Source organism: Xanthomonas campestris pv. phormiicola (assembly GCA_025666215.1).
Lineage (GTDB): Bacteria > Pseudomonadota > Gammaproteobacteria > Xanthomonadales > Xanthomonadaceae > Xanthomonas_A > Xanthomonas_A campestris_A.
In genome coordinates, this window is the sequence record CP102593.1 from 4,596,700 (window position 1) to 5,055,677 (window position 458,978).

The 458,978-nt window shown below is 69.0% G+C and carries 392 protein-coding genes, 2 tRNA genes and 12 pseudogenes (1 of these 406 running past the window's edge); 179 read left to right on the forward strand and 227 right to left on the reverse strand.

Going from position 1 to position 458,978, the window contains the following annotated elements; all coding sequences use genetic code 11:
* The first annotated feature begins 62 nt into the window (after window positions 1-62).
* Both NRY95_19365 and NRY95_19370 read left to right on the forward strand, forming a co-directional pair.
* Complete coding sequence (locus NRY95_19365; GenBank protein ID UYC15824.1) at window positions 63-1,874, forward strand: copper resistance system multicopper oxidase; 1,812 nt, start codon at window positions 63-65, stop codon at window positions 1,872-1,874.
* Between the two features lie 356 nt (window positions 1,875-2,230).
* Window positions 2,231-3,181 carry a copper resistance protein B gene (locus NRY95_19370; GenBank protein ID UYC18643.1) on the forward strand — a complete coding sequence of 317 codons (951 nt, stop codon included), beginning with the start codon at window positions 2,231-2,233 and terminating at the stop codon, window positions 3,179-3,181.
* Between the two features lie 190 nt (window positions 3,182-3,371).
* On the opposite strand, the gene NRY95_19375 is transcribed toward NRY95_19370, so the two are convergent.
* The 12 genes from NRY95_19375 to NRY95_19430 all read right to left on the reverse strand — a co-directional run bounded on the left by NRY95_19375 (window position 3,372) and on the right by NRY95_19430 (window position 17,011).
* Window positions 3,372-3,845, reverse strand: a complete 474-nt coding sequence (locus NRY95_19375) for a hypothetical protein (GenBank protein UYC18644.1) — start codon at window positions 3,843-3,845, stop codon at window positions 3,372-3,374.
* A gap of 140 nt (window positions 3,846-3,985) precedes the next feature.
* Window positions 3,986-5,566, reverse strand: a complete 1,581-nt coding sequence (locus NRY95_19380; GenBank protein ID UYC15825.1) for a long-chain fatty acid--CoA ligase — start codon at window positions 5,564-5,566, stop codon at window positions 3,986-3,988.
* 23 nt (window positions 5,567-5,589) lie between these two features.
* Window positions 5,590-7,068: an aldehyde dehydrogenase family protein gene (locus tag NRY95_19385; GenBank protein UYC15826.1), complete on the reverse strand. Its 1,479-nt coding sequence runs from the start codon at window positions 7,066-7,068 to the stop codon at window positions 5,590-5,592.
* 172 nt (window positions 7,069-7,240) lie between these two features.
* Window positions 7,241-7,933, reverse strand: a complete 693-nt coding sequence (locus NRY95_19390) for an outer membrane beta-barrel protein (GenBank protein ID UYC15827.1) — start codon at window positions 7,931-7,933, stop codon at window positions 7,241-7,243.
* Between the two features lie 161 nt (window positions 7,934-8,094).
* Window positions 8,095-8,448, reverse strand: coding sequence for a hypothetical protein (locus NRY95_19395; protein UYC15828.1), 354 nt, complete (start codon window positions 8,446-8,448; stop codon window positions 8,095-8,097).
* Window positions 8,449-8,505: 57 nt separating this feature from the next.
* Entirely contained in the window at window positions 8,506-9,633 is a 1,128-nt protein-coding gene (locus NRY95_19400) for an acyl-CoA dehydrogenase family protein (GenBank protein UYC15829.1), read from the reverse strand.
* A gap of 3 nt (window positions 9,634-9,636) precedes the next feature.
* Entirely contained in the window at window positions 9,637-10,431 is a 795-nt protein-coding gene (locus NRY95_19405) for an SDR family oxidoreductase (protein UYC15830.1), read from the reverse strand.
* 55 nt (window positions 10,432-10,486) lie between these two features.
* Window positions 10,487-11,284, reverse strand: coding sequence for an enoyl-CoA hydratase-related protein (locus NRY95_19410; protein ID UYC15831.1), 798 nt, complete (start codon window positions 11,282-11,284; stop codon window positions 10,487-10,489).
* Window positions 11,281-13,428 (reverse strand): 3-hydroxyacyl-CoA dehydrogenase NAD-binding domain-containing protein, encoded by a 2,148-nt coding sequence (locus tag NRY95_19415; protein UYC15832.1) that lies wholly within the window; start codon window positions 13,426-13,428, stop codon window positions 11,281-11,283. The genes NRY95_19410 and NRY95_19415 overlap by 4 nt, the downstream gene beginning before the upstream one ends.
* Window positions 13,429-13,475: 47 nt before the next feature.
* A complete protein-coding gene (locus NRY95_19420; protein UYC15833.1) occupies window positions 13,476-14,684 on the reverse strand; it encodes an acetyl-CoA C-acetyltransferase in 1,209 nt (402 codons plus the stop codon).
* Window positions 14,685-14,767: 83 nt separating this feature from the next.
* Complete coding sequence (locus NRY95_19425; GenBank protein ID UYC15834.1) at window positions 14,768-15,856, reverse strand: 2Fe-2S iron-sulfur cluster binding domain-containing protein; 1,089 nt, start codon at window positions 15,854-15,856, stop codon at window positions 14,768-14,770.
* A 33-nt stretch (window positions 15,857-15,889) separates the two neighbouring features.
* The gene (locus NRY95_19430) at window positions 15,890-17,011 is read right to left on the reverse strand and encodes a fatty acid desaturase (protein UYC15835.1); all 1,122 of its coding nucleotides are present in this window, start codon (window positions 17,009-17,011) and stop codon (window positions 15,890-15,892) included.
* Here NRY95_19430 and NRY95_19435 point away from each other — a divergent pair.
* Window positions 17,010-18,170, forward strand: coding sequence for a nitronate monooxygenase (locus tag NRY95_19435; protein ID UYC15836.1), 1,161 nt, complete (start codon window positions 17,010-17,012; stop codon window positions 18,168-18,170). The genes NRY95_19430 and NRY95_19435 overlap by 2 nt on opposite strands.
* 36 nt (window positions 18,171-18,206) lie before the next feature.
* On the opposite strand, the gene NRY95_19440 is transcribed toward NRY95_19435, so the two are convergent.
* Both NRY95_19440 and glmS read right to left on the reverse strand, forming a co-directional pair.
* Window positions 18,207-21,140, reverse strand: a complete 2,934-nt coding sequence (locus NRY95_19440) for a LuxR C-terminal-related transcriptional regulator (protein ID UYC15837.1) — start codon at window positions 21,138-21,140, stop codon at window positions 18,207-18,209.
* Window positions 21,141-21,624: 484 nt separating this feature from the next.
* Entirely contained in the window at window positions 21,625-23,454 is a 1,830-nt protein-coding gene (gene glmS / locus NRY95_19445) for a glutamine--fructose-6-phosphate transaminase (isomerizing) (GenBank protein UYC15838.1), read from the reverse strand.
* Between the two features lie 378 nt (window positions 23,455-23,832).
* On the opposite strand from glmS, the gene NRY95_19450 reads away from it, so the two are divergent.
* The 11 genes from NRY95_19450 to NRY95_19500 all read left to right on the forward strand — a co-directional run bounded on the left by NRY95_19450 (window position 23,833) and on the right by NRY95_19500 (window position 37,832).
* Window positions 23,833-25,104, forward strand: coding sequence for an efflux RND transporter periplasmic adaptor subunit (locus NRY95_19450; GenBank protein UYC15839.1), 1,272 nt, complete (start codon window positions 23,833-23,835; stop codon window positions 25,102-25,104).
* A gap of 156 nt (window positions 25,105-25,260) precedes the next feature.
* The gene (locus NRY95_19455; GenBank protein ID UYC15840.1) at window positions 25,261-25,986 is read left to right on the forward strand and encodes an ABC transporter ATP-binding protein; all 726 of its coding nucleotides are present in this window, start codon (window positions 25,261-25,263) and stop codon (window positions 25,984-25,986) included.
* A gap of 13 nt (window positions 25,987-25,999) precedes the next feature.
* Window positions 26,000-27,331, forward strand: a complete 1,332-nt coding sequence (locus NRY95_19460) for an ABC transporter permease (protein UYC15841.1) — start codon at window positions 26,000-26,002, stop codon at window positions 27,329-27,331.
* A gap of 58 nt (window positions 27,332-27,389) precedes the next feature.
* A complete protein-coding gene (locus NRY95_19465) occupies window positions 27,390-28,580 on the forward strand; it encodes an FtsX-like permease family protein (protein ID UYC15842.1) in 1,191 nt (396 codons plus the stop codon).
* A 13-nt stretch (window positions 28,581-28,593) separates the two neighbouring features.
* The gene (locus NRY95_19470; protein UYC15843.1) at window positions 28,594-29,892 is read left to right on the forward strand and encodes an ABC transporter permease; all 1,299 of its coding nucleotides are present in this window, start codon (window positions 28,594-28,596) and stop codon (window positions 29,890-29,892) included.
* A gap of 64 nt (window positions 29,893-29,956) precedes the next feature.
* The gene (locus NRY95_19475) at window positions 29,957-31,183 is read left to right on the forward strand and encodes an ABC transporter permease (GenBank protein ID UYC15844.1); all 1,227 of its coding nucleotides are present in this window, start codon (window positions 29,957-29,959) and stop codon (window positions 31,181-31,183) included.
* 49 nt (window positions 31,184-31,232) lie between these two features.
* Window positions 31,233-32,534 (forward strand): ABC transporter permease, encoded by a 1,302-nt coding sequence (locus tag NRY95_19480; GenBank protein ID UYC15845.1) that lies wholly within the window; start codon window positions 31,233-31,235, stop codon window positions 32,532-32,534.
* A 37-nt stretch (window positions 32,535-32,571) separates the two neighbouring features.
* Entirely contained in the window at window positions 32,572-33,798 is a 1,227-nt protein-coding gene (locus NRY95_19485; protein ID UYC15846.1) for an ABC transporter permease, read from the forward strand.
* 17 nt (window positions 33,799-33,815) lie between these two features.
* On the forward strand, window positions 33,816-34,988 hold the full coding sequence (locus NRY95_19490) for an ABC transporter permease (GenBank protein ID UYC15847.1): 1,173 nt from the start codon (window positions 33,816-33,818) through the stop codon (window positions 34,986-34,988).
* Window positions 34,989-35,145: 157 nt separating this feature from the next.
* The gene (locus tag NRY95_19495) at window positions 35,146-36,483 is read left to right on the forward strand and encodes a sigma-54 dependent transcriptional regulator (GenBank protein UYC15848.1); all 1,338 of its coding nucleotides are present in this window, start codon (window positions 35,146-35,148) and stop codon (window positions 36,481-36,483) included.
* Window positions 36,480-37,832 carry a HAMP domain-containing histidine kinase gene (locus tag NRY95_19500; GenBank protein ID UYC15849.1) on the forward strand — a complete coding sequence of 451 codons (1,353 nt, stop codon included), beginning with the start codon at window positions 36,480-36,482 and terminating at the stop codon, window positions 37,830-37,832. The genes NRY95_19495 and NRY95_19500 overlap by 4 nt, the downstream gene beginning before the upstream one ends.
* Window positions 37,833-38,092: 260 nt before the next feature.
* Here the strand turns inward: NRY95_19500 and NRY95_19505 are convergent, their stop codons facing one another.
* Both NRY95_19505 and glmU read right to left on the reverse strand, forming a co-directional pair.
* A complete protein-coding gene (locus NRY95_19505) occupies window positions 38,093-39,058 on the reverse strand; it encodes a right-handed parallel beta-helix repeat-containing protein (protein ID UYC15850.1) in 966 nt (321 codons plus the stop codon).
* A gap of 70 nt (window positions 39,059-39,128) precedes the next feature.
* Window positions 39,129-40,493: a bifunctional UDP-N-acetylglucosamine diphosphorylase/glucosamine-1-phosphate N-acetyltransferase GlmU gene (glmU, locus tag NRY95_19510; GenBank protein ID UYC15851.1), complete on the reverse strand. Its 1,365-nt coding sequence runs from the start codon at window positions 40,491-40,493 to the stop codon at window positions 39,129-39,131.
* Window positions 40,494-40,636: 143 nt separating this feature from the next.
* Here glmU and NRY95_19515 point away from each other — a divergent pair, with 143 nt between their 5' ends.
* Window positions 40,637-41,020 carry a GtrA family protein gene (locus tag NRY95_19515; GenBank protein UYC15852.1) on the forward strand — a complete coding sequence of 128 codons (384 nt, stop codon included), beginning with the start codon at window positions 40,637-40,639 and terminating at the stop codon, window positions 41,018-41,020.
* A gap of 208 nt (window positions 41,021-41,228) precedes the next feature.
* Here NRY95_19515 and NRY95_19520 read toward each other — a convergent pair whose 3' ends face one another.
* The 10 genes from NRY95_19520 to NRY95_19565 all read right to left on the reverse strand — a co-directional run bounded on the left by NRY95_19520 (window position 41,229) and on the right by NRY95_19565 (window position 49,634).
* Complete coding sequence (locus NRY95_19520) at window positions 41,229-41,801, reverse strand: chorismate mutase (GenBank protein ID UYC15853.1); 573 nt, start codon at window positions 41,799-41,801, stop codon at window positions 41,229-41,231.
* A gap of 320 nt (window positions 41,802-42,121) precedes the next feature.
* Complete coding sequence (locus tag NRY95_19525) at window positions 42,122-42,544, reverse strand: F0F1 ATP synthase subunit epsilon (protein UYC15854.1); 423 nt, start codon at window positions 42,542-42,544, stop codon at window positions 42,122-42,124.
* A 174-nt stretch (window positions 42,545-42,718) separates the two neighbouring features.
* Window positions 42,719-44,125: a F0F1 ATP synthase subunit beta gene (atpD, locus tag NRY95_19530; GenBank protein ID UYC15855.1), complete on the reverse strand. Its 1,407-nt coding sequence runs from the start codon at window positions 44,123-44,125 to the stop codon at window positions 42,719-42,721.
* A gap of 122 nt (window positions 44,126-44,247) precedes the next feature.
* A complete protein-coding gene (gene atpG / locus NRY95_19535; GenBank protein ID UYC15856.1) occupies window positions 44,248-45,111 on the reverse strand; it encodes a F0F1 ATP synthase subunit gamma in 864 nt (287 codons plus the stop codon).
* Between the two features lie 147 nt (window positions 45,112-45,258).
* Window positions 45,259-46,806, reverse strand: coding sequence for a F0F1 ATP synthase subunit alpha (gene atpA / locus NRY95_19540; GenBank protein UYC15857.1), 1,548 nt, complete (start codon window positions 46,804-46,806; stop codon window positions 45,259-45,261).
* A 147-nt stretch (window positions 46,807-46,953) separates the two neighbouring features.
* Window positions 46,954-47,481: a F0F1 ATP synthase subunit delta gene (locus tag NRY95_19545; GenBank protein UYC15858.1), complete on the reverse strand. Its 528-nt coding sequence runs from the start codon at window positions 47,479-47,481 to the stop codon at window positions 46,954-46,956.
* A gap of 1 nt (window position 47,482) precedes the next feature.
* Window positions 47,483-47,953 carry a F0F1 ATP synthase subunit B gene (locus tag NRY95_19550; protein UYC15859.1) on the reverse strand — a complete coding sequence of 157 codons (471 nt, stop codon included), beginning with the start codon at window positions 47,951-47,953 and terminating at the stop codon, window positions 47,483-47,485.
* 117 nt (window positions 47,954-48,070) lie between these two features.
* Window positions 48,071-48,370 (reverse strand): F0F1 ATP synthase subunit C, encoded by a 300-nt coding sequence (gene atpE, locus NRY95_19555; GenBank protein ID UYC15860.1) that lies wholly within the window; start codon window positions 48,368-48,370, stop codon window positions 48,071-48,073.
* Window positions 48,371-48,447: 77 nt separating this feature from the next.
* Complete coding sequence (atpB, locus tag NRY95_19560) at window positions 48,448-49,242, reverse strand: F0F1 ATP synthase subunit A (GenBank protein ID UYC15861.1); 795 nt, start codon at window positions 49,240-49,242, stop codon at window positions 48,448-48,450.
* 26 nt (window positions 49,243-49,268) lie between these two features.
* Entirely contained in the window at window positions 49,269-49,634 is a 366-nt protein-coding gene (locus NRY95_19565) for a hypothetical protein (protein UYC18645.1), read from the reverse strand.
* Between the two features lie 440 nt (window positions 49,635-50,074).
* Here NRY95_19565 and NRY95_19570 point away from each other — a divergent pair, with 440 nt between their 5' ends.
* On the forward strand, window positions 50,075-50,902 hold the full coding sequence (locus tag NRY95_19570; GenBank protein UYC15862.1) for a hypothetical protein: 828 nt from the start codon (window positions 50,075-50,077) through the stop codon (window positions 50,900-50,902).
* Window positions 50,903-51,420: 518 nt separating this feature from the next.
* Here NRY95_19570 and lpdA read toward each other — a convergent pair.
* Both lpdA and aceF read right to left on the reverse strand, forming a co-directional pair.
* Window positions 51,421-53,226 (reverse strand): dihydrolipoyl dehydrogenase, encoded by a 1,806-nt coding sequence (lpdA, locus tag NRY95_19575; GenBank protein ID UYC15863.1) that lies wholly within the window; start codon window positions 53,224-53,226, stop codon window positions 51,421-51,423.
* Between the two features lie 131 nt (window positions 53,227-53,357).
* Window positions 53,358-55,124 carry a dihydrolipoyllysine-residue acetyltransferase gene (gene aceF / locus NRY95_19580; protein ID UYC15864.1) on the reverse strand — a complete coding sequence of 589 codons (1,767 nt, stop codon included), beginning with the start codon at window positions 55,122-55,124 and terminating at the stop codon, window positions 53,358-53,360.
* A 245-nt stretch (window positions 55,125-55,369) separates the two neighbouring features.
* On the opposite strand from aceF, the gene NRY95_19585 reads away from it, so the two are divergent.
* Window positions 55,370-56,128, forward strand: coding sequence for a hypothetical protein (locus tag NRY95_19585; protein ID UYC15865.1), 759 nt, complete (start codon window positions 55,370-55,372; stop codon window positions 56,126-56,128).
* A 6-nt stretch (window positions 56,129-56,134) separates the two neighbouring features.
* On the opposite strand, the gene NRY95_19590 is transcribed toward NRY95_19585, so the two are convergent.
* Entirely contained in the window at window positions 56,135-56,662 is a 528-nt protein-coding gene (locus NRY95_19590) for a DNA-deoxyinosine glycosylase (protein UYC18646.1), read from the reverse strand.
* A gap of 188 nt (window positions 56,663-56,850) precedes the next feature.
* On the opposite strand from NRY95_19590, the gene NRY95_19595 reads away from it, so the two are divergent.
* Window positions 56,851-57,483, forward strand: a complete 633-nt coding sequence (locus NRY95_19595; GenBank protein UYC15866.1) for an outer membrane beta-barrel protein — start codon at window positions 56,851-56,853, stop codon at window positions 57,481-57,483.
* An 83-nt stretch (window positions 57,484-57,566) separates the two neighbouring features.
* Here the strand turns inward: NRY95_19595 and NRY95_19600 are convergent, their stop codons facing one another.
* The 5 genes from NRY95_19600 to NRY95_19620 form a co-directional block, all read right to left on the reverse strand.
* A complete protein-coding gene (locus NRY95_19600; GenBank protein UYC15867.1) occupies window positions 57,567-58,130 on the reverse strand; it encodes a DUF1453 domain-containing protein in 564 nt (187 codons plus the stop codon).
* A 13-nt stretch (window positions 58,131-58,143) separates the two neighbouring features.
* Entirely contained in the window at window positions 58,144-58,947 is an 804-nt protein-coding gene (locus NRY95_19605) for a MetQ/NlpA family ABC transporter substrate-binding protein (GenBank protein UYC15868.1), read from the reverse strand.
* Between the two features lie 178 nt (window positions 58,948-59,125).
* A complete protein-coding gene (locus NRY95_19610) occupies window positions 59,126-59,821 on the reverse strand; it encodes an ABC transporter permease (protein UYC15869.1) in 696 nt (231 codons plus the stop codon).
* A complete protein-coding gene (locus NRY95_19615; GenBank protein ID UYC15870.1) occupies window positions 59,818-60,825 on the reverse strand; it encodes a methionine ABC transporter ATP-binding protein in 1,008 nt (335 codons plus the stop codon). The genes NRY95_19610 and NRY95_19615 overlap by 4 nt, the downstream gene beginning before the upstream one ends.
* A gap of 112 nt (window positions 60,826-60,937) precedes the next feature.
* Window positions 60,938-61,834 (reverse strand): DMT family transporter, encoded by an 897-nt coding sequence (locus NRY95_19620; protein UYC15871.1) that lies wholly within the window; start codon window positions 61,832-61,834, stop codon window positions 60,938-60,940.
* A gap of 192 nt (window positions 61,835-62,026) precedes the next feature.
* Between NRY95_19620 and NRY95_19625 the strand changes: the two genes are divergently transcribed.
* Window positions 62,027-62,509 carry a YajQ family cyclic di-GMP-binding protein gene (locus NRY95_19625; protein UYC15872.1) on the forward strand — a complete coding sequence of 161 codons (483 nt, stop codon included), beginning with the start codon at window positions 62,027-62,029 and terminating at the stop codon, window positions 62,507-62,509.
* Between the two features lie 122 nt (window positions 62,510-62,631).
* Here the strand turns inward: NRY95_19625 and NRY95_19630 are convergent, their stop codons facing one another.
* The 11 genes from NRY95_19630 to NRY95_19680 form a co-directional block, all read right to left on the reverse strand.
* The gene (locus tag NRY95_19630; protein ID UYC15873.1) at window positions 62,632-63,759 is read right to left on the reverse strand and encodes an NAD(P)-dependent alcohol dehydrogenase; all 1,128 of its coding nucleotides are present in this window, start codon (window positions 63,757-63,759) and stop codon (window positions 62,632-62,634) included.
* 17 nt (window positions 63,760-63,776) lie between these two features.
* Complete coding sequence (locus NRY95_19635) at window positions 63,777-65,240, reverse strand: benzaldehyde dehydrogenase (GenBank protein ID UYC15874.1); 1,464 nt, start codon at window positions 65,238-65,240, stop codon at window positions 63,777-63,779.
* Window positions 65,241-65,304: 64 nt separating this feature from the next.
* Window positions 65,305-65,805, reverse strand: coding sequence for an alpha/beta hydrolase (locus NRY95_19640; GenBank protein UYC15875.1), 501 nt, complete (start codon window positions 65,803-65,805; stop codon window positions 65,305-65,307).
* 216 nt (window positions 65,806-66,021) lie between these two features.
* Entirely contained in the window at window positions 66,022-66,375 is a 354-nt protein-coding gene (locus tag NRY95_19645) for a hypothetical protein (GenBank protein UYC15876.1), read from the reverse strand.
* Window positions 66,376-66,554: 179 nt separating this feature from the next.
* A complete protein-coding gene (locus NRY95_19650) occupies window positions 66,555-67,328 on the reverse strand; it encodes a 1,6-dihydroxycyclohexa-2,4-diene-1-carboxylate dehydrogenase (protein ID UYC15877.1) in 774 nt (257 codons plus the stop codon).
* Window positions 67,325-68,356 carry a benzoate 1,2-dioxygenase electron transfer component BenC gene (gene benC, locus NRY95_19655; protein UYC15878.1) on the reverse strand — a complete coding sequence of 344 codons (1,032 nt, stop codon included), beginning with the start codon at window positions 68,354-68,356 and terminating at the stop codon, window positions 67,325-67,327. Before benC ends, NRY95_19650 begins: the two co-directional genes overlap by 4 nt.
* Before the next feature lie 26 nt (window positions 68,357-68,382).
* Window positions 68,383-68,871, reverse strand: a complete 489-nt coding sequence (benB, locus tag NRY95_19660; protein ID UYC15879.1) for a benzoate 1,2-dioxygenase small subunit — start codon at window positions 68,869-68,871, stop codon at window positions 68,383-68,385.
* Window positions 68,868-70,223 carry a Rieske 2Fe-2S domain-containing protein gene (locus tag NRY95_19665; GenBank protein ID UYC15880.1) on the reverse strand — a complete coding sequence of 452 codons (1,356 nt, stop codon included), beginning with the start codon at window positions 70,221-70,223 and terminating at the stop codon, window positions 68,868-68,870. Before NRY95_19665 ends, benB begins: the two co-directional genes overlap by 4 nt.
* A 112-nt stretch (window positions 70,224-70,335) precedes the next feature.
* Complete coding sequence (gene catA, locus NRY95_19670) at window positions 70,336-71,274, reverse strand: catechol 1,2-dioxygenase (protein ID UYC15881.1); 939 nt, start codon at window positions 71,272-71,274, stop codon at window positions 70,336-70,338.
* Between the two features lie 80 nt (window positions 71,275-71,354).
* Window positions 71,355-71,645, reverse strand: coding sequence for a muconolactone Delta-isomerase (gene catC / locus NRY95_19675; GenBank protein UYC18647.1), 291 nt, complete (start codon window positions 71,643-71,645; stop codon window positions 71,355-71,357).
* A 2-nt stretch (window positions 71,646-71,647) separates the two neighbouring features.
* Entirely contained in the window at window positions 71,648-72,832 is a 1,185-nt protein-coding gene (locus tag NRY95_19680; protein ID UYC15882.1) for a muconate/chloromuconate family cycloisomerase, read from the reverse strand.
* A gap of 163 nt (window positions 72,833-72,995) precedes the next feature.
* On the opposite strand from NRY95_19680, the gene NRY95_19685 reads away from it, so the two are divergent.
* Together NRY95_19685 and NRY95_19690 are read left to right on the forward strand one after the other, a co-directional pair.
* Entirely contained in the window at window positions 72,996-73,925 is a 930-nt protein-coding gene (locus NRY95_19685) for a LysR family transcriptional regulator (GenBank protein UYC15883.1), read from the forward strand.
* Window positions 73,926-74,011: 86 nt separating this feature from the next.
* On the forward strand, window positions 74,012-74,599 hold the full coding sequence (locus tag NRY95_19690) for a DUF1415 domain-containing protein (GenBank protein ID UYC15884.1): 588 nt from the start codon (window positions 74,012-74,014) through the stop codon (window positions 74,597-74,599).
* 48 nt (window positions 74,600-74,647) lie between these two features.
* Here the strand turns inward: NRY95_19690 and NRY95_19695 are convergent, their stop codons facing one another.
* Both NRY95_19695 and NRY95_19700 read right to left on the reverse strand, forming a co-directional pair.
* On the reverse strand, window positions 74,648-75,364 hold the full coding sequence (locus tag NRY95_19695; protein ID UYC15885.1) for a pseudouridine synthase: 717 nt from the start codon (window positions 75,362-75,364) through the stop codon (window positions 74,648-74,650).
* Window positions 75,361-76,434 carry a class I SAM-dependent methyltransferase gene (locus NRY95_19700; protein UYC15886.1) on the reverse strand — a complete coding sequence of 358 codons (1,074 nt, stop codon included), beginning with the start codon at window positions 76,432-76,434 and terminating at the stop codon, window positions 75,361-75,363. Before NRY95_19700 ends, NRY95_19695 begins: the two co-directional genes overlap by 4 nt.
* A 142-nt stretch (window positions 76,435-76,576) precedes the next feature.
* Between NRY95_19700 and NRY95_19705 the strand changes: the two genes are divergently transcribed.
* Window positions 76,577-76,840, forward strand: a complete 264-nt coding sequence (locus tag NRY95_19705; protein ID UYC15887.1) for a hypothetical protein — start codon at window positions 76,577-76,579, stop codon at window positions 76,838-76,840.
* 377 nt (window positions 76,841-77,217) lie between these two features.
* Here the strand turns inward: NRY95_19705 and NRY95_19710 are convergent, their stop codons facing one another.
* From NRY95_19710 to NRY95_19730, 5 genes are all read right to left on the reverse strand, one after another.
* The gene (locus NRY95_19710; protein UYC15888.1) at window positions 77,218-78,549 is read right to left on the reverse strand and encodes a sorbosone dehydrogenase family protein; all 1,332 of its coding nucleotides are present in this window, start codon (window positions 78,547-78,549) and stop codon (window positions 77,218-77,220) included.
* A gap of 110 nt (window positions 78,550-78,659) precedes the next feature.
* Complete coding sequence (locus NRY95_19715; GenBank protein UYC15889.1) at window positions 78,660-78,950, reverse strand: DUF3247 family protein; 291 nt, start codon at window positions 78,948-78,950, stop codon at window positions 78,660-78,662.
* Window positions 78,951-79,020: 70 nt separating this feature from the next.
* On the reverse strand, window positions 79,021-81,024 hold the full coding sequence (locus NRY95_19720; GenBank protein ID UYC15890.1) for an ATP-binding protein: 2,004 nt from the start codon (window positions 81,022-81,024) through the stop codon (window positions 79,021-79,023).
* 191 nt (window positions 81,025-81,215) lie between these two features.
* On the reverse strand, window positions 81,216-81,461 hold the full coding sequence (locus NRY95_19725; GenBank protein ID UYC15891.1) for a hypothetical protein: 246 nt from the start codon (window positions 81,459-81,461) through the stop codon (window positions 81,216-81,218).
* 17 nt (window positions 81,462-81,478) lie between these two features.
* Window positions 81,479-81,949 carry a hypothetical protein gene (locus tag NRY95_19730; GenBank protein UYC15892.1) on the reverse strand — a complete coding sequence of 157 codons (471 nt, stop codon included), beginning with the start codon at window positions 81,947-81,949 and terminating at the stop codon, window positions 81,479-81,481.
* A gap of 208 nt (window positions 81,950-82,157) precedes the next feature.
* On the opposite strand from NRY95_19730, the gene NRY95_19735 reads away from it, so the two are divergent.
* Window positions 82,158-82,727, forward strand: a complete 570-nt coding sequence (locus tag NRY95_19735; protein ID UYC15893.1) for a DUF3016 domain-containing protein — start codon at window positions 82,158-82,160, stop codon at window positions 82,725-82,727.
* Between the two features lie 317 nt (window positions 82,728-83,044).
* Here NRY95_19735 and alr read toward each other — a convergent pair whose 3' ends face one another.
* Together alr and NRY95_19745 are read right to left on the reverse strand one after the other, a co-directional pair.
* Window positions 83,045-84,118: an alanine racemase gene (alr, locus tag NRY95_19740; protein UYC15894.1), complete on the reverse strand. Its 1,074-nt coding sequence runs from the start codon at window positions 84,116-84,118 to the stop codon at window positions 83,045-83,047.
* Window positions 84,097-85,404, reverse strand: a complete 1,308-nt coding sequence (locus tag NRY95_19745) for a D-amino acid dehydrogenase (protein UYC15895.1) — start codon at window positions 85,402-85,404, stop codon at window positions 84,097-84,099. Before NRY95_19745 ends, alr begins: the two co-directional genes overlap by 22 nt.
* Before the next feature lie 148 nt (window positions 85,405-85,552).
* Here NRY95_19745 and NRY95_19750 point away from each other — a divergent pair, with 148 nt between their 5' ends.
* Window positions 85,553-86,032, forward strand: coding sequence for an Lrp/AsnC ligand binding domain-containing protein (locus NRY95_19750; protein ID UYC15896.1), 480 nt, complete (start codon window positions 85,553-85,555; stop codon window positions 86,030-86,032).
* 221 nt (window positions 86,033-86,253) lie between these two features.
* Here NRY95_19750 and NRY95_19755 read toward each other — a convergent pair whose 3' ends face one another.
* Together NRY95_19755 and NRY95_19760 are read right to left on the reverse strand one after the other, a co-directional pair.
* Window positions 86,254-86,631 carry a host attachment family protein gene (locus NRY95_19755; GenBank protein UYC15897.1) on the reverse strand — a complete coding sequence of 126 codons (378 nt, stop codon included), beginning with the start codon at window positions 86,629-86,631 and terminating at the stop codon, window positions 86,254-86,256.
* Window positions 86,632-86,769: 138 nt separating this feature from the next.
* Window positions 86,770-87,168 (reverse strand): hypothetical protein, encoded by a 399-nt coding sequence (locus tag NRY95_19760; protein ID UYC15898.1) that lies wholly within the window; start codon window positions 87,166-87,168, stop codon window positions 86,770-86,772.
* Window positions 87,169-87,305: 137 nt separating this feature from the next.
* On the opposite strand from NRY95_19760, the gene msrB reads away from it, so the two are divergent.
* The 3 genes from msrB to motB all read left to right on the forward strand — a co-directional run bounded on the left by msrB (window position 87,306) and on the right by motB (window position 90,423).
* A complete protein-coding gene (gene msrB, locus NRY95_19765; protein UYC15899.1) occupies window positions 87,306-87,770 on the forward strand; it encodes a peptide-methionine (R)-S-oxide reductase MsrB in 465 nt (154 codons plus the stop codon).
* A gap of 558 nt (window positions 87,771-88,328) precedes the next feature.
* Window positions 88,329-89,183: a flagellar motor stator protein MotA gene (gene motA, locus NRY95_19770; protein ID UYC15900.1), complete on the forward strand. Its 855-nt coding sequence runs from the start codon at window positions 88,329-88,331 to the stop codon at window positions 89,181-89,183.
* A 10-nt stretch (window positions 89,184-89,193) separates the two neighbouring features.
* Window positions 89,194-90,423, forward strand: a complete 1,230-nt coding sequence (gene motB, locus NRY95_19775; protein ID UYC15901.1) for a flagellar motor protein MotB — start codon at window positions 89,194-89,196, stop codon at window positions 90,421-90,423.
* A gap of 285 nt (window positions 90,424-90,708) precedes the next feature.
* On the opposite strand, the gene NRY95_19780 is transcribed toward motB, so the two are convergent.
* On the reverse strand, window positions 90,709-91,545 hold the full coding sequence (locus NRY95_19780; GenBank protein ID UYC15902.1) for a hypothetical protein: 837 nt from the start codon (window positions 91,543-91,545) through the stop codon (window positions 90,709-90,711).
* A 290-nt stretch (window positions 91,546-91,835) separates the two neighbouring features.
* On the opposite strand from NRY95_19780, the gene NRY95_19785 reads away from it, so the two are divergent.
* Together NRY95_19785 and NRY95_19790 are read left to right on the forward strand one after the other, a co-directional pair.
* The gene (locus NRY95_19785; protein UYC18648.1) at window positions 91,836-92,372 is read left to right on the forward strand and encodes a hypothetical protein; all 537 of its coding nucleotides are present in this window, start codon (window positions 91,836-91,838) and stop codon (window positions 92,370-92,372) included.
* A gap of 8 nt (window positions 92,373-92,380) precedes the next feature.
* A complete protein-coding gene (locus NRY95_19790; GenBank protein UYC15903.1) occupies window positions 92,381-92,665 on the forward strand; it encodes a DUF4031 domain-containing protein in 285 nt (94 codons plus the stop codon).
* A 362-nt stretch (window positions 92,666-93,027) separates the two neighbouring features.
* Here NRY95_19790 and NRY95_19795 read toward each other — a convergent pair whose 3' ends face one another.
* Window positions 93,028-93,573, reverse strand: coding sequence for a hypothetical protein (locus NRY95_19795; protein ID UYC15904.1), 546 nt, complete (start codon window positions 93,571-93,573; stop codon window positions 93,028-93,030).
* 146 nt (window positions 93,574-93,719) lie between these two features.
* Between NRY95_19795 and NRY95_19800 the strand changes: the two genes are divergently transcribed.
* Window positions 93,720-93,965, forward strand: a complete 246-nt coding sequence (locus NRY95_19800) for a DUF3297 family protein (GenBank protein UYC15905.1) — start codon at window positions 93,720-93,722, stop codon at window positions 93,963-93,965.
* 66 nt (window positions 93,966-94,031) lie between these two features.
* Here the strand turns inward: NRY95_19800 and NRY95_19805 are convergent, their stop codons facing one another.
* The 3 genes from NRY95_19805 to NRY95_19815 form a co-directional block, all read right to left on the reverse strand.
* A complete protein-coding gene (locus NRY95_19805) occupies window positions 94,032-94,793 on the reverse strand; it encodes an ABC transporter permease (protein ID UYC15906.1) in 762 nt (253 codons plus the stop codon).
* Complete coding sequence (locus NRY95_19810; protein UYC15907.1) at window positions 94,790-95,737, reverse strand: ABC transporter ATP-binding protein; 948 nt, start codon at window positions 95,735-95,737, stop codon at window positions 94,790-94,792. The genes NRY95_19805 and NRY95_19810 overlap by 4 nt, the downstream gene beginning before the upstream one ends.
* A 154-nt stretch (window positions 95,738-95,891) precedes the next feature.
* Complete coding sequence (locus tag NRY95_19815; GenBank protein ID UYC15908.1) at window positions 95,892-97,529, reverse strand: Na+/H+ antiporter; 1,638 nt, start codon at window positions 97,527-97,529, stop codon at window positions 95,892-95,894.
* A gap of 267 nt (window positions 97,530-97,796) precedes the next feature.
* Between NRY95_19815 and NRY95_19820 the strand changes: the two genes are divergently transcribed.
* Together NRY95_19820 and NRY95_19825 are read left to right on the forward strand one after the other, a co-directional pair.
* Window positions 97,797-98,465 (forward strand): class I SAM-dependent methyltransferase, encoded by a 669-nt coding sequence (locus NRY95_19820; protein ID UYC15909.1) that lies wholly within the window; start codon window positions 97,797-97,799, stop codon window positions 98,463-98,465.
* Between the two features lie 311 nt (window positions 98,466-98,776).
* Window positions 98,777-99,367, forward strand: a complete 591-nt coding sequence (locus tag NRY95_19825; GenBank protein ID UYC15910.1) for a fasciclin domain-containing protein — start codon at window positions 98,777-98,779, stop codon at window positions 99,365-99,367.
* Between the two features lie 154 nt (window positions 99,368-99,521).
* Here NRY95_19825 and NRY95_19830 read toward each other — a convergent pair whose 3' ends face one another.
* From NRY95_19830 to NRY95_19840, 3 genes are all read right to left on the reverse strand, one after another.
* Entirely contained in the window at window positions 99,522-100,928 is a 1,407-nt protein-coding gene (locus NRY95_19830) for a UdgX family uracil-DNA binding protein (protein ID UYC15911.1), read from the reverse strand.
* A gap of 476 nt (window positions 100,929-101,404) precedes the next feature.
* Window positions 101,405-102,649: a putative DNA modification/repair radical SAM protein gene (locus tag NRY95_19835; GenBank protein ID UYC15912.1), complete on the reverse strand. Its 1,245-nt coding sequence runs from the start codon at window positions 102,647-102,649 to the stop codon at window positions 101,405-101,407.
* Between the two features lie 103 nt (window positions 102,650-102,752).
* Window positions 102,753-103,559 carry a dioxygenase gene (locus tag NRY95_19840; protein ID UYC15913.1) on the reverse strand — a complete coding sequence of 269 codons (807 nt, stop codon included), beginning with the start codon at window positions 103,557-103,559 and terminating at the stop codon, window positions 102,753-102,755.
* A gap of 180 nt (window positions 103,560-103,739) precedes the next feature.
* Here NRY95_19840 and NRY95_19845 point away from each other — a divergent pair, with 180 nt between their 5' ends.
* Both NRY95_19845 and NRY95_19850 read left to right on the forward strand, forming a co-directional pair.
* The gene (locus tag NRY95_19845) at window positions 103,740-104,645 is read left to right on the forward strand and encodes a LysR family transcriptional regulator (GenBank protein ID UYC15914.1); all 906 of its coding nucleotides are present in this window, start codon (window positions 103,740-103,742) and stop codon (window positions 104,643-104,645) included.
* Between the two features lie 142 nt (window positions 104,646-104,787).
* Window positions 104,788-105,357, forward strand: coding sequence for a flavodoxin family protein (locus NRY95_19850; protein UYC15915.1), 570 nt, complete (start codon window positions 104,788-104,790; stop codon window positions 105,355-105,357).
* Window positions 105,358-105,459: 102 nt separating this feature from the next.
* On the opposite strand, the gene NRY95_19855 is transcribed toward NRY95_19850, so the two are convergent.
* Together NRY95_19855 and NRY95_19860 are read right to left on the reverse strand one after the other, a co-directional pair.
* Window positions 105,460-105,795 carry a DUF2834 domain-containing protein gene (locus NRY95_19855; protein ID UYC15916.1) on the reverse strand — a complete coding sequence of 112 codons (336 nt, stop codon included), beginning with the start codon at window positions 105,793-105,795 and terminating at the stop codon, window positions 105,460-105,462.
* A gap of 43 nt (window positions 105,796-105,838) precedes the next feature.
* The gene (locus NRY95_19860; GenBank protein UYC15917.1) at window positions 105,839-106,738 is read right to left on the reverse strand and encodes a LysR family transcriptional regulator; all 900 of its coding nucleotides are present in this window, start codon (window positions 106,736-106,738) and stop codon (window positions 105,839-105,841) included.
* 108 nt (window positions 106,739-106,846) lie between these two features.
* Between NRY95_19860 and NRY95_19865 the strand changes: the two genes are divergently transcribed.
* The 11 genes from NRY95_19865 (at window position 106,847) to NRY95_19915 (ending at window position 118,660) form a co-directional block, all read left to right on the forward strand.
* Window positions 106,847-107,929 (forward strand): aldo/keto reductase, encoded by a 1,083-nt coding sequence (locus NRY95_19865; GenBank protein ID UYC15918.1) that lies wholly within the window; start codon window positions 106,847-106,849, stop codon window positions 107,927-107,929.
* A 241-nt stretch (window positions 107,930-108,170) separates the two neighbouring features.
* Entirely contained in the window at window positions 108,171-109,166 is a 996-nt protein-coding gene (locus NRY95_19870) for an aldo/keto reductase (GenBank protein ID UYC15919.1), read from the forward strand.
* Window positions 109,167-109,262: 96 nt separating this feature from the next.
* Window positions 109,263-109,964: a glycosyltransferase gene (locus NRY95_19875; GenBank protein UYC18649.1), complete on the forward strand. Its 702-nt coding sequence runs from the start codon at window positions 109,263-109,265 to the stop codon at window positions 109,962-109,964.
* A gap of 122 nt (window positions 109,965-110,086) precedes the next feature.
* On the forward strand, window positions 110,087-110,494 hold the full coding sequence (locus NRY95_19880; GenBank protein UYC15920.1) for a GNAT family N-acetyltransferase: 408 nt from the start codon (window positions 110,087-110,089) through the stop codon (window positions 110,492-110,494).
* Between the two features lie 109 nt (window positions 110,495-110,603).
* A complete protein-coding gene (locus NRY95_19885) occupies window positions 110,604-111,620 on the forward strand; it encodes a ketoacyl-ACP synthase III (GenBank protein UYC15921.1) in 1,017 nt (338 codons plus the stop codon).
* A gap of 1 nt (window position 111,621) precedes the next feature.
* Entirely contained in the window at window positions 111,622-112,599 is a 978-nt protein-coding gene (locus NRY95_19890) for an NAD-dependent epimerase/dehydratase family protein (GenBank protein ID UYC15922.1), read from the forward strand.
* Between the two features lie 154 nt (window positions 112,600-112,753).
* Entirely contained in the window at window positions 112,754-113,602 is an 849-nt protein-coding gene (locus NRY95_19895; GenBank protein ID UYC15923.1) for an MBL fold metallo-hydrolase, read from the forward strand.
* The gene (locus tag NRY95_19900; GenBank protein ID UYC15924.1) at window positions 113,595-114,776 is read left to right on the forward strand and encodes an ATP-grasp domain-containing protein; all 1,182 of its coding nucleotides are present in this window, start codon (window positions 113,595-113,597) and stop codon (window positions 114,774-114,776) included. The genes NRY95_19895 and NRY95_19900 overlap by 8 nt, the downstream gene beginning before the upstream one ends.
* A complete protein-coding gene (locus NRY95_19905; GenBank protein ID UYC15925.1) occupies window positions 114,773-115,882 on the forward strand; it encodes a hypothetical protein in 1,110 nt (369 codons plus the stop codon). Before NRY95_19900 ends, NRY95_19905 begins: the two co-directional genes overlap by 4 nt.
* Window positions 115,883-116,360: 478 nt before the next feature.
* Window positions 116,361-117,557, forward strand: coding sequence for a GGDEF domain-containing protein (locus NRY95_19910; protein ID UYC15926.1), 1,197 nt, complete (start codon window positions 116,361-116,363; stop codon window positions 117,555-117,557).
* Window positions 117,558-117,646: 89 nt separating this feature from the next.
* Window positions 117,647-118,660: a Rieske 2Fe-2S domain-containing protein gene (locus NRY95_19915; protein ID UYC15927.1), complete on the forward strand. Its 1,014-nt coding sequence runs from the start codon at window positions 117,647-117,649 to the stop codon at window positions 118,658-118,660.
* Here NRY95_19915 and NRY95_19920 read toward each other — a convergent pair.
* Both NRY95_19920 and NRY95_19925 read right to left on the reverse strand, forming a co-directional pair.
* Window positions 118,650-121,652 carry an EAL domain-containing protein gene (locus NRY95_19920; protein UYC15928.1) on the reverse strand — a complete coding sequence of 1,001 codons (3,003 nt, stop codon included), beginning with the start codon at window positions 121,650-121,652 and terminating at the stop codon, window positions 118,650-118,652. The genes NRY95_19915 and NRY95_19920 overlap by 11 nt on opposite strands.
* 115 nt (window positions 121,653-121,767) lie before the next feature.
* Entirely contained in the window at window positions 121,768-122,688 is a 921-nt protein-coding gene (locus tag NRY95_19925; protein UYC15929.1) for an oxygenase MpaB family protein, read from the reverse strand.
* 237 nt (window positions 122,689-122,925) lie between these two features.
* On the opposite strand from NRY95_19925, the gene NRY95_19930 reads away from it, so the two are divergent.
* Together NRY95_19930 and NRY95_19935 are read left to right on the forward strand one after the other, a co-directional pair.
* Complete coding sequence (locus tag NRY95_19930; protein ID UYC15930.1) at window positions 122,926-123,543, forward strand: hypothetical protein; 618 nt, start codon at window positions 122,926-122,928, stop codon at window positions 123,541-123,543.
* Between the two features lie 475 nt (window positions 123,544-124,018).
* Window positions 124,019-126,112 carry a TonB-dependent siderophore receptor gene (locus tag NRY95_19935; GenBank protein UYC15931.1) on the forward strand — a complete coding sequence of 698 codons (2,094 nt, stop codon included), beginning with the start codon at window positions 124,019-124,021 and terminating at the stop codon, window positions 126,110-126,112.
* Between the two features lie 272 nt (window positions 126,113-126,384).
* On the opposite strand, the gene NRY95_19940 is transcribed toward NRY95_19935, so the two are convergent.
* The 3 genes from NRY95_19940 to NRY95_19950 are packed head-to-tail and all read right to left on the reverse strand — an operon-like array spanning window position 126,385 to window position 128,880.
* Window positions 126,385-126,789 carry a hypothetical protein gene (locus NRY95_19940; GenBank protein ID UYC15932.1) on the reverse strand — a complete coding sequence of 135 codons (405 nt, stop codon included), beginning with the start codon at window positions 126,787-126,789 and terminating at the stop codon, window positions 126,385-126,387.
* Window positions 126,790-126,830: 41 nt separating this feature from the next.
* On the reverse strand, window positions 126,831-127,598 hold the full coding sequence (locus tag NRY95_19945) for a LytTR family DNA-binding domain-containing protein (GenBank protein ID UYC15933.1): 768 nt from the start codon (window positions 127,596-127,598) through the stop codon (window positions 126,831-126,833).
* A complete protein-coding gene (locus NRY95_19950) occupies window positions 127,591-128,880 on the reverse strand; it encodes a histidine kinase (GenBank protein UYC15934.1) in 1,290 nt (429 codons plus the stop codon). Before NRY95_19950 ends, NRY95_19945 begins: the two co-directional genes overlap by 8 nt.
* A 218-nt stretch (window positions 128,881-129,098) precedes the next feature.
* Between NRY95_19950 and NRY95_19955 the strand changes: the two genes are divergently transcribed.
* The gene (locus tag NRY95_19955; GenBank protein ID UYC15935.1) at window positions 129,099-130,313 is read left to right on the forward strand and encodes an FAD-binding oxidoreductase; all 1,215 of its coding nucleotides are present in this window, start codon (window positions 129,099-129,101) and stop codon (window positions 130,311-130,313) included.
* Between the two features lie 246 nt (window positions 130,314-130,559).
* Here the strand turns inward: NRY95_19955 and NRY95_19960 are convergent, their stop codons facing one another.
* From NRY95_19960 to NRY95_19970, 3 genes are read right to left on the reverse strand one after another with little or no spacing between them, the layout of a single operon-like run.
* Window positions 130,560-130,778: a hypothetical protein gene (locus NRY95_19960; GenBank protein UYC15936.1), complete on the reverse strand. Its 219-nt coding sequence runs from the start codon at window positions 130,776-130,778 to the stop codon at window positions 130,560-130,562.
* Window positions 130,759-131,208 (reverse strand): type II 3-dehydroquinate dehydratase, encoded by a 450-nt coding sequence (locus NRY95_19965; protein UYC15937.1) that lies wholly within the window; start codon window positions 131,206-131,208, stop codon window positions 130,759-130,761. Before NRY95_19965 ends, NRY95_19960 begins: the two co-directional genes overlap by 20 nt.
* A 10-nt stretch (window positions 131,209-131,218) precedes the next feature.
* Window positions 131,219-131,641: a hypothetical protein gene (locus NRY95_19970; protein ID UYC15938.1), complete on the reverse strand. Its 423-nt coding sequence runs from the start codon at window positions 131,639-131,641 to the stop codon at window positions 131,219-131,221.
* Window positions 131,642-131,928: 287 nt separating this feature from the next.
* On the opposite strand from NRY95_19970, the gene NRY95_19975 reads away from it, so the two are divergent.
* Window positions 131,929-133,521, forward strand: coding sequence for an APC family permease (locus NRY95_19975; GenBank protein ID UYC15939.1), 1,593 nt, complete (start codon window positions 131,929-131,931; stop codon window positions 133,519-133,521).
* Window positions 133,522-133,645: 124 nt separating this feature from the next.
* Here NRY95_19975 and NRY95_19980 read toward each other — a convergent pair whose 3' ends face one another.
* Window positions 133,646-135,304 carry a M28 family metallopeptidase gene (locus NRY95_19980; protein ID UYC15940.1) on the reverse strand — a complete coding sequence of 553 codons (1,659 nt, stop codon included), beginning with the start codon at window positions 135,302-135,304 and terminating at the stop codon, window positions 133,646-133,648.
* 293 nt (window positions 135,305-135,597) lie between these two features.
* Between NRY95_19980 and NRY95_19985 the strand changes: the two genes are divergently transcribed.
* The 4 genes from NRY95_19985 (at window position 135,598) to treA (ending at window position 143,530) form a co-directional block, all read left to right on the forward strand.
* Complete coding sequence (locus NRY95_19985) at window positions 135,598-137,055, forward strand: cellulase family glycosylhydrolase (GenBank protein UYC15941.1); 1,458 nt, start codon at window positions 135,598-135,600, stop codon at window positions 137,053-137,055.
* Window positions 137,056-137,387: 332 nt separating this feature from the next.
* Window positions 137,388-140,282, forward strand: coding sequence for an insulinase family protein (locus NRY95_19990; GenBank protein UYC15942.1), 2,895 nt, complete (start codon window positions 137,388-137,390; stop codon window positions 140,280-140,282).
* Window positions 140,283-140,577: 295 nt separating this feature from the next.
* A complete protein-coding gene (locus tag NRY95_19995; protein ID UYC15943.1) occupies window positions 140,578-141,360 on the forward strand; it encodes a DUF72 domain-containing protein in 783 nt (260 codons plus the stop codon).
* A gap of 475 nt (window positions 141,361-141,835) precedes the next feature.
* Window positions 141,836-143,530 carry an alpha,alpha-trehalase TreA gene (gene treA, locus NRY95_20000; GenBank protein ID UYC15944.1) on the forward strand — a complete coding sequence of 565 codons (1,695 nt, stop codon included), beginning with the start codon at window positions 141,836-141,838 and terminating at the stop codon, window positions 143,528-143,530.
* A 250-nt stretch (window positions 143,531-143,780) separates the two neighbouring features.
* Here the strand turns inward: treA and NRY95_20005 are convergent, their stop codons facing one another.
* Window positions 143,781-144,554: a lytic transglycosylase domain-containing protein gene (locus tag NRY95_20005; protein UYC15945.1), complete on the reverse strand. Its 774-nt coding sequence runs from the start codon at window positions 144,552-144,554 to the stop codon at window positions 143,781-143,783.
* A gap of 335 nt (window positions 144,555-144,889) precedes the next feature.
* On the reverse strand, window positions 144,890-145,876 hold the full coding sequence (locus NRY95_20010) for a hypothetical protein (protein UYC15946.1): 987 nt from the start codon (window positions 145,874-145,876) through the stop codon (window positions 144,890-144,892).
* A 292-nt stretch (window positions 145,877-146,168) separates the two neighbouring features.
* Between NRY95_20010 and NRY95_20015 the strand changes: the two genes are divergently transcribed.
* The gene (locus NRY95_20015) at window positions 146,169-146,960 is read left to right on the forward strand and encodes a transporter substrate-binding domain-containing protein (protein UYC15947.1); all 792 of its coding nucleotides are present in this window, start codon (window positions 146,169-146,171) and stop codon (window positions 146,958-146,960) included.
* A 152-nt stretch (window positions 146,961-147,112) separates the two neighbouring features.
* A complete protein-coding gene (locus tag NRY95_20020) occupies window positions 147,113-147,583 on the forward strand; it encodes a hypothetical protein (protein UYC15948.1) in 471 nt (156 codons plus the stop codon).
* 278 nt (window positions 147,584-147,861) lie between these two features.
* Here NRY95_20020 and NRY95_20025 read toward each other — a convergent pair whose 3' ends face one another.
* The 3 genes and pseudogenes from NRY95_20025 to NRY95_20035 all read right to left on the reverse strand — a co-directional run bounded on the left by NRY95_20025 (window position 147,862) and on the right by NRY95_20035 (window position 151,521).
* Complete coding sequence (locus NRY95_20025; protein UYC15949.1) at window positions 147,862-149,955, reverse strand: NHL repeat-containing protein; 2,094 nt, start codon at window positions 149,953-149,955, stop codon at window positions 147,862-147,864.
* Between the two features lie 91 nt (window positions 149,956-150,046).
* A pseudogene (locus NRY95_20030) lies at window positions 150,047-150,597 on the reverse strand (RNA 2'-phosphotransferase).
* A gap of 54 nt (window positions 150,598-150,651) precedes the next feature.
* Entirely contained in the window at window positions 150,652-151,521 is an 870-nt protein-coding gene (locus NRY95_20035; protein ID UYC15950.1) for an AraC family transcriptional regulator, read from the reverse strand.
* Between the two features lie 331 nt (window positions 151,522-151,852).
* Here NRY95_20035 and NRY95_20040 point away from each other — a divergent pair, with 331 nt between their 5' ends.
* Entirely contained in the window at window positions 151,853-152,212 is a 360-nt protein-coding gene (locus NRY95_20040) for a hypothetical protein (GenBank protein UYC15951.1), read from the forward strand.
* Window positions 152,213-152,243: 31 nt separating this feature from the next.
* Here NRY95_20040 and NRY95_20045 read toward each other — a convergent pair whose 3' ends face one another.
* From NRY95_20045 to NRY95_20055, 3 genes are all read right to left on the reverse strand, one after another.
* Window positions 152,244-153,155 (reverse strand): magnesium transporter, encoded by a 912-nt coding sequence (locus tag NRY95_20045; GenBank protein ID UYC15952.1) that lies wholly within the window; start codon window positions 153,153-153,155, stop codon window positions 152,244-152,246.
* A 157-nt stretch (window positions 153,156-153,312) separates the two neighbouring features.
* Window positions 153,313-154,692: a D-serine/D-alanine/glycine transporter gene (gene cycA, locus NRY95_20050; GenBank protein ID UYC15953.1), complete on the reverse strand. Its 1,380-nt coding sequence runs from the start codon at window positions 154,690-154,692 to the stop codon at window positions 153,313-153,315.
* Window positions 154,693-154,816: 124 nt separating this feature from the next.
* Window positions 154,817-155,692: a DMT family transporter gene (locus tag NRY95_20055; GenBank protein ID UYC15954.1), complete on the reverse strand. Its 876-nt coding sequence runs from the start codon at window positions 155,690-155,692 to the stop codon at window positions 154,817-154,819.
* Window positions 155,693-156,004: 312 nt separating this feature from the next.
* Here NRY95_20055 and NRY95_20060 point away from each other — a divergent pair, with 312 nt between their 5' ends.
* A complete protein-coding gene (locus NRY95_20060) occupies window positions 156,005-156,841 on the forward strand; it encodes an SAM-dependent methyltransferase (protein ID UYC18650.1) in 837 nt (278 codons plus the stop codon).
* Window positions 156,842-157,082: 241 nt separating this feature from the next.
* Here NRY95_20060 and NRY95_20065 read toward each other — a convergent pair whose 3' ends face one another.
* Window positions 157,083-157,976 carry a LysR family transcriptional regulator gene (locus tag NRY95_20065; protein UYC15955.1) on the reverse strand — a complete coding sequence of 298 codons (894 nt, stop codon included), beginning with the start codon at window positions 157,974-157,976 and terminating at the stop codon, window positions 157,083-157,085.
* Between the two features lie 84 nt (window positions 157,977-158,060).
* On the opposite strand from NRY95_20065, the gene NRY95_20070 reads away from it, so the two are divergent.
* Both NRY95_20070 and NRY95_20075 read left to right on the forward strand, forming a co-directional pair.
* A complete protein-coding gene (locus tag NRY95_20070) occupies window positions 158,061-158,897 on the forward strand; it encodes an NAD(P)H-dependent oxidoreductase (protein UYC15956.1) in 837 nt (278 codons plus the stop codon).
* A 40-nt stretch (window positions 158,898-158,937) separates the two neighbouring features.
* Window positions 158,938-159,717 (forward strand): annotated as a pseudogene (locus tag NRY95_20075) (DUF1615 domain-containing protein).
* A gap of 292 nt (window positions 159,718-160,009) precedes the next feature.
* Here NRY95_20075 and NRY95_20080 read toward each other — a convergent pair.
* Both NRY95_20080 and NRY95_20085 read right to left on the reverse strand, forming a co-directional pair.
* A complete protein-coding gene (locus NRY95_20080; protein ID UYC15957.1) occupies window positions 160,010-160,360 on the reverse strand; it encodes an AAA family ATPase in 351 nt (116 codons plus the stop codon).
* A 176-nt stretch (window positions 160,361-160,536) separates the two neighbouring features.
* On the reverse strand, window positions 160,537-162,624 hold the full coding sequence (locus NRY95_20085; GenBank protein ID UYC15958.1) for a beta-galactosidase: 2,088 nt from the start codon (window positions 162,622-162,624) through the stop codon (window positions 160,537-160,539).
* 473 nt (window positions 162,625-163,097) lie between these two features.
* On the opposite strand from NRY95_20085, the gene NRY95_20090 reads away from it, so the two are divergent.
* Window positions 163,098-164,315 (forward strand): xylanase, encoded by a 1,218-nt coding sequence (locus NRY95_20090; protein UYC15959.1) that lies wholly within the window; start codon window positions 163,098-163,100, stop codon window positions 164,313-164,315.
* Window positions 164,316-164,373: 58 nt separating this feature from the next.
* On the opposite strand, the pseudogene NRY95_20095 reads toward NRY95_20090, so the two are convergent.
* From NRY95_20095 to NRY95_20115, 5 genes and pseudogenes are all read right to left on the reverse strand, one after another.
* Window positions 164,374-164,703, reverse strand: a pseudogene (locus NRY95_20095) (alpha/beta hydrolase).
* Between the two features lie 61 nt (window positions 164,704-164,764).
* Window positions 164,765-166,141, reverse strand: coding sequence for a type II toxin-antitoxin system HipA family toxin YjjJ (yjjJ, locus tag NRY95_20100; protein UYC15960.1), 1,377 nt, complete (start codon window positions 166,139-166,141; stop codon window positions 164,765-164,767).
* 355 nt (window positions 166,142-166,496) lie between these two features.
* Window positions 166,497-167,117, reverse strand: a complete 621-nt coding sequence (locus NRY95_20105) for a DUF2076 family protein (protein ID UYC15961.1) — start codon at window positions 167,115-167,117, stop codon at window positions 166,497-166,499.
* Window positions 167,118-167,350: 233 nt separating this feature from the next.
* Window positions 167,351-167,551, reverse strand: coding sequence for a hypothetical protein (locus NRY95_20110; GenBank protein ID UYC15962.1), 201 nt, complete (start codon window positions 167,549-167,551; stop codon window positions 167,351-167,353).
* Between the two features lie 93 nt (window positions 167,552-167,644).
* The gene (locus tag NRY95_20115; GenBank protein UYC18651.1) at window positions 167,645-168,616 is read right to left on the reverse strand and encodes a polysaccharide deacetylase family protein; all 972 of its coding nucleotides are present in this window, start codon (window positions 168,614-168,616) and stop codon (window positions 167,645-167,647) included.
* Between the two features lie 701 nt (window positions 168,617-169,317).
* Between NRY95_20115 and NRY95_20120 the strand changes: the two genes are divergently transcribed.
* The 4 genes from NRY95_20120 (at window position 169,318) to NRY95_20135 (ending at window position 172,847) form a co-directional block, all read left to right on the forward strand.
* Complete coding sequence (locus NRY95_20120) at window positions 169,318-169,947, forward strand: GntR family transcriptional regulator (GenBank protein ID UYC15963.1); 630 nt, start codon at window positions 169,318-169,320, stop codon at window positions 169,945-169,947.
* A 288-nt stretch (window positions 169,948-170,235) separates the two neighbouring features.
* Entirely contained in the window at window positions 170,236-170,385 is a 150-nt protein-coding gene (locus tag NRY95_20125; protein ID UYC15964.1) for a hypothetical protein, read from the forward strand.
* A gap of 47 nt (window positions 170,386-170,432) precedes the next feature.
* Entirely contained in the window at window positions 170,433-171,107 is a 675-nt protein-coding gene (locus tag NRY95_20130) for a lasso peptide biosynthesis B2 protein (protein ID UYC15965.1), read from the forward strand.
* 114 nt (window positions 171,108-171,221) lie between these two features.
* A complete protein-coding gene (locus tag NRY95_20135) occupies window positions 171,222-172,847 on the forward strand; it encodes an asparagine synthase C-terminal domain-containing protein (protein UYC15966.1) in 1,626 nt (541 codons plus the stop codon).
* 15 nt (window positions 172,848-172,862) lie between these two features.
* On the opposite strand, the gene NRY95_20140 is transcribed toward NRY95_20135, so the two are convergent.
* Window positions 172,863-174,995, reverse strand: a complete 2,133-nt coding sequence (locus NRY95_20140; protein ID UYC15967.1) for an Atxe2 family lasso peptide isopeptidase — start codon at window positions 174,993-174,995, stop codon at window positions 172,863-172,865.
* 12 nt (window positions 174,996-175,007) lie between these two features.
* Window positions 175,008-177,515 carry a TonB-dependent receptor gene (locus NRY95_20145; protein ID UYC15968.1) on the reverse strand — a complete coding sequence of 836 codons (2,508 nt, stop codon included), beginning with the start codon at window positions 177,513-177,515 and terminating at the stop codon, window positions 175,008-175,010.
* Window positions 177,516-178,092: 577 nt separating this feature from the next.
* On the opposite strand from NRY95_20145, the gene NRY95_20150 reads away from it, so the two are divergent.
* On the forward strand, window positions 178,093-178,383 hold the full coding sequence (locus NRY95_20150; protein UYC15969.1) for a helix-turn-helix domain-containing protein: 291 nt from the start codon (window positions 178,093-178,095) through the stop codon (window positions 178,381-178,383).
* Here the strand turns inward: NRY95_20150 and NRY95_20155 are convergent.
* Window positions 178,308-178,634 (reverse strand): hypothetical protein, encoded by a 327-nt coding sequence (locus NRY95_20155; GenBank protein ID UYC15970.1) that lies wholly within the window; start codon window positions 178,632-178,634, stop codon window positions 178,308-178,310. The two genes, NRY95_20150 and NRY95_20155, sit on opposite strands and share 76 nt — an antisense overlap.
* A gap of 69 nt (window positions 178,635-178,703) precedes the next feature.
* A pseudogene (locus NRY95_20160) lies at window positions 178,704-178,909 on the reverse strand (transposase).
* A gap of 86 nt (window positions 178,910-178,995) precedes the next feature.
* On the opposite strand from NRY95_20160, the gene NRY95_20165 reads away from it, so the two are divergent.
* A complete protein-coding gene (locus NRY95_20165) occupies window positions 178,996-179,433 on the forward strand; it encodes a hypothetical protein (protein UYC15971.1) in 438 nt (145 codons plus the stop codon).
* A 769-nt stretch (window positions 179,434-180,202) separates the two neighbouring features.
* Here the strand turns inward: NRY95_20165 and NRY95_20170 are convergent.
* The 4 genes and pseudogenes from NRY95_20170 to NRY95_20185 form a co-directional block, all read right to left on the reverse strand.
* Window positions 180,203-181,300, reverse strand: a pseudogene (locus NRY95_20170) (hemolysin).
* Between the two features lie 28 nt (window positions 181,301-181,328).
* Window positions 181,329-181,820 carry a hypothetical protein gene (locus tag NRY95_20175; GenBank protein UYC15972.1) on the reverse strand — a complete coding sequence of 164 codons (492 nt, stop codon included), beginning with the start codon at window positions 181,818-181,820 and terminating at the stop codon, window positions 181,329-181,331.
* Window positions 181,821-181,918: 98 nt separating this feature from the next.
* Window positions 181,919-182,050, reverse strand: a pseudogene (locus NRY95_20180) (type I toxin-antitoxin system SymE family toxin).
* A 202-nt stretch (window positions 182,051-182,252) separates the two neighbouring features.
* Window positions 182,253-182,852 carry a hypothetical protein gene (locus NRY95_20185; GenBank protein ID UYC15973.1) on the reverse strand — a complete coding sequence of 200 codons (600 nt, stop codon included), beginning with the start codon at window positions 182,850-182,852 and terminating at the stop codon, window positions 182,253-182,255.
* 390 nt (window positions 182,853-183,242) lie between these two features.
* Between NRY95_20185 and NRY95_20190 the strand changes: the two genes are divergently transcribed.
* Entirely contained in the window at window positions 183,243-183,926 is a 684-nt protein-coding gene (locus tag NRY95_20190; protein ID UYC15974.1) for a hypothetical protein, read from the forward strand.
* 139 nt (window positions 183,927-184,065) lie between these two features.
* On the opposite strand, the gene NRY95_20195 is transcribed toward NRY95_20190, so the two are convergent.
* The 3 genes from NRY95_20195 to NRY95_20205 form a co-directional block, all read right to left on the reverse strand.
* Complete coding sequence (locus NRY95_20195) at window positions 184,066-185,709, reverse strand: hypothetical protein (GenBank protein ID UYC15975.1); 1,644 nt, start codon at window positions 185,707-185,709, stop codon at window positions 184,066-184,068.
* Window positions 185,706-186,158, reverse strand: a complete 453-nt coding sequence (locus NRY95_20200) for a hypothetical protein (GenBank protein ID UYC18679.1) — start codon at window positions 186,156-186,158, stop codon at window positions 185,706-185,708. Before NRY95_20200 ends, NRY95_20195 begins: the two co-directional genes overlap by 4 nt.
* 190 nt (window positions 186,159-186,348) lie before the next feature.
* Window positions 186,349-186,948: a hypothetical protein gene (locus NRY95_20205; GenBank protein ID UYC15976.1), complete on the reverse strand. Its 600-nt coding sequence runs from the start codon at window positions 186,946-186,948 to the stop codon at window positions 186,349-186,351.
* A 376-nt stretch (window positions 186,949-187,324) separates the two neighbouring features.
* Between NRY95_20205 and NRY95_20210 the strand changes: the two genes are divergently transcribed.
* Both NRY95_20210 and NRY95_20215 read left to right on the forward strand, forming a co-directional pair.
* Complete coding sequence (locus NRY95_20210; protein UYC15977.1) at window positions 187,325-187,813, forward strand: DUF4065 domain-containing protein; 489 nt, start codon at window positions 187,325-187,327, stop codon at window positions 187,811-187,813.
* 17 nt (window positions 187,814-187,830) lie between these two features.
* Complete coding sequence (locus NRY95_20215; protein UYC15978.1) at window positions 187,831-188,553, forward strand: hypothetical protein; 723 nt, start codon at window positions 187,831-187,833, stop codon at window positions 188,551-188,553.
* An 894-nt stretch (window positions 188,554-189,447) separates the two neighbouring features.
* Here NRY95_20215 and NRY95_20220 read toward each other — a convergent pair.
* The 4 genes from NRY95_20220 to aceE form a co-directional block, all read right to left on the reverse strand.
* Window positions 189,448-191,607 carry an ATP-binding domain-containing protein gene (locus NRY95_20220; GenBank protein ID UYC15979.1) on the reverse strand — a complete coding sequence of 720 codons (2,160 nt, stop codon included), beginning with the start codon at window positions 191,605-191,607 and terminating at the stop codon, window positions 189,448-189,450.
* Window positions 191,608-191,893: 286 nt separating this feature from the next.
* Window positions 191,894-192,106 (reverse strand): type II toxin-antitoxin system HicB family antitoxin, encoded by a 213-nt coding sequence (locus NRY95_20225; protein UYC15980.1) that lies wholly within the window; start codon window positions 192,104-192,106, stop codon window positions 191,894-191,896.
* A 5-nt stretch (window positions 192,107-192,111) separates the two neighbouring features.
* Window positions 192,112-192,306, reverse strand: a complete 195-nt coding sequence (locus NRY95_20230) for a type II toxin-antitoxin system HicA family toxin (GenBank protein UYC15981.1) — start codon at window positions 192,304-192,306, stop codon at window positions 192,112-192,114.
* 112 nt (window positions 192,307-192,418) lie between these two features.
* Entirely contained in the window at window positions 192,419-195,109 is a 2,691-nt protein-coding gene (aceE, locus tag NRY95_20235) for a pyruvate dehydrogenase (acetyl-transferring), homodimeric type (GenBank protein ID UYC15982.1), read from the reverse strand.
* 201 nt (window positions 195,110-195,310) lie between these two features.
* Between aceE and NRY95_20240 the strand changes: the two genes are divergently transcribed.
* The 9 genes from NRY95_20240 (at window position 195,311) to NRY95_20280 (ending at window position 202,362) form a co-directional block, all read left to right on the forward strand.
* Window positions 195,311-197,287 carry a SpoIIE family protein phosphatase gene (locus tag NRY95_20240; GenBank protein UYC15983.1) on the forward strand — a complete coding sequence of 659 codons (1,977 nt, stop codon included), beginning with the start codon at window positions 195,311-195,313 and terminating at the stop codon, window positions 197,285-197,287.
* The gene (locus tag NRY95_20245) at window positions 197,284-197,724 is read left to right on the forward strand and encodes an ATP-binding protein (protein ID UYC15984.1); all 441 of its coding nucleotides are present in this window, start codon (window positions 197,284-197,286) and stop codon (window positions 197,722-197,724) included. The genes NRY95_20240 and NRY95_20245 overlap by 4 nt, the downstream gene beginning before the upstream one ends.
* Complete coding sequence (locus tag NRY95_20250; protein ID UYC15985.1) at window positions 197,721-198,107, forward strand: STAS domain-containing protein; 387 nt, start codon at window positions 197,721-197,723, stop codon at window positions 198,105-198,107. The genes NRY95_20245 and NRY95_20250 overlap by 4 nt, the downstream gene beginning before the upstream one ends.
* A gap of 632 nt (window positions 198,108-198,739) precedes the next feature.
* Window positions 198,740-199,300, forward strand: a complete 561-nt coding sequence (locus tag NRY95_20255; GenBank protein UYC15986.1) for a PadR family transcriptional regulator — start codon at window positions 198,740-198,742, stop codon at window positions 199,298-199,300.
* Between the two features lie 84 nt (window positions 199,301-199,384).
* Entirely contained in the window at window positions 199,385-200,176 is a 792-nt protein-coding gene (locus tag NRY95_20260) for a siderophore-interacting protein (GenBank protein UYC15987.1), read from the forward strand.
* 163 nt (window positions 200,177-200,339) lie between these two features.
* The gene (locus NRY95_20265; protein UYC15988.1) at window positions 200,340-200,615 is read left to right on the forward strand and encodes a hypothetical protein; all 276 of its coding nucleotides are present in this window, start codon (window positions 200,340-200,342) and stop codon (window positions 200,613-200,615) included.
* Window positions 200,616-200,621: 6 nt separating this feature from the next.
* Complete coding sequence (locus tag NRY95_20270; GenBank protein ID UYC15989.1) at window positions 200,622-201,608, forward strand: radical SAM protein; 987 nt, start codon at window positions 200,622-200,624, stop codon at window positions 201,606-201,608.
* A gap of 22 nt (window positions 201,609-201,630) precedes the next feature.
* Entirely contained in the window at window positions 201,631-201,876 is a 246-nt protein-coding gene (locus NRY95_20275; GenBank protein ID UYC15990.1) for a hypothetical protein, read from the forward strand.
* Window positions 201,877-201,900: 24 nt separating this feature from the next.
* The gene (locus NRY95_20280; GenBank protein ID UYC15991.1) at window positions 201,901-202,362 is read left to right on the forward strand and encodes a hypothetical protein; all 462 of its coding nucleotides are present in this window, start codon (window positions 201,901-201,903) and stop codon (window positions 202,360-202,362) included.
* Between the two features lie 216 nt (window positions 202,363-202,578).
* Here the strand turns inward: NRY95_20280 and NRY95_20285 are convergent, their stop codons facing one another.
* Both NRY95_20285 and NRY95_20290 read right to left on the reverse strand, forming a co-directional pair.
* On the reverse strand, window positions 202,579-203,220 hold the full coding sequence (locus NRY95_20285) for a YceI family protein (protein UYC15992.1): 642 nt from the start codon (window positions 203,218-203,220) through the stop codon (window positions 202,579-202,581).
* Between the two features lie 89 nt (window positions 203,221-203,309).
* Window positions 203,310-203,900, reverse strand: a complete 591-nt coding sequence (locus NRY95_20290; protein UYC15993.1) for a malonic semialdehyde reductase — start codon at window positions 203,898-203,900, stop codon at window positions 203,310-203,312.
* Between the two features lie 130 nt (window positions 203,901-204,030).
* Between NRY95_20290 and NRY95_20295 the strand changes: the two genes are divergently transcribed.
* Complete coding sequence (locus tag NRY95_20295) at window positions 204,031-205,002, forward strand: mitochondrial fission ELM1 family protein (protein UYC15994.1); 972 nt, start codon at window positions 204,031-204,033, stop codon at window positions 205,000-205,002.
* 113 nt (window positions 205,003-205,115) lie between these two features.
* Here NRY95_20295 and NRY95_20300 read toward each other — a convergent pair whose 3' ends face one another.
* Complete coding sequence (locus NRY95_20300; GenBank protein ID UYC15995.1) at window positions 205,116-206,993, reverse strand: S53 family serine peptidase; 1,878 nt, start codon at window positions 206,991-206,993, stop codon at window positions 205,116-205,118.
* Between the two features lie 697 nt (window positions 206,994-207,690).
* Here NRY95_20300 and NRY95_20305 point away from each other — a divergent pair.
* The 4 genes from NRY95_20305 (at window position 207,691) to NRY95_20320 (ending at window position 212,839) form a co-directional block, all read left to right on the forward strand.
* Window positions 207,691-209,991: a TonB-dependent receptor gene (locus tag NRY95_20305; GenBank protein ID UYC15996.1), complete on the forward strand. Its 2,301-nt coding sequence runs from the start codon at window positions 207,691-207,693 to the stop codon at window positions 209,989-209,991.
* A 41-nt stretch (window positions 209,992-210,032) separates the two neighbouring features.
* Entirely contained in the window at window positions 210,033-211,139 is a 1,107-nt protein-coding gene (locus NRY95_20310; protein ID UYC15997.1) for a glycerophosphodiester phosphodiesterase, read from the forward strand.
* A gap of 572 nt (window positions 211,140-211,711) precedes the next feature.
* Entirely contained in the window at window positions 211,712-212,305 is a 594-nt protein-coding gene (locus NRY95_20315) for a queuosine precursor transporter (protein UYC15998.1), read from the forward strand.
* A 306-nt stretch (window positions 212,306-212,611) separates the two neighbouring features.
* Window positions 212,612-212,839 carry a hypothetical protein gene (locus tag NRY95_20320; GenBank protein UYC15999.1) on the forward strand — a complete coding sequence of 76 codons (228 nt, stop codon included), beginning with the start codon at window positions 212,612-212,614 and terminating at the stop codon, window positions 212,837-212,839.
* A 90-nt stretch (window positions 212,840-212,929) separates the two neighbouring features.
* Here NRY95_20320 and glnE read toward each other — a convergent pair whose 3' ends face one another.
* Window positions 212,930-215,758, reverse strand: a complete 2,829-nt coding sequence (gene glnE, locus NRY95_20325; protein ID UYC16000.1) for a bifunctional [glutamate--ammonia ligase]-adenylyl-L-tyrosine phosphorylase/[glutamate--ammonia-ligase] adenylyltransferase — start codon at window positions 215,756-215,758, stop codon at window positions 212,930-212,932.
* Window positions 215,759-216,360: 602 nt separating this feature from the next.
* Entirely contained in the window at window positions 216,361-218,646 is a 2,286-nt protein-coding gene (locus NRY95_20330) for a hypothetical protein (GenBank protein UYC16001.1), read from the reverse strand.
* 75 nt (window positions 218,647-218,721) lie between these two features.
* On the opposite strand from NRY95_20330, the gene NRY95_20335 reads away from it, so the two are divergent.
* Complete coding sequence (locus NRY95_20335; protein UYC16002.1) at window positions 218,722-220,242, forward strand: acetyl-CoA hydrolase/transferase family protein; 1,521 nt, start codon at window positions 218,722-218,724, stop codon at window positions 220,240-220,242.
* 242 nt (window positions 220,243-220,484) lie between these two features.
* On the opposite strand, the gene NRY95_20340 is transcribed toward NRY95_20335, so the two are convergent.
* The 10 genes from NRY95_20340 to NRY95_20385 form a co-directional block, all read right to left on the reverse strand.
* Window positions 220,485-220,790, reverse strand: coding sequence for a GIY-YIG nuclease family protein (locus NRY95_20340; GenBank protein UYC16003.1), 306 nt, complete (start codon window positions 220,788-220,790; stop codon window positions 220,485-220,487).
* Between the two features lie 587 nt (window positions 220,791-221,377).
* Window positions 221,378-222,451, reverse strand: a complete 1,074-nt coding sequence (locus tag NRY95_20345; protein ID UYC16004.1) for a 3-deoxy-7-phosphoheptulonate synthase — start codon at window positions 222,449-222,451, stop codon at window positions 221,378-221,380.
* 340 nt (window positions 222,452-222,791) lie between these two features.
* A complete protein-coding gene (locus NRY95_20350; GenBank protein ID UYC16005.1) occupies window positions 222,792-225,683 on the reverse strand; it encodes a TonB-dependent receptor in 2,892 nt (963 codons plus the stop codon).
* 645 nt (window positions 225,684-226,328) lie between these two features.
* A complete protein-coding gene (locus tag NRY95_20355; GenBank protein UYC16006.1) occupies window positions 226,329-226,730 on the reverse strand; it encodes a hypothetical protein in 402 nt (133 codons plus the stop codon).
* 169 nt (window positions 226,731-226,899) lie between these two features.
* Window positions 226,900-229,662, reverse strand: coding sequence for a DEAD/DEAH box helicase family protein (locus NRY95_20360; GenBank protein UYC16007.1), 2,763 nt, complete (start codon window positions 229,660-229,662; stop codon window positions 226,900-226,902).
* Window positions 229,659-231,431 (reverse strand): site-specific DNA-methyltransferase, encoded by a 1,773-nt coding sequence (locus NRY95_20365; GenBank protein UYC16008.1) that lies wholly within the window; start codon window positions 231,429-231,431, stop codon window positions 229,659-229,661. The genes NRY95_20360 and NRY95_20365 overlap by 4 nt, the downstream gene beginning before the upstream one ends.
* Before the next feature lie 5 nt (window positions 231,432-231,436).
* Window positions 231,437-232,750 (reverse strand): putative DNA binding domain-containing protein, encoded by a 1,314-nt coding sequence (locus NRY95_20370; GenBank protein UYC16009.1) that lies wholly within the window; start codon window positions 232,748-232,750, stop codon window positions 231,437-231,439.
* Complete coding sequence (locus NRY95_20375) at window positions 232,747-235,650, reverse strand: DEAD/DEAH box helicase (protein ID UYC16010.1); 2,904 nt, start codon at window positions 235,648-235,650, stop codon at window positions 232,747-232,749. Before NRY95_20375 ends, NRY95_20370 begins: the two co-directional genes overlap by 4 nt.
* A 154-nt stretch (window positions 235,651-235,804) precedes the next feature.
* The gene (gene groL / locus NRY95_20380) at window positions 235,805-237,454 is read right to left on the reverse strand and encodes a chaperonin GroEL (GenBank protein UYC16011.1); all 1,650 of its coding nucleotides are present in this window, start codon (window positions 237,452-237,454) and stop codon (window positions 235,805-235,807) included.
* Between the two features lie 139 nt (window positions 237,455-237,593).
* Window positions 237,594-237,881, reverse strand: a complete 288-nt coding sequence (locus NRY95_20385) for a co-chaperone GroES (protein UYC16012.1) — start codon at window positions 237,879-237,881, stop codon at window positions 237,594-237,596.
* Between the two features lie 274 nt (window positions 237,882-238,155).
* Here NRY95_20385 and NRY95_20390 point away from each other — a divergent pair, with 274 nt between their 5' ends.
* The 8 genes from NRY95_20390 to rfbD all read left to right on the forward strand — a co-directional run bounded on the left by NRY95_20390 (window position 238,156) and on the right by rfbD (window position 247,257).
* Window positions 238,156-239,925: an endonuclease gene (locus NRY95_20390; GenBank protein UYC16013.1), complete on the forward strand. Its 1,770-nt coding sequence runs from the start codon at window positions 238,156-238,158 to the stop codon at window positions 239,923-239,925.
* Window positions 239,926-240,281: 356 nt separating this feature from the next.
* Window positions 240,282-240,614 carry a divalent-cation tolerance protein CutA gene (locus NRY95_20395; GenBank protein UYC16014.1) on the forward strand — a complete coding sequence of 111 codons (333 nt, stop codon included), beginning with the start codon at window positions 240,282-240,284 and terminating at the stop codon, window positions 240,612-240,614.
* 4 nt (window positions 240,615-240,618) lie between these two features.
* Complete coding sequence (locus tag NRY95_20400) at window positions 240,619-242,898, forward strand: protein-disulfide reductase DsbD (protein ID UYC16015.1); 2,280 nt, start codon at window positions 240,619-240,621, stop codon at window positions 242,896-242,898.
* Window positions 242,895-243,464: a TlpA family protein disulfide reductase gene (locus NRY95_20405; GenBank protein ID UYC16016.1), complete on the forward strand. Its 570-nt coding sequence runs from the start codon at window positions 242,895-242,897 to the stop codon at window positions 243,462-243,464. Before NRY95_20400 ends, NRY95_20405 begins: the two co-directional genes overlap by 4 nt.
* 318 nt (window positions 243,465-243,782) lie before the next feature.
* The gene (gene rfbB, locus NRY95_20410; GenBank protein ID UYC16017.1) at window positions 243,783-244,847 is read left to right on the forward strand and encodes a dTDP-glucose 4,6-dehydratase; all 1,065 of its coding nucleotides are present in this window, start codon (window positions 243,783-243,785) and stop codon (window positions 244,845-244,847) included.
* Window positions 244,848-244,904: 57 nt separating this feature from the next.
* On the forward strand, window positions 244,905-245,792 hold the full coding sequence (rfbA, locus tag NRY95_20415; protein ID UYC16018.1) for a glucose-1-phosphate thymidylyltransferase RfbA: 888 nt from the start codon (window positions 244,905-244,907) through the stop codon (window positions 245,790-245,792).
* Window positions 245,789-246,346, forward strand: coding sequence for a dTDP-4-dehydrorhamnose 3,5-epimerase (rfbC, locus tag NRY95_20420; GenBank protein ID UYC16019.1), 558 nt, complete (start codon window positions 245,789-245,791; stop codon window positions 246,344-246,346). Before rfbA ends, rfbC begins: the two co-directional genes overlap by 4 nt.
* The gene (gene rfbD, locus NRY95_20425; protein UYC16020.1) at window positions 246,343-247,257 is read left to right on the forward strand and encodes a dTDP-4-dehydrorhamnose reductase; all 915 of its coding nucleotides are present in this window, start codon (window positions 246,343-246,345) and stop codon (window positions 247,255-247,257) included. Before rfbC ends, rfbD begins: the two co-directional genes overlap by 4 nt.
* On the opposite strand, the gene NRY95_20430 is transcribed toward rfbD, so the two are convergent.
* From NRY95_20430 to NRY95_20455, 6 genes are all read right to left on the reverse strand, one after another.
* Window positions 247,220-248,758 (reverse strand): flippase, encoded by a 1,539-nt coding sequence (locus NRY95_20430; protein UYC16021.1) that lies wholly within the window; start codon window positions 248,756-248,758, stop codon window positions 247,220-247,222. The genes rfbD and NRY95_20430 overlap by 38 nt on opposite strands.
* Window positions 248,755-249,900, reverse strand: coding sequence for a glycosyltransferase family 4 protein (locus NRY95_20435; GenBank protein UYC16022.1), 1,146 nt, complete (start codon window positions 249,898-249,900; stop codon window positions 248,755-248,757). The genes NRY95_20430 and NRY95_20435 overlap by 4 nt, the downstream gene beginning before the upstream one ends.
* On the reverse strand, window positions 249,897-250,724 hold the full coding sequence (locus tag NRY95_20440; protein UYC16023.1) for a hypothetical protein: 828 nt from the start codon (window positions 250,722-250,724) through the stop codon (window positions 249,897-249,899). Before NRY95_20440 ends, NRY95_20435 begins: the two co-directional genes overlap by 4 nt.
* 297 nt (window positions 250,725-251,021) lie before the next feature.
* A complete protein-coding gene (locus NRY95_20445) occupies window positions 251,022-252,350 on the reverse strand; it encodes an O-antigen ligase family protein (protein UYC16024.1) in 1,329 nt (442 codons plus the stop codon).
* Between the two features lie 31 nt (window positions 252,351-252,381).
* Window positions 252,382-254,574 (reverse strand): hypothetical protein, encoded by a 2,193-nt coding sequence (locus NRY95_20450; protein UYC16025.1) that lies wholly within the window; start codon window positions 254,572-254,574, stop codon window positions 252,382-252,384.
* Window positions 254,571-255,764 (reverse strand): DUF1972 domain-containing protein, encoded by a 1,194-nt coding sequence (locus NRY95_20455; protein ID UYC16026.1) that lies wholly within the window; start codon window positions 255,762-255,764, stop codon window positions 254,571-254,573. Before NRY95_20455 ends, NRY95_20450 begins: the two co-directional genes overlap by 4 nt.
* Before the next feature lie 309 nt (window positions 255,765-256,073).
* Between NRY95_20455 and NRY95_20460 the strand changes: the two genes are divergently transcribed.
* From NRY95_20460 to NRY95_20470, 3 genes are read left to right on the forward strand one after another with little or no spacing between them, the layout of a single operon-like run.
* A complete protein-coding gene (locus NRY95_20460) occupies window positions 256,074-257,303 on the forward strand; it encodes an SLBB domain-containing protein (GenBank protein ID UYC16027.1) in 1,230 nt (409 codons plus the stop codon).
* A gap of 26 nt (window positions 257,304-257,329) precedes the next feature.
* Window positions 257,330-257,797 carry a hypothetical protein gene (locus NRY95_20465; protein UYC16028.1) on the forward strand — a complete coding sequence of 156 codons (468 nt, stop codon included), beginning with the start codon at window positions 257,330-257,332 and terminating at the stop codon, window positions 257,795-257,797.
* A complete protein-coding gene (locus NRY95_20470) occupies window positions 257,794-260,052 on the forward strand; it encodes a polysaccharide biosynthesis tyrosine autokinase (GenBank protein UYC16029.1) in 2,259 nt (752 codons plus the stop codon). The genes NRY95_20465 and NRY95_20470 overlap by 4 nt, the downstream gene beginning before the upstream one ends.
* 247 nt (window positions 260,053-260,299) lie before the next feature.
* Here the strand turns inward: NRY95_20470 and NRY95_20475 are convergent, their stop codons facing one another.
* The 5 genes from NRY95_20475 to NRY95_20495 all read right to left on the reverse strand — a co-directional run bounded on the left by NRY95_20475 (window position 260,300) and on the right by NRY95_20495 (window position 264,586).
* Window positions 260,300-260,848, reverse strand: coding sequence for a hypothetical protein (locus NRY95_20475; protein UYC16030.1), 549 nt, complete (start codon window positions 260,846-260,848; stop codon window positions 260,300-260,302).
* On the reverse strand, window positions 260,838-261,920 hold the full coding sequence (locus NRY95_20480; protein UYC16031.1) for an exopolysaccharide biosynthesis polyprenyl glycosylphosphotransferase: 1,083 nt from the start codon (window positions 261,918-261,920) through the stop codon (window positions 260,838-260,840). The genes NRY95_20475 and NRY95_20480 overlap by 11 nt, the downstream gene beginning before the upstream one ends.
* Window positions 261,917-262,816, reverse strand: a complete 900-nt coding sequence (locus NRY95_20485) for a helix-turn-helix domain-containing protein (GenBank protein UYC16032.1) — start codon at window positions 262,814-262,816, stop codon at window positions 261,917-261,919. The genes NRY95_20480 and NRY95_20485 overlap by 4 nt, the downstream gene beginning before the upstream one ends.
* A gap of 91 nt (window positions 262,817-262,907) precedes the next feature.
* Complete coding sequence (locus tag NRY95_20490; GenBank protein UYC16033.1) at window positions 262,908-263,342, reverse strand: hypothetical protein; 435 nt, start codon at window positions 263,340-263,342, stop codon at window positions 262,908-262,910.
* Complete coding sequence (locus NRY95_20495; protein UYC16034.1) at window positions 263,339-264,586, reverse strand: EAL domain-containing protein; 1,248 nt, start codon at window positions 264,584-264,586, stop codon at window positions 263,339-263,341. The genes NRY95_20490 and NRY95_20495 overlap by 4 nt, the downstream gene beginning before the upstream one ends.
* 166 nt (window positions 264,587-264,752) lie before the next feature.
* On the opposite strand from NRY95_20495, the gene NRY95_20500 reads away from it, so the two are divergent.
* Window positions 264,753-265,475: a recombinase family protein gene (locus tag NRY95_20500; GenBank protein ID UYC16035.1), complete on the forward strand. Its 723-nt coding sequence runs from the start codon at window positions 264,753-264,755 to the stop codon at window positions 265,473-265,475.
* A 207-nt stretch (window positions 265,476-265,682) separates the two neighbouring features.
* Window positions 265,683-266,306 (forward strand): recombinase family protein, encoded by a 624-nt coding sequence (locus NRY95_20505; GenBank protein UYC16036.1) that lies wholly within the window; start codon window positions 265,683-265,685, stop codon window positions 266,304-266,306.
* A 110-nt stretch (window positions 266,307-266,416) separates the two neighbouring features.
* On the opposite strand, the gene NRY95_20510 is transcribed toward NRY95_20505, so the two are convergent.
* Both NRY95_20510 and gstA read right to left on the reverse strand, forming a co-directional pair.
* Window positions 266,417-267,814, reverse strand: a complete 1,398-nt coding sequence (locus NRY95_20510; GenBank protein ID UYC16037.1) for an FAD/NAD(P)-binding protein — start codon at window positions 267,812-267,814, stop codon at window positions 266,417-266,419.
* Between the two features lie 251 nt (window positions 267,815-268,065).
* Complete coding sequence (gstA, locus tag NRY95_20515; GenBank protein ID UYC16038.1) at window positions 268,066-268,695, reverse strand: glutathione transferase GstA; 630 nt, start codon at window positions 268,693-268,695, stop codon at window positions 268,066-268,068.
* A 168-nt stretch (window positions 268,696-268,863) separates the two neighbouring features.
* Between gstA and NRY95_20520 the strand changes: the two genes are divergently transcribed.
* From NRY95_20520 to accC, 5 genes are all read left to right on the forward strand, one after another.
* Window positions 268,864-269,160 carry a helix-turn-helix transcriptional regulator gene (locus NRY95_20520; protein ID UYC16039.1) on the forward strand — a complete coding sequence of 99 codons (297 nt, stop codon included), beginning with the start codon at window positions 268,864-268,866 and terminating at the stop codon, window positions 269,158-269,160.
* Between the two features lie 346 nt (window positions 269,161-269,506).
* Window positions 269,507-269,953: a type II 3-dehydroquinate dehydratase gene (gene aroQ / locus NRY95_20525; protein UYC16040.1), complete on the forward strand. Its 447-nt coding sequence runs from the start codon at window positions 269,507-269,509 to the stop codon at window positions 269,951-269,953.
* A gap of 96 nt (window positions 269,954-270,049) precedes the next feature.
* Window positions 270,050-270,529, forward strand: a complete 480-nt coding sequence (gene accB, locus NRY95_20530) for an acetyl-CoA carboxylase biotin carboxyl carrier protein (GenBank protein UYC16041.1) — start codon at window positions 270,050-270,052, stop codon at window positions 270,527-270,529.
* Between the two features lie 16 nt (window positions 270,530-270,545).
* Window positions 270,546-270,923 (forward strand): four helix bundle protein, encoded by a 378-nt coding sequence (locus tag NRY95_20535; GenBank protein ID UYC16042.1) that lies wholly within the window; start codon window positions 270,546-270,548, stop codon window positions 270,921-270,923.
* Window positions 270,924-270,977: 54 nt separating this feature from the next.
* On the forward strand, window positions 270,978-272,345 hold the full coding sequence (gene accC, locus NRY95_20540) for an acetyl-CoA carboxylase biotin carboxylase subunit (GenBank protein UYC16043.1): 1,368 nt from the start codon (window positions 270,978-270,980) through the stop codon (window positions 272,343-272,345).
* A gap of 193 nt (window positions 272,346-272,538) precedes the next feature.
* On the opposite strand, the gene NRY95_20545 is transcribed toward accC, so the two are convergent.
* Both NRY95_20545 and NRY95_20550 read right to left on the reverse strand, forming a co-directional pair.
* Window positions 272,539-272,892, reverse strand: coding sequence for a hypothetical protein (locus NRY95_20545; GenBank protein ID UYC16044.1), 354 nt, complete (start codon window positions 272,890-272,892; stop codon window positions 272,539-272,541).
* Window positions 272,889-273,830 carry a hypothetical protein gene (locus tag NRY95_20550; protein UYC16045.1) on the reverse strand — a complete coding sequence of 314 codons (942 nt, stop codon included), beginning with the start codon at window positions 273,828-273,830 and terminating at the stop codon, window positions 272,889-272,891. Before NRY95_20550 ends, NRY95_20545 begins: the two co-directional genes overlap by 4 nt.
* Window positions 273,831-274,036: 206 nt before the next feature.
* Between NRY95_20550 and prmA the strand changes: the two genes are divergently transcribed.
* The gene (gene prmA / locus NRY95_20555; protein ID UYC16046.1) at window positions 274,037-274,957 is read left to right on the forward strand and encodes a 50S ribosomal protein L11 methyltransferase; all 921 of its coding nucleotides are present in this window, start codon (window positions 274,037-274,039) and stop codon (window positions 274,955-274,957) included.
* Between the two features lie 46 nt (window positions 274,958-275,003).
* Here the strand turns inward: prmA and NRY95_20560 are convergent, their stop codons facing one another.
* Window positions 275,004-275,483, reverse strand: a complete 480-nt coding sequence (locus NRY95_20560; GenBank protein UYC16047.1) for a hypothetical protein — start codon at window positions 275,481-275,483, stop codon at window positions 275,004-275,006.
* A gap of 67 nt (window positions 275,484-275,550) precedes the next feature.
* Here NRY95_20560 and NRY95_20565 point away from each other — a divergent pair, with 67 nt between their 5' ends.
* The 3 genes from NRY95_20565 (at window position 275,551) to fis (ending at window position 277,465) form a co-directional block, all read left to right on the forward strand.
* Window positions 275,551-275,919 carry a helix-turn-helix domain-containing protein gene (locus tag NRY95_20565; protein ID UYC16048.1) on the forward strand — a complete coding sequence of 123 codons (369 nt, stop codon included), beginning with the start codon at window positions 275,551-275,553 and terminating at the stop codon, window positions 275,917-275,919.
* Between the two features lie 657 nt (window positions 275,920-276,576).
* Window positions 276,577-277,077, forward strand: a complete 501-nt coding sequence (locus NRY95_20570) for a DUF3426 domain-containing protein (GenBank protein ID UYC16049.1) — start codon at window positions 276,577-276,579, stop codon at window positions 277,075-277,077.
* 115 nt (window positions 277,078-277,192) lie between these two features.
* Complete coding sequence (gene fis / locus NRY95_20575; GenBank protein ID UYC16050.1) at window positions 277,193-277,465, forward strand: DNA-binding transcriptional regulator Fis; 273 nt, start codon at window positions 277,193-277,195, stop codon at window positions 277,463-277,465.
* Window positions 277,466-277,720: 255 nt separating this feature from the next.
* Here the strand turns inward: fis and NRY95_20580 are convergent, their stop codons facing one another.
* From NRY95_20580 to NRY95_20615, 8 genes and pseudogenes are all read right to left on the reverse strand, one after another.
* On the reverse strand, window positions 277,721-278,695 hold the full coding sequence (locus NRY95_20580; protein UYC16051.1) for a phosphatidate cytidylyltransferase: 975 nt from the start codon (window positions 278,693-278,695) through the stop codon (window positions 277,721-277,723).
* A complete protein-coding gene (locus tag NRY95_20585) occupies window positions 278,692-279,324 on the reverse strand; it encodes a 1-acyl-sn-glycerol-3-phosphate acyltransferase (protein ID UYC16052.1) in 633 nt (210 codons plus the stop codon). Before NRY95_20585 ends, NRY95_20580 begins: the two co-directional genes overlap by 4 nt.
* Entirely contained in the window at window positions 279,321-279,974 is a 654-nt protein-coding gene (locus NRY95_20590; protein ID UYC16053.1) for a CDP-alcohol phosphatidyltransferase family protein, read from the reverse strand. Before NRY95_20590 ends, NRY95_20585 begins: the two co-directional genes overlap by 4 nt.
* Window positions 279,974-281,476 (reverse strand): TIGR04222 domain-containing membrane protein, encoded by a 1,503-nt coding sequence (locus NRY95_20595; protein UYC16054.1) that lies wholly within the window; start codon window positions 281,474-281,476, stop codon window positions 279,974-279,976. Before NRY95_20595 ends, NRY95_20590 begins: the two co-directional genes overlap by 1 nt.
* 13 nt (window positions 281,477-281,489) lie before the next feature.
* A complete protein-coding gene (locus tag NRY95_20600; GenBank protein ID UYC16055.1) occupies window positions 281,490-281,924 on the reverse strand; it encodes a hypothetical protein in 435 nt (144 codons plus the stop codon).
* Window positions 281,921-283,258 carry a phosphatase PAP2/dual specificity phosphatase family protein gene (locus tag NRY95_20605; GenBank protein UYC16056.1) on the reverse strand — a complete coding sequence of 446 codons (1,338 nt, stop codon included), beginning with the start codon at window positions 283,256-283,258 and terminating at the stop codon, window positions 281,921-281,923. Before NRY95_20605 ends, NRY95_20600 begins: the two co-directional genes overlap by 4 nt.
* Window positions 283,255-285,009, reverse strand: a pseudogene (locus NRY95_20610) (bifunctional alpha/beta hydrolase/class I SAM-dependent methyltransferase). Before NRY95_20610 ends, NRY95_20605 begins: the two are co-directional and overlap by 4 nt.
* 89 nt (window positions 285,010-285,098) lie before the next feature.
* Window positions 285,099-285,713: a CDP-alcohol phosphatidyltransferase family protein gene (locus NRY95_20615; GenBank protein ID UYC16057.1), complete on the reverse strand. Its 615-nt coding sequence runs from the start codon at window positions 285,711-285,713 to the stop codon at window positions 285,099-285,101.
* 78 nt (window positions 285,714-285,791) lie between these two features.
* Between NRY95_20615 and purH the strand changes: the two genes are divergently transcribed.
* The 7 genes from purH to yccS all read left to right on the forward strand — a co-directional run bounded on the left by purH (window position 285,792) and on the right by yccS (window position 297,235).
* The gene (purH, locus tag NRY95_20620) at window positions 285,792-287,378 is read left to right on the forward strand and encodes a bifunctional phosphoribosylaminoimidazolecarboxamide formyltransferase/IMP cyclohydrolase (protein UYC16058.1); all 1,587 of its coding nucleotides are present in this window, start codon (window positions 285,792-285,794) and stop codon (window positions 287,376-287,378) included.
* A 39-nt stretch (window positions 287,379-287,417) separates the two neighbouring features.
* On the forward strand, window positions 287,418-288,128 hold the full coding sequence (locus NRY95_20625; GenBank protein UYC16059.1) for a hypothetical protein: 711 nt from the start codon (window positions 287,418-287,420) through the stop codon (window positions 288,126-288,128).
* A complete protein-coding gene (purD, locus tag NRY95_20630) occupies window positions 288,125-289,414 on the forward strand; it encodes a phosphoribosylamine--glycine ligase (GenBank protein ID UYC16060.1) in 1,290 nt (429 codons plus the stop codon). Before NRY95_20625 ends, purD begins: the two co-directional genes overlap by 4 nt.
* 232 nt (window positions 289,415-289,646) lie before the next feature.
* The gene (locus NRY95_20635) at window positions 289,647-290,321 is read left to right on the forward strand and encodes a uracil-DNA glycosylase (GenBank protein UYC16061.1); all 675 of its coding nucleotides are present in this window, start codon (window positions 289,647-289,649) and stop codon (window positions 290,319-290,321) included.
* A gap of 234 nt (window positions 290,322-290,555) precedes the next feature.
* Window positions 290,556-292,649 carry a TonB-dependent receptor gene (locus tag NRY95_20640; GenBank protein ID UYC16062.1) on the forward strand — a complete coding sequence of 698 codons (2,094 nt, stop codon included), beginning with the start codon at window positions 290,556-290,558 and terminating at the stop codon, window positions 292,647-292,649.
* Window positions 292,650-292,746: 97 nt separating this feature from the next.
* Window positions 292,747-294,864, forward strand: coding sequence for a TonB-dependent receptor (locus NRY95_20645; protein ID UYC16063.1), 2,118 nt, complete (start codon window positions 292,747-292,749; stop codon window positions 294,862-294,864).
* Window positions 294,865-294,946: 82 nt separating this feature from the next.
* Entirely contained in the window at window positions 294,947-297,235 is a 2,289-nt protein-coding gene (gene yccS, locus NRY95_20650) for a YccS family putative transporter (protein ID UYC16064.1), read from the forward strand.
* Here yccS and NRY95_20655 read toward each other — a convergent pair.
* A complete protein-coding gene (locus NRY95_20655; protein UYC16065.1) occupies window positions 297,180-298,391 on the reverse strand; it encodes an MFS transporter in 1,212 nt (403 codons plus the stop codon). The genes yccS and NRY95_20655 overlap by 56 nt on opposite strands.
* A 103-nt stretch (window positions 298,392-298,494) precedes the next feature.
* On the opposite strand from NRY95_20655, the gene NRY95_20660 reads away from it, so the two are divergent.
* The 5 genes from NRY95_20660 to NRY95_20680 all read left to right on the forward strand — a co-directional run bounded on the left by NRY95_20660 (window position 298,495) and on the right by NRY95_20680 (window position 302,729).
* Window positions 298,495-299,379 carry a LysR family transcriptional regulator gene (locus NRY95_20660; protein ID UYC16066.1) on the forward strand — a complete coding sequence of 295 codons (885 nt, stop codon included), beginning with the start codon at window positions 298,495-298,497 and terminating at the stop codon, window positions 299,377-299,379.
* Window positions 299,380-299,588: 209 nt separating this feature from the next.
* Window positions 299,589-301,511, forward strand: coding sequence for an MFS transporter (locus tag NRY95_20665; protein ID UYC16067.1), 1,923 nt, complete (start codon window positions 299,589-299,591; stop codon window positions 301,509-301,511).
* 94 nt (window positions 301,512-301,605) lie between these two features.
* Window positions 301,606-301,905: a CD225/dispanin family protein gene (locus NRY95_20670; protein UYC16068.1), complete on the forward strand. Its 300-nt coding sequence runs from the start codon at window positions 301,606-301,608 to the stop codon at window positions 301,903-301,905.
* A gap of 55 nt (window positions 301,906-301,960) precedes the next feature.
* Complete coding sequence (locus tag NRY95_20675) at window positions 301,961-302,242, forward strand: CD225/dispanin family protein (protein UYC16069.1); 282 nt, start codon at window positions 301,961-301,963, stop codon at window positions 302,240-302,242.
* Between the two features lie 67 nt (window positions 302,243-302,309).
* Window positions 302,310-302,729 carry a DUF2752 domain-containing protein gene (locus tag NRY95_20680; protein ID UYC16070.1) on the forward strand — a complete coding sequence of 140 codons (420 nt, stop codon included), beginning with the start codon at window positions 302,310-302,312 and terminating at the stop codon, window positions 302,727-302,729.
* A gap of 13 nt (window positions 302,730-302,742) precedes the next feature.
* Here NRY95_20680 and NRY95_20685 read toward each other — a convergent pair whose 3' ends face one another.
* The 5 genes from NRY95_20685 to NRY95_20705 all read right to left on the reverse strand — a co-directional run bounded on the left by NRY95_20685 (window position 302,743) and on the right by NRY95_20705 (window position 306,297).
* The gene (locus tag NRY95_20685; protein ID UYC16071.1) at window positions 302,743-303,639 is read right to left on the reverse strand and encodes a hypothetical protein; all 897 of its coding nucleotides are present in this window, start codon (window positions 303,637-303,639) and stop codon (window positions 302,743-302,745) included.
* Between the two features lie 61 nt (window positions 303,640-303,700).
* Window positions 303,701-304,636 carry an NAD(+) diphosphatase gene (nudC, locus tag NRY95_20690; protein UYC16072.1) on the reverse strand — a complete coding sequence of 312 codons (936 nt, stop codon included), beginning with the start codon at window positions 304,634-304,636 and terminating at the stop codon, window positions 303,701-303,703.
* A 48-nt stretch (window positions 304,637-304,684) separates the two neighbouring features.
* Complete coding sequence (gene erpA, locus NRY95_20695; protein ID UYC16073.1) at window positions 304,685-305,071, reverse strand: iron-sulfur cluster insertion protein ErpA; 387 nt, start codon at window positions 305,069-305,071, stop codon at window positions 304,685-304,687.
* 31 nt (window positions 305,072-305,102) lie between these two features.
* Window positions 305,103-305,555 (reverse strand): polymer-forming cytoskeletal protein, encoded by a 453-nt coding sequence (locus NRY95_20700; GenBank protein ID UYC16074.1) that lies wholly within the window; start codon window positions 305,553-305,555, stop codon window positions 305,103-305,105.
* 7 nt (window positions 305,556-305,562) lie between these two features.
* Window positions 305,563-306,297: a hypothetical protein gene (locus tag NRY95_20705; protein ID UYC16075.1), complete on the reverse strand. Its 735-nt coding sequence runs from the start codon at window positions 306,295-306,297 to the stop codon at window positions 305,563-305,565.
* A 194-nt stretch (window positions 306,298-306,491) separates the two neighbouring features.
* Between NRY95_20705 and NRY95_20710 the strand changes: the two genes are divergently transcribed.
* Genes NRY95_20710 through NRY95_20720 form a run of 3 tightly spaced genes read left to right on the forward strand, consistent with a single transcriptional unit; the run spans window position 306,492 to window position 311,563 of the window.
* Complete coding sequence (locus tag NRY95_20710) at window positions 306,492-307,124, forward strand: DUF4126 domain-containing protein (GenBank protein ID UYC16076.1); 633 nt, start codon at window positions 306,492-306,494, stop codon at window positions 307,122-307,124.
* Between the two features lie 42 nt (window positions 307,125-307,166).
* Entirely contained in the window at window positions 307,167-309,068 is a 1,902-nt protein-coding gene (locus NRY95_20715) for an EAL domain-containing protein (GenBank protein UYC16077.1), read from the forward strand.
* A gap of 35 nt (window positions 309,069-309,103) precedes the next feature.
* Window positions 309,104-311,563, forward strand: a complete 2,460-nt coding sequence (locus NRY95_20720; protein UYC18652.1) for an ATP-binding protein — start codon at window positions 309,104-309,106, stop codon at window positions 311,561-311,563.
* 283 nt (window positions 311,564-311,846) lie between these two features.
* Here the strand turns inward: NRY95_20720 and bfr are convergent, their stop codons facing one another.
* The 3 genes from bfr to NRY95_20735 all read right to left on the reverse strand — a co-directional run bounded on the left by bfr (window position 311,847) and on the right by NRY95_20735 (window position 313,332).
* Entirely contained in the window at window positions 311,847-312,317 is a 471-nt protein-coding gene (gene bfr / locus NRY95_20725; GenBank protein UYC16078.1) for a bacterioferritin, read from the reverse strand.
* A gap of 114 nt (window positions 312,318-312,431) precedes the next feature.
* A complete protein-coding gene (locus NRY95_20730) occupies window positions 312,432-312,641 on the reverse strand; it encodes a (2Fe-2S)-binding protein (protein UYC18653.1) in 210 nt (69 codons plus the stop codon).
* A gap of 79 nt (window positions 312,642-312,720) precedes the next feature.
* Window positions 312,721-313,332, reverse strand: coding sequence for an RNA pyrophosphohydrolase (locus NRY95_20735; protein UYC16079.1), 612 nt, complete (start codon window positions 313,330-313,332; stop codon window positions 312,721-312,723).
* Window positions 313,333-313,452: 120 nt separating this feature from the next.
* On the opposite strand from NRY95_20735, the gene NRY95_20740 reads away from it, so the two are divergent.
* Both NRY95_20740 and NRY95_20745 read left to right on the forward strand, forming a co-directional pair.
* A tRNA-Met gene (locus tag NRY95_20740) sits at window positions 313,453-313,529 on the forward strand.
* A gap of 44 nt (window positions 313,530-313,573) precedes the next feature.
* A tRNA-Gln gene (locus tag NRY95_20745) sits at window positions 313,574-313,648 on the forward strand.
* Between the two features lie 442 nt (window positions 313,649-314,090).
* Here the strand turns inward: NRY95_20745 and rpsI are convergent.
* Together rpsI and rplM are read right to left on the reverse strand one after the other, a co-directional pair.
* On the reverse strand, window positions 314,091-314,483 hold the full coding sequence (rpsI, locus tag NRY95_20750) for a 30S ribosomal protein S9 (protein ID UYC16080.1): 393 nt from the start codon (window positions 314,481-314,483) through the stop codon (window positions 314,091-314,093).
* A gap of 2 nt (window positions 314,484-314,485) precedes the next feature.
* Window positions 314,486-314,914: a 50S ribosomal protein L13 gene (gene rplM / locus NRY95_20755; protein UYC16081.1), complete on the reverse strand. Its 429-nt coding sequence runs from the start codon at window positions 314,912-314,914 to the stop codon at window positions 314,486-314,488.
* A 213-nt stretch (window positions 314,915-315,127) separates the two neighbouring features.
* Here rplM and coq7 point away from each other — a divergent pair, with 213 nt between their 5' ends.
* A complete protein-coding gene (coq7, locus tag NRY95_20760; GenBank protein ID UYC16082.1) occupies window positions 315,128-315,772 on the forward strand; it encodes a 2-polyprenyl-3-methyl-6-methoxy-1,4-benzoquinone monooxygenase in 645 nt (214 codons plus the stop codon).
* A 163-nt stretch (window positions 315,773-315,935) separates the two neighbouring features.
* Entirely contained in the window at window positions 315,936-316,475 is a 540-nt protein-coding gene (locus tag NRY95_20765) for a hypothetical protein (protein UYC16083.1), read from the forward strand.
* Between the two features lie 93 nt (window positions 316,476-316,568).
* Here the strand turns inward: NRY95_20765 and NRY95_20770 are convergent, their stop codons facing one another.
* Together NRY95_20770 and speD are read right to left on the reverse strand one after the other, a co-directional pair.
* On the reverse strand, window positions 316,569-316,886 hold the full coding sequence (locus tag NRY95_20770) for a multidrug efflux SMR transporter (protein ID UYC16084.1): 318 nt from the start codon (window positions 316,884-316,886) through the stop codon (window positions 316,569-316,571).
* A 119-nt stretch (window positions 316,887-317,005) separates the two neighbouring features.
* The gene (gene speD / locus NRY95_20775) at window positions 317,006-317,800 is read right to left on the reverse strand and encodes an adenosylmethionine decarboxylase (protein UYC16085.1); all 795 of its coding nucleotides are present in this window, start codon (window positions 317,798-317,800) and stop codon (window positions 317,006-317,008) included.
* Between the two features lie 149 nt (window positions 317,801-317,949).
* On the opposite strand from speD, the gene crp reads away from it, so the two are divergent.
* The 3 genes from crp (at window position 317,950) to NRY95_20790 (ending at window position 320,718) form a co-directional block, all read left to right on the forward strand.
* Window positions 317,950-318,639 carry a cAMP-activated global transcriptional regulator CRP gene (gene crp, locus NRY95_20780; GenBank protein UYC16086.1) on the forward strand — a complete coding sequence of 230 codons (690 nt, stop codon included), beginning with the start codon at window positions 317,950-317,952 and terminating at the stop codon, window positions 318,637-318,639.
* 48 nt (window positions 318,640-318,687) lie between these two features.
* Window positions 318,688-319,446: a sulfite exporter TauE/SafE family protein gene (locus NRY95_20785; protein UYC16087.1), complete on the forward strand. Its 759-nt coding sequence runs from the start codon at window positions 318,688-318,690 to the stop codon at window positions 319,444-319,446.
* Window positions 319,447-319,698: 252 nt separating this feature from the next.
* Window positions 319,699-320,718, forward strand: coding sequence for a glycoside hydrolase family 5 protein (locus NRY95_20790; GenBank protein ID UYC16088.1), 1,020 nt, complete (start codon window positions 319,699-319,701; stop codon window positions 320,716-320,718).
* A gap of 30 nt (window positions 320,719-320,748) precedes the next feature.
* On the opposite strand, the gene NRY95_20795 is transcribed toward NRY95_20790, so the two are convergent.
* The 12 genes from NRY95_20795 to NRY95_20850 all read right to left on the reverse strand — a co-directional run bounded on the left by NRY95_20795 (window position 320,749) and on the right by NRY95_20850 (window position 331,014).
* The gene (locus tag NRY95_20795) at window positions 320,749-321,459 is read right to left on the reverse strand and encodes a haloacid dehalogenase-like hydrolase (GenBank protein UYC16089.1); all 711 of its coding nucleotides are present in this window, start codon (window positions 321,457-321,459) and stop codon (window positions 320,749-320,751) included.
* Entirely contained in the window at window positions 321,456-322,253 is a 798-nt protein-coding gene (trpC, locus tag NRY95_20800) for an indole-3-glycerol phosphate synthase TrpC (protein UYC16090.1), read from the reverse strand. The genes NRY95_20795 and trpC overlap by 4 nt, the downstream gene beginning before the upstream one ends.
* A gap of 176 nt (window positions 322,254-322,429) precedes the next feature.
* The gene (gene trpD / locus NRY95_20805) at window positions 322,430-323,509 is read right to left on the reverse strand and encodes an anthranilate phosphoribosyltransferase (GenBank protein ID UYC16091.1); all 1,080 of its coding nucleotides are present in this window, start codon (window positions 323,507-323,509) and stop codon (window positions 322,430-322,432) included.
* Window positions 323,510-323,525: 16 nt separating this feature from the next.
* Window positions 323,526-323,885 (reverse strand): hypothetical protein, encoded by a 360-nt coding sequence (locus NRY95_20810; protein ID UYC16092.1) that lies wholly within the window; start codon window positions 323,883-323,885, stop codon window positions 323,526-323,528.
* Window positions 323,886-323,887: 2 nt separating this feature from the next.
* Window positions 323,888-324,466, reverse strand: coding sequence for an aminodeoxychorismate/anthranilate synthase component II (locus tag NRY95_20815; GenBank protein UYC16093.1), 579 nt, complete (start codon window positions 324,464-324,466; stop codon window positions 323,888-323,890).
* Window positions 324,467-324,476: 10 nt separating this feature from the next.
* Complete coding sequence (locus NRY95_20820; GenBank protein UYC18654.1) at window positions 324,477-325,253, reverse strand: SIMPL domain-containing protein; 777 nt, start codon at window positions 325,251-325,253, stop codon at window positions 324,477-324,479.
* 20 nt (window positions 325,254-325,273) lie between these two features.
* Complete coding sequence (locus NRY95_20825) at window positions 325,274-326,344, reverse strand: beta-eliminating lyase-related protein (protein UYC16094.1); 1,071 nt, start codon at window positions 326,342-326,344, stop codon at window positions 325,274-325,276.
* A gap of 2 nt (window positions 326,345-326,346) precedes the next feature.
* Window positions 326,347-327,822: an anthranilate synthase component I gene (gene trpE / locus NRY95_20830; GenBank protein ID UYC16095.1), complete on the reverse strand. Its 1,476-nt coding sequence runs from the start codon at window positions 327,820-327,822 to the stop codon at window positions 326,347-326,349.
* A 442-nt stretch (window positions 327,823-328,264) separates the two neighbouring features.
* Window positions 328,265-329,203, reverse strand: coding sequence for a lipid kinase YegS (yegS, locus tag NRY95_20835; GenBank protein UYC16096.1), 939 nt, complete (start codon window positions 329,201-329,203; stop codon window positions 328,265-328,267).
* A gap of 315 nt (window positions 329,204-329,518) precedes the next feature.
* Entirely contained in the window at window positions 329,519-330,001 is a 483-nt protein-coding gene (locus NRY95_20840) for a GNAT family N-acetyltransferase (GenBank protein ID UYC16097.1), read from the reverse strand.
* Between the two features lies 1 nt (window position 330,002).
* Window positions 330,003-330,671 carry a ribulose-phosphate 3-epimerase gene (gene rpe / locus NRY95_20845; protein ID UYC16098.1) on the reverse strand — a complete coding sequence of 223 codons (669 nt, stop codon included), beginning with the start codon at window positions 330,669-330,671 and terminating at the stop codon, window positions 330,003-330,005.
* A 10-nt stretch (window positions 330,672-330,681) separates the two neighbouring features.
* On the reverse strand, window positions 330,682-331,014 hold the full coding sequence (locus NRY95_20850; GenBank protein ID UYC16099.1) for a DnaJ domain-containing protein: 333 nt from the start codon (window positions 331,012-331,014) through the stop codon (window positions 330,682-330,684).
* 143 nt (window positions 331,015-331,157) lie between these two features.
* On the opposite strand from NRY95_20850, the gene NRY95_20855 reads away from it, so the two are divergent.
* On the forward strand, window positions 331,158-332,084 hold the full coding sequence (locus tag NRY95_20855) for a phosphoribosylaminoimidazolesuccinocarboxamide synthase (GenBank protein UYC16100.1): 927 nt from the start codon (window positions 331,158-331,160) through the stop codon (window positions 332,082-332,084).
* A 154-nt stretch (window positions 332,085-332,238) separates the two neighbouring features.
* On the opposite strand, the gene NRY95_20860 is transcribed toward NRY95_20855, so the two are convergent.
* From NRY95_20860 to NRY95_20875, 4 genes are read right to left on the reverse strand one after another with little or no spacing between them, the layout of a single operon-like run.
* A complete protein-coding gene (locus NRY95_20860) occupies window positions 332,239-333,495 on the reverse strand; it encodes an MFS transporter (protein UYC16101.1) in 1,257 nt (418 codons plus the stop codon).
* Window positions 333,492-333,803: a ferredoxin family protein gene (locus tag NRY95_20865; GenBank protein UYC16102.1), complete on the reverse strand. Its 312-nt coding sequence runs from the start codon at window positions 333,801-333,803 to the stop codon at window positions 333,492-333,494. The genes NRY95_20860 and NRY95_20865 overlap by 4 nt, the downstream gene beginning before the upstream one ends.
* Window positions 333,800-334,108 (reverse strand): hypothetical protein, encoded by a 309-nt coding sequence (locus NRY95_20870; protein UYC16103.1) that lies wholly within the window; start codon window positions 334,106-334,108, stop codon window positions 333,800-333,802. The genes NRY95_20865 and NRY95_20870 overlap by 4 nt, the downstream gene beginning before the upstream one ends.
* A 13-nt stretch (window positions 334,109-334,121) precedes the next feature.
* Window positions 334,122-334,700: a sigma-70 family RNA polymerase sigma factor gene (locus tag NRY95_20875; GenBank protein UYC16104.1), complete on the reverse strand. Its 579-nt coding sequence runs from the start codon at window positions 334,698-334,700 to the stop codon at window positions 334,122-334,124.
* A gap of 196 nt (window positions 334,701-334,896) precedes the next feature.
* Here NRY95_20875 and NRY95_20880 point away from each other — a divergent pair, with 196 nt between their 5' ends.
* Entirely contained in the window at window positions 334,897-335,379 is a 483-nt protein-coding gene (locus tag NRY95_20880; protein ID UYC16105.1) for a DUF962 domain-containing protein, read from the forward strand.
* Between the two features lie 28 nt (window positions 335,380-335,407).
* Here the strand turns inward: NRY95_20880 and NRY95_20885 are convergent, their stop codons facing one another.
* Window positions 335,408-336,280 (reverse strand): NAD-dependent epimerase/dehydratase family protein, encoded by an 873-nt coding sequence (locus NRY95_20885; GenBank protein ID UYC16106.1) that lies wholly within the window; start codon window positions 336,278-336,280, stop codon window positions 335,408-335,410.
* Window positions 336,281-336,522: 242 nt separating this feature from the next.
* Between NRY95_20885 and NRY95_20890 the strand changes: the two genes are divergently transcribed.
* The 6 genes from NRY95_20890 to NRY95_20915 are packed head-to-tail and all read left to right on the forward strand — an operon-like array spanning window position 336,523 to window position 342,426.
* Complete coding sequence (locus tag NRY95_20890) at window positions 336,523-339,354, forward strand: monovalent cation/H+ antiporter subunit A (protein ID UYC16107.1); 2,832 nt, start codon at window positions 336,523-336,525, stop codon at window positions 339,352-339,354.
* The gene (locus NRY95_20895) at window positions 339,354-339,713 is read left to right on the forward strand and encodes a Na+/H+ antiporter subunit C (GenBank protein UYC16108.1); all 360 of its coding nucleotides are present in this window, start codon (window positions 339,354-339,356) and stop codon (window positions 339,711-339,713) included. Before NRY95_20890 ends, NRY95_20895 begins: the two co-directional genes overlap by 1 nt.
* The gene (locus NRY95_20900; protein UYC16109.1) at window positions 339,710-341,272 is read left to right on the forward strand and encodes a monovalent cation/H+ antiporter subunit D; all 1,563 of its coding nucleotides are present in this window, start codon (window positions 339,710-339,712) and stop codon (window positions 341,270-341,272) included. The genes NRY95_20895 and NRY95_20900 overlap by 4 nt, the downstream gene beginning before the upstream one ends.
* Before the next feature lies 1 nt (window position 341,273).
* Window positions 341,274-341,774: a Na+/H+ antiporter subunit E gene (locus NRY95_20905; protein ID UYC16110.1), complete on the forward strand. Its 501-nt coding sequence runs from the start codon at window positions 341,274-341,276 to the stop codon at window positions 341,772-341,774.
* Window positions 341,771-342,055: a K+/H+ antiporter subunit F gene (locus NRY95_20910; protein ID UYC16111.1), complete on the forward strand. Its 285-nt coding sequence runs from the start codon at window positions 341,771-341,773 to the stop codon at window positions 342,053-342,055. Before NRY95_20905 ends, NRY95_20910 begins: the two co-directional genes overlap by 4 nt.
* Window positions 342,052-342,426 (forward strand): Na+/H+ antiporter subunit G, encoded by a 375-nt coding sequence (locus NRY95_20915; GenBank protein UYC16112.1) that lies wholly within the window; start codon window positions 342,052-342,054, stop codon window positions 342,424-342,426. Before NRY95_20910 ends, NRY95_20915 begins: the two co-directional genes overlap by 4 nt.
* A gap of 164 nt (window positions 342,427-342,590) precedes the next feature.
* Here NRY95_20915 and NRY95_20920 read toward each other — a convergent pair whose 3' ends face one another.
* The 3 genes from NRY95_20920 to NRY95_20930 all read right to left on the reverse strand — a co-directional run bounded on the left by NRY95_20920 (window position 342,591) and on the right by NRY95_20930 (window position 345,074).
* Window positions 342,591-343,541 (reverse strand): calcium/sodium antiporter, encoded by a 951-nt coding sequence (locus tag NRY95_20920; GenBank protein ID UYC16113.1) that lies wholly within the window; start codon window positions 343,539-343,541, stop codon window positions 342,591-342,593.
* 265 nt (window positions 343,542-343,806) lie between these two features.
* Window positions 343,807-344,376, reverse strand: coding sequence for a hypothetical protein (locus tag NRY95_20925; GenBank protein UYC16114.1), 570 nt, complete (start codon window positions 344,374-344,376; stop codon window positions 343,807-343,809).
* 98 nt (window positions 344,377-344,474) lie between these two features.
* Window positions 344,475-345,074: a lectin gene (locus tag NRY95_20930; GenBank protein UYC16115.1), complete on the reverse strand. Its 600-nt coding sequence runs from the start codon at window positions 345,072-345,074 to the stop codon at window positions 344,475-344,477.
* Between the two features lie 248 nt (window positions 345,075-345,322).
* On the opposite strand from NRY95_20930, the gene NRY95_20935 reads away from it, so the two are divergent.
* Window positions 345,323-345,832 carry a hypothetical protein gene (locus NRY95_20935; GenBank protein ID UYC16116.1) on the forward strand — a complete coding sequence of 170 codons (510 nt, stop codon included), beginning with the start codon at window positions 345,323-345,325 and terminating at the stop codon, window positions 345,830-345,832.
* Between the two features lie 61 nt (window positions 345,833-345,893).
* Here NRY95_20935 and hmgA read toward each other — a convergent pair whose 3' ends face one another.
* From hmgA to hppD, 3 genes are all read right to left on the reverse strand, one after another.
* Complete coding sequence (gene hmgA / locus NRY95_20940) at window positions 345,894-347,195, reverse strand: homogentisate 1,2-dioxygenase (protein ID UYC16117.1); 1,302 nt, start codon at window positions 347,193-347,195, stop codon at window positions 345,894-345,896.
* Complete coding sequence (locus NRY95_20945) at window positions 347,192-347,605, reverse strand: endonuclease domain-containing protein (GenBank protein ID UYC16118.1); 414 nt, start codon at window positions 347,603-347,605, stop codon at window positions 347,192-347,194. Before NRY95_20945 ends, hmgA begins: the two co-directional genes overlap by 4 nt.
* An 81-nt stretch (window positions 347,606-347,686) precedes the next feature.
* Window positions 347,687-348,754 (reverse strand): 4-hydroxyphenylpyruvate dioxygenase, encoded by a 1,068-nt coding sequence (gene hppD / locus NRY95_20950; GenBank protein UYC18655.1) that lies wholly within the window; start codon window positions 348,752-348,754, stop codon window positions 347,687-347,689.
* Window positions 348,755-348,933: 179 nt separating this feature from the next.
* Between hppD and NRY95_20955 the strand changes: the two genes are divergently transcribed.
* Window positions 348,934-349,422, forward strand: coding sequence for a MarR family transcriptional regulator (locus NRY95_20955; GenBank protein UYC16119.1), 489 nt, complete (start codon window positions 348,934-348,936; stop codon window positions 349,420-349,422).
* A gap of 132 nt (window positions 349,423-349,554) precedes the next feature.
* Here the strand turns inward: NRY95_20955 and NRY95_20960 are convergent, their stop codons facing one another.
* From NRY95_20960 to NRY95_20970, 3 genes and pseudogenes are all read right to left on the reverse strand, one after another.
* Window positions 349,555-350,163 (reverse strand): thioredoxin family protein, encoded by a 609-nt coding sequence (locus NRY95_20960; protein UYC16120.1) that lies wholly within the window; start codon window positions 350,161-350,163, stop codon window positions 349,555-349,557.
* 16 nt (window positions 350,164-350,179) lie between these two features.
* The gene (locus NRY95_20965) at window positions 350,180-351,703 is read right to left on the reverse strand and encodes an oligopeptide:H+ symporter (GenBank protein UYC16121.1); all 1,524 of its coding nucleotides are present in this window, start codon (window positions 351,701-351,703) and stop codon (window positions 350,180-350,182) included.
* Window positions 351,704-351,954: 251 nt separating this feature from the next.
* Window positions 351,955-352,806: pseudogene (locus tag NRY95_20970) on the reverse strand (tryptophan 2,3-dioxygenase family protein).
* A 165-nt stretch (window positions 352,807-352,971) separates the two neighbouring features.
* On the opposite strand from NRY95_20970, the gene NRY95_20975 reads away from it, so the two are divergent.
* From NRY95_20975 to NRY95_20995, 5 genes are all read left to right on the forward strand, one after another.
* Complete coding sequence (locus tag NRY95_20975; protein ID UYC16122.1) at window positions 352,972-356,535, forward strand: lamin tail domain-containing protein; 3,564 nt, start codon at window positions 352,972-352,974, stop codon at window positions 356,533-356,535.
* Window positions 356,536-357,386: 851 nt separating this feature from the next.
* Window positions 357,387-358,475 (forward strand): pyruvate dehydrogenase (acetyl-transferring) E1 component subunit alpha, encoded by a 1,089-nt coding sequence (pdhA, locus tag NRY95_20980; protein UYC16123.1) that lies wholly within the window; start codon window positions 357,387-357,389, stop codon window positions 358,473-358,475.
* Entirely contained in the window at window positions 358,468-359,547 is a 1,080-nt protein-coding gene (locus NRY95_20985; GenBank protein ID UYC16124.1) for an alpha-ketoacid dehydrogenase subunit beta, read from the forward strand. Before pdhA ends, NRY95_20985 begins: the two co-directional genes overlap by 8 nt.
* A 1-nt stretch (window position 359,548) precedes the next feature.
* The gene (locus NRY95_20990) at window positions 359,549-359,899 is read left to right on the forward strand and encodes an SH3 domain-containing protein (GenBank protein UYC16125.1); all 351 of its coding nucleotides are present in this window, start codon (window positions 359,549-359,551) and stop codon (window positions 359,897-359,899) included.
* Window positions 359,896-361,287 (forward strand): 2-oxo acid dehydrogenase subunit E2, encoded by a 1,392-nt coding sequence (locus NRY95_20995; protein UYC16126.1) that lies wholly within the window; start codon window positions 359,896-359,898, stop codon window positions 361,285-361,287. The genes NRY95_20990 and NRY95_20995 overlap by 4 nt, the downstream gene beginning before the upstream one ends.
* Before the next feature lie 49 nt (window positions 361,288-361,336).
* Here NRY95_20995 and NRY95_21000 read toward each other — a convergent pair whose 3' ends face one another.
* Window positions 361,337-362,026, reverse strand: coding sequence for a hypothetical protein (locus NRY95_21000; protein UYC16127.1), 690 nt, complete (start codon window positions 362,024-362,026; stop codon window positions 361,337-361,339).
* Between the two features lie 711 nt (window positions 362,027-362,737).
* Between NRY95_21000 and NRY95_21005 the strand changes: the two genes are divergently transcribed.
* Window positions 362,738-364,309, forward strand: coding sequence for a M4 family metallopeptidase (locus NRY95_21005; GenBank protein ID UYC16128.1), 1,572 nt, complete (start codon window positions 362,738-362,740; stop codon window positions 364,307-364,309).
* Window positions 364,310-364,746: 437 nt separating this feature from the next.
* Window positions 364,747-366,015, forward strand: a complete 1,269-nt coding sequence (locus NRY95_21010) for a DEAD/DEAH box helicase (protein UYC16129.1) — start codon at window positions 364,747-364,749, stop codon at window positions 366,013-366,015.
* Window positions 366,016-366,229: 214 nt separating this feature from the next.
* Here the strand turns inward: NRY95_21010 and NRY95_21015 are convergent, their stop codons facing one another.
* A complete protein-coding gene (locus tag NRY95_21015; GenBank protein ID UYC16130.1) occupies window positions 366,230-366,553 on the reverse strand; it encodes a DUF6172 family protein in 324 nt (107 codons plus the stop codon).
* A 200-nt stretch (window positions 366,554-366,753) separates the two neighbouring features.
* Between NRY95_21015 and NRY95_21020 the strand changes: the two genes are divergently transcribed.
* Window positions 366,754-367,515: an SDR family oxidoreductase gene (locus NRY95_21020; GenBank protein ID UYC16131.1), complete on the forward strand. Its 762-nt coding sequence runs from the start codon at window positions 366,754-366,756 to the stop codon at window positions 367,513-367,515.
* A gap of 486 nt (window positions 367,516-368,001) precedes the next feature.
* Here NRY95_21020 and NRY95_21025 read toward each other — a convergent pair whose 3' ends face one another.
* The gene (locus NRY95_21025; GenBank protein ID UYC16132.1) at window positions 368,002-368,637 is read right to left on the reverse strand and encodes an NAD-dependent dehydratase; all 636 of its coding nucleotides are present in this window, start codon (window positions 368,635-368,637) and stop codon (window positions 368,002-368,004) included.
* Between the two features lie 387 nt (window positions 368,638-369,024).
* Between NRY95_21025 and NRY95_21030 the strand changes: the two genes are divergently transcribed.
* Window positions 369,025-369,951 (forward strand): carbohydrate kinase, encoded by a 927-nt coding sequence (locus tag NRY95_21030; protein UYC16133.1) that lies wholly within the window; start codon window positions 369,025-369,027, stop codon window positions 369,949-369,951.
* Between the two features lie 155 nt (window positions 369,952-370,106).
* Window positions 370,107-370,610: an MgtC/SapB family protein gene (locus NRY95_21035; protein ID UYC16134.1), complete on the forward strand. Its 504-nt coding sequence runs from the start codon at window positions 370,107-370,109 to the stop codon at window positions 370,608-370,610.
* Here the strand turns inward: NRY95_21035 and NRY95_21040 are convergent.
* Window positions 370,571-371,197: a chromosome partitioning protein ParB gene (locus tag NRY95_21040; GenBank protein ID UYC16135.1), complete on the reverse strand. Its 627-nt coding sequence runs from the start codon at window positions 371,195-371,197 to the stop codon at window positions 370,571-370,573. The genes NRY95_21035 and NRY95_21040 overlap by 40 nt on opposite strands.
* 429 nt (window positions 371,198-371,626) lie before the next feature.
* On the opposite strand from NRY95_21040, the gene NRY95_21045 reads away from it, so the two are divergent.
* Window positions 371,627-373,219, forward strand: coding sequence for a diguanylate cyclase (locus NRY95_21045; GenBank protein UYC16136.1), 1,593 nt, complete (start codon window positions 371,627-371,629; stop codon window positions 373,217-373,219).
* 93 nt (window positions 373,220-373,312) lie between these two features.
* On the opposite strand, the gene NRY95_21050 is transcribed toward NRY95_21045, so the two are convergent.
* The gene (locus tag NRY95_21050) at window positions 373,313-374,233 is read right to left on the reverse strand and encodes a DUF808 domain-containing protein (GenBank protein ID UYC16137.1); all 921 of its coding nucleotides are present in this window, start codon (window positions 374,231-374,233) and stop codon (window positions 373,313-373,315) included.
* A gap of 145 nt (window positions 374,234-374,378) precedes the next feature.
* On the opposite strand from NRY95_21050, the gene NRY95_21055 reads away from it, so the two are divergent.
* On the forward strand, window positions 374,379-376,007 hold the full coding sequence (locus NRY95_21055; GenBank protein ID UYC16138.1) for a dihydroxyacetone kinase subunit DhaK: 1,629 nt from the start codon (window positions 374,379-374,381) through the stop codon (window positions 376,005-376,007).
* Between the two features lie 353 nt (window positions 376,008-376,360).
* Here NRY95_21055 and NRY95_21060 read toward each other — a convergent pair whose 3' ends face one another.
* Complete coding sequence (locus NRY95_21060; protein ID UYC16139.1) at window positions 376,361-377,527, reverse strand: hypothetical protein; 1,167 nt, start codon at window positions 377,525-377,527, stop codon at window positions 376,361-376,363.
* A gap of 191 nt (window positions 377,528-377,718) precedes the next feature.
* On the opposite strand from NRY95_21060, the gene NRY95_21065 reads away from it, so the two are divergent.
* Together NRY95_21065 and NRY95_21070 are read left to right on the forward strand one after the other, a co-directional pair.
* Entirely contained in the window at window positions 377,719-379,410 is a 1,692-nt protein-coding gene (locus tag NRY95_21065; protein ID UYC16140.1) for an AarF/UbiB family protein, read from the forward strand.
* A 384-nt stretch (window positions 379,411-379,794) separates the two neighbouring features.
* The gene (locus tag NRY95_21070) at window positions 379,795-380,457 is read left to right on the forward strand and encodes a 2OG-Fe(II) oxygenase family protein (GenBank protein ID UYC16141.1); all 663 of its coding nucleotides are present in this window, start codon (window positions 379,795-379,797) and stop codon (window positions 380,455-380,457) included.
* Window positions 380,458-380,525: 68 nt separating this feature from the next.
* On the opposite strand, the gene NRY95_21075 is transcribed toward NRY95_21070, so the two are convergent.
* The 6 genes from NRY95_21075 to NRY95_21100 form a co-directional block, all read right to left on the reverse strand.
* Window positions 380,526-382,913 (reverse strand): DUF3772 domain-containing protein, encoded by a 2,388-nt coding sequence (locus tag NRY95_21075; GenBank protein UYC18656.1) that lies wholly within the window; start codon window positions 382,911-382,913, stop codon window positions 380,526-380,528.
* A 186-nt stretch (window positions 382,914-383,099) separates the two neighbouring features.
* Window positions 383,100-384,131: an NAD(P)H-quinone oxidoreductase gene (locus tag NRY95_21080; GenBank protein UYC16142.1), complete on the reverse strand. Its 1,032-nt coding sequence runs from the start codon at window positions 384,129-384,131 to the stop codon at window positions 383,100-383,102.
* A 384-nt stretch (window positions 384,132-384,515) separates the two neighbouring features.
* On the reverse strand, window positions 384,516-385,886 hold the full coding sequence (locus NRY95_21085) for a histidine-type phosphatase (GenBank protein ID UYC16143.1): 1,371 nt from the start codon (window positions 385,884-385,886) through the stop codon (window positions 384,516-384,518).
* A 10-nt stretch (window positions 385,887-385,896) separates the two neighbouring features.
* The gene (locus NRY95_21090) at window positions 385,897-388,404 is read right to left on the reverse strand and encodes a TonB-dependent receptor (GenBank protein ID UYC16144.1); all 2,508 of its coding nucleotides are present in this window, start codon (window positions 388,402-388,404) and stop codon (window positions 385,897-385,899) included.
* Window positions 388,405-388,522: 118 nt separating this feature from the next.
* Window positions 388,523-389,605: a FecR domain-containing protein gene (locus NRY95_21095; GenBank protein ID UYC16145.1), complete on the reverse strand. Its 1,083-nt coding sequence runs from the start codon at window positions 389,603-389,605 to the stop codon at window positions 388,523-388,525.
* Window positions 389,598-390,113, reverse strand: coding sequence for a sigma-70 family RNA polymerase sigma factor (locus NRY95_21100; GenBank protein ID UYC16146.1), 516 nt, complete (start codon window positions 390,111-390,113; stop codon window positions 389,598-389,600). The genes NRY95_21095 and NRY95_21100 overlap by 8 nt, the downstream gene beginning before the upstream one ends.
* Window positions 390,114-390,354: 241 nt before the next feature.
* Between NRY95_21100 and NRY95_21105 the strand changes: the two genes are divergently transcribed.
* The 3 genes from NRY95_21105 to NRY95_21115 all read left to right on the forward strand — a co-directional run bounded on the left by NRY95_21105 (window position 390,355) and on the right by NRY95_21115 (window position 394,461).
* Entirely contained in the window at window positions 390,355-391,119 is a 765-nt protein-coding gene (locus NRY95_21105; protein ID UYC16147.1) for a helix-turn-helix domain-containing protein, read from the forward strand.
* Window positions 391,120-391,266: 147 nt separating this feature from the next.
* Window positions 391,267-392,346: a pirin family protein gene (locus NRY95_21110; GenBank protein UYC16148.1), complete on the forward strand. Its 1,080-nt coding sequence runs from the start codon at window positions 391,267-391,269 to the stop codon at window positions 392,344-392,346.
* Window positions 392,347-392,532: 186 nt separating this feature from the next.
* Entirely contained in the window at window positions 392,533-394,461 is a 1,929-nt protein-coding gene (locus tag NRY95_21115; protein UYC16149.1) for a M3 family metallopeptidase, read from the forward strand.
* On the opposite strand, the gene NRY95_21120 is transcribed toward NRY95_21115, so the two are convergent.
* The 4 genes from NRY95_21120 to NRY95_21135 all read right to left on the reverse strand — a co-directional run bounded on the left by NRY95_21120 (window position 394,455) and on the right by NRY95_21135 (window position 409,407).
* Window positions 394,455-395,057: a DUF4142 domain-containing protein gene (locus tag NRY95_21120; protein UYC16150.1), complete on the reverse strand. Its 603-nt coding sequence runs from the start codon at window positions 395,055-395,057 to the stop codon at window positions 394,455-394,457. The genes NRY95_21115 and NRY95_21120 overlap by 7 nt on opposite strands.
* Window positions 395,058-395,195: 138 nt before the next feature.
* Complete coding sequence (locus NRY95_21125; GenBank protein UYC16151.1) at window positions 395,196-398,837, reverse strand: TonB-dependent receptor; 3,642 nt, start codon at window positions 398,835-398,837, stop codon at window positions 395,196-395,198.
* Between the two features lie 89 nt (window positions 398,838-398,926).
* A complete protein-coding gene (locus NRY95_21130) occupies window positions 398,927-407,257 on the reverse strand; it encodes an Ig-like domain-containing protein (protein UYC16152.1) in 8,331 nt (2,776 codons plus the stop codon).
* A gap of 143 nt (window positions 407,258-407,400) precedes the next feature.
* Window positions 407,401-409,407 carry a DUF11 domain-containing protein gene (locus NRY95_21135; protein ID UYC16153.1) on the reverse strand — a complete coding sequence of 669 codons (2,007 nt, stop codon included), beginning with the start codon at window positions 409,405-409,407 and terminating at the stop codon, window positions 407,401-407,403.
* 516 nt (window positions 409,408-409,923) lie between these two features.
* On the opposite strand from NRY95_21135, the gene NRY95_21140 reads away from it, so the two are divergent.
* Entirely contained in the window at window positions 409,924-410,283 is a 360-nt protein-coding gene (locus NRY95_21140) for a helix-turn-helix domain-containing protein (GenBank protein ID UYC16154.1), read from the forward strand.
* Between the two features lie 17 nt (window positions 410,284-410,300).
* Window positions 410,301-410,406: pseudogene (locus tag NRY95_21145) on the forward strand (GntR family transcriptional regulator).
* 56 nt (window positions 410,407-410,462) lie between these two features.
* On the opposite strand, the pseudogene NRY95_21150 reads toward NRY95_21145, so the two are convergent.
* Window positions 410,463-410,903: pseudogene (locus NRY95_21150) on the reverse strand (triphosphoribosyl-dephospho-CoA synthase).
* A 522-nt stretch (window positions 410,904-411,425) separates the two neighbouring features.
* Window positions 411,426-412,211 carry an IclR family transcriptional regulator gene (locus NRY95_21155; GenBank protein UYC16155.1) on the reverse strand — a complete coding sequence of 262 codons (786 nt, stop codon included), beginning with the start codon at window positions 412,209-412,211 and terminating at the stop codon, window positions 411,426-411,428.
* A gap of 304 nt (window positions 412,212-412,515) precedes the next feature.
* On the opposite strand from NRY95_21155, the gene fucP reads away from it, so the two are divergent.
* The gene (fucP, locus tag NRY95_21160) at window positions 412,516-413,829 is read left to right on the forward strand and encodes an L-fucose:H+ symporter permease (GenBank protein UYC18657.1); all 1,314 of its coding nucleotides are present in this window, start codon (window positions 412,516-412,518) and stop codon (window positions 413,827-413,829) included.
* A 1-nt stretch (window position 413,830) separates the two neighbouring features.
* A complete protein-coding gene (locus tag NRY95_21165) occupies window positions 413,831-414,208 on the forward strand; it encodes an L-rhamnose mutarotase (protein ID UYC16156.1) in 378 nt (125 codons plus the stop codon).
* 402 nt (window positions 414,209-414,610) lie between these two features.
* Here NRY95_21165 and NRY95_21170 read toward each other — a convergent pair whose 3' ends face one another.
* From NRY95_21170 to NRY95_21210, 9 genes are all read right to left on the reverse strand, one after another.
* Window positions 414,611-415,930 carry an L-fuconate dehydratase gene (locus NRY95_21170; protein UYC16157.1) on the reverse strand — a complete coding sequence of 440 codons (1,320 nt, stop codon included), beginning with the start codon at window positions 415,928-415,930 and terminating at the stop codon, window positions 414,611-414,613.
* A gap of 265 nt (window positions 415,931-416,195) precedes the next feature.
* Entirely contained in the window at window positions 416,196-417,053 is an 858-nt protein-coding gene (locus NRY95_21175; protein ID UYC16158.1) for a fumarylacetoacetate hydrolase family protein, read from the reverse strand.
* A gap of 34 nt (window positions 417,054-417,087) precedes the next feature.
* Complete coding sequence (locus NRY95_21180) at window positions 417,088-417,870, reverse strand: SDR family oxidoreductase (GenBank protein ID UYC16159.1); 783 nt, start codon at window positions 417,868-417,870, stop codon at window positions 417,088-417,090.
* Window positions 417,867-418,739: an amidohydrolase family protein gene (locus NRY95_21185; protein UYC16160.1), complete on the reverse strand. Its 873-nt coding sequence runs from the start codon at window positions 418,737-418,739 to the stop codon at window positions 417,867-417,869. Before NRY95_21185 ends, NRY95_21180 begins: the two co-directional genes overlap by 4 nt.
* Window positions 418,736-419,779 carry an aldo/keto reductase gene (locus tag NRY95_21190; protein ID UYC16161.1) on the reverse strand — a complete coding sequence of 348 codons (1,044 nt, stop codon included), beginning with the start codon at window positions 419,777-419,779 and terminating at the stop codon, window positions 418,736-418,738. Before NRY95_21190 ends, NRY95_21185 begins: the two co-directional genes overlap by 4 nt.
* 351 nt (window positions 419,780-420,130) lie before the next feature.
* On the reverse strand, window positions 420,131-420,775 hold the full coding sequence (locus tag NRY95_21195) for an HAD-IA family hydrolase (GenBank protein ID UYC16162.1): 645 nt from the start codon (window positions 420,773-420,775) through the stop codon (window positions 420,131-420,133).
* Window positions 420,776-420,878: 103 nt separating this feature from the next.
* The gene (locus tag NRY95_21200; protein ID UYC16163.1) at window positions 420,879-421,094 is read right to left on the reverse strand and encodes a hypothetical protein; all 216 of its coding nucleotides are present in this window, start codon (window positions 421,092-421,094) and stop codon (window positions 420,879-420,881) included.
* A 4-nt stretch (window positions 421,095-421,098) separates the two neighbouring features.
* Window positions 421,099-421,662 carry a TlpA family protein disulfide reductase gene (locus NRY95_21205; protein UYC18658.1) on the reverse strand — a complete coding sequence of 188 codons (564 nt, stop codon included), beginning with the start codon at window positions 421,660-421,662 and terminating at the stop codon, window positions 421,099-421,101.
* Window positions 421,663-421,797: 135 nt separating this feature from the next.
* Window positions 421,798-421,926, reverse strand: coding sequence for a hypothetical protein (locus NRY95_21210; protein ID UYC16164.1), 129 nt, complete (start codon window positions 421,924-421,926; stop codon window positions 421,798-421,800).
* Window positions 421,927-422,006: 80 nt separating this feature from the next.
* Here NRY95_21210 and NRY95_21215 point away from each other — a divergent pair, with 80 nt between their 5' ends.
* A complete protein-coding gene (locus NRY95_21215) occupies window positions 422,007-422,225 on the forward strand; it encodes a hypothetical protein (GenBank protein UYC16165.1) in 219 nt (72 codons plus the stop codon).
* A gap of 50 nt (window positions 422,226-422,275) precedes the next feature.
* On the opposite strand, the gene glpK is transcribed toward NRY95_21215, so the two are convergent.
* From glpK to NRY95_21235, 4 genes are all read right to left on the reverse strand, one after another.
* Window positions 422,276-423,775, reverse strand: coding sequence for a glycerol kinase GlpK (gene glpK / locus NRY95_21220; GenBank protein UYC16166.1), 1,500 nt, complete (start codon window positions 423,773-423,775; stop codon window positions 422,276-422,278).
* A 95-nt stretch (window positions 423,776-423,870) separates the two neighbouring features.
* Complete coding sequence (locus NRY95_21225; protein ID UYC16167.1) at window positions 423,871-424,689, reverse strand: aquaporin family protein; 819 nt, start codon at window positions 424,687-424,689, stop codon at window positions 423,871-423,873.
* A gap of 181 nt (window positions 424,690-424,870) precedes the next feature.
* A complete protein-coding gene (gene glpD, locus NRY95_21230) occupies window positions 424,871-426,385 on the reverse strand; it encodes a glycerol-3-phosphate dehydrogenase (protein ID UYC16168.1) in 1,515 nt (504 codons plus the stop codon).
* A 323-nt stretch (window positions 426,386-426,708) separates the two neighbouring features.
* Entirely contained in the window at window positions 426,709-427,584 is an 876-nt protein-coding gene (locus NRY95_21235; GenBank protein UYC16169.1) for a DeoR family transcriptional regulator, read from the reverse strand.
* A 165-nt stretch (window positions 427,585-427,749) separates the two neighbouring features.
* On the opposite strand from NRY95_21235, the gene NRY95_21240 reads away from it, so the two are divergent.
* Entirely contained in the window at window positions 427,750-428,223 is a 474-nt protein-coding gene (locus tag NRY95_21240) for a DUF1456 family protein (GenBank protein UYC16170.1), read from the forward strand.
* 332 nt (window positions 428,224-428,555) lie between these two features.
* On the forward strand, window positions 428,556-429,374 hold the full coding sequence (locus NRY95_21245; GenBank protein ID UYC16171.1) for an HDOD domain-containing protein: 819 nt from the start codon (window positions 428,556-428,558) through the stop codon (window positions 429,372-429,374).
* Between the two features lie 254 nt (window positions 429,375-429,628).
* On the opposite strand, the gene NRY95_21250 is transcribed toward NRY95_21245, so the two are convergent.
* The 3 genes from NRY95_21250 to NRY95_21260 form a co-directional block, all read right to left on the reverse strand.
* Complete coding sequence (locus NRY95_21250) at window positions 429,629-431,017, reverse strand: FAD-containing oxidoreductase (protein ID UYC16172.1); 1,389 nt, start codon at window positions 431,015-431,017, stop codon at window positions 429,629-429,631.
* Window positions 431,014-431,478: a DUF4126 domain-containing protein gene (locus NRY95_21255; GenBank protein UYC16173.1), complete on the reverse strand. Its 465-nt coding sequence runs from the start codon at window positions 431,476-431,478 to the stop codon at window positions 431,014-431,016. Before NRY95_21255 ends, NRY95_21250 begins: the two co-directional genes overlap by 4 nt.
* A gap of 151 nt (window positions 431,479-431,629) precedes the next feature.
* On the reverse strand, window positions 431,630-432,787 hold the full coding sequence (locus NRY95_21260) for an exodeoxyribonuclease III (protein ID UYC16174.1): 1,158 nt from the start codon (window positions 432,785-432,787) through the stop codon (window positions 431,630-431,632).
* A 76-nt stretch (window positions 432,788-432,863) separates the two neighbouring features.
* Here NRY95_21260 and NRY95_21265 point away from each other — a divergent pair, with 76 nt between their 5' ends.
* The 3 genes from NRY95_21265 (at window position 432,864) to NRY95_21275 (ending at window position 434,838) form a co-directional block, all read left to right on the forward strand.
* The gene (locus tag NRY95_21265) at window positions 432,864-433,061 is read left to right on the forward strand and encodes a hypothetical protein (protein ID UYC16175.1); all 198 of its coding nucleotides are present in this window, start codon (window positions 432,864-432,866) and stop codon (window positions 433,059-433,061) included.
* Window positions 433,062-433,207: 146 nt separating this feature from the next.
* Window positions 433,208-433,693: a hypothetical protein gene (locus NRY95_21270; protein UYC16176.1), complete on the forward strand. Its 486-nt coding sequence runs from the start codon at window positions 433,208-433,210 to the stop codon at window positions 433,691-433,693.
* A 788-nt stretch (window positions 433,694-434,481) separates the two neighbouring features.
* Complete coding sequence (locus tag NRY95_21275) at window positions 434,482-434,838, forward strand: DUF1428 domain-containing protein (GenBank protein ID UYC16177.1); 357 nt, start codon at window positions 434,482-434,484, stop codon at window positions 434,836-434,838.
* Window positions 434,839-434,943: 105 nt separating this feature from the next.
* On the opposite strand, the gene NRY95_21280 is transcribed toward NRY95_21275, so the two are convergent.
* The gene (locus tag NRY95_21280; protein ID UYC18659.1) at window positions 434,944-437,064 is read right to left on the reverse strand and encodes a TonB-dependent siderophore receptor; all 2,121 of its coding nucleotides are present in this window, start codon (window positions 437,062-437,064) and stop codon (window positions 434,944-434,946) included.
* A 264-nt stretch (window positions 437,065-437,328) separates the two neighbouring features.
* Window positions 437,329-437,712 carry a hypothetical protein gene (locus NRY95_21285; GenBank protein ID UYC16178.1) on the reverse strand — a complete coding sequence of 128 codons (384 nt, stop codon included), beginning with the start codon at window positions 437,710-437,712 and terminating at the stop codon, window positions 437,329-437,331.
* Window positions 437,713-438,007: 295 nt separating this feature from the next.
* Here NRY95_21285 and NRY95_21290 point away from each other — a divergent pair, with 295 nt between their 5' ends.
* A complete protein-coding gene (locus NRY95_21290; GenBank protein UYC16179.1) occupies window positions 438,008-438,841 on the forward strand; it encodes a 1-acyl-sn-glycerol-3-phosphate acyltransferase in 834 nt (277 codons plus the stop codon).
* A 63-nt stretch (window positions 438,842-438,904) separates the two neighbouring features.
* On the opposite strand, the gene NRY95_21295 is transcribed toward NRY95_21290, so the two are convergent.
* Window positions 438,905-441,241: a S9 family peptidase gene (locus tag NRY95_21295; protein UYC16180.1), complete on the reverse strand. Its 2,337-nt coding sequence runs from the start codon at window positions 441,239-441,241 to the stop codon at window positions 438,905-438,907.
* Window positions 441,242-441,644: 403 nt separating this feature from the next.
* Between NRY95_21295 and NRY95_21300 the strand changes: the two genes are divergently transcribed.
* Both NRY95_21300 and NRY95_21305 read left to right on the forward strand, forming a co-directional pair.
* Window positions 441,645-441,884 (forward strand): hypothetical protein, encoded by a 240-nt coding sequence (locus NRY95_21300; GenBank protein ID UYC16181.1) that lies wholly within the window; start codon window positions 441,645-441,647, stop codon window positions 441,882-441,884.
* Window positions 441,885-441,899: 15 nt separating this feature from the next.
* Window positions 441,900-443,342, forward strand: a complete 1,443-nt coding sequence (locus NRY95_21305) for a DUF692 domain-containing protein (protein UYC16182.1) — start codon at window positions 441,900-441,902, stop codon at window positions 443,340-443,342.
* Window positions 443,343-443,620: 278 nt separating this feature from the next.
* On the opposite strand, the gene hemB is transcribed toward NRY95_21305, so the two are convergent.
* Together hemB and NRY95_21315 are read right to left on the reverse strand one after the other, a co-directional pair.
* Complete coding sequence (gene hemB, locus NRY95_21310; protein ID UYC16183.1) at window positions 443,621-444,613, reverse strand: porphobilinogen synthase; 993 nt, start codon at window positions 444,611-444,613, stop codon at window positions 443,621-443,623.
* A gap of 210 nt (window positions 444,614-444,823) precedes the next feature.
* A complete protein-coding gene (locus tag NRY95_21315) occupies window positions 444,824-445,072 on the reverse strand; it encodes a hypothetical protein (GenBank protein UYC16184.1) in 249 nt (82 codons plus the stop codon).
* Between the two features lie 178 nt (window positions 445,073-445,250).
* Between NRY95_21315 and NRY95_21320 the strand changes: the two genes are divergently transcribed.
* The 9 genes and pseudogenes from NRY95_21320 to NRY95_21360 all read left to right on the forward strand — a co-directional run bounded on the left by NRY95_21320 (window position 445,251) and on the right by NRY95_21360 (window position 451,411).
* Window positions 445,251-445,682: a hypothetical protein gene (locus tag NRY95_21320; protein UYC16185.1), complete on the forward strand. Its 432-nt coding sequence runs from the start codon at window positions 445,251-445,253 to the stop codon at window positions 445,680-445,682.
* A gap of 323 nt (window positions 445,683-446,005) precedes the next feature.
* Complete coding sequence (locus NRY95_21325; GenBank protein ID UYC16186.1) at window positions 446,006-446,770, forward strand: DUF4141 domain-containing protein; 765 nt, start codon at window positions 446,006-446,008, stop codon at window positions 446,768-446,770.
* Window positions 446,771-446,824: 54 nt separating this feature from the next.
* On the forward strand, window positions 446,825-447,964 hold the full coding sequence (locus tag NRY95_21330) for a type IV secretion system protein (protein ID UYC16187.1): 1,140 nt from the start codon (window positions 446,825-446,827) through the stop codon (window positions 447,962-447,964).
* A gap of 17 nt (window positions 447,965-447,981) precedes the next feature.
* Window positions 447,982-448,515: a DUF4189 domain-containing protein gene (locus NRY95_21335; protein UYC16188.1), complete on the forward strand. Its 534-nt coding sequence runs from the start codon at window positions 447,982-447,984 to the stop codon at window positions 448,513-448,515.
* 151 nt (window positions 448,516-448,666) lie between these two features.
* Complete coding sequence (locus NRY95_21340) at window positions 448,667-448,987, forward strand: hypothetical protein (protein ID UYC16189.1); 321 nt, start codon at window positions 448,667-448,669, stop codon at window positions 448,985-448,987.
* A 48-nt stretch (window positions 448,988-449,035) separates the two neighbouring features.
* Window positions 449,036-450,031: pseudogene (locus tag NRY95_21345) on the forward strand (type IV secretion system protein).
* Window positions 450,032-450,049: 18 nt separating this feature from the next.
* Window positions 450,050-450,589 (forward strand): DUF4189 domain-containing protein, encoded by a 540-nt coding sequence (locus NRY95_21350; protein ID UYC16190.1) that lies wholly within the window; start codon window positions 450,050-450,052, stop codon window positions 450,587-450,589.
* 154 nt (window positions 450,590-450,743) lie between these two features.
* A complete protein-coding gene (locus NRY95_21355; GenBank protein ID UYC16191.1) occupies window positions 450,744-451,064 on the forward strand; it encodes a hypothetical protein in 321 nt (106 codons plus the stop codon).
* Window positions 451,065-451,120: 56 nt separating this feature from the next.
* Window positions 451,121-451,411, forward strand: a pseudogene (locus tag NRY95_21360) (type IV secretion system protein).
* 107 nt (window positions 451,412-451,518) lie between these two features.
* Here the strand turns inward: NRY95_21360 and NRY95_21365 are convergent.
* The 4 genes from NRY95_21365 to NRY95_21380 form a co-directional block, all read right to left on the reverse strand.
* Complete coding sequence (locus NRY95_21365; GenBank protein UYC16192.1) at window positions 451,519-453,312, reverse strand: DUF885 domain-containing protein; 1,794 nt, start codon at window positions 453,310-453,312, stop codon at window positions 451,519-451,521.
* A 306-nt stretch (window positions 453,313-453,618) separates the two neighbouring features.
* Entirely contained in the window at window positions 453,619-454,197 is a 579-nt protein-coding gene (locus NRY95_21370; GenBank protein ID UYC16193.1) for a cytochrome c oxidase assembly factor 1 family protein, read from the reverse strand.
* A gap of 39 nt (window positions 454,198-454,236) precedes the next feature.
* Window positions 454,237-456,468: a S9 family peptidase gene (locus tag NRY95_21375; protein UYC16194.1), complete on the reverse strand. Its 2,232-nt coding sequence runs from the start codon at window positions 456,466-456,468 to the stop codon at window positions 454,237-454,239.
* Window positions 456,469-456,544: 76 nt separating this feature from the next.
* Window positions 456,545-457,234: a glutathione binding-like protein gene (locus NRY95_21380; GenBank protein UYC16195.1), complete on the reverse strand. Its 690-nt coding sequence runs from the start codon at window positions 457,232-457,234 to the stop codon at window positions 456,545-456,547.
* Between the two features lie 112 nt (window positions 457,235-457,346).
* Between NRY95_21380 and NRY95_21385 the strand changes: the two genes are divergently transcribed.
* Both NRY95_21385 and NRY95_21390 read left to right on the forward strand, forming a co-directional pair.
* Window positions 457,347-457,955, forward strand: a complete 609-nt coding sequence (locus NRY95_21385) for a TIGR00645 family protein (protein ID UYC16196.1) — start codon at window positions 457,347-457,349, stop codon at window positions 457,953-457,955.
* A gap of 179 nt (window positions 457,956-458,134) precedes the next feature.
* A protein-coding gene (locus tag NRY95_21390; GenBank protein ID UYC16197.1) for an energy transducer TonB crosses the window boundary here: on the forward strand, window positions 458,135-458,978 show its 5' portion. It continues 167 nt past the right edge of the window; the window shows 844 of its 1,011 coding nt (coding positions 1-844); the start codon lies at window positions 458,135-458,137; its stop codon lies beyond the right edge, outside the window.

A 458,978-nucleotide genomic window follows, 5' to 3' on the forward strand; every position in this document is an offset into this window, starting at 1 on the left:
CCGTCGCTTCCGCGCACGCACCGCCCACGCGGTCGCGCATCGCATCGCATCGAGGCTCGCTCATGAAACCACCTTCCTCCGGCCTGCCGGCGCTGCCGTCGCGGCGCCGCTTCGTCACCGGACTGGCGCTGGGCGCCGCCGCCGGCCTCGGCGGCCTGTCGCTGCGGCAAGCCCAGGCCGCAACGCTGGCGCGCAATGGCGCCGTGCCGTATCAGCTGCACGGCACCGACTTCGACCTCAGCATCGGCAGCGCGCGGGTCAACTTCACCGGGCGCGAGCGCCCGGCCATCACCGTCAACGGCAGCGTGCCGGCGCCGATCCTGCGCTGGCGCGAAGGCGACAGCGTCAAGGTGCGCGTGGCCAACCGCCTGCCCGGGCACACCCAGACCTCGGTGCACTGGCACGGCCTCCTGCTGCCGGCGAACATGGACGGCGTGCCCGGCATGAGTTTCGACGGCATCCATCCCGGCGAAAGCTACCGCTACCGTTTCACCCTGCGCCAGTCGGGCACCTACTGGTACCACAGCCACTCGCTGCACCAGGAACAGGCCGGCCTGTACGGCGCGATCGTGATCGACCCGCTGCAGCCGCCGCCCTACCACTACGACCGCGAACACGTGCTGCTGCTGTCGGACTGGACCGACCTGGACCCGGCGGCGCTGTTCCGGCGGCTGAAGAAGATGCCGTCCTACGACAACACCTACCAGCGCACCGTCGGCGACTTCCTGCGCGACGCGCGCGAAGACGGCCTGCGCGCCACCCTCGCCGACCGCGGCATGTGGGGACGCATGCGGATGACGCCCAGCGACCTGTCCGACGTCAACGCCAACACCTACACCTACCTGCTCAACGGCGTCGCCCCCGGCGGCAACTGGACCGGCGAGTTCCGTCCCGGCGAGAAGCTGCTGCTGCGCCTGATCAACGCCTCCAGCATGACCTACTTCGACCTGCGCATCCCCGGGCTGAAGATGACCGTGGTCGCCGCCGACGGGCAATACGTGCACCCGGTGAGCGTGGACGAACTGCGCATCGCCGCGGCCGAGACCTACGACGTGCTGGTCGAACCCGGCGGCCAGGACGCCTACACCGTGTTCGCCCAGGACATGGGCCGCACCGGCTATGCGCGCGGCACCCTGGCCGTGCGCCAGGGACTGCAGGCACCGGTACCGGCCAACGATCCGCGCCCGCTGCTGCGCATGCAGGACATGGGCCACGCCATGGGCGGGCACGCCGGCATGGACCATGGCGGCGGCGCAACCGCGATGAAAGGCATGGAAGGCGGCTGCGGCGCCAGCATGGGCATGGCCGCCATGGCCGGCATGCATCACGCCACGCCCGCAGCGCCCAGCGCGCACGCGCACCCGCGCAGCGAACGCGGCAATCCGCTGGTGGACATGCAATCCTCCGCGACCACGCCGAAGCTGGACGATCCCGGCATCGGCCTGCGCGGCAACGGCCGCCGGGTGCTGACCTATGCCGACCTGCACAGCCTGTTCGACGACCCCGACGGCCGCGAACCCGGGCGCGAGATCGAACTGCACCTGACCGGCAACATGGAGAAGTTCGCCTGGTCCTTCGACGGCATCCCGTTCGCCAGCGCCGAGCCGCTGCGGCTCAACTACGGCGAACGCCTGCGCATCGTGCTGGTCAACGACACGATGATGCAGCACCCGATCCACCTGCACGGCATGTGGAGCGACGTGGAGAACGCCGCCGGCCGCTTCCAGGTGCGCAAGCACACCGTGGACATGCCGCCGGGCACGCGCCGCAGCTACCGCGTGCGCGCCGACGCGCTGGGCCGCTGGGCCTACCACTGCCATCTGCTGTACCACATGGACGGCGGCATGATGCGCGAAGTGCGGGTGGACGCATGAACGCCGTACCGCTGGCCACGCTCGCGCAGGCCATTGGCCTGGTGCTGCTGGTCGCGCACGGGGCTGCAGGAGCACAGCATGTGCATGCGCCTGGAGTTGCCGATGCCGATATCGCAGCATCGGCCACCGGACCTGCATCCGCATCCACATCCGCACCTGCGGCATGCGTGTGTCCGCCGCCCGCCGTCGCCGGCGGCGATGACGCAGCGACGGCGCATGCCGGCATCGATCACGCTGCGATGGGTCACGCCGCACAGCTCGCCAATGCTCCGGCCGCCGCGACGGCGCGCGACGGGCGCATGCAGCACATGGACATGGACATGGACATGGATCGCGAAGCACATGCCGACCCTGCCATGCCGGACCATGCAGACATGCAGCACATGGACATGCACCCGGCCACGATGGAGCACGGCATGCCGACCGCAGCGCAGGCCGACAACGCCATGCACGACCACGCCGGGATGCAGCCGGGGACTGCGGAGCCGGGACCCGGGACCAGGGAGCGGGAACCCGCAAAAGCCGAAGCGCGCCATGCTCACTCCAGTACAGCGGCGACGTGCGCCTGCGCCGGTGCGCCCGCGTCGGCGCTACCGCGCGAGCCGATCCCCGCGCTCACCGATGCCGACCGCGCCGCCGCGTTCCCGGTCCTGCGTCCGCACGCGATGCCGCATGCGCCGTCGCGCACTGGCTACCTGCTGTTCGACCGGCTGGAGGGCTGGGACAACGACCGCGGCAGCGGCCAGGCCTGGGAGGCCAGCGCCTGGTACGGCGGCGACATCGACCGGCTGTGGTTGCGCAGCGAAGGCGAGCGCAGCGGCGGCCGCACCGACGCGGCGGACCTGGAAGCGCTGTACGGCCACGCGGTGTCGCCTTGGTGGGACTTGCTGGTCGGCGTGAAACAGGACGTCGCCCCCGGCGATGCACGCACCTCCGCCGCGTTCGGCGTGCAGGGCATGGCGCCGTACAAGTTCGAGGTCGCGGCCACGCTGTACGTCGGCGAAGGCGGCAAGGCCAGCGCACGGCTGCAAGGCGAATACGACGTGCTGCTGACAAACCGCTGGATCCTGCAGCCGCGGCTGGAAGCGGATGTGGCATTCGCCGACGATCGCGCACGCGGCATCGGCAGCGGCCTGTCCACGCTCGAGGCCGGGCTGCGCCTGCGCTACGCGATCAGCCGCCGCTTCGCGCCGTATCTGGGCGTGGTCCACGAGCGCGCGTTCGGCGCCACGGGCGACTATCGGCGCGACGCGGGAGACGCCATGCGCGACACCCGCGTGGTGGCGGGCGTGCGGGTCTGGTTCTAGCGGCCCATCCCCAACGTCAACGAAACGTCGTGGAAACACTTGTGGGAGCGACGTCAGTCGCGACGCGCGTTACCGGTGAAGCCCGTCGCGACTGACGTCGCTCCCACATGGGCTAGCGGGCAAGTTCTTCGCGGCCGCGCGTTGCTCGCCACCGGCGCACGCCCATGCATCAATCCAGTGGCACTGCCGCTCAGGCGCGCAGCGAACCATCCTCCCCGATCCGCCAGCCGCGCGGCGGACGCAGCGCGCCCAGCGTGCGCACCAGTTCCTGGTAGCTGCGCGCCAGCTGCGCGAACAGCCCGGCGTCGCTGGCGCGGGTCTCGGCCACTTCGTAGTAGGCGCCGCGGCCCAGGTCGATGAAGTAGTCCACGCTGACCCGGCGCCGCTCGGCCACGCCGGGGAACAGGCCGGCGATCAGCAGGCAACCGTCGCCGACCTCGCGCAGCGCGTCGGCGCGGGCGCGTCCGACCTGCTCCTGCGCGTGCAGCCAGGCCAGCGCCTGGGTACGCGACAGCAGATGCCCGTCGGCCTGGTAGCGCAGCAACACGAACACCAGATAGCTTTCGCGCGATTCGTCCAGCGGCCGGCCCAGCCGCTGCCCTGCCTCGTGCACCAGCGCCTGCCACAGCTCGGCCGGCGCCCCCTGTCTGAAAGACTCGTAAATGCGTCCTCCTGCGTGGTGGGAACCCTCGCCAGGAGCTTATGCATATCCCGGGCCACTGCGTTGGCAGCCGCGGGCGCAGGCTGCCAATCGCGGGCCGACCTGCCGCGCTGCGAGCGCGGCCGTCGGCAAGCGCCAGACGCTCAATTGATGTTGCGCGTGCGCCCTTCCCAGAACGGCCGCCTCAACTCGTTCTTCAGCAGCTTGCCGGCGCCGGAAACCGGCAGGCTCGCGACCACCTCGACGCTTCGCGGGCACTTGTAACCGGCGACCCGCGTGCGGCAATGCGCAGCGAGTTCCTGCAGGGTGATCGAACAGCCCGGCTTCACGACGACGAATGCGTGGACGGCTTCGCCCCATTCCTCGCTGGGGATGCCGATGACCGCGCAGCCCGACACCGCCGGATGGCTGGCGATCGCGTTCTCCACTTCGTTGGAATAGACGTTCTCGCCGCCCGAGACGATCATGTCCTTGGCCCGGTCGACGATGAACACATAGCCTTCCTCGTCGACGTAGCCCATGTCCCCGGTGCATAGCCAGCCGGCATCGAACGCGCGTTCGGTGGCTTCTTCCTGGTTGAGATAACGCCGCATGACATTGGGCCCACGCACCAGGATCTCCCCCACCGTCCCCGGCGCTGCTTCGCCGCCCGTGCCATCGGCGATCCTCACCAGGGTGTGGCAGAAGCAGCGGCCCGCCGAGCGCAGGCGCCCCTTGGCACGCTGCGACGGCAGGTGCTGGTCCGGCGGCAGCACGCTGATCGTCGCGGCGACTTCGGTCATCCCGTAGACCTGGTAGAACGCGACCTGCGGGAATGCCAGCAGGGCACGCTCGATCAGCGCCTCGGGCGCGGGAGACGCACCGTAGAGCAGATGGCGCACCGAACTCACGTCGGTCGAAGCGAACTGCGAATGATCGATCAGCGCCTGCAGCATGGCGGGCACCAGCAGCAGATCGGTCAGTCGATGGCGCTGGATCAGGGCCAGCACCGCATCGGGGCGATACGCGGCAAGGAATACGTGGGTCCCGCCCCCAAGCACCTGGCCGGCGGTATTCATCAGGTCGGCCAGGTGGAACATCGGCGCTGCGTGCAGCGAGATCGCATCGCCGCGGAAGGGGCCCTCGAGCATCAGCCCCATGGCGGAGATCAGCACGCTGGCATGCGACAGCAGCACGCCCTTCGGCAATCCGGTGGTGCCGCCGGTATAGAACACGCCGAACACGTCCTCGCCGCCCAGTCCTGCATCGTTCACGGGCGCGCTCGCCGCGATCAGCGTCTCCACGTCCACGCATCCCTCGGGACAGCGGCCGTCGCCGCAGAAGACGACGACACGCAGCTTTGCGCAAGCGGCCAGCAGCGCGTCGGCCAGACCGGCGAAGCCGTCGTCCAGGAACAGGATCTCCGACTGCGAGTCGTTCAGCGCATGCTGGATCTCGGCCGGGCTCCAACGGAAATTGACCGGATTCACGATGGCGCCCGCCCATGGCACGGCGAGGTAGTACTCCAGATAGCGATCGGAATTCAGACCCAACATGGCAATGCAGGTATCGCGCACCGCACCGTGCGCGATGAGCCCCGCGGCGAGCCGCGCGACGCGGTCGATCAGTTCGCCATAGCTGCGCTGGCGATCGCCGCAGATCGTCGCGATTCGTTGCGGGTGCAGGCGAGCGGCGCGATGCAGCCCCTGGGTGAATTGCAGACTGAATTCCGATCGTTCGGTCATGGCTTGGCTGTCCCGCATCCCGATTACCCGATCCGGGCGATCACGCTCTTGGTTTCGAGGTAGTGATCGAACACGTCCTCGCCGTTCTCGCGTCCCCAGCCCGATTGCTTGAAGCCGCCGAACGGCATGCTCGGATCCGGGCTGAGCTGGGTATTGATCCACACCGTGCCGGCCTGCAGCCGGCGCGCCAACTGGTGTGCCGCGGCGAGATCGCGCGTGTGGATGTGGGCAGCCAGGCCGTAGTCGCTATCGTTGGCCATCGCCGCGACCTGGTCGAGGTCGTCGTAGGGCGTGGCCATCAGCACAGGCCCGAAGAATTCGTCGCGGAACCCCGGATTGGCCGTGTCCTCGGTGACCAGGATGGTCGGTGCGATGTAGTAGCCGGGACGCTGCGCCTGATGCCCTCCGCTGAACACGGCGGCGCCCGCTTTCACGCTCGCCTCCACCTTGCCGAGCACCGCGTCCAGCTGCACCTGGCTGATCACCGGCCCGAGCAGCGTGGCCGGGTCGAGCGGATCGCCGATCGGCAGCGCCGCGGCCACCTGCGCGACGCCCTCGAGCACCTTGTCGAACTGCTTGCGCGGCGCGAACAGGCGGGTGCCGGCGAAACAGATCTGCCCCGCGTGCACGAACGCGGACTGCGCGGCGCCGGGGATGGCGCTTTCCAGGTCCGCATCGGGCAGCAGGATCGTCGGCGACTTGCCACCCAGCTCCAGCGTCACCCGCTTGAGATCCCTGGCGACGCTGGCAAGTATCTGCTTGCCGACCCGGGTCGACCCGGTGAACGAGATCTTCGCCACCCCGGGATGATCGACGATGGCCTGGCCGGTCGCGGCATCGCCCAGCACCACATTGAACACCCCCGGCGGAAACCCCGCCTGCGCGGCGAACTCGGCCAGGCGCAACGCCGAATACGGGGTGTTCTGCGCCGGCTTGAGCAGCACCGTGCAGCCTGCCGCCAGCGCGGGAGCCAATTTCCACACCGCCAGCACCAGCGGGTAGTTCCACGGCACGATCAGTCCCACCACGCCGACCGGCTGGCGCAAGGTGTAGGCGTGGAAGTTGGGACCATGGATGGCCGGCACCTGCGTCTTGCCGGTCAGCTTGCTCGGCCAGCCAGCGTAGTAGCGCAGCCATGCGACCGAATACGGCACATCGATGCCGCTGGAGAAGGCGATCGGCTTGCCGCTGTCCAGGCTTTCCAATGCCGCCAGGTTGGCCGCATCGGCTTCCAGCAGTTCGGCGAAGCGGTGCAACAGGCGTTCGCGCGCGCAGGGCGGCATGTCGCGCCAGGCCGGGTCGTCGAATGCGGAGCGTGCGGCGTTGACGGCGCGATCGACCGTGGCGGCATCGCTGCGCGGAATGTCGCCGATGACATCGCCGCTGGCGGGATCGCGCACGTCGATGCGACCGGTATCCGGTGCATCGACGAACCTGCCGCCGATGAAGTTGCAGGCGGTCGGGAGCGCGACCGGTCGGACTGGACGATTATCGGGGTTCATCGGGTTCCTGCCATAGCCTGTGAAGTGGGCGCCAGCCGCGCCGACATCGCAGCCCACGGTTGGTGCCGGGGAGACGCCACGCCGAAAAACGGCAGCGGACATCCGACGCGCTTGCGCGGACAACCGGTCCCGGCGCCGCCGCGCGAGCGGACAGCGGCGAGCTGGATCGCGCTCAGAAGTGGTACTCGATCCCGGTGTGCACGATCAGCGGATCCAGGTGGACGGCCACGGAAGCGGGCGGCCCGCCCAACGCGGGGACCGTTCCCCTGGCCCGGGTCTGGACCAAGATCTTGCGGGCATCCAGAAACAAGGACCAACCCCGTTTCAGCGGCACGTCGATTCCCGCCTGCAGCACGCTTCCCCACGCGCTGTCCACCTGGAGGCCGGCAACGTCGCCGTCGTCCGTGTCGAACACATACACGTAGGAGGCGCCGGCGCCGACATAGGGCACGATGCGACCGTTCGGGTTGAACCGGTACACCGCCGTCAGCACGGCCGGCCCGTACTTGACCTTGCCGAGCTTGCCGCTGAGCGGCGGCACGAGCGCGTTCAGCGATCCGGAGGTGGTCAGTTCGGTGGTCGGGGGAACGCCGACCGCCAGACGCAGGCTCCAGCGGTCGTCGAGGTCGTAACCGACATCCACTCCCAGCGACGCATTGTTCTTCGCCGCGACGCTGCCGCCGGGAACCTTGCTGCCGGCGACGGACACCGTGGAGGATTCGTTCCAGAACACCCCGACCGGCCCGCCGCGCAGGCTCCAATGCGATTCCTCCGCGGCCGCCGTGCCGACGCCGCACAGGCCCAGGCACAACAGCGGGACAAAGGTGAGCGCGCGTACGCGCCTGTGATGCGATCCGTGGTGCATGAACGTGTTCTCCGACGAGAGGGGACACGCGGATGTACCGGCGCTGGCTATCGGTGGGGGACAGTCAACCGCCATCGGCGTGGTGCCATGATCGGGCGCTTGCCGCGCGGCGAACCCATGCGGAAGTCTGGTACGCGGCTACCGCATCGCAACAGCGGCGTTCAACCAGCGAAGGCCGCGCGATACAGCAGATAGATGCCGAGCAATGCCAGTGCGCCATGCACCAGCACCGCCGGCCGCGGCGCGCGCGCGCGGAACAGCGTGCGAAACAGGATGAGCCCGCCGCACAGCGCCGCCAGCAGGACGCCCAGCGCCCACCAGGCGAGCGGCGGCAGCGCGTCGCCGCCATGCAGGTTTGCCGCGAACAACACCAGCAAGCCGAGCAAGCCCAGCAAGCCGTGCGCGGTCGCACACCATCGCGGGAATCGGATCCGCAATCCGATCAGCAGCGCCAGGCTCAGTCCCCCCAGCGCGACCGCCGCGAACAGCGCCAGCCCCCATTGCAACACGTTCATTCGCGCACTCCCCGTGCTGTTGCCATCAGCCGCGCTCGCCCGCCGACGGGCGCCGCGTCATTGCTGCAATCCTCTTGCGAGGATGATTCTCTGGATGTCCGAGGTGCCCTCGTAGATCTGGCACACGCGCACGTCGCGCCAGATGCGTTCGACCGGGTAGTCTTCGACGTAGCCATAGCCGCCCAGGGTCTGCACGGCGGCCGAGCACACGTGTTCGGCGGTTTCCGAGGCGACCAGTTTGGCCATGCAGGCCTGCTGCAGCGCCGGGACCCCGGCGTCCTTCAGCCGCGCCGCGGACAGCACCAACTGGCGCGCCGCCTCCAGTCGCGCGCGGCTGTCGGCCAGCCGGAACGCCACCGCCTGGTGCTGCAGCAACGGCTTGCCGAAGCTGCTGCGCTCGGCGGCGTAGGCGATGGCGGCCTCCAGTGCGGCCTGCGCCATGCCGACGCTCTGCGCCGCGATGCCGATGCGTCCGGCCTCCAGGCTGGACAGCGCGATCGCGTAGCCCTGCCCTTCCTCGCCCAGCAACGCCTGCTTGGAAAGATGCAACTCCTGGAAGGTCAGGCTGCAGGTGTCGCTGGCCTTCTGCCCGGTTTTGCGTTCGACCTTGCTGACCTGGTAACCAGGGGCATCGGTCGGCACCAGGAACGCGCTGATGCCGCGCTTGCCCTTGTCCGGATCGGTCACCGCGAATACCACCGCGTAGCGCGCGATCTTGCCGCTGGTGATGAACTGCTTGCTGCCATCGATCACGTAGCCATCGCCGCAACGCCGCGCGCGCGTGCGGATCGCGGCGGCGTCCGAACCGGCGTGGCTTTCGGTCAGCGCGAACGCGCCGATGCCTTCGCCGCGGGCGGCAGGCTTGAGTACCTCCTGTTTCTGCGCGGGCGATCCGAACCGCTCGAGGATGGCGCAGAACGGCGCGTTGTGCACGCTCATCAGCGTGGACACCGCGCCGTCGCCCTCGGCGATGGCCATCAAGGCCAGCGCGTAGCCGACGTAGTCCGAGCCGACCCCGTCGTAGTCCGGCGACACGGTCATCCCCAGCAAGCCGAGTTCGGCCAGTCCGCCGATCGCCTCCGGTTCGATGGTCTTGTCGCGCTCGCGCCGCGCCGCGCCGGGCGCCAGAACCTCCCGCGAAAAGCGCCGCGCCGCCTGGTAGATGAGTTGGTGCTGCTCTTCCATCGATCAGACCGCGGTGTAGCCGCCATCGACGTCGAATTCGGCGCCGGTGATGTTGCGGGAGAGATCGGAGACCAGGAACAGGATCGTGTTGGCGACATCCTCCGGCTCGGTGAGGCGGCCGTTCGGAATCAGCCCCAGCACCAGCGCGGCGCCTTGTTCGGGAGACGCGACCAGGCCTTCCTGGATCAGTTCCTTCAGGCCGTTTTCCAGCAGCGGCGTGTTGCCCGGGCCAGGATGCACCGAATTGACCCGAACGTTCGCGCCGGCGCGGGCGAATTCGGCGGCAACCGACTTGGTCAGGATCGTGACCCCGCCCTTGGTCGCCGAGTAGGCCGCCTGCGCCACCGCCGCAACCTGACCGAATACCGAGGAAATGTTGACCACGGCCGCGCCGCCGTGCGCCGCCGCGGTGGCCGACAGCAACGGATAGGCGGTCTGCATGCCGATCCAGATACTGTCCAGGTTGATCGCCTGCAGTGCGTGCAGTTCGGCCAGGCTGGTGCGCAGAAACGGCTTGGTCAGCATCCTGCCGGCGTTGTTGACCAATCCGTCCAGGCGTCCCTGGGTGCGTTCGCCGGTGTGCGCGATCACTCGCCGCCAATCCTCTTCGGAGCTGACGTCGTGGGCGAAGCTCCATGCCTGCGCGCCGTGCGCGGCGCAAAGGCGCGCGGTCTCGGCGGCGCCGTCGCCATCCAGGTCGGTGGCGACGACCTTCGCCCCCGCCCTGGCCAGCAGCTCGCTGGTGCGCCGCCCGAAGCCTCCGGCGGCGCCGGTGACCAACACGACTTTTTCATTCATGTTCAACAGATTCATGGGCATCCCTGGGTTGGCTGCGGAGCAGGTGGACATCGCGTCATCGCCCGCGGAACGCCGGTTCCCGGCGCTGCAGGAAGGCACTGACGCCCTCGCGGAAATCGGCGCTGGCGGTGGCGCGCTTGAACGCGGCGCGCTCGGCCTGCAGGTGTTCGTGCAGAGGCGTGTGCGCCGCTTGCGCCACCAGCCGCTTGTAGGCGCCAAGCGCGCGCGTCGGCCGGTTCGCCAGCTGCGCGGCCAGCGCCTGCGTCCGCTCGGCGAGTTCGCGCTCCGGCACCACCGTGTTGACCAGCCCGGCCTGCAACGCCCGTGCCGCGTCCCAGGCCTCCCCGAGCAACATCAATTCGGCCGCGGCACGCACGCCGACCTTGCGCGGCAGATACCAGGTCCCGCCGCAGTCGGGGGCCGCGCCAACCCGGTCGTAGGCCATCAGGAAGCGGCTGCTGTCGGCGGCGATCGCCAGGTCGCACCCCGCCAGCAGGCTCAGGCCGGCGCCGGCGACCGCGCCGCGCACGCTGGCCAGTACCGGCGCGTCGTGCTTGGCCAGGGTTTCGATGGCCGGATGCAGCGCGTCGAGCAGCTGGTCGACGACATCGGCCGCGCTGTCGAAGTCGTCGGCGAAACGGGCGACATCGCCCCCGGCGACGAAGGCCCGGCCGGCGCCGGCCAGCACGATGCAGCGCACGTCCTCGCGGCCGCCCAGCGGCACCACCGCATCGCGGATCGCGCGCGCCATCGGCACGTCGATCGCGTTGAGCACCTCCGGCCGGTTGAAGGTCAGGGTGGCGATGCCCTGCGCCTGGTCCAGGTGCAGTTCGACCGGCGCCAGCGCGCTCATGGGTGGAACCTGAAACCGTTCGCCGCGGCCTCGACCAATTTGGCCGGAGGCGTGAAGCGTGGCCCGAGCGCGTCGCATAGCTGGGTCAGCCGCGCGACGAACGCGGCGATGCCGATGGCGTCGATGGCCGAGGCCGGCCCGCCGAGATACCCGGGGAACGCCCAGCCCAGCACCGCGCCCAGGTCGATTTCGCCCGGGTCCTGCACCACGCCGTCGGCCCAGCAACGCGCCGCCTCCAGGAGTTGGGCGTACAGCAACCGTTCGCGGATCGCGGCCTGGGGCGGCTGATCCGCCTCTGCGCGCGGTGTCGCCAGGCCGGCGATGTAGCCCAGATCCAGCCGCTTTGCCGCGCCGGACGGATACGCATGGAACCCGGCACCGGACTTGCGCCCGTAGCGCCGCGCCGCGGCCAGCGCATCGATGATGGTCTTGACCCGCAGATGGCGATCGTCCGCCCAATCGCCGCGCTCGCGGCTGCGGAAGAAATCGGCGATATGGTGCAGCACGTCCACGCCGACCTCGTCGGCCAGGGCCAGCGGGCCGACCGGCATGCCCAGGGCGATGCCGGCGTTTTCCACCCGTACCGGATCGACCCCGTCGGCCAGCAGGCGAATGCCCTCGCGGATGTAGGCGTCGACGCAGCGGGTGGTGTAGAAGCCGTAGCCATCGCGCACCACGATCGGGGTCTTGCGGATCTGCCGGATGTAGTCGAGCGCGCGCGCCAGGGTTTCCTCGGAGGTCCTGGCGCCGACGATGACCTCGACCAGCGCCATCCGCGGGACCGGCGAGAAGTAATGCAGGCCGATGAAGTTGGCCGGGCGCACGCTGGCCCTGGCCAGATCGTCGATCGGCAACGCCGAGGTGTTGCTGGCGAAGATGGCGTTCGCGCCCAGCACCGCCTCGGCCGCCTCGATCACCTGCGCCTTGACCTTGGCGTCCTCGACCACGGCCTCGATCACCAGCTCGCAGCCGGCGAACGCCTCGTAGCCGCCTGCCGCGCTGATCCGCTGCAGCGCCCGCGCGCGGGCATCGGCGGACAGGCGGCCCTTGTCGACGTCCCCCTGCAGCGCCGTGGCGATCCCCTCGCGGCTGGCCTGGGCGATCTCCACGCTGCGGTCGACCAGCACCACGTCGATTCCGGCCAGCGCCGAGATCTGCGCGATGCCGGCTCCCATGAAGCCGGCACCGAGCACGCCGAGCGTGCGCACCGCGCTCGCCGGTACCTGCGCCGGGCGCCTGGCCAGCTTGTCGGCCGACTGCTTGGCGAAGAACAGCGTGCGGATCAGGTGCTGCGCGGGACGGCCGCGCACCAGCGTCACGAACAGCTTCTGCTCCAGCCGCAAGGCCTTGTCGATCGGCAGCTTGCTGCCTTCGTAGACCGCCCGCAGGATCGCCTGCGGCGCCGGGTAGTTGCCGCGCGTGGCGGCATGCGCGGTGGCGATGGCCGTTGCCAGGACCGCGGCGTTGGCCGGCGCATCCGCGGCACCGCCCGGCAGCCTGAATCCCTTCCTGTCCCACGGCGCGCACGCCTCCACCCTGCCCGCCGCCAAGGCCGCCCGCGCCGCGTCGATCAGCGTCGCCGGCTCCGCCACTTCGTGCACCAGCCCGGCTTTCAATGCCGCTGCCGCGTCCAGCTCGCGGCCCTGGACCAGCAGCGGCAGGCTGGCGGCAATGCCGACCAGCCGCGGCAGCCGCTGGGTGCCGCCGGCGCCCGGCAGCAGGCCCAGATGCACCTCCGGGAAGCCGAAGCGCGCAGACGGCACCGCAGCGACGATGCGGTAGTGGGTGGCCAGCAACAGTTCGAGACCGCCGCCCAAGGCGGTGCCGGGCGCCACCCCGAGCACCGGTTTGGCCGCGGTTTCGATATGCCTGAACAGGTCGCCATACGCGGCGATCCGCGCCAGGCCGTCGTGCGCATCGGCGCCGGGCCGGACGAAGTCCGCCATCTGCGCCAGATCGGCGCCGGCGATGAAGCTGGCCTTGCCGCTGGTGATGACGATGGCATCGACGCGCGGGTCGGCGACGGCGGCGTCGAAGGCCTGGCGCAGTTCGGCCACCAGCGCCAGGGTCAGCACGTTCATGCTGCGGCCGGGCATGTCGATGGAGAGCACGGCGATCTTGTCGGCGACGGTCGTGGTGATCATGGCGTTGGGCGAAGACTCGGGGCGGGAAGTGTCGGCAGGCATGGCGCTCAGATCCGTTCGATGATGGTGGCCACGCCCATGCCGGCGCCGATGCACAGCGTCGCCAGCGCCGTACCGGCGCCGGTCCGCTCCAGTTCGTCCAGCGCGGTGCCGAGGATGATCGCGCCCGTGGCGCCGAGCGGATGTCCCATGGCGATCGCGCCGCCGTTGACGTTGACCCGCTCCGGATCGATGCCGAGGGCGTCGATGAAGCGCAGCGGCACTGCCGCGAACGCCTCGTTGACTTCGTACAGGTCGATGTCGCCAGGCTGCATCCCGGCGCGGCGCAGCGCCTTGTGCGCGGCGAACGCCGGCGCGGTCAGCATGATCGTGGGTTCCGAACCGATCTCGGCGAAGGCGCGGATCCGCGCCCGCGGGCGCAGGCCGGCGGCTTGTCCGGCCTGGCGGCTGCCGAGCAGCACCGCGCACGCGCCATCGACGATGGCCGAGGAGTTGCCGGCATGATGACGATGCTCGATGCGTTCCACCTCCGGATAGCGCGCCACCGCCAGCGCATCGAAGCCGCCGCTCGCGCCCAGTTGCGCGAACGCGGGCTGCAACGCCCCGAGCGAGGCCAGGCTGCTGTCGGCTCTCACCATTTCGTCCCGGTCCAGCAGCACATCGCCCAGTACGTCGCGCACCGGCACCACCGATCCGGCGAAGCGCCCTTCGCTCCACGCGCAGGCGGCGCGCTGGTGGCTGCGTACCGCGAATCCATCCAGCGCCTCGCGGCTATAGTTCCATTTGCTGGCCATCAGGTCGGCGCTGATGCCCTGCGGGATGAAATGGGTCAGGAACGCGATCGACGGATCCGTACTCCACGCACCGCCATCGGACAGGATCGGGACGCGCGACATCGATTCGCAGCCGCCGGCCACCACGAAATCGGCGGCGCCGGCGGCGATCTTGCCGCTCGCCAGGTTGATGGCCTCCAGGCCCGACCCGCAAAAGCGGTTGATCTGGACCCCGGCCGTTTCCTGCGCATAGCCGGCGGCCAGCGCGGCGACCCGTGGCAGGCATTGGCCCTGCTCGGCGACCGGACTGACCACCCCGAAGATCACGTCGTCGACATGGCGCGTGTCCAGGTCGCTGCGCTCGCGCAGATGCGACAGCACGGTCTGTGCCAGCCATACCGCGGTGGCCTCGTGCAGCGCGCCATCGGGCTTGCCGCGGCCGCGCGGCGTTCTTACGTGGTCGTAGATGTAAGCAGTCGTCATCGGTATTCCAGGGTCATCGCGGCCGCACTCGGCAGCGGCCGCCGTCGTGGTGAGCGAACACGCCGCCGAGCGCGTGCGGGCCGTCAATGGCCGGAGGGCTCGAACTTGTCGGCGTGGATGCGCGCGCCATCCACGCCAAGCGCGCGCAATCGCTTCTCGACCGCCTCGACCATCGGCAACGCGCCGCATACGAAGGCCGAAAGGCGTTGGAAGTCCACCGCCAGGCCGGCATCCAGCGGCGCGGTGACCAGGCCACGCGCGCCCTGCCAGGCGCTGTGGTCCGGCTCGTGCGACAGCACCGGAATGACCCGCAGCCGCCCATCGCCGGCGATGCGCTGCAGCCGCTGCAAGCGATCCATCGCGAACAGGTCATTGGCGGCGCGCACGCCGAATACGACGGTGACCGGATGCTCGGGATAGCGCAGCAGACGGTCTTCGGCGATCGACAGGATCGGTGCGACGCCGGTGCCGCCGGCGATGCACAGGGATTCCCGCGGCGTGTCGTCCAGGCCCATCTGCCCGAACGGCGCCTCGACCCAGATGCGCGTGCCGCGTCGGTCCTGTGCCGCCAGCCACTCCGAGAAGCGTCCGCCCGGCAGGCGCTTGACCAGGAACCCGACCTCGCTGGCGCCTTCCGGTCCGGGCGGGGCGTCGTAGAAGGAGAAGGAGCGGCGCACGAACGAACCGGAGACCGCCAGCGCCGCGTACTGGCCCGCTTCGAACACCAGCGGCTGCTCCAAGGCGATGCGCAGGTCGATCACCTCGCCCGGCAGACGCTTCCATCCGCTGATCGTGCCGGCGATCGAGCGCGGCAGCACCACGTCATGGTCGATCAGCTCCACATCGACCGTCAGGTCGCCGCGCACCTTGGCCTGGCAGGCGAGAATGTAGCCGCCGCGCAGCTCCTCGTTGTTCAACGGCGACAGCGCGAAATCGACCAGCGGGCTGATGCGTCCGGAGACCAGGCGGGTCTTGCAGCGTCCGCAGGTGCCGACGCGGCAACTGTGCGGATAGTTGATCCCCTGGCCAAGCGCCGCAAGCAGCAACACTTCATTGCGGCCGACATCGAAGCTGCCTTTGCCGTTCTTCAAGGTGATCCGGCACGTGCCGCGCGCGTCGGCCGGCAGCGGAGCGTCGTCGCTGGGCGATGGCGCCATGGGTTCGTTCAGCATGCAATCCCTCCGTGAACAACGCAGTGCGCCGATTCAGAGCGCGGCGGCGTGGCGCAGACGCGCGGTGGCGGCGTCTTCGTTGAGATCCTCCCAGCCGGCGCGGATGTTTTCCGCTTCGGCGATCTCGCGCTCCTGGGGCGTGGCGTAGGTTCGGTCCCAGTCGCGCAACAGCGGCTTGATCATCAGGAACCACAGCGGCGGCACGAACGACAGCAGCAGGCAGATCAGGAACTGCGGCTGCCTGGGGCCGGTCCGGTCCGGCACCAGTGCGTAGAACGGCTTGTAGCTGTCCTCGTGGTGGCCGGCGTGGTTGGTGATCTCCATCGCCATGATGCGCACGAAGGGGGTCAGATGATTCCAGGTCTGGTGCTTCTCGAACCGGCCGGGCTTGCCGGTGACCAGGCCGTAATGCTGGGTGTAGTTGAAGATTTCCAGGAACGTGCGCGGTCCGAACACGCACACCGCCACGCCGGCAACGGCGCCCTTCCAGCCGCCGATCGCATGCAGCAGGGCCACGAAGCCCAGCAGCAGGCCTACCCGGTACACCCAGGGGTTGCGCGGGTCCCACCAGCGGCGGTCGCGCTTGGTCCACATCTGCTTTTCCAGATGGTACGACTCCACGATCTGGCCGCGGAACGTGCGCAGCAGATGCCCGTAGAGGGTATCGCCGCGACGCGCATAGTCCGGATCGGTCGGGGTCACGGTGTTCACATGATGGGTGACCACGTGGGTGATCTCGCGCCACGGATCGAAGATCATGACCATGCCCAATCGGCCGTACCAGCGCAGAAATGCGCTCTCGCGGTGGAACAACTCGTGCAGCGCCGGCGCCACCAGCACGAATTGGGTGAAGATCATCGTGGCGAACGCGCCGATGCCCTGCGCCGCCGTGCTGAAATGCCCGCGGCCCACCAGCCACGCATAGAACAGGATCTGGAAGAACCCGATCGTCAGCTGGACCACGGCAATGGCGTCGTACAGCCAGGGATGGCGCTTGTCGCGGATCGCGTAATCGGGGTCCAGGAACGCGTCGAACAACAGGATGCCGAACAGCGATCCCGCGCCGAGCCAGACATAGGTTCCGCCGAGCCACAGCCCGTAGATCGAGGCGACGAGCAAGGCCGAATTCAACGTGTACTTCAGGTAATCGAACATGGTGTCCTCCAGCGGCGTCGCCGGCAGATGCCGGCGTTGCGGAGACAACAATCGCGCGGTTGCGCCGCTCGCGACCCAACCCATAGTCTGGGTCCGGACATGCTGCAGAGCACTACAGTTCGCTGGCCGCCCTCCACCGCCATCGAACCGCAGGAACGCCATGCCACTCGACATCTCGCAGCTGCGACTTCCGCTCATCGTCTCGCCGATGTTCCTGGTGTCCGGACCCGATCTGGTGGTCGCCGCCGCACGCAGCGGCGTGATCGGCGCCTTTCCGGCCTTGAACCAACGCAGCAGCGCAGGCTACGAGCACTGGCTGCAACAGATCGCCCAGGGCCTGCGCGAAGGCCCGCTCGCCGGCTGCGACCGGGTCGCGCCGTACGCGGTCAACCTGATCGTGCACGGCAGCAATCGGCGCCTGCAGGCGGACCTGGAGCTGACCTTGCGCTATCGGGTGCCCATCGTCATCACCTCGCTTGGTGCGGTTCACGACATCGTGCTGCGGATCCAGGACCATGGCGGCGTCGTCCTGCACGATGTGACCAGCGTGCGCCATGCCGAAAAGGCGCTGGAGGCCGGAGTGGATGGCCTGATCGCGGTCTGCGCCGGGGCGGGCGGGCATGGCGGCACCCTGAATCCGTTCGCGTTCGTGGCCGAATTGCGCCAGCTCACCGACAAGCAGATCGTGCTGGCCGGCGCCGTCAGCAATGGCGCGCACATCGCCGCCGCGATCGCCGCCGGCGCCGATCTGGCGTGCGCCGGCACCCGCTTCATCGCCACGCGCGAAAGCATGGCCAGCGCCGCCTACAAGCAGATGCTGCTGAATTCCAGCGCCAAGGACATCGTCTACACGCCGAGGATTTCGGGGATTCCGGCGAACTTCCTGCGCCCCAGCCTCGAAGCCAACGGCATCGCGCTCGACGCGCCGGACATGCACGGCGCGGTGGATCTGGGCAAGGAACTGGACCACGAGGGCAAGGCCTGGAAAGACATCTGGTCGGCCGGTCACGGGGTCGGTTCGCTGCGCGACATCCCGCCCGCCTCGGTGCTGTGCGCCCGCATGGAAGCCGAGTTCGCAGCGTCCATCCAGCGGCTCGGCGGCTACGCCGGTGGCGATCCGTGGCACCAGCGCATCTGCCGCATGGGGCTGACGTCGTGAGCGCGCCGCGCGCTGCCGGCGCCCGGCGTTGCCGCGTCAACGCGCCAGCAGGTTCAATGCCCGCGCCCGCGCGAGCGCCGACGCGCGGTTCTTGACCCCCAACTTGGCGTACAGGTTGTACAGATGCCATTTCACCGTGGCCAGCGACAACGACAGCCGGTCGGCGATCTCCTGATTCGACAGGCCGCCCTCGATCAGCCCCAGCAACTCCAGTTCCCGGGCGGTGGGCGTCTCGCTCAGTGTCCGCGAGCCGTCCAATTCCTGCATCTGCTCCAACACCGGGTTTCGCGCGACCTCGAGTCCGGCACAGACCTCGGCGAAGAAACGGCGCTCTTCTTCGCTCACGAACGGCCAGTCCTTCAGCCGCGTATCGTTGACCAGGCCTGCGATCAGGTCGCTCCTGTCGCGAAACGGGCGCAGGTGGCGCCGCCGCGACGCCAGCGAGATGGCGCGCGTCAGATGGCGCGCCGCGGGAACCGGATCGCGGGTGCATTGGCTGAGGAAGGCCTCGTCCAGGGCGAGTTCGACCAACCTGCCGCTTCGCCCTTCGGCGCGCGCACGCACGGATTCCTCGGCGATGCAGGCGCTGGCCGGCTTGAGCTTGCCGCTGGCGATGAGCAATTCGATGCGCGTCGCCTGGACCAGGTCGCGCAGCGACGCCCCATGTTCGGCCAGCGCCGTTTCGCAGGCCCCGGCGCCGGCCTCGGCCTGTATCCCGAGGATGCAGGCCTCGTGCTGCGCTTCTTCGATCCGGCCCAGCTGCAGCAGCCGCCGGGCGATGAAGCACGAGAGCATCAGGCTCAACCTGGGCGGGTACGTTGCGGCGATGGCGCGCAGCGCGACCAGCGACACGGCCTGCGTGTCTTCGCCCGGCCACAGTTTCACCGCCGTCTCCAGGCCATGCGCGGCCGTGTCCAGGATGCCGTGGGTGGAGATCTGCTGCAGGCCGCGCAGCAACAGCGCCTGCGCCTCGTCGCGCAGGTCCATCTGCATGGCCGCGCTCGACGCCAACAGGCTCAACGTCCCGCAGATGCCGGCATTCTCGCCCAGGCGGCGGCGGGCCGCATGCAGGGCGTCGGTCAGCAGACGATAGGCCGTCGCATAGTCGCCTTCGCGCAGCGGAATCAGCGCGCTGACCGCCATGACCCAGCCGTCTCCGTACGCGCTTTCCGCTTGCGCGATGCTCGCCGACGCGATCCGCACCATGCGCCGCGCCTCCATCAATCGGCAGGCGCTCGCATCGAGGATCGCCGCGGCGCATGCGATCGTGGCGACATCGAACGGCGCATCGGCGCTGGCGCCGCCTTCCTGGTCGGTGATGGTCGCGAGCCAGTCGCCGGCGCGGCGCCTGGCCTCCGCCTGGCGATCCGTATAGACCCCGATCGTGATCCGGATGATGTCGATGCGGCGCGACACGGCAGCGATTTTCCCGCCGTCGCCGGCATTCGCGGCCCTGGCCTGCTGCAGCCGTGCGGACAGGCGCGCCATCTGCTCGCGCGCCTGTTCGTAGCGACGGCGGAACACCAGCGCCCAGACGTACCAGAAGTCCGTTTCCCAACCGCCGAACTCGCCGGCGGCATGCAGTTGCTTCACCCACCCCAGGTAGCGGCCCAGGTAGCCCAGATCGCGCACGAAGATCGGGCCGGTGCGTTCGAGGATCTGCACCGCCAGGCCCACCGATCCGCCGGACAGCGCATAGTCGATGGCATCGGCGCAGCGCGCCTCCCTGTCGCACTGGATGGCGGCCCGCTCCAGGATCGCCGTCCTCTGCGCGGCCGTCAGCTCGCGCCGCGCCTCTGCTTCGAGGAATCCGCGGAACAGGTTGTGCAGCCGATAGCGGCGTTCGCCGTCCACCGGAATCAGGAAGACATTGTGTCGCCACAGGTAATCGAGATGGGCTTGCGCGTGCGCGACCCCGGTCGCCTGGCTGGCCAATCCGGCATCGAAATCCCGCAACAGGGACAACCGCAACAGGAACCCACGCAGTTCGGGCGCGAAGCCCTTGAGAACCTGCGTATTCAACAACGTCGCGATGTCCTGGTCCTGCCCGGAGAACCCATCCAGGGTTTTCGCCGGGTGCGCCGCGCTCGACAGCAGGATCTGCATCAAGCGCACCGCGGCCGGCCATCCCTCGGTCTGATGCAGGACCGCGTGGATGGATGCCGGCGTCAGGCCTGCGCACAGCGCCGCGCCGAAGACTTCGCGGATGCCTTGCTCGTCGAAGCTCAGCTCGGCGACGCCGTACTCCTCCATCAGGCCCTCGAGCTTGCAGCGGAGCAGGTCGATGGGCAGGGCTTCCGTGCTGGAGAGGACCACTCGCACCCAGGGCGGGGTTTCGAAGACCAGGTCTTCGAGCAGCCGGCCGATCTCCGGACAGCGGCAATAGCCGACGTTGTCGATGAACAGCGTCAGCGGCGCCTGCATGCGCTGCAGCCGCGCGACGATGTGCCGGATACGATCGCCTTCCGGCTCACCGCCCTGATGCACCGCGACCGACGGATCGAACCCGGCGATGCCTGCGCCGAGCGCGTCCAGCCGCGCTTCCAGGTAGGACAGCAAGCGGCTTGCCGTGGTGTCGCGATCGTCGAGCGAAAACCACCAGCAGGCTTCCCGCCGGCGGTCGCGGTCATGATGCAGCACGCTGAGCAGCACCGTCTTGCCGTATCCGATCGGCGCTACGACCGACACCAGCTTCGGAGCCGCGGACGGCAGCCGCTGCAATGCGCGTAGCGCCGGCGTCTGCGCGATGGGAAACGAGAACATCGGCGGGTGCGGCATCGCCGTGCCGACCACGTCGACGGCCCCGATCCAGCCATGCTGCGCCGGCGGACGCGCGGCGGACGCGCTCCACGCGCGGAGCGCAGCGGCCTCGCTGTGCATGCTCCACTGCGGCAGGTCCCGCTCGAGCGGCGCGGCCGGCGCGTCCGCGACGGCGCTCCCGACCGTGTCGTCCATCCGTCCTGTGTTCATCAACGCCCCTCCGCGTTTCGCCCACTACGTCGTTCGGCAAGCCCTCCGGTTCGGCCCGACGGGGGCCATTCGGCAGACTCGAATGTGACGACTATCCAATACCAGACCATGGTATGGGGACCCATACTTTAGTGCGGTCGGAAAATGCTGCATCGCAATGCCGATCCGGCCCGCGGACCGCACGCGGACGGCGTTCGATTTCAACGACGCAATGCGGTCCCTCAGGCGCGAAGCCGCGGCAAGGGCCGCGCCTGCCCCGGCGCGGCCCGCCGGGGCAGAATGCTGCAGGCCGGGCTGAGCGCACCGGGCAACGCCACGCAGGACGCGAGCCTGTGGCCGCGCGCGCGGCGCGCCAGGCAGACGATCGCGATCTGCGCCCCGGGCGTGCCTCCGCGCGCAACTGCGCAGCCGCGGCGAGATCCTGGTCGCGGCGCCGCGGCCGACCCGAGCGGCCCAACGCCGCATGCGCGTCCGCGCGCAAGGGTCATTCCACCGTGACGCTTTTGGCCAGGTTGCGCGGCTTGTCCACGTCGGTGCCGCGCGCCAGCGCGGTGTGGTACGCGAGCAGCTGCACCGGGATGGTGTGCACCACCGGACTCAGCAGCCCGGCGTTGCGCGGCGTGCGGATCACGTGCACGCCTTCGGATGCGTTGAAGTGGCTGTCCTGGTCGGCGAACACGAACAGCTCGCCGCCGCGCGCGCGCACTTCCTGCATGTTGGACTTCACCTTCTCCAGCAGCGCGTCGTTGGGCGCGATCACCACCACCGGCATGTTCGCATCCACCAGCGCCAGCGGGCCGTGCTTGAGTTCGCCGGCCGGATAGCCCTCGGCGTGGATGTAGGTGATTTCCTTGAGCTTGAGCGCGCCTTCCAGCGCGATCGGATAGTGCAGGCCGCGGCCCAGGAACAGCGCGTTGTGCTTGTCGGCGAAACGCTCGGCCCACACCGCGATCTGCGGCTCCAGGTTCAACGCGTGTTGCACGCTGCCCGGCAGGTAGCGCAGCTGTTCCAGGTAATCGGCTTCCTGCGCGGCGCTCAGCCGCCCGCGCAGCTTGGCCAGCACGCAGCCGAGCTGGAACAGCGCCGCCAGCTGGGTGGTGAAGGCCTTGGTCGAGGCCACGCCGATCTCGGCGCCGGCGCGCGTGTACAGCACCAGCGCGCTGGCGCGCGGGATCGCGCTTTCGGGCACGTTGCAGATCGACAAGGTCTTGCGATGGCCCAGCGACTTGGCGTATTTCAGCGCCTCCATCGTGTCCAGGGTCTCGCCGGACTGGGAAATGGTGACGATCAGCTGCCGCGGGTTGGCATAAGCGGCGCGGTAGCGGTATTCGCTGGCGATCTCCACGCTGCACGGCAGGCCGGCGATCGCCTCGATCCAGTAGCGCGCGGTCAGCCCGGCGTAGTAGCTGGTGCCGCAGGCGAGGATCTGCACGCCGTCGATGTCGGCCAACGCATGTGCGTTGCGGCCGAACAGCGTGGTGTCGAAGCCGCCGGCGTCGAACAGCGCTTCCAGGGTGTCGGCCAGCGCGCGCGGCTGCTCGTGGATCTCCTTCTGCATGAAGTGGCGGTACGGGCCCAGTTCCAGCGAGGCCAGCGAGACCTCGGACATGTGCAGCTCGCGCTGCGCCGGCCGGTCCTCGGCGTCGTACACCTGCACGCCGGTCCGGCTCAACTCGGCGGTGTCGCCTTCCTCAAGGAAAATCACCCGGCGCGTGGCCTGCAGCACCGCCGAGACATCGGAGGCGATGAAGTTCTCGCCCTCGCCCAGGCCGATCAGCAGCGGGCAGCCCATGCGCGCGCACACCAGCACGTCCGGGCGCGACTTGCTGACCGCGGCCAGCGCATAGGCGCCGGTCAGTTCCTTCACCGCGGCCTGCAGCGCCGCCAGCAGCGACAGCCCCTGCGCGGCGTGGTGGTGGATCAGGTGCGCGATGACCTCGGTATCGGTCTGCGATTCGAACACGTAGCCCAGCGCGCGCAGGCGCTCGCGCTGCTGCTCGTGGTTCTCGATGATGCCGTTGTGCACCAGCGCCAGGTCGCCATGGCTGACATGCGGATGCGCGTTGGCCTCGGTGACGCCGCCATGGGTGGCCCAGCGGGTGTGGCCGATGCCCAGCGTGGCGTGCAGGCCCTCGGCCAGCGCGGCGCTTTCCATCTCCGCCACGCGTCCGGTGCGGCGCACCCGGCGCACGTGGTCGCCGGCGACCACGGCGATGCCGGAGGAATCGTAGCCGCGGTACTCCAGCCGCTTCAGGCCCTCGATCAGCACCGGCACCACGTCCCGCTCCGCAATCGCACCCACGATCCCGCACATAGCCGCACCCTGCACCGAAAGATCGCCATTCTAGCTTTGTCCGCTGAATGTCCTATGGGACCCGCCGACGCGACTTGGATGGGCCATCGCATGCCCTGGCGGCACGGCTCGGGTAGCAGGGACCGGCGCGAAGCGTGCGCACATGGCGCGACCGAGCGGGGACCGCCGTCCCCGGCGCCGCACCCGCTCAGGACGTGGATCGCGGCAACGCGGCCTGTCCCGATCGTCCGCTGCAGCCGCGGACATGGTGTCCGCGAACGTGTCCGCGGACACGCGGACAGCGGCCCGCCCCAATGGAACCCTAACCATTTCAGACACTTGCGATTGGCACGCGGTGTGCTTTGGATTCGTTCATTCTCCACTGCGCCGACCCGACCGATGATCCGCGACACTTCCGCCCAGGACCAGGTTCTCGCCCGCCCCCGCTCCGCCGCCGCCTGGCGCCGCTGGTTCTGGCCCGCGCTGATCGGCTTGGCGGTGCTGCTCGGCATCGCCTTCGCCGCGCGCGGCTGGATCGCCGGCAGCCGCTCGTTCGATGCGCAGCGCGTGCGCATCGCCACGGTCAGCCGCGGCGACCTGGTCCGCGACATCTCCGCCGACGGGCGCCTGATCGCCGCCAACAGCCCCACCCTGTACGCGATCTCCGGCGGCACCGTGACCTTGAAGGTGGTCGCCGGCGACGTGGTCAAGCAGGGCCAGGAGCTGGCCGAGATCGACAGCCCCGAACTGCGCAGCAAGCTCGCCCAGGAAGAGGCCACGCTGGCCGGCCAGGAAGCGGAGGCCGGCCGCGCCGACCTGGATGCGGTGCTGGCGCGCGCCAACGCCAGCAAGCTGGTCGACCAGGCGCAGATCGAGCGGCAGGCGGCCAGCCGCGACCTGGAGCGCTACCAGCGCGGCTACGACGGCGGCGCGGTGCCGGCGGTGGAACTGGCCAAGGCGCAGGATTCGCTGAAGAAGGCCGACATCGCGATGAGCCATGCGCAAAAGGATTCCGGCCTGCAGACCCAGGGGGCGAGCCTGGACGCGCGCAACAAGCGCCTGCTCGCCGAGCGCCAGCGTGCGGTGGTCACCGAGGTGCAGCGCCAGGTCGATCTGCTCACCCTGCGCTCGCCGTTCGACGGCCAGGTCGGCCAGGTGCAGGTGTCCCAGCACACCAACGTCGCCGCCAACGCGCCGGTGCTGAGCGTGGTCGACCTGTCCAAGTTCGAACTGGAGATCAAGGTGCCGGAGAGCTTCGCCCGCGACCTGGCGATCGGCATGCCGGCGCAGCTGACCAGCGGCGCCGGCGAACCGTTCGCCGGCGCGATCTCGGCGGTGTCGCCGGAAGTGGTCAACGGCGAGGTCAACGCGCGCATCCGCTTCACCGACAAGCAGCCGCCGGGCCTGCGCCAGAGCCAGCGCATGAGCGCGCGGGTGCTGCTGGATACGCGCAAGAACGTGCTCAAGCTCGAGCGCGGCCCGTTCGTCGAACAGTCCGGCGGCCGCTACGCCTACGTGATGGACGGCAACTCGGCGATCCGCCGCCCGGTGGAGCTCGGCGTCACCAGCCTGGGCGAAGTCGAGGTACGTTCGGGCCTGCAACCCGGCGACCGCGTCGTGGTCTCCGGCAGCGACCTGTTCGGCGAGGCGCCGCAGGTGACGGTGCATTAGAAGCCGGGATTCGGGACTCGGGATTCGGGATTCGGAAGAGCCCACACCGTGTTATCCGTCTCCCTACCGAAGTTTCAGTTGTCTGTATCGCGCCTGCTTTTCCGAGTCCCGAGTCCCGAGTCCCGGCACCACCACTCCCAGCAAAGGAACCACCTCATGCTCGAAATGCGCTCCGTCTCCAAGGTCTTCCGCACCGAACAGGTCGAGACGCACGCGTTGCGCTCGCTGGATCTGCATGTGCGCGAAGGCGAGTTCGTCGCCGTCACCGGGCCGTCCGGCTCCGGCAAGACCACCTTCCTCAACATCGCCGGCCTGCTGGAAACCTTCACCAGCGGCCAGTACCTGCTCGACGGCCAGGACGTCAGCAACCTCAACGACGATGCGCGTTCGCGCATGCGCAACCAGAAGATCGGCTTCATCTTCCAGGGCTTCAACCTGATTCCCGACCTCAACCTGTTCGACAACGTCGACGTGCCGCTGCGCTACCGCGGCATGGCCGCCGCCGAGCGCAAGCAGCGCATCGAGGACGCGCTGGGCCGGGTCGGGCTGGGGTCGCGGATGAAGCACTATCCATCCGAGCTGTCCGGCGGCCAGCAACAGCGCGCGGCGATCGCGCGCGCACTGGCCGGCAGCCCGCGCCTGCTGCTGGCCGACGAACCGACCGGCAACCTGGACTCGCAGATGGCACGCGGGGTGATGGAACTGCTGGAAGAGATCAACGCGCAGGGCTCGACCATCGTCATGGTCACCCACGATCCGGAACTGGCCGCGCGCGCGCAGCGCAACGTGCACATCGTCGACGGCCAGGCCACCGACCTGCAGCGCGAACCGGTGCTGGGGCATAGCGGCGCGGCGATGCCGTCCGCCGCCGACAACCGCTGAGACAGGATCCGCCATGTCGCTGCCGTACGCCGTGGAACTGGGGTTGAAGGGAGTGCGCAGGCACCCGCGCACGGTGCTGCTCGCCGTGTTCACCCTCGCCCTGGGCCTGGCCTCGGTGATGACGATGCTGACCCTGCTGACGCTGCTCTCGGCCGATCCGCTGCCGGGACTGAGCCAGCAGCTGTACACCGGCTGGGTGGAGTCGCGGCAGGCGCAAAAGAGCAACGACGACATGGAACCCAACCGCCTGCCGCCGTCGCTCTGGAAGCTGGGCGATGCCAAGGCATTCATCGCTGCGCATCCGGATATGGTGCAGACCGCGCTGGCGGCGAGCTATCTGACCGTCGGCGACGAGGACGGCAAGCGGCGGCAGGGCATCTACGGGGTGATGGCGCTCGGCCCGATGCCTGCGCTGTTCGGCGTGCCGCTGCGGCACGGCCGCGCCTGGACAGCGCAGGAGGAACGTGCCGCCACGCCAGTGGCGATCATCGGCCATGCGCTGAGCCTGAAGCTGTTCGGCACCGAGAACGGCGTCGGCAAGCAGATCCGCGTGGGCAAGCACCTGTTCCGCGTCATCGGCATCAGCGACGACTGGCAGCCGCGGCCGGCGTTCTACTTCATCCAGTCGCTGGACACGGTCTGGAACGAGACCAGGATCGAACTGTTCGTGCCGGTGCAGGCGGCGCTGGACGCGGCGGCAACGCCGCTCGTCGAGCAGCAGTGCGACGACAGCTCGCCCGGTGGCGTGCGCTTCAACGAAATCAACGTCGCGGCGTGCCGCTGGATGAACCTGTGGGCGCAGTTGCGTACGCCCGCACAGGTGAATAGCTACCGCGATGCCTTGCTCGCGTTCGCCAGCGCACGCCATGCCGCCGGCATCTACGCGCGGCCGCCACAGGCCACGCTGCACAACGTGCCGGAGTGGCTCGACGCCAATCGGGTGGTCCCGGACAACGTGCGCCTGAACTTCTGGCTGACCATCGCCCTGCTCACCCTGTGCGTGGTCAACGTGGCCGGCCTGCTGGCGGCGCGCTTTTTCAAGCGCGCCGGCGAAATCGGCATGCACCGCGTGCTCGGCGCGCCGCGCGGTGCGGTCTTCGTGCGCTGCCTGACCGAAGCCGGCCTGATCGGATTGCTTGGCGGGGTGCTCGCGTTGCCTGCGACCCTGTTCGGCCTGTGGGTAGTCCGCCTGCAGGATCAGAGCTACAGCACCCTGGCCCGCTTCCAGCCGGAATTGTTCCTGCCCTTGTTGCTGCTGGCCGTATGCACCGGGCTGCTGGTCGGGGTGATTCCTGCATGGCGCGCCGTGCAGCTGCAACCGGCCCTGCAAGTGAAGAGTCTCTGAGAGGGCCCTGATGACGCCGCTTCGCCCCTATCTCGCCCCTCTGCACCGACAGCGACTGATGCCGCTGCTGGTGGTCGCACAGACCGCGCTGGCCTGCGCCATCCTGACCAACGTACTGTTCCTGCTATGGCAGAAGCTGGGGCCGATGCTGGTCCCCGATGGATTGCCGCGCAACGAGCTGGTCCTGGTCGACCAACTGGTCAGCAACAAGGGAAGCTGGAACGCCGCGCAGGTACGCGCCGGCACCGAAGCGTTGCGCGCGATCCCCGGCGTCAAGGCGGTCTCGCCGACGATCGGCCTGCCGATGAGTTCCACGCTGACGATGACCGGGCGCGTCACCGGTCCGGAAGCGACCGAAACAGTGAGCCTGTTCACCGGCGACACGCTGCTCGATGCGCTCGGCCTGCAGCTGAGCAGCGGCCGCGACTTCAGTGCGGAGGAACGCAAGGACATCGATCTGGGCGCACCCGACGTGCCCGGCCAGACCGAAGCGGTCATCATCACCGACGCGTTGGCGCGGCACATGTTCGGCAACCGGCCAGCACTGGGCGGCGTGCTGACCGGCAAGGACCCGCAGGACCCCGCGCGCTTCGTCGTGGTCGGGACGGTCAGGCACCTGCTGCGCTACCAGATCGACGAACTGGACGACGGCAAGGCCGAGTTCTCGATGGTGACGGCCGGCCAGGTGACCGGCGTGCCGATCCTGACCTACGCGGTCCGGGCCACGCCCGAGCAGCGCCAGGCGGTGATCGCGCAGATCCCGCAGCGGCTCAAGCGCATCCTCGGCAACGGCATGATGGAAGGCATCGACATGCGCGTGAGCGACTACGAGTCGCAGCGCGACACGCGGCTCAAGCCGCGTCGGGCGGCCATCTGGCTGTTCGGCACGGTGAGCGCCGTGGTCGCGACGATCACCCTGATCGGCATCGCCAGCCTCAGCGGCTTCTGGATCCAGCAGCGCACCCGCCAGATCGGCATCCGCCGCGCGCTCGGCGCCACGCGCGGCCAGGTCCTGCGTCATTTCCAGGTCGAGAACCTGCTGGTCACCGGCAGCGGCATCGCGCTGGGCATGCCGCTGGCCTACGCCGCCAACCTGTGGCTGCTGCAGCACTACGAGTTGCCGCGACTGCCGGCCGTCTACCTGCCGATCGGGCTGGTCGCCCTGTTGCTGCTTGGCCAGCTCGCCGTCCTCGCGCCGGCGCGACGCGCCGCTTCGATCCCACCCGCCATCGCCACCCGCAGCGCCTGACCCGGAGCCACCCATGTTCGGCTATTACTTCCGCCTCGCCTTGCGCAGCTTCCGCCGCAACAAGGTGCTCACCGCGCTGATGGTGCTGGCCATCGCGCTGGGCATCGGCGCCAGCATGACCACGCTGACCGTGTTCTACGTGCTCTCGGGCGATCCGATCCCGCACAAGAGCGACCGGCTGTTCTACGTGCAGGTGGACGCGCAGCCGAAGGCCGGCTTCCAGCCCGGCGAGGAGCCGGATTTCCAGAACACGCGCTACGACGCCGAAGCGCTGCTGCGCGAGAAGCGGGCCAAGCGGCAGGCGTTGATGACCGGCGGATCGGTGGCGGTGGAACCGCTCAAGAGCGGGCTGAAACCGTTCAAGTCGGAAGTGCGCTTCACCTCGGCGGACTTCTTCCCGATGTTCGACACGCCGTTCCTGTACGGCCATGGCTGGACCGGCACCGAAGACGAGCGCCACGAGCGCGTGGCGGTCATCAGCAAGAAGCTCAACGAAAAGCTGTACGACGGCGCCGACAGCGTCGGCCGCGAACTGCGCATGGACCAGCACACGTTCCGCATCGTCGGCGTGCTGGATACGTGGGAACCCAATCCACGCTTCTACGACATCACCAACACCTACGGCTCGGACGAGCAGGCCTACCTGCCGTTCTCGGTGGCGATGGACCTGAAGATGGACCGCAACGGCAGCATGAACTGCTTCGGCGACAGCAATGGCGAGCCGACCGGACTCAACGCCCCCTGCACCTGGGTCCAGTATTGGGCGGAACTGGAGAGTCCGGCGCAGGTCGCCGACTACAAGGCCTACCTCGAGAACTACTCCAACCAGCAGCGCGCCGCCGGCCGCTTCCAGCGTCCGAACAACGTGCGCCTGCGCAACGTGATGCAGTGGCTGGACCACAACGAAGTGGTGCCGGGCGACGTGCGCCTGCAGCTGTGGCTGGCGATGGGCTTCCTGCTGGTGTGCCTGCTCAACACCGTCGGCCTGCTGCTGGCCAAGTTTCTGCGCCGCAGCAGCGAGATCGGCGTGCGCCGCGCGCTGGGCGCCTCGCGCCGCGCGATCTTCGCGCAGTGCCTGGTGGAGGCCGGCACCATCGGCCTGGCCGGCGGCATCGCCGGTCTCGGCCTGGCCGTGCTCGGGCTGTGGGCGGTCCGCCAGCAGCCCTCCGGCTACGCCAAGCTGGCCCACCTGGATCCCACGATGCTGCTGCTGACCTTCGCCCTGGCCCTGGTCGCCAGCCTGCTGGCGGGCCTGCTGCCGTCCTGGCGCGCGATCCAGGTCGCACCGGCGCTGCAGCTCAAATCCTCCTGACCACGACGCCCGCCGCGACGCGGCAGGCAGACCGCCAACGAAGGTCCCTCACAAGGTTACCGCCATGGACATCCGCCCCATCCTCTCCACCCTGCGCCGGCACAAGACCGCCGCCGCGCTGATCGTGCTCGAGATCGCGCTGGCCTGCGCGATCGTGTGCAACGCGCTGTTCCTGATCGGCAACCGCATCGAGACCCTGCACCGGCCCAGCGGCATCGCCGAATCGGAACTGGTGACGATCTCGCTGGGCGGCATCGGCCAGCAGGTCAATGCCGCCGCGCGCACCCGCGAGGACCTGGCCGCGTTGCGCGCGGTGCCGGGCGTGCGCAGCGCGACCGTGCTCAACCAGGTGCCGTTCGTGCACTACTCCTGGAACACCAGCCTGTCGCTGACTCCGGACCAGGAGCGACCCACCCTCAATGCGGCGCAGTACATGGCCGAGGAAGGCACGCTGCAGACCCTGGGCCTGCGGATGGCGGCCGGGCGCGACTTCACGCCCGACGAATACCTGGATCTGGAAACCGCGCAAACCGACAAGGAAGTGCAGAAAAAAGGCACCGCCATCATTCTCAATCGCGCCACAGCGGAAAAGATGTTCCCCGGGCAGAACGCCCTCGGGAAGACCGTCTATACCGGGCCGGTGGCCGCACGCGTGGTCGGCATCGTCGAGACGCTGGCGCGGCCGACCGCGAGCAGCGGCCTGGCCGAGATCGACTACGCGATGCTGCTGCCGCTGCGCCTGAGCTACACCGACGGCCTGTACGTGCTGCGGGTCACCGACCCGGCGCGGCGCCAGGAAGTGCTCGCCGCCGCGACCGCGGCGCTGATGAAGGTGGACAACAGCCGGCTGGTGCTCAAGCAGCAGACCTACGCCGAGATCCGCGACGCCTACTTCCAGGGCGACCGCGCGATGGTGTGGCTGCTCGGCGCGGTGTGCATCGCGTTGCTGATCGTGACCGCGCTGGGCATCGTCGGCCTGGCCAGTTTCTGGGTGCAGCAGCGCACCAAGCAGATCGGCATCCGCCGCGCGCTCGGCGCCACCCGCGGGCAGATCCTGCGCTACTTCCAGACCGAGAACTTCCTGCTGGCCAGCACCGGCATCGTGCTCGGCATGCTGCTGGCCTACGCGATCAACCAGTGGCTGATGGGCAAGTACGAGTTGCCGCGATTGCCGCTGTACTACCTGCCGTTCGGCGCGGTCACGCTGTGGCTGCTCGGCCAGATCGCGGTGTTCGCGCCGGCGCGCCGCGCCGCGGCGGTACCGCCGGCCGTGGCCACGCGCAGCGCTTGAAGCGTCCCCTTGGCCGGCGTCAAGCCGGCCCTTTTTCCCAGGACTCCCGATGTTCGGCTACTACTGCAAACTGGCATTGCACAGCTTCGGCCGCAACCGGCTGCTGACTGCGCTGATGGTGCTCGCCATCGCCGTGGGTATCGGCGCGTCGATGACCACGCTGACCGTGTTCCACGTGCTGGCCGCCGACCCGATCCCGGGCAAGAGCCGGCAGCTGTTCTATGTGGAAATGAATGTCTATCCGGACGACAAGTACGAACCCGCCGGCGAAGAGCCGCTGCAACTGACCCGCCGCGATGCCGAGGCGCTGTTGCGCGACAAGCGCGGCGACCGCCAGGCGATGATGTCCGCCGGCGGCGTCACCGTGGTGCCGGCGCGCGCGGAGCAGACTCCGTTTTCCGTGGAGGCGCGCTACACCAGCGCCGATTTCTTCCCGATGTTCGCCGTGCCGATGCGCTACGGCCATGCCTGGACCGCCGAGGACGATGGCCGGCGCGCGCGGATCGCGGTGATTTCGCGGCATCTGAACGAGCAGGTGTTCGGCGACATCGACAGCGTCGGCAAGGACCTGCAGATCGGCGATACGGTGCTGCGCATCGTCGGGGTGACCGACGACTGGAGCATGAACCCGCGTTTCTACGACATGACCAACGAGACCTACGCCGACAGCGAGGACGTGTTCGTTCCGTTCTCCACCTCGCGCGATCTGGAACTCGGCAGCAGGGGCACGATGGATTGTTGGGGCGACAGTCCGAACGGTCCGAACGGCGAGAACGCCCCCTGCGTGTGGATCCAGTATTGGGTCGAACTGGGCGATGCCGGCAAGCAGGCCGCTTACCGCGACTATCTCGACAGCTACGCGCGCCAGCAGCACGATGCCGGCCGTTTCAGCCACCCGGCGGACGCGCGCCTGAGCGACGTGATGACCTGGCTGGACCGCAATCATGCGGTGCCTGCCGACGTGCGCCTGCAACTGTGGCTGGCGCTGGTGTTCCTGGGCATCTGCCTGCTCAACACCGTCGGCCTGATGCTGGCCAAGTTCATGCGCCATGGCGGCGAAATCGGCGTGCGCCGCGCGCTGGGCGCGTCGCGGCGGGCGATCTTCGCCCAGCACCTGGTGGAGGCCGGGATGATCGGCGCGGCCGGTGGAACGCTCGGCCTGCTGTTCGCCTGGATCGGCCTGTGGCTGGTGCGGCGGCAACCGGCCGACTATGCCGGGCTGGCGCATATGGACGGCAGCATGCTGCTGGTCACCCTGGTGCTGGCGTTGGTCAGCAGTCTGCTGGCCGGCGCGCTGCCGGCGTGGCAGGCCATGCGCGTACAGACCGCGCTGCAACTCAAGTCGCAATGACGCGCCGCGCGTCCTCATTCCCCCCAGGAACAATCCCGTGCATATCCGCCCCATTCTCTCCAGCCTGCGCAAGCACAGGATCGCCGCACTGCTCATCGTGCTGGAGATCGCCTTCAGCTGCGCGGTGGTGTGCAATGCGCTGTTCCTGATCGACCAGCGCCTGGAACGCATGCAGCGCCCCAGCGGCGCGGCCGAGCAGCAGATCGTGCAAGTGCGCATCCGCAGCGTGGCCAGGAACGAAGACAGCGCCGCGCTGACCCGCGAGGATCTGGATGCGCTGCGCCGGATCCCCGGCGTGAGCAAGGCCAGTGCGATCAACCAGCCGCTGTTCGGAACGACGGTCACGTTCAGCGGCATTTCGCTCAGCGCCGACCAGCAGCGCAGCACGATGCGCGCGACCAACTACATGGGCGACATGCAGTTGCTGGACACGCTGGGACTGACCCTGATCGCCGGCCGCCGTTTCCACCCCGACGAGTTCCTCGACTATGCGCGGCTGCAGGATCCCAACGACACCGGCACGCTGCCGTCGGTGATCGTGAGCCAGGCACTGGCGCAACGCCTGTTCCCGGACGGCACCGCGCTGGGCCGCACCATCCATGTGTTCGGCGAGCACCGCATCGTGGGCATCGTGCAGCGCCTGGTGCAGCCGCGCGACTTCGGTACGCCGGCCGACTACCAGGACGCGATGCTGCTCCCGGTCAACATGCCCTATACCAGCGGCACCTACCTGCTGCGGGTGAACGATCCGGCGCAGCGCGAAGCGGTGCTGCAGCAGGCGCGCAGGGTGCTGTTGGCGCACGGGCCCAGGCGCATGATCCAGGACAAGGGCACCATGACCGCGGAGCAGGCGCGCTCGCACTACTACCGCAACGACCGCGCGATGGCCTGGCTGCTGGTCGCGGTGTGCGCGATGCTGCTGCTGATCACCGCGCTGGGCATCGTCGGCCTGGCCAGCTTCTGGGTGCAGCAGCGCACCAAGCAGATCGGCGTGCGCCGCGCGCTCGGCGCCACGCGCAGCCAGGTGCTGCGCTATTTCCAGCTGGAGAACTTCCTGCTCGCCAGCGCCGGGATCGGCCTGGGCATGCTGCTGGCCTACGCCGCCAACCTGTACCTGATGAGCGCCTACGAACTGCCGCGGCTGCCGCTGTGGTACCTGCCGGTCGGCGCGCTGGCGCTGTGGCTGCTCGGCCAGCTCGCGGTGCTCGGGCCGGCACGCCGCGCCACCCGCGTGCCGCCCGCGGTCGCCACGCGCAGCGCCTGAGCGAATCGCTTCGGATCATGGATCGATTGCTGATCTCGCCGTACAGGCACCCGCTGCTGGCGATGCTGATCGTGCTGCAGATGGCGCTCGGCTATCCGGTGCTGCTCGCCATGGGCACGCTGGCGTCGCAGGCGCATGCGCGGATGCACGCCTCCAGCGGCATCGACGACGATGCGCATCTGCTGACGCTGCGCCTCAACGGCCGCGTGTCCGGGACGGAAGCGCAGCGCGAGGCGGCGGCATTGCGCGCGATCCCCGGCGTCCTGCACGTGGCGGCGATCAATCAGCTGCCGTTCGGACCCGAGCACTGGAGCACGCTGATGGGACCGCGCGCCGACGGCGCCGGCGGACAGTTCCGCGTGACCACCTACCTCGGCGGTCCCGGACTGCTGGCGGCGCTGGGCCTGCGCCTGCAGCGCGGCCGCGATTTCGCCAGCGACGAGTACCGCGACCTCCCCTCGCCCACCGCGCTGGACCTGGCGCAGCGGGTGATCCTGACCCAGTCGTTGGCAGCGAGGCTGTTCCCCGGCCGCGACGCGGTGGGGCAGGCGGTGTATCTGGGCGGCCGGCCGCCCGCGCAGGTGGTCGGCATCGTCGAGCGGCTGCGCGCGCCTGGCACCGGCGACGAGGACGGCGCCATCCTGGCGCTGCGCTTGCGCGACGACGGCGACGCGCTGTATGTGCTGCGCATCGCGCACGGCGATCCGACGCAGCTCCGCGCGCGCCTGGGGGCGGATGCGCAGCGGATCGCGGCGGGGCGGATGCACGAGCTGGGCAGCGCCGGCGAACTGCGCTCGCAGCAACGGCGCCTGCATCGCCAGCGGCTGATGCTGCTGGCGGCAGGTGCGGCGCTGTGGCTGCTCGCCACGACCGCGACGGTCTACGCCATCAGCGAGCTGATGGTGCGCCAGCGTTACCGGCAGATCGCGCTGCGTCGCGCGCTGGGCGCGCGTGCGGCGCAAGTCCGCCGGCAACTGCATCAGGAAAACCTGCTGCTCTGCGGCCTGGGCGTCGCCATCGGCGCGGGCGTCGCCGCGCTGTTGCGCCGGGTCCTGCCGGAGGCCGCAGCGCTGTCGCCGCCGCCGCTGTCCGCCCTGGTCGTCGCCTTGCTGTTGCTCGCGGCCGGCTGGCTGGCGATGCGCGGACCGGCCGTTCGCGCGGCGCGGCTGTCGCCTGCGGCGTATCGCTGATGCGCATGCGCGTGGTTGCCATATCGCGCGGGCCCGCGATGGCATCGGTCGCACGCCGGCGGCGGCTGGCGCACACGACAAGCCACACCGGGGCTGCGATGATGCCGCTGCGTCCGGCATTCACCCGTTCCGCCCAAGCCATCCGACAAGGTTCCCGATGCCCTGCATCCTGATCATCGACGACAACCCCGCCGTCGCCACCGCGCTGGAAGTGCTGTTCTCCCTGCACGACATCGAGACGGTGCATGCGGACAGTCCGGAGGCCGGGCTGCAGCGCCTGGCAGAGAGCGATATCGATCTGGTGCTGCAGGACATGAACTTCACCGCCGATACCACCTCGGGCGAGGAAGGCGTGGCGCTGTTCGATGCGATCCGCGCGCGCCATCCGGACCTGCCGGTGATCCTGTTGACCGCCTGGACCCAGCTCAGCAGCGCGGTGGAACTGGTCAAGGCCGGCGCCGCCGACTACCTGGCCAAGCCCTGGGACGATCGCAAGCTGCTGACCACGGTCAACAACCTGCTGGAACTGTCCGAAGCGCGGCGCGAACTGGAGCGGCGCCGCGACGGTGAACGCCGCCATCGCCAACAGCTGGCGCAGCGCTACGACCTGCGCGGCGCGGTGTTCGCCGATCCGGCCAGCGAACGCGCCATCGCCCTGGCCTGCCAGGTCGCGCGCTCGGAACTGCCGGTGCTGATCACCGGCCCCAACGGCAGCGGCAAGGAGAAGATCGCCGAGATCGTCCAGGCCAATTCGCCGGTGCGGCAGGGCCCGTTCGTGGCGCTGAACTGCGGCGCGATTCCGGCCGAGCTGATCGAAGCGGAATTGTTCGGCGCCGAGGCCGGCGCCTACACCGGCGCCAACAAGGTCCGCGAAGGCAAGTTCGAGGCCGCCGACGGCGGCACCCTGTTCCTGGACGAGATCGGCAACCTGTCGCTGGCCGGGCAGATGAAGCTGCTGCGCGTGCTGGAAACCGGCCGCTTCGAACGGCTTGGCTCCAACCGCGAGCGCCAGGTCAAGGTGCGGGTGATCAGCGCCACCAATGCGGACCTGACGACGATGATCCGCGACGGCACATTCCGCGAGGATCTGTACTACCGGCTCAACGCGGTGGAGCTGTCGCTGCCGGCGCTGGCCGACCGGCCCGGCGACATCCTGCCGCTGGCCGAGCACTTCCTGTCCGGCGCCAAGCCGCTGTCGGCCGGCGCCGCCCAGGCGCTGCAGCGGCATGCCTGGCCCGGCAACGTGCGTGAGCTGCGCAACGTGATCCAGCGCGCCGAGCTGCTGGCCGGCGGCCGCCAGATCGAGGCCGCCGACCTCAACCTGCCCAAGCCCGCCGCGCAGCGTCCGGCACCCTGCGCCGAACCGGACCGCGAGCGCATCGTCGCGGTGCTGGGCCGCGCCAACGGCGTCATCGCCCAGGCCGCCGCCGAGTTGGGCATGAGCCGGCAGGCGCTGTACCGGCGCATGGACCGCTACGGAATCCCGCGCGAATGAAATGGCGCCGTTCCTTCACCGTCGGCCTGTTCCTGCGCCTGCTGCCGGTGCTGGCGCTGGCCGCGGCGATGCCGTGGCTGCTGGCGTACTGGATGGACCGCGGCTGGGAAGTGGTGACCTTCTCGGCGCTGTCGCTGCTGGCGCTGATGTGGTGGACGCTGCGCCGCGCCACCGCACCGATGCGCTCGCTGTTCCGTGCCCTGGCCGGCACCGTCAGCAGCTACCGCGACGGCGAATACAACTTCGGCGTGCACTGGCGCGGCGACGACGAACTGGGCGAGATGGTCGCCGCGCATCGGCAGCTGGGCGACATCCTGCGCGAGCAACGCCAGGGCCTGGCGCAACGCGAACTGATGCTCGACACCATGGTGCAGAACACGCCGGTGGCGATGCTGCTGACCTCCAAAGGCGGCGACGGCCTGCGCCGCGTGGTGTTCTCCAACCTGGCCGCGCGCAAGCTGCTGCACGGCGGCTGGAAACTGGAAGGCCAGCGCCTGGACGATCTGCTGCTGGGCATGCCGCCGGCGCTGCGCGAGGCGGTCGCGCGCGGCGGCGACAGCCTGTTCACCATCGACGACGAGGAGGATCCGGAAGAGGAGCAGGTCTACCATCTGTCGCGGCGCCGCTTCCGCCTCAACGGCCGCCTGCACGAACTGCTGCTGATCCGCCTGCTCACCGCCGAACTGCGCCGCCAGGAAGTGCATACCTGGAAGAAGGTGATCCGGGTGATCAGCCACGAATTGAACAACTCGCTGGCGCCGATCGCCTCGCTGGCGCATTCCGGCGCCGAGCTGGTGCGGCGGCAGAAGGTGGAGCGGCTGGAGGAAGTCTTCGGCACCATCGAGGAGCGCGCGCGGCACCTGGAAGGCTTCATCCGCGGCTATGCGCGCTTCGCCAAGCTGCCGCAGCCGCAGTTGCAGACCGTGCACTGGGCGCAGTTCCTGGGCGGGTTGCAGCAGCAGATCCCGTTCGCGCTGGAACTGGAAACCCCCGACCTGCACAGCCGTGTCGATCCGGCGCAGTTGCAGCAGGCGCTGCTCAACCTGGTCAAGAACGCGCACGAATCCAGCCCCGAGGGCCTGGCGCCGGCCGACAGCGTGCGCATCCGCGTCTCCACCCGCCCCGAGTGGCTGCGTATCGAGGTGCTGGACCGCGGCAGCGGCATGAACGAAGCGGTGCTGCACAACGCGCTGATGCCGTTCTATTCGACCAAGCGCAACGGCACCGGCCTGGGCCTGGCGCTGACCCGCGAGATCGTCGAAGCGCACGGCGGCCGCCTGTCGCTGCAGAATCGCGACGACGGCGGACTGTGCGTGGCGGTGCAGTTGCCGCTGGCGTCGGCGAACTAGCGCGTTTCGATCCAGACGATGCCACCCGATGGCGCCACTGTGGGAGCGACTTCAGTCGCGACGGGCTCTACCGGTAACGCCCATCGCGACTGAAGGGCACCTCTAATAACCTCGATTCTAAAAATTTCGCACTATGCGCATCAATGACTTGCGAGCGTTTTAGTCGAGTTTTTGTGGGTTATTAGAGGTGCCCTGAAGTCGCTCCCACAAATTCCCTCATCGCGCTGCACGCCGCAGATTCGCCGTTGCGGCACGCAGGTTCACTCGTGCACGGTGCCGCTCTCGACGATGCGGGGCGTATTCAACGCCCCGCAGGCGTCGTCGGCGCCGGTCGTGGCCGTCGCCGGAATCGCGCCGTAATAGCCGGCGCCGACGGTGTTGTCGACGAAGCGCCCGCCGCGCGACGGGCATTCGTGCTGGTCCGGATCGAACCAGTCGGAGAACGCGGCGTACTTGCCGGCACGCACGAAGTGGTTGCCGCGCACCATGGTCCCGTCGGACGCATCGCGGGTGCGCACCACGTCGCCGTTGACGTCGGTGAAGCTGTTGCCTTCGACCGTATTGCCGGTCGAATGCCGCGCCAGATACAGCGCATGGATGTAGCCGGAGGTTTCCTTGCTGTTGTCGATCGCGCTGAACTGGTTGTCGGCGATCACGTTGTCGCGCGAGTTCTGCAGGCGGATCGCCGCATACGAATACGCCGGATCGCCCCGGCCGTGGATGCCGCCGATGCGGGTGAAGCGCATGCCGCGGATCGCGTTGCCGGCGTTGCCGTCGGCGGCCGCGTTGCCGCTGCCAAGGTCCAGCGCCATCCAGTAGTTGCTGACCTCCAGGCCGACGAACTGCAGCTGGGTGCGCTGGTTGCCGCCGCCACGCAGGGTGAACCAGGTGCCGCCGCCGCGTCCGTCGAACAGCGGCATCGTCGCCGCGCCGGCGGCGGCGGCGGCGGCGATGCGCAGCGGCGCGCCGTTGCGGAAGGTCCAGCGCACCGACTGGCCCAGGTAGGTCCCGGGCGCGACCACGATCTCCACCTCGGTGGTCGGCGATTGCGCCTGCAGGCGTTGCTGCGCCGCAGCCAGGCTGTGCAGCGCGGTCGCGGCACTGGTCCCGGCCGCGGCGTCGTCGCCGTCCGGCGCCAGGTACAGGCGAAAGGTCTGCGCCTGCGCGGCGCCCGCCGTGGCCAGCAGCAACCCCAGACCCCAGCACCGCGCGCGTCGTAGCAGCATCGAACACCTCCGTGGACTGTCGCCGCTGGCGACGTGCCTGGCCAGCCGCGCCAGCGCAGGCGCGCCGCCGCTATTTCTTCTTCGGCCGCTTCCAGTCTGCGTGCGTGCTCTGCCGCACCCGCGCCACGGTGAGCTGCCCGGCCGGCGCGTCGCGCGTGATCACCGACCCGGCGCCGATGGTCGCCCCCGCGCCGATCGCCAGCGGCGCCACCAGCGCGCTGTTGGAGCCGACGAAGACGTCGTCGCCGATCGTGGTCTGCGACTTGTTCACGCCGTCGTAGTTGCAGGTGATGGTGCCGGCGCCGATGTTGACCCCGCTGCCGATCGTCGCATCGCCCAGATAGCTCAGATGATTGGCCTTGCTGCCGACCCCGAGCACCGCCTTCTTGGTCTCCACGAAGTTGCCGATGTGCACGCCGTCGGCCAGCACCGTGCCCGGCCGCAGCCGCGCGAACGGACCGATCAGCACCGCGCCCTCGGTGACCACGCCTTCCAGGTCGCAGTGCGCGCGCACTTCGGTGCCCGGTCCCAGCACCACGTCCTTCAGCCGCACGAACGGGCCGATGCTGACCCCGTCGCCCAGTTCCACCTCGCCTTCCAGCACCACGTTCACGTCGATGCACACGTCGCGGCCCACGCGCACGCGGCCGCGCTGGTCCAGCCGGTTCGGATCGAGCAGGTGCGCGCCCTGCTCGCACAGCGCACGCGCCGCGCGCAGCTGCCAGGCGCGCTCCAGCTGCGCCAGCTGCCACGGGTCGTTGGCGCCTTCGGCCTCGATCGGATCGGCCACCAGCACCATCTCCGCCGGGGTGAATTCGGCCGCGGCGGCGGCGAACACGTCGGTGAGGTAGTACTCGCCCTGCGCGTTGTCGCTGCGCAGCTGCGCCAGCCAGCGCTTGAGCGCGGTGGATTCGGCGGTGACGATGCCGGTGTTGATGATGCGGATGCGGCGCTGTTCGTCGTCGGCCTCCTTGTGCTCCACGATCGCCGCGACCTTGCCCGCCGCGTCGCGCACGATGCGGCCATAACCGCTGGGATCCTCGGGTTCGGCCACCAGCACCGCCAGCCGCCCCGGCGAATGCAGCAGGCGCAACAAGGTATCGGCGCGGATCAGCGGCACGTCGCCGTACAGCACCAGCACGGTGGCCGCATCCGGCACCTCGGCCATCGCCTGCTGCACCGCATGCCCGGTGCCCAGCTGCTGCGCCTGCTCGGCCCACAGCAGATCCGGCTGGTCGCCGAAGGCCGCGCGCACCGCGTCGCCGCCATGGCCGTAGACCACATGGATCGCCGCCGGCTGCAGCTGGCGCGCGGTGTCGATCACATGCGCCAGCATCGGCCGGCCGGCGATGGGTTGCAGCACCTTGGGCTTGGCGGACTTCATCCGCTTGCCCGCACCGGCGGCGAGGATCACGACGTGCAGCGGCAGGCTCATGGGGGCGGTTCCATTCCGGGTAGACGAAGATTCTAGAGGCAGCCGTGGATGCGTGCCGCGACGGCACGGCATCGCGATGCCGCGGCATTTACATCTGCGTGGCAGACGCTAGCATGCGCGCTTGATCCCAAGCCAAGGCTGCCATGAGTCTGCTGCGCCAGGGCGGTCAATTCGTGCTGATCGGATTGCTGCAACTGCTGATCGACTGGAGCGTGTTCGTCGCGGCGACCGCTGCCGGCATGCCGCCGATCCCGGCCAACGTACTCGGCCGCGTGTGCGGCGCCCTGCTCGGCTTCTGGCTCAACGGCCGCATCACCTTCGCCAGCGGCGACGGCGCGCGGCTGGGCTGGTCGCGCTTCGGCCGCTTCATGGCGGTGTGGATCCTGATGACCCTGCTCAGCACCTGGCTGGTGGCGCTGTGCGTGGACGCGCTCGGCCTGCGCCTGGCCTGGCTGGCCAAGCCGGTGGTCGAGGGCCTGCTGGCGGTACTGTCGTTCTTCGTGGGGCGGCATCTGGTGTATCGCTAGGCGGGCTGGGCGCGGACATCCGCCCGCGGCATGCCGGACACTTGTGGCAGCGACTTCAGTCGCGACGGGCTCTACCGGTAAAGCCCGTCGCGACTGAAGTCGCTCCCACAAAATGAAGGCAGCTTCAGCCGATAGCTGGCCTGCACGCGCTCGACGGCGCAGGCCGCATGCGGGTGCAATCGGCACGACTGCCGCCCGCTGGCCTCGCTCAGCGGCAGAAATCGCCCAGGCTGCGCACCAGCGCGGTGCGGTGGACCTGGTCCAGCTGCCAGCGCAGCGCATAGGCCTCGGCCGCGCGCGCGGTCGCGGCCGGGCAATCCGGCGCCTGCCGGGTCGCGGCATTGGCCTGCAGCGCGTCGAGCATCTCGCCCTGCAGCCGGTCCAGGCGCGCGCGCAGCGCGGTCAGGTCCGGACGCGGCTGGTCGGGCGCGCGGCCGCGCAGCCGCCAGCGCTCCAGCAACTGGTACTGCACCAGCTTGTTGGACTCGATCTGCATGCCGAAGAAGCGCGTCGCATCGTCCGCATCCACGCCGTGCGCCGGCGCCTGCTCGCGCACGCTGGCCAGCACCGCGGCTTCGCGCGTGGCGTCCAGCACCGGCTTGCCGCTGTCCCATTTGCTCAGCGCCACCTGGTCGCCGATCGCGTTGCGCTCGACGATACGGTCGAGCAGCGGTTCCAGCGGGGTGGCGCTGCGCGCAGGCATCGCGCAGCCCAGCATGGCGGTACCGGCCAGCAGCGCGCTCAGCACGCGCGGAAGGGGGGCAGCGACGGAAGCGGTCATCGGGTCTCTCCTGAAAAACCGTCTGCATGGGGAAGGAAGCCGCAGATCGGGCGGCCATCTTGCCGAAGGCGCTCGACGTTTTCATTGCATCGCGCCGCGCCTGACGCGCGCCGGCGCCGCCGAGTCAGCGGCGATAAAGCCTGCGCCGTGCGCGGCGTCACTGTTGCGCGGCGATGCCGGCGCTACGCGCGAGACGGCAGCTGCGCTCCTCGCCGCCGCGAAACGGCGCGGCGCGCAGAACGTGACCCCCAAACGAAAAACGCCGGCAGTCGCCGGCGTCTTCGTCGCATGCCTGCGCCAGACGGCGCGCGCCGCAAGATTCAGTGCTTGAGGTTCTTGCGCAGGCGCTCCAGCGCCTGCAGCTGCGCGGTGACTTCCGCCAGCTTGGCCTGCGCCTCGGCCACGTCGATGCCTTCGCCACGGTTGGCCAGCATGCGCTCGGCGTCTTCCTTGGCCTTGCGCACCGACGCCTCGTCGATGTCCTGCGCGCGGATCGCGGTGTCGGCCAGGATGGTCACCACCTGCGGCTGCACCTCGAGGATGCCGCCGGAAATGGCGAAATCCAGCTGCTCGCCGCTGGCGGTGGTCACCACCACCTTGCCGGGCTTGAGCCGGGTGATCAGCGGCGCGTGCTTGGGCGCGATGCCCAGCTCGCCCAGCTCGCCGGTGGCGACCACCAGGGTCGCTTCACCGTGGTAGATCTCGTGCTCGGCGCTGACGATGTCGCAACGGATGGTGCTCATGGTGCCTCACTGGGTGAGGCGGGAATCGGGAGCCGGGAATCGGGAATGGGAGAAGCGAGCTGCCTTCTCTTAACCACTACGCGATGCCTCGGATGCCACGTGTCCCGCCTTTGCGATTCTCGATTCCCGATTCCCCATTCCCGGATTCCGGCCGCCACGCGGCCGGGATCCAGATCAGGCCTTCTCGGCCATCTTCTTGGCCTTCTCGACCGCTTCTTCGATGCTGCCGACCATGTAGAACGCCTGCTCCGGCAGGTGGTCGTACTCGCCTTCGACGATGCCCTTGAAGCCGCGGATGGTGTCCTTCAGCGACACGTACTTGCCCGGCGAGCCGGTGAACACTTCGGCCACGTGGAACGGCTGGCTGAAGAAGCGTTCGATCTTGCGCGCGCGCGACACCGACTGCTTGTCCTCTTCGGACAGCTCGTCCATGCCCAGGATCGCGATGATGTCCTTCAGTTCCTTGTACTTCTGCAGGGTCATCTGCACGCGGCGGGCGGTGTCGTAGTGCTCGTGGCCGATCACGTTCGGATCCATCATGCGCGAGGTCGAATCCAGCGGATCCACCGCCGGGTAGATACCCAGCGAGGCGATGCTGCGCGACAGCGCGACGGTCGAGTCGAGGTGGGCGAAGGTGGTCGCCGGCGACGGGTCGGTGTAATCGTCCGCGGGCACGTACACGGCCTGGATCGAGGTGATCGAGCCGGTCTTGGTGGAGGTGATGCGCTCCTGCAGCACGCCCATTTCCTCGGCCAGGGTCGGCTGGTAGCCCACCGCCGACGGCATGCGGCCCAGCAGCGCCGACACTTCGGTCCCGGCCAGGGTGTAGCGGTAGATGTTGTCGACGAACAGCAGCACGTCCTTGCCCTTGCCGTTCTCGTCCTTCTCGTCGCGGAAGTACTCGGCCATGGTCAGGCCGGTCAGCGCCACGCGCAGGCGGTTGCCCGGCGGCTCGTTCATCTGGCCGTACACCATCGCGACCTTGTCCAGGACGTTGGAGTCCTTCATCTCGTGGTAGAAGTCGTTGCCCTCGCGGGTCCGCTCGCCCACGCCGGCGAACACGGACAGGCCCGAGTGCGCCTTGGCGATGTTGTTGATCAGTTCCATCATGTTGACGGTCTTGCCGACGCCGGCGCCGCCGAACAGGCCGACCTTGCCGCCCTTGGCGAACGGGCACATCAGGTCGATGACCTTGATGCCGGTTTCCAGCAGCTCGGTGGCCGAGGACTGGTCCTCGTAGCTCGGCGCGGCGCGGTGGATTTCCCAATGGTCGGTGGCCTGCACGTCGCCGGCCTCGTCGATCGGGCGGCCCAGCACGTCCATGATCCGGCCCAGCGTGCCCGGGCCGACCGGCACCGAGATCGCGCGGCCGGTGTTGGTCGCCACCAGGTTGCGCTTGAGGCCGTCGGTGGAGCCGAGCGCGATGGTGCGCACGATGCCGTCGCCCAGCTGCTGCTGCACTTCCAGCGTGATGGCCGTGCCTTCGACCTTCAGTGCGTCGTAAATCTTCGGCACATCGGCACGCGCGAATTCGACGTCGACGACCGCGCCGATGATCTGAACGATCTTGCCCTGACTCATTTGGATAACTCCACTAATGTCTATGCGAATCTGGTGTCGGGAATGGGGAAAGGGGAATCGGGAATGGGAAGATCAAGCGCTGCTGCTTCGACCATTCCCGTTTCTCCATTCCCCATTCCCGGCTACACAGCGGCTGCGCCGCCGACGATCTCGGAAATTTCCTGGGTGATCGCCGCCTGCCGCGCCTTGTTGTAGATCAGCTGCAAGGTGCTGATCAGCTTGTTGGCGTTGTCGCTGGCCGCCTTCATCGCGACCATGCGCGCAGCATGCTCGGAGGCCACGTTCTCCAGCACCGCCTGGTACACCAGCGACTCGATGTAGCGCGTCATCACGTGCTCCAGCACGGTCGCGGCATCGGGTTCGTACAGGTAGTCCCAGTCGTGGTGCGCGACCTGGCTCTCCGCCGCCGGCAGCGGCAGCAGCTGGTCGAAGCTGGCCTTCTGCGTCATCGTGTTCACGAAGCGGTTGTAGACCAGGTAGACGCGGTCGACCCTGCCCTCGGTGAATGCATCCAGCATCACCTTGATCACGCCGATCAGCTGTTCCAGCTGCGGCACGTCGCCGAGGTGGCTGACGCTGCCGACCATGTCCACCTTGAGCCGGCGGAAGAACACCGAGGCCTTCTGGCCGATGGTGACCACGTCGATGCCGGCGCCCTGGTCCTGCCACTGGCGCACTTCGCCCAGCATCTTGCGGAACAGGTTGTTGTTGAGGCCGCCGGCCAGGCCGCGATCGGAGGAGATCACGATGTAGCCGACGCGCTTGACCGCGTCGCGCTGCACCAGGAACGGATGCGTGTCCTCGGTGCTGGCCTGCGCCAGATGCCCGATCACCTGCTTCATCGCCTGCGCGTACGGCCGCGAGGTCTTCATCCGATCCTGCGCCTTGCGGATCTTGGAGGCCGAGACCATCTCGAGCGCGCGCGTCACCTTGCGGGTGTTCTGCACGCTCTTGATCTTGGTTTTGATTTCGCGTCCGCCTGCCATTCTCTTCTCGTCGGGACTCGGGACTCGGGACTCGGGACTGGGAAAAGCCCGCGCACGAATCGTTTCTACCTCTTCCGGATCTCGTGCCCCGGAGCAGGGAACCCGCTTTCGCGAGTCCCGAGTCCCGAGTCCCGAGTCCCGGCGCGCTTACCAGCTACCGGTCGTCTTGAACTCGCCGATGCCCTTCTTGAACGCCGCTTCGATCTCGCCGTTCCAGTCGCCGCTGTCGTTGACCTTGGCGATCAGCTCGCCGGCGGTGTTGGCGAAATGCGCGTGCAGGCCTTCCTCGAAGGCGCCGATCTTGTTGACCGGCACGTCGTCCAGGAAGCCTTCGTTGACCGCGTAGATCGACAGCGCCTGGTTGGCGATGGACATCGGCAGGTACTGCTTCTGCTTCATCAGCTCGGTGACGCGCTGGCCGCGCTCGAGCTGCTTGCGGGTGGCTTCGTCCAGGTCCGAGGCGAACTGCGCGAACGCGGCCAGCTCGCGGTACTGCGCCAGCGAGATACGGATGCCGCCGGAGAGCTTCTTGATGATCTTGGTCTGCGCGGCGCCGCCGACGCGCGACACCGAGATGCCGGCGTTCACCGCCGGGCGGATGCCGGCGTTGAACAGGTCGGTTTCCAGGAAGATCTGGCCGTCGGTGATCGAGATCACGTTGGTCGGCACGAACGCGGACACGTCGCCGGCCTGCGTCTCGATGATCGGCAGCGCGGTCAGCGAACCGGTCTTGCCCTTCACTTCGCCGTTGGTGAACTTCTCCACGTAGTCCTCGGACACGCGCGCGGCGCGCTCCAGCAGGCGGCTGTGCAGGTAGAACACGTCGCCCGGATACGCTTCGCGGCCCGGCGGGCGCTTCAGCAGCAGCGAGATCTGGCGGTAGGCCACGGCCTGCTTGGACAGATCGTCGTACACGATCAGCGCGTCTTCGCCGCGGTCCATGAAGTACTCGCCCATGGTGCAGCCGGCGTAGGCGCTGATGTACTGCATCGCCGCCGATTCGGAGGCGGTCGCGGCGACCACGATGGTGTGCGCCAGCGCGCCGTTCTCTTCCAGCTTGCGCACGATGTTGGCCACGGTCGAGGCCTTCTGCCCGATCGCCACGTACACGCACTTGATGCCGGTGGTCTTCTGGTTGATCACCGCATCGATCGCCAGCGCGGTCTTGCCGGTCTGGCGGTCGCCGATGACCAGCTCGCGCTGGCCGCGGCCGATCGGGATCATCGCATCGACCGACTTGTAGCCGGTCTGCACCGGCTCATCGACCGACTTGCGCCAGATCACGCCCGGCGCCACGCGCTCCACCGGCGCGGTCTGCGCGGTGCCCAGCGGGCCCTTGCCGTCGATCGGCTCGCCCAGCGCGTTGACCACGCGGCCGAGCAGTTCCTTGCCCACCGGCACTTCCAGGATGCGGCCGGTGGTCTTGGCCACGTCGCCTTCGCGCAGGTTCTCGTAGTCGCCGAGCACCACGGCGCCGACCGAGTCGCGCTCCAGGTTCAGCGCCAGGGCGTAGGTCTCGTTCGGCAGTTCGATCATCTCGCCCTGCATCACGTCGGCCAGGCCGAAGATGCGCACGATGCCGTCGGACACGCTGGTGACCGTGCCTTCGTTGCGCGACTCCGCAGTCAGCTTGACCTGCTCGATGCGGTTCTTGATCAGTTCGCTGATTTCGGAGGGGTTGAGCGTGGTTGCCATCTTGGTTTCCTTCGGATCGTCCACCGCGCGAAGGCGGATGGCGACGTTTGGTTAGCGTCTTTGAGAATCGGGAATGGGGAATCGGGAATCGCTGGTGGCGTTGCCGCCGGGCCGGGTTCTCTCTCCTCTATTCGCCATTCCCGCTTCTTAGTGGGCCAGTGCGGAGTGCAGGCGCGACAGCTTGCCTTTCAGCGACCCGTCGATGACCACGTCGCCGGCGTCGATCACCGCGCCGCCGATCAGCGAAGCGTCCACCGCCGTGGTGATCTCGACCTCGCGGCCGAAGCGCTGCTTCAGCGCCACCTTCAACGAGGCCACTTCCGCCTCGCTGAGCTGGGTGGCCGAGGTCACGTTGGCCTTGACCACGCATTCGGCCTCGGCACGCAGCTGATCGTACAGCCCGGCGATCTCGGGCAGCAGCGGCAGCCGCTGCCCTTCGGCCAGCAGGCTCAGGAAGCGCGCGTACTGCTCGTCGGCCACCTGCGGCGCCAGCAGCGCCACCGCCTGCTCGCGCTGCAGCTGCGGGTTGTGCAGCAGCGCCGCCACGCGCGGATCGGCGGCGACCTGGGCGGAGAACGCCAGCGCCTGCGACCACGGTGCGAGCTTGCCGGCATCGCTGGCCGCAGCGAACGCGGCGCGGGCATACGGACGCGCCAGTGTGAGGGCCTGGCTCATCTCAGATCTCCGCCGCCAGCTCGTCGAGCAGCGCCTTGTGGGCGCTGGCGTCGATTTCGCGCTTGAGCAGCTTTTCCGCACCGCTCACCGCCAGCAGCGACACCTGGCGACGCAGCTCCTCGCGCGCACGGTTGGCCGCCGCGTCGATCTCGGCCTGGGCCAGATCCTTCTGCCGGTTGGCCTCGGCGATCGCCTCGTGCTTGGCCGCTTCGACGATCTGGTTGGCGCGCGCGTGGGCCTGGTCGATGATCTCGTTGGCCTTGACGCGTGCGTCCTTCAGCGCTTCGTTGACCTTTTCCTGCGCCTGCGCCAGATCCTTCTGGCTGCGATCGGCGGCGGCGAGGCCTTCGGCGATCTTCTGTTGGCGCTCTTCGATGGCCTGCATCAGCGGCGGCCAGATCTTGGTCGCGACGATCCAGATCAGACCGGCAAACGCCAGCGCCTGGGCAAAGAGGGTGAGACCGATATTCATTGGGTACGCTCAGCCAAAGTGACGGGGTGGACGCGCCGCCATCGCGGCGCGCGCGTCCGAACCTTCATCCGCAGCGGGACGGCCGCATCGCTGCGACCGTCCGCCGGTGCTACTGGATCAGCCGCCCTGCGGCAGGCGCGACACGAACTCGCCGATCATCGGGTTGGCGAACGCGAACAGCAGGCCGACCGCGACGCTGATGATGAACGCGGCGTCGATCAGGCCGGCGGTGATGAACATGCGCACCTGCAGCACCGGGATCAGTTCCGGCTGGCGCGCGGCCGACTCCAGGAACTTGCCGGCCATGATGGCCAGACCGAGGCCGGCGCCCAGCGCGGCCAGGCCGATCATGATGCCGACGGCGAGGACGGTGGAGCTCTGGACTTGGGCGAGGTTGGTCAGGACGGCGAAGTACATGGTTTTCTCCAGGAACAAAGTTGCTTGAGGATGGTGAATCGGACGAAGGGTTGCTTAAAACGCGTGAAGCAGGAACGTCAGTGGCTGTCTTCCGCCAGGCTCAGGTACACGATGGACAGCATCATGAAGATGAAAGCCTGCAGCGGGATCACCAGCAGGTGGAACAGCATCCAGCCGAAGCCGAACGCGCCGCCGGCCAGCGCGCCGAAGATGCCGGCACCGCCCAGCACCCAGATCAGCAGGAACACGATCTCGCCGCCGAACATGTTGCCGAACAGTCGCATCGCCAGCGAGATCGGCTTGCTCAGCCACTCGACGACATTGAGGATCAGGTTGAACGGCAGCATCCACTTGCCGAACGGGGCGGTCAGGAATTCCTTGGTCATCCCGCCCACGCCCTTGGAGCGCAGCGCGAAGAAGATCATCAGGAAGAACACGCTGATCGACATGCCCAGGGTGGCGTTGACGTCGGCGGTGGGCACCGGCTTCCAGTAGTGCACGCCGGCCAATTCGAGCGGCTTGGCGATGAAGTCCGCCGGGATCATCTTGATGAGGTTCATCATCAGGATCCAGAAGAACAGGGTGATCGCGATCGGGGTCACCAGCTTGCTGGTGCCGTGGTAGGTGTCCTTGGCCTGGCGGTCGACGAACTCCAGCAGGATCTCCACGAACGCCTGCCATTTGCCCGGCACGCCGGCGGTGGCCTTGCGCGTGGCGATCCAGAAGCCGAACACCATCACCAGGCCGGACAGCACCGACATGACCAGGGTATCGACGTGCACCTGCCAGAACCCGCCTTCCTGCACCTGGAAGGTGAGGTTCTGCAGGTGGTGCTGGATGTAGGAGGTAGGGGTTGCTTCCTCGCCCGCCATGAGTCCTGAGCCTTTTCGTGATTCGATCAACGTCTGGCCAGCGCCAGAACCTGGAACATCAGCCCGGTGGCGATACCCGCCAACAGGGCCAGAGGAGGCAGCCGCCACCAGGCAAAGCCCAGCGCCAGTACCGCGAATACCAACACCAACTTCAGCACCATGGCCACGATCAACCGCGCCATCGCCGCACCGGCCGCCTGCACGCCGCCGCTCAGCGCGGTACGTGCCGCCAGCCATCCTCCCGCCACCGTCGCCAGCCCGGTTGCGGCAGCGCCCATGGCGTACTTCGGCCCCAGCAGCAGGAACGCCAGGGAAACCACGGCCACCGCCACCAGCGGGTAAATCGCTGCGCGCAGCATCAGCCGCCGACCCGCATCAACGGAGTTCAGCACAGAAAATCCTGCAGTTGGTGGTGGGTTGAGGACGTCTTCGCGTCCGTCGAGCCGCGGAATTATAGCAATGGGACAATTTGCGAGACAACCGCCAAAGGTTGCGGCCGTCCCCGGATCGAGCCCAGCCGCCAACGATAGCACGTCGCAGACCCGCGCCGCGGGCTGGATTGATGCATCGCACCAGGAATTTGCGTGGGAACTTTCCATGCCGCCTCCGGTCCGATTGTGCAGGGACTGCGCCCATCCTCGTCGATTTGCAGCGCGGACCCATGGAGCCCCGGGCGACCGGGGCTCTTCTTTTTGCCTGCAATTCTGTGACCGGCGCCACCGTGGCCGCTCCATACCTTCACGAATGGTGGACACGGATTTAAGGATAGTTGCGGCCCGCGGTGGCGCTCGCCATCGGCGCATTCATCCCCAGATGACGGAGCTTCGTCCCTATGAAACACTTGCTTGCCCTTGCGCTTCCGTGCGCACTTGCCGCCGCCTACGCCCTGCCCGCCCACGCCGAAGACGGCGACGATCGCTTCACCATCCGCCTCGGCGCGATGAACGTGGACAACGACAACACCCTGCGTGGCAACACCACCATCGCCGGCAACGAAATTTCCGGCTCGCAGGACTTCGATCTCGGCGGCAAGGAATGGGAGCCGCGCGTGGACGGCATGTTCCGCATCAGCACCCGCCAGCGCCTGATCTTCGACTACTTCAAGTACGACAAGGACCGCCGCGAGGAACTCGGCGAGGACCTCAGCTACGGCGGCGCCACCGTACCGGGCGGCAGCTTCGTCAAGGGCGAGCTGAAGTACCAGGTCGCCAGCCTGGTGTACGACTACGCGGTGATCGACACCCCGCAGTTCAGCATGGGCCTGCAGATCGGCGCCGAATGGGCCAAGATCCAGGCCAATGCCTACGCCGACCTGGGCGACCTGTATTCGGGCACCTTCATCGACGAGAGCGAGGACGGCGCCGCGCCGGTGATCGGCCTGCGCTTCACCGCGCAGCCGAACGAGCACTGGCTGTTCAGCGTGCAGGGCCAGTACCTCAACACCAATTGGGGCGATTTCGGCAAGTACGACGGCGACCTGAGCCGCGCCAACGCGATCGCCGAATACCGCTTCACCAAGAACTTCGGCATCTTTGCCGGCTACGACTGGTTCAAGCTCGACGTGGATCGCAAGACCGACTCCAACGTCGACACGCTAACCAACGTCGGCCTGAAGCAGGAGTTCAAGGGCCCGGTGGCCGGCGTGACCTTCGCGTTCTGATCCATCGGGCAATCGAACACAACAGGACCCGGCGATAGGAAAAACCTATCGCCGGGTTTTTTGTTTTGCATTGGACCCGGCGCCGGCAGGCGCGCAGGATGACAGCCGTCCTCCTCGATCCAGCGTGCTGCCCATGCACAAGACTCACCGGCCGATCTGCTCCAGCTCGCTCGCATCGCCGGCGCCGGCGATGCGTACCCAAGGGCGCCGTGGCATCGCGACCGCGGACACGCCAGGGTTGCAGGCAGCGATGACGTTCCTGGATGCGCTGACCCGGCTGCGGCGCCGGCATGTCGCCGCCCATGCCGCCCTGCTGGATCTGCTGATTCCCACCGAACCGCGCTCGCCGCTGGCCGCGTAAGCCGCAGCGCGGCACGGTGCTCCGTGCCGCGGGAGTTCGATCGCGTGGCGGGCCCCGGCCACGGCCGCGCCCGCCGCGCCGCCCCCCCCCCCCGCCAGAAACGACGACGCCCCGGCAAGCGGGGCGTCGTGACCTCATCGGCGCCGCAGCCGGCGCCTCATTTCTTCTTCGGGATGTACAGGTCGGTGATGGTGCCGTCGTAGACCTCGGCGGCCATGCCGACCGACTCGCTCAGGGTCGGATGCGCGTGGATGGTGTGGCCGATGTCCTCGGCCTCGGCGCCCATCTCGATCGCCAGGCCGATCTCGGCCAGCAGGTCGCCGGCATGCACGCCGACGATGGCGCCGCCGACGATGCGGTGGGTGTCCTCGTCGAAGATCAGCTTGGTGAAGCCCTCGGTACGGCCGATGCCGATGGCGCGGCCGCTGGCCGCCCACGGGAACTTGGCCACGCCGACCTTCAGGCCCTTGGCCTTGGCCTCGGTCTCGGTGACGCCGACCCAGGCGATCTCCGGATTGGTGTAGGCCACCGACGGAATCACCCGCGCCACCCACTCCTTCTTTTCGCCGGCGGCCACTTCGGCGGCGAGCTTGCCTTCATGCGTGGCCTTGTGCGCCAGCATCGGGTTGCCGACGATGTCGCCGATGGCGAAGATGTGCGGCACGTTGCTGCGCATCTGCCGGTCGACCGGGATGAAGCCGCGCTCGGTGACGTTGACCCCGGCCTTGTCCGCGCCGATCTTCTTGCCGTTCGGCGAACGGCCCACCGCGACCAGCACGCGGTCGTAGGTGGTCGCGCCCAGCGCCGGCGGCTCGCCGTCGGCCGCAGCCTCGAAGGACACGGTGATGCCCTTCTTGTCGGCCTTGACCTGGCTGGCCTTGGTCTTCAGGTAGACCTCCACGCCCTGCTTCTTCAGCCGGTCGGCCAGCGGCTTGACCAGGTCCTTGTCGGCGCCCGGCATCAGCTGGTCCAGGAACTCGACCACGGTGACCTTGCTGCCCAGCGCGCTGTACACGGTGGCCATTTCCAGGCCGATGATGCCGCCGCCGACCACCAGCAGGGTCTTGGGGATCTCCTGCAGCTCCAGCGCGTCGGTGGAGTCCATCACCCGCTTGTCGTCCCACGGGAAGTTGGGCAGCTTCACCGCCTGCGAACCGGCGGCGATAATGCACTGCTCGAAACGCAGCAACTGGGTCTTGCCGTCGGCGCCGACGATCTCCAGCTCATTGGGCGACACGAACGACGCCACGCCGGTGACGGTGCGCACCTTGCGCTGCTTGGCCATGCTGGCCAGGCCGCCGGTGAGCTTGCCGACCACGTTTTCCTTGTACGCGCGCAGCTTGTCCAGGGCGATCTTGGGCGCGCTGAAGGTCACGCCGAAGTCGCCGGCATGGGCCACCTCGTCGATCACCACGGCCGCGTGCAGCAGCGCCTTGGACGGGATGCAGCCGACGTTGAGGCAGACGCCGCCGAGGCTGGCGTAGCGCTCGATCAGCACCGTGTCCAGGCCCAGGTCGGCGGCGCGGAACGCGGCGGTGTAGCCGCCGGGGCCGGCGCCGAGCACCACCATCTTGCATTCGATGTCGGCCGGCTTGCCGCTGGCCAGCGCCGGCCTGGGCGCCGGCGGCTCGGCCGGGGCGCGATGCGACGGCGCCACCGGCGGCTTGCTGGCCGGCACCTCGGCCTTGGCCGCAGCGGGCGTGGCGGCCGGCGCGGCGCCGGCGTCCTCGGTTTCCAGCAGCGCGATCACCGCGCCCTCGGACAGGACGTCGCCGAGCTTGACCTTCAGTTCCTTGATCACGCCGGCCGCCGCCGACGGCACTTCCAGCGTGGCCTTGTCCGACTCCAGCGTGAGCAGGCCCTGGTCCTTCTTCACCGTGTCGCCGACGGCGACCAGCACTTCGATGACCGGAACCTCGCTGTAGTCGCCGATATCCGGGACCTTGACCTCAATGACCGCCATGCAGCTTCTCCTGTGGCCCGGCCGGCACGCCGGCGGGCGATTGCAGTTCTACGGCGGCGCCGCGATGGACGCGGCGCACGCGGGTGGGGGAAACACGGGCCGCGCCGGGCGCGGCGCCGTTGCGGCAGGACTTACAGCAGCACGCGGCGCATGTCCGCCAGCACCTGGCTCAGGTAGGTGGTGAAGCGCGCCGCCGCGGCGCCGTCGATGACCCGGTGGTCGTAGCTCAACGACAGCGGCAGCATCAACTTCGGGGCGAATTCCTTGCCGTTCCACACCGGCTGGATCGCCGACTTGGACACGCCCAGGATCGCCACTTCCGGCGCATTGACGATCGGGGTGAACGCGGTGCCGCCGATGCCGCCGAGCGAGCTGATCGAGAAGCAGCCGCCGCTCATCTCGGCCGGGCCGAGCTTGCCGTCGCGCGCCTTCTTGGCCAGCTCGCCGCTTTCGCGCGCCAGCTCGACCACGCCCTTCTTGTCCACGTCGCGGATCACCGGCACCACCAGCCCGTTCGGGGTGTCGGCGGCGAAACCGATGTGGAAATACTTCTTCAGGGTCAGGTTCTCGCCGGCCGCATCCAGCGAGGCGTTGAAGTCGGGGAACTGCTTCAGCGCCGCGGCGCTGGCCTTGAGCAGGAAGGCGAGCATGGTCAGCTTGATGCCGGCCTTTTCGTTTTCCTTGTTCAGCGCCACGCGCAGGGCTTCCAGGTCGGTGATGTCGGCCTGCTCGAACTGGGTGACGTGCGGGATCATCGCCCAGTTGCGCGCCAGGTTGGCGCCGGAGATCTTCTTGATCCGCGACAGCGGCTTGACCTCGATCTCGCCGAACTTGGCGAAGTCCACCTTCGGCCACGGCAGCAGGTTCAGGCCGTTGCCGCCGGCCGCCGGCGTCGCGCCAGCCGCCGTGGTCGCCGCACCGCCGGCCAACGCGGCCTTGACGTAGCGCTGCACGTCGTCCTTGGTGATGCGCCCGCCGTGCTCGGTGCCGCTGACCTGGAACAGGTCCACGCCCAGCTCGCGCGCGAACACGCGCACCGCCGGGCTGGCGTAGGGCACCTTCTGCGGCAGCACGCTGTCGGCGCTGAACTCCACCGGCGGGCTGCTCGGGATGCCGGCCGACGGCGCGGAAGCGCCCGCCTTGGCCGGCGCCGAGCCCTGCACCTGCGCGATCTCGCGCTGGGCCAGCTTGTCCGGCGCGGCCGAGGCCGGCACCGGCTCCACCCCGCCGCCGGTCTCGGCGCTGGGCTGGACCGCGCCTGCCGCCGGCGCATCGGCGCTGGCACCGGCCACTTCGATCAGCGCCACGACCTTGCCCTCGGACAGGCTGTCGCCGACCTTGACCTTCAGCTCCCTGACCACGCCGGCCACCGACGAGGGCACTTCCATCGTCGCCTTGTCCGACTCCAGGGTGACCAGGCTCTGGTCCTTGGCCACGGTATCGCCGACCGCGACCAGCACCTCGATCACCGGCACGTCGCTGTAGTCGCCGATGTCCGGCACCCGCGCCTCGACGATGCCGCCGCCGGCATTCCCTGCCGGGACCGGCTTGGTCGCCTGCTGCGCGGCCGGCGCCGGCGGGGCCGGCTCCTGCCTGGCCGGTGCGGGCGCGGCCTTGGCGGCCGCCGGGGCCGGCGCAGCAGCACCTGCGCCGGCCTCGGCCACTTCGATCAGCGCCACGAGCTTGCCCTCGGACAGGCTGTCGCCGACCTTGACCTTCAGCTCCTTGACCACGCCGGCGAACGGCGACGGTACTTCCATCGTCGCCTTGTCCGACTCCAGGGTGACCAGGCTCTGGTCCTTCTTCACCGTGTCGCCGACCGCCACCAGCACTTCGATTACCGGGACGTCGCTGTAGTCACCGATATCGGGGACAAGTGCTTCCTTGATTTCGGCCATGCGGGCAACTCCGGCAACTAATGAGGGGGAAACCCCTATTGTGGCGGCCCGCAGCCGCAGCGCCAACCTTTGCCGGGCAAAAAAACCCGCAGCGGCCGCGCAACGACGCCGACAAGCGCCTGTGCGTGGCGTTCGCGGCGGACTGTACGCCTGCGCATTGTCCTGGCGTCATCGCCGCGGCGCGCACCGCGCCGCCTTCACGGGCGGGTGCCTAGGATGCCCCGCACCCGGATCGGAGTGCCGCCATGCGTGCGTTCGTGCTGTTGATGTCGTTGGCGATGCCGCTGGTCGCCTGGTTCTCGCAACGCGGCGCGTTCGGCCCGACCAACGGCGCGATCTCCGACCGCTACCCGACCCTGATCGTCGCCGCCGGCTACGCGTTCGCGATCTGGGGCCCGATCTTCCTGCTCGACCTGGCCTTCGGCCTGTGGCAGCTGTCGCCGCGGCGCCGGCGCGACAGCGCGCTGGCGCAGGTGCGGCTGCCGGCGGCGCTGGGCTGCGGCCTGACCGCGCTGTGGATGCCGGTGTTCTCGCAGCAGCATTTCCTGCTGGCGCTGGCGGTGATCTGGGCGGCGCTGGCGTGCCTGGCGCTGGCCGCGCTGCGCCTGTCGCGCGATCCGCGCGCCGAGCCGTGGCAGGCGCTGTGGGCGTGGCTGCCGCTGTCGCTGCACGCCGGCTGGCTGTCGCTGGCCGCGTTCCTGAACACCGCGCAGGTGATCGTCGCCTACCGCTGGCTGTCCACCGAACACATGCTGCCGTGGAGCCTGGGGCTGTTCGCGCTGGCCGGCGCGCTGCTGCTCGGCCTGAACCGGGCGATGCGCGGCAACCTGGCCTATGTCGCGGCGGCGCTGTGGGCGCTGGCCGCGGTCTACGTCAAGCAGGCCGGCAGCGGCCTGGACGGTGCGCGCAGCGCGGCCTGGGTGGCGTTGGCGCTGGCCGCGGCGCTGCTGGTGCAGACGCTGTGGCTGCGGTTGCGCGCGCCGTCGCCGCGCGCATTGCCCTGATCCGGGCTAGGTGGGCGCTGGCGTGAGCCAGACCTGCAGCGGCGCCCACGCCTGCTGCAGCCGCGCCAGCGAGAAGGCGGCATTGGCCGGGCTGGTCGACGGCAGTGCCAGCACCGCCAGCGGCGGCGCGCGCGGCGCCAGCTGCGGCTGCACGAAACGCGCGAACGCCTGCGCCGCCGCGGCGCCGTTGCAGGCGATGGCACGCAACTGCGGCAAACGCGCGATGCGCGCGGGCAAGGGATTGGGCACTTCGCTGCCGCGCACGATCGCCGTGTCCAGGCTGCCGCTGCGCCGGCACTGCCCGATCACGTCCCACAGTCCCACGCCGAAGGCCTGCATCGCCTGCAGGCGCGCGTCGTAGTCGAGCAGCGGATCGAAACCGCACAACGCGCCCAGCAACGGCCACAAGCGGTTGCGCGGATGCGCGTAGTAGCGCGCGTGCTGCAACGACATCGCACCGGGCATGGAGCCGAGAATCAGCACCCGGCAATCGTCGCGAATCTGCGCAGGCAAGCCTTGCAACACGTCCCGCATCGTCACGCCGTGCGCATCTGGGTGAACATCACAAAGTCTTAAAACCTCGTTATTTCAAGCATCCGACGCCAGTGCCTGAACGATGCCTGCATCCACTCGGGCGAGGTCGGCGTCGATTCATCTTCTCATCGATACGGTGTGCGCGCCCACTCCTGTGGCCCCACAAAAAAAAGATTGAGGAGATTCCCATGCGGTCCATTCAAATCCTGAGCCTGGCTGTCGTTTCCGCCCTTGCGTTCGCGCCTGCCGCATTTGCGCAGGACGGCGACACCGCATCCGGCAAGCGCTTCGCCGTCGTCGGCAGCGCCACCCTGCTCGACCCCCATTCCAAGCCGGCCAACGGCCTCGACGTCGACGGCGGCCCGGCCCCGACCATCAGCGCCAGCTGGCTGATCAACGACAACTGGGCCGTCGAACTGTGGGGCGCCGCCGACAAGTTCAACCATCGCGTCAGCGCCAGCGGCGTGGGCAAGATCGGCACCGTCGAGCAGCAGCCGATCGCGCTGAGCGGCCAGTACCACTTCGGCCAGGCGGACAATGTGTTCCGTCCGTTCGTCGGCGTCGGTTACTACGAGTCCAACTTCAGCAACGAGAAGATCGACGGCCTGTCGGCCAGCGGCCAGCACGTCGGCCTGGATACCGCCAAGGGTGCGATCGGCACCGTCGGCGTGGACATGAACATCAACTCGACCTGGTTCGCCCGCGCCGATGCCCGCTACATGCATTCGCGTCCGGAAGTGCAGGTCGCCGGCAGCGGCACCGGCCAGGACCTGAAGCTGGATCCGTGGCTGGTCAGCTTCGGCGTCGGCGCGCGCTTCTAAGCACGCCTGCTCCGCGTCACATGCAAACGGGCCTTCGGGCCCGTTTGTTTTTGTGGCTTGGCGCATCTGCGCTCGCGCGCGGCTCAGCGCGGCGAACGGTCGTAGCCGCGATAGCGATCGAAATGGCGCACCTTGCGCCGCAACAGCCACGCATATGCGCACGCGTAGCCGAGCAACAACGCCGCCGCCGCAAGCAGGCTGGCGTGGCTCATCCAGCCCTGCGCCGGCCAGGCCGCGCCCTCGTTCATGCTGCGCCAGCCCTGCAGCAGACCGGCGCCGATGCGCGCCACCACCAGCAGCGTCAACGCCAGCACCAGCCACAGGTTCGGCGTGTAGTACAGGCCCTGCGGCAGCGGTTCGAACCGGCTCAAGCAGATGCCCAGCGCGCCCAGGCCCAGGCCCGCCACCCAGCCGATGCAGGCATACATCGCCGCATCGGGCCACCAGTGCGCGGCGATCAACGCGAAGCCCAGCAGCACGAGGCTCGACACCAGCGCCGACCAGAACTGCACGCTGGCCAGCCACGCCCGCGCCTGGCGCCGCGAGGTGCCATAGCGGAAACGCTGCAGCAGCGACAACGGCAACAGCACCGCGGTCACCGCCAGCGCGATCACGATCGCCAGGGGAATGGCCAGCAACAGCGGCATGCGCGGGCTCCGCTCAGAACGCCGGCAGGACCGCGCCCTGGTACTTGCGCTCGATGAAGGCCTTGACCTCGGGGCTGGTCAGCGCCTTGGCCAGCTTCTGCACGCGCGGGTCGTCCTTGTTGTCGGGGCGCGCGACCAGAAAGTTCACGTACGGCGAGTCCTTGCTCTCGATCGCCAGCGCATCGCGGGTGGGATTGAGCCCGGCATCGAGCGCGTAGTTGGTGTTGATCAGCGCCAGATCGACCTGGTCCAGCACCCGCGGCAGCATCGCCGAATCCAGTTCGCGGAATTTCAGCTGCTTCGGGTTGGCGACGATGTCGCGCTGGGTGGACAGCGCATTGCCCGGATCCTTGAGCTTGATGACTCCGGCCTTGTCGAGCAGGATCAGCGCGCGGCTGTTGTTGCTGGGATCGTTGGGAATCACCACGTCGGCGCCCTGCGGCAGCTCGGCCAGCGACTTGAAGCGGCGCGAATAGGCGCCGAACGGCTCGATGTGCACGCCGATCACGGTGACCAGGTCGCTCTTGCGATCGCGGTTGTAGGCGTCCAGGTACGGCTCGGTCTGGAAGTAGTTCACGTCGATCTGCTTCTGCACCACCTGGTCGTTGGGCTGCACGTAGTCGTTGAACACGCGCACGTCCAGGGTCACGCCCTGTTTCTCCAGCAGCGGCTTGACCACCTCGAGGATCTCCGCATGCGGCACCGCGGTGGCGGCGACGCTGAGCCGCGTGCTGTCGGTCGCGGAGGTGGACTTGCCGCAGGCGGCCAGGGCGAGCACGGCGGCGCCGAGCAGCAGACGAAGCGGGAGTTTGGTCATGGGCGGGAATCCGGAAACGTGGGGAGAAGAACAGCGGCCAGGCCGCCATGCGGGCAAGCTAGCAGACCCGGCCGCTGCGTGCGGCGAAAGGCCAGGGATGGCTGTTCTGCAGATACAAGGAGCCGCTGCAGCCGCTCCTGCACAGGACACAAGCGCGATCCGGGCAACCGCGTCGCGCTCAACGCCGGCTGTAGTGCGCGACCAGCCGATCGCCGAGCATCTGCAGCCCCTGCACCAGCAACAGCAACACCACCACGGTGATCAGCGCCACGTCGGCGTGCGAGCGCTGGTAGCCGTCGCGGTAGGCCAGGTCGCCGAGCCCGCCGGAACCGATCGCGCCGCCCATCGCGGTGAAGCCGATCAGGGCGATGGTGGTCACCGTGGCGCCGGCGATCAGCCCCGGCCGCGCCTCGGGCAACAGCACCCGCGTGACCAGTTGCCAGGTGGTCGCGCCCATCGCCAGGCTGGCTTCGACCACGCCGCGATCCACTTCGCGCAGCGCCGTTTCCACCAGCCGCGCATAGAACGGCGCCGCACCCACCACCAGCGGCAGGATCGCGCCGCGCACGCCCAGCGAGGTGCCCATCGCCCACAGCGTCAGCGGGATCATCGCGATCATCAGGATGATGAAGGGCACCGAGCGCAGCACGTTGATCGCCAGCGCGAGCGTGCCGTACAGCAACGGCCGCTGGTGGGTCTGGCGCGGCCCGGTCAGGAACAGCAGCACGCCCAGCGGCAGGCCGATCAGCAGGGTCAGCGGCAGCGAGCCGCCGAGCATCAGCAGCGTATCCAGCGTGGCGCGGCCGATCTCGGCCCACTTGCCGGCGTCGAGATTGCGGAAGAAGCCAGTGGCGGCGGTCGCGAACGGGATCATCGGCGCAGTTCCTCGACATGCACGCCGGCGGCGACGAACCCGGCCTGCGCCGCGTCCAGATCGCCGCCGACCAGGGCCACGGTCAGCTGGCCGTACGGGGTGTCCTTGATCCGGTCGATGCGTCCGGACAGGATGTTGTAGTCCACTGCGGTCTCGCGCGCGATGCGCCCGAGCAGCGGGGCGTAGGTGTCGCCGCCGAGGAAGGTCAGGCGCACGATGCGCCCGGCCACCGCGGTGAAGTCGCGATGCAGCTCGCCCTCGTCCACGTGTTCGGCCTCGGACACGAAGCGGCGCGTGGTCGGATGGCGCGGATGCAGGAACACCTCGGTGACCGGCCCGCTCTCGACCAGATGTCCGGCATCGAGCACCGCCACGCGGTCGCAGACGCGGCGGATCACCTCCATCTCGTGGGTGATCAGCACGATGGTCAGGCCCAACTCGCGGTTGATCTGCGCCAGCAGGCTCAGCACCGAGGCGGTGGTCTGCGGGTCCAGCGCGCTGGTGGCCTCGTCGCACAGCAGGATCTGCGGCCCGGTGGCCAGCGCGCGGGCGATGCCGACGCGCTGCTTCTGCCCGCCCGACAGCTGCGCCGGATACTTGTTGGCGTGCTCGGCCAGGCCGACCCGGGCCAGCAGCTCGGCCACCCGCGCGTCGATCTGCGCGCGCGCGGTGCCGGCCAGTTCCAGCGGGAAGGCGACGTTGCCGGCCACCGTGCGCGAGGACAGCAGGTTGAAGTGCTGGAAGATCATGCCGATGCGCCGGCGCAGCGTGCGCAGCCCGGCGCGGTCCAGCGCGGTGACGTCCTCGCCGTCGATCAGCAGGCGCCCGCCGCTGGGCTCCTCGAGCCGGTTGATCAGCCGGATCAGCGTGGACTTGCCGGCGCCGGAATGGCCGATGATGCCGAACACCTCGCCGGCCCGGATCTCCAGGTCGAGCGGATGCAGCGCCACGACCGATTGGCCGGCGACGGAGTAGGACTTGTGCAGGTGCTCGAACTGGATCACCGCGCGGGGCCGGCAGCGAAGGGGGCGCAAAGCCTAGCAGGCCAGGCCTGCAGGCGTTATTCCATTCGATTCTAACGCTTGCGCCCGGAACGCCGCCGGCAACGGCAAAGGGTTAGGGATGCGCCAGCGGCGGCGGCCGCACGGTGGCGCGGACCCGCTCGCGGTGCAGCAGGTACAGGCCGCTGGCGACGATGATCGCCGCGCCTACCCAGGTCCAGGCGTCGGGCAGCTTGCGCCACAGCAGCCAGTCCCACGGGATCACCCAGATCAGGCCGCTGTACTCCAGCGGCGCGATCAGCGAGGCGTCGCCGCGGCGGAACGCCTGGGTCAAGGCCACCTGCCCCAGCGCGCCGGCCAGGCCGAGCGTGGCGATCCAGCCGGCATCGGCCAGGCGCAGCGGGGTCCAGGTCGGCCACGCCAGCGCGCCGGCGCCGAGCGCCATGATCAGCAGGAACCAGACCACCAGCGACTGCGGCGTCTCGGTGCGCGCCAGCAGGCTGACCAGCACCGCCGCGAGCGCGTAGGCGGTGGCCGCCAGCAGCACCATCAGCCCCGGCAGCGAGACGAAGCCGCCCCCGCCCGGGCGCAGCACCACCAGCACGCCGACCAGGCCGATGCCGATCGCGGCCCAGCGCCGCGGACCGACCTGTTCGCCCAGCAGCGGCACCGACAACGCCGTCACCAGCAGCGGCGCGACGAAGTAGATCGTGTAGGCGGTGGACAGCGGCAGGCTGCGCAGCGCCCAGGCGAAGCAGCCGATCATCGCGATGCCGAGCACACCGCGCAGCAGGTGCAGGCCCCAGCGCACCGGCAGGATCGAACGCGGGCCGGCGGTGGCCAGCACCCACAGCAGCACGAACGGCAGCGAGGCGCCGCCGCGCAGCGTGGCCACCTGCAGCGCCGGATAGCGCGCGGTCAGCAACTTCATCGCCGCATCCATCAGCGCGAAGCAGGCGACCGCCGCGATCATCCAGGCGGCGGCCGCGGTGTTGGAACGTGACGTGGGCATGCGCGGATTATCGCCGCGATCGCGCGCCCCGCCCAGCCGCGCAGGCGGCCACGTGGCGGCGGCGGCGGGTGCGCTGGCGCCGGTGCCGCGCCGCGACGCAGCGCGCCGAACTGCCGAACTGCCGAACGGGGCGGCGGGCAGCGGCGCTGCGGCGAGACCGGTAGGATAGAGGGTCTTTCCCGAGGACCTGCCATGCCTTCCTTCGATGTCGTCTCCGAAATCGACAAGCACGAACTGACCAATGCCATCGACCAGGCCAACCGCGAGTTGTCGACCCGCTTCGATTTCAAGGGCGTGGAGGCCAGCTTCGAGCTCGACGACCAGGTCATCAACCAGGCCGCGCCCAGCGACTTCCAGGTCAAGCAGATGACCGACATCCTGCGCGCGCGGCTGATCGCCCGCGGCATCGACGTACGCTGCCTGGAATTGGGCGACGTGGAGACCAACCTGGCCGGCGCGCGGCAGAAGGTCACGGTCAAGCAGGGCATCGAGCAGAAGCTGGCCAAGAAGATCGTCGCCGCGATCAAGGACGCCAAGCTCAAGGTGGAAGCACAGATCAACGGCGACAAGCTGCGCATCAGCGGCAAGAAGCGCGACGACCTGCAGGATGTGATGGCGCTGCTGAAGAAGAGCGATTTCGAACTGCCGCTGCAGTTCGAGAATTTCCGCGACTGAGCGGGCCCGCACGGGCCGCGCGGCCGAACCGCGGACCTGCGGCCGCGCGGCCCGGCGAGCGGCATGCGCCGCCCGCCGGCCTGGCCCTCGCCACGGCACCGCCGCCGTGGCGACTCCGGCGGTCAACCGGCGATGCGCAGGATCGGCTTGAGGGTGACGCCGCTGCTGCTGTCGGCCGCCGCTTCGTTGATCTGCGCCAGCGGATAGAACTTCACCAGCTTGTCGAACGGGAAGCGGCCCTGCTGGTAGAGCGTCACCAGCTGCGGGATGAACACCTGCGGCACGCTGTCGCCCTCGACGATGCCGCGGATGCTGCGCCCGCCCAGCAGCAGGTTGTTGACGTCGAACTCGGCCTTGGTGCCGAGCTTGGGCGCGCCGACCACGCCCATCGTGCCGAGTCCGCCCAGCGCCTCGATGCCGAGCGCCAGCACGTCCGGACGCCCGGTGGATTCCAGCGCGAAGTCGGCGCCGCCGCCGGTGATCGCGCGCACCGCCTCGACCAGGTCGCCCTGCCGGCTGTCGATGGTATGGGTGGCGCCCAGCTCCTTGGCCAGTTCCAGCCGCGACGGCACCACGTCCACCGCGACGATGCAGGTGGCGCCGGCCACGCGCGCGGCCATCACCGCGCTGAGCCCGACCGCGCCGGCGCCGAACGCCACGAAGCTGCTGCCGGGTCGCACCTTCAACGCATTGATCACCGCCCCGGCGCCGGTCTGGATGCCGCAGCCGAGCGGGCCGAGCAGTTCCAGCGGCGCGTCGTGCGACACCTTGATCGCGTTGTTCTCGCGCGCCAGCGCGTAGGTCGCGAACGAGGACTGGGCGAAGAAGTGGTCGTGCAGCGGCTGCCCCTGCAGGTCTTCGATGGCGGTATGGCCATGCGCATCGCCGCCGCCGAAATTGCGCGGGAAGAACTCCTTGCAGTAGGCGCCATGGCCGCCGTCGCAGGGATTGCAGTGGCCGCAGGCGCCGTAGGTCAGCACCACGTGGTCGCCGACCTGCAGCGCCTTGACGTTGGGACCCAGCGCCTCGACCACGCCGGCGCCTTCGTGGCCGAGCACCGCCGGCAGCGGCACCGGATAGTACTGGTCGCGCACGATCAGGTCGGTGTGGCACAGGCCGGTGGCCACCACCCGCACCAGGACCTCGTCGTCCTGCGGCGCGCGGATGCGCGCCTGTTCGATGCTGAAAGGCTGTTGCGGCGCGCGCGCCACCGCCACGGTGATCTGGCGTTTTTCGGTTGCGGTCTTCATGGGATGTCTCCTCGGATTCAAAGCGGATAGGCCGGCGCTGCGCCCTTGACGGTCAACCACTGCCACTGGGTGAATTCCTCCCAGTTGGCCGGGCCGCCGATGCTACTCCCGTTGCCCGACGCGCCGACGCCGCCGAACGGATTGATGACCTCGTCGTTGACGGTCTGGTCGTTGATGTGCAGCAGGCCGGTGCGCAACTGCTCGCCCAGCGCCAGCGCGCGGCCGACGTCGGCCGACAGCACCGCCATCGACAGGCCGTACTCGGTGTCGTTGGCCAGGGCGACGGCCTCGGCGTCGGTGTCGAACGGCACCACCACCGCGACCGGGGCGAAGATCTCCTCGCGGAACGCCGGGTTGTCGCGACCGACGTCGCTGAGCACGGTCGGCTCGAAGAACAGCTCGCGGTAGCCGCCGCCGGCGGCGAGGGTGGCGCCGGCCTGGCGCGCGGCCGCGACCAGCGCCGCGGCGTGGTCGCGCTGGGCCGCATTGATCAGCGGCCCGAGCGCGACCTGCCCACCGGCCGGATCGCCGACGCTCAGGCTGTTGGCCTTGGCGACCAGCCGCTCCACGAAGCGCGGGTAGAGCGCGCGCTGCACCAGCACGCGGCCGGTGGACATGCAGATCTGGCCCTGGTGCAGGTACGCGCCCCAGGCGGTGTTGGCGATCGCCAGGTCCAGGTCGGCATCGTCGAGCACGATCAGCGAGTTCTTGCCGCCCAGTTCCAGCGACACCTTTTTCAGGTGCCGGCTCGCCGCCTCGCCGACCTTGCGCCCGGCCGCGGTGGAGCCGGTGAACTGGATCATCGCCACGTGCGGGTCGGCGGTCAGCGCCGCGCCGGCGGCGCCGTCGCCGGGCAGCACGTGCAGCACGCCGGCCGGCAGGCCGGCCAGTTCGAACAGCCGCGCGATGGTGACCCCGCCGCACACCGCGGTGCGCGGATCGGGCTTGAGCACCACCGCATTGCCCAGGGCCAGCGCCGGCGCCACCGCGCGCATGGCCAGGTACAGCGGGAAGTTGAACGGCGCGATGACCCCGACCACGCCGAGCGGGCGCCGCCGCGCCAGGCTCAGCCGCCCGGGCGTGGACGGCAGCACCTCGCCGGCGCTGCGCGACGGCAAGGCCGCCGCCTCGTGCAACGCAGCCGCGCACAGGCTCGCCTCGAAGCCGGCCTTGTCCTGGGTGGAGCCGCTCTCGCGCACGATCCAGTCGGCGATCTCCGGCAGGAACTGTTCGGCCAGTTGCGCGGCCTTGCGCAACACCTGCGCGCGCTGCGCGTACGGCGCCGCGGCCCAGCCGCGCTGTGCCTGCGCCGCCGTGGCCGCGGCCGCGGCGATCTGCGCCGGGCCGGCCAGGCCGATACGGCCCAGTCCGTGGCCGGTGGCCGGCTCGATCACCTCGGCGCTGTCCGCGGCCGCTTGCCATTGGCCGGTGAACAGCGCCCCGTGCCAGAAATCGCCTTGCAATAGCTTGTTGTCGCTCATCGGTGTTTCCTCCTGGTGTCCATTGCCTGGGATCGACGCGGCGTGGGCCGCGCCGACCTTGCCGTCATGCCAGCCGTGCGCGCAGGAACGCGCCGGCGTGTTCGATCGCCTGTACCGCCGCCGGCAGCACGCCGGCCATCTCGACGAAGCCGTGCACCATGCCCGGCAACTCGACGTGCTCCACCGCCACCGCGGCCGCGCGCAGGGCCTCGGCGTAGCGGTGGCCGTCGTCGCGCAGCACGTCGCAATCGGCGGTGTAGATCAGCGCCGGCGGCAGGCCGCGCAGGTCCGCCGCGCGCAGCGGCGACAGCCGCGGATCGCGGGTGTCGAAACCGGCCACGAACGGTGTCGACATCGCCTGCATCAGCGCCAGCGTCAGCGGTGGTACCGCGCCGTTCTCGCGCCGCGACGGGAACTCGCGCGCGGCCGGCGACAGGTCGGTGGACGGGTAGAACAGCAGCTGCGCGCGCAACGCCACATCGCCGCCGCGTAGCTGCTGGCAGGCCACCGCCGCCAGGCTGCCGCCGGCGCTGTCGCCGGCCACCGCCAGGCGCCCGGCATCCACGCCCAGTTCGCCGGCATGCGCGGCCAGCCAGCGGATCGCCGCCCAACAGCGCGCCGATCCGGCGGTAGGCCTGGCGCATCGCCGGGATCGGCAGCCACTCCATCGCCGGCGCGCCGCTGGCGGCCATGCCGCCGAGCACCGCCAGCACGTCCGGCGCCAGCCGCGAGGGATCGAACGGATCTGTCTGCATTGCGTTGGCTCCACGATGGGGTCGCATCATTCGGGTTCATGCCGGCTTGGTGCCGGTGAGCGTCGGCGCGCGCCGGCAGCCCCGCGCGCATGCGCACGGGGCTGGTCGGTCGCGAGCATGTCCGCCGGGTCGCGCAGGGTGCCGCGTATCAGCCACGCCGCCTGCGCCGCTCCGGCCTGCAGATCGTGGTGCCAGATCCAGTCGAAACGCGTGGCCAGCGTCTGCGCCAGGGCGGCGGCGTTGGCACCGACCCGGCCATCGCGCAATTCGTACAGCTCGCCCGCCTCGCGCGAGCTGCGCTGCACGCGGCAGGCGCGCGGTCGCCGCACAATGCCGCCGCCGACGATGCCGATGCGCAGGGAAGAAGCCGTGGCGTCCATCGTGTCTCCTGGATGCGATCGCGGCCGGCGAGGCGGAACGTGCCGGCCGGCGGCAGGGTTGCTCTGAAGCAGACGCGCGACTGCCGGGCAAAGGCCGTCGTGCGTGCTGCGGGGCGCTGCATCGCCGGAGGCTCGCCGCCGGATCGATGTGGCGATGGAACCGCCCGCGGCGGCATGGCTCAGCCCTGGTCGCCGCCTCCGACCGGCAGCACCGTGCCGGTGATGTAGGAAGCCTCGTCCGAGGCCAGGAACAGGATCGCCGCGGCCTGCTCGTCGAGCGTGCCATAGCGCTTCATCAGGCTCGATGCGACCGTCTGCGCGACGATCTGCCGGTACCACGCCTGCTCCTGCGCGCTCTGCGCATCCGCATTGCGCGGCACCCGCCGCGGCGGCGCCTCGGTGCCGCCCGGCGCCACGGCGTTGACGCGGATGCCGTGTTCGGCATGCTCGAACGCCAGGCAGGCGGTCAGCGCGTTGACCCCGCCCTTGGCCGCGCCGTAGGGCACGCGGTGGATGCTGCGGGTGGCGATGGAGGAGACGTTGACGATGGCGCCACCGCCCTGCCCGATCAGGTAGGGCAGCACCGCGCGGCAGCCCCACAGCGCGGGGAACAGCGAGCGCCGCACTTCGGCTTCGATCTGCTCCGGCGCGTAGTGCTGGAACGGCTGCGCCCAGATGGTGCCGCCGACGTTGTTGACCAGCACGTCGATGCGTCCCATCCGCGCGTGGGCGAAGGCCATGGCACGTGCGTTCTCCTGGTAGTGCTCCAGATCGGCCACCACCGTGGCGACCTCGGCCGGCGCCAGCGCCTGCTCCAGCTCGGCCACGTGCCCGGCGCGATCCACCAGCACCAGCCGCGCGCCCTCGGCGGCGGCGCGCTCGGCGACGCGGCGGCCGATGCCCTGCGCCGCGCCGGTGACGACCACCACCTTGCCGGCGAAGCGTGCGCTCATGCGGCCCGCTCCTGCGCCGGCGCCGCGGCAGTGGGAGTGAACTTCTCGTAGTGGAAGCTGGCCGGGTCCAGGCCGATCTGGCGAAAGTGCGCGCGCACCGCCTCCACCATCGGCGGCGGGCCGCACAGGTAGACGTCCACGTCGCCGCCATGCAGCGCCTGCGGCGGCAGGTGCTCGGTGACGTAACCGGTGCGCGGATGCGCGGCGGCAGGATCGACCACGCAGGTGTCGAAGCCGAACCAGTCCCGCCGCTCGGCGATCGCCTGCAGGCGATCGACCAGCACCAGGTCGGCGCCGCGGGTGACGCCGTACAGCAGATGCACCGGCTGCGCGCAGCCGCTGGCTTCCAGTTGCGCCAGCATCGACAGGAACGGCGCCAGGCCGGTGCCGCCGGCCAGCATCAGCACTGGCCGCGCCACTTCGCGCAGATAGAAGCTGCCCAGCGGGCCGGTCAATTCGAGTACCTGTCCGGGCCTGGCCGCATCCAGGTAGGCGCTCATCAGCCCGCCGGGCACGCGCCTGATCAGGAAGGTCAGCACGCTTGCGCCGGGCGCGGAACTGAAGGAGTAGGCGCGCACCTGGCCGCTTCCCGGCACGGCGATGTTGACGTACTGGCCGGGCAGGAAGGCGGGCACCTCGCCGATCGCCTCCAGCCGCAGTTCCAGCGCCGCGTCGGCGTGCGCGATCACCTGCGCCACCGCCGCCTGGAAGCGCACGCTGCCGGTCTTGCACGCGGCCGAGGTCGCCGGCACCGCCAGCGCACAATCCGAACGCGGCAGCATCTGGCAGGTCAGCACCAGGCCGGCGGCGGCCTCCTCGGCGCCGAGCGCGTCCTCGATGTAGTCCTCGCCCAGGTCGTAGCGCCCGCTGTCGGCGCGGCATTTGCAGGTGCCGCAGACGCCGTCGGCGCAATCCATCGGCAGGTTGATGCGCTGGCGGAAAGCGGCGTCGAGCACTTTCTCGCCGTCGTTGCAGTCGATGAAACGGGTGACCCCGTCCTCGAAGTTCAGCGCGATGCGGTAGGACATAGCGGTTGCTCGCAGTGGCGTGCCGGTCAGACGTGGTAGACGTCGACGACCTGGCGGATGTAGTCGTTCTTCAGCACGATCGTCTTGCGCGCGATGCGCAGGTCATCGCCGTGCTTGCGCAGGGTCAGCAGCACCGTGCCGAAGAACTGGTCGGTGACCTTGTAGCGGTGGCTGAGGGTGTGGAAGTTGTAGCGGACCTCGATCTCCTCGCCACGCTCGGCCAGCACCTCGACGTTGGCCACGCTGTGGCTGGTGCGCGGTTCCGGGGTGGACGCGCCGGAGCGCTCGGTCTTGATCCGGAACACGCGATCCTCCAGCCCGGAGCGGTCGGCGTAGTAGATCAGCGAGATCTGCGACTGCGGGTCTTCGGTGAGCCGGTCGTCGTCGTCCCAGGCCGGCATCCAGTAGGTCACGTCTTCGGCGTACAGCGTCAGCCATTCGTCCCACTGGCGATCGTCGAGCAGGCGCGCCTCGCGGTACAGGAACGCGCACAGGCTCTGGTAGTCCGTGCTCATCGCGCGCACGCCCGTTCCTGCTCGAGCGCTTCGCGCATCACCGCGGCCCAGTATGCGTGCTGGCGCACGAACAAGCCTTCGTCCTCGCTGCGCTCGCCGGACAGCAGCGGCGCCAGCCCCATCCGCCGCGCGTTCTCGTCCGGGCCGTCGATCCACAGCGGCGCGCCGCGGCTGAGGTCGTTCCACGGCGCCGCGCTGCCGGCGTAGCCGGCCTGGCAGGCGCGGAACTCCTCCAGGTCGTCGGCGGTGCCCATGCCCGAGACGTTGAAGAAATCCTCGTACTGGCGGATGCGGGTGGCGCGATCGCGGGCGCTCTCGCCCTTGGGCGCGAAGCAGAAGATGCTGACCTCGGTCTTGTCCACGTCGATCGGCCGGGTGACGCGGATCTGGGTGGAGAACTGGTCCATCAGGAACAGGTTCGGATACAGGCACAGGTTGCGGGTCTGCTCGACGATGAAGCCGGCGCGCTCGGCGCCCAGCCGCTGCGCCAGCTCCTCGCGCTGCGCGTACACCGGGCGCACCTCGGGGTTCATGGTCTTGGTCCACAGCAGGAGGTGGCCGTTCTCGAAGCCGTACACGCCGGCCACGCTCCTGCTCCAGCCGCTGGCATCGACCGCCTGGACGCCGTCCTGCTTGCGCCGGCTCATGGTCGCCGCGTAGTTCCAGTGCACGGTGCTGACGTGGTAGCCATCGCAGCCGTTCTCCATCTGCAGTTTCCAGTTGCCGTCGTAGATGTAGGACGAATTGCCGCGCAGCACTTCCAGCCCGTCCGGCGCCTGGTCGACGATCTGGTCGACGATGACCCGCGCCTGGCCCAGGAACTGTTGCAGCGGCGCCACATCCTCGCGCAGGCTGCCGAACAGGAAGCCGCGGTAGCTCTCGAAGCGCGGCACGCGCTTGAGATCGTGGCTGCCGTCCTGGCCGAACTGCGGCGGGTACTGGGTGGTCTTCTCGTCCTTGACCTTCAGCAGCTTGCCGCTGTTGGAGAAGGTCCAGCCATGGAACGGGCAGGTGAAGCTGCCCTTGTTGCCGTGCTTGCGCCGGCACAGCATGGCGCCGCGGTGCGCGCAGGCGTTGATCATCGCGTGCAGTTGCCCGCTCTTGTCGCGGGTGATCACCACCGGCTGGCGGCCGATGCAGGTGCTGTAGTAGTCGTTGGCGTTCGGGATCTGGCTCTCGTGCGCCAGGTACACCCAGTTGCCCTCGAAGATGTGCTTCATCTCCAGCTCGAACAGGTCGGGGTTGGTGAAGATGTCGCGGCGGCAGCGGAACCTGCCTTCGGCATGGTCGTCCTGGACGGCGCTGGCGAGCAGCGTGCCGAGCGCGGTCGCTTTGTCGATGACGGCAGACATGGCGTGGTCTCCTGGAAGGAAGGCGGCGGCGGCCGGGCAGGACGCCGGCAGGCGGCGGCGGTGACCGATGCGGCGCGCGGCGCATGGCGCGCGCCCCGCGTCGCAGCCGGAACTAGGCGGCGGCGCGCCGGCGCAGCAGGTTGGCCTGGTCGTCGACGCCGTCCACCAGTTCGGTGAGGCGGAAGTCGAAGCGGATCTCCGCGTACGGGCCGGACAGGCCGTTGGCCTCGATGCCGGCCTGGTCGCTGCGCTCCACCAGGTCCGGCACCAGGCCGTCGCGGGTGGCGTAGGCGAAGTCGTCGTCGACCAGCGGATCGCCGGCGATGTTGATCTGGGTGGTCAGCTTGCGGTGGCCGTCGGCGCCGACGAAGAAGTGGATGTGGGCCGGGCGCTGGCCATGCCGGCCGAGCGCGAACAGCAGCTGCTCGGTCGGGCTGCCCGGCGGCACGCCATAGCCCTTCGGCACGATGCTCTGGAAGCGGTAGCGGCCCTGCGCGTCGGCGACGATGGTGCGGCGCATGTTGAACGGCGCCTGCTTGCCGGTGGGGTCGAAGTGCGAATAGAAGCCGCGCGTGTCGCAGTGCCACACCTCCACCGTCGCGCCGGGCAGCGGCGCGCCGTGCTCGCCGTACACGGTGCCGTGCATGATCAGCGGATGGCCGTTCTCGTCGCTGCCGTCGTCGAGCCGGGCGAAGCCGTGCGCCACCGGCGCGCCGGCCACGTACAGCGGCCCTTCGATGGTGCGCGGGGTCGGATTGGCGATGCCGCGTTCGGCATCGATGGCGTCCAGGCGCAGGTCCAGGAAATGGTCCAGGCCCAGCCCGGGCGAGATCAGCCCGGCCTGCCCGGCCGCGCCCAGGTCGTTGAACCAGGCGACCGCGGTCCAGTATTCGTCGGGCGTGACCTGCAGATCGTCGATGGCCTTGAACAGGTCCGACAGCACGCGGTGCACGATCTGCTTTACGCGCGCATCGCCGGCCGGTTGATCCAGGCCGCCGACCGTGCGCAGGAAATCCTGCACCTCCCGGGTCTCGAAGATCTTGACGCTCATCGTGTGGTTCCTTGTGTGCTCATGGTTGCGTTGGCTGCCTTGAGACGTTCCCCTCCCGAGGAAGCGCCCGTGGTGCGGGTCTAGCGATCGTCCGCGTGCAGCGAGGACGGATGGCGGCACAGCGGCGTGACCGCGATGCGCATGTAGGGGAACAGCGGCAGCGACAGCAGCAGCGCGTGCAGTTGCGCGTTGTCGGCCACGTCGAACACGCTGACGTTGGCGTACTGCCCGACCACCCGCCAGATGTGGCGCCACTGGCCGCTGCGTTGCAGTTCCTGGAAGCGCGCCTTCTCCTGTTCCTTGAGTTGCGCGGCGCGCTCCGGCGGCATGTCGCCGGGCAAATTCACTTCCATGCTCACGTGGAACAACATGCTCATTCCTCCATGCCGGCGGCGACCGGCAGCATGACGCGGCGGCGATCGCGGCGGAACGCGTCCACCCGCGCCTCGTCCAGGGCGATGCCCAGGCCCGGCCCGCGCGGCAGTTGCAAATGGAAGTCCTCGTAGCGCAGCGGCTCGGCGAGGATCTCCTCGGTCAGCAGCAGCGGACCGAACAGTTCGGTGCCCCACTGCAGGTGGGCGAAGGTGGCGAAGACATGGGCCGAGGCGATGCTGCCGATCGCCCCTTCCAGCATCGTCCCGCCGTACAGCCCGATCCCGGCGGCGTCGGCGATCGCGGCGACCTTCTGCGCGGCGAACAGGCCGCCGGACTGCTCGATCTTCACCGCGAACACGTCGGCCGCGCCGCGCCGCGCCGCCTCGAAGGCGCTGTCCGGACCGTTGAGCATCTCGTCGGCCATCAGCGCGATCGGGAAGCGGCGCATCAGCCGCTGCATCGCCGCCAGCGAGGCCACCGGCTGCTCGACCAGTTCGCAGCCGGCATCGGCCAGCGCCGGCAGCGCGCGCACCGCCTCGGTCTCGCTCCAGGCCATGTTGACGTCCACCCGCACCGCCGCGCGCGCGCCCAGCGCGCGCTTGATCGCGGCCACGTGGGCCACGTCCTCGGCGACCGTGCGCGTGCCGATCTTCAGCTTGAACACGTTGTGCCGGCGCGCGGCGAGCATGCGCTCGGCCTCGGCGATGTCGCGCGCGGTGTCGCCGGAGGCCAGCGTCCACGCCACCGGCAGGCGCTCGCGCAGGCGCCCGCCCAGCAGTTCGGACACCGGCAGCCCGACGCGCTTGCCGTGCGCGTCCAGCAGCGCGGTCTCGATCGCGCACTTGGCGAAATGATTGCCCTTCACCATGCTGCCGACGCGCTGCATCAGCGCCGGCACCGCGCTGGCGTCGGCGCCGGCCAGCAACGGCGCGATGTAGCGGTCGATCGCCAGCTGCATGCCTTCCGGGCTCTCCGCGCCGTAGGCAAGCCCGGCGATGGTGGTGCCCTCGCCCAGCCCGACGATGCCGTCGCTGCAGTGCACGCGCACCAGCATCAGGGTCTGCCCGCGCATGGTCGCCACCGACAGGCGGTGCGGGCGGATCGTGGGCAGGTCGAGCAGCAGCGTTTCGACGCGTTCGATGCGCGGCGCGGTGGATGGGAGCGGGGCGTGGGTGGCTTGCATGGCGCCGATTCTTGGCCCGCGGCGGCCGCGCCGTCCAAGACTGAATGCGTCACCCTTCCATACCTTCAGGCTATAGTAGGCCCGCAAATGGCGTTTTCATTGGGATGCTGCAGCACAGCATGCCCTGAACGGCATATTCACTTTCCTCCTGGCGACCACCTCCATGGACCTGCGCCAACTGCGCTATTTCGTCGCCGTCGCCCGCGAGCGCAACTTCACCCGCGCCGCGGAAACCCTGCACATGGCGCAGCCGCCGCTGAGCCGGCAGATCCAGCAGATCGAGCAGCAACTGGGCGTGCCGCTGCTGGTGCGGCGCAGCCGGCCGCTGCGGCTGACCGATGCCGGGCGGCTGTTCTACGAGGAAGCGCTGCAGGTACTCGGGCGGGTCGAGCAGATGACCGAGGCCGCGCGCCGGCTCGGCCGCAGCGAGCGCCGCGTGGCCTCGATCGGCTTCGTCGCCTCCACCCTGTACGGCGGCCTGCCCACGGTGGTGCGGCGCCTGCGCCAGGTGCGTCCTGACCTGGAGGTGCGCCTGGTCGAGCTGATGTCCAGCCAGCAGGTGGAAGCGCTGAAGGAAGGCCGCATCGACCTGGGCTTCGGCCGCGTGCGCAGCAGCGACCAGCATGTCGAGCGCCTGGTGCTGCGCGAGGAACGCCTGGTGGCGGCGATCCCGATGGCGCATCCGCTGGCCGCGCAGGACACGCCGCTGGCGCCGGCGGCGCTGGCCGGGCAACGCCTGCTGCTGTATCCCAACCATCCGCGCCCCAGCTTCGCCGACCAGGTGCTGTCGCTGCTGCAGGACCATGGCGTGCACCCCAGCGAACTGCAGGAAGTGCGCGAACTGCAGACCGCACTGGGCCTGGTCGCGGCCGAGAGCGGCATCTGCCTGATTCCGGCCTCGGCACGGTTCATGCGCAACGACCTGCGCTACCGCTTGATCGACGACGAACATGCGACCTCGCCGATCATCATGAGCTATCGCCGCAACGACGATTCCGGCCTGGTGGAGCTGACCAAGCAGCTGATCCGCGACATGTACGCCGAACATCCGCCGTGGCTGGACATCTCCTACAACCGCTGGCACGCACCGTAGGGCCGTCGCCACGCATCCGGCATACACTTGCGTCCGCGCGCGCCGGCCCGGCTGGCGCGCGCCATCCCTTCGCCCAAGCCGACGCCATGGACTCCACGCTTCCCGCCGCCACTCCCGACCCGATCGCGCTGACCCGGCAATGGCTGGAACGCGCGGTGATCGGCCTGAACCTGTGCCCGTTCGCCAAGGCGGTGCACGTCAAGCAGCAGGTGCGCTACGTGCTCAGCGACGCGACCACGCCCGAAGCGCTGCTGGAGGAACTGGGCGAGGAGTTGCTGCTGCTGCGCGACACCCCGGCCGAGCAGATCGACACCACGTTGATCGTGCATCCGCAGGTGCTGGAGGATTTCCTCGACTACAACGATTTCCTCGACAACGCCGACGCGGCGGTGGACGCGCTGGACCTGCACGGCATCCTGCAGGTGGCCAGCTTCCATCCGCACTACCAGTTCGCCGGCACCGCGCCGGACGACATCGGCAACTACACCAACCGCGCGCCCTTCCCCACCCTGCACCTGCTGCGCGAGGACAGCGTCGAACGCGCGGTGGCCGCGTTCCCGGATGCGGACGTGATCGTGGAGCGCAATCTGCAGACCTTGGAGAAGCTGGGGCTGGATGGCTGGAAGCGCTTGTTCGAGAGCCGGGATTCGGGATTGGGGATTCGGGATTGGTAACAGCGTAAGCGGCAGCGCACAGCCACCGCTCTTGCGAATCCCGAATCCCTAATCCCCACTCCCGGCCCCAAACACCTCCGCCAGATCCGCCGCGTCCAGCGCGCGCCATTTCCCGGTGGGCAGCGCCTCCTCCAGCGCGAAGCCGCCGATGCGGCTGCGGTGCAGCGCGACCACGTGGTTGCCGACCGCGGCGAACATGCGCCGCGCCTGGTGGTAGCGGCCTTCGTACAGGGTGATGCGCGCCTGGCGCGGGCCCAGCACCTCCAGTTGCACCGGCAGCAGCGGCGTGGTCTCGCCGTCCAGCAGCAGCGTGCCGCTGGCGAACTGCGCCGCCTCGTCGCCACGCAGGTCCTCGGCCAGGGTCGCTTCGTAGACCTTGGCCAGCTGCGCTTTCGGCGAGACGATGCGGTGCAGCAGCGCGCCGTCGTCGGTCATCAGCAGCAGGCCGCTGGTGTCGCGATCCAAGCGCCCGACCGTGGACAGCAACGGCGAGCGCAGGCGAAAGCGCGGCGGCAGCAGGTCGTAGACGATGCGGCCCGGGTCCTTGGTCGAACAGGTGTAGCCGACCGGCTTGTGCAGCGCCAGGATCAGCCCCGGCGGCGGATCCAGCGCCTCGCCATCGATCCGGATCGCGGCATGCGCGACCTTGTCGTCGGCATACAGCACTTCGCCGTCGGCATCAGTGATGCGGCCTTCGCGGAACATCAGGGTGACCTGCTTGCGGCTGCCGTAGCCCAGGTTGGCCAGGTGCTTGACCAGCTTCACCGGCGCACCGTGGCGCGGGCGCGCACCGCCAGGATCAGCTTGAAGCCGTCGCGGGTGGCGATCACGCTGGTGTCGCCGAAGCTGGCGTCGAGCACCGCCTCGTAGGGCAGGTGCCGGTTGGCGACCAGGTACAGCCGGCCGCCGGGCTTGAGCGCCTGCGCGGCCACGGCGATGAAGCGACGGCCGATGTCCGGGCGCTCCATCCGCCCGGGCGCGTGGAACGGCGGGTTGCTGACGATGAAGTCGTACTGCGCCGGCAGCCCGGCGGTCACGTCGTGCCAGTGGTAGCCCATCTCCACCGCGGCCGGCGCCTGCGCCAGGTTCGATCGCGCCAGCGCCAGCGCGCGCGCATCGGCCTCGAACAGATCCAGCGCGGCGATCTTCGGGCAACGCGCGAGCAATTCCGCCGACAGATAGCCATAACCGGCGCCCAGGTCGGCACCGCGGCCGGCCAGGTCGGCCGGCAGGTGCTCGGCCAGCAGCGCCGAGGCCGGATCGATGCGGTCCCAGGCGAACACGCCGGGACGGCTGCGGAAACGCCCGTCCAGGATCGGCCGCGCCGCGTCCAGCCTGGCCCAGCGCTGCCGCAGCGCGGCGTCGTGGCCGCCGTGCAGCGGCGCGGTCCAGTACACGCGGCAGTGGTGCTTGGTCAGCTTGCCGCCCAGGCCGGCCAGCTGCTGCAGGTCGTCCTCGCCGGAGCGGGCGCCTTCGTTGTTGGACTGGCAGGCCACCACCACCCCGCCCGGGGCGGCCAGCGCCACCGCGCGCGCCAGCAGCGCCCGCGCCTCGTCGCGCTGGCGCGGCGGCAGCACCAGCACCAGCGCATAGCCACCGGCGTCGTCGTGGTCGTCGGCATCCTCGGCGCGGACCTGCCAGCCGCCCTGCTCCAGGGCGGTCGCGAACGGGCGGTAGCCCTGCTCGCAGACCAGCTGCGCCGGCTGCGCGTGCTGGCGCAGCGCCCAGCCATCGCGCGCGCGCAGGAACAGCACCTTGCCGGCCGGCCAGCGCAGCGCGCCTTGGGCGAAGGGCAGGAACAGGGTGTCGAGGGGAGCGTCTTGCAGAGCCGGCATCGGGATCGGAATCGGTCGGGGAGCGCGCATTCTACCGGCAGCCCGGCGCCGGCCCGGTTTTGCGCTAAACGAACGCATCATTGATGCGACGGCAACATTGGCGCGCCTAGGCTGCAAGCAACCCCGACAGATGGAGAGGCATATGCGCGCAGTGTTCATCGGTGGCGTCGTCGACAACAGCGAAGTGGATCTGGAAGGCAGCCAACCGCCGCTGCACTATCCGGAAAACACCGGCACCGGACGCCCGCGCTACCGCCTGCACCAGCGCGGCGAGCGCGACGACGGCAGCGTGGTCTACGCGGTCTATGCCGCGCCCGAACTCGGCGATGCCGAAGTGGAACGCGTGGTCGGCGAGCGCGGCTATGCGCGTCGCTTCGGGGTGGAGCCGGCGCCGGTGGAGCATTAAGCGAAGGCGGGGGCCTTCGGATCGGTTACCCCGGCTCTTCGCCTGAAGTGGCTCTTCGATCCAGAGGCTAACAACTGCAACTGTGGGAGCGACTGAAGTCGCTCCCACATGAATTTTTTCGATCTAGGGCGAATGCCCCATGCAAGGCGGTTGCGGCGGATTGGCCTTCAAGGCTGCAGGCTCGCGAGACCACTTGCAGCTGCTTCCTACGAATGCAGCCCGTTTTTGCCGAGATGACTGCCAATGCACGCAACTCGGACATCCCACCCAGCGCCTGAGTCGAGCATCAACGAAGACACCGGCGATCGGCGGCGCAGCGATGCGACCGCCTATCGCGCCGCCCGGCTCTGCGAAAGTCGGGCGGCGCGACCACGCAACTACGGACCGGCCTTCGGCGTCACCCGCCAGATCACGTTGCCGACATCGTCGGCCACCAGCAACGCGCCAGGCTTGTCCACCGCCACCCCGACCGGGCGGCCCTGGGCCTTGCCTTCGGCATCGAGGAAGCCGGTCAGCACGTCCTGCGCCTTGCCGCTGGGCTTGCCGTTGGCGAAGGGCACGTAGATCACCTTGTAGCCGGACGGCGGATCGCGGTTCCAGGAGCCGTGCTGGCCGATGAAGGCGCCGCCCCGATAGGCCTGCGGCAGCAGCGCGCCTTCGTAGAAGGTCAGGCCCAGCGAGGCGGTATGCGCGCCCAGCGCGTAGTCGGGCCTGATCGCGCTGGCCACCATCTCCGCGTTCTGCGGCTGCACGCGTTCGTCCACGTGCTGGCCGTAGTAGCTGTACGGCCAGCCGTAGAAGCCGCCTTCGCGCACCGCGGTCAGGTAGTCGGGCACCAGGTCGCTGCCGATCTCGTCGCGCTCGTTGACCACCACCCACAGCGTGTCCGCACCGGGCTGCCAGGCCAGGCCCACCGGATTGCGCAGGCCGCTGGCGAACACCCGGGTGGCGCCGCTGTGCGCATCCACTTCCAGGATCGCGGCGCGATTGAGTTCGGCGTCCATGCCGTTCTCGGCGACGTTGCTGTTGGACCCCACGCCGACGTACAGCTTCTTGCCGTCGCGGCTGGCCAGCAGGCTCTTGGTCCAGTGCTGGTTGATGCCGCCGGGCAGGTTGGCGACGAAGCGCGGCGCGGCGCTGATCTGGGTGTCGCCCTCCTTGTAAGGGAAACTGACCAGCGCGTCGGCATTGGCGACGTACAGGCGATCGCCGACCAGGGCCATGCCGAACGGCGAATACAGGCCCTTGAGGAATTGCGTGCGCACCTCCGCCACGCCATCGCCATCGGCGTCGCGCAGCAAGGTGATGCGGTTGGCGCTGGGCACGGTCGAGCCGGCCTTGGCCATCATCGCGCCCTGGATCTTGTCGCGCAGGCCGCTGCTGTCTTTTTCCGGCGCGGGCGGCGCCGCGGTCTCGGCCACCAGCACGTCGCCGTTGGGCAGCACGTACATCCAGCGCGGATGGTCCAGATCGCGGGCAAAGGCCTGCACCGCCAGGCCGGCGGCCGGCACCGGTGCGGCGCCTTCGGCCCAGCGCTTGACCTCGGCGACCTTCACCGTGGGGATCATGCGTTTGACCGGATCGGGCAGCACCGGATCGGCGCCCATCCCCTCCTCGATGGAATGCTTGGCGGTATCGCCACAAGCGCTCAGCGCGGCTACGGACAGAAGACACAGTGCCCAACGGGCCGGGGGCGAGGGAAGGCGCATCATCGCGGCTCAGCGCTCCATGGTGGCGACAGGACCACCGATGATGCACAGCACGGGCTCGGCAAACGTGAAATAGATGTCAATTGCAGCGACGCGCGGGCACGCCGCGGTCACCCTGCCGGTACCAGCGGCTGCACTTCGCGGATCCGGTCCAGCCAGATGTAGTGCTGCTGCGCGGGATCCAGCAGATCGTCCAGCCGCAGCACGCCGTTGATGCCTTCGTGCTCCTGGTGGTCGCGAAAGGTCTGCAAGGTGGGCCGCACCGAGACCGTGCCGCTGACCCGACTGCCGTCGTCCAACCGCAACAGCACCTGCGCCTGTTCCGGCAAGTGCGGCAACCAGGCCTGCAGCGCGGCGATGGCGTCGGGATCGGCGTGCACCACATCGGCGTACTTGCTCATGCGCATCTCCAGCCAGGGAAACTGCGCACGCTAGCGGCCACGGCGTGAACGCGCGGGAAAAACGCGGTGGCTACCCCTGCCGCGCGAAACGCACGGCGGACACCAGCTGCGCCACGCTGTACGGCTTGGCCAGATGCTCCTGAAAACCGGACTGCAGGGCGCGCTGGCGATCGTCGTCGCGCGCCAGTGCGGTCACCGCCACCGCCGGCAACTCGGCCGCCTGCAGGCCCATGTTCTCGCGGATCGTGCGGATCAGGCCGTAGCCGTCCATGCCCGGCATGCCGATATCGGTGACCATCGCGTCGATGCGGGCATGGCCGCCGTCGTCGAGCACCGCCAACGCCTCGCTGGCCGAACTGGCCGCGACCACCTCGGCGCCCTGCTCCTCGAGCAGCCGCCGCAGGTATTCGAGCATGTCCGGCTGGTCTTCCACCGCCAGCAGGCGCATGCCCTTCAGCGCATACGCCTCCACCACCTGCTCGGCCATCGCGAAGGCGCGCACCTCGCGCAGCGGCCGCTTGCCCGGCGTATCGCGGTGCAACGGCAGGCGCACGGTGAACACCGAACCGCAGCCGCGGCCCTCGCTGGCCGCGCTGACCTGGCCGCCATGCATTTCCACCAGTTGCTGCACGATCGCCAGACCCAGGCCAAGCCCGCCGTGCAGACGCGTGGTGGTGCCGTCGGCCTGGCGGAACCGGCCGAACAGGTGCGGCAGGAAATCCGGCGGAATGCCGTCGCCGGAATCGCGCACCGCCACCGTCACGTGCTCGCCATCGGCATCGAGGTCGATCGCCAGTTCGATGTGGCCATGCGCCGGGGTGAACTTGATCGCGTTCGACAACAGGTTCCAGAACACCTGCTGCAGGCGCGTGGCATCGCCCAGCACCAGGCACGGCTGCGACGGCTCGCGCAGGCTCAGCGCCTGGTCCTTGCCTTCGGCCACCGGCTCCTGCGCACGCAGCGCCTCGCGCACCTGCTCGGTCAGATCCAGCGTCTCGATTTCCAGCTGCACCTTGCCCAGCAGCATGCTGCTGAGGTCGAGCATGTCCGAGATCAGCCGCTGTTGCGCGCGCGCGCTGCTGGCGATCACCGACAGGCCCTTGCTGCTCGGATCGCCCGGCGGCAGCCGCTGCAGCAGCAGGTCGCTCCAGCCCAGGATGGTGGTCAGCGGCGTGCGCAACTCGTGCGACAGCGTGGCCAGGAATTCGTCCTTCAGCCGCGCCATGCTCTCGGCGGCGTTGCGCGCGCTGCGCTCGGATTCGAGCAGCTGCTCGCGGGCCAGTTCGATGTCGCGGCGCTCGGTGACGTCCGGGCTGCTGCCGGCCAGGCCGATGAACTCGCCCTCGGCCGAATAGCGCGGCACCGCCGTCATTTCCACCCAGCGCCACGCGCCGTCGTGGCGGCGCGCGCGCACCAGCGCGCGCAGGTTGCGTTGTTCTTCCAGCGCGCTGCGCAGTTCGAAGGCGAACACGCCGGCGTCCTGCGGATGCAGCACGTCGCCCCAGCCCGGCCGCGCGTCGCCGGCGCGCAGATCCATGCCGAAGAATTCGGCGTAGGCGGTATTGGTGAAGCGCAACTGGCCGCTGGCATCCAGCACCCACACCGGCATCGGCAGGCCCTCGGCGAGTGCGCTGAAGCGCGCCTCGCTCTCGGCCAGATCGCGCTCCACCCGCTTGCGCTCGGTGACGTCGATGAACTGCACGGCGACCTGGCGACGTTCCGGCGCGCCGATACGAAACGCGTCGACCGCCCACCAGCGGCCGAACCCGGCCGCGAAGTTCTCGAACTTGGCCGAGCGTCCGCTCAGCGCCACCTCGCCATACACCCGGAACCAGTGTTCCTCGTGACTCGGCGCCAGGTCGCGCATGCGCCGGCCGATCACGTCGTGCATGCCGGTCTCGCGCTCGAACGCCGGATTGACCTCCAGGAAGACGTAATCGACCGCGCGTTGCCGGTCGTCGAACAGCACCTGCACCACGCAGAATCCCGAATCGATCTTGTCGAAGATCTCGCGATAGTGCAGGTCGGACGCTTGCGCGAGCGACGAGGAGGAAGATTCGGTGCTGACATGCATGACGGGGTTGCTCTGGAAACGGCCGGCGGCGGCGGAGGCGACGGCACGCTCCGCGCCCACGGCGTGATGACGGATGCTCAGGACCGGGACATGCTCAGACCGGAACAGCGCGACGGACCGCGCATCTTGTTAAGCCGCTCCGTTGCCGTCAAGCCGGACAGGCTGGCCGACGGGCATGGCGGAGCGCCGGGTCACCAGAGAAAGGCGACGACCAGCACGATCCCCAGCAGCGACAGCGCGATCCCGGCGATGACGCCCCATTGGGTCAGCTGCGCGTTGCGCAGCGCCTGCTCTTCGAGCCAGCGTTCGGCCTCCTGCCGCCACGGCAGCGGCGACTGCTCCAGCATCTGCTGCACCCGCACCACGCCCAGTTCGCGGCATTGCTGCCGGCACTGGTCGGGCGCGGGGACTTCCTCGGGCGCCATTGCGCAGGACATGCGCGATCTCCGTCTTCCTAGCCCAGCTTGAAACGCGGGCTGTCGCTGGCCAGTTCGTGCTCCACCGCCATCCGCGCCAGGCGCGTGTAGTTGGCGCGCGCGCCGGCGCCGCGGCCGACGATCAGGCCCAGGTACTCCAGGCCGGTCCAGACCCGCGCCTTCCACTCGACCCCGCTCTCGGCCAGGACCAGGGTCAGCGAATAACGGAAGGCCTGCCCCTGCGGACTGCGGTAGGCATGGATCGGCGGGAACTGCACCGCCACGTCCTGTTGCTCGCCCAGCGCGGCCAGGTAGCGGCGCAGTTCCCGGCGCACGTCCTCGCCCGGGGTCAGGCGCAGGTGGCGCGCGGCCGCATCCAGGTCCGCCTGCTGATCGACGAAACTGGCCGCGCCGCTCGCCGGGCTATGCCCGTGCCGCTTGGCCCAATCGATGAACTGCAGGCGGACGTCGGACGCTGCGTGGGCCTGGTGGAACAGCGGCATCTTCATGCGATCGACCCCCGAATCACGTGTTCATGTGCAAGTGTGGCCATGGTCGCGCGGGCAGCGTGAAGCACGCGGCGACGCGGCGTGAACCGCGTGTCACATGGCGGCCCATGAACCGGTCGCGAACGCTTGCCGCAGGCGGCCGGCGGCGCGATTGCGGCGGCGCCCGCGCAGGCACACACTGGCGGCGCCGTTTCCGTGGAGATCCGCGATGAAGATCCGATATGCCTGGACGGCGCTGGCCCTGGCCTGCCTGGTGGCGGGCGGCGCCTCCGCCGCGACCCGCAACGTCACCGATCCGCAGGCCGCGCGCAGCACCGAGGGCGACAGCCCGGTGCAGGTCCGCTGGACCGACCCCGCCGCCTTCAGCGAACTGCGCTACAGCCGCAACCGTTGGGAGGCGCAGCGCGGCGACTGGGTGCGCGACCTGGCCGACTACGTGCAGCAGCGCGGCAGCAAGCAGCTGGCGCCCGGCCAGCGGTTGCAGGTCGAGCTGACCGACATCAAGCGCGCCGGCGAGTACGAGCCCTGGCACGGCCCGCAATGGAACGACGTGCGGGTGATGCGCGACATCTACCCGCCGCGGATCAGCTTGAACTTCACCCTGTACGCTGCCGACGGACAGGTGCTGGAGCAGGGCGAGCGCAAGCTGCTCGACAGCAGCTACCTGATGAACAGTTCGATCGGCCTGAACACCGACCCGCTGCGCTACGAGAAGCGGATGCTCGACGACTGGCTGCGTCGCCAGTTCCGCGACAAGGCGGCGGTGGCCGAGCGCTGAGCGGGTGGCGCGCCTTCGGGCAACTGTTTGTCGCGGCTGAAGCCTGCTCGAAGAGCATGAGCACACTATGCCGCGATGCGCGTTCCTGTGGGAGGGACGTCAGTCCCGACGCTGTCCGGTCGCGGCGCATCCCCCGCTCCGCTGGTCGCGACTGAAGTCGCTCCCACAGTCGCTTGCGGCCGGCATGCCGGAGCACTGCAGGCGGGCTTCAGCCCCACGGTATGCGCAGCCGGAGATCTATCGCTGCGTTTGTGGCGGCCGAAGCCGTTCCTGCAAAAACACTACGCGACGACGATCAGCCGCGGGCCAGCCGCCGCTCAGCCGTCCAGGTACTGCCGCGGCGCGCGCTTGAGTCCGCACAGCAGGCGGTAGGCGCTGGAGCCGCAGCGCGCCGCCAGGGTGTCGATGCGCGGCCGCGCGCCCCACAGCTGCACCTCGCTGCCGAGCCCGGCCTGCGGGTGCTCGGTGAGGTCCACGGTCAGCATGTCCATCGACACCCGCCCGATCAGCGCGCCGGGCGCGCCGTCGATCAGCACCGGGGTACCGTTCGGCGCGAATTGCGGATAGCCGTCGGCATAGCCGATCGCCACCACGCCGACCCGGGTCGGGCGCGGCGCGACGAAACGCGCGCCGTAGCCGACCGGCTCGCCGGCGGCCAGCTCGCGTACCGCGATCACCTTGGACTGCAGCGTCATCACCGGGCGCAGCTCGCCCGGCAGCTCGGCGCCGGCGGCGAACGGGTCGGCCCCGTACAGCATCAGCCCGGGACGGCCCCAGTCGCTGTGCAGCTGCGGCCAGCCCAGCAGGCCCGGCGAATTGCACAGGCTGGTCTCCCCGGCCAGGCCGGCGGTGGCCTGGCGGAACACCTCGGCCTGCTCCAGGGTGCGCGCGCTGTCCAGTTCGTCGGCGCGCGCGAAATGGCTCATCAGCACCAGCCGCTCGACCTGCGGCAACGCGCTCAGCCGCGCGTGCGCGGCGCGGAATTCGGCCGGCGCCAGGCCCAGCCGGTGCATGCCGCTGTCCAGTTTCAGCCACAGGCACAGCGGCTGCGGCGCGGCATAGGCGGCGATCGCCTGCACCTGCCACGGCGAGGCCACCGCGCACCACAGCCGGTGCTCGGCGATCAGCGGCAGTTCGTCGGCATCGAAGAAGCCTTCCAGCAGCAGGATCGGCGCGGCGATGCCGGCCTGGCGCAGCTCCAGCGCCTCCTCGATGCAGGCCACCGCGAAGCCGTCGGCCTCCGCTTCCAGCGCGCGCGCGCAGGCCACCGCGCCGTGCCCGTAGGCATCGGCCTTGACCACCGCCAGCGCCTTGCCGCCGCCCAGGTGCCGGGCCAGGCGGTAGTTGTGGCGCAGCGCCTGCAGATCGATCAACGCACGGGCTGGGCGCACGAACTTGCCTCTGCGACGGGCGCCGGGGCGCGGCGCGAATAACGGAAGATGTCCAGGCCCTCGCCGCTGATCTGCGGCTGGCGCCGGGCGATCAGGTCGGCCAGATAGCGACCGGAGCCGCAGGCCATGGTCCAGCCCAGGGTGCCGTGGCCGGTGTTGAGGAACAGGTTGCGGTAGCCGGTGGCGCCGACCACCGGGGTGCCGTCGGGGGTGGCCGGACGCAGCCCGGTCCAGAATTCGGCGCGGGCCAGATCGCCGCCGCGCGGGTACAGGTCGTTCACTACGTTTTCCAGGGTGGTGCGGCGCCGCGCCGGCAGCGACAGGTCGAAACCGGCCAGTTCGGCCATGCCGCCGACGCGGATGCGCTGGTCGAAGCGGGTGATCGCCACTTTGTAGGTTTCGTCGAGGATCGTGGACATCGGGGCCAGCGCCGCGTCGCGGATCGGCAACGTCAGCGAATAGCCCTTCAACGGATACACCGGCAGGCGGATGCCCAGCGGCGCGAGCAGCTGCGGAGAATAACTGCCCAGGGCGACCACGTAGCGGTCGGCGCGCTCCAGGCGGCCGCCGATGCGCACCCCGTCGAGGCGGTCGCCGTCGGCGTGCAGGCCGTCGATCGTCTCGCCGTAGCGGAACTGCACGCCGGCCGCGGCGGCCAGCGCGGCCAGGCGCTGGGTGAACAGGCGGCAATCGCCGGTCTGGTCGTTGGGCAGGCGCAGCGCGCCGACCAGGGTGGCCGGGGCGCTGGCCAGCGCCGGCTCGATGCGGGCGATGCCGGCGCGGTCGAGCAGTTCGTAGGGCACGCCGTACTCGCGCAGCACCTCGATGTCCTTGGCCGCGCCGTCCAGTTGCGCCTGGGTGCGGAACAGCTGGGTGGTGCCGAGTTGGCGCCCTTCGTATTCGATGCCGGTGTCGGCGCGCAGCTGGTCCAGGCAGTCGCGGCTGTATTCGGACAGCCGCACCATGCGCGCCTTGTTGATCGCATAGCGCTCGGCGGTGCAGTTGCGCAGCATCTGCGCCAGCCACAGGTACTGGCGGATGTCGCCGGTGGGGGTGATGGCCAGCGGCGCGTGGCGCTGGAACAGCCATTTCAGCGCCTTCAGCGGCACCCCGGGCGCGGCCCAGGGCGAGGCATAGCCGGGCGACACCTGGCCGGCGTTGGCATAGCTGGTCTCCAGCGCGGCCGCGGGCTGGCGGTCGATCACCGTCACCTCGCAGCCGCTGCGTGCCAGATACCACGCCGTGGCCGTACCGATCACACCGCTGCCCAGAACCAGAACCCGCATGCGCTTACCTCTGTCAGATCAAATCCCTGGCTGGATGGCGCCACGGATGGGTTTAGGCGCAGTATATGAAGCACAACCCAGGATTTTGCCCTGATTTTCGCACACCGTGCAGGTCAATCTCCTGCCCCAGCCCACCGAGACCCGCGCCATGGCCGCACGCGCCCGCGAACTGGACAAGATCGACCGCAAGATCCTGCGCATTCTGCAGCAGGAAGGGCGCATCTCCTTCACCGAACTGGGCGAGCGGGTCGGCCTGTCGACCACGCCGTGCACCGAGCGGGTACGCCGGCTGGAACGCGACGGCGCCATCACCGGCTACTACGCGCGGCTGGACCCGCACTTCCTCAAGGCCAGCCTGCTGGTGTTCGTGGAGATCAGCCTGGCCTACAAGTCCGGCGACATCTTCGAGGAATTCCGCCGCGCCGCACTGAAGCTGCCCAACGTGCTGGAGTGCCACCTTGTCTCCGGCGACTTCGACTACCTGCTCAAGGCGCGGATCAGCGAGATGGCCTCGTACCGCAAGCTGCTCGGCAGCACCCTGCTGACCCTGCCGCACGTGCGCGAGTCCAAGAGCTACATCGTGATGGAAGAGGTGAAGGAGACGCTGAGCCTGCCGATCGCCGACTGAGCGCAAGCCCCTCTCCCGCCGGCGACCGAAGCAAGTCCCGTGGGAGAGAGGGGTTGGGGTGAGGGTGCGGCGCGAAGCGTCTCGCGGAGTTTGGATGCACGAGGCTGCGCCCGTCCCCTCATCCGCCCCTTCGGGGCACCTTCTCCCGATGGGAGAAGGACAAGCCTGTCGAGGGGAGACGGAGTGGGCGCAATGCGCAGCGGCCTGCGCGACGGACACGCTTACGCCAGCAGCTTTTCCAGCTCGTCGCGCGGCGTGTGCGCGTGGTTCTTGGCCAGTTCCGACACCACCCGCTTCTGGACTTCCTTGTGCAGCAGCGGCCGCAACTGGCCCAGGGTCTGCGGATCGGCGACCAGCACCAGGTGCTCGAAGTCGCTGCGCAGCGCGCTCTGGTACAGGCGCTCGGCCAGCTGGCGGACGAAGCCGGCCTCGTCCATGGTCATCGGCCGGTCGCCGTCCTCGACGCCTTCGATCGGCGTGGGGGTCAGCACTTCGGTCTGCTCCAGCAGCGAGGTCTGGCCGGCCAGCGTGGTGCGGAACAGGCGTGCGCTGACGCGATCGGCGACGACCACCAGGGTGTTGTCGGGAAGCTTGCTCATCGGTTCTCCTAGCGAAGGTACGGCGCAGGCACCGGGGGCGCCTGCGTCGGGCCAGTCTAGGAAGCGGTTCGTGAGGATCGCGACCACGGACCGTTGCCGCGCTTTCACGCCGCGGCCACGCACAGCGCCGGTCGGCGCCTACTCGTTGATGCGCTGGCCGTCGCCGCTGGGCACGGTGCTGTAGTAGCGGCCGCTGCGCGTGTCCAGCACGCGGTTGGGGCCGACCTGCACCGCGCCGGGAATGAGGCGGCCGCCGCGGTCGTACAGCTTGACCGGGCGGCGGTCGGCGGCGGCAGCGGCGCCGTTGCCGGGTGCCGGCCTGGCCTTGGCCGGCTTGTGCGCGGGCGACTGCGAGGACGCCGGGCGATCGTCCAGGCTGGACCGCACCGGCGCGGCCTTGGGCACCGGCGCCGATTCCAGCGTGGTCGATTGGCGGGTGGCGGTCGCCGACGACGGGGCCGGATTCAGGCTCTGCGCCGTCGCCAGCGCCGGTGCCAGCAGCGCGATGGCGGCCATGCGAATGAGGGAAGGATGCACAACCGCTCCATAGCACCGTGATCGGAACGCCGACGCTAGCGCAACCGGAGCGCCACGTCGATGCCGCCTGCCTGCGGCTTGATCGCCGCGGCGGCGCCCTCATCTTGTGCGCATCCTTCCGCGCTACGGGCCCCGCCATGAGCCGATTCGACCTCACGCCTCCCACCTCCGCCGAACGCGAGCGGTTGATCGCCGGGCTCAACGACGAGGAGCGGCGGGTGTTGCTGCAGCACGGCACCGAGGCGCCGTTCTGCGGCGTCTTCCTGGACAACAAGCTGGAGGGCGTCTACAGCTGCCGGCTGTGCGGACTGCCGCTGTTCCGTTCCAGCGCCAAGTTCGATTCGGGCACCGGCTGGCCCAGCTTCTTCGCGCCCTACCACCCGGCCCACGTGCGCGAGATCCGCGACAGCAGCCACGGCATGATCCGCACCGAGATCGTCTGCGCGCGCTGCGACAGCCACCTCGGCCATGTGTTCCCGGACGGCCCGCCGCCCAGCGGCGAGCGGCATTGCCTGAACTCGGTGTCGCTGCAATTCACCGAACAGGGCCAGGCGCTGCCGAACCCGTTGCAGCGCGGCGGCGGCGACAGCGAACCGGCCTGACCGGCAGCGCCCCGGCGCCGCATCGCACGGAGCAGACCTGCGGCGCGTGCCCTCCTGGTTTCCTGCTGATCTTGCCGCTGGCCGCATGCGGACGCGCCTGCGCAGCGGCGGCCATTTCCGCGGCGCACCCGGCCGCCGGCGCACGCTTGCAGGCCGATCGCTGCGCCTGCGATGGCACTGCGGCAGCGACGCGGTGCAGGCCGAATTCGATGCGGCGCGCGACCGTGCGGCGCCGCTGGTGCTCGGCCGTCGCTGCGCAGGCATCGGGCCGATGCCGACAGCGGCGCGCCACGCCGCTGCCCAGGGCAACCTGCACCGCGAACATCCGCGCGATGCCGCCGCACCTGCCCCCCGATACGCGCAGATGCGTGCGCCAGGGAAGCGGCGTGAGCGGCTGAAACCACGCACCCACACGCCGGCGTACGTCGCCGCGGCAGAGGCGCAAGCGGCGTCTTCACACGCGTCTTCACGCAGCCGCGGCCGCGCCGCCGCCTTCAGAAAGCCGCCGCTGGGCCGAAATGGAGATATCCCCGTTCCGGCTCGCAGGCTGCTTCCGCCATGCTCATCATTGTTGGCTTCCTTGTCGTCATCATCAGCGTGATCGGCGGCTACGTGCTCTCGCACGGCAAGCTCGGCGCGCTCTGGCAGCCCTACGAATTGCTGATCATCGGCGGCGCGGCGCTGGGTGCGTTCCTGGTCAGCACCCCCGGCAAGATCGTCAAGGCCACCCTCGCCGACATCGCCGGCGTGTTCAAGGGCCCGAAGTACAAGTCCGACGACTACCGGGCCACCCTGAGCCTGGTCTACGAACTGCTGAACAAGGCGCGGCGCGACGGCTTCATGGCCCTGGAAGACCACGTGGAAAAGCCGGCCGAGAGCGCGATCTTCAGCAACTACCCGAAGGTGCTGGCCGACCACCACCTGCTCGACTTCATCACCGACTGCCTGCGCCTGATGATCGGCAGCAACATCGAGCCGCACGAACTGGAGCCGCTGCTGGAGCTGGAGCTGGAAAAGCACCACCACGAGGCGATGGCGCCGGCGCATGCGCTGAGCAAGGTCTCCGACGGCCTGCCCGGCTTCGGCATCGTCGCCGCGGTGCTGGGCATCGTCATCACCATGGGCTCGATCGGCGGCCCGATCGAGGAGATCGGCCACCACGTCGGCGCCGCGCTGGTCGGCACCTTCCTCGGCATCCTGCTGGCCTACGGTTTCGTCGCCCCGCTGGCGGCGGCGATGGAAGCGCGCGCCGAACAGGACAGCCGCATCTTCGAGTCGGTGAAGACCGCACTGCTGGCCTGCCTGCGCGGCTACAACCCGAAGATCGCGCTGGAGTTCGCGCGCAAGACCCTGCCGAGCAACGTGCGGCCGAGCTTCTCGGACTTCGAGACGCACCTGAAGACGATCAAGTAGCAGCGCCGCCATGCCCGAAGCCAAAGCTACCGTCGTCATCCGCCGGGTCAAGAAGATCCAGGCCGGCGGCCACCATGGCGGCGCCTGGAAGGTCGCGTTCGCCGACTTCGTGACCGCGATGATGGCGTTCTTCCTGGTGTTGTGGCTGGTCGCGGCCACCACCAAGGAACAGCGCATGGCGATCTCCGAATACTTCCGCAATCCCAGCCCGCTGGAGGGCAAGAGCCCGGCGCCGAGTCCGGGCATGGCCGGACCCGGCGGCGCCAGCACCTCGATGATCAAGCTCGGCGGCACGGCGGACCTGCAGCGCGGCGACAACAAGGATCCGTTCGGCAGCAAGAGCCCCAAGGGCGACGCGCAGAGCAAGGCGGCCCAGCGCGAAAAGGAAAAGCAGCGCCTGGAAACCCTGATGCAGGAACTGAAGGAAGCGATCGACAAGAGCCAGGCGCTGGAACCGTTCAAGGACCAGTTGCTGCTGGACCTGACCCCGGACGGCCTGCGCATCCAGATCGTGGACAAGGAGAACCGGCCGATGTTCGACATCGGCAGCGCGGTGCTCAAGCCCTACACCCGCGACATCCTGCACGAGCTGTCCGGCTTCATCAACGAAGTGCCCAACCACATCAGCATCACCGGCCACACCGACGTCACCCAGTACAGCGGCAAGAACGGCTACAGCAACTGGGAATTGAGCGCGGACCGCGCCAATGCGGCGCGGCGCGAGCTGGTCGCCGGCGGCATGAGCGAGGACAAGGTCTCGCGCGTGGTCGGCCTGTCCTCCTCGGTGCTTTTCGACAAGCAGAACCCGGACAACCCGATCAACCGCCGCATCAGCATCGTGGTGATGACCAAGGACGCCGAGGATGCGGCGCTGGCCGGCAGCGATCACGCCGTGGCGCTGGGCCAGCGGCAGAACGATGCCGACACCAAGGTACCGGACCTGAGCGCGGCCGTGGCCGCTGTGCCAGCCCCGGTGCCGGCTGCGGCTAGGACTTCGACCTCGACTCCGGCAGCGAATGCCGCTGCCCCGGCGGCGAGCATCGCCAAGCCCGCGACGGTGACCGTCGCGGCGCCGCGCACCACCTCCCCGGAGGCCGCGGCCGACGCCGCCCGCGAAGCGATCCGCGCGGTCAACAGCGTCACCGGCAACAGGCCCCGCAGCAGTGCCGCGCCGTCGCCGTCGCCGTCGCCGGCAACGGCAACGGCAACGGCCGCCGCCGAGAGTCCGGCGCAGCGCTGACGCTTTTTGCTCTCGGGCCTTACCCGAGCGGCGGCGGCGCCGGCTGCGGCCAGCGCTGTCGTGCTGCCCCCAGGTCGCGCCACCTCTTGCAAGAGGCTCATGGTCGACGCGCTGGTGCGCTTGCGGGAGCGGTTTCAACCCCGACAGATGACCAGCACCATGGCTCCTGACCTCGCTCGTCGCGGCTGTTCGCGCCCGCCGCCGCCTGCGTAGCGGGGCTGCGGGAAAGCGCTCCGGTGCGCCACCCGCCGTTGCATTCGTTCCGTTTCCGCGCCGCAGCGCTCCTCACTGCGGCAGCGTTTGCGCCACGCCCTGCGCGATCGCCTGGCGGACGATGCGTTCGATGTCGCGCTGCAGCGCCGCGTTGGCGACCTGCTGGCGCTGTGCCAGCACGTCCTGTTGCCTGGCCAAGCCCTCCTGCTCAGTGGCCAAGGCCGATTGGCGCGTTTCCAGTGCGGCCATCTGCTGCGCGAAGTCCGCATGCGCGGCATCGGTGCGGGCCGCGGATCGGGCAACGGCCGGGCCGCCGCTGGCGGCAAGCCGCGCCTGCTCGCTGGCGATCCTGGCGTCCTCCATGGCCTGGCCTGCCTGGCCCTGTGCGATGGCGCCCTGCTGCCGGCCGATCTCGCCCTGGCGCGTGCCCAGCCGCCCCTGGCGCTCGCCGAGTTCGCCCTGTTGCCGCCCCAGCGCCTCGACCGGCGCGTAGGCGGCCTTCAGTTGCTGGATGGTGGCCGTATCGCGCACCACGTAGCGCTTGCCGTCCTTGCGGATCCACCACAGCGTCTCCTCGCCGTGGCGCGCGCGCCGCGCCTCGCGCAGGTCCTCGCTGCTGCCGTACATGTTGGTGTTCCCCTGTTCGAACAGCACCGAGGCATTGCGGCGATCGTCGGACAGGGTGGTGATGCTGGTACTGCTCGTCACCCGATGCGTGCCGGCAACGGGAGCGGGCGGCACCGGTGGCACGGGCGCAACGGGCGGCACTGCGGGCGACGCCGGTGCGGCGATGTCGATGTCCGCATCCTGGACGCTCGCCTGCACGGACGCGATCGCACCGGCAGCGGCGCCGGCCAGGACCAGCAATGCGGCGCCGCGGCGCCGGAGTGGGATGTTCGAGTGCAGCATGGCGGATCTCCTTGTGGGCATGGCGGATGGGCGAAGCGATGGCCTACGCCGTAGCGACCAACGGCCCGAGCGGCGACGCGAACCACGCGTTACCGACCGCCGCACCAGGCGCACCTGCCGCCGCGGCTGCCAAGCCGCTACGCCCGCATCGGGCATCGGGCATCGGCGGCAGGGCTGGATAACTACAGCCGTAGTCAAACTAGTCATGCCTACAAATGTAGTCAAGCCTGCCGAAGGTCATGCCCGGCCGCCCCGCTTACAATGGCCGTCAATCCGCGAACGAGACGAACGTGTCCAAGCAATCCAAAGCCAAGCGCGACAAGCGCAAGAAGCAGCAACCCAAGCGCGCCTTTGCCCGACTGGGCCGCGAGCAGCCCATCGCCAACCACGCCGTGCTGCAGGACGAGAGCGGCCGCGTGCTGGCCGCGATCGGCCTGCAGGGCTACGAATGGCTGCTGTCGATCGGCGGCCAGACCATGGGCAACGCCGACAATCCGGTGCCGATGCTGGCGATGCTCAAGCACCTGGCCAACGTGCAGGAGCAGGAAGGCAAGACCATCACCCTGGACTACTCGACCCAGTTGCAGGAGATGATCGACGACCTTGCCGCCGACGAGGGCAAGACCGCGGCAGAGTATCTGGACGCATTGGTGGCCGAGTTCGCCGAGGGCGAGGGCGACGACGGGATCGATGCCGCCGCTGGCGATGCCGACGACGAGGCAGATGCCGAAGCGGACACGGCTGCGAGCGACACGACCGCGGCAACCCCTGCGGCTGACGCGGCTGACGTCGAAGCCGACGCCGACGGCAAGCACAAGCCAGCCTGATCGTCACGATGGCGGTCTACATCGACGATGCGGTGCATCCCTGGCGCGGCCAGCGCTGGGGACACCTGCTCGCCGATACGCTGGACGAACTGCATGCGATGGCGGCGCGGCTGGGCATTCCCCGCCGCGCCTTCCAGAACAAGCTCAGCGGCGCGCACTACGACGTGCCCGCCGCCTTGCGCGACGAGGCGATCCGCCTGGGCGCGGTGCCGGTGTCCCGGCACACCGATCGCGAACTGATGAAGGCGCTGATCCGCCAGGCGCGCGCGCAGGCGCGCGGCGAGGCCGGTTGACCAGATCGGAGAGCGTCGCCAAGCGGGCATAGGCGCGCCGCCGCGGCACGGCTTGCGAGTGGCCTGGGACGTCGTCAGCCTCGACACTTCGCCGAAGCCGTTCTGGTTTCTCGACGCCGTTCGTCGCGGCTGAAGCCGCTCCACAGGGAACTTGCGGTACGTTGGCTGGGTGCACTGTTGGAGGGACTTCAGTCCCGACGCATGGGTCCCGACGCATTTCGGCGCCGGGAAGCGTACCGCTCCGTTCGTCGCGGCCGACGCCGCTCCGCCGCGCTTGCGGCAGGCCGCTCGCGCACTCGCGATGCCACCGCGGCATGCAGGGGGCAGCGATGCCACTCCTGCGGCCGCCTGGCGGGCCGCGCCTAGAACGGATCGCTGCCCGGGCGCAGGTCGATGCCCAGGATCGCCGCCAGCCGCTGCATGTCCTCGTCGTCGCGGCTGAGCGCCATCCAGCCGGCGCGGTCGTCGCCGCCGGTGTCCCAGCACCAGATGCTGTAGCCGTACTCGCGCAGGCGGTCGTAGGCCACCGCCAGCAGCGAGGCGGTGTCGTGGGCGCCGAGGAAGTCCTCGTCGTCGACGTCGCCGCCCCAGTCGAGGCGCAAATTCCAGCGCGCGGCCAGTTCGTTGATCGCGCCGATCAGCGCTTCGGTATCGCCGCCGTCCACGTAGAAGCCGGAGGTCCAGTCGATGGCGTCCTTCAGCGTCCACAGCCAGCCGTCGCCGTCGCTCTCCGCTTCGCCCGCGGCCTCGCGGTAGGCGTTGAACTGGCGCAGCGCGGTCTCGTCGTCGCCGGGATTGATCAGCAGCAGCAGGTTCCAGATCAGCCCCTGCTGGGTATCCGGATCGTCGTCGTCCGCGTCGCCGCTGAGGTCGTCGGGGTCTTCGTAGTCGGCGCTGTTGTCGGGCATGGCGGCGGATCGGGCAGTGCGGGAGGCGCAGTGTGACGCGCCGGGCGCGGCGACGGAAGCGCGGCGAAACTCGGCAGCGACGCCGCAGGCGTTTATCCTTCGCCCCCGGAAGACGGCGCCACCCGCCGCCAAGCGAACCCATGACGATGCGCGATACCCCTCCCGATCACCTGGCGATCAGCCCGCAGAGCCCGTTCCACGATGCGCAGGCGCTGGCGCGCGGCGTCGGCATCCGCTTCAACGGCGTGGAGCGCGACAACGTGGAGGAATATTCGGTCAGCGAAGGCTGGATCCGCGTGCAGGTCGGCAAGGCGCGCGACCGCCGCGGCAATCCGATGACGATGAAGATCAACGGCAAGGTCGAGGCGTACTTCCTGGAAAAAACCGACTGAGCGCCACGTACGGCCGGCGCGCTCGGCGATCTGCAGCCGGCGCGCGCGGCGGGCGCGACTGCCGGCTCAGGACTTGAGCCGGTAGCCGCTGCGGAAGATCGCCCAGACCACGAGCAGGCACACCGCCAGGAACACCCCGGTCATGCTCGCGCTGACCGCGATATGTACGTCGGCCTTGCCGAAGAACGCCCAGCGGAAACCGCTGACCAGGTACAGCACCGGGTTGAACTTGCTGATCTGCTGCCACAGCGGCGGCAGCATGCCGATCGAATAGAAGCAGCCGCCGAGGAAGGTCAGCGGGGTGACCACCATCAGCGGGATCACCTGCAGCTTCTCGAAACCGTCGGCCCACAGACCGATGATGAAGCCGAACAGGCTGAAGGTCACCGCGGTCAGCACCAGGAAGCCGAACATCCATAGCGGATGCGCGATCTGGTAGGGCCCGAACGCGCGCGCGGTGAGCAGGATCAGCAGGCCCAGCAGCACCGACTTGCTCGCCGCCGCGCCGACGTAGCCGATCACCACCTCCCACCACGCCACCGGCGCCGACAGCACCTCGTAGATGGTGCCGGCCCAGCGCGGCATGTAGATGCCGAACGAGGCGTTGGAGATGCTCTCGTTGAGCAGCGACAGCATCACCAGCCCGGGAATGATGTAGGCGCCGTAGTCGACGCCGTCGATGACGCCCATGCGCGAACCGATCGCCGCGCCGAACACCACGAAGTACAGCGAGGTCGACAGCACCGGCGAGGCGATCGACTGGGTCAGGGTGCGGAAGGTGCGCGCCATTTCGAAACGGTAGATCGCGGCGATCGCATGCAGGTTCATGCGCGCGCCTCCGCGCCGGCGGCGGCCGGGCGCACCAGGTTGACGAAGATCTCCTCCAGCGAGCTTTCGCTGGAATGCAGGTCCTTGATCTCCACGCCGTGTTCCTCCAGTTGCCGCAGCAGGCGGCCGATGCCGGTCTGCTCGGCCTGCACGTCGTAGGTATAGGTGAGCACGGCGCCGTCGGCGGACAGTTCCAGCGGTTGCGCGGCCAGCGCCGCGGGCAATGCCGGCAGCGGCGCCTGCAGGGTCAGCACCAGCTGCTTCTTGCCGAGCTTGCGCATCAGCGTGCGCTTGTCCTCCACCAGCACCAGTTCGCCGCGGTTGATCACCCCGACGCGGTCGGCCATGTCCTCGGCTTCCTCGATGTAGTGCGTGGTCAGGATGATGGTGGTGCCCTGCTCGCGCAGGCGCCGCACCATCTGCCACATGTCGTGGCGCAGCTCCACGTCCACGCCGGCGGTCGGCTCGTCCAGGAACAGGATGCTCGGCTCGTGCGCCAGCGCCTTGGCGATCAGCACGCGCCGCTTCATGCCGCCGGACAGGGTGGAGATCCTGTTGTCGCGCTTGTCCCACAGCGACAACTCGCGCAGCACCTGCTCCAGGTAGGCCGGATTCTTCGGCTTGCCGAACAGGCCGCGGCTGAAGCGCACCGTCGCCCATACCGTCTCGAACGCGTCGGTGGCCAGCTCCTGCGGCACCAGCCCGATCTTGGCGCGCGCGGCGCGATAGTCGTGCACGATGTCGTGGCCGTCGGCCAGCACCCGGCCGCTGCTGGGATTGACCAGGCCGCAGACCACGCTGATCAGCGTGGTCTTGCCGGCGCCGTTGGGACCGAGCAGGGCGAAGATCTCGCCGCGCTGGATGTCCAGGTCGATGCCCTTCAGCGCCTGGAAGCCGCCTTTGTAGGTCTTGGTGAGTTGCTGGATGGAGATGATCGGGGGCACGCGGATTCCTTTGCGGGACTCGGGACTCGGGACTCGAAGAGCCTAGCAGCCGCATCGTTGCGAGCATGGGAAGCAAAGCGTCCGCCAGCCCGAGCCGTATCAGTCATCGCATACCCTCCGAGTCCCGAGTCCCGGGTCCCGGGTCCCGCCCCCCTCAACTCTTCCTCCGCGCCTCCAGCAAATCCAGATTCCGGATCAGCCGCCGCGCGATCTCGTCGGAGATCCTGCGCTGGCGGGTCAGCTTGAACAGTTCCTGGCGTTCGGCCTGCAGGCCGGCGTTGCGCAGCTGGCGCAACACATCGTCCAGCCGCCGCGCCTCTTCCGGATCGCTCTCCATCGCCTCGCCATGGTCGAGGTGGCGCTGGTACAGGGCGCTGACCCGGATCGCCGCCTCGTTGTAGAGGTCGGCATGTTCGCTGTCGTGCACCAGCCGCTGGCGCAGCTTCTCCACCGCCGCCAGCGCCGCGCGCGAGGATTCGCGCCGCGCCAGGTCCTCCTCCAGGCGGTCGCTGGGTTCCTCCGGCAGTTCCAGGCCGCGCAGCAGCCGCGGCAGCGCCACGCTGGCGACCAGCAGCGAGGTCACGATCACCGCGCTGGCCAGGAAGATCACCAGGTCGCGCGCCGGGAACGCGGCGCCGGTGGGCAGCAGCAGCGGCAGGGTCAGCACGCCGGCCAGGGTGATCGCGCCGCGCACGCCGGCCAGCGAGGCCGCCACCACGATCCGCCACGGCGGGCTGAGGTGCGCCTCACCGCGGCGCCGCGCCTTGAGCAGGTTCCAGCGCAGCGACAGCCACACCCACACGAAGCGCAGCAACAGCAGGCCGACATAGATCGCCAGCGCATAGCCCAGCAGCCACCACGGATTGAGGTGTCCGGCTTCGTCGATGTTGTGCACCGCGCCCTGCACGATGCCCGGCAACTGCTCGCCGAGCAGCACGAACATGATGCCGTTGAGGGTGAACTGGACCATGTCCCACACCGCCGAGCGCTGCACGCGCATGCTGCCCGGGGCGCGGCCGCTCAGCTCCACGTAGCTCATGCTGATGCCGGCGGCGACCGCGGCGAGGATGCCGGAGGCGTTGATCGCCTCGGCCAGCAGGTAGGCGGCGAACGGCAGCAGCAGGTTGACCAGGATCGCCGCGCCGGGCTCCTCGCCGACCTGGCGCCAGATCCAGCGCTGCGCCAGGCTCGCGCCCAGGGTCACGCCGACGCCGGCGGCGACGCCGACCAGCGCCACCCACAGGAAGGTCAGCGAGGCGTCGGCCAGCGAGAACGCGCCGGTCATCGCCGCGGCCACCGCGAACTGGAAGCAGACCAGGCCCGACGCATCGTTGAGCAGCGACTCGCCCTCCAGGATGTGCATCAGCCGCTTCGGGATCGGCGCCCGCGCCGCGATCGAGGACACCGCGACCGGATCGGTCGGCGACACCACCGCGGCCAGCGCGAACGCCACCGCCAGCGGCATCGCCGGAATCATCCAGTGGATCAGGAAACCGGCGCCGACCACGGTGAACACCACCAGGCCCAGCGCCAGTTCCAGGATCGCGCCCTTGTCGCGGAACAGGCCCTGCTTGGGGATGCGCCAGCCGTCCAGGAACAGCAGCGGCGGCAGGAACAGCAGGAAGAACAGCTCCGGCTCCAGCGTATAGCCCTTCTTGAACACCCCGGCGATGACCGCGCCCAGGCCGATCTGCACCAGGGGCAACGGCAGCGAGAACGGCAGCACCCGCACCAGATAACCGCTGGCCACCACCGCCAGCAACATCGCCAACACCACTTCGATCGAATGCATGCTCGTCCGGACCGCAGCACCGCGCCGACGGCACCGCACCATGAATGGGGGAAGCGGCAAGCAAAGCGCACCGCAGGCGCGATGTCCAGTGACAGCGGCGCGCGGCATTTAGCCGGCGGCGCGTCTGCCGCGGTCCGCGCACCCGCGCTGGCGCCGTGCCGCGGTCGCGGCGCGACCTGCGCCACCCGGCCGCAGCGCGGCACGCGATAGTATCGCTCCGCCCCATTCCCGCACCGAACCCCGCGCCGCATCGCCGTCGGAGACTCCATGCTGACCATTCAAGAACTCAACACCTTCATCGACGACCAGGCGGTCGGCGACAGCGTCTGGCAGATCTGGAACCTGATCGGCCAGCATTTCGAGCAGGCCCAGGCGAGCCTGCCCGCCGAACAGGCGATGCCACGGCGCGAACTGTCGTTCCACGATCAGGTGCGGCTATTGGGCTATCTGTGCCTGCTGCTCGAAGGCATTCCCGGCGACCTGGTGGAGATCGGGGTGTGGAAGGGCAAGTCGCTGGTGCTGATGAACGAGGTCAGCAATCGCCAGCGCCGGGTGATCGGCCTGGACCCGTTCGCCTTGCCGAACCAGTTCGAGGAATTCAACCACTACCGCCAGCGGCTGCTGCCCAATGCGCAGTTCATCCGCGGCTACTCGGAGTTCTGCGCCCAGCACTTCTACAACATGAAACCCGAAGTGGCATTGCTGCATATCGACGGCGGCCACACCGGGCGCAACGTGCTGCTGGATTTCCTGCTGTATGCGCCCAGCGTGGTGAGCGGCGGGTTCGTCGTGTTCGACGACTACGGCGACCACCAGCACTCGCCGGAAGTCGGCCCCGCGGTCGACCTGCTCCGGGCCACCGGCTACTTCAACGACTTCCAGGTGCTGGGCTGCGCGCATGGCTTCGAGAACAGCTACGTGCTGCAGCGCCGCTGAGCCGGCGGCAGCGTGTCCATGCGGCGCCTGCCAGCGCTGGCAGGCGCCGCTGCTGCGCGAGCATCCAGCGACGCAGCACGCGCGTTTCGGTGTGGCGCGCGGATCCATCGCCGCGCGCGGTCCCGCCTGCTGCAGCGTCTGCGCTGCCTCTGCGCAGGCGCGCTTGCCGGGAATGCGTATGGCGCGGGGTGCGATATCCGCCCGCCCCCCATTCATCATTATCTGGATGGCGTGATGCAACCGCGCCAGCGCTGCGGCCGTAGAACGTGTGCACGGTCGACTGGCCGCGCATTCCCTAAAGGAGCAAACCCATGAAGATCCAATTGCTGGCCCTGGCCCTCGCGGGCCTGGTCTCGCTGCCCGCCATGGCCGGCAGCGGCCAGGCCGCGATGCACGACCACGCGGCGATGACCCAGGCCAAGCCGAATCCGATGGTCGGCGGCGCCCCGATGTACGCGACCAAGGACATCATCGACAACGCGGTCAACTCCAAGGATCACACGACCCTGGTCGCCGCGGTCAAGGCCGCCGGCCTGGTGGACACGCTGAAGGGCGCAGGCCCGTTCACCGTGTTCGCACCGACCAACGCCGCCTTCGCCGCACTGCCGGCGGGCACCGTGGACACGCTGCTCAAGCCCGAAAACAAGGACAAGCTGACCCAGGTACTGACCTATCACGTGGTCGCCGGCAAGCTCGATGCGACGACGCTGCTGGCGCAGATCAAGGCCGGCGGCGGCAGCGCCAAGCTGACCACCGTGCAGGGCGAAACGCTGGTCGCAAAGACCCGCGGCGGCAAGGTCACCCTCACTGACAGCAAAGGCAATACCGCCCACGTCACCACCGCCGACGTGATGCAGAGCAATGGCGTGATCCATGTGGTGGACAAGGTTTTGATGCCGTAAGCACAGCTCGGGGGTGCATTGGCATCGCGGGGACGGCTGCGGCCGTCCTCGTTTTGCGCCATTCCCTCGGCAGGCCGTGGCCTGCCCACTCCAACAACAGCCGGACGCGTGCACGCGATCAGTCGCCAGTCGGGGTTCCGCGCGGCGTCTGCGCCTATCCTGCCAGAACGCGCAAGTCGCGCAAGAAGCCTCGATAGGCGGCATCTGCCGCATCGCCGCCGCGCTGGCGCAGCACCCAGGACGGATGCACGGTGGCCAGCGCGCGGGTGCCGTCGGCCAGCGCCTGCCACTGCCCGCGCTGGGCCATCAACGCAAAGCCGTTGCCCAGCACCGCGCGCGCCGCGGTCGCGCCCAGGCACAGCACCACGCGCGGCCGCACCCGCGCCAGCTCGCCGGCCAGCCAGAAGCGGCAGGCTTCCACCTGCGCACGTTCGGGATTGCGATGCAGCCGCGTCTTGCCGCGTTGCTCGAAGCGGAAATGCTTGACCGCATTGGTCACGTACAGCCCGGCGCGGGCGATGCCGAGTTCGTCCAGCGCGCGATCGAACAGGCGCCCGGCCGGACCGACGAACGGCCGCCCGCTCAGGTCCTCCTCGTCGCCGGGCTGCTCGCCCACCACCATCACCGCGGCGTCGTGCGGGCCCTCGCCGAACACGGTCTGCGTGGCCGGTTGCCACAGCGGACAGCGCCGGCACTCGCGCGCTGCCGCACGCAGCGCCTCGAGGCTGTCGTCGGCGGCGGCCACGACCGGCGGCGGCGGTGCGGGGATGCGCCGCCGCACCTGCTCCGGCGCGCGCTCGGCCATGGCGCGCACGCGCTGCCCGGCCTCGCGGATCAGGCCCGGCAGCAACTGCGTCTCCGGCAGGTTCTTCCAGTATTTCTGCGGCATCTCCTGGCGCATCATGTCCGGATTGAGCCGCGCCGGATTGAAGATGTTGGCGTAGTAGGTGCGCCACAACGCATCCTGCGCATCGTCGGCCGGCGCATCGGCGCGCTGCGCGCCGGCGCCGAACTGCAGCGCGGCGCCGTCCCAGCGCACACTGCTGTACGGGGTCAGGATCGCCCAGCGCATGCCGGCGAAACGGCGCGCGAAGAACGGCGCGATGCGATCGACGATGTGATGCTCCGGCTCGAACCAGGCGACGAACGCCTCGGCCTGGCCGGGCACCTCGCGGAAGCGCACGAACGCCTTCATCTTGTGGCTGTCGCGCCGCACCGCCTGCGCCCACTGCTGCGCCCGATGCACATCGGCATCGGTGACCCGCTGCAACAATGCCCGCTCGCCCGACGCGATCCGCCACAGCAACCGATACAGCAACGCATGCCGCTGCGCATCGCGATGGCACAACACCGCCCCGGCCAACGCCAGGAACTCGGCGGACACCCGTGGCGCCGCCACCGTCGCCGGCAACGCGGCCACATCGGTCCCGGCCAGCAACCCGCCCTGCGCATCCCCGCCCCACACCAACAGCTCCGGCGCCACCTGCGCGCACCACGCCGCCCGCGCCGCCGCCCGCCACGCCTCCAGACTCCACGGCGGCACCACCTCAGCCTGGAACACGGCCCTGCCCCCACAACGCCGCACCGAACCCAAAGCGAAAGACCACAGCACAACCGCCACTGCAGCTACCGCCATTGCCGCCGCCATTTCTGCTGTTGCTGTTGCTGTTGCTGTTGCCGGTGATTTTGCTGTTGAAACGTCCCGCCTTAAAGCGAGCCGAGCACCGCAGTGGCGAGCGGCCGAAGAGGCGCCCCTGTTTGAGCGAAGCGAGTTTGGGCGCCGTCCCGAAAAGGGGATAAATTCCGCTCGCCGCGAGGAGCGCAGGGCAACGGTGCGGCTGTATCGCACCGGCTCGTGTCGGGCGGGAGCGGTTTTGGTTACTTTTGCCAAGACAAAAGTGACTCGCGCCGACCGGCGCGAAAGCTCTTGATCTTGCTGTTGCTTCAGCTACTGCCTCTGCAGTTGCAGTTGCAGTTGCGGTCGCAGCTGCGGCCAGCAGCGCAACAACCCAGCCCCCACAGCGCCACAGCACAGAGTCAATCAAACAACCCACCCTGCCGCGGCGACGGCGCCAACTGCGCCCGCAACCGCTGCGGATCGTCCAAGCGCCGCCGCGGATGATGATCCGCCACACTGACGAACGGCAGCACCTTCTTCATCGGCATCCGCAACCGCGCCAGATCCTCCACCCGCAACCGCGCATGCCGCCGCGACAGCAACAACCGCTCCACATTGCGCGTGCCCAGCCCCGGCACCCGCAACAGCATCTCCCGCGCCGCCGTATTCAGATCGACCGGAAACCGCTCCGGATGCCGCAATGCCCAGGCCAGCTTCGGATCCACATCCAGATCGAGCATCCCGCTGGCCGCCTCCGGCGCGATCTCCTCCACCGAGAAATCGTAGAAGCGCAACAGCCAGTCGGCCTGATACAGACGATGCTCGCGCTGCAACGGCGGCGCCTGCAGCGGCAATTTCGAGGACGCATCGGGGATCGGACTGAACGCGGAATAGTAGACCCGCCGCAACCGGTAATTGCCGTAGAGGTTGTGGCTGGTGCGCAGGATCGCGCGGTCGTCGGCGCCGTCCGCACCGACGATCATCTGCGTGCTCTGCCCGGCCGGCGCGAACCGCGGCGGCTTGGCGCTGAGCTTGCGCTCGGCCTTGCGCGCCTCCTTGCTTTCCTCGATGCGCCAGCGCAGCTCGCCCATCGCCGCGCGGATGCCGCCGACGCTCTTTTCCGGCGCCAGCCGGGTCAGGCCCTGTTCGGTCGGCAGCTCGACATTGATGCTGAGCCGGTCGGCGTAGCGCCCGGCGGCGGCCAGCAGTTCCGGCGCCGCATCGGGGATGGTCTTGAGATGGATGTAGCCGGCGAAGCGGTGCTCCTCGCGCAGCTGCCGCGCCACCTCCACCAGTTGCTCCATCGTGTAGTCGCTGTTGCGGATGATGCCGCTGGACAGGAACAGGCCCTCGATGTAGTTGCGCTTGTAGAAATCCAGGGTCAGCTTCACCACCTCGGCCGGGGCGAAGCGCGCGCGGCGCACGTTGCTGGAGACGCGGTTGACGCAGTACGCGCAATCGAACACGCAGAAGTTGGTCAGCAGGATCTTCAGCAGCGACACGCAGCGGCCGTCGGGCGTATACGAATGGCAGATGCCCATGCCCTCGGTGCTGCCGATGCCGCCACTGCGCAGCGAATGGCGCTTGTCCGCGCCGCTGGAGGCGCAGGAGGCGTCGTATTTGGCCGCGTCGGCGAGCACGGCGAGCTTTTCCAGGGTATTCACCTGGGTACGATGCCCGCCTGCCGTCTCAGCATGTGAGACGGCAATGCGTGATCGCCTGCATTGCGATGAACCGCTCAGGCAGCAACGCCGGCGTCCGGCCGGATCACGCAGCCGCGCGCTGCGCCCGGCCGTCGAACCGATAGCTGTCCATCGTCATCACCCCGGCGGCGATGCCCGCATCGATGCGCTGCGCGCCCAATCCGCCCTCGCCGGCCGCGCCCATCGCGAAGTAGATCGGCAACCAGTGCTCGTCGGTCGGATGCGCGCGCTCGGCGAACGGCGCCTGGCGGCGGTAGTCGAGCAAGGCCGGCAGGTCCTCGCGCAGCAACGCCCGCTCCACCCAGTCGATGAACGGGCCCACATAGGGCGCCTGCTTGCCTGGAGCGTAGCGGCCGAAGTCATGCATGTTGTGGGTGATGCTGCCCGAGCCGATCAGCAGCACGCCGTCGTCGCGCAGCGGCGCCAGCGCGCGCCCCATCGCCAGCTGATGCGCCGGGCCGAGTTCCGGCTGGATCGACAACGGCAGCACCGGGATGTCGGCCTGCGGGTACAGCAGCGACAACGGCACCCACACGCCATGATCCAGGCCGCGGCGCTCGTCCACGTAGGGCTGCAGCCCGGCGCGCTCGAGCCGCTCGGCGACTTCGCGCGCCAGCGCCGGCGCGCCCGGCGCCGGATACTGCATCTCGTGCAATTCGCGCGGGAAGCCGCCGAAGTCGTGGATGGTCTGCGGCTGCGCCGCCGCGCCGACCAGCGGCCGCCGCGCCAGCCAGTGCGCGGACGCCACCACGATCGCGCGCGGACGCGGCAGCGCGGCCGCCAGTTCGGCCAGCCGCGTGCCGACCGGGCCCGGATCCAGCGCGGTCATCGGCGAACCATGCGAGATGTACAGCGAGGGCAGACGGGACATGACGGATTCTCCAGGAGGATGCGGCGCGGCGTGCGCCGATCGGGACGTTGCCGGGGCCGGCCGCACCGGCACGCGCGGCCCTGGATCGGTACGGCCACGGCGGCAGATCCACAGGGTATTTCCGCCGCGAGGGCAGATAAATTACCCTCCAACCGGATATCTATTTCAGGAACGGCAACAATGGATACGCTGGAGGCGATGCGCGTGTTCGTCACCGTGGTCGACCGCAACGGCTTCAACGCCGCCGCCGATGCGCTGGGCATGTCCACCCCCAGCGTCACCCGGCAGGTGGCCTGGTTGGAGAAGCGGCTGGGCCTGCGCCTGCTCAACCGCACCACCCGCCGGGTCAGCCCGAGCAGCGTCGGCACCGCCTATTACCAGCGCTGCCAGGTGTTGCTGGCCGAGTTCGACGACATGGAAGCGGCGGTCGGCGAACAGGCCTTGACCCCGTCCGGCACGCTGCGGATCAATGCGCCCTTCAGCTTCGGCATCGCCCGGCTGGGCCCGCGCCTGGCCGGCTACCGGGCGCGCTACCCGCAGGTGGCGCTGGACCTGTCGCTGTCGGACCGGCTGGTGGACATCGTCGAGGAAGGCTACGACATGGCGATCCGCATCACCCGCCAGGTGACGCCGACGCTGATCGCGCGCAAGCTCGGCGAAGTGCAGGTGCATCTGTACGCCGCGCCGGCCTATCTGCAGCGGGCCGGCACGCCGCGCCTGGCCGCCGACATCGCCGGCCACGAATTCCTGACCTACAGCTACATGCCGCTGGACGAGATCGCCCTGCATGGCCCCGACGGCGAGACCCGGATGCAGGTGCGCGGCGGGCTGCGCGCCAACAGCGGCGACGTGCTGCGCGAGGCCGCCATCGCCGGCATGGGCCTGGTGCTGCAACCGGACTTCATCGCCCAGGACGCGCTGGACGACGGCCGCCTGGTGCGGGTGCTGGCCGACCACCGGCTCGCCCCGATCGGGGTCTACGCGGTGTACGCCAGCCGCAGCCATCTGGCGCCGAAGGTGCGCAGCTTCATCGACTACCTGGTCGAGGTCGGCATCGAGCGCGAGATGCACGCCGCCGCGCCCTGACGCGGCGCCCGGCTCGCCTGGGGCCGGCGTGGCGCAGGCACCGGTCGGACACAACATCCCGCGCGTGGCGCTGATCGCAGCGGCGGCACACGCGCACAATGCCAGCGCTTCGCTCCCTCCCCTTCCTCTCAGGAGTCCGCCCATGAGCAAGATCGCGATCGTCTATTTCAGCGGCTACGGCCATACCGTCAAACAGGCCGAAGCCGTGCACGCCGGCGCCGCCAGCGTCGGCGAGGCCACGCTGTACCGCATCGATGAGGACGGCAACCTGCCCGACGCCGCCTGGGAAGCGCTCGGCCACGCCGATGCGATCGTCTACGGCAGCCCCACCTACATGGGCGGCCCGGCCTGGCAGTTCAAGAAGTTCGCCGACGCCAGCTCCAAGCCGTGGTTCTCGCAGGCCTGGAAGGACAAGGTGGCCGCCGGCTTCACCAATTCGGCCTCGCTCAACGGCGACAAGTTCTCCACCATCGAATACTTCTGGACCCTGTCGCAGCAGCACGGCCAGGTCTGGATCGGCACCGGCCTGCTGCCGGCCAACACCAAGGCGCACGGCCCGGCCGACATCAACTGGACCGCCGGCTCGGCCGGCGCGCTGGCGATCTCGCCGTCGGACGCCTCGCCGGAGGAAGCGCCGCGCGCCGGCGACCTGGAAACCGCCCGCCTGCTCGGCAAGCGCGTGGCCGAATACGCGGCCAAGCTCAAGGGCTGAGCCGCATGACGGCGTCGCCACCGCAACGGTGGCGACGCGACCACCCTGGCAGCGCATCGTCGTCAGCAACGCACGCCTTGCCGCACGGCCATGCCGTCTCGGTCACGTCCCATTGCCGGCGTTGCGGGCAACCGCCAGCTGCCGCTCGCGCATCCACAGGAACAAGGGCAGCGCCAGCGACACGCCGACCGTCAGCAGCGCCACGAGCGGCAGCCAGCGCCTGCGCATGCCCAGGCGATGGCCCTCGGCCAACACCAGTGCGATCACCGCCACGGCCGCGACCAGCACATCGCACCAGGCGAACAGCGATGGCGGCGAGGCCGCGATCTGGCGCAGCAACAAGGGCAAGTCGAGCCCGTAGTGCTGCAGCCAAGGCCAGAAGGCCGCGAGCGGCAACACCGTTCCGACCACGCACAATCCCAGGTAAAGGCCACGCATCGCGCTGGCTCCCGCAACGAGTCGAGTCAGCGCGAGCTTAACCTCACCCCGGCGCGTTCGCCGCGCGCATGTGGTCGATGAACGCGCGCAGCTTCGGCGCCAGGTGTTCGCGCGCCGGGTAGTAGAGGTAGAAGCCGGCGAAGGGCTGTTGCCAGTCGTCGAGCACGCGGACCAGGCGGCCGGCGGCCACGTCCTCGGCGACGACCGATTCGAAGCCCTGCGCCAGGCCCAGCCCGGCCAGCGCGGCGGCATGGGTCAGGGCGCTGTCGTTGAACACCAGCGTGCCGGTCACTTCCACCTCGAAATCGCGGCCGTCGCGGGTGAACTCCCAGGCCATGCGCCGGCCGTTGCTCATGCGATGCACGATGCAGTCGTGCTCGACCAGGTCGGCCGGCGTCTGCGGCGGCGGATGGCGCCGGAAATAGCCCGGTGCCGCACAGATCACCTGGCGCTGCATCGGCCCCAGCGGCACCGCGATCATGTCGCGCGCCAGGCACTCGCCCAGGCGGATGCCGGCGTCGAAGCCCTCGGCCACCACGTCCACCAACGCCGAATCCACGCACAACTCCACTTCGATCTGCGGATAGCGCGCCAGGAACGACGGCAGCCACGGCATCACCAGCTGGTCGGCCACCACCAGCGGCAGGGTGATGCGCAGGCGCCCGGCCGGGCGCTCGCGCACCGTGTCCAGGTCCAGGAACGCGGCCTCGATCTGCGCCAGGCCCGGCCGTACCCGTTCCAGGAAGCGCGCGCCGTGTTCGCTCAGCGCCACCCGCCGCGTGGTCCGGTGCAGCAGGCGCACGCCCAGCTGCGCCTCCAGCGCGCGCACCGTCTGCGACAGCGCCGAGGCCGAGACGCCGAGTTCGTCGGCGGCGCGGGTGAAGCTGGCGTGGTGGGCGACGCGGGCGAAGGCGACCACGGCAGGCAGGGGACTGGCGGCCATTGTGAAGCTCAACTTCAAGGAAGATGAAGACTATGCCAGTTTATCGTCTTGGTCGGGCGGCGCATCCTGCGCCTCCCGCGGTTCCGATCCGCTCGCCAGGAAGCTCCCATGTCGCTCGACCACTACCGCCTGCTCGGCCGCTCCGGCCTGCGCGTCAGCCCCATCTCGCTGGGCACGATGACCTTCGGCAACGACTGGGGCTGGGGCGCCGACGCCGCCGAAGCCAGCCGCCTGTTCGCGCGCTATGTCGAGCTTGGCGGCAATTTCATCGACACCGCCAACACCTACACCAACGGCAGCTCCGAGACCCTGCTCGGCACCTTCGCCGAAGGCCGCCGCGACCGCCTGGTGATCGCCAGCAAGTACACCCTCAACCCCTTCCCCGGCGATCCCAACGGCGGCGGCAACCACCGCAAGAACCTGCTGCAGTCGGTGGAGGCCAGCCTGAAGCGGCTGCGCACCGACTACCTGGACCTGCTGTACCTGCACATCTGGGACGACACCACGCCGGTGGAGGAAGTGATGCGCGGCTTCGACGACCTGGTCCGTGCCGGCAAGATCGTCTACGCCGGCATCTCCGACACGCCGGCCTGGCAGGTGGCGCGGATGCAGACCCTGGCCGACCTGCGCGGCTGGTCGCCGCTGGTGGCGCTGCAGATCGAATACAGCCTGGCGCAGCGCACGGTCGAAGCCGAGCTGGTGCCGATGGCCGAGGCGCTCGGGCTCGCGGTGCTGGCCTGGTCGCCGCTGACCATGGGCATCCTGACCGGCAAGTACAGCCGCCAGGACCTGGCCGCGGTGCAGCGCCGCGCCGCCGACGGCCAGGCCGGCGCCGAACGCGGCGACGCCGCGCATGCACACGAAATGCTGACCGAGCGCGCGTTGGACATCGCCGATGTGGTCAAGCAGGTCGCCGCGGAGATCGGCCGTTCGCCGGCGCAGGTGGCGCTGGCCTGGCTGCTGCAGCGGCCGGGCGGCGGCGCGATCCCGATCGTCGGCGCGCGCACCCTGGCGCAGCTGGACGACAACCTCGGCGCGCTGGAGCTGCAACTGGACGCGGCGCAGTTGCAGCGGCTGGACGCGGTCAGCGCGGTGGCGCATCCGTTCCCGCACGCGTTCGTGCGCCTGCCGATGCCGCGGCACCTGGTGTCCGGCGGCACCCGCCTGCGCCCGCGTACGCCGGCGATCTGAACCGCGGCGCCGACGCGTGACCGAACGCGGCACTGACTGTGCGCAAACGTCGGCCATGGCATGGTCGGCGCCTGCGCAGATCGCGGCGCGGCGGCACGTTTGCAGGATCGGACAAGGATCCTGCGCGATCGCGATAACCCACCGCCGCGCCGCGCCCGCATCCTCCCTGCCCCGCGACGACCGCGTCCGCGCCGCGTCTTTTCTTCTCCCGTCCCTCCCACTTCGCAACAGGAGTTTCCCGATGCAAACCCGCACTCTCGGCCGCAACGGCCCCCGCGTGTCCGCCCTCGGCCTCGGCTGCATGGGCATGAGCGCGTTCTACGGCGGCCGCAGCGACGATGCCGCCGCGATCGCGGTGATCCATGCCGCGCTCGACCACGGCGTCACCCTGATCGACACCGCCGACATGTACGGCCCGCACACCAACGAAGTGCTGGTCGGCAAGGCCCTGGCCGGGCGCCGCGAGCAGGCGTTCCTGGCCACCAAGTTCGGCATCAAGCTGGACCCGAACGATCCGGCCGCGCGCGGCGTGGATGGCCGCCCCGAGTACGTGCAGGCCGCCTGCGAGGGCAGCCTGCAGCGCCTGGGCGTGGACCACATCGACCTGTACTACCAGCACCGGGTGGACCCGACCGTGCCGATCGAGGACACCGTCGGCGCCATGGCGCGGCTGGTGGAACAGGGCAAGGTGCGCTTCCTGGGCCTGTCCGAGGCCGCCGCCGGCACCATCCGCCGCGCGCATGCGGTGCACCCGATCACCGCGCTGCAGAGCGAGTACTCGCTGTGGTCGCGCGACCCGGAGAGCGACCAGGTGCTGGACACGGTGCGCGAGCTGGGCATCGGCTTCGTGCCGTATTCGCCGCTGGGCCGCGGCTTCCTGACCGGGGCGATCCGCTCGCCGGAGGACTTCGAGGCCGACGACTATCGCCGCCATTCGCCGCGCTTCCAGGGCGAGAACTTCGCCCGCAACCTGCAGCTGGTGGAACAGGTGCGCACCCTGGCCCAGGCCAAGGGCGTGACCCCCGGGCAGCTGGCGCTGGCCTGGGTCCTGGCGCAGGGCGAGGACCTGGTACCGATCCCGGGCACCAAGCGCCTGGCCTACCTGGAAGAGAACCTGGGCGCGCTGCAGGTGACGCTGAGCGCCGAGGATCTGGCGCAGATCGAGGCGATCTTTCCGACCGACGCCGCCGCCGGCACCCGCTACCCGCCGGCGATGATGGCGACGCTGCAGCGCTGACCCGCTGCTCCGATCCGGCCGTGCGCGCCTGCGGCCGGCCGGGACGCGGCGCGGGCCGATTTGCCCGCGCCGCGCCGGCGTCGCATGATGCCGGACGTGATCTCGTTCATCGTTCCCGCCCACGACGAAGCCGCCCTGATCGGCGACACCCTGGCGTCGCTGCATATCGCCGCCGAAGCCTTGCGCCTGGACTACGAGACCCTGGTCGTCGCCGACGCCTGCAGCGACGCCACCGCGCAGATCGCGCGCCGCCACGGCGCGCAGGTGCTGGAGGTGCAGTTGCGGCACATCGCCGCCACCCGCAATGCCGGCGCCGCCGCCAGCCGCGGCCGCTACCTGCTGTTCGTCGATGCCGACACCCGCGTCAACACGCCACTGCTGGCGGCGGCGCTGCGCGCGCTGCACACCGGCGCGGTCGGCGGCGGTGCGCAGGTGCAGCTGCTCGGCAACGTCGCCTGGCACGAACGCGTGGCGCAAGCCCTGTTCGGCTGGTTGTTCCGCCGCACCGGCATCGCCCCCGGCTGTTTCCTGTTCTGCACGCGCAGCGCGTTCGACGCCGCCGGCGGTTTCGACGAACGCTATTACGCTGGCGAGGACGTGGCGCTGAGCCGCGCGCTGGCGCGGCGCGGCCGCTTCGTGATCCTGCGCGAGCCGGTGCATACCTCCGACCGCAAGCTGCGCAGCTTCAGCAAGCGCGAGCACCTGGGCCTGCTGCTGCAGTTGCTGCGCCGCGGCCGCGGCATGCTGCGCTCGCGCGACGCGCTCGGCTTCTGGTACGGGCAGCGCCGCGGCCGTTAGGGCGCGCCGCCCATGTCCGCACAGGTTGCGTCGGGCCGGCAAAGCGCTTGCGCCCAACGCGGGCGACTTCCTACTCTCTGCCAATGGGCGAGAACAGCAACCTGGAGATCAGGAATGCGGCGATGGCGGACCGGCAGGCGATCGTGGCGCTGATGGCGGCGCTGGACTATGCCGGAACCGAGGACTTCATCGCGGCGCGCCTGACGCAGCTGCTGGCGCATCCGGACGAGGCCTTGCTGGTGGCCGCCGCGGGAGGTGACGTATTGGGTGTGTTGTCGCTGCATTTCATGCCGCAGTTGGCATTGGCCGGCGACATCTGCCGCATCAGCTATTTCTGCGTGGACGATCGCGCGCGCGGCGCCGGGGTGGGACAGCGCTTGCTGGCGGAAGGCGAGGCGCTGGCGCGGCAGCGCGGCTGCGACCGCCTGGAGGTGCACTGCCATGGCCGGCGCGAACGCGCGCACGCCTTCTATCGGCGGGAAGGCTTTGCCGAAGCGCCCAGATATTTCGCCAAGTCGCTGCGCGATTGAGGACTGTCTGAGGTCGCCAGCCGCAGGCGGCGGTGCGATCTTCCCGAGCGCGGTTGCCGGCGTCGATCCGCTGGCAGTACGCTGCGCCCCCCTTGCGCGAGCTTTGGCAATGACCGTCGACCCCAGCAGGCCCATCGCGGTGCGCATCCTCGGCACGGGCGACTATCTGCCGGCGCGGCAAGTGGCCTCGGACAGCTTCGACCAGCGCTGGGGCAAGCCCGCCGGCTGGACCCTGCGCCACGCCGGGGTCGGCGTGCGCCACTACGCCGGCGCCGACGAACCGGCCTCGCTGATGGGCGAACGCGCCGCGCGCGCGGCGCTGGCGGCGGCGCAGCTCGAACCGGACCAGGTCGATTGCGTGATCTCCGCCTGCAGCCTGATGGAGCAGGCGATCCCCTGCAGCGCCGCGCTGCTGCACGCGCGCCTCGGCCTGCAGGGCAGCGGACTGGCCGCATTCGACATCAACGCCACCTGCCTGAGCTTCGTCGCCGCACTGGACCTGGCCGCCTGCGCGATCGCGGCCGGCCGCTACCGGCGCGTGCTGATCGTGTCCAGCGAGATCGCCAGCGTCGGCCTGAACTGGGACGACGTGGACACCGCGCCGCTGTTCGGCGACGGCGCCGCGGCGGTGGTGCTGGGCGCGGACAGCGGCGACAGCGGCTCGCAGCTGCTGGCCGCGCACCTGGAAACCTATTCCGAAGGCATCGCGCATTGCCGGGTCCGCGCCGGCGGCACCGGTCTGCGCCTGGAGCACGGCATCGACGCGTTGCGCGCCGGCTCGCTGTTCGAAATGAACGGGCGCGCCACCTACCGCCTCGCCGCGGCGCAGTTGCCCGGGTTCCTGCAGCGGCTGCTGGACAAGGCCGGTGTCGAACTCGCGCAGTTGCAGCGGATCGTGCCGCACCAGGCCAGCGCCAAGGCGCTGCGGCACCTGCAGGTCGCGCTGCGGCTGACGCCGGGCACGCTGGTCGATGTGATCGGCGCACGCGGCAACCAGATGGCCGCCTCGATCCCCAGCGCACTGCATCAGGCCATCGCCGACGGCCGCATCGTGCGCGGCGACCTGATCGGCCTGGTCGGCTCCGGCGCCGGGCTGGCGTTCGGCGGCGCAGTGCTGAGGTACTGACATGGCGCGCATCCTGGTCACCGGCGCCTCCGGCTTCATCGGCGCGCACATCGTCCGCGCCCTTGCCGCCGACGGCGCGCAGGTCCGCGCCAGCGGCCGCAATGCCGCCGCCCTGGCCGCCTTCGCCGGCGACCCGCGCATCGACGTGGTCCGCGCCGAACTGTGCCGCGACGATCTGGCAGCGTTGCTCGCTGGCTGCGACGCGGTGATCCACTGCGCCGCGCTGTCCGCGCCTTGGGCCCGCGCCGAGCTGTTCCGCCAGGCCAACGTGGTCGCCACCGAGCGCCTGCTCGCCGCCGCGCAGCGCGCGCAGGTGCGCCGCTTCGTGTATTTCAGTTCGCCGAGCATCTATTTCCGCTTCGCCGACCAATACCAGGTCCGCGAAGCGTTCACTCCGCCGGCGCGCTGGATCGGCGGCTATCCGCAGACCAAGTGGGAGGCGGAGGAAAAAGTGCGCGCCGCCGCCGCGGCCGGGCTGCCGGCATTGGTGCTGCGTCCGCGCGCGGTGTTCGGCCACGGCGACAACGCGATCGTGCCGCGGCTGCTGGCGGTGGCGCAGCGCGGCTGGTTCCCGCTGGTGCACGGCGGACGCGCGATGATCGACGTGTGCTGCGTGGAGAACGCGGTGGCCGCGGCGCTGGCCGCACTGCGCGCCGAACACCTCGGCGACGGCCGCGCCTACAACATCAGCAACGGCACGCCGATCGCGGTGCGCGACCTGCTCACGCAGCTGTTCGCGGCGCTGCAGCTGCGCGTGCGCCTGCTGCCGGTGCCGCGCCGCCTGGCCCTGGCGCTGGCCAGCGTCGGCGAGCAGATCGCCTTGCGCCGGCGCGGGCAACCGGAGCCGCGGCTGAGCCGCTACGGCATCGGCGTGCTCGGCTACTCGCAGACGCTGGACATCGGCCGCGCGCGGCGCGAACTCGGCTACGCGCCGCTGCTGTCCACCGAGGCCGGGCTGGCCGCTCTGGCGCGCAGATGAGCCAGCGCCGGCAAGCTCCTGTCCAACCCCCGGCCTACGCGGGCGCATGCGCCTTTGCACGTGTGGGAGGGACTTCAGTCCCGACGCGACTGGCCCGCCAGAGCGCCGCGGCCGAACCATCGCCCACGCATCGCGCGGCCAGGCGAGCACACGCATGAGCGCACCGACGCTGCACTGGCGGCTGTACGAAGCCGGGCACTGCACCCATCCCGAACGCGCCACGCGCCGCGGCGCGGCGCTGACGCCGTGCCAGTTCCCCGCGCTGGCGGCGCTGCTGCAGCATCCGCTGCATGGCAACCTGCTGTTCGACACCGGCTACTCGCAGCATTTTCTCGACGCCACCGCGCGCTTTCCCGAGCGCCTGTACCGCGTGCTGACGCCGGTGCATCTGGCGCCCGGGCAATCGCTGCGCGAACAGCTGGCCGCCGACGGCATCGACGCGGCGGCGATCGACTGGCTCGTGCTGTCGCATTTCCATGGCGACCACGTCGGCGGCGTGGCCGATTTCGCGCAGGCGCGCATCGCCTGCGCGCAACAGGCCTGGGACGACCTGCAGCGGCGCGGGCGGCTGGCGGCGCTGCGCGAAGGCTTCCTGCCGGCGCTGCTGCGCGGCGCGCGCGCACGCATGCACTGGTTCGAGGCATTGCCGGCAGGCGCGGCGCCCGCGGCGCTGCGCGGCTTCGGCACGCTGCGCGACCTGTTCGGCGACGGCAGCGTGCTGCTGGTGCCGCTGCCGGGGCACGCGCCCGGCCACTACGGACTGTGGTTCGAGGACGCGCACGGGCCGGTGTTCCTGGTCGCCGATGCGGCCTGGTCCAGCGCCGCGATCGCCGACGGCACGCCGCCGCCGGCGCTGGTCACCCAGCTGCTCGGCGAGCACCGCGTCTACCGCGACACGCTGGCACGGCTGCACGCGCTGCGCCTGGCCGAACCGGCGCTGCGCATGGTGCCCTCGCATTGCCGGCAATGGCGCCCGGCCGCGCACCGGAGCGGCGATGCCTAGCGCGCCGGCGGTGCTGATCACCGGCGCGCGTGCGCCGGTGGCGCTGGACCTGGCGCGCCGCTTCGCCGCGCAGGGCTGGCGCGTGCACCTGGCCGACAGCGTGGCCTGCCGCATTTCCGGCTGGTCGCGCGCGGCCAGCGCCAGCCATCGCATCGCTTCGGCGCGTTACGCAGCGACCGCCTACATCGCCGACCTCAACGCGCTGGTCGCGCGCGAGCGCATCGCGCTGTTGCTGCCCACCTGCGAGGAGGTGTTCTACCTGGCCCGCTACCGGCAGGCGCTGCCGGCGCAGCTGGACGTGCTGGTGGACGCGTTCGACACGCTGCGCACGCTGCACAGCAAATGGCGATTCCTGCAACTCGCGCGCACGCTCGACGCCGACGTGGACGTGCCGCACAGCGCACAGGTGCGCGACCTGGCGCAGGCGCGCGAATGGGCCGGTACCGCGCCGCTGGTGCTGAAGCCGGAATACTCGCGCTTCGGCGTGCACGTGCGCGTGCATCCGCACGGCCTGCCCGCCGCCGCGCCGCCGCTGCCGGACCAGGGCAATTGGGTCGCGCAACGCTATTGCGCCGGCGAGGAACGCTGCTCCTACGCGGTGGCCCGCGACGGCGTGCTGCTGGCGCACGCGGTGTACCGCCCGCGCTACCGGCTGCAGCGCAGCTCCAGCTATTACTTCGACGCCGCGCCGGCGCCGCAGATCGAGCGCTTCACCGCGCAGCTGGCGCGCGCGCTGCGCTTCAGCGGGCAACTCTCCTTCGATTGGATCGTCTCGGCGCAAGGCCGCTACAGCGTGATCGAATGCAATCCGCGTGCGACCAGCGGCTTGCACCTGTTCGCCGCATCCGACCCGCTGGTCGCCGCGCTGGACGGCAGCCGCCGCGACCCGGCCGCGCTCGTGCGCCCGGCGCCGACGCGCGCGGCGATGCTCGGCCCGCTGATGCTCGGCGTCGCGCTGCCGGCCGCATTGCGTCATGGCCGACTGCGCCAGTGGCGCGAGGACTACGCCCGCGCCGACGATGTGCTCGCACCGCGCGGCGACCGGCGTCCGCTGGCCGGCGCGCTGCGCGACCTGGGCAGCCACGCGCGGCTGGCACTGGCCCAGCGCTGCACATTGCGCGAGGCCTCCACCCGCGATACCGAATGGGACGGCCAGGCCCTGCCGCCGCCATGAACGGCGCCGCCGAGGCCCGCATGGACTACGCCGTGCAGGCGCAGCGTTTCGCCGACCTGCATGGCGGCCGCGATGCGCAGGGCGTGGCCGGCAACCTGTACGCGCGCATCGAGATGTTGCAGGCCGGCGCGCTGTCGATGCCGGTCACGGTGAGCGAGGAGCGCGCGGGCAACGCCTGGGTGTGCTCGCCGCGCACCACCTATGCCGACTATGCCGCCGAGGAGGCCGCACGCCTGTTGCCGCCGGCAGTGGCCGCGCCGCTGCGCGGGCTGTGCGGCGGCATCGGCGCCTGGCTGGACTGGGCACGGATCGACCGTGCGGTCACCCTCAACAACTGGCTGCTGTCCACCAACCTGTACCCGCCGCTGCCGGCTGCAGGACTGGGCGCCCTGCTGGACGCCGCACGCGCGCGCTGGCCGGACCACGCGCTGTGGTTCCGCTCGTTGAACCGGGTCGATACGCCGCAGTGGCTGGACGCGCTGCAGGCGCAGGGCTTCACCCTGATCGGCAGCCGCCAGGTCTATCTGTACGACGACTGGCCGGCGCTGCTGCAGCACCGCGACCTGGCCCGCGACCTCAAGCTGACCGCACGCACCGACCTGCAGCGCTGCGGCAACGACGCCATCGGCGAGGCCGACTATCCGCGCATCGCCGCGCTGTACGCGCAGCTGTACCTGGACAAGTATTCGCGCTGCAATCCGGCCTACCACGCCGATTTCCTGCGCGCCTGGCACCGCGCCGGGCTGCTGCGCTTCGATGGCTTTCGCGGCGAGGACGGCGCCCTGGCCTGCATCACCGGCCTGTTCGGCATCGGCCGCACGCTGACCGCGCCGATCGTCGGCTACGACCTGCAGCAACCGCAGCGGCTGGCGCTGTACCGCACGCTCACCGCCTGCGGCTTCGAGCATGCGCTGCGCCACGGCCGCCGGCTCAACCAGAGCGCCGGCGCGGCCAGCTTCAAGCGCCAGCGCGGCGGCACCCCGGTGATCGAGTACAGCGCGGTGGACGCGCGCCACCTGCCGCTGCGCCGGCGCCAGCCGATCGCTGCGCTCGGCGCGCTGACCGAACACCTCGGCGTGCCGCTGATGCGCCGCTATCGGCTATGAGAAACCGGCACGCCGCGGCGGCTCCGATCGCAGCGGAAAAGCGCTAAAGGCGGCGCAACCGCCGCCGATAACACGGCAAGCTCAAGCGCCAGGAACCGGATGGACCGCATCGACCTTTCCGGTCGACGTGTTCCGCGCCGCCAAACCCACCCGGCATCCACGCGCACGCCATCATGAGCCGCAAAGGCGTATCGCATCCCGGAAGATTGCGGTCGAACGCAGCGGCAAACTCACGGATAACGGATATACGCAAGACCATGGTGTCAGGCCTGTCGCCCACAGCGCAGCGCGGAGGTTCGCATCATCGTCTGCAGCGCCAGGCGACGCCGCGATTTTCCGCAATTCCATCGCCCGGTGCAGCGTGGCGCATTGGAAACGCTTGCAGTGCGGCAACGGCCGCAATGGGCAGTTGGCATATTCTCGCTACCCCATACCGGGTAGTCTCTGAACATCGTTTGCGCCGCGGATCGGGGGACTTTTGGAATGGATCGCACACCTGGCTCACACTGGCACCTTGCTGCTCGTCAACGCATTATTGGCGGCGGTCTCCTCGGCGATGTTCCTCGCCCTGCATTTGACGCGACGCAAAGCCAAACACACCAGAGGCTTGCTGCTTCTTAGCCTGAGTTACGGCACATTCGCCGCAGGCTTCGGCGCATTGCTGCTGCCGCGCGCAGCGCCGGGGCACGCCGACCCGATGGGATTGATCGGCAATCTGACGATCGATCTCGCCACGGTCCTGACCCTGTTCGCGATGAACGCCTATCTGCGGCGGCCCTTGATCCAGTTCCGGATCCTGATTCCGGTGGCGGCGATCGCAGTCGCGGAGACCTATTGCCTGCGCGGCGACGGCAACGGCAACGATCTCAGGATCATGGTGATCTTCGGCTGCACGCTGCGCGGCCTGCTGACCGTTGCCACGGGCATGGCCTTGTGGCGCCATGCCGACGAAACCGTCCGGACCGCAGCCCGCTTCACCGCCGTCTTCCACTTCCTGTGGGCGCTCATGCTGCTGCTGCGCATCGCATGGTGGTCGACCCATCCGTCCGCGGACACGTCCTACGACCCGACCACGGTCTTCGGCTTGCTCTCGCGCATGGTGCTGACCGCGGTCATCACGCCTGGATTCCTGTGGATGCTGACCCACGAGATATATGCGGAATTGATCCGCCATGCGTCCCAGGACGCCCTCACCGGCGTCGCCAACCGGCGCGTCATGTGGGAAAAAGGCGAGTCGGCCACGCAACGGGCGCGCAACAGGCATGCGCCGGTCACGGTGCTGATGATCGACGTCGACAACTTCAAGACCATCAACGACCGCCTTGGCCACGCAGTGGGAGACCAGGTCCTGATCGCCATCGCCGACACGCTTGCGCGGCACATCCGCAGTCCGGACGTCCTCGCCCGGGTCGGCGGCGAGGAGTTCATGGTGCTGATTCCGCATGGCGACGAATCGGTGGTGCGCGACATCGCCGAGCGCTTGCGGCGCATGGTCGAACGTCAGCACATCGTGACCCCGTCCGGCACTTCGGTCGCCTGCACGGTCAGCGTTGGCTATTGCATTTCGACCCAGGCGCAGGTCGAGTGGCAGAAGCTGGTCGTCATCGCCGACCAGGCGCTCTATGCGGCCAAGCGCGGCGGGCGCAACCGGGTGACCGGAACGGTCGTCGCATAGCGCGTTGCCCGCGCTCAGGGATGCTGTCGGCCACACGGCGTGAGCTTGCGTCCAGACATCCAGGTACCGCGCATGCGACGCTATCGGCCATGACCGACTGGCATCCTTCGCTGTACCGACACTGGTTCGCCGTCGCCCGGGCCGACGCGCTGCGTGGGCGACCGCTGGCGGTGACGGTGATGGACCGGCATGCGGCGATCGCGCGTTGCGCCGATGGCAGCCTGCTCGCGCTGGAGGACCGCTGCCCGCACCGGCATGCGCCGCTGTCGGCCGGCTGCGCCAGCGGCGACGGCCTGGCCTGCCCCTACCACGGCTGGCGCTTCGGCCGCGACGGCGCGCTGCGCGAGATTCCCGGCATGCCGCCCGGACAGGCGCTGCCGGCGGTGCGGGTGCGCGCCTTCGCCGCGCGCGAACACGACGGCTTGATCTGGCTGCGCCCGGACCCCGACGGCGACGCGCACCCGGCGCAGCTGGTGCAGGACCTGCAACCGTCGGCGCGGCGCTTCCTGTGGCGCACGCGTTGGGAGGCGCACGTGGTCGATGCGCTGGAGAACTTCCTCGATCCGCTGCACACCCATCTGCTGCATCCGGGGCTGGTGCGCCGCGGCGGTGCGCGCACGCCGATGCGCGCCTGCCTGCAGACCGGCGCCGAGGGCTTCCATGTGGACTATGCTGGCGCCGCCGCGCAGAGCGGCTGGTTGTACCGGTTGTTCGAATCGCCGCGCACGCTGGAACGCGCGCATTTCGCCGCGCCCGGCACCGCGCAGATCGAATACCGCTATGCGCGAGGCGGCCGCGTGCGGATCAGCCTGCACTTCACCCCGGTCGGCATGCGCAGCACCGAGGTGTTCGCCAGCCTGCACGTGGACGGACGCTGGGCGCCGGCATGGGCGGTGCGCTGGCTGGTGTGGCCGCTGCTGCGCAAGGTCGGCGAGCAGGACCGGCGCATACTCGCCTTGCAGGCGCACAACCTGCGGCGTTTTCCTGGCGTGCGCGGCGCCTCGACCGCGCTGGATCTGGTCCGCGAACCGCTGCGCCGCTACTGGGACGGCGAACCGCTGCCCGCGCCCGGCGCGCAGCACGCCATCGACATCATGCTGTAGCTTTTTCGCGCGCGCCCAGCGCGTCGATCACCTGCGCCAGTGGCGCCGGACGCCCCAGCAGATAGCCCTGCACATGGTCGCAGCCTTGCGCACGCAGCCACTGCAGCTGCGCCTCGGTCTCCACGCCTTCGGCGACCACCTCCAGGCCCAGGCTGCGGCCGAGCGTCAGCAAGGCCTCGCAGATCGACGCGTTGCGCGCGTCGCGATCCACCTCGGCGACGAAACTGCGATCGATCTTCAACGTATCCAGCGGCAGGTCGCGCAGGTAGGCCATGCTGGAGAAGCCGGTGCCGACATCGTCCAGCGCCACGCCCACGCCAAGCGCACGCAGTTGCCGCAACACCTCCAGCGCCTGCTGCGGCTGCCGCATCAGGCTGCTCTCGGTCAGCTCCAGGTGCAGGCTGTCGGCGGCCAGGCCCGCTTCGGCGCAGGCCTGCACCAGGTCCGCGACCAGGTCGCCGTCGAAGAACTGCAGCGCCGACACGTTCACCGCCACCGGCAGCTCGGCCCAGCCGTGCTGCATCAGCTGGCGCCGCGCCTGCGCGGCGGCCTGCAACACCCAGCGGCCGAGCGGCAGGATCAGCCCGGTGTCCTCGCACAGCTGGATGAACTGGTCCGGGGCGATGCAGCTGCCGTCGGCCTGCGGCCAGCGGATCAGCGCCTCGAGCAGGCGCGGCGCGCCGCTGTCGGCGCGCAGGATCGGCTGGAAATGCAACTCGAACTCCTGCCGCGCGATCGCCTGATGGATGCGCCCGGCCAGGCGCAGGCGTTCGCCGATGCGCGCGGACATGCTGCGCTCGAAGCGGGCGACGCTGCGTCCATCGGCCTGCGCCGCATGCGCGGCCTGCGCGGCGCTGCCGATGGTCTCCTCGGCGCCCGCGGCATCGTCCGGGCACAGCGCCACACCGATGTGCGCCTGCAGCTGCTGGGTGAAGCCGCCGCCCTGCACCGGCGCGGACATCGCCTCGAGCAGCACCTGCAGCGCCTGCGGCAGCTGCTGCGGATCCAGGACCGCCAGCACGAAGTCCTGCGATGGCTGGTGCGCGGTCAGGCCGAAGCGTTCGCCCAGCCCACGCAGCCGCGCCGCCACCGCGCAGCGCACCGCATCGCCGGCGGCGCGGCCCAGGGTGTCGCCGATCAGCGCCAGCCCGCGCAACTGCACGTACGCCACCGCATAGCCCGCCTGCCCACGCGCATCCAGCGCCTCGGCCAGCGCGCGCGGATCGAGCAGCCCGGTGGTGACATCGTGGCTGGCGCGGAACGCCAGTTCACGCTCGTAGGCAACGCGCTGGCTGACATCCTCGGCCAGGATCAGGCGCGCCGGCACGCCGCCGAAGTCGACGTCGGCGCTGTGCACCCGCACCGACAGCAGGCTGCCGTCCTTGCGCCGATGGGTCCACACGCTGGGCGCATCGAAGCCGTCGCGCGGCTTGCGCACGTCCGCCAGCAGCCGTTCGGTCTCCCCCGGCGGGCGCAGGTCGAGCAGGGTCATGCCCAGGAATTCGTCGCGGCTGTAGCCGTACTGGCGGATCGCGGCCTGGTTCACTTCCAGGAAACCCAGGCTGTCCACCGCGAACAGCCAGAATGGCAGCGGGTTGCGCTCGAACACCAGGCGGAACTGACGCTCGGCATCGAACAGCCGCGCCTGCGCCTCGAGCCGTTCGCTGACGTCCTGCACCGCACCGGTCATGCACAGCCCGTCGCGGCCCTGCACCCGCGCACCGCGCGCGGCCAGCCAGCGCAGGCCGCCATCGGGCGAGTGCATGCGGTACACCACGTTGTATTCGCCGTCGCCGTGCAGCGCCTCGTCGTACAACTGCTCGACCCGCGCGCGATCGTCGTCATGCACCCGGGCCAGGAAATCGCTCAGGCGCATGCGTAGTTGCGGCGCTCCGAACAAGGTACCGCTCTGTTCGGCCAGCAGCAGGTCGCGCCGGTCGGCCTCGACCCGCCAGGTGCCGATGCCGCCCATCGCGTGCGCCAGACGCAGGTCCTCGTCGCCGCGGCGCAGGCGCTCCAGCAGCTGGCGCTGGCGGTCCTCGGCGCGGCGCAGGCTGCCCAGCAGGAAGGCGAACCCGAGCAGATACAGCAGATACCCCAGCGACGCAGCGCCGGCGAACCACCACCACGGTGCCAGCGCTTCGCGCACCGCCAGCCCGGACACCGCCAGCAACGGATAGTTGCGCCCACCACTGACCGCCAGCATGCGCGGCTGCTGGTCGAACATGGTGCGGTGCATGCCCAGCGCACTGCCCTGCGGCAGCCCACGCACCAGGCCCAACGGCAGCAGCACGCGGGTGCCGGTGGCGCCGGCAGCGGGACTGCTGGCCGCCAGCAGCAGGCCATGCGTATCGGTCAGTGCGACCACGCCATCGCGGCCGGCATCGACCCCGCCGACGACGCGCTGCAATGCCGCGACCCGCCAGCTCGCCACCACCCAATCGCCCGACGCCAGCGGCAACGCAAGGCGCACCACCGCTTCGCCATCGGCCAGGAGTTGATAAGGACCGACGTACACCTGATCGCCATTGCGGCGCGAGCCCAGCGCCCATTCGCGCACGTCCGGATCGCCCTCCGTACCGTAGCGGCGCTGGCCCTGCGCATCCAGCAACGCAATGCCGTGCAGTTCCGGATGGCGCAGCAGCACGCTGCGCAGCGATGCCTCGATCAGCGCCGGCGCGCGTGCCGGCGTGCCGGCCAGCAGCGCCTGCGCGCCCACGCCTTCGCCGCGCAGCACCTGGCTGAGGTTGTCCAGTTCCAACTGCAGCAGGCGGTCGGCGCCGGTCGCCAGCGCCAGGCTCTGCCGTTGCGCGGCGGCCAGGCGGTTGCCGCGGTCCTGCACCAGGACATAGGCCAGCCCGCAGGCCAGCAGCAGCGCCAACCCCGCGCCCCACACCAGGATCGCCTGCAACGGCGCCCGCAGCGCGCGCCGCAGGCGCTGCCTGAAGCGGACGTCGTGGCCCTTGTCGGCGGAAAGGAAGCGGGGCTGCATAGGTCCTGCATAGAGCGGCCTGGGCGTGGCGATCTTGACCCGGCGATGGCGCCGCGACGCACGCCGTGCAGCGGATCGGCCGTACGGTTCAGCTTCGCAGGCGCGGGCGCCCCGCTCAATCGGGCCACTGCGCCAGCCGCTGCGGGACGAGGCCGACCCGGCGGCAGGCGCGTTGCGCGATGCCGTCGTTGAGCGCGATGCGGAACAGCGGCGCCAGCCCCTGCAGCACCCGCGACGCGGCCGCGGCCTGGGCGCGTTGCAGGCGCCCGCGCTCGAGCATCGCGCTCGCCCACGGCGGCAGCAGCGCCGCGCCGGCGCCGAGGAACAGCTCGCGCGACAGGCCCGCTGCCGGCACCGGCAGGCGCAGGCCGGCCAGCACCGCGAGCACCTCGCGCGATCGCGCATCCACGCGCAAGTGCGGGCGCACCTGGTCGAAGTACGCCAGCACCTCGCGCTCGCTGGCCGGCACCGCCTGCGCGCCCAGCGCTTCGGCCACGCGCCGGCCCTCGGCGTAGTAGCGATCGGCGATGGCGACCGGCACCGCGCGGCAGTAGCGGCGATAGCCCTGCAGGAAGCCGTAGGCCTCGGTGACGTGCACCCAGGTCAGCAGCGCCGGATCGTCGGCGGCATAGGCGCGGCCGTCGGGCGTGCGGCCGCGGATCCGTGCGTGGATCGTGCGCACGCGCGCGATCAGGCGCTGCGCCTCGGCCGATGGCGCATAGCTGGTGGCGGCGACGAACTGGGTGGTGCGGCGCAGGCGCCCGACCAGGTCTTCGCGGAAATTGGAATGGTCGTAGACGCCGGCCAGCGCCAGCGGATGCAGGGTCTGCAGCAGCAGCGCGCACAGGCCGCCGGAGAGCATGCCGGGGAACTCGGCGTGGATGCGCCAGGTGACGCTGTCGGGGCCGAACAGGCCGGCATCGCCGAGCGGCTGGTCGTAGTCGATCCCGCCCTGGCCGCGCGGGAACACGTCCAGCACCCAGCGGCGGATCCGGGCGGCGGCAGGAGCGGTGAGGGTACGCAGCATGGCGGTCATCGCGACATGGTAGCGGGCGCCGTGCATGCGTCATGCAAACCGCCGCGCGCATGGCTGGCGACTGCCTCCATGGGGCCGCGGCCTCCGGGTCGCAGCGCAGGGCGCGTGCGTGCCGCGCCGGGGGCCGCTGTCATGTGCGTGTGCAGCATGCCAATTCCGGCCATTGTGCTAGAAAGAAGCTGCTTCAAGATCGCCCAAGACACCGCCGTCCGCCACCGCATCTGCAGGGAGCCTGTCATGATCGCTTTGTTCAAGGGGTTGGGGTTGTTGTTGGAGGACAATGCGCTGCACCAGCGCTCGTTCCCCGAACAGGTCGCGCACTGGCAGCACAAGAGCGAGGCGCAGCTACGCTCGGAAGTCAATTTGCTGGCCGCCGCCAAGCAGCAATGGCTGGTGGCCTCGATCATCGGCTGGCAGGCGATCTCGCTGATCATCCTGGGCGTCATCACCAATCAGCTGTGGCAGCACGACTACCACCTGACCTTCTCGCGCATCGTCATCGTGGTCACGTCGTGGGTCGCGATCCTGTTCGTGATCTGGTTCATCGCCAACATGTTCGACCGCACCGCCGGCTTCGAGCGCTGGCTCACCGCCTTCAACAGCCGCGAGCCGCTGTCGGCCGATGCGGATACGGTGGAGTGCGTCGCCGATGCGCTGAACATGGCGCGCAAGTATCCGGAGATCCTCGCGTACAAGCGCGAGGTGGTCGCCAACCGCGAACTACGCCACGAGGACATCCGCATCATGCGCGAGATGGGCCGCATCCGCCTGCACGCCGAACTGGTCGCCGCGCTGACCCAGTTCGAGGGCGTGCCGCCGGGCGGCCAGAACGGCGTACTGCGCGTGGCCGGCTGACGCGCATCGCAGCGCCTGCGTGCGCATCGACAGCACGCGGTTGCAGCGACATCGGCGACGGGCGCGACGGTGCCTGCCGCAGCGCGGCCCCGCCTGCGGGCGTGGCGGCCCGCGCCGTAGCGGCCACCGCCGCGCCCTGACGCCCCCAGGGCAACCCGCTGCCGCATCCACCGCGACGCACGCCGCGCGCCCCGGCGCCGGCATCATCCGCGCTGCAGCGCTCTCGCTTTCCTAGCGACAGCCAGGCGGTGCCTGTCGCCAACGGCGTCCTGGGTGCGCCGCTGCCGCAAGTGCCGGCCTTCTCGATCATCGGCCGCCGCTGCGGCAAACGACCCCGCTTGCCCATCGCCTGCGTGCCGGGTCGCGGCTGGCCTGTGCCTGGCGGCTGCCCAGCGCCGGCGGACGGGTCTTCGCAAGCACCGCATCGCGAAATATAATCATTCTCGATTAGCCCCTTCCCCAGCCCACGGTCTCGATGAAACTGCTCCCCCTCCCGCTCGCCTGCCTGCTCGGCATGGCGGCTTCCCCTTCCGCGCGCGCGGCCGATGCCGCCGATACCGCGCAGGCCACCGTACTGCCGGCGGTACAGGTCCGCGCCGAAGCGGCCGACAGCGGCTTCCGCAGCACCAGGCCGGCGCAGTCCGACAAGTCGGATACGCCGCTGGCGCAGACGCCCTTCTCGATCACCGTGGTGCCGCGCGCGCTGCTGGACAGCCAGCAGGCGCAGACCCTGGCCGATGCCTTGCACAACGTCTCCGGCGTGGTCGCCAACACCTATGGCCGGCGCGGTTGGGACGACCTGATCATCCGCGGCCAGACCGCGTCCGACTCGCTGTTCGTCGATGGCCTGCGCACCGCCTCCAACAACCGCGTCGCCGAGCAGGTGTTCGGCATGCAGCAGGTGGAAGTGCTGAAGGGCCCGGCCTCGCTGCTGTACGGCCAGGTGCTGCCGGGCGGGCTGGTCAACCTGGTCAGCAAGCGGCCCGACGCCACGCCGCTGCGCCGCGCCGAACTGGGCGTGGGCAGCGATGGCCTGCGGGAGGGCAGCTTCGATCTGAACCAGCCGCTGTCGGCCAACGGCAAGACCGCGCTGCGGCTCAACGGCCTGGCGATGAATGCGGACGATCCCACCGACCACGTGTATTTCCGCAGCCGCTGGATCGCCCCGGCGCTGTCGCTGGACCTGGGCGAACGCACCGACTTCGTGCTCCTCACCAGCTACCAGGAACGCGACTACATCCGCCAGCAAGGCCTGCCCTGGGAAGGCAGCGCAGAGGCCAATCCGCACGGCAAGATCGACCGCTCGCTGTTCACCGGCGAACCCACCCAGCCGCCGTACCACAGCCACCAGAGCCGCATCGGCTACGTGCTGGACCACCGCTTCGACAACGGCTGGACCCTGCACCATGCGGCGCGCTGGCAGGCATTCGGCCTGGACGGCTTCGTCATCGCCAACAACGGCCTGGCCGCCGACCTGCGCACGCTGCGCCGCACCGCCACCGACCAGCACTACGACGGACGCACCTGGGTGCAGGACACCTACCTGCAGCGCGGCTTCGCCACCGGCGCCTGGCAGCACACGCTGACCGTCGGCGTGGACGCGTTCAAGACCTGGGAATGGAACGTGCAATCCACCTGCCGGGTCGGCACGCTGGACGTGTACGCGCCGGTCTACGGCGGCGCGATCGTCTGCCCGGCCACGCCCAGCCGCGACAACCTCAGCGTGGTCACCTCCGGCGGCCTGTACCTGCGCGACCGCATCCAGTTCACGCCCGATTGGCAACTGTTGCTGGGCATGCGCCACGACCGCAGCCGCAACCTCAGCGAGGACTACCTCACCGGCACCAACACGCGCAACGACGCCAGCGCCACCACCGGCTCGGCCGCGCTGATGTTCGACGCCGGCGGCGGGCTGCACCCCTATGCCAGCGTCGCCACCTCGTTCTATCCCAACGTCGGCACCGACGCGCAGGGCGCGCAGTTCGATCCGGAGCATGGCCGCCAGGTGGAGCTGGGGGTGAAGATGGAACTGGACGCGGGCACCAGCCTGAGCGTGGCGCTGTACGACCTGCGCCGGCGCAACGTGCTGCAGACCGATCCGGTCAACGACGGCTACAGCATCGCGGTGGGCGAACAGCGCAGCCGCGGCGTGGAGCTCAACGCCGCCGCCGACCTGGGCATCGGGGTCAGCCTGTTCGCCGGCTACGCCTACACCGACGCGGTGGTCACCGACGACGGCGGACAGAGCGTCACCACCGTCGGCGACCGTTTGTACAACGTGCCCAAGCACAGCGGCTCGCTGTGGCTGCAGTACGCGCCGCAAGGCGTGGACGACGGCTGGACCTTCAGCGGCGGTGCGCGCGCCGAAGGCGAGAAGACCGCCTACGGCCATCGCATTCCCGGCTACGCGGTGTTCGATGCCGGCCTGGCCTACCGCCAGGGCCATTGGCGCTACGCGTTGAATCTGAAGAACGCGTTCGACCGCGACTACTTCACCGGCGGCCTGCAGCGCGCGGTGGCGTTGGGCGATCCGCGCACGCTGCTGTTCTCGGTGGGCGTGGATTACTGAGCGGTTTGGACACTGCAGGAGCGGTTTCAATTGCGACGCACGGAGCCGTGCAGCTACCGGCTTCGGAAGCAGTCGGGACTGAAAGTCCCTCCCACAGTGCACCCAGCCGGCTCGCCGCAAGCCCCTTGTGGGAGCGACTTCAGTCGCGACGAGCGGAGCCGGAGACCATGCATATTCCAGTGTCCGATCGGGACCGATGGCCTGAGGCCACCTGGAGCGGCTCCTAACAAGCGACATCGTTTGGAGTGAAATACCTCGGCGACAGTCAGCGCTCAGCCCCGTGCGCACGGCTGTGGCGCAGCCGGCGCCTCGGGCGCGACGCATTGGCCGAAGTCGCGCGGCAGGCCGCCGAGCTGACGGCGCTGGCCGACCTGCACGTCGAATTCCTGCAGCATGCGCGGCGCGCACGCGGCCGCCGCTGCGCTGCCGGCGGCTGCGGTGGGTGCCGCGCAGGCGGCGTAGACCTGGTAGTGGCAGCGCCCGCTGCGGCTGTCGATGCAGCGGAACGTGGCCAGCCCGCCGCGGTAGGTGGTGCGGCTGAAGATCACCGCGCCCCCGCGCTCGCTGGTATGCACCACCGTCTCGCGGCTGGCGTTGGTGGACAGGTCGAAGGTGGCGTGGCCCTGGCATCCGACGATGCCGAGCAGACACGACCACAGCGCGGAGAGCAGACGCATGGCGGATTCCTCGTTCCAGTGCGGGGTATGAGAGGCGGCGCTTACATGCCGCGAAACAGACTCATGTACGGCAGGCTGACGGTCAGCACTTCGTCGCGGTGGCGCAGCTTCATCCGGCCCTTGCCGGTGTCGTCGCGAACCACCGAGGCCACCGCTTTCAGGTTGACGATGGTGGAACGGTGGATCTGCCGGAACGCGGCCGGATCCAGCACGTCCAGCAGTTCGCGCAGCGGCGTGCGCAGCAGCGCCTCGCCGTCGCGGGTCAGCACCGTGGTGTACTTGTTGTCGGCCTGGAAATAGACCACGTCGTCGAGCAGGATCAGCCGCGTCTCGCGGCCGCTGCTGGCGGTGATCCAGGCCAGCGGCGGCGGCGCAGCCGGCGATGGCGGGCGCTGCCCCAGGCGCTGCAGCAGCGCATCCAGCACCGCCACGTCCGGGCCTTGCGCGGCGCGCGCCTGCAGCCGCTGCACGGTCGCCTGCAGGCGTTCGCGCACGATCGGCTTGAGCAGGTAGTCCACCGCGCCGTGCTCGAAGGCGTCGATCGCGTACTGGTCGTAGGCGGTGACGAACACCACCTGCGTGCGCGGGCTCAGTTCGCTCAGCGCGCGCGCCACCTCGATGCCGCTCAGGCCGGGCATGCGGATGTCCAGGAACGCCACGTCCGGCTGCTGCTCGGCCAGGCGCTCCAGCGCGCTGGCGCCGTCCTCGCATTCGGCGACGATGCGCAGCTGCGGCCAGACCTCGCCCAGCAAACCGACCAGCGCGGTGCGCAGCAGTTCCTCGTCTTCGGCGATGACGGCGTCAACCATGACCGGCTCCTGTCGGCAGCGGCGGCGGCGGGGGTGACGACGGCGACGGCGGATACGGCAAGGTGATCGTCGCGGCCACGCCGCTGGGGAAGTTGGACACGATCGCGAACGTGGCCGCACCGGCATAGGTCAGGCGCAGGCGCTCGCGCAGGTTCTTCAGGCCGATGCCGGTGCCGCTGGACTGGCTGTTGAAGCCCAGGCCGTCGTCGGCGACGGTGATGGTGGCGTGGTCGTCGAAGGCGCGCGCCAGGATCCAGACCGTGCCGCCGCCGGGCTTGGGTTCCAGGCCGTGCTTGATCGCGTTCTCGACCAGGGTCTGCAGCATCATCGACGGCAGCGGCAGGGTCTTCATCGCCTCCGGCACCCGCAGTTCCAGCTGCAAGCGCGCGCCCATGCGGATCCTGAGGATCTCCAGGTAGGCCTGGGCGCGTTCCAGCTCCTCGCCGAGCGAACTCAGCGCATCCTCGGCGCTGGGCAGCGAGCGGCGCAGGTACTGGATCAGGTAGCCGAGCATCAGGTCGGCGCGCGGCGGATCGGTACGCGCCAGCACCTGCGCGCTGGCCAGCGTGTTGTAGAGGAAATGCGGTTCGACCTGCGCGTGCAGCAGGTTCAGCCGCGCCACGGTCAGCTCCTGATCGGTGGCGGCCTGCTTGGCGGCGGCCTGCTCGTCGCGGCGCAGCTCGGCGACGCGGCGCGCCACCGCGCGGCTCAGCGCTTCGGCGTTTTCGTAGTTGCTGCCCTCGTCGACCGCGAACAGGTCGATCCAGGCGCTGGCGTCCGGCTCCAGCAACAGGGTCAGGCTGCTGGAGCCGGCACCGGGGGTCAGCGTCGCCAGCACCTGGTTGCGCTTGACCGCGAAGCGTGCGGCCAGGTTCCAGCGCGATGGCGTGCGGCCGTTGTACGGATCGATGCGGCGCACTTTCGCGCGCACCTGCAGGCTGTCGGCGGCGCTCTCGACCTCTTCCACCCGCGGCAGTTCGCGCACCGCCGCATCGACCAGCGCGAACGCCTGGCGGGTGTCCAGCGGGATCTCGATCTGGCGGCGCTGGCGGCTGGACAGGGTGGCGTTGTCCAGCCGCCCGGCGATCAGCCAGACCCGGCGCAGATGGGTGATGCCGGCGACCAGCGCCGACAGCATCAGCAGCATCGCCAGCAGGCCGAAGAACCAGCCCGGCCGTTCCTCCATGCCGTAGAACAGGCCGCTCCAGACGAAGCCGGCGACGATCACCGCCGCGACCCAGGCGCACAGCAGGCGGAGAATCAGGGACACACTGGAAAACATGGCGGCGGGGATCGGTGACATGGCCGCGAGCATAGCCGCGGCAGCGCAGGCCGCCAGTCCCGCTGCGACGAAACCGCGCCGGCGCGGACGGACCTTCGGATCGGCGGCGCGAAACCGGGGCGCGTTGCACGATGCCGCGTGCACGCCGGCAGCGCCGGACGCGCAGCGATCGCAACCGCGAGCGCTTAGACTCTGCCGGTCACGATCAGGAGCCCGGCATGCACCGACGACACTTCCTGCGCAGCGGCGCACTGGCCGCCGCCACGCTCGGCGCCGCTCCCTTGCTCGCCCACGCGCGGCGCGGCGCCACGTTGCCGCCGCCGGCGCCAAGCTTGCCGACCCTGGCCGCGGCCCCCGCACCCGCTGCCGCCTTCGCGCCACCGGCGCCGCTGGCGCCGATCCGCGCCAGCGCCGACCGCATCGTCGCGCTGCACGCGTGCACGCGGCCATTCCGCGCGCAGGGGCCGCGCATCGAGGCCGAACGCATCGGCCGCAAGACCGTGATCCACAACTACGGCCATGGCGGCAGCGGCTGGTCGCTGTCGTGGGGATCGGCGGCGATCGCCACGCAGCTGGCGCGTGCCACCGGCCAACCCCAACTGGCGGTGATCGGCTGCGGCGCGATCGGCCTGACCACCGCGCTGGTCGCGCAGCGCGCCGGGCTGCGCGTGCGCATCTACGCCAGGGAGCGGCCGCCGGAAGTGCGTTCCTCCTTCGCCACCGGGGTGTGGTCGCCGGATTCGCGGGTGTGCAGCAGCGCCTACGCCACGCCCGAGTTCGGGCGGCGCTGGGAGCGGATGGCGCGCACGTCGTTCGACATGTACCAGAACCTGCTCGGCCTGCCCGGCGACCCGATCGAGTGGCGCGACGGCTACGTGCTGTCGGATGTGCCGTTCGACCAGCCCGGCGGCCATGGCGGCAACGGCGAACCCGACTACCCGCCGCTGGAGGCGCAGTACCTGGCCGACCTGGGCCCGCGCTCGCAGCCGCTGGCGGCAGGCCAGCATCCGTTCCGGGTGGCGCATGTGCGCCGCTACACGCAACTGGTGTTCAACATCAGCGCCTACGCGCGGCTGCTGCTGGACGATTTCCTCGCCGCCGGCGGCGAGATCGAGACGCGCGAGTTCGCAAACCCGCGCCAGTTCGCCGACCTGCGCGAGAAGACCCTGGTCAACGCCACCGGCTACGGCGCGCGCGCCCTGCTCGGCGACGACAGCCTGGTGCCGGTGCGCGGACAGACCGCGCGGCTGGTGCCGCAGCCGGAAGTGACTTACGGGCTGGTCTATCGCGGCCACAATCTCAACGTGGTGCCGCGCCGCGACGGCATCGTGGTACAGGCGCAGGCCGACGGCGATTTCGGCAATCCCGATGCCACTCCGGACCGTGCCGCCTCGGAAGCGGCGGTGGCACGGCTGGCCACCCTGTTCGCGTAAGCGGCGCCGCGGCGCGCTGCATGCCGGCCACGCCGTGGCGGCCGCCGCTTCGGTGCGCAGAAGCGCCAGCCCGTCGCTCGACGGAGACCTCGCCTGCGCAGCGCATTGGTTCGCTTGCCACGCCGAGGCGGCCGCGACATCGATCGCCGAGGCCCATGCGCGTCGATGCGCATGCACTTCGCTGGTGCCAGCGCGCGGACGTCGTGCCATCGCGTGCGCGAGCAGCCGGCATGCGTGGTGCGCGCGCTACAGCCGGCTGACGCTGCGAATGCGGATCTCGTCGCTGTCCACCCCATGCCCCTGCGCGGCCTGCGCGCGCAGCTGCTGCAGCAGGCGTTGCGGGTCCAGCGGCGCAGCGTCGTCCCAGCTGTGCGCCAGCGTGCCCCAGGCCACGCGCTGGCCGAAGCTGTAGGCGTCGTAGTCGGCCAGGTAGTGGCGCGCGCGCTCAGGTGCCGACGTGGACATCGCCTTCGTAGCCGTTGCAGCCCAGGTGTTCCAGCGCGATCGACAAGGCCAGCGCGTAGCTCTGCGCGCAATAGCCGCCGACCTGCCCCACGCGCTGCCGCGAGGCCGCGCACAGGCAGGGTTCGCGCCGGTCGCAGGCATCGTCGTGCACTTCCACGTACGGCCGGCCGAGGTGCGCGACCGCGGCGGCGGTGGCGGCGCTGTCCGAGCACGCGCCCGGATCCAGCAGCAGCATCTCCACCGCCGCCGCGTCGGCCTGGGCCAGCGCCTGCAGCAGCTCGCCCTCGCTGGCGCAGCCGCGCACCGCCAGGGTCTTGCCGGCACGGCCGGCGTGCTCGAGCAATTGCCGCATCACCCGCGGCGCGATGCGCGCGGGGCGGCCGCGATGGCCGGCCACGCAGTCCGGGCCTCGCAACAACAGGATCGACATGGCGGCGCCCTCAGTTGGCCAGTGCCGCACGCGCGCCGAGATGGCGCGCGGCCACGCCCAGCGCGATCGCGTAGCTGTCGGCGAGCGCGCCGTTGGCGATCACCGTCAGCAGCGGCGCATGGCGCGGATGCAGCAGCGGCTCCAGCGCCTGCGCGCTGGCATCGTGCACCTCGATGTACGGATGGCCCAGCGCATCGAGCGCGGCGCGCAGGTGCGCGCCGTGATCGGCCAGGTCCGCGGCCGGCAGCTCGCCGGAGTCCAGCAGCACCAGTTCGGTCTCGTCGTGCGCGCCCTGCTGCAGCCGCGCCACGATCTGCGCCGCATCGGCGCAGGCCACCGGCACCACCCGGGCGCCGGACGCGCCGGCCAGGCGCCGCGCAACGGCAATGGCCGGCGCATCGCGGTGCGGGCCTTGGATCACCAGAATCGACATGGAACACATCCAACGGAAAGGACGCTGCAGACTCTAGGCCTGTGCCGCGTAAGCGCGCCATTGCGGCAGGCGGCTGGGGCGTAAAGCTTGCGTAAGAAGTGTCGGGACTCGGGACTCGGGACTCGAAGAACGGAAGTCGGTAACGCCCCGGTTCGCGGCGTTGCGCTTTTCCGAGTCCCCAGTCCCCAGTCCCCAGTCCCGAGTCCCGAGTCCCGCACCGTGCGACAGCCGGCCGCATCTGCGATCATCCCCGGTTTCCCGCTGCCGTCGCCGCCAGGACCCTGCCCATGACCCAAACCGCCTTGCGCCGCGATGTCGGCCCGTTCGCCCTGATGCTGACCGGCCTGGGTTCGATCATCGGCTCCGGCTGGCTGTTCGGCGCCTGGCGCGCCGCCGGGCTGGCCGGCCCGGGCGCGGTCTGGGCCTGGCTGCTGGGCGCGGCGATCGTCACCACCATCGCCCTGGCCTATGCCGAACTGGGCGCGATGTTCCCCGAATCCGGCGGCATGGTCCGCTACAGCCACTATTCGCACGGCTCGCTGGTCGGCTTCATCGCCGGCTGGGCCAACTGGATCGCGATCGTGTCGGTGATCCCGGTCGAGGCCGAGGCCTCGGTGCAGTACATGGCCTCGTGGCCGTGGCAATGGGCGCAGAACCTGTACGTGCAGCAGCCCGGCGGCGCCGGCGAACTGTCGGTGCCGGGCCTGTACATCGCCGCGGCGCTGGTGCTGGTGTATTTCCTGCTGAACTTCTGGAGCGTGAAGCTGTTCGCGCGCTCCAACAGCCTGATCACCGTGTTCAAGCTGGTGGTGCCGGCGCTGACCGGCGTGGCGCTGATCGCCAGCGGTTTCCACAGCGAGAACTTCAGCGTCGGCCTGCATGGCGGCACGCATACGATCGATTTCGCCGCGGTGCTGACCGCGGTGGCCACCGCCGGCATCGTGTTCAGCTTCAACGGCTTCCAGAGCCCGGTGAACCTGGCCGGCGAGGCGCGCAACCCCGGGCGCAGCATCCCGTTCGCGGTGCTCGGCTCGATCGCGCTGGCCACGGTGATCTACCTGCTCCTGCAGGTGGCCTACATCGGCGCGGTGCCGCCGGAGCTGCTGGCCAAGGCCGGCTGGCACGGCATCGATTTCCGCTCGCCGTTCGCGCAGCTGGCGATCATCGTCAACCTGCACTGGCTGGCGATGCTGCTGTACGTGGACGCCTTCGTCAGCCCCAGCGGCACCGGCATCACCTACACCGCGACCACCGCGCGGATGATCTACGGCATGGAGCGCAACGGCACGCTGCCGGCGGTGCTGGGCAAGCTGCATCCGCACTGGGGCGTGCCGCGCCCGGCGATGTTCTTCAACCTGGCGGTGTCCTACCTGTTCCTGTTCTTCTTCCGCGGCTGGGGCACGCTGGCGGCGGTGATCTCGGTGGCCACCATCATCTCCTACCTGACCGGCCCGATCAGCGCGATGGCGCTGCGCCGGCACGCGCCGGAGATGCACCGCCCGCTGCGCATCTTCGGCCTGCCGGTGCTGGCGGCCACCGCCTTCGTGCTGGCCACCGAACTGCTGTACTGGGCGCGCTGGCCGCTGACCGGCGAGATCATCGTGCTGATGCTGGTGGCGCTGCCGGTGTACGCCTACTACCAGCACCGCCAGGGCTGGAAGGAGTTCGGCAAGCACCTGCGCGGCGCCAGCTGGCTGATCGCCTACCTGCCGACCATCGCGCTGCTGTCGTGGGCCGGCAGCACCACCTTCGGCGGGCACGGCTACCTGTCCTACGGCCCGGACCTGATCGTGGTCGGCGTGGTCGCGCTGGGCTTCTATTTCTGGGGCGTGCGCGCCGGCTGGCGTACCCCCTCGCTGCAGCAGGCCAGCGCCGGCTGAGACCGGGGCCGGCGCGGGACTGAGGACCGGGAACCAGGGACCCGAAGAACGGAACCCGGCAGAGCTTGAAGTCGCGACACCGCGCTTTTCCGAGTCCCGAGTCCCCGGTCCCGAGTCCCGACTCTTACTGCCGCTGCGCCGCGCTGGCATCGCGGGTGGCGCGGAACTCCGAGTCGCTGCTCCAGTTCGGCCATTGCGGCGAGTTGGCCAGCTCGCTGCCCAGCGTGTACAGCACCTGCAGGTCGCGCGCGGCGCCGGCGAAGGTCCAGCTCGGCAGCCATTCGTCGCCGGGCTGGTGGTAACGCTTGGCGGTGTAGTCGTCCGAGGCCGCCTTGCCGGCCTCGACCCCGCCATCCACCCAGTCCTGCCCGGCCGAGAACGACAGCGCCGGCACGCCGCGCTTGGCGAAGGAGAAGTGGTCGGAGCGGAAGAAGTAGCCGGCTTCCGGCTTCGGGTCCGGCGTGTAGCGCAGGTTCCAACGCTTGGCGACCGTCTTCAGATCGTCGAGCAGCTCCAGCTTGGCGGTGCCGTAGATGCCGAAATCGCGCGACGGGCCGAACGGGCTCATGCCGTCCATGTTGATCACCGCCACCGTGCGCGCCAGCGTATACAGCGGCTTGGACGCGTAGTACTCCGAGCCGAGCAGGCCCTTCTCCTCGGCGGTGACCGCCAGGAACACCACCGAGCGCTGCGGCGCCGGGCCCTTGGCGAACACCCGGCCCAGTTCCAGCAAGGCGGCGGTGCCGCTGGCATTGTCCAGCGCGCCGTTGAAGATGCGATCGCCGTCGGCGTCGGGCGCGCCGACGCCGAGGTGGTCCCAGTGCGCGGTGTAGATCACGCTGTCGTCCGGATGGGTGCTGCCGGGCAGCCGCGCGACCACGTTGTGCGAGGTGATGACCTCCGACTTCACCGCGTAGGCGGCGTGCAGCCGCTCGCCCTTCAGTTCCACCGGCTTGAAGTCGCGCGATTGCGCCTGCTTCTTCAGTGCCTCGAAATCCAGCCCGGCGCGCTTGCACAGGTCCACCGCCAGGTCGCGCTGGATCCAGCCTTCGAGCGTGGGATGGGCGGCCTTGGGATCGTCGCGGACCACATCGAACATGCTGTTGGTGTTGGAGTTGGCCACCGTGGCCCAGCCGTAGGAGGCCGGCGCGGTCTCGTGCACGATCAGCACGCCGGCCGCGCCCTGCCGCGCGCCCTCTTCGTACTTGTAGGTCCAGCGGCCGTAGTAGGTCATGCCCTTGCCGTCGAAGGCGCCCTTGCCGGTCTCGAAGTCCGGGTCGTTGATCAGCACCACCGCGATCTTGCCCTTCAGATCCACGCCCTTGAAGTCGTCCCAGCCGCGCTCCGGCGCCTTGACCCCGTAGCCGACGAACACCAGCGGCGCGCCGTCGATGGCGACCTGGCTGCTGCCGTCGAGCGCGGCGCGCACGGCGATCTGCTGGCCCTGGGCCAGCGCCTGGCGCTGGCCGCCGGCCTCGACCGCCACCTGCGGCGTGCCGACGATGTCGGCGCGGCGCAGCGGCACCGCCTGCGTCCACAGGCGCTTGCCGTCGCGCAGGTCGCCGCCCGGCTGCAGGCCCGCGGCCTGGAACTGCGCGCTCAGGTAGGCCACGGTCTTGTCCTCGCCCGGCGTGGCCGGCGCGCGGCCTTCGTACGCGTCGGAGGACAGCGTCTTGACGTCGGCGGAAATGCGCTGCGTATCGAAACTCGGTGCGGACGGCGGCGCCGCCAGCGATGCGCCGGAAACCGCCAGCGCCAGCATGCCCATGATCGGTCGCTTCACTCTTGCCCCTTGGATGGATGTCCCCGCCCGAGTGTAGCGACGCCGGCGCCAGGCGGCCACGCGGCGCCGGCACCACCCAGCGAGACGTGATGCATTGCTCAAATTGCCATCTGCGCATGCTCTAATCGCCGCGCTCGCGCAGCGCATGCGAGGTCGGTGGACAAGCGGCCCTTCTGTGCCAGTAGTCACGACGTCCGCCGCATCGGCTCTCGATGATGGCCATGCGCCCCGCCTGCCCCACCCCCATTTGGCCGCTCCGCGCTGGAGCGGCCGCCTTCGGAGAAAGAGAGATGATGTCGACCTCGAGAAAATCCCGCATCGCGCGCTGCGTGCTGGCCGCAGCGCTGCTGGCGGCCAGCGGTTCGGCCTGGAGCTATGCCATCAACGGCGGCAAGGTGGTGGACGACAGCGGCAATGCGGTGCAGCTGCGCGGCGTCAACTGGTTCGGCTTCGAGACCAACGTGCACAGCGTGCACGGCCTGTGGGCGCGCAACTGGAAGGACATGATCACGCAGATGCAGGGCCTGGGCTTCAACGCCGTGCGCCTGCCGTTCTGCCCGCAGACCTTGAACGGCACCGCGCCGAGCAGCATCGACTACGGCCTCAATCCGGACCTGCAGGGCCTGAGCGCGCTGCAGGTGATGGACAAGGTGATCAACGAACTCAGCAGCCGCGGCATGTACGTGCTGCTCGACCACCACACCCCGGACTGCAATGCGATTTCCGAGCTGTGGTACACCTCCTCCTACAGCGAGCAGCAGTGGCTCAACGACCTCACCTTCGTGGCCAGGCGCTACGCCGGCGTGCCGGGCGTGATCGGCCTGGACCTGAAGAACGAGCCGCACGGCGCCGCCACCTGGGGCAGCGGCAATGCCGGCACCGACTGGAACAAGGCCGCCGAACGCGCCTCGGCGGCGGTGCTGAAGGTGGCGCCAAAATGGCTGATCGTGGTCGAAGGCATCGGCGAGAACGGCAACTGCTCCAGCAGCGGCGGCCACTTCTGGGGCGGCAACCTGGAGCCGCTGGCGTGCACCGCACTGAACATTCCGGCCAACCGCCTGCTGCTGGCGCCGCACGTCTACGGCCCGGACGTGTACATGCAGTCCTACTTCAGCGCCTCCAATTTCCCGGCCAACATGCCGGCGATCTGGGAGCAGCACTTCGGCCAGTTCGTGCAGTCCGGCCACGCGCTGCTGCTCGGCGAGTTCGGCGGCAAGTACGGCCAGGGCAATGCGCTGGACGTGAAGTGGCAGAACGCGCTGGTCGACTACCTGATCGGCAAGGGCATCCACAGCGGCTTCTACTGGTCGTGGAATCCCAACAGCGGCGACACCGGCGGCATCCTCAACGACGACTGGAGCTCGGTACGCACCGACAAGGTCACCCTGCTGAAGAAGCTGTGGGGCAATTCCGGCAGCTCCACGCCGACGCCTGCTCCGACGCCTGCTCCGACACCCACGCCCACCCCGACGCCGCCCCCCACGCCGACTCCGGGCAGCGCCAGCTTCACTACCAAGAGCATCGTCGACAGCGACTGGAAAGCCGGTTATTGCCACCGCGTGCAGGTGACCAACACCGGCAGCGCCAGCGGCAACTGGGCGGTCACCCTGTCGATCAGCGGCACCGTCAACAACCTGTGGAACGCCACCTGGTCGCAGTCCGGCAGCACGCTCAAGGCAGCCGGCGTGGACTGGAACAAGACCCTGGCCCCCGGCGCCATGGCCGAATTCGGCTTCTGCGCCGCGCGCTGAGCGCGTGCAATGCAATCGTCGCCGCGCATATCGCGCGGCGACGGCGCGAACGGCAGCGTCCCGCGGCGCTGCCGTTCGCATTTCGGCCCATCGCACTGCATCCAGGCGCATTGCGATCCCGATGGCGATCGCTGCAGGCGCGGGCCCGCACCGCCTCGAAACCTTCGGCCGCAACCGATTTTTCCGTCGCCGCCGGTCGCCACTGCAATCGCTCCCACATCCAGGCGATCGGCGACATCGCGCAACAAGGCGCCGCCGCTGTGCCATAAGTCACGTTCCGAGCCCGGCGTGCGCCCACTATGCTGGGTCATTCTCCTCACCAGGCCCGGCCCATGCTTCGACCCTTGTCGTTGTTGATCTCCAGCATCCTCACCCTTGGCGTCGGCGCCGCCATCGCGCCGGCCAGCGCCGCGCCGCCGGCCCTGGCCGCCAAGGCCACCGTGCCGGAGATCGCCTACACCCGCTTCACCCTGCCCAACGGCCTGACCGTGGTGGTGCACGAAGACCACAAGGCGCCGGTGGTGGCGGTGAGCATCTGGTACCACATCGGCTCCGGCGACGAGCCGGCCGGCAAGACCGGCTTCGCCCACCTGTTCGAGCACCTGATGTTCTCCGGCTCGGAAAACCACAAGGGCACCTATTTCCAGCCGTTCGAGAAGGTCGGCGCCACCGACATGAACGGCACCACCTGGTTCGACCGCACCAACTACTTCGAGACCGTGCCGACCACCGCGCTGGACCTGGCGCTGTGGATGGAATCGGACCGCATGGGCCACCTGCTCGGCGCGATCGGGCAGAAGGAACTGGATACCCAGCGCGGCGTGGTGCAGAACGAGAAGCGCCAGGGCGAGAACCGCCCGTACGGGCGCGTGGACGAGAACATCCTGGCCAACCTCTTCCCGGCCAACCACCCGTACCAGCACGACACCATCGGCTCGATGGCCGACCTCGACGCGGCCTCGCTGGACGACGTCAAGCAGTGGTTCCACGACAACTACGGCGCCGCCAACACCACCCTGGTGCTGGCCGGCGACATCACCGTGGCCCAGGCCAAGGCCAAGGCCGCGCAGTACTTCGGCGACATCCCCGCCGGCAAGCCGGTGCCGCGCCAGCAGCCGTGGATCACCCCGCTGGCCAGGCAGACCCGCGGCGTGCAGCACGACCATGTCGCGCAGCCGCGCATCTACCGCACCTGGGTGGCGCCGCAGCTGGGCAGCGACGACGCGGTGCAGCTGGACCTGGCCACCACCGTGCTCGGCGGCGGCAAGACCAGCCGCCTGTACCAGCGCCTGGTGTACCGCGACCACCTGGTCGACGACGTCTCCGCCTCGCTGCAGCCGTTCGCGCTGGCCAGCCAGCTGCAGATCAGCGCCGACGTGAAGGACGGCGTGGACCCGGCCAAGGTCGAGGCCGCCATCGCCGACGAACTGAAGAAGTTCCTGGCCGAAGGCCCGAGCGCCGACGAACTGCAGCGCGCCCAGGTCAACTACCGCGCCGGCTTCGTGCGCGGCCTGGAGAAGGTCGGCGGCTTCACCGGCAAGGCCGCGATCCTGGCCGAGGGCCAGGTCTACCGCAAGGATCCGGGCGCCTACAAACACGACCTGCAGCGCGCCCAGGCCGCCACCGCGGCCAGCGTGCGCAAGGCCGCCGACACCTGGTTCGGCAAGGGCGACTACCTGCTGACCGTGCTGCCGGCCGGCGACGGCTTCGACCCGGTGGCCGAGGACAAGGCGGTCAAGCCGCTGCCCGCGGCCGACGGCAAGCCCGCACCCACGCTGCCGGCCAAGGCCAGCTACAGCGTCGGCAAGAGCCAGGTCGACCGCGCCGCCGGCATCCCGGAGACCACCCAGTTCCCGAGCCTGAGCTTCCCGCAGCTGCAGCGCGGCAAGCTCAAGAACGGCATCGAAGTGGTGCTGGCCGAGCGCCACACCATCCCGGTGACCCAGGTCGAACTGCTGTTCGACGCCGGCTACGCGGTCGACCAGGGCGGCAAGCTCGGCACCGCCAACTTCACCGCGGCGCTGATGAACGAGAGCACGCGCAGCCTGGATTCGGTGGACGTGGCGCAGCGCCGCCAGCGCCTGGGCGCGATCACCAGCGTGTCCTGCGCGCTGGACAGCTGCGACGCCTCGCTCGACGCGCTCAACGACCAGCTGGCACCGTCGCTGGCGCTGTTCGCCGACATCGTGCGCAACCCGGCGTTTAAGGCCGAGGACATCGAGCGCGTCCGCGGCCAGTGGCTGGCCTCCATCGCGCAGGAGAAGACCCAGCCGCAGGGCCTGGCGCTGCGCACCCTGCCGCCGCTGCTGTACGGCCCGCAGCATCCCTACGGCGTGCCGCTCACCGGCAGCGGCACCGAGGCGGCGATCAAGAGCCTGAGCGCCAGCGACCTGGCCGCGTTCCAGAACGACTGGCTGCGTCCGGACAACCTGCGCATCCTGGTCGCCGGCGACACCACCCTGGCGCAGATCATCCCGCAGCTGGACGCGGCGTTCGGCGACTGGCAGCCGCCGGCGACCGCACGCCCGAGCAAGACCCTGTCGCAGGTCGCCGCGCAGCCCAAGCCGCGCGTGTTCCTGATCAACCGCGCCGACGCCCCGCAGTCGCTGATCCTGGCCGGCCTGCTGGCGCCCTCGACCAAGGCGCCGAACAACCTCGCCATCGGCGTGGCCAACGGCGCCTTCGGCGGCACCTTCACTTCGCGGTTGAACATGAACCTGCGCGAGGACAAGCGCTGGGCCTACGGCGCCAACAGCTTCATGCTCGATGCGCAGGGCCAGCGCCCGTTCCTGTTCTTCGCCCCGGTGCAGACCGACAAGACCGCCGAGTCGGCCGCGGAGATCCTGAAGGAGGCCAAGGCCGTGATCGGCGACAAGCCGCTGACCGCCGAGGAGATCGCCAAGATCAAGAACCAGCGCATCCGCGCCCTGCCGGGCAGCTTCGAGACCACCGGCGCGGTGCTGGGCGCGGTCGAGAGCATCGTCCAGTACGGGCGTCCGGACGACTATGTGCAGACCCTGAAGACGCGCCTGGAAGGCATCGACCAGGGCGCGGCGGAAGCGGCGATCAAGGAAATCGTCGCGCCGCAGGCGATGACCTGGGTCATCGTCGGCGACCTCAAGCAGATCGAGGCGCCGGTGCGCGCGTTGAAGCTGGGCGAAGTGCAGGTGCTCAACAGCGACGGCCAGCCGGTCAAGGCCAAGGCCAAGGCCGCCGACAAGCAGTAAGGCCGCACGCGCATGGCCGGGAGGTCCCGGCCATGCGTGAGGCATGCAGGCATGCGGGCGCATCGCCCGCCGCGCCGAAACGTTTCGGCGTCGCGTCACGACACGCCGGCGCAATGGTCCACACGCTGCCCGATCCACAGTCTCGCGCTACAGGCACGCGCACAAGCGCGCTGCCGACCGTCGCATCGTCCCGAGCTGCATGCACATGGCGAGCGGGCCCCGCCCGCTTCTCCCTTCACGGCCCCTGTCTGCAGCGCTTGCTATCCCGGGCATCCGTCCTGCTGCCATGCGCCCGATGCCGACCGCTTCGCCCCCCAGCGCCAACGCCGTGCCACGCATCCGCGTCGGCTGCGCCGGCTGGTCGATCGCCCGCACCCAGCGCGCGCTGCTCGGCGACGGCGCCAGCCAGCTGGCGCGCTATGCCACCCGCTTGGACGCGGTCGAGATCAACTCCACGTTCTACCGCGCCCACCGCGCGAGCACCTACCAGCGCTGGGCCGACAGCGTGCCGGCGGATTTCCGCTTCTCGGCCAAGTTGCCGCGCACGATCACCCACGACGCACGCCTGTCCGGCGTAGCGCCGCTGTTGCAAACCTTCCTTGCTGAAGTCGGCCATCTGCGCGACAGGCTCGGCTGCCTGCTGGTGCAGCTGCCGCCGAGCCTGGCCTTCGATGCGCGCACCGCCGCCACCTTCTTCGCCCTGCTGCGGCGCCGCTGGCACGGCGGCATCGCCTGCGAGCCGCGCCACGCCAGCTGGTTCTGCGCGCGCGCCGAGGCGCTGTGGCAGCGCCACGGCGTCGCCCGCGTCGCCGCCGATCCGGCCCTCAACGCCGGCGCCGCGCAGCCCGCCGGCGCCGCGGCGCCGGCCTACTGGCGCTGGCACGGCGCACCGCGCATCTACTACAGCGACTACCAGGAGGACGTCCTGCAACAGCTGGCCGAACGCGTCATCGCCGCCACGCCACCGGCAGGCGAAGCCTGGGTGATCTTCGACAACACCGCGCTGGGCCACGCCCTCGACAACGCCGCCACGCTGCAGGCGCAGCTGCGCGCCGCTGGCGTCGGCACGGACGTCTGACACCGCGAGCGGCAAGGCGCCACCGACTGGCTGCATTGGCCACATCGGCATTGGCTCAACGGGCTGCACTCGCCGCGCTAGCCGCAACCGCAGCCGGCCAACCGTCCACCGCGAACATGCCCGCCCCCATGCGCGCGGGGGACGGCGGGCGCCGCCTCGGCAAGCGGGCGCCACCCGGCCGATGGCCCCCGAACCGCGACGCCGGCCGCACGGCCGACGCGCCGCGCCATCCGCGCCGGGGCGCGATTGGCCCCGCTCTTGCATCGCTGCAGGCAGGCCGCGACAGCCCGCCCTCCGATTCAAGCCAGCCGGCCCATGGCCGATATCGCCAGATCGGCCGCCTGCGTCGTGCCCCGTTCCGGATCGCTCCACGCTTTCTGCTGCTTTCGTCGGCAAGCGGCCGCCACAGCCGCCAGTCACCCGCCTCCTGCTTCGGTCGTTTACCATGCCGCACGCATCCTGCTCTGGACCCGAGATGAGCCATGCCGCTCCCCCTTGCTGCACGCCGCTGCTGAGCCTGTCGCTGGGCCTGCTGCTGGGCAGCTGCGACACCGCCTCGGCGCAGCTCGCCCCGACCGCGATGCAGACCACGCCGGCACCGGCGCCGTTGACCCCGGACCTGGCCTATCCCGAACTGTTCCAGGCGGTGCAGCAGCAGGAACTGTTCGACGACCAGAAGCATTTCGTCGACGCGCTGCCGTTGCGCGACCCGGCGCTGATCAACGCCGACTACCTGGCCCAGCGCCAGCAGCCGGACTTCGACCTGCGCCGCTTCGTCGCCGCCAACTTCGAGGAATCCGGCCCGGTGCAGACCGAGGCGATCCGCCAGGACACCGGCCTGCGCGAACACATCGACGCGCTGTGGCCGCTGCTGGTGCGGCGCCAGGTGGACGTGCCGGCGCACAGCAGCCTGCTGTCGCTGCCGCACCCGTACGTGGTGCCGGGCGGGCGCTTCCGCGAGGTCTACTACTGGGACTCTTACTTCACCATGCTCGGCCTGGTCGAAAGCGGCGAGACCGAGCGCAGCCGGCAGATGCTGGACAACTTCGCCTACCTGATCGACACCTACGGGCACATCCCCAACGGCAACCGCACCTACTACCTGAGCCGCTCGCAGCCGCCGTTCTTCTCGCACATGGTGCAGCTGCAGGCCAGGGTGGAAGGCGATGCCGCCTACGCGCGCTACCTGCCGCAACTGCAGAAGGAATACGCGTACTGGATGGAAGGCGCACAGGCGCTGGCGCCGGGCAGCGCGCAGGCGCACGTGGTGCGGCTGGCCGACGGCAGCCTGCTCAACCGCTACTGGGACGCGCGCGACACGCCGCGTCCGGAAGCCTGGCTGCACGACGTGCGCACTGCCGCGCAGGCCAAGGAGCGTCCCGCCGCCGAGGTCTACCGCGACCTGCGCGCCGGCGCCGAGAGCGGCTGGGACTATTCCAGCCGCTGGCTGGGCGACCGCAAGACCCTGGCCACGATCCGCACCACCGCCATCGTCCCGGTCGATCTCAACAGCCTGCTCTACCACCTCGAAACGACCCTGGCCCTGGCCTGCGACAAGCACCCCGGCGCGGCCGGCTGCGACACCGACTACGCGGCCCTGGCCAGCGCGCGCAAGAGCGCGATGGACAAGCACCTGTGGAGCGATGCCGGCTACTACGCCGACTACGACTGGCAGCAACGGCGGTTGCGCGACCAGGTCACCGCCGCGGCGCTGTATCCGCTGTTCGTCGGCATCGCCTCGCCGGCGCGCGCCAAGCGCAGCGCCGACACCGTGCAGGCGCAGCTGCTGCGTCCCGGCGGCCTGGCCAGCACCCGCCTGCATACCGGGCAGCAGTGGGACGAACCCAACGGCTGGGCGCCGCTGCAATGGATCGCGGTGGACGGCCTGCGCCGCTACGGCCAGGACGCGCTGGCGCAGCGCATCGGCAGCCGCTTCCTGGCGCGGGTGCAGGCGCTGTTCGCGCAACAGCACAAGCTGGTGGAGAAGTACGGCGTCGATGCCCAGGCCAAGGGCGGCGGCGGCGGCGGCGAATATGCGCTGCAGGACGGCTTCGGCTGGAGCAACGGCGTGACCCTGCTGTTGCTGGATCTGTATGCCAAACAGGCGCCCGCCCCCGCGGTGGTGCCGGCCGCGCAGCACGCGCGGCAGCCGGAACCGGCCACGCTCTGAGGCGCCGGCCGGCGGGTGTGCTGCGGCCCTTGCCCAGACCAAGGATCGAAGACGAGCGTACGCACCCTGGCCGAATTCCTGTCCGCCTCGCGCGAAAAGGACGCCTTCGCCGACGCCTTCGAACTGGAAAGCCCGCACCTGCTGGAAGTGCGCCTGGACGGCCTGGCCTGCGCCGCGGCCTTGCGTGGCCAGCAATCGCAAGCGGCGGATGCGCAACGTCCGACCTGCTGCCGGGGATCCCGGACCGGCGCTACTGCGCCGGCGTTTCCGCCTTGATGCCCATCGCCTCGCGGTAGCGCTGGTACAGCGCCATCACCTTGTCGATGTACTCGCCGGTCTCCGCGTACGGCGGCACGCCGCGATAGCGCGCCACGGTGCCGATGCCGGCGTTGTAGGCGGCCGCGGCGAGCGTGCGGTCGCCCTGGTAGCGGCGCAACAGCGACTGCATGTAGCGCGCGCCGCCGGCGATCGACTGATCGGCGGCGAACGGATCGGCCACGCCGTATTCCTTCGCCACCTCGGGCATCAGCTGCATCACGCCCTGCGCGCCTTTCGGCGACACGGCGGCCGCATCGAAGCCGCTTTCGGCGTGCGCGATCGCGCGCAGCCACGGATCGTCCACGCCGGTGGCGCGCGCCGCGGCGCGGAATTGCCTGGCGTGCATGTTCAACTGCGGCGCGCCGACCTTGCCTAGTCCCGGATGCGCCGCCTCGCCCGGCGGGGTGACCGCGGTGAAGCGCAGGTACGGGCGCGAGCCGGGCAGGTTGCGCGTGGAATACACCAGGCGCCCGTCCTGCTCGCGCTCGTACAAGGTGCCGCTGAACACGCCCATGCTGCCCCACAGGTTGGGCGTGGCGATCGCGGCATCGTCCAGTTCCTTCGGCGTGCAGCGCGAGCCCGGCTCCGGCGCGGTCGCCAGGCTGACCGTGCCGTCGCGCACGCAGCGGTACACCGTGCGCGCCTGCGCGCCGGCGACGACGCCGCAGCACAGCAGCAGGCTCAGCAGCGTTCGGGACAAGGGCATGGGACAGCGACCGCGCGTGGCGAGGCAGGGCGCGCATCATCGCGCACCGGGCGTCGGCGCGGGTGAGGATCGGCCAGCACCCTCGTTTTGACGCGCACCGTTGCAGGAGCGGCATCAGCCGCGACAGCCGAAGCCTTTGCCGTTCCCCACTCCGTTCGTCGCGACTGATGGCCCAGGCCACCCAGAGTCGCTCCCACAGCAGACTTGCGGCGAACTGGCCGGGTGCACTGTGGGAGGGACTTCAGTCCCGACTGCTTCCCGGGTCGGATCGCTCGAACACCCCGTTCGTCGCGGTTGGAACCGCTCCTAAAGGGAGCGCGGCAACCAGAGAATTCCTACGGCGCGCAGGCCGCCAGTTTCTGGTCGGCGTACCACAGCGCGCGCCGCGCCAGGTCGTAGGCGCTGTCGGCGGCGCGCGGCAGGGTCTGCTGCGCCAGGATCGGGTCGGCACCGTGGGCCATGGCGTTTTCCACGCGCTGCAGGTCCTCCAGATTGTCCAGCACCGGCTGCAGCAGGCGGCGGCGCTGCGCCGCCGGGCAGGCCGCACGGCGCTGCTCCAGTTCGCCGATCGCCTTGCGGATGCGGCGGCTGGCCTCGCCGTCCAGGCCCGGCGCCTTTTCCAACGCGATCGGCGCGGCCTTGTAGGCGTCGCCGGTGGCCTCGCTGCCGAGATCGCCCGGGCGCTCGTACAAGGCCGGATTGAAGCGCACGTCCGGCGGCGGCCGCGCCACCGCCGACTGGTGGGTGCTCTTGGGCAGCAACTTCTTCATCGCATCGCCGATGCCCTGCACCGCCGCATCGCCCAGGGTGCCGCTGGTGGCCCAGTCCTTCTCGAAACGGGTGGAACGGTAGTCGATCGGGTTCGGACGCTCGAACATGCGCTTGGCCTTGGCCAGGTCGCGCGGATTGGTGGTGCCCGGCGGGGTGCCTTGCGCCTCGGCGAACGGGTCCACCGCCACGCCGTCCGGCAGCCGCGCGCTGCCGTCGCGGGTGTACAGCGTGGCGCTCATCGGCGCCGCCTGCGTGGCCACGGCGGCGGCGCTGCGGGTCGGTGGCGGCAGCGGCGCCTGCGCCGCCCGCGCGGCGGCCGGCGCGCGCCGTGGCGCGGCATGCGGCGCGGACCGGGCAGCCTGCGGTGGCGCCGGCTGCGCGGCGACCGGTACCGGGCGCGGCACGAACACCAGCCGCATCGCGTCGTGGACGCGCGGCGGCGCCGCCGCCGGCGCGATCAACAGCAGGCGGCCCAGCAACAGCAGGATCAGCAAGGTGGTGGCGGCCGCGCCCAGGCGCAGCAGCCGGTCTTCCGCAGGCGCAGACGTCACGACGATCGGGATTCCATAGCGAGGTATGCGTCCACCGGAGGATTGTCTCCGGACTCCGCTATGGTGCCGTGAGTTCCTGTGCCGCAACGTGTCAATCGGCGTCCAATGCCGTCATGCACCACCACCGGCCGCCGGACTGCGGGTGCAAAACCCCTGCCACGCTTGACGCTGCGCCATGCCGCGAGGAAACCGGCTAAGGTGGCCGGCGCCGCTGCCGCGACAGCCGGCGTACAGCCAACGCGCGCCGGCATCCCTGGTTTGGAGAACGCCCCGTCGTGAAAACCGATCAGCCATGAAGCACGCCACGATCCGATGGCTGGGCGCCTGCCTGCTGAGCGCCGCCGCGGCGCTGCCGGCCACTGCCGCGCCGTCGCACCTGGACAGCATCGCGCAGCGCGGCAAGCTGCGCGTGTGCACCACCGGCGACTACCTGCCCTACAGCCTGCTGCGCGCGGACGGCGCCTACGAAGGCATCGACATCGCCCTGGCGCAATCGCTGGCGGCCAGCCTGGAGGTGCCGGTGACCTGGGTGCCCACGCGCTGGGCGACGCTGCTGCCGGATCTGCTCGCCGATCGCTGCGACATCGCCGTCGGCGGCATCTCGGTGTCGCTGCCGCGGCAGCGCCACGCCTGGTTCAGCGCCGTGCTCGACGTGGACGGCAAGATCCCGCTGGTGCGCTGCGCCGACCAGCAGCGCTATCGCGACCTCGCCCAGATCGACCGCGCCGAGGTGCGGGTGATCGAACCGCGCGGCGGCACCAACGAAGCCTTCGCCCGCCGCGAACTGCCGCAGGCGCGGCTGACCCTGTCCGACGACAACACCACGATCTTCCGCGAACTGCGCGAAGGCCGCGCCGACGTGATGATCACCGACGCCTCCGAAGCGCGCTTCCAGCAGCGCCGCATGCCCGGCCTGTGCGCGGTGAACCCGCACCAGCCGCTGCAGTACAGCGAAAAGGCGTTCCTGCTGCCGCGCGGGGACATGGCCTGGAAGGCCTACGTGGACCAGTGGCTGCACCTGAGCAAGGCCAGCGGCGAGTACCGCAAGGCGCAGGCGCCGTGGTTGGGAGATGCGGCGGACTAGCGTTTCCGTCGCGGGCGGCGCCTCGGCCGCCGCTGCATTGCGTGGCGCCTGCCATGCATGCGCAGTCCGCCGCGCTCCCATCTGCAAGACGCCATGCGGCCGACGCCGGCGGCGATCGCCCCGGCAGAAAAGCACATCGACAAGGGGACATCATGAAGAACGGATGGAGCGCGCCCGCGTTGGCGAGCGTGATGCTGGTGGCCGGGGGCTCGACCAATAGCGTGGTGCGCCAGAGCTACAAGGCCGCGGCGCCGGAAACCTACTGGTACCAGGTCAAAGGCAGCGAAGACAGCGGCGCCGAAAGCCTGGGCATGTTCCAGCGCCAGCTCGACGACAAACGGGACGCGGCGCATCTGCGCGGCGCCGAGGGCAGTGCCGACGCGCGCAAGATGACGATCACCATCGACCATTCCTACATGCACAGCAACGGTGCGCGTTTCTGGGCCGGCATCATGGCCGGGCGCGACAAGATCAAGAGCAGGGTCGAGGTCGCCGGTGCAGATGGCAAGACCGCGGCGCGTTTCGATGTCGCGTCGACCAATACCGGCGCCTGGGGCACGTCCGACGGCCTGGTCGGCCGCCGCGCCGAAGAAATCGTCGAACGGCTCAAGCAGCTGCATTAGGCATGAGCGCTGGCGATCGCCGTTGTGCCGACGACGCAACTGGCGTTCTCCGCGCGCGATGACCGTGCCAGGACATGCACCGCGCAGGTATTGGAAGCCAGCGCAGCGTTGTGGGAGCGACTTCAGTCGCGACAGGCTTTATCGGTAACGCCCGTCGCGACTGAAGTCGCTCCCACAAGGGGCGCATGCCTGCAGATCGACAAGAGCATCGGCTCCGGAACGCGCCTCTGCAGCTGGCTCAACGTGTCGCGCGCGCATCTCGCCGCGGTGCCGTGCGCCTACTCCAGCGTCACCCGCAGGTCACGATTGGCCGTGGCCTGGTTGCCGCTGTAGTCGCTGGCGGTGATGCGGATCAGGTAGGCGCCCGCGGGAAGCGCGCTCGGCTGCCATCGTCCTTCGGCGATGCGGCCGTCGCGCACGGTGTTGGTCACCAGGTAGCGGAAGCGGGTCGTGGCGCTGCCGTGCACGGTGATGCCGCTGTCGGCGGCGTACGCCACCTTCACCGCATCGGCATCGGCGGGCATGCGGTCGAACTGGATGCTCGGCTGCGCCGGCGCGGCACCGGGCAGCGGCCGGCCTTGCGCATCAAGCACTTCGTAGCCCAGCGCATACAGACCCAGGCGCCGGCGCGGCAGGTTGCGGTCCACCTGGTCCCAGGCCTCCACCACGATCTGCACGCCGCCGTTGCCGCGCGCCACCCGCACCCGTCCTTGCGTCGCCGGCAGCGCCTGGCCGTTGCCGTCGAACAGGTCGATGCGCTGGATCTGCGGCGGGGAGTGATCGGCATAGTCGCGGAAGCCGAGCAGCACCGCATTGCGTTCGAAGCCGCTGGCGCCGACGCTCAAATGCACATGCGCCATCGCGTTGATCGTGCCCAGCGCGTCGCCGGCGGCGAAGCGGGTGCCGCGCAGCACGCGCACCCGTTCCGGCGCGCCGCTGTCGTCGGCGAGCAGGTGGAAGCGCTGCGGGTCCAGCGGCGCGCCCTGCGCGGTGCGGCCCACGCGCATGTGGATGTAGCCGAGCTGGTCCAGCGCCAGGCCTTCGCCGGGCTTGCCCAGCGCCCAGGTCGCGCCGGGGCTGGCGACCTTGGCATCGGCGATGGCGTAGACCGTCTGCCCGACATCGCCGCGGATATCCAGGCCCGCATGCAGATGGTCGCGGCTCTCGCCCTGGTAGTTGCCGCGCACCTCGCCGAGCGTGCCGACCACCTCGTGCCAGCCGTCCTGCGGGCGCAGCGGCCAGCGGCCGTGGGTGACCGGCAGCGGTTGTGCGGCGGCGGGACCGATCACCACGGGCGCGGCCGCGGCGGCGGCCTGCGGCGTGGTCGGCAGCAGCCGGTGCACCCGCGCGCTGCCCGCATCGGTGACATAGACCGCGCCGTCCGCGGCCACGGTCACGCCGGCCGGACGCGCCAGGCGGGTGTCGCTGCGCTCGCCGGACAGCACCAGCACGTGCCCGGTCGAGGTGACCTGCAGCACGCGGCCGTCGTCGCTGCCGACGTAGCCGTGGCCGTCGAAGGTCAGCCCCAGGCTCAGCGGCCGCGCCAGCGGCGACGCCTCGCTGGCGCCGGCCAGGGTGACCACCCGCCCGTCCGGCAGCAGCTGGCGGATCGCGTCGTTGCGCAGGTCGGCGATCCACAGCACGCCGGCGCGATCCACTTTCAGGTCGGTCGGCGTATCGAAGCGCGCTTCGGCGCCCATGCCATCGGCATAGCCGGGGCGTTCGCCGCCGGCGAGCGTGCGCACCTGGCCGTCGCGCTCGATCACGCGGATGCGGTCGTTGTAGGTGTCGGCGACGTAGACGCGCCCCTGCGCATCGACCGCCACGCCCATCGGGCCGTTGAAGCGCGCCTGCGCGGCCGGGCCATCGCGGAAACCGGCCGTGCCGTCGCCGGCCAGCGTCGTCACCACGCCCTGTGCGCTGAGCTTGCGGATCGCATGGTTGCCGGTATCGGCGATGTACAGCGTGCCCGCCGCGTCCACGGCGATGCCCGATGGTGTGGCGAAGCGCGCCGCACTGGCGATGCCGTCGGCGAAGCCTTCGGCGCCGCCGGCAACGGTGGCGACCGTGCCGTCGCGGCCGATGCGGCGAATGCGGTTGTTGTCGCCGGCATCGGCCACGTACAGCACGCCATGCGCATCGACCGCGATGCCGTAGGGATCGGCGAAGCGTGCGTGCGCCGCGGCGCCGTCGGCCAGGCCGCGCACGCCGTCGCCGGCCACCCACTGCAGCTGCGCCAGCCAGCCCAGCGGCGTCGGCGCGGGCACGTTGGTCGCACGCACTGCGATGTGCGAACGCTCGCTACGCCACCACGCGAACACCGCGAGCGATAGCAACGCCAGCAACAGCAGCCATACCCCGGTCTTTCTCATGCCCTGCCCGTGCGACGAATGGTCAGGCACCTTAGACAAAGCCCGCGGCGCAGGGAAGCGCTTGCGTTCGTGGCAGCCAGCACCCGACGCCCTAAGCGACCGCGCCTGCGAAATCGATGAACGCCACCGGCACCTGCGCGGTCAGCCAGACGCCGTGTCGGCGCGATGGAACGCATGCCCGGCCGCGGCCATGGCCTGCGCGCGCACCGTCAGCAACACGGCCCGTCCATGGCGCTGCCCGACCTGCAACGCCGTGTCCGCCGACACCGACAGGTGCACGTGCTGGCGCTGGCCCGGCAGCAACCCGTCGCGGCCGATCGCGTCCAAAAAGCGGGTCGCAGTGCCGTGGTACAGCTGCGGCGGCGGCTCCACGGATGCAAGGTCCAGGTCCACCGGCAGCGAATGCCCCTGGTTGGCGCGGATGCGCAGGCCATCGGCACCGATCGCGAAACGCTGGTTGTCGCTGTGCGCCACCACCCGCTGCAGTTGCGCGCGGGTCAGCCGATGGGTGGGCTGGGCAAGCCGCAGCAGCGCATCGATCGGCGCCCACCCCTGCGCATCGAGCTGCAATCCGATCGCCTGCGGCTGGTGCCGCAGCACCCAGCTCAGGAACCTGCTAGCGGTCTCGTCGGAACCTTCCATCGCAGCGGCCTCGGCATGCACTCGGGCCGGGCACGATAGAGCACGCCGGCGCGATCAGCCACTCAGGCCGAGCTGTTCGGCCAGGTCGTGGCGCGGCGAACGGCCGTACAGGCGGCTGTATTCGCGGCTGAACTGCGACGGACTCTGATAGCCGACGCGATAGCCGGCCGAGCCCACGTCCATCCGCTCCACCACCATCAGCCGCCGCGCCTCGCGCAGGCGCAGCTGCTTCTGGTATTGCAGCGGGGTCATCGCGGTCACCGCGTTGAAATGGTGGTGCAGCGAAGACGCGCTCATGTTCACCTGTCGCGCCAGGTCCTCGATCCGTATCGGTTCGGCGTAGTGCTGGCGCAACCACGCGATCGCCTTGGCGATGCGGTTGCTGGGGCTGTCCTCCTGCGCGATGCGCAGCAGGTTCGGTCCGCACGGGCCGGTCAGCAGGCGATACAGGATTTCCTGCTCGATCAGCGGCGCCATCGCGGCGATATCGTCGGGCCGTTCGAGCAGCTTGAGCATGCGCAGGGTCGCGTCCAGCAACTCCGGGCCGGCCGTATTGACCGACACGCCACGCACGCAATCGGCGCTGGCCTGCGCCGGCAGCGGAATGCGTTCGAGCAGGTCGCGCAGCCGGTCCGGGCGGATCGCCATGCCCATGCCCAGCAGCGGCTGCTCCGGGCTGGCCTGGGTGATCCGCGACACCACCGGCAGGTCCAGCGCCACCAGCAGATAGGTGCCGACGCCGTAGCGGTATTCCTCCGTGCCCAGGCTCAGGCACTTCTCGCCCTGCACCACCAGCGCGAAGCACGGCCATTGCGCGGTATGCGTCTTGGGCGACGGTGCGGTACGGTGCGAACAGAACAGGCCCTCGATGGCCGTGTCGCCATCGCCGTCGGGGACGGCCAATCGGGCAACCAGGGCGGCCATTTCTTGATAGCAGTCGGCAAGCGCGGTCATCGGCGTAAGGCGCGGTGGCGGGAGATGGGGAGAGCGACAGCTTGCCTGATGCTGCGACGGTGCGGTCGCGGCTGCGACACGGTTTGCAGGATCGGACAAGAATTCCGCGGGATCGCGATAACGCGCCACGGCACCGCGCTCGCATCCTGTGCAGGCCGGATCCCCCGCCGCGTCTACCGGAGTGCTCCCATGCCCATCCTGCTTCCCTCCTCCCCCACCTGCACGCCGAGCGCCGCCGCCACGCCCTGCCGCGCCCTTTCCCACCACTGTGCCGCGCCGCGCAAAGCGCAGGGCTGAGCCGATGCAAGCGCATAGCGAAGCCCTGGAAATCACCACCTTCCGCCTGCAGGACTGCACCTGGCGCACCTTCCTGCGCGCCAACGCCGAGGTCGATGCCTGGCTGCAAGGCCAGCCCGGCTTCCGCTCGCGGCGCATCGCGCGGCGCCGCGACGGCACCGTGGTCGACATGCTGCTGTGGGACAGCGTGGCGCACGGCACCGCCTCGGCGCGGCGGCTGATGCGCGACCTGCAAGGCGCCGCGATCCATGCACTGATCGATCCGGACACGGTGTCCTGGGACATCGCGCCGGTGCAGCACGTCAGCGGCGAAGAGCGCAGCGACAGCGAGGCGGACGTCGAAGCGGACAGCCTCGCCGCTTAGGGACGGCGACCGCCGACGGCCGCCGCCGCGCTCACACCCAGCCGCGGCGGCGGAACCACGCCAGCGGCAACACCACGCTCAGCGCGATCACGCCCAGCGCCCAGTAGTAGGCGTCGTGCCACTTGAGCTCGGGCATGTGCGCGAAGTTCATGCCCCAGATGCCGACCAGCACGGTCGGCGGAATGCCCACCACCGACGCCACCGCCATCACCTTCATCACGTTGTTCTGGTCCATGTTGATCATGCCCAGCACGCTGTCGAGCAGGAACTCGACACGGTCGTCCAGGTGCTGCTCGAACTCGCCCAGGGTGACCAGGTCCTTGTGCAGCAGACCGATGCGCTTGGCCGCATCGGCGCCGAACCAGTCCGGCGCGGCGCCGTCCAGGTAGGTGGCCAGGCGCAACAGGCCCTGCCCCGCGTTGTGCATGCCGCCCAGCCGCCGGCCCATGCCGCCGACCGCGTGCAGCATCCGCTCCAGATCGCGCGAGGTGTGCGGTTCGTCGAACGCCATCCGGGTGGTTTCGGTGATCTCCGCTTCCAGGGCTTCCAGCCGGTCGGCCAGGCGGCCGACCACCTGATCGAGCAGGCGCAGCAGCAGATCGTCGCTGCTCCGGCACGGGCTCTTTTCCAGTTGCGCGGCCACCGCCTCCAGCGAGCCCATGCGCTGCTCGCGCTGGGTCACCAGCATCCGCGGCGACAACGCAAACCCCAGCGGCGCGGTCGGGCCGTCGTCGTCCTGGAAGCGCGGCACATTGAGGAACAGCACATCGCCCTCGATGCGGACCCGGCTGCTGAACTCGATCTCGCCGATCGCCGCCCGCGTGGGCAGCGCAAAACCCACGCGCTGGTCGGCCTCGGCCAGTTCCTCGCGGCTGGGCTGGCACAGGTCCACCCAGCAGAACGGTTGCGCGGAGGTTCCGGCAATGCGGTGGATCGTGATCATCGGGATCGGCTCGATGGCGGGAGGGCGCGAGCATCCTCCGCCGCGGCTGAAGCGAACGTCAACAGCGCAGGCACGCGCCGCGGCCGCCAACGCCGCGACACCGCACCGAACGGCGCCATCGCCGCGCTACGGCCGGCCCTCGCCACGCTGCCGCAACTCAGGCGCGCACGCCACCGCGGCGCTTCAACGCATAGCCCACGCCCAGCAGCAGGAACCAGACCGGACTGGCCAGCAACGCCTGCCGGGTGTCGTCCTGCAGCGTCAGCAGCGCCAGCACGAAGGCGAAGAACGCCAGGCACACGTAGCACATGAGCACCCCGCCGGGCATCTTGAACGCCGAGGCCGCATGCAGCTGCGGGCGCTTGCGCCGGTAGGCGATGTACGCGCACAGGATCAGCGACCAGACGAACATGAACAGCACCGCGGCCAGCGTGGTGACCAGGGTGAAGGCGGTGACCAGGTTCGGGATCAGGTACACCAGCAGCGTGCCGCCGAGCAGGCACGCGCAGGAGAACAGCAGCCCGCGCGCCGGCACCGCCGCGCGCGACAGCCGGGCGAAACCGCGCGGCGCATGCCGCTCCTCGGCCAGGCCGTAGAGCATGCGGCTGGTGGAGAAGATGCCGCTGTTGGCCGAGGAGGTGGCCGAGGTCAGCACCACGAAATTGATCAGGCTGGCCGCGGCCGGTACCCCGGCCAGCACGAACAACTCCACGAACGGGCTCTTGCCCGGCACCACCTCGCGCCACGGCGTCACCGCCATGATCGCGATCAGCGCCAGCACGTAGAACACCAGGATCCGCACCGGGATCGAATTGATCGCCTTGGGCAGGTTGCGCTGCGGGTCGGCGGTCTCCGCGGCGGTGGTGCCGACCAGCTCGATGCCGACGAAGGCGAACACCGCGATCTGGAAACCGGCGAAGAAGCCGCCGATGCCCATCGGGAACATGCCGCCGTCGTTCCACAGATTGGCCAGCGCCGCCACATGCCCGGACGGCGACTGGAAGCCCCAGGCCACCAGCCCGGCGCCGGTGAGGATCAACGCGCAGATGGCCACGATCTTGATCAGCGCGAACCAGAATTCCATTTCGCCGAACAGCTTCACCGTCACCAGGTTCAGGCTCAGCAGCAACAGCACGCACAGCATCGCCGGGATCCACGGCGCCAGGCCGGGGAACCAGAACTGCGCATAGGCGGCGATCGCGATCACGTCGGCGATGGCGGTGATGATCCAGCAGAACCAGTAGGTCCAGCCGCAGAAGAACCCGGCCCAGGGCCCGAGCAGGTCGGTGGAGAAGTCGATGAACGACTTGTACTCCAGGTTCGACAGCAGCAGCTCGCCCATCGCCCGCATCACGAAGAACAGCATCGCGCCGATGATCAGGTACACGAACAGGATCGACGGCCCGGCCAGGCTGATGGTCTTGCCCGAGCCCATGAACAGGCCGGTACCGATGGCGCCGCCGATCGCGATCAGCTGCAGGTGGCGGTTGGACAGGCTGCGCTTGAGATGGTCGGGCTGGGCGGACGGGTCGGACATGGGTGCGGCCATCGGCGGGGACGATCCGACAACATAGAAGATGCCACGCGCACGCGCCAGAGCGCTGCGCCCGCGTTGCGCGCGGAAATCGGCACAAGCCGCGCCACGCCCGGGCGCCGGCGCTTCAGACGATCTTGGTGCGGCGCCACCATTGCGTGACCTTTTCCTCGCGCACCAGGGTGAACAGCCCTGCGCCCAGGATCAGCGCGATGCCGACCAGCATCGGCCAGTCCAGGTGGTCGTGGAACAGCCAGTAGCCGAAGCCGATCGCCCACAGCATCTGGCTGTACTGGGTCGGCGCCACCGCGCTGACCGGCGCCAGCCGCGACGAGTACATCAGGAAGATCGCCGCCAGCCCAGCGAGCAGGCCATAGCCGGCGAGCAGCACCCATTGCTGCCAGGTCGGCCACACGAAGATCGGCAACATCAGCAGCGCGCCCATCAGCAACGGGCCGAGCACGCCGGCGCCGTACAGGGTCAGGCGCTTCTCGCCCGGCCCGGCCATGCGCAGGCTGATCACCGAGATCGCCCCGACCAGGCCGCAGACGATGGCCGCGACATGGCCCTCGCCCAGGTGCCGGAAGCCGGGCCGCAACACGATCAGCACGCCGATGAAGCCGACGATCACCGCCAGCCAGCGCCGCCAGCGCACCTCCTCCTTGAGCAGCAGCACCGACAGCACGGTGACGAAGATCGGCATCAGGAAAATCAGCGCGAACGCCTCGGCCATCGGCAACAGCGTGAACGCGGTGACCGCCGACAGATTGCCGACCGCGCCGGTGAACGCGCGCAACAGCCAGATGCTGGGGCGCTGCGCCACCACCACCTCGCGCCAGCGGTCGCCGCGCTTCTTCAGGAACGGCAGCGCGGCGAGCATCAGCAACGCGCCGAAGAACACCACCTCGTACGCCGGCAGCGTGCCCTCCAGGCCCTTCACGAACGCATCGCTGATCGAATAGGCGGCATAGCAGGCGAAACCGAGCAGCACACCTTTGAGCATCGCGGATCCTGGCAGCTGGCGCCGCGAGCGGCGTCGGCCATTGGGGAGAGAGGACAACGCCATTATGCGGCGGCGCCGCCAGGGCCACCATGACAACGCGCCGCAGCCAGCACGCGCACGCGCCACGCGGCGCTGTGCGGACTGCGCCGTCGTTGCCCATGCGGCAGCAAGCGGCGTATGCCGAGGACCGCAGCCTGGCACGCCGCGGCCGCGCCAGCGCACGACTTCGCACCGGGCCTCGGTTACGATGCCCTCCCCCATCTCGACGACCCGGCCTCGCGCAGCGCGCGCTGGCGCATCGCCTCCCTCGACGTGACCCCTTTCTCCGGCCCCCTGCTGACCCGCCCGCTCGCCGACGCGCTGCTTGCCGCCCGCGATGGCGGCGCCGCCACCTGGACCGGGTCGCTGGACCTGCAGCGCAGCGAAGGACAGGCCGTGCTCGCTGCGGACAGCTGGCAGTGGCGCGGGCAGGCGTATCCGTATCCGTCCAGGCTCAAGGACCGCACGATCTACCACTGGGACGGCGAAGACTTCGCGCCGGTGTCGCGCTTCGGCGGCGCGCTGATCAAGCTGGTGCCGACCGAATGGGGCGCGCCGACCTTCGAGATCGACGGCATCAAGATGCTGCCCAGCGCGCAGCTGTCCCCGTTCGAGGACGCGCGGCGCAAGGTCGCGCTGATCGAACCGCGCGGCAAGCGGGTGCTCGACACCTGCGGCGGGCTGGGCTATTTCGCCGCCTGCGCGCTGGAGGCCGGGGTGGCGCAGCTGCACTCGTTCGAGAAGAACGCCGACGTGCTGTGGCTGCGCACGCTCAACCCGTGGTCGCCGGATCCAGTCGCCAGCGAGGGGCGCCTGCAGCTGGCGCACGCCGACGTCGGCCAGGCCATCGGCACCATCGCCAGCGATTCGATGGATGCGCTGCTGCACGACCCGCCGCGCTTCGGCATCGCCGGCGAACTGTATTCGCAGGCGTTCTACGACCAGCTCGCGCGGGTCCTGCGCCGCGGCGGGCGGCTGTTCCACTACACCGGCAGCCCGAACAAACTGACCAGCGGCCGCGACGTGCCGCGCGAGGTGGCCAAGCGCCTGGAGAAGGCCGGCTTCCGCGCAGACCTGGCGCTGGATGGGGTGCTGGCGACGCGTCGCTAGGTCATGCCGACTCGGCTGCAGGCACCTGCAGGAGCGGCCGCGTCATCGATGCGACACGCGCAATGACCCCGACAACATCGGCAAAAAGCTCGGAGTTGAGCCCCTCCTACAGCGCGACCCCTCCAACTAGCCGCCCCCTTGTAGGAGGCTTCAGCCGCGACAGGCACCCCATCGCGACCGATGACCCGGCACAGCTCCACAGCACACAAACCGCCGAAAGAACGCCAACAACAATCGATCCTCACACCGAAGCGGCGATCTGCTCGCGCAACCAGCGATGCGCCGGATCGCGATGCACGCGCTCGTGCCAGAGCATGGCCATTTCGTAGCCGGCCACGGGCACCGGCGGCGCGCACACCTTCAGCCCGGGATGCGCGCGCACCAACCGCTCCGGCAGCATCGCCACCAGATCGGTCCGCAGCAGCGCGTCGATGACGAACAGGAAATGCGGCACCGACAGCACCACCCGGCGCTGCAGCCCGCGCGCGTGCAGCGCCGCGTCGGTGACGCCGCTGAACCCGCCGCCGTCCGGCGACACGATCACGTGTTCGAGCTTGCAGAACTGCGCCAGCGTCGGCCGCCGCTGCAGCCGCGGATGCCCGGCGCGGCCGGCCAGCACATAGCGCTCGGCGAACAGCGTGCGCTGGCGCAGGTTCGGCGGCGCGCCGTCGCGGGTGTGCAGGGCCAGGTCGATCTCGCCCTGCTCGGCCTGGCGCGCGATCTGCAACGGCGCCATTTCCAGCACCGCCAGCCGCGTGCCCGGCGCCGCGCTGCGCAGCGCCGCCAGCGCCGGCAGCAGGATGGTCGATTCGCCGTAGTCGGTCGCGGCCACGCGCCAGCTGTTGCCCGCCTGCGCGGGATCGAACGACGCATCCGCCGCCACCGCACGCTGCAGCGCCTCCAGCGCCTGCCGCAGCGGCGCGCGCAAGGCATCGGCACGCGCGGTCGGGCGCATGCCGCGCGGCCCCGGCAGCAGCAGCGGATCGTCCAGCGCCTCGCGCAATTTCGCCAGGTGCACGCTGACCGAGGGCTGCGACAGGTGCAGGCGCTCGGCGGCGCGGGTCACGTTGTGCTCGGCGAGCAGCGCGTCCAGGGTCAGCAGCAGATTCAGGTCCAGGCGTCCGAAATTAAGCATGGCTATAGCTGCAATTCCCGTAATTCATTTCCACTATAGCGGGCCGCGACCTACCTTGGCGCATCCCAATCGCCGAGATCGCCCATGAACGTCCTGCTGGTCCATGCCCATCCCGAATCCACATCGCTCAACGGCGCGCTCAAGGACGTCGCCGTGCAACGCCTGCAGGCCGCCGGGCACCAGGTGCAGGTGTCGGACCTGTACGCGATGCAGTGGAAGCCGGCGCTCGATGCGCAGGACAGCCTGGACGGCGCGGCCGGCGATCGCTTCGATCCGTCGCTGGACTCCAAACGCGCCTTCGCCAATGGCCGCCAGCGCGCCGATATCGCCGCCGAGCAGGCCAAGCTGCGCTGGGCCGACGCCGTGCTGCTGCAGTTTCCGCTGTGGTGGTTCTCGATGCCGGCGATCCTGAAAGGCTGGGTGGACCGCGTCTATGCCTATGGCTTCGCCTACGGCGTCGGCGAACATTCCGACGCGCGCTGGGGCGACCGCTATGGCGAGGGCACGCTGGCCGGCAAGCGCGCGATGCTGATCGTCACCACCGGCGGCTGGGAATCGCACTACGCGCCGCGCGGCATCAACGGCCCGATCGACGAGGTGCTGTTCCCGATCCAGCACGGCATCCTGCACTACCCCGGCTTCGACGTGCTGCCGCCGTTCGTGGTCTATCGCAGCAGCCGCATGGACGCGGATCGGTTCGCACAGATCCGCGACACGCTCGGCCAGCGCCTGGACACCCTGTGGAGCGCCGCGCCGATCGCGTTCCGCAAGCAGAACGGCGGCGACTACGCCATCCCGGAGCTGACGCTGCGGCCGCAGGTCGCCCAGGGCCAGGTCGGGTTCGCGGCGCATGTCATCGGGTTCGATGAAGAGCGAGCGGCAGAGGCAGCGCCCGCGAACGACGGATTGCGTCGGACATGAAGCACGACGCTGGACTGTAGGATGGCGCGTGCGGCGACTGCGCCGCGCGTCCGCATTGCATGTTCCCGCGTTCATGCTCGACGCGGCGCTGGCATTGAAGTCGCCGAACGGCCGCAGCTACGGCGAGCGCATCGCCAGCGCGCGCACCGAGCAGGAACTGAGCGGCATCTTCGAGGACTTCGCCGGCAGCGTGCCGCTGGGCCAGCGCCTGTTCGGCGGACTGAACCCGGTGCACACCGGCGGGCCGATGCAGGTGAGCGTCGCCTTCGCCGAAGCGCATACCGACGGCTATCCGTATCCGTTGCAGGACACCGTGCGCCACGAGGTGTTCGGCCGCCGCGGCGGCGTGTGGTTCGGCACCCGCCATCTGCTCGGCTACCCGAGCGACTACGACGCGCTGCTGTACCGCTTCGCCGACTTCAACGCCGGCTGGTACGCCAGCCGCAACGCGGCGTTCCAGGCGGCCTTGGCGAAGGCCAGCGGCACGTCCCTGGCGCTGGACGGCGACTTGTTGATCCCCGACAGCGACATCGACCAGCCCGGCACCACCGAGCGCGCCGCGCGCCGCCTCGGCACCCGTCTGGCGCTGAGCGACAAGGAGATCCGCCGCGCCCTGCAGCGCGGCAACGCCGCCGACTTCGGCGACACCGCGCTCTACCGCCAGGTCTTCGCGCTGGCCGAACGCAGCGCCGGCAAGCCGCTGCCGCGCGCGATCCTGCCCGGCATCACCCTGGAAAGCCCGAAGATCACCCGCACCCTCACCACCGCCTGGTTCGCGCAGCGCGTCGCCGAACGCTGGCGCCGCTGCATGGGCAGGTGACGGCGACGCGCGGCAACTGTGCCGGCGCTATACCTGCCGCGCATCGGCTTGGACTGCCGCCATTGCCCCCATCAAGGAAGATGACGCCGGCCTCGCCCCGGCATGCCGCATGCGTCGATTCCCTTGCCCTTTCGTTACCGTGTGCCGGTCGCCGGCCGGTATCTCGTTCGCATCAAGGAACTCCTCTTGAAACCTCTCCCCACCTCGTCCTGCTCGCGCTGTGCGCGACCGTGCTGTCCGCCTGCGATCCCACCACCGGCAAAAAGAACATGTCGCCGGAGGACTACCTGACCTACAACGTCTCGGCCCGGAACGGCATCACCTCGGTGACCGAACCGTGGATCGGCGGTGAGCGCGGCGAACAGCTGCTGGCCGATGCGAGCGAACTGGAGGCCAGCGTGCTGAAGTTGAAATTCCTGGTTCCGCCCTCGGCATTGAAACCCCAGACCACCGCGATCGCTTCCAGCAGGGTCGACTTGCCGCTGCCGTTCTCGCCGACGATGAAGGTCACCTTGGGATGGAAGCGCAGCAGGCCGAGGTTGCGCACCGCCGGCAGCGAATACGGCCAGGCCTGCATCGAGGCCACGCGGTCCTGCTTCAGCGTGACATCCATCAGATAGTGCTCGGCATCGATCGCGCGCACGGGTTCCCTCCCGGCCGGCGGGAGGCCGGCGCCACGGCGTCGGGTGTCGCGGCGAGGCGCGCTGCGCGCAATGCGCGCGCAGCGCGGGGCATCCGCCATGGCCGGTCCTGCACCGATCCGCACCTGCCGCAGGCACGGATCGGCCGCACGGCGTCAGCCGCGCATCGCGATCGCGCTCAGCGACGGTCGTCCAGCACCGCCACGTCCTCCGGTGCCAGCTGCACCACGTCGCTGGCCGCGCCCGTCCCCAGCAGCGAGCGCATCGGCGTCGGCAGACGCACCTGCTGCGCATCGCGGCCATGGTTGATCAGCACCAGCACGCGGCGGCGGCCGTCGCTGCGCACGCCGACCTCCACGTCCGCCGGCACGTCCGCCAGCGGCGCGCGCACCTGCGCAGCGCGCAGCCAGTCGCCGGTGAGGCGGTCGAGCGTGGCATCGTCGAGCCAGGCGCCGACGTAGCTGATGCGGCCCTTGCCGACCCGCCGGGTCAGTACCGCCGGCTCGCCGTCCAGCCAGCCGTTGGCCTGGCCGTAGCGCAACGGCACCTCGGTCTGCGCCGCGCGCGCCTGCAGTTGCTCGGCCCAGATCTTCGCAGTGCCCTCGCCGGCCGCACCGGCGACCGGAATCGGCTTGTCCAGCGCATAGAACTGCTGCACGCGGCCACCCAGCAACGCGCCCAGCGGTCCGGGCTGGCGCTGCGGCTGCAGGCCGTTGTCGGCATTCTTCATCGCGCTGCGCGGGCCCAGCACCAGATGCCCGCCAGCTTCGACGTAGGCCTGCAACCGCTGCGCCTGCGCCTCGCTGAGCACGTTGAGCGACGGCGCGACCACCAGCTTGTAGCCCTCCAGCGGCGCCAGCGCCGAGACCACGTCGACCACCTGCGCCTGCTGCCGCAGCGGCCGGTAGAACGACTTCATCTGCGCGACCGGGTCGAAATCGGCCGAATGCTTCTGGAAGCCCAGCGCCCAGCGGCTGTCGAAATCGTTGATCAACGCCACTTCGGCATGCGGGGTGGTGCCCGCCAGCGCCGCGCCGGCCTTGGCGAACTCCGCGCCGACCTGCTGGATCTCCGCATACACCGGCACCGGCTCGCCATCGGCGCCGACCAGCGTGCCGTGGTACTCCTCCTGCCCGTTCGGCGCCGCGCGCCATTGCCAGTACGCGACCGCATCGGCGCCGTGCGCGACCGCCTGCCAGGCCATCGCCCGTACCTGGCCCTTGCGCAAGGCCACGTTGGTCGCGCGCCAGTTGACGAAGCCCGGCTGCGTTTCCATCACCCAGTAGTTGCGCTGCTTGTAGCCGCGGGTGAGGTCGTGGCGCGCCGCGTTGTCCACCCAGTCGTAGCGCTCGCCGGCGACGTAGTCGTCCCAGGCGGCGATGTCGAGCACGTCGTGCACCTTGTAGGCATCGAAACCGGCGAACCAGCCCATCGTGTTGGTGGTGATGAACTGGCGCGGATCGGCGTGCGGGCGGATCGCGTCGATCTGATTGCGCGAATAATCGGTCCAGGTGTCGCTGACGAAGCGTTTCCACTCCAGCAGCAGCGCCGGATTCTGCCCGTCCTCGTGCACCGGGATCTGCGCGAAGTCGTTGTAGGTCTGGCTCCAGTACGCGGTCGCCCAACGCTGGTTCAGCGCTTCGATGCTGCCGTACTTGCGCTGCAGCCAGGCATGGAACTGCGCCTTGGCCTCCGGATCGAACGAGGCCTGCGCGTACTCGTTGTCCAGCTGCCAGCCGACCACGTGCGGATTGCGCCCATAGCGCTGCGCCATCTGCTCGGCGATGGCGTGGGCGAAGCGGCGGTAGCGCGCGCTGGCGAAGGAGAACTGCTGGCGGTTGCCGTGCTCGTCGCGCACGCCGTCCTCGCCGACGCGCAGCGTGTCCGGATAGGCCTGGGTCAGCCACGCCGGCGGCGCCGCGGTCGGCGTGCCCAGCACCACCAGCATGCGGTGCCGCGCGGCCGCGGCGATGGCGCGGTCCATCCACGCGAAATCGTATTGGCCCTCGCGCGGCTCCATGCGGCTCCAGGCGAACTCGCCGATCCGCACCACCCGCACGTGCGCCGCCTCCATCAGCGCCAGGTCGTGCTCCCACTGCGCTTCCGGCCATTGCTCCGGATACCAGGCCACGCCCAGCAGCAACGGCGCGGCATCGGCATAGCGCGTGGCCTGCGCGCGGGCGCCTGGCACTGCCGCCACCAGGGCGAACAGCGTGCCGAACAAGAGCGCGGTCGCGCGCTGCGGGAACCAGGAAGGCGATGGCATAGGCGAACTCGTCGATAGCGGGAAAGGCGGCGAGCAACCCCGAGCCGTCGCCACCGTCCATTGTGCGCGTGCGCGGGGGGCACCACTTGTGCAACTTGTCGAACTTGGGTGCGCAACTGTGCACAAAGCGGGCAATCGCGCCGTTGCCTGCGCAGGATCGCCTGCCGTCGCACTGGATATCGTGCGCGGCCCTGGCACCACGCGCCGGCGCCCGCATGATCTATCCGGATGGGCGTGCACGAAGTTGGGCGAACGCAGCGCACAGCGCATCGGCTTGCGCCAGGCGCATGTCCCCAGACAGCCTCGCGACCGTCTCGCGCGCCTGCAGCGCGCTTCGCGGAAGCGGTCCCTGGCTGCCTGCGCGTTGCATCACAGTTGCCGCAGTTGGCGCGTGCGCCGATCGTCCATGTGATGGCGACGGCGTAGCGTCACGCCCTGCCGCACCTCCCTCTTGCATTCCCCCGGAGACGAACATGAGAACACCACGGATCCTCGCCACGCTGCTGGCGCTGGCCACGGCGATCCTTTCCGCCGCGCCCGCCTCGGCGCAGAACGTCACCCTCACCCCGAGCGAAACCTACCAGACCATCCAGGGATTCGGCGGCATGAGCGGCGCCGGCTGGATCGCCGACCTCACCCCGGCCCAGGTCGATCTGGCCTTCGGCAGCGACAACGGCCAGATCGGCCTGTCGATCATGCGCATGCGCATCGCCCCGTCCAGTTCCGACTGGAACATGCAGGTCCCGGCCGCAGTGCGCGCGCGTGCGCATGGCGCGGTGTTGCTGGCCACGCCGTGGTCGCCGCCGGCGTACATGAAATCCAACAACAGCCTCAACAATGGCGGCAAGCTGCTGTCGCAGTATGACGGCGCCTACGCCAAGCACCTGCTGGACTTTTCCAGCTACATGTCCGGCCAGGGCGCGCCGCTGTACGCGCTGTCCGTGCAGAACGAGCCGGACTGGCATCCGGACTACGAGTCGGCGGAATGGGACGCCAGCGACTTCACCAACTTCCTCAGCGCCCAGGGCGCCGGCTTCGGCAACCTGAAGGTGCTCGCGGCCGAGTCGTTGAACTTCAATCCCACCCTGACCGATGCCTTGCTCAACAGCAGCGCCAGCCAGCACGTGGACATCATCGGCGGCCATCTGTACGGCGTGCAGCCGAAGGACTACCCGCTGGCGCGCAGCAAGGGCAAGCCGCTGTGGATGACCGAGCACTACACCGACAACACCGACGCTGACGCCTGGCCGTCCGCACTGGGCGTGGCCAGCGAGCTGCACAGGAGCATGGCCGCCAACTACAGCGCCTACATCTGGTGGTACATCCGCCGCAGCTACGGCCTGATCACCGAAGGCGGCGCGGTCAGCAAGCGCGGCTACGCGATGGCGCAGTACGCGCGCTTCGTGCGCCCCGGCGCCCAGCGGATCGGCGCGACCGCCGCGCCCTACAGCGATGTCGCGGTCACCGCCTACAGGCGCGCCGACAACAAGATCGTGCTGGTCGCGGTCAACACCGGCACCCAGTACCGCGAACTGAAGGTCAGCCTGCCCAGCGGCAGCGCCGCCAGCTTCACCAAGTACAGCACCTCGGCCAGCGTCAACGTCGGCTACGGCGGCGCATACCAGGTCAGCAACGGCCAGACCGCGTTCTACGTCGATCCGCAGAGCGTGGCGACGTTCATCAGCAACTAGCCGCGGCCCGACGCATCGCCAGCGGCGATGCGTCCACCGCCATTGGGCCGACGGGCGTTCAGTCCGGCTCGGCCAGGAACGCCGGCAACGCGGCGTTGAACGCGTCGGCATGGCTGACATTGCAGCCATGCGGCGCATCCGGCAACACCACCCGCGTGCGGCCGGCGATGGCGCGATGGGTACGCTGCCCGGAACCTTCGAACGGCACCGTTGCATCCGCATCGCCATGCAGCGCCAGGGTCGGCACATCGACCGCTTGCAGGTCCCGACGGACATCGGTGGTGCCGAATGCCTGCATGCAGCCGAGCGCGGCGGTCTGGTCGCGCTGCCGGCAAAGGGCGATCGCCTGCCGCTGCGCCTCGCTGACCTTCAGCTCGCCATTGGCGCTCATGTCCGGCGTACGTGAGCGCGACGTTGCCAAGGCGTCGCTGCGCCATGCCGCAGCGACGTCAGCCGATGCGCTGCATCGCCCGGCCGAGTTGCTGGTGTGCGCTCGTCGCCAGGCCACGGAAGCCTGAAGAGATCGCAGCGGCCTGCGCGACGCGCTCCCAGAACTCCAGCGCCATCGCTGCCGCGGCGCGCCAGCCGTCGCGGTACTCGGGCGCGGGCAAGGCCAGCGTGTAGTCGCGCTCGACCACCTCGCCACTCGCCGCAGGACGGAATGCCATCGGCAGCATGTCGTAGGCCGGAGCCAGCGCCAGCGGACGCGTCTCGGCGAGCATCGCGCCCGCATTGCCCAGGTGCATGTCGTTGTTGCCGATCAGTGCGCCGAACCAGCCATACACCGCGAGCCGCCGCGCATCGTCGCCATCGAGCCAACCGTCGCGCTGCAACTGCCTGGAAAACGCCCACCAGTCGATGCGGCCGTGCCCGTAATAGGCCGCGTCCAAGGCGGCCAGCGAAACGAAACCGCGCCGGCCGAGCGCCGGCGTGCGATCGAAACGGGTGGATTGCAGGAACACGCGTCCACCGGCGTCGACGATCTCGCTGTCGGCAGCGGCCATGCCGTGCGCGCGCAGCACCTGCCCGGCAAGCTGTTCGCAGCGCAGCAGGTCCGCCCACCGCTGTGCGGCAGGCGTGCCGGCACGCTCGCTGAACTTGACGATGACCGACTGGAAGCGTCCATCGTGCTGCAGCGTCGCGGCGAACTTGGGCTGCTCGCCGCCCGCCGAGGAACCGACGTCTTCGCCGCGCAGGGCGGCTTCGGCACGTTGCGGATACGCCTGCTGGCGCTGCGCCGGCGCGATCGTGTCGGCGGGCTGCAGCCCCCCTTGCAGCGCGCGTTGCAGCGCCAGTTCGCCCAGGACCAGGTCGCCGGGCTGGTCGTCTCCGTGGCGCAGCAATCCCAGCACGATGTCGTCGGGCTGCCAGCGCAGCGGGTCGAGCGAGGCGCCGATGTCTTCGGCCACCCGGCGCGCGAAGGCACGCCCGAGGAAACCTTGCGGGCGCTGGTCGTCGAGGAACCAGGGCAGCCCCGGGAACACACCGCTTGCGAATTCGCCATGCAGCAGCGCAGGACAAGCAACGCGAGGCGCGAACAGGTAGCCGTCGCCGTGCAGTGCATGCAACTCGCCGAGCGCCTCGGCCTGGCCGTGCGCGGTGATGCGGAACAGCGGCCAGCGATTGCCGGCGCGCCCGACCTGGCGGCGGAGCGCGTAGCGGGTGGCGCGGGCCTTGCCGAGACGCACCACGCTGTCGCCCGCGGAGAGCAACAGGCGCGACACCGTCGGCTGGCTGACCCCGAGCGCCGCGCCGATCTGGGCGGCGGTGCTGGCTCCCTGGCTGAGCAGCAGCGCGGTCAACTCGCGGAGGCGGGAGTCGCTCATGGGAGCGATTGAATAGAATTATGAATAGATAGTCAAGCCATACCCGCTACCGATCCACTTGTATATCAGTCACTTCCCCCTCACCCCCCAAATGCAAACAGGAAAAATTTGAATAAATAAAGACTGGATCCATGACTGATCGCCAGTGCCAGGGTAGGGGGCCGCCGCGGCGGCCCCACCCTGGCACTGGCTAACAAGCAGCGACCACCGGCCGAAACGGCAGTGCGGATATGTGGCAGCCGCGTCCTAGGGAAGGAGCGGGAGAGTCACCGGGCGGAACGCGCAGGCGCAATGGCCGTGCACCGCCCGCTCGGCGGACCCACCCCTGGGCCTGCCGAGCGGGGCGCCAGGATCCCTACGCCCAATTGTCGTTATCCAGGCCGCTGTCGTCGGCAAAGTCCTGATCGGCGTCCTGCAGCGGCGCGTCGTCGTAGTAGTTGTTGGTGACGTTCTCGACCACGGTGGGCTGCGACGACCCGCCGCCGAGGAATCCGCCGTGGTGACCACCGATCAGGCTCTCCACGCCCTCGAACAGGAGCATGCCGCCTGCCACGCCTGCAGCCGTGGTGGCCGCGGTGCCGAGAAAACTCGGACCGCGTGCGGCCGGCGCCGCGACCGGAGCCTGTTCCGGCGCGCTGGCGCCGCCGCCGAACAGGCGCTCGCGCCATCCCGGTGCCGCCTGCGGCGCGGGTGCCGGCGGCAACGGCGGCGGCCCCGCATTGAATCCCTGGCCCAGAAAACTCGCGGCCGGCGGCGGCGGCGGCGCGGCCTGCTGCAGCTGTGCGATCTGCGCCTTGGCGCTCTCCAGCGCATGTTCGAGCAGCAAGGCCCGCTGCACCAGCAGGTAGGCCGCATCGGGCTGGCCGGCCAGGCGCTCGCGGATCAGCGCGTCCGCCTGCGGATCCATCGCCAGGCCACTGGCACTGCGCACGCGGGCCAGGAAATCTTCGAGTAGCTGTTGTTCTTGCGGAGTCATCGCCATTACCTGGAAGAGGTGACCGGCTCGATGCCGGCACGCACAGCATGGGCATGGCCGGGCCGGGACCAAGGGCACCGCTGCAACGCGGTGCGGCGGCATTCATCGAACGCGCACGTACGGCCATCCTGTGCCGCCCCACACCGGCATCACGCCCGCGTCTGCGGCGTGGCCTGCCAGCGCTGGCAGCCGCCGGCCGCGCCGATCAGGCAAGGCCACGCCGCCATCGACGCCTATCGCGCACCGGCATCGTCCGCCGCGTCATTGCCGCGCGGCTGGCGCAGCGCCCACATGTTGTCGATCAGGTTCGGATACGGGCGCCCGTTCTCCTTCGCGCGCTGCCGCGCCGCGGCCTGCTGCGACGGCGACAGCGGTTGCGAACGCTGGCCGCGCGGCTTGGGTTTCTTCCAGGGCGGTGTCTTGGAGGTGGGCATGGGCATAGGCGGAAAGCGCGAAGAGGACAGCGTGAAGCACGGCGGCGCGCGGGAAAGTGAATGCTGCGCGCGCCCAGGCCGACCCGACGGCCGCTATTCCGACTCGATCGCCGCCAGCGCGAACACCCAGCCCGGCACTGTCGGTTCGCCGGCATGGAAGTCCTTGGGCTTGTGCTCGGCCATGGCCCAGCGGTGCAGCCAGCTGATGCCACCGCGGCCGGTATAGCCCTCCGCGTGCAGGTAGGCCGGATCGCGCAGCGCCTCGTCCAACGTGATGAAGGCATAGCCGCGACGACGCGTGGCGGCGATCAGCTCAGGGAACGCGACGGCATTGAGTTCGTTGGCATGCATCAGCCACACCTGCGCGATGCGGCGGCCGAACAAATGCTGCGATTGCGCCTCGAAATAATCCAGCTTGTTGAGCATGTACGGCACATAGCCCTTGCGCAGCCGCAGCAACGTCGCCTCGCGCGCTGCGCCTGCCGGTTCGGTCTCCAGCACCCGCGCATAGGCGAAGGCCCACACCCACTCGCCGTTGTCCACGGTGACCGGCGCGACGCGGTAGCCATGTGCCGCGAGGAAAGCGACCACCGCCTCGCGATCGGCATCGTTGCGGCCCGTGGCCAGGTACGGGTGGCGGAACCAGCGCAGCGGCTGCGCGTACTCGGCCAGCAGTGGCCGCAGGGTGCGCTCGCCGCGCACGATCGCCTCCTCGTAGGCCGGCACCCCCACCTCGTGCAGGTTCACGTGGCCGTAGGTGTGATTGCCCAGCGCGTAGCCTGCATCCAGCCAGTCGCGCAGCATCGCCACCCGCTGCGGCTGCAACTGGCCGTCCTGCTCGAGCTTGTCCTCGTTGACGAAGCCGACGATGGGCACATCGGCCTGCTTCAGCGATGCCATCAGCTGCGCGTGGAACGCCGGCAGCTGCGCGGCCGGGGTCTTGCCCATGCGCTGCCACGGCAGGTCGTCGATGGTCACGGCGATACGGCGGTCGGCGTCCTGCGCCTGCGCGACAGCGAAGACGGCCAGCAGGGCCAGCGCAACGAAGCGGCGGTAGCGGTTCATCGGTCGCACCAGATCCTTGACCGGGCAAGTGTAGCGGGTCATGCGCACGCGGCATCGGCGGCCTGCGCATGCCAGACCACGGCAGAGACGGCTCCGCCTCGACGATCTCCACGCCCTCTGCATGGCGTGGCCGATGACCGCATGCACCCGCGTCAGCCCCAGCCGCGCCCCCACGCTCGCACCGAACAGAGAGCTTTCGGTGGTGCACGCCGGAAGCTCCGCCAGCAGCGCCACCATCCCAGCAACACCCGGCCTCGGCTCATGTCCCGCTCCATCCACCTCAGGAACGCGCATTTCCGGCACGGCGCGCATGCCTGCACCCATGACGTTGCATGGCATGGCGAAGGACATGCATGGCGCAACCGGCAAGCAGAAAAACGCCGGGCACGGGCGCGACGAAAATGTCGCTCCGCACGCCGCGGCGGCCGCAGGTCGCGTTTGCGCCAGCGCCGCTGTCGCAATTAAGTGAGCGCAGCGACGTCGGGCAATACCGACGGCGACCATTTCGCAGGCGACACCCTCTTCGTTGGAGATATCGGCATCGTCCGTTTCGAACGAAGAGATCCTGCGCTGCAAGCACGACTGACCAGCGGCACCGCCCCAGACAACGATCCTGCGACACGCGCCCTGCCTTGCCCGCTGATCAATCCTTTGTATTATCCCGCCTGGGAGGCCGTCATACGCAGACATGGAGTTCCGCTATGAGTGCGATCCATTCCAAGAGTGCGTTGGTCTACGCACAGGTCCGGCGCGCGCTGCAGTCGGGACGTTACCTGCCGGGGCAGCGGATCGACCCGGCCAGCCTGGCCGCCGAGTTCCGCACCAGTCCCACGCCGGTGCGCTTCGCCTTGTATCGCCTGGTGGGCGCGGGCCTGCTTGCCGATCACGCGCGCAACGGACTGCATGTCCCGTTGCCGACCGAAGTCGCACTGCGCGACCTCTACGACTGGATGCAACGCCTGCTGTTGATGGCCTGCGATATCGGCGTCGCCGCGACCGCCGCCAGGCCCCAGGAGGTGCTGCCGGAATGCGGCGGCGCCGATGTCGTGAAGATGACATGGCAGCTCTTCGACACGATCGCCGGCACGACCGGGCATCGCTGCCTGCACCATGCGGTCAGGCGGGCCAACGACCGTCTGGCACCGATACGCCATGCCAAGCAATATCTGTTGGAAAACGCCGGGGAAGAGCTTCTGGAGCTGCGCCGGCACTGGCGCGAACGCGATATGGCAGCGCTCGGCGCGGCGGTACGCGGCTATCACGAAAGGCGTTTGCAACACGTGCCGCGCATCGTGGCGATGTTGAACGACGGCCGCGACAGCATTCGCTGAGCGCAACCAGCACGCCCCCCCTAGGCACGTCGACCATTGCGGCGCTCGCCACGCTGCGCTGATCGCCAGCGGGCCGGCCCACGCCTGGCGTATGGAATCCTTGCAACATCCGCCTCCGTGCACCCCCAAGGGCTCGACCGCAGCCTCCATCGCGCACGATGCGAACGTTGCCGACGCCCGCGGAAGAATTAAGCGCTTGCACAACAAAAATAATTTGAAAATTAAAATATCCGGCGCGCACCCTGTCCGTGCCATGGAATCGCCATGGTGCAACCGAAGGAGACAGAGATGGACAAGAACAGCGAAATCGCTGCGCGCGACGAAGCCGGGCAGGCCACCGTCGTCATGCTCGGCATTGCCAGCGTCGAAACCAAGGGCGGCGCCTTCAATACCGAGGCCGTCGGCGGCCAGTCCATGCCGGGCATTTCCGAGGAATGAGCACCCAGGCGCGCCGAAAGGCGCGCCACTCGCCCGCGGAGAGTGCAATGGCCTACAAGCTCCGGAACGACCTGTGGTTCTGCCAGTCCAGCGATCATCTGATCTTCCTGGATACGCACCAGGATCGTTATTTCCGACTGCCGCCGGCGATGGAACACGCCTACCTTCGCTACCTGCAAGGCGACCCGGCCGCGGATGTCGCGGCCCTGCTCGATCAGAGCCTCGTCGCGCGCATGCGCTTGACAGATTCCCCGGCGCAACCCTGCGCGATCCAACCTCCGGCGCGCAGCGCGCTGGAGCAGGCGCCGAACGCGCCCGGCCTCAGGCTCGCCCCCTTGCTCGACGTCTCCGCCGCAGTGGCCTCGGCGCTGCTGCGATTGAAGACACGCCCACTGAACGAAGCGCTGGCCGGCATGGCGCGCGATCGACAACGGCACACCACTGCGGCGACGCAGCGCGTGCACAGGGCAACCGCAACCGAACTGGTCGATGCCGCGCGCGCATTCAACCGCGTGCGCCTGTACGTCCCCGTGGCGCCTACCTGTCTGCTGGATTCCATTGCGCTGGCGCTGTTCCTGGCCAGGCGTCGCCTCCACGCCATGGTCGTGTTTGGCGTCATCGGCATCCCGTTCTCGGCGCACAGCTGGGTCCAGAGCGGCGACATGGTGCTCAATGACACCGTCGGCAACGCCAACGCCTACACGCCGATCGGGGTGTTCTAGATGGGCTATCGCTACATCCTCCTGTTGCGCGACGATGCGGGATGCGATCGCCCTGCACCACAGGTCCTCGCGCCGCAGGACCTCCAGGAACGCGACTGCTCCGGCGCCGCCACGATGCGCCTGTTCGCGTCCGCAGCGACACCAACCCTGCCCCTCCCCCATGGCGGCGTACTGGTCGGGCAGCTGTTCGACCGCGCCGGCGTCGCCATTCTCGGCGACAGCCAACTCCCCGCACTGGCCGACGCAGCACATCTGCGCCGGCACATCCTGCGGCATTGCTGGGGCGACTACATCCTGGTCCAGCCATCGCCGGATCGGTGCGGCCATACCATCACCCGCTCGCCCTCCGTCTCCGGCGCACTGGCCTGCATCTACATCTGGCGCGACGGCGCCGGCTGCGTCGCATCCCATGTCGCGCTGGCCAACGACTTCGGCGCCTACCGGCGCTGCATCGACTGGGACTATCTCGCCCAGTTCCTGCGCTATCCCTACCTCAGAACAGAACGCACGGCGCTGGCCGGCATCAGCGAAGTGCTTCCCGGAATGCTGCTCCATCTGCGCCGGTCCGACGCCATTGGCGAACCGGGATGGTCGCCCTGGGAGCACGTGGCCCCGACAACCCGATACACCGACTTGCAGGAGGCCGCCGACGCCGTTCGCCATGCCGTGGAAACAGCCGTGCGCGCCTACGCCGCGGTCGACCGTTCCGTGCTCCTGGAGCTGTCCGGCGGGTTGGATTCCTCGATCGTCGCCGCCTGCCTGCGCGACAGCGCCGCCACCATCACCTGCTCCACGCTGGTCACAGCGGTCCCAGGCGGCGACGAGCGATCGTATGCGCGCCTCGTCGCCGCCGACCTCCACGCCCCGCTGCGCAGCGAGATGCTGCCGATCGCATCGTGTGCGTTCCGCTTCGACGACCCTGCCGATCCGGTCAGGCCCAGCGTCGGACCGCTGCAGTACGCGATCGACACGGCGATGGCTGCGGCCGGCGACGCATGCATGGCCAACAGTGCGTTCTCCGGCGCGGGAGGAGATACGGTGTTCGGCTACCTGAGAACCGCGGCCCCGGCAGTGGACGCGTTCAAGGAACGCGGCGTGGCCGCCGGTCTGCGCACGGTACGCGACCTGGCGGACCTGCACCAATGCACGGTATGGCGTGCGCTGCAGCTGACGCTGCGCAAGCGGTTGCGCAGGCCGCAGGCGGCGTACCGGACCGACCCCTCGTTTCTCGTGCCATCCGCCGCCAGCCACGCTCCGCTGCAGCATCCATGGCTGCAGGCACCGGCTGATGCCTTGCCCGGCGACCGCGAGCGCATCTTCGAACTGGCCGGCAACCAGATCTTCATGGACTACGCGCCGCGCAGGCACAGGCGCCTGTTGCGCATGCCCTTGCTGGCGCAACCGGTCGTGGAGGCCTGCCTGCATGTACCGTCCTGGATGTGGATCGCGGGCGGACATCACCGCGCGGTCGCGCGCGCGGCCTTCGCCGACTGCCTGCCTGCAGCGGTACTGGCGCGGCGCAGCAAGGGCACCTTCATCGCCTATCTTGGCGAGGCGTACCAGCGCAACAAGCTGCAGATGCTGGAGTTCCTGCTGTCCGGACAGCTGTGCGCACGCGGCATGCTCGATCCCGATGCACTCACCCGCTTCGTCCAGACCCACCTGCCGCAGCGCGACTGGTCGTTCCTGCGCATCCTCGACCTGTGTCGGGTCGAGAACTGGATCCATCAACAGAACTAGGCGCCGGCATCGCCATTATCTGTACGCTCGCGCGATGCCGTCCCGCATCGCGCGCCAGTGCGCATACTGCGCCGTCTTGGCAGGGGCCGGATCCTGCTCGCCCATCAGCCAGAAAACGAACCAGTCCAGATTGCGCTCGTACACGGCCAACTTGTGCCTGGGCTGGAACTTCTGGTGCGGCTCGTTCGGAAACACATACAGGTCCGCGCGCCGTTCGCGGATCAAGGGAATCGCGAAGTCCAGGGTGTGCATGTATTCCTGCTCCGGCATCTGCATCAACAATGGAATCCGCATGCGCCGCAGATTCATGTCCGGCGACAGGCGCTGCCATTGCGCCGGTGTTTCGTCCGGCGCACCCGCCTGCCAGAAATTGCGCAAGCCGCTGGCGAATGGCTCGCCACGCAGGCTTCCCAACAGGTAGTACTGCCGCGAAATCCCTGGCGAACTCACCGACGCGGCGGCCAGCAGGTCCGAGTGCATCATCGCCCACAGCGTCATTTCGGTACCGAAACTCAGTCCGCCCATCCCCACCTTGGAAGGGTCGGCCTGGCCCCGGGTGGCAAGCAGGCGCACGGCGCTGTCGATCGCCGCAAGGCCGGTGTCGTAGCGCTCGAGCGCATCCAGCCGGTACGGCGCGGCGTTGATGCACAGCGCGGCCACACCGCGCTCGGCAAGCGACGCCAGCGGCCACTCGTCGCCGACGCCGCCGCGCACGAATCCCGGGCACACGTAGTAGGTGACGAACAAGGGCGCAGCGTCCTGGCCGCGCCGGCGGGCCGGATAGAACTGGCCGGTGAACAGGCGCCCCTTCGCATCGTGCCAGCGCAGCAGTTGCACCGGCATCGCACTGGCCAGGTCCTGCGCCAGCGCGCGATTCGGTTCGAACAGGACCTGTTGCGCTCCGCTGGCGATGTCGATCTTCAGCAGGTAGGGCGGCCGCCCGGCATCCGCCGCCACGCAGACCAGCGCCGCCGCCGACAGTCCGCACGGACTGGAACGATCGCGCCCACCGCTGAGCAGACCGTGCCCGCGCAGGACCTCACGTACCTGCCCGGTGGCGACGTTCCATCGGAAAATCGACTGCGCCAGGCCTTGTCGCGGATCGGTCACCGTAAAAAGCACCTCGTCGCTGCCGGGTCGCCATTGCATCCGCGTGATCGCCTTGCCCATGCACGCCGCCGCTGCGCATGGCTGTGCCTGACCGCTGTGGACATCGGCGAGCACCCCGAGCTGGACGTCGGGCCGTTCGAGCAGCCCTGCGCCATCGCCCACCCGGGTCAGCACCGCGACGCGCGCGCTGCCGGGGTCCTGCTCCAGCTTCCACGGCGTCGGTACCTGGGCGGGTAGCGCGTCGATTCCCAGCGGTGCCGGCGGACGCTCGGACGCCGCCACATCCTGCACCGCGCCCGTGGCGGTATCGATGCGCTTCCAACGGTCCGGCGCATCCGCCAGCAGCGGCACCCGATCGAACCACGCCCCCAGGCGTTGCGTGGCGAGCCGCCCACCCACTGCGCCGGAGCGGAACAGGCCCTGCCCCACGGGGACCGACGCGTCGATGCGGATGCCCTGGTCGTACTCGTCCACCTCCGCTCTGCGCACCTGTTCGCGGGTGGCGCCGACGCGATAGGTCACGAAGCGACCGCTGGCATCCAGCGCGAACCCGCGCACATCCGCCGGGTCCTGGGTGACGGCATGGGCGCCCGAGCCATCGGCCGCCGCGCGCCAGACATCCACCCGGTCCTGCAGCAAGCCGATGAAGTAGATCCAACGTCCGTCAGGCGACCAGCGCACCTCCGGCAGCAGCGGTTCCCCCGCCGAGTTGCGCAGCAACGTGCCGCCATCGGCCACGCGCAACGGCGGCCCCACCGCGTCGATGCGCTGCACGTACCAGGCGCAGTCGTAGGTATTGCGCTCCACCGACGCCTGGTCGAGGCGGAACGCGACGTAGCGGCCGTCGGGCGACACCACCGGCGCCGTCAGGTCGGCCACCTCCACCAGCCGCCGCGGCGACAACGCGGCGGCCTGCGCAGGCGCGACAAAAGTGGCCAGCGCCAGCGCGACGCCGGCCCCGCGCAGGCCGGACGAACGCCATGTGGCCAGCCCGAGGAGCCGCGCAGACGCGGCACGGATGCAATCGATGCAGGACATCGCAGGCATGCCTCAGAAGCGCTTGGACAAGGACAGGCTCAGGAACCGGCCCACCGCAGAGTAGTTCGTCGAATCGTAGGGAACGTGGATCCAGCTGGCCGGCGTGTACAACGGCGGTCGGCGATCGAAGATGTTCTGCGCCGCCAGCGCCACCTCCACCCCGGCGAGCACGCCGCGCGGCCGATCCAGCGCATAGCGCAACGTCGTATCGAAGGTGGTGAACGATGCCGTCTTCGTGTCGTCCACGGTGTTGGTGACACCGCTCCTGTAATTGCCGAACAGGGACCAGGACACCGCGCCCGGGCTCCAGACCGCACCGAGCCGGCCGCTCACCCTGGCCGGGTTGAACAAGGTGCCCGCGACGTCGAACGGGCGCTGCAACGGGCTGGTCTTCTGGGTGCTGTCGAGCCAGGAGACCGCCCCCTGCACCGATACATGCCCGTTGCCCGCCTGCGTGTCGTACGACCCCGACAGGTCAAGCCCCTCGATCTCCTGCGCGGCCACGTTGGTGTAGCCGAAGCGCACCAGCGCGACCACCTGGCTGGGGTCGTAGGCGCTGCCGGTGGAGTTGTAGATGTTCTGCGCCGTCGCCATCACTGCCGCCAGCTCCGCCTGCGTCGGCGCGTACACGATGAACGGTGCGTAGTTCGGGTCGGCCAGCGACCGCGCAGCGTTGGTGATCGGCTGCACCACCCGGTCGGTGTAGTGAATGCGGAACCAGGTCAGCTCCGCCTCCAGTCCAGGCGCCGCCTGCGGGTGGAACGCCAGCGATGCCGTTCGCGTCTGCGCGCGTTCGGGTTGCAGGTCGCGGTTCCCACCGCCCTGGATCAGCGCCGTCGCAGTCGCAGCGTAGCCGGTGCCGCTGACATAGGAGACCGGGACCAGCTGCGCAAAGCTCGCCGCATAGCGCTGGTACAGCGTGGGCGCCTTGAACGAACGGCCCCAGCTCGCCTTGAAGGTGACGTCCGCGCCCGGCGCATAGATCAGCCCCAGCTTCGGCGTGGTGACGCTGCCGAAGCTGTCGTAGTCCTCGTTGCGCAGGGCAGCGGTCAACTCCAGCCGGTGCACCGCGGCGACGCCGGACGCCGGTCCGAGCAGCGGCGCGTTGAGCTCCGCATACGCGAAGCGGCTGCTCTCCTGCGCATCGATCGACACGCGGCCGGTGAGCTGGTTGGAATATTCGAACGCGTTGCGCCGGTAGCCGGCCCCGGTGGCGAGCCTGAGTTCGCCGCCCGGCAAGGTCAGCAGCGGTCCCTCCAGGCTGGCCTCGTAGGAGCGATGTTCGTTGCACAGGCACTCGCGGGTCCTGGCGGTGCTGGCGCCGGTGGCCACGGTCACGCCGATATCGCGGTTGTCCAGGTCGTCCTTGCCGCGCGTCGCGGCCAGCGACAGCGTCCAGTCGTTGGGCAGGAACACCGCGATGCCGGGCGATACCAGCAGCGCCGAGGTTTCCGGCAGCATCCGGTTGTAGCTGGTCCTGGAAGTGGAATAGTAGTAGTTGTAGACCTGATCCCTGCGGCTGCCGAGTGCGTCCAGGCGCAGTTCTGCCACGTCGCCGAAGGCATGGTGAAGGCTCAGCAGGCCGCTCTTCAGATCGCTGCCGGGGTAGATCGTGGTCGGTGCGAGGATCTGCCGGGTGTAGCCGCGTTGCGCGGCGTAGATGGGATCGGTGGAGACGTCCTTGTAGGTGAAGATCGCGCCGCCGCCGTTCCATTGCGTGCCCGCCGTGAGCGTGTACTCGCGGGTGGTCAGGCCGCCCTCGGTGGCGCCGCCGTAGCGCGTGCCCGCGACCACGCCGTCGAAGTCGCGCTTGAGGATCACGTTGCCCACCCCGCCCACTGCATCGGAGCCGTAGATCGCCGAGGCGCCATCGGGAACGATCTCGATCCGCTGCACCGCCTCGATCGGGATGGCATCGATATCCACCGCCTGCACGTAGCCGCCATAGGACATTCGCCGCCCGTTGAGCAAGGTCAGTGTCGCGTCCGGCCCGAGCCCGCGCAGATTGAGACTCGAGCCGCCGGTCAGGTTCTGGTTGGCGAAACCGCCGGAGCCCAGCGTGGCGCCGGCGGCCACACCCGGGTTCTGCCCGCCCGCGAAGTTCTGCGGGATGCTGCGGATCACCTCGCCGATATCGGCAAACCCCTGTGCCCGGATCTGCGCGGCATCGATCGATACCAGCGGGGAGGCCACCGCACCGCCACGGATGCGCGTGCCGGTCACCGTGATCGTCTCCAATTGCGTGGCCGCCGAGGCCGATGCAGACGGTTGCGCAGCGTCCGCCTGGGCCACCGGCACCGCGCCGTCCTGCGCCAGCGCGACGATCACGGTCGTGTCGCCGTCCTGCCGGTAGTCCAGACCGCTGCCTTGCAGCAGTCGCTCCAGCGCGTCCTGCCAGCGCATGCGGCCACTGATCGCCCTGGCCTGCTTGTCGGCGACCACGTCGGGCGCGGCGACGATCCGCACGCCGCCCTGTGCAGCCAAGGCCTCCAGCGCCGCGGCAAGCGGCCCGGCGGGCAAGGCGAAATCCTGATCGACCTGCGCTCCACCCGGCGCGGCCCGCTCCCGCCCGTGCGTCTGCCCTGCGGCATCCCGGGCCCACACCACCCCCGTCGCCGCGCTCGCAGCGGCGAACAAGGCGAGGCAAATGGCATTGCGTAACGTACTGTCGTTCATGCTGCGTCCTTTGGTTATGGCCTGATGTCGCCCGGCGGGCATGCGATCCGGCGGTAGCCGGAGCGGACACGCCAGCGGGCACGCTGGTTGTCGCGTCTGTCTGCGCGGACAGCGGCACGGCGCCACGCGGAGATGCACTCGTCAGCATCACTAAACAGATAGAGATACGAACATTCATCACCCGCGCGAGGCATGCCGGTACGCTCCCCGCGCGCCGACGCCGTCCTGCCGCTTTCCGCATTCCCCTACTGCCCCGCAGCGACGTACCTGATGCCTCCCCTCGCACCTGCCGAGAAGCATGCCGCCGTCGCCGCAGCTACGTTTAACGTAGCTGCAATACGGAGACTACGTTTAGCGTAGTATCGAAGTCAAGCCCTCTTCCGGAAGCTTCCGCGCATGGAAGTCCGGGACCAGCAAGCACGTGGGTGAGAAACGACCGCTGCCGGTCTTCAGCCGCCGGCTGCGCGAGGCGCGGGAGGTCTACGGCATTTCCCAGCGCAGCCTGGGCATCAAGGCCGGCCTGGACGACTTCGTCGCCAGCACCCGCGTCAACCGCTACGAAACCGGCGTCCATCAGCCCGACCTGCAGACCCTGCAACGCCTGGCGGCGGCGCTCGAGCTGCCACTGGCCTACTTTTACGCCGAAGAAGACGAACTGGCACGGCTGATCATGGAGTTCAAGCGGCAGCGCAAGGGCAAGAACGAAGACTGACCCGGCAACACCGGCGCCGCCGCTCGGTCCTTGCGCGCCTGCGCACTGGGCGCGAGCGGCGCGAACCGCGCGCGGCGGAAATCGTGCAGCAGGCGGAACACCTGCTCGCCTTCCTGCGCGTAGCGCCGGAAATCGCTCTTGGCGAGGCGATACAGGCAGCCGTGGCGGGCGAAGACCAGGTCGCCGCCGTCCCAATCTGCCCAGTCGCTGCCGGGAAGGTCGAGCAACACCGCGCCCTCGCGGTCCAGCATGCGATGATCCAGGCCGTACCACGCTTCGTTGTTGCAGCGACGTCCCCCCGTCCTGAGTAACAGCGGGGTTTAGAGTCCGGGGTTGATGATATCGGTGTTAGCAAGGTATTTGGCGTAGTCGGCAGGCGTCATGCCGTCGATGGCCTTCTTTGGACGCTCCTCGTTGTATTCCCGGCGCCAACGTTCGATCTTGGTGCGTGCGTGCGTGCGTGCGTGCGTGCGTGCAGCAGCGTCGGGAACCAATGTTCGTTGAGGCACTCGTCGCGCAGGAAGCCAATGATCTGTTCTTCGGAAAAACGCTTCTTCACGTCCAATCTCCTTGAGGTAGGGAATTGGACTCCAAACCGGGCTGCTACTCAAAATGGGGGGCGTCGCTCCTACCGAGTGCAAGGCCTTCTGCGGCTACAACGCTGGCTTCGAAGCGCCCTACCTGCGCGTGGCTGAAGGGTGTGGCCGAGACAGCCTCGATCGCACGCGGTCTGCATTCCAGCTTCTCTATGACGCCAAAAACTACAAAGCGGCGCTGAGTACCTTGTCTCCACTGCTGGCGAGGTGCTTGCCGACGCTGGAATGGGAAGAAGAGGGAGCCATTCGCAACGACCTGGCAATCACCCAGTACAAGAACGGCCTGTATGCGCAATGCCTCGGCACACTCGACCATTACGCGGGCGATGCCGATCTGGACGACGATGTGGTGACGGACAACTGGCCACCGATGCTGGTGGATCGCTACCTGGCAATCATCCGCGCAGCGAGAACCAACATCGGCTTGTGCCGTAAAGCCTTGGCAAAAAAATAGGCAAAAAGAAGCCACAGAGTGGCAGCAACTATCCGATGGATTGACCCTGGCTTCGTGACTGCTCTCGCTGCTGAGTCAATGCCAATTCCTGGGAGATCGCCTGATTTGCCACCGAAAGCTTGGCATCGGACTGCTCGACAGGCGTCTGCATGGCCTCCTGCACCGGAACATGCGCACGAAGCTGGGCAGGATCATTGAGTGCCCCCTGCACGGCAAAGATGCGTTCGGGTCCCGCAACCACATGGTCCACGCGCGTCAGGGCATTGCCCGACATCGAATAGCCACCGACGTCAGGATACTGATCCCGGTTGTCCTTGCATGCCGCCAAAAGGCTTCTGCATAGACGTTCGCTGTTCTCATCGAATGGCACCCCGGTTTGGTTGCCAAGCCGTTGAACGCCATCTCTTATCTGCAACAGCATGGCGTGATTGGGATGCGCCGGGTTGTCGGGTCCCACGCGATCGGGCGGATTCTGCTGCTGGTTCAAGTTGAGGTCCGTCGCGCCGCTATCGTTCCGCACACGCGCCTCACCCAATTCGATGCCGAGACTACCAGGGCGATAGTCCTTGACTGTCACGGTTTGACCCTGCCCGTTGCCAATCAACAGGTCGGCACCTTGTAATCGGTAGGTGTGCTGGCCATCTGCACTTCGAAACACACCTTCTGGATCTTCTGCTTGTTGCGTGCCGCCCGTCAGCCGCTGGCCACTCCAGAAGATTTGCCCATTGCGATCGGCATCTTGGACCACATCACCATCACCAACGACATAGGTGTCGCTACCGGCACCGCCACGTAGTACGTCGCGACCTTCTCCACCGATCAGAACATCATCCCCTCGCCCTCCGATCAGCGTGTCATCCCCGCCCTGCCCTAGCAGCAGATCGTTATTTGCAACCTCAGTTCCACCGCGGCTTCGCGTTGCATCCAAAGTCGCGGCATGATTGGCGTCGACGGCCACACGCGCCGAATCCCGACCAGCATCGACATAGATCGAACCCGCATTGAATGCAGCATCTGTCAGACGATCGGAGACTTCCGGATGTTGCTCGCGCAGATCAGACAGCAATCGTGTGCGGGCAGGCTCCAAAGATTGCGCCAGTGTCTGCACTTGGCCCCGACCAGCCAGCAAGGCAGCGTAGTCGCGATTCGCTTCTGAGATGAGATTGCGCTGGCCAGGATTTCCATCCACATCGACGCCCCAGCGTGTCTCGTCCCGATTGATGCGATCCCGGTGCTGTTGGTACATGCGGTACGTCGACAACGCCTCTTCGGCCGTCACGTTGTTCGGATCGTTGTAGAGACCGAACAGTTCCGCCTCCATCACGCGGCGCTTGCGCAGGCCGGCCTCGGCGGTCGCATTGCTACCCCACGCGTTGTAGCGCATTTCGAACCAGGCCTCGGCACGATCCCCAGCGGTAACCGCATCCATGAATGGCTGCATGTTGGCGGCGTAAGATCCGGCACCGCGGTTGTAGACCAGCGACACCAAGGCCGCGCGCTCCTGCGACATCGGCATGTTCAGGCCAGCGATCGGGCGCTCGTACTCCGGCATGGAAGCCGAGAGCAGCCTGTCGCCCTCGGCGGCATTGAGCGTCCTGTCGAACTGCAAGCCCAACCTTGTGCGGTCGCCCGGAGCTGCTGCATCGATTGCGCCGAGCTGGCGCCACTGTGCATCGGTGAGTGCGATTCCCGAATTGCGCCAGAGCTCAGTGTTGTTGGAACGATTGAAGGTATACCCATATCCGATGGTGGCCCGGCCATCTGCCACATTTTGCGACCGGGCGTGCAAGCTTTCAGTCAGCTTTATCAGGTCACCGGTCAGCGTGTTGTACTGATCCTGATCGAGTACGCGATAGACGATAGGCATAAGTGATCTCCATATCAAATACGAGCAACTACATGATCTTCGAGTAGTCCCCTATCTCATTACAGACTTCCATTGGAGGATTACTCACCTTCACCACCCGCCGCTTTTGAGCAGCTGTATCGTCCTTGGGAGCGACAATGCGGTAAAGCAGATAGAGGCTGCCCCGCGACTCCCACAGACCGAACGTTGAGAGTTCCGAGAACTGATAGGTCGCCCCATCGGCTTGAAGCACCTTGATGTCGCACTCGGCGTAGCTACCCCAGCCACATGTGGCGTCCAAGGACCGGATTCCACCGCCACGCCCGTCAAGATCGAAATGGTAGGAACGCCCGCTGCTGTCCTCGACCACCTGGGGAGCAACCTGGCTTGCTGGCGACGATGTACTGCTCCCCCAGCCACGTGATTGTTCACATAGAGAGACACCCGCTGACGCGGCGTCTTCACCGCCAGCCGACACGGAAGCACACCCTGTCGTCAGAGTCAGGGGCAAGAAGAGACACTGAAAGAACTTGGTTTTCATGCATGCTCTCCTTGCGTTAACGGGACACTGGCCACGCGCCGATGTGCTGGAGGTTCCGCCGTGCGGAAAGTAGCTCACCCACCTGCCGCGCGTCCACGTCAATCGCGATCCGGATTTGCAAGCTCCATCACCAATCTGCCGTTTCGGCAGGTGATCTGAACCTTACGGCCGATGGCAAAGTCCAGTTGCTCCAACCACAGGCCGCTCAGGCGCAGGACCGGGACGCGGCGGCCGTCGGTGTGGCGGTGCAACACTGCATAGCCCGGGGGCGCAATGATGGGCTGGGTGGCCGCCTGAGCGCCGCTTATGCCCTCAGGCGCCTCACTCCCTTTGCTTGCGCACTGACGCTCGCTGCATCCCAGGGCCGGCCCCGCACCACGAGGCCAGCCCTCTCCGGCGACGCATCCCTGCCGCATCCCACCCATGCCGCGATCAATGCAGCCGCCCGCCTCCCGCAGGCGACGTCTCCCACTCCACCGCATAGACCGCCCGCTCCTCGCGTACGCCGTTGGACGTGGGTTCGCGCAGCGGCTGGCGCTCGATCTGCAGCATTAGCGTCCGCATCGCGTCCGCTGCATCGCAGAGCGTGTCGCCCACCGCTGGCAATGCCTGGCCGGCACGCGCGGTGGCATCGCCGACCGCCTCCACCCGGGTATGGGCCGAGACGGTCTCGGCCAGCAGGTTCAGCCGGTCGATCTGCGCCAGCGTGACGCGGAAGGCGCCGCCGTCCACGTCCGGCGCCACCGCGACGGTGGCAGCGGGCTGGGCGCCGCGCGTCGTGTCGGTCCGCTGCGCAGGATAGGACAACGCGTCCAGCACCAACTCCACCTGGTCGGCCAACAGCTCCAGACAGAGCGCCAGCTCGCCCATGCGCACTTTGGGCTCGGCGGCACGCTCCTCGTCCGGCGTGCGCGGCTGCGCCAGCCGGACCAGGAACCTCACGTGATCGCGCAGCTTCGCCAGCCGGAACTGGCTCTCCTCCGGCAGGAAATAGCCGGGCATGTCTTCATCGTCCAAACGGTCGTACGACATCGTTGCCTCCTCGGTCCATGAAGGGTCCGCCCGCCACGCAGGGCGGACGGGAAGTCGGGAGGTTCGAAACCGCACAGAGCCGGCGGGCGTATTTCCCCGAAGGGTGTTGTATTAGCCGCCCTCCCGACGCAGGCATCGCGTCGGGAGATGGCGGCACCGAGAGCACCGTCGACCAGTGCGGCAGTAGCACTCCAACTTGACGCAAGATCGGATAGCAAGCTAAACAGCAGCAGGGAAGACATGATGGACGGAAGGACATGGCGAAAACACCTCCACTGAAGACCACATGGCTAGCCTGCGCGGCAATCGCGGCGCTCTCCACGACGGCATGTTCAGCGCAGCCGCCGTCCTCCACCCCCCAACCATGCCCCTAGCAGCGAGCGGCGATCAGTGGCCGTAGCGCAAGCCGCAGCCGGCAATACTCTGCAACCGGGCGAGTACGTTACCGAAAAGGGGTGGGGGCGCCTGCTGCTCAAGGAACAGAACGGGGCGTTGACGTTTTCATTGGAAAGCACCACCGGGGAAGACGTGTGTGCGCTCGATGGAGCGATCGACGGAGATCGGGGCGTCGCCAAGGGCGACAACGGCCAACCCGCCTGCAGTGTGAAGTTCACCAGCACCCAGCAAGGCATTGACGTGAGCGCAGCAACACCCAAAGAGTGCAAGGCATTCTGCGGCTACAACGGCGATTTCGAAGCGCCCTACCTGCGTGTGAAGGATGGCTGCGGCCGAGACGATCTCGATCGCACACGGACTGCGTTCAAGCGTTTTTACGACGGCAAAAACTATAAGGCGGCGCTGACCACCTTGTCCCCGGCACTGACGAATTGCTTGCCAACGCTGGAATGGGAAGAAGAAGGCGCCATTCGCAATGACCTGGCCATCACCCAGTACAAGAACGGGCTATATGCGCAGTGCCTGGCCACGCTCGACAAGTATGCCGAGGACGCCGGCAAGGACGACGATGCGGCCGTGGACGGCTGGACGCCGGTGCTGGCGGATCGCTACTTGGCGATCGTGCGCGCGGCAAGGACCAACATCGGCTTGTGCCGTAAAGGCGCAATGAAGAAGTAGGCCCCAAAAGGGATGGAGTGATGAGGACAACACGCATTCGCCAGCGGTACTGGCGGATGCGGAGTTGCGGACACTCAGCTATCCATTGTCATCCTGGCGGCAACCGGGCAACACGAAGGAGCCCGCTGCCTCGATAACGTCACCCCAACGACTGCCCTTGATTTCTAGACAAGTCGCGTTGCTGGGTCATCGCTTGTTCCTGAGCAATTGCCTGGTTCGCCACCATAAGTTTGGCGTCTGACTGCTCTACCGGTGTCTGCGTCGCTTGCTGTACGAGGACATGGGCACGCAGGTGCGCGGGATCGTTCAACTCTCCTTGAACCGCGAACAAGCGCTCGGGACCAGCGACGACATGATCCACCCGTGTCAACGCATTGCTGGATAGCGAGGCATTGGAGGCATTGGGATACTGGTCTCGATTGTCCTTGCAGGCGGCGAGAAGGCTCCTGCACACGCGCTCGCTGTTCTCATCGAATGGCACGCCAGCCTGGCTCCCGAGCCGCTGCACTCCCTCCCTGATTTGCAGGAGCATTGCGTGATCGGGGTGCGCAGGATTGTCGGGTCCGGTCCTGCCACCGTGCTGTTGCGGAGCGGGACGAAGTTCCGGCGCATGAGGGTCCACATGCAGTAGCCGTTGCGTCTGGCCTCCCTGCTGCACGTTGAGATCGGTGGTGCCATCTTGGTTTCGAGCGCGGGTCAGATTCTCGCGTGCGACAGAGCTCCATTCACCGTTCAAGAAGGCATGGCCCTGCCCATGCTTGTTCCAGTTGACCAGATCATTCCCTGCGGCATAGAAGCCCGGCCCATTGAAGCGCTCTGGGTGCGCGCGATCCGCAGGACCGTACTGATGCGTCGCACCTCTATCCAAAGCCCCGATGAACTGCCCTGCGCGATCGTCATGGATGAACAGGTTTTTGATGACCGGGTACTCGTGCGGCAAGTTTTGGTGTGGCCTGTCCGCATTGAGGGCGGTTGGATTGACAAGCGGATCAGCCAAGACACTTGCCCAAGCCGTCGAGAGAGGGCTTTCTCGATTCGCGTTGCGCAGCGCGTTGACGACATCGGCCCCTCTCAGGGCGTCGTCACGCCCCAGCTCAAAGTAGTCGTTCCGACCCGAGCGTTTGGGGAGAAGCCCGTCGATGGCAGCACTGACGTCTGCCACAGAGTCATATTGATTGCCCTCAAGCTTGCGAATCATTGGTGCAGCGCGTACTTCGTTCTGGTTGTATACCTTGCCAACCATCGCCGCCAGTTTCACTTGGTCGTCGAGTGAAGCGTTCTGATACAGGTTGCTTCGCTGCAGAGGCGCAATGGCATGATCCATCAATTTGTCGATCTGGGCGATGTCGCGATCGTGCACCCAAGTGATACCGGCGTCCGAGGACAAGAACGCGTCCAACCGCGATTTGACATCCGCATCCAGCGGGCGCCCGTGGTCGCTTCTGATCGCATCTCCATCACGACCAAGATCCGCAATCGCTCTCGTCGCCTGATCTTCGGTCAACACCGACTGTGGCTGATGCGCGCTCGCCCAGCCCTGGTACGCATTGATCAAGTCCCTTGGAACGTTTTCGCCATTAGGATCATTGGGCTGATAGTGCTGCCCAAGATCCGTTTGGATGGTACCGATCGAATAGCCGCTTTTGTCCGCCGGTTCGAGTGTCGGCGTTGACGCCTTGTCGCCTGCAACAGCCAGTCGATATGCATCGTATCGACTCTCGGAGGTGACACCCACCGCGAAGTAGAGGGTCGCGCGCAGCTCCTGGTCCGTGAGCGTACTCATTGTTCGTCCTCGGGATCCGTACACTCCTTGTCAAAAGGCACTTCCTTCCCTGCGATGTCCGGATGAAGCGCGACGCTACGGCGGTAGACAGAACCGTACTTCTGATATCGAACAAGTTGCCCATTTTCCAGCCGGAACTGATCGTCTGGCCCTGAGAACGCGGGGCATGCGGCGTAGCTCTTTCCCCCGTCATCGCTGCAGTAGCGGACATACAACGTGTCTCCACGCACTTGTCCCCGCAGTTGCCCATCATTGCCGTGGGCGTTCGTCGCCTCGCTCCAATCCCCCGTGACGCGATCGCCATGCTGCTGCAGATGCAGGCTCAGATAGTGGCCCAAGTCGCATTTCTTGGCATACGCCCACTCCCCAGAAAACGAAGGGGCCTTGCTCGCCGAAGCGGAGCTTGCACACGAGGTAATCAACCCCATCGCCACAACCAGCGCGGCCACGGGGAAACACGGCCTGGATCGCATTTGCTCAGCCATTCAGTCACTCCCTGGACATGGTCTGCGGCTTGTATGCGCGAAAGATAGCAACTAGGCCTGCGGCATTCCACACATCTCCTGCGAGATGAACCGGCAACGCTCCGCCAGCCAGCCCACCGGCGGAGCGTTCTTGCCTCACCTCAGCCATGTGGGATCAATGCAGCCGCCCGCCTCCCACAGGCGGCGCGGCCCACTCCACCGCATAGACCGCCCGCTCCTCGCGTACGCCGTTGGACGTGGGTTCGCGCAGCGGCTGGCGCTCGATCTGCAGCATTAGCGTCCGCATCGCGTTCGCTGCCTCGCAGAGCGTGTCGCCCACCGCTGGCAATGCCTGGCCGGCACGCGCGGTGGCATCGCCGGCCGCCACCACCCGGGCATGGGCCGAGACGATCTCGGCCAGCAGGTTGAGTTGGTCGAGTTGCGCCAGCGTGACGCGGAAGGCGCCGCCGCCCACGTCCGGCGCCATCGCGACGGTGGCAGCGGGCCGGGCGTCGCGCGTCGTGTCGGTCCGCTGCGCAGGATAGGACAGCGCGTCCAGCACCAACTCCACCTGGTCGGCCAACAGCTCCAGACAGAGCGCCAGCTCGCCCATGCGCACTTTGGGCTCGGCGGCACGCTCCTCGTCCGGCGTGCGCGGCTGCGCCAGCCGGACCAGGAACCTCATGTGATCGCGCAGCTTCGCCAGCCGGAACTGGCTCTCCTCCGGCAGGAAATAGCCGGGCATGTCTTCATCGTCCAAACGGTCGTACGCCATCGTTGCCTCCTCGGTCCATGAAGGGTCCGCCCGCCACGCATGGCGGACGGGAAGTCGGGAGGTTCGAAACCGCACGTAGACGGCGGGCGTATTTCCCCGAAGGGTGTTGTATTAGCCGCCCTCCCGACGCAGGCATCGCGTCGGCTTGCGCCCGAGCCTCGGGCACAAAAAACCCACCGGTTTGTCGGAGGTGGGTACCGCTACGTGAGGAGTTTCGACGCTCCTTATGAGAAAGCCTGCTACTGAGCAGACAGCTTGTCAAGCTCAGAGGAATCAAGCCTCTTAGGCTTCGGCAATCGGCGCCTCTAGGTGTACTCTAGGCTTGTTCAGCATTCAGGGATATCTTAAACATGCCACGCGATCTGATGGGACACTCATGAACGATGGCCGCGCAGTAGCAAACTTGATTCTAGACATAGCCCAATCCGAGGGGAGGGATGTAACCAACTTGGCACTTCAGAAAATTTTGTTTTTCTGTCACGGCTGGTGCATTGCCAAGCTTGGAAAGCCACTTGTAAAACAGGAATTTGAGGCGTGGCAGTACGGGCCCGTGCTGCAGCATGTGTATAGAGAATTCAAGTCGTTTGACCGGGCACCCATAAAAAGTAGAGCCCGTAAACTAGATCCAGCGACAGGCGCAAGAGTTGATCTAGAAATAACTTTAGATGAAGAAACCAGCAAGGTCGTCCATGCAGCAACCATATTCTACTCAAAGTTGCGCCCAGGCACTTTAGTAGAGATGAGTCATGCTCCTGGGGGACCATGGGACAGAGCCTGGAACCACGGGGGTACCATCAACCCGGGTATGCGCTTGCAGAACGATGAGATTGAGCAGCATTTTAGGGTCTTGAAGGCACCCTTCTGACAGTGAGGAATAACCCAATGGCAAAGCTCAAGATTCCTTCACTTCAGCATCTTGCACGCGTCTGGCATCCTGATCCAGTTCGAATTCAGAAAGCGCTTGTAGCACTCGTTAGAAATAGCCCAACTTTTAGCTACGAACTAGTCTTCGAGCTCGTCCGAGATCTAATTTACCTAAAGATACCTTATAGCCAAATTGAGCAAGCAATTATTGAAAAAGTGAAACGAGAGGATGTGCGCAAAAATTTCCTTAGCCTACTTCCATTGGTGCAGAAACATTTCAGAGACATTGAAATTAACTTCGTACATCAGGTCGCAAGGCGATTCTATCCCGTAGGGCGTGAGCTAGTGATCCCTTTTAGCCCCCCCCTAATCTATGGCTCCAACGGAAAGCTCCATCTCCCGTGGTTTAGTTTCTGGCGCTCAAATCCACTTGATAAAGAACGCCTCGCCTTGTTCATCACAGTAGTAGATGACATCCTTGCCCAGGACCCGGATCTAGAAGAGGCTGACTTTTCCTTCCTGGACTTTAGTGCCCCAAATTCCAAGTCTGACCGGCAACTGGTTGTGTTGCCGGGGGAAAAGATAGCGCGCGTAAGCGATCAAGAGCGCAATGAGATGTTGATGATCTTCGTACGAGGATTCCAACTTGCCAAAAGTGAACTTAGCAGCAGCTACGACGATACAAAGATGCAGCCACAGGTAGCCGATAAAGACGACGATCAGATCCCTCTTTTTGAGTAGCATTTTATAGTCGCTTCTACCGCTGCTACTAAACGTTGTGCACGAGACCTATTTGCTTCCATACTACCGCTACTTGTATCAGATCAATCCGCGCTGTCAGTTTCAGTCCCAGGCCCACCCGCCACTCCGGGCAGGCAGACCGCAAGAGGTAATGGCACCTAGAAGAGAAAGTGCAAGCCGGCTCGGTTTTCTGCTTGATTATCTTGCGTCTTTTTAATTAGTCTTTAGAAAAAATGAAAGGCTCGCTCTTCCGCGATGGAGAACTCAGAAATCACACGACATCGACTCCGTTCATCGCCGAGAGCAGTGTCAAACTTGTTTACACCATCTATAGAGCCTGACTCCACACCTAGGCTCCATTCGTCTGAAAAGTAATGTTTTACAATTAGCATTGTGAACGCCAGAGGTGTAAGCTGCCGTCGCAAGGCCCATCTATTATCACCATGTAGACCGATGTGCAAGTGAGAACAGGGATGAGATAAGGCAACATACTGAGATGGAGCGTTTTCGTATCGGAATATGGGCACACTCCCCCGAAACGCCATACCTCTCACAAGCTGTCCAAAGTCATCATCTGTAATAATTCCACCCGCAAGCATTTCTCGGTAACGCCTGAACTTATTCAAGGCATTTAAATCAGAAACATGCGGGTTTGGGTAATACGCAAATCGAACATGATCCGTTTTCATCCATCCAAATTGAAAGAACGAATGATCAAATAGAAGGATATTAAAGTAAGAGCGCTGCAAACAGAAAGAATATAAGCTTTCGTGAGTAGTAGATGAGCACATTATTTGCTCTCTAAAACCATCGTCGACGTCCAACGGCTCGCCACTCGCGAAGCTTTCAGCGAGACCGCAAGATTCCAAAAAGCGCCAACTGGCATTTATTCCCTCAACGACCCCGCGTCGCTCCATTCCTCTCCTCCAGCAAATCCATGGCCTCATCTTCAGTAAAGCCCTCAGCCTGAAGCTGCTTGAGATACTGATCGCGAATTTTCTTGATTGCGGCCTGCTTTTTACCCATATCGCGCTGAATGAAGTTGATCTTAGTAAGATCTGGCATTGCGAACTTAAGATTAGGGAACTCTTGCATTGCAACGGAGATTTCTTGCATTAGACCGCTGGCAATCTCGCCCATTCCACTAACCCGCACCCAGGCCTTAGATCGTGTGAGCGCCGTAAAGACCTTGTTTCTGCCCGCCCGAGTCCTTCGACCAGCTCCATCTAAACCGACAACAATAACTGCGGGAGCTTCATTACCTTTTGCCTTATAGATAGTCGAGAGAGTAACACGACCTTCGGCAAAGAAAGGAAGATCAGAAAACGAATCTGCAGATAGATTGTGACTGCTAATATTCGCAGCAGCCATTAGAGAGCTAATCTCCTTAAAATAGTATCTAACATTCCGATCGTCCAAGCATACGACGACTATGTCATGAGGATTTAATCCCCCAGAAATAAAGGATCTCACCTGAGCCACCGCCCAAGCACATTCAGCGCCGAGGTTTTGTGCAATGAAACAATCGATAATGGGATAGCCATCGACACTGCCAATGGAAAGAGGACTATTTTTCGCAGGACGCTCGATTACCACCGACGAACCCGGAATATTGAAGTCTCCCCTTTTAACCTCGTAACCGACATCTCCCCAATGGTCAGCACTTTCCAACATTTGCACTAGCTGACCATAGATGCCAAAGCCTAACGCATGGGCGACAACAAGCACTTCTCTCTGATTGCGATAGCATTTGCTTAGGACAATGTCATTTTCTGCACCGCGCGGCAAATTCGCAGATGACCGATCTAAAGATATGAGCGCACCCGCAGCGTCTGCGCCAAATAGTTCCTCTGGCGACCTAATCTTTACATCAAGAATGTTTTGTAACTCATCATAAGCCCAGACAATGTTCTTTCGATCACGCCCGCCCTTCGTTACATTATACGCGAGGCGATAAAAGCTTGAAGGGAAATCCTGCCCTTCGTCGATGAGAAAATAATCGTAGTAAGCTTGATCTCCAGCAGCCTGCTGTAAATACGTCGCGCATGCGAAGTCAAAAGGGTCACTAACGCCGGCTCGTTGTTTGGCTATAGGAAAGCTCAGTGACTCGACCCCTGCTCTGACACAAGCATCATGGTAGACGCCGGGCTTACGGCCACCACCCCAGCCATGCCTTATGTGAACCAAGGTCCAATCCGGATCCTCGTCCTTGTAATGGCGATAGAACTTGGTAATCAATGACCTAATAGTTTCGTTGAGGCTCTTTGTATAGAAAGTGATGAGAATCTTGGCCTCGGGATTAGTTAAATGAAGGTGTGCCGCCTTCATGGCCAAAATCACGGTTTTTCCAGAGCCAGCCAAGCCGCGAATTCGCTGTGGTCCCGCCACAGTTGACAATGCTGCCCTACGCTGTTTTTCGTCGAAATTTGCGATCTCTGATTCAAGTTGCACGAGAGCAACCGCGGCTTTCTGGGAAGCAGGATCACCGACTGATCTTTTGACAGGTCGCGTCAGCGCCTTCGCGCCTTCTATAACCGAACGAGCCTCCGCAAGATCATCTGGACTTAAGTTTGGATTGCCAATTTCATCAAAAAATGAGCGCAGGCTTGCCATCGACGTGATGACAGGCAAGCCGGACTCTTCTTGCAAATCAATGGTTGCCGAAAGGCCAGGAGCATAGATTATAGGAGTAACCTCAAACTTGAGAGAAGCCACCCCCCGCCGGAGCTGCCTACTCTTGAGCAGACGCCCTATTAAGATGCTGCAGAATTGTGAAATCTCTTCCTCAACATCTACAAGCGCACCTTGGTTGCCAGATGTTATTTCAATACTGCTTAAAGCCCGGATTGCTATTACACCGTGTTTTGGGCTGAGCAAGAGAGCGCTTGGAGTGTGGATCTGCGCTTCGTAGTCGCCATAGGTGGGGAAGTCGTAGTAAAAAACGGCACCATTTAGGACAAAGTCCATTGGTGAACTTTGAAGAGCATCCAGAAGCTCACGACCAGCGACATCGCGATCATACCGATCGGTAGTAAGTATGACTTCTAGGGCCACGTTCCATCCTTAACAAGTTAGCGTCTCCAGACGATATTAACGCCACGAGAATAAGAAAAGGCGGCCAAGCCCGCTTTTCTTGTGGGTCAAACCCGCATTGGGACGTCCTACATACACACACTACCAAGAGCTAGACAGACGAAGCGAGGATCCGACTTGACCGATAGCAGAGTCGTACGGCGAGAACATGTATTGGATCGGGACGAGATCAACCGGTGAAGCGCATGCGTAATCCCGATACTTCGCCGTATCCCTGCCGTCGGAGCAACAGCGGCGCCCTCCCCCATCAAGCCGCCACATCCACATACTCAACTTGACTCGAAGGCAGCGGAATCACTTCCCCATCCTCTCGCATGCCAGCCAGATGCAACTCGATCGCCTCGCGGATCAAATCTTCCACCTCCGCAGTCGTCGCACCCGTCGCCACACACCCCGGCAGATCCGGCACGTAGGCGGAGTAGTTGTTACCCGCTTGCTCAATGACAACGGCGTAGCGCATGACGATTACCTCTTCAGGCCGGCCTGTTTGAGAATGCTGTTCAGGGTGCCGGGAGCCACATCATCGCTCGGCTTGCCGGCCACTGTCACGCGGCCTGGGTAGACAGGATGCTTGAACTGGCGGTGGCTGCCGGTCTGGCTGACTTGCTGCCAGCCTGCGTCCCTGAGTTGTTGCAGCACGTCGCGGATTTTGGGGGGCATGTTCGCGGTCCTTGCGAATGCGGGCCGACCAGGGGAAGAGCGCCCTCTTCCGCTGCGGCCCCCTCTCCCGCGTGGCGGGAGAGGGGTAGAGCGTTATTGCCTGGCGGGTCGGTTAGACGCCAACCGGATTCGACTTCTCAGGATCGATCTTGTACTGCTTGATCGCCCGAGCCACATCCTTCCCGGTCATCTTCCCATCCTTCGCCAACGCCGCAATCGCCGCATGCGCGATGTAGTACCGATCCACCTCGAAGAAGCGGCGCAGGTTGGCGCGGGTGTCGGAGCGGCCGAAGCCATCGGTGCCCAACACGGTGTAATGCGCCGGCACGAACGCACGAATCTGGTCGGCAAAGGCACGCACATAGTCCGTTGCCGCAACCACCGGCCCCTGGCGCCCTTCCAGCAGCTGGGTCACGTACGGCTTGCGCTGCTCGCCTTCCGGGTGCAGGCGGTTCCAGCGCTCGGCGTCGAAGCCGTCGCGGCGCAGTTCGTTGAAGCTGGGGCAGGACCAGATGTCGGCGGTGACGCCGAAGTCCTTGTCCAGCAGCTCCGCCGCGGCGATGGCTTCGCGCAGGATGGTGCCCGAGCCCAGCAGCTGCACGCGCAGTTCGCCCTTCTTGGGCTTGCCGGCGTCCTGCAGCAGGTACATGCCCTTGATGATGCCCTCTTCTGCACCGGCCGGCATTTCCGGGTGGGTGTAGTTTTCGTTCATCAGGGTGATGTAGTAGTACTCGTCCACCTGCTCCTGCATCATCCGCTTCATGCCGTACTGCATGACCACGGTGACTTCGAAGCCGAAGGTGGGGTCGTAGCTGCGCACGTTCGGGATGGAGCCGGCGATGACCTGGCTGAAGCCGTCTTCGTGCTGCAGGCCTTCGCCATTGAGCGTGGTGCGGCCGGCGGTGCCGCCGAGCAGGAAGCCGCGGGTGCGCATGTCCGCCGCCTGCCAGGCGATGTCGCCCACGCGCTGGAAGCCGAACATGGAGTAGTAGATGTAGAACGGCAGCATCGGCACGTTGCTGACCGAGTAGCTGGTGCCGGCGGCCAACCACGAGGAGATGGCGCCCGGCTCGCTGATGCCCTGCTGCAGCACCTGGCCGGACTGGTCCTCGCGGTAGAACATCAGCTGGTCGGCGTCTACCGGCTTGTACTTCTGGCCGAACGGGGCATAGATGCCGATCTGGCGGAACATGCCTTCCATGCCGAAGGTGCGCGCTTCGTCGGCCACGATGGGCACGATGCGCGGGCCCAGGTCCTTGTCGCGCAGGGCGATGTTGAGGCTCTGCACGAAGGCCATGGTGGTGGAGTAGCTGCGCTCGCCGCTGGACTTGAGCAGGCGGTCGTACTTGTCCAGGCCGGGCACGGTGAAGGACTGGTCGGCCTTGCGGCGGCGCTGCGGCAGGTAACCGCCGAGCGAGGCGCGGCGTTCCTGCAGGTACTGCACTTCCGGCGAATCCGGGCCGGGGTGGTAGAACGGCACCTGCTCGGCGTCGGCCAGCTGCTTGTCGCTGAGCGGGATGTTGAAGCGGTCGCGGAACGCGCGCACGGCGTCGTCGTCCAGCTTCTTGGTCTGGTGGGTGGGGTTGAGCGATTCGCCCGAGGAGCCCATGCCGTAGCCCTTGACCGTCTTGGCCAGGATCACGGTGGGCATGCCCTTGGTGTTCACCGCCTGGTGGTAGGCGGCGTAGACCTTGTGCGGGTCGTGGCCGCCGCGGTTCAGGCGCCAGATGTCGTCGTCGGACAGGCCGGCGACCATGGCCGCGGTCTCCGGGTATTTGCCGAAGAAGTTGGCGCGGGTGTAGGCGCCGCCGAAGGCCTTGCAGTTCTGGTATTCGCCGTCGACGGTTTCCATCATCAGCTTGCGCAGCACGCCGTCGGTGTCGCGCGCCAGCAGCGCGTCCCAATAGCCGCCCCACAGCAGCTTGATGACGTTCCAGCCGCCGCCGCGGAACACGCCTTCCAGCTCCTGGATGATCTTGCCGTTGCCGCGCACCGGGCCGTCCAGGCGCTGCAGGTTGCAGTTCACCACGAAGATCAGGTTGTCCAGGCCTTCGCGGCCGGCCAGGGCGATGGCGCCCAGGGTTTCCGGCTCGTCGCTCTCGCCGTCGCCGATGAAGCACCACACCTTGCGGTCGGACTTCTCGATCAGGCCGCGGTGCTCCAGGTACTTCATGAACTGCGCCTGGTAGATGGCGCTGAGCGGGCCCAGGCCCATCGACACGGTGGGGGTCTGCCAGAAGTCCGGCATCAGCCACGGGTGCGGGTAGGAGGAGATGCCCTGGCCGTCCACTTCCATGCGGAAATGGTCGAGCTGGGTCTCGTTGATGCGGCCTTCGAGGAAGGCGCGGGCGTAGATGCCCGGGGCGCTGTGGCCCTGGATGTAGAGCAGGTCGCCGGGGTGCTTGTCGGACGGGGCGCGCCAGAAGTGGTTGAAGCCCACGTCGTACAGGGTGGCGGCCGAGGCGAAGGAGGCGATGTGGCCGCCCAGGTCGCCAGGCTTGCGGTTGGCGCGGACCACGGTGGCCATGGCGTTCCAGCGGATGATCGAGCGGATCTTCCACTCGATGGCCGCATCGCCCGGGCTCTTGGCCTCGTTGGCGGGCGCGATGGTGTTGACGTACTCGGTGGTCGGCGAGAACGGCAGGTAGGCGCCGGAACGACGGGTCAGCTCGACCATGTCCTCCAGCAGCTGATGCGCGCGTTCGGGGCCCGCCACATCGATGACGGCCTTGAGCGATTCGATCCACTCCTGGGTCTCAGTGGGGTTCGGATCGTTCTGCAGCACCTCGTTCAACCAGTTCATAGCGCTCCCGTAGGTCGCACGCACGCGCGCGATTGCATGTGTTTTTCGAAGCCTCCAAGTGTAGCGCAACCGCCCCGCCGGACCTCGTACGGCAGCGTATGGAACGGACTGTCACATTGGCCCGGGACAGCGCGCGACACCCGGCGCGCGGCGGGGCGCGGCTGCGCTTATGATCGGGGCCGACTCCCGCGGAGCGCCGCCATGACCGCCCTTTCGTCAGCGCAGGACGCTTCAGCGGTCGCCTGGCGGCACAGCCTGCGCACCCGGCTGATGCTGTGGGGCAGCCTGCTCCAGGTGGCGCTGCTGGCCGGGCTGGCGCTGCTGTTCTACCTGGGCGCGCGCCAGGTGGTGGTGCGCAATGCGCGCGAGGAGGTGGCCGGGCTGGCGCAGCAGACCGCGCGCAGCCTGGATGCGACGCTGGGCTCGGTGCAGGTGAGCGGGCGCACGCTGGCCGCCGGCGCCTCGGCGGTCGGGCGCCAGCCGTTCAACCTGCGCAGCCTGCTGCACGCCACGCTGGAGGGCGACCCGGACATCGCCGGGGCGCTGCTGGTGATCGAGCCGGGCACGCTGAAGGGCGACGACCGCGGCTTCGCCTGGCACCTGCGGCGCGCCAACGGCCGCGTGACCGAACAGCCGGCCGATGCGCTGGGCTACGACTACCGGACCATGCCCTGGTACCGGCGCACGCTGACGGCGCAAGCGCCGTGGTGGTCCGAGCCGTACAGCGACGCCTCCACCGGCGGCGACTACCTCACCACCTACAACCTGCCGCTGCGCCTGCCCGGCGACGGCGTGCAGGCGCCTGCGATCGGCATGGTCAGCGTGGACGTGCCGCTGAAGCGGCTGCAGGCGATCGTCGGCGAGCTGCCGGCCAGCGCCGGGTTGCAGCCGATGCTGCTGTCGCCGGACGGGCTGTTCGTGCTGCATCCGGACCCGGCGCTGCGCTTCCGCCGCACCCTGGAGGCGCACGTGGCGCGCGCCCGGCCGGACCTGTCGCCGCTGGCCGCGGCGGTGGCCGCGCACGCACCGGTGCGCTTTTCCCACACCGCGCCCGACGGCGAGCGCTACCTGACCCAGAGCGCGGCGGTCGGCGACACCGGCTGGACCTTCGCGCTGACCGTGTCCGAGGGCTACATCGTGGCCGGGCTCAACCGCATCGCGCTGTGGGTGGGGCTGGGCGGCGGCAGCGCGCTGCTGCTGTGGCTGTGGCTGCTGCACCGCTACACCGCGCGGCTGGCGCGGCCGATCGAGGACCTGACCAACTCGGCGGGGCATTTCAGCCAGGGCGAGTTCGACTACCCGCTGCGCCACGTGGAGCGGCAGGACGAGGTGGGGGTGATGGCGCGCGCCTTCGACCGCGCGCGCGGTTCGATCAAGCTGCAGATGGAGGAGATCGCCACGCTGGCGCAGGCGCGGCAGCGCATGCAGAGCGAGCTGTCGATCGCGCGCGACATCCAGCGCGCGATGCTGCCGGACGGGCGTACCTTCGACAGCGCGCACAAGCACCTGGAGACCTATGCGCTGCTGGAGCCGGCGACGATGGTCGGCGGCGATTTCTACCAGTTCTTCGAGACCGAGCCGGGGCTGCTGTGGTTCGTGGTCGGCGACGTGTCCGACAAGGGCGTGCCGGCGGCGCTGTTCATGGCCCGGGCGATGACCGTGCTGGAAGTGGCCGCGCGCCGCCACAACCGGCCCGACGCGATCCTGATCGCGGCCTCGCAGCGCATGGTCGAAGGCAACGAGACCTGTATGTTCGCCACGGTGCTGTGCGGGCTGATCGACGTGCACAGCGGCGACTATTGGCTGTCCAGCGCCGGCCACGAACCGCCGGTGCTGCTCGGCGCCGACGGCCACGCGCAGTTGCTGGCGCTGGAATCTGGCCCGCCGCTGGGGATCGAGCCGCAGACCCGCTACCCGGTGGTGCGCGGGCGCCTGGCCGCCGGCACCACGCTGTTGAGCTATACCGACGGCATCACCGAGGCGATGGACGCGCAGCAGCAGGCCTACGGCCCCGAGCGGCTGCTGGCCGCGCTGGAGGCGGGCATCGACGCGCAGGCGCAGTGCGCGCGGGTGCTGGCCGCGGTGCATGCGTTCACCGCGGCCGCACCGCAGTCCGACGACATCACCTTGCTGGCGATCCGCTTGCGCCAGGATCCGACGCGGGAAGGAGCACCATGAAACTTCGGCTGCAGATGGCGCCGGCAATGGACACCCTGGCGCAACTGAGCGACACGCTGGAGGCGGCGCTGCTGCGCCACGGCGTGGCCCGCGAGCATGTGAGCCGGGCGCGGTTGATCGTGGAGGAACTGGCCTGCAACACGCTCGAGCATGGCCACCTGAGCAGCGAGCAGCCGCCGGTGGAAGTGCTGCTGCACGTGGAGACCGGCGCGCTGGTGCTGGAATTCCACGACAGCGGCCCGGCCTTCGACCTGCGCGCCGCGCCGCTGCCGGACCTGGACGCGGACATCGCGCAGCGCCCGATCGGCGGCCTCGGCCTGCACCTGGTGCGGCAGCTCGCCGACCATATCGACTACCGCCACGACGCCGGCCGCAACGTCGTGTGCATCACCTTGCTGCAGCCCTTCGACCCCGCCCCCCAGGAGTTCCCCGCATGACCACGTTGAGCCTGCAGATCGACCCCACCCAGGACAGGCGCCAGCGCATCACCCTCAGCGGGCGCCTGGACACGCATACCTACCAGGCCCTGGACGAGGCGCTGGCCCCGCTGCTGGCCACGCAGATCACCACCCTGGTGCTGGACCTGTCGCACCTGGACTACATCAGCAGCGCCGGCATCCGCTCGATCTTCAAGGCGCGCAAGGTGCTGGCCGCGCGCGACGGCCGGGTGCTGGTGGTCAACCCGCAACCGCAGATCCGCAAGGTGTTCGACGTGGTCAAGGCGGTGCCGTTGAACGAGATCTTCACCTCGGTGCAGGAACTGGACGACTACCTGGACGAGATGCAGCGGCGGGTGCTCGAGGAGGGCGACGGCGGCTGAGCCGGGTTGGTCGCGGTTGAAACCTCCTGCAGAACGCGCGCGACCGACGAAAGCGCGCGACCGCCCCGCCGGGTGCACGGCAGGAGGGACTTCAGCGCCGACAGACAGGCACCGAAGCCTACGTATCGACCATCGCGCGTCGCGACTGAAGTCGCTCCCACAAGGGGTGGTGCCGATGGCCGATGCGATTGCACTGTGGGAGGGACTTCAGTCCCGACGCATTGCACCGCCGCAAAGCGAACGTCTCGGCTCGTCGCGGTTGAACCCGCTCCTACAAAAACCGCGCGACCAACCCGCTGGATGCACTGTAGGACGGACTTCAGCCCCGACAGGCGGGCACCGAAGCCGACTTGCCGACCGACTCCGCGTCGCGACTGAAGGGCACCTCTAACAACCCCAAAAAACTCGACTAAAACGCTCGCAAGTCATTGATGCGCATAGTGCGCAATTTTTAGAATCGAGGTTATTAGAGGTGCCCTTCAGTCGCGACGCTATCAACCAGAACGCACCACGCGCCCACCAGGTCGCGCCGCTGAACCATCCCCCACCCCAGCCATGCAAGCCCGACCAGCGACCTTGCCCGCCGCCTAAATTCGATATATCGTTTCGTAACACTTAGACATATCGAAACGATGCCCCGCCCGACCGACCCCAGCCACCGCCCCCCGCGCCGCCTGTTCGACGAGGACAGCCCCGGCCGCGGCCAGCATGGGCGCAGCGGCGGCCGCGGCAGCCGCCCGCTCGGCCATGGCGACCTGCGCCTGCTGCTGCTGGCGATGATCGAAACCCAGCCGCGCCACGGCTACGAGCTGATCCGCGCGGTCGCCGATCTGTTCCATGGGCTGTACACGCCCAGCGCCGGCACCGTCTACCCGACCCTGGCACAGCTGGAAGCGCAGGGCCTGGTGCAGGCCGATGCCGGTGCGGCGCGCAAGCGCTACGCGATCACCGCCGACGGCCTGGCCTTTGTGCAGGCGCAGCGCGCGCAGCTGGACGCGGCGGTGGAACGCACCCACCACAGCGCCCGCGCGCTGGTCCGCGCCAACGTGCCGGCGCCGGTGCGCGAGGCGATGCGCCGGATCAAGCATGGCCTGCTGGCGCGCCATGGCCGCTGGACCGAGACGGAGATCGAACGCGTCGCGCAGCTGCTGATGCAGGCCGCCGATGGCATGGAACGCGAGGGCGATGGTTGAGCGCTGCCCGCACGCCATTGCCACACATCCTTCTTCTCCGCAGGCGCAGCGCGCCGCGCCCCTTTTCCCCAAGGACCTTTTCGCATGAATACCCATGAAAACCGCCTGCTGCGCCACCCGCTGCGGATCCGCCACCTGCAGGTGCTGCGTACCCAACCGCTGACCCCGCACATGCGCCGCATCGTGGTCGGCGGCCCGGCGCTGGACGGCTTCGTCAGCGCCGGACCCGACGACCACGTCAAGCTGTTCTTCCCCAACGCCGAGGGCGTGTTCGTGCTGCCGACGCTGACCGACAGCGGCCCGGTGTATCCGGCCGATGCCGCGCCCTCGCCGGCGCGCGACTACACCCCGCGCCACTACGACGCCGCGGCGCAGGAACTGACCCTGGATTTCGTGCTGCACGGCGATGGCCCGGCCTGCCGCTGGGCGGCGCGGGCCAACCCGGGCGACGCGCTGGTGGTCGGCGGCCCGCGCGGCTCGTTCGTGGCCGCCGACGACTACGCCACCTACGTGCTGATCGGCGACGAGACCGCACTGCCGGCGATCGGCCGCTGGCTGGAAGAACTGCCGGCCGGTGCGGAGGTAGAGGCGTTGATCGAGATCCCCGGCTTCGCCGATCGGCAGGCGCTGCCGTCGCGCGCGCAGGTACGCATCACCTGGCTGGAGCGCAATGGCGTGCACGTACTGAGCAGCCAGTTGCTGGAAGACGCGCTGCGTGATTTCGAAGTGCCGGACGGCGACGCGTTCTACTGGATCGCCTGCGAATCGGCACGCGCGCGGATGATGCGCAAGTTCATCGAAGGCCGGCTCAACGTGCCGAAGGAATGGATCCGGGCGACGGGGTATTGGAAGGCGGGAGGGGACGAAAACGGGTAACACGCCGTAGTCAAGATGGCGCCAATGGCTGAAGCGGGATCGTCACGAGGTACAAGCGCATCCTCTGGAATGTAGACACGGGTGAAAATGTGAATCAAATCACAATATCAAACCTATTTGCATCCAAGACTTTTTCACCAATCGACGGATATCGAGCGGCGGCTTGCAGATGGATAGGGCATTTCACGATATTGATCCCCGCGGCATCACGCTGAACCCGGACGGGTCACTCAACTTCGCCAACCATCGATTGCGCGCCGCGGTGATCGCTTCAGCGACAGCGGGATCGATTCGCCCGATGAGCGAAAATGCCGGAACGTGCACCAACTCCGGCACCTGCTCTTCCACGAATTACACCTGCAACAATACCGGCGACTGCTCCAAAGCGTCCAATGTCGGCTCTTGTAGAACCGGCGGCCAGCCCTCGCCGAACGGTTGAGACAGAATGATGCTGAGCGAATCCACCATCGCCGAAGCGCTTTCTCCGCGCATCCTGTCTCTCATCCTCCTGCCGACCGAAAAATGTAATTTCCGCTGCACCTATTGCTATGAAGATTTTGCAATAGGACGTATGCAACCGAGCGTGGTCGGCGGCATCAAGGCGTTGATCACCAATCGTGTACCTCACCTGGATCGGCTCAACATCTCCTGGTTCGGGGGGGAACCGCTCCTGGCGCGTGATGTCGTCCTGGATATCGGTCAACACGCAAACGCGGTGTGCGCACAACACGGCGTTGCGTTCAGCGCCGGCTTTACCACCAATGGCTACCTGCTCGAGCCGGCTCTGCTGCAGAGGTTTACTGAACTCCAGCACCGCGAGTTCCAGATCACGCTGGACGGTGACGCGGAATGGCACGACAAGACACGGATCACCGCCAACAAAGGCGCCACGTTCGAGAAAATATGGTCGAACCTCATCGCCTACCGGTCACTATCGGCAAATTTCGCTATCTCGCTGCGCCTGCACCTGCATCAGGACAACATCGAATCGGTACGGCGCCTGTATTCCAGCCTGCAGCGCGAACTGCTGAGCGACCCACGGTTTTCTGTTTACTTCCACAAGGTCTCCAATCTGAGCACGGGCGGCACGATCGGGGAAAAGATATTGCCGCGCGACCGCTACCTTGAAGCGATCTCCTACATCACCTCCTGCGTCGATCGCCCCCAGAACGACGAACGCCCAATTTCGGAAGAACATCTGGATGGATATATCTGCTATGCGGCAAAGCCGAACTCGCTGATGATCCGTGCCAATGGCAAGATCGGCAAGTGCACGGTTGCACTGCACGATGATCGCAACGACCTCGGACAACTCCACGCCGACGGCACCATCGACATCGAAAACGACAAGCTACGTCGCTGGATGAGCGGATTTTCCGACCTATCCGAACGCACGCTCGGCTGTCCGCTTTCCACCCTGGCCAGCACGTGAGATACGTCCCATGCCAATCCGCATGGATCCGGACAAGATATCAATAGGCAAGAATGGAGAAGTGCTGTTCGATGGATCAGACGCATCCAGCGCTGCCGCCGTCGAAGCACTGGCAGCACAGCGTTTCGGTACGCTCGCAACCAATGAGGTCTGCAACGGTACGAATCCAGCATGCACCAATACGAAAGACTGCTCATTGGGCAGCAACACCAACTGCAATAACAAAGGCTCCTGCTTCACTCCCAACCCCGGCCCTGGCCAGGGCTGACGCGCAAACTCCAGGTGGATCGCCATGACGACACATACGAACGACAGCCGCCGTAACTTCCTCCTCGGCACCGCCGCCACCGCAATCGCGGCGATTGTCCCTGCCGCGGCTGCGGCGACCGCGGCCACCGATGCCAGAGCGACACAAGCGGCGGCGCCTCTCGGCCGCGCCCTCCCAGAAACGCAGACCTTCGCCGTGCAGGTGCTCGGCGACCTACGGCAGCTGTCGACCGACCTGCAGCTGATTCCCGGGCAGCTCTCCGAGCCGCTCGCGCTCAAGGGGAACGGCACCTACCGGGTGAAGATCAGCCCCACCGACATCACCACCCGCTTCGGGCCGATCTACCGGCTGACCCTCGCCGACGCGCAGGGCGCGCCGCTGGAGGAGATGAACATCGGCAGCGACACCACCGCCACCTTCACCCGCTACGGCGTGCAGGTGTACGCGCTGTCGATCGAACAGGCGATGGAAGAGCGCCTCGACTGAACGCGCCTTTGCCGAGGCTCGGCAGGACGCATCACTGCCTTGCAGGAGCGATTCCTGTCCCCGTTTGTGGGATCAGCTACGAGCGGCTCCCGCGAGCCCGTCCACCTGGCGACACACGGCGAGCGGCCGAAAACGCAAACGCCCGCCGGATGGCGGGCGTTTGCGTTGCGGCGGACGGCGACGGCACGCGAAGCGCCGCCGCGAGCGCAGGCAGGCTTACTTGGCGGCGTCCTGCAGCGCCTCGGTGGTGATGCGGATCTTGACCTCGTCGCTGACGTTGGGCACGTACGCGCCCAGGCCGAAGTCGCTGCGCTTGATCGTGGCGCTGGCGTCGAAGCCCAGCGCCGGCACCTTGCGCATCGGGTGCGGACCGGCGCCGTTGAGGGTCACCGCCAGCACCACCGGCTTGGTCACGCCCTTGATGGTCAGGTCGCCGGCCACGCTCAGCCTGTTGGTGCCGGCCGCGCTCACCTTGGTGCTCTTGAAGGTGGCGGTCGGGAACTTGGCGGCGTCGAAGAAGTCGGCGCTCTTCAGGTGCTCGTCGAACTTGGCGGTGAAGCTGTTGAGGCCCGACAGCGGCAGGGTCACCTGGACGCTGGACTTGGCCACGTTCTCGGCGTTGTAGACCAGGGTGCCGTCGACGTCGCCGAAGTGCGCGGTGGGGTTGGAGAAGCCGAGGTGGTTCCACTGCACCAGCACGTCGGTGTGCGCCGGGTCGAGCTTGTAGGTGCCGGTGGCGCCCTTGATCGCGGTGGCGGCCGCGGCGGCCGGCGCGGCGAAGGCGCTGGTGGCGGGCTGGGCGACGACGACGGCCAGCGCCAGGGCGAGCGGGAGCAGCAGGGTGCGGGTCTTGTTCATGGGCGAAGCTCCTGGGAAATCGGGTGGTTGGGGGAAACTGCAGCAAACACGGGCACAACGGCGTGAGGGGCGAAGCGAAATGGGACGGCTTACTCGATGCGCGCAGCTTCGTCGAAACTCAGCCGCGGCAGGCGCGGGAACAGGCCGGCGGGATCGCCGTAGCCCAGGTTGACCAGGAAGTTGGACTTGATCGCGGTGCCGGCGAAGAAGGCGGCATCGACCTTGGCGTTGTCGAAGCCGGACATCGGGCCGGCATCCAGGCCCAGCGAACGCGCGGCCAGGATCAGGTAGGCGCCCTGCAGCGTGCCGTTGCGGAACGCCGACTCGCGGCGGCCTTCGCGCGGGCCGTCGAACCAGCTCTTGGCATCGGCGTGCGGGAACAGGTACGGCAGCTTCTCGTGGAAGTCTTCGTCGTGGGCGACGATCGCCGTCACCGGCGCGGCCAGGGTCTTGGCCAGGTTGCCTTCGGACAGCGCCGGCCTGAGCTTCTCCTTGCCCGCGGCCGAGGTCACGAACACGAACCGCGCCGGGCTGCCGTTGGCCGCGGTCGGGCCCCACTTCACCAACTCGTACAGGGCACGCAGCGTGTCTTCGCCGACGGGCGTGTCGCGGAAGGCGTTCGGGGTGCGGGCGGTACGGAACAGCTGATCCAGGGCGGCATCGTGCAGAGCGTCGGACATGCGGAAGTTCCTCTATCGTCGGGGAGAAGCCGAAGCCGCCAATGGCAGGCGGTCTCGGCGCAAGGCGGCCAGTGTAGAGTGGCACGATAGCCGCAACACCCAGCCGCGATGCAACGGATTACTACCAAACGTGAAACGATCGGGCGCACCCTGGGCGATTAGCGACGGCCGCGCCGGCAATGCGCGCCAGGCCGAAGCGCTCGCGGCGGCACTGGCCGGACCGGCGTCGATGCCCGCCCGGACGTTGGTGCTGCAACCTCGGCCGCCCTGGCGCTGGCTGGCGCCGCGGCGCTTGCCCGGCGCGGCGCAGGCCTATGGCCGTGGCTTGGCCGAGCTGCTGCGGCAACCGCCGTCGCTGGCGATCGGCTGCGGCCGCCAGGCGGCTCTGGCGACACGCTTGCTGCGCGCGCGTGGCAGTGCAGTGGTGCAGGTGCTGGATCCACGCCTGTCGCCACGGCACTGGGACGTGGTGGTGGTGCCCGAACACGACCGGCGGCGCGGCGACAACGTGCTGACCCTGCTCGGCAGCCTGCACCCGATCGACGATGCCTGGCTGGCCGCGGCGCGCGAGACATTCCCGCAATTCAGCGCGCTGCCCTCGCCGCGCACCGCGCTGCTGGTCGGCGGCCCCGCCGCACTGGCGCCATGGACCGCCGAGGCGGCGACGACGACGTTCCGGGAACTGGCGGCGCACCTGCACGAGCAGGGCGGCAGCGTGCTCGCCAGCACCTCGCGGCGGACCCCGCCGGCGGTGGCCCATGCCCTGCGCCATGCGTTCGCCAGGGTGCCGGGCGTGGTCTGGTGCGGCGATGCCGATGGCCCGAATCCCTACGCCGGCCTGCTGGGCTGGGCCGAGCGCATCGTATGCACGCCCGATTCGGTGAACCTGCTCTCGGAAGCCTGCGCCACGCGCGTGCCGGTGGCTGTGGCGATGCCGGCGTCGGCGCGCGGCCGCGCACGCGAGTTCCATGCGGCGCTGCACGCACGCGGCCGCCTCGGCGATGCCCCGGCCATGCATGGCACCGCCAGCGGCGGGATCGCGCCGCTGCGCGAAACCGCACACATCGCCGCCCAGCTGCGGGAACGGCTGGGGTTGGGCTGACGGAACGCAGCACGCGGCGAAGCGCGTGCCGCCCTGTTCGCCTTTCAGTGGACAGGACGCTCAGGTTCGATGCCATGCGGCACCGGCACCTGCCGCCGCCCGTACGAGGCGGATCAGGGATTGCTGGGAGAACGCGGCATTCCCGCCGGCGCCGTATCCAGGGCCCCGATCAGCAACCGCACGATCGGCGTGCCCAAGCCGGTGGTGTAGTTGTACTTGCCCTTGACCGGCACGTCGTTGTTGACCAAGCCGTTGTAGCCGGGGATGCCGCGGTGCAGGGCCTGCGGAGAATTGGACGCCAGTCGGTACAGGTAATCGTTGAGATTGCCCTGGCGCCCCTGCTTCTCCACCAATAGCGCGGCAGCGCTGGCGAACTCCGGGGCCGCGACGCTGGTGCCGACCAATGGCGTGATGGCTCCCTTGAAGACCGTGTAAACGGCACTTTTTCCTTCTGCGCAAGGCTGCGTTGCAATGCCGGGGCAGCCACCGACCAGCATGCCGATGTCCGGCAGCGTGCGCATCGACGAGCGGGTGCCACCAAACGCACGCAGCTGGTAGGCCGGACGCTGGAACAGCGTGCTGACCCCGCCACCTGCGCCGAAATAACCGCCGGCCAACAGCGCGCCGACGCCATAGTAATCCTTGGCCATCAGCGGATCTGCATAAGCGCTCTCGCCGCGGTAGCTGGAATCGAGCGAGCCCTTCTTGTAATTGGTGAACAGATTGCCGCCGCCTACCGCGGTCACATTCGGGTCGACCGCCGGGTGGTCGACCCCTCGCACGAAGTGCCCATCCTTTCCATCGACCAGATAGTCTGTGTCCGCGCAATCGAGACCGGCATTGTCGCCGCTGGCGGCGACGAACGTGATGCCCTGTGCATTGCCCTGCTTGAACAACGCATTGTAGGCATGCAACGTCGAGGTGAAGTCCTTGCCGTCGTTGTAGGCCTTGGTGTAGTACAGCTCGCAAAAGCCGAAGGAGGAACTGACCACGTCCGCCTCATTGTCCTTGACGATCTGCTGGTAGCCGGCCAGGACCGAGGCGTCGGTGAGATCGGGGATTACGTACAGCAGCACATGCGCGCCGGGTGCGCCGCCAAGTGCCATCTGCACGTCGAGGATGGCCTCACCCGCCGCATTGTCGTTGCCGTCCTGCAGGCCGGGCTTGGCGCCCGCCACATAGCGGCGTTGATACAGCTTGGGATTGGCGTGGTCGCTAGCGTAGCGGCTGAACTTCTCGTGTTCGAACATGGCGTCTATGTCCGAATCCAGCACATCGCTGGAGATCAGGATAGCGATGGTGGTCCCGGTCCCGTCGAGGCGGCGCTGCTGGCCGGGCGCGCCGATCATGCTCTGGTAGGACGGATAGCCGTACGCTTGCTTGAGATCGTTGTACCAGTAGTAGACGTCGACACTTCCATCGCGGTTGCGGGGATCCACATCGAGCCGATGCGACAACACATGCTTCGGCGGCGGCCCCTTGGTCAGGCCGGTGACGACCGCGCCGCTGTCGCGCAGCGCAACCGGCAACTGCAGCTCGCTGGTAGTCGTCAGCCTGGCCTGGCTGCCCTGCTGCAGATCGAGCGACAGCGGCGCGGCGAACAAGCGCTCGACATTGTCTGCGCTCGCGGTGACGTGCAGGGCCGAGCCCTGCTGCGCGACCGACATGTGCGCGGCCTGCAAGGCCGAGCGCACGCGTTCGACCTGGGCCGGCGACGGCGCGAAGCGGCTGTCGAACTCGGCGCGCGACAGCCAGTGATGGTAGTGCGGCGACACCGGATCCTGGATGTCCGCCAGCAACGCGTCCAGCCCGGCTTCGTCGCGCAACGGCAGGTGCACGTCGAAGGTGACCGGTGCGGCGCGCAACGTGGCGGACATGGCGGCAAGCCTGGCGTCGGTGGCGTCCTGCGCGGCATGGGCACTGCCGAACACGAGCGCGCTTGCGGACAACAGGGCGGCCAGCAACGGCCGGCGGCGAATACGATCGATCATGGTGTCTCTCTCCGTGGTGGAATGATATGGCGCCACCTGCAGGGCGATGGCCGGCGCAGGCGACGTTGCATGGACAACAAAAAACGCGCAGCGGTATTGCGCGCCAAGACGAACGGGCGACCGACTGCCGCACCTGCACAGCCAACGCGGGCGCGCGCAAGCGCAATGACGGCGTCACTGCGCATGCGCAACCAATCCGGGTCTTCACCGGACAGGTCAGCGGCCGTGCCATGCGGTCATTCGATCCATGTTCCGACAACGTCACGAGCGCAGAGCTGACGATGTGAAACGCGCCGATGATTCATGAAGATTTTTGCCGAAACCTTGACGGCGCACCGCATTCTGCATCTTGGAAGAAATGCATCGGCAATGTTTCATGGCGGCCGCCGATGCCGCTGCACCCGTCTGAAAGCATCTGCCGACAGCAGGCTTGTCTGCGCACTGCAAAGCGGGAGCAGCAGATGTTCATTCTTCAACGATCGCCTTCCACTGCCAGCGCTCAGTTGCTTTCCATGGAAGCGCACCGCGCGCGCACGACAACGCGATCGCTGCGCGGCGCATGCAGCGGGCCAGCTGCGACGCAGCAGACACATGTATCGCCTGCACCTGCATTGCATGACAACCGCAACACGCATGACCCGATTCTGAAATGTCGCTGTCGCATCGTCGCAGGACCTCCTTAACGAATTTCCCACACATGCCTACCCATCACCTGCTGAGCGCGGCGATCCTCGCCGCGTTGCTGTCGTCACCGCTGGCGGCGCACGCGGCGGACGCGCCGGTCGACGGCGCGGCGAGCGACGCCCGCCAACTCGATACGGTCTCGGTGATCGGCCAGGGCGAAACCCGCCAGGTGCAGCGCATCACCCGCCAGGACGTGCCGGTCCTGCCGCCGGGCACCAGCATCCAGAAGCTGCTCAACCGCATTCCCGGCGTCAACGTGCAGTCCAACGACGCGTTCGGCGCCAACGAGGAATCGCAGACGGTGAGCCTGCGCGGCTTCAACGGCACGCGCCTGGGCTATACGCTCGACGGCCTGCCGCTGGGCGACAACGCCTATGGCAACTACAACGGCTTGAACATCAGCCGCGCGCTGATCGCCGAGAACTTCGGCGGCGTGGAGCTGGCCTCGGGCATCGGCAGCCTGGGCACCGCGTCCACCAGCAACCTCGGCGGCACCGTGCAGTATTTCTCGGACGACCCGTCCACCGAAACCGGCGTGCGCCTGTCGCAGACGGTCGGCTCGGACCAGAACCGCCGCACCTACCTGCGCCTGGACACCGGCGAGCACAACGGCTTCTCCGCGTACCTGTCAGGCGTCTACGCCAGCGCCGACATGTGGGCCGACCCGAAATCGCCGACCCACACCGCGCAGTTCAACGGCAAGGGCGTGTACCAGTTCGACGGCGGCAAGATCACCGCCTTCGTCGATACCTCGCGCACCTCGCAGGCCGACTACGCCTACCTGTCCAAGAGCGGCCTGCACCGCGGCCTGGGCTGGGACTGGAACCTGTACGCGCCGGACTGGCAGCGCGCGCTGGCCGCGGCCTATTGCGCGCCGGCCACCCGCGACGCCAGCCGCTGCGGCTACAGCGGCGGCGTGGACAACATCGACGACGCGTACTACCAGAGCCGCGCGCTGCGCAACGACGACCTGTACTACCTCGCGGGCGATTTCCAGCCCTCCGACGCGGTGAGCGTGCACACCCAGGTCTACCACCACGAGAACGAGGGCCAGGGCCACTGGTGGTCGCCGGGCCAGGCCTCGAACCCGGGCACGCCGCAGGCGCTGCCGATCTCGATCCGCAGCACCAACTACACCATCAACCGCACCGGCGGCATCGCCTCGCTGGGCTGGGACCTGGGCCCGCACCACCTGGAAGCGGGCGTGTGGTACGAGCGCAACAAGCACCACGTGGAGCGCAATTTCTACTGGATCGACGGCCCGATCGACGACGACCTGTTCCTCAGCGGCCCGGACCGCCGGCTGTTCTCGCAGGACTACGTGATCACCACCAAGCAGGCCTATGTGCAGGGCACCTTCAAGCTGCTCGACGAGCGCCTGACCCTGGACATCGGCGCGAAGAGCCCGCACACCACGATGACCGCGCACGAGACGCCGGGGATCGCGGTGGAGTCGCCGGTGGCCAACGGCACGCTCAAGGCCAGCGAGGCGCTGCTGCCGCAGGCGGGCGTGAGCTATCGCCTGGCCGAAGGGCAGGAGGTGTTCGCCTCCTATGCCGAGAACATCGCCGCGTTCCAGGGCGGCGGCGCCGGCGGCCCGCTGCTGGTGACCCAGGCCTCGTTCGACGCCAGCGTCGGCGCGCTGGAACCGGAGAAGTCCAAGACCTTCGAGGCCGGCTACCGCCTGGTGCGCGACCAGTTCGAGGCCTCGCTGGTCGGCTACGACGTGACCTTCGACAACCGCCTGCTCTCGCTCAATCCCTGCCCGAGCATCCAGCAGGGCACCTCGGCGGCGTGCACCACGCGCTTCTTCAACGTCGGCTCGGTCAGCAGCCGCGGCGGCGAGCTGACCTTCATCTGGAAGCCGACCGCGCACCTGCAGTGGTACAACTCGGCCTCGGTCAACCGCTCCACCTACGACGACAACTACGTGCAGAACGGCGTGACCATCCCCACCGCCGGCAAGTACACGGTGGACACGCCCAAGCGCATGGTCACCAGCGAGATCAGCTGGACCTACAACGGCTGGAACGCGAACCTGCGCGGCAAGTACACCGGACAGCGCTACTACACCTACACCAACGACCAGGGCTTCGGCGGCTACACCGCCTTCGACGCCGGCACCGGCTACGACTTCGGCGCGGTGTCGTTCCTGCAGGACCTGAAGCTGTCGCTCAACGTGACCAACCTCACCGACAAGCGCTACGCCTCCAACCTCACCGCCTTCAGCAACAGCGATCCGAACGGGCGCTCGCTGGCCTTCCATGCCAGCGCGCCGCGGCAGGTGTTCCTGACCCTGGACGCGCGCTTCTGAACGCGCGCATCCTGCCCCCACCTGGCCGCCAAGCGCATGCGATGATGAAACCCATGGTCTGGATGCTGGGATGTTCGATGGCGCTGTCGTCGCTGACCGCCGCGGCCGAAACGGTCGCGGCTGCGGGTACGCACAAGCCGCTGGTGATCGGCCACCGCGGCGCCAGCGCGCTGCGCCCCGAGCACACGCTGGCGTCGTATGCGAAGGCCATCGCCGACGGCGCCGACTTCATCGAGCCGGACCTGGTCTCGACCAAGGATGGCGCACTGCTGGCGCGCCACGAGAACGAGATCGGCGCCACCACCGACGTCGCCGCGCATCCGGAGTTCGCCGCGCGCAAGACGGTCAAGCAGATCGACGGGCAGCGCGTGGAGGGCTGGTTCACCGAGGACTTCACCCTGGCCGAGCTGAAGACGCTGCGCGCGCGCGAGCGCCTGCCGCAACTGCGCGGCACCGCCTTCGATGGGCAGTTCCAGTTGCTCACCTTCGACGAGATCATCGATTTCGCCGCGGCCGAATCGGCCGCGCGCGGACTCCCGATCGGGCTGATCCCGGAGATCAAGCACGGCACCTATTTCCAGTCGCTGGGCCTGGCGATGGAGGACAAGGTGCTGGCCACGCTGGACGCGCATGCGTACACGCGCAGCGCGCCGGTGATCGTGCAGTCGTTCGAGATCGGCAACCTGCAGTCCCTGCACCGCAAGCTCGGCAAGGACCATCCGAACGTGCGCCTGGTGCAGTTGCTGGGCGATCCGAAGGAACGCCCGGGCGACCAGCTGCGCAATGGCCCGACCTATGCACAGATGGGCAGCGCGCAGGGCCTGCGCGAAATTGCCAGGTATGCGCAACTGGTCAGCCCCAGCCTGCGCACCATCATCCCGGTCGATGCCGACGGCGCGCTGGCCGCGCCTACCGCCTTCGTCGCCGATGCGCATGCGGCTGGGCTGCAGGTGGTGCCGTACACGTTCCGTCCGGAGAACTATTTCCTGCCCAAGCACCTGCAGGATGCGCGCGGTCCGGCCGCGGTGAATGCCGCCGGCAGCATCGCCGAGATGCGCGCGTTCATTGCCGCGGGCGTGGATGCCTTCTTCACCGACGATCCGGCGGTTGGGCGTGCCGCGGTGGATGGGACGGCGGTGCCGCGCTAGCGCTGGCGCGTTCTCCAGGGTCCGCCAGCCCGATTGTGGGAGCGACTTCAGTGGCGACAGGCTTCACCGGTAACGCCCGTCGCGACTGAAGGGCACCTCTAATAACCTCGATTCTAAAAATTTCGCACTATGCGCATCAATGACTTGCGAGCGTTTTAGTCGAGTTTTTTGGGGTTATTAGAGGTGCCCTGAAGTCGCTCCCACAGGGATGCTCTACGCATCCGGACGATCCGAATGGGCACCGCGCCCCTGCAGGAGCGCTTGAGCCCGATAGCGTCTGGTCGCGGCTGAAGCCTGCACTGGCCCACAAGGATGCATGCGTTTTGTGGGAGGGACTTCAGTCCCGACGCGTGAGACCGCGGCTTCCGCATCGCCAAGCGCCGGTGCAGGAGCGGCTTCAGCCGCGACCGGAGAATGCAAAGGCCGGATCGATCGAACCAGGAAGAGCATCGCGGCTGATGCCACGAAGCCAGCCTGAGCCTGCTGCACGTGCACAGCAAGCGCACGCTGGCCGCGGCGCCAGCGCACGGCGATAATGCGCCGCTTCGCCTCACCCGCAGCGCAACCGCCCCATGCCTCCGCCCTCCCCGCCATCGCCCGCGTTCGCCGCATTGACCCCGCGCGCCCTGCTGCTGGCGGTGCTGGCGATGGGCGCCGTCGTGTTGCTGTCGAACGTGCTGGTGCAGTTCCCGATCAACGACTGGCTGACCTGGGGCGCCTTCAGCTATCCAGTGGCGTTCCTGGTCAGCAACCTGATCAATCGCCGCTTCGGCCCGCGCGCGGCGCGGCGCGTGGCCTGGTGCGGCTTCGCGCTGGCGGTGCTGCTGTCGATCTGGATCGCCACCCCGCGCATCGCCGCCGCCTCGTGCCTGGCGTTCATCGCCGCGCAACTGCTGGACATCGCCGTGTTCGACCGCCTGCGCCGCGGCCGCTGGTGGCGCGCGCCGATCGTCGCCACCACCTGCAGCGCGACGCTGGACACGACGATCTTCTGGTCGATCGCCTTCGCCGGCTCGGCGCTGCCGTGGCTCAGCTGGGCCGCCGGCGACCTGGCGGTGAAGCTGGGCATCGGCGTGTTCCTGCTGGCGCCGTTCCGCGCGCTGCTGTGGCGGACCGCCCCGCCGGCCGCCGCCGATGCATCGGCCACGCGCGCGCCGCAGCGTTAGGGCGAGCCGCGATCGCCTGGCGGCCGCCATGGAATCAGGCACCCCGGCGTTTGCGCAGACGTCCCGGCCTGGCAACGCGCAGCCACGCAAGCGCGAATGCACCGACCCGCAGGCACTCGCCACGCCAGGCCGACTTCGGCAACATCGTCGCCGAGCCGGTGCGATGGATCGAACAACGCCGCTACGTGCGGTCGCGCAGGTAACTCGGATCCAAAACACGCCTCGAATGCTTCCCCGCGACGCATCGACGACGGCACGACCCGGACGCGAATCGGCCACCGCACAAACGAAAGGAAGCGAAGACCCATGACATCGAACCACAGCCGCATGCTCCGCGATCCACTGCTTCTTCCGCTCTTGCTCGCCTCGCTGTTGAATGCGCTTTGCGCAGACGTTCTTTGGCAGAAAATTGCGGCCGCATGCGCCCTGGGCCCCGGCTGGCCGGAATTGCTGCAAGGACTCTGCGGCTTTGTTCTGCTTGTGCTCATGCTCATCAGGGCGCTTTGGCTCAAAAAGCGAATCAACCCCGGATGACGGGCATGCCCCATGTTCGCCTCAGCGGCCTGCCATCCACGTCCGGGCAGGCCGGGTCGGATCCGGCGGGCCGTCGGCGGGCCCGCCGCGCTATCGTCCGCTGCGCCCCGGCTCGAACGCCAGCCCCTTGGCCTGCGCCGCGGCGGCGATCGCCGCGCGCGCGTGCTCGATCGCGGGGGTAATCACGGTCAGCCGTGGGCGTCGATCCAGCGTGCAGGCCAGGCCGGCATCGACCAGCGTCGCGTGCGCCTCGTGCAAACTGGCGGCAGTCGGCGCATCGAACCATGCGCAGCCCGCCAATGCGTCGATCAGCGCCGGCGTGGCGCGCGGCACGGTCAGCTCGGGATGCTGCGCGGCGCCGAGCAGCACCCCGGCCTGCAGCAGGAATTCCAGATCGACCAGACCGCCGGCGCCCTGCTTCAGGTCGAAGCGCGCGGCATCGCTGCGATCCAGTTCGGCGCGCATGCGTGCGCGCATCTTCAACACTTCCTCGCGTAGCTGCGCCGCGTCGCGCGGGCGCGCCAGGGTCTGCGCTCGCACCTGCTCGAAGCGTTGCAGCAACACGGCATCGCCGGCGACGCCGCGCGCGCGCACCAGCGCCTGGTGCTCCCAGGTCCAGGCGCGCTCGCGCTGGTACTCGGTATAGCTGGCCAGCGACGACACCAGCGCGCCCTTGCCGCCGTCCGGGCGCAGGCGCACGTCGATGTCGTACAGGCGGCCGCCGCCGGTGACCGCGCCGAGCAGGGCGATCACCTTCTGCGCCAGCCGCGCGAACCAGCGCCCGCTCTCCAGCGGCCGCGGCCCGGCGGAGGCCTCCACGCCGGCGGCATGGTCGTACAGGAACACCAGGTCCAGGTCCGAGCCGATGCCCAGTTCGATGCCGCCGAGGCTGCCGTAGCCGACGATCGCGAAACTGCCGCCGGTCACTTCGCCATGCGCCGCGGCCAGTTCGGCGCGGGCCAGGCGCAGCACCGTGAGCACCACGCCTTCGGCCAGCTGCGCGAGCTGGCGGGCGCTGTGCACCGCCGGTTGGCGCCGGTCCAGCGCGGCCAGGGCGATGCGGAAACTCAGCGCCTGGCGCGCTTCGTTGAGGCCGCGCAGCGCGGCTTCGGCGTCGTCGCCGGCCGCGGCGACCGCGCTGTCGCACAGCCGCTGCATCGCCGCCCGGTCCGGCATCGGCCCGGCGACGCGGCTGTCGAGCAGTTCGTCGAGCAGCAGCGGATAGGCGGCCAGCCGTTCGGACAGGAACGCGCTGCGCGCCAGCACGTCGACCAGCCGCGCCAGCGCGCTGGGTTGTTCGTCGAGCAGCGCCAGGTAGCTGGCGCGGCGCAGGATCGCCTGCAGCAGACCGAGCACGCGGTGCAACGCGGCATCGGCCTGCGGCGAGCGCGCGGCGGCGTGCAGCAACGCGGGCAACACCCGGTCAAGGCGCGCGCGCGCCGCGTCCGACAGCGCGCGCACGCCCAGCGATTGCACGAAGCCGCGCAGCGCCTGGTCGGCGCCGTCGGCATCGGCGAAGCCGGCCGCGGCCAGCGCCTGCGCACCGGCTTCGTCGGGCAAGCCGCGCCAGTAGCTGGCCAGCGCATCCGGCGCCACCGCCTGTACCCGCGGCGCCAGCAACTCGGCGAATTCGGCGGCGACGCGGTCGCGCTGCACCTGCAGCGCGGCATACAGCTGCGTCCAGTCGGCGTAACCGAGACCGAGCGCGATGCGCGCGCGGTCCAGCGCATCCTCGGGCAAGGCATGGGTCTGCGCGTCGCGCAGCATCTGCAGGCGGTTCTCGACCTGGCGCAGGAACCGGTACGCGTGGGCCAGCGCCGCGCCATCCGCGGCCGCGACCTGCCCGCTGGCGACCAGCGCCTGCAACGCGGGCAACAGGCGGCGCTCGCGCAGCGCCGGCTCGCGGCCGCCGCGGATCAGTTGCAGCGACTGCACCAGGAACTCGATCTCGCGGATGCCGCCGGGACCGCGCTTGATGTCGTCCAGGCGGTCGTGGCGCGCGACTTCGGCAGTGATCGCCGCCTTCATCTCGCGCAACCCGTCGAGCGCGGTGAAGTCGAGGTAGCGCCGGTACACGAACGGGCGCAGCGTCTGCAGCCAGTCCTCGCCGGCAGCGATGTCGCCGGCCACCGCGCGCGCCTTCAGCCATGCATAGCGCTCCCAGTCGCGGCCCTCGCGCTGGAAGTAGTGATCCATGCCGGCGAACGACAGCGCCACCCGCCCGGCGCTGCCGAACGGACGCAGGCGCAGGTCCACCCGATGCGAGAAGCCATCGGCGGTGGTCTCGTCCAGCAGCCGCGCCAGGCGCTGGCCGAGGCGCGCGAAATATTCCTCGGCGGCGAGCGGGCGCGCGCCGTCGGACTCGCCGCCCTGCGGATAGGCGTAGACCAGATCCACGTCCGAGGAGAAATTCAGTTCGCCGCCGCCGAGCTTGCCCAGGCCGAACACCACCAGCCGCTGCGCGCTGCCGTCGGCGGCGCGGACCACACCGTGACGGGTGGCGAATTCGCCTTCCAGCGCCTGCAGCGCCACGTCCAGGCAGGTCTCGGCCAACTGCGTGCTGCCGGCCAGGGTCGCATCGACGTCGTCCAGGCCGAGCACGTCGCGCCATACCAGCCGCGCCGAGGCGGCGGCGCGATAGCGGCGCAGTTGCGCCGGCCATGCCGCCGGCTGCGCCGGATCCAGCGGCGGCACGGGCACCGGCGGCGGATCGGGCTGCGCCAGCTGCGCGAGCAACGCCGGTTGCCGGCACACCGTGTCGAGCAGGAAATCGCTGGCGAGCACGGCGCGCTGCAGGTCGGCGTCGAAACCCGGGCGATCGGGCCAGGGCCGTGCGCCAACGGCCTGGCGCAGCCGCGCCAGGTTGCGGTCGAGCAAGGGCTGCACGGTGTCGGGGACAAGCGGGGAGGAGGCGGGCATCCGTGGATTCTGGCATCCCGGCGCGTCCGCAGACAGCGGCGGCGGGTCGCACGGACGACGTTTCCGGCCAAGCCGCCGGCAAGAATCGCGCCGCGTGGCGCTGCCTTCGTTCGGCGGCGATTGTCGGCGCTGTTCGCAACCGCGGCCCGGCAGCGTGCGCCGCCCGAAATCCAGGCAAAAAAAAGCCCGCTTGCAGCGAACTGCCAGCGGGCCTTGCTCCCTCCCCCACGTCGGGATGCAGGTTGATCTTGGGCGCTTTATTCGCACATTGCACGCTGCACTGCAAAATGAAACCGGGCAGTACATTCTGCTGCAACGCAGTATGTTTCCCACGCTCGTCTTCACATCCGCCGATTACCGCCGATCACGCGCGGACTGCATCGGGCACGCTCGTCGCAGCATCATGCCATGGCCTGTCGGCGGGCCTGCGGATCGGATGCGGCGCACCGCATCGGCAGTCCGCGTCGCGATCGCAACCGCCCCACCGTGCGTGATCCTCAATGCGCAAGCGTGCGGCGTACGCCGCGGCGCGATGCCATGCATCCGGCTGCGCGTGCGCATCGCCACGGCCACGCAGGAAACCGACGACGCCTCGCGCCGGCTCAGGGCGCCGACGCGGTCGGTGCCGGAGCGGGCAGCGGGTCCGGCAACCATGCCGGCTGCCGCTCGTACCATTCGCGCGCGCCGAGCAGATGCCATTGCCGCTGTTCGCCGCGCAGCGCCACGCCGACGCCGAGCACGCCCCAGCGCGCATACAGCTCGCCCTGGGTGCCGGCATCGCCGACGCGCAGCCGCGCGCGCAGCGACACGCGCTGGTTTTCCGCCTGCAAGCGGTCCAGCCACAGCGCGTCCTTGCGCCAGCGCAGCTGGCCGCTGGCGTCCAGTTGCCCGGCATCGGCCAGCTTGAGCAGCCACGCCGGCGCATCGCTGCGCTGCGCGAACACCGCCAGCACCGGGCCGGCATCGCGCATCTGGATCTGCACCTGCGCATCGGCCTGCGTGGCCGGCGTTGCGGCGATGCGTCCCTGCGGCACGCGCAGCTTGGCCCACCAGTCGCGCTGCCTGGCGCCGTCGCCGTAGCGCACGCCCTGCAGGCGCAGCGTGCTGCCGCTCAGGTCGAAGCGCTTGCCCTGCAGTTCCGCGCGCCGCAGCCGCGCATCGAGATCCAGGTCGCCCGCCAGCGCCAGTCCGGCCGCCTGCAGCCGCGCCTGGCGGCCGCGCACGCGCACGTTGCCTTCGCCCACCTGCCCGGCCGCATCCAGGTGCAGGTCGCCGCTGAGCGAGCCGCTGCCGCCGAGCACGCGCACCTGCGCTGCCGGCAGGTAGCGGTTGTAGGCGCGCAGGTCGGGCACGCGCGCATCGTCGAAGCGCATGCGCGCCTGCAACGATTCCTTCAGCGTCGCCAGCGTGCCGTCGCCCTCCAGGTCCAGGCGCAGGTTCTCGCCCTGCACGAAGATCGCCTTGGGCTCGACCAGCGGCGCCAGCGCGAACCTGTGCATGCGCACGTCGACCTGGGTGCGCGGCTGCGCGGCAGTGCCGACGATGCGTCCGACCGCCTGCGCCTGGCCACGGATGCGCAGCCGCAGCACATCGGCCACGGCCTGCACGTCGGGCACGTCGAGGCGGCTGCCCGGCTGCAGCGCGCCGTGCGCCAGGCGCAGATCGGCGGACACGTCGCCGCCGCCGTCGAGCCGGAACCAGGGCTTGCGCACCAGCAGGTCGCTGATCCAGTTCAGCGATTCGAAATGCCAGCGCCCCTGCACCGTGCCGGACAGGCGCGGCAGCACCGCCGCGGGATCGGCGAAGGGCAGCGTGCGTCCAGCGATGCGCAGGTCCGCATCGAGCATGCTGCGCGGATCGACCTGGCCCGGCAGGCGCGCGCGCAGGCGGATATCGCGATCGACGTCGAGCAGCAGCGCCAGCACGCCGCGATCGGTGGCGCCGACGCCGGCATGCAGCGGCACCCGCCAGGTCAGCTTGCTGCCCGGCTGCAGTTCGCCGCGCAGCAGGCGCAGATTCGCTTGCACGTGGCCGAGCCCGGGCTCGGTGCTCAAGCGCGTGTGCGCCCCGGCGGTATCGATGCGCAGCGCCACGCTGCGTCCGTGCAGCTGCAGCGCCAGGTCGGCGATGCCGAGCTTGCGCAGGCCCGGCGCCTGCGCGCGGTAGTGGCGCGGGAACGAGAAGCGCGCGTCCAGATGCGCCTGGTCGGCGATCTGGCGCTTGCCGTAGCGCACGCTGGCGTCGTCGAACACGATCTGCGACGGGAACAGTTCCGCCGGCCCGCCCTTGAGTTGCTTGAGGAAGCCCACCGTGCCGTGGCCCCTGCCTTCGATCGCCAGGTCGCCGACGCGCGCGCGGCGCAGCGTGCCGCTGTGGATCGCATCGAAGCGCAGGGTCCAGCCCTGGTCGCTCTGCGGCGGCGGCGGGATGGCGTCGGCGACGCGGTCGATCTCGCCGATCACGTTCACCGCCTCCATCCACGGCAGGCGCACCTCGCGGTGCAGCAGCGGCAGCAGGGCGATGCGCGCGCTGGCGCGATCGGCGCGCAGGCTCCACACGTTGCGCTGCACATGCCCGCGCATACGCAGGTTCCAGGCGGTGACGAAGCCCGGCAGCACGGTCAGCGCCGGGCCGGTGTGCATGCGGAATTTTTCCGGCTTGCGGTTGGTCGCCATGTCGAACAGCGGCGTGTTGAGGAACACGTTGCCCAGCAGCAGATACAGCAGATAGGCGATCAGCAGTCCGCGCAGCAGCAGGCGCCACGGACGCGGCAAGCGCCGGTAGCGTGCGAGGGCGGCATTCGGCGAGAGGCGGGCGAAGGGCGGCACCGGCGCACTATCGCCGCGCCGCGGCGTGGGGCGCGTGAAAGCCGGACGCGACCGCGCCATTGCACCATCGTCGCAAACCCATGCACCGGCGCGATCCGCGATAATCGGAATCCTCCTTCCCTGCACGGTCGCCCCATGTCCGCCGAACGCATCCTCCACCCGCGCCTGCGCGAGCGCATCGTCACCGCCGAGGCCGCCGCGGCGCTGATCCAGCCCGGCGAGACGGTGGCGATGAGCGGCTTCACCGGCTCCGGCTACCCAAAGGCGGTACCGGTCGCGCTGGCGCAGCGGATCGAGGCCGCGCACCTGCAGGGCCAGGCGTTCAAGATCCGGCTGATGACCGGCGCCTCCACCGCCCCGGAACTGGACGGCGCGCTGGCCAAGGCCGAGGGCATCGCCCTGCGCATGCCGTTCCAGACCGACCCGGACGCGCGCCAGCGGATCAACGCCGGCACCCTGGACTACATCGACATCCACCTCAGCCACGTCGCCCAGCACGTGTGGTTCGGCTTCTACGGACAGATCGACACCGCGGTGGTGGAGGTGGCCGGCATCCGCGAAGACGGCAGCCTGGTCCCGTCCACCTCGATCGGCAACAACAAGACCTGGCTGGACCTGGCCAAGAAGGTGATCGTCGAGGTCAACGACTGGCAGCCGGCCGGCATCGACGGCATGCACGACGTGTACTACGGCACCGCGCTGCCGCCGCAGCGCAAGCCGATCCCGCTGCTGCACGCCGACGACCGCATCGGCGAGCCGTCGCTGCGCTGCGATCCGGACAAGATCGTGGCGGTGGTGCGCACCCATGGCCCCGACCGCAACAGCCCGTTCACCCCGGCCGACGCCACCAGCGAACGCATCGCCGCGCACCTGATCGACTTCCTCAAGCACGAAGTGAGCAAGGGCCGGCTGCCGGCCAACCTGCTGCCGCTGCAGTCGGGCGTGGGCAACATTCCCAACGCGGTGCTGGCCGGCCTGGCCAGCAGCGGCTTCCGCGACCTGAGCGCCTTCACCGAGGTGATCCAGGACGGCATGCTCGACCTGCTGCGCAGCGGCGTGCTGAAGGTGGCCTCGTGCACGGGGTTTGCGCTGAGTCCGGAGGCGAACGAGGAGTTCAAGCGCAACATCGATTTCTACCGCGAGCGCATCATCCTGCGCACGCAGGAGATCTCCAATCATCCCGAACTGGTGCGGCGGCTGGGTTGCATCGCCATGAACGGCATGATCGAGGCCGACCTGTACGGCAACGTCAATTCCACCCACGTGATGGGCAGCCGCATCATGAACGGCATCGGCGGCTCCGGCGACTTCGCCCGCAACGGCTTCCTGTCGATCTTCCTCAGCCCCAGCACCGCCAAGCACGGCAGCATCTCGGCGATCGTGCCGATGGTCAGCCACGTGGACCACACCGAGCACGACGTCTCCATCATCGTCACCGAACACGGCCTGGCCGACCTGCGCGGGCTGCCGCCGCGGCACCGCGCACGGCAGCTGATCGACCACTGCGTGGACCCGAGCTACCGCGCGCAGCTGGAAGACTATTTCGACCGCGCGCTGCGCGACAGCGACGGCAAGCACACCCCGCACCTGCTGCCCGAGGCGCTGTCCTGGCACCAGCGCTGGCTGGATACAGGCAGCATGCACGCGGCAGGTTGATCGAAAGCGCTGCACACCGCCGCAGCCGCGGCTCCTCCCCGCGTTTGCAGGCGCGGCTTCAGCCGCGACAAGCGAAGCGGCGAGGCCTGCCGGCTCCGGACACAGTCGGGGCTGACGTCCCTCCCACAGCGCACCCAGCCAGCTGGCCGCAAGTCCCCTGTGGGAGCGACGTCAGTCGTGACGAGCGAAGCGAGGATGCCGACCGACTGCGGGTGCAGCCGCAGCCAAACCGCACGGCCCCGTCATGCGTCGATGGACGTGGAACCGCGCTCAGGCTCGCTCAGGAACGCCAGCTTGCGCGCGCGCGGCAGTTGCTTGAGCGCGTATTCGGCGCGCGAGGCGGCGGCGCGATCCGGATAGGCACGGCTGGCCAGCAGCCGCAACGGCGGATTGGCGCGGGTGTACTTGGCGCCGGTGCCGCGCAGATGCGCCCGGTAGCGCGCCTCCAGGTCCAGGGTGATGCCCGCGTAGTAGCTGCCGTTGCGGCATTCGAGCAGGTACAGGAACCAGGGCGTGGCGTCGGCCATGGGCGCATTATCGGCCAGCACGGGATTTGCGCCACCGTTCGCGAGCGCCGCATCGCCGTATGCGTTCGACTTCTGGGCATGCCGCTGCTCATCCGATGCCGACGCCCATCATCGCGACCGCCTCGCCGCGCTGAACCGCCACGAAACCGGCTTTAACGCAACCCGAACACCTTGCCAGCCGCTGGCACACGCCGGCAAACCGCAGCCACGGCACGGGCGCATAAATTCATCACCGGCCGGATGCCGTCGATGAAGAGGCTCTCTCCCTTTGGATTCGACGGCACGGCCGGGTCTTTTTTGGGTGACACGCAATGGGGAGCCTGGAGGTTGCCTGCGACCTGCCACGGGCCCCAAGGCCGCTTGCGACAAGCCTGGCCTGTCGCCCCATCGCACGCACCGGCCGCTCCAGCCTGCTGGCTGACGAGGCCACATGGCGCGGCTGGAGCCGCTCCCACAAGAAAGCGGCGTGCGTGCAGGAAGAGCGGAATGCGCGCGCTGTGGCGCGTGCCGCATTGCTTCGGCCGCGGCGGGCATCGCGATGACGACGGGTCTGTCGGGCGCCGCGCACCGGGCTCGCCGCCCGATGCCCGGCCGCCCCGCCGCGCCGCTCAGGCCGCCTGCGACAACCGCGCCTGGCGCCGCGCGCGTACCGCCTGCGCCAGGCGCTCCAGCACCTGCACCGAGCTGTCCCAATCGATGCAGCCATCGGTGATGCTCTGCCCGTAGACCAGCGATTGGCCTTCCACCAGTTCCTGGCGGCCGCCGACCAGGTGGCTCTCCACCATCGCGCCGACGATGCGGGTCTGCCCGGCTTCCAGCTGCGCGGCGATGTCCTCGATCACCTTGGGCTGGTTGTCCGGGTTCTTGCCGCTATTGGCGTGGCTGGCGTCGACCATCAGCCGTGCCGGCAACCCGGCCTTCTCCAGCACCTGGCCGGCGGCGGCGACGCTGGCCGCATCGTAGTTGGGCAGCTTGCCGCCGCGCAGGATGACGTGGCAATCGGGATTGCCGGTGGTGGTGGCGACCGCGGTCTGCCCGTCCTTGGTCACCGCCAGGAAATGGTGCGGATGCGAGGCCGCGCCGACCGCATCCACCGCGATCTTGACGTCGCCGCTGGTGCCGTTCTTGAACCCGACCGGGCACGACAGGCCCGAGGCCAGTTCGCGATGCACCTGGCTTTCGGTGGTGCGCGCGCCGATCGCGCCCCAGGCGACCAGGTCGGCGATGTACTGCGGCGAGATGATGTCGAGGAATTCCACCCCGGCCGGCAGGCCGAGGCGGTTGATGTCGCGCAGCAGGCCGCGCGCCAGGCGCAGGCCCTTGTTGATGTCGAAGCTGCCGTCGAGGTTGGGGTCGTTGATCAGGCCCTTCCAGCCGACCGTGGTGCGCGGCTTCTCGAAGTACACCCGCATCACGATCTCCAGCGCATCGCCGTAGGTGTCGCGCAGCGGGCGCAGGCGCTGCGCGTACTCCATCGCCGCCACCGGATCGTGGATCGAGCACGGGCCGATCACCACCGCCAGGCGGTCGTCGCGGCCGTGCAGGATCTCGTGCAGCGCCGCGCGCGAGGCGGCCACGGTCTGCGAGGCCTCCTCGTCGCAGGGCAGCAGCGACAGCAGGTGGGCGGGCGGGGTCAGCGGTTCGATCTTGCGGATGCGCAGATCGTCGGTATGGGGAGCCATGGGGAATCTCTCGGTCGGGTTCTGGGTGGGGGACCAGGTCCGGCGGCATGAAAAAAGCCGCCAGGTTCGCTGGCGGCTTTCGGGGATGCGGCTGAAGTTTCCTTCAGGGTGAACGCACTCCTTCCTCCGCCAGCGGCATCGGAAAAACGTAGTACCAAAAATAAAAGCTGCGGTTGGCGTTCATTGGGTGCATTGATAGCACAGGATTTTTGCGAGTGCCACAGTTGCTGATGCAACTGTGGCTGCGGGACTCGGGACTCGGGACTCGCAAAACAGGTTCTCGCGTACTGACCGGGTCTGGGCTCTTCCGAGTCCCGAGTCCCCGGCCCCGAGTCCCGGCTCAAAAGTCGAACACATACTCCGCCGCCACCTCGCGCCCGATCGCGTCGTACAGCGTGGTGTTGTAGAACTGGTAGCCGTAGTAGCGCTCCTTGTTGTCGTAGCCGGTGGTGTTGAGCACGTTGTTGACGTACAGGTTCACCTTCATCTTCGGAGTGATGCGGTAGCCGGCAGTGAGGTTCCAGTACACCGCCGGGCCGACGCGGCCGAAGTAGCGGCTGGTGCTGTCGCCGAAGTGCGGGTTGGCGCTGTCGGTGACCCGGCATTCGTCGGAGGGACTCGGCTGGTAGCCGTCGTCGAAGCGCGTGCAGGTGCCCCAGTTCACCGCCTGGGTGGAGCCGAAGCGCTTGGCGTAGACGGTCAGGTCCAGCGGGCCGCCGTTCTCCCAGTGCACGCTGCCGCGCAGCTTGCTGCGGATCTTCTGGTCGCGCAGGTTCTTGTAGGCGTCGGTGCGGTAGGTCTGCTCGCGATAGCTGATCAGGTTGTTGTAGTCCAGGCCGACACTGAAGTTGCCCCAGCGCGCGGTGTTCACCCGGTACTTCAGCGAGGCATCGACGCCGGACACCTGCATCTGCGCGATGTTGATCGGCCCCTGCTCGATATCGACGACGCGGCCGGCGGCATCGCGCGTCACCCGCGAGACGATGCGTGCGCAGTATTCGGCGCCGCCCGGATTGACCCACACCCCGCCGGCGGTGGTCAGGCCGGTGCGGCAGCCCGCTTCGGCGGTCAGGATCTCGTCGCGGTTGAGGTCCTTGATCATGTCCTGCAGGCGGATCTTGTAGTAGTCGGCGGTCAGCGACAGGCCCTCGGCGATGTCCCACACGAAGCCGGCGGTGGCCGAGCGCCCGTGTTCCGATTCCAGGTCCGGGGTGCCGCGGCGGTTGACCTGCATCAGGTAGTAGACGTCGGCGTTCTCGGCGCTGCAGCCGCCGGTCAGGTAGTAGCCCTGCTGGATGCAGCGGTACTGGTCGATCACGGTCTGCTGGGTGGAGCTGGGTTCGCCGAGCACGTAGTGCATGTCCGGGGCGCGGAAGCTGGTGGCGAGGCTGCCGCGCAGCAGCAGCGTGCTCAGCGGACGCCACTCCAGGCCGGTGCTCCAGGTGGTGTCGCTCTGCTTGCCGATCGCCGAGCCCAGGTCGCTGTTGTAGGAGGTGTAGTCGCCGTAGCGGTCGTGGCGCGCGGCCAGGCTGGCGTTGAGCGAGGACAGCAGCGGCACGTCGAATTCGATGCCGCCGGAATAGCGCAGGCGTTCGCCGCCGCCGTAGTCGACGACGTCCAGCGGATAGCAGGTGTTGGCGCACGGATCCGGATCGAGCCGGTAACCCTGCTTGGCGACCTCGCCGACCGCGGCGAACTTGACCGGCCCGGCCCAGCCCTGGAACAGCTCGCCGGTGATGTTGGCGCTGGCCTGGTTGACCCACGAATCGGCCTGGTTGTGCGCCTTCACCGCCAGGTCGTTGTACTGCGCGCCGCTGAGCGGCTGGTACCAGCGCTCCTCGTTGAGGTCGTAGATCGGCGTGCCGTCGGCGGTGCTGCCCAGCTGCGCGCCGAGGAAGTAGTCGGTGGCCTTGCGCGTGTCCACGGTGCGCACGTATTCGTCGGTGGTGTAGCGCGCGCGGCCGAGCGCGATTTCCCAGTCGAAGCGGTCGGCCAGCGCGCCCTTGAGGCCGGCGCTCAGGTCCCAGGACAGTTCCTTGGTGGTGTTGGCCAGGTTCTTCCAGCCGCCGGACTCGTAGCGGGTCAGCTGGCGGATCGCGTACAGGTTGCGGTCGGTCCCCGTGTCGTGGAACGGGCCCAGATAGACGTAGGGCGGGTCGTAGGTCCAGTAGCCGATGCTCTTGTTCACCGACAGCGTGCTCCAGGCCTGCACGCCGTTGTCGAAATCGAAGGTGCCGTACAGATAGGCCGAGCCGCTGTCGCCGCCGCTGGCCGCGAGCCAGTCGGCGTAGTCGTGGGCCATGCCGCAATAGCCGCCGAGGTTGGTGACGGTGCTGCTGTTGTAGTCGTAGCTCAGCCGCTGCGAATCGACGAACTGGCCGCCGAAGCGCGCACAGGTGCCGCTGGGCGGGGCCAGACGCTGATTGGTGTCGGCGTCGAGCAGGGTCAGGCCGGTGTAGGAATTGAAGCCGTACTTGCGCGCCTGCGCGGTCCAGTTGCTGTAGGACTCGTCGTCCTGGTCGTCCATCTTCGGGCGCTCGCCGACCGACAGCGGATCGCGCCGCGTCCACTGCAGCGCGTAGGTCAGGTTCCACCTGTCGCCGCTGGTGCCGCCGACCCAGGACAGGTCGAACACGTCGCGGCCGCCTTCGGTGGCGGTGCCGCCGCGCAGCCGCACCTGGTTGCCCTCGTAGCCCTTCTTCAGGATCACGTTGATGACGCCGGCCACCGCATCGGAACCGTAGATCGCCGAGGCGCCGCCGGTGAGGATCTCGATCCGCTCCACCGCCGCCGACGGAATGCTGCTGTAGTTGGCGAAGTTGCTCTCGCCCGCATACGGCTGCGGGTAATCGGCGACGCGGTGGCCGTTGACCAGCAACAGGGTGCGGCCCGGGCCGAGGTCGCGCAGGCTCACCGGCGAGGCGTTGGGCGTGTGCGAGCCGTATTTGGTATCGGCCTCGACGCTGCCTTGCTGGTTCAGCGTGTTGAGCACGTCGTACACGGTGAGGAAGCCTTCCTGCTGGATCTGCTGCGCGCTGATCACCACCACCGGCTCGGCGCCCTCCACTTCCGAACGCTTGATCCGCGATCCGGTGACGACGACCTGGCCCAGGTCGGTGGCGGCGGCCTTGGCCGCCGCGTCGTCGCTCGCGTCCTGCGCCAGCGCCTCGGGCGCGCCGTGCAGCGCCAGCACGATGCCGAGCGCGAGAGTGGTGAAGTGATGTCGAGGCATGCGGATCTCCCTGCTGCAGGCTGGCGTGGAACGCCGACGGACGACGGCGTGCGATGCGCGTCTTCGCCCAGCCGCCGGACAGGGAATGCCCGGCGCTACCGTTGCCCATGGCGCAGCCGCACGCATGCGATGGCACGCGCTGCGCTGCGCCGCATCGGCGCGCAGAAGGAAGACGAGCGTGCGAGCGCGCCTATCCCCTGACGCGCTTGCCGACTTAACCTGCAATGCGGCGACAACGTTGTCAACACGCCGCCACATCGATCTTGTAGACGATGCGGCTTTATGCGCGATTCGCCAGCACGAGTGCCGATTTGCGCAGAGTCCGCGCTGCATCGGCGCCGCGGCGGCGGCGATGCGTTGACACCTTGCGGGACACGGCGTTGTTGCCGGAGTCCGCGGCCGTCGATCCAACACGGTTCGCGGCGCGATGCACGCAACGGCGATGCCTCCGCGCTCGATCGAACGCGGCCAGGCCCGCGGTGCGGCTACAGCCAGGCGAGCCGCCGCACATGCGCTTCCACTCGTTATTCGCAGCGTGCGGCGCGCGGCCTGGCGGTCTTCGCCAGCGGTCGCGACAGGTGCTGAAGCGACACCCTGTCGCGGCTGAAGCCTCTCCTGCACAGAGCAATGGTTGCGCCGAGTGCGCTAGCCGGCGGCCGCCTCGCGTCCGCCGCTGGCATACGGGCCGTGCACGGCCAGCACGCGGTCCGCTTCGTCGCTGTTGTCCAGCACCACGATGCGGTACTGCGCCCCGCCCGGATCGACCCGCACCACCACATGTCCGTTGATGCTGGTCATCTCGCGCACGCGCTTGTTGGCCACGACGTTCTCCGGCTTCATCGCGGTGGCGTAGATGTCGCGCGGGCCGGGATACAGGCGCTGGCTGAGCATGTTCTCCAGCGGGGTGACCGACGGATGCGCCGAATCGTTGCTCAGGATCACGAAGGCGCGCGGGCGCAGCGCGCGCACGCAGGCCGGCCCCATGGCATCGGCATACGCATGGTGGTTGGCGACGGCCACGTCCACCGGCCCCGCGCGCTGTGCCACCGGTGTTTCCACGTCGTACCAAGGGTCGGCGTCGTAGTTGGTGCATCCCGCCCTGTGAACGATACCCTGCCTTGTGCTCCTCCTCGGTGGATATCGGCGGATTCAAGCCCTTGTCCATTGCTGGAGTACTTTTGTGTGTTGCCCATAGGGTGGTCTAGTGCCACCAGTATTACTCTTGCGCGGCGCTCACCTGGTACCTATCTGCAAGCCCCCTCGCCGTTGCTCCACCCTCCATGGCATCGTGAGGAATCAGAGCGTATCGCCAAGGCTTCCCACCGTTCGACTGGGCATGTTCCGTGGCATGAGCGCACCATCGCGCTGCCGCAAGCGCCTTCGCCTGGACGTCCGGATCGCCAACGTCACCGCGGGCCTTCGGCTCCAGGATCAACTTCTCGGAATCGGTTTCCACGACGAAATCCGGCTCGTAGGCGCGACCATGCTTCCATTCGATCTGAAACTGGCCTGGGCCTGGCTTCATCCAGCGCCGCACGTCGCGATCATCCTCGAGCACGATCGCCAGCCGCTGCTCTCCCTCGGCCGACTGGAACCGCTGCAGGTCGTAGCAACACTTCCGGAATCCGGAAAACACCAAGGACCGAATGTTCTCGCCACGGACGAGCGGCTGACGAAACAGCCTTGGGGTCTGCCCGGCGGGTATACTAAAAGCCAGCGGCCGCAAAAGACTGAAACCGCGGGTGATGCGCGGCACATAGTCGGTCGGCGTCTCCCACAGTTGCCGTTCCATCTGCGCCCAAACGAACTCGGCCAATTGGCGCCGATAGTAGATCAGCACATTCTCGACGGCTGCCTCTTCTGGTAGATAGCTGCGCAGGTGCGCCACGATCTGCTCGGAGAGTTTGTAAAGCAGTCCGGCATGGGCGTCGTAGTCGATCTCGTCGCGCTCGATGAGCTTGGCGACAATATAGTCTTCGAGACGCAACTCGCGGCCTTCGCGCTTGCTCCATCCGATCAGCTCGCGTGCATGATCGCGCAGTTGCTGCACCACCAGCTCCTCGGAGACGGCCGGATAGGCAATCCGCGACAGGTGCTCAAGGTCGAAGTCACCGAATCCGAACGACACATCGCGCGTCGGGATCAACACGACATTGGGAATCTCGATGGTCAGCTCAACGACCGCCCTGGTGACGCGCTCCACCACACGCGCCACCCGATCGTCGAAGCCTTCGGTCCCGGAATCGAGCGCAAGTGGCGCCTGCCGCGGCTGCAGCACGGCAGCCACCTCGGCGGCGACCTTGGCGCGTACATCTTCGGTGTTCAGTTGGGCCAACGAAGGCAAGCGCTCATAGCGCTGGACCACGCGAAGCGTCTCGCGAGCGATTTCCTGATCGGCCGGCGAGCTGATCCTATATTCGGCCGCTTCCTCTGCAATTTCCGACGCAAAGTAGGTGCTACCCAACCGCGACGAATCCCCAGTCAGCACGCTGTAGCTCAGCGGCTGCGCTTGCGCTGCCTGCGGCGCTTGCTCAGGGACGTCCCCGCCGCTGCCGATGTAGACGCGCTCGCGAATCACCGCGTCCGGCGCACCAGCCCGATCGATGATCTCGCGGAAGCGATCGTGCGCCACGATGGTCAGGCGATCCACTGCCGCAACGCCGGTGCGCTTGCCATACGGCAAGCGCAAGCCGCGGCCGAGTGTCTGCTCGGTCAGTATCTCGGAAGCCGAAGCACGCAGCGGCACGATCGTGTAGAGGTTGCTGACATCCCAGCCCTCCTTGAGCTTGTTGACGTGGACGACCACTTCCGTCGTCTCGTCGCGCTCCACGGCCAACAAGCGCTGCGTAGCCTCATCGGATTCCTCGCCCCGCAGCGCCGAATGCACCTCGATCACCCGCCCGCGATAGCGTCCCTCGAAGAAACCGTCGGACTCCATCAGCTGCCTTACGCGCGAAGCATGGGCGGTGTCCTGCGCGACCACCAACACGAACGGTTTGACCCGCGCCACGCCGGCTTGGCGGGCATAGGTCTCCAGTTCCACCTTCACGTACTCGTGGTAGCGAATGCCGTCTTCCAGCTTGATCCGCTCCAGCTCATCGGCCGGGACCGACGAAGGATCGAAATCTTTTCGGGTTGCGACGGCCGGCTCTTTCACCAATCCGTCGGCCAAGGCTTCGCCCAATCCATAGCCGTAGATCACATTGCGGAACGGCTGCGGACGCGCACCGATGGTCTTTGGCGTGGCGGTCAACTCCAGGCCCAGCAACGGGCGCAGCTCGCCGATCGCGCGTGCCCCCGCACTGGCGCGGTAGCGGTGTGCCTCATCCATTAGCACCACCAGATCGTCCAGCCCGGCCAGGTAGGCGAAGTAGCTCTCGCCAATATATTCCTGCAGGCGCTTGATGCGCGGCGGCTTGCCAGTGCGATCGGCGCCCTTTACGTCGGCGTTGATCTTGGAGATGTTGAAGATATTGATCTGCAGCGATGTCGACGCGGCGAACAGCTGTGGCGTGGTCGTTTCCGGCGCAAGACTTTCCGCACGCACGCCGATGCCGGTTTCATAGTTCTCTCCGGTGATCAGCAGTGGAGGATGCAGCGCCAGCTGCTGTACGCCCTTGAACACGTACTTCGGGCTTGCCGGATCGAAATCCACCTTCAGCTTCTCGTAGATCGTCAGGTTGGGAGCGAGCACGAAGAAGTGACGGCTGCGCCTGGTGAGATACAGGTAGGCGATGAAGGCGCCCATCAGGCGGGTCTTGCCGACACCCGTGGCCAGCGCGAAGCACAGCGAGGCGAACTCGCGCTCGAAATCCTCCACGTGCGGGAAGGCGGCTTGGATTGCGTCAAGCTGAACCGCTATGTCGGCATCCTTGCCCAATTCGACCCGCTCCAGGACCTCGGCCAGGATCTCCAGCGAACGTGCCTGGGGTTGGCGCAGGCTCATGCGGGCGCAGAGCTGGCGGACGTCCCGGTTCATGCGTCGTCATCTCCAAATAGATCGGAGTGGCCAACCGCACTAGGCGATGCAGCGCGTCTACCGCGAGCCCGCGGCGGCACCACCTCTTGCTCCGGCATGGGTTGCAGATCGGCAATGCGCAGGGAATAGTCGTCGCGGCCCCACTCGCAGCGGTCCAGCACCGTCTGCGGGATTTTCTGGATGGTCAGGTTGTCGAACGCATCGGCGGTGGCACGGAAGGCCTTGCAGCAAACCAGCAGGGTGCGCTCGAGCCCCACCTCTTCGCTGAGCGCGCGCAACTGCGCGTGGCTGAGCGAGGCAGTGGTGACGTAGAGGAAGTCCTGCTCAGACGCCCGGCCGTGCTGCCAATAATGCTGCTCGCTGGGCGCATAGGTGTAGCCCATCAGCTTGCACACCGCCTCGGCGAGCATTTCCGGGCGATACTCGGGATTGATGACCCGGTTGCCGAAGGCATCCTCGCACAACAGCGACGGAGCCAGCCGGTAGTAACGGAAACCGCCGCCGCCCTTCCAGCCGGTGGCTGCGCTGACACCCCCGGGATCGTCGCCGTCGATCACCTTACGCAAGCGCGGCACGATATGGGTGTGGCAGTGCTCGCCCAACTCGACCATGATCCAGCGCCGCCCCATCTTGTGCGCGACCGCACCGGTAGTGCCGGAGCCGGCGAAGGAGTCTAGGACGAGGTCGCCGGGATTTGACGAGAACGAAAGAACGCGCTCAAGGAGCGCCTCCGGCTTCTTCCCTTTCGGAAACGACACAAAACCCTCTTGATGAACGTTATTCGAAAGAAGATCATCCCATATATTAGAAGCCGCAAGAGCACTAGTCCTTTCCCCGCTGACCAAACGAACCTTGTTTTTGTAAAATAAAAGCTGTTTTCCAGCCAGAAAAAAGAAATCCTCTTTGCCGTCGCGAACACTGCAAAATACCTCACCTGGATTATCACGCGATGCAGACAATGCTTCCCTTGCATCCGCATTTACATCCTTTTCCCGAATCAGGGCCGGCTGGACCACCCGTTCCGAATTATCCAAAACGAATCGCGTCAACTCGCTTTCAACACGCTCTCCGAGCTTCATGCGGACATCTGCCCAAGATCCACCATGGTTTCGCGCAAAGGCATCACGCAGTGTACAAAGCCTCCACCTACTAAAGTGCTCTTCAAAATTTTCAATATAACTACTATATCGAACATCCCGCGGCACAGCTTGATATACCCGATTTGGGCGCCAGCAGCTTTTGTCCTTAGCATATAATACAAGGTAATTGGAAGTTGTGACTAAACCGGGATTGATGGATTTTGGACCAGAAGCAGAACTTTGCTTAAATGTAACTATATTTATTCTATTTTTTCGCCCGAAGATTTCGTCACACATGACGACCAAGTATGCAAACTCATTATCATCAATATGAATGAAAATAGTCCCATCTGGCGCAAGCAACTGCCGCAGAATTTCGATACGATTTCTCATCATTGACAACCACAACGAGTGCTCAAGGGCATCGTCGTAATGATCGAAAGCCTCTCCAGTATTGAAGGGTGGATCGATATAGATGCACTTCACCTGCCCCCGAAACTCCTGTTCCAGCGCCTTGAGCGCCAGCAAGTTGTCGCCCTGGATCAGCAGGTTGTCGAAACGATCGGCGTCGCCGACGCGATGCGCGGCATGGTAGGACAGCGCCGGATCTTCCAGCAGGATGCGTGGCTCCAGGCACGGGCGCTCGTCCTTGCCGACCCAGGTCAGCTCCAGTTTCTGCTTGCGGCTCATCGTGATCAGTCTTCGTTTCGAATACGTTGCGGCGGCGGGTAGTCCAGTCCATCGAGAAACCCGCGGGTGAGCGGACTCGTCTCCGGATCGGCGGCATACAAAGTCACACGCACGGCGTTTTCACCCAGCAGCTCGAAGTGGGGCCTCCGCCCCGACAAGCGCTCGCTGCGCACCAGGATCTGTGGCACGCCTTCGCCGCGCTTTTCCATCACGCGGCTGCGGCCGACGCCCTCCATGTCGACCGGACAGCGCGCAAGCAGATTGGTCAGCAGCTCGTTGCGGGTAGCGGTACGCAGGGCGATCGACTCCACCGACTGGGAGTTGGGCAAGGCGCCGGGCGAGGTGATTTCCAGACGGTCGGCGAACAGATGCACCTGCACCGGCGCCCCGCTGATCGAGTAGTCGCGATGCGCGCCGGCGTTGGCGACGGCTTCGAACACGGCCTCCGGATCGAACTGCGGCACGTCGATCCGGCCCAACTGCTTGCGCGCCGCCGTGCGCATGCCACGCAGCACGAAGGCGGCTGCCTGCCGAATCTGCTGATCTAACGGCCCCTGGATATCCTGCGCATCCAGTTGCTCCTGGGCGGTCTTCTCGGTGCCGGCATAGTGCACGCACTGGACATAGGCCTGCGGCAACCAATTGCTTGGCGTGGCCGTCGCCATCAACACGCCAGCGACACTGGCCCATTCCTCGCCAGGTTCCCCTGGAACCAGCAGTTTCAGCTTGCGCAGGCGTAGTTCCTCGGGTTCATCAGTCGCTCCGAGAAAGCGGCCGTACAGCGCAGCATCGAAATTCGACCGCGTACAGCCCAGCACGGGCATTTCGTCGAAGCCCAGGGTGCCGGCGCGCTGCCGCGACTGCATCAGGCGCAGCAGTTCGTTCGGCGGCAATTCGTGCTTGGAGCTGCCTTGGCGGCGGTAGTATCCACCTGGGGCAAGATGGACATAGAGCGAGCGCGGGACGTCGATCACCAGCACGGCGTGTTCGGTGCCGGCCCGATCCGGGACAAACCGCCGCCGCAGGTAGACCGCCGGTTCGGGCTTGATGCGATCGCGCACGCAGTTTTCGACCCAGATGCTGACCGCGTCCAACTGGTCCAACGGAATGCCAACCACCTCACGGGTCTTGTCATCCACCCCCAGGATCAGGCGCCCGCCGATGGCGTTGGCAAATGCGGCGATTTCCTGGCACAGGCTATCCGCATTCGGTCCCTTGACCTTACCGGCCTCGACCACGACGCGCTTGAATTCCAGCTGCGAGTCCTCGCCCAGGCGGATCTGCTCCAGCAAATCGCCGAGTTCACGTGGATTATTCATCGATCGAGACACTCCAGAACCCACTCCACATCAAATAAAGGGCTCACCGTGTGCTGCATGCGCAGCGCGGCCTCGACCCGTTCAAGCATCGCGTCCTGGCCGCGCTCGATGCGCTTCCTGCTTTCGAAGAAGTCCAGCATCGCATCGTCGCGCTGCTGTTCGATACGCTTGATCTCGCGCTTGAGCTGGGCCTTCTCTTCCAACGTTTCCAACTGGCGCAACAGGCGCTTGGCATCGCGGATCTGCAGGTCGAACGCGTCGATGCGCTGCTGCAACAGCAGGCGCTGGTCTTCGGCCCAGCGGTCCAGACGCTCGGACTCCTGCAGGAACCACTCCTCGTTGCGCTTGCCCGCATGGGCCAGCACGCGCTCCACCGCGGTATCGAACGCGGGATGAGGGCTGCCTTCGGCAACGCGATGACGCGGCACGAAGCGCGCGGGCACCTCCAGCAGCCTGGCGGCGGTATCGTCCGGCAGCACGCGCCCGTCCGAGCACAGCGCGCTGCAGACCAGCTCCTCGAGCGTTTCCTCGGCGGTCTGGATGGTCACCATCGCCACGCGCATCTGCCCACCGCTCCCCAGCCACTCGCGTACGTCAGCGCGCTGCGCGTCCACGGCTGCATAGTCGAAGTAGAGGGTGCCTGGAGGCGTTGGGCGGTTGGCCGCTTGCTCACAGAGTTCCGCACCCAGCCCCTGATCCGGGCGCAACAGACCCGCGTCGGCCTGCTGTGCCGGTGGCCAACTGACCGCATAACGCCCTTCTTCCAGCTGTACCAGCTTGTCGCTGATCATCGCCTGCGGGCGCTCTGCCGCAATCAGGCGCAGGAACTGGCTTTCGTAGTGGTTGATCTTGTGCAGCATGCCGGCGCGGCGCGAGCGCAGATTGCGTACCACATCTTCGTCGAAATGCTCCAGCAGCGTACGCCGCGCGCTTTCCTCGCGGCGGCCGATGCTCTCGTCCAGTTCCGCCTGCAACGCGGCGAATTCGGCCTCGATCTGGGCCGTGTCGCGGCACTCCTGGTAGATGCGCAGAATGCGCTGCTCGATGTCAACGCCGGATTCGATCGCGCCCAGAATCTCGTCACTGGCACCGAACACGCCATCGAACAGCTTGAACTTCTTATCAAGCAGTTCGTAGACCAACTCGTCCGCACGATTCTTGCGATTGACGAAGTTCACCACGACCACGTCGCTCTGCTGTCCGTAGCGATGCACGCGACCGATGCGCTGCTCGACACGCTGCGGGTTCCAGGGCAAGTCGTAGTTGACCAGCAGCGAACAGAACTGCAGATTGATGCCTTCGCCGCCCGCTTCGGTGGTGATCAGGATGTCGCGCTCGGTGCGGAATGCCTCGACGACCGCGGCCTTCATGTCGGCGGTCTTGGAGCCAGATACCAGCGCGGAGCCGGCGTGGCGCTCAAGCCACGCAGCATATACCGCCTTGGAATCGGCATCGTCGTTGCTGCCATTCAACAGCACCGTACGCCCAGCATAACCATGGGCTTCGAGCAGCTCGCGCAGATACTCCTGAGTACGCCGCGATTCGGTAAAGATCACCGCCTTGCGCCGTCCGCCCAGCCTTTCGGCCATGGCGAGTGCGCGTTCGAGCACAAGCAACAATGCATCGCCCTTGCGATTTGCCTGGATACGCCTGGCCAGATCACGGTAGCCCCCCAGGCGTTCGATTTCCTGGGCACGACAGAGCAGCTCAGCATGCAAGCCTGCGCTATCCGACTCGCTCGCATCTTGGTCCAACCCATCGGAATCCAACTCGTCGCTAAGCTCGTCAACCGTATCGAAATCCTTGATCAACCTGGCGGTAAGCACCTGGTTTGCCTCAAGCCGGGCAATGATTGTATCGAGCGTATCCGCAATGGCGAAACTCGAGGACGCCAAAATCTTGCGCACCACCAGCGTCACCAGGTGGCGAGCAGTGGGCTTGATCGCGAGGATGGAGGGGTCCTGAAGATACGCGGACACCTTGTTGTACAACTCCAGCTCCTCATTGGAAGGCGTGAAGTCCTGAGTGATGGAAAAACGCTTGGTGAAGTTGATCCCGCCCTCAGCCTGTACCTGGCGACGCAATGTACGGTGACAGATCGGCTTCAAGCGGTGGCGCAGGTCGTTGAGCCGCGCTTCGGAGCTCCGCCCTGAAGCGTACTGCATCTGGAAGGCCTGCTGGCTGCCGAAGAACTCGTCGCTGATGAATGAAATCAGCCCATAAAGCTCCATCAACGAATTCTGGAATGGCGTCGCAGTGAGCAGTACCTTGCGCCGTCCCCGCAGGGCATCATTCAAGGCAACGGCACGCTTCGATGCAGTCTTTCCCTTGTAGAGATTACGCAGCTTGTGGGCTTCGTCCAGGACCACCAGATCCCATCCGACTGCCGCCAGCTCCTTCTGTTTGCTTGCCGCAAATTCGTAAGAGGTGACAACGATTGCCCCATCGACCTCGAAAGGATTGCTTGACCCAGCTCGACGCAACTCGTTGAAAGACTTGCTTTCGACAATGAAGGTAGGCAGCTGGAACTTATCCTCCAACTCTTGCGTCCACTGCTTGCGCAGGGTTGCGGGAACAATCAAGAGCAAGCGACGACGCTTCTGTGCCCAATGCTGGGCCAACACCAAACCGGCTTCAATCGTCTTGCCGAGCCCCACCTCATCGGCCAACAACACGCCAGCCTCAACGGGCGACTTGAGTGCGAACAGTGCCGCATCGACCTGATGCGGGTTCATGTCCACACGCGCAGCGGACAATGCGCGGGCTACCGCCGATTCATCGCGGCTACGAAGGGTCAGCCAGTGCGCGAAAAACTTTCCCTGATGGTGCGAGTAGCGGGGCGCCCCTGCGTCGTCGCTTTGGTAGGCATTTGCGATCAATGGCCCTGGCAGGGAAGACATGAGGATGCTCTTGGGGTACAGCCAACTATGCGGTGAGTATGCCGAGTGGGACACGACTTCGCCAATAACGGTGCGCCCCCCCCTATCTCGACAAAGAAAAACCCCGCCTTGCGGCGGGGTCTTCATGCAGCCGTGATGCAGTAGCGCTGCTGGATCAGAAATCCATGCCGCCCATGCCGCCCATGCCGCCGCCCATGCCACCGGCGCCGCCGGCCGGCTCGTCCTTCTTCGGCGCTTCGGCCACCATCGCTTCGGTGGTGATCATCAGGCCGGCGATCGACGCGGCGTTCTGCAGCGCCGAACGGGTCACCTTGGTCGGATCCAGGATGCCGAACTCGACCATGTCGCCGAACTCGCCGTTGGCGGCGTTGTAGCCGAAGTTGCCGGTGCCTTCCTTGACCCGGTTCAGGATCACCGACGGCTCTTCACCGGCGTTGGTGACGATCTCGCGCAGCGGCGCTTCCATCGCGCGCAGCGCGATCTGGATGCCGTGGGTCTGATCTTCGTTGGCACCCTTCAGCTCGCCGATCGCGGTCAGCGCGCGCACCAGGGCCACACCGCCGCCCGGGACCACGCCTTCTTCCACGGCCGCACGGGTCGCGTGCAGGGCGTCTTCGACGCGCGCCTTCTTTTCCTTCATCTCGATCTCGGTCGAAGCGCCGACCTTGATCACCGCCACGCCGCCGGCCAGCTTGGCCACGCGCTCCTGCAGCTTCTCGCGGTCGTAGTCCGACGAGGTCTCTTCGATCTGCGCCTTGATCTGCTTGATGCGCGACTCGATCGCCGAGCTGTCGCCAGCGCCGTCGATGATGGTGGTGTTCTCCTTGGAGACCTGCACCTTCTTGGCGCGGCCCAGGTCCTTGATGGTCGCCTTCTCCAGCGCCAGGCCCACTTCCTCGGAGATCACGGTGCCGCCGGTCAGGGTGGCCATGTCTTCCAGCATCGCCTTGCGACGATCGCCGAAGCCCGGCGCCTTGACCGCGACGACCTTGACGATGCCGCGGATGGTGTTGACCACCAGGGTCGCCAGCGCTTCGCCTTCGACTTCCTCAGCCACGATCAGCAGCGGCTTGCCCGACTTGGCCACGCCTTCCAGCACCGGCAGCAGGTCGCGCACGTTGGAGATCTTCTTGTCGTGCAGCAGGATGAACGGGTCGTCCAGGTCGGCCGACTGGCTCTGCTGGTTGTTGATGAAGTACGGCGACAGGTAGCCGCGGTCGAACTGCATGCCCTCGACCACGTCCAGCTCGTTGTCCAGGCCCGAGCCTTCTTCAACGGTGATCACGCCTTCCTTGCCGACCTTCTTCATCGCGTCGGCGATGATGTTGCCGATCGACTCGTCGGAGTTGGCCGAGATGGTGCCGACCTGGGCGATCGCCTTGTCGTCGGCGGTGGGCTTGCTGATCTTCTTCAGCTCGGCCACGGCGGCCTTGACGGCCTGGTCGATGCCGCGCTTGAGGTCCATCGGGTTCATGCCGGCGGCGACCGCCTTGGAACCTTCGCGGATCAGCGCCTGCGCCAGCACGGTGGCGGTGGTGGTGCCGTCGCCGGCGTTGTCGGAGGTCTTGGACGCGACTTCCTTCACCATCTGCGCGCCCATGTTCTCGAACTTGTCGGCCAGTTCGATTTCCTTGGCGACGGAGACGCCGTCCTTGGTGATGGTCGGGGCGCCGAAGCTCTTCTCGAGCACGACGTTGCGGCCCTTCGGGCCCAGGGTGGCCTTGACGGCATTGGCGAGAATGTTGACGCCGCGCACCATGCGCGAACGAGCGTCTTCACCGAAACGGATATCTTTGGCAGCCATGTGGAGTTACCTCAGGAATAGGGAATGGAGAACAGGGAATAGGGAGTCAAAAGCGCACGATCGGGAAGGGACGGGAACCGCAGGCGGCAGAAATCGCTCTTGCCGATTCCCGATTCACCATTCCCGATTCCCGCCATCGTCAACCGACGATGGCGAGGATGTCGTCTTCGCGCAGCACCTTGTACTCGACGCCTTCGGCCTTGTAGCTGGAGCCGGCGTACTGGCCGTAGATGACCTTGTCGCCGACCTTGACCGCCGGGGCGCGGACGCTGCCGTTGTCCAGCGGCTTGCCGCTGCCGATGGCCACGATCTCGCCCTTGGTGGACTTTTCCTTGGCCGAATCCGGGATCACGATGCCGCCGGCGGAAATTTCGTCGGCTTCGATCGGCTTGACTACGACGCGGTCGTGAAGCGGCTTGATGCTCATTGAGAGAGACCCTCTTAAGTGATTGATTGGTCTAGGAAAGGCTGGCGATGTTAGCACTCGCATGTGACGACTGCCAGCAGCGCTCGCGAAAAAACCCGGTACGCCGGGATGCGCAAGATGTGGTGCTGGCCGGCGCCCTTTCAAGGGCTGGCGGCAAAAAAATTTCGCTGCGGCGCCCGCCCGGCCGCGGAACTGGTACCCGGATTCCGCAACGCTGTCACAGGAGCAGGCTAGGCTCGCAGACCCAGGGGGGACCATCCAAAAGGAGTTGTCGATGAAGCCATCCGCCGTTGCCTTACCTCTCGCCTGTCTGCTGGCCCTGGCCGGCCACGCCCAGGCCGCCGTGTTCATCAACGAATTGCACTACGACGATGCCACCGCCGCCGGCGATACCGGCGAGGGCGTGGAGATCGTCGCCACCGCCGGCGAGAGCCTGAGCGGCTACAAGGTCTACCTGTACAACGGCAGCACCCCCGGCGCCGCGGCCGTCTACGCCACCACCGCGGTGCCGGCCGGCAGCCTGGTCACCTGCGGCGGGCAGGTGCGCATCGCCACCGTCGGCTATGCCAGCAACGGCGTGCAGAACGGCCCCAACGACGGCCTGGCGCTGGTCGACGGCAGCGGCCAGGTGGTGCAGTTCCTCAGCTACGAGGGCGCGATCACCGGCGGCGGCGGCCCCGCCGCCGGCCTGAGCAGCCAGAACCTGCCGGTCAGCGAGAGCAACAGCACCGCGGCCGGCACCTCGCTGCAGCTGCGCGGCAGCAACGGCAGCGCCGCGTCCGACTTCAGCTGGGCCGGCAGTTCGGCCAGCAGCTTCGGCGCCTGCAACAGCGGCCAGACCTTCAGCGGCGGCAGCAGCAACGCCGCCCCGTCGGTGACCGCGACCACGCCGGCGCAGGGCGCCAGCAACTTCCCCGCCGCCGGCGACCTGGCGGTGACCTTCAGCGAGGCGGTGACCCTGGCCAGCGGCGCGTTCGGCCTGAGCTGCAGCCAGTCCGGCACGGTGGCGCTGAGCTACCCGAGCAGCGGCAGCCAGTTCGCGATCTCCACCAACACCGCCCTGGCCGCCGGCGAAAGCTGCAGCCTGAGCATCCTGGCCGCGCGCGTCAGCGACGCCGGCGGCGCGCACCCGGCGCAGGACGGCAGCATCGCCTTCAGCGTCGCCAGCGGCAGCGGCGGCGGCGCCAGCGGCTACTACTCGCGGGTCAACACCTCCAGCGCCAGCCAGTTGCGCTGCTCGCTGCACGAGACGATCAAGGGCCACACCGTCTACCCGTACAGCAGCAGCTCCGGCACCAGCACCTGGACCATCCTGGAGATCGCCGACGAGGACCCGAACGACAGCGGGCGCATCCTCGACGCCTACCGCAACCGCAGCTACGCCAAGGGCACCGACCGCGCCGGCAGCGGCAGCGGGCTGAAGTACAACCGCGAGCACAGCTGGCCGAACTCGCTTGGCTTCGGCAGCGCCAGCGGCGACAAGGGCCTGCCCTACGCGCCGTACACCGACACGCACATGCTGTACCTGACCGATTCCACCTGGAACGCCGACCGCGGCAACAAGCCGTACGCGAACTGCGACAGCAACTGCGGCGAGCGCATCACCGAGGCCAACGCCGGCTTCGGCGGCGGCAGCGGCAGCTACCCGGGCAATTCCAACTGGGTGCGCACCCCGGACGGCAACGGCGGCAGCTTCGAGGTGTGGAACCACCGCAAGGGCGACATGGCGCGCGCGGTCATGTACATGGCGATCCGCTACGAAGGCGGCACCGACGCGGCCACCGGGCAGTCCGAGCCGGACCTGGAACTGACCGACGACCGCAGCAAGATCGTGCAGACCTCGGCCTCGCCGGCCTACATGGGCCTGCTGTCGACGCTGCTCGCGTGGAGCCAGCAGGATCCGCCGGACGCCGCCGAACGCGCCCGCAACGAAGTGGTGTACAGCTTCCAGGGCAACCGCAATCCGTTCATCGACCACCCGGAGTGGGCGACCTCCTCGCTGTTCACCTCGGCCAAGCCGGCCAGCTGCCAGCTACTCAACTGAAGTCGGACCCCGGCGCGCCGATCGCGGCGCGCCGGAGGGCCTGCGACCCGGGAGGCCTGGGGCCATCCGGCCTCGCCCGCGCATGCGCTGCCGGCGCCGCGGTAGACAGCCGGCCCCGCGCGAAACCCGGCAGCGTCGCGCCCCTGCTTTCCCTCCGATCGCCCCCCACTGTCGCGCCTTTGCCGCTGCGCAGCGGCTCGCCGCCGCACGGCCCTGCGCCATGCCCGGCCAGCGCCCTCCGCGGCCGCCCTCCGCGGCCGCCCTGCGCAGGCCCGCAACCGCGCGCCCGCGGGCGCGCACTCACGCCCGAACCAGGCCCGGCAAAGCCCTGCCGGCGTCCCTATACTGTCGGCCGCATGTCTTCGCCCCCACTCCGTTTGCTGTTCAGCACCTGCCCCGATCCGGCCAGCGCCGCGCGGATCGCCCAGGTCTTGGTCGAAGAACGGTTGGCCGCGTGCGTGAGCCGCCTGCCCGGCGTGCACGCCACCTATCGCTGGCAGGACGCCGTGGAGCAGGCCGAGGAAGTGCTGCTGCTGATCAAGACCGCCGCCGACCGCGTCCCCGCGTTGCAGCGGCGGCTGAGCGAACTGCACCCCTTCGACGTCCCCGAACTGATCGAGCTCGAGGTCGCCGGCGGCCTGCCCGCCTACCTGCAGTGGGTATATGCCGAAACCCGTGAGGAACCGTAAGCCGATGAACGTGCTGCACCGTCTCGCCGCCCTGTGCCTGCTGGCCCTGGCCGCCTTCCCCGCCCTGGCGATCAGCGAAAAGGACTTGCTGCCGGTCGATCAGGCCTTCGTGGTGACTGCGCAGGCGCCAGAGCGCGACCGCATCGCGCTGCATTGGAAGATCGCCAACGGCTATTACCTGTACCGGCACCGGATCGCGGTGCGGGTGCTGAGCGGCTTCAAGGCCAACCCGACCCTGCAGCTGCCGGCCGGGCACAAGAAGACCGACCCGTACTTCGGCGAGGTGGAAACCTACCGCGGCGAGTTGAACGCGGTGCAGAGCGGCGTCGCCGATCCCGCCACGACCAGCCTGCAGGTGGAGGTGCGCTACCAGGGCTGCGCCGACGCCGGCGTGTGCTATCCGCCGCAGAAGCGCGTGCTCACCGTGGCGCTGCCGGCAGCCGAGGCCGGTGCGGCGGCGGCGTCCTCGCCGCTGCCGGGCAGCGCGCCGGGCGCGGCCGGCCCCGCCGCCAAGCCGTTGTTCGGCGGCGGCCCCGCCGTGCAGGGCCTGCCGCTGCCGTCGGACCAGGCGTTCGGCTTCGAAGCCATCGTCGGCGACGGCAATACCCTGCTGCTGCGCTTCACCCCGGCGCCGGGCTACTACCTGTATCGCGACCGCACCGCGCTGGCGCTGGAAGGCGCGGCCGGCATCCGTACCGGCATGCCGCGCTGGCCGCAGGGCCGCTCGCACCAGGACGAGCACTTCGGCAAGGTGGTGGTGTATTTCGACCAGACCGAGGTCAGCGTGCCGCTGCAGCGCCAGCGCGCCGATGCCGCCGAGGCGACCCTGGTCGCCACCTTCCAGGGTTGCCAGACCGACGGCATCTGCTATCCGCCGATGACCCGGCGGGTGAAGCTGTCGCTGCCCAAGGGCAAGCTCAGCCCGACCGACCAGGCCGAAGTGGCGCCGCTGCTGGTGACGCCGCTGGACAGCCGCCAGGCCGACGCCAGCGCGGCGGCGGCCGACGCCTCGGCCCCGGTGACCGCGCCCGACGCGGCGACCGCGCCCGATGCCTCGGTGCACAACGCCGCGCGCAGCACCGCGCCGGCGGCCGCGCCGCAGAACCTGCTGTGGGTCCTGCTGGCGGCGCTGGGCGGCGGCCTGGTGCTGAACCTGCTGCCGTGCGTGCTGCCGATCCTGTCGCTGAAGGTGCTGGGCCTGGCGCACAGCGGCGAAAGCCACGCACGCGCCCGCAGCCATGCGCTGTGGTACACGCTGGGGGTGCTGGCGTCCTTCGCCGTGGTCGGCGGCATCGCCGTCGCCGCGCATCTGCTGTGGGGCTTCCAGCTGCAGCGCCCGGGCTTCGTCGCGGTGCTGGCCTACCTGATGTTCGCGATGGGCCTGAGCCTGTCCGGCGTGTTCACGCTCAGCGCCAACCTCGGCGGGCTCGGCCAGTCGCTGTCGGCGCGCAGCGGCCCGGTCGGCGACTTCTCCACCGGCGTGCTGGCCTGCGTGGTGTCCAGCGCCTGCGTCGGCCCGTTCATGGGCCTGGCGCTGGGCTATGCGTTCGCCGCGCCGCCGGCGATCGGCATGCTGGTGTTCCTGACCATGGGTCTGGGCCTGGCGCTGCCGTTCCTGCTGGTCGGCTTCATCCCCTCGCTGGCCAAGCGCCTGCCCACGCCCGGCCCGTGGATGGAGACGCTCAAGCAGGTGCTGGCGTTCCCGATGTACCTGACCGCGATCTGGCTGCTGTGGGTGCTGGGCAAGCAGCGTGGCGTGGATGCGGTGGCGCTGCTGCTGGTCGGCGCCACGCTGCTGGCGCTGGGCCTGTGGTGGATCGAGCGCGCGCGCTGGCGCAGCCACACGCTCGGCTTGCGCCTGGCCTCGCTGCTGGTGCTGCTGGCGCTGCTGCCGGTGTGGGGCGTGACCCGGCTGGCGCCGCCCAGCGTCGCCGCCGAGCGCAACACCGTCGCCTTCTCGCCGGAGATGCTGGACCGGCTGCGCACCGACAACCGCGTGGTGTTCGTCAACATGACCGCCGACTGGTGCGTGACCTGCAAGGCCAACGAACGCAACGTGCTCGGCAGCGATGCCTTCCGCGACACGCTCAAGCGCGTCGATGCGGTGTACATGAAGGGCGACTGGACCAACGAGGACGCACGCATCAGCGCCTTCCTCGCCGAACACAAGGCGGTGGGCGTGCCGCTGTACGTGGTCTACGGCCCGGGCGCACCGCCGACCGTGCTGCCGCCGGTGCTGAGCCAGGCGGTGGCCGAGGACGCCCTGCTGCGCGCGGCGCGATGAAGGCCACGCCGCCGCGCCTGCTCGCGGTGGCGGCGATCGCGGCGGCGCTGGGCGTGGCCGCCGCGCAATTCTGGTGGCGCACGCCGACGCCAGCGCCGCCAGCGACCGCCACCGGCAGCGCGCCGCCGGCCGGCGTTGCCGCGGCCCGCCCAGGCGATCGCGCACCGGCGCTGCGCCTGCCCACGCTCGACGGCGGCAGCCTGAGCCTGGCCCAGTTCCGCGGCCGCCCCTTGCTGGTCAATGTCTGGGCCAGCTGGTGCGAACCGTGCGTGCGCGAGATGCCGGAACTGGACCGCCTGGCGCGCGCGCAGCCGGCCGACGGCCTGCAGGTGCTCGGCATCGCCCTGGACCGCCCCGAGGACGTGCGCGCATTCCTGCAGCGGGTGCCGATCGGCTACCCGATCGCGCTGGAAACGCCAGGCCCGGCCGATGCCAGCGTGCGCCTGGGCGACACCCAGGGCCTGCTGCCCTACAGCGTGCTGATCGACGCCGACGGCCGCATCGTGCGGCAGAAACTGGGCCCGTTCGCCGCAGGCGAAGCGGAGCGCTGGGCGCGGCTGCCCTAGCCGGGACGACTGGCACGCACACGGGCAGGGACCGCCAGCCGGCACTGCGCAACATGCCATCGAGCGGATGGCGGCAGGCGCTTCGCTCGATGGCATGACCGGCAGCCGCGAGCTGCAACGCCCGCCCCTCGATGCGGTCGCCATCGCGGCGTAGCGCTCATCGCCCCTTGCGTGCGTCGACGCCCTCGCCGTCATCCGTGCGCCATCGCGCGCCTGCCATGCACCGCCGCCACGCAATTGGCCACGATGGCCCAACCGATGTCCGGAAAGGCGGCCGTGCGCGCGCTAGCGTGCTGCAGCCCACTTCGCCGAGCCAACATGCAGACTCACACCACGTTATTGGTCACCGGCGGCGCCGGGTTCATCGGCGGCAATTTCGTGCTGGAAGCGGTGTCGCGCGGCGTCCGCGTGATCAATCTCGATGCGCTGACCTACGCCGGCAATCTGAACACGTTGGCCTCGCTGGAAGGCAATCCCGACCACGTCTTCGTGCACGGCGATATCGGCGACCGCGATCTGGTGACGCAACTGCTGCGCGAGCACCAGCCCGACGCGGTACTGAACTTCGCCGCCGAGAGCCATGTGGACCGCTCCATCGACGGCCCCGGCGCCTTCATCCAGACCAACGTGGTCGGCACCCTGGGCCTGCTGGAAGCGGTGCGCGACCACTGGAAGGCGCTGCCGGAGGGGCCGCGCGCCGCGTTCCGCTTCCTGCACGTGTCCACCGACGAGGTCTACGGCACGCTGGGCGAGACCGGCAAGTTCTCCGAGACCACGCCGTACGCGCCCAATTCGCCGTACTCGGCCTCCAAGGCCGCCTCCGATCACCTGGTGCGCGCGTTCCACCACACCTACGGCCTGCCGGTGCTGACCACCAACTGTTCCAACAATTACGGCCCGTACCACTTCCCGGAAAAGCTCGTGCCGCTGGTGATCGCCAAGGCGCTGGCCGGCGAACCGTTGCCGGTCTACGGCGACGGCAAGCAGGTGCGCGACTGGCTGTTCGTCGGCGACCATTGCGCGGCGATCCGCACCGTGCTGGCCAATGGCCGGGTCGGCGAGACCTACAACGTCGGCGGCAACTCCGAGAAGCAGAACGTCGAGGTGGTGCAGGCGATCTGCGCGCTGCTCGATGCGCGCCGCCCGCGCGCCGACGGCCAGCCGCGCGCCAGCCAGATCACCCATGTCGCCGACCGCCCCGGCCACGACCGGCGCTACGCGATCGATGCGTCCAAGCTGAAGAACGAGTTGGGCTGGGAGCCGCAGTACAGCTTCGAGCAGGGCATCGCCATCACCGTGGACTGGTACCTGGCCAACCAGGCCTGGGTGCAGGGCGTGCTCGACGGCAGCTACCGGCTGGAACGCATCGGCACGGCGGCATAACGCGAGTCCCTCGCAAGAGCCCGCACATCGATGTGCGGACTTCCTAGGAAGCACCTCATGACCCAACGCAAAGGCATCATCCTGGCCGGCGGCTCCGGCACCCGGCTGTATCCGATCACCAAGGGCGTCAGCAAGCAGCTGCTGCCGGTGTACGACAAGCCGATGATCTATTACCCGCTCAGCGTGCTGATGCTGGCCGGCATCCGCGAGGTGCTGATCATCAATACGCCGCACGAGCAGGCCTTGTTCCGTGCGCTGCTGGGCGATGGCTCGCAGTGGGGCATGCGCCTGGAATACGCGGTGCAGCCGAGTCCGGACGGGTTGGCGCAGGCCTACCTGATCGGCCGCGATTTCGTCGCCGGCAAGCCGAGCTGCCTGGTGCTGGGCGACAACATCTTCCATGGGCATGGGCTGACCGAGACCCTGCGCCGCGCCGACGCGCGGCAGCACGGCGCCACCGTGTTCGGCTATTGGGTCAACGATCCTGAGCGCTATGGCGTGGCCGAGTTCGACCAGGCCGGCAAGGTCATCGACATCGCCGAGAAGCCGGTCCAGCCGCGCTCCAACTATGCGGTCACCGGCCTGTACTTCTACGACGGCCAGGCCAGCGAGCACGCGGCCGCGTTGAAGCCCTCGCCGCGCGGGGAGCTGGAAATCACCGATCTCAACCGGCGTTACCTGGAGGCGGGCGAACTGCACCTGGAACCGCTGGGCCGCGGCTACGCCTGGCTGGATACCGGCACCCACCAGTCGCTGCACGAGGCCTCCAACTTCATCGAGACCATCCAGTCGCGACAGGGCTTGCAGGTGTGCTGCCCGGAAGAGATCGCGTTCGGCCAGGGCTGGATCGATGCCGCGCAGCTGGAGAAACTCGCCGCGCCGCTGTTGAAGAACGACTATGGCAAATACCTGCATGAACTGGCTGTCCGAGGAATCGTTCCGTGAAAGTGATTGAAACCAATCTGCCCGGCTGCGTGGTGATCGAGCCGGCGGTGTTCGGCGACGAACGCGGCTATTTCTTCGAGACGTGGAACGCCGAGCGTTTCGGCCAGCATGGACTGCCCACCAGCTTCGTGCAGAGCAACGTGTCGACCTCGGCCAAGGGCGTGCTGCGCGGCTTGCATTACCAATGGCCGCGCCCGCAGGGCAAGCTGGTCAGCGTGCTGGAAGGCGAGGTCTACGACGTGGCGGTGGACATCCGCCGCGGCTCGCCGCATTTCGGCCGCTGGACTGCAGTGGTGCTGAGCGCGGAGAACAAGAAGCAGTTCTGGATTCCGGAAGGCTTGGCGCATGGCTTCGCGGTGCTGTCCGAGCGCGCGGTGTTCAGCTATCTGTGCACCGACGTGTACGTGAAGCAAGCCGACGCCGGCGTGCGCTGGGACGACGCGGCGATCGGCGTGGACTGGCCGATCGGCGAGCCGCTGCTGTCGGCCAAGGATGCGGTGGCGCCGTTCCTGGCCGACATCGCCGAAGACCGCCTGCCGGTGTACGTGCCGTGACCACGCTGGTGTTCGGCGCCAATGGCCAGGTCGGCCAGGAACTGTTGCGCGCGCTGGCCAGGCACGGCCCGTTGCTGGCGACCACGCGCAGCGGCCGCCTGCCCGATGGCAGCGCCTGCGAAATCGCCGACTTCGACCAGCCGCAGACGCTGGAGGCCTTGCTTGACCGGCTACGCCCCACGGCAGTGGTCAATGCCGCGGCCTATACCGCGGTGGATCGCGCAGAGCAGGAGCGCGACGCGGCCCATCGCGCCAACGCCGAGGCGCCCGCGGCGATCGCCGGCTGGTGCGCGGCGCATGGCCTGCCGCTGGTGCATTACTCCACCGACTACGTGTTCGACGGCCAGGGCACCCGCCCGTATCCGGAAGATGCGCCGACCGCGCCGCTGGGCGTGTACGGGGCGACCAAGCTCGCCGGCGAAGAAGCGATCCGCGCCTCCGGCGCGCAGCACCTGATCTTCCGCACCGCCTGGGTCTACGCCGCGCACGGCAGCAACTTCCTGCGCACCATGCTGCGCGTCGGTGCCGAACGCGACGAGCTGCGCGTGGTCGCCGACCAGGTCGGCACGCCGACGCCGGCGGCGCTGATCGCCGACGTCACCGCGCAGGTCCTGGAGCAGCGTGCGGTCGCGCAATCGGGCACCTGGCACCTGACCGCCGCCGGCGAGACCACCTGGCATGGCTTCGCCAAGGCGATCTTCGAAGAGGCGCTGGCGGCGGGCCTGCTGGCGCGCGCGCCGCGCGTGCTGCCGATCGCCACGGCCGAGTATCCGACCCCGGCCAGGCGCCCGGCGTATTCGCGGTTGGACATCTGCAAGCTGCAGCGCGACTTTTCGCTGGTGTTGCCGCAGTGGCGCGACGGCCTGCGCCGGGTCATGCGCGAATGCGCAATCGCTCGGCCCCCCGGCTGACGGCCACGCGCAGGCGCGCGGCGGCATTGGTCCGTTCGTCGGCGCCCAGCACCAGGACCCAGAACGCCAGCGCCGCTCCCAGCAACACCGGCACCGCCAGCAACATGCGCACGGTCGCATCGGCAATCCACAGGAACACGCACAGCACTAGGCAGGCGCAGCCGCCGAGCGCGGCTCCGGAGCGGATCGCACCGGCCGACACGCCGATGACCTTCCTGCTCATCCACCACAGCAGGCCGGCATCGACCAGCATGCGCAGCACCCAGGCCACCGCCGCGCCATCGATGCCCCAGCGGCGTACCAACAGCACCAGCGCGAGCGAATACAGCGGCAATTCCAGCAGGTGCAGGCCCGCGGTGACGTCGGCGCGCCCGTGCGCCTGGATCAGGTTGAAGGCCACCTTGGAAAAACCGTTGATGAAGATGCCGATCGCCAGCAGCTGCATCACCAGGCTGCTGCGTTGCGCGAACGCCGTGCCGAGCCACAGCTGCAGGAACGGCTGGGCCAGCACCACCACCGCCAGCACCGCCGGGAACAGGCAGGCCACGATCAGCTTGGCGCCCAGCGCGAACATCGCATCGGAGGCGCCGCGGTCGTTGGCGAAACGCTGCACCATCAGCGGAAACAGCACGCCGAACAAGCCTTCGGACACGATGTTGAGCTTGAACACCACTTCGTACGGCGAGGTGTAGAACGCCACCGCCGAGCTGCCGAGCAAGGCGCCGATGAAGAAGCGATCCATGTACACCATCAGTGGCGAGATGACGTTGGAGATCGTCATCCAGCCGCCGAAGGTCAACAGTTCCCTGCAGATCCGCTGCTCCGGCCATGCGCGCAGCGCAGCCGATCCGACCTGGCGGAACACGAAGTGCACGTGCACGGCCGTGGCGATGTAACGCCCCAGCACCAGCGAGGCGACGATCCAGTCCAGCCGCGCGGTGAACGGCAGCACGCACAACGGGCCACCGAAGGTCCACAGCCCCATCGGCATGCGGATGGCGTTGGTGAGCCGGAAGCGATGGTGCGCCTCCAGGATGCCGCGCAGGCCGGTGGTGAGGATCACCGCCGGCACCGACACCGCCAGCAGCACGAACGCGTTGCGGGTCTGTCCGACGAATTCGGCGGGAACGTGCAGCAGCCCGATCAGCCACGGCGTGGCCAGCGCCACCAGCAGGGCGGCCAGCGCACCCAGCGCGGTCATCATGGACAGGCCGCTGGACACCACCCGCGGCACCTCGGCCTGGCGGCCGCTGCCCAGGCGGTCGGCCACGATCCGCGTCATCGCCCTGCCCAGGCCCAGATCGAACAGGTTGAAATAGCCCACCACCATCCAGGCGATGGTCAGCAGGCCGAACCGGTCCACGCCGATCTGCTTGATCAATACCGGCACGCTGACCGCCGCCAGCAGCAGCGGCAGCAGCTGGCCGCCGATGTTGTAGCAGAGGTCGCGCAGCAGGCGGGGGGTCGGGGCCGCTGCGGCCGCCACCGTGCTGCCGCTCATGGCGTCGCCTCCGGGAGCAAGGGCAGCGCCGACGCAGGTAGCGGCGCGAGCGCGTTGGCGACGGCTTCGCGGTAGGCACGCACGGTGAAGCGGTGCCGATATGTGTCGCGCGCGGCAGCGGCCATGGCCGCATAGCGTTCCGGCCCCAACCCGACCGCGCGCTCCAGCGCGCGCACCAAGGCGATCGGATCGCCCGGCTCGAACAGCAGGCCGCTTTCGCCATCGGTCACGATTTCCTGCAAGCCGCCGGCGTCGGAGGCGATCACCGGCCGGCCGATGGAGAAGCTCTCGATGGCGACGCGGCCGAACGGTTCGGGCTGGATCGACGGCATCAGCACGAAGTCCGCCCACGCGAAATGCGCGGCCGGCTGCGCGCTGAAACCGAACAGTTCGACCGGCTGCGCGCACTCCCGTGCGGCCCGTTCGAGGGCGACGGCAAGGTGTTCGTAGCCGCGGAACGTGTCGCCCACGATGCGCAGCTGCAACGGCAGGTCGCGACCGTAGCGCGCCAATGCGTCGAGCACGAACTGCTGTCCCTTCCAGGTGTTGATCCGGCCAAGGATGACGATGCGGCATGGCCGCTCCGGCGGCGGCGGCGCGGATGGCGGACATGGACCGTCGCAGACCGCTTCCACGCCGTTGTAGATGACGCGCCCGGGCAACTTGAACGCGAACGCGGTGGCATACGAGTTGTAGATCAGGGCGGCGCGCGAGAACTCCAGCAAGCGTCCGAACACGCGCAGGGCCAATGCCGACGGAATCTCCCGCACATGGACGTAGGCGTTGCCGCTGCGCCGCAGGGCCAGGATCGCGGCGACGCAGACCACGGTGTTGACGTAGCAGATGTCGTAGTGCGACACGAGGCCGCGGTACATGCGCAGCGCCTTGCCCAGCGCGACCAGGCTGCGCCATGGGTGCCGCTTCAGTTCCAGCTTGCGCAGCACCCCGCCGCTCTCGAAGCTGCAGCGGTCGACCAGCGGCGCCAACAGCGCCTGCAGCGGTCCGGGCTCGGGCAGCACCAGGTCGATCGTCGCCTGCGGATGGCGCTCGCGCAATGCCTCCACCGCCGCGGCGAAACTGCGGTCCGAACCGTACAGCTCGCTGCCCTGGTGCACCGCCAGGATCCGCAACGCAGCGCTCATCGGTACACCTCGGCAAGGATCGCGAAGAAGCCCTGGGACACGCCGCGCCGCCGCGCCAGCCGCCACGCGCTCCACAGCACGTAGGCGTGCACGCCGAGCCGCTCCAGCGCATCGGCGTCGAACACGTATTTCCACGAGCGCATCAACCAGATCCGGCGCCGCGCCAACTGCACCGGATCGCGGGTGTCGCGCAGGGCCGAATCGTGTCCGAGCACGGCGCCGTACAGGTAGGCGCGGCCGCCGCGCCAGTTCAGTTCGCGACACAAACGGGTGTCGATCCCGTAGAACCACAGCCGCTCGTCGAAGGGCGCCGGGCCGATCTCGCGCAGGAAGCGCCGACTGACGCACAGCCCGCTCATCATCGCGGTGAAGTGCGAGGGCAGGAACGCGTCGACCCGCGCCTTGCGCAACGGCGCGCCCTTGATCCAGCGCAGGCGTCCGGGGCTGATCATCCGCTTCTGGTGGCGGATAACCGGGACGTACATGTCGGCATCGATGTCGCGGATGCAGCGGGCGAGCTTGTCGATCAGCGCCTGCCCGACGTGCGAATCCTGGTCCAGGATCATCACGTGCGGGGCCGCGCTGGATCTGAGCAGCGTGTTGTAGACCAGCGACAGCGGGGTGTTGTGTTGGCTGCAGACATAGTCCCAGCCGGCGGGCAGCGCGGCCGCGCCTTCGCGATCGGGCTCCGGCGAGTTGTCCCAGATATGCACCCGCAGCTGCAGTTCGCGCGGGTCGCAGTCGAGCCGGCGCAGGCTGTCCAGCGTCTGCGACGCCTGCACGGAACGCATGTACAGGACCACGAACAGGTCAATGCGAACCACGACGGACTCCCAGGCCGGCACTGGATGCCGCCATGCGTGCGGCGCGCAGCGCGTGGCGAAACGCCACCTCGTCCTTTGCGGCGTGCCTGCGGCAACCGACGCAACGGGCGGCGAACGCCGCAACGCGATGCACGGTTCGGTCTACGGTGATGTGCATGCAATGACCTGTGTGGGTGAATGGTGCGACGGCGGCGGTGCAGGCGGTGCGCGCGTTGGCGCATGCCGTCATTCTTGGCGAGCGCGGCTGCGCCGCGGCGGCCGCTGGCGGCAAACGCCCAGATGATTGCCGCAGCGGACCTAGGATCGGCGGATCGCCGGGGCCGGCACCGCATGGCGGCCGCGCCCGGCGATCAGCATCAGCGCCACCACCATCAGGAACAGCTGCATCGTCTCCAGCACGCCGGTGGCCATGACGAAGACCAGGTACCCGGTCGTCGATGCATGCACCATGGCGTAGCTGAAGCGATCGTCGAGCTGGCGGCGCGCGCAACGGTAGATGCTGGCGAACAACAGCCCATAGGCGAGCAGGCCGAGCAGGCCCAGATCGATCGCCCATTGGAACAGCGCGCTCTCGGCGTTGTAGAAGTCCGGATACTTGTCGGAGGCGACGATCTCGCGGGTTTGCGACACGCCGCCGCCGAACAGCGGCGACTGCACGAAGAAACTCCACGCCACCAGCAGCTGGCCCACGCGCATCTGCAGCGAGCTGCCGTTCTGGCTGGTGGCGTCGCCGTTGCGGAACACCGAGGCCACGAAGTCGGTGAATTTCTCCACGTACTCCAGGCCGCCCACGCAGGCCACCGCCAGCGCGACGACCGCGATCTGCGCCATCAGCCGCCGGTCGCGGCCGCTGGCCAGGCAGTAGAAAGCCGCCAGCGCCAGCAGCAGGAACACCACCGGCGTGCGCGAGTTGGTCACCACGATGCCGGCGAACAGCACCAGCTGCAATGCCAGGAACACCCCCATGCGCCTGGCGGTGCGGTTGTCGCGCATCAGGAACACGCCGACCAGGAACGCATAGACCTGGAACGCGCCGTAGGTGATCGGATGCGACAGCGTCCCGACCGCGCGCAGGCCGCGCACCGATTCGCCATAGTCCTTGGCCATGACCCGGCCGCTGGGCGTGGTGTGGCGCAGGTAATCGAAATATGGATTGGCATGCAGCAGGTAGGCCAGCGTGCCGTACAGCGACACCGCCACCGCCACCAGGTAGAACAGGCGCAGGATCGACTCGGCCTGGCGCGGCTGCGTGCAGAAGCGGAACGTCAGGTAGCAGGGCAGGAACAGCTCCAGGAATTCCATGGCCGCGGTGACCATGTCCTTGGACCAGGTGGCCGGCTGCAGCGCGAAGGAGGCGAAATAGGCCAGCGCCAGCCACGCGAACGGCGCGGCGAACGGAAAGCCGACCGGCCGGATGCGCAGCCCGGACGCCAGCAGGTGCAGCAGCCAGCCGCCCAGCATCAGCAGGACGATGGCGCGGTTGACCGACAGGTACGGCAGGCTGGCCACGTCGATCAGGCCCAGGCCCTTGGGCGTGAACAGGCACAGGACCGGAAACAGCAGCACCAGCCGGCGCAGGTTGGACAGCGACAGCCACGTGCAATAGAGGGCGAGCAGGAAATTCACGGTGACGACGCGACCGGCGGGGGAAATGGCATCACTGTTCGGCCACCAGTTCGTACCAGGGTGCGGCGGCGTGTCCGCGCGCCTGCAACTGCAGCTGGAATCCGTTCGCGGTCTTGCGCACGTCCGCCGCGTCCAGTGGCGCACCGCGACGGCCCGCGGCATCCAGCGGATAGACCGACAGGCGCCGCGCATCGCTGCGCACGTCGACGGTGCATGGCCGGCGCCGCATCCACAGCGGCGCCTGCACTTCGCGCAGACTGAGCCCGGCGCCACTGGCCGGATCGCGCAGGGTATAGGCCGGCACCGCGCGCAGCGCACCGTCCACGCGCTGCAGCGCCGGTTCCGCGACGTCGACCAGGTCCAGCGGTGCCGGCGTCGGCGCATCCGGGACCGATCCCAGCGTCTCGCCGGGCAGGGTCAGCAGCAGCCGCGTGGACTGCGCGATCGCACGCCCATCGCGCGAGGACAGCAGCAGCGCGGTCATGCCGTTCGCGGCGTCCACCCGCACCGCGAGCGCGCCGCTGACATAGCGGCGCCCCGGCAGCAGATGGCCGACGATGCCGTTCACCGTCGGCGCGGCGACGCGCAGCTGGCCCGCGTCCAGATCGAAGCGCACCTGGGCGGGTGCGGTCGCTGCCCGCGCCGCGACCGGTGCGCCGATGCCGACCCGGCGCGTCAACGCGCTGCTGCGCTCGAGCACGCCCTGCGCCTGCAGGAACGCCGCCAGCCGGGTGGTGACGCGCGCCTGCACCGCGCGCAACTGCAGCGCGCGATCGGGCGTATAGCCGCTCGCCTCCGGCAACGCGGCGATCGCGCCGCTGCGGAACAGCCAGGCCAGTTGCCCGAACTGCGCGCGCTTGGCCGCATCGCCGGCCAGGCTGAACTCGTAGGGCACGCTGGGCGTCTGCGCGCCGCGCCGGTGCGCGTAGTCGTAGTACGCCACCCCCGACCAGTCCTGCAGGCTGGCCAGCAGCGCGGTTTCCGGCAGGATCTCGGCCGCCTGCCGATTCGGCCACGGCTGGTTGAACTCGGTGACCAGGAAGGGCTTGTCGAAGGAGCGGTAGAACGCCATGCCCAGCAGCGGTTCCACTCCATCGCGCAGGTTCGAGCTGTCGCTGATCCGCCATGCGTCCCACTGCCAGGGCGCCTGCGGAAAACGGTAGTGGTCCACGTAGAAATGGCCGTCGAACAGGTCCATGCCGGCCAGCGCGCGCACGTTGGCCAGGCCGCCGAAATTCATCTGCGTGCCCAGCACCAGCACCTCGGGAGCGGCCTGCGCGATCGCCGCCCGCACCGTGTCCACGTAACGGCGGTCGCGCTCGACCAGAAAGTCGAGAAACGCGGCGGCCAGGGCCGGGGCGGCGTCCAGCGCGGGCACGGCATCGGCATCCACCGCCAGCGCCGGCGCATGCGCCTGCCGCCATGCCCGCCAGTCCTGCAGCAGGGCCTCGCGCACGGGACTTTGCGCCAGGCGCGCCAGGCTGCCGTCCATCCAGGCGTAGACCAGCGAACTCTCGTTGTCGATCTCGACCATGGCCAGCGCCGGCGTTCCTGCACCGCGCAACGCGGTCAGCAGCATCTGCGCATAGCGCGCCTGCAGCCGCAGCGCCGCCGGATCGATGCGCAGGAACGGCTTGGACTGGTCCGGCCACGCCGCAGCGCCGTCCAGCGCCAGAGTACCGTCGATCGCGGGCCGGAACGCATAGCCGACGTGCAGGTTCAGATCGACATAGATGCCGTTCTCCGCGCACCGCTGCAGCAGGCCGCGCAGCCGCGCCACCGCGACCGGATTCAGGCGCGGGAACGGTCCGGCCGACAGCAGCCCGGTGGCCGCCGCGTCGTCGGGCACGGACACCGCGTCGAGCGCATGCAGGCGCAGGAAGTTGACGCCCAGCCCGCGCAGGTCGGCGACCAGGCGCTCGGCCTGCGGCGCATCCGGCAATGCGGCCTCGAAGCCGAGGTTGACGCCGAACAGCCGCACCGGCGTCGCGCTGCCCTGCGCGCACAGCGCGCCACCGCAGGCGCGCAGGCGATCGGCAGGCGCCAGCGGCGCGTTGAGCGCGGCGAAATCAACGACCGATCCCGGCGCCACAGCGGCGACCTCGACCCGGTAGAAGTCGGCCGGATCGGGCGCCGGCTGCGCCCGGCACGCGGCCGGCGCCAACACCAGCAGGCAGGCCAGCGCACGCCGCGCGCCCGCGCCGAAAGCGCCGCCGGCGCTCAACCTTCGCGCCCGCGCTTGACCGTCATTGCCTGCGCCAACGCCAACGCCGGCTGCGCTGCCGGCGCCAGCGCCGGGGCCTGCAGATGGCTCTCGAGCAACGCCTGGTACTGGGTCAGGATCGCCGACCAGCGGAATTCGCGCTCGAAGCGCTGCAGGCTCAAGGCGCGCATGGCCTGCACCGTCGCGCCGTCGGCGAGCAGCACCGACATATGCATGTCGCATTCGGTTTCCGAACGGAAGTAGCGCGCTCCGTCCTGGGCCACCCAGCGGTTGAACGGGTTGTCGTGGGCGATGACCGCATTGGCGGCGCCCAAGGCCTCCACCAGCGATGGATTGGTGCCGCCGACGGTGTGGCCGTGCGCGTAGAAGCGCGCATAGCGGCGCAGCACCCGCAGCGCGTCCAGATCGTAGATGGCGCCGGGGAAGTCCACCTCCTCGCTCGCCGCCTCCAGCACCTGGCGATGGTAGTCGTTGGATTCCGGCTCGTATCGGCCCAGCACCACCAGCCGCGCATCGCGCCGGCGCCGCGAGAAGGCGCGCACGATCTCCAGCAGCGAGTTCTCCGGTTCGGCGCGGGCGATGACCAGGCCGTACGACTGCCCTTCCAGGCCCAGCGCGCGCAACGGCTGCGGATCGACATCGCCGACCAGGTCCGCCCCGTAGGGAATCATCGCGATCTTGTCGCGGCTCACGCGAGTGGAAAGATGCCGCGCGATCTCGGGATGGTCGGCGATCAGGTGATCGCCGGTCCAGCAGCCGACGCGCTCGTTCAACCACAGCCACAGCCGCGCGTGCCGACGCCATTTGCGCCGCTTCCACTCCAGTCCGTCCATGTTGATCAGGTTGGCGATGCCGCGCCAGCGCAGGTACGTGGACAGCACCGCGGTGTTGTAGCCCAGGGTCAGCGCCAGCGCCGGCCGCCGCCGGGCCGCGTCGCGGATGGACGCCCAGTCGAATTCGATCGTGCCCGGCGCGCCCTGGCGCCGCACGGCCAGGGTGATGCGGTGCACGCCGCGCCATTCGTCCTCGACCACGGCCGGCACCTGCGTCGCCGCGCCCTGGCAATAGACGGTGACCCGCCAGCCTTGCTGCACCAGATGCAGGGCCAGGCGTTCGGCGAAGGTTTCGAATCCGCCATGCATCGCCGGGATGCCGCGGATGCCGAGAATGGTGAGCTGTCGATGGGGCACGATGCTGGACGAATCCCGGAGTTGGCGAGCGCGCGGCAGGAGTTCCGCGGCCCACAGCATGCGCGTCGGCGGCATGGCGGAATCGGTCGCAGTGGCCGCATATTCCGCCGACTTGCGCGCCGGCCGGCGATGGCGGCCAACACCCAGCGAATGGCGGAAACGCTCCGGTGCATCGGCCCTAGCATGGCCACGAGGCGGCACCCCCCTGTCACTCGGATGCCGGCGCCTGGAGATTCGCCAGGACGCGCTCGCCCGGAAGGTCGGCCAGTGGCGGCAGCTGTCTCTCTCGGCCACTTCCACGGATCGACCATGCGCTTTTCCGCTTCTGCATTTTTCCGGCCAGGGCTGTCCCGTCGCCGTTCCCGCCTGCGTTGCGCCGTCGCCGCGCTGGGTGCGCTGCTGTCCAGCGGTTGCGCGCTGCTGCCGGCAGCGCATCTCGACCTGGACCCAGCGCAGGCGGTCGGCGCCGATGGCGCGCCGTCGGAACTGCGGCAGAACGGGATCGCCTTCCGCTTGCATCGTCTCGACGGCGGCGCGGCGCCGGCGTTGTTCCAGGCGCCCGCCGACGCGGCCGTCGCAGCAACGCCGATGCCGCCAGCGGCCGCGCCGGCGCCCTACCTGGTGCGCAGCGGCGATACGCTGCGGGTGATCGTCTGGGACCACCCGGAACTGAACAATCCAGGCCTCAGTGCGTTGAGCACGGGCACCACCAGCACGGCCGGCGCGGAAGCGGCGACGGCACCGAAGATCAACGCCGGCGGCAACCTCGATCCGCAGGGGCGGCTGGTGCAGCCCGACGGCACGATCTATTTCCCCTACGTCGGCCGGGTCAAGGTCGCCGGCCAGGACATCGGCCATATCCGCGACCTGCTCGCGCGCCGCCTGGATCCGGTGATTCCCTCGCCGCAGCTGGACGTGGCGGTGGTCGCGTTCCGCAGCCAGAAGGTGTACGTCTCCGGTGCGGTGCGCGACCCCGGCGCACTGGCCCTGACCGATGTGCCGATGACGGTCGCCGACGCCATCGCCGGCGCCGGCGGCTATACCACAGGCGCGGACCTGGAGAGCGCCACGCTCAACCGCGACGGACGCCCGCAGCCGCTGGATCTCTACGCGTTCTTCTATCGCGGCGACCTGGCGCAGAACCTGCGCCTGCGCGACGGCGACGTGCTCAACCTGCCCGAGCGCCGGCTGAAGAAGGTGTTCGTGCTCGGCGAGGTGGCCAAGCCGGGGTCGCAGGTGATGCCGCTGGGGCCGTTCACCCTGTCCGAAGCCCTGGCCGATGCCGGCGGCCTCAACCTGGTCTCGGCCAACGCATCGCAGATCTACGTGTTCCGCCATGCCGCAGACGGGCACGTCGACGCCTATCAGCTCGACACCGGCAACCCGGGCATGTTGGCGCTGGGCGACCAGTTCGCGCTGCATCCGCGCGACATCGTGTTCGTCGATCCGGCCAAGGTCACCCGCTTCTCGCGCGCCATCTCGCAGATCCTGCCGCTGGCCAGCCTGCTGTACCTGGGCAGCGCCGCCATCAGCCAATGAGCCGGGAGGCGCGCGCGAGCCTGTGCATGAACCTGATCCTGGTCTGCCGCGCCAACGTCTACCGCAGCCCCATGGCCGAGGCGGTGCTGCGCGCGCGGCTGCGCGACACGCCCGCGGAAAAAATCCGTTCGGCGGGCCTGGCGCCCGCCGCAGGGCTGCCGCGCGACGAGCGCACCCAGCGCGTGCTCGCCGAACGCGGCTATCCGCCGGTGCCCTCGCAGTTCGCGCAGATGCTCAACGAGCCGATGCTGCACTGGGCCGATCTGGTGCTGGTGATGGAGGCGCAGCAGCGCCACGCCTTGCTGCGGCGCTTCCCGGCCGCCGCCGGCAAGGTCTGGCGGCTCGGCCACTGGCTGGATTGCGAGATTCCCGATCCGCACGGATCGGGTCTGCAACCGCTGCGCGACACCTTGCTGCTGATCGAACGTTGCGTCGACCGCTGGCTGTCCCACCCCTCCTTCACCTCCACAAAGAGCGACCCCCCTCTTTCATGAAACACGAAACCACGATGCAGGCCGAACCGGCCGACGCGCCGGACAGCGACGTCAACCTGATTGCCTTGCTGCGCAATGTCCTCACCCACCTCAGGTTGTTCGCGGCCATCGCCGTGGCGATCCTGCTGCTCTCCATCGCCTACCTGCTTGCGGCCACACCGACCTACACGGCGCAGGCGCTGATCCAGGTGGACGAGGACCAGGGCGCCGCGCTCGGCGCCCTGTCCGACGTGGCCAGCGCGCTGAGCCTGAACAAGCCGATCGATGGCGAACTGGACATCCTCGGCTCGCGCTCCGTGCTGACCAAGGCGATCGCGGCGACGCAGGCGCAGTTGAGCGTGCAGGTGCACAACAGCATTCCGGTGCTGGGCCGGCTGTATGCGCGCTTCGCGACGCCGCCGCACGGACTGGCGCCGGCGCCGCTGGGGCTGGACGGGTTCGCATGGGGCGGCGAACGGCTGCGCCTGGACGACTTCCAGGTGCCCAGCGTGCTGAACACCGACACCTTCCGGTTGCTGGCCGGCGCCGGCGGCACCTGGACGCTGCAGTCGCCGGACGCGCTGACCGTCGCCCGCGGCCGCGTCGGCGAACAGGTGACGTTCGCCATCGACACGCGCTTCGGCCCGGGCCAGGGCAGCATCCGCGTGCGCGAATTGCGCGCCAGGCCGGGAACGCGCTTCGACCTGAGCAAGTCCTCGCTGCAGCAGACCCTGGACGCGGTGTCGCGGCATATCAAGATCGAGGAAACCTCGAAGGACTCCTCGATGATCCGCCTGTCGGTCCAGGACCACGACGGCGAACGCGCCGCCGACGTCGCCAATGCCCTGGCGCAGGCGTACATGGCGATGAACATCCGCCACCGCGCGCAACAGGCGCACCTGAGCCTGCAGTTCCTGGGACGCAAGCTGCCGCAGTTCCAGGCCGAACTGACCCGCTCGGAGGACGCGCTCAACGCCTACCGCATGCAGACCGATACCATCGACGTGGAGCAGCAGACCGAAGCGCTGCTCGCCCGTTCGGTCGAACTGACCCGCCAGCAGACCCTGGTCGAACTGAACCTGCAGGCCAATGCGCAGCAATTCCGCGCCGCGCACCCGACCATGCGCATGCTGCTGGCGCAGAAGGCCTCGCTCGCCGACGAACTGGCCAGGATCAACACCGAGATCCGCGCCCTCCCCGGCACGCAGCAGAGCTATCTGCGCCTGGCCCGCGATGTCGCGGTCAATACCCAGATCTACACCGCGCTGGTCGCCAACAAGCTGCAGCTCGAGGTCGCCGAGGCCGGCACCACCGGCAACGTCTCGATCATCGACATCGCCCTGACGCCCGAAAAGCGCAGCTGGCCGCTGCCGCTGATCGTGCTGGCCGGCGGACTGTTCGGCGGCGCGCTGATCGCGTTCGTGAGCGTGCAGGTCGTGGCCGGCTTGCGCGGCGCGCTGCGCGATCCGCTGGAGCTGGAGCGGATCAGCCAGGTGCCGGTCTATGCGGTGGTGCCGGCCAGCATCGCGCAGATGCGGATGACGCGCGCCGCCCTGCGCGAACGGCAACCGCACAATCCGCTGCTGGCCAGCCAGTTCCTGTCCGACCCGAGCGTGGAAGCGCTGCGCTCGCTGCGCAGCACCTTCAAGTTCGCGCTGGACGATGCCAACAGCAACATCGTGCTGTTCACCGGCCCCACCGAGAACGTCGGCAAGAGCTTCGTCGCCGCCAACTTCGCCTACCTGCTGGCGCTGTCCGGCGAACGCGTGCTGCTCGTCGACGGCGACATGCGCCGCGCCGGCCTCGGCCGCTATTTCCCGTCCGCGCTGGACGTGTCCGGCCTGGCCGACGTGCTGGCCGGGCATGCGCCGCTGCCGGACGCCATCATCGCCTCCGGCCACGAACGGCTCGACCTGCTGCCGGCGGGCCGGCGTATCCCGCCCAATCCCGGCGAACTGCTCGAACTGCCGGCGCTGGCGACGCTGCTGGCGCAGGCAGGGCGGCGCTACGACTACGTGATCGTGGATTCGCCGCCGGTATTGCCGGTCGGCGACGCGGTCACCCTGGCCCGCAGCTGCGGCGCGGTGTTCGTGGTCTCGCGCTTCGAACTCAGCAGCGGCCGGCAGCTGACCGAGACCTTCAAGCGCCTGAACCAGATCGGCGCCACCGTCGCCGGACAGGTGTTCAACGGCTTCCGCAGCACGCGCTTCGGCTACGGATATGGCTACGGTTACGGCTATGGCTATGGCTATCGCCAGGCCACCGGCAAAGGGTGAATCCCTGCGGCGACCGGCAGGCGCATCCGCGCCTGCGCGCCGCTTCGGCCACGCCGGCAGCATGACGCGATCCATCCGGCCGTTGCCGTCGTCGCATGCGCCGGCCGTCAGGCGGCACGACGCGGCCGGCAGCGCCGCGACCGGGACGGTGCGCCACGCAAGCAGCGCAGGATCGGATCAGCGTTGCCCAGGCCAGCTTGCGCGGGAATGAACGCTTGGGATTCGCCAGGGAGCAACGAACGCCCGCTCAGCGGCAGGGCGGCGTAAGCGCGGCGCCCTGCAACCAGGCGCTGCTGGACAGCGCTTGCAGCGCCGTGCTGCCGGGCAAGGTCGCCACCGCCAACTGGCTGCCGATCGCGCCCGGATCGATGCTGCCGGACAGCCGCGGCCAGCCCGTGGCGACCGACGCCCCCAGTCCCGAACACCCCAGCGTGGCCAGCGACAGCGTGGCGACCTTGCCGCCGATCGCTGCAGCGCGGGCGGAGGAAGAGCGGCGTGGCGACGGCGCCAGTGCGGCGGCCAGCGCCGCCGTCGCCACCGGGTCGGCGCCATACGCATTGGCGCGGATCAGTTGCAGGTAGGGGTCGCGCGAAGGCGGCGCGCGCTGCGGGCGCCCGGATGCGGTGTGGCGCAGCGTGTAGGCGGCCGACGCGGAAAGATCGGTCGCCAGCTGTGCGGCTGCCGGCGCAGTCGCGCCCAGCAGCAGCAACGCCGCCAGCGCCGCGCGACAGCGCTGCGCCGGCCGTGCGGCCCCGCCCGTCGCGCGAGCGCGGCCGCGCTGGTCGTCAGTACGCATTCTTGTGCACGAACCCTTTGTAGAGCGTCATCGCGATGATCTTCAGATCCATCGCCATACTGCGGTGCTGGATGTAGTGGAGATCGTGGGCGACGCGCGCCACGACCTTGTCGATGCTGTCGATCTCGCCGCGCAGGCCGTGGACCTGCGCCCAGCCGGTGATGCCCGGCTTGATCCGGTAGCGGTACATGTAGTCGTGCACCAGGTCCTTGTACAGGTCGTCGTGCTGCAGCGCGTGCGGGCGCGGACCGACCAGCGACATCTGCCCCTTGAGCACGTTGATGAACTGCGGCAGCTCGTCCAGGCTGGTACGGCGCAGGAAGCGGCCGACCGTGGTCACCCGCGGGTCGTGACGGCGGGCCTGGGTCAGGGTTCCGGCCGCCTCCGCATGCGCACGCATGGTGCGGAACTTGCAGATCTCGAAACAGCGCCCGTCCGCGCCCATGCGCTTTTGCCGGAACAACGACGGACCCGGCGAATCGAGCCGCACCGCCACCGCGATCGCGCCCATCAGCGGCGACAGCGCCAGCAGCGCGGCGGCGGCGAACAGTACATCGAACAGGCGCTTGCCGCCCTGCCAATGCGCATGGCGCGCGGCGGCCGCCAGATCGATCACCGGCAACCCCGGGGCCAGCGCCGCCGCCGACTGCGCCAGCGCGAAGTCGCGCAGGTCCGGGATGAAACGGATATCGACGAAATCGTGCCGGAACGCGCGGACGAAGTCTGCGGCCTGCTGCGACTGGTGCAGGGGTCCGAGCAACCACAGCTCGTCGATCGCCCGCTGCCTGACCAGCACGCGCAATGTCTGGAACCGGTTGACCACCGGCAGTCCGGCGCACAGGCCGCCTTCCGGCGCGCCCGCGTCGTAGACCGCGGCCAGGCGATAGCCGTGGCCACGCATGCGCAGCAGTCGCGGCAACAGGCACACCGATTCCGGGCTGGCGACCAGCGCCACCGAGCGCCGGCGCGGCACGATCCTGCGCTGCGCGGCATGCAGCGCCTGCATCGACAGCCGCGCCATCGACGCCATCCCGAACGCCTCCACCGCCAGCATCGGCAGCGAGGACCTCATGCCGCCGGCCCCGGCGCCTGCGTGGCCGCTTCGCCGCCGCCGCGCAGGCCGGCACGGTAGGCGCTGGGCGTATTGGCCAGGTACTTGCGGAAGATCTTGGCCATGCGTCCGCCATCGCCGATGCCACAACGCCGCGCGATCTTGTCGATCGGCAGGTCGGTTTCGGCCAGCAGCCGGCAACTGCGCTTGACCCGGATACGCAGCAGATAATCCGAGGGCGTGATCCCCAGTTCCATCTTGAAGCGGCGCAGGAAGTTGCGCTCGCTCATCGCCGCGACCTGCGCGGCATCGCCCACGCTGATCGGCCGGTCGCTGTTGGCTTCCAGCCAGCGCGCCGATGCCAGCACCTGTTCGCTGACCCGCGACGCCATCGCCAGCTGCGCGACGTCCTGGCGCGGCGCGACCTCGCGCAGGCCCGAACGGCCCACCCGCTGCGCGACCGCCTCGCCCAGGTCGCGCTCGATCATGCGCAAGGTGGCGGCCAACGCGGCGGCCGCGCCGCTCCCGGCCTGCCCCAGCATCGACGGTACGCACAACCCGGCCGCCTCCATCAGGTCCTGGCCTTCGGCGATGGGCACCACGGTCTGTGCCCGTTCGCGGCAATCACGCAGCCACGCGCGCAGGCGCTCGTCGCCCAGCGCACGCCGCGCGCCGCCGCCGCCGGCCAGGAACAGCGCATGCAAGCGCGGGCCGCGGCCTGCCGGCTGCAGCGGCTCGGTGTCCACCACCAGCTTGAAGGCGCTGGAGATGCCGCCGCCATTGCTGGACAACAGGCAGATCTCGTAGAAGTCGCCGCGGCCCGCGGCGCCGCACTCGATCGCATTGGCCGCTTGCAGCATCTTCACCACGGCCACCAGGTCGGCCAGATCGAAGCCTTCGTACAGGACGAAACCCACCCGCCGCGGCAGTGCGATCCTGCCCGCTCCGCACGCGCGCGCCAAACGCATCTGCGACAACCCGACCGCCAGCCCCATGGTGTTCGTCCCCTTACTTCGATGACTCTTGTTCCTGGCACTGCAGGTTCACGCATGCGCCATGCGCAATGCCGATGGCGCGCAAGCGCAGCAGCTGCGCGCGGCGCCAGCGCGAGCCGGCCACCGGCACCAGCGCCGTCGGCGCCGCCACATGTTCGTGCGCGGCATAGAACCCGCGCGCCACGCCGTCGCGGTACGCCTGGATGGCCTGGGCATCGCCGCCTGCCGGATCCGCGACGCCAGCCGGATCGATGACGTCCTGCGCCTGCTCGGCGATGCGATACGCCCAGACCGCCGCGTCGCGGCAAGGCGCACGCCGCGGATCCATCTCGCGCAGCATCGCCACGCACAGCCAGGCCGGGCGCACCCAGCGCGGGGCGAAGGCATGCGCGGCACCGAGCAGGAAGCGCCGCAACGGTGCCGCATGTCCGGCACTGACCTGATTCATGGCGGCACCGGGCAGATCGAGGGCAGGACCACCCGCACCGAAGGACGCAGCATGGCCGGACGCGCCACCGCATCGCCTTGCAGGCAGGTGGCGCCGCCGACCAGGGCGACCAGGACATGCTGTTGGCAACCCACGCCTTCGGCCACCACGTACGGCGCGAGCGCGCCGCTCAACGCGGCCAGGTGCGAGAACTCTTCCGCCCCGGCGCTGCTGCGCACCGCCGCGCTCAGCAGCGAACCGCTGATCTTGATGATCTGTGGCTGGATCGCGCGCACGAAGTCCAGCCGGGTGTGGCCGTCGCCGAAGTCATCGATCGCGATCTGGCAGCCGAGCGCCTGCAGCCGGCGCACGAACTGCACGGCGCTGTCGAAGTCGATCAGCGCCGCGGTTTCGGTGATTTCCAGGGTCAGCCGCGCAGCGAGGCTGGGATTGGCCTGCAAGCGCTGCAACGGCCCACACCACCACGCGTCGCCGATCAGGCTCAGGCTGGACAGGTTGCAGCCGATGCGCAGCGTCGGCTCCACGTCCAGGCGATCGATCACCGCATCCAGCACCGCCCGGTCGAGTAGGCGCACCAGCCCCAGCCGCTCCAGCGCCGGCACCAGCGTCGCCGGCGACAGCTGCGGCACGTCGAAGCGCAGCAGGGCCTCCTGGTACAGCTGGCCCAACGGGCGCCGGTCGGCGGCATTGGCGGAGCGGCTGCGGCGCACCACCGGCTGGAAGGCCAGGCTCACCTGCCCCTTCGCCAACGCGTCGTGGAACGCCAGCGCCTGGGCCATGTCGGCTTCGTAGCCGATCCGCCAGTTCCATCCGCACTGCACCGGGCGCAGGAACGGCGCCGCGCCGCATTGCCGTTCCAGTTCCTGCGGTTCGTACAGGCCGCCGTCGGCGTACTCGCCGGCGCTGATCTGCACCGCGTCCACCGTGGTCACCGGCAACGCGGCCTGGCCTTCGTGCAGGAACGGCCTGGCGCAGAACTGCAGTTGCCAGCGCTCGGCGGCCGACGCCGGCACCGGAGCGCCCGCATGGCCGACGCCGGCGACCGTGTCCGGCAACACCGCAATGAAGCGGTTGTGCCCGGCCACCGCCACCGAGCCCCCGGCCACGTGCACGCTCAGCTGCAGCGCCTGCAACGCCGCGCGCGCATAGCGCTGGCCGTAGGTCGCGCTCAGATGCGAGTAGTTGTGCAGTTCGACGAGCATGTGCCCGACGCTGTCTGCGGCCGGGACCGGCAGCGCGCTCATGGCCGGACCATCGCGCCGGCGCACGCAGCGGCGATTCCCCGGCGCTGCAGCAGCGCTCGTGACGCGACGGAAGTGTCGATTGCGTACAAAAGGGGTCCTTTGTGTGAGCATCGGACCCGATCGATGAACTGCGCGCCTAGCTTAGGGTTGCCTCGCCCAACCTAGCGTGATTCCCCCCACGACAGAAAGGACCCTTTCTGTCAAACAGCGGGAGAGGCCGATATATCGCATCGAAGACAGGCGTCTTCGCGCATGGATCGCAGCAACGGCGCAAGGACGACGTCTCCCGCTTTTCCTAGCGGGGTTACCTCAGATGATGATTGGCTATGCGCGCGTTTCGACCGAAGAACAGAACCTGGACCTGCAGATTCAGGCGCTCAAACGCGAAGGCTGCGACAAGATATATACCGACCACGGGATTTCCGGGATCGCCAGCGCGCGCCCGGGACTGGCCCGGGCGATGGCGCAACTGCGCCCGGGCGACACCTTGATCGTCTGGCGACTGGACCGTCTCGGCCGCTCGCTGCAGCAACTGGTGAAACTGCTGGAGTCGCTGTCGCGGCGCCGGATCTTCTTCCATTCCACGACCGAGCACATCGACATGCGCTCGTCCGGCGGGCGCCTGGTGTTCCACATCATGGCGGCGTTGGCCGAATTCGAGCGTTCGCTGATCAGCGAACGCACCCGCGCCGGGATCGCCGCCGCGCGCGTGAACGGGCGTCAGGTGGGGCGCAAGCCGCGACTCACCGACGCGCAGCTGTACGAGGCACGCAGCGCACTGGACGGAGGAACCCAGAACCTGCGGCAACTCGCCCGCGGGTTCGGCGTGCATCCGCGCACGCTGAGCCGCGGACTGGAGCGCATGAGCGCGCTCGGCACCGCACTCTAGCCATTGACGTTGCGCAGATGCAGAAAAAGCGCATGGATGGCGTCAAATATATGTCACACCACCATCGCGCATGGCATTTTCGTGCCCACTGCGGCACGCCGCGACGACATCTTGACAAGACCGCCGCAACTCTGCGCCAAACACCTGGACGAACGTCACTGGTTCGCGCCTAATACGGCCTGTGTTGTTACGAGGATCGGACGAGCGTTGATTATCGGATACGCGCGAGTATCAACGGAAGATCAACATTTAACGCTACAGACACTGGCCCTGGAGGCTGCCGGATGCGTACAGATCTATACCGACCATGGCATCTCGGGACGCCTGGCATCGCGGCCTGGCCTGGACATGGCGCTGGCGCGGCTGCAGCCCGGCGGCAAGCTGGTGGTATGGCGCCTCGACCGGCTCGGGCGCTCGCTGATCCATCTGGTGCAACTGCTGGACATCCTCGGCAAGCGCGGCATCTCGTTTGAATCGATCACCGAACGCATCGACACCGACTCTTCCGGCGGGCGCCTCATCTTCCACATGATGGCGGCGCTGGCCGAGTTCGAATGTTCGCTGATCAGCGAGCGCACCCGCGCCGGCATGGCCGCTGCGCGCTCCAAGGGCCGCCCGCTGGGCCGGCGCCCGTCGCTGACCGCGCAGCAATGCATGGAGGCGACACTGTTGCGCCACGAGCAAGGCTGGACCAGTTGCCAGCTCGCCCGACGTTACGGCGTGCATCCGCGCACCCTACTGCGGCAGATGGCCAAGCAGACACTGCAGGGCAGCGGGCTGTGCTGCGAACACAGGGTAGAGGCCGAACGCGTGGCCGGCATGGCCGACTAGGCCTGCCATCGCGTCCGGAAACGGCCATGGTTGCCCCTGCCGGGTCGCCATCCGCTGTGGCGTGGCGCAGCGCCCGACGGGCTGGCGGGCGCCCGGCCCGCGCCGCAGGCTCAACGCCGCAGCCTTTTCGCGGCCGCGCCTTCCGCGACGCGGCTGCCGCCCACCCGCCGCAGCGCCGCCAGTTCCGCGGCCAGGCGCTGCGCGCCGGCGCGCAGTTCCGGCACGGCGGTGATCTCCCACAAACCGCCGCGCAGCAGCGGCCCCAGGCAGTACAGCCCGGCGACCGGATGGCCGCTGCCGTCGCGCACCTGCAGGCGCTCGTCCACCACCAGGCCCAGGCCCAGCGGATCGGCCTGCAGCAGGCCGGCATCGCGCATCGTGGCGATCAACGGATGGCTGGTGCGGGCGACGTCGGTGTCCAGCCCGGTGGCGCGGATCAGCACGTCGAAGTCTTCGGTGCGCGCGCTGCTGCTGGCACGGTCGCGGATCACCGCCTCCACCGCGGCCTCGCCCAGCCGCGCGCGCAGCAGGCGCCCGGCGCGGATGCGCAACTGGCCCTGCTGCTGCATCTGCGCCAACGCAGTGGCCGCGGCCGGCGCCAGCCGATGCCGCGCCGCTTCCCAATACGGGCGCAGGTGGCGCAGGAAGCGCGAACGCGCCGCCGGTGCCAGGCCTTTCCAGAACGGCTGCAGATGCGGGCGCAGCGCATCGACCACGCAGCGCCAGTCCTCCACCACCGTGGTCAGCTGGCGCAGGCTGCGCACCAGGCCGGCGAGATCGTGGTTGCGCAGCGCCTGCGCCACGCTCGGCGGCAGCGTCACCGGCGCGCCCGGCTGGGCCAGATGCGCCTGCGGCGCCAGGCCGCGCCGCGACAACGCGGTGATCGGGCCGCGATGGCCGCGGCGGCGCAGGGTCAGCGCGACATCGGCCATGGTCAGGCCGGTGCCGACCAGCAGCAGCCGCGCCTGCGGCGGCACCTCGTCCAGCACTCCGTCCTGCCACGGCCAGCCGATGTAGCGGCGATGCACCGCCAGGCGCGGACCGATACCGGGCAGCGCCGCCGGCGGCAGCGCGCCGATCGCCAGCACCACCACGTCGCTGACCACGTCCTCGCCGTTGGCCAGGAAGATGCGGAAACCGTCCGGGCCGCGTTCCACCGCCACCGCCTCTTCGCTCACCCGCGCCACCTCGACCGCCGACGCGGCGAGCGCGGTGTCCAGATGCTGCTCCAGGTAGCGGCCGTACTGCAGCCGCGGCAGGAACTGCAGACGCTGTTCGGCGTCGAGCTGCAAGGCATCGGCGAAGCCACCCGGATCCTGCGGGTCCACGCCCAGATCCTTGGCGCGCACGTTCAACAGATGTTCCGGCCGCGCCGCACCGTAGGCGATGCCGCGGCCGTAGGTGTCGGCCACGCCGATCAGGGTGATGCGGCGGGCGGCGCCCTGCCTGGCCAGCGTCGCGGCCAGCACGGTGCCGCAGAATCCTGCGCCGATGATCGCAATTCGCATGGCTCGCACTCGTGGCGGTCTGGGCATCCTTTGTGCCCGGGATGCCGGCCGCGGGTGTAAATCGCCGGTTAATGCGCGGCACTTGGTGCATGCCGATCGGGCATCAGCACATGCGTTTGGCCCATAAGCGGGGTCCGCTGGACCTTGGCGCTGGGCGGCACGATCGTCGCGCGATCCGAAGGACTCGCCAGTACGCCATGAGGCGTTTCCCGCATCGCGCGCAGATGCCCAAGGATCGATGAGCGGGCGGCCTACTGCAGCCCTTCTTCGCTCAGCGCCTGCTGCACCGACGGCCGCGCGTGCACGCGCTGGTACCACGCCTGCAGGTTCTGCAAGGCGTCGAAGTGGATGTCCGCCTTGTAGTGCGAGGTCAGCCAGGACGCCTGGCCCCAGCCGGTCAGCGCATACAGAGAGGCATCGGCGACGGTGAAGGCATCGCCCATCAGGAACCGGCGCCCGGCGAGTTGCGCATCGATCCAGGCGAAGCGCTGCTCCAGCTTCGGCCGGGCGGTGTCCACGTACTGGCCGGCGAGCCGCGCGTACAGCAGGGGGATGAAGCCCTTGTGGATCTCCGTGGCCAGGAAGTTCAGCCACTCCTGCAGGCGGTAGCGCTGCATGCTGCCATTGGGCGGCACCAGGCCGCGTTCGGGTTTCAGGTCGCCCAGGTACTGGACGATGACAGTACCTTCGCGCAGCACGCTGCCGTCGTCGAGTTCGAGCGCCGGCACGTAGCCCATCGTATTGACCCGATGGAAATCCGCGCCGTCCTCGGTCAGGTGCTTGCGGTGATCGACCCGCACCAGCTTCGCCTCGAGGCCGAGCTCATGCAGCACGATATGCGGCGCGAGGGAGCAGGCAGCCGGGATGTAGTACAGCTTCATTGCGATCTCCAGAAAGTGGGCGCAGCGCTCGCGAGCGCGGCCCGACGCATTCTAGAAACCAGGTATAGAAAAGGAAGAAGGCACTATACTGTTGTCTAGGTACAAAATTTATACCTGGCGTGCGGACCGCAGGGGCCTGCGATGAAAGACAACGTTTCCGGATGCTCCGTGGAAGAGGCCATGCGCCTGCTGGGCGGAAGGTGGCGCCTGCTGCTTGCCTCGTACCTGCTCGACGGGCCCAAGCGGTTCAACGAACTGCGCCGCGACATTCCGGCCATTTCGCAACGCATGCTGACCCTGGACCTCAGGGCCTTGGAAGAGGCGGGGCTGATCCAGCGCACCGTCCATCCGACCGTGCCGGTCAAGGTCGAGTACGCGCTGACCGAGGACGGGCGCCGCCTGGAACCGGTGGTGGCGGTGATGCAGGCGTTCGGGCTGTGGGTCAAGGCGCGGTCCGCCGGCTGAGCGATGCCGGCTCGGGACGGCGATGTTCGCGATCGCGGGCGCCCCGCGCTTGACCTGCGGGGTCGCATGTCCGAGCCTGCGGCGGCGCACAGCGCACATCGTGGCGCCGCCCTGCGCGCACGCGACCCTCGACGCGGCACGCCGCGCCCGATCTCGGGCCGTGTCGGCCGGTGGGACGGGCCAGGCGGCACACAGGCAGCGCGGACGACGCCCGCGTTCGCGCCGGAACCGCCCGTGGCGCATGCCGCAGAACCAAACATCCGTTTAAAACACGCGCAACTTCGCCGAACTGGACAGTAATCCCGGCTTCGCGCAGACTGCCGCCCTTTCCGCTGGTTTGTCTTCCATGGCGCGACTGCTGCTCTTGCATGGCCCCAACCTCAACCTGCTCGGCACCCGCGAGCCGGGGGTCTACGGGCACGCGACGCTGGCGCAGATCGATGCGGCGCTGCTCGCGCAGGCCACGGCCGCCGGGCACCAGCTGGACAGCCTGCAGTCCAACGCCGAGCACGTGCTGGTGGACCGGGTGCAGGCCGCGCGCGGCGACGGCACCGGCTTCATCCTGATCAACCCGGCCGCGTTCACCCACACCTCGGTGGCGCTGCGCGACGCGCTGGCGGCGGTGGCGATCCCGTTCATCGAGATCCACCTGTCCAACCCGCACAGCCGCGAGCCGTTCCGCCACCACAGCTATTTCAGCGACCACGCGCTCGGCGTGATCTGCGGCTTCGGCGCCGACAGCTACCGCTACGCGATGGACGCGGCGCTGACGCGGCTGGGAGCGGCCGCATGAACACCCGTCGCGCGCGCCCCGCGGCGGCGTACGCCCCTATCCGAGTTCGCCGGGCCGCGTGCCCGGTCATTTCCCGATTCACCTCAAGAGGCCGTTATGGATCTCCGTAAAATCAAGAAGCTGATCGACCTGCTGGAAGAGTCCAATCTCGCCGAGATCGAGATCAAGGAAGGCGAGGAAAGCGTGCGCCTGGCGCGCACGCCCAAGGGCATGATCGCCAGCGCCCCGCAGTACGCCGCGCCGGCCCCCGCCGCGCCGCCCGCCGCCACGCCGATGCCGATGAGCTCGCCCACCGAGGCCTCCACCGGCGGCACCGCCAAGCCTGGCAACGCCCTGCCCGAGGGCCACGTGCTGCGCGCGCCGATGGTCGGCACCTTCTACACCTCGCCGTCGCCGGACAAGCCGGCCTTCGTCACGGTCGGCCAGGCGGTCAAGGCCGGCGAGACCCTGGCGATCATCGAGGCGATGAAGATGTTCAACCCGATCGAAGCCGACGTCTCCGGCACCATCGTCGCCATCCTCAGCGAAAGCGGCGTGCCGGTGGAGTTCGATCAGCCGTTGTTTGTGATTGGTTGATGCGCGGGAATCGGGAATGGAGAATGGGGAATCGTCGAAGCGGCCGCACGAGCGGCTGGATGTCTGGCGCGACTCCATGGATCTGGTGGAAATGATCTACCGCCTTTCTGATGCGTTTCCGGCGACGGAACGCTTCGGATTGACGGCGCAGCTGCGCCGTGCGGCGGTCAGCATTCCCGCCAACATCGCCGAAGGCGCGGCACGCCGCTCCACTCCCGAATACCTGCGTTTCCTGTCGATTGCGCGCGGCTCGCTGTCGGAGGCAAGCACGCATCTGCAGATCGCGCGCCGGCTCGACTATACCGGCGACATCGCGGCGCTCGACGGATTGATCGATACGATCTTCGCCAAGTTGACCGCATTGATGAATGTCCTGAGCAAGCGCGGAGATTGACGATGCACGCCATCCCCCATTCCCGATTCTCCATTCCCCATTCCCGGCCTTCCCATGCTCGATAAAGTCGTCATCGCCAATCGCGGCGAAATCGCGCTGCGCATCCTGCGCGCGTGCCATACGCTCGGCATCCGCACGGTCGCGGTGCATTCCACCGTCGATCGCAACCTCAAGCACGTGGCGATGGCCGACGAGTCGGTGTGCATCGGCCCGGCGTCTTCGGCCGAGAGCTACCTCAACATCCCGGCGCTGATCGCCGCGGCCGAGGTCACCGACGCGCAGGCCATCCATCCCGGCTACGGCTTCCTGTCGGAGAACGCCGACTTCGCCGAGCGCGTGGAGCAGTCCGGCTTCATCTTCATCGGGCCCAAGGCCGACACCATCCGCCTGATGGGCGACAAGGTCGAGGCGATCCGCGCGATGAAGGCCGCCGGCGTGCCGTGCGTGCCCGGCTCCGGCGGCCCGCTGGGCGAGGACATCGTCGCCAACACCAAGATCGCGCGCGAGATCGGCTACCCGGTGATCATCAAGGCGGCCGGCGGCGGCGGCGGCCGCGGCATGCGCGTGGTGCATTCGGAGGCGGCGCTGAAGGCCGCGATCGAGACCACCAAGTCCGAAGCCAAGGCCGCTTTCAGCAACGACCAGGTGTACATGGAGAAGTTCCTGGAGAATCCGCGCCACGTGGAGATCCAGGTGCTGGCCGACGGCCAGGGCAACGCCATCCACCTGGGCGAGCGCGACTGCTCGATGCAGCGCCGCCACCAGAAGGTGGTCGAAGAAGCGCCCGCGCCGGGCATCACCGAGCAGCTGCGCAGCGAGATCGGCAAGGTCTGCGTGGATGCCTGCGTGCGCATCGGCTACCGCGGCGCCGGCACCTTCGAGTTCCTGTTCGAGGACGGCCGCTTCTACTTCATCGAAATGAACACGCGCATCCAGGTCGAGCACCCGGTGACCGAGCGCATCACCGGCATCGACCTGGTCTGCGAGCAGCTGCGCATCGCCGCCGGCCACAAGCTGAGCATCAAGCAGAGCGACATCGTGCTGCGCGGCCATGCGATCGAGTGCCGCATCAACGCCGAGGACCCGGAAACCTTCATGCCCAACCCGGGCCTGATCACCGGTTTCCATCCGCCCGGCGGCCCCGGCGTGCGCGTGGACACGCACATCTACAGCGGCTACAAGGTGCCGCCGAACTACGACTCGATGATCGGCAAGCTGATCGTGCACGGCCCCGACCGCGAGACCGCGATCGCGCGCATGCGCGTGGCGCTGAGCGAGATGGTGGTGGACGGGATCAAGACCAACATCCCGCTGCAGCAGCGGATCATGCGCGACAAGGGCTTCCAGGCCGGCGGGCAGAACATCCACTACCTGGAAAAGCGCCTGGCCGAGCGCAAGAACAAGTCGATTGCGTTGGTGTGAGGGGCCGGGATTGGGAATTCGGGATTGGGGATTCGCTAGAGCCGGCTTCGGACCGATGCCGGCGGGCGCGAAGATTATGGCTTCGATAGGGGCCCGCTGACCTTGTCGGGGTTAGGGTCGCTGCTGCCCCAGCCGCATGTGAAAGATCGGGATCCGCTTTTGCGAATCCCGCATCCCCAATCCCGAATCCCGGCTACTTCGTCTGCGTCCCCGGCACCGGTTCGGCGCCCAGGGTCGAGGTCGGGCTGACGATCATCACCGTCTCGGTGGAGCCGTCCGGCCACACGATCTGGAACGTGCTGCCCGGGCCGAGCGTGGAGAACGGCATGCCGCTGCGGGCGCGGTAGATCGCCGCCACCTGCGCGGCGCCGGCGCGGCGCAGGTCCGGGTCGGCGTGCGTGGTGGTCAGCTCGACTTTGGACAGGCCGCGGTAGCGCTGCTCGGCCGTGTCGATCATCAGCAAGCCGGCCGCCGCCGCCGAATAGGCGACCAGGGCCAGCACCCAGAACCAGAACTTGGCGCCGTGCAGCCATCGCCGGTAATTCATGAGCCCGCTCCTGTCGTATCCACCAGACGGTTGACCATGTCGTTCATCGTGTCCGTGCCTTGCCGCGGCACCGCGGCGTCGTAAACAAAGCTGCTGAAATCCTGGGTCGGGTCCGCCGAGCAGATCCCGCCGTTGGCGCAATAGCGGGTCATCAACTCGCTGTCCGGGCCGCAATCCAGCCCCAGCCGGCAGGCGGCCAGCTGCCAGGCCAGTTCGGTGAAGGCGGTGCCGGCGATGCGCTCGTCCAGGCTGTCGTCGCCGCTGGCGGCCAGGCCCATCGCCGGGGCCAGCGCCATGTAGGCATCCGGATCGCCGGAGGCGCGGACCCGTTCGACCAGGTCGCGCTTGTAGCCGGCCGAGCGCTGCAAGGGCTGCCCCAGCGCCAGCAGCGCCGCCTCCGCGGCCAGGTTGCCGCCGCGCGCGGCCTGCACGCGCTGGGCGACGATGGCCTGGCGGGTCAGGCCATCGCCGGGTACGAAGCCGGCGCAGCGGCGGCCGACCCGCGCGCGCGCAGCGACCATGCGCCCCGAGGTGGGCAGCTGCGCCGCATCGATGGCGCGGGTGTCGGCGGCATAGCCGGCCGGATTCATCGCATAGCCGGCGCAATAGTCGTAGATGCGGCTGAGCAGCCAGGACGCATCGGCATCGCCCTGCGCGGCGGCGGCGGACAGCTGCTGCGCGGTGCGGTACAGGTCGGGACTGCGCTCCAGGGCGGTGCGGCGGTCGGGCGACGGCACCTGCGGCACCTGCACCGAGGTGCGCCTGCGCTGGTCCTGGCCCGGCACGCCCGTGGCCGCCGGCACCGCGGCGCTGGCGGCCGCCGCCACCGGCGCCGCCGGCGCGGCCGCCAGCACCGCGGCGCGGTAGCCGACCACGCCCAGCAGCAGCGCGGCAGGCGCCAGCAACAGCCAGGTTTTGCGGGACACGGCGAGAGGCATGCGCGAGGGCGATGAGGGCGGCAGGCGGCGATGGCGGCAGCGCCCGGGAGTCGGGGCCGCCGCAATGTCGCAGTCTAGCGCAGCCGATGGCGGGCCAGGACACACGCTGCCAGCCACGGTCACGGCGCGCGCGGCCCGTGCCGCGCCGGGCCGCCGCGGCGGTCGTCTAAGATGCGCGGTCATTCCTCCCTCCTTGTGCCCGACCGATGCCGTTCCTCGAACTGACTGTGCGCTGCACCGACGCCACCCAGCCCCGCTACGAGAACGCGCTGGAGGACGTCGGCGCGCTGGCGGTCACCCTGCTCGACGCCGAGGCCGACACCAGCAACGAGCGCGCGATCCTGGAGCCGGGCGTGGGCGAGACCCCGCTGTGGGGCACCCTGGTGCTCAGCGCGCTGTTCCCCGCCGAGCAGGACGCGTTGCTGCTGCTGGCCGCGCTGGAGGCGTTCGACCCTGGCCTGGACTGGGCCCAGGCCGCGTTCCGCCAGGTCGCCGACCAGGACTGGGAACGCGCCTGGCTGGACCAGTTCCAGCCGATGCGCTTCGGCACGCGCACCTTCATCGTGCCGTGGAACCACGAGCTGCCGGAAGAAGCGCGCGGCGCCGATGCCGCGGTGGTGCGGCTGGACCCGGGCCTGGCGTTCGGCTCCGGCACCCACCCGACCACCGCGCTGTGCCTGCGCTGGCTCGACGCCCTGGCCGCCGACGGCACGCTGGCGCAGGCGCGCGTGCTCGATTTCGGCTGCGGCTCCGGGATCCTGGCGCTGGCCGCGCTGAAGCTGGGCGCGGCCGCGGCGGTGGGCGTGGACAACGATCCGCAGGCGCTGCTGGCCACGCACGACAACGCCGAGCGCAATGACGTCGGCGCGCGCCTGGCGGTGCACCTGCCGGCCGACGAGCCGGTGGCCACCTATCCGGTGGTGGTCGCCAACATCCTGGCCTCGGCGCTGGACGCGCTGGCGCCGACCCTGGCCGAACGCGTCGCGCCGGGCGGGCGCATCGCCCTGTCGGGGATCCTGCACGGCCAGGAACAGGAGCTGCTGCAGCGCTACGCAGCCTGGTTCGAACACTTGCGCACGGAACGGGACGGCGACTGGATGCGCATCGACGGCGTGCGCCGCGGCTGAGGCACGCCACGCGCGCGTCCGCGCACACGCTCGCGCGGCCGCTACCTCAGCCCCGCCCTGCGGCCAGGCTGCGGATCGCCGCGGTCAGCAACGCCGCCTCGGCATGGATCGCCAGCACCCGCGTGCGCGGCCGCCAGCCCTGCGCGCGCAGGCGGCGCTCGTGCCAGCGATGGCCGCGCCGCGCCTGCGGCAGCCGCCAGGCCAGTTCCAGCAGCACGCCGACCAGCGCCGCCGCGCCCAGCGCCTGCACCAGCGCCACCCAGCCCGCGGCATGCAGCAGCAACCATGGCAGCGCCGGCACCCGCGACGGTGGCGCGGACGGATACGGCAGCGCGAACACCCGCCACGACCAGCCCTGCCTGACCGCGCGGCGGCCATCGCCGGCATCGGCCCAGATCCGGTAGCGGTGCGCGCCGATCCCCGGCGGCGGCCGCGGGCGGCGGCGCGCGCGCGGCGGCGCGGACGATGCGGCGTCTTCACTGCGCACAGCCATCGCCGACGACAGTATCAACAACAAAGTCTTCATTGAAAGCCGTACGAACCAACTTTCCCAGTCGGCGCGGCTATATCTCGCCTCCCCCGCGGAGGTGAGTGTGAGCAGCAGGCTGTACGAACGGGTGCGCGAAGCGCGCAAGCTGACCGGTCTGACCCAGGAAGCGCTCGCGCTGGACCTGTCGGTGACCCGCAGCGCCGTGGCGCAGTGGGAGATGGCCGACGGCACCGCGCCGGCGGTGGAGCACCTGATCGCCCTGGCCCGCCGCAGCGGGCTGACCTTCGAATACCTGGCCACCGGCCGCGGCGAACGCGTGTTCGGCGAACCGCTGTCCGTCGCCGAGGAAGCCGCGCACTACCGGCAACTGTCCGACCAGCAGGCACGCCTGCTCGACAGCTTCGAGACCCTGAGCCCGCGCCAGCGCGCCGGCCTGCTGGACCTGATCGGCGCCGGCAAGCACCGGCGCTGAGCGGGGCGCCGGGGCGGTGCGGGGCGCCCCATAGCTGCGATGCCGCTGCTGCCGCTGCGCGTCGGGCGCTGATACTTGTGGGAGCGACTTCAGTCGCGACAGGGCCTTGCCGGAAATGCCGATCGCGAGCGATGGCCCGAGTCCCGAACCCTCCCCATCTGGCAAGCGGAGGAGTGCAAGCACGCCGGCACTGCGCTGCAGCCCGCTCCCGCGCGTGCTTGAATAGCGCTCTCGTTGCCGTCGCCGCCTTCACGCATGCCCGATCCCACCCCGCCCCGCCCCAGCCTCGCGACCCTGCTGCGCCAGCCCGACCGGCCGGCGCCGGAACAGGCCGATGCCGTCGCGCCAGCAGGTCCCGGTGCGGACGCGGCCGCCGGTCCAGCCGCGACGGGCAACACCGGTAACGGCGCTGTGCCACGTGCCGAGGCGGCCACCGCACCACTGACCACGCCTGCGCCGGCGTCCATGCCGGCCGCAGAGACCTCGCTCGCGGACGCGGCATCCGCAGGGTCCGCTTCCGCAGCCAGCGCGCCGACAGCCCCTGCTGCACTCGAACCGGAGTCGGAACTGGAGTCGGAACTGGCGCTGCCGCCGGTACATGAGCCGGAGCCGACCTCCGCAGCAACCGCCACCGCAGCCAGCGCCGCCCCCAGCTTCATGCAGCCCAGTGCCCCACGCCGGCCGGTACTGCGCGCTGCGCCCTGGCAATGGATCGCGCTGGCCGGGCTGGTCCTGCTGCTGGCGCTGCAGATCCTGGTCGCCGACCGGCAACGGCTGGGCGCCGACGCGCGCTGGCGGCCGTGGGTGGCCGGGGTGTGCCAGGCGCTGCGCTGCAGCCTGCCGCCGTGGCGCGAGCCGAGCGCGTTCACCATGCTCAGCCGCGAAGTGCGGCCGCTGCCTGGCCGCGCCGGCACCCTGCAGATCCAGGCCACGTTCCGCAACGACGCGCGCTGGGCGCAGGCCTGGCCGCTGCTGCAACTGTCGCTGGCCGACGCCGACGGACGCACCATCGGCAGCCGCGTGCTGCGCCCGGAGGAGTACCTGGGCCGCACCCGCCCGGATGCGCCGACGCTGGCGCCCGGACAGAGCGCGCAGGTGGCGTTCCAGGTGCGCGAACCGGCCGCGGGAACCGCGGCATTCAGTTTCGACTTCCACTGAAACGCTGTGACACCACGATCCGCCATGGCAGCGAGGCAGGCCACGCGCTAGACTCGTCCCCCCGCGCCGGCCCTCCAGCCCTCCGGCGCCGCCGTCATCCGGGGACCCGCCGAACTTGAACGCTGCCACCACTCGTCCTGACTCCAGTCGCGGCGCGCCGAAGCCGCCGCTGCGCGAACACGTGGCGCAGTCCGTGCGCCGCTACCTGCGCGACCTCGACGGCTGCGACGCCGACGACGTGTACGAGATCGTGCTGCGCGAGATGGAGATCCCATTGTTCGTGGAAGTGCTCAACCACTGCGAAGGCAACCAGAGCCGCGCCGCGGCGATGCTCGGCATCCATCGCGCCACGCTGCGCAAGAAGCTGAAGGAATACGGGTTGGCGTGAGGCCGGGACTCGGGACTCGGGACTCGGGACTCGGTGATGATGTCCCGGAGCAAATCCTTGTCAAGCGATTTGATGCAAAAAAGGGCCGCTTTTTTTTAGAAAATGCGGCCTTCTTTTTTTTGCGATTCCGGCGCAACCGCTGTTCTGTGGGAGTGGCTTCAGCCCCTCCTCCCACAGAACAGCGCAGAAGCTGCGAACTTGCGAAAGTCCCGAGTCCCGAGTCCCGAGTCCCCAGTCCCGAGTCCCGGCTCCCCCTCACACCCACCCATACCGGATCAGGTGGAAGAACACCGGCGCGGCGAAGCACACCGAGTCCAGCCGGTCGAGCACGCCGCCGTGGCCTTCGATCATGTGGCCCCAGTCCTTGATGCCGCGGTCGCGCTTGATCGCCGACATCACCAGGCCGCCGAAGAAGCCCATCAGGTTGGCCACCAGCGCCAGCGCGAACGCCTGCAGCGGCGAGAACGGGGTGATCCACCACAAGGCCGCGCCGAGCAGGCTCGCCGACAGGATGCCGCCGACGAAGCCTTCCACGGTCTTGGACGGCGACAGCTTCGGCGCGATCAGGTGCCTGCCGATCAGCTTGCCCCACACGTACTGCAGCACGTCCGAGGACTGCACCACGATCACCAGGAACGCGAACAGCAGCAGGTTGCGGCCTTCGTAGCCGGGGATTTCCAGGTTCAGCAGCGCCGGCACGTGGGAGATGCAGAACACGCAGATCATCAGTCCCCACTGCACTTTCGCGGTGCGCTCCAGGTAGCGCGTGGTGTCGCCGCCGATGGTGGCCAGGATCGGCAGCACCAGGAACGCATAGACCGGGATCAGCAGCGTGTACAGCCCGTACCAGCCGCTCCACACCAGCCAGTACTGCCACGGCAGCACGATGTAGAACGCGGCCAGCAACGCGTAGTAGTCGCCGCGCCGGGTCGGCGCCAGGGTGATGAACTCGCGCAGCGCGAACAGCGACACCAGCGCGAACAGCACGATCACGCCGATGCGCCCGAACACGAACGCCAGCGCCACCACTGCGGCCATCACCCACCACGCGCGGATCCGCGCCACCAGGTTGTCGAGCACCGCGCTGGGGCGCCCGCGCGCGCGCCAGCGCAGCGTTTCGGAAATCAGCGTGGCCAGCAGCAGCACCGCGGCGATGCCGAGGAACAGCCAGATGGTCTGCTGCCGCAGCGAGGATTGCTGCAGATGGTCGCTGAAGGCGATCGCGTTCATCGTGCGGCCTCCATCCGTTCCGGCGACAGCGCCAGCAGCGCCGCACGCGTGCGTTCCAGGAACGCCTGCTTGTCCTCGCCGGCGCCCAGCCGCAGCGGCTCGCCGAAGGTGGTGGTGCACAGCAGCGGCAATGGCAGCCATTTGCCCTTGGGCATCACCCGCTTGAGGTTGTCGATCCACACCGGCACGAATTCCAGTTCCGGCCGATGCCGCGCCAGGTGATAGATGCCGCTCTTGAACGGCAGCACCCCTTCCTCGGTGTTGCGCGTGCCTTCCGGAAACAGGATCAGCGAACCGCCGCCATCGACCGCCTCGCACAGGCATTCGATCGGATCGCGGCTGCGCTGCGCGGCTTCGCGCTCGATCAGCACGCCGTTGAACACCGCGTGGATCAGGTAGCGGCGCAGCGCGTCGCGCTGCCAGTACTCGGCTGCGGCCACCGGCCGCACCTCGCGCCGCAGCGCCGCCGGCAGCGACGACCAGATCAGCACGAAGTCGCCGTGGCTGGCGTGGTTGCCGTAGTACACGCGGCGCTCGCTGGAGGGAATGCAGCCGCGCCAGAACGCACGCGCGCCGGTCAGGATGCGGATCGCGGCACTGCAGCCGCGGGCGATCAGACGTTCGATCATGTCCACTCCAGTTCGCGCACGATGGCGCGCAGACGCATCACGATGGTCACCGCCGCGCCGCCGATCAGCAGCGCCATGGTCGCGACCAGAATCATTTCGGCGACGGCCGTGTAGTGCAGCAGCAGAACGACGGCCGCCAGCAGCGCAGCCAGCGACAGCCAGTGCATGCGTTGCACGCGCGCCATCGGCCCCTGCAAGGGCTCGCTGACGCCACAGGCCAGGCCGAGCATGCGCACGTAGGCGGTGCCCACGCACAGCAAGGCCGCGGCCCAGCCCAGGTCGGCGCCCCAGCTCAGCACGTGCTGCAGGCCGTAGCCCACGCCCAGGCACACGACGACGTCGGACAGGCGGTCGGGCGCTTCGTTGTAGACCTCGCCGGCGCGGCCGACCATCTGCGCCTGCCGCGCCATCAGCCCGTCCAGGCGATTGCACAGCAGCCGCCCCTGCAGGCCGAGCGCGGCCAGCAGCAGCAAGCCGGCCGCATCTCGCGGCGGCTCGCGCCAGGCGCAATAGAACATCAGCGCCGCCAGCGCGGCGAAGCCGGTGGCGGTCCAGGACAGGCCGTTGGGCGTGGCGCCACGTGCGCGCAGCGCCGTCGCCAGGCGCGCCCGCCACTGCGCGCGGCGTTGTGCCAGGGTCGCTCGGGCCATCAGTCGGCACCGCCACCGCAACCGCCGCAGCCGCTGCTGCAGCTGCTGCCGCAACTGCTGCCGCCGCCATCGCCACCGCCGGTGTTGCAGCTGCTGCCGCCACCGCTTCCGCCGTTGCTGGCGATCACTGGCGATCGCAGCGCGTGATAGTCCGCCCACGCCGTGCTCATCAGCACGCCGGTGCCGCCCAGCGCCAGCGGCGTGGCCAGGTGCGTGCCGGGCGTCGTGGAGGAGAGCACCGTCCCGGCGCGCCATGCCGCATCGCGCGTGGCCAGCAGCCGGTCGCCGGCGACGCTGCGGCGCGGCGGGGTCAGCAGGAAGCCCAGTGCGATGAGCGTCACCGCCACCATCGCCGCGACCAGGAAGCCGACCGGGCGCTGCAGCTGCAAGCCGATCTCGATCTTGAGCGCACCCACGACCCACAGCGCTACCGGCGGCGCGGCGCCGAGCAGGCGCGCGCACCAAGCCTGGCCGCGCCCGAGCAGCAGGCGCTTGCCGATCAGCGCCTGGCGCAGCGGTATCGCGTCGTCGCGCAGCGCCTGCAGCGCCAGCGACAAGGTCGGGTTGGCGCGGACCAGTTGCAGGGCGCGCTGCAGCGACGCCGGCACCGCCACGCCGTCCGCCACGTGCAGCGCGGTCGCATCACTGCGGCGGCGCGTCAGCGTCGACAACGTCGGCCGCAGCTGCACCGCGCCGCAGATCTGCAGCAAGCCAAGGTGCAGGTCAGCCACGCGCTCGCTGCCGCCGGCCAGGAACGCCAGCTCGGCGTGATCGACCACGCTGGCCGCGTGCCGCTGGCCGACGCCGCGCACCGCGCGCCGCAACCGCGCGGCCAGCGCCCAGGCCAGGCCGATCCCCGCCAGGAACAGCACGATGAAGGCACTGCCGCGCCAGTGCAGCGGCGAGACGGCCGGGTTGTCCAATCCCAGCCACCAGCCCAGCAGCAGCGTGGCCGCCGCCCACAGCCACAGCGCCTTGCCGGATGCGCGCGGCCTGTCCCAGCGGCGCGCGTGGAGATCGTCGGCGGTGGCGACCCGCGCGGCGCGCTCCCCGGCCGGTGCCGGCCAGCAGGCCGCCGGCGGTTCGCCGAAATAGCAGCGGTAGCGCGCCAGCGTGGCCCGGTATTGCGCGGCGTGGCGCGCGGCGTCGGCGGCATCGCCGCGGCCGGGCCGGTGATGCAGGGTGGTCTGCAACACGTGGGGGCAGAACTGCTGCCAGTATTCGCGAGTATCGGTGAGATGGGTATGCCAGACCTGGTCGATCAGCGCACTGGGGGTGACGTCCTTGGCTCCGCTGCAGGCCAGGAAGCAGAAGCGCCGGTATTCCTCGATCGCCTGCGCGGCCATGGTCAGGGAGACCTTGGCTTCCTTGGCCACGCGGCGCACGAACACCGGCAAGGCGTCGTCGGCTTCGCCGAAACGGTAGGCTTGCAGCCGCTGCCACAGCGCTTGTTGCGCGGCGTCGGCGTGGGGCAGCGGCGCCGGATCGGCGGATGCGGTCATGGCCTGCGCTCCGTCATGCGAACTGCGCCGCGATCGGCGCCGCCAGCAGCGCCAGCAGCTGCAGCGCCAAGCTGGCGATCTGCCGCAACAACAAGCCGCGCATGCCGCGCCAGCGTGATTGCCAGTCGCGCGGCGGCGGCAAGCGCCGCAGCAGGCCGAGCCGGTGCAGGGCGGCGTCGAGATCGGAGCCGGCCTGGTCCAGGTCCGCTTCGGCCAGCACCGCGTCGAGCAGCACGGCATCCAGGCCGACGCGCGCGGCCCAGTAGCGCTGCACCACGCCGGCGAGCACGCCGAGCAGGCACAGCATCGCCGCCAGCGACGCGCCGACGTTGGCGTACCACGCGCCCAGCAGCAGCGCGACAGCGAACAGCACCAGCGACAGCCGGTCCAGCGGCGATGCCTGCCGCAGCAGCGCGGCCATCGTGCGCAGTTCCAGCGGCGTGCTCATGCCGGCAACTCCAGGGCGCGCGGCGGTACGTGCGGCGCAGCGCACGCCGCGGCGACGGCATCGCGCTGCGCAGGCCCCAGCACCACCCGCGCTGCGCGTGCGCGCAGCAGCGCGAGCGCGGCATCCAGATCGCCGGCGCGACCGCTGTGCAGCAGCCAGGTGGCAACCGCGGCGGCGCTGCGCGAATAGCCCAGTGCGCAGCACACCAGCACCGGGCCATGGCGGCGTGCGGCCTCGATCGCGGCGGCGGCTTCGCGCAATGCCGCCGCGGGCGGTGCGACCAGGTCCAGCATCGGCACGCTGCGGTCGTGCGCACCGGCGTCGCGCAGCGACAGTTCGGCGCAGACATCGACCACCACGGCGAACGCCGCGCGCTCGCCGCGGCCGGGAAGGCGCCCCAGCCAGACCCCGTCGGCGATCTCGCGCGGCGCCGGATCGCGCCGGGTCCAGGCGCGCGCATTGAGCCAGGCCGCGGCCAGGTACGGCGCGTACAGCCAGCGCGCGGCCAGGCTGAGGCGGCCATCGGCGCGCTTCTGCAGGCCGAGCGCGCCAAGCAACGCGTAGTCGAGCGCGACCAGCAGCAGCGACAGCGCCGGCCACAGCAGCCACCATGCCGTCCCGCCGAATGCGTAAGCCAGGGCCGCGCAAGCCGCGCTGCCGAGCAGGTAGGCAACGGCCAGCCGCCAACGCGCCGGATCGCGCGCCAACGCCAGCGCGCTCCACGGCGGCGCGATGCGCTGCGGCCACAGCCACACGCACAGCCAGCCGGCGGCCAGGCCGGTGGGAATGTCCAGGAAATGGTGCTGGTAGGTGGTCAGCACCGACAGCCCGATCAGCGCGAACCAGGCGTGCAGCGCGCCGCGCGCGAGCCCGTGCAGATGCTGCGCATAGCGCACCCACAGCACCACCAGCAGCACGATGTGCAGCGACGGCGCCTGGTTGAACGGCTTGTCGAAGCCGAGCAGCACCGCGAACAGCCAGCCGAACACGCCTTCGCTGGGCGGCCGTTCGAAACTGAAACGCAGCGGCCATAGCAGGAAACAACCCACCGCCAGCAGCTGCGCGGTCAGCAACCGCCGGGCGTGGGTATCCAGTTCGGCGCGGGTGCGGCAGACGAAGAACGAGATCACGTAGAACAGGTCGATCGACCAGTACGGCACGATCGTCCACGGCCAGAACGGGATCTGCGTTTCCCACGCGAACGGCAGCGACGGCACGTAGGCGCGACGCTCGGCCAGCGTATTGGCCAGGCCGTAGCTGAGGAAGAAGAACGGCCCCAGCAGCGCCAGCCACGCCAGCGCCCGCCGCCACGGCCGCGGCGCCGCTTCGCTCACGGCGCGATCCGCTGCGCCAACGACACGGTGAAGATGCCCCATTCGTCGATGCGCTGTTCGAGTTTGCGGAAGCCGGCCGCGCGCACCAATTCGTCCATCTCCTGCTGGGTGCGGCGGCGCATCACCCAGGCCGCGCCGCCGCGGTGGCTGGTCAGCGCGCGGGCGATGAATTCCAGCTACGGGTGCCACGGCTGGCCGGTGTAGGCGAGATAGCCGCCCGGTTCGACCGCGGCGGCCACGCCCTGCAGCGAGCGCAGCACCTGGTCGTTGTCGGGGAACAGTTCGTACAGGCCCGACACCACCGCCAGCGTCGGCCGCGGCTGCAATGCCGCCAGCGCGTCGCGGTCGAAGGCGTCGCCCTGCTCGAAACGGGCGATGTCGGCGGCGCCGAGTTCGGCGATCAGCGCGCGCCCGCGCTCCACGTTCAAGGCGCTGAAATCGCGCAGCGCGATCGCATCGGCGCGCTGTTCGCCGCCGGCCAGCGCTTCCAGCACGTAGCGGCCGTGGCCGGCGGCGATGTCGAGCACGCGCACCGGCGCGCCGGCGTCGCGCAGCCGCTGCATGGCCAGGCGCAGCAGTTCGTGCAGATGGGTGCGGCGCACGCGGATGCCGCGCCAGCCGATCGCATCCAGGTAATTGCGGTCAATGAAGCGCCCCAGCGGGCCCTTGCCGCTGGCGCGGTCGCGATACACGTAGTCCAGCGTGCTGCCGGAATCGAAGCCGGTCTGCAGGCCCAGCGCGACGCCCTCGGACAGGGTGCCGCCGAAGCGCAGGTTGGCGCGCACGAAGCGCCAGCGCAGGTCCTGCAGGCTGTATTTCTGCGGCGGCCAGGACAGCCGCTCGGCTTCCTCGAAGGTCGGCCCGCGCCGGTGCGCCTGCAGCAGGCTCGGCAATGCCGGCGCCTCGGCGAAGCGCTCGCGCACGAAGCGGCGGATCTGCGCCAGCGCCGGCGCGCGGTCGCGCTCGCCCAGGGTGTCGTGGAAGAACCCGGGCAGCAGGTGGCGCTCCTTCACCGGCGAGGACAGCCGCTCGTAGAAACGGTCCTGCGGGCCGCGGTGCACCACGAAATCGTCGCCGGACACCAGCAACTGCACCGGCACGGTGATCGCCTGCGCATCGCCGACCACGCGGTCGGCGGCGGCGTACACGCCCAGCAGCACCCGCACCGAGATCGGCCGGGTGATCAGCGGATCGTCGCGGTAGCTCGCCACGCGCGCCGGGTCATGGGTCAACCACTGCGGCTTGACGTAGCTGTTGACGAAGAAATTGCCGCGCAACTTGTGCAGCAAGGCCAGCCCGGGCCGCGCGAACGGCACGTACAGCTTGACCTTGAACGCCGGCGAGGCCAACACCAGCGCGCGCAGCGGCGGCGCGTAATCGTGCACCCAGGTGCTGGCGATCACCGCGCCCACGCTCTGCGCGATCACCACGATGTCCTGCACCGCGATGCCGTGGGCCTCGCCGATGTGGGCGATGAAGCGGTCCAGGTCGCGCACCAGCGCCGGGAAGCCGGGCGCATCGCCGCGCACGCCGGGCGAGCGGCCGTTGCCGCGCGCGTCCCAGGCGAACATCGCGCAGTCGTCCAGCCCCAGTTCGTCCGCCAGGTGCAGCACCCGCCCCGAATGTTCGTGGCCGCGATGCAGCAGCACCACCGCACGCGGCACCGCCGCCGGCGCCATGGCCGGCCAATGCCGGTAGAACAACCGCGTTCCGTCGAAACTGCAAAACTCGCTTTCGCTGACCTGCCGCATCCGTTGCCGATTCCCTGTCGTTCGTACTTGCCGTTGCCGTGAGTGCCGCTACCGCTTCCGTGTCGTTGCCGCGGCCTGCGCCGCGCGGCTCAGCGCGACGCCGCCTCGCGCAGGCCGGCGGCAACGCGCCGCAGCACCGTCGCCGCGCACAGCAGCGCCAGCACGATCGCGAACCCGTCCACCGTCTTCGCCCCCACCCAGCCACCGGCCAGCAGCAACCCCAGCAGGCCGATGGCGAAGGCGCGGTCGCTCTTGCCCATCGGCCCGTCGTAGCGGCGGCCGGCGCCGACCATCAACCCCAACACCCCGGCATACTCGGTCAACGCCGCGGCCAGCGCCAGCGCCCACAGCCAGCCGGCCGCCACCCCGGGCACGCTGGCCAGGCTCAGGTACAGCGCCGCATCGGCGATCACATCGCTCAATTCGTTGAGGTAGGCGCCCAGTTTCGACTGCTGCCCGAACTCGCGCGCCAGCATGCCGTCGACCGCGTTCAAGGCCATGCGCAGCAGCATCCACGCCGGCAGCAGCGCGTACCACAGCGGCTGCGCCGGCGCGCGCCAGAACACCCAGGCGGCGACCAGCAGCGACACCGCGGCCGCGCCCACGGTGACCTGGTTGGCGCTCGCGCCGAGCCGGTACAGGCCGCGCACCCCGGGACGCAGCAGGTCCTGGAAGCGTCCTTTCAGTGCGTAGATCGAAACCATTGCGGGGTCCTGAGGGTCCATGCCGGGGCGGCGCAGCCTACAATATCGGCTCCCCGCTCCGATGTGTGCCCTGCCCCCATGTCCTCCGATTTCCTGCCCGTGCGCCGGGCATTGCTGTCCGTTTCCGACAAGACCGGCCTGATCGATCTGGCCCGTGCGCTGGCCGCGCGCGATGTGGAACTGCTGTCCACCGGCGGCACCGCCAAGGCGCTGCGCGAGGCCGGGCTGGCGGTCAAGGACGTGTCCGAGCTGACCGGCTTCCCGGAAATGATGGACGGCCGGGTCAAGACCCTGCACCCGCTGGTGCACGGCGGCCTGCTCGGCCGTGCCGGCACCGACGACGCGGTGATGGCCGAACACGGCATCGCCCCGATCGACCTGCTGGTGCTGAACCTGTATCCGTTCGAGGCGGTCACCGCCAGGGCCGACTGCACGCTCGCCGAGGCGGTGGAGAACATCGACATCGGCGGCCCGGCGATGCTGCGCTCGGCGGCGAAGAACTTCGCGCGCGTGGCGGTGGCCACCGATCCGGCGCAGTACGCCGACCTGCTCGCCGAACTGGAGACGCACGACGGCCAGCTGTCGGCGGCCAAGCGCTTCGCGCTGTCGGTGGCCGCGTTCAACCGCGTGGCGCAGTACGACGCGGCGATCAGCAATTACCTGTCCACGGTGACCGACCCTGCGAGCGAAGTGCCGGTGCGTGCCGCGTTCCCGGCGCAGGCCAACGGCACCTTCGTCAAGGTGATGGACCTGCGCTACGGCGAGAATCCGCATCAGCACGCCGCGTTCTATCGCGACCTGTGCCCGGCGCCGGGGTCGCTGGCCACGTTCCAGCAGCTGCAGGGCAAAGAGCTGAGCTACAACAACATCGCTGACAGCGACGCGGCGTGGGAATGCGTGCGCCAGTTCGACGCGCCGGCCTGCGTCATCGTCAAGCACGCCAATCCCTGCGGGGTGGCGGTGGGCGCGGCCTGCGGCGATGCCTACGAACTGGCGTATGCGACCGATCCGACCAGCGCCTTCGGCGGCATCCTCGCCTTCAACCGCACGCTGGACGCGGCCACCGCCAAGGTCATCCTGGACCGCCAGTTCGTCGAGGTGCTGATCGCCCCGGACTACGAAGAAGGTGCGCTGGAGTACGCGAAGAAGAAGGCCAACGTGCGCGTGCTGCGCATCCCGCTGGCGCCGGTGTCCAGCGGTTTCGTCGACACCAAGCGCATCGGCTCGGGCCTGCTGATGCAGAGCGCCGACGACCGCGTGGTGAGCCGCGACGAGCTCAAGGTGGTCACCCGGCTGGCGCCGAGCGAGGCGCAGTTCGCCGACCTGCTGTTCGCGTGGAAGGTAGCCAAGTACGTCAAGTCCAACGCCATCGTCTACGCCAAGGACCATCGCACCATCGGCGTCGGCGCCGGGCAGATGAGCCGGGTGTATTCGGCGCGCATCGCCGGCATCAAGGCCGCCGATGCGGAGCTGGTGGTGCAAGGTTCGGTGATGGCCTCCGATGCGTTCTTCCCGTTCCGCGACGGCATCGACGCGGCCGCGGCCGCCGGCATCAAGGCGGTGATCCAGCCCGGCGGCTCGATGCGCGACAGCGAGGTGATCGCCGCCGCCGACGAGCACGGCATCGCGATGGTGTTCACCGGCGTGCGGCATTTCCGCCATTGAGCGGATAGGCTTACTTAGCAATCAACCCAAGGAGCGCGGGTGAACAATTCTGCCAGCAAACTACTAGCCATTCTTGAAAATTGCCGGAAGCAACCTAACGGCCGCTCGTGCACAGAGACGTGGAAAGACGTTCTTTCAGTCGATTCAAACACGAAATTGATTGGCGCATTCGGAGAATTTTTCTCTCTAGCGGAAAGTGCTTCAAAAGAAATTTTGGCAATACACAAGGACGATTCTGGAGTTGAATATTGGAAAGCCAGAATCTTCAATGGCTTCCACTCAACGGCATTAGCAAGGCCTTGGGCAGAGTTCGTTCAACACATCGACGATGTAACTATCTTTACGTTGAAGACTCATGCGGCACTATTGGAGATGAAGACTCCATCCCGCGATGCAAATGCTGAAGAATTCGAGAAAATTGATGAGCTTTTAAAGGAAGCCACGTCTTTTTTGATGGAGCTAGAACTCAGCAACGAGGCAAAGGAAGTTATATTAAACCGCATAGAGCAGCTACAAGCGCTAATACGACGTTATCGCTTTGTAAGCCCAGCAGCTGTATTAGACTCCGCAAAGATTTTGGCTGCCGAGCTTTCGGTTGCTGCAAAAGAACAACCAGACACCGTTCGAAACTCGAAGTTTTATTCCACAGTGAAAGAAGGACTAGAACTTCTCGCGAACGCCACCCAAGTAGCTAGTGCCAAGCCGATGCTCATTGGTGCAACTACGTATCTGTTAGGTCTAATATCTTGAAAATCCTCGTCATCGGTTCCGGCGGCCGCGAACACGCCCTGTCCTGGAAGCTGGCCCAGTCCCCGCGCGTCAGCGAAGTGCTGGTCGCCCCGGGCAATGCCGGCACCGCCACTGAAACCAAGTGCCGCAATGTGGCGGTCAAGGTCGACGACCTCGACGGCCTGCTCGCGCTGGCCCAGGACGAAGCGGTGGCGCTGACCGTGGTCGGCCCGGAAGTGCCGCTGGTGCTGGGCGTGGTCGACCGTTTCCGCGCCGCCGGCCTGCGCATCTTCGGCCCCAGCGCCCAGGCCGCGCAGCTGGAAGGCAGCAAGGCCTTCGCCAAGGCATTCCTCGCCCGCCATGGCATCCCGACCGCGTTCTACGAAGTGCATACCGAGGTGGACGCGGCCTTGGCCTACGTGCGCGACAAAGGCGCGCCGATCGTGGTCAAGGCCGACGGCCTGGCCGCAGGCAAGGGCGTGATCGTGGCGATGACCCTGGACGAGGCCGAGGCCGCGGTGCGCGACATGCTCTCCGGCAATGCGTTCGGCGATGCCGGCGCGCGCGTGGTGATCGAGGAATTCCTCGACGGCGAGGAAGCCAGCTTCATCTCCATGGTCGATGGTGCCACCGCGCTGCCGATGGCCACCAGCCAGGACCACAAGCGCGTCGGCGATGGCGATACCGGCCCCAACACCGGCGGCATGGGCGCGTACTCGCCGGCACCGGTGGTCACCGCCGACGTGCATGCGCGGGTGATGCGCGAGGTGGTGGAGCCGACCGTGCAGGGCATGATCGCCGACGGCGTGCCGTTCACCGGCTTCCTGTATGCCGGACTGATGATCGACGCCAGCGGCGCGCCGAAGGTGATCGAGTTCAACGTGCGCTTCGGCGATCCGGAAACGCAGCCGGTGATGCTGCGCCTGCAGTCGGACCTGGTGGACCTGGTCGAGGCGGCGATCGACGGGCAACTGCACGCGACCCAGGCGCAGTGGGATCCGCGCCCGTCGCTGGGCGTGGTGCTGGCGGCGGCGCCGTACCCGGAAACGCCGGTCACCGGCGAAGCGATTTCCGGCCTGGACCAGGTGCCGGGCAGCGCCAAGGTGTTCCACGCCGGCACCCGGCTGGACGACCGCGGCCGCGTGCTCAGCGCCGGTGGCCGCGTGCTGTGCGTGGCCGCGCTGGGGGACAGCGTGTCCGAGGCGCAGCGCAATGCGTATGCCGGCGTGGCGCAGATCCGGTGGCCCAGCGAATTCCATCGCCGCGATATCGGCTGGCGCGCGATCGCGCGCGAACGCGGCGAATAGGCGCACTGCCGGGCGAAGATCGATGCCGCAGCACTGTTTTGTCACGCAGTGCGACACCCCGACTCTGCACCCAGCCCGGGGAACCATCGAAGTATTTGTGGGAGCGACTTCAGTCGCGACGGGCCTTACCGGTGACGCCCGTCGCGACTGAAGTCGCTCCCACACCACACCATCCGGATCCAGATGATCCAGATGATCCAGGCTACGTCGCGATCGGTCTCCGAGGACATTCATGCCGCTAGCTCCCGACATCCGCAAGCAGTTCCGCACGCTCGCCGCGCAGACCGACGGCATCGATACCAAGGTCTACGAGGACTACGCCAAGGATCCACTCGAGCCAATCATCGGGCTCGGCCCCAAGACGGCGCGGCTGTGCTTCTTCGGCCGCGACCCGGGCCGCAGCGAGGTCGAACATGGCGAACCCTTCGTCGGCAGCGGCGGGCAGCTGCTGCGCAAGGCGCTGTACCGGCATCTGCACGGCGGCCAGCCGATGCCCGATTTCGCCGCCTCGCTCGCGGTCGGCCGCGATGTTTTCTGGATCAACACCGTGCCGTACAAGCCGATCGGCAACAAGACCTGGTCGATGCAGGCGAAGCGGCGTTTCCATCCGCTGATGCGGCGCCTGCTGATCGCGCAATGGCACGGCCACGAGATCGTCACCCTCGGCCGCGAAGCCTTCCTGTGGTTCGGCATCGGCCAGCCCAAGGACGTACGCGCGCAGCTGGACGCGTTCTGGGCCAGCGCAGCGCGCTTCAGCGCGCACCTCGAGGTCCGCCTGCAGACCGAGACCGGCGCGGCGCGATGCTTCCGGCTGTCTCCGCTGCCGCACCCTTCGCCGCTCAACCAGACCTGGTTCAAACGCTTCCCTGCGCTGCTCGACGCGCGCCTGCAGCAACTGGCGGTGTGAGCGCGGAGCGCCCGCGCAGCCCGCGCCGGCCGCCGTGCCGAATCACGCCGATGCAACGATCCGTTGACCTGGGCTTCACAAAAGAGAACAATTCGCATTAGCCAGCGCGCGGCTCCGCATCGACGGAGCCGTCTCCCGCCTCCGGGACATCCAGCGGTCAGCCATCCCCTCCTGTTCCACCGCTTTCGCCGATCGCGGGCGGCACGCTGCTGCCCGCAGAAAAGGATGCTGCCGATGTCTTGTCCGTCCGTGCACCGCGCGCACGTTCCACCCCGCCGCTTCCATCGCGGCGTGCGCCTGGCCGCGCTCGCCGCCGCGCTGCTGCTGGCCTGCAACGCCTACGCAGAGGCCGCCGATACCGACCAGGCCACCGAACTGGACGCGGTCAGCGTGACCGCGGCACGCGTGCACGCCAACGCCGGGGCGCTGGGCGAACGCAACGTGCAGGACACGCCGTTCGCGATCCAGGTGCTGGACCGCGACGACCTCGACAAGCGCCAGGTGGTGTCGCTGGGCGATGCCTTCTTCAACGATCCGTCGGTGGTCACCCAGGTCGGCGCCTATTCCAGCGGCTGGAGCTCGCCGATCATCAACCGCGGCCTCGGCCTGAGCTACGACAGCTACCGCGTCAACGGCCTGCAGGTGTCGTCCTGGGGCAGCGAATGGCCGCTGGAAGCGATGGAGCAGGTGGAGCTGCTGAAGGGCCCGGCCGGGTTCCTGTACGGCTTCGGCCAGCCCGGCGGCCTGGTCAACTACCTGACCAAGAAACCGACAGACGACACCACGCTGTCGGCCAGGCTCGGCTGGCGCTCGGATGCGGTCGCCAGCGCCCAGCTCGACGCGGGCGGGCGCTTCGGCAACCAGGACATGTTCGGCTACCGCCTCAACGTCTTCCGCGAGAAAGGCGAGACCTACAACGGCGGCGAGGTCGACCGCAAGGTCGTCTCGGCCGCGCTGGACGCGCGCCTGAGCGATCGCCTCACCTGGAGCGCCGACCTGGTCTACCAGAGCCGCAAGCTGTCCGAGGAAGCGCCGCAGTACTACTTCATCGGCCTGAGCGCGGTGCCGCGCGCGATCGGCGGCGACGTCGACCGCTCGGTGACCGGTTCGTACTACGACACCCGCTCGCGCCTGCTGTCGACCGGGCTGGAATGGCGCTTCGCCGACGGCTGGAAGGCCAGCCTGAACTACGGCGTCACCACCTCGTGGAACGACGTCAACAAGATCTTCGCCTACATCGACGACGGCAACGGCGACTACGCCGTCAACGCCTACGAGCTGGGCGGCAGGAGCGAGTGGAAGCTGGTGCAGCTGATGCTGCAGGGCCGCTTCGCCACCGGGCCGCTGCGCCACCAACTGGTGGCCGGCGTCTCGCGCCAGGACGCCACCGGCTGGGACCGCCCCTACGTGTGGCAGACCATCGGCCGCGGCAACCTCTACGACTGGCAGGGCCTGACCCACTACAGCAGCGCCTCGCGGGTGATGACCCGCAGCAGCGAGACGCTGCAGAAGGCGCTGTTCGTCAGCGACACCGTCGCCTTCGCGCCGGGCTGGTCGCTGCTGGCCGGCTGGCGCTACAACGACTACGAACAGGTCGGCACGTACCACACCTATCCGGTGACGCCGACCTATGCGCTGATGTACAAGCCGGTCGACGCAGTGACGCTGTATGCCAGCTACATCGAGTCGCTGGAAGCCGGCGGCCGCGTCGGCGACGACTACCTCAACGCCGGCCAGGTGCTCGACCCCACCATCAGCAAGCAGTACGAGATCGGCGCCAAGCTCGCCTACCCGCGCTGGAACGCCAACGCGGCCGCGTTCCGGCTGGAGCGCGGCGCCAGCATCGACCGCATCACCGCCACCGGCAAGTACCTGGAACAGGACGGCGTCACCCTGTACGACGGCATCGAACTGAGCGGCGACTACCGCCTCACCGAGCAACTGAGCATCGGCGGCGGCGCCACCTGGCTGGATCCGCGCTACGACAAGCTGTCGCCGGACAACGCCGCCGACCAGGGCCACCGGGTCAGCTTCGCGGCGCGCTGGCAAGGCGTGGCGCACGTGGACTACGCGTTCCCCGGCATCGATGGACTCAGCGTCTACGCCGCGCTGCGCTACTTCGGCGACGTCTGGTACGACACCGCCAACACGCTGAAGCTGCCGGACTACACGCTGGCCAATCTCGGCGCCGGCTATCGCATGCACCTGCACGGGCACCCGCTCACCTGGCGCGCCAGCATCGACAACCTCACCGACCGCAAGTACTGGATCACCAACAGCGTCGGCGCACCGCGCACCTATGCACTGAGCGTGCAGTTCGACCTGTGAACCGCGCGGCGGCCTGCGCAGCGGCCGCCGCGCCTTTCGTCCACCCAGCCCCAGCGGCAAGGCACGACGCCCTCTTCCCCGACCAACGGAACCCGTCATGTCCACCCGCCTCCCACGCCATTCCCTGTTGCCGCTCGCGCTGGTGGCCGCGCTCTGCGCATCCTCCCATGCCGCAGCGGCCGAGACCGACGCCGACCCCGCCGAACGCAAGGCCACGGAGCTGGACGCGGTCCGGGTCAACGCCGAGCGCGCCGAGGCGCCAGCCGGCGCCCTGGGCGAACGGCCCGCGCGCGATACCCCGTTCTCGATCACCCGCATCGATGCCGACGCCCTGCAGGAGCGCCAGGTCAACTCGCTGGCGCAGATGTTCATGACCGATCCGTCGGTCTCCGGCAACGTCGGCGCCTACAACAGCAGCTGGTACACCACCATCCAGGTGCGCGGCCTGCCGGTCAGCTACAGCAACGGCTACAAGCTCAACGGCATGCCGCTGTACACCTACGGCGCCGAGTGGCCGAGCGAGACCATGCAGCAAGTGCAACTGCTCAAGGGCGCCAGCGGCTTCATGTACGGCTTCGGCGCCCCCGGCGGCATCGTCAACTACATCACCAAGAAGCCCACCGACACCCCGCTGCTGGACCTGAGCGTGGGCTACCGCGACGGCGGCGTGTACAGCGCGCAGCTCGACAACGGCCGCCGCTTCGGCGCGGACGACCGCTTCGGCTACCGCCTCAACCTGCTGCGCGAACAGGGCGATACCTACAACGACACCCATGTCGAGCGCACGCTGGCCTCGCTGGGGCTGGATGCGCGCCTGAGCGACGACCTCACCTGGACCGCCGACCTGCTCTACCAGGACCGCAAGCTGGAGAACGAAGCGCCGACCATCACCTTCTACGGCTACGGCGACAGCGCGCTGCCGCGCCGCCTGGACCCGCGCCGCGACCGCGCTATCCGCGACACCTTCTTCAACACCGAGATGCAGTCGGCGATGACCGGCCTGCGCTGGCGGATCGACAACGCCTGGAACGCGCGCCTGGACCTGAGCTACAGCAAGTTCCGCAGTTCGATCAACAAGATCTGGGACTACGTGCTCAACCGCGAGGGCGACACCGACACGTATATCTACGACCTGGGCAACCTCGCCGAGAACTACCTGGCGCAGGGCCTGCTCGAAGGCCGCTTCAGCACCGGCCCGATCGACCACCAGCTGGTCGCCGGCGCGAGCTGGCAACAGGCCGACAGCGGCTGGGCCAAGCAGAACCTGTGGTACCAGCTGGGTACCTCCAACCTGTACCAGGACAGCGCGCTCAGCTATCACAGCACCCATTCGCGCGACACCTACCGCAGCGACCGGGTCGAGCAGAACGCGCTGTTCGCCAGCGACACGCTCAGCGTCGGCGCGCACTGGTCGCTGCTGCTGGGCCTGCGCCACACCCGCTACGAACAGAACAGCTGGGACGTGGACGGCACGCACACCGCCCGCTACCAGAAATCGGTCAACACCCCGACCGTGGCGCTGCTGTTCAAGCCGCGCGAAGACCAGACCGTGTACGCCAGCTACGTCGAATCGCTGGAGCAGGGCAGCACCGTCGGCCAGCTCTACGAGAACCGCAACACGTTGCTGCCGCCGCTGGAAAGCAAGCAGTACGAGCTGGGCTACAAGCTGGAGCGTGCGCGCTGGGCGCTGGATGCGGCCTGGTTCCGCATCGAGCGCGGCGCCGAATACGGCAATGCCGCCAACTACTACGTGCAGGACGGCGAGGTGCGCTACCAGGGATTCGACCTCAGCGGCCATGTGCAGGCCACGCCGAACTGGCGCATCGGCGCCGGCGCGACCTGGGTCGACGCCGAATACCTGCGCAACGAGGCCGCCGCGGTCGGCCGCACCCCCGCCGGCGTGGCCAGGTTCCAGGCCACGCTCGACACGGCGTACGCATTCGACGCCGTGCCAGGGCTGAGCGTGCACGCCGCGGCCAAGCACTACGGCTCGCAGCCCTACGGCGCGTCGATGTGGAACGACCTGTACGACCTGAAGCTGCCGTCCTTCACCCTGCTCGATGCCGGCCTCGGCTATCGCACGCACTGGGGCGCCACGCCGCTGACGCTGCGCGGCGAACTCACCAACCTCACCGACCGCCGCTACTGGAGCAACGACGGCAACGGCTACGGCCAGCCGCGCACCTGGTCGCTGAGCGCCACGTTCGAACTTTGAGCGCCGCGCTGCGCCTTGCCGCGGCAGGGCGCAGCGACGGCCGCAGGACAGCGGCGACGGCCGCACCGCGTCCGCAGCGCCGATGCTCGCCGACCCACTTCGGCGTCGGCAAGCATCATCGCGGCCAGCGTTGCGTTATCGTGTCGCCGTGCCGAAATCCTCGATCGAAACCCGCCTCAGCCGCCTGTGGGCCCACGAAAAGGCCAGCTACGGGCTGCGCGTGTTCATCGCCCTGGGCGTGGCGATGGGCGTGTGCTGGCAGCAGCAGCAACTGACCGCGCTGCCGGCGATCTTCCTCGGCGCCATCGCCAGCGCCATCGCCGAGACCGACGACAACTGGCTGGGCCGGATCAAGTCGGTGCTGCTGTCGCTGCTGTGCTTCGCCGCCGCCGCGGCCGCGGTGGTGCTGCTGTTCCCGTATCCGCTGGCGTTCGTCGCCGGCATGGCGCTGTCCACCTTCGCCCTGACCCTGCTCGGCGCGCTCGGCGAACGCTACGCCTCCATCGCCCAGGCCACGGTGGCGCTGGCGATCTACGCGATGATCGGCATCGACCATGGCGGCCGTTCCGGCCACGTCGGCGGCAGCGCCTGGCACGGCATCGGCCTGTTGATGCTCGGTGCCGCCTGGTACGGGCTGCTGTCGATCCTGTGGACGCTCCTGTTCGCCAACCGCCCGGTGCGCGAGCGGCTGTCGCGGCTGTTCTTCGAACTCGGCCGCTACCTGCGGCTCAAGGCCGCGCTGTTCGAACCGGTGCGGCAGAGCGACCTGCATGCGCGGCGGCTGGCGCTGGCCGAACAGAACGCGCAGGTCGTGGCGGCGCTGAACGCGGCCAAGACCGCGATCATGAGCCGCTTCGGCCGCTCCGGCCGGCCCGGCGTGCAGTCCGGCCTGTACTTCCGCCTGTACTACATGGCGCAGGATTTCCACGAACGCGCCAGCTCCTCGCACTATCCCTACGAGGCGCTGACCGACGCGTTCTTCCACAGCGACGTGCTGTACCGCTGCCAGCGCCTGCTGGCCCTGCAGGGCAAGGCCTGCGCCGCGCTGGGCGAAGCGATCCGGCTGCGCCAGCCGTTCGAATACGGCGAGCAGACCCAGCAGGCCACCACCGACCTGCGCCAGTCGCTGGACTTCCTGCATGCCCAGGCCGATCCGCGCCAGGCGCGGCTGCTCGGCTCGCTGGAACTGCTGGTCACCAACCTGCAGAGCATCGAGCGGCGGCTGTCCGAGGCCGCGCAATCGGACACCACCAGCGACACCCTCGACACCCGCCTGCGCGACTCCTCGCCGCACACCTTGCGCGAGATGCTGGTGCGCGTCGGCCAGCAGCTCACTCCCGGTTCGGTGCTGTTCCGGCACGGGCTGCGCATGGCGATCGCGCTGGTGGTCGGCTACGCCATCATGCAGTCCATCCACGCCAGCAACGGCTACTGGATCCTGCTCACCACCGCCTTCGTGTGCCGGCCCAACTACGGCGCCACCCGGCTGCGCCTGGCGCAGCGCATCGCCGGCACGCTGATCGGCCTGGTCGCGACCTGGACGCTGATGCAGCTGTTCCCCGGTACCGAACTGCAACTGCTGTTCGCGCTGTTCGGCGCGCTGCTGTTCTTCGTCACCCGTACCGACCGTTACATGCTGGCCACCGCCGCGATCACGGTGATGGCGCTGTTCTGCTTCAACCTGCTCGGCGACGGCTTCGTGCTGATCTGGCCGCGCCTGGTGGATACGCTGATCGGCTGCGCGATCGCCGCGGCGGCCTCGTTCCTGATCCTGCCCGACTGGCAGGGCCGGCGCCTGAACCAGGTGATGGCGACGGTGCTGGCCAGCTGCGCGCGCTACCTGGCGCAGGTGCTGGAGCAGTACCGCAGCGGCATGCGCGACGACCTGCCCTACCGCATCGCCCGGCGCGACATGCACAACGCCGATGCCGCGCTGTCGGTGGCCTTGTCCAACATGCTGCGCGAGCCCGGCCGTTACCGCCGCAACCTGGATGCGGGCTTCCGTTTCCTGGCGCTGTCCAACACCTTGCTCGGCTATCTGTCGGCGCTGGGCGCGCACCGCGCCGCGCTGGCCGGCGAGGCCGATCCGGCCATCGACCGCGCCGGCGGTTACCTGCAGGACACCCTGGGCGCGATCGCCGACGCGCTGGCGCAGCGCCAGGCGCTACCGCCGGCCGACGAATCGGCCGAGCTGGGCATGGCCGATGCGCTGGAACACGAGGACGGGATCGACGAGGCCAAGCGGCGGCTGGTGCGCAACCAGCTGGCGCTGACCCTGCGCCTGCTGCCCAAGCTGCGCGCCGCCGCGCATGCGGTCACCGCTCCGGCAGCGGCGCCAGCGCCGCCGGCGGCCGTGCCGGCCGCACGCTGATCCCCATCCACAGCAGCGCCGCCACCGCCAGCGCCGCGCCGCCGACCACCACCCCGCGCCAACCGGCGTAGGCGTAGGCGGCGGTGCCGAGGCTGGAACCGATCGCGCCGCCGATGAAGTAGCAGGTGACGTAGGCCGAGGTGATGCGGTTGCGCGCCTTCGGATCCAGTTGGTAGATCACGTGCTGGTTGCCGATGTGCACGCCCTGCACCGCCACGTCCAGCAACAGCACGCCGGCGATCAGCAGCCACAGCGAATGCGGCGCGGCGGCCAGCAGCAACCACGACAGCAGCAGCATCGCCAGCCCGCCCCAGCCCACCCAGTGCCCGGCGCCGCGGTCGGAGAGCTTGCCCGACAGGTTGGCGGCGAACGCGCCGGCGGCGCCGATCAGGCCGAACAGGCCGATCGTCGCGGTGCCGTAGCCATAGCTCGGCCCGGACAGCAGGAACGCCAGCGTGGTCCAGAACATGCTGAAGCCGGCGAAGATCAGCCCGCCCAGGATGGCGCGCGAGCGCAGCACCGGCTCGTCGCGCAGCAGCGCCAGCACCGAACCGATCAGGTGCGGATACGACAACCGCGGATTGCCCGGATGCCGCGGCAGCGCGCGCCACAGCAGCGCCGCCACCAGCAGGATCAGCGCCGCGGCCACCCAGTACACTGTATGCCAGCCGCCGACGCCGGCCAGCAGCCCGGACACGGTGCGCGCCAGCAGGATGCCGAGCAGCAGCCCGCTCATCACCGTGCCGACCACACGCCCGCGTTCGTGCGGCGCGGCCAGGGTGGCGGCGAACGGCACCAGGATCTGCGCGGCCACCGAACTGAGTCCGGTAACCAGGGTGCCGAGCAGCAGCAGCGCGAAGCTGGTCGAGGCGGCGCTGATCAGCAGGCCCACCGCACTGAGCGCGTACAGCCCGACGATCAGGCTGCGGCGCTCGAAGCGGTCGCCCAGCGGCACCAGCAACAGCAAGCCGGCGGCGTAGGCCAGCTGCGCGGTGGTGACTACCGCGCCGGCGCTGCGCACGTCGATCGCGAAGGTCTGCGCCAGCACTTCCAGCAGCGGCTGCGCGTAGTAGTTGCTGGCCACCGCCAGGCCGGTGGCGGCGGCCATCAGCAGCACCAGGCCGCGATGCAATGGGGGGTGCGGGGTCGTGTCCATGAGCCGAATCCAAGGGTGCGGAAGGAATGGCGCCAGTCTGGGCAAGCACCATCGATCTTTCCAATGTATTGTTTTCAATCGACCCATCTCCTTTCCAGATGCCATGCTGACCCTGCGCCAACTCGAGTTCGCCGTCGCCGTGGCCGAGGAAGGCAGCTTCACCGCCGCCGCGCGGCGTTGCCACACGGTGCAGTCGGCACTGAGCCACCAGATCGCCAAGATCGAGGAGGCGCTGGGCGCGCGGCTGTTCGAGCGCGGCGCGCGGCAGGTGCGGCCGACCGCCGCCGGCGAGGTGTTCCTGCACAACGCCCGCGCCACCCTGCGCGCGGCCGAGCGCCTGCACGAAGAGATGGCGCAGGCGCTGGGCACCGTACGCGGGCGCCTGCACATCGGCCAGATCTCCTCGCTGACCACGGTGCAGGTACCGGCCCTGCTGCGCCGCTTCCGCGAAGCGCACAGCGCGGTGGACGTGCACCTGCGCACCGGCATGAGCGATGCGCTGCTGCTCGAGCTGGGCGAAGGCCGGTTGGACGTGGCCCTGGTCGGGGTCGGCCCGCACATCGTCCTGACCGAGCAGCGCCTGCTGCTGCACGAGGAGCCGCTGGCGCTGATCGCCGCGCCCGGCAACCGCTTCGCCGCGCGCGCCGAGGTGTCCCTGCACGAACTGGAGGACGCGCCGATGGCCGGGCTGATCGCCGGCGCCGGCGTGCGCGGCATCATCGACCGCGCCTTCGCCGAGGCCGGCCTGCGCCAGCGGCTGCAATACGAGGTCACCCATGCCGACCTGCAGCGGCAGCTGGTGGTCGAGGACCTGGGCCTGGCGATCGTGCCGCAGACCATGGCCGCGGCGATGCACGGCGTGGCGGTGATCGCGCTGCGCGAGCGCTTCCGTTTCCTGACCTACGCTACCTGGCGCGCGGACCCGACTCCGGCCGCACGCGCGCTGATCGCGCTGCTGCGGCAGGCGGACGCCGGCGAAACCGGCTAGCCGCGCCCGTCGCACCCTCTGTAGCAGCGGCTTCAGCCGCGACGAACGGAGCACAACATCATGGCCCCGCCCGCAAAAGCGGCAGCACGCGTACACCCCCGCAGACGCCACCGCCGACACAGGTCGCATCGCGGCACGCCCTGCTCCGCGGCACCGCCTCCCTCCCGCAACGAACCTGCTAGGCTGCGCCGGTTCGCAAAGGAGCCTGCATGTCCGGCCATAGCCAGTTCGCCCTGCTGAAACAGCGCCGCTTCCTGCCGTTCTTCGTGGTCCAGGGGCTGGGCGCGTTCAACGACAACGTCTACCGGCAGGCGATCATCGGCCTGCTGTTCTATCTGGGCGTCACCCCCGAGCAGCGCACGCTGTACACCAACCTGGCGCCGGCGCTGTTCATCCTGCCGTACTTCCTGTTCTCCGCATTGGCCGGGCAGATCGCCGAGAAGCTGGAGAAATCGCGGCTGGTGGTCATCACCACCACGATGGAGATCGCGATCATGTCGCTGGCCGCGGTCGGCTTCCTGACCGAGAACATGGCCGTGCTGCTGGTCGCGCTGTTCTGCACCGGCCTGCAATCGACCCTGTTCGGCCCGGTCAAATACTCGATCCTGCCGTCGGTGTTGAAGCCGGAAGAACTGACCGGCGGCAACGGCCTGGTCGAGATGGGCACCTCGATCTCGATCCTGTGCGGCATGATCCTGGGCGGGCTGATCTTCCAGATCGCCGGCAGCCACGGCCCGGTCGCCGCGGCCACCGCGGTGATCGCGCTGGCGGTCACCGGCAACCTGGTCGCGCGGCTCATTCCCAAGGTCGATGCCGGCGCGCCGGAGCTGAAGATCAACTGGAATCCGCTGCCCGAGTCGCTGGCGATCATGCGCCTGACCCGGCGCCAGCTGGCGGTGCGCAACGCGGTGCTCGGCGTGTCCTGGTTCTGGTTCATCGGCACGGTGCTGACCGCGCAGCTGCCGACCTACGCCGAACTCAACCTCGGCGGCGCGCAGGACCTGTACATCTTCGCGCTGGCGCTGTTCTCGATCGGCACCGGCACCGGCTCGCTGCTGTGCGAGAAGCTGTCCGGGCGTACCGTGGAAATCGGCCTGGTGCCGCTGGGCGCGTTCGGCATCAGCGCATTCATGCTCGACCTGTACTTCGCCCGCCCTGGCGGCGCGCTGCAGGCCGGGCTGGGCATCGGCCAGTTCGTGCACCAGGCCGGCAGCTGGCGGATCATGCTCGACCTGGTCGGCATCGGCCTGTGCACCGGCCTGTTCGTGGTGCCGCTGTTCGCGCTGATCCAGAGCCGCACGCCCAAGGCGGAACTGTCGCGGGTCATCGCCGGGCTCAACATCCAGAACTCGATGTTCATCGTCATCGCCGCGATGGTCGGCATCGCGCTGCAGATGAAACAGCTGGCGTTGTTCGGCGTGCGTGTGCCGATGCCCAGGCTGAGCATCCCGCAGGTGTTCCTGGCGCTGGCCATCGCCAACGCGGTGGTGGCGATCTGGATCTTCAGCATCGTCCCCGAATTCCTGATGCGCTTCCTCAGCTGGGTGATGGTGCGCGCGCTGTACCGGCTGCGCCTGCACGGCATCGAGCGGCACGTGCCCGACGAGGGTGCGGCGCTGATCGTGTGCAACCACGTCAGCTACATGGACGCGCTGGTGCTGGCCGCGTCGATCCCGCGTCCGGTGCGTTTCGTCATGTATTACCGCATCTTCAACATCCCGGTGATGCGCTGGATCTTCCGCACCGCCAAGGCGATCCCGATCGCCGGCGCGCGCGAGGACCCGGCGCTGATGCAGCGCGCGTTCGACGCCATCGACGCGGCGCTGGCCGAGGGCGAACTGGTGTGCATCTTCCCCGAGGGCGCGCTGACCAAGGACGGGGACATCGCCAAGTTCAAGTCCGGCGTGGAGAAGATCCTCGAGCGCCGCGCGGTGCCGGTCGTGCCAATGGCGCTGCGCAACATGTGGACCAGCATGTGGAGCAAGCGCGATTCGCGGCTGCGGCGCATGCGCGTGCCGCGGCGCTTCCGCGCGCACGTGGAGGTGATCGCCGGCGCGCCGGTGGCGGCCGCCGAGGCCAGCGCCGAGCTGCTGGAAACGCAGGTGCGGCAGCTGCGCGGGGATGCCGCATGAACCTGCAAGGTGCCTGGAAACGCCGCTTCGGGTAGATTAGGCGCCGGGGAGACGCCTGCGTACTGCAGCGGCGTCCATTGCAGGGGTCGATCAGTTGAGTCAGGCATTGCCGCCACCACCGCCCAACGGCGCGGGCATCTACGTCCCCAACAATCTGGTGTGGGCGATCCTGTCCACGCTGTTCTGCTGCCTGCCGCTGGGCGTGGTGTCGATCGTCTATGCCTCGCAGGTGGACGGCAAGCGCGCCGCCGGCGACGTGGCCGGCGCACGCGAGGCCTCGCGCAAGGCCGGCCTGTGGGCGATGTGGTCCGCGCTCGCCGCGCCGATCCTGCTCGGGCTGTGGTTCCTGCTGTTCGGCGGCATCGCGATCCTCAGCAGCGCGCTGGGGCAGTGAGTCCGCCCGCTTTCTCGTTTTTTCTTCGTTCCACCACGCAACCGGAGTAACACGGATGAATACCACCGCACCGCAAGTGTCCAACAATCTGGTCTGGGCGATCCTGAGCACGCTGTTCTGCTGCCTGCCGCTGGGCATCGTTTCGATCGTGTTCGCCGCCCAGGTCAACACCAAGCTCGCCGCCGGCGACGTCGCCGGCGCCCGCGAATCGGCCGACAAGGCCAAGAAGTGGGCGATCTACTCGGCCATCGCCTGGGTGGTGCTGGTCGTGCTGTACCTGATCTTCATCTTCGCCCTGGGCGGCCTGGGCATGATGCAGCAGTCCTCGTCGTACTGATCGAACCGGGGCCGCCGCTGCCGCGCGCAGCGGCGGCCCGCGCTGATCGCCTCCGATTCCGCACACCATGCTCCTGCGCGGACGCTCCCTGCCCCGCTGGTTGCCGCTGGCCGCGATGAGCGGCGCCGCCGTGGCGGCCACGCTGGTGCTGCGCCGGGTCGATCCCAACGTGCCGGGCAATCCGTTGCCGGCCTGCCCGTTCTACGCCCTCACCGGCCTGTACTGCCCAGGCTGCGGCAGCACCCGCTGCCTGCACGCGCTGGTGCACCTGGACCTGGCCCACGCGCTGGCGAGCAATCCCTTGCTGGTGGTGGCGTTGCCGCTGCTGGCGATCATGGCGCTCAATGCCGCCGGACTGCGCATGCGCCCGCTGGCGCCGCTGCTGAAGATCCTCGCCGACCCGCGCCTGTGGCTGTGGCTGCTGCTCGGCTACGCCGTGCTGCGCAACCTGCCGTGGTACCCGTTCACGCTGCTGGCGCCGGGCTAGCGCGACGCACGCCTCAGCTGACCCAGCCGGCGATCACCAGCAGCGCCAGCACCACCAGCCACAGCAGCAGCACCCGCCAGATCTGGCTCATCGCATCGCGCAATTCCGGCAAGCGCCGCAGCACCGGCACCACCATGCCGGCATCGCTGTAGTCGTGCGCCTCTTCGTCGAGTTCGCCGCGCACGCTGGCGCAGGCCACCGGGCCGAGGAAGCCGCTGTCCAGCTGCCAGCGATTGCCGCCGGCCGCGCGCCAGGCGCCGAACACGGTCTCGAAGTTGCCGACCAGCGCCAGCGAGAAGGTCATCAGCTGCGCCACCGGCCATTCCATCGCGGCCAGCACGGTGCGCGCACCGAGTGCGGTGGCCAGCGGCAGCCGAGGCGCATACGGGCCGACCGCGGCCAGCGCCAGCAGGCGATAGCCGAGCGCGCCGAACGGCCCCAGCAGCAGGAACCAGAACAGCACCGCGAACCAGCGCCGCAACGCGCTGACCGCCACCGCCTCCACCAGTCCCGCCGGATCCTCGCGCGGCGGTCCGCCATCGGCCTGCAGCTGCGCGACCGCCACGCGCCGCGCGGCGACGTCGTCGGCCTCGATCACCGCTTCCACGTCGGTATCCAGGTCGCGCGGCCCCCAGCTGAAGGCCAGCACCAGCACGCCGAACAGCAGCGCCAGCAGGCCCAGGTGCGGCGCGGCGAGCAGCCACTGCAGCAGGCCCACCAGCAGCAAGGCCGGCAGCAACGCCAGCGCGATGCCGTAGCGGCCGCGCCAGCCGCTGCCTTCGCCGGCGTGCGCATCCAGCCACGACAGCCAGTCGCCATAGGCATCGAAGCGGCGCAGCGAGGCCACCATGCCGGGCGCGACATGGCCCAGCACCAGGGCAACGATCACAGCGACGAGGGTAGTGAACATGCAGGTCCTCCGGGACCGTTCTGAAGCGTGTGCCGCGGCGGGCGCCGGCACGGCAGTGCGGCTAGGCGTCGTGGTCGCCGCCGCGGCGGTACCAGTCCTCGACCAGCGCGCGCGCGATGGAGATCCGCGGTGGCAGGCGCAGGCCGTGCCCGTCGTCGGCGCTGTCGCCCTGCGCCGCGGCGCGCTGCAGGGCGGCGCCGATCTCGTCGCGTTCGAACCAGCGCGCATCCTCCAGCTCGCCATCTACCTGCGGCGCGTCGGGTTCGGCCAAGGCGCGGAAGCCGAGCATCAGCGCGCCGGGGAACGGCCAGGGCTGCGCGCCGTAATAGCGGCAGCTGCCAGGCCGGACCCGCACCTGGGTCTCCTCGGCCACCTCGCGCGCCACGGTCTGCTCCAGCGACTCGCCCGGCTCGACGAAGCCGGCGATCACCGAATAGCGCCGCGCCGGCCAGCTCGCCTGGCGCCCCAGCAGCAGCCGCGCACCGTCGCTGACCGCCACGATCACCGCCGGATCCACGCGCGGATAGTGTTCGCTGGCGCATTGCGTGCACACACCGAGAAAGCCGCCGCGGCGAAACGCAATGGCGCCGCCGCAGACGCCGCAGAAGCGCGTGCGCGACTGCCAGTGCAGCATGCCGCGGGCATAGGCGAACAGGCCCGAGGCGAGCGCCGGCCACTCGGCCGCGGCGCGGCGCAGGTCCATGCGCTGCGGCGGATCGATGTCGGCGTCGCGCATGCCCGCCCCCACCGCGAACCAGGCATCGCCATCGCGCAGGCCGAGAAAGATCGCCTGCTCGACCACGTCGCCCAGCGCCGCGCCGGTCAGCGCCAGCGGCTGGCCGTGCGCATCGGCGTAGGCATTGCCATCGGCATCGAGCAGCAGCAGGCGCGCGGCGGGCCAGGCGCGGCGCAGGGCTTCGGGATCGTTGCGCAGCGAGTCGGCGCGGTCGACGACCGCGTCGGCGAACGCGAAGGAAACAGGCGTCAGGTCGGGCATGCGGCGCAGGGTGCAGGCAAACCGCGCATCCGGCAAGCCGCAGCGTGTCTACACGCTGAAGCTGCTGCCGCAGCCGCAGGTGGTCTTGGCGTTGGGATTGCGGATCACGAACTGCGCGCCATGCAGGCCTTCGCTGTAATCCACTTCCGCGCCCATCAGGTACTGCAGGCTCAGCGGGTCGACCAGCAGGGTGACCTCGTCGGTGCGCACCGACAGGTCGTCCTCGGCGCGGTTCTCGTCGAACTCGAAGCCGTACTGGAACCCGGAACAGCCGCCGCCCTGGATGTACACGCGCAACGCCAGCGCGTCGTTGCCTTCCTCGCGGATCAGCTCGCGCACCTTGGCCGCGGCGGCCTGGGTGAAGTTCAGCGGCCGCTCCAGCGACTGGTAGTCGGGCGCGGGCGCGGCACTGGGCAGGGAAACGAGAGTACTCATTGCGGCAGGATGGGGGCGGCCGGGAGCCGAATCAAGCATCCGCCGCGGTCAGCGCGCGCTGCGCCGGCTCGGCCTGCGGTTCTTCGTGCACGCGCTCCGGCGGCGCCAGCGCGGCCATGCTGCCGGCATGGATCAGCCGCCCGGTCAGCTGCGCACCGGCGTTCATCTCCACCACCTGGTAGTGCACGTTGCCCTGCACCCGCGCCTTCGGCGCCAGTTCCACGCGCTCGGCGGCATGCACGTCGCCGGTCAGCTGGCCGTTGATGATCACGATCGGCGCGCGCACCTCGCCCTCGATGCTGCCGTGCTCGGACAGGGTCAGCGTCGCCGGCGCGCCGTCCTCGGCCAGCACCTTGCCCAGGATGCGCCCTTCCACGTACAGGCCGCCGCTGAACACCAGGTCGCCCCGGATCACCACCTGCGCGCCGATCAGGGTATCCACCACGGTCTGGCCGCTGCTGCGGCCGTTCTTGCTTCCGAACATAAGCTGCCTATTCCCCTTTGCCGTTGCCGGCCAGTGTCCAATCGAAACTCTGGGTGACCGGCGCCCCTCCGCCGGACAGCGATACTCGCACCCGCTGCGGGGTGAAATCCTTGGGCAGGATCACGCTGCCGTCCAACTGCTGGAAATAGCGGAAGGAATAGTCCTGGCCGGGCACGCCGCTCTTCTGGTGCAGTTCGTCCCAGCCCACGCTGGTCAGCTTGCCGCCGCGCACGCCCTCCACCGCCAGGCGCATCTGGCCCTGGCTGATCGCGCCGCGGTTGAGGTTCTGGGTCAGCACCACGTTGTAGTGCCAGGTGCCGCCGGCCTCGGCCGAGAACTCCGCCGAATGCACGGTCAGGCCCTTGCGCTGGCTGGTGGCGCCGACCAGGCGTTCGTAGAAGGCCACGTCGGCGCGCAGCCCGGCGATCTCCTCGTCGCGCTCGGCCAGCGAACTCTGCACCTCGTTGTTGGCGGCGCGGCTGATCTGGTCGGAGCGGGCCAGGGTGGCCTGGCGCTGGTTGAGCGTGTCGATCTGCCGCTGCTGCGCCTGCAGCCTGGCTTCGGCCTGCCGCAGTTGCGTCCTGACCTCGCCCAGCTGCGGCGCGGCCCGGCGGCTGGCCAGCAGCCAGGTTCCCGCCAGCGACAGCAGCCAGACGATGGCGAGCAGCAACCACAGGCCGCGTCCGCGCACGGGCGCGGCGCCGTTGGGCACGATCTGGAAACGGGGTACGGGTCGGTTCATCGCCACAACCGCGCCACCGAGGAGGCAGCGGCGTCGATCCTCGCGGAGGGTAGGCCGGCCCGTTAGTGTAAGCCACGCATGGGCGCTGACTGTTACCGTCGGCGTCGCCGCCCAGCCGCAGCGCACATGCTGGCCTTCACCGCACGCTTGGCCGATAGTGGCCGCCACCCGCGCATCTGCAGGAGCGCCTTGCCATGACCGACGCCCACCTCTTCGCAATCGGCATCCTGCTGGCCTGGCTGGCCGGCATCCGTGTCTACCTGACCGTGTTCGGGATCGGCGTGGCCGGCCTGTGCGGCTGGCTAGAGTTGCCGCCGGCGCTGCAGGCGACCGCGTCGTGGTGGGTGCTCGGCACCTCCGGCGCGCTGGCGCTGGCCGAGTTCTTCGCCGACAAGATTCCCGGCGTGGATTCGGTCTGGGACCTGCTGCAGACCCTGACCCGGATCCCGGCCGGGGCGTTCCTGGCCGCGGCCACACTGTCCCAGGACGGCCAGCTGGGCGCCGGCGCGCTCGCCACCGGCGCCGGCGTCGCGCTCACCAGCCACGTGCTGAAGGCCGGCTCGCGCGCCTTGCTGAACACCTCGCCGGAACCGGCCAGCAACTGGATCGCCTCGCTGACCGAGGATTCGGTGGTGCTCGCCACTCTCGCGCTGGCCCTGGTGCATCCGTGGCTGGCGCTGGCCGTATTGCTTGGGGCGAGCGTGCTGGGTGCGCTGCTGGTGTGGTGGGTGTGGCGCACGCTGTGGCGCGGCGTCCGCCGTTTGCTGGCAGCGCCCGCGGACGCCGCCGTCGCCAGGCCGAGCCGAGAAGGCTCCCTGTCTTCGTGAACTTCATCGCATAATTGGGCGCGCACCAGGATGAAAGACGCGATGGCCGCAAGAGACACCGCACCATTTTCCAGCCGCGACGAACCGCGTTCGCGCAACGTCCGTGCCGAGACCCCGCCGCCGCACTACTGGCGGCGCTGGGCCGCCGACGCCGTGCCCGCCCCGCAAGCGCCGGCGCCCGAGCTGGCCCTGGCGCCGAGCGCGGAAGACGGCACAGCCGCCGCTGCCGCCGGCCCCCACACTGCGCCCCCCGCAGCGCCGAGCGCGGCCAGCGACGCAGCTGCGCCGCCGCAACCGCTGGACGCGCCGTATCGCATCCTGATCGTCGAGGACGACCGCTCGCAGGCCCTGTTCGCGCAGAGCGTGCTGCACGGCGCCGGCATGCAGGCGCAGGTGGAGATGCAGGCCGAAGGCGTGCAGCAGGCGATCGCCGACTACCGCCCCGACCTGATCCTGATGGACCTGCACATGCCCGGCCTGGACGGCATGCGCCTGACCGCGCTGATCCGCCAGCAACCGCAGCACCAGCTGCTGCCGATCGTGTTCCTGACCGGCGACCCGGATCCGGAGCTGCAATACGAGGTGCTCGACAGCGGCGCCGACGATTTCCTGACCAAGCCGATCCGGCCGCGGCACCTGATCGCCGCGGTCTCCAACCGCATCCGCCGCGCGCGCCAGCAGGCGCAGCAGAGCGCCAGCGACAGCGTGCCGCTGAACAATCCCGAGACTGGCCTGCCGACCCGCAGCCACGTGCTGCAGTTGCTCGGCGAGTCGCTGCGCACGCGCGCCGGCGGCGGCCTGTTCTTCATCGAGATCGCCAGCGCGCTGGGCCTGCGCGAACGCTACGGCTACGCCGCGTTCGAACGCCTGATGACCCAGGCCGGGCGCCGCCTGGCCAGCGTCACCGCGCCGCAGCCACTGGCCCGGCTCAACGACAACAGCTTCCTGCTGCTGGCCGCGGACAGCGACCTGGACGCGCTGCGGCAGCGCGCGCAGGCCTTGCGCGAAGCCCTGGCCAGCCATGCCTTCCCATTGCGCGACGACGAAGCCGTGCACCTGCGCTGCGCGATCGGCTATGCCGACCTGGCGCAAGGGTTCGAGGACGCCGGCAGCGCACTGGAAGCGGTCGAACGCACCGCGCTGCAAGCGCGCCTGCACCCGCAGGGCGTGGCCGCGTACGCGCCGCCGCGCGAGGACGAGGACCTGGGCCGCATCGCCATGTTCGAAGGCCAGCTGGAGCCGGCCTACCAGCCGATCGTCGCCGTCGCCGGCGGCGATACCGCGCAGTACCAGGTGCTGCTGCGCCTGCGCCAGCGCGACGGCACGCTGCTGTCGGCCGGGCAGGTGTTGCCCGCGGCCGAGGCCGGCGGGCGCATCGCCGACCTCGACCAGCAGGTGCTGGACCACGCGCTCGGCCTGCTGCACCTGTACCAGCACGCCACGCCGCCGCTGCGCCTGTTCGTGTCGCAGTCCTCGCGCACGCTGGCGCGCGGCGCCTTCGCCGAGTGGCTGGTCGAGGCGATCGGCCGCCGCGGCGTCACCGGTACCTCGCTGGTGATCGACCTGCGCCTGGACGATGCGCTGATCCACACGGTGACGCTGCAGCAGTTCTGCGCCCGGCTGATGCCGCTGGGCGTGCAGTTCTGCCTCAGCCAGTTCGAACCCGGCGCCGAGGCCGAGGCGCTGCTCAACCAGTTGCCGCTGGGCTACCTGCGCCTGTCCGCGCGCTTCGCCAACGCGCATGCCGATGCCGGACTGCGCGACCAGCTGCGCGCCGCGATCGACCTGGCGCACCGCGCCGGGCTGCTGATCATCGGCCAGCAGATCGAGGAAGCGCAGGCGGCCGCGGCGATGTGGATGGGCGGGGTCGATTTCATCCAGGGCAACCTGGTGCAGTCGGTCGGCGACGAACTGAACTTCGATTTCCAGAACGCGGTGCTGTAGCGATGCCCGCACGCCGGCGCCGGCCCCTGCCGTGGCTGGCCGCGTCGAGCGCGGCGAGCGCGGTCGCCGGCGCGCTGCTGGCGGTGCCGGTACTGGCGCCGCCGCCGTGGCATCTGCTGGCCCCGCTGTGCATCGGCAGCGCCGCGCTGCTGGCGGTGGTGGCCGGCTGGCGCGCGCAGCAGCAGGCCGGCGCGCTGGACGCGGCGCTGGCGCGCGCCGCATTGGCCGAATCCGAACGCGACGCGCTGCAGCGCGACGTACACCTGCGCGAACGCCTGGAACGGGAGCTGGTGCAGGCCAAGCAGGCCGCCGAGGCCGCGGCGATGGCCAAGGGCGAATTCCTGGCCACCATGAGCCACGAGATCCGCACCCCGCTCAACGGCATCATTCCGATGCTGGAACTGATCGCGCGCGGCCAGCTCGGCAGCGAGCAGCGCGAGATGCTGCGCGCCGCCAACGACTCCTCGCTGCAACTGCTGCGCATCGTCGACGACATCCTCGACTACTCCAAGCTGGAAGCGAACCGGCTGGAGCTGGAGATCACCAGCTTCAACCTGCGCGAACTGCTCGACGGCGTGCTGCAACTGATGCAGCGCTCGGCCGAGGCCAAGGGCCTGCGCGTGACCCTGCAGCTGGATCCGGCGGTGCGCCTGCCGGTACGCGGCGATCCGGTACGGCTGCGGCAGGTGCTGAGCAACCTGATCGGCAACGCGATCAAGTTCACCGCGCGCGGCGGCGTGGACCTGCGCGTGCGTCGCCTCGGCGAGACCCCGGCGCAGCACCTGCTGCGCCTGGAGGTGCGCGACACCGGCATCGGCATCAGCGCCGAGCAACAGGAACGGCTGTTCCGCTCCTTCACCCAGGCCGATGCCTCCACCACCCGCCTGTACGGCGGCACCGGCCTGGGCCTGGCGATCTGCAAGCGCATCGTCGACCTGATGGGCGGGCGCATCGGCGTGGAATCGGGCAGCGACCAGGGCGCCACGTTCTGGTTCGAGATCCCGCTGCTGAAGGTGATCGGCGACCTGCCGCAGCTCCAGGGCGGCCTGCCGCGGCTGCGTGCGCTGCTGGTCGGCGCCGACCTGCGCCTGTACCAGCGCCTGAAAGGGCTGCTGCCGAACTGGGGCGTGCAGCTGAGCAAGGTCGACTCGACCCAGGAAGCGCTGGAGCGGCTGCGCGCCGGCGGCGCCGCGCTGCCGCCCTACGACCTGGTGATCGGCGACCTCGACGGCCTGCGCCAGAGCGCACGCGCCCTGCAGCGCGCGGTCGGGCGCCTGCCGGCGCCGCATGGCGTGCGCCTGATCTGGCTGTACGGGGAAGTGGAGATTCCCGATGAGATCCGCGCGCACGGCGCGCTGCTGTCGCGGCAGGCGGCCGACCTGGACCTGCGCGGCATGCTGGCGCTGGCGCCGGCGGCGGGTTCGGCGCCCCTTGCCGCGCTGCTCTCGCCCGCGTCCGCACCCGAGCCCATTGCCGAGCCGGCGCCGACATCGGCCCCGGCTGGCGAACCGGCGCTGGACGCCGCGACCGCCCCGGCCTCGCCGCCCGCCGACTACCGCCTGCTGCTGGTCGAGGACAACCCGGTCAACCTGCTGGTCGCGCAGAAGCTGCTCGACGTGCTCGGCTACCGCAGCGACAGCGCCGCCGACGGCGCCGCCGCGCTGGCGCAACTGGACGCGCAGCGCTACGACCTGGTGTTGATGGACTGCCAGATGCCGGTCCTGGACGGCTACGCCGCCACCCGCCAATGGCGCCGGTCCGAAGCGGCGGACGCACGGCCGCGGCTGCCGATCGTGGCGATGACCGCCAACGCGATGGCCGGCGACCGCCAGCGCTGCCTGGAGGCCGGCATGGACGACTACCTGTCCAAGCCGGTCAACCGCGAACAGCTGGCGGAGTGCCTGCAACGCTGGCTGCCGCATCGCGCCGCCGATGCCGCGCCGGCCGCCGCAGCCGCCGCGATCCAGTTGGCTACCGATGCGGATGCGGCGGAGATCCCGCCAGTGCCAGTGCCAGTGCCGGTGCAGATGCCGATGCCGCCATCTGCGCACGTCGCGGCAACGCCCGTCGCCATCGTCGCCGATGCGGCGCCGATGCTGCCGCCGACGCCGACGCCGACGCCGCTGCCGGTGCTGGATATCGCCGTGCTCGACGAATTGCGCGAACTCGCCGGCAGCGCGACCACCGCGCAGATCGTCGAACTGTTCCTGGACGATGCGCCGCAGCTGATCCAGCGCCTGGAGCAGGCCGCCGCGATTCCGCAACTGGACCCGTTGCGCGACGCGGCGCACACGCTGAAGTCCTCGGCCGCCAACGTCGGCGCGCTGGCGCTGTCGGCCGCGGCCTCACGCATCGAAGCCGGCGTGCGCGCCCATCAGCTGGAGCGTCCCGCAGTCGCGGTGGCGCTGGTCATCGCCGAATTCGCGCGTGCCCGGCTGGCCTTGAAGGGCTACCGTAATACCTTGCGCGATGCCGCGGAAAGCGCCGCGCCGTAGGGCGGTTTTCTTTCCGTTTCAGAGTCGACCGGACCTCGCGGGAGCGACTTCAGTCGCTCCCGCACCACCCAGCCGGCTGCAAACACCTTGATGGAACGGCTCCACGGCCGTGCCCTGCATGCCTCGCTCTGCGTGCGGCTGGGACATCCCGATCCGGGACTCCTTGCCCGGATCGGGCAACTCCACTCAAGACGGAGCATCAAGCCGGACAAAGCGACCAGAGCACTGCCAGCGCGCCCGCCAGCAAGCGCCGGCGTCAGCCGCAAGAAGCCGCCGTCGCCGCTCAGTCCTCGAGCTTGGTCAGCAGGTAGTTCGGCTCGCCGATGCGGCCGATCAGATCGAGCTGGGTTTCCAGCCAGTCGATGTGCTCTTCCTCCGACTCCAGGATGTCGGCCAGCAGCTGGCGGCTGACGTAGTCCTGGATCGACTCGGCGTAGGCGATGCCTTCGCGCAAGGTGGTGGTGCCGTCCTGCTCCAGGGCCAGGTCGCACTCGAGGATTTCCTTCGGGTTCTCGCCGATGCGCAGCTTGCCCAGCGCCTGGAAGTTGGGCAGTCCCTCGAGGAACAGGATGCGGTCCGCCAACTTGTCGGCGTGCTTCATCTCGTCGATCGATTCCTTGTACTCGTGTTCGGCCAGTTCCTTCAGCCCCCAGTTCTTCAGCATCTTGGCATGCAGGAAGTACTGGTTGATCGCGGTCAACTCGTTGTAGAGGACCTTGTTGAGGAACTCGATGACCTTGCTGTCGCCCTTCATCGCAGCGCTCGCCCATGCGTGGAAAGCGCAGACTTTAGCGAATCGGCCGCGGCCGTGAAGGAACGCGAATCGTGATCATCCCGCTGCGCATCCGCACGGCGGCAGCGCGCGGCCTCAGGCGGCGCGGGCCAGGCCGCCCAGCACGGGCAGCGGCAGGTCGCGCCGCAGCGCGCGTTGCAGCAGATCGCCGGCCATGTCCAGGCAGGAGCCGCAGCTGGCACCGCAACCGGTGCGCATGGTCAGTTCGGACACGCTGCGGCAGCCGGCGTCGGCGGCTTCGCGGATCTGACGATCGGTGACCCCATTGCAGATACAGACGTACACGATGGCGTTGGCGGCGAACGGTGCGGACTGCACCTGCCGCCATTCAACCCAAAGTGAGAATGGTTGTCAATTCCGGGTGTTAATCGTTATTAATACGGGCGACCCAGGGACCGCCACGCTTGCGCGGACGCTTGCGCGGGCGCTCGTGGCCGGCATTGTTGCCGGGCATCCACGCTTCCTGCGCCAGGGTCGGCATGGCGCGGATGCCCGGCCCGGCGATGCTCTGCGCCAACGGCGCCAGATGCCGCAGCGCGCGGGCGTACACGCCGCGCTTGAACAGCACCACGTGCTCCACCGGGTACCAGAAGTCGACCCAGCGCCAATGGTCGAATTCCGGCGTCTCGGTCAGCTCCAGGTTCAACTCGCTCTCGTCGCAGCGCATCTGCAGCAGGAACCAGACCTGCTTCTGGCCGATGCACACCTGGCGTTCGTTGCGGCGGATGGCGCGGCTGGGCAGCCGATAGCGCAGCCAGCCAGGCGTGGCGCCGAGCACGTCGACGTGCTCGGGCAACAGCCCGGTCTCTTCACGCAACTCGCGGTACATGGCCTCGACCGGGGTCTCGTCGGTATTCATGCCGCCTTGCGGGAACTGCCAGCCATCCCGGCGCACGCGACGTGCCCAGAACACCTGACCGTCCGGCCGCATCAGCACGATGCCCACGTTCGGTCGATAACCGTCCGGATCGATCACGATGCGGACTCCTGAAAAATCTACTGGCTCCGACTCTGCCATGGCTGCGCCCGGCCCACAAGCGCGGCAAAAACCCGTTGACAGCCGCCCCATTTACTATAAGAATTGGCGGTTCACCAAGGCTATGTAGCTCAGCCGGTTAGAGCACAGCACTCATAATGCTGGGGTCGGTGGTTCGAGTCCACCCATAGCCACCATGGTGTCCACGCAGCAGGCGTGCGATAATTGCGATTCGCGACATTGCCCCGTCGCCAAGCGGTAAGGCACCTGACTCTGACTCAGGCATTCGGTGGTTCGAATCCATCCGGGGCAGCCAAACACACAAAAAAGGCCGATCGAAAGATCGGCTTTTTTGTGTGTTTGGCTGCGGGTTCGCGCAGGCGCGTTGCGCCTGCGCCCCACACCTTGCTGCGCAACCAGCCCTTCCGCCCCCACATCCCCGCGCCTGTCGGCGCGCCCCCTTGGACTCCAAGGGGGCTTTTCACCAGACGGTTGATGCAGATTGGACGCAAAGGACGCAAAGCCTCGGCGGGCGCCGTGCCCGGCGGCAAATACCATTGAGTGACACATCGCCCTGGGCACTGGGATCGGACGCGGGCGACCCATAACCGTCGCCACTGCTTGGATGACCCATCTCGATGGGGCGCCGACCACAAAGGCACGGACCCGAACTCCGAAACGACAAAAGCCCGGCCGAAGCCGGGCTTTTGCGTATTTTCCAGGGGAATCCCGAAGGATTCCACGCCAGGCGCGGTGGATCAGCGCTTGGAGAACTGGGTCGCGCGGCGGGCCTTGTGCAGACCGACCTTCTTGCGCTCGACTTCGCGGGCGTCGCGGGTCATGAAGCCGGCCTTGCGCAGCTCGGACTTCAGGGTTTCGTCGTACTCGACCAGCGCGCGGGCGATGCCCAGGCGGATCGCACCGGCCTGGCCGGTGGTGCCGCCGCCAGCGGCGGTGACGAAGATGTCGAAGCTCTCGGTGTTCTTGGTCAGCTCCAGCGGCTGGCGCACGATCATGCGCGCGGTCTCACGGCCGAAGAACTCGTCCAGCGGACGGTTGTTGACGGTGATGTTGCCGGTGCCCTTGCGCAGGAACACGCGGGCGGTGGAGGACTTGCGGCGGCCGGTGCCGTAGTTTTGCGTGATCGCCATGATTAGATATCCAGAACTTGCGGCTGCTGGGCGGTATGCGGATGCTCGGAGCCCTTGTAGACCTTGAGCTTGCGGTACATGGCGCGACCCAGCGGACCCTTCGGCAGCATGCCCTTGACCGCGATCTCGATGACGCGCTCGGGATGACGCTCCAGCGCCTGCGCCAAGGTCTCGGTCTTCAGGTTGCCGATGTAGCCGGTGAAGCGGTGGTACTTCTTGTCGTTGAGCTTGTTGCCGGTGACCGTGATCTTCTCGGCGTTGATCACCACCAGGTAATCGCCGGTATCGACGTGCGGGGTATAGACCGGCTTGTGCTTGCCGCGCAGACGGCGGGCCAATTCGGTGGAAAGCCGGCCCAGCGTTTTGCCGGCGGCGTCGACGAGATACCAGTCGCGCTGGACGGTCTCGGACTTAGCGGTGAAGGTGCTCATTGGAAGACTCGGTTGGTCGGGCGGATTCCGGCAGCACGCTGCCTGAACTTTGCCACGCGTTGTGAATTGCAAAAACGCAAGAGGCGAAATTCTACGCGCCGCCGCTGCCGCTTGCAAGTCCACCCCTGCCAAGGCCGCCAGGCACGGCCGCCGCGCTTGGCATCGCGGCGGCCCGAGGGGAAAATCGACTCCCCCATCTCTCCCGGCCCCTCGATGACGGCTCCCCGCCTGCATACCCCGCTCGACCGCGCCCTGGTCGAGGCCCAGCGCGCGCTGGAGACGGTGTTCGGCAATCCGCCGGCACAGCGCCCCTACCCGGCCGCGGCCACCGCCGACGTGGTGCTGGCGCCGGACGAACGCCGCCACGCCGCCGGATTGATGCGCATCAACCATGTCGGCGAGGTCTGCGCACAGGGCCTGTACTTCGGCCAGGCCGCGGTCGCCCGCGATCCGGCGACCCGCGCGCACCTGCTGGAGGCGGCACAGGAAGAGACCGACCATCTGGCCTGGTGCGCGGCGCGGCTGCGCGAACTGGACAGCCGCCCGAGTCTGTTCAACCCGGTCTGGTACGCCGGCAGCTATGCGATCGGCACCCTGGCCGGGCTGCGTGGCGACGGCTGGAACCTCGGCTTCGTGGTGGAGACCGAACGCCAGGTCGAGGCGCATCTGGACGAGCACCTGCAGACGCTGCCGCCGGCCGACCTGCGCAGCCGCGACGTGCTGAAGGTGATGAAGGCCGACGAGGCGCGCCATGCCGAGCATGCCGAACAGGCCGGTGCGCGGCGCTTGCCGGCGCCGATTCCGACCCTGATGGCCGCCGCGTCGCGGCTGATGAAAGCGGTCGCCTACCGGCTTTGAGCGGGGCGCGCCGCGCATGCCGCGGACGGTCGCGCTGGCGTTGCCGGCGCATTCGGGTTAAAGTGAACGAATGCTGACTGATTCCACGTCGGCCTTCCCTGTTCCAGCGACCGGCGGTTCCATCCCGGCACCGCCTGCACCCGATGCGCCATTGCGCCGAGCCATGCCGCTTGCGCTCGCCTTTCCGACCGACATGCCCGCACGCGCCAGCCACATTCCCTCGCCACTGACCCGCTGGCTCTCGCGCCTGCTGTTCGCCAGCCTGTTCGCGCTCGGTGGCGGCGCCCTGCTGTACCACCTGCTCGGCGACTACCGCCACGCCAGCGCGATCCTGTCCGACCACTCGGTGGCCACGGTGCCGGTGATCGCCGACGGCGCCTTCGGCGTGCACGCCGAGCCGCTGGTGCACTACCGCTTCCACTATGTCTTCGAGAGCAAGGGCCGGCTGCACCGCGGCACGTTCGAGGCCAGCGGCGCCGAGGCCGCGCCGCTGCTGCTCGACGGCGCGACGGTGGAGATCGCCTACGCCAATGCCGACCCGTCGCGCTTCGGCCGCCTGGACCAGTTGCAGCACGCCGGCAACCTCGGCGGCGTGCTGACCCGCCTGGCGATCGCGCTGTCGATCGCCGCATTGCTGGCCGCGGCCGCGCACCAAGTGCTGATCGGACGCGTGCTTGGCGCACGCCGTCCCGCCGTGGCCTGAGCCGTTCGCGGGCGGCGAGCGCCGAACCGACGCAGCTGCGCACTCTTTACTCTTTGAGGCACCCCTTCTTCTCGGGCTGCGCCCCGGCAGCACTCAGGACTGGACCAGCTTCAGGCCGGTCACGCCGGCCACGATCAGGCCGATGCAGGCCAGCCGCGCCGGCGCGGCGCTGTCGCCGAACAGCGCGATGCCCAGCGCCGCGGTGCCCAATGCGCCGATCCCGGTCCAGATCGCATACGCCGTGCCCAGCGGGATGTGCTTCAAGGCCTGGGTCAGCAGCCACAGGCTGATGCCGGCGCCGGCCAGCGTGCCCAGCGTCGGCCACAACCGGGTGAAGCCTTCGCTGTACTTGAGGCCGAGCGCGAAGCCGATTTCGAACAGGCCGGCGAGCAGCAGGTAGATCCATGGCATTGTCTGTCTCCGTAGACAAATGAAAACAAAAACGGCCCGATGTCTACACATCGGGCCGCCGTCGGCAGGGTTCGCAGCGCAAACGCTGCGGGGCGGGCCGTCCCGCCGAATGTGACGTGCTACTCGGCCAGATTGCGACCGTGGAACAGTTCCTCGATCTCGCGCTTGAGCAGCGCCTCGATGCGCATGCGCTCCTTGAACGACAGGTTCTTGGCCTTTTCCTCGAACAGGTACTGGTCCAGGTCGAAGTCCTTCAGGTGCATCTTGGTGTGGAAGATGTTCTCCTGGTAGACGTTGACGTCGAACATCTCGTAGCGCGCCTTGATGTTCTTGGCCAGGAAGTTCTGGATCGAATTGATCTTGTGATCGATGTAGTGCTTCTTGCCCTTCACGTCGCGGGTGAAGCCACGGATGCGGTAATCCATGATCACGATGTCCGATTCCAGCCGCTCGATCAGGTAATTGAGCGCCTTCAGCGGCGAGATCACCCCGCAGGTGGCCACGTCGATGTCGGCGCGGAAGGTCGCGATGCCGTGCTGCGGGTGGGTTTCCGGGTAGGTATGGACGGTGATGTGGCTCTTGTCCATGTGCGCGACCACCGCGTCGGAGATGATCTCCTTGCCGGCCAGCTTCTTGTCGATCACCGGCTCTTCGGAGATCAGGATGGTCACCGAGGCGCCCTGCGGATCGTAGTCCTGGCGCGCGATGTTGAGGATGTTGGCGCCGATGATCTCGGCCACATCGGTGAGGATCTCGGTCAGCCGGTCGGCGTCGTACTGCTCGTCGATGTACTCGATGTAGCGCTGGCGCTCCTCTTCCGAAACCGCGTAGCAGACGTCGTAGATGTTGAAGCTCAACGCCTTGGTGAGGTTGTTGAAACCTTGCAGCCTCAGGCGAGGCAACGGCTTGACCACGGGCGTGAATCCTCTAAAAGATGGATGGGGTAGAAAGGGCAGCAATTATGGGCCAAACGCGCCCGTAGCGAAACGTGGGGATTGGCGCTCGTTTGCCGCAGACAACGCGTCCCGTTAAGCTTCGGGACTCACGTAGTAGCGAAGCCGCCATGAGTCCCGGAAACACCTCCACTGCAACCCCTGTGCGCATCGCTCCAAGTCCTCTGACGTTGGACACCGCCACCATCGACCGCTTCCTGGCGCACAGCCATCGGCGTCGCTATCCGGCGCGGACCGACGTGTTCAGGCCCGGCGATCCGGCCGGCACCCTGTACTACGTCGTCAGCGGCTCGGTCAGCATCATCGCCGAGGAAGATGACGACCGCGAGCTGGTGCTGGGCTATTTCGGCAGCGGCGAGTTCGTCGGCGAGATGGGCCTGTTCATCGAATCGGACCAGCGCGAGGTGATCCTGCGCACCCGCACCCCGTGCGAACTGGCCGAGATCAGCTACGAACGGCTGCACCAGCTGTTCCTGGGCTCGCTGTCGGCGGATGCGCCGCGGGTGCTGTACGCGATCGGCGTGCAGCTGTCCAAGCGCCTGCTCGACACCTCGCGCAAGGCCAGCCGCCTGGCGTTCCTGGACGTCACCGACCGCATCGTGCGCACCCTGCACGACCTGGCGCAGGAACCGGAGGCGATGAGCCACCCGCAGGGCATGCAGCTGCGCGTGTCGCGGCAGGAGCTGGCGCGGCTGGTCGGCTGCTCGCGCGAGATGGCCGGGCGGGTGCTGAAGAAGCTGCAGGTCGACGGCCTGCTGCACGCCCGCGGCAAGACCGTGGTGCTGTACGGCGCGCGCTGAGCGCAAGGCCGCGACCGCGCGCCGCGCTGGCGGCGGCGGCCCCCCGCGATGGTCCTGAGCGAGACGTTCTATTGGTTCGTGCTGGTCGGCCTGGCGGCGCAGCTGGTCGATGGTGCGCTGGGCATGGCCTTCGGCCTGGTGTCCTCTTCCGTCCTGCTGAGCATGGGCCTGCCGCCGGCGGCGGTCAGCGCCAGCGTGCACAGCGCCGAAGTCTTCACCAGCGGCGCCTCGGGCCTGTCGCACCTGGCGCTGGGCAATGTCGACAAGCGCCTGTTCCTGCGCCTGGCGCTGCCGGGCATGGCCGGCGGCATCCTCGGCGCCTATGTGCTGACCCAGCTGCCGGGCGATGTGATCCGTCCGTTCGTGCATCTGTATCTGCTGGGCCTGGCGGTGCTGATCCTGCTGCGCGCCGCCGGCCGTGCGCTGCCGCCGCAGCAGGTGCAACGGGTGCCGCTGCTGGGCTTCGTCGCCGGCCTGCTCGACGCCAGCGGCGGTGGCGGCTGGGGACCGGTGGCGACCTCGACCCTGCTGGCGCGCGGCGGCCAGGCGCGCACCACGATCGGCACGGTCAACGCCGCCGAATTCCTGGTGACGCTGTCGATCTCGCTGACCTTCCTGCTGACGATGGGCGTCCAGCACCTGGACATCGTGCTCGGGCTGCTGGTCGGCGGCATGCTGGCCGCGCCGCTGGCGGCGGTGCTGGTCAAGCGCGTGCGCGAACGCTGGGTGCTGGTGGCGGTCGGCGTGCTGGTGCTCGGGATCAGCCTGTCCCAGATCGGCAGCGCGCTGTCTCGCTGGTGGGCCTAGCGGTCGGCGCACTCAAACGCCGTGTCGGCATGCGGAAAGTGCAGGCAAGCGGCCTGGCGTAACGCGCAACGCCCCTGCTTGCGGAACTGCGCGGTGCGGTCGTGTTTATTGGAGGTTCCGATTGTTCGCGTCGATGCGCGCGATGATCGGCAGCGTCGATGTCGCCAGCGCGCGGTTCGGGCGCAGCCGTCCAGGCGGACTGTCGCGATCCGGCATCGAAACAGCTTCGAGTCCCTGGCTGGCGAGAGCGCGATGAACCGCACCATCAGAATCCTCAGCATCGCCGCGGTGGCGTACTTGGCGCTCCTGATGCCGTCGGCACATGCCGATGCCTTCGCCCGGCTGGGCCGCGGGGTCAATGTGCTCGGCTACGACCCTCTGTGGACCGACCCGGCAAAGGCGCGCTTCCGCCCTGTGCTGTACCGGGTGATCCGCGACGGGGGCTTCCGGACCGTGCGCATCAATCTCCAGGCGTTCGCGCACATGGACGGCTCGAACCGGCTCGATCCGGCCTGGCTGCACACCCTGGATACAGAGGTGACACAGGCCAGCGAGGCCGGCCTGAACGTGATCCTCGACGAACACGACTTCCACCCCTGCGCCCACGACGCGGCGGACTGCCGGGTCAGGCTCCTGGCGTTCTGGAGCCAGATCGCCACGCGCTACCGCAACGCCCCGCCCTCGGTGCTGTTCGAGATACTGAACGAACCCAACGGCGAACTGACCAGCGCCAACTGGAACGCCCTGCTGGGCGATGCGCTGCAGATCATCCGCCGGGAAAATCCAGAGCGAACGGTGGTGATCGGCCCGGCGAACGGCAACTATTTCAGCGCGCTCGGCGATCTGCGCCTGCCCGAAGACGATCCCAACATCCTGGTCACTGTCCACTACTACAACCCGTTCGCTTTCACCCATCAAGGCGCGCCGTGGGTGCGCACCGAAATAAAGGACAGCAGCGGCGTCTCCTGGGGCGGCAAGGCCGACCGGGCAAAGCTCTATCGCCAGTTCGATGCGATCGCGGACTGGGCGACGGCCCATCATCGCCAGATTCTGCTGGGCGAATTCGGGACCTACGAAAAGGCACCGGCCGCGGATCGCCTGGCCTGGACCACGGCGGTGGTCAACGCCGCCGAGAAACGCCATTTCGCTTGGGCGTATTGGCAATTCGAGGGCAGCTTCGGGACCTACGACATCGACCATGGGCGTTGGATCGAACCGCTCCACCGGGCGCTGGTGTCCAGCGACAGCGCGTATTCCGGGCGCAGCCATTGACTGCGCCGGCGGCGATAGGCCAGTAACGCGCTAGTCGCCGGCGCGGTCGCGGCAACCCCAGTTCAGGATCGGCGTGCCGGACGGCAGTTCGCGGCGGAAGCGGGCCACGGCCGCGGCCTTGGGATTGACCACCACCGGCACCGCGGCGGCGTGCAGCAGCGGCAGGTCGGCGGTGCTGTCGGAGTAGGCGGTGGCGATCTCGCCATAGCCCAGCTCGCGCAGCATGCGCATCTTCTCTTCGTTGTGGCAGTGGCGGGTGGCGGTGACCGCGCCCAGCCGCGGGCCGATCAGGCTGCCGACCACCGGCACGTCCTGGTGGGCGACGAAGCCGAGGATGGCGCGCGCCAGTTCCGGCGGCGCGCCGGTGGCGACCACCACCCGGTCGCCGGCGGCGCGGTGCCGGGCGAACACCGCCAGCGCCTGCGGCAGCAGCCGCTGGCGGATCTGCGCTTCGTGCTGCAGCACGTACTGGTCGATCACCCGGTTGAACTCGCGGGCGCGGTGCAGGCCGAAGCTGGCGATCCACACATAGCCGGAAATGCCGGCGCGCCGGGTCGGCAGCATCGCCACCAGCGGACCCAGCAGCGGCGTGGCCAGCAGCGCAGCGGCCAGGCGCACCGGATTGCGCCGGATCAGCCAGGCGAACAGATGGCTGCCCGAGTCGCCGTCATAGAGCGTGTGGTCGAAATCGAACACCACCAGCGGCGCATCGGCGCGTGGCGCGGGATAGGCGCCGGTCATGGCTCGAAGAACAGCTGGCGCAGCGCCTCACCGGGTTCCTCGGCGCGCATGAAGGCCTCGCCGACCAGGAATGCGTGCACGCCGGCGTCGCGCATCGTCGCCACGTCGGCCGGGCCAAGGATGCCGCTCTCGGTGACCAGCAGGCGGTCGCGCGGCACCGCGTCGCGCATCGCCAGCGTGGTCTGCAGCGACACCTCGAAGGTGCGCAGGTTGCGGTTGTTGATGCCGATCAGCGGCACCGGCACCTGGATGGCGCGCTCCAGTTCGTCGATGTCGTGCACCTCGACCAGCACGTCCATGCCCAGTTGCAGCGCCAGCGCCGACAGCTCGGCCAGCTGCAGGTCGTCCAGCGCGGCGACGATCAGCAGGATGCAGTCGGCGCCGAGCACGCGCGCCTCGTACACCTGGTACGGGTCGACGGTGAAGTCCTTGCGCAGCACCGGCAGCGTGCATGCCTCGCGCGCCTGCTGCAGGTAGCGGTCGTGGCCCTGGAAGAAGTCCACGTCGGTCAGCACCGACAGACAGGCGGCGCCGCCGAACTCGTAGCTGACCGCGATGTCGGCCGGGTGGAAGTCGGGCCGGATCACGCCCTTGGACGGGCTGGCCTTCTTGACCTCGGCGATCACCGCCGGTCCGCCGTCGGCGATCGCGGCCTGCAGCGCACGGGCGAAACCGCGTACCGGCGGCGCCGCCTCGGCGCGCGCGACCAGGTCGGCCAGCGGCACGCGCGCGCTGCGGTCGGCGATCTCTTCGACCTTGCGGGCGAGAATGGTGCGGAGGATGTCGCTGCTCATTGGCGGTTCGGATCCTGGGGCCGGCCATTATCGGCCAAGTTGGGCGCAGCGGTCGTGACTGCGGGGGGGCTGGCGGGACTCGGGACTCGGGACTCGGGACTCGGCAACAGCGTAGGCGGCGTTTCGTTCTTGGCAAGCGCGAAGGACACGCGTGCGGCATGGTGCGCGCGCACCCTTCAGGCGGCGGGACTCTCCGGGTCCCGAGTCCCGAGTCCCGAGTCCCGACCAGCAGCCAACCGCCGCGTGCACGCCACATACGCATCCAGCTTGGCGCGTGCGCGGCCATCGGCGATCGCCGCGCGTGCCAAGCCGATGCCGGCGCCGATCTCGGCCGCCACACCGGCCACGTACAGCGCCGCGCCGGCGTTGAAGGCGACGATGTCCAGCGCCGGCCCGGGCACGTTGTCGAGCACGCCGAGCAGCATCGCCATCGATTCGGCGGCGTCGGCCACCTTGAGGTTGCGGCTGGCCGACATGGCGATGCCGAAGTCCTCCGGATGCACTTCGTACTCGCGCACCTGGCCGTCGCGCAGCTCGCCGACCAGGGTGCCGGCGCCCAGCGAGAGTTCGTCCATGCCGTCGCGGCCCCACACCACCAGCGCGCGCTCGGCGCCCAGCTCGTGCAGCACGCGCGCCTGGATGCCGACCAGGTCGGGGTGGAACACGCCCATCAGGATGTTCGGCGAACCGGCCGGGTTGGTCAGCGGACCGAGGATGTTGAAGATGGTGCGCACCCCCATCTCGCGCCGCACCGGCGCCACCACCTTCATCGCCGGATGGTGCACCGGCGCGTACATGAAGCCGATGCCGGTGGCGGCCAGCGCCTGCGCCACCTGCTCGGGCTGCAGCTCGATCGCCGCGCCCAGCGCTTCCAGCGCGTCGGCGCTGCCGGACTTGGAGGAGACGCTGCGGTTGCCGTGCTTGGCCACCTTGGCGCCGGCCGCCGCGGCCACGAACATCGCGCAGGTGGAGATGTTGAAGGTGTGCGAGCCATCGCCGCCGGTGCCGACGATATCGACCATGTGGGTGCGGTCGGCGACCTCGACGGTGCGCGAGAACTCGCGCATCACCGCGGCCGCGCCGGCGATCTCGCCGATCGTCTCCTTCTTCACCCGCAGCCCGGTGAGGATCGCCGCGGTCATCATCGGCGACACTTCGCCGCGCATGATCTGCCGCATCAGCCCGACCATCTCGTCGTGGAAGATCTCGCGGTGTTCGATGGTGCGTTGCAGGGCTTGCTGGGGGGTCAGCGTCATGGCGGTTCCTGGACGTTCAAAGACTGGCGTGCTCGAGGATTTCCTGGCCCATCAGCACGCAGTCACCGTCTCGCATCGGGTAGTAGAGCAGGCGCATGCGGTACTCGCCCTTGTAGATGGATCCCCACACCTGCAGCACCTCGAAGCGCTGCCTGGGGTTGGCCGGATTGACGATGGACGGCAGCCGTTCGACTTCGTCGCCGACTTCGGCGCGCTCGTCGTTGCCGGAGTGGAAGGCGAGCAGCTTGGCGGCCTGCTTCAGCGCCTCCGCAGCGCATTGCGGCGCGGCCGGCTTGGCCGCGGGCGCCGCGAAACACGGAGCGCACGCCAGCAATGCGATCACAGCAATCACCACGCGCGAGGGGAACAGACGCATGCTCATCGCTCCAGGAAGTTCTTCAGCAGCGCGTGGCCGTGCTCGGTGAGGATGGACTCGGGATGGAACTGCACGCCCTCCACCGGAAACTCGCGGTGGCGCAGGCCCATGATCTCCTCGATGCTGCCGTCCTCGTGCTCGGTCCAGGCGGTGACCTCCAGACAGTCCGGCAGCGTGGTCTTCTCCACCACCAGCGAGTGGTAGCGGGTAGCCTCGTAGCGGTCCGGCAATCCGGCGAACACGCCGCGGCCCTCGTGGCGGATGCGCGAGGTCTTGCCATGCATGATGGTGCCGGCGCGCACCACCTGGCCGCCGTAGGCCTGGCCGATGCTCTGGTGGCCCAGGCATACGCCGAGGATCGGCGTGCGCTGGCCGAGCCGTTCGATCAGCTGCAGCGACACGCCGGCCTCGTTCGGCGTGCACGGGCCGGGCGAGATCACGATGCGCTGCGGCGCCAGGCGCTCGATCTCGTCCACGCTGAGCGCGTCGTTGCGCACCACCTTGACCTCGGCGCCGAGCGCCTGCAGGTACTGCACGAGGTTGTAGGTGAAGCTGTCGTAGTTGTCGAGCATCAGCAGCATGGCGAGGGACTCATTGCGCGATCAGGAAGACCGCATAGACGTTTTCGGAAAGGGTGAGGCTGCCGGCTTCGAGGGATTCGGCCACGCCATCGGCGGCACGAGGTTCTGCGAAATCCAATCGCGGCCCAGCCGGCGCACTCGCTACCTGCAGGGCGACCCGCTCTGTCGGCCAGCGGCCGGCCTGGATACCGTAGGCGAAGTTCGGCGCAACCTCAGAGATGGTGTACAGGCTGCCCAGGCGTACGCCGTAAGCCTTGGCCAGTGCCTGCGCCGAGGTGCGGGTCTGCTCGGCCGCCTGGCGCTTGAGCTCGGCGCGCAACGCAGTCTCACCGCTGTAGTGCGGTGCGATGCCGGACACCTGCAGTTCTTCACTGGTGCTGAGCTTGCCTAGCAAGCCGCGTACGTCATCCAGCGAACCGAAGTCGGCGGACAAGGTCCGCTGCACCCGGGTCCCTTCGAAGACTTGCCTGTTGTCTTCGTAGCGCCGCTCTGGCTGGATCGACAGCGTGGTCGCCTGCACGCTGTCGGCAAGCGCATGCTGCTGCTTGAATGCAGCCAGTACGTTCGCCGCATTGGCCTGCACGCGCTTGCGCGCCGCACCCGGGTCGGCATCCACTGCGCTCAGCGTGATCTTGACCCCGAAGCGATCCGGCACCACCTCGCGCTGCGCCTCGCCCTTGACCAGCAGGTGCGGCTGCGACGGCAGGCTGTTGACCTGCGCGCTGGCGAATGACGGCAGCGCCAGCAGCGCGGCGATGACCCAGCGACCGAGCGTATTCGTCTTCATCTTCCTCTCCTTGGTGACTGTCAGCCGGCCGCGCGCTGCGCGCCGGGGTACGAAAGCGCGGCGAAATCGCGGCACAGCGCGTCGACCGCATCGGCCTGCGTGGCCCATGAGGTCACGAAACGGATCACCCAGCGGCCGTCGGCCAGCGCCTGCCAGCGCTCGAAGTCGTAGCGCTGCGCCAAGGCCTCGACGGCGTCGGCCGGCAGCGTCACGAACAGCTGGTTGGTCGGCGAATCCGACGCGAACTGCGCACCGGCCGCGGCCAGGCCCACGCGCAGGCACGCGGCCATGCGGTTGGCATGCGCGGCCAGTTCGTAGAACAGGCCGTCCTCGAACAGTGCGGCGAACTGCGTGCCCAGCACCATGCCCTTGGCCAGCAGCGCGCCGCGCTGCTTGAGCAGGTAGCGGAAATCCGACTGCAATGCCGGATTGACGATCACCAGCGCCTCGCCGAGCAGCGCGCCGTTCTTGGTGCCGCCGATATAGAACGCATCGGTCAGCGCGGCGACATCGGCCAGGCTCAGGTCGTTGCCCTCGGCGGTCAATGCGCTGCCGATGCGCGCGCCGTCCAGGAACAGCCACAGCCCATGCGCGTCGCAGGCGTCGCGCAAGGCCTGCAGTTCATGCTTGCGATAGATGGTGCCGAGCTCGGTGGTGTTGGACACGTACACCAACCGCGGCTGCACCATGTGCTCGTTGCCGTGCTCGGCCAGCAGCGGCGCGATCAGCGCCGGGCTCAGCCGGCCATCGGCCGTCTCCACGGTCAACACCTTGTGCCCGGTGGCCTCGATCGCGCCGGTCTCGTGCGTGGCGATATGCCCGCTGGCGGCGGCGATCACCGCCTGGTGCGGACGCAGAAAGGCGCCGATCGCGGCCAGGTTGGTCTGGGTGCCGCCGACCAGCAGGTGCACGTCGGCGTGCGCGCAGGCGATCTCGCCGCGGATCAGCTGCGCGGCGCGTTCGCTGTGCCGGTCCAGGCCGTAGCCGCCGTTCTGCTCGGCGCTGGCCGCGGCCAATGCGGCCAGCAGGCGCGGATGCGCGCCTTCGCTGTAGTCGTTGCGGAAGCTGATCCGCGGGCTCGGCGCGGACACGCTCACAGCCCCTTCGCCGCCTCGGCCACCGCGCGGAACAGCGCGCGGCCCTTGTTCATGGTCTCGTCCCATTCCTTCTGCGGATCGGAGTCGTAGACGATGCCGGCGCCGGCCTGCACGTGCAGGCGGCCGTGCTTGATCACCGCGGTGCGGATCGCGATGGCGGTATCGGCATCGCCGTGCCAGCCCAGATACCCGATGCTGCCGGCATAGACGTTGCGCTTGATCGGCTCCAGTTCGCGGATCACTTCCAGCGCGCGGATCTTCGGCGCGCCGCTGACGGTGCCGGCCGGGAACGTGGCGCGCAGCACGTCGGCATAGCTGAGCCCGGGCAGCAGCGTGCCGGTGACTTCGCTGACGATGTGCATGACGTGGCTGTAGCGCTCGATCACGAAGCGTTCGCCGACCGCGACGGTGCCGGCCTGCGACACGCGGCCGGCGTCGTTGCGGCCCAGGTCGATCAGCATCAGGTGCTCGGCGCGCTCCTTCGGATCGGCCAGCAGCTCCGCTTCCAGCGCCAGGTCCTCTTCCACGGTCTTGCCGCGCGGACGGGTGCCGGCGATCGGGCGCACGGTGACCTGGCCGGCTTCCAGCCGCACCAGGATCTCCGGCGAGGAGCCGACCACCTGGGTGTCGCCGACGTCGAGGAAATACATGTACGGCGACGGATTCAACGCGCGCAGCGCGCGGTACACGTCCACCGGGCGCGCGCTGAACGGCACGCTCAGGCGCTGGCTCAGCACCACCTGGAAGATGTCGCCGGCGCGGATGTATTCCTTGGATTTTTCCACCGCGGCGATGAAGCCTTCGCGGGTGAAGCCGGACACGAAGTCGCTTTCGTCGAGCACGTCGCGCGCCAGCGGCACCGGGTAGCCGGCGCCGGGCTGGCGCAGCGTGGCGGTCAGCGCGTCCAGCCGCGCCTGCGCCCGTTCCCAGGCGTCGGCCTCGCGCGGATCGGCGTGCACGATCAGGTACAGGCGGCCCTTGAGGTTGTCGAACACCGCGACCTCTTCGGACAGCATCAGCAGGATGTCGGGCGTGTCGAGCTCGTTGCGCTTGTCGCCGCTGGCCAGGCGCGGCTCGATGTAGCCGATGCATTCGAAGCCGAACCAGCCGACCAGGCCGCCGGTGAAGCCGGGCACGCCGTCGAGCCTGGGCACCGAATGCGCCGAGCGCAGCGCCTCGACCTCGGCGAACGGATCGGCGACCTCGCGGCGCTCGATCAGCTCGCCGTGATCGCGTACTTCCAGCGTATGCCCGCGGAACGTGTACACGCGGCGCACCGGCAGGCCGATGATCGAGTAGCGGCCGAAGCGTTCGCCGCCTTCGACCGATTCGAACAGGTAGGTATGCGGGGCGTCGGCGAGCTTGAGATAGACCGACAGCGGCGTGTCCAGGTCGGACAGCACTTCGCGGACGACGGGGATGCGGGTGTGACCTTCAGCGGCGTAGCGCTGGAACAGCTCGCGGGTGATCAAGACGACTTTCCTTCCGGGACTCGGTGGCGGGGCGGACGACGGCTGCAGGCCACCATCGCCACGCACGGCGAGCGGAAGTGAGGGAACGCGGGGTCGTCAGGCTGGACACGGCGGCTACTTTACCGCAACTGCGGCGACTGGCAACGGTTGCAGAAGGGACCATCTGCGCTGCGCTGCATGGGCTGTTGCAGCCTGGAAGCGAAAGCACGGCCTGGGCTGGATGCAGTCGGGACTGAAGTCCCTCCCACAGTGCACCCAGCCGCCGCGCCGCAAGTCCCATTGCGGGAGCGACTGCAGCCTGGAAGCGAATGCACTGCCTGGGCTGGATGCAGTCGGGACTGAAGTCCCTCCCACAGTGCGCCAGAACGCCGGTCGCGAGTCCTTGTGGGAGCGACTTCAGTCGCGACGCGGCAGCTCATCCAGGCCGGCGACCGGCGCGCCGCTATCCCGCCCGGCCGCGCAGCAACGCCGAATCCGCAGGCAGGTGCATGCGCAGGCGGCCGGCAACGCAATCGATGCGGAAGTGGCGCGAGGTTTCTGGTTCGCCGTCCAGGTTCAAGGTCAGCGGCATGGCCGCGTCGATGCGCACCCAGGGCAACTGCGCGCGTACCGCGACCCGCTCCAGCGCGGCCTGCTTGCCGGAGGTGACCAGGGTGCCCAGGGTCGCGGCGACTTCGCCGCTCATCTCCGGGACGATGGTCAGGTCGAGCAGGCCATCGTCGAGCAGCGCGTCCGGGCACAGCGCCTGGCCGCCGCCGGCCTGGCGTCCGTTGCCCAGGCCGAGCGCGATGAACTCGCCTTCCCAGGCGAACTCCGGCCCCTCGAACCGCGCCTGGATCGGATCGATCTGGCCCAGCCTGCCCATCCCGGTGATCAGGTAGGCCAGGCCGCCTAGCATCTTCTTCAGGCCCTCGTCGGTGTCCACCGTGACCTGGGTGCCGAAGCCGCCGCTGGCGACGTTGGCGCACCAGTGCGGCCCGTGCTCGGCCTCGATGCGCAGCAGGTCGATGGCCACGGCCGGCGCCTGCGCGACCAGTTCCAGTGCCGCCAGCGGGGTGTCGGGAATGCCGGCAGCGGTGGCGAAATCGTTGGCGGTGCCCAGCGGCACCAGGCCCAGCGCGGGCAGCGCCGCGGCGGCGGCGTGGTGGTGGGCCAGCGCACTGGCCACCTCGCTCAAGGTGCCGTCGCCGCCGGCGGCGACGATGCAGTCGGCGCCGTCGGCCACGGCCTCGGCCACGTAGCGTTCGGCGTCGCCCTCTTCCCAGGTCACCCTCACCTGCAATTGGATGCCGCGTTCGCGCAGCGCGGACACGGCCTCGCGCAGCGGCTCATCGCCCGCCGACTTGCCGTTGAGGATCAGACGCCAATGCGGTGCTGCCATGCGGACCTTCCCGAGCTCAGGCCTGCAGCCTAGCCGGCGGCGGATGCGGACATCGTGAATGCGCAGCGCCGGTGCCGCGAGCACTGCGCCCGGCACGCGGCAAGGCGCGCCGCACTCGGCACCAGCGCGCACGCATCCGCCTTTGGTGGAGCCCCGGCACGCAACCCGATGTTCGCCGCGGTGTCATATCCGCGTCACCGATCGCCCGGAACATGGAAGACCATAGCAAGGACGATGGATGGAGGCAGGATCAGCCTCCGATTTCTCCCAGGGGCCGCACTGGCGACAGTGCGGTTCTTTCTTTGTGCGCGCCGCTCAGCCGGCCGCGAACCTGGCCAGGGCTTCGCCCTGCAGGCGATACACGGTCCACTCGTCCTGCGCCCGCGCGCCGGCGGCTTCGTAGAAGTCGATCGCCGGCTGGTTCCAGTCCAGCACCGACCATTCGAAGCGGCCGCAGCCCTCGGCCAGCGCCTGCCGGGCCAGGTGCCGCAGCAAGGCCTTGCCGGCGCCGCTGCCGCGGTGTTCCGGGTCCACGTACAGGTCTTCCAGGTACAGGCCGTTGCGGCCGAGCCAGGTCGAATAGTTGTAGAAGTACACCGCATAGCCGATCGGCTGCGCGTCGGCTTCGCAGATCAGCGCGTGCGCGGTGGCGCCGGGGCCGAACAGGCTGGCGCGCAGGCCGGCCTCGTCGGTCTGCACCGCGTCCTCGGCACGCTCGTAGCGGGCCAGGTCGCGGATCAGGCGCAGGATCAGCGCCGCATCGTCGGCGGTGGCCGGGCGGATGTGCAGTGCGGCCATGTCAGCGCGCCGCCACCGCGGCGCGCATCTGCGCGATCACCGCGGCATAGTCCGGCGCATTGAAGATGGCCGAACCGGCGACGAAGGTATCGGCGCCGGCGGCGGCGATCGCGGCGATGTTGTCCGGCTTGACCCCGCCGTCGATCTCCAGCCGGATCGGCTTGCCGCTGGCGTCGATCTTGCTGCGGATCGCGCGCAGCTTGTCCAGCGCCGAGGGGATGAAGGCCTGCCCGCCGAAGCCCGGGTTGACCGACATCACCAGCACCAGGTCCAGGTCGTCGAGCACCCAATCGAGGATGTCCACCGGCGTGGCCGGATTGAGCACCAGGCCGGCCTTGCAGCCGTGCGACTTGATCAGCTGGATGCTGCGGTGCACGTGGCGGCTGGCCTCGGGATGGAAGCTGATCAGGCTGGCCCCGGCGTCGGCGAAATCCGGGATCAGCCGGTCCACCGGCTCGACCATCAGGTGCACGTCGATCGGCGCGGTGACGCCGTGCTTGCGCAGCGCCTGGCACACCATCGGGCCGATGGTCAGGTTGGGCACGTAATGGTTGTCCATCACGTCGAAATGGATCCAGTCGGCGCCGGCCTTGAGCACGGCATCCACTTCCTCGCCGAGGCGGGCGAAATCGGCGGACAGGATGGACGGGGAGATGATGCAGTCGGACATGGCGAAGGTCTCAGCGCTTGCGCAGGGTGCGGATACGGTCGTAGGCGGTGTTGAGCTGGCTGGCCTTCTTCTCGGCCCGCGCGCGCAGTTCCGGACTGGCGCCGGCGACCTTGTCGGGGTGGTACTGGGAGATCAGCCGGCGGTAGGCCAGTTCGATCTCGGCGTCGGTGGCGTCGCGGCGCACGCCCAGCTCGCGGTAGGGGTCCTCGCGCTGGCCGAGCTTGAACCAGTCAGCATCGAAGGCGTGCCCGACCAGCAGCCCGAGCACCGCGCCGAACACCGGATTGGGCCGGAACAGCAGCGCCCCGGCGATGGCGCCGAGCAGTTTTCCGTACCAGTGCATGGGCGAGGGCGGGCTCGGCGGACAAGGCCTCGCATTTTACGGCACAGCGGGGCTTTCCGGCCGTACACTACGCGGCCCGCTGTCGAGCCGCGGGCCCGCCGGGTCCCGGGACAGCCGCCATTGCGAAGTCCGTAGGAGTGCCTGTGTCCACCACGCTGTTGCAATCCGATCTGCCCGGCCTGCCGTTGCGTCACCGGGGCAAGGTCCGCGACGTATTCGATATCCCCCGCGAGCGCCTGCCTGCCGACGCCCCGCCCGGGGACTACCTGCTGATGGTCGCCACCGACCGCCTGTCCGCCTTCGACGTGGTGCTGCCCGACCCGATTCCCGGCAAGGGCGAGATGCTGTGCCAGGTCTCCAACTTCTGGTTCAAGAAGACCGAGCACCTGATGCCCAACCACCTGACCGGCATCGACGTGGCCGCGGTGCTGCCCGCCGGCGTGGACGCGGCGCTGTACGCCCGGCGCGCGGTGGTGACCAAGAAGCTCAAGCCGGTGCCGGTGGAAGCGATCGCCCGCGGCTACCTGATCGGCAGCGGCTGGAAGGACTACCAGCGCACCGGCAAGGTCAGCGGCATCGAGCTGCCCGACGGCCTGCGCCAGGCCGAGAAGCTGGCCGAACCGATCTTCACCCCCTCGACCAAGGCCGCGGTCGGCGACCACGACGAGAACATCGACTTCGACGCGATGGTCAAGACCGTCGGCGCCGAGCTGGCCGAGCGCGTGCGCGACGCCACCCTGCGCATCTACCGCTTCGCCGCCGACTTCGCCGCCGAGCGCGGCATCCTGCTGGCCGACACCAAGTTCGAGTTCGGCACCGACGCCGACGGCCGCCTGTACATCATGGACGAGATGCTGACCCCGGATTCCTCGCGCTACTGGCCGGCCGACCAATACGAAGTGGGCACCAGCCCGCCCAGCTACGACAAGCAGTTCGTGCGCGACTATCTGGAGACGCTGGACTGGGGCAAGACCGCGCCCGGCCCGCGCCTGCCGCAGGACGTGATCGACCGCACCCGCGCCAAGTACGCCGAGGCGCTGCAGCGGCTGGCGGGGATTTCGATCGACTGACCGATCCCTGCCGCGATGGGAACTGGCGTGCGCGCCAGGTCCTGCCGCGCATCGCGTGCAGCGACGCGCCTGGACAAGCGCGGCGTGCACTTCGCCGCCAGCGAGGGCGACAACCACGGCACACATTCCGCCGCTGCGCAGCAGCGGCGATCGCTTACCCTGCCGCCGGATCGCGCACTTCCGGGACGCCGTCGCCATCGCGCTGCAGGGCGAAGAGCAGCCCCCAGGCCACCAGCGACACGGCGACCACCACGTAGCCGACCGTATCGAAATGCTGCAGCTTGCCGTCGGCGCCCAGCGCGACGATGTGCCCGGCGATCAGCGACGCCAGGCCGCCGGACAGCTGCTGCACGGAGGCGCCGATCGCGTTGAACGCGCCGCGCTGCTTCAGCGCCGGCACCGAGGCGGCCAATGCCTGGTACGGGATCATGCGCGAGAAGATCGCGGCGAACAGCAGCACGTTGACCCCGATCAGCATCGGCAGCGAGACCCGGCCAAGATGGGTGTAGATCAGCACCATGAGGATGCTGAGCACCGTGCCGAAGCTGAACACGCGCAAGGTGCCGAAGCGGTCGGTCGCCCTGCCGATCAACGGGCCGAACACGATGGCGCAGACCCCGGTGATCAGATAGATGGTGGGCAGGCTGTGCAGGTCGATGCCGAGATTGCCGACGATGTACGCGCTGCCGAACGGCATCAGCATGAAGCCGCCGGTGCTCAGCAGCGCGGTCGTCGCGAACGCCAGTTGGTGGCGCGGCACGGCGAGGGTGCGCAGCAGATGTCGCCACGCGCCATGTTCGCGCGGCGCCTGCAGATGCGCGGCGACCGGTTGCAGCCGCCACGCCACGACCAGGCCGGCGGCCAGGCCGAGCGCGGCCATCGCCAGGAATGGCGCATGCCAGTCCCAGCGGTTGGACAGGGACAGGCCGATCGGAATCCCCAGCACCTGGCTGGCGGCGAAGGCGGTCTGGATCAATCCCATCACCCGGCCACGCAGCTGCGCGCGGAACAGGTCGGTGGCGATGGCCAGCACCACCGAGCCGATCACGCCCCCGAACAGCCCGGTGACGATGCGCGCCAGCAACAGGCTGTGGAAGCTTTGCGCCAAGCCGCACCACGCGGTGCCGACCACGAAACCGGTGTAGAAGAACAGCAGGATCTTCTTGCGATCGAACCTGTCGGCAAAGCCTGCCGTCAGCAAGCCCGACGCCGCGGCGCTGAACGCGTACGCGGACACGACCAGGCCGAATTGGGTCGGGCCGATGCGCAGCGCGGGCATGATGCTGGCACCCAGCGGCGACATCAGCATGAAATCGAGGATGACCGCGAACTGCAGGAACGCCAGCATGCCCGCCACCACTTTCTGGTAGGCGGTGAAGCCGGATGGGACGACGGCGGCTTCGGCGCTCATGGCGGCGGCATCCGGCGGCGCAGGCTGATGGCATGTTCCGGGCACGCAGCGACGCACAGGCCGCAGCCGAGGCAGGCGTCGGCCTTGGGCGTATACGCCACGCGCATGCCATGCACGCGCAGCTTGAGCCGGTGCCGCCATCCAAGCTCCGCATAGTCGGCCGCATCGATGCGCCGCAGTTCGAATACCTGCTCCGGGCACACCTCCACGCAATCGCCCTTGCCCTCGCAGCGCACCAGTTCGACGATCGGCGCCACCGTCCCGGGCGGCTGCTTGCAGACGGTCAGCGCACTATCAAGAGGCGTCATTGGCGTTCGCCCTGGTGCCGGCGACGCTGCATGCCGTGGCGGAACTGCTCGCGCTCTTCCGCGGTCATCGCCTGCCATTTCTCCCAGTGGCGGTGCCTGCGCCAGCCGCCGTGGCCGCGGAATCCGCCGAACAGGATGCGGCTGAGCACCAGCAATTCCACCGCATGCGGGTAGTCGATCGGGTGGGCACCGCTCAACGCCACCGGCAGCACCGCATTCCACAACTGCATGACCACCGCGCCGAGGACGGCGACCGCCGCCAGCACGAACGCCGCCTTGCCCAGATATCTCGCTTTGAATGCCATCTCGTTCACTCCTTCAGGATTCCAGTTCGTCGTAAGCCGTTTGCAGGCGCGCGCGCAGGTACAGCACGGCGTAGCGCTTGCGCGCCAGCAAGGTGTTGATCGCGATGCCGCTGTCGGCGGCCATCTGCTTGAAACTGCGGCCTTCGAATTCGTGGGCCACGAACACCTCGCTCTGGCTCTGCGGCAGCTCGTCGAGCGCCTGCTGCAAGGCCAACAGCAGGCGCGCGCGTGCGTACGCCGCCTCCGGTCCGCCGCCGGGCGCCGGCAGCGCCAGATCCAGGCGCAACGTGTCGTCGTCGGCATCCTCGCCGGCGGCGTCGCGGTACGCGTCCAGCGGCTGCGCATTGCGTTTGCGGAAGCGGTCGATGATGCGGTTGCGCGCGACCTGGAACAGCCAGGCGCTGGCCTGCTCGATCGGCGCGGGGAGCCGGTAGGCCTGCACGAACTCGGACAACACGTCCTGCAGAATGTCCTCGGCCTCGGCGCGGTCGAGCACGCGGCGGCGGATGAAGTTGCCGAGCCTGGAGCGCTCGCGCAGGACCGTCGCGGCGATGGCGCGGTCGGTCTCGGGCGCTGGGTTCGTTGGACTCATGGTGTTGCAGACGTGACAGCGCGGCCGATATTGTGGCCGCGGCCGGTTTTTTTCGCGCGTGCCGCCAGCCGTCGCAAAACGGACCCGACCGCAGGCGCCGGCGCCCGCTGCGAAAGGTGCGTCGGCTTGTGGCGGTACGCTGTCTCCGCGCCGCTGCCTGGATGGCGCTATCCTGGCCCGACTCCTGGGAGGGACGATGGATACCACCGCCTACGCGCGCCCGATCGACCGCTATTTCGCCAGCTATTCCGACGATCACCGCAATGTCGCCAACCAGCGCATCCATGTGCTGGCGGTGCCGGCGATCCTGTGGTCGGTGGTGGCGCTGCTGTGGTGCATCCCGGTCCGCGGCAGCTGGTTCCAGAGCGGGCTGTGGGCGGCACTGGGCATGTTCGCGGCGTGGATGTTCTACAACCGGCTGTCGCGGCCGCTGGGCTACGGCATGCTGGCCACCTTCTTTTTCTGCGGCTGCCTGTGCCGGCTGCTGGAGGCGCGCCTGGGCCTGCACGGCCTGCTGTGGCTGGCCATCGGCGTGTTCGTGGTGGCCTGGATCGCGCAGTTCGTCGGGCACAAGCTGGAAGGCCACAAGCCCAGCTTCCTCACCGACCTGGTGTACCTGCTGATCGGGCCGGCCTGGGTGCTGGCCAAGCTCTATCGGCGCATGGACTGGCGCTACTGAACCTGGCGCCGGGCCTGCTGCCCGCGCCTCAGCGCGGCACGCCCAGCATCGCCGCATCCGGCGCGAAGGCGCGCGGCGCGTAGCCGAAATCGCGCTGCGCCGGCGCCAGATCGAAGACCAGATCCTCACCCATGCGCTGCAACGCGGCGCGGTTCATGCCACGCAGGCGCCCCCCGGCATGGGCGATGCCCAGGGCCAGCGCGAACAGCGCATGCGGCAGCGACAGCAGCCGCGCCGGCGGCTGCAGCGCGGCCAGCACGCGCCGCACCATCTCGCGGTAACTGAGCACCTCGCCGCCGCCCAGCGCATAGCTGCGACCGTGCGTGGCCGGATGCGCCAACACCGCCAGCGCCGCGTCGGCCAGGTCCTGCACATGCACCGGCTGGCGCAGGCCGCGGGCGCTGCGCGGCAGCACGAACCAGCCGCTGCGCCGCGCCAGCGTCGCGATCGCGCTCAGCGTGCGGTCGCGGCCGGCGCCGTAGACCAGGGTCGGGCGCAGCACGGTGACCGCCGCGCCGCGTTCGGCCGCGGCGGCGAACAGGGCGGCCTCGGCCTCGCGCAGGCGCCGGGCGACGTCGCGCTCGGCCGCATCCAGCGAATCGCGCTTGACCTCCAGGCTGGTGGAGCCGAACGCGACCACGCGCAGCGCGCGCAGCGGCGTGCGCCGGTACCAGTCGGCGAACGCATCCAGCGGGCCGCAGCTGAAGATCGCCTCGGCCTGCACCGGTGGCGCCTGCAGCTGGCTCAACTCGCCCGCATGCCAGTGCAGGCCGTCGCGCGGCGGTTGCGGCGTACGCGAGAACGCATGCACCTGCCAGCCGGCCGCCAGCAGACCGTGCAGCAGGCGCTCGCCGATCTGGCCGCTGCCGCCGAACAGCAGCGCCACGCGCGCTGCTCCCATTGGAGTCGGCGTCGTGGAGGCGGCAGCGGTCGCAGCAGGCGCATCGGTCATCGCACAAGCATAGCGAGCGCGCGTCGCTACGCCCAATGCCGCGGCCGCGGCCGCGGCGCGCTCGCAAGCGCATCACCCGCGCTGCGCTATGGTGATGCAATGACCTTGCATGCGCCGACCACCATCGCAGGCCAGCGCCGCGGTGCGCCTGTTACACTCGGGCTCCTGCTCGCGAATCTCGTATTCCCTGCATGATCCCCGTTCTGGACATCCTGCTGGCCTTGCCGTTCCTGATGGCGGCGGCCGTCATCGCCCTGCGCCATCGTTCGCGCGCCACGCTGGCCTGGGTCGCCGCGGCGGCGCCGCTGGCCGGGCTGATCCTGCTCGGCGTGCTGACCCCGACCGTGCTCGACGGCGGCATCGTGCGCGCCGACCATGCCTGGCTGCCGCAGATCGGCCTGCAGTTTTCGCTGCGCCTGGACGGCTTGGCGTGGATGTTCGCCGGGCTGGTGCTGGCGATCGGCGCGCTGGTGGTGATGTACGCGCATTACTACCTCGGCGCGCGCGAGAACGTGGCGCGCTTCTACGGGTATCTGCTGCTGTTCATGGGCGCGATGCTGGGCATGGTGATCGCCGGCAATCTGCTGTTGCTGATGGTGTTCTGGGAACTGACCAGCATCAGCTCGTTCCTGCTGATCGGGTTCTGGTCGCACCGCCAGGATGCGCGCGACGGCGCGCGCATGGCGCTGGTGATCACCGGCGGCGGCGGCCTGGCCCTGCTCGGCGGGATCCTGCTGATCGGGCGCATCGTCGGCAGCTATCAGCTGGATGCGGTGCTCGCCGCCGGCGACGCGATCCGCGCCAGCGCGCTGTATCCATGGGCGCTGGGGCTGATCCTGCTCGGCATCTTCACCAAGAGCGCGCAGTTCCCGTTCCATTTCTGGCTGCCGCATGCGATGGCGGCACCGACCCCGGTGTCGGCGTATCTGCACTCGGCGACGATGGTCAAGGCCGGCGTGTTCCTGCTGGCGCGGCTGCATCCGGCGCTGGCCGGCAGCGATCTGTTCTTCTACACGGTCAGCGGCGTCGGCGCGGTCACCCTGCTGGTCGGCGCCTGGTACGCGATCTTCCAGCACGACCTGAAGGGGTTGCTGGCGTATTCCACGATCTCGCACCTGGGCCTGATCACCATGCTGTTCGGGCTGTCCACGCCGATGGCGGTGGTGGCCGGCGTGTTCCACATCCTCAACCATGCGGTGTTCAAGGCCTCGCTGTTCATGGCCGCCGGCATCATCGACCACGAGACCCACACCCGCGACATGCGCCGGCTCGGCAACCTGCGCCGCTGGATGCCGTTCACCAGCGCGTTGGCGATCATCGCCTCGCTGTCGATGGCCGGCATCCCGCTGCTCAACGGGTTCCTGTCCAAGGAGATGTTCTTCGCGCAGGCGCTGGACGCCGACGGCCCGGTGGCGATGCGCGTGTTCACCGCCGGCGCGGCGCTGCTGGCCGGCGTGCTCGGCGTCGCCTACAGCCTGCGCTTCGTCTATGAGACCTTTTTCGGCCACGGGCCGCGGCAACTGGAGGCGATGCCGCACGAACCGCCGCGCTGGATGAAGATCCCGGTGGAGATCCTGGTACTGCTGTGCGTGGCGGTCGGCATCTTCCCGGCGCTGACCGTGGCGCCGGTGCTGCGCACCGCGGCCGGGGCGATCCTCGGCGACGCGCTGCCCGAGTACAGCCTGGCGGTCTGGCACGGCTGGAACGCGCCGCTGGCGATGAGCATCGCCGGCGTGGTCGGCGGCGTGGCGCTGTACTTCGGCCTGCGCCGGCTGACCGTGCTGTACACCGAAGTGCGCCGCTCGCTGGGCAAGCGGGTGTTCCACTGGCAGGTGGATGCCTTGTTCGGCATCGCCGTGCGCTTCACCCGGCTGCTGACCAACGGCAGCCTGCAGCGCAGCCTGCGCTGGCTGCTGTTGAGCGCGGTGGTGGTCGCCGCGGCGCCGTTCGTGGCCGCACCGCCCTTGTGGAGCCAATGGCCGGCGCCGCAGCCGATGCCGGTGCTGGGCTGGGCGCTGTGGCTGCTGATCGTCAGCTGCGCGCTGGCCACGCTGTTTCTGTACCGGCAGCGCCTGCTGGCGGTGCTGGTGATCGGCGGCAGCGGCCTGGGCGTGAGCCTGGTGTTCGTGTTCCTGTCGGCGCCGGACCTGGCGCTGACCCAGCTGCTGGTGGAGATGGTCACCCTGGTGCTGATGCTGCTGGCGATGAACTACCTGCCCAAGGCGTCGCCGGTGGAGCCGCAGCGCTGGCGCAAGCTGCGCGATGCGGCGCTGGCGATCGCTGCCGGCACCGGCATGGCCTTGCTGGCCTATTCGGTGATGACCCGGCCGGCGGCGACGATGGCCGGCGAGCTGTTGCAGCGCGCGCTGCCGGAGGCCTATGGGCGCAACGTGGTCAACGTGATCCTGGTCGATTTCCGCGGCTTCGATACGTTCGGCGAGATCACCGTGTTCGGCATCGCCGCGCTGGTGGTGCATGCGCTGCTGCGGCGTGCGCGGATGGCGCCGGAGAAGGTGATGCCGGGCCCGCCGATCAAACTGCCGGTGCCGGCCGACCTGGCGCAGCTGATGTTCCCGCTGACCCTCACCGTGTCGATCTTCCTGTTCCTGCGCGGCCACAACGCGCCCGGCGGCGGCTTCATCGCCGGCCTGGTGCTGGCGGTGCCGCTGCTGATCCAGTACGTGATCCAGGGCGCGGCCTCCGTTGAATCGCGCTTCGGCTTCGACTACATCCGCTGCATCGGCCTGGGCCTGTTGCTGGCCGCGCTCAGCGGCATGGCCTCGATGCTGTTCGGGGTGCCGTTCCTGACCAGCGGCCACTACGACCTCTCCTTGCCGCTGATCGGCGACATCCCGCTGGCCAGCGCGCTGGGCTTCGATACCGGCGTGTACCTGGTGGTGTTCGGCGGCACCATGCTGACCCTGTCGATGATGGGCACGATCAAACCCTCGCGCACGCGCGAGTCGCAGCGCGGCGAGATCGATCCGGCGCAACGTTCGGCCCGCACCGGGGAGATGCGCTGATGGAACTGGCATTGGCGAGCGCGATCGGCGTGCTGACCGCGGTCGGCGTATACCTGCTGCTGCGCGCGCGCAGCTTCGACGTGATCCTGGGCATGACCGTGCTGTCCTACGCCACCAACCTGCTGATCTTCGCCGGCGGGCGCTTGCTGCAGGGCAAGGCACCGGTGCTGCGCGACGGCGTGGCGCCCACGCTGGCCGACTACACCGACCCGCTGCCGCAGGCGCTGGTGCTGACCGCGATCGTGATCGCCTTCGCGATGACCGCGGTCAGCATCGTGCTGGCGATGCGCAGCCGCGGCGACAACCGCAGCGACCACGTCGATGCGCGCGTCGATCCCGATGGCGACAGCGCGCGATGAACCACCTGCTCATCCTGCCGATCCTGATCCCGCTGCTCGGCGCGGCGCTGTCGCTGTTCGTCGAGCACCGCCGCTACGGGCGCCACGTGCGCCGCGCGGTGGCCTGGACCGCGATGGCGGCGCTAGCGGTGGCGGTGATCGCGCTGTTCGCGCGCGCCGGCGACGGCCAGGTGCAGGTCTACCTGCTCGGCGACTGGCCGTCGCGGCTGGGCATCGCGCTGATGGCCGACCGCCTGTCGGCGTGGATGCTGCTGACCACCACCCTGCTCGCCGCGGCCTGCCTGCTGCATGCCTGCGCCGGCTGGGACCGGCGCGCGCCGCACTTCCACGCGCTGTTCCAGTTCCAGCTGGTCGGCCTCAACGGCGCGTTCCTGACCGGCGACGTGTTCAACCTGTTCGTGTTCTTCGAGGTGATGCTGATCGCCTCCTACGGCCTGCTGCTCAGCGGCGGACGCGGCCTGCGCCTGCGCGTGGGCTTCCACTACGTGGTGTTCAACGTCACCTCCTCCACCCTGTTCCTGATCGCGCTGGGCCTGCTGTACGCGCTGCTCGGTTCGTTGAACATGGCCGAGCTGTCGCAGCGCATCGCGCAGGCGCCGCCGGAGAACCTGCGCCTGATCAAGGCCACCTTCGGCCTGTTGCTGCTGGTGTTCTGCGCCAAGGCCGCGCTGCTGCCGCTGTACCTGTGGCTGCCGGAAACCTATGCGCGCGCGCCGGCGCCGGTGGCGGCGCTGTTCGTGGTGATGACCAAGGTCGGGCTGTACGCGGTGCTGCGGGTCAGCACGCTGATCCTGGGCAACCAGGCGCAGGCACTGGACGGCTACGGCCGCGACTGGCTGCTGTGGCTGGGCATCGGCACGCTGCTGCTGGCCGCGCTCGGGGTGCTGGCCGCGGTGCGCCTGCGGGTGCTGGTCGGCTATCTGGTGATCGTGTCGGCGGCGACGCTGTTCATCGCCTTCGCGCTGGACGCGCCGGGCACGCTCGGCGCCGGCCTGTACTACCTGGCGCACAGCAGCTTCGTCGCCGCGGCGCTGTTCCTGATCGCCGACCTGATCCGCCGCCGCCGCGGCGACGCCAGCGACCGCAAGGAAGTGATTGCGCCGCTGCCGGGCAAGACCGTGCCCGGCGTGCTGTTCCTGATCGCCGCGGTCTCGGTGGCGGGGCTGCCGCCGCTGTCCGGATTCCTGGCCAAGGTCGCGATCCTCAGCGCGACGCCGGATAGCAACGTCGCGCCGGTGTGGACCGCGGTGCTGCTCAGCAGCCTGATGGTGATCATGGGCCTGACCCGCGCCGGCGTGCGCCTGTTCTGGCGCGTGCCGGGCGACCAGCACGACGACGGCGACGGCACCGACCAAGCGCCACGGCCGGCGCCGCGCAAGGCCCGCGCGCGGCCGCTGGAAAGCGCCGCGACGCTGCTGCTGCTCGGCTACGGCGTGGCGATGACCGTCGCCGCCGGACCGATGCTGCGCTACACCGAAGCCGCCGCCGCGCAACTGCTGCGCCCGGCCGATTACGCCACCCAGCTGCGCGCCACCGCGCCAGCGCTACGGGAGCCCTGACATGCGCCGTCCCTGGTTGCGCCGCCTGTTTCCGTCCTGGCCACTGAGCGTCACCGTCAGCGTGTTCTGGCTGCTGATGAGCGACAGCTTCACCCTCGGCCAGGCGCTGCTGGGCGCGGTGCTGGGCGTGGCGGTGCCGCTGTTCGCCGCGCGCCTGGACCGCGAGTTCGCGCGCATCGGCTCGCTGCGTTCGGTGCCGAAGATGCTGTGCGTGGTCGCCTGGGACATCGTGCGCTCCAACGTGGTGGTGGCGTTGCAGGTGCTGGGCCCGGAATCGCGGATCCACCCCGGCTTCATCTGGGTGCCGCTGGACATCGCCAACATCCACGGCATCGCCGCGCTGACCAGCATGATCACCCTGACCCCGGGCACGGTGTCGGCGGCGCTGTCGGACGACCGCAAGTACCTGCTGGTGCACGTGCTGCACCTGGACGACGCCGAGACCGTGATCCGGCAGATCAAGACGCGCTACGAAGCGCCCCTGATGGAGATCTTCCCATGACCGGCCACATGTTCATCGAGGGCACCATCGCCGTGTGCATGCACGTGGTCGCCTTGGCGATGCTGCTGGCGCTGTGGCGGCTGCTGCGCGGGCCGACCGTGCCCGACCGCATCCTGGCGCTGGACACGCTGTCGGTGACCGCGATCGCCGAGCTGATGCTGTTCGGCATGTACCTGGATTCGCCGGTGTACTTCGAGGCCGCGCTGGTCATCGCCATGCTCGGCTTCGGCAGCACCGTGGTGCTGAGCAAGTTCGTCCTGCGCCGGGACATCGTCGAATGATCGGGCTGCTGCAGGTCGGGCTGTCGCTGCTGCTGATCGTCGGCTGCTGCTTCATCCTGCTCGGCGCGCTGGGGCTGGTGAAGCTATCGGACTTCTTCAAGCGCCTGCACGCGCCGACCAAGGCCAGCACGCTGGGCGTGGGCTGCGTGCTGCTGGCCTCGGTCGGCTACCACCTGTTCCTGGGCCAGGACCCGCAGCCGCGCGAATTGCTGATCACCGCATTCCTGTTCATCACCGCGCCGATCAGCGCGCACATGATGGCCAAGGCGGCGCTGTCGCTGATGATGGAACAGCGGCCGCAGGTGCCCCGCAACGACCATGCCGACCAGGAAGGCCTGCCGCCGCCGCAGACGCCGCAGGACGAGCGCTGAGAATGACGGTCACCACAATGGTGTGGGAGCGACTTCCGTCGCGACAGCTATACCGGTAACGCCGTCGCGACGGAAGTCGCTCCCACAAGGTGACGTCATCGGACCGACGGCTCCGGCCGCGAGCTGGCCTCCGCTTTTCCGGGTCCCGAGTCCCGGGTCCCGCGTCACCCCACCAGCGCCACTTCCAGTCCGATCCAGGCCAGGAACGCGACCAGCAGCACCGCGCCTTCGCCGCGGCTGATGCGCATGTCGCCGCGCAGCATCGGATACAGCACCGCGCTCAGCGCCACCGCCGCCGGCAGTTCCAGGCGCACGAACGAGGCCGGTAGCGGCAGCGGACGCAAGGCGGCCATGCCGCCGATCACCACCAGCAGGTTGAACAGGCTGGAGCCGAGCACATGCCCGACCACCATGTCGCCCTGCCCGCGGCGCGCCGCGGCGATCGCGGCGGCGGCTTCCGGCAGCGCGGTGCCGATCGCCACCGGCAGCAGGCCGACCAGCAGCGGCGACAGGCCCCAGGCGGCACCGAGCCGCGGCGCCGCATCGACCACGAGCTTGGCGCCGAAATACAGCAGCACGCTCGCGATCAGCAGGCGCAGCAGGTTCAAGCCGAGCGCAGTGCGGGTCACCGCATAGCCGGACAGGCCGAGCTGGCGTGCGGCGTCCTCGCTGCGCGCGCGGCGCAGCAGGAACACCACCACGCCGACGAAGCCCAGCAACAGCAGCACGCCTTCCAGGCGCGAGATCGCCCCGTCCAAGCCGAAGCCGATCAGGGCCAGCGTCGCCACCGCAAGCACCAGCAGCAACGGCGCCAGCATCCGCGTGCGCACCAGCAGCGGTGCCGCCAGCGCGGCCAGCGCCAGGGTCAGGCCCAGGTTGGCGAGGTTGCTGCCGACCGCATTGCCCAGCGCCAGGTCCTGCGCGCCGACCATGTAGGCGCGCGCGTTGACCGCCAGTTCCGGCAACGAGGTCCCGAATGCCACCAGCAGCAGGCCGGCGACGAACGGCGAGGCGCCGCAGCGCTGCGCCAGGCCCGAAGCCGCCTTGACGATCGAATCGCCGCCCAAGGCCAGCAGCAGCAGTCCCACCAGCACCAAGCCGATCGCGCTCGCCATCGCCCATCCCCTCGCCATTACGATGCGCGATTCTATGCGCAGCTCGGATGATGCGGCCGTCATCGTGGCGACCGGGCGGGGGCCGGCTGCCTGGCCAGGCGGATTTCTTCGGGGGAACCGGGTGCCGGCGGCGTGGATCGCAACCGCCGCCGCTGCACCTGTAAAGCCCGCGAACCGGCGAGCCGGTCAAGATCGCGGTCGAATTCCTGAAGGAAACAAAAAACAGCGACAAGGCCCTTTCATCAACCAACTCACCCCGCTTATCTCACACTCGAATACCGTTGGAGCAGTCCACAAACCGCAAGCCTTCAAGCCCGGAAGCCTCGCATTGCTGTTTCAGCTGCCGGGAAACGAAAATGCGCTGCGGGCTTTCCCTGGCCCGGACGAGGTGGTGACCCGCCAAGGCCGCCGGCGGCAGGCTCTGAAGCGTTGTGAATCGCAGAGGTCCATCAGGCATAAAGCCGAACATGGGGGCATGCCGGGAGTGTTCGAGGTCGATGCAAGGCACCGTCTGGATCACATTGAAGACGTAGAAGCCCTGCAACCGTTCCTCTTTGAGGTAGACGTCGGCAGGAAACAATTGAACGTCGTCCGGATATCGGCGCAACACCTCCGCCATTGCCTGGCTGACGAATTCGAGCGTGTCGCTTTGAAGGAGATCGAACGCCAGCAGGCGCGACTTGCTTACTTTCTTGTTGTTTCTGAAGGTCGGGGTGGCAGCAACCGACGATTGCGTTTCGCCACTGATGAACAGCAGATGGTCGGGCGAGAGCGTCTGGTCGTATTTGAACCAGAAAATTTCCGAGTAGCTCTCACTGATGTCCAATAGGTACATGGCATTCCCTGCAGCGACCTGCACGCGTTGATCTTCATCCAGCGGGTATGCCCAGTGCCTACCTAGCCTGGGCGCCGACAACCGGCTTGACGCCTGCGCTAGCCGCAGCCTTCCACGTAGTCCACCTGCGGCGGCAGGCCCACGCGCCAGGAAGTGGCCTTGCCCGCGGCGTCGATTTCGAACACCAGGATGCCGGACTGGGCAGTGCTGCCAGCGATGCGCAGGACCTTGCCGCCTTCGATGTACTTGTGCGGCTGCTCTTCCACGCGTCCAGCGTACAGCGCGCGCAATTGCGCCAGGTCCATGCCGACCTTGCCGCCGCCCGGCGCGGTTTCCTTGGCGGTGCGCACGTCGTAGCGGACCAGCTTGTCGGCTTCGAACATCAGGCCGAAGTCGGTGCCGCCCTTGGCCCAGCGCGGCCTGAGGACGTAGCAGCCGCCCGTCTCGCCGGGCTGCCCATCGAGTGCGCCGCCCCAGGCCGCGCGCGCCTGCGCCGCGCTCATGCCCAGGCGCAGGTCGCCATAGCCGTCGTCGCGGGCCAGCTGGCGCTCGGCCGGCGCCATCTCCGGCGGCATCGCCGCCGCGGGAGCCTGCGCCGGGGGCACATCCGCATCGGGTTGGTCCAGCGCCGGCGGCGCCTTGTCGCAGGCGCTCAGCGCGAGCAGCAGCAATGCAGCGGCAGGCAGGGTCGGCTTCATCGCAGTTCCTCGCAAGAGCAGTGCATAGGCTAGCGCGCGCGCCGCGCGCATGCACTGACTGCATGCGGAATCGCGATGCAGACCCGTCATGTCATCGCCATCGCTCGTGGTGGCAGTGGCAGTGGCTGCGTCAGAACCGCATCGCGTCGCGCCGCACGAACGCGCCTCCTACGACAGCCGACCTGCGTCGCCTGTCATCAGTGTTTCACCGCCGATCGCCAAGCTTCCTCCCTTCCGGTACCGCTGCCATGCATCCGCGCAAGACCGCCCTCGCCCTCGCGGCATTGCAATCCCATGCCGCGCCGCTGGACATGCGCCAGCGCCGTGTCCTGATCCTGGCCGACGGCCAGCGCAGCGTCGAGGAACTGGCCGCGCTGGGCGGCAGCAATGCCGCCGCGATCGTGCAGACGCTGTTGCAGCAGGGCTATCTGGACGACGGCCGTGCGCCCGCCGTCCCGGGCGCAGCGCCGCCCGCGCCGGCCAGTGCGCCAGCCGATCCGCGCCGCGCCCTGCTCAACGCGCGCATGTATCTGCTCGATCTGCTGCAGCTGCAGCGCCACCCGGCCTCGCGCCCGCTGCAGCAGCAGTTGCGCGACGCGCGCGAGGAAGCGGCCACGCTGCGGGCGATCGCGCACGTCCTGCGCGCGATGCCGGAGATGACGTCCGAGCGCTATGCGCAGCGCATCCGCGAGCGCGTGCTGGAAGTGCTGCCGGCAGCACTGCACGCGCCGCTAAACGCGTCGCTGGAAGCCGCCTGAGCGCGCCGCCGCAGGTGCTGGCCCGCGCGCGACGCGGACCGGATGGCCCGCGCCGCAGCGCTCACGGCGCGCGGAAGTTGCGCCGCAGGCCCTGCCAGCACTGCTGATAGTCGCGCTGGCGATGCGCGGCGGCCAGCGCCTGCGCGGTCGGGCGCAGCACCGCGCGGGTCTCGAACATGAAGGCCATGGTGTCGGCGATCACGTCCGGCCGCGACAGGTCCGCCTGCGAGGCCTTGTCGAAGGTCGCCGCATCCGGACCATGCCCGCTCATGCAGTTGTGCAGCGAGGCGCCGCCGGGCGCGAAGCCTTCGGCCTTGGCGTCGTAGACGCCGTGCACCAGGCCCATGAACTCGCTGGCCACGTTGCGGTGGAACCACGGCGGCCGGAACGTGTGCTGCGCCACCAGCCAGCGCGGCGGAAAGATCGCGAAGTCCAGGTTGGCGGTGCCCGGCGTGTCGCTGGGCGCAGTGAGCACGGTGAAGATGCTCGGGTCGGGATGGTCGAAGCTGATCGAGCCGATGGTGTTGAAGCGGCGCAGGTCGTACTTGTACGGCGCGTAGTTGCCGTGCCAGGCGACCACGTCCAGCGGCGAATGCGCGATCGGCGCACGCCACAGGTGGCCCTGGAACTTGGCGATCAGTGCGAAGTCGCCTTCGTCTTCCTCGTAGGCCGCCACCGGGGTGAGGAAATCGCGCGGATTGGCCAGGCCGTTGGCGCCGATCGGCCCCAGGTCGGGCAGCCGCAGCAGCGCACCGAAGTTCTCGCACACATAGCCGCGCGCCCGGCCGTCCGGCAGCGCGACGCGGAAGCGCACGCCACGCGGGATCACCGCAATCTCCTGCGGTTCCAGCTCCAGCGTGCCCAGTTCGGTGCACAGCTGCAGCCGGCCCAGCTGCGGCACGATCAGCAGTTCGGCGTCGGCGTTGTAGAAGAAGCGGCCCTGCATCGACGCATTGGCCGCGTACAGATGCACCGCCACGCCGTGCTGCGCCTCGGCCGAGCCGTTGCCGGCCATGGTGTACAGGCCATCGACGAAATCCACCGGCGCCTGCGGCAGCGGCAGCGGACTCCAGCGCAGTTGGTCCGGCGACACCGGCCCGGCATCGAAGTCGTTATGGAAGCCGCCGGCCTGCGTGTACGCGGCGAACGTGCCATGCACCGCGGCCGGACGGATCCGGTACAGCCAGCTGCGCCGGTTGACCCCGCGCGGTGCGGTGAACGCAGTGCCGGATAACTGTTCGGCATACAGGCCATGGGCCACGCGCTGCGGCGAATTCTGCCCGACCGGCAGCGCGCCCGGCACCGCCTCGGTGGCGAATTCGTTGCCGAAGCCGGATTGGTAACCCTGATGCTGGCTGTTCATGGCGTGGACTCTGGCTCTGAAAGCCCCTCTCCCATCGGGAGAGGGGTTGGGGTGAGGGTACGGCCGCCGGCAAAATCCAGAATCGATTCCAGGACAGCGTCCGGCTGCAGCATTGCATCGTTGTTCCAAAAGCGCAGTACGTGCATTCCTTGCGACTGCAGGTAGCGGGTCCGCTCGGCGTCGGCCGCTGTCGAATGTTGCGAGCCATCCAGCTCGACAGCCAGCTTCAATGCCTCGCAATAGAAATCGACGACGTAAGGTGGAACCGGGTGCTGCCTGCGAAACTTCAAACCGTAAAGCCGCTCACAGCGCAAATGCTGCCAAAGCTTTCGTTCCGCATCCGTCATATCGCGGCGCAACTTGCGCGCATTTACCAAGATCATTGTGGGCAATGGCGGCTTGGGCTTCATGACGCCACCGTACCCTCACCCCAACCCCTCTCCCGTCGGGAGAGGGGCTTTTGCCGTGTCGGCGCATGCCGGTCCCGGCCGTCAGAGCACGCCGCGCTTCATCTGGTCGCGCTCGATGCTCTCGAACAGCGCCTGGAAGTTGCCTTCGCCGAAGCCTTCGTTGCCCTTGCGCTGGATGATCTCGAAGAAGATCGGGCCGATGCAGTTCTGGGTGAAGATCTGCAGCAGCTTGCGCTGCTTGGTCTCCGGGTCGGCGTCGATCAGGATCTTGTTCCTGGCCAGCCGCGCCACGTCTTCGCCGTGGTCGGGGATGCGCTGGTCGATCACCTCGAAGTAGGCCTCCGGGGTGTCCAGGAAGTCCACGCCGGCCGCACGCATCCGCTCCACGGTCTCGTAGATGTCGTCGGTGAAGCAGGCGATGTGCTGGATGCCTTCGCCGTGGTAGGCGTCCAGGTATTCGTTGATCTGGCTCTTCGGGTCGGAGGACTCGTTGAGCGGGATGCGCACCACGCCGTCCGGCGCGGTCATCGCCTTGGAGGTCAGCCCGGTCTTGGCGCCCTTGATGTCGAAGTAGCGGATCTCGCGGAAGTTGAACAGGCGCTCGTAGTAGTCCGACCAGCGCTGCATGTTGCCGAAATACAGGTTGTGGGTCAGGTGGTCGATGAAGGTCAGGCCGAAGCCGGCCGGGTGCTGGTCGGCGCCGGGCACCGGTTCGAACTCGGCGTACACCGAGCCCTTCTCGCCATAGCGGTCGACCAGGTACAGCATGCAGTCGCCGATGCCCTTGACCACCGGCGCCGGCACCGCGCGGGTGTCGGCCTTGTCGCCGATGGCCTCGCCGCCGTTCTCCAGCACCTTGGCGAACACCTCCTCGGCCGGATGCCGGAAGCGGATCGCGAAACCGCAGGCGCACGGCCCGTGCGCGGCGGCGAAATCGGCGGCGAACGACTCCGGGTCCTCGTTGACCAGGAAGTTGACCCCGCCCTGCCGGTACACGGTGATCGCGCGGCTGCGATGGCGCAGCACCGCGCTGAAGCCCATGCTGCGGAAGTAGGCGTGCAACCGTTCGCCCTGCCCGGCCGGCGCGGCGAACTCGACGAACTCGAAGCCGTCGATGCCCATCGGGTTCTCGAAGGTGGTGACCTGCATGCCCAGGTTGGCCGGCTGGGACGGATACTGCGGTTGTGCGCTCATGGCTCGTCTCCTGGAGGACGCGGGCAGCGGCCGGCCGAAATTTCGGATGCGGACGGACGCCAGACTCGCGAGAATGGACAGTAGTCTCCTCCGTTATAGTTACAAATGAAACCACCAGCAAGGTGCAATGCAGCATGACGTCGATCGCCCCCAACGCCCCGCCCGCGCCCGAGCAGCCTTCGCTCGACCTGGAGCAGTTCCTGCCTTACCGCATCAGCGTGCTGTCCAACCGGATCAGCAGCAACATCGCCCGCGTCTACGGCGAGCGCTACGGCATGGCGGTGACCGAATGGCGGGTGATGGCGGTGCTGGCGCTGTACCCGGGGCTGTCGGCCGGCGAGGTGTCCGAGCGCACCGCGATGGACAAGGTGGCGGTGAGCCGCGCGGTGGCACGATTGCTGGAACGCGGCTTCATCCAGCGCGAGACCCATGGCGACGACCGCCGCCGCTCGGTGCTGCACCTGTCCGAGGCGGGGGTGGAGGTCTACCAGGTGATCGCGCCGATGGTGCTGGAATGCGAGCGCCGCCTGCTGGCGCCGTTCAACGAGGAGGAGCAGCGCGTGCTGAACCGGCTGATCGATCGCCTGGCGGCCGAGGGGCTGCCGAGCATGACCGGCAAATGAGGTAGGGCCATCACGAGTGCCGCCCCTTGTGGGAGCGACTTCAGTCGCGACGGGCTCTACCGGTAAAGCCCGTCGCTCCCACAGCGACCCCAGCCGCTCTCATGGGGTCTGCCATTGGCCTCGCGAGTACGCTCAGGTCTTCGGCGGCGCCCACTGCCTGAGGAAGTCGAAGAACTTCTTGCGGTCGTAGCCCTTGCCCTTCTCCAGCTCGCCGGTGAACTGCGAGTGCAGCAGCTTGCCGTCGGCGTCGAGCACCAGCAGGTGCGGGTAGGCCTCGATCTTCGGGTACTGCGCCAGGAACGCCTCGTTCTTGTTTTCGTCGCTGTAGTTGACCTTGACCCACACGTAGTTGGCGTCGCGGAAGCTGCGCAGCTCGGCGTCGCCCTCGATGAAGTCATCGAGGATGTGGCACCACGAGCACCACTCGCCGCCCACGTCGAGCAGGATGCGCTTGCCGCCGCGCTTGGCTTCCACTTCGGCCGTTTCCAGGTCGTTGGCCGGATCGCGGTTCGGATCGAACTGCGCGCCCAGCGCCGCCGCCGCGGCCACATCGGCGGCGGCGGGCGTGTTGCCCGAGGCCACCGGCTGGTTCGGATCGGCCACCGGCGGCTTCTGCACCGAGGTGTCCAGCGGCTTGGCCGGCGCCTGTTCCGGCTCCGGCGCAGGCGCCTTGCCGCAGCCGCCCAGGGCCAGCATCAGCGCCGCCACGCTGCCTATCGTCTTGATCGTCTTGTTCGCCATTGCGATCTACCTCACGTCATTTGACACCGTGCATCAACTTGTTGATCAGCGGTGCAATCAGGAACAACAACACACCGGCGCCGAGCAGCGCCCAGAAACCGAAGGTATACCCGCTCAGCGCGGAAGATACCGTCATCCCGCCCTCGCCACTGACGTGGCTGGCGAAGATGCCGGACAGATTGTTGCCGATGCCGGTGGACAGGAACCAGCCCCCCATGCCGAAGCCGACCAGACGCAACGGCGCCAGCTTGGTCACCATCGACAGGCCGATCGGCGACAGGCACAGCTCGCCCACCGACTGGATCACGTAGACCATGAACAAGGTCCAGAACGGGATCTTGCCGGCGTCGTCCACCAGGCTCGACAGCGCGAACATCAGCAGCAGGAAGGCCAGGCCGTTGAAGGTCAGGCCCAGCGCGAACTTGCGCGAGATCGAGGGATTGAAGCGGCCGGCCTTGACCCAGATCCAGGCGATGATCGGCGCCAGGGTGATGATGGCCAGCGAGTTCACCGACTGGAACCAGGCGGTGGGGAAGGTCCAGTCGCCGAACCGGCGGTTGACGATCTCGTCGGCGAGGAAGGTGAAGGAACTGCCCGCCTGCTCGAAGAACATCCAGAACAGCACGTTGAAGGCGAAGATGATCAGCATCGCGATCACCTTGTCGCGCGCCACCTTGCCATTGCGGATGCCTTCGACCAGCAGCATCACCGCCAGGGCCACGAACATAGTGCTGAGGATCCATTGCAGCACCTCGGCGCCTGCCGCCAGCGCCAGGTACACCGCCGGGATCGCCAGCAGCATGCCGAGCAGCACGTAGACCACGCGCATGCGGCTGGCGCCGTCATGCAGCGGCGCGCCGATGCCCTTGAGCTGCCTGCGGCCGAACCAGAACCACACCAGGCTGATCAGCATGCCGATGCCGGAGGCGATGAACACCATCTTGTACGATGGCATCGCCTCGGTGCCGAACACCTTCTCGGCCAGCTGCTGGGTCAGCCACGGCGCGATCATCGCGCCCAGGTTGATGCCCATGTAGAAGATGGTGAAGCCGCTGTCGCGGCGCGGATCGGCGGCGCTGTACAGCTTGCCGACCATGGTCGAGATGTTGGGCTTGAACAGGCCGTTACCCACGACCACCGTCGCCAGGCCCAGCTCGAAGATCTGCGGATTGGGAATGGAGATCAGGAACAGACCCGCGGACATCACCGCGGCCCCGACCAGGATCGAACGCTGGTAGCCGAGCACCCGGTCGGCGATGTAACCACCGAAGATCGCCGCCGCGTAGACCAGCGCCAGATAGGCGCCGTAAGTGGCGCTGGCCGAGGCCTGACCCGTTCCCTGGCCGCCATGGAACTGCGCCACGATGTACAGCACCAGCGCCCAGCGGATGCCGTAGAACGCGAAGCGCTCCCAGAATTCCGTCATGAACAGCATCCACAATGGCCGTGGATGGCCCAGCAGGGTCTTGAATTCGGGCGGTTGCGCTGGCGGCTGCGGCGGTGAGGCTGGGGGGTGCGACGCGACGTCGTCAACGCTCATGCGGTGTTCCCTTGCGTATTCAGTATGGGCGGGGGCGATTCCCGGCCGGGCCGGGGAACGGGCGAGCATCACCGACAGTTGGCGCTGGCGTCAAATTGGGTCGGGACTGGGGACCCGGGACTCGGGACTCGCAGGCGCCCCCGACACGAGCGCAACGCTTGAAAGCGGCCCCCAAGCGCGTGCCTAAGACGGCTGCGGCGCACCATCGGGTCCCGAGTCCCGAGTCCCGGCGCGACGTCGCGCCCGTCCAGCAGCCCCACCGAGGTGCGCACCTCGAACAGTTCCGGGAAGAAGGTCAGCGCCAGCGCCTGCTGCAGGAAGCCCACGCCGCTGGAGCCGCCGGTGCCGCGCTTGAAGCCGATCACCCGCATCACCGTGCGCATGTGGCGGAAGCGCCACAGCTGGAACTGGGTCTCCAGGTCCACCAGGTCCTCGCACAACGCGTATTCGCGCCAGTAGCGGTCGGTGTTCTCGTAGATGCGCTCGAACACCGGCCGCAGCAGCGGATCGCTGACATGCGGCTGGCGCCAGTCGCGCGCCCGGTACTGCTCGGGAATCGCATGCCCGAAACGGGCCAGGTAGCGCAGGAATTCCTCGTACAGGCTGGGCGCTTCCAGCACCGCCTGCAGCGCCGCCTGGCCGTGCGGGTCGTGGCCGAACACGCGCAGCATCTGTTCGTTCTTGTTGCCGAGCAGAAACTCGATGGTGCGGTACTGCAGCGACTGGAAGCCGGAGGCCGGGCCGAGCACGTCGCGGAAGCCCATGTATTCGGACGGGGTCAGCGTCTCCAGCACCGACCATTGCTCGGTCAACTGGCGCAGCACCTGCTTGCTGCGCGCCAGCACCTTGCGGCACTGCCAGACCTCGTCGCGCTGCAGGTGCATGATCGCCGCGCGCAGCTCGTGCGCCAGCAGCTTCAGCCACAGCTCGGAAGTCTGGTGCTGGATGATGAACAGCATCTCGTCGTGGTGCGGCGGGTCGGACAGCGGCTGCTGCGCGGACAGCAGCTGGTCCAGCCGCAGGTAGCCGCCGTAGGTGACGCGGCCTTCCAGGTCGGTGTGGATGCCGGCTTCGAGCGGGCGCTGGTTCTGTTCGACGGGCATGGGCGGCAACGGCGATCCGGGGCCGGCAAGGGTACCGCAGCGACGCCTGTCACATCCCGGTCAGCGGCGGGCGGCAAACTCGGGCAGAATCGAGCCGGCGCTTTGGGGAGCGCCGTCCGTCATCGCCGTAACTTGCGTCTTCAAGGATTGGGGAGAGTCTTCGTCATGCGAACCATGCTGCTTCGTGCTGCAGTGTTGTCGTGCGCGCTCGCCTGTGCCGGAACCGGCCAGGCCCAGGTCGTCATCAGCCAGGTCTATGGCGGTGGCGGCAACAGCGGCGCCACCTACAAGAGCGATTTCATCGAATTGCACAACAACGGCAGCGAGGCGGTGAGCCTGGCCGGCTGGTCGGTGCAGTACGCCTCGGCCGCTGGCAGCAGCTGGCAGGTCACCACGCTGGCCGGCAGCATTCCCGCCGGCGGCTACTACCTGGTCAAGCAGGCCGACGGCAGCGGCGGCAGCACCGCGCTGCCGACCCCGGACGCCACCGGCACCACCGCGATGAGCGGCACCGCCGGCAAGGTCGCGCTGAGCAACGCGGCGACCGCGCTGAGCGGCGCCTGCCCTGCCGGCAACGTCGATTTCGTCGGCTACGGCAGCAGCGCCAGCTGCGCCGAAGGCAGCGCGCCGACCGCCGCGCCGAGCAACACCCTGGCGGTGCTGCGCGGCACCGGCGGCTGCAGCGACAGCGACAACAACAACGCCGATTTCGCCACCGGCGCGCCGACCCCGCGCAATACGGCGGCGGCGGTCAACCTGTGCGGCGGCGGCAACCAGCCGGTGGCCAGCGTGGCCAACGTCAGCCGTGGCGAAGGCGACAGCGGCAGCACCGCGTTCGTGTTCACCATCGCCCTGAGCCAACCGGCCGGCAGCGGCGGGGTCGGCTTCAGCGTCGCCACCCGCGACGGCAGCGCCAGCGCCGGCAGCGACTACCAGGCCGTGGCCGCGACCAGCGTGACCATTCCCGCCGGCGAGAGCAGCGCGCAGGTCAGCGTGCTGGTCAATGGCGACACCGCCAACGAACCCGACGAGACCTTCTACCTCGACATCACCGGCATCAGCGGTGCCTTGCCGGCCACGCTGACCGCCAGCGGGGTGATCCTCAACGACGACTTCAACCTGGTGCCGATCCACAGCATCCAGGGCAGCGGCGCGCGGTCGCCGCTGGTCGGGCAGGTGGTCGCCACCAGCGGCATCGTCACCGCGCGGCGCAGCGCCGGCTTCTTCCTGCAGGCGCCGGACGCCGAGGCCGATGCCGATCCGCAGACCTCCGAAGGCATCTACGTCTACACCGGCAGCGCGCCGCCGGCCGAGGCCGCGGTGGGCAATGCGGTGCGGGTGCAGGCCACCGTGCTCGAGTACGTGCCGAGCGCCGACCCGACCCAGCCGCCGCTGACCGAGTTGGGCACCCCGACCGTGCTGCTGCAGTCCACCGGCAACCCGCTGCCGGCCGCGGTGACGCTGACCACCAGCTTCCCCGACCCCAGCGGCGCCTACGACCAGCTCGAGCGCCTGGAAGGCATGCGCGTCACCGTGCCCAGCCTGACCGTCAACGCGCCCACCGGCGGCAGCGTCAACGAGAGCAACGCCACCGCCAGCAGCAACGGCGTGTTCCATGCCGTGGTCACCGGCCTGCCGCGCGCCTGGCGCACGGCCGGCGTGCAGCAGCCCGACCCGCTGCCGGCCGGCTCCCCGGCCGACGTGCAGCGCTGGAACACCAACCCGCAGGTGATCGCGGTGGGCAGCGCCGGCCTGGGCGGCGAGCGTATCGACGTGGCCAGCGGCTGCGTGGTGCTCGGCGTCAGCGGCCCGCTGGACTACAGTTTCCGCCGCTACACGATCTATCCGGAAACCGCGCCCACCGTGCAGTGCAACGGCGCCGACCAGCCCAAGCCGGCCCCGGCGCCGCAGGCCGACGACGTCAACGTCGCCACCTACAACATGGAGCGTTTCTTCGACGACCAGAACGACCCGGCGCTCGGCGAACCGGTGCTGACCGCGGCCGCCTACCAGGCGCGGCTCAACAAGGCCTCGCTGGCGATCCGCAACTACCTCAATACGCCCGACATCCTGGGCACGGTGGAAGTGGAGAACCTGAGCGTGCTGCAGACCCTGGCCGCGCGCGTCAACGCCGACGCCGTCGCCGCCGGCCAGCCCGATCCGCAGTACGTGGCCTACCTGCAGGAAGGCAACGACGTCGGCGGCATCGACGTCGGCTTCCTGGTCAAGACCGCCGAGGTCGGCGCCGGCGTCGCCCGCGTGGAAGTGGTCTCGGTCAGCCAGGAAGGCAAGGCCACCACCTGGACCGAACCGGCCGGCGGCACCAGCCTGCTCAACGACCGTCCGCCGCTGCTGCTGAAGGCGATCGTGCATTTCGCCGACGGCCGCAGCCTGCCGCTGACCGTGGTCGAGGTGCACCAGCGCTCGCTCAACGGCGCCGAGACCGACGACGCCAGCGGCCTGCGCATCCGCGCCAAGCGCCAGGCGCAGGCGGTGTTCCTGGCCAACCTGCTGCAGGCGCGGCAGGCGGCCGATCCCGATGAAGAGCTGCTGGTGATGGGCGACTTCAACGCCTTCGAGTTCAACGACGGCTATGTCGATGCGATGGGCACGGTGACCGGCCTGCCCTCGGCCGACGCGCAGACCGTGGTCGAGGGCGACGGCGTCGACCTGGTCGACCCGGACCTGTACAACCTGACCCTGCTGTCGACCCCGGACCAGAGCTACTCCTACGCCTACGACGGCAACGTGCAGTCGCTGGACCACATCCTGGCCAACCGCGCGCTGATGCAGTCGGCGCAGGTCGCCAGCCTGGTCGAGGGCCATGCGCGGCTCAACGCCGACTTCCCGGCCACCGCGCGCAACGACGCCAACTCGCCGGCGCGGCTGTCCGACCACGATCCGGCGGTGGTGCTGCTCAAGCTCAAGCCGCTGCAGCGCGCCGACCTGGGCGTGACGGTGAACGCGGCCAATGCCGCGGTCCATGCCGGCGACACGATCCGCTACAGCGTCGAGGTCGGCAACGCCGGCCCGGACGCGGCGCGCTTCGCCGCGGTCGCCTTCGCCCTGGATGCGGCGGTGACGCCGAGCGTGACCGCCGCCCCGGGCTGGGACTGCGCCGCGCCGGAGGTGGCCGCGCAGACCGTGGTGACCTGCACCACCACCGAGTTCGCCGCCGGTGCGGCGCAGCGCTTCGAACTCGCGGTGCCGGCCGGCGCCGACCTGGTCGGCCGTTCGCTGACCCTGGCCGCGTCGGTCGCCTCGCAGACCGAGGACCCGAACGCCGGCAACAACGGCGCCAGCGCCGCGGTGGCGGTGCAGGCCGCGCCTGCGGGCAACCTGGCGCTGCGCATCGACGGCCCGGCGACGCTGCCGCTGGCCGCGTTCAGCGCCAACTACCGCATCGCCCTGAGCAACCATGGCAATGCGCCGGTCAAGCGCGCCAGCCTGAGCGTCAGCGGCAACACCCTGTCGGTGCTGTCGCTGCTGGTGCCGCCGCGCGGCTGGCAGTGCGTGCGCCAGGCCCACGGCCTGCGCAGCGCGCAGTACCAGTGCAGCACCCGCGCCGACCTGGCGCCGGGCGCGAGCACCACGTTCACCCTCACCACCGCGACCCGGCCGCTGCCGGCCGACCGCAGCATCGTGATCGAGGCCAGCGCCAGCTCGGCTTCGCCCGATGCCGACCCGTCCGACAACGCGGCACGCTTCAGCACCCGCATCGGCCGCTGAGCGCAGCCGCCTTCGGGCAGAACAAGGGCGCGGCCGCAAGCCGCGCCCTTTTCTTTTGCACTCGCTGAAGCCGCTCTGCTGTTGCTCAAGCCCCTCTCCCCTCGGGAGAGGGGTTGCGGTGAGGGTCCGGGCGCAGCCTCGTGCCCTCAAACGCTGCGAGACGCTTCGCGCCGTACCCTCATCCGCCCCTGCGGGGCACCTTCTCCCGACGGGAGAAGGGAACAGCCGACAGGCCGCCCTCCATTCGAATGCAGCCTTCGCTCCCGCTTCGAGCCTTTCGCTGTCGCTCGAGCTCTTGCTGTTGCCGTTAGCTGTCGCTGTTGAAACGTCCCGCCTTAAAGCGAGCCGAGCACCGCAGTGGCGAGCGGCCGAAGAGGCGCCCCTGTTTGAGCGAAGCGAGTTTGGGCGCTGTCCCGAAAAGGGGATAAATGCCGCTCGTCGCGAGGAGCGCAGGGCAACGGTGCGGCTCCATCGCACCGGCTCGCGTCGGGCGGGAGCGGTTTTGGTTACTTTTGCCAAGACAAAAGTGACTCGCGCCGACCGGCGCGAAAGCTCTTGATCTTGCTGTTGCCGTCGCCACTGCTTTCGCGCAATCGCCTCATGCCACGGCCGCCACCATCACGCCCAGTTCCAACCGTCCACCGCTAGACATCCACACACGCCGCGCAGCCACCCATCGCACCGCAACAATCGCCCACGTGAACGCCAGCAACGCGCATGGCCCACAAGGCGCGCGTTTTTGCTGCAATCCAGCAAGATACCGTGCTGCGGTGCAGGACGGCTTTTGTGCACGCCTTCCTTAACATGCCGAGTCATATCATTTGAAACTTGTTGTCGAGAGTGCCGCTGTCATGACCATCGCCGCCCAGTTCGAAATCGAATACCTGCAGTACCTCGACGCGGGCGGCCAGCCGGTCCGCGACGCCCTCCCGGCCGATTCGGCCAACCCGCAGACCCTGCTGGCGCTGTTCAAGCAGATGCTCTACGTGCGCACCTTCGACAGCAAGGCCGTGGCGCTGCAGCGCACCGGCAAGCTCGGCACCTACGCCTCGTGCCTGGGCCACGAGGCCACCCACATCGGCATCGGCGCCTCGATGCGCAGCGGCGACGTGCTGGCGCCCAGCTACCGCGAGTACGGCGCCATGTTCATGCGCGGCGTGCGCCCGCGCGAGGTGCTGCTGTACTGGGGCGGCGACGAACGCGGCAGCGACTTCCTGCGCGATTCCGACGCCGCCAGGGACTTCCCGATCTGCGTGCCGATCTCCACCCAGTGCCTGCACGCGGCCGGCGCGGCGCTGGCGTTCAAGCTGCGCGGCGAAGGCCATGTCGCGGTCGCCACCTGCGGCGACGGCGGCTCCTCCAAGACCGATTTCTATGCCGCGCTCAATTCCGCCGGCGCCTACCAGCTGCCGCTGATCCTGTGCGTGATCAACAACGGCTGGGCGATCTCGGTGCCGCGCACGGCGCAGACCGGCGCGCAGACCCTGGCGCAGAAGGGCCTGGCCGGCGGCCTGCACTGCCTGCAGGTGGACGGCAACGACCTGATCGCGGTGCTGGAGGCGATGCGCCAGGCGCGCGAACGCGCGCTGTCCGGCCAGGGCGGCACGGTCATCGAATTCATGACCTACCGCCTGTCCGACCACACCACCGCCGACGACGCGCGCCGCTACCGCGACGAGGCCGAGGTCAAGCAGGCCTGGGAACGCGAGCCGCTGACCCGGCTGCGCACCTGGCTGACCGCGCAGGGCCTGTGGAACGAGGCCGAGGAAGCGGCCTGGAAGCAGGAATGCGCGCGCCTGGTCGACATCGAGGTCGATGCCTACCTGGCCACGCCGGTGCAGCCGGTGGAAGCGATGTTCGATTACCTGTACGCCGATCCGCCGCCGGACCTGCTCGCGCAGCGCGCCGAGGCCATCGCCCTGGAGCAGCGCCATGGATGAGCTCAGCCCTCGCCTCGCCGACACCCCCGCCGCGCCCGCGGCCGGCACCGCCCACAGCGCGGCCACAGCGCGCGGAGACAGCCCGATGACCAGCACCCCCATCACCCTGATCGAAGCGGTCACCCAGGCCCTGGCCTGGGAGCTGGACCACGACCCGTCGGTGCTGGTGCTGGGCGAGGACGTGGGCGTCAACGGCGGCGTGTTCCGCGCCACCGCCGGCCTGCAGCAGCGCTTCGGCGCGCAGCGCGTGCTGGACACGCCGCTGGACGAGACCACCATCGCCGGCCTGACCGTCGGCCTGGCCGCGCAGGGCATGAAGCCGGTGGCCGAGGCGCAGTTCGACGGCTTCGTCTATCCGATGGTCGATCACCTGATCTGCCACGCCGCGCGCCTGCGCAACCGCACCCGCGGCCGCCTGCACTGCCCGATGGTGCTGCGCGTGCCGTGGGGCGGCGGCATCCGCGCGCCGGAGCACCACAGCGAGGCCAACGAGGCCATCTTCACCAACGTGCCGGGCCTGCGCGTGGTGCTGCCGTCCTCGCCGCAGCGCGCCTACGGCCTGCTGCTGGCGGCGATCCGCGAGCCGGATCCGGTGATCTACATGGAGCCCAAGCGCATCTACCGCCAGTACAAGGAAGTGGTCGCCGACGACGGCGAGGCGCTGCCGCTGGACGTGTGCTTCGTGCTGCGCGAGGGCCGCGACGTGACCCTGGTCGCCTGGGGCGCGCAGGTCAAGGAAGCGCTGGAAGCGGCCGACCGGCTGGCCGCCGACGGCATCAGCGCCGAGGTCATCGACGTGGCCACGCTGCGCCCGCTGGACTTCGACACCATCGCCGAATCGGTGGCGCGCACCGGCCGCTGCGTGATCGTGCAGGAGGCCCCGCGCAGCGCCGGCTTCGGCGCCGAGATCGCCGCGCGCCTGGCCGAGCAGTCGATGTACGACCTGCTCGCGCCGGTGCAGCGGGTGACCGGCTACGACACCCACATTCCCCTGTTCCGGCTGGAGATGAAATACCTGCCGAGCGTGGACAAGATCGTCGCGGCGGCCAGGCGTGCCGTCGCCGCAGGCTGACATGCAGGCGCGCCTGCTCAGCGACCACCGCCCCGCCTACCCGCACCCGATCCGCGTCGCCGCCGGCGAGCGGGTGGCGCTGGGCGTGCGCGACGAGGAATGGCCTGCCTTCGTCTGGACCACGACTGCGGCCGGCAACGCCGGCTGGGCGCCGCTGGCCTGGCTGCGCGCCACCGGCGACGGCCATGCCCAAGCGCTGCGCGACTACGATGCGCGCGAACTGGATGCCGTGCAGGGCGATACCGTGACCCTGCACTATGAATACGGCGACTGGTGGTGGGCCGAGCGCGCCGATGGCGCGCAGGGCTGGCTGCCGGCGCGCGACCTGGAACTGCTGGAAGAGACCCCATGAGCCAAACCAAGAACTTCAATCTGCCCGACCTGGGCGAAGGCCTGCCGGATGCCACCATCGTCGAATGGTTCGTCAAGGAAGGCGACACCATCCGGCTCGACGAGCCGCTGGTGTCGATGGAAACCGCCAAGGCGGTGGTCGAGGTGCCCTCGCCGGTCTCCGGCAAGGTGCTGAAACTGGCCGGCGCGCCGGGCGACATCGTCGTCACCGGCAGCATGCTGGCCCAGTTCGCGCCCGATCCCGACATGCCGCAGCGCGCCGAAGGCCAGGACACCGGCCACCACCACGGCGGCGCCGCGCCGGCCCACCCCGGCAAGGGCGCCGGCACCGACGCGCCGGGCGACAACGCCCGCGTCGTCGCCTCCGACACCGGCGGCGAACTGCGCGACGACGCCGGCACCGTGGTCGGCGCGATGCAGAGCTCCAACGCCGTGCACAGCGAGCGCACGGTCTCGGTCGGCGGCGTGCGCGCGATGCCGGCGGTGCGCGCGCTGGCCAGGAAGCTGGGCGTGGACCTGGCACGGGTGCGCGCCAGCGGCGGCGACGGCGCAGTGACCCTGGCCGACGTGAAGCAGGCCGCCGCCGACGGTTCGGCCGTTGCAGGAGCGGCTTCGGCCGCGACCGCACGCCCGCCGCAGGTCGCGGCTTCAGCCGCTCCTGCAACGGCGCCAGCGCCTGCAGCACCCTCACGCACGCCGCTGTCCGCCACCGGCAAGCCGATGCGCACGCAGCCGCCCGGCCCCGCCGCGCACGGCCAGCCCGAGCCGCTCAAGGGCGTGCGCCGCAACATGGCGCGGGTGATGGCGCAGGCGCATCGCGAGGTGGTGCTGACCACGCTCAACGACGACGCCGACGTCCACGCCTGGACACCGGGCAACGACATGACCGTGCGCCTGGTGCGCGCGATCGTCGCCGCCTGCCAGGCGGTGCCGGCGCTCAATGCCTGGTTCGACGGCGACGCGCTGACCCGCACCCTGCACGCGCAGGTCGACATCGGCATCGCCGTGGACACCGACGACGGCCTGTTCGTGCCGGCGCTGCGCAATGCCGACATGCTCGACGCGCGCGGCATCCGCGAAGGCGTCAACCGCCTGCGCCAACAGGTGGAGACGCGCAGCATCGCCGCCTCGGAACTGAGCGGCTACACCATCTCGCTGTCCAACTTCGGCATGTTCGCCGGCCGCTACGCCACCCCGATCGTGGTGCCGCCGTGCGTGGCGATCGTCGCCGCCGGCCGCGCCCGCCACCAGCTGGTGCCGGTGATGGGCGGCGTGGAGACGCACAAGCTGCTGCCGCTGTCGCTGAGCTTCGACCACCGCGCCTGCACCGGCGGGGAGGCGGCGCGCTTCCTGCGCGCGATGATCGACGACCTGGCCCTGCCGGGCTGAGCGGTCTGCGCCGCCGCTTCGGCAACGAAGCGGCGGCGGTTGCGCCGATTCAGTTGCGTTCGTCGAAGGCCTGGATGACCTGCAGCGCCACCTCGGTCACGCCGCGCGCGGTCTGCAGCTGCATCAATGCCGCATGCGCGGCCTCGACCGAGCCGTAGCCGATCACCGCGCTGCCATCCATCGCCGAGGCGTAGACCAGGGTGCCGCCGGTGCGGCGCGCCAGCGCTTCGACCACCGCCGGCGTGGTGCCGAACAACTTCAGCTTGGGCGCGACCAGCACGGTCTGCTCGGTCAGTTCGTTGATCGCCGCGGCCAGCCGTTCGTCCTGCCTGGACGCATCGCGCGGCGCTGGCGCTGGGCTGCGCGCGTCGCGCCCGAGCAGGATCGCGTACGGACCGATCTGCGCCACCACACCATCGGCGGCGGGCGTGGTGCGCCGATCGCGCAGACCCGTTTCGGCGCGCAGCCGCACCACCGCGCCAGGGATCAGCCGATAGGTGGAATGGCCGAAGCTGAAACGCGCCCCGGTCGCCGCCTGCCGCAGCGCCCGGATATCCGACGCCTGCGCCGAGAGCGGCGGCGCGGCCAGCACGACCGCGGCCAACGCCATCCCCAGCACGCCGCGCGCCACGCATCCGCACAGGCGTCGCGCCACGGCGACGGTCGCACGTCGCTGCAGTGACGTGGGTGCCGCCGCCGCGGATGCAGCCGAGATCGGCTGCAGGAGCAAAGAGGTCATACCGTTGCGATCCCGGGGGGAGGAAAGACACGCGCCGGCAGCCAACACCGCACCGACGAAACGCGGCCGGTATATATAGCAATCCGCACGCTGCAGCGGCAATCGCCAATCCCCCCAACAGTGACTTGCCACGCATTTTGCACCGCCAGCGTCTACCGATTAACTGCATCCTCATCTCGAGGACGGCACAACGGTTTTTCTACAGTCCGCTAAAGTACACAAATCAAGCTTTTCCCCTGTGCGAAATTCGCCAGGAAACGGCTTGTTTTCTGCAATTCTCGCAGACGCCGCACGACACGCCCCGATCCCGCCGCAGCGCTGCGCGCAGACGTTCCGATAAACATTCCCTGGCAGATGGAATGCAGCCCGATTATCGTGTCGAGTATCTCCCCATACTCACCTCCAGGTCAGTTTTCCGCCCGCGCGACGCAATCCGGCACGCGCGGCTGGCAGTACAGCGCCGCGCGCGGACCTGCACCATGTGCGCGCGCGCCGAAGCCGCGCATCAGGCTCCCCATCCCAGATCGAAAGCCTGAACAAAAGCTGTCTACCACGGCCCGCAAGCGCATCGTTATGGTCGTTGCCAGGGGGACGGCACCGCGCCACTGGTCGCAACGCCGCCGCACTTCCGCACACAACCGCAACCACCCGTGGCCGCCCTGCGCAGCCGCGCCGGCAAGACCTTCCCTATCACTTGCGAGGAACCCGAAGATGCCCCAATCCATCCGCCAACGCCCGCTCGCGCTGCTGCCGCCGTTGCTGCTCGCCCTCGCCGCCAGCTCCGCCACGGCGGCCGAGCGCGTGGACCTGCACGGCAAGGATCTCGGCACGCTCAACGCGCAGTACAAGGCCGCCACCACCAGCCTGGGCGGCGTGCCTGCCGCGGCCGCGGTGCGCCATGCCGAACTGGTCGGCCTGGATGCCGAGTCCGCGCTGACCCTGCTGGGCAGCAGCACCGACGACGACGGCACCGTGCACAGCCGCTACCAGCAGACCTTCCGCGGCGTGCCGATCTGGGGCGAACACGTCGTGGTCAGCGAGCGCAGCGACGGCAGCGTGCGCAGCCTGTTCGGACGCTCGGTGGCGGGCCTGGCCAGCGAGCTGCCGGCCACGACCACCGCGGCCGCCAGCGCGTTGCTGCCGGCTAGCCGCGCACTGGACGTGGCCAAGCGCGCCGCGCTCGGCGATGCGTTGGCCGCGCGCCGCATCGAGCGCGCGCAGGCGCCGCAGATGATCTACCTGGACGACGACGACCGCGCGCACATGGCCTACGTGGTGTCGTTCTTCGCCGATGCGCCGCAGGGCGGCGCGCCGACCCGGCCGTTCGTGATCGTCGATGCGCGCAGCGGCGCGATCCTGCGGCAGTGGGACGGCCTGACCACCCGCGACGCCACCGGCCCCGGCGGCAACGCCAAGACCGGGCAGTACGAATACGGCACCAGCGGCAGCATCCATGGCTTCCTCGAGGTGGACGACAGCTGCCGCATGCAGAACAGCACGGTCAAGTCGGTGAACCTCAACGGCGGCACCTCCGGCAGCACCGCCTACCAGTTCGCCTGCCCGCGCAACACCTACAAGGCCATCAACGGCGCCTATTCGCCGATCAACGACGCGCACTACTTCGGCGGCGTGATCGAGAAGATGTACCGCGCCTATGCCGGCGTGGCGCCGCTGAGCTTCCAGCTGGTGATGCGGGTGCACTACAGCACGCGCTACGAGAACGCGTTCTGGAACGGCTCGACGATGACCTTCGGCGACGGCAACACCCGCTTCTATCCGCTGGTCAGCATCGACGTCGCCGGCCACGAGGTCTCGCACGGCTTCACCGAACAGAATTCCGGCCTCACCTATTCGGGCCAGTCCGGCGGCATCAACGAGGCGTATTCGGACATCGCCGGCGAGGCCACCGAGTACTACCTCAAGGGCAGCAACGATTTCCTGGTCGGCCCGGAGATCTTCAAGTCCACCGGTGCGCTGCGCTACATGGCCAATCCGCCGCAGGACGGCGCCTCGATCGACAACGCCGCCAACTACCGCAGCGGGCTGGACGTGCACTACTCCTCCGGCGTCTACAACAAGGCGTTCTACAAGCTGGCCACCACCTCGGGCTGGAACACGCGCACCGCCTTCGAAGTGTTCGCCCGCGCCAACCGCCTGTACTGGACCCCGAGCACCAGCTTCAACAGCGGCGCCTGCGGCGTGCGCACTGCCGCCAGCGACCTGGGCCGCTCGGCGGCGGCGGTGAACGCCGCGTTCAGTGCGGTCGGCGTGACCTGCCAGTAAGCGCCGCATCCGCCGCCGCGCGCCGCACGGCCCTCCTGCGTGGAGGGTCGTGCGGCGTTGTACGCGCCGGTGGCCGCGCCGATACGGCGCGACCTGCGCCATCGCCTGTTCGCATCGCGATGCGCCTGCGCGCATCGGTGCCAAGCGCGCCCGGTTCGGCACCGATCGGCGACACCGTGCGGTGGCTTCCGCACGCCGCGTTCGCTGTCGTCTCGCCCGCGAGCGGCAACGGCCGCGACCGTTTTCCTCAGGCCCCTCCGGCATGGCGGCGGTGCCGCTGCGTGCCGAGCGACCGCCTCTCCAGCAGCGGCAATCGGGCCACCGCCGGCGCGCACGCCTCGCGCAGGCGCCCGGCTGCGGGTAGGCTGCGCGGTTACGTCCGCCGCAGGGCATCGCGACGGTATCGGTTTCGCCGCCCTCCTTCCGGATCCCGCTGCATGCCATTCGCCACGCTGGGCCTCGCCCCCGAGCTGCTGCCCGCGTTTTCCCGCGCGCTCGCCGCCGCCGGCTATACCGCGCCCACCGCGATCCAGGCGCAGGCGGTCGCGCCGATCCTGCGCGGCGACGACGTGCTGGCCTGCGCCGCGACCGGCTCGGGCAAGACCGCCGCGTTCGCGCTGCCGCTGCTGCAGCGCACGGCGCTGGCGCCGGCCAGCCGCCGCGTGCGCGGCCTGGTGCTGGTGCCGACCCGCGAACTGGCAACGCAGGTCGGCGACACCTTGCAGGCGCTCGGCCGCTACCTGCCGCGGCGCATCAAGCTAGTCACGGTCGCCGGCGGCGCCTCGATCAATCCGCAGATGCTGAAGCTGCGCGGCGGCGCCGACATCGTCGTGGCCACCCCGGGCCGGCTGCTCGACCTGGTCGCGCACAACGCCGTGGATCTGGGCGCGGTGGGCACCCTGGTGCTGGACGAAGCCGACCGCCTGCTGGCGCTGGGCTTCGAAGAAGAACTGGGCCGGATCCTGGCGCTGCTGCCGCGGCGCCGGCAGACCCTGCTGTTCTCGGCCACCTTCCCGGCCGAGGTGGAGGCGCTGGCGCGGCGCCTGCTGCGCGGACCGCGGCGCATCGGCGAGGACGCGGCCGCCGCGGTCCCGGCGACGATCCGCCAGCGCGCGATCGAAGTCGACAGCGCGCAGCGCACCGCACTGCTGCGGCACCTGCTGCACAGCGAAGCCTGGCCGCAGGCGCTGGTGTTCGTGGCCAGCCAGCGCGGCGCCGACAACCTGGCCGAGAAGCTCGGCAAGGCCGGCGTGCTGGCGCAGCCGTTCCATGGCGAGCTGAGCCAGGGCCGCCGCAACCAGGCCCTGGCCGGCTTCCGGGGCGGCCAGGTACGGGTGCTGGTCGCCACCGACGTGGCCGCGCGCGGCTTGGACATCGCGCAGCTGCCGGTGGTGGTCAACTACGACCTGCCGCGCGCCACCGCCGACTACACCCACCGCATCGGCCGCACCGGGCGCGCCGGTGCCGACGGCCTGGCGCTGAGCTTCGTCGACGCGGCCAGCGAGGCGCACCTGCGCCTGATCGAAAAGCGCCAGCAGCTGCGCGTGCCGCGCGAGCGCATCGCCGGTTTCGAACCGACGCAGACGGCCGCGCCCGCCGCCGCGACAGCGCCGCAGACCGGCGGCATCAAGGGCAAGCGCCCGAGCAAGAAGGACAAGCTGCGCGCGGCGACTGCGCAGGGCGGCGCGCTGCCTGCGAAGGAGTGACCGCGTTCGCGGCGCTGGTCGCGGCCGGTAACGCGAGATGCGCGCGCTATTGCGCGCAGTGGCGGTTGCGAGCGATCCGATGCATTGCGCGCGCCGATGCTGTCAGCCGCGGCTTCAGCCGCGACACCAGCCGCCATGCCCCGCATCGATCATCGCGGCCGATGGCCCGAAAGCCACCCGCATCCGCTCCCACAGGGAGCGGCGCCGCCCACGCTCAATCGTCGAACGGATCGGCCACCGCCGCATCGCCCTGCGGCCGCGGCGCGCGCTTGCCCGGCTTGCTGCGGATTTCCACGTAGAACTGGGTGCCGCCGGTGGCGACCAGAGCGTCGATCGAACGCAGCAGCTCGGCCGGCGGCACCACCGCGGCGCTGGCTTCCTCGGCGCCGAACAGCGTGTCGAAGTCCCAGTAGTCGGCGCCGGCCGGCAAGGTCTTGCGGCGTTCGCGGCGGATGTACTTGCGGATGTCGTGCTTGCTGGCGTCGAGCAGGCGGTCGGGGTGCTTGCCTTCGATGCGGAGCTGGTAGGTCTTCTTCACTGCGGGGAGGATCCTGAAAAGAGGGAACGCGGCGGCCGGGCCTGCGCGGCGCTGGCCGCGGGCGGCGGCGCTGGGGCAGGCCCTGCGGCCGGCCGCCTGCATGCGCGGCGGGCCGCCATGGTGCCAGAACCCGGCCCCGCGCTGCGGATTGGCCGATAATCGGTGCCCGGCGCATGCCGGCGCCGCCGCAGGAGTTGCCGATGACCGACCCTTCCGCCTTCGCGGGCTACCGCGTCCTCGTCGCCGGCGCCAGCCGCGGCATCGGCCTGGCGATCGCCGACGCCTTCGCGCGCCACGGCGCGGCGCTGGCGATCTGCGCGCGCCATCCCGCCGGCCTGGCCGAGGCGGCCGAGCAGTTGCTGCGCCACGGCCATCCGGTGTCGCGGCTGACCTGCGACCTGGCCGATCCGGCGCAGATCCAGCGCTGGGTGGCGCACGCCGCCGACACCCTGGGCGGCATCGACGTGGTGGTCAACAACGCCTCCGGCTACGGCCATGGCGACGACGACGCCAGCTGGCAGGCCGGGTTCGACATCGACCTGATGGCCGCGGTGCGCTGCAACCGCGCCGCGCTGCCGCTGCTGCGCGCCAGCCGCCGCGCCTGCATCCTCAACATCAGCTCGATCAACGCGCTGCGGCCGACGCCGCGGGTGCCGGCGTACTCGGCGGCCAAGGCCGCGCTGAACTACTACACGACCACCCTGGCCGCGGAACTGGCGCGCGAACGGATCCGGGTCAATGCGATCGCCCCCGGCTCGATCGAGTTCCCCGGCGGGCTCTGGGACCAGCGCCGCGCGCAGCAGCCGGAACTGTACCGGCGCATCCGTGCCGCCATTCCGTTCGGCGACTTCGGCGCGCTGGAGGACGTCAGCAACGCCGCGCTGTTCCTGGCCTCGCCGCAGGCGCGCTGGATCACCGGGCAGGTGCTGGCGGTGGACGGCGGGCAGGCGCTGGGCGCCTGAGGGGTAAAAGCCGGGAATGGGGAATGGGGAATCGTGGAGCGGGCGCGCGATCGCGCTGAGCATTGCGATCCAACCGCGCTTCGGAGTTGGCTGAAACACCGAAGGAGGGCGCTTGCCCCCCTTTCGGGATCGGCCCCGGCGCTGCCTGGAATCGGCAGGTCCACCGCTTCGTTCGCCGCCACTGATGGCCCGGGGGCGTGTCATCCACCCCCAAGCAGATCGCGCCGCGCTTGCGCATGCACGAGGCAAGGAAGAGCGAGACAGCGCGGAACATGCTCCAGCCCGGGCGATGACGTAGCGCCGGGGCGCGCAAGCGCGACGCAACCTGTTCGGGAAGCGATGACGCGCACCAGGGCCTATTCACGCGATCGGGATAGGCCACACGGAGTCGCTACCGCAGGGGCGTGCCACGGTTTGCCGGGTGCATTGCGGAAGGAACTCCGGGTGACCGTGGGCCGTCAGTTCCGACCGGTTCCGCAGCCGCGGTCATTCCGCCAGCTGCGCCGCGTCCACCACCTGCACCCCGGCGCGTGGATGCAGGGCATGCTCGACCAGCGCGGCGGCGATGCGTGCGGCGGGGTTGATCCGGTAGCGCCGCGGCAGCAGCGGCGCGAGCATCCCGAGCATGGCGGCGGCGGCGCGCTCGGCCGCGCGCGGTTGCGCGCGCTCGCCGCCGATCAGGCCCGGGCGCACCAATGCGAGCGACGGATAGCCCAGCGCCTGCAGGTCGCGCTCCAGTTCACCCTTGACCCGGTTGTAGAACAGGCGCGAGTGCGGATCGGCGCCCAGCGCCGAATTCAGCGCGAACGCGGTGGCGCCGTGCTGCCGCGCCAGCCGCGCGATCGCCAGCGGATAGGCATGATCGACGCGGCGGAACGCCTCGCGCGAGCCGGCCTGCTGCATCGTGGTGCCGAGCGCGCAGATCGCCGCGTCGGCCCGCCACCACGGCGCCTGCGCCGGCAATTGCCCGAAATCGACCACCGGGTTGTCCAGCTTGGCGTGCGCGACATCCAGCGCGCGCCGGGTCGGCGCGACCACCGCGCTGCACTGCGGCGCGGCAAGCAACTGCGCCAGCACATGCGAGCCGACCAGGCCGGTGGCCCCGGCGAGCAGGATCTTCATCGAAAGCGCCCTTGGAGGCTGGCGAGGGAAGCGGCGACTATCGCAGGCGCGGCGGCAAGGCGCTGTCGGCACGGCGCCTGCGGCCGGCTTACAGATCCATGAGGCGCTTCGCGGCCGTCCCCTCACCCCAACCCCTCTCCCGGCGGGAGAGGGGCTAGGCTGTCCTTCTCCCGTCGGGACCATGGCCCCCTTTTCGGGGGAAGGTGCCCCGAAGGGGCGGATGAGGGTACGGGCGCCAGCCTCGTGCCCGACACACGAGCAGCACACCTGCCCAGCAGCCACGATCCCGCAGCGCCGCTGCACGGTCGCCGCGCTGCGGCTTGTACGCCACAATAGCCGGCCATCGCGCCGCCCCGGCGCCGCTGCAGCCAACCGAGGAGCCGTTCGATGTTCGTGGTGTGTGGAGAGGCCCTGTACGACATCTTCATCGACGGCTATGCCGGTACCGCGGTCGGCATGACCGCGCGCCAGGGCGGCTCGCCGTTCAACGTGGCGATCGGCCTGGCCCGGCTCGGCACGCCGTCGGCGCTGTTCACCGGCCTGTCCACCGATCCGCTCGGCCGCCAGTTGCGCAACACCCTCGAACAGGAAGGCGTGGCGCTGCAGCACTGCATCGACAAGCGCGAGGCGACCACCCTGGTGATGGTCGCGCTGGACGCGCAGGGCGTGCCCAACTATTCGTTCTACGGCACCGGCTGCGCCGACCGCGCGCTGACCGCGGCCGACCTGCCGGCGCTCGACGCCACGGTCGGCGGCCTGCATTTCGGCTCCTACACCCTGGTCGCCGAGACCACCGCCAGCACCTTCCAGGCCCTGGCCGAGCGCGAACGCGCGCAGCGGCTGATCTCGCTGGATCCGAACGTGCGGCCGACGGTGGAACCGGACATGGCGGTGTGGCGCGCGCGACTGGCGCGCTGGATCGCGCTGGCGCACGTGGTCAAGGTCAGCCAGGAAGACATCGAGCTGCTGTACCCGCAGCAGGACCCGTTCGCGATCGCGCGCGGCTGGCTGCAACAGGGTCCGTCGCTGGTGGTGATGACCCTGGGCAGCGACGGCGCGGTGGCCTGGCGCGGCGACGCCGAAGCGCGCGTGGCCGGGCGCGCGGTGCAGGTGGCCGATACCGTCGGCGCCGGCGACAGCTTCCAGGCCGCGCTGTTGCGCCAGTTGCCCGACCTGGCCGCGCTCGCCGCGCTGGACCCATCGGCGCCGGCGCTGCAGCGCTTGCTGGACTTCTGCGTGGCCGCCGCGGCGATCAACTGCACCCGCGCCGGCGCCAACCCGCCCAGCCTGGACGAGGTCCGCGCCGCGCTCTGAGGCGGCTCGCCCAAGCGTCCATCCCCAGGCAGGCCGCGCGGCTGCGCGGCCTGCGCCCGGATCGCCCATGCCGCCGGCATGAAAGCGAACGCCGGGTGCCGGGTTCGATATGATGGGACCGCTGCCGAAGCCGGCCCATCGGCTGGAAACGCCCATTGATCGACCTGTCCGACATCGTCCTGCGTCTCGGAGCCGCCGCCCTGGCCGGCGGCGCGATTGGCTTGAACCGCGACCTGCACGGCAAACCCATCGGTGTGCGCACGCTGGGGCTGGTCGGCCTGGCGACCGCGATGGTGGTCCTGCTGGCCGATCCGATCGGCAATGGCGGCTTTACCGATGCCGGCAGCCGCGTCGTCCAGGGCATCCTGACCGGCATCGGTTTTCTCGGCGCCGGGGTGATCTATCACACCCGGCAGCATGTCCGGGTCCACGGCCTCACCAGCGCCGCCTGCGCCTGGCTCACGGCGTGCGTCGGCATCATGTGCGGTGCCGGCCACTGGCGGATCGTGGTGGTGTCCCTGGTCGTCGCGTTCGTCATCCTGCTGTTCGGCGGCCGCGTCGAACGCGCGCTGCACAAGGCCCTGGGCGGCAAAGCGGAGCCTGCGCCAGCCGCGCCCGATCAGTCGTCGGACACCGGGCCGCACCAGCCCGGCAAGTAGATCGCGTCCTTGCTCCTGGCGATCGCGAGCGCCTGCTCCACGGCGCGTGCGAAATCGGCTTTGACCTCGCGGCGCGGCAGCCGGCGGCGGAACAGGTCGGCCCACAGGAATTCGCTGAACGGCGTGGTGTCCTTGGCAAAGCCTCCGGCGCGCCGGACCTCGCCGGCGACGCTGCGGTAGGGATCGTCCGTCAGGTCCGCGATCGACGTCGGGATCTCCTTGAAGGGACGGCGCTCGCCCTTGGCGTCATAGGGATACGCCCAGCGGAAATGATCCAGAACGCTCCAGAACGCCGCCTTGTCGACCACGCTGAGATCGGCGATGACGGTGACCAGGATGTCCTTCACCCCTTCGTCGTGCAGCGCGCGCGCCAGATGGTGATGGTCGACGACATAGAACCTGCCGTCCGGCCCCAGCACCACCGGGATCATGTGCTTGCCGAGCAATTCGGCGCGTTTGTGCTCCGACTTGTGGGCGCGCCAGCGCTTGCGCTTTTCCTTCACCTCGCGCATCCCCACCGTCATCTGCGTGGGCCGCAAGGACAGGATCGGGATCGGTTGCAGGATCGGTTCGCGGATATTGGCCATGTCGTTCTGGGTCCTTGGATCGGTCGGGTCGCGCCCGCGACCATGCGATGGCGCCGCGACCGCGCAAACGCGGCGGCGCCGGTTCCCCGTCATCGGCGGCGATCGTCGCATCCGCGCCACGCGGACAGCATCGCCGCGCCACAGCAGACGTCTGGCTAGAGTGACAGCGTCCGGTCCGTTTTGAACAGTCCCGCGTGGCGCCCGCGCCTTTCCGTGAGTGGGCTGGAGAGCGTTGCCGTTGTGCGTTCGCCGCGCGCGCGCACGGCGAACCGGCGCCGGCGACTGGACATCGGTCCATGCCGGGGCGATGGTGGGGCTGCCGCCGCCGGCTCAAGCGCACGCCGCCAGCGCCGATATCCTGTTCCTGAGTGTCGCCATGGGCGCCGCGTTTGCGGCAGGGCGGTGCGTTTACTGGGAGGAAGCGTCCGCATGCCGGATCAACGCGACGAGCCGCCGGCTGGCGGGCTGCGCAAGCTGTTGTCGCCGCGCCGGCGCGAACCGGCGGCGGCGGCCGCTTCCGCGGTGGCGCGGCATGGCCATGCGCGTGGTGCCGCGCATGCGGCGCCGGGCGAGCACGCCGATCCGGCCGCGGCCACCGCGGCGCTGATCCGCCTGTTCAATCACGCCCACGAGCCGCTGGAGCTGCTCGGCGCCTTCGCCGACGGCATGGCCGGCCTGCACGGCGAACTCGGCGACATGGGCCGGCGCCTGCAATCGGCGGCCGCCAGCGGCGACTGGCCCAGCTACGGCCGCGCGCTGCGCCAGCTGATCGACAAGTACATCCGCACCATCGACGTCGGCGATCCGCTGGCCGGGCCCAGCGACCCCGAACGCCTGCGCGACCTGCTGCGCCAGGCGATCGCCGGCGCGCTGGCCTCGCTGCTGCACACCCTGCCGGAACTGGCCAACGAAGCGGAGGCCACCGGCGAGGCGTTGCGCCAATGGCGCAGCGGCCAGCCGCTGGAGCCGGTGGCGCAGCGCGTGCGCGAGCTGTGCCACCAGGTCGCGCTGCGCGCCAGCGACAGCCAGGAGCAGCAGACCCTGCTGCTGGGCCTGTTCGACCTGCTGCTGGAAAACGTCGGCGAACTGCTCGACGACACCAGCTGGCTGCAGGGCCAGATCGCGGTGGTGCGCGACATGATCAGCGGCCCGCTGGACCGCTATTCGATCGAGGAAGCGCGCGGCAGCCTGCGCGAGGTGATCTACAAGCAGGGCCTGCTGAAGCAGGGCATCGCCGAATCCAAGGAGGCGATGAAGGACATGATGGTGTCCTTCGTCGAGAACCTGGACGGCATGGCGATCAGCACCAGCGAGTTCCACGACCGCATCGCCGACTACTCGCAGACCATCCGCGACGCGCGCAGCATCGCCGACCTCAACCGCCTGCTGCAGGAAGTGCTGCAGGACACCGGCCACGTGCAGCAGCAGGCGCTGCGCGCGCGCGACCACCTGATCGCCGCGCGCCAGGAAGTGGACGCGGCCGAGCAGCGCATCCTGCGCCTGGAGCAGGAGCTGCAGGACGTCAGCGGGCTGGTGCGGGTCGACCAGCTCACCGGCAGCCTCAACCGGCGCGGGCTGGACGAGCTGTTCGTGCGCGAACTGGCGCGCACCGAGCGCAGCGCGCAGCCGCTGTGCGTGGCGATGCTGGACCTGGACGATTTCCGCAAGCTCAACGAGACCTACGGCCACCCGGGCGGGGACGCCGCGTTGCGCCACGTGGTCGAGGTGGCGCGCACCACGCTGCGCGGCAGCGACGCGATCGCGCGTTTCGGCGGCGAGGAATTCCTGCTGCTGATGCCCGACTGCACCATCTTCGAAGCGGCCGCGGCGGTGACCCGGGTGCAGCGCGCCCTGGCCCAGCGCGCGGTGGTGCACGAAGACCAACGCGTGTTCGTCAGCTTCAGCGCCGGGGTGGCGATGCGCCGCGCCGGCGAAACCCAGGACGTGCTGGTCAAGCGCGCCGACCGCGCCCTGTACGAGGCCAAGAAGGCCGGCAAGAACCGGGTGGTTTCAGCGGATTGAGGCCGGGACTCGGGACTCGGGACTCGGGACTCGGAAGAGCGTGATCCGGCCGATAGGCCGCCGCAATGCGGAGCCGCACCCGTGCACCCGCTGTTACGAGTCCCGAGTCCCGGGTCCCGAGTCCCGCACTTTCTGAAACAGCACCACGGCCCCCAGCACCAGCGCGCCGGCGACGATGCCGACCAGCGCGTTGCCCAGGTTGAGCACCACGCTGCCCCAGGCGCCCTGCGGCGCGAGGCCTTCGAGGGCGTGGTGCAGCGGGCCGATGCTGTGCACCAGGATGCCGCCGCCGACCAGGAACATCGCCGCGGTGCCGGCGATCGACAGTACCCGCATCAGCCATGGCGCCAGCCACAGGATGCCGCGGCCGATCGCCGCGGCGGCGGCGCCCTGGCGGGTCAGGTACAGGCCCAGATCGTCGAGCTTGACGATGCCGGCGACCAGGCCGTACACGCCAACCGTCATCGCCAGCGCGATGGCCACCAGCACCATGAGCTGCTGGGAGAACGGCACCCCGGCGACCACGCCCAGCGACAGCACGATGATTTCCGCGGAGAGGATGAAATCGGTGCGGATCGCGCCCTTGACCTTGTCCTTCTCCAGCGCGACCACGTCCACCTTTTCGTCGGCCAGCGCCTGCAGCTGCTGCGCATGGCGCTGCGCGTCCTCGTCCCTGGAATGCAGGAAGCGGTGCGCCAGCTTCTCCACGCCCTCGAAGCACAGGAACGCGCCGCCGATCATCATCAGCGGGGTGATCGCCCACGGCAGCCAGGCGCTGATCGCCAGCGCCGCCGGCACCAGGATCGCCTTGTTGAGCAGCGAACCCTTGGCCACCGCCCACACCACCGGCAACTCGCGATCTGCGTTGACCCCGGTGACCTGCTGCGCGTTCAGCGCCAGGTCGTCGCCGAGCACGCCGGCGGTCTTCTTCGCCGCCACCTTGGTCAGGATCGCCACGTCGTCGAGCAGCGAGGCGATATCGTCGAGCAGGGTGAACAGGCTGGCGCCGGCCATGCGGGGATTCCATTCGGGGGATGAGCGGGGATTCTCGCCGATTCCGCGCGCCCGGTGGGTGAGCGCGGCCGCCCCGGCCTCAGCCGCGCATAACGCCGGCTCGGCTAGCGTACGCGGCAGACACCTGCCACCGCGAAGGAGACCCATGGACCAGTTCCTCACCGCCCCGCGCGCGATCGTCGACGACGTGCTCGACGCCGTCGCCGCGCTGCAACCGCTGCTGCGCTCGGATCCGGCCAGCGGCGCCCGCATCGTGCTGCAGGCCGAGCGCGACCCCGCGCAGGTCGCGGTGCTGTCCGGCGGCGGCGCCGGCCACGAACCGGCGCACGCCGGCTTCGTCGGCCCGGGCATGCTCAGCGGCGCCATCGCCGGCGACCTGTTCGCCTCGCCGGGGGTGGAAGCGGTGCTGGCCGCGATCCGCGCCTGCGCCGATGCGCCTGGCGTGCTGCTGGTGATCAAGAACTACACCGGCGACCGGCTCAACTTCGGCCTGGCCGCCGAGCGCGCCCGTGCCGAAGGCATCGCCGTGGCCAGCGTGCTGGTCGCCGACGACATCGCCCTGCCCGAGGCCGCACAGCCGCGCGGCCTCGCCGGCACCGTGCTGGTGCACAAGTACGTCGGCCACCTGGCCCGCGCAGGCGTGGCGCTGGCCGAGCTGGCGCAGCGCGGCCAGGCCTTCGCCGACCGCCTGCTGTCGCTGGGCATGGCCCTGTCCAGCTGCACCGTACCCGGCCAGCACGTCGGCCGCCGCGCGCCGGAACTGGGGCTGGGCATCCACAACGAACCCGGCACGCGCAAGGTGCAGCCGGCCTCGGTCGAGGAGGCGCTGGCGCTGGTGCTGGACCCGCTGCTGGCGCAGGCCGATGCGCGCTACGGCGCAGACGCGCCATTCGTCCTGATGCTCAACGACCTGGGCGGCTGCTCCACCCAGGAACTGGGCGTGCTGACCCGGCTGGCGCTGCAACGCATCGGCACGAACCGGATCGCGCTGATGACGCTGCCGGCGGCGCTGATGACCTCGATGGACATGCACGGCTTCTCGATCACCCTGGCCCCGGCCGACGCCGACGTGCTCGCCGCACTGCGATCGCCGGTGCAGACCCTGGGCTGGCCCGGCGTGCGCGTGCCGCACGCGCCCATCCACTTCACCCCGGCGCTGGCGCGCAGCGACGCGCACCGGCACGGCGCCCGCGACCCGCACCGCGGCGCGGCCCTGGCGCGGGTCGCGCAGGCGCTGATCGGCGCGCAGGCGGAACTGGACGCGCTCGACGCGCAGAACGGCGACGGCGATGCCGGCAGCACCTTCGCCGCCGGCGCGCGCGCGCTGCAGCAGGCGCTGGACGAAGACACCCTGGCAACGGGCGAGGCCGCGGCGCTGGCGCACGGCCTGGCGGCGACGATCGAGCGCAGCATGGGCGGCTCCAGCGGCGTGCTGCTGTCGATCCTGTTCACCACCGCGGCCACCGAGCTGGAGGCCGGGCACGGCTGGGGGGCGGCGCTGCAGGCCGGCGTGGCGCGGATGCAGCACTACGGCGGCGCGCAGCTGGGCGATCGGACCATGCTCGACGCACTGCTGCCGGCGCTGGAAGCGTTGGCGCGCGGCGGCCGCCTCGACGACGCGGCGCGCGCGGCACGTGCCGGCGCCGATGCCACCGCGCAGCTGACCCAGGCCCGCGCCGGCCGCTCGGCCGCGGTGCCGGCGGACGCGCTGCGCGGCGTGGTCGATCCGGGCGCCGAAGCGGTGGCGCGCGCCTTCGCGGCGTGGGATCGATGAGCGCCGGCAACGCACCCGGCCGACGCGTCACAAGCACCTGTGGGAGCGACTTCAGGGCACCTCTAATAACCTCGATTCTAAAAATTTCGCACTATGCGCATCAATGACTTGCGAGCGTTTTAGTCGAGTTTTTTGGGATTATTAGAGGTGCCCTTCAGTCGCGACGAACGGAGTGCTCCAGCGATCCGGCCTCGGAATCCGTCGGGACTGAAGTCCCTCCTACGATGCACCCAGCCGGCGCTGCCGTTCTTTTTGTAGGACTTCAGCCGCAACGGGCATTACCGATAACTCCGGTCGCGGCTGAAGCCGCTCCCACAAGGAACAGCGATGCGTGCCTGCCGCAGGCGCCGATCCTACTGCGCCGCGGCGGCCTCCGCCGCGCGCAGCGCCTGCGCCACCGCCTGCAACGAACCGTGCACCGAGCCAGGCTGCAACGCCAACGGCTGGAGGTTGCCGCGCACGACAACCTCCATGCGCAGCGGCACGCCCTGGGCATCGCCGACGAGGCGATAGGTGGTGGTCGCCCGCGCGAAGCTCAGCGTGTGCCGCGTGGCGTCGTAGACGAAGGTTTCCCCCTCGCCATCCGGGTACAGCAGCTCCACCTGCTGCTGCGCGCCGATCGCCGCGTAGTACGGCGCGCCGGACGCGCCGTCGCCGTCGTTGGCGAACACCACGATGCGCTTGCCGGACGGCGCCAGGCGGAACTCGAGCAGGATCTTGCGCTCGCCCGTGCCGCTGCCGCCTTCCTCGTCCCACAGATGGCGCTGCTCGGCCACGCGCTTGCCGCCCTGGTCGCGGTAGCGCGTTTCCTGGGTCAATCCCGGCCCCTCCGCCCTGGCGTCGTCGACCAGCTCGCGCTGCAGCAGCGGCTTGCCGTCGCGCACCGTGTACACCGCGAATTGGTGCCAGCAGCAACCATCCTTGGTCATGGTCCGGATCTCGCGCGCCTTCGCGTCCACCTCGAACAGGCCGCAGTTGCTCTGCGCCAGTTCGGTGAACTCCGGGCTCGGCGCGAAGCCATCGGCGGTGCCGAGGTACACCTGGTACGACGGGCCGTGGTAGCAACTGTTCTGCCCGTCCATCAACGCCAGATCCTTGATCCCGTCGAAATTGAAATCGTCGTAGATCAGCACGCTCTGCTCGCCGTACGGCAACTGGTGCACGTTGGCCTTGGCCTGCTTGCCCTGCGCGTCGGTGTCCAGCACCAGCTCGGGCGAGGCCACCTCGATCAGCGGCGTGTCGCTGCCGCGCGCGAACACGCGCACGATGCCGGGGCGGAACACCTCGTCGCCCGCATCCACTTCCAGCGTCGCCCGGTAGCGTTCGGAAAAGTCCTGCACCCGGTAGGTGACGTGTTCGCTGCCGGCGAACGCCTGCGCATCGAACCCCTCGTCGGCATAGCGCTGCGTCCCGGCGGCCGCCGTCGCCGACAACAGCGCGCCCAGCACCAACAGGCCGCCGCGCCACATGGCACGCGCGGGAGCGGAAACAGCAACGGCACGCGCAGCGGGAAACAGCATGACGACTCTTGGGAAGCGGCAACCTGGGCCTGGAACGCGCGATTCTAGGGCAGCGGCCGCGCCTGTGCCGGCACGTCCCCCGGCTATCGGTGCGCGAATGCTGCCGCGCCGCCGCCGGCAGATTCACCGGGCGACGACCCCGTCCCCGCCACACTGGCGTTCGCATTCCCTGCCCCGCCTGGAGCCCGACCTTGAGCGCGACGCCCGACGCTGCGGAGACCACCCAGGTAGTCGGCGGCCTCAGCCGCCGTACCCAGATCCTGCGCCTGCTGCTGCGCTACCGCAGCTCGGGGGTGTTCTCCGGCATGGACATGGAGGCCGCCGACGGCGCGCACGAGTTGACGCCGGAAGGCACGCCCGAGCAGTTCGTCACCGACCTGGAAGCGCTCGGCCCGACCTTCGTCAAGCTCGGGCAGATGCTGTCCACGCGCCCGGACGTGGTGCCGCCGGAATTCGCCACCGCGCTGGAGCGGATGCAGGAGAACACCGCGCCGGTCCCGGTGCAACGCATCCGCGAGATCGTCGAGGCCGAGCTCGGCGTGGCGGTCAACAAGGCCTTCTCCGCGTTCGACGACACCCCGCTGGGCACCGCCTCGCTGGCGCAGGTGCACCGCGCCGCGTTGCGCGACGGCACGCCGGTGGCGATCAAGGTGCAGAAGCCGGAGGTGGCCGCGCAGGTGCGCTCGGACCTGGAGGTGCTGAAGAGCTTCGCCAGCGCCGCCGACAAACTGACCGGGCTGGGCCGGCGCATCCGCTTCGCCGACTGGCTGGCGGAGTTCGGCAAGGCGCTGCTGGCCGAGCTGAACTACGAAGCCGAGGCGGAGAACCTGGCGCGCTTCGGCGAACACCTCAAGCCGTTCCCGCAGCTGTGGGTGCCGCAGCCGATCTGGGACCTGAGCAGCCGCAAGGTGCTGACCATGCAACTGGCCGAAGGCGTGCGCGTGGACAAGATCTCCGGGCTGCGCCGCACCGAGCAGCCGATGGACGACCTGGCCGCGGCGCTGGTGCGCGGCTACCTGGACCAGATGTTCGTGCACGGCGAGATCCATGCCGATCCGCATCCGGGCAACCTGCGCGTGCTGAGCGACGGGCGCCTGGCGATCTTCGACCTGGGCATGGTCGCGCACGTGCCGCCGAAGCTGCGCGAGCGCCTGCTCAAGCTGCTGTTCGCCGCGGTCGACGGCCGCGGCGAGGAAGTGGCCGAGGAGACCATCGCGCTGAGCACGCGCCTGGAGGACTTCGACGAGGACCGCTACCAGCGCGAGACCGGGCAGATGATCGCTCGCTACGCTGCGCACGACGCCACCTCCGAAGGCCGCGTGGTGCTGGACCTGGTGCGCATCGCCACCGCCTACGGACTGCGCACGCCGCCGGAACTGAGCCTGCTCGGCAAGACCCTGCTGAACCTGGAAGCGGTGTGCCGTGCGCTGTCGCCCAACCTGGACACGCGCAGCATGGTCGAGGACCAGCTGCAGCACGTGATGCGCGCGCGGCTGAAGAAATCGCTGTCGGCGGCGAACCTGGCCAGCGAGGCGATGGAAATGCAGGCGCTGCTGCGCGAAGGCCCGCGCAAGCTGTCGGACATCCTGTCGCTGGCCGCCGACAACCGCCTGCAGGTGCGCGTGGCCGGGCTGGAGGAATCGCGGCTGATGGAGAGCCTGCAGAAGATCGCCAACCGCGTCGCCGCCGGCATCGTCACCGCCGCGCTGATCCTGGCCTCCACGCAGATGATGCGCATCGACACCGGCGTCAAGCTGTTCGGCTACCCGGCCATCGCGATGGTGCTGTTCCTGCTCGGCGTGGCGCTGGGCCTGGGCATCGTCGCCAGCGCGGTGCTGTTCGACCGGCGCACGCGGGTGCGCGAGGAACGCGGCCGGCGCTAGGGCGGGTCATCGATCCCCGAGCAGGCCGCGTTGGGTCCGTCAGGCCGCCATCCGCTGCCGCGCGGCGCCGGATGGCGTCTGCCTGACAGACGCCAATCCATAAAGCCGCCTTCGCGCATGCCGCCGCCGCATGGCCAGCGCATGGGCACGCCGTTCACTTCCTTGCTTTTGCCGCAGACACGGGCAAGCGTGGCGCGATCTGCGCGGGCATGGGTGACACACCCCATCGAAATGATGCCGCTAGACTGATCCCCGGCTTCTTCCTGCCGGAGCGGTTGCGACCGCGACACTCGCCGCGGCGAGCGTTTCGGCTTCGTGGAAGCGCAAGCAGAACAGCGATGCGCATGCATCGAAAACGGCCAGCGAATCTCAAGAATTTCGATTATGTCGCCTTATCCAAAACTCGTCGAACCCGAGCAGATCAAGATACACCGGTTGTTTGCCACGCCCCTCGCGCAGATCGCGCATCCGGCGGCCGAACGTCTGAACGAAGTATTGAAGGAAGAAATCGATCGGAACCGAGCCCAGAACCCGGCCGGCGTGCGCCACAGCAATTCGGGGGGATGGCAATCCAGTGCGGACTTCAATCACTGGCCCGGCGAAGGCGCCATGGCGCTGACATCGTTCGCCAAGGATCTGGCCTACGAGTTGACGGCCGTCTACCATCCGCAGCATGGATTGGTCGTGCCCGATTTCGAGTGGAACATCAACGCATGGGCCAATGTCAACAACGCAGGGGATTCGAACGCTCAGCATGCCCATCCCGGCGCCTTCTGGTCGGGCGTCTACTGGGTGGATGACGGTGCCGGCGATGGCCCGGATCCTGGCGGAGAACTTCAGTTTCTCGATCCAAGAGGGGTCATGCCCTCGCTTTACAATCCGGAACTCAAGATCCGGATCGCAGGCTGCCTGAGTGCGGGATTGACGACCTCCATGACGCCCGAAAGCGGCTCATTGGTGATGTTCCCTTCCTGGCTCCTGCACTCGGTCGCGCTGTATACCGGTTCGCGGCCTCGCATCTCGGTCGCGTTCAACTTCAGCGTATGAGTGGATGCGCCCCTTCCCGGCCGCGTCGCGCATCCAGAGCATACGGGTTGCAGTGCCGCCGCCCGCAGTCACGGCTCCTTGCGCAGCAGCCGCACTTCCTGCGGCGATTCCAGGGCGATGCCCTCTTCGGCCAGGCGCTGCAGCAGGCTGAAGAACAGATCGCTGCGGATGCCGTAGACGAGCCGCGGATTGCCGACGTAGGCGAAGCTGTTGAGGGTGACGTGGCCGCTGGCGATGGAATCGATGAACACCGACGGCGCCGGATCCTCCAGCACGCCCGGATGCGCGGCATAGAGTTCCAGCAGCAGTTCGCGCAGCTTGGCCATGTCGGTGCCCAGCGACACCGCGAACTGGATCTGCACGCGGCCCAGCGGGCCGGCCAGGGTCATGTTGCGCAGAGTCTTGGTGATCAGTTCGGAGTTGGGCACGATCAGCGTGGAGCGGTCGCCGACCTGGATCTCGGTGGAGCGCACGCTGATCTTGCGCACGTCGCCCTCCTGGTCGCCGATCTTGACCCAGTCGCCGATCTTGACCGGCCGCTCGGCCAGCAGGATCAATCCGGACACGAAGTTCTGGATGATCGACTGCAGGCCGAAGCCGATGCCCACCGACAGCGCGCTGACCACCAGCGCGATCTGCGCCACCTCGATGCCCGACGCCGCCAGCGCGCACAGCGCGGCCAGCAGGATGCCGACATAGCGGGCCACGGTGCTGACCGAATTGCGCGAACCGTCGTCCAGTTCGGTCTTCGGCAGGTAGGTCCCGGTCAGCCAGCTGTGGATGTATTGCATCGCCAGCAGGCCCACGCCCAGCACCAGGGCCGCGCGCAACAGGGCGCTCGGGTATAGGTAACCCTTGCCGATCGGGATGCCCTGGGTCAGCACCGAGAACCAGTCGGTGATGGTCGACATGTTGGTCCCGAACGGGACCAGCAGCGCGCCCACGCCGATCAGCAGCAGCAGCACCCGCAGCGCCGCCGAGGTCAGCACGCCCGCCTGCTCCAGGCGGCTGACGCGCACGCCGAACGCGCCATTGGCGACACGGCCGATGCGGCCCTCGCTGGCGAACAGCCACAGCGCGAAATCGTCGGCGAAGGTCATCAGCAGGCGGATCGCGCCGACGATCATGGTGATCCAGATGATCTGCCGGGTGATGAACAGGCCCAGGTACAGATAGCCCAGCAGCGAGGCCAGCAGCGCCACCACCACCGCCACCCGCACCAGCACCCCGACCAGCGCCAGCACCCCGCCGTGCTGTCCCGGCGGCGGCGGCTGGCCGTTCTCCAGCGCCTGCGCCGCGGCCTCGGCGTACTGGCGCCGGCGCAGCCGCGACAGGCTGGTGAGGATGGCCAGGATCAGCACCGCGTACGCAAGCGCGATCACCCCGTCGGCGGCCACGGTGGCCGACTCGCTGGTACGGCTGGCGCGGTTGATCACCAGCAGCATGCTGCTGACCCAGGCCAGCGTCGCGGTCGCCCAGGTGTACTTGCGCAGGCGCCGCGCGGTGGCGTCGTCGATCGGGAACAGCCGCCACGACGGCTGGTTCGGCAGCAGCACGCTGGCGCCCAGCGAGCCCATGAACGCGGCGGCGAAGCTGTACACGACGAAGCCGTGGACCACGCTCTCCAGCTTCGCCGGCACCGCGCCGATGCTGCGCAGGCATTCGGCCAGCACCAGCGCGGCCAGGCCCGAGGTCAGCGTGCCCAGCAGCAGGAACCACAACGCCAGTCCGGAGCGGCGCAGGCGGCTGCCCGGCGCGCGCGACATCGCGTAACGCTTGCCCAGCCAGCGCAGCAGGTAGCGCAGCGGGAACAGCAGCACGAACGCGATGGCCAGGCCGATGCCGAGCGCGCCGGTGCCGTTTTCGGCGATCGCGTCGTCCAGCGCCTTTGCGCCCAGCCGGTACAGGCCAAGCAGGCGGTCACGGTCGGCGGGGAAATCGCTGGCGATCTGCCGCCACAGCGTCGGCGACAGCGGCGAAGCCGAGCGCAGCGACAGTTCCTGGCTGAAGTGCTCGGCCTGCACGTTCTCGATTTCCTCGCCGAACTGCTTGGCTTCCACCGCCAGCAGCTTGCCGCGCTTGATCCCCGAATCCAGTGGCGCGCGCTGCTTGGCCAGGTCCTTGCGCTGCGCGGCGATATCGTTGGCCTCGCCCGCGGCGGCCGGGCCGAGCTGCTGCAGCCGCGCATCGACCTGGGCCAGCTGCGGAGTCAGCGCCGCGACCGCGGCCTCGGCGTCGCGCTGCGCATCGGCCACCTTGCCGAGCAGCTCGCGCAGCGAGGCCTGGTCGTCGGCATCGTCCATGCTGCGCCGCGCGTCCTGCAACGTCTGCTCGGCGCCGCTCAGCAAGGCCTGCGGGTCGGGCGCCTGCGGCTGGTCCTGCGGCTGCGCGGTCGCCGCCGCGCTCAGGCACAGGAACAGCAGCAGCAGCGAACGGCGCAGCAACGGCAGCAGCACGGCGGAACGGGAAGGCAGGCGCACGCGGGGAACCGGCAGTGAAGCGCGGACCACCGCGCGTGCGGCGCAATATACGGCGTGGCGCTTGAACAGAGCCAGCGGCGTGTGGCCGGTGGGTGCCTGTCGCGGCTGCAGCCGCTCCTGCGAGAGCTCGCGTATGGGAGCGGCTTCAGCCGCGGCCGGGTCTCACTGCCCCGCCCCGGCCCGGGTCAGCAGCACGATCTTGCCGATATGCGCGCTGGATTCCATCCGCGCATGCGCCTGCGCCGCTTCGGCCAGCGCGAAGCAGCGGTCCAGCTGCGGCTTGATCCGGCCCTGCGCGAGCAGCGGCCAGACCTGCTGCTCCAGCTCGCGCGCGATCGCCGCCTTCTCCATCACCGAGCGCGCGCGCAGGGTCGAGCCGGTATGGGTCAGGCGCTTGGCCAGCAGCGGCATCAGGTCCAGCTCGCGGACCTTGCCCTGCTGGATGCCGATCTGCACGATGCGCCCGTCCAGCGCCGCCGCCTGGTAGTTGCGCGGCAGGTAGTCGCCGCCGAGCAGGTCCACGATCACGTCGGCGCCGCGGCCACCGGTCAGGCGCAGGGTCTCGGCGACGAAGTCCTCGTCGCGGTACAGGATCGCCGCCTGCGCGCCCAGCGCCAGGCTGGCGGCGCGCTTGTCGGTCGAGCCGACGGTGCTGATCACGCGCGCGCCGAAGGCCACGCCCAGCAAGGTGGCGACGCTGCCGATGCCAGAGGTGCCGCCGTGCACCAGCAGGGTCTCGCCGGCCTGCAGGCGGCCGCGCTGGAACACGTTGGCCCACACGGTGAAGAAGGTCTCCGGCAGCGCCGCGGCCTCGGCCAGGCTCAGCGGCGCCGGCACCGGCAGTGCGTTGCGTTCGTGCACCACCGCGTACTCGGCATAGCCGCCGCCGGCGACCAGCGCGCACACCGCATCGCCGCGCCGATAGCGCTCCACGCCCTCGCCCAGCGCCACCACCTCGCCGGCGAACTCCAGCCCGGGCAGCGGCGAGGCGCCGGGCGGCGGCGGATAGCTGCCGCGGCGCTGCATCACGTCGGGGCGGTTGACCCCGGCCGCGGCCACCCGCACCAGCAGTTCGCCGCGGCCCGGATGCGGCAGCGGCAGGCGCACCGGCACCAACACCTCCGGCTCGCCGGGGTGGCGGATCTCGATCGCGGTCATCGCATCGGGGAGCGCAGCGGCGGAGGTCGGGGACATGGCGGGAACCTGGGCAAGACGGCGCAGCGCCACGCGGGCGCGCAGCGCGGGAACCGCGATGATCGGCCTTCGCCGCGTTGCGGTCCGTGATGGCGCGCGCAGGCCGTTATCGACGACGCCTGCCGTTGCCGCGCCATGCACGGGTGTGCCGGCCGCGCCGTTGCCGCCCGTGGACGCGAGCAAACGCCCTACCCCCAAGCGGGATGCTGTCCGGCGCGACAGCGGCCCTTACAGGACAGCCGCGACGGACGCGCAGTCGACTCGGGAAGAGAAGGATCCGGTGAAACATGTGGGAGCGACTTCAGTCGCGACCGGTCTTAGCGGTAAAGCCCGTCGCGACTGAAGTCGCTCCCACACTATTTGAACAGCTGAAAGAAAGCCGCGTCAGTCCCCAGCCACCGCGGCCTGCACCGGCCAAGCGCTCAATGCCGGCACCTCGGCCTGCACCTGCTGTGGGTCCAGCCGTGCCTGCAGCGCCGGCAACGCGAGCGCCAACGGACACCGCAGGCGGCCGCCGCAGCCCGGCAACGGCCAGCGCTGCTCGCGCAGGCCGTTGCCGTCGAAGCGGTTCTCGCGCAGCGCCTGCAGGGTCGGCACCACGCTGCGCAGTTGCAGGTAGTCGCGGCCGCCCTGCCGCACCAGCTCCAGCAGCAGCGCGCCGCCGGGCGGATAGGCGTCGGGCTGGCCGGGCACCGTGCCCGGCACGTCGAGCAGGCCGGCCAGCTGCGCCAGGTTGGTGTCGTGGCCGAGCAGCACCAGCGCACGTGTCTGCGCCGGCGCCAACGGCGTCACCGTCGGGACCTGCCCGGCCGCGGACTGCAGCGTCGCCAGCAGATGCGCGAGCAGGTTGGAGCCACCGGCGCGCGCCGTCGGCAGGGCGCGCTTGCTGTGGTCGAAGGAGGCGTTGTGCAGCCCGATCAGGCGCTGCAGGGCGGCCGCGTCGGCGCGCCCCCACGCCACCTGCGCCAGCGGCAGGCCCTGCGCGTATTCCAGCATCAGGTTCTCGGCCAGGCTGCCGGCGCTCTTCAGCAGCTTGGCCGCCTGCGCGGGATCGTCCAGCCGTTGCGGATCGTCCAGCCGCGGCCTGTCCTGGCTCGGCGCCTGCGCGGCGCAGGCACCGCCCTGGCACCCGGACAACACCTGCTGCAGCTCGCGCAGCCGCGCGCGCGTGGCCGCATCCGGATGCAGCGGCGCGGCCACCGCGTCGTCGTCCTTGCCGTCGCCCTTGTCCTTGCCGGCCGCGTAGTGGAACAGCGGATTGTTCTGCTCGGCCGGCAACGCCAGGTAGGTTGCGCGGCAATCCGGCTGCAGACCCGCGCCGAAAGCGGCAGCGCTGGCGTGGTTGCGCGGCGTGCTGTCGGCGATCAGTACTACCTGCGCGGTAGCGCAGTCCGCTGCGAGCACGCCCTCGGCCAGCCAGCGCTGCCGAAAGCGCGCACCCAGCGCCTGCATCCCCGCCGCGCCATGTGCGGTGAGCATGCCCGGCGCCACCGGCCATTGCGGCCATGGCTGCGCTGCGTACCTGGCCAGCGCTTGCGGATCCTGGGTCGGCGCGCGCACGCCGTGGCGCATCACCACGATCGCCAGGCGCACGTCGGCCGCTGCGTGCGCATGGGTGGCAGCGGAAGTGTCAGCTGGCGATCGCGCCGCCGCGGCCGGCACTGCGGCCGCGGCCAGCATCAGCAGCGCGGCCGCGCGCTGCAGGCGCCGCGCGCGCGTGGCGGCGATGCCGCGCGTTTCGATGGAGATCTGCATGGCGCCGGCCTCAGAACTTCAGCGACAGGTCGAGGAACACGCCGCGTCCGGCCAGGCCGAAGTACAGCGGCTGGTTGTCGGAGGAGCGGGTGCCGGCGTAGCCGATCAGGGCATGCCGATCGAGCAGGTTGTTGACGTCCATGCTGATCGAATAGCCCTTCAGACCGTAGGGGCCCTGCGTGCTGCGATAGCCCAGCGCCGCATCCAGGCTGGCGTAGCCGCCCAGGCGCTGGTCGTTGCCGAACACGGTGGCGCCGCTGGCGTTCGTGGTGTTGTCCACGCCGTACTGCGCGCCGACCACCTTCTCCATCAGCGAACCGAAGTAGCCGGTGCCGCTGTTGTACAGCAGGCCCAGCGCCGCGGTCACGTGCGGGGTGCCGGCGACCTGGGTGCTGCTGTGCTTGTAGGTGGCCTCGTTGTAGCTGGCGTTGGCGTACAGGCTCAGCGTCGGCGTCAACGCGTAGGTGGCCTCGGCCTCGGCACCGCGGTACACCGCGCCGCCGCCGTTGACGTAGGCGCTCTCGGTGCCGCTGTCGGTGGCGACCAGGGTCTGGCTGATGTAGTTGCTGAAATCGATGTAGTAGACGTCGGCGCCGAAGGTCAGGCCGCGCGCGGCGTAGCTGGTGCCGAGCTGGTAATTGCTGGTCAGCTCCGGCTGCAGGCCGCGGCTGCCGTTGAGTTCGATCACGTCGATCGGCGGCGCCAGGAAGCCGCGCGCGGCCTGCACGTAGCCGCTCCAGTGCTCGCTGAAGGCGTCGTGCAGGCTCAGCGACGGCAGCGTCGCGTCGTAGCTGGCATGGGTGTAGGACGGTGCCGGCGGCGTGCTCTTGTTGAGCTGCGCGTCGAGCTCGCGCTGCACCCGCGAATAGCGCACGCCGGGGCTGAGGGTCAGCGTGTCGCTCAGCTTCCAGTCGTACTGCACGTACGGCTGCAGCGTGTCGGTGCGGTCGTGCAGCTGGTAGTTGTACAGGTACCCGTACTTGGTGCCGCTGGTCGCACCGGTGCTCATGTCCACCGGCAACTGCTCGCGCTCGTCCAGGTTGCGCTCCACCCACACGCCGGTCTGCAGTTGCCCCGGGCCCAGCTCGCGCGCCAGCCGCAGCACGTCGCCGAAGGCGTGGAAATCGTTGTCCGACAGCTTGCCGGGCACGTCCTTGGCCGACTTGGACAGCTTCTTGCCGGTGCTGGAGTAGAAGGTCACGCCATTGTCGGCGGCGCTCTCGCTGGTGGGGATGCTGCTCTTGGCGGCGGTGTGGTCGAAGCTGTTGTAGTAGACCTTGTTGTCCAGGTCCCAGTCGCCCAGGCGCGTGCTCAGGCCCAGATAGCTGAAGCTGGAGTAGTACGCGGCGCTGTTGTAGCCGGTGTAGTTCTGCAGGGTCGGATCGTCGCCCAGGCCGTAGCGCCAGCCGTGCTGTTGGATCTGCGCGCGGGTGGCGCCCTGCACGGTGTTCTGGTGCTCCTGGTTGTAGCTGCTGACGAAAGTCAGCGTGGTCGCCTCGCCCAGGTCGGTGATGGTCTTGACGAAGGCGTGCTCGCGACGGTCGTCGGTGCCCTTCAGGTAGGTGTCGCTGGCTTCCTTGGACAGGTCGGCGAACACGCGGGTGTTGCCGATGTGCTCGTCGGCGCTGACCCCGGTGGACCAGGTGTCCCAGCTGCCGCCGGTGGCGTACACGGTGACGCCGTCCACCGTGCCGGGATTGCGCGTGCGCAGCGCCAGGGTGCCGCCGAAGGTGGCGTTGCCGATGGTGGCGCCGCCGCCGGGGCCGCGGTCGATCTCGGCCTGGCCGAGCACGTGGTTGTTGAAGTAGGCCGACGTGGTGTGGTGCAGGTCGCTGGCGTCGCCGAACGGGATGCCGTCGAAGGTGATGTTGAACTGGCCGTCCTGGAAGCCGCGGATGCTGATGCCTTCGTTCTTGCCCAGGCCGGGACCTTCCGGCGAGGTGGTGACCACGCTCGGCGCGTACTTGATGATGTCGTCGTAGTTCGCGTTCAGGCGCAGGCCGTCGCGGATGAAGCGTTCGTCGATCACCGAGGTCGGCTGGCTCGCCTCCAGCGGCGCGGCGCTGGGCGCGAGCGTGTCGACGCTGTTGGCGGTGACGTTGATCGGCGCCAGTTCGCGCGGGCCGTCGTCGCGGTCGCCGTTGGCGGCCGCCGGCGTGGCCGCGGCATGCGGCGCGCGCGGAGCGGCGGCACTGCGTTGCGCCGGGGCGGCGCTGCGCACGATGCTGACCGTGCTCGGCGTCGGCATGCGGTAGTCCAGGCCGGTGCCGGCCAGCAGCTTCTGCAACTGCTGCGCCGGTGCCAGCCCGGCCGGCGCGCCGTTGCTGCGCTGCCCGGCCGCCAATGCCGGGTCGTACATCAGTTGCAGGCCGCTGTTGCGGGCAAACAGTTCCAGCGCCTGGTCCAGCGGCATCGGCGCGATCGCCGGTGCGGAGGCGGCGACGGGGGCCGACCACGCCGGCAGCGAAGAAGTGCTGCCGAGCAGCAGGGCGATGGAGACGACGAGCGTGTTGCGCATGGGACGTGGCTACCGGAGGGGAAAGGAAGGCGGCCGTGCGCACGCAGCGCGACGACCATGCCTACCTAGGAGTGCCGCACAGCGCCGCGCGGCTACCGGTATTTGCATGAATTTTTTCTTACATCGGCGCCGGCGCGCTGCGGATCGTCACCGCCTGCGCGTCGCGGTGCACCTGCACGTTCGGCAGGCTGCCCAGGTAGGCGACGAAGGCTTCCGGATCGCGCAGGTGGAACACGCCGCTGATCCGGCGCGCGGCCAGCGCCGGATCGGCGATGCGCAGCGGCTGCGTGGTGTAGGCGTTGAACAGCCGCGCCACCTCGGCCACGCTGCGGTCGTGCACGCCGACCTGCGCCGGCAGCCAGGCGGTGGCGCCGGCGATGTCGGCATGCGCGTCCAGCCCCAGCAACCGGCCGTGCGGATCCAGCCGCGCCTGCTGGCCGCCGCCCAGGTCGGCCAGCTGCGCGCCCTCGCTGGGCAGCGCACTGTGCCGCCACCACGGATGCGCGCCGCGCAGCACGTGCACGCGCCCCTGCAGCACGGTGACGCGGGTGCCGCCGGCGTGTTGGTCGACGCCGAACACGGTGCCGATGTCGCGCAGCACCAGGGTGCCGACGCTGACCCGCAGCGGCCGCGCCGGATCGTGGCCGAGATCGAACAGCGCCTTGCCGCGCAGCAGCGCGATGTCGCGGCGCTGCGCGCCGTAGCGCACCGCGATGGCGCTGCCGCGGTCCAGCCGCACCACGCTGCCGTCGGCCAGCGCGACGTCACGCCCGGCATCGGCGCCGGCGGCGTAGACCGTCGTCGCGACCGTATCCGGCGCCGCCAGCTGCGTGGTCATGCCGATCGCCGCCAGCGCGAGCACGGCTGCCAAGCCGAACGCCCAACGCCGGTTGCGCTTGCGTACCACCGGCGCCGCTCGCGGGCGCGGCGGCGCCGCGCGGCCGAGTTCGGGCCGCAACGGCACCACCACCGCGCCGCTGTGGCGCGCATGCGCGCACAGCTGTTCGCTGCTGGCCTGCTGCGATTGCGCCGCGGCCTGCAGGTCCTGGTGCAGGTGCGCGATGCCCAGGTATTCGGCCACGTGGGTGGGCGATTGCCGCAGCCAGGCCAGGAACTCGGCCTGCTGCACCGGCGCCAGCGGCGCTTCGCGCTGGGCCAGGTACCAGGCCGCGGCGGCCGCCGCGATCGGCGACTCACGCATAGCGCGCCATGCCCTGCCGGCACACCGCCAGACCCTTGATGATGTACTTCTTGACCATGTGGCTGGAGATCTGCAGCTGCTCGGCGATGTCCTGGTAGCCGAGTTCGTCGCGGTAGCGCAGCACCATCGCCGCGCGGCATTTCGGCGGCAGCCGCGCCATCAGTTCGGCCAGGCGCTGCCGGCGCTGCGCGCGATGCACCTGCGCATCGGCTTCGCACGGCACCGCCAACCGCTCCAGCACCTCGTCCAGGCAGGTGTCGCGCTGCGTGCTGCGCTGGTTGAGCAGCGCGTGCTCGCGCATCAGGTTGGCGGCGATGGTGAACAGATAGGCTTCCGGATTGGCGATCTCCGGCGCATGCGCCTCGCTGCGCTGCAGGCGCAACCACACTTCCTGCACCAGGTCCTCGGCATCCCATGCCGCAGCGCGACGGCGCAGGAAATAGCGGCTGAGCGACGGCCGCCACTGCAGGAACAGCCGCGACAGCACCGGCAAGGGTTCGGGACGCACCACGCGCTCGCAGGGTCGGAAAGGCCTGCGATGCTGGTCGCGGCAGATGACAGTCCGATGACGTTCGCGCAGCGCAGGCGCATCCGCCCGGCTGCCCCCCAGCCGGCATTCAGACACGCGGCGAGACCAGCCGCGTCCGCTCGATCGGCGACCATGGCGCGGCCGGCCCGCCCCACGCCCGCTCCGATGGCGCGGCGGCAACCGCGCTAGGATCACAGGCGTCCTCGCCAGGAAAGCCCGCATGTTTGCCACTTCGCTGCCGCTGCGCCTGCAGCGCTACGCCGCCGCCGGCACCATGCCCGGCCATGCGCACGATGACGCGTGGCTGTGCCTGGTGCTGGCCGGCAGCTACGAGGAGTCGATCCTGGGCCGGAGCCGGCGCCACGGGCCAGGCGATCTGCTGTTCTGCCCGGCCAATACGCCCCACAGCCAGCGCTTCGGTGCCGACGGCGCGTTCAAGCTGCTGCTGGCACCGCCGCCGCACTGGCTGGACTATCTGCGCGAGCGCGGCGTGGCATTGGCGCAGGCGCCGCACCTGCGCCGCTCGGCGCAGGCCTTGCGCATCGGTGCGCAGCTGCGCCTGGAGTACGCGACCGGCGATGCCTACTCGGCGCTGGCGTGCGAAGGCCTGGCGCTGGAACTGCTTGCCAGCCTGGGCCGCGGCGAGACCGGGAACACGCCCGGCGCCGCACCGGCGTGGCTGCGCCGGGTCCGCCAATGCCTGGACGAGGCGCCCGCCGAGATCGCCGTGACCGACCTGGCGCGGATCGCGCAGCGCCACCCGGCGCATGTCGCCCGCGCCTTTCGCGCGTGCTACGGCTGCACCCCCGGCGACTACCGGCGGCGCGCGCAGGCCGATCGCGCCGCCGCACTGCTGCGCGGATCGCGCCAGCCGCTGCTGGAGATCGCCCTGGCCTGCGGCTACGGCAGCGCGGCGCACTTCTCGCGCTCGTTCAAGGCCGCCTACGGCATGTCGCCCTCGCGCTACCGGGACGGCAGCCGGTAGATGTCCTCGCCGCCGCATCGCCGCGGCCGGCGTTCCGTATGCGGGACAGGATGTCCTTCACACCGGCCTTCCGTTGCGTCGCTCCCGCCCCATATCGCAAGGATTGCCGCCTCCCTCTCAGCCGGCGTTCGCACGAAGGACCGCTTCATGACCGACCCCGTCGTCCAGATCAAGCCGCTTGGCTTTCCATGGGAAACGATCGACCCATTCCTGTTCTGCGTCCACCACGCCGACGCCTACCCCGCCGGCAACGGCGCGATGGGCCCGGCGGCGTCGCTCGCGGGCCGCGCCATCGGCCAGGACTTCAGCCGCAAGGACGGCTGGAGCATGTATCACGGCGAGCGCATCCCCGGCTTTCCCGGCCACCCGCACCGCGGCTTCGAGACCGTGACCATCGTGCGCCAGGGCCTGATCGACCATGCCGATTCGCTCGGCGCGGCCGCACGCTTCGGCGCCGGCGACGTGCAGTGGGTGACGGCCGGGGCCGGCATCGTCCATTCGGAGATGTTCCCGCTGCTCGACAGCGCGGCGCCCAACCCGCTGGAACTGTTCCAGATCTGGCTCAACCTGCCGGCGCGCAGCAAGATGGTGGCGCCGCACTTCACCATGTTCTGGGCACAGGACGTGCCGCGCTTCAGCGCCACCGACGCCGCCGGCCGCACCACCGACGTGGCCTGCGTGGCCGGCCGCATCGGCCCGGTCGACGCCGCGCCCGGCAGCGCCGGCGGCCCGCTCGCGCCGCCACCGGATTCGTGGGCTGCGCAGGACGACGCCGACGTGGCCATCTGGACGATCCGCATGGCCCCCGGCGCACGCTGGACGCTGCCCGCCGCGCAAGGCCGGGGCACGCGCCGCAGCCTGTACTTCTTCAAGGGCGCAGCGGTGACCGTGGGTGGGCGCGAGGTGAGCAGCCATGCCGCCATCGAGTTGCGCGCCGACCAGCCGGTCGAACTGGTCAACGGCGATACGGCCGTGAGCGAGTTCCTGGTGCTGCAGGGCCGACCGATCGCCGAACCGGTGGCCCAGCATGGCCCCTTCGTGATGAACACCCAGGCCGAGATCGCACAGGCCATGGCCGACTACCGCCGCACCCAGTTCGGCGGCTGGCCTTGGCAAGACGAGGCGCCGGTGCACGGCAGCGACCCGAACCGCTTCGCGCGACATCCGGATGGGCGCGAGGAGCGGCCGGCGCCGCACGCGACAGCAGCGGGCGACACCAGCGCTTAGGCGCTGCCGGCGCCGGGCCGGTCATTGCGCGACAGGACCGACAACGCGCCGGCGCAGACCCGTGCTCCAGGCCGTGTGTCCATCGTCGCGCAGCTCGTGCAAGCATCGCGCAAGAATGCTGCTCGCGCGCAAGCAAGCGGCAGCGACCGGCTCTACAGTCGCCGCTCCGGATTGCCGAGAACCGCCATGCGCATCGTCTGTTCCCTGAGCCTGATCGTCCTGCTCGGCGCGCCCGGCGCCGTGGCCGCCGCAGCGAGCGCCGACACCGATCCGCTCTCGGCACGGATCGACGAGACCGCCTACTTCGCGACGGCAGAAAGCGAGCAACAGCAGCGCAAGGCGCTGATCGCGGCGATCGACGCCTTCGCCGCGCAGCCGGCTCCCGCCATCGCGCAGCTGGACGACTACATGGGCCGGGCCGACGCGCTGCTCGAGCGCGGCCGCCGCCATGAAGCCTATCTGCATCTGCTCGCCGCACGCGATATCGAAGACAGCCTCAGCGACACGGCACAAAGCGCAACAGACAACGCAGTCGGCCGGCTCCGGCGCGCGGTCGATGCGAGCCTGCGCAAGCTCGCGCAGCAACGGGCACTCGGCGCTGGCCAGGCACCCTCGCGCTACGCCTACCTGCTGCAGCAAGCGCAGCGCCGCGCGCCGCACGAACTGCCCGCCGAACAGGACGCCATCGTCGACGCGCTGGCCGATCCGGCCGCGTCCACCTATTGGAGCCTGTACCAGCAGATCCGGCGCACGACCCCTGCGGCCAAGATCGCCACTGCCAACGGCGAACGCGACGCCAACCGCGATGCCGACCTGCTTGCCGGCGACCGGCAACGCAGCGTGCGCCAGGCGGCCTGGCAACAACGCTGGGACGGCTATGCGGCGCGCGGCGACGTGTACGCGACGCTGCTGCTGGGCACGGTGCGCCTGACCGACGCCAGCGCGCGGCTGCACCACTTCGCCACGGCGCCGGACGCGGCCTATGCCGGCCGCGGATTCGACCGCAGCGACGTCGAGCGCACGCTGTCGGCGGTCAAGGCCGGCGCGGCGCACTATCGCCAGTACCAGCGGATGCGCGCCGCGCATGTGCAGGCCGTGCAGCATCTGGACAGCGCCGCGCCGTGGGACATGAAGCTGCCGGAGCCGGGCCTGGCGCTGCCGCAGTTCACCCTGGCGCAGGCGCGCGCCGCGGCGGTCGCGGCGGTACAGCCGCTGGGCAGCGACTATGCCGACCATTTCCGCGCCTTGCTCGACCCGGCGCAGCGGCGCCTGGACGTCGCCGGCACGCAGGGCCATCGGGTCGACGACGGATTTTCGCTCAGTGCGCAGGGCGTGCCGTCGGGCTTGTTCGTCGGCCGCTATGCGCCCTCGATCGAAGGCCCGCGCGTGCTGATCCACGAGGGCGGCCACGCCGTCCACCGGCAACTGATGAGCGAACGCGGCATCTCGCCGTTCTACCGCAACGGTCCGAGCTGGCTGTTCGAGAGCTATGCGATCCTCAACGAGATGCTGCTGTACGACCACCTGTACCGCAGCAGCGGCGAACCGCGCGCCAAGGCCTATTACCTGCAGGCGCTGATCGACGATCTGGCGTTCCAGATCTTCACGTCGGCCGAGGAAACCGAGCTGGAACAGGCGATCTACGACGGCGCGATCGCCGGCACGCTGCGCAACGCCGGCGACTTCGACGCGCTGACCGCCAGTATCTGGGGCCAGTACGGCGACTGGGACGCGCGCTATCCGCAGAGCCAGCACGCGTGGATGGGCAAGCGGCTGCTATACCAGGATCCGTTGTACCTGGTGAACTACCTGTATGCCGGCCTGCTGGCGAGCAGCCTCTACGACCAGGCCAGCACGGCCTCGCCGGGCTTCCAGACGCGTTACCACGCCCTGCTCAGCGATGGCTTCGCGGCGCCGCCGGACGCACTGCTGGCCACCTTCTTCGGCCATCCGGTCACCCCGCAGCAGCTGATGGCCCAGGCGATGGACGTGTTCGATGCGCGCGTGCGCGAACTCGACGCGCTCTACGCCACGCTGCCGCCGGCCGGCCGAATCGCTGGCGACATGGAGCGTGGCGACGATCGCGCCGGCGCCCAGCCCGCACCGGCTCAGTAACGCGCCGAGGCCAGCGCCTGCGCGCGTTCCAGTTGCCCGGCGATGCGGCTGCGCGCCTGCTGCAGCGCCTGCTTGGTCGCCTGCTGCTGCGCCGCCGGCATCAACTCGGCATCGATCACCGCCAGCGCATCGGAATAGCTGCGCACCATCGTCGCCATGTAGGCGTTCATGTACGCCGAATCGTCCTTCTCCTGGTCCAGCGCCTGCAGCTGCGCCTGGCCCTTGGCCGCCTGCGCGGCGATCTTCTGCGCATCGCCCGGGCCGCCCTTGCCGGCGTCCGCGGCCGCGGCGCCGTGGTGCGCGGCGACCACTTCGCGGGCGAAGTCGGCGACGCTGCCGCTGACGTTGCGCGACAGCGCCTGCTGCGACAGCGCCACCGCATTGCCTTCCAGCACCTGCAGCATCGCCTTGGCCGAGGCGTCGCCGGCGATCGGGGCGCGCCCGCTTTCGCCGCCGACCGGGGCCGCGGTCGGCGCCGGCGAGGTCGCCGGTGCGGTGCGCGAGGTCTGCTCGCCCGGCTTGCCGCAGCCACTCAGCGCCACGGCGGCCAGCGCCGCGAGAATCGAAAACCGGGTCGTGATGAGCCTCTGGGTCATGGGGTGCTCCTGGTTTGCCAGCCGCCACCTTGCCCAGGCGGTGCGCAAACCCGCGTGAATCGCCGCGCGTCCGCGGCGCGCCGCACCCACGGCGCAGCGGCGACCGGCGCGGCTGCGGGGCCAGCCGCGCCGACACCGTCAGTAGAAACCGGAAAGGTTCAGGAACCAGCCGCGCTGGTCGTACTCCAGCGCGGTCAGGTCGTCGCTGAAGGTGGTGAAGTTGTAGCCCACGCCGACCCGGAAGTTGTCCGACACCTGCCGATCCAGCCCGACCAGCCAGCCGCGCCGATCGCCGCCGTCCTGCACGCCGAGCCAGCGGTATTCGGCCAGCCCGTCCCATTGCGCGATCAGCCGGTAGCGCAGCTGCACCGCGGCGAAGTCCACCCGGCTGTCGAGCCAGCTGCCGCGGCCGCGGCCGGCGCGGTACTCGCCCCAGCGCCCGGCCAGCTTGCCGCCCAGTTCCCAGCGGTCGTTCAACTGCACGATGCCCTCGAAGGACAGCACCTGCGAGCGCTGGTCGTAGCGGTTGCCGCCGTCCTGGCCCAGCGAGGCGACGTCGTAGAGGTAGGTGTACTTGCCGAACGCGGCCCAGCGGGAGGTGTCGTGCGGGCGCCAGGCGAAGCCCAGGTTGGCCTCGGCCAGCTTGGCGCCGGCCAGCGGGTTGAGGTCGTCGCGGGTGTCGGCGTAGTTGGCGCGCGCGGCGATGCGCCAGTCCTCGTTGAGCTTGAACAGCAGACGGTGCGTGGTGACCCATTGTTCGCGCTGTTCGGCGCCGCGGTCGCGGCGGTACTCCAGCTTGCTGGCCCACTGCATGCGCGGATCGGTGCGGCCACCGTTGACGCTGTAGGCCTGGCGGTCCACGCGGCCGCTGGCGGCGTCCAGTGCGCCGTCCATCACCGTGAAGCCCAGGTTCCAGCCCGGTGCCGGGGTGAAGTCCAGGCCGAAGGTATGCGCCAGGCCGGCGCTGTCGCTGCGGCGGTCCTTGAGGTATTGGCTTTCGTTGTAGACGTTGACCTGGTTGCTCACGCGCCAGCGCTGGCCCAGGGTCCAGCCGCTTTGCAGGCTGCTGTCCAGCAGCGGGTCGCGTTCGGTGCTGTCGGTGCTGTAGCTGTAGGCGCCGTACACGGTGTGGTCCGGGCTCAGCCGGTATTCGGCGTCGAGCTTGCCGCCCTGGCCGCGGCTGCCGCTGCTGGCCTCGGCACCGACGCTGGAACGGTCGCCGAACAGATAGCGCGCGCCCAGGGTGAGCAGGTTGTTGCGATCGTAGCGGCCGCTGTCGTCGTCCACCGTGTACTGGCCGGTGGCGTACAGCTCCAGCGTGTCGTTCACGCGCTGGCGGTAGCTCAGCGCCGCCAGCAGCGCGTCGGCATCGCCGCTCTGCAGGCGCTCCTGCACGCTGCGCAGTTCCGCGCCCAGCTGCGCATCCTGGCCCAGCCGCCAGTCGCCGGTGAGCTGGGCCTGCTGCAGCGATTGCGCATCGCGCTGCACGCGGCTGTAGCGGCCGTACAGGCTGAAGGCGTCGCTGAAATAGCCGAGGAATTCACCGCCGTATTCCTCCACCTCCGCCCCGGTATCGAAGCGCGACACCGAGAAGCCGGCATCGACCCGGCGGTGCCAGGCGCCCAGCGTCCATTCCTGTTCGGTCCAGCCCAGTTCCTTCAGGTTGGCGCGCGCCTCCAGCGCATGCGCGCGGCCCGCGCGCGCCTGCCCCAGCGGATTGCGCTGGACGAAGCTCAAGCCGCCGTTGTCCGAATAGAAGATCGGCGCCACCGTGGCTGCGCTGCGGCTGGTTTCCAGTTTCAGGTAGGTGCCGCGCCCGGCCTGCAGGGTCAGGTCGGCGCCCTTGAGCGTGTAGTCCTCGCCGCTGCGGTTCTCCTGGATGTAGGTGGCGCCGACGGCGAGGTGCTCGCCCAGCCAATGCCGGCCGCGCACGCCACCGCTGGTGTCGTCGGCGTCGAAGCCGGTGGGAACGTATTCGTAATCGGCGAGCAGCCGCTGTTCGTAGCCGTCCAGCGGGGTATCGCGGGTCAGCGTGCGCACGTTCTCGCGGGTCACCTGCGCCAGCGGCCGGGTCAGCAGCAGCCGGCCCTGCATCTCGTCGATCTCGTAGTCCACGCCGCGCTGCAGGGTCACGCGCGCCTCGGCGCGGCCGCTGCTGCGCTCGCGCACCTCCAGCACCACCTGCTCGGAACCGGGCAGCACGTCGGTATGGCGCAGGTAGTACAGGCTGCCGCCGGTACCGAGGAATTCGCTGTGTCCCGGTGCGCTCTGCGCCTGCGAGGCGAACACCTTCAGCCGCGTGCGCGGCTCGCCCAGCGCGGTCGCGTTGCGCGCGCGCCAGTCCAGCGCGGCGCCGTACAGCGAGCGGTTGTACTGGGCGTACTCGGTGCCGGTGATGCCGGTGGCGAAATTGCCCCACAGCGCCTGGCTCTGGTCCCAATCCACGCGCAGGTACAGCTTGCCCTGGGTGTCGACGTCGCGGTAGGTGGTGGAGTCGTCGCCGTACACCGGGTAGTACAGGTCCGGATCCAGGCGCCGGAACACGTCCTGCGGATCGGCATCGGTGAAGCCGTCGAACAGCTGCCCGATCTGGTTCTCGCGGGTATCGGCATGCGCGGTGAGCAGGTATTTGCCGCGCAGCTTGCCTTTCAGGTAGAACGCCAGCCGGCCCTCGCTGAGGAAGTCGTGCTGGTCGCGCGTGGCCTCGAGCAGCGGCTGGGTATTGCCGCTGCTGCGGTTCTGCGACAGGGTCAGGTCGGCCAGCGCGACCAGATAGGCATAGCGGCCGGTCACGTTGACGTCGATGCTGCTGCGCAGCGGCGGCGCGTCCTGGCGCGCGGCCTCGATGCGGTACTGATGGCTGCCCACCGGCTCGAGGAATTCGGCGACGAACTTGCCTTCCTGGTCCACCGGGAATATCTGCCCGTTGATGGTCAGGCGCGTGCCGGCGGCGATGTCGCGGCCGTGCACGCGCACGCGCGAGCCGTACAGCGGGATGTTCTGCAGGCGCAGCGCGTTCTGGCCGTAGATGGCGTTGCTGATCTCCAGCGACTGCGCGGACTCGGCATCCAGCGCCTGGCCGAGCGTGCGTTGCACCTGGGTGCGCAGTTGCTGCGCGCCGCGTTCGAAATCGGCTTGCGACACCAGTTGCATGCGCTGGATCACGGTCTCGTCGAAACTGCCGTCGTGGCCGTAGGCGCGCGCCACGTACAGCAGCTCGTCGCCTTCGCGCAGGTGCAGCGACGCCGGCAACGCGCCGTCCCATTGCGCCTCGCCGACGCTGGCCGCCGGCAGCGCCAGCGTCGCCAATGGCGTGACCAGATCGGTGTCGCTGCCGCGGTACAGGCTCACCTGCACCCGCTCGATGAACGAGGCGTAGTTGCTGTAGCCATGGAAACGCACCGGGCGCGCGATGCGGCCGTTCTCGAACGGCACCATGCTGCTGGCCTGCACGTTCAACACCGGCTCGGTCATCGCCGGGTCTTCGGTGGCCCAGATCATGCCGCCGCCGGGCAGGTCGATGGCCAACTGGCCGGGCGCGAGCGCGCGATCGCTGGCGGGAGTGGAAGCGGCCACGGGGCGCGGCATCCTCGCCGGCGCCGACGGCGCCGCCGTCTCGATTTGCAGCGGCGCGCGTGCGGTGCCGGGCTCGCGCACGCGGAACAACAGCGTGTCGCCGGCACGGCAACCGTCGATGTCGCATTCGACCGACGCCTCGCCTTCGCGCTCTTCGCCGCTGCGTTCCTCGGCGCTGCGCAGTTCGGCCGTTTCCGCCGCCATGGCCGGCATCGCGCCCAGCGCCGCCACCATCCACGCCCCGAAAAGACGCGTGCAAACCCCTGTCTTGACCATGTCCATCGCTGTTCTCCTCAGGGGCGGCCGGCATCGGCCGAGGCGTCGGAAGGCGGCGCTGCCTGCACCCGCAATCGGGGTCGGACCTGCGCCTGCAGCCATTGCGCGAGCGCGGCGTCCAGCGCCTGCGCGCGGCGGCGGCCCAATGCGGCGTCCTGCGCGCCGCGGCCGGTGGCGATCTCCACCACGCCACCGCCGCGCCGGTTGATCGCCTGCGCGATCGGCTCCAGCAGCGGCCGGTACTGCGGCCGCAACGATGTGCCGCCCGGTTCGAACAACGCCTCGCCCAGCCCGATCGCATCGCTCACCGTCAGCAGCGGCGGCGCGCTGCCGGCATCGCGCAGTTCCACCCGGGTCTGTGCCGCCACGTCCGCCGGCAGCTGCGCCGCCAGCGCGGCATGCACGGTTTGCGCACGCTGCAACCCGAGCGCTTCGCCAGCGCCATGCAACGGCAGCTGCAGATGGCCGCCACCGGCTTCGCGCAGCAGCTGCGCGATGCGTTCGAGCGTGCCGGCGTAGCGCTGCCGCAGCTGCGCATTGCCCGGTTCGAACAGCGCCTGGCCCAGTTCCACCTCGGGATACGCCGCATCGCGTTGGCGCTGGCCGCGCTCGCCGCCGCGATCCAGGCTTGCGCCCGGCGGGCCTGCGTCCGGCAGGCGCACGCCGAAGTCGAAGCGCACCGGCAAGCCTGGCGTGATGCGCCGCACGCGCGGATTCTCGCTGGTGAAGACGGTGCCTGGCGGCAGCGTGGCCGCGTCCACCTTGAGGATGAAGTTGCTGCCGCGCCCCGCCGCCGGCGCGATGCCGACCAGGTGGAAGCGGCCGTGGGCATCGGTCTCCATCAGCAAGCCTTCGGCCGAGCCGATGCGCACGCCGGGCACGCCGAGTTCGCCGGCATCCTGCACCCCGTTGCCGTTGCGGTCATCGAAGACGCTGCCGACGATCAGGCTCTCGTCCAGCATCGGGTCGCCCACCACCTCCACATCGGCGCTGGCCAGATTGCTGATCTGGCTGCCGTCGGCACTCTGCATCAGCGCGCGATTGGTGTGAATGCCGGGGCCGACGCCGGCGCCCACGCGCATCACATAGGCGAAGGTCGCGCGCTGGCCGCTGGCGATATCCACCGCCGCCACGCGCAGCGGCGAGGTGCCGGTCAACGCACCGGCGCCGTCCGCGTCGCCGACCTGCAACTGGCCATGCACGTAACTGAAGCCGGGCGGCGGCGTATCCAGCAGGGCCACGCCCACCGCATCCACCGCGCCCACGTTCTCCACGGTCAGCGTGTAGCGCACCAGGTCGCCGATGCGCACGCTGCGCTGCGCGGCCTGCTTGCTCACCCGCAACACCACCGGGTCGGCGGCCACGGCCACCGTCACCTGCGCCACCGCGCACATCCGCTCGGGGATGGACATATCGCAGACCCGGTAGCTGAAGCGGTCCTCGCCGACGAAGTCGGCCACCGGCGTGTAGACGCATGCCGCCTGCGCGCAGCGGGCCTCGCCATTGCCCGGTGCGACCGCCACGCTCAGCGACGCCGGGTCGATCGGTGCGGCGGTGGTGCTGTCGTTGGCCAGCACGGCGATGCTCACCGGTTGCGGATGCACCGTGCTGGCGCGGTCGTCCACCACCGCGATGTCGTTTGCGGCCACCGTCACCACCACCGCCGCGGTGGCGCAGTCGAGCGGCCTGCTCGACGAGCAGACGGTGTAGCTGAAGGTATCCACGCCGCTGAAGTGCAGCGCCGGGGTATACGCCAGGCTGCCATCGCCCCGCATCTGTACGGTGCCGGCCTGCGGCGTGGTGACGCTGCTCAGCGATACCATCGTGGTATCGGCAGGGACGCCTTCGTGGAAATCGTTGGTCAACACCCACACCAGCACCGTGGTGTTCTGCGCGACCGAGGCCGTGTCCTCCTGTGCCTGCACGATGCCCGCCACCACTGCGACCGTGGCCGTTGCGTTGTCGCAGCGGGCAGGATTGCTCGCTGCGCAGATCCGATAGGCCAGCGTGTAGCTGCCGGCCGCGGTATTGGCGGCCACGTCCAGACTGCCGTCGGCGTTGATCGTCAGCGGGCCGGCGGCGACCGGTGCCAGCACGATGTCGGCTGCCGCCACCGGCGCACCGTTGAAGGTGTCGTTGGCCAGCACGTTGATCACCGCGATGGCGCCGGCGGTGCCGTTCACCGGACCGGCGCTGTCGTCCACCGCATCCAGCACGGCGCCGCTGCCCACGGTGATGGTGACCGTGGCGCCGTCGCAGTTGCCCGGGTTGGCGATTTCGCACAGCTGGTAGCTGGCGGTGTAGCTGCCGGGTGCGGTATTGGCCGCCACGCTCACCGTGCCGTCGGGGTTGATCGTCAGCGGGCCGTTGTTGTTCGGGATCAGCGTCACCTGCGATGGCGTCACCGGCGTGCCGTTGAGCGTGTCGTTGGTCAGCACATTGGTGACCGCGGTGCCACCGGCAGTGCCGTCGACCGGACCGGCGCTGTCGTCGTTGGCCTGCAGGCTGCCATTGCCCACGGTGATGGTGATGGTGACTGTCGCGCTATCGCAGTTGCCCGGGTTGGCGATTTCGCACAGCTGGTAGCTGGCGCTGTAGCTGCCGGGTGCGGTATTGGCCGCCACGTTCACCGTGCCGTCGGGGTTGATCGTCAGCGGGCCGTTGTTGTTCGGGATCAGCGTCACCTGCGATGGCGTCACCGGCGTGCCGTTGAGCGTGTCGTTGGTCAGCACATTGGTGACCGCGGTGCCACCGGCAACGCCGTCGACCGGACCGGCGCTGTCGTCGTTGGCCTGCAGGCTGCCATTGCCCACGGTGATGGTGATGGTGACTGTCGCGCTATCGCAGTTGCCCGGGTTGGCGATTTCGCACAGCTGGTAGCTGGCGCTGTAGCTGCCGGCCGCGGTATTGGCCGCCACGTCCACGCTGCCGTCAGGATTGATCGTCAGTGGGCCGTTGTTGCTCGGCGTCAGCGTCACCTGTGCAGGGTTCACCGCCACGCCGTTGAGCGTGTCATTGGCCAGCACGTTGATGACCGCGATGCCGCCGGCAGTGCCGTCGACCGGACCGGCGCTGTCGTCGTTGGCCTGCAGGCCACCGGTGCCGACGGTGATGGTGACCGTGGCGCCGTCGCAGTTGCCAGGATTGGCGACTTCGCACAGCTGGTAGCTGGCGGTGTAGCTGCCGGGTGCGGTGTTCGCCGCCACGTCCACGCTGCCGTCGGGGTTGATCGTCAGCGGGCCGCTGTTGTTCGGGGTCAGTATCACTTGCGATGGCGTCACCGGCGTGCCGTTGAGCGTGTCGTTGGTCAGCACATTGGTGACCGCGGTGCCACCGGCAACGCCATCGACCGGACCGGCGCTGTCGTCGTTGGCCTGCAGGCTGCCATTGCCCACGGTGATGGTGACCGTGGCGCCGTCGCAGTTGCCAGGATTGGCGACTTCGCACAGCTGGTAGCTGGCGGTATAGCTGCCGGGCGCGGTGTTCGCCGCCACGTCCACGCTGCCGTCGGGGTTGATCGTCAACGGGCCGCTGTTGTTCGGGGTCAGCGTCACTTGCGATGGCGTCACCGGCGTGCCGTTGAGCGTGTCGTTGGTCAGCACATTGGTGACCGCGGTGCCACCGGCAACGCCGTCGACCGGACCGGCGCTGTCGTCGTTGGCCTGCAGGCTGCCATTGCCCACGGTGATGGTGACCGTGGCGCCGTCGCAGTTGCTGGGATTGGCGACTTCGCACAGTTGGTAGCTGGCGGTATAGCTGCCGGGCGCGGTGTTCGCCGCCACGTCCACGCTGCCGTCGGGGTTGATCGTCAGCGGGCCGCTGTTGTTCGGGGTCAGCGTCACCTGCGATGGCGTCACCGGCGTGCCGTTGAGCGTGTCGTTGGCCAGTACGTTGGTGACCGCGGTGCCGCCGCTGGCGCCGTCGACCGGACCGGCACTGTCGTTGTTGGCCAGCAGGGTGCCGTTGCCGACGGTCACGGTCACCGTGGCGCTGTCGCAGTTGCCCGGATTGAGCACCTCGCACAGCTGGTAACTGGCGCTGTAGCTGCCGGCCGGGGTGTTGGCGGCGACGTCCACGCTGCCGTCGGGATTGATCGTCAACGGGCCGCTGTTGCTTGGGGTCAGCGTCACCTGCGCAGGCGTCACCGGCGTGCCGTCGAGGGTGTCGTTGGCCAGCACGTTGGCGACCGCGGTGCCGCCGCTGCTGCCGTTGACTGGACCGGCACTGTCGTCGTTGGCCAGCAGGGTGCCGTTGCCGACGGTCACCGTGACCGTGGCACTGTCGCAATTGCTTGGGTTGAGCACTTCGCACAGCTGGTAACTGGCGCTGTAGCTGCCGGCCGGGGTGTTGGCGGCGACGTCCACGCTGCCGTCCGGATTGATGGTCAGCGGGCCGCTGTTGCTCGGCGTCAGCGTCACCTGCGCAGGCGTCACCGGCACGCCGTCGAGGGTGTCGTTGGCCAGCACGTTGGCGACCGCGGTGCCGCCGCTGCTGCCGTTGACCGGACCGGCGCTGTCGTCCAGCGCCTGCATCGCGGCGGTCGCGACCGTGATGGTGACGGTCGCGCTGTCGCAGTTGCCCGGGTTGAGTACTTCGCACAGCTGATAGCTGGCGCTGTAGCTGCCGGCCGGCGTATTGGCCGCCACGTCCACCGTGCCGTTGGCATTGATCGTCAGCGGGCCGTTGCTGCTCGGGGTCAGCGTCACCTGCGCCGGCGACACGGCGGCGGCGCCCAGGGTGTCGTTGCTCAGCACGTTGATGACCGCGAGGGCGCCGGTGCCGCTCACCGGGCCGGCGATGTCGTCCACCGCGTCCAGGCTGCCGCTGCCCACGGTCACGGTGACCGTGGCGCTGTCGCAATTGCCCGGGTTGAGCGCTTCGCATACCTGATAGCTGGCGCTGTAGCTGCCGGCCGCGGTATTGGCCGCCACGTCCACCGTGCCATCGGCATTGATCGTCAACGGACCGTTGCTGCTTGGGGTCAGCGTCACCTGCGCGGCGCTGACCACCACCCCGTTGAGGGTGTCGTTGCGCAGCACCTGGGTGACCGCGGTGGCGCCGGAAAGACCGTTCACCGGGCCGGCGCTGTCGTCGTTGGCGCGCAAGCTGGCCGCGCCAACCAGCACGGTGACGGTCGCGCTGTCGCAGTTGCCGGGGTTGAGCACCTCGCACAGCTGGTAGCCGGCGCTGTAGCTGCCGGCCGGGGTGCCGGCCGCCACATCCACGGTGCCGTCGGGATTGATCGTCAGCGGGCCGCTGTTGCTGGGCGTCAACGTCACCTGCGCCGTGCCGACCGCCATGCCATCCAGGGTGTCGTTGCCGAGCACGTTGACGAGCGCGGTGGCGCCATTGGCGCCGTTGATCGGCCCGGCGCTGTCGTCGGCGGCTTGCAGCGCGCCCGCGGCCACCGTGACGCTCACCTGGGCGCTGTCGCAGTTGCCGGGATTGCTGCGTTCGCAAAGCTGGTAGCCGAGGCTGTAGCTGCCGGCCGGGGTGCCCGCAGCGACGCTGACGCGGCCGTTGCCGGTGGCCAGGGTGATGCCGGGATGGGCGGCCGGCACGGTCACGCTCAGCAGCACGCTGGCGGTGCTGGGCACAGCGCCGTTCAACACGTCGTTGTCCAGCACGCTGGCCACGGCCACGCCGCCGCGGACGCCGGACACCGGCGGTCCGGCATCGTCGTTGGCCTGGATCTGCGCCGCCGCCACCACCACGGTGGCGGTGGCGCTGTCGCAATTGAGCGGATTGAGGGTTTCGCACAGGCGATAGGCCAGGCTGTAGCTGCCTGCGGCGGCGTTGGCGGCCACGTCCAGGGTGCCGTCGGCATTGATGGTCAACGGGCCGCCGCCGACCGGGACCAGCGTCGCCTGCGCAGGGACGAACGAGGCGCCGTCCAGGGTGTCGTTGTCGAGCACGTTGATCAACGCGACCGCGCCGCTGCTGCCGGTGCCGCCGGTGATCGGGCCAGCGCTGTCGTCGTTGGCCAGCAGTGCCGCGCTGGCCACCGTCACCGTCACCGTGGCGCTGCGGCAATTGGCCGGATTGAGGGTTTCGCAGATCCGGTAACCGGCGCTGTAGCTGCCGGCCGGCGTATTGGCCGCCACGTCCACGCTGCCGTCGGCATTGATGGTCAGCGGACCGTTGCTGGTCGCCGCGAGCGTCACCTGCGCCAGGCTCGCCGCCGCACCGTTGACGCTGTCGTTGCCGAGCACGTTGACCACGGCGCTGGCGCCGCTGCGGCCGTTGACCGGGCCGGCGCTGTCGTTGTTCGCAGCGATCGTCGCAGCGGCGACGCTGATGGTGACGCTGGCGCTGTCGCAGTTGGCCGGATTGAGCGCCTCGCAGATCTGGTAACTGGCGCTGTAGCTGCCGACCGGGGTGTTCGCCGCCACGTCCACCGTGCCATCGGGGTTGATGGTCAGCGGGCCGCTGTTGCTCGGCGTCAGCACGATGTCCGCGGGCACGATCGCCACGCCATTGAGGGTGTCGTTGCCGAGCACGTTGACGACCGCGGTGGCGCCGTTGCCGCCGGCGACCGGGCCGGCGACATCATCCACCGCGTCGATGGTGGCCGCACCGACGTTGACGGTGACCGTGGCGCTGTCGCAGTTGGCGGGGTTGAGCGTTTCGCAGATCTGGTAGCTGGCGCTGTAGCTGCCGGCGGGCGTGTTGGCGGCGACGTCCACCGTGCCGTCGGGGTGGATGGTCAGCGGTCCGTTGCTGGCCGGGGCCAGCGTCACCTGCGCCGGCGTCACCGCCACGCCGTCGAGCGTGTCGTTGCCGAGCACGTTGGTCACCGCGGTGGCGCCCGCGGTGCCGTCGACCGGGCCGGCGGTGTCGTCGGCGGCGTTGAGCACGCCCTGCACCACGCTGACGTTGACCGTGGCGCTGTCGCAGTTGGCGGGGTTGAGGGTTTCGCAGATCTGGTAGCTGGCGCTGTAGCTGCCGGCGGGTGTGTTGGCGGCGACGTCCACGCTGCCGTCCGCGTTGATCGTCAGCGGGCCGCTGTTGCCCGGCGTCAGCAGCACATCGGCGGCCAGCACCGCAGCGCCATTGAGGCGGTCGTTGTCGAGCACATTGAGCACCGCGCTGGCGCCGGTGCGGCCGCCGACCGGGCCGGCGCTGTCGTCCACCGCATCCAGGCTGCCGGCCACCACCGCGACGGTCAGCGTGGCGCTGTCGCAATTGCCAGGGTTCAGGGTCTCGCAGATCTGGTAGCTGGCGCTGTAGCTGCCGGCGGGCGTGTTGGCGGCGACGTCCACGCTGCCGTCGGGATTGATGGTCAGCGGACCGCTGTTGCTGGGCGTCAGCGTGAGTGCCGCCAGCGAGGCCGGCGCGCCATTGAAGCTGTCGTTGCCCAGCACATCGATCAACGCGCTGGCGCCGGTGCGGCCGTTGACCGGGCCGGCGCTGTCGTCCACCGCCTCCACGCTGGCGGCCGCCACCGCCACGGTGACCACTGCGCTGTCGCAGTTGCCGGGGTTGGCGGTTTCGCAGATCTGGTAGCCCAGCGTGTAGTTGCCGGCCGGCGTCCCGGCCGCCACGGCGACCTGGCCGGTGCCGGTATCCAGCGTCACGCCCGGGTTGGACGCCGGGGTGACAAGGCTCAGCAGCACATCTGCGACGGTCGCGACCGCGCCGGCCAGACTGTCGTTGCCCAGCACGTTGGCCACCGCCACGCCGCCGCTGGCGCCGACGATGGCGGTGGCGCCGGCATCGTCGTTGGCGACGATGGCATTGGCCTGCACCGGGATCGCCGGCACCGTGCCGCTGTCGTTGCCGGGATTGGGATCGCTCAGTCCCGGCGGCAGGGTGAAGGTGGCGGTGTTCGCGGCGATGGTGGCGGGCGTGAGCGTGGGCGCGGTGCCGGCGATATCGATCGTCACGCTGTCGCCCACCGCCACGTTGACGGTGACCGCGACATTGCCGCTACCGCCGGCGAGCGCGCAGCTGGATGCAGGCGACGCCGCTGCGCAGGTCCAGCTGACCGCGTCGAGTTGCGGCGGCACCACGTCGCGCACGACCACGCCGCCGGCCTGCGAGACGCCGCTGTTGGCGACCACGATGCGATAGCGCACCGCGCCGCCTGCCGCGACCGGGCTGCCGGTCAACAGAGTCTTGCTGACCGCCAGGTCGGCCTGCGCCGCCAAGGCATTGCTGTCCACCGCGGCGTTGTTGCCGACGTCGGGATCGGCGGTATCGCCCGGCAGGGTGACGGTGACGGTATTGGACAGCGTGCCGGGATACGACTGCGCCGCGGCGCTGCCGCTGCCCGCCAGCAACAGCGCCAGCCACCACCACGACAGCCGCGGCGCACGCGCCGGTGCGGGACAGGCATGGTCGGGCACGGAATGTCCGCAAAGCGGGTGGCTGGCGCTGGTGTCCATGCGAAGTCCTCGCGAATTCGGGGTGCGAGCGGCCGTCCGCTGCGGGGCGGCCTACTTTTTCGGGAAATGGGGAAGCCCGTCCGGCGCGTGCGCGCCGCGGGCGATCAGTACGTGCCGGGATCTATTCGGTAGTTGACCGGAACACTGATCGTGGCCTGCCCTCCGCTGGGCAGATCCACGGTGAGATTGACGCTGTTGCCGCCGGCGGCGCCGCCGCTGGCGGCGCCGCAGCTACCGACGTTGGCCGTGCAGGTCCAGGCTGCCGACAGCTCCACCCCGCCCGGCAGCACGTCGTTGACCACCGCGCCGGTCACCGCGTCCGGCCCGGCGTTGGCGACCGTGATCACATAGGTGGCGCTACCGCCAGGCAGGTAGCCGGATGCGCCGTCGGATTTGCTGATCGACAGGTCGGCCTGCCGCGTGCGGTTGCTGAGGCGGCAGGTGAGCGTGACCGGCGCAGCCGTCTGCGCCGGCGCGGTCAGCGCGAATCCGGTACCGGTGCCGGAGCCGAACGCATTGCCATCCTGGTCGGTGCACGCCCAGCTGCTGACATAGCGGTTGAGCAGCGTGCCGCTGGTGGCGGTTTCGGCCAGTTGATAGACCGCGCCCGGCTCGGTGACGATCGGCGCGGTGGCGCCGCCATCGCCGACGCCGGACACCGCGGCACGCACCGCGCCGCCCTGGCTGATGCTCAGGTCGAAGCGCCCGGCATCGTTGGCGGGCTGCAAGGCCTTGGCCAGCGACAGCAGCGCGGCGCAGGCGCGGTTGGCGCTTTCCACGGTGAATACCGCATTGCCGATGCGGATCCCCAGCAAGCCCAGCAGATTGTCCAGCAACCCGCCCAACAGGCTCTGCAACACCGGTCGCAGGACCGTGCTGGCAGTGGCAGCCAGGGTGGTTTCGACCGCATTGACCACCGAATTGAGGATCGGCACCAGCGCCGCCGGCAAGGCGATCGGCAACCCCAGCAGGGTCACCACCGGCGTCCCGCTGGTCACCTGGACATCCAGGTTGTTGAGCAGATCGACGATCAGCGTGCCGGCACTCACCGTACCGGCGCTCGCCGTACGCGTCTGCGGAAACGGCGCGTTGACGGCGAAGCTCTGCAGCGACGGCGAGCCGGTCGCGGCGGCGCGCGCGGTCACCTTCAGCGGCACCCGCACCGCCACCGCGCCGACACCAGCCAGATTGACATTGAACCGCAGGTCCAGATTGTTCAGCGTGACCGGCGTGACCAGCGCATTGGTGAGCACGGTGCTGCGGTTGAAGAACACGTTGTCGGCGATCGTGCCTATATACAGATTCACCAGGCCAGGGCGAGCGTTGAAGCTCACCGCGCCGTTCAATGCATCCACCGCGGTCAGCGTGCCTTCGGCGCGGGCGATGTCGGCATACAACTGCAGTTTCAGCACATCGGCGCTGAGGCTGACGTTGGTCAGCCCCAGGCCGAGCGCGTTGATCGCGCCGACCACCGCTTGCAGGTTGAAGCCCTGCACCACGTCCAGGTTGAGCTTGGTGCGGATGGCGCCGGTATGGAACGACACGCCTTGCGTGCCGCAGGCATACACCGGCGGCTCCACCACCTGCAGCCAGAGCTGCACATTGGCCACCCCGGCAAGTCCCAGCGCCGCCGTGTTGACGCTCACCGGCTGCGGCGTGGTCAGCACGTTGCGGTAGTTGTACAACTGCGCCGCGCCGGTCACCAGGTCGAGCAGATCCAGTTCGACATCGGCCAGCGATCCCTTCGGCAGCGAGATCCGCAACAGGTCGGCCAAGCGCAGGTTGCCGCCGAGCGCGCCGATGCCCAGCGGCAACGCCGTCAACGCGTTCACCGCCGCGGTGTTGCCATCGGCCTGGGCCACCTGCACCAGTGCCAGCTGCAACTGCGCCAGGGTGATGTTGCTATTGAGGATCTGGGTGGTATCGCTCAGGCCGAGATTGAGGCCGAGCTGGGTGATGAGCGCGTTGAGATTGACGTCGGACTGGGCCAGCGCGTTCCAGTCGAGCACGCTGACGTTGACGTTGCTGCCGGGCAGCAGGGTCGCGAACAGGAGGTTGAGCAACGGTCCCTGGCTGCTGTCCACCTGCACCAGTCGCGGACCGGCCGACACGCAGGCGCCAGCGGTGCAACCCGCTTGTGCGCGTGCATTGCTCGCCAGGCCCAGCCCCAGACACAGCGCAAGCGCCAGACATGCCGCAACAAAGACGCGCCCGAATTTGGCGCGGGCGCAGTCGCCCATCGAAGCATGCCTCCCCATCTTTTCCCCCTGTTGAATTAACTTTGTGATGGTTATCCCATCGATCCCCTGAAAATGTCCTGTCTTGTCTTCCGATTAAGTCACTTAAATATTTTCGTATGACTTAATTTGGCGTTACTGATACGTTGATGGCACACCGCGAGACAGAACATCTCCAGCGAATGACATTCCGTCAAGCCAAAAAATGCAGGAATCATGCACAGAAATGCTTAGCAGCAAGCCATTCCCCATACGTCGCCTCATACGCCGCAATGGGCCGTTAGCGAATCAGGACAACTTCCAGAAACTTTCGCTACCCGGACATTTTCACTAACAAGACGCGTCAACGGAGTCGGATTCTTTCGTCTCCATCGCAAAAGGAAAAATTGGATGTTCTCCATCGGCAGCCGTGTTCGCCGTGTACGCAGCATGGCCAATCTTTCGCAGTCGCAACTGGCCGAACAGGTCGGGGTCAAACGCAGTGCGGTGGCACAGTGGGAACGCGATCCCGGAACGTTTCCCAGCGTCAAGAACCTGGTGAAGATCGCGGTCATCGCCGACGTGAAGTTCGAGTGGCTGGCCACCGGACGCGGCTCCCCGCAGGGGCAGCCGCATGAATTCGACACCGTCGCGACATTGTCCGACTTCGCCCAGAACGAGGACGAAAGCCGGGCGTTGGAACTGTTGCGGCGGCTATCGCCCAAAAAGCGCCATGCCGTCTGCGCCATTCTCGAAGCGCTGTGTCTGTAATCCCGGGCATGCGGCGGCGCATGCACCGCGGCCGCCAGCTGCTGGCGCCAGGGCGCATGCAGCAATCGCTGTCCGAGCACCGCGAGCTGGGGGGACTGCTTCCGCCACGGCGACGCCGATGGGGTCGTCGCGGTCGCCGATACGGTGTCCGTCGATGCCGGCCACGCCAGGCAGGCGGCGATGCGCTGGCCGTGGCTGTGCGGGTCCAGCAGTGCGTGCAGCAGCGCATCGCGCCACAGGCCGACCGCGTTGCAGACCGCCATGCCATCCGGCGACACGTGAGGCTCGCTGCGCAGCCGTGCCGCCGCGGCGACCAGCAGGCCCAGGCTGAAGATCGCGCCGCGCTGGAGATTGATGCTGCCGGTGGCGCACAGCACGGAACGCTCGGCGGCGATGCCGAGGTCGCACCGCGCTGGAAATGCGGCGCCCGCCGGACCGGCGGCGGCGATCGCGAGGAAGTAACCGCGCAACGCGAACAGGCGGTGCAGGAAGGTGGCCGCATCCATGTCGTCGTGGCTGCCGCGATCGAACGGCGTGACCAGGCCGGGCTTCGGCGCGCAGGCCAGCTCGGCAGGCAAGTTGGCGACGGCCAGACGACCGAGGCGGTGCGGGGGTGGCAGCCGCGTTGTGGAAGTTCGCTGCGGTCTTCGCCGCGACTGAAGCTACTCGCGGATAGCCAGCGAATTGCACTACGGGAGGGGCTCCTGTCCCGACGGCTTCCGACGCTCTAACGCTACTTCGTTCGTCGCGACTGAAGGGCACCTCTAATAAGCCCAAAACCTCGACCCAAAAGCTCGCAAGTCATTGATGCACATAGCGTGCGATTTTGGGAATTGAGGTTATTGGACGTGCCCTGAAGTCCATGCATCCTGCTGTAGCTGGCCTCCGTGGACTGCATGGATTTCTTGACGGCTGTCAGATCGGCACCGGAGAACGGGCCGTGCCTGTCCGGGAACGATTGATGCAGGAATGACATGTCCAACGCATCCAACACAAGGCGCTGGCCCTGGGAATAGTGTCGCCACCGCATGAGCGCACTGGCGGACAACACGACATTCCCCACCAAGACCAAGATCATGCAGACCAGTAGTTTCATGCGCCCGCTACGGCGGCGTGCTGCCGCGCCGTCCACGTGCGCCGCATCACCCAACTGCACCAGCGGCGCGCGGCGAACTGTAAGTCAGCGCCGCACTGATCTCCGCCGCCGCCACGCACACCGCCTGCATCGCCGCCTGCGCGTCGATTTCCTGCGGGCGGCGTTCGATGAAGGGCACGGTGAGCGTGTAGATGGCGCTGCCCTGCTGCAGGATCGGCGCGGTCAGGTCGATCACCCCGACCACCGCCTCGCTGGGATGGATGCTGTAGCCCAGCGCGCGCACCTGCGCGGCGGCGGCGAGGAACGCGACACGGTCGTAGGCCACGTCGCCGGCGTCCAGGCGCTGCAGCAGCCGCGCCTGCGCGTCTTCGTGCTGGAACGCGAACAGCACCAGGCCGGAGGTGGAATGGGCGAGCGGGCGGCGATGGCCGGGGCGCACCACCAGGCCCAGGTCGCTGGGCACGTCCATCTGCGCGATGACCACGATCTGGTCGTCCGACGGCGCCACCAGGTGGCAGGGCTGGCGGATCGCATCGGCCAGCCGGCGCATCACCGGCAGCGCCGCCTCGGTGACGTTCTGCACCTGCGGTTGCTGCATGCCGAGCATGAACAGGCGGTTGGTCAGCACATAGCCGCCCTCGCCCGGCCCCTTGGTCAGGTAGCCGCGCTCTTCCAGCACCTGCAGCATGCGGAAGATCTCGCCGCGCGAGCGGCCGATGCCCTGCGAGATCTCGCTCATCGTCATCGGCCGCGCGTCGCGCGCCAGCAGTTCCAGGATATCCAGGCCCTTGTCCAGGGCGGGAGCACGGTACTTGGGCGGGGGCGTGGTCATTCCGTCGAGGCCAGGCAGGGGGTGGAAGGGCGCTAGGGTACAGGGAATGCCTATGGACAGAAGCGCGGCCAAACCGGTCCGCGCCTGGCGCCCGGATGGCTGCAGGGCGCGCCGAATCCGACCCGCGCACGCCGATGCCGCCGCCGGTGAAAGGCCACCGGCGCCAGCGGTCGGACACCGCACGCGCCATGGTGCGCCATGCAAATATAAACACGGATTTTATATTTGCATGGCAGCAGCGACCGCAGTACGCTCCGGCGACAACTTCAACGCGACGCGGCACATCCTGGGAGGGGTAGGCGGCATGCACTACAGCAGCGACACCGCAACAGCGGCGCCCGGCAGCCTGGCGCGCACCGCCATCGTGCCCCTGGTCCTGATCGTCAGCCTGTTCTTTCTGTGGGGCATGGCGAACAACCTCAACGACATCCTGATCAAGCAGTTCAAGAAGGCCTTCGAACTGTCCGACCTGCAGGCCGGGCTGGTGCAGAGCGCGTTCTACCTGGGCTACTTCGTGTTCGCGATCCCGGCGGCGATGTTCATGCGCCGCTTCAGCTACAAGGCGGCGGTGGTGCTCGGCCTGCTGCTGTACGCGGCCGGCGCGTTCCTGTTCTACCCGGCCGCGCAGCAGCACACCTACGGCTTGTTCCTGCTGGCGCTGTTCGTGATCGCCAGCGGCCTGGCGTTCCTGGAAACCACCGCCAATCCGCTGGTCACCGTGCTCGGCCCGGCCGCAGGCGCGGCGCGGCGGCTGAACCTGGCGCAGGCGTTCAATCCGCTGGGTTCGATCACCGGCGTGCTGATCGGCCAGCACTTCATCCTGTCCGGCGTGGAGCACACGCCGCAGGAACTGGCGGCGATGGCGCCGGCCGCACGCGCGAGCTTCTTCGCCACCGAATCGGCGGCGGTGCAGACGCCGTATCTGATCATCGGCGCGGTGGTGGTGCTGTGGGCGCTGCTGATCGGGTTGACCCGCTTCCCGGTCACCCGCGACAGCGGCGCCGCGGCCAGCGGCGGCAAGGCCTATTTCGGCGCGCTGCTGCGCAACCGCCGCTTCGTGTTCGCGGTGGTCGCGCAGTTCTTCTACGTCGGCGCGCAGGTCGGCATCTGGAGCTTCCTGATCCGCTACCTGCAGGACGCGGTGCCGGGCACCCCGGAAAAGACCGCGGCCAGCTTCCTGACCATTTCGCTAGTGCTGTTCATGGCCGGCCGCTTCATCGGCACCTTCCTGCTGCGCTACGTGGCGCCGGCGGTGTTGCTGGGCGCGTTCGCGCTGCTCAACCTGCTGCTGTGCGGGGTGGCGATCGCGCTGCCGGGCTGGACCGGGCTGTATGCGCTGGTGGCCAGCAGCGCGTTCATGTCGGTGATGTTCCCGACCATCTTCGCGCTGGGCCTGGACGGGTTGAACGACGACGCGCGCAAGCTCGGCTCGTCGCTGATCGTGATGTCGATCATCGGCGGCGCCGCGCTGACCGCCGTGATGGGCGCATTGTCCGACCGCGCCGGCATCCATTGGGCGATGACGGTGCCGGCGCTGTGCTTCGCGGTGATCCTGGTGTTCGCGTCCTATGCGCACGACCGCGCGGCCGCGGCGCACGCGGCCGCCGCGGGAGCCTGAGATGCCGCGCCATTGCTATCTGCTCGACCTGCACGACGATCCGGCGCTGATCGCCGAATACGAACGCTGGCATCGCGCCGACACGGTGTGGCCGGAGATCGTCGCCTCGATCCGTGCCGCCGGCATCCGCGAGCTGGACATCCACCGCTGCGGCGACCGCCTGGTGATGCTGATGGAGGTGGACGAGGACTATTCGCCCGCGGCCAAGGCCGCGGCCGACGCGGCCGATCCGCGCGTGCAGGCGTGGGAAGAGCTGATGTGGCGCTTCCAGAAGCCGCTGCCGGGTTCGGCGCCGGGCGAGAAGTGGCGCGAGGCATTGCAGATCTTTTCGCTGCAGGCGGCGCTAGCGGAGCAGGCGCGGATGCAGGAGCCAAGCTGAGATCTCTCGGTAAGAACTGCGGTCCCTGCCCTGCCGAGACCTCCCGGCGGGAGCGGCTACAGCGGCGACAGGCTGCATGGGTAGAGCGCGTCGCGACTGAAGGGCACCTCTAATAACCTCGATTCTAAAAATTTCGCACTATGCGCATCAATGACTTGCGAGCGTTTTAGTCGAGTTTTTGGGGGTTATTAGAGATGCCCTGAAGTCGCTCCCACAAAGACTTGCGATCAGCTACTGGGTGCACTGTGGGAGGGACTTCAGTCCCGACGGGATCCGAAGTCGGATAGCTGGACGACTTCGTTCGTCGCGGTTGAAACCGCGCATGCGCCGGCGCGCGAGCGGGGCGTCGCTGCGCCGCTCGCTGCGCACGGGATGCGGTGCGCGTCCCGTGCGTCCATCGCGTTATCCCTGCTGCGCCGCCAGGTCCGCGCTCCAGAACGGGCCGTCCGGATACAGGTACTGGGTGACCGACTGCGCGCGCATCTCGGCCGAGAAGCCCGGCAGCGTCGGCGCCAGGTAGCGGCCGTGTTCGATCCGCACCGGATCGACGAAGTGCTGGTGCAGGTGGTCGACGAATTCGATCGCGCGGTCCTCCATCCTGCCGGTGATGGCGACGAAGTCGGCCATCGCCAGGTGCTGCACCAGTTCGCACAGGCCGACGCCACCGGCATGCGGGAACACGCGCACGCCGAACTTCGCCGCCAGCAGCAGGATCGCCAGGTTCTCGTTGACCCCGCCCACGCGCGCGGCGTCGATCTGGATCAGGTCCACCGCGCCGGCCTGCAGCAATTGCTTGAACACCACCCGGTTCTGGGTGTGCTCGCCGGTGGACACCGGCACCGGCGCGATGCCCTGGCGGATCGCGGCGTGGCCGAGCACGTCGTCGGGGCTGGTCGGCTCCTCGATCCAGGCGATGTCGAATTCGGCCAGCTGGCGCATCCAGGCGATCGCCGGACCCACGTCCCAGCGCTGGTTGGCGTCCACCGCCATCGCGATGTCCGGGCCGATCGCTGCGCGCGCCAGGCGACAACGGCGGATGTCGTCCTGCACGTTGGCGCCGACCTTGAGCTTGATCGTGCGGAAGCCGTCGGCCACCGCTTCCCTGGCCAGGCGCACCAGTTTCTCGTCGGAGTAGCCGAGCCAGCCGGGCGAGGTGGTGTAGGCCGGATAGCCCTGTTCGAGCAGCGTCTGCAGGCGTTCGGCGCGCAGCGGTTCGGCCACGCGCAGCATGGCCAGCGCTTCGTCCGGGGTCAGCGCGTCGGTGAGGTAGCGGAAGTCGATGGTGGCCACCAGCTGTTCCGGCGACAGCTCGGCGATGTAGCGCCACAGCGGCTTGCCGGCGCGGCGCGCGGCCATGTCCCAGGCGGCGTTGATGACGCCGCCGATGGCCATGTGCATCACACCCTTCTCCGGGCCCAGCCAACGCAACTGCGAATCGTCGGTGAGGCTGCGCGCGAAGCCGCCCAGGTCGCCGATCACCGCCTCCACGTCGCGCCCGACCACATGGTGCGACAGCGCCGCGATCGCCGCGCTCTGCACGTCGTTGCCGCGGCCGATGGTGAACACCAGGCCGTAGCCGGCCAAGCCGTCGTCGGCGTCGGTGCGCAGGCGCAGGTAGGCGGCCGAGTAGTCCGGATCCGGATTCATCGCATCGGAACCATCCAGTTCGCGCGAAGTGGGGAAACGCACGTCGAAGGTCTCGAGGGCAACGATTTTGCTCATGGGGATCCTGGTCGGTGAGGCGGTAGAGAAAAAGAAAATGCGATGGACGAGCCCCTCTCCCCCCGGGAGAGGGGTTGGGGTGAGGGTGCGGGAGTGCACGGCTGCCGCCGCCCTGCAAAACACGAACGAAGTAGAAGCACGCAGCCCTGTCCCACACGCGGGATGTGGTGGCGCGAGCGAAGACCGCATCCGGATGGATGGCGAGGTGGCTGCGCCCCTACCCTCACCCCATCCCCTCTCCCGGGGGGAGAGGGGCTTTACGGCTTTAGCTTGCGTCGCGCGGGTGGGCGACCACGGCCTGGCGCTGCTCGCCCAGGCCCTCGATGCCCAGCGCCATCACGTCGCCCGGCTTGAGGTAGATCGGCGGCTTCTGCCCCAGGCCCACGCCCGGCGGGGTGCCGGTGCTGATCACGTCGCCCGGCATCAGCGTCATGTAGCGGCTGATGTGGCTGACCAGCTCGGCCACGCCGAACACCATCGTGCGCGTGCTGCCGTTCTGGTAGCGATGGCCGTTGACCTCCAGCCACATCGACAGGTTCTGCGGGTCCGCCACTTCGTCGGCAGTGACCAGCCACGGGCCGAGCGGGCCGAAGCCATCGCAGCTCTTGCCCTTGACCCACTGGCCGCCGTGCTCGAGCTGGAACTCGCGCTCGGACAGGTCGTTGATCACCGCGTAGCCGGCGACGTGCTTGAGCGCGTCTTCCCGCGATACGTCGCGGGCGATGTCGCCGATCACCACGCCCAGCTCCACTTCCCAGTCGCTCTTCTTCGAGCCGCGCGGGATCACCACGGTATCGTTGGGGCCGCTGATCGCGGTGGTGGCCTTCATGAACAGCACCGGCATCTCCGGCACCGCCATGCCCGACTCGGCGGCGTGGTCGGCGTAGTTCAGGCCGACGCAGATGAACTTGCCGACGCGGCCCACGGCCGGCCCGTAGCGCACCTCGCCTTGCACCCTGGGCAGCGTGGCCGGGTCGAGCGCACGCAGCGTGTCCAGGCCGGCGGCGGTGAGGTGCTCGCCGGCGACGTCGTCGATGATCGCGGACAGGTCGCGCAGGTGACCATCGGCGTCGAGCAGGGCCGGACGTTCGTGGCCGGGTTCGCCATAGCGCAGCAGTTTCATGGGAGGTCCTCTCTGAAGGGAAATGGGTGGGCGGTCAGTTCGACCAGCCGCCGTCGATGATGTGGGTCTGCCCGGTGGTGAACGAGGATTCGTCCGAGGCCAGGTACACCACCAGCTGCGCGATCTCGCGCGGGTCGCCGAGGCGGCCCATCGGCTGGCGGTCGGTGAAGCTCTTCCACACCGCCTGCTCGTCGCCGCCCAGCGCCTTGACCCGCTGCCCCAGCGACGGGGTCTTGATCGTGCCCGGGCAGATCGCGTTGCAACGGATGCCCTTGGCCACGTAGTCGGCGGCGATGGCCTTGCTCAGCCCGATCACCGCGGCCTTGGTCACGCCGTAGGCGAAGCGGTTCGGCACGCCCTTGATGCTGGACGCCACCGAGGACATGTTGACGATGCTGCCGCGGCCCTGTTCCAGCATGCCCGGCAACACCGCCTGGCAGAGGTAGTACATCGCATCGACGTTGATCGCGAACGAGCGCCGCCACGCCGGTTCGTCGCAGTCGAGGATGCTGCCCTGGTGCACATAGCCGGCGCAGTTGAACAGCACGTCGAACGGCGCGTTCGCCGCGACCAGCGCCTGGATCGCCGCGGCGTCGGTGACGTCGAGCGGCTGCGTGACGATCGCGGCGGAGTCGGCGGCCAGCGCCTGCAGCGCGGCGGCATCGATGTCGGTGGCCAGCACCTGCGCGCCTGCGCGCGCGCAGGCCAGCGCGCTCTCGCGGCCGATGCCGGCACCGGCGGCGGTGATCAGGCAACGCTTGCCTTGCAGCCGGCCGCTCATGGGCGGTTGCGGGGGAGGAAACGCGGACGTGGTCATGGTGGGCACTCTCGGTCGGGGGAAGGAAGCGGATCGGGCAAACGGTAGAAACGCTGGGCGTTGCCGGCGAACACGTCGGCCGCGCCGCCGGCGGCATGGCGCGCGACCAGCGCCTGCGCCAGTACGAACCAGTCGCGGTAGCCGGCACGCTGGGTCAGCACCGGCCAGTCGCTGCCCCACATCACCCGCTGCGGGCCGAAGCAGGCGAACAGCTGCGCCACATAGGGTTCGATCGCCGCCGCATCGGCGTCGGCAGGCAGTTCGGTGAGCAGGCCGGACAGCTTGCACAGCACGTTCGGATGCTGCGCCAGCTGTGCCAGGCCGGCGGCCCAGGCAGCGAACCCGTCGGCGCCGATCGCCGGCTTGGCGGCATGATCGAGCACCACCCGCAACGACGGATGGCGCTGCAGGCGCGCCTGCAGCGCGGGCAGATGCAACGGCTTGACCAGCGCGTCGAACCCCAGGTCGTACCGCAGCAGCGCGTCGAACGCGGGGTCCAGCTGCGGCCGCGCCAGCCACTGCGGATCGGCCAGGTCCTGCACCATCGGCCGCAGGCCCTTGAGCAGGCCGTCGCCCTCGGCGCACAGCGCGGCGATGCGCGCGGCCGCATCGCCGGCCTCGAAATCGATCCAGCCGACCACGCCGGCGATGCGCGGCTGCGCGTGCGCCAGCCGCAGCAGGTAGCGGCTCTCCGCTTCGGTCTGCGCCGCCTGCACCGCGACGATCGCGTCCACGCCGTGTGCGTCGAGCGTGGCGACCAGGTCGTCGGGCACGAAATCGCGATACAGCGCGGCGAGTTCGGGCGTCAGCCAGACGTAGTCGCCGCGCGCCAATTGCCAGAAGTGCACGTGCGCATCGACCACGTTCACGGCGTCGGCACCTGCGCCTGCAGCAGGCCCTGTTCGCGCAGCTGCTGCCACAGCAGCGGCGGGATCGGCGCCTGCAGCCGCGCGGCGGCACTGGCCACTTCCGCCGGCGTGCGCATGCCGGCCACCACGGCGGCGACCGCCGGGTGCGCGAGCGGGAACTGCAGCGCCGCCGCGCCCACGTCCACGCCCTGCGCCGCGCAGGCGGCGAACAGGCGCTGCGCGTGCGCCAGCGTGGCCGGATCCACCGGCGCGTAGTTGTAGGTGTCGCCGGGGCCGCGCGCGTCGCTGAGCAGGCCCGAGCTGTACGGGCCGGCGACCAGGATGCCGACCTGCTGCTGCAGCGCCTGCGCCATGATCCGCTGCGCCGCGTGCTGTTCGAGCAGGGTGTAGCGGCCGGCCAGCATCACGCAGTCCAGCGGGAACAGCGGCATCAGTTCCAGCGCGATGTCTTCCTCGTTGACGCCGATGCCGATCGCGCGGCAGGCGCCGCTGGCCTTCAGCTCGGCCATCGCCGGCAAGGCTTCGTCCAGCGCCTGGCGCAGCATCGCCGGGTGCCGTTGGCCGTGGGTGAGGCGGCCGATGTCGTGCAGCAGCAGGATGTCCACGTGGTCGGTGCCGAGCCGCTGCAGGCTGGCCTCGAACTCGCGCAGCACGCCATCGCGGCTGTAGTCGAACGTGGCGCTGCGCCCGGCCACGGCGAAGCCGTCGCGGCCCGGCGCGGCACCGGCCTCGTCGTAGACGCGGCGCCCGACCTTGGTCGACAGCGTGTAGCTGGCGCGCGGCAGCCCGCGCAGGCCCTGCCCGAGCCGGCGCTCGCTCAGCCCGTAGCCGTAATACGGCGCGGTGTCGAAATGGCGGATGCCGGCGGCATGGGCATCGGCGACCGCGGCCAGCGCCACCGCCTCGTCCACTTCCGCATACAGGTTGCCGATCGGCGCGGCGCCGAAGCCGAGCGTGGCGATGCGCACCTCGCTGCGGCCCAGCGGGCGCTGCGCGATCGCGCCGGGTGCGGCGTCGGCGATGGCGGCGTTCAACGGCACCGGCGTCGACCTTCCCCGATCGCCGAGGCGGACCGCCCGCTCGACCTCCAGGATCGCTTGCTGCCCAGCTTGCGCATGCCACGCCTCCGCCCACCTGGGGCCAGATCGGATGGTGCCGGATCGCGCCGCCCTGCCTGCTGGCGCCGCGTGCCGACTGTTCGTATATGAATATAGCAATCATAAGTGAACAATCAACGACGCGGTGCAGCATTGGGGCTGGGAGACGGGAATGGGGAATCGGGAATGGGTAGAAGCAGTTCCCCGGCGCGGCGGGGTTGCGAGCAGGCGGGGAGCGCCGGCGGGCCGGGAATCGGGAGCTGGGAGAGCGGCCCGGTAGGGCCAGGGCCGCGATCAGGCTGGAATTGCCAGGCCCAGCCGGTTCCACACATCCGCTGGGCGTTGCAGCAGCGGCAGCGGCGTATGCGGCTGCAGCGCGGCCGGCAGGGTGTAGCCCCAGCCGACGCCGGCGAAGGCGATGCCGGCCTGGCGCGCGGCGTCGGCGTCGCGGATCTCGTCGCCCACGCACAGCGCACGCGCGGCCGGCACCCGGCATGCCTTCAGCGCTGCGCGCAGCTTGCGGCGCTTGCCGAACACGGCGGCGCCGCAGCCGATGTGGCGGAAACGTGCGGCCAGTTCGGCGCCAAGCACGCGCTCGACGTTGTCGCGGCTGTTGGAGGTCACCAGGGCCAGCTGCATGCCGGCCTGGGCGAGTGCGTCCAGCAGCTCGGCCATGCCGTCGAACAGCGCGATGCGCTCGATCTGCGCGGCCATCAGCGCACGCATGCGCCGCGCCACCGCCGGCACCCGCCACCAGCAGATGCCGCTGCGCGCCATCAATTCGCGCGCGCTCAGGCTGCGGATGTCCTGCAGCCGCGCCGGCTCGAAGCGGCGGAAGCCGAACTCGTCGGCGACGTCGTTGATGGTGTCCACGAACCAACCGAAGGAATCGGCCAGGGTGCCGTCGAAATCGAAGATGATCAGGTCGTAGCGCCGCATGCCGCCGCAGCATGCCGCAGCGTCCGTCGCGCCGCCAGCCTGGCCGCGCGCTGTGGCGGCATCGGTCAAGCCGGAGCCGGCCGCGGCCGGCCCCGGCGCCGGCTCAACCGCAGCAGTAGCAGACCAGCGGCTGGCCGGGGCCGCCCGGCCCCAGCTCGCCGCCGAACGGCGCGCATTCCTGCTGACACGCCCAGGCGCTACACGCTGCATCCTTCCCGATCCCGTCACCCGCGGTCGCCTGCATCGCGCCGAAGCCCATGCTGGCCAGGAACACGGCCGCGACCATGCCGTTGCGCAACGCTGTCCAACGCTGTTTCATGTCGTCACTCCTCGAGAGTTGCCAAAGCCGCCGGCGCCTCCGTGCGTCGCACTGCGGCCACCAGGTCCTGCACCCGCTCCGTGGTATCGAAGACGCCGACGCGCGCATGGCGCACCCGTCCATCGCGGTCCAGCGCCAGCAGCAGCGGCACGTTGCGCGCGCGGAACAGCATCAGCGCGCGCCGATCGGTGAGCGTGGTCACCGGAAAGGCGAAGCGGTGCTCGATGGCATAGCGACGCGCCTGGTCGGGACTGCACTGGCACACCCCCAGCACCTGCACGCGGCCGCCGCCGTGCTCGGCCAGGCGCTGCGCCGCCTGCACCACCGCCGGCGCCGAGCGCTTGCAATACGGGCAGGTGGTGGTGAAGAAGAACAGCACCTGGAAGTCCGCCGCCGGCACGCCCAGGGTCAGCGCCGAACCGTCCAGCGCGGTCGCCGCGATCTGCGGCACGTACATGCCCAGGTACGGCTCGGTGGTGCGGGTGACGAACCAGCGCCGCTCTTCGCGCAGGGTCCGGTTCTGCCAGGCCAGCACCGCCACCAGGGCGCATGCCGCGAGCAAGGCCAGCCAACTCCAGGGAAAACGGCGTGTCATGCGCTGTGCGTCCGGTGCGGTGTCGCTCGCAGGCTGCGCAGCTGCGCCGGGCTCGGTCAACGCCTGGCGTGCGGTTTTTGCGGCCGCGTGGCGATGCTGGGGATGTAATCACGCTTTGCCGCAGGTGCGCATTCCAGTGGCGTGCACCGCGTTGCGCGCAAGCGCACTGCAGGCATGCCGCGCTTTCTCGAAGGCATGCAGCGCCGTTTCGAACAAGACCCGCTCGCGCGCCTTCATCCGCCCTTGCCTCCGGCTTCACCCGCTGCGTTCGCCGCCGCGCGCACGGTGCGGGCTGGCTCCCCCATCGCGAGGCGCACATGCAGATGCAGAATCCCAACCCCGGCCAGGATCCGCAGCAGCCACCGGACCAGGTGCCTGGTCAGGTGCCCAATCCGGGCGTGGATCCGGTCCCGGACCGCCCGGTGGATCCGATCCCGGACCAGCCGATCGATCCGACCATCCCGCCGATCAGCGATCCGGTCGGCGATGTCGACGCCCCGGTGCCGGGGCCGCGCGGGCCGACGCAGTCCGTGTAGCGTCCGCCCTCGAAACATCCTTGCAGGGAGGATCCGGGCGCATCGCCTTCTCAGCGAATGCGGAACCCCATCGTCGCCTCCACTGCCTGCTGCCAGCCGGCATACAGGTGCTCGCGGCGCTCGGCCGGCATGCTCGGCTCGAAGCGGCGGTCCACCGCCCATTGCTGCGCGATCTCCGCGCGATCCTTCCAGAAGCCCGTCGCCAGCCCGGCCAGATACGCGGCGCCCAGCGCGGTGGTCTCCGCCACTTCGGGGCGCAGCACCGGCACGTCGAGGATGTCGCTCTGGAACTGGGCCATGAAGTCGTTGCTGATCGCGCCGCCGTCGGCGCGCAGTTCCTTCAGCTCGATGCCCGAATCGACCTGCATCGCGGTCAGCACGTCGCGGGTCTGATACGCCATCGACTCCACCGCGGCGCGGATGAAGTGTTCCTTGGTGGTGCCGCGGGTCAGCCCGAACACCGCGCCGCGGATATCGCTGCGCCAGTACGGCGCGCCCAGGCCGACGAAGGCCGGCACGAAATACACGCCGTCGTTGTCGCCGGCGCGCTCGGCGTACTCTTCCGAGTCGCTGGCCTTGCCGAGCATGCGCAGGCCGTCGCGCAGCCACTGCACCACCGACCCGGCGACGAAGATCGCCCCTTCCAGCGCGTACACGACCTTGCCGTCCACACCCCAGGCGATGGTGGTGAGCAGGCCGTTCTTGGATTCCACCGCTTTCTCGCCGGTGTTCATCAGCATGAAACAGCCGGTGCCGTAGGTGTTCTTGGCCATGCCCGGCTCGAAGCAGGCCTGGCCGAACAGCGCCGCCTGCTGGTCGCCGGCGATGCCGGCGATCGGCACTTCGTGGCCGTAGAAATACTGGCCCTGGGTGGTGCCGTAGATCTCGCTGGAGGACCGCACCTGGGGCAGCATCGAGGCGGGGATGTCGAGCATCTGCAGCAGTTCCTCGTCCCAGCGCAGTTCGTGGATGTTGTACAGCAGCGTGCGCGAGGCGTTGGTGTAGTCGGTGACGTGGACCTTGCCGGCGGTGAGGTTCCAGATCAGCCAGCTGTCGATGGTGCCGAACGCCAGCTCGCCGCGCTGCGCGCGTTCGCGCGCGCCCTCGACATGGTCGAGGATCCACTTGACCTTGGTGCCGGAGAAATACGCATCGATCAGCAGGCCGGTCTTGGCCCGCACCATGTCCTCGTGGCCGGCGGCCTTGAGCTGCTCGCAGATGTCCTTGGTCTGCCGCGACTGCCAGACAATGGCGTTGTAGATCGGCTGCCCGGTGGCGCGGTCCCACACCACCGCGGTCTCGCGCTGGTTGGTGATGCCGATGCCGGCGATCGCGCTGGCGTCCACCTGCTGGTTGTTCAGCAGTTCGGTGATCGTGGTGTAGACGCTGGTCATGATCTCGCGCGGGTTGTGCTCCACCCAGCCCGGCTGCGGGAAGATCTGCCCGAACTCGCGCTGCGCCATGCCGACGATGCGGCCCTTGCGGTCGAACAGGATCGCGCGCGAACTGGTGGTGCCCTGGTCGATGGCCAGGATGAATGTCTTTTCCATCGGTGACTCCTGCGGGATGGTGGGGCGTGCGCCGCGGCGGCGCCCGGAATGGAGGGGACGTGCCGACGGCGGCGGCACCGGTACCGCGCGCCGGCTCAGGCCCGGCGCGACGCCGCTTCTTTCTCGAGCGCCTTCACCCGCGCCGGCAGGAACGGATAGATCAGCCATTGGTAGGCGGCGCCGCCGATCACGCCGCCGACCAGCGGGCCGACGATCGGGATCCACCAGTAGCTGTCGGCCGACGGCAGCGCCGAGGCGCCCCAGCCGGCGAAATAGGCGAACAGGCGCGGCCCGAAATCGCGCGCCGGATTGATCGCCCACGCTTCCAGGTAGCCCATCGAGGCGCCGATGGTCGCCACCAGCAGGCCGATGATCAGCGCGCCGGCATTGGCGCCGGGCGCGGCTTCGTTGTAGCGCTCGGTGATGGCGAAGATGCCGAAGATCAGGAACGCGGTCAGGATCACCTGGTCGCGCAGCGCGTGCATCGGCGTGATCGCCAGGCCCGGCGCGGTGAAGAACACGCCGGCCGCACCGCCCGCCGCGCGGGTCAGGTGCTGGGTCTGGTTGTAGTGGTCGATCACCGGCGCGAACAACAGATAGACGATGGCCGCGCCAAGGAACGCGCCGCCCACCTGCGCCGCCCAGTACGGCAGCACCTTCTTCCACGCGAAACCGCGGAACAGCGCCAGCGCCAGGGTCACCGCCGGATTGGCGTGGGTGCCGGAGACCGACGCGGTGACGTAGATCGCGATCGTCACCGCCAGGCCCCAGGCCATGCATACGCCCCAGTAGGCGTGCTGGTAGGGGCTGGGGTCGTACAGCACGTACATGCACGCCACCGAGCAGCCGAAGGCGATGATGATCACCATCGCCACCGCCTCGGAAATCAGTTCGCCGAGCAGTTGCCGGTTCATGGCCGCGGCTCCCGTGCCGCGGTCGTCGCATCGCCGGCGATGCCGGTCATCGGTTTGCACATGCCTGCCACCCTCCACGGTCGTTTCCAGGTTCACGCGCGGCGGCGATGGCCGATGCACGCGGCGATTGTGCACGCGCGGCCGGCGCCCGATGGCGGACGGGCCGGCTGCGGTGCGCGGCTCATGCGGGCGCGGCGGCCACCGCAGCCGGCGCCTGCTGCAGATAGTCGATCAGCCGTTGGCGGCCGGCGGCGTCGATGCGCAGGCCGAGCTTGCTGCGGCGCCACAGCAGGTCGTCGGCCTGGGTCACCCACTCGTGTTCGCGCAGATAGTCCACTTCCGCCTGGTACAGGTCGGCGCCGAAATGCTCGCCCAGTGCCTGCAGCGAGCTGGCCTCGCCGAGCAGCAACGTCGCGCGGGTGCCGTAGTTGCGCGCCAGGCGCCAGGCGCTCGCCTCGCTCAGCCACGGCCGCGTCGCGCGCAGTTCCTGCGCCAGCACGTGGATGTCGCGGCGTTCGCCGCCGGGCAGCGGCGCGCCACGCACGGTCCAGGCCGGCGCCTTGCGCCCGGCGTGCGCGACCAGCCGGTCCACCGCTTCCTCGGCCAGCTTGCGGTAAGTGGTGAGCTTGCCGCCGAACACGTTGAGCAGCGCCGCGCCGCCGTCCGCGTCCAGTTCCAGCAGGTAGTCGCGGGTGACCTCGGCGGCGTTGTCCTCCTCGTCGTCGAGCAGCGGGCGCACGCCGCTGTAGCTCCACACCACGTCGCCGGGCGCGATCTGCCTGAGGAAATAGCGGTTGGCGGCCTCGCACAGGTAGCGCGTCTCCTCGGCGTCGATCTTCGGCGCGGACGGATCGGCACGGTAGTCCACGTCGGTGGTGCCGATCAGGGTGAAGTCGTGCTCGTAGGGGATCGCGAACACGATGCGCCGGTCCGGCTGCTGGAAGATGTAGGCGTGATCGTGCTCGAACAGCCGCGGCACCACGATGTGGCTGCCCTTGACCAGGCGCAGCGCGTGGTCGTGGCCGACCTTGGCCACCTCGTCGAGGAACTGCACCGCCCACGGTCCGGCGGCGTTGACCAGCGCGCGCGCCTGCACCTCCTGGCGGCGACCGTCGGCATGCTCCAGCTGCACCTGCCACACGCCGCCGAGCCGGCGCGCGGCGACGCAGCGGGTACGGGTCAGTATCCTGGCGCCGCGTTGCGCCGCATCCAGCGCATTGAGCACCACCAGCCGCGCGTCCTGCACCCAGGCGTCGGAATAGACGAAGCCGGTGCGGAATTCCTCGCGCAGCGGCGCGCCGACCGGGTCCGAGCGCAACGCCATGCGCCTGGAGCCCGGCAGGGTGCGACGGCCGCGGCCCAGATGGTCGTACAGGAACAGGCCGGTGCGGATCATCCACGCCGGGCGCAGGTGCGGCTGGTGCGGCAGCAGGAAGCGCAGCGGCCAGATGATGTGCGGGGCCAGGCGCAGCAGCACTTCGCGTTCGGCCAGCGCCTTGCCGACCAGCGCGAATTCGTACTGCTCCAGGTAGCGCAGCCCGCCGTGGATCAGCTTGGTGCTGGCGCTGGAGGTGTGCGAGGCCAGGTCGTCGCGCTCGCACAGGCACACCGACAGGCCACGGCCCACCGCGTCGCGGGCGATGCCCACGCCGTTGATGCCGCCACCGACCACCAGCACATCGTAGATCTCGCGCATTGCCTGACTCCGGAAGCGTCGTGTCCCCGGGCGGCGAACGCTCGGGTCGACGACGAAGGACGAAAAGATCGTAAACGAACATTTTCGAACATAGCACGCTGCAGTGCAGCGTGGAGTCGAGCGAACCTGCCGGTAACGGCGGCAGGGCGTGGCGAAAACCGGCGTTTTCTTGCCAGTCAGCCCGCTGGAATAGCGACCCTCAGCAGGATTTAACGGCACAATAACGAAATAATTCGAACATAAACGCGCATGAAATGCGCGCTTGCCCGGCGTGCAGCCGACCGCCGGCGCACGCAGGCCTGCAAGCAATGCGCAGTGGCCGCTCAGTCCAGGTCGGCGTGGTCGCTGCCCGCCGTGGCCGCCGTGACCGCTTCATCGTCAGCGTCGTTGTCGGCGACGAACACCCGGGTGCCGGCCGCGGCCAGCACCGCGGCCAGGTCCGGCGGCGGCGCGCGGTCGGTGAACCAGGCCTGGACCCGCGCGATCGGCCCGAGCCGGACCATCGCATTGCGGCCGAGCTTGCTGTGGTCGGCGGCCAGGAACACCTGCCGCGAGTGCTCGATGATGGCCTGCGCCACCCGCACCTCGTGGAAATCGAAATCCAGCAAGGTGCCGTCCGGATCGATGCCGGAAATGCCGATCACCCCGAAATCCACCTTGAACTGGCGGATCAGCTCGATCGTGGCCTCGCCGGTCACGCCCTGGTCGCGGCCGCGCACGCGCCCGCCAGCCACCATCACCTCGAAGCTCGGATTGGCGCTCATCATCACCGCCACGTTGAGGTTGTTGGTGATCACCCGCAGCCCGCTGTGCCCCATCAGCGCGCGCGCCACGTCCTCGTTGGTGGTGCCGATGTTGATGAACAGCGAGGCGTCGTCGGGAATGTGCTGCGCCAGCAGCGTGGCGATGCGCCGCTTCTCCTGCGCCTGCAGCGCCTTGCGCGCCGTGTAGGCCAGGTTCTCCACGCTCGACGGCAGGCTGACGCCGCCGTGGTAGCGGCGCAGCAGGCCGGCCTCGCACAGCAGCGCCAGGTCGCGGCGGATGGTCTGCGGGGTCACCTCGAAGCGCGTGGCCAGCCCTTCCACCTCGGCATAGCCCTGCTGCCGCACCAGCGCCACCAGTTGCTCCTGGCGCGGATTGAGCGCAGGCAGCGCGCCGGGCTTGGGGATCGTGTTGTCCATGCGCCGATGATGGCGCATGCGCGAACGGATGCAAACGCCGGCGACCGCGGCGATCGCCATCGCGCACAGCGCATCGACGCATCCGCGGCCGGCGTCGCGGCACGCGGCGCGCCTCCCCGGCCATCGTCGACACGGCCTAGACTACGCACCCCGCCGGACGCCACCGGCAGCACCGGACCGGCCATGATCAACAACGACGTACTGCGCTCCATCCGCTACATGCTCGACCTGAGCGACCAGATGATCGTGGACACGGTGCACCTGGCCGATCCCGCCTTCCCGATCGACAGGAGCGAAGTGCCGGCCTACCTGAAGAAGGAAGACGAGGACGGCTTCGTCGAATGCAGCGATCGGGTGCTGGCGCATTTCCTCGACGGACTGGTGTTCCATTACCGCGGCCGCGACGAAAGCCTGCCGGCGCGTCCGGTGGAAACCCGGGTCACCCACAACGTGGTGCTGAAGAAGCTGCGCGTGGCGTTCCAGCTCAAGGACGTGGACATGCACCAGATCTTCGCCGATGCCGGCTTCCCGGTGTCCAAGCCGGAGCTGTCGGCGCTGTTCCGCCAACCCGAGCACAAGAACTTCCGCCTGTGCGGCGATCAGCTGCTGCGCAACTTCCTCAAGGGCCTGACCCTGCGCCTCCGCGTCGCCGGCTGAGGCCGGTCGCGCCGCAGACGCGGCAGCCCGGCCGACCGGGTCGGGACCGCCCCTTCCTTGCGCAGCGTTCGCTGCAGGCCTGCGGCCGCAGCGGGCCGCCACCGGGATGGCCGCTGGCACGATGGCGCGAGGCCGCCGGCCCGGTTGCCGCGGCGCTTCGTACACACCCCTTGCGGCGCGTCCAGTCGACACCGCCAGGACGGACCATACCCCCAGGTGTGCACGCCGCACGCCGCGATTCGGACTACGATGCGCGGGGTCGCCCCCCATGGCGGGCGCCGCCCACTTCCTGCGCCGGCGGTGTCCCTTCCCGTTCCGTCTTGAGGTCCCCCATGAAACTAGAGGTGCTGTTCGACCAGTTGCACACCCTGCCGACCATCCCCAAGGTGGCGCAGGAGCTGATCCTGCAATTCGACAATCCCACCACCAGCCTGGACAGCGTGGCGCGCAGCATCGAGCGCGACCCGGTGATCGCGGCCAAGGTGCTGCGCCTGGCCAACTCGGCGCGGTTCCGCGGCGCGCGCGATTCGACCAGCGTCGAGGACGCGGCGCTGCGCCTGGGCTTCAACACCTTGCGCACCCTGGTGCTGGCCTCGTCGATGACCGACGCGTTCCATGCGCCCGCCCATTTCGACCTGCGCGCGTTCTGGCTGCACAGCTTCGAAGTCGCCGGCGTGTGCCGGCTGCTGGCCAGGCAGAAAGGCCTGGATCCGGAAACCGCGTTCACCTGCGGCATGATGCACAACATCGGCGAGCTGCTGATCCAGACCGGTGCGCCGGACTATGCGGCGCAGCTGCATCCGGACGCGTCCTCCAGCGGCCGCGCCGCCGACGAGACCGTGCAGCTGGGTTTCGGCTACCCGGAAGTGGGCACCGAACTGGCGCGGCGCTGGCACCTGCCGGAGGTGATCCAGAGCGCGATCGCGTTCCAGGCACGGCCGCTGCAGGCGCCGGAAGGCCAGCCGATGCCGCGCGTGGTGGCGCAGGCGGCGCTGGTCGCCGATGCGCTGGAGCGCCATGGCGGCGCCACGCCGGAAGCACGGCAGGCGGTCAGCGGCCCGCTGCTGGACGACGTGGACCTGGACGCGCTGTTCGCCGCGCTGCCGGACGTGATCGAGGCCGACCGCGCGTTCACCGAGATGCTGCGCTGACGCACTCGCTGCGGATGATGTCGCATGCGGGAGCGACTCGACTGGCCTCAGGTCATCGGCGCGACGGGCTCTCTCGGTCGTGCCCGTCGCGACTGAAGTCGCTCCCACAGGGGCTTGCGGCGAACCGGCTGGGTGCACTGTGGGAGCGACTTCAGTCGCGACGAACGAAGCGGTGTATTTTCCGGCCCGAGGTGCCGCCGGGGGCCGAAACCGCTTCCGCCCGCGTTCGCTGACGTAGACACATCGAAAACGCGTTACCCGCCAACCACCTCGGCCTGCAGCGCGCCGACCACGCTCGGCCACAGTTCCGACACGGTCGGGTGGATCGGCACCGCCCATTGCAGCGTCTCGAACGGCTGCCCGGCATTGATCAGGTCGAGCACGCCATGGATGGCTTCGTCGCCGTTGATGCCGAGAATCGCCGCGCCAAGGATGCGGTGGGTCTGCGCATCGGCCACCAGTTTCATGAAGCCGGCGGTCTCGCCGTTCTCGCGCGCACGCCCGACCTGGGCCATCGGCCGCTTGGCGAACAGCAGCGGACGGCCGCTGGCGCGCGCCTGCGCCTCGGTCATGCCGACCCGGCCCAGCGGCGGATCGGTGTACAGCGCGTAGCCGGGCACGCGCTGCGACACCCGGCGCTGGCCGCCGTCGAGCAGGTTGGCGGCGACGATTTCGTAGTCGTTGTAGGCGGTATGGGTGAACGCGCCGCGGCCGTTGCAGTCGCCCAGCGCCCACACGCCGGCGGCACTGGTCGCCAGTTGCTCGTCGACGACGACGTAGCCGCGCGCATCGGTGGCGATGCCGGCGTGCTGCAGACCCAGGTCGTCGGTATTGGGTTGCCGCCCCATCGCCAGCAGCACATGGCTGGCGATCACTTGCGGCGCACCTTCGTGGCAATCCACCTGCACCGCCACGCCCTGCGCATGCGGCGCGAACGCGATGCACTGCGCGCCGGTGCGCACCGCCACGCCCTCGCCTTCCAGCACCGTGCGGATGCATTCGGAGACGTCCTCGTCCTCGCGCGCGATCAAGCGCGGCTGCTGCTCGACGACTGTCACCTGCGCGCCGAGACGGCGGAAGATCTGCGCGAATTCCAGGCCGATGTAGCTGCCGCCGATCACCGCCAGGTGCCGCGGCACGTCCTGCAGCTGCAGGATCGAGGTATTGGTCAGGTAGTCGATCCGTTCCACGCCCGGCAGCGCCGGCACATGCGCACGTCCGCCGACGTTGAGGAAGATCTTCGGCGCACTGATGCACTCCTCGCCCACGCGCAGCCGCTGCGGCGCCTCGAAGCGGGCATGCCCGCGCAACAGGGTCAGCCCGCGCATGCCGCCCAGCCACTGCTCCAGGTTGTCGCGCGCGCTATGCGTCACCGCATGCGCGCGCGCCATCACCCGCGCGATGTCGATGCCGACCTCTCCCTGTAGCTGCACGCCGTAGTCGGCGGCGCGCCGCGCCAGGTGCGCCACGCGCGCGCTGGCGACCAGGGTCTTGGTCGGCATGCAGCCAGTGTTGACGCAGGTGCCGCCGAGCAGCTGCCGCTCGACCAGCGCCACCTGCATGCCGGCCGCGACCAGCCGTCCGGCCAGCGACGGTCCGGCCTGGCCGGCGCCGACCACGATCGCGTCGAACGTGCGGCTCATCGCAGCAGCGCCATCGCCAGCACGCCCAGGCCGATCGCCGCCGCGTCCTCGAGCAGCGCCGCCGGCGGATCGCGGCCGAAACGCTGCGCCATCGCCGCACGCGCCGCGGCACCGCCATAGGTGCCCAGCACCGCGCCGAGCGCACCGGCGACCATCGCCGCCACCCACAGCCCGCCGCCCAGGCCCACCGCCGCGCCGCACAGGCCGCCGGTCACGATGCGCGTGCCGAACTGCAGCGGCACCTTGCGGCTGGGCGTGCCCGGCAATTGATCGGTGACGAGTTCGCCGATGGCCAGCAGCGAGACGATCCACGGCGTGAAGCGCCACCCCAGGAACGCCAGCGGCGTGCCGATCAGCGGCAGCACGCCCAGGCTGGCCGCCCAGCTGACCACGGCCGGCGCGGTCATCGCGCGCAGGCCAGCGACGATCCCGATCAACAGCGCGACGACGAGCAGGCTCATGGCGGCGACTCCGGCAGGTGGCGAAAGAAACCCGGGACAACCTGGCAAGCGCGGCGTACCGCACGGCAGGCGGCAGCGGCCCTCGAGTATAGGCAGCCCTGCACCGCGCCCGCCATGCCGGGCCGATTTGCGCACGCACATGCAATGCCGGTCAGTGCATTCGGGCCGGCCTTGCTCGCTTGGTTGGGTTCGCTCGCTTGCCCGGCTTCGCCGGCTTGGCTGCCTTGGCTGGCGTGCCTGCATTGGGGGCTTTGGCTGGTTTCGCTGGTCTGGCCTGCCCGGCCCGCTCGACCGTTTTGCTGGCTTTGGGCAACTGCACGGATTTGGCCGCCCCGGTCGCTTTCGCTTTGGTCGCTTTGGTCGCTTTGGTCGGCTTCGTCGGCGCGAGCGGCTTGGCGATTTTCCCGACTTTCGCCGGCTGCGTTGGCTTGGCCGGCTTCGTCGCCTTCGCGGTCTTCGCAGACCGGCTGGTTTTCGCCGAGCCGGTTGCCTTGTCGGTCGAAGCGGCGACGCCGCCGCGCTGCGCGCCTGCCTTCAACGCGACCCAGGTCGGCGCGTGATCGCTGGCATGCGCCAGGTCGCGCACCCACCGGTCCACGCCGGCGTCGTGCAGGCGCGCGGCCAGCGGCGGGTTCAGCAGCAGGTGATCGATGCGCAGGCCGGCATCGCGCTGCCAATGCTGGCGGAAATAATCCCAGAACGTGTAGAGGCGGCGCTCGCCATGCACCGCGCGCAGGCTGTCGGTCCAGCCCTGCGCGAGCAGGTCGGCATAGGCCTGGCGGCTTTCCGGCTGCAACAGCGCATCGCGGCGCCACGATGCCGGGTCGTAGATGTCCGCATCGGTCGGCACCACGTTGAAGTCGCCGATCAGCGCCACCGGATGCGGCAGTGCCACCAACTGCTGCGCATGCCGCTGCAGCCGCGCGAACCAATCCAGCTTGTAGTCGAACTTCGGTCCCGGGCGCGGATTGCCGTTGGGCAGGTACAGGCAGCCGACCAGCACGCCATGCGCCATCGCCTCCAGGTAGCGGCTCTGCGTATCGCGCGGGTCGCCCGGCAAACCGCGCCGGCTCTCCACCGGATCGCTGCCCTTGGCGAGCACCGCCACCCCGTTCCACGCCGACTGCCCCATCCACAAGGCGCCGTAGCCGGCAGCGTGGAGGTCGGCGATCGGGAAACCCGCATCCACGCTCTTGAGTTCCTGCAGCCCGACGATGTCCGGCGCCTCGCGCTGCAGCCACTGCAACAGCTGCGGCAGTCGGCTGCGGATGCCGTTGACGTTGTAGGTGGCGATCTTGAGCGTCTTCATCGCATGCGCCGTTGCAGAACCGGCCATCACCTTGGCCCAGCTACGCTCGGCGCATCGTGAAAACCGGCAGGCGCCCATGCCCCCCCTCGACAAGCCGCTGCGCCGCGAACTGGAGATCGACGGCACGCCGTATACGCTGACCGTGGACCCGGACGGCCTGAAACTCGCCGAGAAAGGCCGACGCAAGGGCCTGGCGTTGCGCTGGAGCGACCTGGTCAACGGCGACGCCGCGCTGGCCACCGCGCTGCAGGCCTCGCTTGCCGCCGGCAAGTGAGCAAGCGGCGCGGCATGCGGCGGCTGTCCTGCCGTATGCCGCGTAGACAATGGGCGCCTGCCGCAGCCGGCGCCGCGCAGACCGCGTGCCGCCCATCCACGCCGGTGGTATTTTCGGCCCGACGGCCATCGGCAAGGAGCGGACGCATGCAGTCGAACAACGGCACCGATCAGGCGGCAGGCGTTGGCCAGCGGCCGAAACGGCTGGCAAGCCTCGCCGCGCTGGCGCTGGCCGCACTCGCCGGCAGCGCGAGCGCGCAGCAGGACGCGCTGCGGATCGCGACCAAGACCGTCTATGCGAAGGACACGCCGGAGTGGCGCCAGATCCGCGCGTGGCTTGTGCAGCATCCCTCGACGATCGACGGCAAGCGCCTGGGCGATCCCGACCAGCTCAGCGCGGTGAGCCTGGACTACAGCGTGAGCCTGCCTGCCGCCACCCGCGCGGTGCCGCGGCCGCTGCCCTTGCCTGCGACCGGTACGCCCGGCGACAGCATCGCCATCGCATCGTGCGCGCAGGGTTACCTGCAGTCGTGGCACTACGTGCCGGACGATAGCCCGCAGCACCGCTGGGACCTGCAGTCCTACACGCTGAAGCTGACCGCCGCATGCCCGGATGGCGCCAGCGGGGGCTGACCTGCCGCCCTACGCGAAGATGGCGGCCCGGGTGCGGATCGGCGCGTTTCCGTCGGCCTTTCGCTCGCTGCAGGAGCGGTTTCAACCGCGACCGACGAAGCAGCGCAAGCACCGCCCCGGCGACGCGTCGGAGCCGATGGCCCGAGACCGCCCAGCGCCCCTTCTGCAGCGCACCCAGCGGGAATCTCCTTGTGGGAGCGACTTCAGGCGCGACGCGCTTTCCCGGTAACGCCCGTCGCGACTGAACTCGCTCCCACGGATGGCGTCCTGCGGATCGGAATCCCCTGACCGGATCGATCGCCGGCGTGGCCTGCATCGCGGCCCAAGCGCCCCATCGTGGTTCCTGCCCGGTCCGCCATCCGGGCCTCGCCGCCGCCCGCCACCCGGGCGACGCCTGCGCATACCGGCGAACCGCGTCCATCGTCGCAGCGTGCGTGGCCGGTCCGCGCGGCTTCGCGCGTTCGATGGAAGGACGCCACTGCGCCAGGCACGCCGCCGGCGCGCTCGTGCCCTCATGCAATCGCAGGGGCCCTGCGTCCATCCTGCCCAATGCGGCAGCGAACCGGCAGCGGCGCGCTCGTGCCCAGCTGCCTTGCGCGCGCCGTGCGCCAACGCCACGCGACGCCAGGCAGGGGCATTCATCGTCTCGCGCATCGCACGCCTTCACATGGCCGCAGGGCCATGGCGGACAGGATCTCCCACGCGGCAATCGCCTGTCGATTTCCCGCCTTCTCGCACGTCGTATGCAACAAGGCGCCCCTCCCGGCGCGCCGCACCCGGAGGTTCCCATGTCGTACGTCGATGGTTTCGTGCTGGCCGTGCCCACGGCCAACAAGGAGAAATTCCTCGAACATGCCCGCATCGATTCGGTCTTCATCGAATTCGGCGCGCTGCGCGTGCTCGAATGCTGGGGCGAGGACGTGTCGCGCGGCCAGCAGACCGACTTCTTCCGCGCGGTGGACGCCAAGGACGACGAAACGGTGGTGTTCTCGTGGATCGAGTGGCCGGACAAGGCGACCCGCGATGCCGGCATGAAGAAGATGATGGAAGACCCGCGCATGGATCCGGCGGTCAATCCGATGCCGTTCGACGGCAAGCGCATGATCTACGGCGGCTTCGTGCCGGTGCTGGAACTGAAAAAATAGGCGCGCAAGCGGTCGGCATGCGACGGGCGCTGCGCCGCGGCAGCGCATGCCGTCCGCGCATGCCGCTTCATGCCGCGCTGCGACGACGGCGCAGCGCGGGGCGGCTCAGAACCTGTAGCTGAAGCTCAGCGTGGCATTGCGTCCGGCGGCGTAGTACAGGTTGCTGTACTCGTCCAGCACGAAATACTTGCGATCCAGCAGGTTGCCCGCGTTGAACTGCAGCGACGCCTGCGCGCTGAAGGCGTAGCGCGCCATCGCGCTGAGCAAGGTCACCGAGGCCTGGTCCACGCGCTGCGGACCGTTGGGGCCATCCACCGCGGCGTGGCTGGCGGACTGCCAGTTGGCGCCGCCGCCCACGCTGAGCCGGTTCCAGGCACCGGGCAGCCGGTAGGTGGTGAACAGGCGCACCAGCGTGCGCGGCAGCGCCGTGCGCAGGTCGGCGCCGTCCGGGCCCTCCAGTTCGAAATGCGACCAGCCGAACGACGCGCTCCAGTCTTCGCTCAACTCGCCCGAGGCTTCCAGCTCGAAGCCGCGCGAGCGCGTGCCGTCCACCGCCACGTAGGCCTGGGTCAGGCCGTCGGGCAGGGTCTTGCCGACATCGGCCTCGGCGACGTTGTCCTGGCGGGTATCGAACAGCACCAGCGCGGTGTTGAGGCGGCCGTCGAAATGGCGGCCCTTGAGGCCGATCTCGCGGCTGCTGCCGAGCACCGGATCGAGGAAGCTGCCGTCGCTGCGGCGGTTGTCCTGCGGGTCGAAGATCTCGGTATAGCTGACGAATGCGGAATACACCGGGGTGATCGCGTAGATCAGTCCGGCGTAGGGCACGGTCTTGCGGTGGTCGTGGCGGAACACGCCGCTGTACAGGTCGTCGGTGTCGTTCTTCCAGCGGCTGTAGCGGGCGCCGGCGACCAGCGTCAGCGGCTCGGCCAGCGACAGGCGCGCGGCGGCATACGCGCCCTGCTGGTCGGTGCGGATGTCGGTGACCTTGTCGGCGTCGGCCGCGAACTGCGGATAAGGATAGTCGCCGTTCCACTGCAGGAAATCGCCGATCGGTGCCAGCGTCTCGGTGGCGTTGACCCACGACCGCTTGGTGTAGCGCGAACCGCTCAGGCCCAGCACCAGTTCGTGTTCGCGCCCCCAGGCCTGGAACGGCCCGGACGCATACACGTCGAGCATGTTCTGGCGGCCGCGGTCGCGGCTGCGGTAGGCGTAGGGTTCCAGCGTCTCGCCGGTGCTGCGGTTCGGGAAACCGTAGACGTAGAACAGCGCCATGTCGCCGTCGGTGGCGCGGTGGCTGGCCAGCGCCCGCAGCAGCCAGCCATTGCCGAACTGATGCTTGAGGTCGGCGAAGGCGGTGGCGGTGGTGGTGTTCCAGTAGGTCCAGTCCGCCGCGCTGCTGAAGCCGCGCGGCCACTCCAGGAAACTGCCGTCGTCGTAGAACACCGGGTAGGTGCCCCAGGTCACGCCCCTGGGCCGGTTCTTCTGGTAGTCGTAGCCCACGCTCAGCGTGGTGGCGGCGCCGAGGTCGGCATCGACCACGCCGTACAGCACGGTCTTCTTCTTGCTGTAGCGGTCCAGGTAGGAATCGCCCTGCTCGTAGGCGCCGACCACCCGGCCGCGCACGCTGCCGTCGGCCGCCAGCGGCGCGGCGACATCGGCGGTACCGCGCAGGGTGTTCCACGACCCGGCGCTCAGCGCTGCGTCGGCCTGCAGCGTGCGGCTGTCGGCGCGCTTGCGCACGAAGTTGATCGTCGCCGACGGGCTGCCGGCGCCGCTGAGCAGGCCGCTGGCTCCGCGCAGTACCTCGATGCGTTCGTAGATCGCCGTATCCAGGCTGGCATCGGCGGACCCGGAGTTGATCCCCGGCGCGACCGGCACGCCGTCGTAGGCCATGTTCTCGACCAGGAAGCCGCGCGCATAGAACAGCACCCGCTCGGTGTCGTAGGCATTGGAGGACACGCCGGTGACGTTGTCGAGCACCTCGCGCACCGAGGTCAGGTGCTGGTCCTCGATCCGCTGCGCGGTGACGATGCTGACCGACTGCGGCGTCTGCTGCGGCGTCAGCGCCAGGCGCGTCGCCGCCGCGGTCTGTTCGACCGTGTAGGAACCCGCGCGTTCGGCGTTGACGTTGATCGCGTCCAGCGTGGTCGGATCGTCGGCGGCAACCGATTGCGCCGCGGCCGACACCGCGATGGACAAGCCGACGGACAGCGCGCTCAAGCGCACGGCAGCGGCACGAAGAGGGAAAGCGGACATGGAAAACCCCTGAATGAAGTGAGCCGCAGGCAGGCGGCCTGTGCGGATTCTCACGACTGGGGCTGGCAGGAACACGGCTTGCGCGTCGTCAAGTCCGCGCAGTTTATCCGAGCGCCGCCGCCGGGACGAGTGCGCCGCGCGCGCGGCGCGGCGTCGCTTGCGACTGAGGCCGGCACCGACGCAGCGTACCCGTTCGGACCGGGCACGCTGCCTGGCGTGGCTGAGCGCAGCCGCTCAGAGAATCGTGCAGAAGCTGACGTAGCGATCGGCGGAGTAGTAGCGCTTGTCGACGACCGACTTCCGGGCGCCGTCGGTGACCAGGAACACCAGCCGGTAGGTGCCGGCCGGGCCGCCGGGATCGCGCCATGCCTCGCCCTCGTAGCAGGTCTGGCCGCGGCCGGCCTGGGGCAGGCGTCGCTCGTTGTTGCCGAACACCTGCACGTCGACGGCGCCCGCGCCGCAGGCGGCGATCGGATTGGGCATGGTGATGCAATGGTTCAGGTCGCGAACGGCTTCGCGCACATAGGTGGGCAGCGTGCCGCAGCTCGGGGCCTTCTGCGCCTGCGCAGCCGACAGGGCGAGGACGGCCAGCAGCGCGAATCTGATCGAGGGATACATCGAGGACTCCTTGAGGACGGATGGATGGATTGCCGCCGATGCGAACAGCACGCAGGCCGCGCACCGGACCATGAGAAGAAACGCCGCCGCCCATCCGTGAATACCTGATCTGCCGGTGCGCGGCCGCCGATGCGTTCGGCTCAAGCCAGGCATGCCGCACGAGCGCCGGCACTGCCGCTGTGGCGTTGCCGGCAGGTGCCGGACGCGGCCGCCTCGGCTACCATCGGCGGCGCGCCGAAGCCGGCGCTCGTCTTTCTGCGCACACGACCGCCTCCCGCCGCCCCATCCGCTGCCCATGAACCACGCCGCCTCGTCCCGCCCCGTCGCGGGCACCGCCCTCGCTGCGCTGCGCGTGGCCGCCAAGCTCGCCGCCTTCCTGCTGGCCAGCGCGACGCTGGTCCCGCTGCAGTGGCTGTGCATGCGCTTCACCCGCGGACGCGGCGCCTTCGTGCTGCCGCGGCTGTGGTTCGCCTGCCTGCGCAAGGCGATGGGCATCCGCGTCGAGGTGGTGGGCACGCCGCGCCGCGGCGGCGGCACGCTGTTCGTCGGCAACCACATCTCGCACTTCGACATCGTGGTGCTGGGCAGCCTGCTGCGCGCGCGCTTCATCGCCAAGAACGACATGGAACGCTGGCCGGGCATGCGCCGGCTCGGCGCGCTGGCGCAGACCCTGTTCATCAGCCGCCGGCGGATCGACGCGGCCAACGTGGCGGCGGCCGTCGCCGCGCAGATCCGCCCCGACCACGACGTGGTGCTGTTCGCCGAAGGCACCACCTCGTCCGGCGAGCGCGTCGCCCCGTTCAAGTCCAGCCTGTTCTCGCTGTTCCTCGGTGGCGGCGCCGACGCCCGGCCATGGACGCTGCAACCGTTCACCCTGGAAGTGCTGTGCGTCGATGGCCGCCGCCTGGCGCACGGCGGCGAGCGCGACGCCTACGCGTTCTACGGCACGATGCAGGCCGGCGCCCACGTCATGCGCTTCCTGCGCTCGTCCGGCGCCGTGGTGCGGGCGACCTTCCACGCGCCGATCGCGCTCGACCACGGCGCCGAGCGCAAGGCGCTGGCGCAGCGGCTGCACGCGATCGTGGCAGCGTCGCTGCCTGCGCCGCGCAGCGACGCCCGCCCGGCATAGGCCGCACGCGCCGCTGCGGCGCGCCCCGAGGCACCGCGCCGCTGTTCGCGCCGCCCCGCCGGGTCAGTGCTTCGGCAAAGGCTGCATGCGGTAGTTGTCCGGCGGTGTACTGCCGAGCAGGTATTGCACGAAGTAGTCCCAGCGGCGGCGGGTCACGTAGGGCGTGGCGTCGTCGCCATAGGCGTGCTTGGCGTTGGGCAGCACCAGCATGTCGAAGCTCTTGTTGGCCTTGATCAGCGCGTCGGCCATCAACAGCGATTCGTAGGGCGGGACGTTGTCGTCCAGGCTGCCGTGCACCAGCATCAGCCGGCCCTTGAGGTTGGCGGCGAGCAGCGGATTGGCCTGGTTGTCGTAGCTGCCCTTGCCCTGCTTGTCCACGCTGAGCGGCCCCTGGTACTTCTCGCCCCAGTCGTCCTCGTAATCGCGGTTGTCGTGGTTGCCGCTCTCCGACCAGGCCACCTTGAAGAAATCCGGGTAGCGCAGCATCGCGTCGGTGGAGGCGTTGCCGCCGCCGGAGTGGCCCCAGATGCCCACGCGCTGCAGGTCGATCCATGGATAGCGCTGCCCCAGCTCCTTCAACCCGGCCACCTGGTCGGGCAAGGTGTTGTCGCCCATGTCCGCGTACCAGGTGTCGTGGAAGGCCTTGGAGCGCCACGGCGTGCCCATGCCGTCGATGGCCACGACGATGAAGCCCAGTTCGGCCAGCGCCTGGTTGTCGCCATGGCTGGGCAGGAAACTGCGCCCGCGCACCGAGCCGGTCTGCGGGCCCGGGTAGATGTAGTCGATGACCGGATAGCGCTTGGCGGGGTCGAAGTGGGAGGGCTTGAACATCACCCCGTACAGCACGGTCCTGCCGTCGCGCGCCTGCACCGTGATCGGCACCGGCGCGACCCAGCCGGCGGCCTGCAGGCGGCCGATGTCGGCCTTGGCCACGGTGGCGAGGGTGCGGCCGTCGCCGGCCTGGCGCAGCAGCGTCACCGGCGGCTGGGTGGTGGTGGAGTAGCTGTCGACGAAGCGCTGGCCATCCGGCGACAGGGCGATGGCGTGGTCGGCCGGCTCCGGCGTCAGCAGCTGCGGCGCGCCGCCATCCAGGCCGACCTTCCACAGCTGCTGGTCGTACGGATCCAGCCCGCGGGTGCGGCCGACGCCGCGGAACCAGGCGGTGCGGGTCTTGGCATCGACCTTCAGCAACTCGGTGACGTTGCCCTCGCCGGTGGTGATGGCGCGCTTGGGCTTGCCGGTGGCCAGGTCGTACAGATACAGCTGGCCCCAGTTGCTGCGTTCGGAAAACCACACCGCTTCGTTGCGCTCCGGCAGGTAGGCCCAGTTCGCCGCGACCTGGCCGCTTTCGTAGTAGGTCTTGGCGGTTTCCCGGAACGCGGTGCGGACCGCGCCGGTGGCCGCGTCGGCGATCCGGAACCAGGCGTCCTTGTGATAGCGCGAGGTGGAGACGAACGCCAGGGTCTTGCTGTCCGGCGCCCACTTCACGTCGTCCCAGCCGCCGTCCGGGCCGCAGCTGACGTCGTCGCACAGGGTCGAGCGGTGCTGGTCCGGCGGCATCTGCAGCCGCACCACCTTGCGTGCGGGCACGTCCACGATCACCCGCTCGATCATGGTCACGTCCTTGTCGCCGGGCATCGGGTACTTCCACTGCAGCAACTCCGGATGCCCCAGCTTGCTCCTGACCAGGTACATGTCGCCGCTCTTGCGCTGGTCCTGCTGGAACGTGGCGATCCTGCGCGAGTCCGGCGACCACTCCAGGATCGCCTTGTCGCTGTGCTTCCAGCCGGCGTTGTCGGTGGCGTAGCCGAAGTCGCGCACGCCATCGGTGGTGAGCTGGGTTTCCCTGCCCGAGCCCAGGTCGCGCAGCCACAGGTTCCAGTCGCGGACGAACGCCTCGCTCTTCTTGTCCGGCGACACCATGCCCGGCTCGGGCTTGTCCTTGGCGTAGACCTTGCTGCAATGCGCGCCGGCGTCGCAGAACACCTGGGTGTCGCGCACGCTGAAACGGTAGCGGCCATCGGCGGCCAGGCTCAGCGACTTGATCGGCAGGTCGGTCGCGGCCAGCGGCCGCTCGGTGAGCGCCAGCAAGGTATTGAGCGACGCGGCCAGCGCGGCCTGGTCGAACAGCGGCGCGCGCTGGCCGCTGACCGCGTCCATCCGCATGAAGTGGTCGCCGCCGGCGTCGTGGTCGACATAGGCGAAATGGGTGGCGTCCAGCCAGTCCACGCGCTGGACCGCATGGTCCAGCAACGGTTGCGTCAGATGGCCGAGCGCGCGCTCGGCCCGCGCATAGTCGGCGGCGGTGACAGCCGGCGCCTGCGCGGCGGCGGCGGCCGGCAGGAGCATGGCCAGGAGGACGGCGCCGAGCGAACGTGGGGCAAGGAGCGGGGAAGGCATGGCGTGGGGGTTCCGGAGCGGACAGGTGCGGACGGCGGGAAGCGATCCTTGCGCGTAATCCGCCGATGCTACGCCCTGCCCGGCCGGCGCCCCCCTGCCGGAAGTCGTAGTGGCGCACTGCCGACGCCCGGCGCGGCAGCGCTTGCATCCCGTCGGCCGCGGCGTCGCCGTCCGCAGTGGGCCGGATCGCGGCCGGAACGCCGGCGGCCGCGCGCGCCGCGTCCGTCCGAGTCGTGGCCGCTGTGCGGCGCTCCCGGCGTTGGTATCGGCAGGCAACAGCGACCGGCGCGGCGTCTTCCCGACCCGCACAGGAGTCCGGCGCGGCTGCCTGCCTGTCGCAGCGCGCGTCCGCATACGGACGGCGTCCACGCGGGCCCATACCAACAGTTCATGGAGAACGCAAATGAAGAGCACAAGGGCAGCAGTAGCGTCGTTCCGGTCCCCGCACGCGGTCACCGTCGCGGTGCCGGTGGAGGTCGGCAACGACATCGAGAAGATGCACAAGATCACCCGGGAAATCCTCGGCCGGCTTGGCTGCGCGGCCTGCCATTCCGGCTTCGACCTGCGCTTCGTGATCGAACGCGACTTCCGGGTCAATCCGGCGCTGGAGATCGAGGGTTTCGCGCCGCGGATCGGCCCCTGACCGGAGGCATCGGCGATGCATGCCCTGCCCGATCTTGGCGTCGGCCTGGTGCTGTGGCCGGAGTTGATGCCGGTCCTGGCCGAGGACGACGGCGCGATCGGGGTGGTCGAGATCGAACCGGAATTCTTCTGGTTCGAGACTGGCAACGCGCAGGCGCCGATGCGCATCGACACCGGCATGGTGCGGCAGCTCGCCGAGCTGCCGCAGCACAAACTCGTGCACGGCGTGGCCTCCCCGGTGGGCGGCTCGCTGGCACCGGAGCCGCAACGCCTGCAACTGATGCGCGAGGTCGTGCAGGCGCTGGGGGCGCCGTGGGCCAGCGAACACCTGAGCTTCAACGCAGTGCCGCTGGCCGGCGGTCCGGTCGATTCCGGTTTCCTGCTGCCGCCGCTGCAGACCGTGGAGAGCGCGCAGCAGGCAGCGGCCAATCTCCGCACGATGGCGCACGGCCTGCAGGTGCCGTTCGCGGTGGAGAACAACGTCAATTATCTGCGCCCGGTCGCTGGCGAACTCAGCGACGGCGCGTTCCTGGCTGAAGTGGCGACCCAGGCCGACTGCGGCATCCTGCTCGACCTGCACAACCTGTGGACGAACCAGAAGAACGGCCGCCAGCCGGTGCGCGAGGCGATCGCCGCGCTGCCGCTCGAGCGGGTCTGCGAACTGCACCTGGCCGGCGGCTTCGCGCATCGCGGCTACTGGCTGGACGCGCATTCCGGACTCGTCGATGAAGACCTGATGCGACTGGCCGCCGACGTGGTTCCCGCACTGCCCAACCTGCGCGCGATCGTGTTCGAGATGCTGCCGACCGCGTTGGCGCAGGTCGGTATCGCCGATGTGCGCAGGCAGATCGACAGACTGCACACGCTGTGGGCGCTGCGCCGGCCCGGCGCACCCGCGCCGCATCCGGCAGCGGGCCGCGCCCGCCGCGATGGCGACGCCGCGCCGTCGCCTGCCGACTGGGAACGGACGCTGGGCGCGCTGGTACGCGGCGACGCGCCGGGCGCGCATGCCGTCGCCGCCCTGCTGGACGATCCCGGCGTCGCCCTGCTGCGGGAACTGGCCAGCAATGCGCGCGCCGGGCAGATCGCCAGCGCGGCGCGGCTGACCACGCGCATGCTGCTGGCGCATGGCGGCGAGGCCGCCTTCCGCCTCCTGTTCGAGGACTACGCCGCAGCGCAGCCGCCACGCCAGTTCGCCAGCAGCGAGGCGCTGGGCTTTCTGCAGCATGTGCAGCTCGCCGCGCCGGCGATTCCGCAGCTCGCCCAGGTGGTGATGTTCGAAAGCGCCGTGATCCGTTCCGCGCTGCATGGCGACGCGCGCGTCGTCGCCTTCGACGGCGACCCGGTGCCGCTGCTCACCGCGCTGGCCGAACGGCGCGCACCGCCGCCGATGCAGGCATCCGGCAGATTCGCGATCGAGCTGCAGGGCGGCACGGTCACCGCCATTCGCGCCCGCTAGCGTTCTGCATCGCCGGCACCCGCGTGCATGCGTTGCGCGATCTCCAGGACGCATCGGTCCTGGCACCGGACCGCCCGCGGATCCCGCCGCAGATCCCGCGCGCCGCCGGGCGATGCTGCGCCTGCACGGAATGCAGTTCGCTGCGCTCCCTGTAGAAGACTTCAGCTCCGACAGCATCCACAACCGGAATATCGACCGCTCCGTTCGTCGCGGCTGAAGCCGCTCCACAGCCAGCGGCATCATGCCGATCGCGACTACGCCGACACGCTCCTTCCGCCTCAGTGCGCCTCACGCAGCCAGCGCGCCACCTGCGGCGCGAAGTAGGTCAGCACGCCGTCGGCGCCGGCGCGCTTGAACGCCATCAGCGATTCCAGCACGCACTTGCGTTCGTCCAGCCAACCATTGGCGAAGGCGGCCTTGAGCATCGCGTACTCGCCGCTGACCTGGTAGGCGAAGGTCGGCACGCGGAATGCGTCCTTCACCCGCCGCACCACGTCCAGGTACGGCATGCCGGGCTTGACCATCACCATGTCGGCGCCTTCCTCCAGGTCCAGCGCGATCTCGCGCAAGGCCTCGTCGCCGTTGGCCGGGTCCATCTGGTAGGTGCTCTTGTCGGCCTTGCCGAGGTTGCCGGCGCTGCCGACCGCGTCGCGGAACGGGCCGTAGAACGCCGAGGCGTACTTGGCCGAATAGGCCATGATGCGCACGTGCAGATGCGCGTCGGCATCCAGCGCGCGGCGGATCGCGCCGATGCGCCCGTCCATCATGTCCGAGGGCGAGACGATGTCCACGCCGGCCTGCGCGTGCGACAGCGACTGCTTGACCAGCGCCTCGACGGTGATGTCGTTGAGCACATAGCCGCGCGCGTCGATGATGCCGTCCTGGCCGTGGGTGGTGTACGGATCCAGCGCCACGTCGGTCATCACCCCCAGCTCGGGGAAACGCGCCTTCAGCGCGCGCACCGCGCGCTGCGCCAGGCCGTCCTCGTTCCAGGCCTCGGCCGCGTCCAGGCTCTTGCCGGACGGATCGATCACCGGGAACAGGTCGATCACCGGGATGCCCAGCTCCAGCGCGGTCTCGGCCTCCTTCAGCAGCGCATCGATCGACAGCCGCTCCACCCCGGGCATCGAGGCAATCGGCGCGCGCCCGGGCAGTTCGTGCACGAACACCGGCCAGATCAGGTCGTCGGCGGTCAGGGTGTGCTCGCGCATCAACCGGCGCGAGAAGTCGTCGCGGCGCATGCGCCGGGGGCGGTAATGGGGATGGGCCACGTGAGGCTCCTGCAGGGACGGATCGGGCGTCGCGCACCCGGCAGCGCGAGGCGGCGCCCGCTCTACCGGGCCGCGCCGCACGCACCGGCGCGAACGGTGACGGCCACCGCAGCGATCGTCACCGCCGAATTTTACGCCTGCCGGCCGCAGATGGACCGGGCCTGCTGCAACACAGCATGCCGCGGCGCCCGGCGGCGGCGGCGCATGCCGTCAGATCACCCCGCCGCCCAGGCTCAGCCGGATCACCCCGACCACGATCACCAGCCCGTTGAGGATCAGCCCGGTCTTGGCGCGGCCGCGGTTCGGGGCCGAGGTGAACAGCAGGCCGATCGCGGCGATGATCGCGCCGACCGCGGCGAACGGGATCACGAACCAGTTGCCCCAGCCCAGCAGCGGGATGAAGGCCAGGATCATCCACAGCAACGCCACGATGCCCCACAACAGACTGATCAAGCCCATGCCGCCGCCCTACGCTGAATGCCAGTGCGCACCATAGCGCGCAGCCCTGGCGGCGCAAGCCAACTCTTGGCACGGGACTCACGGCGGCCATGCCACGGTGATGCGGCAATGGCGGGTGCGGCGCGGTTCACCGGTCGCGCCTATCATCGCCTCGTATCCGATCCGCGGGGGTAATGCCATGAACGTCCGACCGCTGTTGCCGCTGGCGCTGCTGCTTGCGCTGGCCGGCTGCGCCAGTTCCTCCAAGGTGATGGTCGGTGCGCCGCGTCTGCCGATCGACCCGGCCCTGGTCCAGATCTATTCGACCCCGCCGCCGGGCGCGGTCGACATCGCCCAACTCGAATCGTCCAGCGCGGCCGGCTTCGGCACCCAGGGCCAGACCGATGCGGCGATGGCCCGGCTCAAGCGCGAGGCGGCCAGGCTCGGCGCCAACGGCGTGGTGCTGATGGGCGTGGCCTCGCAGCGCTCGGGCGGCAGCGTGTCGGTGGGCGCCGGCAGCTACGGCGGCCACGTCGGCGGCGGCCTGGGCATCGGCATCCCGACCACGCAGAAGCGCGCCGCCGGCATGGCGATCTGGGTGCCGCCGGGGGCGCAGGTGCGCACTCCCTAGAAGTTCAAAGGCAGCGCATGGAGAGCCCTACCTGACTGTAGATGAATTTATTCACATTTGTGTAGCAATAAATTTATGGGAACTTCACGCAGAATGTGCGAAATTTGTCAGGACCTGCATTCTACTTAGTGCACAAGGACGATGGCTGTAGCAGGCTCACAATTGGGGTTTTCTCTCGCTGGCTTCCGGGCCAGTACGGGCGTCCGTGAAGTCGGCGCGCCAACCGTCCTTGCACATCGCGCTATCCGGCCGGGAGCCATCAGCTCCGCGGCGGGACATGTACGTTTCAATTACCTGCACAGCGACAACCTGCGAGATACGCCATGATTGAACCTACCCGCCGTTCACGCAAGCCATTTTCCTGCCTGGCCACAGGGTTGCTGCTGGCTGCGGGCCTTTGTGCCAGTCAAGCCAATGCGCAATGGATCGTGCATGACCCTACCTCCCTTGGCGAAACGCTGAAGGAATATGCCGAGGATGCCAAGCGGTGGACAGACACCCTCAAGCAGTACAAGGATCAGATCGCGCATTACCAGCAACAGCTGATCAAGCTGCAGAGCCTCAACCTGACTGGCTCGACCATGCAAGATGACTTCACCGAGCGCGCCGATGACTACGGGATGGAAGATGCCTGTCCAGGTGGGAGCGGCAGCGGTGTGACTGGCCTGGTGAATGGCTTCAAGAATTTGCTGCCCAATATGCAGGGCAATCTGGTCGAAGAGCAGTTGAAGGTCTGCCAGCAGTTGGTTCTGACCGACAATGCGCGCTACAACGAGTCGGTACGCATGCTCAAGCGTCTGATCCAGCGCAACAAGGATTTCCAGGAAAAGATCCAGGCCCAGCGCAATAGCGTCGGGACCAGCCAGGGCGCACTCGCGGCGAACGACAACGAGGTCTCCCGGTTCATGACCCAGAATTCCATGGACCTCGATTACTGGCAGGCCAAGATCAAGGCCTATGATGCCCGCGAGATGACCCTGAAGAACGACCAGACGAAGCTCGCCAAGCGCGCGCTCGACGGCAGCAGTTCGATCTTTGGCCAAGTAGTGCAGGCAGCCGCATTGAAGACGGCGCTGTCTGTCGATTAAGCGCGTCGTAGCAACCGCAGCTTCGCTATCAGCAGGAATTAATCGGGAAGAAACATGGACAGCATTTTCCAGGGGGCGATGAACTGGTTGCATCCGATGGCGGATACCGGGCTCGGTGATTACGTTTTTTTCAAGCTGATCAACACGTACTTGAACAGCGAGATCAATACCTTTGGCATGGAGCTGATGAAGCGGGCGATGAACTGGGTCAGCGTCATCGCCATGACCGCGGTCACCCTCTGGGTGCTGCTGGCCGGGTATCGTATCGCCACCGGCCAGTCGCGCGAGTCCGCGTTGGCTACCATGGTCAAGGCCACCAAGATCGTGGTCATCCTCGGCATCGCCAGCGCCGTGGGTGCCAACGGCGCCATGCTGCACAAGACCATGACCGACAACCTGGACCAGGAGATCCACGGGCTGTTCACCGGCGATGCCGGTAGCGCCGCCGATGCCATCGACGAGAACCTGGCCTATACCCAGCTCGCCCTGGCCGCCGTGGATGTGGTCCGCATCAGCCCCACCGATCCCGAATCGCTGGACAAGAAGAACAAGGCCCTGTTCATGGCCGGCTTCGGCGCCGCCAGCCCCGCCATGGCCGCCGGTGCGATGCTGCTGCTGTTCAAGTTCACCATGGCCTTCCTGGTCGGCGTCGGGCCCATCTTCATCCTCGCCCTGATGTTCGATCAGACCAAGGACCTGTTCAAGAAGTGGCTGTTCTACGTCATCGGCACCCTGTTCTCCATGTCCATGCTCTCCGTGGTCTCGGCCATGGTGCTCAAGCTCTCGACCAAGGTCGCCATCGCACTGTGGGCCAGCAAAAGCATCAACGGCCTCCTCGGCACCGATACCGAAGGCCTCAGTTCGCAGGCGCTGCAGCAGGGTGGTATCGGCTTGCTGCTCACTGTCCTGATCGTCACCATGCCCACCGTCGCTGCCGCATTGTGGCAAGGAAATATGGGAACGTTCATGGCGTATTCGGCGTTTGGTGCTGGCGCGTCACCTGGGCCGCAGGGGCAGCCGCCGGGGGCATATGCGCCGCCTCGCATTGCTAGCAGCGATGCCGCAACACAAAGCACGCCTATTCAGCAGTCACAAGTTAACCAACGATCTTCAGGTATGTCACAAACCGTAATTTCTCCTGAGGGCAGCGGATCTATGGGCCAAGCAAATCAAAATCCCAGTCGATTTACCTGAATTTAAATAAGGCATGTATGAAATTTTGGTGTTTTTTATTCATCATTGCGCCATTTATTGATTTTGCTTATGCGGAAGGGGCATGCCCGCCTGGCCAGTACCCGATTGGAGGGCAGGGCGCAATTGCATGCGCGCCTATTCCGCAAGGAAATACTCCACAGCAACAGGCACGCCCGAGTGGGAAATGGATCAAGACTTGGGGAGCCATTGCGGTTGGGTCTATTGATTCCACCACGAGCTATGGCGTGACTACTGGCAAACTTTCAAAATCTTTGGCAGAGGAAGATGCTATGATACGATGCGCATCTCATGGTGAAACAAACTGCAAAGTTGGGCTCGCTTATGAAAATCAATGTGCAGTAATAGTTGAGCCACATATAAACGGAAAGCCATTCCCAACTGGATTTATCAGAATTGTCGGCAGAGCTACTGTATACGAAGCGAGCAAGGCTGCGCTAGAAATATGCAAAGACGATAATAAGGCAACTTCTGAGGCGAAATGTGAAGTTGTATATGACGCATGCTCAGAGCCAATTTTTCAGAAATATTGATTTTATTGATTGTGGGTTTCAAAATATATAGGAAATCTGACTAACCACATGCATGCAGCACGAGCCGTTAATTGACTGCGTAGCAAGTGGGCATGCGCGGATTTTCATACATTCCTCAGTCAACCGACATCAATTCAAGGAGTGAAGCGTGATGAAAGTTAAAATCTTATTGGCCGCCTTGCTCATGAGTGCCCCAATGATTCAGGCGCAGGCCCAGTCCAGCGGCGGTGGCTTTTATACGCCCATCCCCTACTATGGGAACAACCCATTTCTCTTCTGCACGCTCGGCGTGCCGACGGATTGCTGGGCACCAATCAACCCGGCCACGGGCACTTTTACGGTGACCAACCCATATTGTTACAACCCTGTCTCGTCCGCACTTTACGCTCAGGTCTGCCCCCAGGCGTTCCCTAAAGGTGTTCAGGGCCAAAATGCAACGTCGTCCGCAGCCAGCGAGGCACCCGCGCAGTAAAGCATCGGAGAGGATTCGATTTAGCGCGCGGCAGACTGGATCAATCCGCTGAACTGGGTCAGCGTCATCGCCATGACTGCGGTCATCCTCTGGGTGATGCTGGCCGGCTACCGCATCGCCACCGGCCAATCGCGCGAGTCGGCACTGGCCACCATGGTCAAGGCCACCAAGATCGTGGTCATCCTCGGCATCGCCAGCGCCGTGGGTGCCAACGGTGCCATGCTGCACAAGACCATGACCGACAACCTGGATCAGGAGATCCACGGGCTGTTCACCGGCGATGCCGGTAGCGCCGCCGATGCCATCGACGAGAACCTGGCCTATACCCAGCTCGCCCTGGCCGCCGTGGATGTGGTCCGCATCAGCCCCACCGATCCCGAATCGCTGGACAAGAAGAACAAGGCCCTGTTCATGGCCGGCTTCGGCGCCGCCAGCCCCGCCATGGCCGCCGGTGCGATGCTGCTGCTGTTCAAGTTCACCATGGCCTTCCTGGTCGGCGTCGGGCCCATCTTCATCCTCGCCCTGATGTTCGATCAGACCAAGGACCTGTTCAAGAAGTGGCTGTTCTACGTCATCGGCACCCTGTTCTCCATGTCCATGCTCTCCGTGGTCTCGGCCATGGTGCTCAAGCTCTCGACCAAGGTCGCCATCGCACTGTGGGCCAGCAAAAGCATCAACGGCCTCCTCGGCACCGATACCGAAGGCCTCAGTTCGCAGGCGCTGCAGCAGGGTGGTATCGGCTTGCTGCTCACTGTCCTGATCGTCACCATGCCCACCGTCGCTGCCGCATTGTGGCAAGGAAATATGGGAACGTTCATGGCGTATTCGGCGTTTGGTGCTGGCGCGTCACCTGGGCCGCAGGGGCAGCCGCCGGGAGCGTATGCGCCGCGGCAGATCGGCACTGACACAGCAATGTCAGGTGGGCAGACTACTGCTACACCGTCAACTGGCAACCGAACTTCGGGCATGCCGCAAACACTCCCAAATTCTGAAGGAAGCGGATCTATGGGCCAAGCAAATAAGAATCCCAGTCAATTTATCTGATTGTGAATTGGGGCGTACATGAAATTTAGCTTTCTGTTAATTGCCTTTCTCGCGTGCATGATTGGCACCGCTCGTGCTGAACAAGGCTGTCCACCTGGTCAATATCCAATTGGGGGGCAGGGTGCTGCAGCCTGCGCACCAATTCCCCAAGAAAATCAGATCCAGCAACAACCAGCCGTTCCAAGCGGAGAGTGGATCAAAACATGGGGAGCAATCTCAATCGGATCCGTTGATTCCACGACGATCTACGGCGTTACTACAGGCAAACTCTCAAAATCCGAGGCAGAAGAGGATTCATTAAGGCGCTGTTCCTCTCGCGCAAAGGACAATTGCAAAGTTATTTTTTCGTACCGCAATCAATGCGTAGCGCTCGCCGAACCTCAAATAGACGGGCGCGCATTATCCACAGGAATTATCAAATACATTAGCGCAGGAACAATTAATGAAGCGAGCGTTCAAGCGGCCAAAGACTGCAGCATGCTCAATAAAAAAACGACCGAAGCGAAGTGCAAGGTCGCATACACCGCGTGCACAGAGCCAATTTTCCATAAATATTGATTTCTGATTGATTATGGATTTAAGGTAGATAGGAAGCCTGAATAACCATATGCACACAGCACAAATCATTTGAATTTACTGCGCAGCAAGTGGATCATTCACAGATTCTCATATTTCTTCAGCTAGTCGACATCAATTCAAGGAGTGAAGCGCGATGAAAGCTAAAATCTTATTGGCCGCCTTGCTCATGAGTGCCCCAATGACTCAGGCGCACGCCCAGTCCAGCGGCGGTGGTTTTTATACGCCCATCCCCTACTATGGGAACAACCCATTCCTCTTCTGTACGCTCGGCGTGCCGACGGATTGCTGGGCACCAATCAACCCGGCCACGGGCACTTTTACGGTGACCAACCCGTATTGTTACAACCCTGTCTCGTCTGCACTGTACGCTCAGGTCTGCCCCCAGGCGTTCCCTAAAGGTGTTCAGGGCCAAAACGCCACCTCGTCCGCGACCAGCGGAGCACCCGCGCAGTAGGGCATGGGCGGGGATCGGATTTAGCGCGCGGTACACGGGATCATCCGATGAACCGGGTCAGCGTCATCGCCATGACCGCGGTCACCCTCTGGGTGCTGCTGGCCGGGTATCGTATCGCCACCGGCCAATCGCGCGAGTCGGCACTGGCCACCATAGTCAAGGCCACCAAGATCGTGGTCATCCTCGGCATCGCCAGCGCCGTGGGTGCCAATGGCGCCATGCTGCACAAGACCATGACCGACAACCTGGACCAGGAGATCCACGGGCTGTTCACCGGCGATGCCGGTAGCGCCGCCGATGCCATCGACGAGAACCTGGCCTATACCCAGCTCGCCCTGTTCTCCATGTCCATGCCATAGGCGCTTCCTCTGCAGCGATGAAACCGTAGACGCGCTCACAGCAATAAGCCGCCGCGTGAATCGGCCGCCGCGCGATGACGCAGCGGCACGGCAAATCACTTCCGCTGCGCCGGCACGAATCCCTCGTCCACCGCGGTCGCCAGCTGATCCGGCGGCAGCAGGCCTTGGTCGAGCAGGAAGTTGTTGAACTTGAGCCGGTCGAATTTCGCGCCCAGCGCCAGTTCGGTGCGCATGCGCAGTTCCATGATGCGGCTGTAGCCGTAGAAGTAGCTGCCGGCCTGGCCGGGCGCACGCACCATGTAGCGGTCCAGTTCCTGCCGTGCCATCGCCGGCGACAGGCCGACGTCGTTCTCCAGCACCAGGCGCGCGCGTTCGCGGTCGGTCAGGCCCAGGTTGAGCATCGGGTCGAGCATGGCGCGCGCGGCGCGCAGCAGGCGGAACTGCAGCGCGATCAGCTGCCCGTCCAGCGGTTCGTACGGCACCATTTCGGCTTCGGCGTACAGCGCCCAGCCCTCGACGTTGACCGAATTGAACGCGAACATGCTGCGCGCCAGCGAGACGCCGCGCTCGACCATCGCGGTGAACTGCAGTTCGTGGCCGGGCCGGCCCTCGTGCGCGCTCAGCGTCCACGCCGCCGAGCCGAAGTTGAAGTCGTCGTAGTGCTCGCCCTTGCCGGCGGTATCCGGATTGCCCAGCGGCAGCACGAAGGTGCCCTGCTCGCCGGTATTGCCGACCAGCGGCGCCGGGCGGAAATGCGGCGCCGGCTGCGCCGCGCTCTCGGCCGCCGACCCCAGGCGCATCTGCATCGGCCGCTGCGGCACATCGACGATGCGCTGCTGGCGGATGATCGGATCGATCTGCGCGATGACGTCGCGGTAATGGGTTTCCAGCTGGTCGTTGGCGATGGTGTCGCGCTTGAGCGCGCGGATCACGGCGCGGTAATCGCCGGGATCGTCGACCTTCAGGCCCTTGGCCTTGGCCACCAGCGGCGCCAGCTGCTGCATCGCCGCGCGGGTCTCCATGAATTCCAGTTGCGCGCGCTGCATCAACAGTTGCGGCGGGATGTCGATGCCGACCTGCTTGAGCTGGAAGGCATACAGCTGCGGCGGCAGGCGTGCGTCCTCGCGCGCCTTCGGCAGGACCACCTTGCGCGTCCATGCGGCGTAGTCGTTGAACTGTTTGTCCATGGCCGCCAGCGCCGGATCGGCGCCGTCGATCTTGTAGGTCGCGAACAGTTCGCGAATCCCCTTGGCGTAGGTGTCCACATTGCTCAAGGCCTGCTCGACCTCGCGCCGGGTCGGCGGCAGCAGCGCGCCGTCGGCGAGTTTTTCCTCGTAGCGCTGGCGCGCCAGCACGAGCGAGGAGCTGCTGCCGGGCGCCAGGCCGACATAGCGCTGCAACCGGTCCAGCGCCTTGGCCCGGCGCGCCGCCGGCACCTGTTCGGACAGCAGATTGTTGAGTCCGCCGAACACCATCTGCGGCGCATCCTGCCACGGCAGCAGCAGGCGTTCGTTCAACGTGCTGCCTTCGACGGCCTGGTCGGCGGCGTGGATCATGATCGCCAGGTCCTGGCGCACGTTGGGATCGCGCTCGACCTCCAGCTTCTCCTGCAGCGCGCGCCGGGCCTTGGCGATCGCGTCGCGATAGCGGCGGGCATTGTCCGGCCCCAGGTCGGTGACCTTGTCGTCGTACCCCGGCACGCCGAAGAAGCTCACTTCCTCGGGTTGGAACGGCGCCTGCGCCTGCAGCAGGATCTGCGCGACGTCGTTGCTGCGCTTCACCCATGCCGGGCTGGCGGCCTCGGCCGAAGCGGCAGCCGGCGCGGCCTGCGCAAGCACAGGCAATGGCGCGACCAGGGCCAGCGCGATGGCGAGGACGAGTGGCTTCATCGGTGGATCTCCAGCAGGACGATGCGGCGACCGTACGCGGCGCGCGCACGGCCGGCAAGCTGCCGAAGGTCACGGCCGCACCCGGCGGCCGGCGACACGCTCGCGAAACGGAAGCGGACGGCGCAGCGCGGCGGCCGCTGCGAGGTCGCGAAATGCATCCACGGGCCGCCCGCTTGCGGTCGGCAGGACGGCGACACCGCGATGCGCTGCAACCACCGTGCCCGCGCAACACAGCGATTCGCCGGATTTGGCCAGCCGACTTGCGGCTCGCCTGCAGCTGCACCGCACGCCGCGGCGCGTATGCCTCTACTGCGCGCTATCGGCCTCGACCGGCGCGGCCGGATCGGCGTCGGTCTGCGCCGCATCGGCATCCATGCCGGAATCGGATTCGGCATCGGTCTCGCCGGCGGCGTCCACGCCGGGCTCGAGCAGCGAGATCGCCTCGCCGGCGTCGGGCAGCACCTGCAAGGTCGTGTAGTGCCATTCGCCGGCATGGCGCTCGGCCTCGATGTACAAAGTGCCGTTGCCGCGCGAGCCGTGCAGCGACACTGTGAGGTTGGCGCTGCCGGTGCCGTTGCTGGTGGCAATGCTGCCGCTGGGCATGATGCCGTCCTCGATCGGCTCCCCGAGCGCGGCGACCACCCGCGGGTTGACCTTCGCTCCGGCCAAGCCGATACGGTACGGCTCGGACGCCTTGGTGACACTCGCGATGCCGAACACGAACACCGCGATCGAGGCCAGCAGCACCGCGCCCAACAGCAGCGCCAGCAGCGGCACCGCCCATTTCCAGTGGCGTGCCCACCAGCCGCTCCGGGCCGCTGCCGGCGGCGCGGCGGCAGCGGGATCAGACGCGGGCGAACCGGGTAACGGTGGCGGGGTGGACATGCAGACCTCCTTTTCGGCGAGAGACGGTGCGGATGGCGATCAGGGCTTCAGGCAACGCGCCAGGAACGCTTCGGTGGTGCGGTAGCGGTGCAGCGCATTGCTGCCGGACAGGCCGTGCTTGGCCCCGGGATAGGTCATCAGCTCGAACAGCTTGCCGCGCTTCTGCAGCTCGCTCATCAGCGCGGTGGAATTGGTGAACAGCACATTGTCGTCGGCCATGCCGTGGATCAGCAGCAGCGGCGAATTCAACCCGTCCAGGTGCGCGGCCACGCGGCCGTCGCGGTAGCCGTCCGGATTGGCCGCGGGCAGGTTCATGTAGCGCTCGGTGTAGTGGCTGTCGTACAGCGCCCAGTCGGTCACCGGCGCGCCGGCCACGCCGCAGGCATAGGCGTCGCTGTGCTTGGCCAGCAGCATCAGGGTCATGTAGCCGCCGTTGGACCAGCCGTACACGCCGATGCGCGCGGCATCCACCCACGGCTGCGCCTTCAGCCAGGCGACGCCGCGCAGCTGGTCGTCCACTTCCACCGTGCCCTGGCGCTGGTACAGCGCACCACCGAAGTCGCGGCCGCGGCGCGGCGTGCCGCGGTTGTCGACCGAGAACACGACATAACCGTGCTGGGCCAGGTACTGGTCGAACAACGCATCGCCGCGCACCGGCCAGCCGTCGAGCACGGTCTGCGCGGCCGGGCCGCCATAGACGTAGACCACCACCGGATAGCGCTTGCCCGGATCGAAGTCGGCGGGCCTGGTCAGCCGGTAGTGCAACAGGGTCTTGCCGTCGGCCGCGGTCAGGTGGCCGAACTCGAGCGGACGCTGCGCGTCGCGGTACCTGGCGTAGGGATGCTGCGGATCGGCCAGGTCGTTGACCAGCAGCGTGGCGATCTTTTCGCCACTGGCGCGGAACAGCTCGATCTGCGGCGGCGTGGTGGTGTTGGACCAGCTGTCGACATAGACGCTGGCGTTCCTGGCGAAGCTGGCCGCATGCGTGCCGTTGGGCCTGGACAGCTGCTCGATCGCGCCGCCGGCCAGCGGCACCGCGTAGAGCTGGGTCTGGGTCGGCGAGGCCTTGGTCGCGGAGAAATAGACCTTGCCGGCGGCTTCATCCACCGCCAGCAGTTCGTCCACGATCCAGTCGCCGTGGGTCAGCGGAACCAGCTTGCGGCCGTCTTCCGAAGCCAGGTACAGGTGCTCGTAGCCGCTGCGCTCCGAGCCCCAGACGAAGCGCCCGTCCTTGAGGAAATGCAGGTCGTGGTTGAGCGGCACCCAGGTCTTGCTGGTCTCGGTGACCAGCACGCGCTGCTTGCCGCCGGCCAGGGTCGCTTCGATCAGTTCGAGCTTTTTCTGGTCGCGCGACTGGCGCTGGAAGGTCAGCCGCTGCGCATCGCGCCAGTCCACCCGCGCCAGGTAGATGTCCGGATTCTTGCCCAGGTCGATCCACTGCGGCTGCGCGCCGGCGCGCGGCGCGATCGTACCCAGCTGGATCTTGACATTGGGCTGCCCGGCCTGCGGATAGCGCTGCTCGATCACCTCGGTGTGGTCGGCATACACCTCCGGGCGCTTCTGCACCGGCACGGCGGATTCATCGATGCGCGCGAAGGCGATCGCCGAGTCGTCCGGCGCCCACCAGTAGCCGGTGTGGCGGTCCATTTCCTCGTCGGCGACGAACTCGGCCACGCCGTTGCCGATGGTGTCGCTGCCGTCGCCGGTCAGCTGATGCTGCTGGCCGCTGGCCAGGTCGATCGCCCACAGGTTGCGCGCACGCACGAAGCTGACGTAACCGCCCTTCGGCGAGATCTTCGGATCGGTGGCGAAGCCCTCGCCGTTGGTCAGCTTGCGCACCGCGGCGCTGCCGCTCTTGCGCAGGTCGTACAGATACAGCTCGCCGCCGAGCGGGAACAGCAGCGCCTGCGCATCCGGCGCCCACTGGTAATCGACGATGCCGGCATAGGCGGAAATGCGCTGGCGCTCGCGCCGCGCCTTCTCTTCGTCGCTCAGCGTCTCGGTGCCCGGCAGCACCACTTTCGAGTCCACCAGCAGCCGGGTCTGGCCGCTAGCGATGTCGTATTCCCACAGGTCCAGCTGGTTGCGGTCGCTGTCCTTGCCGCGCAGGAAGGTCACCCGCGAACCGTCGGGCGCGACCTGCGGCTTCATCAAGGTCGGCCCGGACAGCGGCTTGCTGCCGGTGATGGCGTCCAGGGTCAGTTTTTCGGCGTGCGCGGGAACGAAGGGTGTGGCGAGCATGAGGGCGAGAACGGCGAACAGAGAGCGCATGAAGGTTCCTGGCGGAGCGCCGAGCGCGGGAAAATGCGCGAACGCCCGGGGGGTGAGAAGCGTGACGCGGGCCGGCTCAGCGCTGGCCGAACAGGTGCCTGCGCTCGGCGTCGCTGAGCGGCTTGCCGGCGTCCGGATTGACCTGCTGCTTCAGCGCGTAGGCGCGCTGGGTGGCCGGGCGCGCACTGATCGCGTCGTGCCAGCGCTTGAGGTGCGGGAACGCGGCGTAGTCGGGGGTGAGCCCGTTGTACACCTCGATCCACGGATAGCTGGCCATGTCGGCGATGCCGTACTCGGCGCCGGCCAGGTAGTCGCTGTGCGCCAGGCGCTTGTCGAGCACGCTGTGCAGGCGCCGCACCTCGTTGGTGTAGCGGTCGATCGCGTAGCCGATCTTCTCCGGCGCATACACCGCGAAGTGGCCCATCTGTCCGCTCATCGGGCCGAGTCCGGCCATCTGCCAGAACAGCCACTCCAGCGCGACGATGCGCCCGCGCGGATCGGCCGGCAGGAAACGCCCGGTCTTCTCGGCCAGGTACAGCAGGATCGCGCCGGACTCGAACACGCTCTGCGGCGCGCCGCCGTCGGCCGGCGCATGGTCCACGATCGCCGGCATCTTGTTGTTCGGCGAGATCGCCAGGAACGCCGGCGCGAACTGCTCGCCGGCGCCGATGTTGACCGGCTTGACGGTGTAGTCCAGGCCGGCTTCCTCGAGCAACAGGGTGACCTTGTGGCCGTTGGGCGTGGGCCAGTAGTACAGATCGATCATGGCGGCGGTCCGGAACACGGGGCGCCCAGTGTAGCCGCGCCCAGCGCTTGGCAGCATCCCGGCAGGCCGGTACCCTGCGGCCTTCCTGCAACGCAGCATCCGCTATCACGCCATGAGCCCGCCGTCTCCGCCGCCCCGCCTGAATCCGTTGTCCAGCCTGATCTTCGCTTCGCGCTGGCTGCAGCTGCCGCTGTACCTGGGATTGATCGTGGCCCAGGGCGTCTACGTGTTCCTGTTCGGCAAGGAGCTGTGGCACCTGATCCACGAGGCGCCGAGCCTGGGCGAGCAGCAGATCATGCTGATCGTGCTCGGCCTGATCGACGTGGTGATGATCTCCAACCTGCTGGTGATGGTGATCGTCGGCGGCTACGAGACCTTCGTCTCGCGGCTGGGCCTGGAAGGCCATCCGGACCAGCCGGAGTGGCTGAGCCACGTCAATGCCAGCGTGCTGAAGGTGAAGCTGGCGCTGTCGATCATCGGCATCTCCTCGATCCACCTGCTCAAGACCTTCATCGCGGTCGGCGCGCTGGGCGGCATGCCGCTGTGCTCGCCGGACCAGCTGGCCAGCGCCGCCGCCACGGTGGACCTGAAGAGCTGCGCCACGCTGACCGCGACCGGGGTGATGTGGCAGACCATCATCCACGGCGTCTTCATCCTGTCGGCGATCGGCATCGCCTGGACCGACCGGCTGATGGCCGCGCCGGAAAAACCGGCGCACTGACCCTGCGTGCGAGGGGTCACGCTTTTCCGGCCGTCGGCACACGGCCGTCAAGCGCGCAGCGGGAGTGGATGCTAGATTGTCGGGTGGGATGCGCTGGCAGGGACGGGGGAGCCGGACCGGCCGCGCACGCGAACCACCGCTGCGTACTCATGGCCATCACCGGGGATTAGGGGGGAAGCATGTTGCAGGTAACGACATTCGCAAGGGCGCGCCGCATGGCGTCCGTAGTGCTGCTGGCCGCACTGGCGGCCTGCTCCAAGCAGGAAGACGCCACCCCGGCCGCCGCGCCGGCGGCCAAGCCCGCGGCAACGGCGCCGGCCGCACCGCCGGTCTCGGCCAAGGTGCAGTCGATGGGCACCGAACAGCTGCACGAATCGGCCAGCCAGGCGCTGCGCGAGAACCGCATGTATGCGCCGGCCGGCAACAACGCGGTCGAGTACTACCTGGCGTTGCGCGACAAGCAGCCGGACGACGCCGGGGTGAAGAGCGCGCTGACCGATCTGATGCCGTACACGCTGATCGCCGCCGAGCAGAGCATCAACCGCGAGGACTTCCCGGAAGCGCAGCGGCTGGTCGCGCTGATCGAGAAGATCGACAGCCAGGCGCCGGCATTGCCGCGGCTGAAGCTGGGCGTGAGCAACGGCATGCAGTCCGCGGCGCAGCGCAGCCAGGAAGAGACCGACAAGGTCAAGAAGGAGGCCGAACAGAAGGCCAAGCTGCTGGCCGAGCAGCACAAGCAGGCGCAGCAGCAGGCCAGCGAGGCGCAGGCCGCGCAGCAGATCGCCGCGCAACAGGAAGCCGCGCGCCGCGAGAGCGCACGCCAGGAAGCCGAGCGCCAGGCCGCCGCCGCGCGCAGCGCGCCGACCCCGGCTCCGGCAGCCGCACAGCCTGCGGCCACGCCGCCGCCGGCCGCCGCCACGGCCGTCGCCAGCACGCAATCGCTGCGCGCGATCAGCACGCCGGCGCCGCGCTACCCGCCGGAAGCGCTGCGCTCGGGCACCGCCGGCGAAGTGCTGTTGGAGA

What these genes read in the sequence shown, in the direction of transcription:
- hppD (UYC18655.1), bottom strand. Translation starts at nt 348,754, where the DNA reads ATGCAGGTCACCACCTTCGAGAACCCGATGGGCATCGACGGCTTCGAG.
- NRY95_20475 (UYC16030.1), bottom strand. Translation starts at nt 260,848, where the DNA reads ATGCGTACTGACGACCAGCGCGGCCGCGCTCGCGCGACGGGCGGGGCC.
- msrB (UYC15899.1), top strand. Translation starts at nt 87,306, where the DNA reads ATGAGCCGATTCGACCTCACGCCTCCCACCTCCGCCGAACGCGAGCGG.
- NRY95_20550 (UYC16045.1), bottom strand. Translation starts at nt 273,830, where the DNA reads ATGCCTCTCGCCGTGTCCCGCAAAACCTGGCTGTTGCTGGCGCCTGCC.
- NRY95_21175 (UYC16158.1), bottom strand. Translation starts at nt 417,053, where the DNA reads ATGAAACTGCTGCGCTATGGCGAACCCGGCCACGAACGTCCGGCCCTG.
- NRY95_21180 (UYC16159.1), bottom strand. Translation starts at nt 417,870, where the DNA reads ATGACCACGTCCGCGTTTCCTCCCCCGCAACCGCCCATGAGCGGCCGG.
- NRY95_19490 (UYC15847.1), top strand. Translation starts at nt 33,816, where the DNA reads ATGGATCGATTGCTGATCTCGCCGTACAGGCACCCGCTGCTGGCGATG.
- NRY95_21330 (UYC16187.1), top strand. Translation starts at nt 446,825, where the DNA reads ATGGACAGCATTTTCCAGGGGGCGATGAACTGGTTGCATCCGATGGCG.
- NRY95_19410 (UYC15831.1), bottom strand. Translation starts at nt 11,284, where the DNA reads ATGAGCGCGCTGGCGCCGGTCGAACTGCACCTGGACCAGGCGCAGGGC.
- NRY95_20985 (UYC16124.1), top strand. Translation starts at nt 358,468, where the DNA reads ATGGATGAGCTCAGCCCTCGCCTCGCCGACACCCCCGCCGCGCCCGCG.
- NRY95_20640 (UYC16062.1), top strand. Translation starts at nt 290,556, where the DNA reads ATGTCTTGTCCGTCCGTGCACCGCGCGCACGTTCCACCCCGCCGCTTC.
- NRY95_19570 (UYC15862.1), top strand. Translation starts at nt 50,075, where the DNA reads ATGAAACACTTGCTTGCCCTTGCGCTTCCGTGCGCACTTGCCGCCGCC.
- NRY95_19620 (UYC15871.1), bottom strand. Translation starts at nt 61,834, where the DNA reads ATGCCCACGTCACGTTCCAACACCGCGGCCGCCGCCTGGATGATCGCG.
- NRY95_20035 (UYC15950.1), bottom strand. Translation starts at nt 151,521, where the DNA reads ATGGCCGCCCTGGTTGCCCGATTGGCCGTCCCCGACGGCGATGGCGAC.
- NRY95_21070 (UYC16141.1), top strand. Translation starts at nt 379,795, where the DNA reads ATGTCGCCTTATCCAAAACTCGTCGAACCCGAGCAGATCAAGATACAC.
- NRY95_20130 (UYC15965.1), top strand. Translation starts at nt 170,433, where the DNA reads ATGGCCTACAAGCTCCGGAACGACCTGTGGTTCTGCCAGTCCAGCGAT.
- NRY95_20960 (UYC16120.1), bottom strand. Translation starts at nt 350,163, where the DNA reads ATGGCGAACAAGACGATCAAGACGATAGGCAGCGTGGCGGCGCTGATG.
- NRY95_20270 (UYC15989.1), top strand. Translation starts at nt 200,622, where the DNA reads ATGATGCTGAGCGAATCCACCATCGCCGAAGCGCTTTCTCCGCGCATC.
- NRY95_19365 (UYC15824.1), top strand. Translation starts at nt 63, where the DNA reads ATGAAACCACCTTCCTCCGGCCTGCCGGCGCTGCCGTCGCGGCGCCGC.
- NRY95_21095 (UYC16145.1), bottom strand. Translation starts at nt 389,605, where the DNA reads ATGCGTGAGTCGCCGATCGCGGCGGCCGCCGCGGCCTGGTACCTGGCC.
- NRY95_20065 (UYC15955.1), bottom strand. Translation starts at nt 157,976, where the DNA reads ATGCTTAATTTCGGACGCCTGGACCTGAATCTGCTGCTGACCCTGGAC.
- lpdA (UYC15863.1), bottom strand. Translation starts at nt 53,226, where the DNA reads ATGGCGGTCATTGAGGTCAAGGTCCCGGATATCGGCGACTACAGCGAG.
- NRY95_21080 (UYC16142.1), bottom strand. Translation starts at nt 384,131, where the DNA reads ATGTCCCCGACCTCCGCCGCTGCGCTCCCCGATGCGATGACCGCGATC.
- NRY95_20125 (UYC15964.1), top strand. Translation starts at nt 170,236, where the DNA reads ATGGACAAGAACAGCGAAATCGCTGCGCGCGACGAAGCCGGGCAGGCC.
- NRY95_20700 (UYC16074.1), bottom strand. Translation starts at nt 305,555, where the DNA reads ATGTTCGGAAGCAAGAACGGCCGCAGCAGCGGCCAGACCGTGGTGGAT.
- NRY95_21010 (UYC16129.1), top strand. Translation starts at nt 364,747, where the DNA reads ATGCCATTCGCCACGCTGGGCCTCGCCCCCGAGCTGCTGCCCGCGTTT.
- NRY95_20250 (UYC15985.1), top strand. Translation starts at nt 197,721, where the DNA reads ATGACCACGTTGAGCCTGCAGATCGACCCCACCCAGGACAGGCGCCAG.
- hmgA (UYC16117.1), bottom strand. Translation starts at nt 347,195, where the DNA reads ATGAACAGCCAGCATCAGGGTTACCAATCCGGCTTCGGCAACGAATTC.
- glpD (UYC16168.1), bottom strand. Translation starts at nt 426,385, where the DNA reads ATGCGCGAGATCTACGATGTGCTGGTGGTCGGTGGCGGCATCAACGGC.
- NRY95_19380 (UYC15825.1), bottom strand. Translation starts at nt 5,566, where the DNA reads ATGACCGAACGATCGGAATTCAGTCTGCAATTCACCCAGGGGCTGCAT.
- NRY95_19650 (UYC15877.1), bottom strand. Translation starts at nt 67,328, where the DNA reads ATGAGCGCACGCTTCGCCGGCAAGGTGGTGGTCGTCACCGGCGCGGCG.
- NRY95_21285 (UYC16178.1), bottom strand. Translation starts at nt 437,712, where the DNA reads ATGTATCCCTCGATCAGATTCGCGCTGCTGGCCGTCCTCGCCCTGTCG.
- NRY95_19750 (UYC15896.1), top strand. Translation starts at nt 85,553, where the DNA reads ATGGCCGCACGCGCCCGCGAACTGGACAAGATCGACCGCAAGATCCTG.
- NRY95_20370 (UYC16009.1), bottom strand. Translation starts at nt 232,750, where the DNA reads ATGAATAATCCACGTGAACTCGGCGATTTGCTGGAGCAGATCCGCCTG.
- NRY95_19840 (UYC15913.1), bottom strand. Translation starts at nt 103,559, where the DNA reads ATGTCCCGTCTGCCCTCGCTGTACATCTCGCATGGTTCGCCGATGACC.
- NRY95_20155 (UYC15970.1), bottom strand. Translation starts at nt 178,634, where the DNA reads ATGCTGGACCGCGAGGGCGCGGTGTTGCTCGACCTTCCCGGCAGCGAC.
- NRY95_20685 (UYC16071.1), bottom strand. Translation starts at nt 303,639, where the DNA reads ATGTTCACTACCCTCGTCGCTGTGATCGTTGCCCTGGTGCTGGGCCAT.
- gstA (UYC16038.1), bottom strand. Translation starts at nt 268,695, where the DNA reads ATGAAGCTGTACTACATCCCGGCTGCCTGCTCCCTCGCGCCGCATATC.
- NRY95_20585 (UYC16052.1), bottom strand. Translation starts at nt 279,324, where the DNA reads ATGATCGAACGTCTGATCGCCCGCGGCTGCAGTGCCGCGATCCGCATC.
- yccS (UYC16064.1), top strand. Translation starts at nt 294,947, where the DNA reads ATGCTCGCCGACCCACTTCGGCGTCGGCAAGCATCATCGCGGCCAGCG.
- NRY95_19645 (UYC15876.1), bottom strand. Translation starts at nt 66,375, where the DNA reads ATGGACGCCACGGCTTCTTCCCTGCGCATCGGCATCGTCGGCGGCGGC.
- accC (UYC16043.1), top strand. Translation starts at nt 270,978, where the DNA reads ATGCTCGATAAAGTCGTCATCGCCAATCGCGGCGAAATCGCGCTGCGC.
- prmA (UYC16046.1), top strand. Translation starts at nt 274,037, where the DNA reads ATGCCGTTCCTCGAACTGACTGTGCGCTGCACCGACGCCACCCAGCCC.
- NRY95_19390 (UYC15827.1), bottom strand. Translation starts at nt 7,933, where the DNA reads ATGCACCACGGATCGCATCACAGGCGCGTACGCGCGCTCACCTTTGTC.
- NRY95_20230 (UYC15981.1), bottom strand. Translation starts at nt 192,306, where the DNA reads ATGCCCCCCAAAATCCGCGACGTGCTGCAACAACTCAGGGACGCAGGC.
- NRY95_19430 (UYC15835.1), bottom strand. Translation starts at nt 17,011, where the DNA reads ATGTTCGATTACCTGAAGTACACGTTGAATTCGGCCTTGCTCGTCGCC.
- benB (UYC15879.1), bottom strand. Translation starts at nt 68,871, where the DNA reads ATGAGCACGGACTACCAGAGCCTGTGCGCGTTCCTGTACCGCGAGGCG.
- NRY95_20860 (UYC16101.1), bottom strand. Translation starts at nt 333,495, where the DNA reads ATGAGCGCCGAAGCCGCCGTCGTCCCATCCGGCTTCACCGCCTACCAG.
- NRY95_20965 (UYC16121.1), bottom strand. Translation starts at nt 351,703, where the DNA reads ATGAGCGTTGACGACGTCGCGTCGCACCCCCCAGCCTCACCGCCGCAG.
- NRY95_20055 (UYC15954.1), bottom strand. Translation starts at nt 155,692, where the DNA reads ATGCTCAAAGGTGTGCTGCTCGGTTTCGCCTGCTATGCCGCCTATTCG.
- pdhA (UYC16123.1), top strand. Translation starts at nt 357,387, where the DNA reads ATGACCATCGCCGCCCAGTTCGAAATCGAATACCTGCAGTACCTCGAC.
- NRY95_21290 (UYC16179.1), top strand. Translation starts at nt 438,008, where the DNA reads ATGAACCACGCCGCCTCGTCCCGCCCCGTCGCGGGCACCGCCCTCGCT.
- NRY95_20600 (UYC16055.1), bottom strand. Translation starts at nt 281,924, where the DNA reads ATGAGCACGCCGCTGGAACTGCGCACGATGGCCGCGCTGCTGCGGCAG.
- NRY95_21265 (UYC16175.1), top strand. Translation starts at nt 432,864, where the DNA reads ATGCCCCCCCTCGACAAGCCGCTGCGCCGCGAACTGGAGATCGACGGC.
- NRY95_19850 (UYC15915.1), top strand. Translation starts at nt 104,788, where the DNA reads ATGAGCAAGATCGCGATCGTCTATTTCAGCGGCTACGGCCATACCGTC.
- NRY95_20570 (UYC16049.1), top strand. Translation starts at nt 276,577, where the DNA reads ATGCAGCCCAGTGCCCCACGCCGGCCGGTACTGCGCGCTGCGCCCTGG.
- NRY95_21375 (UYC16194.1), bottom strand. Translation starts at nt 456,468, where the DNA reads ATGCGCTCTCTGTTCGCCGTTCTCGCCCTCATGCTCGCCACACCCTTC.
- NRY95_20045 (UYC15952.1), bottom strand. Translation starts at nt 153,155, where the DNA reads ATGATCACGATCCACCGCATTGCCGGAACCTCCGCGCAACCGTTCTGC.
- NRY95_19415 (UYC15832.1), bottom strand. Translation starts at nt 13,428, where the DNA reads ATGATCACCACGACCGTCGCCGACAAGATCGCCGTGCTCTCCATCGAC.
- NRY95_19915 (UYC15927.1), top strand. Translation starts at nt 117,647, where the DNA reads ATGACCGACTGGCATCCTTCGCTGTACCGACACTGGTTCGCCGTCGCC.
- NRY95_20345 (UYC16004.1), bottom strand. Translation starts at nt 222,451, where the DNA reads ATGGCTCCCCATACCGACGATCTGCGCATCCGCAAGATCGAACCGCTG.
- NRY95_20090 (UYC15959.1), top strand. Translation starts at nt 163,098, where the DNA reads ATGAGAACACCACGGATCCTCGCCACGCTGCTGGCGCTGGCCACGGCG.
- NRY95_19455 (UYC15840.1), top strand. Translation starts at nt 25,261, where the DNA reads ATGCTCGAAATGCGCTCCGTCTCCAAGGTCTTCCGCACCGAACAGGTC.
- NRY95_19720 (UYC15890.1), bottom strand. Translation starts at nt 81,024, where the DNA reads ATGCATGTCAGCACCGAATCTTCCTCCTCGTCGCTCGCGCAAGCGTCC.
- NRY95_20680 (UYC16070.1), top strand. Translation starts at nt 302,310, where the DNA reads ATGCTCCTGCGCGGACGCTCCCTGCCCCGCTGGTTGCCGCTGGCCGCG.
- NRY95_20815 (UYC16093.1), bottom strand. Translation starts at nt 324,466, where the DNA reads ATGCTGCTGATGCTCGACAACTACGACAGCTTCACCTACAACCTCGTG.
- NRY95_19585 (UYC15865.1), top strand. Translation starts at nt 55,370, where the DNA reads ATGCGTGCGTTCGTGCTGTTGATGTCGTTGGCGATGCCGCTGGTCGCC.
- trpC (UYC16090.1), bottom strand. Translation starts at nt 322,253, where the DNA reads ATGAGCAGCGACATCCTCCGCACCATTCTCGCCCGCAAGGTCGAAGAG.
- NRY95_21385 (UYC16196.1), top strand. Translation starts at nt 457,347, where the DNA reads ATGAGCCCGCCGTCTCCGCCGCCCCGCCTGAATCCGTTGTCCAGCCTG.
- NRY95_19820 (UYC15909.1), top strand. Translation starts at nt 97,797, where the DNA reads ATGCTGACCATTCAAGAACTCAACACCTTCATCGACGACCAGGCGGTC.
- NRY95_19610 (UYC15869.1), bottom strand. Translation starts at nt 59,821, where the DNA reads ATGATCCCGTTCGCGACCGCCGCCACTGGCTTCTTCCGCAATCTCGAC.
- NRY95_19420 (UYC15833.1), bottom strand. Translation starts at nt 14,684, where the DNA reads ATGACGACTGCTTACATCTACGACCACGTAAGAACGCCGCGCGGCCGC.
- NRY95_19625 (UYC15872.1), top strand. Translation starts at nt 62,027, where the DNA reads ATGCCTTCCTTCGATGTCGTCTCCGAAATCGACAAGCACGAACTGACC.
- NRY95_21165 (UYC16156.1), top strand. Translation starts at nt 413,831, where the DNA reads ATGCCGCGCCATTGCTATCTGCTCGACCTGCACGACGATCCGGCGCTG.
- NRY95_21340 (UYC16189.1), top strand. Translation starts at nt 448,667, where the DNA reads ATGAAAGTTAAAATCTTATTGGCCGCCTTGCTCATGAGTGCCCCAATG.
- accB (UYC16041.1), top strand. Translation starts at nt 270,050, where the DNA reads ATGGATCTCCGTAAAATCAAGAAGCTGATCGACCTGCTGGAAGAGTCC.
- NRY95_20005 (UYC15945.1), bottom strand. Translation starts at nt 144,554, where the DNA reads ATGCCCTTGTCCCGAACGCTGCTGAGCCTGCTGCTGTGCTGCGGCGTC.
- NRY95_21255 (UYC16173.1), bottom strand. Translation starts at nt 431,478, where the DNA reads ATGAGCCTGCTCGTCGTCGCGCTGTTGATCGGGATCGTCGCTGGCCTG.
- NRY95_19460 (UYC15841.1), top strand. Translation starts at nt 26,000, where the DNA reads ATGTCGCTGCCGTACGCCGTGGAACTGGGGTTGAAGGGAGTGCGCAGG.
- NRY95_19890 (UYC15922.1), top strand. Translation starts at nt 111,622, where the DNA reads ATGGCGCGCATCCTGGTCACCGGCGCCTCCGGCTTCATCGGCGCGCAC.
- NRY95_20660 (UYC16066.1), top strand. Translation starts at nt 298,495, where the DNA reads ATGCTGACCCTGCGCCAACTCGAGTTCGCCGTCGCCGTGGCCGAGGAA.
- NRY95_21370 (UYC16193.1), bottom strand. Translation starts at nt 454,197, where the DNA reads ATGTCCACCCCGCCACCGTTACCCGGTTCGCCCGCGTCTGATCCCGCT.
- glmU (UYC15851.1), bottom strand. Translation starts at nt 40,493, where the DNA reads ATGAGCCTGCCGCTGCACGTCGTGATCCTCGCCGCCGGTGCGGGCAAG.
- NRY95_20140 (UYC15967.1), bottom strand. Translation starts at nt 174,995, where the DNA reads ATGTCCTGCATCGATTGCATCCGTGCCGCGTCTGCGCGGCTCCTCGGG.
- NRY95_21055 (UYC16138.1), top strand. Translation starts at nt 374,379, where the DNA reads ATGGACCAGTTCCTCACCGCCCCGCGCGCGATCGTCGACGACGTGCTC.
- NRY95_20765 (UYC16083.1), top strand. Translation starts at nt 315,936, where the DNA reads ATGCCGCTTGCGCTCGCCTTTCCGACCGACATGCCCGCACGCGCCAGC.
- NRY95_21215 (UYC16165.1), top strand. Translation starts at nt 422,007, where the DNA reads ATGCAGATGCAGAATCCCAACCCCGGCCAGGATCCGCAGCAGCCACCG.
- NRY95_19900 (UYC15924.1), top strand. Translation starts at nt 113,595, where the DNA reads ATGCCTAGCGCGCCGGCGGTGCTGATCACCGGCGCGCGTGCGCCGGTG.
- NRY95_19690 (UYC15884.1), top strand. Translation starts at nt 74,012, where the DNA reads ATGGACTCCACGCTTCCCGCCGCCACTCCCGACCCGATCGCGCTGACC.
- NRY95_19520 (UYC15853.1), bottom strand. Translation starts at nt 41,801, where the DNA reads ATGACCGCTTCCGTCGCTGCCCCCCTTCCGCGCGTGCTGAGCGCGCTG.
- NRY95_20535 (UYC16042.1), top strand. Translation starts at nt 270,546, where the DNA reads ATGGAGAATGGGGAATCGTCGAAGCGGCCGCACGAGCGGCTGGATGTC.
- bfr (UYC16078.1), bottom strand. Translation starts at nt 312,317, where the DNA reads ATGAAGGGCGACAGCAAGGTCATCGAGTTCCTCAACAAGGTCCTCTAC.
- motA (UYC15900.1), top strand. Translation starts at nt 88,329, where the DNA reads ATGCTCATCATTGTTGGCTTCCTTGTCGTCATCATCAGCGTGATCGGC.
- NRY95_20210 (UYC15977.1), top strand. Translation starts at nt 187,325, where the DNA reads ATGAACGATGGCCGCGCAGTAGCAAACTTGATTCTAGACATAGCCCAA.
- NRY95_21300 (UYC16181.1), top strand. Translation starts at nt 441,645, where the DNA reads ATGAAGAGCACAAGGGCAGCAGTAGCGTCGTTCCGGTCCCCGCACGCG.
- NRY95_19940 (UYC15932.1), bottom strand. Translation starts at nt 126,789, where the DNA reads ATGCGTCTGCTCTCCGCGCTGTGGTCGTGTCTGCTCGGCATCGTCGGA.
- NRY95_19865 (UYC15918.1), top strand. Translation starts at nt 106,847, where the DNA reads ATGTCGCTCGACCACTACCGCCTGCTCGGCCGCTCCGGCCTGCGCGTC.
- NRY95_20240 (UYC15983.1), top strand. Translation starts at nt 195,311, where the DNA reads ATGACCGCCCTTTCGTCAGCGCAGGACGCTTCAGCGGTCGCCTGGCGG.
- NRY95_19370 (UYC18643.1), top strand. Translation starts at nt 2,231, where the DNA reads ATGCCGGACCATGCAGACATGCAGCACATGGACATGCACCCGGCCACG.
- NRY95_20975 (UYC16122.1), top strand. Translation starts at nt 352,972, where the DNA reads ATGCGAACCATGCTGCTTCGTGCTGCAGTGTTGTCGTGCGCGCTCGCC.
- NRY95_20110 (UYC15962.1), bottom strand. Translation starts at nt 167,551, where the DNA reads ATGCCCACCTCCAAGACACCGCCCTGGAAGAAACCCAAGCCGCGCGGC.
- NRY95_20025 (UYC15949.1), bottom strand. Translation starts at nt 149,955, where the DNA reads ATGAGAAAGACCGGGGTATGGCTGCTGTTGCTGGCGTTGCTATCGCTC.
- NRY95_19755 (UYC15897.1), bottom strand. Translation starts at nt 86,631, where the DNA reads ATGAGCAAGCTTCCCGACAACACCCTGGTGGTCGTCGCCGATCGCGTC.
- NRY95_20510 (UYC16037.1), bottom strand. Translation starts at nt 267,814, where the DNA reads ATGCGAATTGCGATCATCGGCGCAGGATTCTGCGGCACCGTGCTGGCC.
- NRY95_21315 (UYC16184.1), bottom strand. Translation starts at nt 445,072, where the DNA reads ATGGGCTTGATCAGTCTGTTGTGGGGCATCGTGGCGTTGCTGTGGATG.
- rplM (UYC16081.1), bottom strand. Translation starts at nt 314,914, where the DNA reads ATGAGCACCTTCACCGCTAAGTCCGAGACCGTCCAGCGCGACTGGTAT.
- NRY95_20015 (UYC15947.1), top strand. Translation starts at nt 146,169, where the DNA reads ATGAAGCACGCCACGATCCGATGGCTGGGCGCCTGCCTGCTGAGCGCC.
- NRY95_19505 (UYC15850.1), bottom strand. Translation starts at nt 39,058, where the DNA reads ATGCTGCTACGACGCGCGCGGTGCTGGGGTCTGGGGTTGCTGCTGGCC.
- NRY95_20465 (UYC16028.1), top strand. Translation starts at nt 257,330, where the DNA reads ATGAACCTGATCCTGGTCTGCCGCGCCAACGTCTACCGCAGCCCCATG.
- NRY95_20955 (UYC16119.1), top strand. Translation starts at nt 348,934, where the DNA reads ATGACGTCGATCGCCCCCAACGCCCCGCCCGCGCCCGAGCAGCCTTCG.
- NRY95_20245 (UYC15984.1), top strand. Translation starts at nt 197,284, where the DNA reads ATGAAACTTCGGCTGCAGATGGCGCCGGCAATGGACACCCTGGCGCAA.
- NRY95_20850 (UYC16099.1), bottom strand. Translation starts at nt 331,014, where the DNA reads ATGCACTGGTACGGAAAACTGCTCGGCGCCATCGCCGGGGCGCTGCTG.
- NRY95_19880 (UYC15920.1), top strand. Translation starts at nt 110,087, where the DNA reads ATGGCGGACCGGCAGGCGATCGTGGCGCTGATGGCGGCGCTGGACTAT.
- NRY95_20560 (UYC16047.1), bottom strand. Translation starts at nt 275,483, where the DNA reads ATGAAGACTTTGTTGTTGATACTGTCGTCGGCGATGGCTGTGCGCAGT.
- NRY95_19990 (UYC15942.1), top strand. Translation starts at nt 137,388, where the DNA reads ATGCTTCGACCCTTGTCGTTGTTGATCTCCAGCATCCTCACCCTTGGC.
- NRY95_19895 (UYC15923.1), top strand. Translation starts at nt 112,754, where the DNA reads ATGAGCGCACCGACGCTGCACTGGCGGCTGTACGAAGCCGGGCACTGC.
- NRY95_21335 (UYC16188.1), top strand. Translation starts at nt 447,982, where the DNA reads ATGAAATTTTGGTGTTTTTTATTCATCATTGCGCCATTTATTGATTTT.
- NRY95_21380 (UYC16195.1), bottom strand. Translation starts at nt 457,234, where the DNA reads ATGATCGATCTGTACTACTGGCCCACGCCCAACGGCCACAAGGTCACC.
- NRY95_20255 (UYC15986.1), top strand. Translation starts at nt 198,740, where the DNA reads ATGCCCCGCCCGACCGACCCCAGCCACCGCCCCCCGCGCCGCCTGTTC.
- NRY95_19440 (UYC15837.1), bottom strand. Translation starts at nt 21,140, where the DNA reads ATGAACACAGGACGGATGGACGACACGGTCGGGAGCGCCGTCGCGGAC.
- NRY95_19700 (UYC15886.1), bottom strand. Translation starts at nt 76,434, where the DNA reads ATGCCGGCTCTGCAAGACGCTCCCCTCGACACCCTGTTCCTGCCCTTC.
- NRY95_21305 (UYC16182.1), top strand. Translation starts at nt 441,900, where the DNA reads ATGCATGCCCTGCCCGATCTTGGCGTCGGCCTGGTGCTGTGGCCGGAG.
- NRY95_20810 (UYC16092.1), bottom strand. Translation starts at nt 323,885, where the DNA reads ATGCGTCTGTTCCCCTCGCGCGTGGTGATTGCTGTGATCGCATTGCTG.
- NRY95_20910 (UYC16111.1), top strand. Translation starts at nt 341,771, where the DNA reads ATGACCGGCCACATGTTCATCGAGGGCACCATCGCCGTGTGCATGCAC.
- nudC (UYC16072.1), bottom strand. Translation starts at nt 304,636, where the DNA reads ATGCCCGACCTGACGCCTGTTTCCTTCGCGTTCGCCGACGCGGTCGTC.
- NRY95_20665 (UYC16067.1), top strand. Translation starts at nt 299,589, where the DNA reads ATGTCCGGCCATAGCCAGTTCGCCCTGCTGAAACAGCGCCGCTTCCTG.
- NRY95_20070 (UYC15956.1), top strand. Translation starts at nt 158,061, where the DNA reads ATGAACGTCCTGCTGGTCCATGCCCATCCCGAATCCACATCGCTCAAC.
- motB (UYC15901.1), top strand. Translation starts at nt 89,194, where the DNA reads ATGCCCGAAGCCAAAGCTACCGTCGTCATCCGCCGGGTCAAGAAGATC.
- NRY95_19590 (UYC18646.1), bottom strand. Translation starts at nt 56,662, where the DNA reads ATGCGGGACGTGTTGCAAGGCTTGCCTGCGCAGATTCGCGACGATTGC.
- NRY95_19870 (UYC15919.1), top strand. Translation starts at nt 108,171, where the DNA reads ATGCAAACCCGCACTCTCGGCCGCAACGGCCCCCGCGTGTCCGCCCTC.
- NRY95_20280 (UYC15991.1), top strand. Translation starts at nt 201,901, where the DNA reads ATGACGACACATACGAACGACAGCCGCCGTAACTTCCTCCTCGGCACC.
- NRY95_21140 (UYC16154.1), top strand. Translation starts at nt 409,924, where the DNA reads ATGTTCTCCATCGGCAGCCGTGTTCGCCGTGTACGCAGCATGGCCAAT.
- NRY95_21210 (UYC16164.1), bottom strand. Translation starts at nt 421,926, where the DNA reads ATGAAGGCGCGCGAGCGGGTCTTGTTCGAAACGGCGCTGCATGCCTTC.
- NRY95_19480 (UYC15845.1), top strand. Translation starts at nt 31,233, where the DNA reads ATGTTCGGCTACTACTGCAAACTGGCATTGCACAGCTTCGGCCGCAAC.
- NRY95_20840 (UYC16097.1), bottom strand. Translation starts at nt 330,001, where the DNA reads ATGGCCGCACTGCACATCCGCCCGGCCACCGCCGACGATGCGGCGCTG.
- NRY95_19605 (UYC15868.1), bottom strand. Translation starts at nt 58,947, where the DNA reads ATGACCAAACTCCCGCTTCGTCTGCTGCTCGGCGCCGCCGTGCTCGCC.
- NRY95_19920 (UYC15928.1), bottom strand. Translation starts at nt 121,652, where the DNA reads ATGCAGCCCCGCTTCCTTTCCGCCGACAAGGGCCACGACGTCCGCTTC.
- NRY95_19630 (UYC15873.1), bottom strand. Translation starts at nt 63,759, where the DNA reads ATGAAGACCGCAACCGAAAAACGCCAGATCACCGTGGCGGTGGCGCGC.
- NRY95_19545 (UYC15858.1), bottom strand. Translation starts at nt 47,481, where the DNA reads ATGAGCCAGGCCCTCACACTGGCGCGTCCGTATGCCCGCGCCGCGTTC.
- aceE (UYC15982.1), bottom strand. Translation starts at nt 195,109, where the DNA reads ATGAACTGGTTGAACGAGGTGCTGCAGAACGATCCGAACCCCACTGAG.
- yegS (UYC16096.1), bottom strand. Translation starts at nt 329,203, where the DNA reads ATGGCAGCACCGCATTGGCGTCTGATCCTCAACGGCAAGTCGGCGGGC.
- NRY95_20205 (UYC15976.1), bottom strand. Translation starts at nt 186,948, where the DNA reads ATGGCGTACGACCGTTTGGACGATGAAGACATGCCCGGCTATTTCCTG.
- NRY95_19395 (UYC15828.1), bottom strand. Translation starts at nt 8,448, where the DNA reads ATGAACGTGTTGCAATGGGGGCTGGCGCTGTTCGCGGCGGTCGCGCTG.
- NRY95_21090 (UYC16144.1), bottom strand. Translation starts at nt 388,404, where the DNA reads ATGCGCAACACGCTCGTCGTCTCCATCGCCCTGCTGCTCGGCAGCACT.
- NRY95_20305 (UYC15996.1), top strand. Translation starts at nt 207,691, where the DNA reads ATGCCTACCCATCACCTGCTGAGCGCGGCGATCCTCGCCGCGTTGCTG.
- NRY95_20310 (UYC15997.1), top strand. Translation starts at nt 210,033, where the DNA reads ATGATGAAACCCATGGTCTGGATGCTGGGATGTTCGATGGCGCTGTCG.
- glmS (UYC15838.1), bottom strand. Translation starts at nt 23,454, where the DNA reads ATGTGCGGGATCGTGGGTGCGATTGCGGAGCGGGACGTGGTGCCGGTG.
- NRY95_20360 (UYC16007.1), bottom strand. Translation starts at nt 229,662, where the DNA reads ATGAACCGGGACGTCCGCCAGCTCTGCGCCCGCATGAGCCTGCGCCAA.
- catA (UYC15881.1), bottom strand. Translation starts at nt 71,274, where the DNA reads ATGAGCGTCAAGATCTTCGAGACCCGGGAGGTGCAGGATTTCCTGCGC.
- yjjJ (UYC15960.1), bottom strand. Translation starts at nt 166,141, where the DNA reads ATGAGCGACTCCCGCCTCCGCGAGTTGACCGCGCTGCTGCTCAGCCAG.
- NRY95_19925 (UYC15929.1), bottom strand. Translation starts at nt 122,688, where the DNA reads ATGACCGCCATGCTGCGTACCCTCACCGCTCCTGCCGCCGCCCGGATC.
- NRY95_21325 (UYC16186.1), top strand. Translation starts at nt 446,006, where the DNA reads ATGATTGAACCTACCCGCCGTTCACGCAAGCCATTTTCCTGCCTGGCC.
- atpD (UYC15855.1), bottom strand. Translation starts at nt 44,125, where the DNA reads ATGAGTCAGGGCAAGATCGTTCAGATCATCGGCGCGGTCGTCGACGTC.
- NRY95_19685 (UYC15883.1), top strand. Translation starts at nt 72,996, where the DNA reads ATGGACCTGCGCCAACTGCGCTATTTCGTCGCCGTCGCCCGCGAGCGC.
- NRY95_21025 (UYC16132.1), bottom strand. Translation starts at nt 368,637, where the DNA reads ATGAAGATCCTGCTCGCCGGGGCCACCGGCCTGGTCGGCTCGCATGTG.
- NRY95_21045 (UYC16136.1), top strand. Translation starts at nt 371,627, where the DNA reads ATGCCGGATCAACGCGACGAGCCGCCGGCTGGCGGGCTGCGCAAGCTG.
- NRY95_19525 (UYC15854.1), bottom strand. Translation starts at nt 42,544, where the DNA reads ATGAGCACCATCCGTTGCGACATCGTCAGCGCCGAGCACGAGATCTAC.
- NRY95_20365 (UYC16008.1), bottom strand. Translation starts at nt 231,431, where the DNA reads ATGAGCCGCAAGCAGAAACTGGAGCTGACCTGGGTCGGCAAGGACGAG.
- NRY95_20635 (UYC16061.1), top strand. Translation starts at nt 289,647, where the DNA reads ATGCCGCTAGCTCCCGACATCCGCAAGCAGTTCCGCACGCTCGCCGCG.
- purH (UYC16058.1), top strand. Translation starts at nt 285,792, where the DNA reads ATGTCCTCCGATTTCCTGCCCGTGCGCCGGGCATTGCTGTCCGTTTCC.
- NRY95_20990 (UYC16125.1), top strand. Translation starts at nt 359,549, where the DNA reads ATGCAGGCGCGCCTGCTCAGCGACCACCGCCCCGCCTACCCGCACCCG.
- NRY95_21200 (UYC16163.1), bottom strand. Translation starts at nt 421,094, where the DNA reads ATGAAACAGCGTTGGACAGCGTTGCGCAACGGCATGGTCGCGGCCGTG.
- NRY95_20285 (UYC15992.1), bottom strand. Translation starts at nt 203,220, where the DNA reads ATGAACAAGACCCGCACCCTGCTGCTCCCGCTCGCCCTGGCGCTGGCC.
- NRY95_20460 (UYC16027.1), top strand. Translation starts at nt 256,074, where the DNA reads ATGCGCTTTTCCGCTTCTGCATTTTTCCGGCCAGGGCTGTCCCGTCGC.
- NRY95_21270 (UYC16176.1), top strand. Translation starts at nt 433,208, where the DNA reads ATGCAGTCGAACAACGGCACCGATCAGGCGGCAGGCGTTGGCCAGCGG.
- NRY95_19905 (UYC15925.1), top strand. Translation starts at nt 114,773, where the DNA reads ATGAACGGCGCCGCCGAGGCCCGCATGGACTACGCCGTGCAGGCGCAG.
- NRY95_21250 (UYC16172.1), bottom strand. Translation starts at nt 431,017, where the DNA reads ATGAGCCGCACGTTCGACGCGATCGTGGTCGGCGCCGGCCAGGCCGGA.
- atpE (UYC15860.1), bottom strand. Translation starts at nt 48,370, where the DNA reads ATGTACTTCGCCGTCCTGACCAACCTCGCCCAAGTCCAGAGCTCCACC.
- NRY95_19815 (UYC15908.1), bottom strand. Translation starts at nt 97,529, where the DNA reads ATGCATTCGATCGAAGTGGTGTTGGCGATGTTGCTGGCGGTGGTGGCC.
- NRY95_19795 (UYC15904.1), bottom strand. Translation starts at nt 93,573, where the DNA reads ATGCCCGACAACAGCGCCGACTACGAAGACCCCGACGACCTCAGCGGC.
- NRY95_20580 (UYC16051.1), bottom strand. Translation starts at nt 278,695, where the DNA reads ATGAACGCGATCGCCTTCAGCGACCATCTGCAGCAATCCTCGCTGCGG.
- NRY95_21365 (UYC16192.1), bottom strand. Translation starts at nt 453,312, where the DNA reads ATGAAGCCACTCGTCCTCGCCATCGCGCTGGCCCTGGTCGCGCCATTG.
- erpA (UYC16073.1), bottom strand. Translation starts at nt 305,071, where the DNA reads ATGAGTACTCTCGTTTCCCTGCCCAGTGCCGCGCCCGCGCCCGACTAC.
- NRY95_20945 (UYC16118.1), bottom strand. Translation starts at nt 347,605, where the DNA reads ATGAAGCCCAAGCCGCCATTGCCCACAATGATCTTGGTAAATGCGCGC.
- NRY95_20175 (UYC15972.1), bottom strand. Translation starts at nt 181,820, where the DNA reads ATGAAAACCAAGTTCTTTCAGTGTCTCTTCTTGCCCCTGACTCTGACG.
- NRY95_19680 (UYC15882.1), bottom strand. Translation starts at nt 72,832, where the DNA reads ATGCAAGCCACCCACGCCCCGCTCCCATCCACCGCGCCGCGCATCGAA.
- NRY95_19450 (UYC15839.1), top strand. Translation starts at nt 23,833, where the DNA reads ATGATCCGCGACACTTCCGCCCAGGACCAGGTTCTCGCCCGCCCCCGC.
- NRY95_20390 (UYC16013.1), top strand. Translation starts at nt 238,156, where the DNA reads ATGAAGCCATCCGCCGTTGCCTTACCTCTCGCCTGTCTGCTGGCCCTG.
- NRY95_20430 (UYC16021.1), bottom strand. Translation starts at nt 248,758, where the DNA reads ATGAGCGGCAGCACGGTGGCGGCCGCAGCGGCCCCGACCCCCCGCCTG.
- NRY95_20770 (UYC16084.1), bottom strand. Translation starts at nt 316,886, where the DNA reads ATGCCATGGATCTACCTGCTGCTCGCCGGCCTGTTCGAAATCGGCTTC.
- NRY95_20865 (UYC16102.1), bottom strand. Translation starts at nt 333,803, where the DNA reads ATGACGCCTCTTGATAGTGCGCTGACCGTCTGCAAGCAGCCGCCCGGG.
- NRY95_20400 (UYC16015.1), top strand. Translation starts at nt 240,619, where the DNA reads ATGAACGTGCTGCACCGTCTCGCCGCCCTGTGCCTGCTGGCCCTGGCC.
- rpsI (UYC16080.1), bottom strand. Translation starts at nt 314,483, where the DNA reads ATGGCGATCACGCAAAACTACGGCACCGGCCGCCGCAAGTCCTCCACC.
- NRY95_20495 (UYC16034.1), bottom strand. Translation starts at nt 264,586, where the DNA reads ATGAGCGCGCTGCCGGTCCCGGCCGCAGACAGCGTCGGGCACATGCTC.
- NRY95_20215 (UYC15978.1), top strand. Translation starts at nt 187,831, where the DNA reads ATGGCAAAGCTCAAGATTCCTTCACTTCAGCATCTTGCACGCGTCTGG.
- NRY95_19985 (UYC15941.1), top strand. Translation starts at nt 135,598, where the DNA reads ATGTCGACCTCGAGAAAATCCCGCATCGCGCGCTGCGTGCTGGCCGCA.
- NRY95_19600 (UYC15867.1), bottom strand. Translation starts at nt 58,130, where the DNA reads ATGCCGCTGTTGCTGGCCATTCCCCTGGCGATCGTGATCGCGCTGGCG.
- NRY95_19730 (UYC15892.1), bottom strand. Translation starts at nt 81,949, where the DNA reads ATGAAGATGCCGCTGTTCCACCAGGCCCACGCAGCGTCCGACGTCCGC.
- NRY95_20905 (UYC16110.1), top strand. Translation starts at nt 341,274, where the DNA reads ATGCGCCGTCCCTGGTTGCGCCGCCTGTTTCCGTCCTGGCCACTGAGC.
- NRY95_20135 (UYC15966.1), top strand. Translation starts at nt 171,222, where the DNA reads ATGCGCCTGTTCGCGTCCGCAGCGACACCAACCCTGCCCCTCCCCCAT.
- NRY95_21350 (UYC16190.1), top strand. Translation starts at nt 450,050, where the DNA reads ATGAAATTTAGCTTTCTGTTAATTGCCTTTCTCGCGTGCATGATTGGC.
- NRY95_21050 (UYC16137.1), bottom strand. Translation starts at nt 374,233, where the DNA reads ATGGCCGGCGCCAGCCTGTTCACCCTGCTCGACGATATCGCCTCGCTG.
- NRY95_20895 (UYC16108.1), top strand. Translation starts at nt 339,354, where the DNA reads ATGGAACTGGCATTGGCGAGCGCGATCGGCGTGCTGACCGCGGTCGGC.
- NRY95_20435 (UYC16022.1), bottom strand. Translation starts at nt 249,900, where the DNA reads ATGAGCGCTGCGTTGCGGATCCTGGCGGTGCACCAGGGCAGCGAGCTG.
- NRY95_21260 (UYC16174.1), bottom strand. Translation starts at nt 432,787, where the DNA reads ATGAAGACGCTCAAGATCGCCACCTACAACGTCAACGGCATCCGCAGC.
- NRY95_20115 (UYC18651.1), bottom strand. Translation starts at nt 168,616, where the DNA reads ATGAACCGCTACCGCCGCTTCGTTGCGCTGGCCCTGCTGGCCGTCTTC.
- cycA (UYC15953.1), bottom strand. Translation starts at nt 154,692, where the DNA reads ATGTCCGACCCGTCCGCCCAGCCCGACCATCTCAAGCGCAGCCTGTCC.
- NRY95_19385 (UYC15826.1), bottom strand. Translation starts at nt 7,068, where the DNA reads ATGAACCCCGATAATCGTCCAGTCCGACCGGTCGCGCTCCCGACCGCC.
- NRY95_21030 (UYC16133.1), top strand. Translation starts at nt 369,025, where the DNA reads ATGTTCGTGGTGTGTGGAGAGGCCCTGTACGACATCTTCATCGACGGC.
- NRY95_19975 (UYC15939.1), top strand. Translation starts at nt 131,929, where the DNA reads ATGACCCAAACCGCCTTGCGCCGCGATGTCGGCCCGTTCGCCCTGATG.
- treA (UYC15944.1), top strand. Translation starts at nt 141,836, where the DNA reads ATGAGCCATGCCGCTCCCCCTTGCTGCACGCCGCTGCTGAGCCTGTCG.
- NRY95_19475 (UYC15844.1), top strand. Translation starts at nt 29,957, where the DNA reads ATGGACATCCGCCCCATCCTCTCCACCCTGCGCCGGCACAAGACCGCC.
- groL (UYC16011.1), bottom strand. Translation starts at nt 237,454, where the DNA reads ATGGCTGCCAAAGATATCCGTTTCGGTGAAGACGCTCGTTCGCGCATG.
- NRY95_21245 (UYC16171.1), top strand. Translation starts at nt 428,556, where the DNA reads ATGAAACTAGAGGTGCTGTTCGACCAGTTGCACACCCTGCCGACCATC.
- NRY95_20675 (UYC16069.1), top strand. Translation starts at nt 301,961, where the DNA reads ATGAATACCACCGCACCGCAAGTGTCCAACAATCTGGTCTGGGCGATC.
- NRY95_20590 (UYC16053.1), bottom strand. Translation starts at nt 279,974, where the DNA reads ATGGCCCGAGCGACCCTGGCACAACGCCGCGCGCAGTGGCGGGCGCGC.
- NRY95_21155 (UYC16155.1), bottom strand. Translation starts at nt 412,211, where the DNA reads ATGACCACGCCCCCGCCCAAGTACCGTGCTCCCGCCCTGGACAAGGGC.
- NRY95_20405 (UYC16016.1), top strand. Translation starts at nt 242,895, where the DNA reads ATGAAGGCCACGCCGCCGCGCCTGCTCGCGGTGGCGGCGATCGCGGCG.
- NRY95_19800 (UYC15905.1), top strand. Translation starts at nt 93,720, where the DNA reads ATGCGCGATACCCCTCCCGATCACCTGGCGATCAGCCCGCAGAGCCCG.
- NRY95_21020 (UYC16131.1), top strand. Translation starts at nt 366,754, where the DNA reads ATGACCGACCCTTCCGCCTTCGCGGGCTACCGCGTCCTCGTCGCCGGC.
- catC (UYC18647.1), bottom strand. Translation starts at nt 71,645, where the DNA reads ATGTTGTTCCACGTGAGCATGGAAGTGAATTTGCCCGGCGACATGCCG.
- NRY95_21085 (UYC16143.1), bottom strand. Translation starts at nt 385,886, where the DNA reads ATGCAGATCTCCATCGAAACGCGCGGCATCGCCGCCACGCGCGCGCGG.
- NRY95_19805 (UYC15906.1), bottom strand. Translation starts at nt 94,793, where the DNA reads ATGAACCTGCATGCGATCGCCGCGATCTACCGTTTCGAAATGGCGCGC.
- NRY95_19465 (UYC15842.1), top strand. Translation starts at nt 27,390, where the DNA reads ATGCCGCTGCTGGTGGTCGCACAGACCGCGCTGGCCTGCGCCATCCTG.
- NRY95_21060 (UYC16139.1), bottom strand. Translation starts at nt 377,527, where the DNA reads ATGCTGTTTCCCGCTGCGCGTGCCGTTGCTGTTTCCGCTCCCGCGCGT.
- NRY95_20260 (UYC15987.1), top strand. Translation starts at nt 199,385, where the DNA reads ATGAATACCCATGAAAACCGCCTGCTGCGCCACCCGCTGCGGATCCGC.
- NRY95_20925 (UYC16114.1), bottom strand. Translation starts at nt 344,376, where the DNA reads ATGTACCTATTGGACATCAGTGAGAGCTACTCGGAAATTTTCTGGTTC.
- NRY95_20820 (UYC18654.1), bottom strand. Translation starts at nt 325,253, where the DNA reads ATGAAGACGAATACGCTCGGTCGCTGGGTCATCGCCGCGCTGCTGGCG.
- NRY95_19515 (UYC15852.1), top strand. Translation starts at nt 40,637, where the DNA reads ATGAGTCTGCTGCGCCAGGGCGGTCAATTCGTGCTGATCGGATTGCTG.
- NRY95_21225 (UYC16167.1), bottom strand. Translation starts at nt 424,689, where the DNA reads ATGAACCGGCAACTGCTCGGCGAACTGATTTCCGAGGCGGTGGCGATG.
- NRY95_20785 (UYC16087.1), top strand. Translation starts at nt 318,688, where the DNA reads ATGGTCCTGAGCGAGACGTTCTATTGGTTCGTGCTGGTCGGCCTGGCG.
- crp (UYC16086.1), top strand. Translation starts at nt 317,950, where the DNA reads ATGAGTCCCGGAAACACCTCCACTGCAACCCCTGTGCGCATCGCTCCA.
- NRY95_19845 (UYC15914.1), top strand. Translation starts at nt 103,740, where the DNA reads ATGGATACGCTGGAGGCGATGCGCGTGTTCGTCACCGTGGTCGACCGC.
- NRY95_20715 (UYC16077.1), top strand. Translation starts at nt 307,167, where the DNA reads ATGGCCGCAAGAGACACCGCACCATTTTCCAGCCGCGACGAACCGCGT.
- glpK (UYC16166.1), bottom strand. Translation starts at nt 423,775, where the DNA reads ATGGAAAAGACATTCATCCTGGCCATCGACCAGGGCACCACCAGTTCG.
- NRY95_19495 (UYC15848.1), top strand. Translation starts at nt 35,146, where the DNA reads ATGCCCTGCATCCTGATCATCGACGACAACCCCGCCGTCGCCACCGCG.
- NRY95_19855 (UYC15916.1), bottom strand. Translation starts at nt 105,795, where the DNA reads ATGCGTGGCCTTTACCTGGGATTGTGCGTGGTCGGAACGGTGTTGCCG.
- NRY95_20375 (UYC16010.1), bottom strand. Translation starts at nt 235,650, where the DNA reads ATGTCTTCCCTGCCAGGGCCATTGATCGCAAATGCCTACCAAAGCGAC.
- NRY95_20995 (UYC16126.1), top strand. Translation starts at nt 359,896, where the DNA reads ATGAGCCAAACCAAGAACTTCAATCTGCCCGACCTGGGCGAAGGCCTG.
- NRY95_19470 (UYC15843.1), top strand. Translation starts at nt 28,594, where the DNA reads ATGTTCGGCTATTACTTCCGCCTCGCCTTGCGCAGCTTCCGCCGCAAC.
- atpB (UYC15861.1), bottom strand. Translation starts at nt 49,242, where the DNA reads ATGGCGGGCGAGGAAGCAACCCCTACCTCCTACATCCAGCACCACCTG.
- NRY95_20930 (UYC16115.1), bottom strand. Translation starts at nt 345,074, where the DNA reads ATGAAGCCGACCCTGCCTGCCGCTGCATTGCTGCTGCTCGCGCTGAGC.
- NRY95_19935 (UYC15931.1), top strand. Translation starts at nt 124,019, where the DNA reads ATGAAACTGCTCCCCCTCCCGCTCGCCTGCCTGCTCGGCATGGCGGCT.
- NRY95_20655 (UYC16065.1), bottom strand. Translation starts at nt 298,391, where the DNA reads ATGGACACGACCCCGCACCCCCCATTGCATCGCGGCCTGGTGCTGCTG.
- NRY95_21040 (UYC16135.1), bottom strand. Translation starts at nt 371,197, where the DNA reads ATGGCCAATATCCGCGAACCGATCCTGCAACCGATCCCGATCCTGTCC.
- NRY95_21105 (UYC16147.1), top strand. Translation starts at nt 390,355, where the DNA reads ATGTTTGCCACTTCGCTGCCGCTGCGCCTGCAGCGCTACGCCGCCGCC.
- NRY95_20545 (UYC16044.1), bottom strand. Translation starts at nt 272,892, where the DNA reads ATGAATTACCGGCGATGGCTGCACGGCGCCAAGTTCTGGTTCTGGGTG.
- NRY95_19930 (UYC15930.1), top strand. Translation starts at nt 122,926, where the DNA reads ATGATCGCTTTGTTCAAGGGGTTGGGGTTGTTGTTGGAGGACAATGCG.
- NRY95_20900 (UYC16109.1), top strand. Translation starts at nt 339,710, where the DNA reads ATGAACCACCTGCTCATCCTGCCGATCCTGATCCCGCTGCTCGGCGCG.
- NRY95_19790 (UYC15903.1), top strand. Translation starts at nt 92,381, where the DNA reads ATGGCGGTCTACATCGACGATGCGGTGCATCCCTGGCGCGGCCAGCGC.
- aceF (UYC15864.1), bottom strand. Translation starts at nt 55,124, where the DNA reads ATGGCCGAAATCAAGGAAGCACTTGTCCCCGATATCGGTGACTACAGC.
- rfbB (UYC16017.1), top strand. Translation starts at nt 243,783, where the DNA reads ATGCAGACTCACACCACGTTATTGGTCACCGGCGGCGCCGGGTTCATC.
- NRY95_20330 (UYC16001.1), bottom strand. Translation starts at nt 218,646, where the DNA reads ATGGCGCGGTCGCGTCCGGCTTTCACGCGCCCCACGCCGCGGCGCGGC.
- NRY95_21120 (UYC16150.1), bottom strand. Translation starts at nt 395,057, where the DNA reads ATGACCCAGAGGCTCATCACGACCCGGTTTTCGATTCTCGCGGCGCTG.
- NRY95_21000 (UYC16127.1), bottom strand. Translation starts at nt 362,026, where the DNA reads ATGACCTCTTTGCTCCTGCAGCCGATCTCGGCTGCATCCGCGGCGGCG.
- NRY95_21295 (UYC16180.1), bottom strand. Translation starts at nt 441,241, where the DNA reads ATGCCTTCCCCGCTCCTTGCCCCACGTTCGCTCGGCGCCGTCCTCCTG.
- NRY95_20300 (UYC15995.1), bottom strand. Translation starts at nt 206,993, where the DNA reads ATGATCGATCGTATTCGCCGCCGGCCGTTGCTGGCCGCCCTGTTGTCC.
- NRY95_20885 (UYC16106.1), bottom strand. Translation starts at nt 336,280, where the DNA reads ATGGGAGCAGCGCGCGTGGCGCTGCTGTTCGGCGGCAGCGGCCAGATC.
- NRY95_20350 (UYC16005.1), bottom strand. Translation starts at nt 225,683, where the DNA reads ATGCCTCGACATCACTTCACCACTCTCGCGCTCGGCATCGTGCTGGCG.
- rfbA (UYC16018.1), top strand. Translation starts at nt 244,905, where the DNA reads ATGACCCAACGCAAAGGCATCATCCTGGCCGGCGGCTCCGGCACCCGG.
- NRY95_20315 (UYC15998.1), top strand. Translation starts at nt 211,712, where the DNA reads ATGCCTCCGCCCTCCCCGCCATCGCCCGCGTTCGCCGCATTGACCCCG.
- NRY95_19635 (UYC15874.1), bottom strand. Translation starts at nt 65,240, where the DNA reads ATGAGCGACAACAAGCTATTGCAAGGCGATTTCTGGCACGGGGCGCTG.
- NRY95_21240 (UYC16170.1), top strand. Translation starts at nt 427,750, where the DNA reads ATGATCAACAACGACGTACTGCGCTCCATCCGCTACATGCTCGACCTG.
- NRY95_20705 (UYC16075.1), bottom strand. Translation starts at nt 306,297, where the DNA reads ATGAACCGACCCGTACCCCGTTTCCAGATCGTGCCCAACGGCGCCGCG.
- NRY95_20880 (UYC16105.1), top strand. Translation starts at nt 334,897, where the DNA reads ATGGATACCACCGCCTACGCGCGCCCGATCGACCGCTATTTCGCCAGC.
- NRY95_21005 (UYC16128.1), top strand. Translation starts at nt 362,738, where the DNA reads ATGCCCCAATCCATCCGCCAACGCCCGCTCGCGCTGCTGCCGCCGTTG.
- coq7 (UYC16082.1), top strand. Translation starts at nt 315,128, where the DNA reads ATGACGGCTCCCCGCCTGCATACCCCGCTCGACCGCGCCCTGGTCGAG.
- NRY95_20710 (UYC16076.1), top strand. Translation starts at nt 306,492, where the DNA reads ATGACCGACGCCCACCTCTTCGCAATCGGCATCCTGCTGGCCTGGCTG.
- NRY95_20020 (UYC15948.1), top strand. Translation starts at nt 147,113, where the DNA reads ATGAAGAACGGATGGAGCGCGCCCGCGTTGGCGAGCGTGATGCTGGTG.
- atpA (UYC15857.1), bottom strand. Translation starts at nt 46,806, where the DNA reads ATGGCAACCACGCTCAACCCCTCCGAAATCAGCGAACTGATCAAGAAC.
- NRY95_20225 (UYC15980.1), bottom strand. Translation starts at nt 192,106, where the DNA reads ATGCGCTACGCCGTTGTCATTGAGCAAGCGGGTAACAACTACTCCGCC.
- NRY95_20335 (UYC16002.1), top strand. Translation starts at nt 218,722, where the DNA reads ATGTCCGCCGAACGCATCCTCCACCCGCGCCTGCGCGAGCGCATCGTC.
- glnE (UYC16000.1), bottom strand. Translation starts at nt 215,758, where the DNA reads ATGCCCGCCTCCTCCCCGCTTGTCCCCGACACCGTGCAGCCCTTGCTC.
- NRY95_21275 (UYC16177.1), top strand. Translation starts at nt 434,482, where the DNA reads ATGTCGTACGTCGATGGTTTCGTGCTGGCCGTGCCCACGGCCAACAAG.
- NRY95_19960 (UYC15936.1), bottom strand. Translation starts at nt 130,778, where the DNA reads ATGTCCACGTCGGCACCTGAGCGCGCGCGCCACTACCTGGCCGACTAC.
- NRY95_20915 (UYC16112.1), top strand. Translation starts at nt 342,052, where the DNA reads ATGATCGGGCTGCTGCAGGTCGGGCTGTCGCTGCTGCTGATCGTCGGC.
- NRY95_21355 (UYC16191.1), top strand. Translation starts at nt 450,744, where the DNA reads ATGAAAGCTAAAATCTTATTGGCCGCCTTGCTCATGAGTGCCCCAATG.
- NRY95_20105 (UYC15961.1), bottom strand. Translation starts at nt 167,117, where the DNA reads ATGACTCCGCAAGAACAACAGCTACTCGAAGATTTCCTGGCCCGCGTG.
- NRY95_19885 (UYC15921.1), top strand. Translation starts at nt 110,604, where the DNA reads ATGACCGTCGACCCCAGCAGGCCCATCGCGGTGCGCATCCTCGGCACG.
- NRY95_19945 (UYC15933.1), bottom strand. Translation starts at nt 127,598, where the DNA reads ATGGTTGACGCCGTCATCGCCGAAGACGAGGAACTGCTGCGCACCGCG.
- NRY95_20935 (UYC16116.1), top strand. Translation starts at nt 345,323, where the DNA reads ATGCATCCGCGCAAGACCGCCCTCGCCCTCGCGGCATTGCAATCCCAT.
- aroQ (UYC16040.1), top strand. Translation starts at nt 269,507, where the DNA reads ATGGCGCGACTGCTGCTCTTGCATGGCCCCAACCTCAACCTGCTCGGC.
- NRY95_19400 (UYC15829.1), bottom strand. Translation starts at nt 9,633, where the DNA reads ATGGAAGAGCAGCACCAACTCATCTACCAGGCGGCGCGGCGCTTTTCG.
- NRY95_19860 (UYC15917.1), bottom strand. Translation starts at nt 106,738, where the DNA reads ATGGCCGCCAGTCCCCTGCCTGCCGTGGTCGCCTTCGCCCGCGTCGCC.
- NRY95_21320 (UYC16185.1), top strand. Translation starts at nt 445,251, where the DNA reads ATGAACGTCCGACCGCTGTTGCCGCTGGCGCTGCTGCTTGCGCTGGCC.
- NRY95_21235 (UYC16169.1), bottom strand. Translation starts at nt 427,584, where the DNA reads ATGCGCCATCATCGGCGCATGGACAACACGATCCCCAAGCCCGGCGCG.
- NRY95_21110 (UYC16148.1), top strand. Translation starts at nt 391,267, where the DNA reads ATGACCGACCCCGTCGTCCAGATCAAGCCGCTTGGCTTTCCATGGGAA.
- NRY95_20795 (UYC16089.1), bottom strand. Translation starts at nt 321,459, where the DNA reads ATGACCGGCGCCTATCCCGCGCCACGCGCCGATGCGCCGCTGGTGGTG.
- NRY95_20645 (UYC16063.1), top strand. Translation starts at nt 292,747, where the DNA reads ATGTCCACCCGCCTCCCACGCCATTCCCTGTTGCCGCTCGCGCTGGTG.
- NRY95_19970 (UYC15938.1), bottom strand. Translation starts at nt 131,641, where the DNA reads ATGTCGATTCTGGTGATCCAAGGCCCGCACCGCGATGCGCCGGCCATT.
- NRY95_20085 (UYC15958.1), bottom strand. Translation starts at nt 162,624, where the DNA reads ATGCCATCGCCTTCCTGGTTCCCGCAGCGCGCGACCGCGCTCTTGTTC.
- NRY95_19780 (UYC15902.1), bottom strand. Translation starts at nt 91,545, where the DNA reads ATGCTGCACTCGAACATCCCACTCCGGCGCCGCGGCGCCGCATTGCTG.
- NRY95_20490 (UYC16033.1), bottom strand. Translation starts at nt 263,342, where the DNA reads ATGAATCAGGTCAGTGCCGGACATGCGGCACCGTTGCGGCGCTTCCTG.
- NRY95_20870 (UYC16103.1), bottom strand. Translation starts at nt 334,108, where the DNA reads ATGGCATTCAAAGCGAGATATCTGGGCAAGGCGGCGTTCGTGCTGGCG.
- NRY95_20185 (UYC15973.1), bottom strand. Translation starts at nt 182,852, where the DNA reads ATGTCGTACGACCGTTTGGACGATGAAGACATGCCCGGCTATTTCCTG.
- NRY95_20165 (UYC15971.1), top strand. Translation starts at nt 178,996, where the DNA reads ATGGGGGGCGTCGCTCCTACCGAGTGCAAGGCCTTCTGCGGCTACAAC.
- NRY95_19745 (UYC15895.1), bottom strand. Translation starts at nt 85,404, where the DNA reads ATGCGGGTTCTGGTTCTGGGCAGCGGTGTGATCGGTACGGCCACGGCG.
- NRY95_20480 (UYC16031.1), bottom strand. Translation starts at nt 261,920, where the DNA reads ATGAGGTCCTCGCTGCCGATGCTGGCGGTGGAGGCGTTCGGGATGGCG.
- NRY95_20290 (UYC15993.1), bottom strand. Translation starts at nt 203,900, where the DNA reads ATGTCCGACGCTCTGCACGATGCCGCCCTGGATCAGCTGTTCCGTACC.
- NRY95_21195 (UYC16162.1), bottom strand. Translation starts at nt 420,775, where the DNA reads ATGCGGCGCTACGACCTGATCATCTTCGATTTCGACGGCACCCTGGCC.
- NRY95_19735 (UYC15893.1), top strand. Translation starts at nt 82,158, where the DNA reads ATGAAGATCCGATATGCCTGGACGGCGCTGGCCCTGGCCTGCCTGGTG.
- NRY95_19965 (UYC15937.1), bottom strand. Translation starts at nt 131,208, where the DNA reads ATGTCGATCCTGTTGTTGCGAGGCCCGGACTGCGTGGCCGGCCATCGC.
- NRY95_21125 (UYC16151.1), bottom strand. Translation starts at nt 398,837, where the DNA reads ATGGCGGCGGAAACGGCCGAACTGCGCAGCGCCGAGGAACGCAGCGGC.
- NRY95_20040 (UYC15951.1), top strand. Translation starts at nt 151,853, where the DNA reads ATGCAAGCGCATAGCGAAGCCCTGGAAATCACCACCTTCCGCCTGCAG.
- NRY95_19405 (UYC15830.1), bottom strand. Translation starts at nt 10,431, where the DNA reads ATGAATGAAAAAGTCGTGTTGGTCACCGGCGCCGCCGGAGGCTTCGGG.
- NRY95_19705 (UYC15887.1), top strand. Translation starts at nt 76,577, where the DNA reads ATGCGCGCAGTGTTCATCGGTGGCGTCGTCGACAACAGCGAAGTGGAT.
- NRY95_19595 (UYC15866.1), top strand. Translation starts at nt 56,851, where the DNA reads ATGCGGTCCATTCAAATCCTGAGCCTGGCTGTCGTTTCCGCCCTTGCG.
- NRY95_20195 (UYC15975.1), bottom strand. Translation starts at nt 185,709, where the DNA reads ATGAGTACGCTCACGGACCAGGAGCTGCGCGCGACCCTCTACTTCGCG.
- NRY95_20395 (UYC16014.1), top strand. Translation starts at nt 240,282, where the DNA reads ATGTCTTCGCCCCCACTCCGTTTGCTGTTCAGCACCTGCCCCGATCCG.
- NRY95_19950 (UYC15934.1), bottom strand. Translation starts at nt 128,880, where the DNA reads ATGTTTTCCAGTGTGTCCCTGATTCTCCGCCTGCTGTGCGCCTGGGTC.
- NRY95_20275 (UYC15990.1), top strand. Translation starts at nt 201,631, where the DNA reads ATGGATCCGGACAAGATATCAATAGGCAAGAATGGAGAAGTGCTGTTC.
- NRY95_20790 (UYC16088.1), top strand. Translation starts at nt 319,699, where the DNA reads ATGAACCGCACCATCAGAATCCTCAGCATCGCCGCGGTGGCGTACTTG.
- NRY95_20320 (UYC15999.1), top strand. Translation starts at nt 212,612, where the DNA reads ATGACATCGAACCACAGCCGCATGCTCCGCGATCCACTGCTTCTTCCG.
- NRY95_19715 (UYC15889.1), bottom strand. Translation starts at nt 78,950, where the DNA reads ATGAGCAAGTACGCCGATGTGGTGCACGCCGATCCCGACGCCATCGCC.
- NRY95_20875 (UYC16104.1), bottom strand. Translation starts at nt 334,700, where the DNA reads ATGAGTCCAACGAACCCAGCGCCCGAGACCGACCGCGCCATCGCCGCG.
- NRY95_19435 (UYC15836.1), top strand. Translation starts at nt 17,010, where the DNA reads ATGGTGTCCTCCAGCGGCGTCGCCGGCAGATGCCGGCGTTGCGGAGAC.
- benC (UYC15878.1), bottom strand. Translation starts at nt 68,356, where the DNA reads ATGTCCTACCGCATCGCGCTGAACTTCGAGGACGGGGTCACCCGTTTC.
- NRY95_19550 (UYC15859.1), bottom strand. Translation starts at nt 47,953, where the DNA reads ATGAATATCGGTCTCACCCTCTTTGCCCAGGCGCTGGCGTTTGCCGGT.
- NRY95_20890 (UYC16107.1), top strand. Translation starts at nt 336,523, where the DNA reads ATGATCCCCGTTCTGGACATCCTGCTGGCCTTGCCGTTCCTGATGGCG.
- trpD (UYC16091.1), bottom strand. Translation starts at nt 323,509, where the DNA reads ATGACGCTGACCCCCCAGCAAGCCCTGCAACGCACCATCGAACACCGC.
- rpe (UYC16098.1), bottom strand. Translation starts at nt 330,671, where the DNA reads ATGTCCGACTGCATCATCTCCCCGTCCATCCTGTCCGCCGATTTCGCC.
- NRY95_19425 (UYC15834.1), bottom strand. Translation starts at nt 15,856, where the DNA reads ATGCTGAACGAACCCATGGCGCCATCGCCCAGCGACGACGCTCCGCTG.
- NRY95_19995 (UYC15943.1), top strand. Translation starts at nt 140,578, where the DNA reads ATGCCGACCGCTTCGCCCCCCAGCGCCAACGCCGTGCCACGCATCCGC.
- NRY95_19500 (UYC15849.1), top strand. Translation starts at nt 36,480, where the DNA reads ATGAAATGGCGCCGTTCCTTCACCGTCGGCCTGTTCCTGCGCCTGCTG.
- NRY95_21170 (UYC16157.1), bottom strand. Translation starts at nt 415,930, where the DNA reads ATGAGCAAAATCGTTGCCCTCGAGACCTTCGACGTGCGTTTCCCCACT.
- NRY95_19725 (UYC15891.1), bottom strand. Translation starts at nt 81,461, where the DNA reads ATGTCCTGCGCAATGGCGCCCGAGGAAGTCCCCGCGCCCGACCAGTGC.
- NRY95_21115 (UYC16149.1), top strand. Translation starts at nt 392,533, where the DNA reads ATGCGCATCGTCTGTTCCCTGAGCCTGATCGTCCTGCTCGGCGCGCCC.
- NRY95_20120 (UYC15963.1), top strand. Translation starts at nt 169,318, where the DNA reads ATGAGTGCGATCCATTCCAAGAGTGCGTTGGTCTACGCACAGGTCCGG.
- fucP (UYC18657.1), top strand. Translation starts at nt 412,516, where the DNA reads ATGCACTACAGCAGCGACACCGCAACAGCGGCGCCCGGCAGCCTGGCG.
- NRY95_20920 (UYC16113.1), bottom strand. Translation starts at nt 343,541, where the DNA reads ATGGCGAGCGCGATCGGCTTGGTGCTGGTGGGACTGCTGCTGCTGGCC.
- NRY95_19955 (UYC15935.1), top strand. Translation starts at nt 129,099, where the DNA reads ATGCACCGACGACACTTCCTGCGCAGCGGCGCACTGGCCGCCGCCACG.
- NRY95_20595 (UYC16054.1), bottom strand. Translation starts at nt 281,476, where the DNA reads ATGACCGCATCCGCCGATCCGGCGCCGCTGCCCCACGCCGACGCCGCG.
- NRY95_19710 (UYC15888.1), bottom strand. Translation starts at nt 78,549, where the DNA reads ATGCGCCTTCCCTCGCCCCCGGCCCGTTGGGCACTGTGTCTTCTGTCC.
- NRY95_20385 (UYC16012.1), bottom strand. Translation starts at nt 237,881, where the DNA reads ATGAGCATCAAGCCGCTTCACGACCGCGTCGTAGTCAAGCCGATCGAA.
- NRY95_19665 (UYC15880.1), bottom strand. Translation starts at nt 70,223, where the DNA reads ATGTCTGCCGTCATCGACAAAGCGACCGCGCTCGGCACGCTGCTCGCC.
- atpG (UYC15856.1), bottom strand. Translation starts at nt 45,111, where the DNA reads ATGGCAGGCGGACGCGAAATCAAAACCAAGATCAAGAGCGTGCAGAAC.
- NRY95_19825 (UYC15910.1), top strand. Translation starts at nt 98,777, where the DNA reads ATGAAGATCCAATTGCTGGCCCTGGCCCTCGCGGGCCTGGTCTCGCTG.
- NRY95_20615 (UYC16057.1), bottom strand. Translation starts at nt 285,713, where the DNA reads ATGGTTTCGATCTACGCACTGAAAGGACGCTTCCAGGACCTGCTGCGT.
- NRY95_20470 (UYC16029.1), top strand. Translation starts at nt 257,794, where the DNA reads ATGAAACACGAAACCACGATGCAGGCCGAACCGGCCGACGCGCCGGAC.